Source organism: Salmonirosea aquatica, assembly GCF_009296315.1.
Taxonomy (GTDB): Bacteria; Bacteroidota; Bacteroidia; order Cytophagales; family Spirosomataceae; genus Salmonirosea; species Salmonirosea aquatica.
Genome location: NZ_WHLY01000002.1, coordinates 4,403,872 through 4,865,244, shown reverse-complemented (window position 1 = coordinate 4,865,244; position 461,373 = coordinate 4,403,872). Strand labels below are relative to the sequence as shown.

General features: G+C 50.7%; 409 protein-coding genes and 14 pseudogenes (2 of these 423 cut by a window edge). 241 read left to right on the top strand and 182 right to left on the bottom strand.

What is annotated here, in order from left to right; genetic code table 11:
* A protein-coding gene (locus tag GBK04_RS21195; RefSeq protein ID WP_152763143.1) for an autotransporter outer membrane beta-barrel domain-containing protein crosses the window boundary here: on the bottom strand, positions 1–401 show its beginning. It extends 1,033 nt beyond the left edge of the window; only the first 401 of its 1,434 coding nucleotides appear in the window; its start codon is at positions 399–401; its stop codon lies beyond the left edge, outside the window.
* A 213-nt stretch (positions 402–614) separates the two neighbouring features.
* On the opposite strand from GBK04_RS21195, the gene GBK04_RS21190 reads away from it, so the two are divergent.
* Positions 615–3,590: a serine hydrolase domain-containing protein gene (locus GBK04_RS21190; protein ID WP_152763141.1), complete on the top strand. Its 2,976-nt coding sequence runs from the start codon at positions 615–617 to the stop codon at positions 3,588–3,590.
* Positions 3,591–3,962: 372 nt separating this feature from the next.
* Positions 3,963–4,436 (top strand): IS200/IS605 family transposase, encoded by a 474-nt coding sequence (gene tnpA, locus GBK04_RS21185; protein WP_152763139.1) that lies wholly within the window; start codon positions 3,963–3,965, stop codon positions 4,434–4,436.
* A gap of 155 nt (positions 4,437–4,591) precedes the next feature.
* Here tnpA and GBK04_RS21180 read toward each other — a convergent pair whose 3' ends face one another.
* The 3 genes and pseudogenes from GBK04_RS21180 to GBK04_RS21170 all read right to left on the bottom strand — a co-directional run bounded on the left by GBK04_RS21180 (position 4,592) and on the right by GBK04_RS21170 (position 10,330).
* Positions 4,592–6,025 (bottom strand): TolC family protein, encoded by a 1,434-nt coding sequence (locus GBK04_RS21180; RefSeq protein ID WP_152763137.1) that lies wholly within the window; start codon positions 6,023–6,025, stop codon positions 4,592–4,594.
* 10 nt (positions 6,026–6,035) lie between these two features.
* Positions 6,036–9,217 (bottom strand): annotated as a pseudogene (locus GBK04_RS21175) (efflux RND transporter permease subunit).
* Between the two features lie 27 nt (positions 9,218–9,244).
* Positions 9,245–10,330 carry an efflux RND transporter periplasmic adaptor subunit gene (locus GBK04_RS21170; protein ID WP_152763135.1) on the bottom strand — a complete coding sequence of 362 codons (1,086 nt, stop codon included), beginning with the start codon at positions 10,328–10,330 and terminating at the stop codon, positions 9,245–9,247.
* A 466-nt stretch (positions 10,331–10,796) separates the two neighbouring features.
* On the opposite strand from GBK04_RS21170, the gene GBK04_RS21165 reads away from it, so the two are divergent.
* From GBK04_RS21165 to GBK04_RS21140, 6 genes and pseudogenes are all read left to right on the top strand, one after another.
* Complete coding sequence (locus GBK04_RS21165; protein WP_152763133.1) at positions 10,797–12,128, top strand: amidohydrolase; 1,332 nt, start codon at positions 10,797–10,799, stop codon at positions 12,126–12,128.
* 211 nt (positions 12,129–12,339) lie between these two features.
* Positions 12,340–13,890, top strand: a complete 1,551-nt coding sequence (gene treF, locus GBK04_RS21160) for an alpha,alpha-trehalase TreF (RefSeq protein WP_152763131.1) — start codon at positions 12,340–12,342, stop codon at positions 13,888–13,890.
* Positions 13,891–13,893: 3 nt separating this feature from the next.
* Entirely contained in the window at positions 13,894–14,181 is a 288-nt protein-coding gene (locus GBK04_RS21155) for a YciI family protein (protein ID WP_152763129.1), read from the top strand.
* Between the two features lie 28 nt (positions 14,182–14,209).
* On the top strand, positions 14,210–14,878 hold the full coding sequence (locus tag GBK04_RS21150) for an HAD family hydrolase (protein ID WP_152763127.1): 669 nt from the start codon (positions 14,210–14,212) through the stop codon (positions 14,876–14,878).
* A 6-nt stretch (positions 14,879–14,884) separates the two neighbouring features.
* Positions 14,885–15,672, top strand: a pseudogene (locus GBK04_RS21145) (PhzF family phenazine biosynthesis protein).
* A gap of 166 nt (positions 15,673–15,838) precedes the next feature.
* Positions 15,839–17,248 (top strand): OmpA family protein, encoded by a 1,410-nt coding sequence (locus GBK04_RS21140; protein ID WP_152763126.1) that lies wholly within the window; start codon positions 15,839–15,841, stop codon positions 17,246–17,248.
* Between the two features lie 77 nt (positions 17,249–17,325).
* Here the strand turns inward: GBK04_RS21140 and GBK04_RS21135 are convergent, their stop codons facing one another.
* Positions 17,326–17,796, bottom strand: coding sequence for a hypothetical protein (locus GBK04_RS21135; RefSeq protein WP_152763125.1), 471 nt, complete (start codon positions 17,794–17,796; stop codon positions 17,326–17,328).
* Positions 17,797–18,038: 242 nt separating this feature from the next.
* Complete coding sequence (gene pth, locus GBK04_RS21130; protein WP_152763124.1) at positions 18,039–18,599, bottom strand: aminoacyl-tRNA hydrolase; 561 nt, start codon at positions 18,597–18,599, stop codon at positions 18,039–18,041.
* 165 nt (positions 18,600–18,764) lie between these two features.
* Between pth and pyrR the strand changes: the two genes are divergently transcribed.
* Both pyrR and GBK04_RS21120 read left to right on the top strand, forming a co-directional pair.
* Positions 18,765–19,304 carry a bifunctional pyr operon transcriptional regulator/uracil phosphoribosyltransferase PyrR gene (pyrR, locus tag GBK04_RS21125; RefSeq protein ID WP_152763123.1) on the top strand — a complete coding sequence of 180 codons (540 nt, stop codon included), beginning with the start codon at positions 18,765–18,767 and terminating at the stop codon, positions 19,302–19,304.
* Between the two features lie 96 nt (positions 19,305–19,400).
* Positions 19,401–19,628, top strand: a complete 228-nt coding sequence (locus GBK04_RS21120; RefSeq protein ID WP_152763122.1) for a DUF2905 domain-containing protein — start codon at positions 19,401–19,403, stop codon at positions 19,626–19,628.
* Here the strand turns inward: GBK04_RS21120 and GBK04_RS21115 are convergent.
* Complete coding sequence (locus GBK04_RS21115; protein WP_373331187.1) at positions 19,597–21,114, bottom strand: hypothetical protein; 1,518 nt, start codon at positions 21,112–21,114, stop codon at positions 19,597–19,599. The two genes, GBK04_RS21120 and GBK04_RS21115, sit on opposite strands and share 32 nt — an antisense overlap.
* 245 nt (positions 21,115–21,359) lie before the next feature.
* On the opposite strand from GBK04_RS21115, the gene argS reads away from it, so the two are divergent.
* From argS to GBK04_RS21100, 3 genes are all read left to right on the top strand, one after another.
* Complete coding sequence (argS, locus tag GBK04_RS21110) at positions 21,360–23,138, top strand: arginine--tRNA ligase (RefSeq protein ID WP_152766284.1); 1,779 nt, start codon at positions 21,360–21,362, stop codon at positions 23,136–23,138.
* Between the two features lie 61 nt (positions 23,139–23,199).
* On the top strand, positions 23,200–23,784 hold the full coding sequence (locus GBK04_RS21105) for a glutathione peroxidase (protein ID WP_152763120.1): 585 nt from the start codon (positions 23,200–23,202) through the stop codon (positions 23,782–23,784).
* A 10-nt stretch (positions 23,785–23,794) separates the two neighbouring features.
* On the top strand, positions 23,795–24,688 hold the full coding sequence (locus tag GBK04_RS21100) for a 1,4-dihydroxy-2-naphthoate polyprenyltransferase (protein ID WP_152763118.1): 894 nt from the start codon (positions 23,795–23,797) through the stop codon (positions 24,686–24,688).
* An 88-nt stretch (positions 24,689–24,776) separates the two neighbouring features.
* Here GBK04_RS21100 and GBK04_RS21095 read toward each other — a convergent pair whose 3' ends face one another.
* The 5 genes from GBK04_RS21095 to GBK04_RS21075 form a co-directional block, all read right to left on the bottom strand.
* Positions 24,777–25,181, bottom strand: a complete 405-nt coding sequence (locus GBK04_RS21095; RefSeq protein ID WP_152763116.1) for an Hsp20/alpha crystallin family protein — start codon at positions 25,179–25,181, stop codon at positions 24,777–24,779.
* Between the two features lie 542 nt (positions 25,182–25,723).
* Entirely contained in the window at positions 25,724–27,010 is a 1,287-nt protein-coding gene (locus tag GBK04_RS21090) for a DUF418 domain-containing protein (RefSeq protein WP_152763114.1), read from the bottom strand.
* Between the two features lie 38 nt (positions 27,011–27,048).
* Positions 27,049–27,264 (bottom strand): hypothetical protein, encoded by a 216-nt coding sequence (locus GBK04_RS30900; RefSeq protein ID WP_373331186.1) that lies wholly within the window; start codon positions 27,262–27,264, stop codon positions 27,049–27,051.
* A 275-nt stretch (positions 27,265–27,539) separates the two neighbouring features.
* Complete coding sequence (locus GBK04_RS21080; RefSeq protein ID WP_152763112.1) at positions 27,540–28,010, bottom strand: hypothetical protein; 471 nt, start codon at positions 28,008–28,010, stop codon at positions 27,540–27,542.
* Between the two features lie 187 nt (positions 28,011–28,197).
* The gene (locus GBK04_RS21075; RefSeq protein WP_152763110.1) at positions 28,198–28,506 is read right to left on the bottom strand and encodes an HPF/RaiA family ribosome-associated protein; all 309 of its coding nucleotides are present in this window, start codon (positions 28,504–28,506) and stop codon (positions 28,198–28,200) included.
* A 270-nt stretch (positions 28,507–28,776) separates the two neighbouring features.
* On the opposite strand from GBK04_RS21075, the gene GBK04_RS21070 reads away from it, so the two are divergent.
* Complete coding sequence (locus tag GBK04_RS21070) at positions 28,777–29,943, top strand: baeRF7 domain-containing protein (protein ID WP_152763108.1); 1,167 nt, start codon at positions 28,777–28,779, stop codon at positions 29,941–29,943.
* Positions 29,944–30,033: 90 nt separating this feature from the next.
* Here GBK04_RS21070 and GBK04_RS21065 read toward each other — a convergent pair whose 3' ends face one another.
* The 7 genes and pseudogenes from GBK04_RS21065 to GBK04_RS21035 all read right to left on the bottom strand — a co-directional run bounded on the left by GBK04_RS21065 (position 30,034) and on the right by GBK04_RS21035 (position 37,169).
* Complete coding sequence (locus GBK04_RS21065; RefSeq protein ID WP_152766282.1) at positions 30,034–30,957, bottom strand: sugar phosphate isomerase/epimerase family protein; 924 nt, start codon at positions 30,955–30,957, stop codon at positions 30,034–30,036.
* Positions 30,958–31,029: 72 nt separating this feature from the next.
* A complete protein-coding gene (locus tag GBK04_RS21060) occupies positions 31,030–31,758 on the bottom strand; it encodes a DUF3891 family protein (RefSeq protein WP_152763106.1) in 729 nt (242 codons plus the stop codon).
* A 28-nt stretch (positions 31,759–31,786) separates the two neighbouring features.
* Positions 31,787–32,047, bottom strand: a complete 261-nt coding sequence (locus GBK04_RS21055) for a hypothetical protein (RefSeq protein ID WP_152763104.1) — start codon at positions 32,045–32,047, stop codon at positions 31,787–31,789.
* Between the two features lie 70 nt (positions 32,048–32,117).
* Positions 32,118–32,819 (bottom strand): SGNH/GDSL hydrolase family protein, encoded by a 702-nt coding sequence (locus GBK04_RS21050; protein ID WP_152763102.1) that lies wholly within the window; start codon positions 32,817–32,819, stop codon positions 32,118–32,120.
* Between the two features lie 14 nt (positions 32,820–32,833).
* Positions 32,834–33,985 (bottom strand): glycoside hydrolase family 5 protein, encoded by a 1,152-nt coding sequence (locus GBK04_RS21045; protein WP_152763100.1) that lies wholly within the window; start codon positions 33,983–33,985, stop codon positions 32,834–32,836.
* A 187-nt stretch (positions 33,986–34,172) separates the two neighbouring features.
* Complete coding sequence (locus tag GBK04_RS21040) at positions 34,173–34,790, bottom strand: YceI family protein (protein WP_152763098.1); 618 nt, start codon at positions 34,788–34,790, stop codon at positions 34,173–34,175.
* Between the two features lie 106 nt (positions 34,791–34,896).
* Positions 34,897–37,169: pseudogene (locus GBK04_RS21035) on the bottom strand (S9 family peptidase).
* Positions 37,170–37,385: 216 nt separating this feature from the next.
* On the opposite strand from GBK04_RS21035, the gene GBK04_RS21030 reads away from it, so the two are divergent.
* Together GBK04_RS21030 and GBK04_RS21025 are read left to right on the top strand one after the other, a co-directional pair.
* Complete coding sequence (locus GBK04_RS21030; RefSeq protein WP_152763096.1) at positions 37,386–38,687, top strand: DEAD/DEAH box helicase; 1,302 nt, start codon at positions 37,386–37,388, stop codon at positions 38,685–38,687.
* Positions 38,688–38,718: 31 nt separating this feature from the next.
* Positions 38,719–39,243 carry a DinB family protein gene (locus GBK04_RS21025; RefSeq protein WP_152763094.1) on the top strand — a complete coding sequence of 175 codons (525 nt, stop codon included), beginning with the start codon at positions 38,719–38,721 and terminating at the stop codon, positions 39,241–39,243.
* Positions 39,244–39,313: 70 nt separating this feature from the next.
* Here the strand turns inward: GBK04_RS21025 and GBK04_RS21020 are convergent, their stop codons facing one another.
* From GBK04_RS21020 to GBK04_RS21005, 4 genes and pseudogenes are all read right to left on the bottom strand, one after another.
* Complete coding sequence (locus GBK04_RS21020) at positions 39,314–39,808, bottom strand: YciE/YciF ferroxidase family protein (RefSeq protein WP_373331185.1); 495 nt, start codon at positions 39,806–39,808, stop codon at positions 39,314–39,316.
* Between the two features lie 282 nt (positions 39,809–40,090).
* Positions 40,091–40,381 carry an Rdx family protein gene (locus GBK04_RS21015; RefSeq protein WP_152763092.1) on the bottom strand — a complete coding sequence of 97 codons (291 nt, stop codon included), beginning with the start codon at positions 40,379–40,381 and terminating at the stop codon, positions 40,091–40,093.
* Between the two features lie 9 nt (positions 40,382–40,390).
* Positions 40,391–41,508 (bottom strand): annotated as a pseudogene (gene mnmA, locus GBK04_RS21010) (tRNA 2-thiouridine(34) synthase MnmA).
* A gap of 129 nt (positions 41,509–41,637) precedes the next feature.
* Positions 41,638–44,079: an alpha-L-rhamnosidase-related protein gene (locus tag GBK04_RS21005; RefSeq protein WP_152763090.1), complete on the bottom strand. Its 2,442-nt coding sequence runs from the start codon at positions 44,077–44,079 to the stop codon at positions 41,638–41,640.
* A 207-nt stretch (positions 44,080–44,286) separates the two neighbouring features.
* Between GBK04_RS21005 and GBK04_RS21000 the strand changes: the two genes are divergently transcribed.
* Positions 44,287–45,795, top strand: coding sequence for a TolC family protein (locus GBK04_RS21000; RefSeq protein WP_152763089.1), 1,509 nt, complete (start codon positions 44,287–44,289; stop codon positions 45,793–45,795).
* Between the two features lie 119 nt (positions 45,796–45,914).
* On the top strand, positions 45,915–47,330 hold the full coding sequence (locus GBK04_RS20995; RefSeq protein WP_152763087.1) for an efflux RND transporter periplasmic adaptor subunit: 1,416 nt from the start codon (positions 45,915–45,917) through the stop codon (positions 47,328–47,330).
* A gap of 128 nt (positions 47,331–47,458) precedes the next feature.
* On the opposite strand, the gene GBK04_RS20990 is transcribed toward GBK04_RS20995, so the two are convergent.
* Positions 47,459–47,797 (bottom strand): DUF2853 family protein, encoded by a 339-nt coding sequence (locus tag GBK04_RS20990; protein ID WP_152763085.1) that lies wholly within the window; start codon positions 47,795–47,797, stop codon positions 47,459–47,461.
* 138 nt (positions 47,798–47,935) lie between these two features.
* On the opposite strand from GBK04_RS20990, the gene GBK04_RS20985 reads away from it, so the two are divergent.
* A complete protein-coding gene (locus GBK04_RS20985) occupies positions 47,936–48,943 on the top strand; it encodes an NAD(P)H-dependent glycerol-3-phosphate dehydrogenase (protein WP_152763083.1) in 1,008 nt (335 codons plus the stop codon).
* 15 nt (positions 48,944–48,958) lie between these two features.
* Here GBK04_RS20985 and GBK04_RS20980 read toward each other — a convergent pair whose 3' ends face one another.
* Positions 48,959–50,737, bottom strand: coding sequence for an arylsulfatase (locus GBK04_RS20980; RefSeq protein WP_152763081.1), 1,779 nt, complete (start codon positions 50,735–50,737; stop codon positions 48,959–48,961).
* A 220-nt stretch (positions 50,738–50,957) separates the two neighbouring features.
* On the opposite strand from GBK04_RS20980, the gene GBK04_RS20975 reads away from it, so the two are divergent.
* From GBK04_RS20975 to GBK04_RS20955, 5 genes are all read left to right on the top strand, one after another.
* Positions 50,958–51,335 carry a hypothetical protein gene (locus GBK04_RS20975; RefSeq protein ID WP_152763079.1) on the top strand — a complete coding sequence of 126 codons (378 nt, stop codon included), beginning with the start codon at positions 50,958–50,960 and terminating at the stop codon, positions 51,333–51,335.
* A complete protein-coding gene (locus GBK04_RS20970) occupies positions 51,332–51,712 on the top strand; it encodes a hypothetical protein (protein ID WP_152763077.1) in 381 nt (126 codons plus the stop codon). The genes GBK04_RS20975 and GBK04_RS20970 overlap by 4 nt, the downstream gene beginning before the upstream one ends.
* A gap of 60 nt (positions 51,713–51,772) precedes the next feature.
* Positions 51,773–53,167 (top strand): leucyl aminopeptidase family protein, encoded by a 1,395-nt coding sequence (locus GBK04_RS20965; protein ID WP_152763075.1) that lies wholly within the window; start codon positions 51,773–51,775, stop codon positions 53,165–53,167.
* Positions 53,168–53,266: 99 nt separating this feature from the next.
* Positions 53,267–54,481: an ATP-grasp domain-containing protein gene (locus GBK04_RS20960; protein ID WP_152763073.1), complete on the top strand. Its 1,215-nt coding sequence runs from the start codon at positions 53,267–53,269 to the stop codon at positions 54,479–54,481.
* Positions 54,482–54,558: 77 nt separating this feature from the next.
* On the top strand, positions 54,559–55,044 hold the full coding sequence (locus GBK04_RS20955; protein WP_373331184.1) for a nucleoside deaminase: 486 nt from the start codon (positions 54,559–54,561) through the stop codon (positions 55,042–55,044).
* 16 nt (positions 55,045–55,060) lie between these two features.
* Here GBK04_RS20955 and GBK04_RS20950 read toward each other — a convergent pair whose 3' ends face one another.
* The 3 genes and pseudogenes from GBK04_RS20950 to GBK04_RS20945 all read right to left on the bottom strand — a co-directional run.
* Positions 55,061–55,534, bottom strand: a complete 474-nt coding sequence (locus GBK04_RS20950; RefSeq protein ID WP_152763071.1) for a hypothetical protein — start codon at positions 55,532–55,534, stop codon at positions 55,061–55,063.
* A gap of 90 nt (positions 55,535–55,624) precedes the next feature.
* Entirely contained in the window at positions 55,625–55,804 is a 180-nt protein-coding gene (locus tag GBK04_RS30895) for a hypothetical protein (RefSeq protein WP_373331473.1), read from the bottom strand.
* 252 nt (positions 55,805–56,056) lie between these two features.
* Positions 56,057–57,000, bottom strand: a pseudogene (locus tag GBK04_RS20945) (lyase family protein); the annotation flags it as partial.
* Between the two features lie 265 nt (positions 57,001–57,265).
* On the opposite strand from GBK04_RS20945, the gene GBK04_RS20940 reads away from it, so the two are divergent.
* Both GBK04_RS20940 and GBK04_RS20935 read left to right on the top strand, forming a co-directional pair.
* On the top strand, positions 57,266–57,793 hold the full coding sequence (locus GBK04_RS20940) for a PAS domain-containing protein (protein ID WP_152763069.1): 528 nt from the start codon (positions 57,266–57,268) through the stop codon (positions 57,791–57,793).
* 91 nt (positions 57,794–57,884) lie between these two features.
* A complete protein-coding gene (locus GBK04_RS20935) occupies positions 57,885–58,991 on the top strand; it encodes a BamA/TamA family outer membrane protein (protein WP_152763067.1) in 1,107 nt (368 codons plus the stop codon).
* 45 nt (positions 58,992–59,036) lie between these two features.
* Here GBK04_RS20935 and GBK04_RS20930 read toward each other — a convergent pair whose 3' ends face one another.
* Complete coding sequence (locus GBK04_RS20930; RefSeq protein ID WP_152763065.1) at positions 59,037–59,807, bottom strand: diacylglycerol/lipid kinase family protein; 771 nt, start codon at positions 59,805–59,807, stop codon at positions 59,037–59,039.
* A 341-nt stretch (positions 59,808–60,148) separates the two neighbouring features.
* On the opposite strand from GBK04_RS20930, the gene surE reads away from it, so the two are divergent.
* Both surE and GBK04_RS30890 read left to right on the top strand, forming a co-directional pair.
* Complete coding sequence (gene surE / locus GBK04_RS20925; protein ID WP_152763063.1) at positions 60,149–60,886, top strand: 5'/3'-nucleotidase SurE; 738 nt, start codon at positions 60,149–60,151, stop codon at positions 60,884–60,886.
* A 183-nt stretch (positions 60,887–61,069) separates the two neighbouring features.
* Positions 61,070–62,923, top strand: a complete 1,854-nt coding sequence (locus GBK04_RS30890) for an OmpA family protein (protein WP_373331183.1) — start codon at positions 61,070–61,072, stop codon at positions 62,921–62,923.
* A gap of 111 nt (positions 62,924–63,034) precedes the next feature.
* Here the strand turns inward: GBK04_RS30890 and GBK04_RS20915 are convergent, their stop codons facing one another.
* The 5 genes from GBK04_RS20915 to fbp form a co-directional block, all read right to left on the bottom strand.
* Positions 63,035–63,610, bottom strand: a complete 576-nt coding sequence (locus GBK04_RS20915) for a pseudouridine synthase (RefSeq protein WP_373331472.1) — start codon at positions 63,608–63,610, stop codon at positions 63,035–63,037.
* A 101-nt stretch (positions 63,611–63,711) separates the two neighbouring features.
* A complete protein-coding gene (locus GBK04_RS20910) occupies positions 63,712–64,476 on the bottom strand; it encodes an exodeoxyribonuclease III (protein WP_152763059.1) in 765 nt (254 codons plus the stop codon).
* 213 nt (positions 64,477–64,689) lie between these two features.
* Positions 64,690–65,907: an MFS transporter gene (locus tag GBK04_RS20905; RefSeq protein ID WP_152763057.1), complete on the bottom strand. Its 1,218-nt coding sequence runs from the start codon at positions 65,905–65,907 to the stop codon at positions 64,690–64,692.
* Positions 65,908–66,035: 128 nt separating this feature from the next.
* Positions 66,036–67,241 carry a DUF2264 domain-containing protein gene (locus GBK04_RS20900; protein ID WP_152763055.1) on the bottom strand — a complete coding sequence of 402 codons (1,206 nt, stop codon included), beginning with the start codon at positions 67,239–67,241 and terminating at the stop codon, positions 66,036–66,038.
* Positions 67,242–67,290: 49 nt separating this feature from the next.
* The gene (gene fbp / locus GBK04_RS20895; protein WP_373331182.1) at positions 67,291–68,292 is read right to left on the bottom strand and encodes a class 1 fructose-bisphosphatase; all 1,002 of its coding nucleotides are present in this window, start codon (positions 68,290–68,292) and stop codon (positions 67,291–67,293) included.
* Between the two features lie 154 nt (positions 68,293–68,446).
* Here fbp and GBK04_RS20890 point away from each other — a divergent pair, with 154 nt between their 5' ends.
* Together GBK04_RS20890 and GBK04_RS20885 are read left to right on the top strand one after the other, a co-directional pair.
* On the top strand, positions 68,447–69,256 hold the full coding sequence (locus tag GBK04_RS20890) for a DUF4198 domain-containing protein (RefSeq protein ID WP_152763053.1): 810 nt from the start codon (positions 68,447–68,449) through the stop codon (positions 69,254–69,256).
* A gap of 165 nt (positions 69,257–69,421) precedes the next feature.
* On the top strand, positions 69,422–72,457 hold the full coding sequence (locus tag GBK04_RS20885) for an NHL domain-containing protein (protein ID WP_373331181.1): 3,036 nt from the start codon (positions 69,422–69,424) through the stop codon (positions 72,455–72,457).
* Positions 72,458–72,493: 36 nt separating this feature from the next.
* Here the strand turns inward: GBK04_RS20885 and GBK04_RS20880 are convergent, their stop codons facing one another.
* The 4 genes from GBK04_RS20880 to GBK04_RS20865 all read right to left on the bottom strand — a co-directional run bounded on the left by GBK04_RS20880 (position 72,494) and on the right by GBK04_RS20865 (position 75,334).
* A complete protein-coding gene (locus GBK04_RS20880) occupies positions 72,494–73,129 on the bottom strand; it encodes a DUF6134 family protein (protein WP_152763051.1) in 636 nt (211 codons plus the stop codon).
* A 221-nt stretch (positions 73,130–73,350) separates the two neighbouring features.
* Complete coding sequence (locus GBK04_RS20875; RefSeq protein WP_152763049.1) at positions 73,351–73,665, bottom strand: HPF/RaiA family ribosome-associated protein; 315 nt, start codon at positions 73,663–73,665, stop codon at positions 73,351–73,353.
* Between the two features lie 121 nt (positions 73,666–73,786).
* The gene (locus GBK04_RS20870) at positions 73,787–74,512 is read right to left on the bottom strand and encodes a 3-keto-disaccharide hydrolase (protein WP_152763047.1); all 726 of its coding nucleotides are present in this window, start codon (positions 74,510–74,512) and stop codon (positions 73,787–73,789) included.
* A 93-nt stretch (positions 74,513–74,605) separates the two neighbouring features.
* Positions 74,606–75,334, bottom strand: coding sequence for a DUF72 domain-containing protein (locus GBK04_RS20865; RefSeq protein WP_152763045.1), 729 nt, complete (start codon positions 75,332–75,334; stop codon positions 74,606–74,608).
* Positions 75,335–75,483: 149 nt separating this feature from the next.
* On the opposite strand from GBK04_RS20865, the gene GBK04_RS20860 reads away from it, so the two are divergent.
* Together GBK04_RS20860 and fabF are read left to right on the top strand one after the other, a co-directional pair.
* Positions 75,484–76,077, top strand: a complete 594-nt coding sequence (locus GBK04_RS20860; protein WP_152763043.1) for a TetR/AcrR family transcriptional regulator — start codon at positions 75,484–75,486, stop codon at positions 76,075–76,077.
* A 90-nt stretch (positions 76,078–76,167) separates the two neighbouring features.
* Positions 76,168–77,415, top strand: coding sequence for a beta-ketoacyl-ACP synthase II (gene fabF / locus GBK04_RS20855; RefSeq protein WP_152763041.1), 1,248 nt, complete (start codon positions 76,168–76,170; stop codon positions 77,413–77,415).
* Between the two features lie 72 nt (positions 77,416–77,487).
* Here fabF and GBK04_RS20850 read toward each other — a convergent pair.
* The 5 genes and pseudogenes from GBK04_RS20850 to GBK04_RS20830 all read right to left on the bottom strand — a co-directional run bounded on the left by GBK04_RS20850 (position 77,488) and on the right by GBK04_RS20830 (position 83,473).
* A pseudogene (locus tag GBK04_RS20850) lies at positions 77,488–78,938 on the bottom strand (DHA2 family efflux MFS transporter permease subunit).
* A gap of 202 nt (positions 78,939–79,140) precedes the next feature.
* Positions 79,141–80,268: an HlyD family secretion protein gene (locus GBK04_RS20845; protein ID WP_152763039.1), complete on the bottom strand. Its 1,128-nt coding sequence runs from the start codon at positions 80,266–80,268 to the stop codon at positions 79,141–79,143.
* Between the two features lie 58 nt (positions 80,269–80,326).
* Positions 80,327–81,667, bottom strand: a complete 1,341-nt coding sequence (locus tag GBK04_RS20840; RefSeq protein WP_152763037.1) for a TolC family protein — start codon at positions 81,665–81,667, stop codon at positions 80,327–80,329.
* Complete coding sequence (locus GBK04_RS20835; RefSeq protein WP_152763035.1) at positions 81,654–82,301, bottom strand: TetR/AcrR family transcriptional regulator; 648 nt, start codon at positions 82,299–82,301, stop codon at positions 81,654–81,656. Before GBK04_RS20835 ends, GBK04_RS20840 begins: the two co-directional genes overlap by 14 nt.
* A gap of 329 nt (positions 82,302–82,630) precedes the next feature.
* A complete protein-coding gene (locus GBK04_RS20830; RefSeq protein WP_152763033.1) occupies positions 82,631–83,473 on the bottom strand; it encodes a 3-keto-disaccharide hydrolase in 843 nt (280 codons plus the stop codon).
* 272 nt (positions 83,474–83,745) lie between these two features.
* On the opposite strand from GBK04_RS20830, the gene GBK04_RS20825 reads away from it, so the two are divergent.
* The gene (locus GBK04_RS20825; protein ID WP_152763031.1) at positions 83,746–85,503 is read left to right on the top strand and encodes a DNA polymerase III subunit gamma/tau; all 1,758 of its coding nucleotides are present in this window, start codon (positions 83,746–83,748) and stop codon (positions 85,501–85,503) included.
* Between the two features lie 28 nt (positions 85,504–85,531).
* Here GBK04_RS20825 and coaE read toward each other — a convergent pair whose 3' ends face one another.
* The 6 genes from coaE to nusB form a co-directional block, all read right to left on the bottom strand.
* Positions 85,532–86,152 (bottom strand): dephospho-CoA kinase, encoded by a 621-nt coding sequence (gene coaE / locus GBK04_RS20820; protein ID WP_152763029.1) that lies wholly within the window; start codon positions 86,150–86,152, stop codon positions 85,532–85,534.
* A 6-nt stretch (positions 86,153–86,158) separates the two neighbouring features.
* Entirely contained in the window at positions 86,159–86,857 is a 699-nt protein-coding gene (locus GBK04_RS20815) for a YbbR-like domain-containing protein (protein ID WP_373331180.1), read from the bottom strand.
* Between the two features lie 130 nt (positions 86,858–86,987).
* On the bottom strand, positions 86,988–87,287 hold the full coding sequence (gene yajC, locus GBK04_RS20810; protein WP_152763027.1) for a preprotein translocase subunit YajC: 300 nt from the start codon (positions 87,285–87,287) through the stop codon (positions 86,988–86,990).
* Positions 87,288–87,404: 117 nt separating this feature from the next.
* Positions 87,405–87,851, bottom strand: coding sequence for a DUF1573 domain-containing protein (locus tag GBK04_RS20805; protein WP_373331179.1), 447 nt, complete (start codon positions 87,849–87,851; stop codon positions 87,405–87,407).
* Between the two features lie 30 nt (positions 87,852–87,881).
* Entirely contained in the window at positions 87,882–88,184 is a 303-nt protein-coding gene (locus GBK04_RS20800) for a YtxH domain-containing protein (RefSeq protein ID WP_152763025.1), read from the bottom strand.
* Between the two features lie 39 nt (positions 88,185–88,223).
* Positions 88,224–89,399 carry a transcription antitermination factor NusB gene (gene nusB, locus GBK04_RS20795; RefSeq protein ID WP_152763023.1) on the bottom strand — a complete coding sequence of 392 codons (1,176 nt, stop codon included), beginning with the start codon at positions 89,397–89,399 and terminating at the stop codon, positions 88,224–88,226.
* Between the two features lie 228 nt (positions 89,400–89,627).
* On the opposite strand from nusB, the gene GBK04_RS20790 reads away from it, so the two are divergent.
* Complete coding sequence (locus tag GBK04_RS20790; protein ID WP_373331178.1) at positions 89,628–91,412, top strand: ABC transporter ATP-binding protein; 1,785 nt, start codon at positions 89,628–89,630, stop codon at positions 91,410–91,412.
* Positions 91,413–91,488: 76 nt separating this feature from the next.
* Here GBK04_RS20790 and GBK04_RS20785 read toward each other — a convergent pair whose 3' ends face one another.
* The 3 genes from GBK04_RS20785 to GBK04_RS20775 form a co-directional block, all read right to left on the bottom strand.
* On the bottom strand, positions 91,489–92,598 hold the full coding sequence (locus tag GBK04_RS20785; protein WP_373331177.1) for a mandelate racemase/muconate lactonizing enzyme family protein: 1,110 nt from the start codon (positions 92,596–92,598) through the stop codon (positions 91,489–91,491).
* Between the two features lie 94 nt (positions 92,599–92,692).
* Positions 92,693–93,469, bottom strand: coding sequence for a subclass B1 metallo-beta-lactamase (gene bla, locus GBK04_RS20780; RefSeq protein ID WP_152763017.1), 777 nt, complete (start codon positions 93,467–93,469; stop codon positions 92,693–92,695).
* Positions 93,470–93,636: 167 nt separating this feature from the next.
* Positions 93,637–94,278: a porin family protein gene (locus GBK04_RS20775; protein ID WP_152763015.1), complete on the bottom strand. Its 642-nt coding sequence runs from the start codon at positions 94,276–94,278 to the stop codon at positions 93,637–93,639.
* A gap of 171 nt (positions 94,279–94,449) precedes the next feature.
* Between GBK04_RS20775 and GBK04_RS20770 the strand changes: the two genes are divergently transcribed.
* Positions 94,450–94,650, top strand: a complete 201-nt coding sequence (locus GBK04_RS20770; RefSeq protein ID WP_152763013.1) for a DUF433 domain-containing protein — start codon at positions 94,450–94,452, stop codon at positions 94,648–94,650.
* Between the two features lie 22 nt (positions 94,651–94,672).
* Here the strand turns inward: GBK04_RS20770 and GBK04_RS20765 are convergent, their stop codons facing one another.
* On the bottom strand, positions 94,673–95,791 hold the full coding sequence (locus tag GBK04_RS20765) for an amidohydrolase family protein (protein WP_152763011.1): 1,119 nt from the start codon (positions 95,789–95,791) through the stop codon (positions 94,673–94,675).
* 251 nt (positions 95,792–96,042) lie between these two features.
* Here GBK04_RS20765 and GBK04_RS20760 point away from each other — a divergent pair, with 251 nt between their 5' ends.
* Complete coding sequence (locus tag GBK04_RS20760; RefSeq protein WP_152763009.1) at positions 96,043–96,369, top strand: phosphoribosylpyrophosphate synthetase; 327 nt, start codon at positions 96,043–96,045, stop codon at positions 96,367–96,369.
* A gap of 22 nt (positions 96,370–96,391) precedes the next feature.
* On the opposite strand, the gene ispF is transcribed toward GBK04_RS20760, so the two are convergent.
* Positions 96,392–96,877 carry a 2-C-methyl-D-erythritol 2,4-cyclodiphosphate synthase gene (ispF, locus tag GBK04_RS20755; RefSeq protein WP_152763007.1) on the bottom strand — a complete coding sequence of 162 codons (486 nt, stop codon included), beginning with the start codon at positions 96,875–96,877 and terminating at the stop codon, positions 96,392–96,394.
* Positions 96,878–96,986: 109 nt separating this feature from the next.
* On the bottom strand, positions 96,987–98,249 hold the full coding sequence (locus GBK04_RS20750) for a M16 family metallopeptidase (protein ID WP_152763005.1): 1,263 nt from the start codon (positions 98,247–98,249) through the stop codon (positions 96,987–96,989).
* A gap of 114 nt (positions 98,250–98,363) precedes the next feature.
* On the opposite strand from GBK04_RS20750, the gene GBK04_RS20745 reads away from it, so the two are divergent.
* A complete protein-coding gene (locus GBK04_RS20745; protein WP_152763004.1) occupies positions 98,364–99,485 on the top strand; it encodes an ABC transporter substrate-binding protein in 1,122 nt (373 codons plus the stop codon).
* 15 nt (positions 99,486–99,500) lie between these two features.
* On the opposite strand, the gene GBK04_RS30885 is transcribed toward GBK04_RS20745, so the two are convergent.
* Complete coding sequence (locus GBK04_RS30885; RefSeq protein ID WP_373331176.1) at positions 99,501–100,781, bottom strand: outer membrane beta-barrel family protein; 1,281 nt, start codon at positions 100,779–100,781, stop codon at positions 99,501–99,503.
* Positions 100,782–100,795: 14 nt separating this feature from the next.
* Positions 100,796–101,950, bottom strand: coding sequence for a carboxypeptidase-like regulatory domain-containing protein (locus GBK04_RS30880; protein ID WP_373331175.1), 1,155 nt, complete (start codon positions 101,948–101,950; stop codon positions 100,796–100,798).
* A gap of 222 nt (positions 101,951–102,172) precedes the next feature.
* On the opposite strand from GBK04_RS30880, the gene GBK04_RS20735 reads away from it, so the two are divergent.
* From GBK04_RS20735 to GBK04_RS20670, 14 genes are all read left to right on the top strand, one after another.
* Entirely contained in the window at positions 102,173–102,853 is a 681-nt protein-coding gene (locus tag GBK04_RS20735) for a response regulator transcription factor (RefSeq protein WP_152763002.1), read from the top strand.
* A gap of 2 nt (positions 102,854–102,855) precedes the next feature.
* Entirely contained in the window at positions 102,856–104,130 is a 1,275-nt protein-coding gene (locus GBK04_RS20730; RefSeq protein WP_152763000.1) for a sensor histidine kinase, read from the top strand.
* Between the two features lie 88 nt (positions 104,131–104,218).
* A complete protein-coding gene (locus tag GBK04_RS20725; RefSeq protein WP_152762998.1) occupies positions 104,219–104,638 on the top strand; it encodes a PepSY-like domain-containing protein in 420 nt (139 codons plus the stop codon).
* A gap of 400 nt (positions 104,639–105,038) precedes the next feature.
* Positions 105,039–106,553, top strand: a complete 1,515-nt coding sequence (locus tag GBK04_RS20720; protein ID WP_152762996.1) for a sulfatase family protein — start codon at positions 105,039–105,041, stop codon at positions 106,551–106,553.
* A 59-nt stretch (positions 106,554–106,612) separates the two neighbouring features.
* Entirely contained in the window at positions 106,613–108,037 is a 1,425-nt protein-coding gene (locus GBK04_RS20715; RefSeq protein ID WP_373331174.1) for a sulfatase family protein, read from the top strand.
* Positions 108,038–108,075: 38 nt separating this feature from the next.
* Positions 108,076–108,762: a molybdopterin-dependent oxidoreductase gene (locus GBK04_RS20710; protein ID WP_152762994.1), complete on the top strand. Its 687-nt coding sequence runs from the start codon at positions 108,076–108,078 to the stop codon at positions 108,760–108,762.
* Between the two features lie 86 nt (positions 108,763–108,848).
* Positions 108,849–109,817 (top strand): DUF2157 domain-containing protein, encoded by a 969-nt coding sequence (locus GBK04_RS20705; RefSeq protein ID WP_152762992.1) that lies wholly within the window; start codon positions 108,849–108,851, stop codon positions 109,815–109,817.
* A gap of 33 nt (positions 109,818–109,850) precedes the next feature.
* Complete coding sequence (locus tag GBK04_RS20700) at positions 109,851–111,002, top strand: hypothetical protein (protein WP_152762990.1); 1,152 nt, start codon at positions 109,851–109,853, stop codon at positions 111,000–111,002.
* Positions 111,003–111,132: 130 nt separating this feature from the next.
* Positions 111,133–112,806: an amidase gene (locus GBK04_RS20695; RefSeq protein ID WP_152762988.1), complete on the top strand. Its 1,674-nt coding sequence runs from the start codon at positions 111,133–111,135 to the stop codon at positions 112,804–112,806.
* A 56-nt stretch (positions 112,807–112,862) separates the two neighbouring features.
* Positions 112,863–114,212, top strand: coding sequence for a D-arabinono-1,4-lactone oxidase (locus tag GBK04_RS20690; RefSeq protein ID WP_152762986.1), 1,350 nt, complete (start codon positions 112,863–112,865; stop codon positions 114,210–114,212).
* Positions 114,213–114,269: 57 nt separating this feature from the next.
* Positions 114,270–115,154: a VOC family protein gene (locus GBK04_RS20685; protein WP_152762984.1), complete on the top strand. Its 885-nt coding sequence runs from the start codon at positions 114,270–114,272 to the stop codon at positions 115,152–115,154.
* A 37-nt stretch (positions 115,155–115,191) separates the two neighbouring features.
* The gene (locus tag GBK04_RS20680) at positions 115,192–116,502 is read left to right on the top strand and encodes an NCS2 family permease (protein ID WP_152762982.1); all 1,311 of its coding nucleotides are present in this window, start codon (positions 115,192–115,194) and stop codon (positions 116,500–116,502) included.
* Between the two features lie 6 nt (positions 116,503–116,508).
* Positions 116,509–117,339, top strand: coding sequence for a 5'-methylthioadenosine/adenosylhomocysteine nucleosidase (locus tag GBK04_RS20675; protein ID WP_152762980.1), 831 nt, complete (start codon positions 116,509–116,511; stop codon positions 117,337–117,339).
* A 224-nt stretch (positions 117,340–117,563) separates the two neighbouring features.
* The gene (locus GBK04_RS20670; RefSeq protein ID WP_152762978.1) at positions 117,564–118,853 is read left to right on the top strand and encodes an MFS transporter; all 1,290 of its coding nucleotides are present in this window, start codon (positions 117,564–117,566) and stop codon (positions 118,851–118,853) included.
* A 131-nt stretch (positions 118,854–118,984) separates the two neighbouring features.
* Here GBK04_RS20670 and GBK04_RS20665 read toward each other — a convergent pair whose 3' ends face one another.
* Entirely contained in the window at positions 118,985–119,578 is a 594-nt protein-coding gene (locus GBK04_RS20665) for a hypothetical protein (protein WP_152762976.1), read from the bottom strand.
* Between the two features lie 262 nt (positions 119,579–119,840).
* On the opposite strand from GBK04_RS20665, the gene sucD reads away from it, so the two are divergent.
* The 8 genes from sucD to porN all read left to right on the top strand — a co-directional run bounded on the left by sucD (position 119,841) and on the right by porN (position 128,934).
* Complete coding sequence (gene sucD, locus GBK04_RS20660) at positions 119,841–120,719, top strand: succinate--CoA ligase subunit alpha (protein WP_152762974.1); 879 nt, start codon at positions 119,841–119,843, stop codon at positions 120,717–120,719.
* Positions 120,720–120,808: 89 nt separating this feature from the next.
* Positions 120,809–121,966 carry a DUF4271 domain-containing protein gene (locus tag GBK04_RS20655; protein WP_373331173.1) on the top strand — a complete coding sequence of 386 codons (1,158 nt, stop codon included), beginning with the start codon at positions 120,809–120,811 and terminating at the stop codon, positions 121,964–121,966.
* Between the two features lie 44 nt (positions 121,967–122,010).
* Entirely contained in the window at positions 122,011–122,796 is a 786-nt protein-coding gene (locus tag GBK04_RS20650) for a uroporphyrinogen-III synthase (protein ID WP_152762970.1), read from the top strand.
* Between the two features lie 129 nt (positions 122,797–122,925).
* Positions 122,926–123,882 carry a PorP/SprF family type IX secretion system membrane protein gene (locus GBK04_RS20645; protein ID WP_152762968.1) on the top strand — a complete coding sequence of 319 codons (957 nt, stop codon included), beginning with the start codon at positions 122,926–122,928 and terminating at the stop codon, positions 123,880–123,882.
* A gap of 261 nt (positions 123,883–124,143) precedes the next feature.
* Positions 124,144–125,217, top strand: a complete 1,074-nt coding sequence (porK, locus tag GBK04_RS20640) for a T9SS ring complex lipoprotein PorK/GldK (RefSeq protein ID WP_152762966.1) — start codon at positions 124,144–124,146, stop codon at positions 125,215–125,217.
* A 118-nt stretch (positions 125,218–125,335) separates the two neighbouring features.
* Positions 125,336–126,154, top strand: a complete 819-nt coding sequence (gene porL, locus GBK04_RS20635) for a type IX secretion system motor protein PorL/GldL (protein WP_152762964.1) — start codon at positions 125,336–125,338, stop codon at positions 126,152–126,154.
* Between the two features lie 54 nt (positions 126,155–126,208).
* Positions 126,209–127,807, top strand: coding sequence for a type IX secretion system motor protein PorM/GldM (porM, locus tag GBK04_RS20630; protein WP_152762962.1), 1,599 nt, complete (start codon positions 126,209–126,211; stop codon positions 127,805–127,807).
* Positions 127,808–127,875: 68 nt separating this feature from the next.
* Positions 127,876–128,934, top strand: coding sequence for a type IX secretion system ring subunit PorN/GldN (porN, locus tag GBK04_RS20625; RefSeq protein WP_152762960.1), 1,059 nt, complete (start codon positions 127,876–127,878; stop codon positions 128,932–128,934).
* Between the two features lie 95 nt (positions 128,935–129,029).
* Here the strand turns inward: porN and uvrC are convergent, their stop codons facing one another.
* From uvrC to porW, 5 genes and pseudogenes are all read right to left on the bottom strand, one after another.
* Positions 129,030–130,838, bottom strand: a complete 1,809-nt coding sequence (gene uvrC, locus GBK04_RS20620; RefSeq protein ID WP_152762958.1) for an excinuclease ABC subunit UvrC — start codon at positions 130,836–130,838, stop codon at positions 129,030–129,032.
* A gap of 54 nt (positions 130,839–130,892) precedes the next feature.
* Positions 130,893–131,501, bottom strand: a complete 609-nt coding sequence (locus GBK04_RS30875) for a glycerate kinase (RefSeq protein WP_373331172.1) — start codon at positions 131,499–131,501, stop codon at positions 130,893–130,895.
* Positions 131,502–131,577: 76 nt separating this feature from the next.
* Positions 131,578–132,024 (bottom strand): glycerate kinase, encoded by a 447-nt coding sequence (locus tag GBK04_RS30870; RefSeq protein ID WP_373331171.1) that lies wholly within the window; start codon positions 132,022–132,024, stop codon positions 131,578–131,580.
* Between the two features lie 74 nt (positions 132,025–132,098).
* Positions 132,099–134,394, bottom strand: a pseudogene (locus tag GBK04_RS20610) (penicillin-binding protein 1A).
* Positions 134,395–134,545: 151 nt separating this feature from the next.
* Positions 134,546–136,750: a type IX secretion system periplasmic lipoprotein PorW/SprE gene (gene porW, locus GBK04_RS20605; protein WP_373331170.1), complete on the bottom strand. Its 2,205-nt coding sequence runs from the start codon at positions 136,748–136,750 to the stop codon at positions 134,546–134,548.
* 170 nt (positions 136,751–136,920) lie between these two features.
* Between porW and GBK04_RS20600 the strand changes: the two genes are divergently transcribed.
* From GBK04_RS20600 to GBK04_RS20570, 7 genes are all read left to right on the top strand, one after another.
* Positions 136,921–137,154 (top strand): AtpZ/AtpI family protein, encoded by a 234-nt coding sequence (locus GBK04_RS20600; protein WP_152762957.1) that lies wholly within the window; start codon positions 136,921–136,923, stop codon positions 137,152–137,154.
* 70 nt (positions 137,155–137,224) lie between these two features.
* Positions 137,225–137,587: a hypothetical protein gene (locus tag GBK04_RS20595; protein WP_152762955.1), complete on the top strand. Its 363-nt coding sequence runs from the start codon at positions 137,225–137,227 to the stop codon at positions 137,585–137,587.
* A 21-nt stretch (positions 137,588–137,608) separates the two neighbouring features.
* Positions 137,609–138,700 (top strand): F0F1 ATP synthase subunit A, encoded by a 1,092-nt coding sequence (gene atpB / locus GBK04_RS20590; RefSeq protein WP_152762953.1) that lies wholly within the window; start codon positions 137,609–137,611, stop codon positions 138,698–138,700.
* A gap of 49 nt (positions 138,701–138,749) precedes the next feature.
* A complete protein-coding gene (atpE, locus tag GBK04_RS20585; RefSeq protein ID WP_152762951.1) occupies positions 138,750–139,013 on the top strand; it encodes an ATP synthase F0 subunit C in 264 nt (87 codons plus the stop codon).
* A 172-nt stretch (positions 139,014–139,185) separates the two neighbouring features.
* Positions 139,186–139,680 (top strand): F0F1 ATP synthase subunit B, encoded by a 495-nt coding sequence (gene atpF / locus GBK04_RS20580; protein WP_373331169.1) that lies wholly within the window; start codon positions 139,186–139,188, stop codon positions 139,678–139,680.
* Between the two features lie 91 nt (positions 139,681–139,771).
* A complete protein-coding gene (atpH, locus tag GBK04_RS20575; protein WP_152762949.1) occupies positions 139,772–140,308 on the top strand; it encodes an ATP synthase F1 subunit delta in 537 nt (178 codons plus the stop codon).
* Between the two features lie 94 nt (positions 140,309–140,402).
* Positions 140,403–141,461: a CHC2 zinc finger domain-containing protein gene (locus GBK04_RS20570; RefSeq protein ID WP_152762947.1), complete on the top strand. Its 1,059-nt coding sequence runs from the start codon at positions 140,403–140,405 to the stop codon at positions 141,459–141,461.
* Positions 141,462–141,545: 84 nt separating this feature from the next.
* Here GBK04_RS20570 and GBK04_RS20565 read toward each other — a convergent pair whose 3' ends face one another.
* Entirely contained in the window at positions 141,546–142,478 is a 933-nt protein-coding gene (locus GBK04_RS20565) for a serine hydrolase (protein ID WP_152762945.1), read from the bottom strand.
* Between the two features lie 164 nt (positions 142,479–142,642).
* Here GBK04_RS20565 and GBK04_RS20560 point away from each other — a divergent pair, with 164 nt between their 5' ends.
* Positions 142,643–143,779, top strand: coding sequence for a cellulase family glycosylhydrolase (locus GBK04_RS20560; protein WP_152762943.1), 1,137 nt, complete (start codon positions 142,643–142,645; stop codon positions 143,777–143,779).
* A gap of 118 nt (positions 143,780–143,897) precedes the next feature.
* On the opposite strand, the gene GBK04_RS20555 is transcribed toward GBK04_RS20560, so the two are convergent.
* The gene (locus tag GBK04_RS20555; RefSeq protein WP_152762941.1) at positions 143,898–144,371 is read right to left on the bottom strand and encodes a GNAT family N-acetyltransferase; all 474 of its coding nucleotides are present in this window, start codon (positions 144,369–144,371) and stop codon (positions 143,898–143,900) included.
* A gap of 6 nt (positions 144,372–144,377) precedes the next feature.
* Positions 144,378–145,361: an acyl-ACP desaturase gene (locus GBK04_RS20550; protein WP_152762939.1), complete on the bottom strand. Its 984-nt coding sequence runs from the start codon at positions 145,359–145,361 to the stop codon at positions 144,378–144,380.
* Between the two features lie 117 nt (positions 145,362–145,478).
* Here GBK04_RS20550 and GBK04_RS20545 point away from each other — a divergent pair, with 117 nt between their 5' ends.
* On the top strand, positions 145,479–146,219 hold the full coding sequence (locus GBK04_RS20545) for a lysophospholipid acyltransferase family protein (protein WP_373331168.1): 741 nt from the start codon (positions 145,479–145,481) through the stop codon (positions 146,217–146,219).
* A gap of 222 nt (positions 146,220–146,441) precedes the next feature.
* The gene (locus GBK04_RS20540; protein ID WP_152762935.1) at positions 146,442–146,864 is read left to right on the top strand and encodes a hypothetical protein; all 423 of its coding nucleotides are present in this window, start codon (positions 146,442–146,444) and stop codon (positions 146,862–146,864) included.
* A gap of 146 nt (positions 146,865–147,010) precedes the next feature.
* On the opposite strand, the gene GBK04_RS20535 is transcribed toward GBK04_RS20540, so the two are convergent.
* The 7 genes from GBK04_RS20535 to GBK04_RS20505 all read right to left on the bottom strand — a co-directional run bounded on the left by GBK04_RS20535 (position 147,011) and on the right by GBK04_RS20505 (position 154,827).
* Positions 147,011–147,442, bottom strand: a complete 432-nt coding sequence (locus GBK04_RS20535) for a GNAT family N-acetyltransferase (protein WP_152762933.1) — start codon at positions 147,440–147,442, stop codon at positions 147,011–147,013.
* Position 147,443: 1 nt separating this feature from the next.
* Positions 147,444–148,106 carry an oxidoreductase gene (locus tag GBK04_RS20530; RefSeq protein ID WP_152762931.1) on the bottom strand — a complete coding sequence of 221 codons (663 nt, stop codon included), beginning with the start codon at positions 148,104–148,106 and terminating at the stop codon, positions 147,444–147,446.
* A 181-nt stretch (positions 148,107–148,287) separates the two neighbouring features.
* The gene (locus tag GBK04_RS20525) at positions 148,288–148,974 is read right to left on the bottom strand and encodes a hypothetical protein (RefSeq protein ID WP_152762929.1); all 687 of its coding nucleotides are present in this window, start codon (positions 148,972–148,974) and stop codon (positions 148,288–148,290) included.
* A 41-nt stretch (positions 148,975–149,015) separates the two neighbouring features.
* The gene (locus tag GBK04_RS20520; protein WP_152762927.1) at positions 149,016–150,560 is read right to left on the bottom strand and encodes an IPT/TIG domain-containing protein; all 1,545 of its coding nucleotides are present in this window, start codon (positions 150,558–150,560) and stop codon (positions 149,016–149,018) included.
* A gap of 53 nt (positions 150,561–150,613) precedes the next feature.
* The gene (locus GBK04_RS20515) at positions 150,614–152,470 is read right to left on the bottom strand and encodes an immunoglobulin domain-containing protein (protein ID WP_152762925.1); all 1,857 of its coding nucleotides are present in this window, start codon (positions 152,468–152,470) and stop codon (positions 150,614–150,616) included.
* A gap of 96 nt (positions 152,471–152,566) precedes the next feature.
* Complete coding sequence (locus GBK04_RS20510; protein WP_152762923.1) at positions 152,567–154,411, bottom strand: immunoglobulin domain-containing protein; 1,845 nt, start codon at positions 154,409–154,411, stop codon at positions 152,567–152,569.
* A gap of 20 nt (positions 154,412–154,431) precedes the next feature.
* The gene (locus GBK04_RS20505; RefSeq protein ID WP_152762921.1) at positions 154,432–154,827 is read right to left on the bottom strand and encodes a LytTR family transcriptional regulator DNA-binding domain-containing protein; all 396 of its coding nucleotides are present in this window, start codon (positions 154,825–154,827) and stop codon (positions 154,432–154,434) included.
* A gap of 200 nt (positions 154,828–155,027) precedes the next feature.
* On the opposite strand from GBK04_RS20505, the gene GBK04_RS20500 reads away from it, so the two are divergent.
* From GBK04_RS20500 to GBK04_RS20490, 3 genes are all read left to right on the top strand, one after another.
* Positions 155,028–156,749: a sensor histidine kinase gene (locus tag GBK04_RS20500; protein WP_152762919.1), complete on the top strand. Its 1,722-nt coding sequence runs from the start codon at positions 155,028–155,030 to the stop codon at positions 156,747–156,749.
* Entirely contained in the window at positions 156,746–157,483 is a 738-nt protein-coding gene (locus GBK04_RS20495) for a response regulator (protein ID WP_152762917.1), read from the top strand. The genes GBK04_RS20500 and GBK04_RS20495 overlap by 4 nt, the downstream gene beginning before the upstream one ends.
* Positions 157,484–157,681: 198 nt before the next feature.
* A complete protein-coding gene (locus GBK04_RS20490) occupies positions 157,682–159,424 on the top strand; it encodes an APC family permease (RefSeq protein WP_152762915.1) in 1,743 nt (580 codons plus the stop codon).
* A gap of 12 nt (positions 159,425–159,436) precedes the next feature.
* Here the strand turns inward: GBK04_RS20490 and GBK04_RS20485 are convergent, their stop codons facing one another.
* The 5 genes from GBK04_RS20485 to GBK04_RS20465 form a co-directional block, all read right to left on the bottom strand.
* Complete coding sequence (locus tag GBK04_RS20485; protein WP_152762913.1) at positions 159,437–161,656, bottom strand: xanthine dehydrogenase family protein molybdopterin-binding subunit; 2,220 nt, start codon at positions 161,654–161,656, stop codon at positions 159,437–159,439.
* 78 nt (positions 161,657–161,734) lie between these two features.
* Positions 161,735–162,202 carry a (2Fe-2S)-binding protein gene (locus tag GBK04_RS20480; RefSeq protein WP_152762911.1) on the bottom strand — a complete coding sequence of 156 codons (468 nt, stop codon included), beginning with the start codon at positions 162,200–162,202 and terminating at the stop codon, positions 161,735–161,737.
* Positions 162,203–162,413: 211 nt separating this feature from the next.
* Positions 162,414–163,085 carry an outer membrane beta-barrel protein gene (locus GBK04_RS20475; protein WP_152762909.1) on the bottom strand — a complete coding sequence of 224 codons (672 nt, stop codon included), beginning with the start codon at positions 163,083–163,085 and terminating at the stop codon, positions 162,414–162,416.
* Positions 163,086–163,154: 69 nt separating this feature from the next.
* Complete coding sequence (locus tag GBK04_RS20470; RefSeq protein ID WP_152762907.1) at positions 163,155–163,559, bottom strand: Dabb family protein; 405 nt, start codon at positions 163,557–163,559, stop codon at positions 163,155–163,157.
* 57 nt (positions 163,560–163,616) lie between these two features.
* Positions 163,617–164,381 (bottom strand): trypsin-like serine peptidase, encoded by a 765-nt coding sequence (locus GBK04_RS20465; RefSeq protein ID WP_152762905.1) that lies wholly within the window; start codon positions 164,379–164,381, stop codon positions 163,617–163,619.
* An 85-nt stretch (positions 164,382–164,466) separates the two neighbouring features.
* On the opposite strand from GBK04_RS20465, the gene GBK04_RS20460 reads away from it, so the two are divergent.
* A complete protein-coding gene (locus GBK04_RS20460) occupies positions 164,467–164,832 on the top strand; it encodes a hypothetical protein (protein ID WP_152762903.1) in 366 nt (121 codons plus the stop codon).
* A gap of 149 nt (positions 164,833–164,981) precedes the next feature.
* Here the strand turns inward: GBK04_RS20460 and GBK04_RS20455 are convergent, their stop codons facing one another.
* Positions 164,982–165,893, bottom strand: a complete 912-nt coding sequence (locus GBK04_RS20455) for a class I SAM-dependent methyltransferase (RefSeq protein WP_152762901.1) — start codon at positions 165,891–165,893, stop codon at positions 164,982–164,984.
* A 108-nt stretch (positions 165,894–166,001) separates the two neighbouring features.
* Entirely contained in the window at positions 166,002–167,369 is a 1,368-nt protein-coding gene (locus GBK04_RS20450) for a TolC family protein (RefSeq protein WP_152762899.1), read from the bottom strand.
* A gap of 98 nt (positions 167,370–167,467) precedes the next feature.
* On the opposite strand from GBK04_RS20450, the gene GBK04_RS20445 reads away from it, so the two are divergent.
* Both GBK04_RS20445 and GBK04_RS20440 read left to right on the top strand, forming a co-directional pair.
* A complete protein-coding gene (locus tag GBK04_RS20445; protein WP_152762897.1) occupies positions 167,468–169,120 on the top strand; it encodes an amidohydrolase in 1,653 nt (550 codons plus the stop codon).
* Positions 169,121–169,132: 12 nt separating this feature from the next.
* Entirely contained in the window at positions 169,133–169,954 is an 822-nt protein-coding gene (locus tag GBK04_RS20440) for an ion transporter (RefSeq protein WP_152762895.1), read from the top strand.
* 18 nt (positions 169,955–169,972) lie between these two features.
* On the opposite strand, the gene GBK04_RS20435 is transcribed toward GBK04_RS20440, so the two are convergent.
* A complete protein-coding gene (locus tag GBK04_RS20435; protein ID WP_152762893.1) occupies positions 169,973–170,884 on the bottom strand; it encodes a YitT family protein in 912 nt (303 codons plus the stop codon).
* A 273-nt stretch (positions 170,885–171,157) separates the two neighbouring features.
* On the opposite strand from GBK04_RS20435, the gene GBK04_RS20430 reads away from it, so the two are divergent.
* The 11 genes and pseudogenes from GBK04_RS20430 to GBK04_RS20380 all read left to right on the top strand — a co-directional run bounded on the left by GBK04_RS20430 (position 171,158) and on the right by GBK04_RS20380 (position 181,658).
* A complete protein-coding gene (locus tag GBK04_RS20430) occupies positions 171,158–172,531 on the top strand; it encodes a Gfo/Idh/MocA family oxidoreductase (protein ID WP_152762891.1) in 1,374 nt (457 codons plus the stop codon).
* Between the two features lie 158 nt (positions 172,532–172,689).
* Positions 172,690–175,245 (top strand): DUF7133 domain-containing protein, encoded by a 2,556-nt coding sequence (locus tag GBK04_RS20425; protein ID WP_152762889.1) that lies wholly within the window; start codon positions 172,690–172,692, stop codon positions 175,243–175,245.
* Positions 175,246–175,273: 28 nt separating this feature from the next.
* Complete coding sequence (locus GBK04_RS20420; protein ID WP_152762887.1) at positions 175,274–176,338, top strand: sugar phosphate isomerase/epimerase family protein; 1,065 nt, start codon at positions 175,274–175,276, stop codon at positions 176,336–176,338.
* A gap of 148 nt (positions 176,339–176,486) precedes the next feature.
* Positions 176,487–177,269, top strand: a complete 783-nt coding sequence (locus tag GBK04_RS20415) for an SDR family NAD(P)-dependent oxidoreductase (protein ID WP_152762885.1) — start codon at positions 176,487–176,489, stop codon at positions 177,267–177,269.
* Between the two features lie 93 nt (positions 177,270–177,362).
* Entirely contained in the window at positions 177,363–177,596 is a 234-nt protein-coding gene (locus GBK04_RS20410; RefSeq protein ID WP_152762883.1) for a type II toxin-antitoxin system HicB family antitoxin, read from the top strand.
* Positions 177,583–177,804, top strand: a complete 222-nt coding sequence (locus GBK04_RS20405) for a type II toxin-antitoxin system HicA family toxin (RefSeq protein ID WP_152762881.1) — start codon at positions 177,583–177,585, stop codon at positions 177,802–177,804. The genes GBK04_RS20410 and GBK04_RS20405 overlap by 14 nt, the downstream gene beginning before the upstream one ends.
* 23 nt (positions 177,805–177,827) lie before the next feature.
* Positions 177,828–177,926: pseudogene (locus GBK04_RS20400) on the top strand (2-deoxy-D-gluconate 3-dehydrogenase); the annotation flags it as partial.
* A gap of 93 nt (positions 177,927–178,019) precedes the next feature.
* Positions 178,020–178,418: a hypothetical protein gene (locus tag GBK04_RS20395; RefSeq protein WP_152762879.1), complete on the top strand. Its 399-nt coding sequence runs from the start codon at positions 178,020–178,022 to the stop codon at positions 178,416–178,418.
* Positions 178,419–178,861: 443 nt separating this feature from the next.
* On the top strand, positions 178,862–179,437 hold the full coding sequence (locus GBK04_RS20390; RefSeq protein WP_373331167.1) for a Crp/Fnr family transcriptional regulator: 576 nt from the start codon (positions 178,862–178,864) through the stop codon (positions 179,435–179,437).
* 114 nt (positions 179,438–179,551) lie between these two features.
* A complete protein-coding gene (locus GBK04_RS20385; RefSeq protein WP_152762877.1) occupies positions 179,552–181,027 on the top strand; it encodes a serine hydrolase domain-containing protein in 1,476 nt (491 codons plus the stop codon).
* A 196-nt stretch (positions 181,028–181,223) separates the two neighbouring features.
* Positions 181,224–181,658 (top strand): hypothetical protein, encoded by a 435-nt coding sequence (locus GBK04_RS20380; protein ID WP_152762875.1) that lies wholly within the window; start codon positions 181,224–181,226, stop codon positions 181,656–181,658.
* Between the two features lie 132 nt (positions 181,659–181,790).
* Here the strand turns inward: GBK04_RS20380 and GBK04_RS20375 are convergent, their stop codons facing one another.
* The 4 genes from GBK04_RS20375 to GBK04_RS20360 are packed head-to-tail and all read right to left on the bottom strand — an operon-like array spanning position 181,791 to position 184,927.
* Positions 181,791–182,639, bottom strand: coding sequence for a DUF4097 family beta strand repeat-containing protein (locus GBK04_RS20375; RefSeq protein ID WP_152762873.1), 849 nt, complete (start codon positions 182,637–182,639; stop codon positions 181,791–181,793).
* A gap of 41 nt (positions 182,640–182,680) precedes the next feature.
* Positions 182,681–183,550, bottom strand: a complete 870-nt coding sequence (locus GBK04_RS20370; protein WP_152762871.1) for a DUF4097 family beta strand repeat-containing protein — start codon at positions 183,548–183,550, stop codon at positions 182,681–182,683.
* A 20-nt stretch (positions 183,551–183,570) separates the two neighbouring features.
* On the bottom strand, positions 183,571–184,392 hold the full coding sequence (locus tag GBK04_RS20365) for a HEAT repeat domain-containing protein (RefSeq protein ID WP_152762869.1): 822 nt from the start codon (positions 184,390–184,392) through the stop codon (positions 183,571–183,573).
* A 10-nt stretch (positions 184,393–184,402) separates the two neighbouring features.
* A complete protein-coding gene (locus tag GBK04_RS20360) occupies positions 184,403–184,927 on the bottom strand; it encodes an RNA polymerase sigma factor (protein ID WP_152766257.1) in 525 nt (174 codons plus the stop codon).
* Positions 184,928–185,355: 428 nt separating this feature from the next.
* Here GBK04_RS20360 and GBK04_RS20355 point away from each other — a divergent pair, with 428 nt between their 5' ends.
* The 3 genes from GBK04_RS20355 (at position 185,356) to GBK04_RS20345 (ending at position 186,836) form a co-directional block, all read left to right on the top strand.
* Positions 185,356–185,841 (top strand): EF-hand domain-containing protein, encoded by a 486-nt coding sequence (locus GBK04_RS20355; RefSeq protein WP_152762867.1) that lies wholly within the window; start codon positions 185,356–185,358, stop codon positions 185,839–185,841.
* Positions 185,842–185,982: 141 nt separating this feature from the next.
* Positions 185,983–186,351, top strand: coding sequence for a YccF domain-containing protein (locus tag GBK04_RS20350; RefSeq protein ID WP_152762865.1), 369 nt, complete (start codon positions 185,983–185,985; stop codon positions 186,349–186,351).
* Positions 186,352–186,389: 38 nt separating this feature from the next.
* Positions 186,390–186,836, top strand: a complete 447-nt coding sequence (locus tag GBK04_RS20345) for a hypothetical protein (protein WP_152762863.1) — start codon at positions 186,390–186,392, stop codon at positions 186,834–186,836.
* A gap of 15 nt (positions 186,837–186,851) precedes the next feature.
* Here the strand turns inward: GBK04_RS20345 and GBK04_RS20340 are convergent, their stop codons facing one another.
* Together GBK04_RS20340 and GBK04_RS30865 are read right to left on the bottom strand one after the other, a co-directional pair.
* Positions 186,852–187,376, bottom strand: a complete 525-nt coding sequence (locus GBK04_RS20340; RefSeq protein ID WP_152762861.1) for a hypothetical protein — start codon at positions 187,374–187,376, stop codon at positions 186,852–186,854.
* 118 nt (positions 187,377–187,494) lie between these two features.
* Complete coding sequence (locus tag GBK04_RS30865) at positions 187,495–187,623, bottom strand: hypothetical protein (RefSeq protein ID WP_373331166.1); 129 nt, start codon at positions 187,621–187,623, stop codon at positions 187,495–187,497.
* 134 nt (positions 187,624–187,757) lie between these two features.
* On the opposite strand from GBK04_RS30865, the gene GBK04_RS20335 reads away from it, so the two are divergent.
* A complete protein-coding gene (locus GBK04_RS20335) occupies positions 187,758–188,603 on the top strand; it encodes a hypothetical protein (RefSeq protein ID WP_152762859.1) in 846 nt (281 codons plus the stop codon).
* A gap of 178 nt (positions 188,604–188,781) precedes the next feature.
* A complete protein-coding gene (locus GBK04_RS20330) occupies positions 188,782–189,678 on the top strand; it encodes an MBL fold metallo-hydrolase (RefSeq protein ID WP_152762857.1) in 897 nt (298 codons plus the stop codon).
* A 67-nt stretch (positions 189,679–189,745) separates the two neighbouring features.
* On the opposite strand, the gene sov is transcribed toward GBK04_RS20330, so the two are convergent.
* The 6 genes from sov to GBK04_RS20300 all read right to left on the bottom strand — a co-directional run bounded on the left by sov (position 189,746) and on the right by GBK04_RS20300 (position 201,922).
* Positions 189,746–196,927, bottom strand: coding sequence for a T9SS outer membrane translocon Sov/SprA (gene sov, locus GBK04_RS20325; RefSeq protein WP_152762855.1), 7,182 nt, complete (start codon positions 196,925–196,927; stop codon positions 189,746–189,748).
* A gap of 116 nt (positions 196,928–197,043) precedes the next feature.
* Complete coding sequence (gene ruvA / locus GBK04_RS20320) at positions 197,044–197,634, bottom strand: Holliday junction branch migration protein RuvA (RefSeq protein ID WP_152762853.1); 591 nt, start codon at positions 197,632–197,634, stop codon at positions 197,044–197,046.
* A gap of 85 nt (positions 197,635–197,719) precedes the next feature.
* Positions 197,720–199,498, bottom strand: coding sequence for a LysM peptidoglycan-binding domain-containing protein (locus tag GBK04_RS20315; RefSeq protein ID WP_152762851.1), 1,779 nt, complete (start codon positions 199,496–199,498; stop codon positions 197,720–197,722).
* A gap of 74 nt (positions 199,499–199,572) precedes the next feature.
* Positions 199,573–201,054 (bottom strand): Asp-tRNA(Asn)/Glu-tRNA(Gln) amidotransferase subunit GatA, encoded by a 1,482-nt coding sequence (gatA, locus tag GBK04_RS20310; protein WP_152762849.1) that lies wholly within the window; start codon positions 201,052–201,054, stop codon positions 199,573–199,575.
* A 166-nt stretch (positions 201,055–201,220) separates the two neighbouring features.
* Positions 201,221–201,424, bottom strand: a complete 204-nt coding sequence (locus GBK04_RS20305; RefSeq protein WP_152762847.1) for a Sec-independent protein translocase subunit TatA/TatB — start codon at positions 201,422–201,424, stop codon at positions 201,221–201,223.
* 66 nt (positions 201,425–201,490) lie between these two features.
* Positions 201,491–201,922 carry a YkvA family protein gene (locus tag GBK04_RS20300; protein WP_152762845.1) on the bottom strand — a complete coding sequence of 144 codons (432 nt, stop codon included), beginning with the start codon at positions 201,920–201,922 and terminating at the stop codon, positions 201,491–201,493.
* 269 nt (positions 201,923–202,191) lie between these two features.
* Between GBK04_RS20300 and GBK04_RS20295 the strand changes: the two genes are divergently transcribed.
* The 3 genes from GBK04_RS20295 to GBK04_RS20285 all read left to right on the top strand — a co-directional run bounded on the left by GBK04_RS20295 (position 202,192) and on the right by GBK04_RS20285 (position 207,218).
* On the top strand, positions 202,192–203,157 hold the full coding sequence (locus GBK04_RS20295; RefSeq protein ID WP_152762843.1) for a hypothetical protein: 966 nt from the start codon (positions 202,192–202,194) through the stop codon (positions 203,155–203,157).
* Between the two features lie 121 nt (positions 203,158–203,278).
* Positions 203,279–204,205 carry a malate dehydrogenase gene (gene mdh / locus GBK04_RS20290; RefSeq protein WP_152762841.1) on the top strand — a complete coding sequence of 309 codons (927 nt, stop codon included), beginning with the start codon at positions 203,279–203,281 and terminating at the stop codon, positions 204,203–204,205.
* Positions 204,206–204,383: 178 nt separating this feature from the next.
* Complete coding sequence (locus tag GBK04_RS20285) at positions 204,384–207,218, top strand: PAS domain-containing sensor histidine kinase (protein ID WP_152762839.1); 2,835 nt, start codon at positions 204,384–204,386, stop codon at positions 207,216–207,218.
* Positions 207,219–207,290: 72 nt separating this feature from the next.
* On the opposite strand, the gene GBK04_RS20280 is transcribed toward GBK04_RS20285, so the two are convergent.
* Positions 207,291–208,679, bottom strand: coding sequence for a hypothetical protein (locus GBK04_RS20280; RefSeq protein WP_152762837.1), 1,389 nt, complete (start codon positions 208,677–208,679; stop codon positions 207,291–207,293).
* A gap of 102 nt (positions 208,680–208,781) precedes the next feature.
* Positions 208,782–211,247, bottom strand: a complete 2,466-nt coding sequence (locus tag GBK04_RS20275) for a zinc-dependent metalloprotease (RefSeq protein WP_152762835.1) — start codon at positions 211,245–211,247, stop codon at positions 208,782–208,784.
* Positions 211,248–211,549: 302 nt separating this feature from the next.
* Here GBK04_RS20275 and GBK04_RS20270 point away from each other — a divergent pair, with 302 nt between their 5' ends.
* The 8 genes from GBK04_RS20270 (at position 211,550) to GBK04_RS20240 (ending at position 218,981) form a co-directional block, all read left to right on the top strand.
* Positions 211,550–211,747 (top strand): hypothetical protein, encoded by a 198-nt coding sequence (locus tag GBK04_RS20270; RefSeq protein WP_152762833.1) that lies wholly within the window; start codon positions 211,550–211,552, stop codon positions 211,745–211,747.
* A gap of 31 nt (positions 211,748–211,778) precedes the next feature.
* On the top strand, positions 211,779–212,309 hold the full coding sequence (gene xrtK / locus GBK04_RS20265; RefSeq protein WP_152762831.1) for an exosortase K: 531 nt from the start codon (positions 211,779–211,781) through the stop codon (positions 212,307–212,309).
* Positions 212,293–215,109 carry an MSEP-CTERM sorting domain-containing protein gene (locus tag GBK04_RS20260; protein ID WP_152762829.1) on the top strand — a complete coding sequence of 939 codons (2,817 nt, stop codon included), beginning with the start codon at positions 212,293–212,295 and terminating at the stop codon, positions 215,107–215,109. The genes xrtK and GBK04_RS20260 overlap by 17 nt, the downstream gene beginning before the upstream one ends.
* Positions 215,110–215,128: 19 nt before the next feature.
* Positions 215,129–215,707 carry an O-methyltransferase gene (locus GBK04_RS20255; RefSeq protein ID WP_152762826.1) on the top strand — a complete coding sequence of 193 codons (579 nt, stop codon included), beginning with the start codon at positions 215,129–215,131 and terminating at the stop codon, positions 215,705–215,707.
* Positions 215,708–215,751: 44 nt separating this feature from the next.
* Positions 215,752–216,654 carry a DUF5996 family protein gene (locus tag GBK04_RS20250; RefSeq protein WP_152762824.1) on the top strand — a complete coding sequence of 301 codons (903 nt, stop codon included), beginning with the start codon at positions 215,752–215,754 and terminating at the stop codon, positions 216,652–216,654.
* A 99-nt stretch (positions 216,655–216,753) separates the two neighbouring features.
* On the top strand, positions 216,754–218,082 hold the full coding sequence (locus GBK04_RS20245) for a cryptochrome/photolyase family protein (protein WP_152762822.1): 1,329 nt from the start codon (positions 216,754–216,756) through the stop codon (positions 218,080–218,082).
* A gap of 84 nt (positions 218,083–218,166) precedes the next feature.
* The gene (locus tag GBK04_RS30860; protein ID WP_373331165.1) at positions 218,167–218,334 is read left to right on the top strand and encodes a hypothetical protein; all 168 of its coding nucleotides are present in this window, start codon (positions 218,167–218,169) and stop codon (positions 218,332–218,334) included.
* 20 nt (positions 218,335–218,354) lie between these two features.
* Entirely contained in the window at positions 218,355–218,981 is a 627-nt protein-coding gene (locus GBK04_RS20240) for an MOSC domain-containing protein (protein ID WP_152762820.1), read from the top strand.
* Positions 218,982–219,028: 47 nt separating this feature from the next.
* On the opposite strand, the gene GBK04_RS20235 is transcribed toward GBK04_RS20240, so the two are convergent.
* On the bottom strand, positions 219,029–220,276 hold the full coding sequence (locus GBK04_RS20235) for a carboxypeptidase-like regulatory domain-containing protein (protein ID WP_152762818.1): 1,248 nt from the start codon (positions 220,274–220,276) through the stop codon (positions 219,029–219,031).
* Positions 220,277–220,375: 99 nt separating this feature from the next.
* Here GBK04_RS20235 and GBK04_RS30855 point away from each other — a divergent pair.
* The 3 genes and pseudogenes from GBK04_RS30855 to GBK04_RS20225 form a co-directional block, all read left to right on the top strand.
* Positions 220,376–220,483 (top strand): annotated as a pseudogene (locus tag GBK04_RS30855) (DUF6984 family protein); the annotation flags it as partial.
* 181 nt (positions 220,484–220,664) lie between these two features.
* A complete protein-coding gene (locus GBK04_RS20230) occupies positions 220,665–221,273 on the top strand; it encodes a hypothetical protein (RefSeq protein WP_152762817.1) in 609 nt (202 codons plus the stop codon).
* A 15-nt stretch (positions 221,274–221,288) separates the two neighbouring features.
* Positions 221,289–221,861 carry a T9SS type B sorting domain-containing protein gene (locus GBK04_RS20225; protein WP_152762815.1) on the top strand — a complete coding sequence of 191 codons (573 nt, stop codon included), beginning with the start codon at positions 221,289–221,291 and terminating at the stop codon, positions 221,859–221,861.
* Between the two features lie 136 nt (positions 221,862–221,997).
* Here GBK04_RS20225 and GBK04_RS20220 read toward each other — a convergent pair whose 3' ends face one another.
* Positions 221,998–222,675: a peptidoglycan DD-metalloendopeptidase family protein gene (locus GBK04_RS20220; RefSeq protein WP_152762813.1), complete on the bottom strand. Its 678-nt coding sequence runs from the start codon at positions 222,673–222,675 to the stop codon at positions 221,998–222,000.
* A gap of 221 nt (positions 222,676–222,896) precedes the next feature.
* Between GBK04_RS20220 and GBK04_RS20215 the strand changes: the two genes are divergently transcribed.
* Positions 222,897–224,348, top strand: a complete 1,452-nt coding sequence (locus tag GBK04_RS20215; RefSeq protein WP_152762811.1) for a peptide MFS transporter — start codon at positions 222,897–222,899, stop codon at positions 224,346–224,348.
* A 48-nt stretch (positions 224,349–224,396) separates the two neighbouring features.
* A complete protein-coding gene (locus tag GBK04_RS20210; RefSeq protein WP_152762809.1) occupies positions 224,397–224,810 on the top strand; it encodes a MaoC family dehydratase in 414 nt (137 codons plus the stop codon).
* A gap of 121 nt (positions 224,811–224,931) precedes the next feature.
* On the opposite strand, the gene GBK04_RS20205 is transcribed toward GBK04_RS20210, so the two are convergent.
* The gene (locus GBK04_RS20205; protein WP_152762807.1) at positions 224,932–225,114 is read right to left on the bottom strand and encodes a BF3379 family histone-like protein; all 183 of its coding nucleotides are present in this window, start codon (positions 225,112–225,114) and stop codon (positions 224,932–224,934) included.
* A 262-nt stretch (positions 225,115–225,376) separates the two neighbouring features.
* The gene (locus GBK04_RS20200; RefSeq protein WP_373331164.1) at positions 225,377–226,645 is read right to left on the bottom strand and encodes an aminotransferase class I/II-fold pyridoxal phosphate-dependent enzyme; all 1,269 of its coding nucleotides are present in this window, start codon (positions 226,643–226,645) and stop codon (positions 225,377–225,379) included.
* Between the two features lie 316 nt (positions 226,646–226,961).
* Here GBK04_RS20200 and accC point away from each other — a divergent pair, with 316 nt between their 5' ends.
* From accC to GBK04_RS20175, 5 genes are all read left to right on the top strand, one after another.
* A complete protein-coding gene (accC, locus tag GBK04_RS20195; protein WP_152762805.1) occupies positions 226,962–228,452 on the top strand; it encodes an acetyl-CoA carboxylase biotin carboxylase subunit in 1,491 nt (496 codons plus the stop codon).
* Positions 228,453–228,605: 153 nt separating this feature from the next.
* Positions 228,606–229,655 carry a tRNA preQ1(34) S-adenosylmethionine ribosyltransferase-isomerase QueA gene (gene queA / locus GBK04_RS20190; RefSeq protein ID WP_152762803.1) on the top strand — a complete coding sequence of 350 codons (1,050 nt, stop codon included), beginning with the start codon at positions 228,606–228,608 and terminating at the stop codon, positions 229,653–229,655.
* A 159-nt stretch (positions 229,656–229,814) separates the two neighbouring features.
* Entirely contained in the window at positions 229,815–230,501 is a 687-nt protein-coding gene (locus GBK04_RS20185) for a 2-C-methyl-D-erythritol 4-phosphate cytidylyltransferase (protein ID WP_152762801.1), read from the top strand.
* Between the two features lie 116 nt (positions 230,502–230,617).
* Entirely contained in the window at positions 230,618–231,601 is a 984-nt protein-coding gene (gene meaB / locus GBK04_RS20180) for a methylmalonyl Co-A mutase-associated GTPase MeaB (protein WP_152762798.1), read from the top strand.
* 156 nt (positions 231,602–231,757) lie between these two features.
* A complete protein-coding gene (locus GBK04_RS20175) occupies positions 231,758–232,258 on the top strand; it encodes a lipocalin-like domain-containing protein (protein ID WP_152762796.1) in 501 nt (166 codons plus the stop codon).
* A gap of 79 nt (positions 232,259–232,337) precedes the next feature.
* Here GBK04_RS20175 and nhaA read toward each other — a convergent pair whose 3' ends face one another.
* Positions 232,338–233,534 carry a Na+/H+ antiporter NhaA gene (nhaA, locus tag GBK04_RS20170; protein WP_152762794.1) on the bottom strand — a complete coding sequence of 399 codons (1,197 nt, stop codon included), beginning with the start codon at positions 233,532–233,534 and terminating at the stop codon, positions 232,338–232,340.
* A 12-nt stretch (positions 233,535–233,546) separates the two neighbouring features.
* Positions 233,547–233,977, bottom strand: a pseudogene (locus tag GBK04_RS20165) (YybH family protein).
* Between the two features lie 265 nt (positions 233,978–234,242).
* Between GBK04_RS20165 and GBK04_RS20160 the strand changes: the two are divergent.
* The gene (locus tag GBK04_RS20160; RefSeq protein WP_373331163.1) at positions 234,243–235,097 is read left to right on the top strand and encodes a diacylglycerol/lipid kinase family protein; all 855 of its coding nucleotides are present in this window, start codon (positions 234,243–234,245) and stop codon (positions 235,095–235,097) included.
* A 113-nt stretch (positions 235,098–235,210) separates the two neighbouring features.
* Positions 235,211–235,546 carry a translation initiation factor gene (locus tag GBK04_RS20155; protein ID WP_152762792.1) on the top strand — a complete coding sequence of 112 codons (336 nt, stop codon included), beginning with the start codon at positions 235,211–235,213 and terminating at the stop codon, positions 235,544–235,546.
* Between the two features lie 14 nt (positions 235,547–235,560).
* Here GBK04_RS20155 and GBK04_RS20150 read toward each other — a convergent pair whose 3' ends face one another.
* Positions 235,561–236,043 (bottom strand): hypothetical protein, encoded by a 483-nt coding sequence (locus tag GBK04_RS20150; RefSeq protein ID WP_152762790.1) that lies wholly within the window; start codon positions 236,041–236,043, stop codon positions 235,561–235,563.
* Between the two features lie 120 nt (positions 236,044–236,163).
* Positions 236,164–237,408 carry an ABC transporter permease gene (locus GBK04_RS20145; protein WP_152762788.1) on the bottom strand — a complete coding sequence of 415 codons (1,245 nt, stop codon included), beginning with the start codon at positions 237,406–237,408 and terminating at the stop codon, positions 236,164–236,166.
* 289 nt (positions 237,409–237,697) lie between these two features.
* Between GBK04_RS20145 and GBK04_RS20140 the strand changes: the two genes are divergently transcribed.
* A complete protein-coding gene (locus GBK04_RS20140; RefSeq protein WP_152762786.1) occupies positions 237,698–238,768 on the top strand; it encodes a TerC/Alx family metal homeostasis membrane protein in 1,071 nt (356 codons plus the stop codon).
* 39 nt (positions 238,769–238,807) lie between these two features.
* Here GBK04_RS20140 and GBK04_RS20135 read toward each other — a convergent pair whose 3' ends face one another.
* Positions 238,808–239,971 (bottom strand): threonine aldolase family protein, encoded by a 1,164-nt coding sequence (locus tag GBK04_RS20135; RefSeq protein ID WP_152766254.1) that lies wholly within the window; start codon positions 239,969–239,971, stop codon positions 238,808–238,810.
* A gap of 307 nt (positions 239,972–240,278) precedes the next feature.
* On the opposite strand from GBK04_RS20135, the gene ggt reads away from it, so the two are divergent.
* Entirely contained in the window at positions 240,279–242,042 is a 1,764-nt protein-coding gene (ggt, locus tag GBK04_RS20130; RefSeq protein WP_152762784.1) for a gamma-glutamyltransferase, read from the top strand.
* A gap of 50 nt (positions 242,043–242,092) precedes the next feature.
* Here the strand turns inward: ggt and GBK04_RS20125 are convergent, their stop codons facing one another.
* Positions 242,093–242,776 carry a metallophosphoesterase gene (locus tag GBK04_RS20125; protein WP_152762782.1) on the bottom strand — a complete coding sequence of 228 codons (684 nt, stop codon included), beginning with the start codon at positions 242,774–242,776 and terminating at the stop codon, positions 242,093–242,095.
* A gap of 124 nt (positions 242,777–242,900) precedes the next feature.
* Between GBK04_RS20125 and nudK the strand changes: the two genes are divergently transcribed.
* Positions 242,901–243,479, top strand: coding sequence for a GDP-mannose pyrophosphatase NudK (nudK, locus tag GBK04_RS20120; protein WP_152762780.1), 579 nt, complete (start codon positions 242,901–242,903; stop codon positions 243,477–243,479).
* Positions 243,480–243,522: 43 nt separating this feature from the next.
* Here the strand turns inward: nudK and GBK04_RS20115 are convergent, their stop codons facing one another.
* From GBK04_RS20115 to GBK04_RS20095, 5 genes are all read right to left on the bottom strand, one after another.
* Complete coding sequence (locus tag GBK04_RS20115) at positions 243,523–243,828, bottom strand: YtxH domain-containing protein (RefSeq protein ID WP_152762778.1); 306 nt, start codon at positions 243,826–243,828, stop codon at positions 243,523–243,525.
* 91 nt (positions 243,829–243,919) lie between these two features.
* Positions 243,920–244,654 (bottom strand): SIMPL domain-containing protein, encoded by a 735-nt coding sequence (locus tag GBK04_RS20110; protein ID WP_152762776.1) that lies wholly within the window; start codon positions 244,652–244,654, stop codon positions 243,920–243,922.
* Between the two features lie 113 nt (positions 244,655–244,767).
* Positions 244,768–245,406: a 3-keto-disaccharide hydrolase gene (locus tag GBK04_RS20105; protein ID WP_373331162.1), complete on the bottom strand. Its 639-nt coding sequence runs from the start codon at positions 245,404–245,406 to the stop codon at positions 244,768–244,770.
* Between the two features lie 332 nt (positions 245,407–245,738).
* Positions 245,739–247,133: a hypothetical protein gene (locus GBK04_RS20100; protein ID WP_152762772.1), complete on the bottom strand. Its 1,395-nt coding sequence runs from the start codon at positions 247,131–247,133 to the stop codon at positions 245,739–245,741.
* A gap of 237 nt (positions 247,134–247,370) precedes the next feature.
* On the bottom strand, positions 247,371–247,988 hold the full coding sequence (locus GBK04_RS20095) for a hypothetical protein (RefSeq protein ID WP_152762770.1): 618 nt from the start codon (positions 247,986–247,988) through the stop codon (positions 247,371–247,373).
* 190 nt (positions 247,989–248,178) lie between these two features.
* Between GBK04_RS20095 and GBK04_RS20090 the strand changes: the two genes are divergently transcribed.
* The 3 genes from GBK04_RS20090 to GBK04_RS20080 are packed head-to-tail and all read left to right on the top strand — an operon-like array spanning position 248,179 to position 251,341.
* The gene (locus tag GBK04_RS20090; RefSeq protein ID WP_152762768.1) at positions 248,179–248,793 is read left to right on the top strand and encodes an RNA polymerase sigma factor; all 615 of its coding nucleotides are present in this window, start codon (positions 248,179–248,181) and stop codon (positions 248,791–248,793) included.
* Entirely contained in the window at positions 248,783–250,399 is a 1,617-nt protein-coding gene (locus GBK04_RS20085) for a hypothetical protein (protein WP_152762766.1), read from the top strand. Before GBK04_RS20090 ends, GBK04_RS20085 begins: the two co-directional genes overlap by 11 nt.
* 60 nt (positions 250,400–250,459) lie before the next feature.
* A complete protein-coding gene (locus GBK04_RS20080; RefSeq protein WP_152762764.1) occupies positions 250,460–251,341 on the top strand; it encodes a Ppx/GppA phosphatase family protein in 882 nt (293 codons plus the stop codon).
* Between the two features lie 25 nt (positions 251,342–251,366).
* On the opposite strand, the gene GBK04_RS20075 is transcribed toward GBK04_RS20080, so the two are convergent.
* The 4 genes from GBK04_RS20075 to GBK04_RS20065 form a co-directional block, all read right to left on the bottom strand.
* Positions 251,367–251,744, bottom strand: coding sequence for an SxtJ family membrane protein (locus GBK04_RS20075; protein WP_152762762.1), 378 nt, complete (start codon positions 251,742–251,744; stop codon positions 251,367–251,369).
* Positions 251,745–251,872: 128 nt separating this feature from the next.
* Entirely contained in the window at positions 251,873–252,022 is a 150-nt protein-coding gene (locus tag GBK04_RS30850; protein ID WP_373331161.1) for a DUF5989 family protein, read from the bottom strand.
* 154 nt (positions 252,023–252,176) lie between these two features.
* Positions 252,177–253,316, bottom strand: a complete 1,140-nt coding sequence (locus GBK04_RS20070) for an SGNH/GDSL hydrolase family protein (RefSeq protein ID WP_152762760.1) — start codon at positions 253,314–253,316, stop codon at positions 252,177–252,179.
* A 101-nt stretch (positions 253,317–253,417) separates the two neighbouring features.
* Positions 253,418–255,280 (bottom strand): carbamoyltransferase family protein, encoded by a 1,863-nt coding sequence (locus GBK04_RS20065; RefSeq protein WP_373331160.1) that lies wholly within the window; start codon positions 255,278–255,280, stop codon positions 253,418–253,420.
* A gap of 316 nt (positions 255,281–255,596) precedes the next feature.
* Here GBK04_RS20065 and GBK04_RS20060 point away from each other — a divergent pair, with 316 nt between their 5' ends.
* From GBK04_RS20060 to GBK04_RS20050, 3 genes are all read left to right on the top strand, one after another.
* Positions 255,597–256,595 carry a GNAT family N-acetyltransferase gene (locus tag GBK04_RS20060; RefSeq protein WP_152762758.1) on the top strand — a complete coding sequence of 333 codons (999 nt, stop codon included), beginning with the start codon at positions 255,597–255,599 and terminating at the stop codon, positions 256,593–256,595.
* 106 nt (positions 256,596–256,701) lie between these two features.
* Complete coding sequence (locus tag GBK04_RS20055; protein ID WP_152762756.1) at positions 256,702–257,979, top strand: LamG-like jellyroll fold domain-containing protein; 1,278 nt, start codon at positions 256,702–256,704, stop codon at positions 257,977–257,979.
* A gap of 49 nt (positions 257,980–258,028) precedes the next feature.
* Positions 258,029–258,910 carry an FkbM family methyltransferase gene (locus GBK04_RS20050; protein WP_152762754.1) on the top strand — a complete coding sequence of 294 codons (882 nt, stop codon included), beginning with the start codon at positions 258,029–258,031 and terminating at the stop codon, positions 258,908–258,910.
* On the opposite strand, the gene GBK04_RS20045 is transcribed toward GBK04_RS20050, so the two are convergent.
* The 4 genes from GBK04_RS20045 to GBK04_RS20030 all read right to left on the bottom strand — a co-directional run bounded on the left by GBK04_RS20045 (position 258,907) and on the right by GBK04_RS20030 (position 264,340).
* Positions 258,907–260,412, bottom strand: a complete 1,506-nt coding sequence (locus tag GBK04_RS20045; protein ID WP_373331159.1) for a polysaccharide biosynthesis C-terminal domain-containing protein — start codon at positions 260,410–260,412, stop codon at positions 258,907–258,909. The genes GBK04_RS20050 and GBK04_RS20045 overlap by 4 nt on opposite strands.
* A 154-nt stretch (positions 260,413–260,566) precedes the next feature.
* Positions 260,567–261,664, bottom strand: a complete 1,098-nt coding sequence (gene wecB, locus GBK04_RS20040; protein WP_152762752.1) for a non-hydrolyzing UDP-N-acetylglucosamine 2-epimerase — start codon at positions 261,662–261,664, stop codon at positions 260,567–260,569.
* A 126-nt stretch (positions 261,665–261,790) separates the two neighbouring features.
* On the bottom strand, positions 261,791–262,999 hold the full coding sequence (locus GBK04_RS20035) for a glycosyltransferase family 4 protein (RefSeq protein WP_152762750.1): 1,209 nt from the start codon (positions 262,997–262,999) through the stop codon (positions 261,791–261,793).
* Between the two features lie 75 nt (positions 263,000–263,074).
* On the bottom strand, positions 263,075–264,340 hold the full coding sequence (locus GBK04_RS20030; protein ID WP_152762748.1) for a nucleotide sugar dehydrogenase: 1,266 nt from the start codon (positions 264,338–264,340) through the stop codon (positions 263,075–263,077).
* A 178-nt stretch (positions 264,341–264,518) separates the two neighbouring features.
* Here GBK04_RS20030 and GBK04_RS20025 point away from each other — a divergent pair, with 178 nt between their 5' ends.
* On the top strand, positions 264,519–265,331 hold the full coding sequence (locus GBK04_RS20025) for an FkbM family methyltransferase (protein WP_152762746.1): 813 nt from the start codon (positions 264,519–264,521) through the stop codon (positions 265,329–265,331).
* Between the two features lie 4 nt (positions 265,332–265,335).
* Here GBK04_RS20025 and GBK04_RS20020 read toward each other — a convergent pair whose 3' ends face one another.
* Positions 265,336–266,247: a class I SAM-dependent methyltransferase gene (locus GBK04_RS20020; RefSeq protein WP_152762744.1), complete on the bottom strand. Its 912-nt coding sequence runs from the start codon at positions 266,245–266,247 to the stop codon at positions 265,336–265,338.
* A 275-nt stretch (positions 266,248–266,522) separates the two neighbouring features.
* On the opposite strand from GBK04_RS20020, the gene GBK04_RS20015 reads away from it, so the two are divergent.
* Both GBK04_RS20015 and GBK04_RS20010 read left to right on the top strand, forming a co-directional pair.
* Positions 266,523–267,767 carry a glycosyltransferase family 4 protein gene (locus GBK04_RS20015; protein WP_152762742.1) on the top strand — a complete coding sequence of 415 codons (1,245 nt, stop codon included), beginning with the start codon at positions 266,523–266,525 and terminating at the stop codon, positions 267,765–267,767.
* A 2-nt stretch (positions 267,768–267,769) separates the two neighbouring features.
* Positions 267,770–268,552 (top strand): glycosyltransferase family 2 protein, encoded by a 783-nt coding sequence (locus tag GBK04_RS20010; protein WP_152762740.1) that lies wholly within the window; start codon positions 267,770–267,772, stop codon positions 268,550–268,552.
* Between the two features lie 40 nt (positions 268,553–268,592).
* Here GBK04_RS20010 and GBK04_RS20005 read toward each other — a convergent pair whose 3' ends face one another.
* Complete coding sequence (locus tag GBK04_RS20005; protein WP_152762738.1) at positions 268,593–269,126, bottom strand: thioredoxin fold domain-containing protein; 534 nt, start codon at positions 269,124–269,126, stop codon at positions 268,593–268,595.
* A 419-nt stretch (positions 269,127–269,545) separates the two neighbouring features.
* Between GBK04_RS20005 and GBK04_RS20000 the strand changes: the two genes are divergently transcribed.
* From GBK04_RS20000 to GBK04_RS30840, 8 genes are all read left to right on the top strand, one after another.
* Complete coding sequence (locus GBK04_RS20000; RefSeq protein WP_152762736.1) at positions 269,546–272,593, top strand: SusC/RagA family TonB-linked outer membrane protein; 3,048 nt, start codon at positions 269,546–269,548, stop codon at positions 272,591–272,593.
* 112 nt (positions 272,594–272,705) lie between these two features.
* Positions 272,706–274,073 carry a RagB/SusD family nutrient uptake outer membrane protein gene (locus GBK04_RS19995; protein ID WP_152762734.1) on the top strand — a complete coding sequence of 456 codons (1,368 nt, stop codon included), beginning with the start codon at positions 272,706–272,708 and terminating at the stop codon, positions 274,071–274,073.
* Between the two features lie 301 nt (positions 274,074–274,374).
* Positions 274,375–277,407: a SusC/RagA family TonB-linked outer membrane protein gene (locus tag GBK04_RS19990; protein ID WP_152762732.1), complete on the top strand. Its 3,033-nt coding sequence runs from the start codon at positions 274,375–274,377 to the stop codon at positions 277,405–277,407.
* Between the two features lie 33 nt (positions 277,408–277,440).
* Positions 277,441–278,877, top strand: a complete 1,437-nt coding sequence (locus GBK04_RS19985) for a RagB/SusD family nutrient uptake outer membrane protein (protein ID WP_152762730.1) — start codon at positions 277,441–277,443, stop codon at positions 278,875–278,877.
* Between the two features lie 69 nt (positions 278,878–278,946).
* The gene (locus tag GBK04_RS19980) at positions 278,947–279,777 is read left to right on the top strand and encodes a Calx-beta domain-containing protein (RefSeq protein WP_373331158.1); all 831 of its coding nucleotides are present in this window, start codon (positions 278,947–278,949) and stop codon (positions 279,775–279,777) included.
* 43 nt (positions 279,778–279,820) lie between these two features.
* Positions 279,821–280,327, top strand: coding sequence for a hypothetical protein (locus GBK04_RS19975; RefSeq protein ID WP_152762728.1), 507 nt, complete (start codon positions 279,821–279,823; stop codon positions 280,325–280,327).
* Between the two features lie 49 nt (positions 280,328–280,376).
* Positions 280,377–281,240 (top strand): M43 family zinc metalloprotease, encoded by an 864-nt coding sequence (locus GBK04_RS30845; RefSeq protein ID WP_373331157.1) that lies wholly within the window; start codon positions 280,377–280,379, stop codon positions 281,238–281,240.
* A 26-nt stretch (positions 281,241–281,266) separates the two neighbouring features.
* Positions 281,267–282,748: a PKD domain-containing protein gene (locus GBK04_RS30840; protein WP_373331156.1), complete on the top strand. Its 1,482-nt coding sequence runs from the start codon at positions 281,267–281,269 to the stop codon at positions 282,746–282,748.
* A 66-nt stretch (positions 282,749–282,814) separates the two neighbouring features.
* On the opposite strand, the gene GBK04_RS19965 is transcribed toward GBK04_RS30840, so the two are convergent.
* From GBK04_RS19965 to nirB, 4 genes and pseudogenes are all read right to left on the bottom strand, one after another.
* Positions 282,815–283,498 carry a response regulator gene (locus tag GBK04_RS19965; protein WP_152762726.1) on the bottom strand — a complete coding sequence of 228 codons (684 nt, stop codon included), beginning with the start codon at positions 283,496–283,498 and terminating at the stop codon, positions 282,815–282,817.
* Between the two features lie 19 nt (positions 283,499–283,517).
* Positions 283,518–284,945, bottom strand: a complete 1,428-nt coding sequence (locus GBK04_RS19960) for an ATP-binding protein (RefSeq protein ID WP_152762724.1) — start codon at positions 284,943–284,945, stop codon at positions 283,518–283,520.
* 5 nt (positions 284,946–284,950) lie between these two features.
* Entirely contained in the window at positions 284,951–285,304 is a 354-nt protein-coding gene (gene nirD / locus GBK04_RS19955) for a nitrite reductase small subunit NirD (protein ID WP_152762722.1), read from the bottom strand.
* 92 nt (positions 285,305–285,396) lie between these two features.
* Positions 285,397–287,915: pseudogene (gene nirB, locus GBK04_RS19950) on the bottom strand (nitrite reductase large subunit NirB).
* A gap of 281 nt (positions 287,916–288,196) precedes the next feature.
* On the opposite strand from nirB, the gene cobA reads away from it, so the two are divergent.
* From cobA to GBK04_RS19920, 6 genes are all read left to right on the top strand, one after another.
* Positions 288,197–288,997, top strand: coding sequence for a uroporphyrinogen-III C-methyltransferase (gene cobA, locus GBK04_RS19945; protein ID WP_152762720.1), 801 nt, complete (start codon positions 288,197–288,199; stop codon positions 288,995–288,997).
* A 237-nt stretch (positions 288,998–289,234) separates the two neighbouring features.
* Entirely contained in the window at positions 289,235–290,593 is a 1,359-nt protein-coding gene (locus tag GBK04_RS19940) for an alginate export family protein (protein WP_152762718.1), read from the top strand.
* Between the two features lie 112 nt (positions 290,594–290,705).
* Positions 290,706–291,989 (top strand): NarK family nitrate/nitrite MFS transporter, encoded by a 1,284-nt coding sequence (locus GBK04_RS19935; RefSeq protein ID WP_152762716.1) that lies wholly within the window; start codon positions 290,706–290,708, stop codon positions 291,987–291,989.
* A 68-nt stretch (positions 291,990–292,057) separates the two neighbouring features.
* Entirely contained in the window at positions 292,058–295,594 is a 3,537-nt protein-coding gene (locus GBK04_RS19930; RefSeq protein ID WP_152762715.1) for a molybdopterin-dependent oxidoreductase, read from the top strand.
* A 42-nt stretch (positions 295,595–295,636) separates the two neighbouring features.
* Complete coding sequence (locus tag GBK04_RS19925; protein WP_152762713.1) at positions 295,637–297,094, top strand: rubredoxin; 1,458 nt, start codon at positions 295,637–295,639, stop codon at positions 297,092–297,094.
* A 24-nt stretch (positions 297,095–297,118) separates the two neighbouring features.
* The gene (locus GBK04_RS19920) at positions 297,119–297,592 is read left to right on the top strand and encodes a nitrate reductase associated protein (protein WP_152762711.1); all 474 of its coding nucleotides are present in this window, start codon (positions 297,119–297,121) and stop codon (positions 297,590–297,592) included.
* A 12-nt stretch (positions 297,593–297,604) separates the two neighbouring features.
* Here the strand turns inward: GBK04_RS19920 and mobA are convergent, their stop codons facing one another.
* Positions 297,605–298,192, bottom strand: coding sequence for a molybdenum cofactor guanylyltransferase (gene mobA / locus GBK04_RS19915; RefSeq protein ID WP_152762709.1), 588 nt, complete (start codon positions 298,190–298,192; stop codon positions 297,605–297,607).
* 65 nt (positions 298,193–298,257) lie between these two features.
* The gene (locus tag GBK04_RS19910) at positions 298,258–298,857 is read right to left on the bottom strand and encodes a precorrin-2 dehydrogenase/sirohydrochlorin ferrochelatase family protein (RefSeq protein ID WP_152762707.1); all 600 of its coding nucleotides are present in this window, start codon (positions 298,855–298,857) and stop codon (positions 298,258–298,260) included.
* 195 nt (positions 298,858–299,052) lie between these two features.
* On the opposite strand from GBK04_RS19910, the gene GBK04_RS19905 reads away from it, so the two are divergent.
* Positions 299,053–299,364, top strand: a complete 312-nt coding sequence (locus tag GBK04_RS19905; protein ID WP_152762705.1) for a hypothetical protein — start codon at positions 299,053–299,055, stop codon at positions 299,362–299,364.
* Between the two features lie 3 nt (positions 299,365–299,367).
* The gene (locus GBK04_RS19900) at positions 299,368–300,429 is read left to right on the top strand and encodes a radical SAM protein (protein WP_152762703.1); all 1,062 of its coding nucleotides are present in this window, start codon (positions 299,368–299,370) and stop codon (positions 300,427–300,429) included.
* 89 nt (positions 300,430–300,518) lie between these two features.
* Here the strand turns inward: GBK04_RS19900 and GBK04_RS19895 are convergent, their stop codons facing one another.
* A complete protein-coding gene (locus GBK04_RS19895; protein ID WP_152762701.1) occupies positions 300,519–301,709 on the bottom strand; it encodes a phosphoglycerate kinase in 1,191 nt (396 codons plus the stop codon).
* A 300-nt stretch (positions 301,710–302,009) separates the two neighbouring features.
* On the opposite strand from GBK04_RS19895, the gene GBK04_RS30835 reads away from it, so the two are divergent.
* From GBK04_RS30835 to GBK04_RS19875, 5 genes are all read left to right on the top strand, one after another.
* The gene (locus tag GBK04_RS30835; RefSeq protein ID WP_373331155.1) at positions 302,010–302,483 is read left to right on the top strand and encodes a hypothetical protein; all 474 of its coding nucleotides are present in this window, start codon (positions 302,010–302,012) and stop codon (positions 302,481–302,483) included.
* A complete protein-coding gene (locus GBK04_RS19890) occupies positions 302,468–303,706 on the top strand; it encodes a VRR-NUC domain-containing protein (RefSeq protein WP_373331154.1) in 1,239 nt (412 codons plus the stop codon). Before GBK04_RS30835 ends, GBK04_RS19890 begins: the two co-directional genes overlap by 16 nt.
* A gap of 80 nt (positions 303,707–303,786) precedes the next feature.
* Positions 303,787–304,137 (top strand): c-type cytochrome, encoded by a 351-nt coding sequence (locus tag GBK04_RS19885; RefSeq protein ID WP_152762699.1) that lies wholly within the window; start codon positions 303,787–303,789, stop codon positions 304,135–304,137.
* Positions 304,138–304,251: 114 nt separating this feature from the next.
* On the top strand, positions 304,252–304,653 hold the full coding sequence (locus tag GBK04_RS19880; RefSeq protein WP_152762697.1) for a hypothetical protein: 402 nt from the start codon (positions 304,252–304,254) through the stop codon (positions 304,651–304,653).
* Between the two features lie 7 nt (positions 304,654–304,660).
* A complete protein-coding gene (locus GBK04_RS19875; protein ID WP_152762695.1) occupies positions 304,661–306,433 on the top strand; it encodes a tetratricopeptide repeat protein in 1,773 nt (590 codons plus the stop codon).
* Positions 306,434–306,582: 149 nt separating this feature from the next.
* Here the strand turns inward: GBK04_RS19875 and GBK04_RS19870 are convergent, their stop codons facing one another.
* From GBK04_RS19870 to GBK04_RS19860, 3 genes are all read right to left on the bottom strand, one after another.
* On the bottom strand, positions 306,583–306,951 hold the full coding sequence (locus GBK04_RS19870) for a helix-turn-helix domain-containing protein (RefSeq protein WP_152762693.1): 369 nt from the start codon (positions 306,949–306,951) through the stop codon (positions 306,583–306,585).
* On the bottom strand, positions 306,948–307,241 hold the full coding sequence (locus GBK04_RS19865; protein WP_152762691.1) for a type II toxin-antitoxin system HigB family toxin: 294 nt from the start codon (positions 307,239–307,241) through the stop codon (positions 306,948–306,950). The genes GBK04_RS19870 and GBK04_RS19865 overlap by 4 nt, the downstream gene beginning before the upstream one ends.
* Positions 307,242–307,438: 197 nt before the next feature.
* Positions 307,439–308,731, bottom strand: a complete 1,293-nt coding sequence (locus GBK04_RS19860; protein ID WP_152762689.1) for a M16 family metallopeptidase — start codon at positions 308,729–308,731, stop codon at positions 307,439–307,441.
* Between the two features lie 82 nt (positions 308,732–308,813).
* Here GBK04_RS19860 and GBK04_RS19855 point away from each other — a divergent pair, with 82 nt between their 5' ends.
* Complete coding sequence (locus GBK04_RS19855) at positions 308,814–309,812, top strand: glycosyltransferase family 9 protein (RefSeq protein ID WP_152762687.1); 999 nt, start codon at positions 308,814–308,816, stop codon at positions 309,810–309,812.
* Between the two features lie 126 nt (positions 309,813–309,938).
* Here GBK04_RS19855 and GBK04_RS19850 read toward each other — a convergent pair whose 3' ends face one another.
* Together GBK04_RS19850 and GBK04_RS19845 are read right to left on the bottom strand one after the other, a co-directional pair.
* A complete protein-coding gene (locus tag GBK04_RS19850; RefSeq protein ID WP_152762685.1) occupies positions 309,939–311,345 on the bottom strand; it encodes a tetratricopeptide repeat protein in 1,407 nt (468 codons plus the stop codon).
* An 84-nt stretch (positions 311,346–311,429) separates the two neighbouring features.
* Positions 311,430–312,428 carry an NAD-dependent epimerase/dehydratase family protein gene (locus tag GBK04_RS19845; RefSeq protein ID WP_152762683.1) on the bottom strand — a complete coding sequence of 333 codons (999 nt, stop codon included), beginning with the start codon at positions 312,426–312,428 and terminating at the stop codon, positions 311,430–311,432.
* A gap of 163 nt (positions 312,429–312,591) precedes the next feature.
* On the opposite strand from GBK04_RS19845, the gene dctA reads away from it, so the two are divergent.
* Both dctA and GBK04_RS19835 read left to right on the top strand, forming a co-directional pair.
* Positions 312,592–313,875 carry a C4-dicarboxylate transporter DctA gene (dctA, locus tag GBK04_RS19840; protein ID WP_152762681.1) on the top strand — a complete coding sequence of 428 codons (1,284 nt, stop codon included), beginning with the start codon at positions 312,592–312,594 and terminating at the stop codon, positions 313,873–313,875.
* 15 nt (positions 313,876–313,890) lie between these two features.
* Complete coding sequence (locus GBK04_RS19835) at positions 313,891–314,307, top strand: hypothetical protein (RefSeq protein WP_152762679.1); 417 nt, start codon at positions 313,891–313,893, stop codon at positions 314,305–314,307.
* Between the two features lie 55 nt (positions 314,308–314,362).
* Here GBK04_RS19835 and GBK04_RS19830 read toward each other — a convergent pair whose 3' ends face one another.
* The 3 genes from GBK04_RS19830 to GBK04_RS19820 form a co-directional block, all read right to left on the bottom strand.
* A complete protein-coding gene (locus GBK04_RS19830) occupies positions 314,363–315,061 on the bottom strand; it encodes a hypothetical protein (RefSeq protein WP_152762677.1) in 699 nt (232 codons plus the stop codon).
* Positions 315,062–315,403: 342 nt separating this feature from the next.
* Entirely contained in the window at positions 315,404–315,823 is a 420-nt protein-coding gene (locus tag GBK04_RS19825) for a hypothetical protein (RefSeq protein ID WP_152762675.1), read from the bottom strand.
* A 78-nt stretch (positions 315,824–315,901) separates the two neighbouring features.
* A complete protein-coding gene (locus GBK04_RS19820; protein ID WP_152762673.1) occupies positions 315,902–316,477 on the bottom strand; it encodes a Uma2 family endonuclease in 576 nt (191 codons plus the stop codon).
* A gap of 166 nt (positions 316,478–316,643) precedes the next feature.
* On the opposite strand from GBK04_RS19820, the gene GBK04_RS19815 reads away from it, so the two are divergent.
* Together GBK04_RS19815 and GBK04_RS19810 are read left to right on the top strand one after the other, a co-directional pair.
* Positions 316,644–317,798 carry a glycoside hydrolase family 43 protein gene (locus tag GBK04_RS19815; RefSeq protein WP_152762671.1) on the top strand — a complete coding sequence of 385 codons (1,155 nt, stop codon included), beginning with the start codon at positions 316,644–316,646 and terminating at the stop codon, positions 317,796–317,798.
* An 86-nt stretch (positions 317,799–317,884) separates the two neighbouring features.
* On the top strand, positions 317,885–318,616 hold the full coding sequence (locus GBK04_RS19810; RefSeq protein ID WP_373331153.1) for an Imm49 family immunity protein: 732 nt from the start codon (positions 317,885–317,887) through the stop codon (positions 318,614–318,616).
* A 19-nt stretch (positions 318,617–318,635) separates the two neighbouring features.
* Here the strand turns inward: GBK04_RS19810 and GBK04_RS19805 are convergent, their stop codons facing one another.
* The 4 genes from GBK04_RS19805 to GBK04_RS19790 all read right to left on the bottom strand — a co-directional run bounded on the left by GBK04_RS19805 (position 318,636) and on the right by GBK04_RS19790 (position 320,262).
* Positions 318,636–319,022: a helix-turn-helix domain-containing protein gene (locus GBK04_RS19805; RefSeq protein WP_152762667.1), complete on the bottom strand. Its 387-nt coding sequence runs from the start codon at positions 319,020–319,022 to the stop codon at positions 318,636–318,638.
* 13 nt (positions 319,023–319,035) lie between these two features.
* Complete coding sequence (locus GBK04_RS19800; protein ID WP_152762665.1) at positions 319,036–319,329, bottom strand: type II toxin-antitoxin system HigB family toxin; 294 nt, start codon at positions 319,327–319,329, stop codon at positions 319,036–319,038.
* Positions 319,330–319,516: 187 nt separating this feature from the next.
* The gene (locus GBK04_RS19795) at positions 319,517–319,717 is read right to left on the bottom strand and encodes a helix-turn-helix transcriptional regulator (protein ID WP_152762663.1); all 201 of its coding nucleotides are present in this window, start codon (positions 319,715–319,717) and stop codon (positions 319,517–319,519) included.
* Positions 319,714–320,262 carry a hypothetical protein gene (locus GBK04_RS19790; protein ID WP_152762661.1) on the bottom strand — a complete coding sequence of 183 codons (549 nt, stop codon included), beginning with the start codon at positions 320,260–320,262 and terminating at the stop codon, positions 319,714–319,716. Before GBK04_RS19790 ends, GBK04_RS19795 begins: the two co-directional genes overlap by 4 nt.
* A gap of 204 nt (positions 320,263–320,466) precedes the next feature.
* Here GBK04_RS19790 and metG point away from each other — a divergent pair, with 204 nt between their 5' ends.
* The 8 genes from metG (at position 320,467) to GBK04_RS19750 (ending at position 328,737) form a co-directional block, all read left to right on the top strand.
* Positions 320,467–322,524: a methionine--tRNA ligase gene (metG, locus tag GBK04_RS19785; RefSeq protein WP_152762659.1), complete on the top strand. Its 2,058-nt coding sequence runs from the start codon at positions 320,467–320,469 to the stop codon at positions 322,522–322,524.
* Between the two features lie 100 nt (positions 322,525–322,624).
* Positions 322,625–323,251, top strand: a complete 627-nt coding sequence (locus GBK04_RS19780; protein ID WP_152762657.1) for a hypothetical protein — start codon at positions 322,625–322,627, stop codon at positions 323,249–323,251.
* A 220-nt stretch (positions 323,252–323,471) separates the two neighbouring features.
* The gene (locus GBK04_RS19775) at positions 323,472–323,924 is read left to right on the top strand and encodes a PspC domain-containing protein (RefSeq protein ID WP_152762655.1); all 453 of its coding nucleotides are present in this window, start codon (positions 323,472–323,474) and stop codon (positions 323,922–323,924) included.
* Complete coding sequence (locus tag GBK04_RS19770) at positions 323,864–324,169, top strand: hypothetical protein (protein ID WP_373331152.1); 306 nt, start codon at positions 323,864–323,866, stop codon at positions 324,167–324,169. The genes GBK04_RS19775 and GBK04_RS19770 overlap by 61 nt, the downstream gene beginning before the upstream one ends.
* A 110-nt stretch (positions 324,170–324,279) precedes the next feature.
* Positions 324,280–324,465: a LiaI-LiaF-like domain-containing protein gene (locus GBK04_RS19765; RefSeq protein WP_152762651.1), complete on the top strand. Its 186-nt coding sequence runs from the start codon at positions 324,280–324,282 to the stop codon at positions 324,463–324,465.
* Positions 324,466–324,477: 12 nt separating this feature from the next.
* Complete coding sequence (locus tag GBK04_RS19760) at positions 324,478–325,530, top strand: toast rack family protein (RefSeq protein WP_152762649.1); 1,053 nt, start codon at positions 324,478–324,480, stop codon at positions 325,528–325,530.
* A 193-nt stretch (positions 325,531–325,723) separates the two neighbouring features.
* Entirely contained in the window at positions 325,724–326,383 is a 660-nt protein-coding gene (locus GBK04_RS19755) for a hypothetical protein (RefSeq protein WP_152762647.1), read from the top strand.
* A 410-nt stretch (positions 326,384–326,793) separates the two neighbouring features.
* A complete protein-coding gene (locus GBK04_RS19750; RefSeq protein ID WP_152762645.1) occupies positions 326,794–328,737 on the top strand; it encodes a tetratricopeptide repeat-containing sensor histidine kinase in 1,944 nt (647 codons plus the stop codon).
* Here GBK04_RS19750 and GBK04_RS19745 read toward each other — a convergent pair.
* Entirely contained in the window at positions 328,734–329,384 is a 651-nt protein-coding gene (locus GBK04_RS19745; RefSeq protein ID WP_152762643.1) for a response regulator, read from the bottom strand. The genes GBK04_RS19750 and GBK04_RS19745 overlap by 4 nt on opposite strands.
* A gap of 154 nt (positions 329,385–329,538) precedes the next feature.
* Here GBK04_RS19745 and GBK04_RS19740 point away from each other — a divergent pair.
* Positions 329,539–330,302: pseudogene (locus GBK04_RS19740) on the top strand (M15 family metallopeptidase).
* 3 nt (positions 330,303–330,305) lie between these two features.
* Here GBK04_RS19740 and GBK04_RS19735 read toward each other — a convergent pair.
* The gene (locus tag GBK04_RS19735; protein WP_152762641.1) at positions 330,306–331,046 is read right to left on the bottom strand and encodes a head GIN domain-containing protein; all 741 of its coding nucleotides are present in this window, start codon (positions 331,044–331,046) and stop codon (positions 330,306–330,308) included.
* 261 nt (positions 331,047–331,307) lie between these two features.
* Between GBK04_RS19735 and GBK04_RS19730 the strand changes: the two genes are divergently transcribed.
* From GBK04_RS19730 to GBK04_RS19720, 3 genes are read left to right on the top strand one after another with little or no spacing between them, the layout of a single operon-like run.
* Positions 331,308–331,883, top strand: coding sequence for an RNA polymerase sigma-70 factor (locus tag GBK04_RS19730; protein ID WP_373331151.1), 576 nt, complete (start codon positions 331,308–331,310; stop codon positions 331,881–331,883).
* A 17-nt stretch (positions 331,884–331,900) separates the two neighbouring features.
* On the top strand, positions 331,901–332,932 hold the full coding sequence (locus GBK04_RS19725) for a FecR family protein (RefSeq protein ID WP_152762639.1): 1,032 nt from the start codon (positions 331,901–331,903) through the stop codon (positions 332,930–332,932).
* A gap of 34 nt (positions 332,933–332,966) precedes the next feature.
* Positions 332,967–334,784, top strand: coding sequence for an STN and carboxypeptidase regulatory-like domain-containing protein (locus tag GBK04_RS19720; RefSeq protein WP_152762637.1), 1,818 nt, complete (start codon positions 332,967–332,969; stop codon positions 334,782–334,784).
* A gap of 6 nt (positions 334,785–334,790) precedes the next feature.
* Here GBK04_RS19720 and GBK04_RS19715 read toward each other — a convergent pair whose 3' ends face one another.
* Positions 334,791–336,572, bottom strand: coding sequence for a CotH kinase family protein (locus GBK04_RS19715; protein ID WP_152762635.1), 1,782 nt, complete (start codon positions 336,570–336,572; stop codon positions 334,791–334,793).
* A 139-nt stretch (positions 336,573–336,711) separates the two neighbouring features.
* Between GBK04_RS19715 and GBK04_RS19710 the strand changes: the two genes are divergently transcribed.
* Positions 336,712–337,896: a sialidase family protein gene (locus GBK04_RS19710; RefSeq protein ID WP_373331150.1), complete on the top strand. Its 1,185-nt coding sequence runs from the start codon at positions 336,712–336,714 to the stop codon at positions 337,894–337,896.
* 125 nt (positions 337,897–338,021) lie between these two features.
* Here GBK04_RS19710 and nadE read toward each other — a convergent pair whose 3' ends face one another.
* The 3 genes from nadE to GBK04_RS19695 all read right to left on the bottom strand — a co-directional run bounded on the left by nadE (position 338,022) and on the right by GBK04_RS19695 (position 340,929).
* On the bottom strand, positions 338,022–340,052 hold the full coding sequence (gene nadE / locus GBK04_RS19705; RefSeq protein ID WP_152762633.1) for an NAD(+) synthase: 2,031 nt from the start codon (positions 340,050–340,052) through the stop codon (positions 338,022–338,024).
* Between the two features lie 84 nt (positions 340,053–340,136).
* On the bottom strand, positions 340,137–340,553 hold the full coding sequence (locus tag GBK04_RS19700) for an EVE domain-containing protein (RefSeq protein ID WP_152762631.1): 417 nt from the start codon (positions 340,551–340,553) through the stop codon (positions 340,137–340,139).
* 13 nt (positions 340,554–340,566) lie between these two features.
* Positions 340,567–340,929: a hypothetical protein gene (locus GBK04_RS19695; protein ID WP_152762629.1), complete on the bottom strand. Its 363-nt coding sequence runs from the start codon at positions 340,927–340,929 to the stop codon at positions 340,567–340,569.
* Between the two features lie 441 nt (positions 340,930–341,370).
* Between GBK04_RS19695 and GBK04_RS19690 the strand changes: the two genes are divergently transcribed.
* Positions 341,371–342,705 carry a carbohydrate porin gene (locus tag GBK04_RS19690; protein ID WP_152762627.1) on the top strand — a complete coding sequence of 445 codons (1,335 nt, stop codon included), beginning with the start codon at positions 341,371–341,373 and terminating at the stop codon, positions 342,703–342,705.
* 59 nt (positions 342,706–342,764) lie between these two features.
* On the opposite strand, the gene GBK04_RS19685 is transcribed toward GBK04_RS19690, so the two are convergent.
* The 7 genes from GBK04_RS19685 to GBK04_RS19655 form a co-directional block, all read right to left on the bottom strand.
* Positions 342,765–343,160 carry a DoxX family protein gene (locus tag GBK04_RS19685; protein WP_152762625.1) on the bottom strand — a complete coding sequence of 132 codons (396 nt, stop codon included), beginning with the start codon at positions 343,158–343,160 and terminating at the stop codon, positions 342,765–342,767.
* Positions 343,161–343,174: 14 nt separating this feature from the next.
* Complete coding sequence (locus GBK04_RS19680; protein ID WP_152762622.1) at positions 343,175–343,591, bottom strand: hypothetical protein; 417 nt, start codon at positions 343,589–343,591, stop codon at positions 343,175–343,177.
* 63 nt (positions 343,592–343,654) lie between these two features.
* On the bottom strand, positions 343,655–344,194 hold the full coding sequence (locus GBK04_RS19675; RefSeq protein ID WP_152762620.1) for a dihydrofolate reductase family protein: 540 nt from the start codon (positions 344,192–344,194) through the stop codon (positions 343,655–343,657).
* Between the two features lie 125 nt (positions 344,195–344,319).
* Positions 344,320–344,712: a type II toxin-antitoxin system VapC family toxin gene (locus tag GBK04_RS19670; protein ID WP_152762618.1), complete on the bottom strand. Its 393-nt coding sequence runs from the start codon at positions 344,710–344,712 to the stop codon at positions 344,320–344,322.
* The gene (locus tag GBK04_RS19665) at positions 344,697–344,924 is read right to left on the bottom strand and encodes a hypothetical protein (protein WP_152762616.1); all 228 of its coding nucleotides are present in this window, start codon (positions 344,922–344,924) and stop codon (positions 344,697–344,699) included. The genes GBK04_RS19670 and GBK04_RS19665 overlap by 16 nt, the downstream gene beginning before the upstream one ends.
* Before the next feature lie 158 nt (positions 344,925–345,082).
* A complete protein-coding gene (locus GBK04_RS19660; RefSeq protein ID WP_152762615.1) occupies positions 345,083–345,805 on the bottom strand; it encodes a 6-phosphogluconolactonase in 723 nt (240 codons plus the stop codon).
* A gap of 115 nt (positions 345,806–345,920) precedes the next feature.
* Entirely contained in the window at positions 345,921–347,129 is a 1,209-nt protein-coding gene (locus tag GBK04_RS19655) for an exo-beta-N-acetylmuramidase NamZ family protein (RefSeq protein WP_152762613.1), read from the bottom strand.
* Between the two features lie 61 nt (positions 347,130–347,190).
* Between GBK04_RS19655 and GBK04_RS19650 the strand changes: the two genes are divergently transcribed.
* The 4 genes from GBK04_RS19650 to GBK04_RS19635 all read left to right on the top strand — a co-directional run bounded on the left by GBK04_RS19650 (position 347,191) and on the right by GBK04_RS19635 (position 351,881).
* Complete coding sequence (locus GBK04_RS19650; RefSeq protein WP_152762611.1) at positions 347,191–348,411, top strand: ABC transporter permease; 1,221 nt, start codon at positions 347,191–347,193, stop codon at positions 348,409–348,411.
* A gap of 134 nt (positions 348,412–348,545) precedes the next feature.
* Complete coding sequence (gene eat / locus GBK04_RS19645; RefSeq protein WP_152762609.1) at positions 348,546–349,850, top strand: ethanolamine permease; 1,305 nt, start codon at positions 348,546–348,548, stop codon at positions 349,848–349,850.
* Between the two features lie 26 nt (positions 349,851–349,876).
* Positions 349,877–351,001 (top strand): flavin-containing monooxygenase, encoded by a 1,125-nt coding sequence (locus GBK04_RS19640; RefSeq protein ID WP_152762607.1) that lies wholly within the window; start codon positions 349,877–349,879, stop codon positions 350,999–351,001.
* Between the two features lie 112 nt (positions 351,002–351,113).
* Complete coding sequence (locus GBK04_RS19635) at positions 351,114–351,881, top strand: S1/P1 nuclease (protein ID WP_152762605.1); 768 nt, start codon at positions 351,114–351,116, stop codon at positions 351,879–351,881.
* 88 nt (positions 351,882–351,969) lie between these two features.
* Here GBK04_RS19635 and GBK04_RS19630 read toward each other — a convergent pair whose 3' ends face one another.
* Entirely contained in the window at positions 351,970–354,033 is a 2,064-nt protein-coding gene (locus tag GBK04_RS19630; protein ID WP_152762603.1) for a BatA domain-containing protein, read from the bottom strand.
* 325 nt (positions 354,034–354,358) lie between these two features.
* Here GBK04_RS19630 and GBK04_RS19625 point away from each other — a divergent pair, with 325 nt between their 5' ends.
* Complete coding sequence (locus GBK04_RS19625; RefSeq protein ID WP_152762601.1) at positions 354,359–354,916, top strand: YcxB family protein; 558 nt, start codon at positions 354,359–354,361, stop codon at positions 354,914–354,916.
* A 30-nt stretch (positions 354,917–354,946) separates the two neighbouring features.
* On the opposite strand, the gene GBK04_RS19620 is transcribed toward GBK04_RS19625, so the two are convergent.
* Positions 354,947–355,468: a CinA family protein gene (locus tag GBK04_RS19620; protein ID WP_152762599.1), complete on the bottom strand. Its 522-nt coding sequence runs from the start codon at positions 355,466–355,468 to the stop codon at positions 354,947–354,949.
* A gap of 79 nt (positions 355,469–355,547) precedes the next feature.
* Between GBK04_RS19620 and GBK04_RS19615 the strand changes: the two are divergent.
* The 9 genes and pseudogenes from GBK04_RS19615 to GBK04_RS19570 all read left to right on the top strand — a co-directional run bounded on the left by GBK04_RS19615 (position 355,548) and on the right by GBK04_RS19570 (position 364,710).
* Positions 355,548–357,814: pseudogene (locus GBK04_RS19615) on the top strand (S9 family peptidase).
* A gap of 80 nt (positions 357,815–357,894) precedes the next feature.
* Positions 357,895–358,329, top strand: coding sequence for a hypothetical protein (locus GBK04_RS19610; RefSeq protein ID WP_152762597.1), 435 nt, complete (start codon positions 357,895–357,897; stop codon positions 358,327–358,329).
* Between the two features lie 252 nt (positions 358,330–358,581).
* Positions 358,582–359,070 (top strand): hypothetical protein, encoded by a 489-nt coding sequence (locus tag GBK04_RS19605; protein ID WP_152762595.1) that lies wholly within the window; start codon positions 358,582–358,584, stop codon positions 359,068–359,070.
* 14 nt (positions 359,071–359,084) lie between these two features.
* Positions 359,085–360,671 carry a M64 family metallopeptidase gene (locus GBK04_RS19600; protein ID WP_152762593.1) on the top strand — a complete coding sequence of 529 codons (1,587 nt, stop codon included), beginning with the start codon at positions 359,085–359,087 and terminating at the stop codon, positions 360,669–360,671.
* A gap of 118 nt (positions 360,672–360,789) precedes the next feature.
* Entirely contained in the window at positions 360,790–361,500 is a 711-nt protein-coding gene (locus GBK04_RS19595) for a DUF4386 domain-containing protein (protein WP_152762591.1), read from the top strand.
* 305 nt (positions 361,501–361,805) lie between these two features.
* On the top strand, positions 361,806–362,033 hold the full coding sequence (locus GBK04_RS19590) for a DUF2281 domain-containing protein (RefSeq protein ID WP_152762589.1): 228 nt from the start codon (positions 361,806–361,808) through the stop codon (positions 362,031–362,033).
* 130 nt (positions 362,034–362,163) lie between these two features.
* Entirely contained in the window at positions 362,164–363,747 is a 1,584-nt protein-coding gene (locus GBK04_RS19580) for a Na+/H+ antiporter (protein ID WP_152762587.1), read from the top strand.
* Between the two features lie 158 nt (positions 363,748–363,905).
* Positions 363,906–364,313 (top strand): nuclear transport factor 2 family protein, encoded by a 408-nt coding sequence (locus GBK04_RS19575; protein WP_152762585.1) that lies wholly within the window; start codon positions 363,906–363,908, stop codon positions 364,311–364,313.
* Positions 364,314–364,338: 25 nt separating this feature from the next.
* Positions 364,339–364,710, top strand: coding sequence for a VOC family protein (locus tag GBK04_RS19570; protein WP_152762583.1), 372 nt, complete (start codon positions 364,339–364,341; stop codon positions 364,708–364,710).
* 273 nt (positions 364,711–364,983) lie between these two features.
* On the opposite strand, the gene GBK04_RS19565 is transcribed toward GBK04_RS19570, so the two are convergent.
* Positions 364,984–366,030 carry an LLM class flavin-dependent oxidoreductase gene (locus GBK04_RS19565; protein ID WP_152762581.1) on the bottom strand — a complete coding sequence of 349 codons (1,047 nt, stop codon included), beginning with the start codon at positions 366,028–366,030 and terminating at the stop codon, positions 364,984–364,986.
* Positions 366,031–366,167: 137 nt separating this feature from the next.
* Here GBK04_RS19565 and GBK04_RS19560 point away from each other — a divergent pair.
* The 3 genes and pseudogenes from GBK04_RS19560 to GBK04_RS19550 all read left to right on the top strand — a co-directional run bounded on the left by GBK04_RS19560 (position 366,168) and on the right by GBK04_RS19550 (position 369,173).
* Positions 366,168–367,081 (top strand): annotated as a pseudogene (locus GBK04_RS19560) (pirin family protein).
* Positions 367,082–367,189: 108 nt separating this feature from the next.
* Positions 367,190–367,693, top strand: a complete 504-nt coding sequence (locus GBK04_RS19555) for a hypothetical protein (protein ID WP_152762579.1) — start codon at positions 367,190–367,192, stop codon at positions 367,691–367,693.
* Between the two features lie 4 nt (positions 367,694–367,697).
* Positions 367,698–369,173: a M28 family metallopeptidase gene (locus tag GBK04_RS19550; protein WP_152762577.1), complete on the top strand. Its 1,476-nt coding sequence runs from the start codon at positions 367,698–367,700 to the stop codon at positions 369,171–369,173.
* Between the two features lie 107 nt (positions 369,174–369,280).
* Here GBK04_RS19550 and GBK04_RS19545 read toward each other — a convergent pair whose 3' ends face one another.
* The 4 genes from GBK04_RS19545 to GBK04_RS19530 all read right to left on the bottom strand — a co-directional run bounded on the left by GBK04_RS19545 (position 369,281) and on the right by GBK04_RS19530 (position 371,992).
* Complete coding sequence (locus GBK04_RS19545; protein WP_373331149.1) at positions 369,281–369,481, bottom strand: DUF4834 domain-containing protein; 201 nt, start codon at positions 369,479–369,481, stop codon at positions 369,281–369,283.
* Positions 369,482–369,643: 162 nt separating this feature from the next.
* Positions 369,644–370,219 (bottom strand): phosphoribosylglycinamide formyltransferase, encoded by a 576-nt coding sequence (gene purN / locus GBK04_RS19540; RefSeq protein ID WP_152762573.1) that lies wholly within the window; start codon positions 370,217–370,219, stop codon positions 369,644–369,646.
* Positions 370,220–370,313: 94 nt separating this feature from the next.
* The gene (locus GBK04_RS19535) at positions 370,314–371,009 is read right to left on the bottom strand and encodes a TapB family protein (RefSeq protein WP_152762571.1); all 696 of its coding nucleotides are present in this window, start codon (positions 371,007–371,009) and stop codon (positions 370,314–370,316) included.
* A 107-nt stretch (positions 371,010–371,116) separates the two neighbouring features.
* On the bottom strand, positions 371,117–371,992 hold the full coding sequence (locus tag GBK04_RS19530) for a geranylgeranylglycerol-phosphate geranylgeranyltransferase (protein ID WP_373331148.1): 876 nt from the start codon (positions 371,990–371,992) through the stop codon (positions 371,117–371,119).
* A 197-nt stretch (positions 371,993–372,189) separates the two neighbouring features.
* On the opposite strand from GBK04_RS19530, the gene bshA reads away from it, so the two are divergent.
* Positions 372,190–373,326, top strand: a complete 1,137-nt coding sequence (gene bshA, locus GBK04_RS19525) for an N-acetyl-alpha-D-glucosaminyl L-malate synthase BshA (protein WP_152762569.1) — start codon at positions 372,190–372,192, stop codon at positions 373,324–373,326.
* A 78-nt stretch (positions 373,327–373,404) separates the two neighbouring features.
* Positions 373,405–374,736, top strand: coding sequence for an NAD(P)/FAD-dependent oxidoreductase (locus tag GBK04_RS19520; protein ID WP_152762567.1), 1,332 nt, complete (start codon positions 373,405–373,407; stop codon positions 374,734–374,736).
* Between the two features lie 35 nt (positions 374,737–374,771).
* On the opposite strand, the gene GBK04_RS19515 is transcribed toward GBK04_RS19520, so the two are convergent.
* Positions 374,772–375,563: a class I SAM-dependent methyltransferase gene (locus GBK04_RS19515; RefSeq protein WP_152762565.1), complete on the bottom strand. Its 792-nt coding sequence runs from the start codon at positions 375,561–375,563 to the stop codon at positions 374,772–374,774.
* A gap of 117 nt (positions 375,564–375,680) precedes the next feature.
* On the opposite strand from GBK04_RS19515, the gene GBK04_RS19510 reads away from it, so the two are divergent.
* Positions 375,681–376,595 (top strand): hypothetical protein, encoded by a 915-nt coding sequence (locus tag GBK04_RS19510; RefSeq protein WP_152762563.1) that lies wholly within the window; start codon positions 375,681–375,683, stop codon positions 376,593–376,595.
* A gap of 54 nt (positions 376,596–376,649) precedes the next feature.
* Here GBK04_RS19510 and hemA read toward each other — a convergent pair whose 3' ends face one another.
* Complete coding sequence (gene hemA / locus GBK04_RS19505; protein ID WP_152762561.1) at positions 376,650–377,912, bottom strand: glutamyl-tRNA reductase; 1,263 nt, start codon at positions 377,910–377,912, stop codon at positions 376,650–376,652.
* A gap of 286 nt (positions 377,913–378,198) precedes the next feature.
* On the opposite strand from hemA, the gene GBK04_RS19500 reads away from it, so the two are divergent.
* The gene (locus GBK04_RS19500) at positions 378,199–379,485 is read left to right on the top strand and encodes a sensor histidine kinase (RefSeq protein ID WP_152762559.1); all 1,287 of its coding nucleotides are present in this window, start codon (positions 378,199–378,201) and stop codon (positions 379,483–379,485) included.
* Positions 379,486–379,495: 10 nt separating this feature from the next.
* On the opposite strand, the gene GBK04_RS19495 is transcribed toward GBK04_RS19500, so the two are convergent.
* Complete coding sequence (locus GBK04_RS19495) at positions 379,496–380,026, bottom strand: hypothetical protein (RefSeq protein WP_152762557.1); 531 nt, start codon at positions 380,024–380,026, stop codon at positions 379,496–379,498.
* Positions 380,027–380,063: 37 nt separating this feature from the next.
* Here GBK04_RS19495 and GBK04_RS19490 point away from each other — a divergent pair, with 37 nt between their 5' ends.
* Positions 380,064–381,119: an acyl transferase gene (locus tag GBK04_RS19490; protein WP_152762555.1), complete on the top strand. Its 1,056-nt coding sequence runs from the start codon at positions 380,064–380,066 to the stop codon at positions 381,117–381,119.
* A gap of 144 nt (positions 381,120–381,263) precedes the next feature.
* On the opposite strand, the gene GBK04_RS19485 is transcribed toward GBK04_RS19490, so the two are convergent.
* Positions 381,264–382,424 carry a sigma-54-dependent transcriptional regulator gene (locus GBK04_RS19485; protein WP_152762553.1) on the bottom strand — a complete coding sequence of 387 codons (1,161 nt, stop codon included), beginning with the start codon at positions 382,422–382,424 and terminating at the stop codon, positions 381,264–381,266.
* 371 nt (positions 382,425–382,795) lie between these two features.
* On the opposite strand from GBK04_RS19485, the gene GBK04_RS19480 reads away from it, so the two are divergent.
* Genes GBK04_RS19480 through GBK04_RS19465 form a run of 4 tightly spaced genes read left to right on the top strand, consistent with a single transcriptional unit; the run spans position 382,796 to position 386,557 of the window.
* The gene (locus GBK04_RS19480; protein WP_152762551.1) at positions 382,796–383,557 is read left to right on the top strand and encodes a WD40/YVTN/BNR-like repeat-containing protein; all 762 of its coding nucleotides are present in this window, start codon (positions 382,796–382,798) and stop codon (positions 383,555–383,557) included.
* Positions 383,443–384,195, top strand: a complete 753-nt coding sequence (locus GBK04_RS19475) for a WD40/YVTN/BNR-like repeat-containing protein (RefSeq protein WP_152762549.1) — start codon at positions 383,443–383,445, stop codon at positions 384,193–384,195. The genes GBK04_RS19480 and GBK04_RS19475 overlap by 115 nt, the downstream gene beginning before the upstream one ends.
* Complete coding sequence (locus GBK04_RS19470) at positions 384,165–385,016, top strand: hypothetical protein (protein ID WP_152762547.1); 852 nt, start codon at positions 384,165–384,167, stop codon at positions 385,014–385,016. Before GBK04_RS19475 ends, GBK04_RS19470 begins: the two co-directional genes overlap by 31 nt.
* Entirely contained in the window at positions 384,917–386,557 is a 1,641-nt protein-coding gene (locus tag GBK04_RS19465) for a GEVED domain-containing protein (RefSeq protein WP_373331147.1), read from the top strand. Before GBK04_RS19470 ends, GBK04_RS19465 begins: the two co-directional genes overlap by 100 nt.
* 91 nt (positions 386,558–386,648) lie before the next feature.
* On the opposite strand, the gene GBK04_RS19460 is transcribed toward GBK04_RS19465, so the two are convergent.
* A complete protein-coding gene (locus GBK04_RS19460) occupies positions 386,649–387,347 on the bottom strand; it encodes a DsbA family oxidoreductase (protein ID WP_152762542.1) in 699 nt (232 codons plus the stop codon).
* A gap of 241 nt (positions 387,348–387,588) precedes the next feature.
* Here GBK04_RS19460 and GBK04_RS19455 point away from each other — a divergent pair, with 241 nt between their 5' ends.
* From GBK04_RS19455 to GBK04_RS19410, 10 genes are all read left to right on the top strand, one after another.
* A complete protein-coding gene (locus GBK04_RS19455) occupies positions 387,589–388,188 on the top strand; it encodes a gluconate 2-dehydrogenase subunit 3 family protein (RefSeq protein ID WP_373331146.1) in 600 nt (199 codons plus the stop codon).
* Between the two features lie 172 nt (positions 388,189–388,360).
* Positions 388,361–390,079: an FAD-dependent oxidoreductase gene (locus GBK04_RS19450; protein WP_152762540.1), complete on the top strand. Its 1,719-nt coding sequence runs from the start codon at positions 388,361–388,363 to the stop codon at positions 390,077–390,079.
* A 96-nt stretch (positions 390,080–390,175) separates the two neighbouring features.
* Positions 390,176–391,825, top strand: coding sequence for a CotH kinase family protein (locus GBK04_RS19445; RefSeq protein ID WP_152762538.1), 1,650 nt, complete (start codon positions 390,176–390,178; stop codon positions 391,823–391,825).
* Positions 391,826–392,006: 181 nt separating this feature from the next.
* Complete coding sequence (locus GBK04_RS19440; RefSeq protein WP_152762536.1) at positions 392,007–393,002, top strand: hypothetical protein; 996 nt, start codon at positions 392,007–392,009, stop codon at positions 393,000–393,002.
* 261 nt (positions 393,003–393,263) lie between these two features.
* Positions 393,264–393,611 carry a nuclear transport factor 2 family protein gene (locus GBK04_RS19435; RefSeq protein WP_152762534.1) on the top strand — a complete coding sequence of 116 codons (348 nt, stop codon included), beginning with the start codon at positions 393,264–393,266 and terminating at the stop codon, positions 393,609–393,611.
* A gap of 152 nt (positions 393,612–393,763) precedes the next feature.
* On the top strand, positions 393,764–394,843 hold the full coding sequence (locus GBK04_RS19430; protein WP_152762532.1) for a serine hydrolase domain-containing protein: 1,080 nt from the start codon (positions 393,764–393,766) through the stop codon (positions 394,841–394,843).
* Between the two features lie 115 nt (positions 394,844–394,958).
* The gene (locus GBK04_RS19425; RefSeq protein WP_152762530.1) at positions 394,959–395,417 is read left to right on the top strand and encodes a DUF4488 domain-containing protein; all 459 of its coding nucleotides are present in this window, start codon (positions 394,959–394,961) and stop codon (positions 395,415–395,417) included.
* A gap of 48 nt (positions 395,418–395,465) precedes the next feature.
* The gene (locus tag GBK04_RS19420) at positions 395,466–395,894 is read left to right on the top strand and encodes a VOC family protein (RefSeq protein WP_152762528.1); all 429 of its coding nucleotides are present in this window, start codon (positions 395,466–395,468) and stop codon (positions 395,892–395,894) included.
* 162 nt (positions 395,895–396,056) lie between these two features.
* On the top strand, positions 396,057–397,247 hold the full coding sequence (locus GBK04_RS19415; protein WP_152762526.1) for an acyltransferase family protein: 1,191 nt from the start codon (positions 396,057–396,059) through the stop codon (positions 397,245–397,247).
* Positions 397,248–397,713: 466 nt separating this feature from the next.
* On the top strand, positions 397,714–398,580 hold the full coding sequence (locus GBK04_RS19410; RefSeq protein ID WP_373331145.1) for an alpha/beta hydrolase fold domain-containing protein: 867 nt from the start codon (positions 397,714–397,716) through the stop codon (positions 398,578–398,580).
* A gap of 15 nt (positions 398,581–398,595) precedes the next feature.
* Here GBK04_RS19410 and GBK04_RS19405 read toward each other — a convergent pair whose 3' ends face one another.
* From GBK04_RS19405 to rimP, 6 genes are all read right to left on the bottom strand, one after another.
* Positions 398,596–398,853 carry a hypothetical protein gene (locus GBK04_RS19405; RefSeq protein WP_152762522.1) on the bottom strand — a complete coding sequence of 86 codons (258 nt, stop codon included), beginning with the start codon at positions 398,851–398,853 and terminating at the stop codon, positions 398,596–398,598.
* 49 nt (positions 398,854–398,902) lie between these two features.
* Positions 398,903–399,235 (bottom strand): hypothetical protein, encoded by a 333-nt coding sequence (locus GBK04_RS19400; RefSeq protein WP_152762520.1) that lies wholly within the window; start codon positions 399,233–399,235, stop codon positions 398,903–398,905.
* 182 nt (positions 399,236–399,417) lie between these two features.
* Positions 399,418–401,907: a translation initiation factor IF-2 gene (infB, locus tag GBK04_RS19395; protein ID WP_444544420.1), complete on the bottom strand. Its 2,490-nt coding sequence runs from the start codon at positions 401,905–401,907 to the stop codon at positions 399,418–399,420.
* On the bottom strand, positions 401,904–402,386 hold the full coding sequence (locus GBK04_RS31565) for a hypothetical protein (RefSeq protein ID WP_444544419.1): 483 nt from the start codon (positions 402,384–402,386) through the stop codon (positions 401,904–401,906). Before GBK04_RS31565 ends, infB begins: the two co-directional genes overlap by 4 nt.
* A 112-nt stretch (positions 402,387–402,498) precedes the next feature.
* On the bottom strand, positions 402,499–403,740 hold the full coding sequence (gene nusA, locus GBK04_RS19390; RefSeq protein ID WP_152762517.1) for a transcription termination factor NusA: 1,242 nt from the start codon (positions 403,738–403,740) through the stop codon (positions 402,499–402,501).
* An 81-nt stretch (positions 403,741–403,821) separates the two neighbouring features.
* On the bottom strand, positions 403,822–404,295 hold the full coding sequence (rimP, locus tag GBK04_RS19385) for a ribosome maturation factor RimP (protein WP_152762515.1): 474 nt from the start codon (positions 404,293–404,295) through the stop codon (positions 403,822–403,824).
* A 161-nt stretch (positions 404,296–404,456) separates the two neighbouring features.
* Between rimP and GBK04_RS19380 the strand changes: the two genes are divergently transcribed.
* Positions 404,457–405,566, top strand: a complete 1,110-nt coding sequence (locus tag GBK04_RS19380; RefSeq protein ID WP_152762513.1) for an endonuclease/exonuclease/phosphatase family protein — start codon at positions 404,457–404,459, stop codon at positions 405,564–405,566.
* A 207-nt stretch (positions 405,567–405,773) separates the two neighbouring features.
* Here the strand turns inward: GBK04_RS19380 and GBK04_RS30830 are convergent, their stop codons facing one another.
* On the bottom strand, positions 405,774–405,905 hold the full coding sequence (locus tag GBK04_RS30830) for a hypothetical protein (RefSeq protein WP_373331144.1): 132 nt from the start codon (positions 405,903–405,905) through the stop codon (positions 405,774–405,776).
* 23 nt (positions 405,906–405,928) lie between these two features.
* Here GBK04_RS30830 and GBK04_RS30825 point away from each other — a divergent pair, with 23 nt between their 5' ends.
* Together GBK04_RS30825 and GBK04_RS19375 are read left to right on the top strand one after the other, a co-directional pair.
* Positions 405,929–406,486 (top strand): HAD hydrolase-like protein, encoded by a 558-nt coding sequence (locus tag GBK04_RS30825; protein WP_373331143.1) that lies wholly within the window; start codon positions 405,929–405,931, stop codon positions 406,484–406,486.
* Complete coding sequence (locus GBK04_RS19375) at positions 406,487–407,635, top strand: TIGR03364 family FAD-dependent oxidoreductase (RefSeq protein ID WP_373331142.1); 1,149 nt, start codon at positions 406,487–406,489, stop codon at positions 407,633–407,635.
* Here GBK04_RS19375 and GBK04_RS19370 read toward each other — a convergent pair.
* Positions 407,632–408,339: a response regulator transcription factor gene (locus GBK04_RS19370; RefSeq protein WP_373331141.1), complete on the bottom strand. Its 708-nt coding sequence runs from the start codon at positions 408,337–408,339 to the stop codon at positions 407,632–407,634. The genes GBK04_RS19375 and GBK04_RS19370 overlap by 4 nt on opposite strands.
* 20 nt (positions 408,340–408,359) lie before the next feature.
* Positions 408,360–409,010 (bottom strand): sensor histidine kinase, encoded by a 651-nt coding sequence (locus GBK04_RS19365; RefSeq protein WP_152762511.1) that lies wholly within the window; start codon positions 409,008–409,010, stop codon positions 408,360–408,362.
* A 373-nt stretch (positions 409,011–409,383) separates the two neighbouring features.
* On the opposite strand from GBK04_RS19365, the gene GBK04_RS19360 reads away from it, so the two are divergent.
* Both GBK04_RS19360 and GBK04_RS19355 read left to right on the top strand, forming a co-directional pair.
* Positions 409,384–409,725 (top strand): LytTR family transcriptional regulator DNA-binding domain-containing protein, encoded by a 342-nt coding sequence (locus tag GBK04_RS19360; RefSeq protein WP_152762509.1) that lies wholly within the window; start codon positions 409,384–409,386, stop codon positions 409,723–409,725.
* Positions 409,726–409,840: 115 nt separating this feature from the next.
* Positions 409,841–410,272 (top strand): hypothetical protein, encoded by a 432-nt coding sequence (locus GBK04_RS19355; RefSeq protein WP_152762507.1) that lies wholly within the window; start codon positions 409,841–409,843, stop codon positions 410,270–410,272.
* A gap of 22 nt (positions 410,273–410,294) precedes the next feature.
* On the opposite strand, the gene GBK04_RS19350 is transcribed toward GBK04_RS19355, so the two are convergent.
* The 5 genes from GBK04_RS19350 to GBK04_RS19330 form a co-directional block, all read right to left on the bottom strand.
* The gene (locus GBK04_RS19350) at positions 410,295–411,569 is read right to left on the bottom strand and encodes a DUF5690 family protein (protein ID WP_152762505.1); all 1,275 of its coding nucleotides are present in this window, start codon (positions 411,567–411,569) and stop codon (positions 410,295–410,297) included.
* 95 nt (positions 411,570–411,664) lie between these two features.
* Complete coding sequence (locus tag GBK04_RS19345) at positions 411,665–412,714, bottom strand: DUF4249 domain-containing protein (RefSeq protein WP_152762503.1); 1,050 nt, start codon at positions 412,712–412,714, stop codon at positions 411,665–411,667.
* Complete coding sequence (locus GBK04_RS19340; RefSeq protein WP_152762501.1) at positions 412,711–415,116, bottom strand: TonB-dependent receptor; 2,406 nt, start codon at positions 415,114–415,116, stop codon at positions 412,711–412,713. Before GBK04_RS19340 ends, GBK04_RS19345 begins: the two co-directional genes overlap by 4 nt.
* Before the next feature lie 171 nt (positions 415,117–415,287).
* Entirely contained in the window at positions 415,288–416,649 is a 1,362-nt protein-coding gene (locus GBK04_RS19335; RefSeq protein ID WP_152762499.1) for a hypothetical protein, read from the bottom strand.
* Positions 416,650–416,713: 64 nt separating this feature from the next.
* Entirely contained in the window at positions 416,714–418,600 is a 1,887-nt protein-coding gene (locus tag GBK04_RS19330) for a CocE/NonD family hydrolase (protein WP_152762497.1), read from the bottom strand.
* 120 nt (positions 418,601–418,720) lie between these two features.
* Here GBK04_RS19330 and GBK04_RS19325 point away from each other — a divergent pair, with 120 nt between their 5' ends.
* The 3 genes from GBK04_RS19325 (at position 418,721) to GBK04_RS19320 (ending at position 421,733) form a co-directional block, all read left to right on the top strand.
* The gene (locus GBK04_RS19325; RefSeq protein ID WP_373331140.1) at positions 418,721–420,349 is read left to right on the top strand and encodes a M1 family metallopeptidase; all 1,629 of its coding nucleotides are present in this window, start codon (positions 418,721–418,723) and stop codon (positions 420,347–420,349) included.
* Positions 420,346–420,567 (top strand): hypothetical protein, encoded by a 222-nt coding sequence (locus tag GBK04_RS30820; RefSeq protein ID WP_373331139.1) that lies wholly within the window; start codon positions 420,346–420,348, stop codon positions 420,565–420,567. The genes GBK04_RS19325 and GBK04_RS30820 overlap by 4 nt, the downstream gene beginning before the upstream one ends.
* Before the next feature lie 86 nt (positions 420,568–420,653).
* Positions 420,654–421,733, top strand: a complete 1,080-nt coding sequence (locus tag GBK04_RS19320; protein WP_152762495.1) for a phosphotransferase enzyme family protein — start codon at positions 420,654–420,656, stop codon at positions 421,731–421,733.
* 17 nt (positions 421,734–421,750) lie between these two features.
* Here GBK04_RS19320 and GBK04_RS19315 read toward each other — a convergent pair whose 3' ends face one another.
* Complete coding sequence (locus tag GBK04_RS19315) at positions 421,751–423,424, bottom strand: DUF5686 family C-terminal domain-containing protein (RefSeq protein WP_505952489.1); 1,674 nt, start codon at positions 423,422–423,424, stop codon at positions 421,751–421,753.
* A complete protein-coding gene (locus GBK04_RS31610; RefSeq protein WP_505952488.1) occupies positions 423,379–424,320 on the bottom strand; it encodes a carboxypeptidase-like regulatory domain-containing protein in 942 nt (313 codons plus the stop codon). The genes GBK04_RS19315 and GBK04_RS31610 overlap by 46 nt, the downstream gene beginning before the upstream one ends.
* Positions 424,321–424,456: 136 nt before the next feature.
* On the opposite strand from GBK04_RS31610, the gene GBK04_RS19310 reads away from it, so the two are divergent.
* Positions 424,457–425,305, top strand: a complete 849-nt coding sequence (locus tag GBK04_RS19310) for an SDR family oxidoreductase (RefSeq protein ID WP_152762493.1) — start codon at positions 424,457–424,459, stop codon at positions 425,303–425,305.
* Here GBK04_RS19310 and GBK04_RS19305 read toward each other — a convergent pair.
* Entirely contained in the window at positions 425,284–426,408 is a 1,125-nt protein-coding gene (locus tag GBK04_RS19305) for a trans-sulfuration enzyme family protein (RefSeq protein ID WP_152762491.1), read from the bottom strand. The two genes, GBK04_RS19310 and GBK04_RS19305, sit on opposite strands and share 22 nt — an antisense overlap.
* Before the next feature lie 197 nt (positions 426,409–426,605).
* Here GBK04_RS19305 and GBK04_RS19300 point away from each other — a divergent pair, with 197 nt between their 5' ends.
* From GBK04_RS19300 to GBK04_RS19265, 8 genes are all read left to right on the top strand, one after another.
* Positions 426,606–427,862, top strand: a complete 1,257-nt coding sequence (locus tag GBK04_RS19300; RefSeq protein ID WP_373331138.1) for a hypothetical protein — start codon at positions 426,606–426,608, stop codon at positions 427,860–427,862.
* Between the two features lie 92 nt (positions 427,863–427,954).
* Entirely contained in the window at positions 427,955–428,761 is an 807-nt protein-coding gene (locus tag GBK04_RS19295; protein WP_152762487.1) for a crotonase/enoyl-CoA hydratase family protein, read from the top strand.
* A 103-nt stretch (positions 428,762–428,864) separates the two neighbouring features.
* The gene (locus GBK04_RS19290) at positions 428,865–430,148 is read left to right on the top strand and encodes a GWxTD domain-containing protein (RefSeq protein ID WP_152762485.1); all 1,284 of its coding nucleotides are present in this window, start codon (positions 428,865–428,867) and stop codon (positions 430,146–430,148) included.
* Positions 430,124–430,894 carry a 23S rRNA (guanosine(2251)-2'-O)-methyltransferase RlmB gene (gene rlmB / locus GBK04_RS19285; protein ID WP_152762483.1) on the top strand — a complete coding sequence of 257 codons (771 nt, stop codon included), beginning with the start codon at positions 430,124–430,126 and terminating at the stop codon, positions 430,892–430,894. The genes GBK04_RS19290 and rlmB overlap by 25 nt, the downstream gene beginning before the upstream one ends.
* Positions 430,895–431,274: 380 nt before the next feature.
* Positions 431,275–431,640: a hypothetical protein gene (locus tag GBK04_RS19280; protein WP_152762481.1), complete on the top strand. Its 366-nt coding sequence runs from the start codon at positions 431,275–431,277 to the stop codon at positions 431,638–431,640.
* 14 nt (positions 431,641–431,654) lie between these two features.
* Positions 431,655–432,350, top strand: a complete 696-nt coding sequence (locus GBK04_RS19275) for a hypothetical protein (protein WP_152762478.1) — start codon at positions 431,655–431,657, stop codon at positions 432,348–432,350.
* Positions 432,331–433,203 (top strand): sensor histidine kinase, encoded by an 873-nt coding sequence (locus GBK04_RS19270; RefSeq protein ID WP_152762476.1) that lies wholly within the window; start codon positions 432,331–432,333, stop codon positions 433,201–433,203. Before GBK04_RS19275 ends, GBK04_RS19270 begins: the two co-directional genes overlap by 20 nt.
* Positions 433,204–433,327: 124 nt before the next feature.
* Positions 433,328–433,978 carry a response regulator transcription factor gene (locus tag GBK04_RS19265; RefSeq protein ID WP_152762474.1) on the top strand — a complete coding sequence of 217 codons (651 nt, stop codon included), beginning with the start codon at positions 433,328–433,330 and terminating at the stop codon, positions 433,976–433,978.
* A gap of 197 nt (positions 433,979–434,175) precedes the next feature.
* Here GBK04_RS19265 and GBK04_RS19260 read toward each other — a convergent pair whose 3' ends face one another.
* On the bottom strand, positions 434,176–435,093 hold the full coding sequence (locus GBK04_RS19260; protein ID WP_373331137.1) for a PE-PGRS family protein: 918 nt from the start codon (positions 435,091–435,093) through the stop codon (positions 434,176–434,178).
* Between the two features lie 91 nt (positions 435,094–435,184).
* Between GBK04_RS19260 and aspS the strand changes: the two genes are divergently transcribed.
* The 22 genes from aspS to GBK04_RS19155 form a co-directional block, all read left to right on the top strand.
* A complete protein-coding gene (gene aspS / locus GBK04_RS19255; RefSeq protein ID WP_152762470.1) occupies positions 435,185–436,960 on the top strand; it encodes an aspartate--tRNA ligase in 1,776 nt (591 codons plus the stop codon).
* 135 nt (positions 436,961–437,095) lie between these two features.
* On the top strand, positions 437,096–438,373 hold the full coding sequence (locus GBK04_RS19250) for a polysaccharide biosynthesis/export family protein (protein ID WP_373331136.1): 1,278 nt from the start codon (positions 437,096–437,098) through the stop codon (positions 438,371–438,373).
* Positions 438,271–439,680 carry an SLBB domain-containing protein gene (locus GBK04_RS19245; protein ID WP_373331471.1) on the top strand — a complete coding sequence of 470 codons (1,410 nt, stop codon included), beginning with the start codon at positions 438,271–438,273 and terminating at the stop codon, positions 439,678–439,680. The genes GBK04_RS19250 and GBK04_RS19245 overlap by 103 nt, the downstream gene beginning before the upstream one ends.
* A gap of 7 nt (positions 439,681–439,687) precedes the next feature.
* Positions 439,688–440,683 (top strand): Wzz/FepE/Etk N-terminal domain-containing protein, encoded by a 996-nt coding sequence (locus GBK04_RS19240; RefSeq protein WP_152762464.1) that lies wholly within the window; start codon positions 439,688–439,690, stop codon positions 440,681–440,683.
* 158 nt (positions 440,684–440,841) lie between these two features.
* On the top strand, positions 440,842–442,230 hold the full coding sequence (locus GBK04_RS19235) for a TMF family protein (protein ID WP_152762462.1): 1,389 nt from the start codon (positions 440,842–440,844) through the stop codon (positions 442,228–442,230).
* A 191-nt stretch (positions 442,231–442,421) separates the two neighbouring features.
* Positions 442,422–443,444: a UDP-N-acetylglucosamine 4,6-dehydratase (inverting) gene (pseB, locus tag GBK04_RS19230; protein WP_152762460.1), complete on the top strand. Its 1,023-nt coding sequence runs from the start codon at positions 442,422–442,424 to the stop codon at positions 443,442–443,444.
* 1 nt (position 443,445) lies between these two features.
* Positions 443,446–444,669 carry a UDP-4-amino-4,6-dideoxy-N-acetyl-beta-L-altrosamine transaminase gene (gene pseC, locus GBK04_RS19225; protein ID WP_152762458.1) on the top strand — a complete coding sequence of 408 codons (1,224 nt, stop codon included), beginning with the start codon at positions 443,446–443,448 and terminating at the stop codon, positions 444,667–444,669.
* Between the two features lie 42 nt (positions 444,670–444,711).
* Positions 444,712–445,590: an aldo/keto reductase gene (locus GBK04_RS19220; RefSeq protein WP_152762456.1), complete on the top strand. Its 879-nt coding sequence runs from the start codon at positions 444,712–444,714 to the stop codon at positions 445,588–445,590.
* The gene (locus GBK04_RS30815) at positions 445,569–446,333 is read left to right on the top strand and encodes a cytidylyltransferase domain-containing protein (RefSeq protein WP_373331135.1); all 765 of its coding nucleotides are present in this window, start codon (positions 445,569–445,571) and stop codon (positions 446,331–446,333) included. The genes GBK04_RS19220 and GBK04_RS30815 overlap by 22 nt, the downstream gene beginning before the upstream one ends.
* Positions 446,330–447,637 carry an aminotransferase class III-fold pyridoxal phosphate-dependent enzyme gene (locus tag GBK04_RS30810; RefSeq protein ID WP_373331134.1) on the top strand — a complete coding sequence of 436 codons (1,308 nt, stop codon included), beginning with the start codon at positions 446,330–446,332 and terminating at the stop codon, positions 447,635–447,637. Before GBK04_RS30815 ends, GBK04_RS30810 begins: the two co-directional genes overlap by 4 nt.
* A 46-nt stretch (positions 447,638–447,683) precedes the next feature.
* Positions 447,684–448,349 (top strand): class I SAM-dependent methyltransferase, encoded by a 666-nt coding sequence (locus GBK04_RS19210; protein WP_152762454.1) that lies wholly within the window; start codon positions 447,684–447,686, stop codon positions 448,347–448,349.
* 42 nt (positions 448,350–448,391) lie between these two features.
* Positions 448,392–449,822, top strand: a complete 1,431-nt coding sequence (gene pseG, locus GBK04_RS19205; protein ID WP_152762452.1) for a UDP-2,4-diacetamido-2,4,6-trideoxy-beta-L-altropyranose hydrolase — start codon at positions 448,392–448,394, stop codon at positions 449,820–449,822.
* Between the two features lie 4 nt (positions 449,823–449,826).
* Positions 449,827–450,864 (top strand): pseudaminic acid synthase, encoded by a 1,038-nt coding sequence (gene pseI, locus GBK04_RS19200; RefSeq protein WP_152762450.1) that lies wholly within the window; start codon positions 449,827–449,829, stop codon positions 450,862–450,864.
* A 53-nt stretch (positions 450,865–450,917) separates the two neighbouring features.
* Positions 450,918–451,439, top strand: coding sequence for an acyltransferase (locus GBK04_RS19195; RefSeq protein ID WP_152762448.1), 522 nt, complete (start codon positions 450,918–450,920; stop codon positions 451,437–451,439).
* Positions 451,432–452,646 (top strand): hypothetical protein, encoded by a 1,215-nt coding sequence (locus tag GBK04_RS19190; protein ID WP_152762446.1) that lies wholly within the window; start codon positions 451,432–451,434, stop codon positions 452,644–452,646. The genes GBK04_RS19195 and GBK04_RS19190 overlap by 8 nt, the downstream gene beginning before the upstream one ends.
* Positions 452,647–452,729: 83 nt before the next feature.
* Positions 452,730–453,998, top strand: coding sequence for a hypothetical protein (locus GBK04_RS19185; protein WP_373331133.1), 1,269 nt, complete (start codon positions 452,730–452,732; stop codon positions 453,996–453,998).
* The gene (locus GBK04_RS19180) at positions 453,943–455,223 is read left to right on the top strand and encodes a hypothetical protein (protein WP_152762442.1); all 1,281 of its coding nucleotides are present in this window, start codon (positions 453,943–453,945) and stop codon (positions 455,221–455,223) included. The genes GBK04_RS19185 and GBK04_RS19180 overlap by 56 nt, the downstream gene beginning before the upstream one ends.
* Positions 455,224–455,257: 34 nt before the next feature.
* A complete protein-coding gene (locus GBK04_RS19175) occupies positions 455,258–456,130 on the top strand; it encodes a phytanoyl-CoA dioxygenase family protein (protein WP_152762440.1) in 873 nt (290 codons plus the stop codon).
* A 44-nt stretch (positions 456,131–456,174) separates the two neighbouring features.
* A complete protein-coding gene (locus GBK04_RS19170; protein WP_152762438.1) occupies positions 456,175–457,326 on the top strand; it encodes a glycosyltransferase family protein in 1,152 nt (383 codons plus the stop codon).
* 88 nt (positions 457,327–457,414) lie between these two features.
* Entirely contained in the window at positions 457,415–458,944 is a 1,530-nt protein-coding gene (locus GBK04_RS19165) for a capsule assembly Wzi family protein (protein ID WP_152762436.1), read from the top strand.
* A gap of 112 nt (positions 458,945–459,056) precedes the next feature.
* Positions 459,057–460,070, top strand: a complete 1,014-nt coding sequence (locus GBK04_RS19160) for a sugar transferase (RefSeq protein WP_152762434.1) — start codon at positions 459,057–459,059, stop codon at positions 460,068–460,070.
* 37 nt (positions 460,071–460,107) lie between these two features.
* Positions 460,108–461,373 carry the 5' portion of a capsule assembly Wzi family protein gene (locus GBK04_RS19155; RefSeq protein ID WP_152762432.1) on the top strand. 153 nt of this gene lie beyond the right edge of the window, so the window shows 1,266 of its 1,419 coding nt (coding positions 1–1,266); it begins with the start codon at positions 460,108–460,110; its stop codon lies off the right edge, out of view.

The window sequence follows — 461,373 nt, the reverse complement described above, 5'->3', positions numbered from 1 at the left end:
TCAACTCCCGTAAACACGTTGGTATGACCGGTCGCGTTGAATTTCCCTGCTTCATATCCCGTGAACACGTTGGCATAGCCGGTCGTATTGGAGTAGCCGGCGTAGGTACCTGTGAAGACGTTGTGAGAGCCGATCGAGTTGTTGTTTCCGGAGTAGCTGCCCGTAAAGACATTTTCAGCGCCAGTCGTATTGCTTTGTCCAGCCTGGTAGCCCGAAAATACGTTGTAAGAACCCCGGAACGTGGCTGAGTAGATGTTATCGGGGCCAATCAGCACGTTTTTTGATCCGTTTCCGGCAATGGGTTCCGAAGAGGTGACGACCGTGTTTTGGGCTAGCAAAGCGGAAGAAAACAGTAACAATAGGGAGCAGGGCAGCCCCAACAAGTAGCGTGTAGAAAACATAGTAGGTGTTTAGATATAGCGTTTGATTTTCAGTGTTAGCCCAAGTAGATTTTTAACAATTATACGTAATATCTTTTGTAAATGCAGGTACCTAGTGTAGAACCGATAACAAATAGAACCCTGCTCAAAATAGAGTTACCACGCCAGCCCTGTCGTTGCAATCCTCCCGCTTATTTCCAAACTTTGGCAAAACAATTATCGGCTTTCAACGACATGAGAAAAACCCTACTGCTGCTGTCCTTTTCAATTCTTGTTATTAAAACCACCCACGCCCAAACCCAACCCGAATTCCTGCGCCTAAATGCCGTGCAGCAGGCCTGGGTCGATTCGGTGTTCAAGAGCCTGACGCCTGACGAGCGCATTGCGCAGCTCATCATGGTGGCCGCTACGTCTGATACCAAACGATCGTTGATCGACACGGTCCGCAGCAATCCGGCTTATGTGACGAAGCTGATTCAGGAAAACAAAGTCGGGGGTGTAGTATTTTTTCAGGGCGGGCCGATGCCGCAGGCGCGGCTGACCAATTATTACCAATCCATCTCGAAGGTACCCCTGCTGGTGGCGATGGACGCGGAGTGGGGCCTCGCCATGCGCATCGACAGTACCGTAAGGTACCCCTACCAGATGACACTAGGCGCGATCCAGGGGCACGACGATTTGATTTTCGATATGGGTGCCCAGTTGGCGCGGCAGATGAAACGATTGGGTGTACACGTCAACTTCGCACCCGTGGCTGATGTCAATAATAATCCCAACAACCCGGTCATTAACTTCCGTTCGTTCGGGGAAAATAAGTACCGCGTAGCGGAGAAAGCATTAGCCTACATGAAAGGAATGCAGTACAACGGTCTGCTCACGAGCGCCAAGCACTTCCCCGGCCACGGGGACACGGGTACCGACTCGCACTACGACCTACCCCTGATTCCCAAAACACTCACCCAGCTGGATTCGCTGGAGTTGTACCCTTTCAAAGAACTGATCGATCACGGATTGGCGGGTACCATGATTGCCCACCTGAGCATTCCGGCACTGGACAGTACGCCTAACCTACCCTCTACCCTATCGAAACCCATCGTGACCAAACTGTTGCAGGATGAGCTGGGCTTCAAGGGGCTTATCTACTCCGACGCCATGAACATGAAGGGCGTAACCAAGTACTTCTCCGAGGGCAAGGCCGACGCCATGGGTCTAGAAGCGGGCATGGATTTGCTGGAATTTACCGAGGATGTACCCAAGGCTATCGCCGAAATTAAGAAATCCATTGCCGAGGGTACCCTTACGCAGGCCGATATCAACGCCCGCTGTTATAAGGTACTACAAGCCAAAGCCTGGGCTGGGTTGAATCATTTCGAATCCGTCGAACTGGAAAATCTGTACGAAGACCTGAATCCTGCCGCCGCCGACCTGACCAACCGCCTGCTGACCGAAAAAGCCCTGACGGTGTTGAAAAACGACGGCAACCTATTCCCCCTCCGTCGCCTGGATAGCCCGAAAATCGCGGCTATTTCGCTGGGGGCTGACTCCATTACGACTTTCCAGAAGACGCTGAATCTGTATACGACCGTCGATTCGTACAGCCTTCCCCGCAGCCCCAGTGCCTCACAACTGGCCGCGTTGGACGCCAAGATCCAAGAGTACGATTTATTACTCGTGGGGGTACATCAGTACAGTATTTCGCCCCGCCTGAACTTTGGCATGACACCCGAAATGACGGCTGTGCTGGAAAAACTTCTTGCCACGGGAAAAGCCGCCGTGACGCTCTTTGGTAATCCTTACGTCCTGAACAAAATCGCACAGCCCGAGCGGGCCAAGGCTATTGTGATGGCTTACCAACTCACGCCCTATACGGAGGATTTATCGGCGCAGTTGATTTTCGGGGCCATTCCCGCCGAGGGACGACTCCCCGTGACGGTCAACGCGCAGTTTCCCTACGGCGCGGGTCAAAGTACCCCGAGCCTGAAACGTCTGAAATATACCATTCCCGAGGAAGTAGGCCTGGATTCCAAGTGGATTACCTACAAGATTGACTCCATCGCCAATTACGCGATCGCCCAGAAAGCCACGCCCGGTTGCGTGGTACAGTTGGCCAAAGACGGCAAAGTGTTTTTCCGGAAAGCCTACGGCAAACATACCTACGAAGGGGCGGAACAAGTAAAAATCAACGACCTGTATGACTTCGCTTCCGTTACCAAAGTAACGGCCTCCACGCTGGCGTTGCTGAGCTTGTACGATCAGGGTAAGTTCGATCTCGACGCCACGATGAAAGACTACCTACCTTTCCTCAAAAAGTCGAACAAAGCCGACCTTCCCTGGCGCAAGGTACTCACCCACAGCGCCCGCTTGAAATCGTGGATACAGTTCTGGCGTGAAGCGCAGAATCCCGATGGTACCTGGAAGAAAAATACATTCAGCACCACAAAATCGGACAAGTACCCTACCTCCGTCGTGGGCGACAGCCTTTTTATCCATAAAAACTACAAGGACGTGATTTACAAATCCATCCGGGATTCGCCGCTGAATCCCGAGGAAGGTTATGTATACAGCGATCTGTCTTTTATCCTCTATCCCGAAGTAGTCAAGAACCTGACGGGTACGAATTTCGAGGATTACCTGAAAGATAATTACTACAAGCCCATCGGTGCCAATTCGCTCACTTTCAATCCCAAAAGATTTTACAAATTGGATGAGATCGTTCCCACCGAGCGGGATACCTTTTTTCGCCAAACGCTACTGCATGGACAGGTACATGACGAAGGTGCGGCCATGTTGGGCGGCCTCAGTGGCCACGCCGGCCTGTTCGGCAACGCCAACGACCTGATGAAGATCATGCAGATGTACCTTCAAAATGGGTACTACGGTGGCAAGCAATACATCAGTCGCGACGCTATGTTCGAGTTTACCCGCTACCAGTTTCCCGAGTTGGGTAGCCGCCGGGGCATCGCTTTCGATAAGCCCAGTTTCCAGTATACCGGCAACGCCCCGCACTACGCCAGCCCGGCCAGTTTCGGCCACACGGGCTACACGGGCATCATGGTCTGGATGGACCCGGTGTACAACCTGGATTTTGTATTCCTCTCCAATCGGGTGTACCCCACGCGGGAGAACACGAAGCTGTATACGCTGAATATCCGCACATCGATTATGGATGCGGTGTATGAGGGGCTGGGGCGAGGAAAAACGGGGATGTAGATATATAGTATGTAAACCCAACGGCATGTGCCCCGGAGGGGCCAACCGTTAATAGCACCATAGGCACAGTCCAACAATACACGCCGGAGGCGTCGCCCGTTAATAGCAAAAATACGAAACCCAACGCCATGCGCCCCGGAGGGGCTGACCGCGTGGGGAGTGCATCTGCACAGGAACTGTTCTTATATTGACAGTCGACCCCTCACGGGGTGAAAATCCGCACAGAAAACGTTTTTCTATTAACGGTTGGCCCCTCCGGGGCGCATATCTACCGGCATTTCGAAATGGTTAGTGTACGGATTGAGAACTTTGTATTTCATTGAAAATTCAGACTAAAACTTCTGCTTTATATATTTAAATTCCTTCAAATCCATGCCCAAACCTGATACCTTTTCTCAAATGTACATTCACGTCGTGTTTGCAGTAAAAGGCAGGGCAAATGTCATTCGGGAAACGCACCGCGAGCAGGTACAACGCTATATAACGGGCATCGTTCAAAACCGTAAGGCAAAGGTGTTGGCCATCTATTGCAGACCGGATCATATTCATATTTTAATCAGCATAAACCCGACAACTTTGGCGGCTGATCTGGTGCGGGATATCAAAACCAATTCCACAATTTTCATCAAAGAGCAGGGCATCGCCCGCAATTTCGCCTGGCAGGAAGGGTATGGAATATTTACTGTGAGTCATTCACAAAAGGATACGGTATATCACTACATTATCAATCAGGCCGAACATCATCGACAGCGTAGCTTCCGGGATGAGTACCTGGCCTTGCTCCAAAAGAACGAAATCGAATTTGACGAAAAATATACCTTCGAGTGGTACGAACACGCGGAATGAATTCCGCTTATCCCGAGTAGCTAATTTTTTTCAGGTCAGCCATTCCGCGTCGAGGGTACCCTAGGGCAGTTTTCCATACTTCTATGCAAGCAAAAACCTCCGCCGGATCGGGAATAGATCCCGATTCGGCGGAGGTACGGGAAGAGGTGTGCTATTTAATTCCAGCCACCACCCAACGCCCGGTACACATTGACCGTGGCGTTCATTTGCTGCAATTTGGTTTCGATTAGGTCGAAGCGTGACTCCAGGGCATCGCGTTGCGTGAGCAGTACCTCCATGTAGTCGGCACGGGCCGAACTGAACAGGTTGTTGGAAATCGTGATCGACTGCGTAAGCGCCTGTACTTCCTGAGATTTCAAATCGTACGTGTTTTGCAGATTGCCAATGTTCGAAAGCTGATTGATCACTTCGATGTAAGCATTCAGTACGGTACGCTCATAGCTGTAAATGGCCTGAATCTGCCGGGCATTGGCACTGTAATACTGGGCTTTTATGGCATTCTTGTTGACCAACGGTCCGGCCAAATCGCCTATCAAAGCCGCCAGCAGTGATTCGGGTAGCCTGGCCAGATATACGGGATTAAACGCCCGGATACCCAGGTCGGCGGACAGTCCCAATGAAGGATAAAAATTGGCCCGGGCTACTTCTACGTCGATTTTAGCGGCAGTAAGTTCCAGTTCGGCCTGCCGGATATCAGGACGGTTCGACAGCAGCTGGATGGGTAGGCCCGCCCTCACTACCTCAGGTACCAGCGTCTCGAAATTGTCGCTGCTGCGGGCTACGTGTTGCGGATAGCGGCCCAGTAAGAAGTTGATTTTGTTTTCAGTCTCCGTAATCCGCTGTTGAATGCCATACTGTAAGCTTTGTGTATTGAGTACCTGCGCCTGGAATCGCTGTACGGCCAGTTCAGTCACCTTCGCGGCTTCTTTCTGCATCCGCACGATTTTCAGCGCGTTATTCTGTATCCCGATATTATTTTGCAAAATGGCCAATTGCGTGTCGAGCGACAGCAATTCGTAATAAGAAGAGGCGATTTCGGCGACGATGTTGGTCGTCGTAAAATTCCGGCCTTCACGGGAAGACAGGTACCTTAGAGCAGCCGCTTTTTTGGCATTACGCAACTTGTGCCAGATATCCACTTCCCAGCGGGCGTATAGGTCTACCACAAAATCGGGCAGCGGATCAGGTGTTTCCAGGCCCGGCTTGATATCCGTGGTAGCTTCGGTAGAGCCGGGATGGGTGTAGCGGGCGGCTTTTTCCACACTCGCCCCGCCGCGCAGGCCTACGAATGGCCTGTATTCCCCGGCTCTTTCCAGTACTTCATTTTGAGAAATGGCAATTTCCTGCAGGGTGATATTCAATTCCTGGTTACCCGTTAACGCGGTATCGATTAGGGCCGTCAGGTAGGGATCGGTGAAATAGGTCCGCCAGCTAAGTTGTCCCGAGTTGGTGGAGTCCAGCGAGCCGTTATAGCTCGCCGGCACTTCCTTATTGACTTCTTTGGTCAGCAAAGCGGGCGTTTTACAGGCCGACACGAATAGTGCGACGGCCGCTACGACCGTGCATTTATATATGAGTTGTTTCGTCATGATTGGTACTTTATTCTGTTATAGAGAAGGCGTCCACCTGATGGACCATGGATTCGCTCAACGGTTCGTCTTCTTCCCCTTTGATCATATTCCGGCCATCGGCCAAATGCGCGAATATGTAGTATAAGCCCGGAATGATAATTACGCCAAAGACGGTACCGAACAACATACCACCCAGGGCGGAAGCGCCAATGGTTCGGTTGCCAATGGCACCAGCTCCCGTAGCAATGATCAAGGGAATCAAACCCGCCACGAAGGCGAACGAGGTCATGAGGATAGGTCGGAAACGTACCCTGGCTCCTTCGATGGCAGCCTCCATAATCGTGGCTCCCTGGTGGCGCTTCTGCACCGCAAACTCCACGATCAGTACGGCATTTTTACCCAATAGACCAACCAACATGATAAGCCCAATCTGGGCGTAGATATTGTTTTCGAGTCCCATGGCTTTTAACAGCATAAAGGAACCAAATACCCCGACCGGAAGTGAGAAAATTACGGCCAAAGGAATGATGAAACTTTCGTACTGAGCCGCCAACACAAAGTACACGAATGCCAACACAATCAGGAACACATAAAGCGACTCATTACCCCGGATCGATTCGTCATAGGAAAGGCCCTCAAAAGCGATGTCGTACCCTTTGGGCAGGGTCGAGGCGGCCACTTCCCGGATGGCTTGAATGGCATCAGCCGTGGTGAAGCCCTTCGCCGGAAGCCCCTGAATGGCGGCCGAATTGTACAGGTTGAAGCGGGTGATCTCATTGGGTCCCTGGCCTTTCTTGAGTTTCATGAACGACGAGTAAGGTACCATTTCTCCCGCATCGTTTTTGACGAAAAGCTTCAATACATCGGAGGGAAGCCTTCTGAAGGCAGGATCGGACTGTACATACACTTTGAAGAACTGATTGAACTTAATGAACCCCTGTTCGTAGGTACTACCAATCATGATGTTGAGGTTCTCCATTGCTTTTCCGATCGACACGCCTTTCTGCATGGCCAGATTATTGTCGATCTCCAGCTCGTATTGCGGGTAATTTGCGGCGAAAAAGGTAAACAAGCCCGTGAGTTCTTTGCGCTTGCTCAAATTTTCCATGAACTCCTTATTGATTTTATCGAATTCCTGGTAGTCCGTATCCGTGTTCTTATCCAGCAGACGCATGGAAAAACCGCCCGATGTACCAAAGCCCGGAATAGCTGGTGGTTCGAAAAATTCGACAACGGCGCCAAGGTTTCTCGATTTTTCCTCTAGCTCTTCCATGATTTCCTTGACATTCTCCTTGCGCTCCGACCAGGGTTTCAGGTTGATCAAACAGGTACCCGCGTTGGATCCCCGCCCTTCCGTCATAATCTCGTAACCGGCCAAAGAAGATACGCCTTCGACACCATCGATTTCCTCACAAATTTTCTGAAGCCGTTGCGAAACCTCGTTGGTTCTTTCCAGGGTAGAACCGGGGGGGTCTGGATAATGGCGTAGATGGTACCCTGGTCTTCGTTCGGAATAAAACCCGCAGGCAGGATGGTATTCTCATAGAATATACCCGCGCAGAATGCTGCTAAAATACCGAACGTAACCACGCGTCGGTTGACTATTCGTCTTAACAAGCCGACGTATTTGCCGGTAAGCTTTTCAAATCCCCGGTTGAAGCTATCGAGCGATTTGGACAGCAGGTTTTTCTTTACTGGCTTTCCATGATTGTTTTTCAATAGCATGGCGCACAGTACGGGCGTAAGGGTGAGAGCCACCACGGCCGAAATAACAATGGAACTGGCCATGGTAATGGAAAACTGTCGGTAGAAAACCCCCACCGGACCCGACATAAACACCAGGGGAACAAATACCGCCGTCATAACCAGGGTGATGGCGATGATCGCCCCACCGAGTTCGCGAAGTACCTCCATGGTAGCCCTGTACGGAGAGAGGTTTTTTTCCTCCATCTTGGCATGCACCCCCTCCACTACCACAATGGCATTATCTACCACGATACCGATTGAAAGTACCAGTGCGAATAACGTAATCAGGTTGATGGAAAGGCCAAAAAACTGCATGACAAAAAACGCACCCACCAGCGATACAGGAACCGCGAGGATCGGAATCACGGTAGATCGCCAGTCACCGAGGAATATGAATACTACCAGGGCCACCAGTATGAAGGCGTCACGCAATGTATCAAGTACCTGCTCAATGGACGTATCCAGAAATTGAGATACATCGTAGCTGATTTTATAGTCCACTCCCGGAGGAAAGGATTTTTTCATGACCTCCAGCTTGGCCTTGACATCCGCAATTACATCATTGGCATTGGTACCATAGTTCTGCTTCAATACAATAGCCGCCGAAGGATGACCGTCGAGGTTGGAATAAATATCGAAGAATTCACTTCCAAGTTCTACGGTAGCTATATCTTTCAAGTGAATGCTTTCACCTTCTGCGTTGGCCCGGATAATGATATTCTCATATTCTTCCGGCTTATTATACCTACCCTTGTAGGTAAGTACATATTCCAGCGATTGGGCCGATATACCCGAACTCTGACCGATCCGGCCCGGACGCCCTACTACACTCTGCTCGGCCAAAGCCTCATTAACATCCTCGACCGAGATGTTATAGGCCCTCATCCGGTCGGGATTGAGCCAAACCCGCATGGCGTACCGGCGGCTACCCAATATCTGGCTCCTGGCTACGCCCCGGGTCCGGTTTATTTCCGGAATCATATTGACGGTGGCATAGTTGAACAGGAATTTTTCATCGATGCTTTTATCCTTTGAATAGAGGTTGACGTACATCAACATACTGGGCTGGATGGGCGTGATGATTACCCCTTCGCGCTGAACCAGTTCGGGCAGAAGCGGCATGACCTGGTCTACCCGGGTCTTGACCCGGATCACCGCGTCGTTGGGGTCGGTGCCGGGTTCAAAAATAATCCGGAGGGTAGCCTCACCCGCACTGGTGGCATCCGTGGCGATGTACCGCATGTCCTGCACCCCGTTGATAGCCTGTTCTAGGGTAATCAGCGTGGATTTGACCAGTACGTCGGCGCTGGAGCCGGGGTAGGCGATAAATATATTGACCGTAGTGGGTGCAATGTCAGGGAACTGGGAGATGGGTAAGCTTCTGATAGCCAAGCCACCCACGAAAATGATTACGACCGATATGACAATAGCAAATACAGGCCGGCGTAGGAAGGAACTAAACATAATATCTTGCTTTTTGGGAGAGTTGAATTATTCCGCGTACAATTCCAACTGAGACAGCATCTTGGTAGGTTGCACAAATTTTGGGTGTATCTTTTCGTTTTCGTGTACCAGCCGCAAGCCTTCGAGCAAGATCTTATCGTCTTTGTTGAGTCCTGACTGAACCACAAAAATGTGCGGCAACTCCGCGGAGATGGTTATTTCACGCGACTTGATCGTATTGTCCTTATCCACCACGTATACGTATTTCTTCTCCAGTACTTCAAAGGTGGCTTTCTGTGGAATGAGCAGCGCGTTTGTATAAGGTACCGTCACCAGCACGTTACCCGTTTCGCCGTGCCGCAGCAGTCCGTTCGGGTTGGGGAAGGTAGCCCGGAAAGCGATGTTACCCGTTTCGTTGTTAAAATCGGCTTCGATGGTTTCTACTTTACCCGTGTAAGGAAACTTCTGATTGTTGGCCATCAGCAGATTCACCTGCTTCATATTGTCCTGACTGGCGCTGGACTTATAGTCCAGGTACTCCGCCTCGGGCACGTTAAAATAGACCCACATCTTGCTGTTATCTGACATGGTGGTCAGCAATTCCCCTTCGTCGACCAGGCTCCCTAGCCGTACCTGGAAGTGATCCATGATACCACTGAAAGGTGCCCGGATTTCGGTGAATCCCAGGTGCACATTGGCCAGCGACAGTTCCGCCTTGGCCTTTTCCAGTTTGGCCTTAGCCATCGCCAGTTCATTTTTCGACACGATGTTGCTGTCGGCGAGTGACTTCGTGTTATTATATTCAATTTCGGCAAAATTCGCCTCCGCTTTAGCTTTCTGCTGTTCGGCCTGGTACAGCATGGGCATGATCTGGAACATAAGTTGCCCCTGCTTGATGTGCTGTCCTTCATCCACGTAAATTTTCTGCAGGTAGCCTTTTTCAAGAGCCCTCAGCTCAATGTGGCTGATGGCATGGATCTGGCAAACGTACTCTTTGGTGATTAGGGTGTCTTTGACGACTGGGCTGGTAATCAGAAACTCTGTTTCTTCTTCCTTCTTTTCTTCGCCTTTCGAGTCACAGCCTGTTTGGAAAAACAAGGCGCACAGGCTTACGAATAAGAGTGTTCTTTTCATGTTTGAATGACGGTTGTCGTATATAAAATTTTAGAAGAGTTGATTTTGTACCCCTGAACTCCCTACGTGGAATAGGATTTAAAGAATACGGCGCAAGTATCACTGCGCGCCTTAACCACAAGTTAAAAGCAGATTAAAATAGGGTTAAAATTCATTGACCTATATTTTAATAGTACAAAATAAGAGCTACACTATTGCCAAATATTGTTGAATATATACAAAAAATTATATAATATATTATATATAAAAATCCTAAATTAATATGATAAAAGCGACTTCCATCTATCAGAAAATGCAGGATTGCATTGGATTTATCATTTACTACCAGGATGAGCAGATTGTACCTTACATTTCATGGCCATGCCTGAACCCGGCACCTCTTCCGGTGGGAAAAGTACCGGCTCTTCCAAAAGATTCTAGCGAAAATGCACTACCTTGAAACCGATTAACCCTACTTTATCCAGAAATGAAAATCAACCCATGGCTGTTCTTTTGTTCGCTTTTGCTGCTCCCTTATCACCTCCGGGCCCAAACGGCGCAGGCGGTCAAACAGATCGAAGAGCTTACTACCACCAACTACCCGCAATGGGATGCCCTGTATAAATACCTGCACCAGAATCCTGAGTTGTCCTTACAGGAAGAGAAAAGCGCGGCCCGCATGGCTTCAGAATTGAAAAAGCTGGGATTTGAGGTCAAGGAAAAAATCGGGGGCCATGGTGTAGCGGGGATTTACAAAAATGGTACCGGCCCTACCGTACTCATTCGGGCTGATATGGACGCGCTGCCGTTGGAAGAAAAAACCGGCCTACCCTACGCCAGTAAGGCTCGGGGGATCAATGCAGCCGGCAATGAAGTGAACGTGATGCACGCCTGCGGCCACGATATTCACATGACGGTATTTGTGGGTACCGCCCAGGCCCTGATCAAAACTAAAGATGCCTGGAAAGGTACCCTCGTCATGATTGCCCAGCCCGCCGAGGAAAACGGACTGGGTGCCGATCGGATGCTGAAGGACGGGCTATTCGACTTTGCCCCGGTCCCTGACTACGCGATCGCCCTGCACGACAATTCCTACCTACCCGCCGGAACAATTGGCTTCCGTGAAGGGCCACTCATGGCCAGTGTCGACATGATGGACATTCAGGTGTTCGGACAAGGGGGCCACGGCGCGGCTCCCCACACCACTATCGATCCCGTAGTGCTGAGTGCTGAAATGATCTTGGCCTTCCAGACCATCGTAAGTCGTACCCTCAATCCTATCGACCCGGCGGTAGTGACGGTAGGTTCCATCCATGGCGGCACGGTACACAACATTATTCCTGACGATGTAAAACTGCAACTGACGCTCCGCTCCTACTCACCGGAGGTACGTCAGAAAACCATTGAATCGATCCGGCGCATTAGTGAAAATTATGCTCAGGCAGCCGGGTTGCCAGCCGACAAGATGCCCGTCATCAGTATACGTGAGCCCATGACGCCCGCCACGGTCAACGACCCGGCGCTAACCCGCCGGATCATGGGGCTGTTCAGAAGTACCTTTGGCGAAAAGAACGTCACCGAGGTCGATCCGTATATGGTAGGCGAGGATTTTAGCCGCTTCGCCCTGGAAAACAGCCGGGTACCCATTTGTATGTTCTGGCTGGGTACCCTAGCACCCGAAACGATTCAGAAAGCCAAGGAGAAAGGAGAACAGCTACCTTCGCTTCATTCGTCCCTGTTTGCCCCCGTTCCCGAACCTACCATCAAAACCGGCGTAAAAGCCATGAGCGTGGCGGCCCTGAATTTGTTCGGGAAATAGCCGTTTTATACCGAATTCTCCGGGCAGAAACGTTAAAATTCAAACATTCGCCCCGGGGATTTGATTTAATAAGAGTCAGTCGACCGGCCAACCGGCACTAGTTCCTGACTTTTAGTAATCCATTTTTTCCTCATAAGCCCGAATTATCCCAAACCACTGATCCGAAAACAAGGTTTTCGGCCCGGATCTTTCACCAAACCCACAGTACCTCTTGATCGCAACGCCCCCTGCCCTCTTTGGCAAGTCGCATACCTCACCGGATGAACTATACGGACCTCTATTTACGGAGGTACAGTCCAGGCGGATTTTCAAAGACTCCAAATCGTTTGCCGACGCCGTCCCGCGGATCGATCCGGCCGGCATTATGGAAGCCTACATGCATCAGAAAGAGCATAGCGACTTTAACCTGAAAGCTTTTGTAACGGGGTACTTTGAAATGCCTCACATCGTAACGACCGAAACGGACACCCGGGAAGACATACCACCCATCATCGAGCGTATCGACTGGCTGTGGTCACGGCTGTCGCGGCCCGTTAAGGCCCAGCATCAGGGCGGATCTCTTCTGATGCTACCCGAGCCGTATGTGGTACCCGGAGGGCGCTTCCGGGAAATCTACTACTGGGATAGCTACTTTACAATGCTCGGACTCCGGGAATCGGGGCGCGTGGATCTGATCGAAAGCATGCTTCAGAATTTCGTGTACCTGATCGATCATTTCGGACACATCCCTACCGGAAACCGAACCTACTATCTGAGCAGGTCGCAACCTCCGTTCTTTTCGTTGATGGTGGGATTATATGCCGAGATAAAAGGAAGAGAAGCAGCGGTCCGGTACCTGCCCCAGCTCCAAAGGGAGTACGATTACTGGATGGAAGGGAGCGATCGGCTGGATGAATCGACCATCGCCCATCGCCGGGTAGTCCGGCTGCCCGACGGTACCCTGCTCAACCGCTACTGGGACGACCGGGCCCTACCCCGGCCCGAGGCCTATTGCGAAGATGTGGAGCTAGCGAAAGAAGCGCAGCAGAATCACGGTCACGAACCCGAATCGGTGTACCGCTGTCTTCGGGCAGCAGCCGAGTCCGGTTGGGATTTCAGCAGCCGCTGGATGGTCGATGGAAAAACCTTTGCCACGATCCATACCACCAATATTCTGCCCGTGGACCTGAATTGCCTGATACAGCATCTGGAAAGTACCCTGGCCGAAACCTACCGCCTCAATGCACAACCCGAGCTCGGCCACTATTACGAAGCCAAAGCCCGTGAGCGCTGCCAGGCCATCAATGCCTGGTTCTGGAACAGCAGGCAGCAGTTTTACATGGATTACGATTTTCGCCAACAAAAAACTACCGGCATATTCAGCCTGGCCGGGATTTTCCCGCTGTATTTCAAATTGGCCAATCTTCGGCAGGCCCGCTTCGTGGATGCCTACGTGCGGCTGAACTTCCTGCGCTCGGGAGGCGTGGTCACAACACTCAACGACTCCGGCCAGCAGTGGGACGCACCCAATGGCTGGGCGCCTCTGCAATGGATTACGTACCAGGGATTGCGTAATTATCAGTTCAATTGCTCGGCAAGCAGGCTACGCGCCAACTGGCTGCACCTGGTTGAAAAACAGTACTCTACTACGGGTAAAATGCTGGAAAAGTATAATATTCTCAATACCAATCTTCTAGCCCGCGATGGGGAATACGATTTGCAGGAAGGTTTTGGCTGGACGAATGGCGTATATTTGATTATGAAAAACCAAAAAGCGTGCTAAGCTATGCTCTACGTAATACATGCTTACGACTATACCGATGAACAGGCCCACGACCGCCGCCTGACCGCCCGCCCGCTCCACTTTGATCGGGCCAGGACGCTCAAAGCCAACGGGCACTTTGTGCTGGGTGGTGCTTTGCTCAGCCCCGATGGTGAAATGATCGGTTCTCTGATGGTTCTGGACTTCGACGATGAAACCCAGCTACGTACCTGGCTCGAAACCGACCCCTACGTTACGGGCCGGGTGTGGGAGAAAATCGACGTAAAACCCTTCCGGCAAGCCGATGTCTGAAAAAAATCTTTGCTAAGCTGACCTACCGATGTTTCAGGCTGTCATATTTGATATGGATGGGCTTTTGGGCGACTCTGAACCGATCTGGCAGGAAGTGGCCATCGACATATTCAAGACCGTCGATGTACCACTTACCGTCGAAATCTGCCAGGAAGCCACGGGCCTAGGCACCGCCGAATTTGTGAAGTACATCCATACCAGGTACCCCTGGCGCCATAAATCCTGTGACCAGATAGGCGAGGAAATTCTGGCGCTGGCCCACGAGCGCATCGGAGCTGCCGCGCACGAAATGCCCGGCGCCACCGAACTGATTCGTTTTTTTCATAGCCTGAACATCCCCTTGGCGGTAGCCTCGGCCTCTCCCATGAATATCATTGAAAGCGTTTTGGAAAGGTTGAACCTGCGCTCCTACTTTACATTATGGCACTCCGCCCTGCTGGAAGCCCGGAACAAACCCTACCCCGATGTGTACTGGGGGGCGGCCCGCCTACTCGGGGTAGATCCCGCCGCCTGCCTGGCTTTCGAAGATTCGGGTAATGGGTTAAAGTCGGCCGTTGCCGCAGGTATGCTGACTGTAACTGTACCAGCGGCTTATGAATATAACGATCCGAAGTTTGACATAGCCACATTAAAAATTCCTTCCCTGCTTCATTTTGACCAGAATATTTTTGATACCTTGTTGAAAAAACTCGCTTGAGCATTTATGAAACTCTCCCTTTATCAGCTTGACGCTTTTACGGATACCCTCTTTGCCGGAAATCCGGCAGCGGTGGTACCCCTTGACTCTTGGATTTCCGACGATCTGATGCAGAAGATTGCCTGTGAGAACAATCTGGCCGAAACCGCTTTCTATGTTCCGACCGAGGAGGGCTACCACATCCGCTGGTTCACCCCCACCGTAGAGGTGGACTTGTGTGGCCATGCTACCCTGGCTTCCGCCTATGTCTTATTTTTTATCAAGAATCACTCTCATTCCGAGATTTCCTTCGAGTCAAAAAGCGGCATATTGAAGGTTACGCGCCAGGACGACTGGCTCACGCTCGATTTTCCCGTCGATACCTACCAGGTAGCCGTAGCGCCACCCGCCCTGTCTGAAAGCATGCGGTCCCTGGAATCGTTCGAGGTTTATAAGGGAAAATCAGATTACATGGTCGTGCTACCCGATGAAACGCAAGTCCGTGAGTTGAAACCTGACCTGTTCATATTGTCTACCATACCCACCCGTGGGGTCATCGTAACCGCCAAGGGTGATGAAGTCGATTTCGTTTCTCGTTTTTTCGGTCCCCAGTCGGGCATCGACGAAGATCCGGTCACGGGGTCGGCCCATACCACCCTCATTCCCTACTGGGCCGAGCGCCTGAACAAGACCCGCATGACCGCTCGCCAGCTTTCGGCGCGAGGGGGTACCTCCGGTGCGAATTGGCAGGCGACCGTACGCTTATCAGTGGCCAGGTTAGGCTATACCTGACAGGCGAAATTTCGATAGAATGACGTCAGCTTGCCTTGTATATTAAACAGAGCCACGGACTGATCAGTCCGTGGCTCTGCTCATAAATGGGTACCCCCTATACGGGCAGCGATCCCTGGAACGTTCTTTTCCAAATTAAATCAGGGAGCCCACATGCGTCGGCTTTGCCAATTTTTCTACTTTTGACTTATGGATCGTGTGCCGTTTTGCTTGGTGTTTTGTCTTTTCCTGCTGGTATTTTCTTCCGTGGAGAGCCGTGGGCAGAAAGTATTCGTCTATGATTTCAGCGACGGACTGGCCAGTTCCAGCGACAGCGCCCCCGCCCTAAAGCCGCTCGGCCAGGAAGGCCAGTACATCGAGGAAGTACTCCCCGAGCTGGGAAAGACGAAACGGACCGTGTACCAATTCGAAGCCAATTCCGGTTTACAATTTGACAACAACCAAGCCTATGGATTCCTGAACGGTTCCTTTACGATTGAAATATACTTCCGTCTGAAAGAACTGGAAAGCTGGAAGCGCGTGCTGGATTTCAAGAACCGCAAGTCCGACAATGGCTGCTATATCTACGAAGGGAGGCTTAATTTCTTTAATTTCGCTACCGGCGAGAAAGCGCCCGTCAAGCCTAATGAGTATGTTCATTACGTTTTCTCGCGTGAGGCCGAAACGCACCTGATCAAAATGTACGTCGATGGCGAGTCGAAGGTGGAGTTTCAGGATCCCGGCGACGAAGCGGTCCTGGATAACGACCAGGTACTGAATTTCTTTCAGGACGACCTGATTGCCAAGAATGAGGCCAGTCCTGGGGCCGTAGCCCTGATTCGGATGTACGATCGGGTCATGACGCCCGTTTTTGTGCGTGAAAGCTTCCGGCAACTGGCCCGGACGATCGACGCCCCCTCTACCCCAGTTCCTAAGGCCGAACCTGCACCCAAGCCCGAATCGGCTAATCTCGAACAGATTGTGGTAGTAGCTAAAGCTCCGCCTCAGACGGTAGAAGTCACGGGTAAAGTATTCAACGGACGTACCCTGGACATTCCGGTGCATGTGGACGTGCTGGTCAACCGCATCAACAGTGACTCCGTCATAGCGCGCATGAAGGCCGTGGAGGGTACCTACCGCTTCCAATTGCCGCCTGCTCATACCTACCGCATCACCGCCCTTAGCCCCGGCTTCGAACCCAAAAGCATCGTTGTGACGCCCGGTGCCAACCAGGGTGAAGAAAAAACGCTCATAAACATGAGCGAAGAAAGCTACGATAAGCCTATTGCTACCCTACCTTTTTCCCAGAGTGATTCTAGCCTGACCGATGCCGCCCGCACCGCGCTGGACACGCTGACGGGTTTTCTGGAAAGCCGTCCCGACCTGCGTATCAAGCTTTATGGGCATACCGATAATGTGGGGGATTTTGATAAGAATCTGGCCTTATCCCGGCAGCGGGCCGCTATTGCCCGGGCTTACCTTGTTCAAAAAGGGGTAGCAATCAGCCGGATCGAGGAGCGGGGGTACGGTCCGTCGCGCCCACTGGCGAGCAACAGCTCCGAAAGCACCCGGCAGCTCAATCGCAGGGTTGAGGTCTGGGCGGAACCTATAAAAAGATAAAGCCTTCTCAGTTGAGAAGGCTTTATACTGACTATTCCTAAACCCTTAACCTTTTTTTACTCTAATTATCTTATCGCTTAGAGGCTGGCGGTAGCCGGAACTACATAAGCGGGTGTCTCAATAAAAACGGGTGTCAGACTGTCGATATCAAAGTTCCAGATGAACTGGATTTGCTGGACGGTCTTTTGAAGATCGCGCGACCATTGATTGGCCTGCTCGTCTTTCTGACGGTTCAACTTCGTGTTGAGCGACTTGACGGCTTCGTTAAAAGCCTTCTGGTCGGCTTTGGTCGTATTCAGTAGCTTTGACGGTGACAGGCTGTATAAAGTCACAATTTTATCGACAATCAGCCAGTCGGCTTTTCCACTGAACTTTGGCAGGTTTTCCTTGACATACGTAGAAAATTCAACTTCAGATCCCCGGGCCAGTACTTGCGCTTTGGCGCTAGAATCATTCGGTACACTCTCAGAAAAACTTACGGAGGGATTTGCGCCAAGTATTACTCCCAATACAGCTGCAAATATAAAACTTTTTTTGGTACTCTTCATGGTTTTGTTCTATTTTTATTTTCAGTTAGAGAACGCACAAAGGTCCATGTATAGTTTCATTCTACCAAATCAATTCTTGACCAATACCCAAATTTTATTTGGTATAAAATTTCAATTTGTGCACCAAAAGGCATATTAAGGGTTAATAAAATAAATAATACAAAATTTTATTTTGATTACTATTCCTACTTGTATCCTTTTATAGGGAAACCATTAATTGAAAAATTCTTCAAAAAATACAATCATTGGTTGAAAATATTCATGGTTTGCTGTATTCCCAAAGTGCAAAAAGAGAGCAGCATATCATCGGCCCGGTCCAGAAAGGTGGGCAATTCGTCCATTTCCCGGTCAGAAAAGGGCTTTAGTACGTATTCCACCTGTCGGCCGCGCGGAAAATCATTACCGATCCCGAAGCGGAGCCGGGCGTAATTGGGAGTACCCAATACTTCCTCAATATTGCGCAGGCCGTTATGTCCACCGTGCGAACCTTTGGGCTTCAGGCGCAGGGTACCGAAGTCCAACTGTAGTTCATCCACCACGACCAGCAGGTTTTCCACCGGGATTTTTAACGTATCCAGGTAGTAGCGTACGGCTTTTCCACTCAGGTTCATGTAGGTGGTAGGTTTGATGAAGTGGATCTGACGTCCTTTGTGCTTCCACTCGGCAGTGTAGGCCAACCGCTCGAACGAAAAACGGAAATCGTGTTGGGCCGCCAGGCGGTCCAGGGCCATGAAGCCCACGTTGTGGCGGGTGAAGGCGTATTCGGGGCCAATGTTGCCCAGCCCGGCGATGAGGTATTTCATAAATTGTTTCGGAAAGTCGTGGCTAAGGTTATAATTTTAGGCACAAACTTATTTAGATAAGAGATAGGAATCATGAATTATGAGGGATGAATGATAGGATATGCCGAATCCAACCTCGGTAAACTGTCCCAGTCAACTCTCCACTATCAACTCTCCACTAAAAAAATGTCCCAAAAACGCCTTATCCTCAGCAGTCCGTTGCTGGAAATCATGACCAGCCGCCTGTGCCAGCAGTTGATCGAAAATCACCAGGATTTTTCCCAGTCAGCAGTACTGGGTCTTCAGCCGCGCGGAATTCACCTCGCTGAACGCGTTGTGGCCGAACTCCGTGTCCGCACGGACATCAGCATCCCCCTGGGGCATTTGGACGCTACCTTTTACCGCGATGACTTCCGGCGGCGCGACTCGCCCCTCAAGCCCAACAAGACCCAGGTACCTTTTCTGGTGGAGAATAAAAACGTAATCCTGATCGATGATGTGATAGCTACGGGCCGTATGGTACGGGCCGCCCTCAATGCCATGACCGCCTTCGGACGCCCCAACCGGGTGGAATTGCTGGTGCTGATCGACCGCCGCTACAACCGTGACCTACCCATCGAACCCGATTATGTAGGCATGAAGGTGAATACGCTCGACAGCCAGCGCGTGCAGGTCGAGTGGAAAGAACAGGGATTTGAGGCCGATCGGATTTGGCTGGTCGATTGAGGTTTTTGGGATAAAAGGGCAAAGGCACAATGTAAGATACTCAAGGGTACCTACCCTGCCAATTGTTTAACGGAATTACTATCCATACAGACACCCATGAATCCTACCACGGGAAGGTACCTTATCCTGATTGGTCTCGCCGTAGTGCTGCTTGGCATAATCGTCTATTTTCTGCACGATAAGCTGCACTGGATTGGCCGCCTGCCGGGTGATGTTCGGATCGAGCGGGAGAATTTCCGCTTCTACTTTCCCATTACCACGCTCATTCTGTTCAGCATTCTGCTGAATGTGATCATCGTTTTGATCCGGAAGCTTTTCGGGTAGATGCCTGGGGTTTCGGCTTACCGATATCTTCGGTGTTGTAGGTGAATTTATTGACGTAAAAAACCTCCCGCTGCGGGGCCCCAACCGGCGCATTTTTACTGGTGCTGACCCGCTGAATACCATAGGCCAGAAAATACTTGTCGTACCAGGCCGTCAGGGTAGCATTCTCATTGTACATCACTTTCTCGCTCTCCGACTTGGCTTCGATCTCATATTTTTCATTTTCCACCACCACTTTTTCCCTACGGATTACCTCGGTATGGATATTTCCGTCCTGCGGGTAGGCCAGCAGGAAATAATCGTCAATGGGCGTTAGTTGCACCATTTCCTGCAACTCGAAGCTGGTCAGGTCTTTGATGGTAATGCAGTTATCCCACAGAAAATTGCCATCGCGGTCGAATCCACAGACGATGGCGTGGGTGTAGCGGAAGCCATCCATCGAGCGCATATACTGGCGGCTCAGGCCATTGAACATGGCCGGGCTGTTGGTTTTGTAATTGGGGTAGTACACTTCGGCTACCAGCACGATTTCGTCCTCCATCTGAATCAGGTTATGCACCAGCAGCCGGTACCTGAACTTGTTCTCTTTGCCCATCGATTTCCTTTTGCCAATGCGGTCGAGTACCCGCTGTCGGCGCTTGGGTTTCATGAAGTTGAAGAAATTCTGCAACTCCGAAAACTCAATGAAATTGGGTTCCTCGGGTACGTTATCCTCAATGTGCGTCACGTAGAGTCCTTGGGAAAAAGGGGTACAACCTACGGAATAATTCCCGATCAGATAGGAATCTTCGGGATTCAGGGGGACGATCTGCCCGGAAATCAGGCTATTGTCTGGGTCTTTGAGGGTGGTTGTTTTGAGGAGTTTACCTTCGTAGTTATAGGTTTTGATGGCAAATACGCATTCCCGCTTCTTTACGGCGTAGGTAATGACATTAATCAAGCCATCCACCTCGTTTACATCTACATTGTTAATCTCCATATTTCGCTCAAACAGCCCCGGCAGTACTCTTGTAGTATGATCGAAGAAGGAATGGACGATCACCACCGGGCGGCTTCGGTAGTAGCCCGCCACCAGTGCCTTGCTGCCGATGACCTTGAACTGATTGACATTGACATTAGCCAGCAGGGTACCTCGGTGGGTATCGATGTGGCCCTGTTCGAGGTCAAGCTGTAAAAACAGGAAATGGTCGGTGTCGGGCTCCGCAAAAAGCCAGTAGGCGTAGTTGGCGTTCTGGTACGACATGACCGGAATGTAGCGGAAATCCATGCTGTATTCTTCCGTCCATACCACTTTCAACTCCGTGTCGTATTTTGTAAAAATCCATTTTTCGTTCCGGTTGCCTAGGTACTCGCTCCGGCGGATCACCATCAGCGCGCCCCGATCGCCCAGCGAAAACATATCGAACTGCTCATTGGTGAGATCGTGAGTCGGTATTTCGATGCGCGTGGTCTGCTCAAGCTGAGCCCAGGCGCTAAGCGGAAGCATGCTCAGAAGCAGGTAGGCAGCTAAAAGAAATCCAGATTGAATTGTGTAAAAGTGCGCTCGCATCAGGGTGCTTTATACAAAAAAACGACGGCTTGCTCTTCCTATTATAGGTACCGAAAGATAGTACATTTCTTCCGACTGTAAAACGCTAAACTACGAATAAGGTTGTTGTAGACTACGGCGGGGTCGGAATTTTGCCCTAATTTTGCACCTGTTCAAAAAACGACCCGCCTACCCGTATGTCATTGATCATCGAAGCCGCGCTTAAAAAGGATATAGAAACTGCCATTCAGGATTGTTATCAGACCACTGTCGACGATTTTGTGCTGCAACCCACCAAAAAAGATTTCGAGGGTACCTACACCTTCGTGACTTTCTCGCTGACGAAAGCCCTGCGGCGGGCGCCCGCCGAAATCGGGCAGACCATCGGTACCTACCTGGCCCAACACTCGCCGGTGGTGAGCGGTTTCAACGTAGTGCAGGGCTTTTTGAATTTGAGCATCAAAGCCGAAGCCTGGCTGGGGGTACTGCGGGACATCCACAACGACGCGGATTACGGAAATCTTCCGGCTAATGGACAGTCGGTGATGGTAGAGTTTTCTTCGCCCAATACCAACAAACCCCTGCACCTGGGGCACCTGCGCAACAACTGCCTGGGCGATTCGGTGTCGCGCATCCTGACGGCCAACGGCTACGAGGTTGTCAAAACCTGCCTGGTGAACGACCGGGGCATCCACATTTGCAAATCCATGCTCGCCTACCAGAAACTCGGCCACGGCGAAACGCCCGAATCGTCGGGATTAAAGGGTGACCATCTGGTTGGCAAATATTACGTGGAATTTGGAAAGGAATACAAAAAGCAAATTGAACAGCTTAGGGCTGAAGGTCTTTCTGAGGAAGAAGCTGAAAAGCAAGCTCCCTGGATTCAGGAAGCACAAGCTTTGCTAATCAAATGGGAAGATAATGATCCCGAAACAGTGGCCTTGTGGCGTAAGATGAATGGCTGGGTGTATATTGGCACCCAGAAAACCTATGATAGGATGGGTATTGCCTTCGACAAAACCTACTACGAATCGGATACCTACCTGCTGGGCAAAGACATCATTGAGGAAGGTTTGGAAAAGGGTGTTTTCTATAAAAAAGACGACAATTCGGTCTGGATCGACCTGACCGACGAAGGCCTGGACCAAAAACTGGTGCTGCGCGGTAATGGTACCTCGGTGTACATCACGCAAGACCTGGGTACCACCGAATTGAAGTACCAGGATTTTCACAACGATCGCTACCTTTGGGTGGTTGGCAACGAGCAGGACTACCATTTCAACGTGCTTTTTGCGATCCTGAAACGGCTGGGCCGCCCCTACGCAGAAGAGTGCTTTCACCTCAGCTACGGCATGGTGGATCTACCTACGGGCAAAATGAAGACGCGCGAGGGTACCGTGGTAGATGCCGACGACCTGCTGGATGAGATGGTGCAGACCGCCGAGAACCGTACCCGTGAGTTGGGTAAGATCGAGGATTTTGCCAGTGAAGAGGCGCAGAACCTCTACCATTTGCTGGCCTTGGGAGCTTTGAAGTACTTCCTGCTTAAAGTGGATCCTAAAAAACGAATGCTTTTCAATCCCGAAGAATCTATTGATTTTCAGGGCCATACTGGTCCTTTTGTGCAGTACACCTACGCCCGGGTACGTTCCATTCTGCGCAAAGCCGCTGAGAACGGAATCCAGGCGCAGGTGCCTTTGACAAACTACGCGCTGCACTCCGCGGAGCAGGACGTTATTTTCCACCTCTCGCAGTACCCGATGCGGGTGCAGGCAGCGGGACAGGACTTTTCACCCGCGCTCATTTCGCTGTACGCCTTCGAGCTGGCCAAAATTTACAACCAGTTTTACGCCGAACTCTCCATTTTTTCCGATCCCGACCCACAGGCCGTACAAATGCGCGTAGCGCTGTCAGACGCCGTAGCCCGAACAATCCGCCACGCGATGGGTTTACTAGGTATCGAGGTGCCGGAGCGTATGTAGGTACCTTAGAAGCTCGCCCTCCATTTTCTTTTTCTTTCACCTACCCCTAACCACGCATTGTATGAGCTTCATCAAAATAACAGTACTCATGTTCGCCAGCCTGCTATCAGGATTTTTCGTCAATAAAAAAGAAACCGCCATGCGCCCCAACGAAGAGATTGCCGCCCAGAAGAGTTTGTATGATTTTAAAATGAAAGCCCTGATCGGCGATGAAACGATTGATTTGAGCCAATACAAAGGCAAGAAAGTCGTGTTGCTCAATGTAGCTTCCAAGTGTGGCTTCACGCCGCAGTATGCTGACTGGCAGAAGTTTCATGAGCAATATGGTGATAAAATCGTGGTACTGGGATTCCCTGCCAACAACTTCGGCGGACAGGAACCCGGCACGGAGGAAGAAATTGCCACGTTCTGCCAGAAAAACTACGGCGTTACGTTCCAGATGTTCGACAAAATCGACGTAGTAGGTAAATCGCAGCATCCGCTCTACCAATGGCTGTCTACTAAGGAACTCAACGGTTGGAATGACAAAGCACCTACCTGGAATTTCTGCAAATACGTAGTCAATGAGAAAGGCGAGCTCACGCATTTCTTCGCCTCGGCCGTAAAACCCACCGACGCTGAATTCAAGCAGGCCGTAGGACTTTGATTCGTTGAAAATGAACCCCTGGATCGAAGCGGCCCGCCCGCGCACTTTACCTTTGGCGCTTTCCTGCATTCTGATGGGCTGTTTTCTGGCCTATGCCGACGGAGCCTTCGACGGTTGGATTGCGGTATTGAGTGTACTGACGACCATTTTTCTACAGGTACTATCCAACTTCGCCAACGACTACGGCGATGCGGTCAGCGGCAAGGACAGTGATTTGCGCGAGGGCCCACGCCGGGCGGTTCACGCCGGTCAGATTACGGCCTCGGCCATGAGAAACGCCATTATTTGGTTTTCAGTGCTCTCGCTGGTGTCGGGAATTGGATTGCTTTATGTGGCGTTGCATAATGCCCCGGCCCGCGTTTTCTGGATATTTCTGGGCATTGGACTGGCCTGTATTGCAGCGGCGATCACCTATACGGCGGGCAAGCGACCCTATGGCTATGTGGGCCTTGGCGATGTATCGGTACTCATTTTCTTCGGTTGGGTCGGGGTACTGGGTACCTACTACCTGCATACGCTCATCTGGAACTGGGATTTGCTGCTGCCCGCCACCAGTTGCGGCCTTTTTGCGGTAGCCGTACTGAATATCAACAACATTCGTGATATCGAGTCGGACCGGGCTACGGGTAAAAACTCTATTCCCGTACGACTGGGTCGTGATAGGGCCGTGATTTATCACTGGCTTATTCTGCTGGCGGGCATGAGCTGCGTACTTCTCTATACGGCTACGCACTTTACACACTACACTCAACTTTTCTTTTTATTGAGCTTCCCTCTTTTCGTACGCAATGGTTTAGCCATCAGTCGGTTGCGAAAAGCATCGGAATTGGATCCTTACCTGAAACAAATGGCTCTGTCCACATTACTCTTTGTGGTGTTGTTTGGAGTAGGCCTGGTAGTGTAGCAAACCTCTTCCTATTGTCCATAGAAAATCCCCCGGCTCAAAGAACCGGGGGATTAAGCAATAGAATAAGCAATTTTTAAGATCTATATTACCAGCGCTCGATCTGTACCTTGCGGTGAAAATCCTGCTGGGACTGATCGACAGGCAATTCCAATTTCAGGTAGCGCTTGTCGTCGTCGTAGTGAGCCGAGATATTTTCCACATCCACATCGGCGGGAATCTGCATTTTGCTAATAAAGCGGATCGAGCGCATTTCGCTGGTTTCGCCTTCCATCTTACCAAAAATAGGCAACAAATGGTAGATCATCAATTTGTCTTTTAAAATTTCTACCTGCAAATCTTCCGGTTCGATGCCGGGAGCCTTTACCAGTACTTCGTAACCATTTTCCTTATTCTCAATGTTCATGATGGGCTGACTCATGCCACCGTTGGCGGTGTTCATGAAGTCGATGCTCATCAACATTTCCTGGGGTATGTTCAGTTTAGTTTTCATGACTGTGTTGTTAAGCGTACAGTCAATAGACATAAAAACCGCGTTCCAGTTTAATGAGCGATTGTAAGGTACCTGTCCGTGGATCGTACTTTTATAACGCTTCCCCCTCTGTAACAACCTATTAATTAGTCTTGTATACATTTCCTAGACAGATACATGCAAATAAACTACACAATCCAAAGAACTGACATAATTGCCGATCCAATTTTCATAAGCGCCATTTTGTCAATTAACAAAAAGAGTCTGTAGCTGAACCTCCTTGGAAATTTTGCGTCAGCCAGGATCTTTCGAACCTTTCGTAATGGCTGATCCGCACCGCCGTATTGAATACTGTACATCTGCGCCCGATCACGGTACCTGGCATCGGAATCAGGCGTAGAATAAGCTTCCGCTTTGGATCTATATTTTAGTTTTCTGCGGACTGGGAGAACCAGCTCCTGAGCAACCAGGAAGGGGAAAGCAAAGAGAGTACTCATAGAATAGAAATAGTCTATTGGCTAGCGTGGGTACCATTGGCAGAAAACGCATAAAAGCAGAGTCTGCTACTTGCGCATGGGCTGCCGTTGCCAGTAGGTCAGGCTACGCCAGAGCCACTCAAACGGGCCAAACCGAAAGAATCGCAACCAGATTACGCTGAAAAGAATACACACCGCCCATACGGCTCCGACAAAAAGGTAGGTTTCGTAGATCTGCAGCCTGGCAAACATCCCAAAGCCAAAGCCGTAGAAAAACAGCCCGCACAGGATGCTTTGCAAGAGGTAGTTGGAAAGCGCCATCCGGCCCGTTTTAGCCAGGAGCCCGACGAGCCAATTGAACCAGCCCGAACGGTACATCAGCAGCAGCCCGATATGACCAACCGTTTCGGCAATGCGCAGCCATTCGTGTAAAGTGTAGGCAGGCACTGGGTAGGTTTCATAGTTATGGGCGACTTCCGCTGCCGTAAACGCAAACGTACTTACCCACCAAAGCTTGCCAACCACCCCAATCGCGTAGCCCAATACCGTCATCCAGAGGTAGGTGTTTGTGGGGCGATCGTTGGTGAAGATACCCAGTTTGAATAAGGCCATGCCCAGGAACATCATTAGGATTTCGTCCCAAAATACCGGATCGTAGAGTTTCCAGCTTTGGAATGTCTCACCCGCTTTCCATTTTACTTTGAACACCTCCTTATAGCTTCCCAGCATCGGTTTGATCTGACTGTTGATGACCGCCGTATCCTTCTTCATCCAGGAAAGACTTTCTTCGTATTTTGTGATGGCCTCCCTTTGTTTTACAGTAAGTTTTTTATGCTTCTGGGTAGAATCGGCCATCGCTGCTTTGTATTCATTGTAAGCAGGCCGTTTTTCGGTTATTGATGGATAGGCAATCATCCACATGATACCCAATGATAGAGCTAGGCCCATGGCGATCAGGTGGGCTGGTTTAAGGGCCCGAAACGGGACCAGAAAGAAGCCGGCAATGGCGTAGCCGTACAAAATATCGCCGTCCCAAAGCAGGATATACGCATCGAATAGCCCGAATAGAAACAACCATAACAGCCGACGGAAATAAACATCAGCAGAACGGAGGTCATCCGATTTCGACAGGATGAGTAAACAGCTGGCGCCAAACAGCATGGAGAACAGACCGCGCATGGTACCTTCAAACCAAACCATCGCTGCAGCCCATGACCAGTAATTAATCCCTGTGAAATCAGTAACATGCATAATAAAGGTTTCGGGATAGGCAAAGCTCGGGATGTTCATAACCAGAATACCTAACACGGCCACGCCGCGGAGCAGGTCGATGGATTGATAGCGCTGGCTGGTGTTGGGAGTTAGGGTATTCATCAGTTGATAGTTTCACAAGACGATTGTAATGGCATCCCTTATTTCTTCGGAAACTTCGCATCGGCCTTGATCTTGCGAATCTGCCGTAAATGCCGATCGACGTGACCATATTGAATGATGTACATCTGCGCCAGGTTACGATGCCAACCATCCTTGCCCAGCCGAATGAACGCCCGAAAATCGCCTTCATTGGCTTCAATTCCTTTGATGATTTTATCGCATTTCAAATGTTTTCGAGCGTTACGAGTTGTCATATATTCAGGTGTTCCTCCAGTACCTGGCCAATGTTCCAGCAGTCGGGCGTTTTGCGGAAATTCCATTGGACTACGCTCAACCCGACCGTTTCATCATTGATTTATTTTTTACGTTCGCCGGTGGTGATTCAGCGGATAGCCTGTGTGAAAATGGAATGAATGGGCCCCAAGCAGCATGAAAATAATTAATCAGGCAGTCTTTCATGAATAGCACTAGTTGATAAATCGAAAAGAGAGTCTGTCAGATGTCCAAAGGCTTCTTGTATGAATAAAGCTTACCTCCGGGCCCGTACGTGTTTCTGCCTGAATTTATCCCCGCCCCATTCGCCAGGGTGTTCTTTTCCACCGGAATCGTACACTTTTTTGAACCCGGCAAACAGCAGTGTATCGCCGCGCAATTCCCAGGACTGCTCGTCCGCCCAACCTACCCAGGTGGTGTCGGCTTCATAGGTGAAGGTTTCCTTGTAGGTATTTCCATCAAGTGTGTAGGTACCCGCGCCCGCACCGTGAAAACTACCGTCGGGCTCGTACATGAAGAAGCTAAAAAAACCATCATGGAACATCTTGAATTGCTGCCGCCGAATGGGCTCTACCTTTTTACCATCTACGACATTTTCCACCAGTTCCCAGCTACCCTCAATGGGATCGGTGGGTTCGAGGCTAGCCGATTGGATTTGTGAATCGGTTTTGGGCTGACAAGCTGAGAGAACAGCCAGGATAAGTAAAAAAGTGGAAAGGATTTTCATAAAAGTCAGATTAATAAAGTTTTGGCTTCATCTTCGATAAATGTAGGATGAACCGCCGGGAATTAAATTTGGATTTTAGCCAGCGGTCAGATAAATCCTTTATTCCACAAAAAAAGCCGGGGAAAGCGCGCTTTCCCCGGCTTAACCGGAAATCTTTAAAATCAGGGATACCTCTGAAAGAGGTACCTTAGTGCCTACTAAGGATCTGACTTTTCAAATTACCACTTACGTCCGACAAAGCCTGAATCCATGTAGTTGACGAAGCTTCGGCAAACAAGCTTTGACCGGGTACCCCCACGCGGATGCGGGCCATTTTATTATCTGGCTCGGAGCGGTTAGACTCTTTCAGGTACACATCGGCTCCTACTATATTTCCATAGATGCGCATCAGTTTTTTCAATTCGGCCCGAATGGTGCTCATGATATCGCTAGTTGGATCGAAATCCTCGGTCTGGATATCTAATTTAATGTTCTGAAATCGTTCGGTCTTTTTCATAGCTGTTTTTCGTTGTGTGGCTCGACCTAGGCTTTTGATTCTTGACTGTCAACAGGTTACTAGTATATTTTTCCTCAGGAGGGGTGCTAATTCCTCATTTTTCCTTTGAATGCGCCCCTCGCTTTTCTTATCTAATCGTCCCTTATTCAGTTCAGTAAGCGTGCAAAAGCCATTTCAGCCTGGTGTGGAACAATCTTGTCAATAGCTGTAGTACAAATTGCTTGCCCACGGGGCAGCATTTATTCTTTATGTACCTAATCCCAAACTACTATGGAAATTTTCAAGATAGATCAACTCAACGAACTGCTGAACGTCAAGGGCCTGCATCACGTAACGATTTACTCCCCTACCAGCCGCGAGTCGACGGCCAATTACCAGGCCGATAAAATCAATTTCAAAAATCAGCTGCAAAAGGCTGTAGGCCAGCTCAGCGCCCAATATGGCATGACCGACGGAGAAGCCAAAATCTACCTCAAGCCCGGCTACGATTTGCTGGAGGACATGGATTTCTGGCAACATGGCTCCGACGGACTCGCGTTCTTCCACAGCTCGGCCGGAACCCACATCAAAACCTTACCGCTAGAAATGAATGAGCCCCGTACTTTTGTGGGCAACAACTTCATGCTGCGTCCGCTGATCCCGCTTTTGAATGCGGATGGGCGTTTTTATATTCTTAACCTCAATCTGAACCATGTGCAGCTCTATGAAGCTACCCCAAGCACGATTTCCGAAGTAGTGCTGAACGACGGGGTACCCACCCAGATAGAAGACTATACCAAGTTCCTCGAACATCAGGAACATACAGGTGCCCGCAGTGTACAGGGCGGCGGTGGTGCCGTGCATTACGGACAGGGCGGCGGTAACGATTCGGAAAAAGAGGAGATCCAGCAGTACTTCTATGAGCTTAGCAAGGCCGTGGACGATATCATTCAGTGCGATCCCCTGCCTACGGTATTGGCGGGTGTAGAGTACCTGATCCCGATGTACCGCCAGGCCAGCGACTACCACAAGTATGAAGAAAAAAGCATCCACGGCAGCTTCTCCGAAGCGGATAGTATGCTACTGCACGAGAAGGCGCTGGACATCATGGAACCGAAATTCAACGCCGACCGTGATCAGGCTTTTGAAAAATTCGCCCAGATGCGGTCTGGCGACTGGGCTTCTACGGATGCCAACAAGGTAATCAAGGCCGCCCTGACGGGACAGGTAGAAACCCTTTTTGTGGAGGAAGAGGCCGCTGTGTGGGGCGTTTTCAACGAGCAGATGTACGAGTTGGAGATTTATCCCTCTTCTACGCCCGAGACTAAAGACCTGCTCACCGAAGCAGCTATCAAAACGATCACCCAGGGAGGTACCGTGTACCAATGTGCCGCCGAAGATATGCCCGAAGGTGCAAAGAACATCGCGGCCGTATTCAGGAACCCGGTGACTGTGTAATGACGGTATAATATTGAACAATGCAGAATGAGTGTTGAACGATGAATACGATTTATAAAAATCCTTCATCATTCAACACTCATCATTTTTTTACACTCCGGCCGTGGCCGCTTTCATCTTGGCCAAGCCAGTTTTAGCCACTACCAGTGCATCCTGAGCATAGTAGGCTGGGTTGAATACTTCCAGCGACAATATCACCGGCTTTTCAGGATTCTTGAGAATCGTAAACAATTCTTTCAAGGGTCCTATGCCATCACCGGGATACACCCGATCGGAATCTTTGATTTCATTTTGGGCGGGTGATGCGGGGTAATCGTTGACGTGGAAAACCTCAATGTAGGGTTTACCTACCCACGCGGCTTGTTGCAAGCCCGATCCACCGCGGTAGAGGTGATACACATCCATCAGTACCCGCGCCGAAGGGTGTCTGCTCTCGATCGCCACGTACATCAGTTCACCCAAGCGGCTGATATTTTTCGAAAATCCCCACAGCTCCAGATGCGGTACTACGGTCGTCTTGTCGCCTAGTTCCAGAATGGTACGGTAACGCTCGGCGGCTTTTTGCAAATCGAGGCCTGGCTCGTTGGTAGCACCCATCGGGGGGGCGGCAATCCGTTTGCAGCCTACCTCGGCCAGCATGTCCATTTCCTGTTTGAGTTGCTCGATGGCCTTGGTACGGGTACCATTATCGTCCACAATCCAGGGTGCAAATCCAATCGCATCTTCTATGGCAACCCCGGAGTCTTTCAAATGCTTGCGGGCATCGGCAAGGGTACCGCCATTTTTAAGGTACTCCTGCAACGTGTTGATCCAGATTTCCACATGTTGAAAACCAGCTTTGGAGGCTACCTCGATTTCCTTCATAAAGCCCAGCTTGTGCCCCCGGATGGTACTCATATTCAGGGCATATTTGAAAGATTCCTGCTTGGCGGGGGTACCTTCAGGCTGAGCAGAAACGAGTTGTGGGGCAGCGGTGAGGGCCGTTAGTCCGGCAAGAGCCTGGCGACGATTCATCATTCGAATTGATTTTGACGGTGATAGGTTGGCAAGTAAAGCACAAAAGGTCTGAAATCTAATTCCTTCCTTTCATCCCTTAAAAAAATCCCACTTCCGAACCCCCACGGGAGCCTTACGTAGACCGTCATCCAGTTCGTCGGCATCTTTGAATTGCAGTTGGTGCAGTTCGCGGTATTCCACTTCTACGGTAAAGAAATCGGGTTCGAAAGGCCAGGGTTCAACGCGGAGCCGTTCTTTTTCATCCTGCCAAATCTGGTACATGGTACCCTCGGGGCCAAGACTGATGTCCATCCGGCGTTGCTCGGGCTGGATTCTATCCATGCACAGCAACAGCGACAGTGCATCACACCATTCTACAAACCGATAAGCTTTTTTAGCCTGGGTCTGGCTGATTTTCAATTCCTTCAGGAGTTTCTTTTGAAATTCATGCTGCTCTTTGATAAATTCTTCAATATCCTGATCTTCATACTTTTCATCTTCGTACAGAAACGTCATATGCAGGGAAGTCAGCAGCGCATTCCAGCGACTTTTGGCTGTGCTGATCTCCATCACGCTGCGGTACTGCTGCGCGCTACGACCTAACAATTGAAAATGTTTGGGTGCTCCGGCTTCGGTGAGGTTTTCGGGAGATCGGGATTCGGGCCGGCCGTCGTCATGTTCGGCGATAGCCAGCAGAGTCTGCATGAAATGGGGAGGTCGCTCAGTGGTTTTCCAATAAAAAGCTATTTCGGCCGCCAACAGACCGTGCGCCCGCTGATAAATAACTTCCCAACCCACAGGTATCGATTTTACAATCACGTGTATTTAGATATGAAATGCTCTATTTTTACTCTATTCCCAAATGGCGTCGTACTTCGGTTTCGGACAGCACGGCAATTCCCTGCATGAGGGCGGGCAGGAGCGCCTGTTTCGTGGTGAGTTCCATGCGCTTCTGTAGGGCTTCCATTTCGGCGTACTCCACCTCATGAATCCGGGCAGCCAGTTTGCCGATCATGTTACGCGCTACGATCTGCTCGGCTTCCAGCTTGGCAATTTTGATGGAAAGTATTTCCAAATATTGTAAAACGGGCTGTAAATCGCTGGTCATCCTTCTACATGTTAAATCCTGCGCCTCCTTTCAATTTCATTAAGCAATCTTTATCGCCAGCCCGGCCCACCTACCGAAAATAGGCCATCAAGGCGTCGGCAATCAGGGCGTGCCCTTTTTCATTGGGGTGGTTGACCTGCGACATAAAATCGACCACATTTTCACCATGCTGGATCTGTTGCCTGAACAAACTGTAACTGTCGACCAGGCCAATTCCATGAGTTGCGGCCATTTGCTCGATTTGTAACGCGTGCTGCTCCAATTCATTGCCCGATTCCAGTAGATCTACCCGCTGGTCGGGGGATGGGGTCAGCAGAATAACTTTGATATTACGCTTAAGGGCTTCGTTAATCATGGATTCCCAGGCTTTCCGGGCATCGGCGAGCCCGATGCGACGATCATTCAGAGCGTAGTCGATGAACAGGACATCGGGCCGATGCGGAAGTACCTCGGACACGAAACGCTTTTCGCCGCTTTGCGAATGCTCGCCGCCAATGGACGTATTGATCACATTCACGACGGCGTAGGGATACCTTGCTTTAATCTGCTTCAAGAGTTGGTAGGGATAGGCTTCCAGCGTATTCACGACGGGCGTTTTGAAGTACCCTGCCGGCACTGAATGTCCATGAAACACCAGGTTGATCGTCCGGTTGTCTGGCCACTGTTTGGTTAGTTCGGTTTTTATTTCATCCAGGTAATGGGCCGGATCGGCCACTGGGCCAGGAAACAGGGATACCCACAGAAATAGGACAAAACTATATCCACTCATCATAGTACCGATCAGGTTTAGTACTTCCTCAATAAATCCAGCAGTTTACGATCCAGCTTGTGTCCGTGCCAGTCTTCATAAACCACATCCTCCCGCCCCGAATCCAGCAGGCCAAAACTACCCCTGAACTCCCATAGAGCATAGCCGATCCCATTGGTTTTCAATACATCCAGCACATCTTCAAACCAGGCCAAAAATACCGCATGGGGCGTTTTATTAAAGCAGCCACATTCGCCGCAATGTACCCCTACCCCCTGTTTGGTCAGCGCGATCCAGGGTTCGTACTGCGCTTCTAGCATGGCGCGGCTGAGGTACTTGTCGCCCACTTGCCCCGGCCATTTCGGTTTGGGTAGGTTGTCGGTTTCCTTAAATACCCAGGGTGCCTTGTAGTGCGAAATAATGCCCGGATTGTAGCCCCGGCAGCTTTGGGCGATGTTCAGGTCCGTGATTTCGGGAATGACGCTACTCCCTACGTTATTGCCATCCGCGATTATAAAATGTTCCGGATTATGAGCGCGAATGGCCTGCGAGGCTTCCAGTGCCATTTTCCGGTAGAGTTCGCCCGGGATCGGTCCACGTTTGGAATGCTGGTCGTTCATATCCTCGCGGGTGCAGGGTTCGTTCAGCAGGTCAAAACTTATCTTTTTGGAGGAAGTCTGGGCAAAGCGTTTGGCCCAGAAAGCCCAGTGGTACACAAAATCGTCCATTGCCTGCGCGTCCTGCCACAAATTATAGGGCTCTTCAAAACCCGCATTGACGCAGAAGCCCGGAGCCCGGTGCAAGTTCAGACTCACATGCAGTCCATACTTTTGGGCCAGGTACACCAACTGCTCGATGCGGTCGGTGGCTTGGGTATCAATGTTGCGTACCTCCGCAACGGTAATCGGTTTGCTGCGGTCGAATTGTACGTAAGAGGGATAGGCCATGGGTAGCCTGATAAAATCAAAGCCCCAGTCGGCCATCCATTGGAGATGTTCTTCGGTGGTGGCGGGGCGGCCTTTGGCCGGGTCCGGAGAGAAAAAATCCAGCAGATTGAATCCTTTCCAGCGCGGCATCGGATTTTTGAGGGGCCGGGCCGAAGCTGATGTCAGCAGGCCAGGCGCAGAAAGCAGACCGGCCGTGAGGGCGGTCGACTGAATTAAAAAATCGCGGCGATTCGGGTTATGCATGGGTTGTGGTCAGGTCAAACAGGAAGCTATCAGAAGACGCTCCGCCGGCCCAATCTACTATCTATCCCTGCTCAAACCTACCTGTCTTCCGAAAAAACTCTTCGTGTAAAGCCCAAACGCAGAAAAGGTACCCCGGAAAATTTCCCAGGGTACCTTTATCTATCTTTCTCAGAAAATATGCTTCTGCTTACTTATTAGCAACCAACGTCACGTTCATTTCGATGTCGTTCGATATAACCATTTCCTGCATCGGGTGCTTAAAAGCCACATCATATTTCGTGCGGTCGAATTTAATATCGCCTTTCATGTGTACCTGACCATTCTCTTCGGTGATCACTACATTTTCCACTTTCTCAGGATTAGTCTTCCCGCGGACAGTCAGGTTACCCATTACCGTACTACCCTCCGAACCTGTGATTTCGAAAGTAGCGGTCGGGTACTGCTCGGTATGGAAAAAATCTTCCGAAGAAAGGTGTCCTACCAGTTTTTCCGGGGTTTTATCCTCTTTGTAGTTTTCGTCGGTAGGATGAATTTTGGTTAAATCAATCACAAACTTGCCCCCCGTAATCTTCCCGTCGGCCACGGTCACATTGCCCGATTCCAGCTTCACATCACCCGAGTGGTCATACATGCCCACCATGCTTCCTTTCCACATCACCTCGCTAGCCGTGGTATCTACGGTCAGGGTACCATCGGGCAAGCCCGCCGTTTCTTCCGTAGTTTCGGACGAAGATTCCTTGGAATCACAGGCAATAAAAGAGACTGACGCGGCCAGTAGAGCCATGGAAAGAATAGTTGACTTCATAATTTGTAGTGGTTTTTGGTTATAATAAATGTATATACATCATTTCTAACCCCACCCGGTATACAATAGTTCTTGAAAAAGGAAAAATCAATTTCGTTTCCGCTACTCAGCGTAGCTTTTCTTCAAACAATTTCAAGATTCGCTTGTACTCATCCGTCCAGGAGCTTGGCTCCACAAAACCATGATCCTCAACGGGGTACGCCGCCAGTTCCCAGTTATCCTTACCAAGTTCGATCAGCCGCTGCGACAGTCGCGCCACATCCTGAAAATGGACGTTCACATCCACCATCCCATGACAGATCAACAGGTTGTTTTTCAGGCCCGCCACGTGGTAGATCGGCGAACTCTTGCGGTACGCCAGACTATCCAAATGCGGTTCGTTGAGGATATTAGCCGTATAAGGGTGGTTGTAAGCCGCCCAGTCGGTAACGGGGCGCAGAGCCGCGCCGGCTTTGAATACATCGGGTGTAGTAAAGAGGGCCATCAGCGTAATAAAACCGCCGTACGACCCACCGTAGATGCCTATTTTTTTAGGATCGATGCCGTATTTTTTCACCAGCCAATTGGCCCCATCCACATTGTCGGTCAGGTCTTTACCACCCATAAATCGATAGATGCCCGTCCTCCAGTCGCGCCCGTAGCCCGCGCTGGCTCGGTAGTCCATGTCCAATACGGTGTAACCCTTGTCGGTCAACAGGTTATGAAACATGTATTCCCGGAAATATTGACTCCACCAGGCGTGGGCGTTCTGAAGGTACCCTGCCCCGTGGACAAAAATCACCGCCCGCCCATTCGATTTTTTGGGTTCATAAACTCGGGCGTATACATCAACACCGTCGCTGGCCTTGAAAGTGATGAGCTTGGCCTCGCGCCAGGGTAGGCTTTGAAGGCCTCGGTAGTCGACTGCGTAATCTGTTCGGGTTTGGCAGCGGGGGCATTTTCCATCAGGAACAACTCCCAGGGCGTGTTGCTGTTGGAGTAGCGCGCCGCCAGTTTGGTTTCATCGGGCGAGAGTTCCACTTCGTAGGCCCCTTTTTTGCTCGGGGTGAGGCGGGTGAGGGTGCCCCCTGTGGCCGCCATTTTATAAAAATGCTTTTCGCCGGGATGTACCTCGTTGGTAGTCAGATAAAAGGTCTGTTTGTCTTTGGAGAGCGCGACGCTCTGGATTTCAAACTTGCCTTTTGTCAACTGCTTCTTCTCGCCCGTTTTTACATTCAGCGTATAGAGGTGCGCGTAACCGTCGGCTTCGCTTTGGAAGTAAATCGTGGAATTATCCACCCAGCCCAGTTCCCCGGCACTTTGCGGGTACCCCCCTACCCCGGGCCCGCCGATCCAGGCTTCGTCGCGCTGACGGTCCAGCGGTTTCAGGGAAAGGGAATCGGGATCGAAAGCCATAATCCAGCGATCCTTATTATCCAGCGAGCGCACCACTACTACGGCATTCTGTCCATCGTCCGACCACGACGGGCCGTGCACGATCACAGGGCGAATTTTGTCTTTTTTCCAGGCCGTATCTTGCTTAGGGTACTCTTTCAGGTAATCAGGCTTGTCGCCGATGCCGGGTAGTTTTTTGGTACTCACTTGCCGCATGGTATCCTGCTTGATGTCATACACCCAAAATTCAAATTCCGTCGCCGGCGCCCCTACCTTGGTGCGGGCGGGAAGGTCTTCGGTAAAGCCCGACTGCGTGACAAAACTGGGCACAATCGTGTTTTTGGAGGTTTTGTCAGTTTTACTGAGGCGGTAGGTCACGAAGCGGCCATCAGGGCTTAGTTGTTGCGAGGAAACTCTTTTTTCGCCTAAATAAATTTCCTTAGGGCGGTACGGCTTGTCAGCTTTTATTATTTTTTCAGCGGTGTCTTTTTTCGCTTTCCGTTCCTGCAAAATCTGAAAAAGGGCCAACTGATCGCCTTCCAGCCACTTTTCTTCGTCCGATTTCTTGGTTTCGGCTTTCTTGGTTCCCGATTTGAAATTGGTATGCTGCGTCAGCAAGCCCGTGGCCAGCGCAATACTGAACAGGTTGTCGTCTCTTTCAAAAACGATTCGCTGTTCGTCACCGCTGAACTTGGGGGTACCTTCGACTTCCACGGTATTGGTCAATTGTCGAATCTGGAAAGTCTTGCAATCCAGCAAATACACATCGCCATTCCGGACGTAGGTTTTCAGGGTACGCAGGCGGTTGTACACACCTTGGCCAGTGGGCAGTTTGCGGCGTTCGGCCGGGGGTACCTTACTGATTTTCTTTTCGGCTAGGGAGTACTGATACAACGAATCGTCCGGATTAGCGTCAGGATTCCAGTCAAAGTAGATGGTTTTGGAATCTTCTCCCCAATACACATTACTGGGCGAAGTACCGATCCAGACCTTGGGGTCCTGCATGATTTTCTCAACCGTGAGCTGAGCCCGGGCTTCGAGAAAGAGGAGAGAAACGAAGGCGAGAAGTAGTATTTTTTTCACGTAGTTTGGGTTAAGTTTTTTTTGGTTTTGCAAGATAAGTAGCGGAATTTGGTATGACAACGATTGTTAAATATTACGGTCAGGATGCGGGGACGCAAAAAAACGGCCTACCTTTGATTTTCTCCCAAATCAGACTGCATGCACCAGAATATCCTCCAAAATCTGCAAATAACTGCCCTCAACGCCATGCAGGAAGCCGTACTGCCTGCGGCCCGGCAAAGCGACATAATCGTCCTCTCCCCCACCGGTTCGGGCAAAACCCTGGCCTTTTTGCTAGCAATACTAGAAAGGCTGGATGCCGGGAAATCGGGCGTGCAGGCGATGGTTCTGGTACCTTCCCGCGAACTGGCTTTACAAATCGAGGGAGTTTTCAAAGCCATGGGGACGGGCTATAAGGTGAGTTGCTGCTACGGCGGCCACGCCGTGAAAACCGAAGAAAACGCCCTCCGCGAAGCACCTACCCTGCTCATCGGCACGCCGGGACGCATCGCCTACCACGTCCGCAGCCAGACGTTTGATCCGGCCACAGTACATACCCTGGTTCTGGACGAATTTGATAAATCGCTGGAAATGGGTTTTCAAACCGATATGGCCTTTAACATCAACAAACTATCCAGCTTAAACCGCCGGATTTTCACCTCTGCCACACCGCTCGATGCGCTGCCTGATTTTGCGGGAGCCAGGAATCCCGTGGAAATCAATTTTCTGGAACATCGTGACTCTGTGCCTCAGCTCACGATGAAAGTTGTGCGCACGACATCGGTTGAAAAACTCGAAACGCTGTTTTCGCTGCTGTGTTTTATCGGCGCAGAACGCACGCTTATTTTTTGCAATCACCGCGATGCAGTCGAGCGCATCAGCGACTTGCTGCGGGGTTACGGCCTGGTACACGCCATGTTTCACGGCGGCATGGAACAGCCGGATCGCGAACGTGCCCTGATGAAATTCCGCAACGGCAGCAGCCGGATTCTGGTGGTGACCGACCTAGCTTCGCGTGGACTCGATGTTCCCGAAATAGCCTCCATCGTGCACTACCAGGTACCCTTGACGGAGGAGGCGTTCATACATCGCAATGGCCGCACCGCCCGCATGCACGCCATGGGGACGGTTTATTTAGTACTGGCCGAAGACGAAACGCCCCCCTACCTTTCCGAGCTGCCTGACGATCTAACGCTGCCTGAACACGACCAGCTACCCCCCGAAACGGAATGGGAAACGCTCTATCTGTCGGCCGGTAAGAAGGATAAAGTCAATAAAGTGGATGTGGTGGGGTTACTTCTGAAAAAGGGGAACTTAGAAAAAGAGGAATTGGGTTTGATTGAGATAAAAGACGAGGCCTCTTTTGCCGCCGTGAAGCGTAATAAAATCGATACCGTACTTGCGCATCTCAAACAAGAAAAATTGAAGGGAAAGCGCGTAAAAATAGACGTGGCTAACTAAATTTCGCCCAACATAAACCTACCCAACCGCTATGAAAAAATCCGATATCGATCCGATGCCCGCTTTCTTCGACCGCTATATCAATAAAGTGGAGGATGTCGATTTGCTGGAAGCCCTGGAAATGCACTCACCCGAAGCTCTTTTTTCTGACACGGATTCACTCCATGCCCTGGGTGATTTGGTCTACGCGCCGGGTAAGTGGACAGTGAAAGATATTATCCAACACTGCATTGACACGGAGCGCATCATGAGTTACCGCGCCATGCGCTTTGCCCGGAATGACCAGACTCCTCTGCCGGGCTTTGAGGAAAACCACTACGCCCAAAATACGCTGGCCTCAGAAAGAACGCTGGAAGATTTGCTGGATGAATTCGAGATTGTGCGGGCCGCGACGCTAGCGCAATTCCAGAACTTTAACGAACCGATGCTGCAGCGTTCCGGGAAGGCTTCAGAATCTTTTATCTCCGTTGGGGCGCTGGGATTTGTAATCGCCGGACACGCGCTGCACCACATGCATGTGATTCGGGAAAGGTACTTTCCATTGCTGGATTCCTAATAGAATCACCCTTAAAGCAACAAAGCCATCGCAGAAATGCGATGGCTTTGTTGCTTTCAAAAAAAGTCAATTATTCAGCTTCGACGTTGATTTTTTCGATAGCCAGGTCATTGAGTTTTTCGTCGGCATCTTTTTCTTCTTCCAGCGTTTTAGCCAGCAGATCAGCTACCTCCCGGTGTCCAAGCTGCACGGCATACCGGTGGGCGGTACCGTAGCCCGAAATTTCGTAGTGCTCTACCCGCTGCGCTTCGGCAATCAGGCCGGCATCCATTACAGCCTCTTCGGCATCTTCCTCCATAAATTCGGAGGCTTCTTCTATGATTCCTTTGATAGCCTTGCAAGTTTCACCGGTAGGCTTAATACCAAGTTTGTCGCAGGCTTGCTCGAGGCGTTTCTTTTGTTCCTCAGTTTCTTTCAGGTGCGTATTAAAGGCATCCTTCAATTTGGGGTCGGTAGCCTTGTTTACCATTTTTGGTAAGGCTTTGATGATTTGTGTTTCGGCGCTGTACAGATCTTTCAGTTGATGTTCCAGCAGGTCATCCAGATTTTTCAGTTTATCAGACATAATCGTTTCCTAGTTTAGTTTGAAGATTTCAGATCAATATCCACGTGACATTGATACTTTACTCAGTTAAAAAAACTAAACCATCCAGAACCCGGCCTATTTTCAAAACAATCTAAACAAAAAAACTAACTGCAATAGCCTACTGATTATAAGCACATTATCCATTTGCTCAGAGTAAATAGAGGAGGTACCTTAACGTATACTCCCTCGTGGTGAAGTATCCACACCACGAGGGAGTAATGACCCATCTATAAAAAATATTGTATAAAGTAAGAACTGACTTTATTCTTTCCGGTCGCTGTGACCCAGCGATTTTTCCGAAGCCACGCGGTCGCGGACCAGCTGTTTGAGTTCTTTGGGTTCGGGAAACCGGCCTTCGCGTTTACGGTCCCAAAGTACCTCATCGGCCAGAGTTACCGTGAAACGCCCGGCCACCTCAGAAGGATGCAGCGTGACACCGTACAGCTCGTCGGCGAAGGTAGTCAGCAGCTCCTGCGCCAGCCACGATGCCCGCAGCAGCCACCCGCACTTAGGGCAGTATTCGATGATGACAGTAGCATGGGTTGGGATCATGAGAGATTTTTATTGTTTGAAGCTCTTCATAATCCAGCCGCCACCTACCACGTCGTCGCCTTCGTAGAACACCGCCGCCTGACCGGGCGCGATGCCGTTGACGCCATCGTGGAAGTCCACGCGGATACGATCAGCATCTTCCTGCACGATCGTGGCGGGGGTACCTTCGTGCTTATAGCGCACTTTGGTCACCGTTTCGAGCGGTTGGTCGAGCGCGGCGTACTTTTGCATATTGAGTTTGCTGACGTACATGCCATCGCGGTACAGATCGGGCAGGTCGCCCAGCACTACCTCGTTGGAATCTTTCCGAATTTCAGTCACGAAAACGGGACGCCCCAGCGCGATTCCCAATCCTTTGCGCTGCCCGACGGTGTAAAAGGGGTACCCTTCGTGCTGGCCCAGCACTTTTCCTTCCTGCGTCACAAAATTGCCGCCCGCCACTTCGGCTTCCAGGCCGGGCATCCGGCGCTTGAGGAAGCCCCGGTAGTCGTTGTCGGGCACGAAGCAGATTTCATAGCTCTCGGATTTGTTAACCAAATCGATGAAACCCCGTTCTTTGGCCATTTCCCTAATTTCGCTTTTGTGAAGGTACCCGAGTGGTAGTTTGGTACGGGCCAGACTTTCCTGCGACACGCCCCACAGCACGTAGCTTTGGTCTTTCCAGGCGTCGATGCCTTTGGAAATGACATAGCGGCTATCGGGGTACCTTCGTTGATCTCGCGGATATTGGCATAATGTCCCGTGGCGATGGATTGGCAATCGAGCCGATCGGCGCGGCGCAGCAGCGCATCCCATTTGATGTGGGTATTGCACAGCACGCACGGATTGGGCGTGCGGCCTTCGAGGTACTCGCCCGTAAAATGGTCGATCACGTAATCACCGAATTCGGCCCGGATGTCGAGGATGTAATGCGGAAAGCCCAATTCTACGGCAATGGCGCGGGCGTCGTTGATGGAGTCGAGCGAGCAGCAGCCCGTTTCTTTTTTGGTACCGCCGCTGCCGGCGTAGTCCCAGGTTTTCATGGTCATGCCGATGACCTCGTAGCCTTCTTCGTGTAACATCACTGCCGCCAGCGAGCTATCGATGCCGCCACTCATAGCGACCAGTATTCTTCCGTGTTTGCTCATGTTCGTAATCTGCGAAGGGTCAAAGCCTTCCGATTTAGGTTAAATTTTATCGGAACTCAACATTCCATTTTGCAAAGTTAGTTCCTTTTGAGGCTGGAAAGGAAGGTGAGGTACCTTTATTCCGCTTTTTCAATTCGCTACACGCACCGTGGCCCGGCCACCGGTCACCTCCACTTCTTCAAAATTGCCGACCCTTTTTGGTTGCACGGCTTTGCCATTTACCTGCCAGTTTTTAAAGGTACCTCTGGGGAAAGCCACGGTCAACGTCCAGTCCAATTCGGTTTGATCCAGGATAATTTCCTGATAAGCGTCGGTTCGAGAAAACTCCACGCTGAGTCGATTTTTGCCGATATGTACATTTTCCAGACTGGCTTCATTCCAGGAAGTGGGCATTTGGAGTTGAATCCGGACGGACTTACGGGCAGCAAAGGGCTGGATACCGAAAAACTGCGTCACGATGGGTACCGCAAAGCTGTACAGATTCCAGGCCTGGGTCATCATGCCGTAGTCGGGCGACACCTCGTAAATAGAGCCGGGCAACGCGTAGCCGAACGAACGGGTGATCCGTTGGAGGTAGTCCAGCGCGGCATCGGGCCGACCGTAGTTATTCTCGGCTACCGCCTGTACGCCCGTGGGCAGCGTCATGACGGCCCCCGTGTAGGTGAACACTTTGCGCTCTTTGCCGAATGAACCCGCATCCTGTCCGGCGGTTTCATCCCGATCGATACCCGTCACGAACATGCCGTACGGATTCACGAATTGGCTGCCGGTTTTCAAAGCAGTGAGGGCTTTGGCGGTGTCTGCGATGCCCATTTCCATGGGCGTGTTGACGACCCAGTTGTGATGCAGCACGAATCCCTGCTTCCGGTCGGGCGGGAGTTTTTGAATTTTCGTTCGGGTTGTTTTCAATTCTGCTACAGCCCAGGGCTTTTTCAGGGTATCGGCACGTACGATCGCATCGTCGAGCAGGCGCAGGGCTTGCCGGGGGGTACCTATGAAATCGGCAAAGGAATTGTACTCGGGTACCCAGAAATCGGAATTGATCTTGGCCTTGATTTGAGTGGCCAGGTTTTGGTATTTCGCCGCAATATCGTCTTCCCCCATCTCGGCAGCCATCTCGGCGGCATCGGCGAAGGCTTTCTGCGTGTAAGCCGCCACATCCACCATTTCGCTGTTCATACCGTGGATTTCCATCATGCCAAAGCCATCGGGTAGTAGGTTGCCGTCTTTATCATTCTTTTCGAGCAGCCAGGCGAGGCCTTTTTTGACCACCGGGTAATAAGAAGAAAGGAACCCTTTGTTGCCCGACCAGCGGTACAGGATCCAGATGAGCGAAGCAAATTGTGGGGTTTCGTTTACGTTTCCAGGATTGAAGACCGCTCCATTTGTAGAAACTTCGTGCACAATCCGTCCGTTGCCATTCTCTTTTTCGGAGAGCCGGTGCAGCAACTCCACCGTACTGAAAGCAAGGTCGGTGCGCCCGGTGGCCATGGCCCCCTGCAAAGTGTACGCATTATCCACCCCGAACCACCAGGGGTAGTCGGGCAGGCCCGCTGACAGGCCGCGCCCCAGGCCGGGTACGTCGCGCACCAGCCAATCTGTATCGTACTTCACCCAGCGGAAGGCGGTTTCCAGCTTCTTATCGGGGATCGTCAATTTTGATTTTTGGGACAAGGTCAGGTACCTTGCTTTTTTGCTCAATAAGTTTTTCAGCGCGTTTTGCTGCGCCGAAAGGTAGGTTGCCTTCGCCTCATCCGCCGAAACAGATGAGCCGGCAATAGTAATTGGCAGACTTACACTTCCACCCGCCGGAACTTCCAGTGAGTAGACCAAAGCCGCCCGGCAGCCTTTGCCTTTGGGCCGGTAGTTACAGGTAGGGGTACCTTGCCCATGCGCAGTGGGTTTGGCGGGTGAGCCCATCCGGACAAACCACGGATTGAGGCTGTCTTTGGCTACCCAGCTTTGGTTTTCCTCGTCCCAGGTAGCGAAGTCGCCGCTGTCGTTCATGTCGGTACGTTCCCCCAGCCAGGTCGGCCGGAGGTCGGTGTAGGCCATCCATTCGAAGTCTATTTTCTTATCCTGTGAGTCGTCGTTGATGAAAGTATATTCTACCAAAACCGCTTCCTGGCCATCGGGTACGTATTGGAATCGTTCGATGCGTAAGCCTATTTCCGTGGAACGAAAAATGTGTTTGTTGGCAAAAGGATAATTGACAAAGGTTTCGGCCTGATCCAGACAATACGATTTTCCATTCAGGGTAATAGCCGCCGTAAATCCATCCAGCAATTTGATGGGATGATCCCAGATTCCGCCCATTTCGCCCGCCACATGCCAGCCCAGATCGGGAAATTTTCCATCCTGGGTACCGATCATATACAGCCGGTCGCCTGCCGTTACGTAGGGGGTACCCAGGTACTCCGGCTTTCCGATCAAACTATCCACATCCGCCACGAACCGGCTAATGGGTACTTGTGACAGGTCTTCTTCGGGTGTTGAGCAACTTAAAAATCCAGTGACCATGGATGCCACCAAAACCCAGGCAAAGGAAAATTCCGATCGTATTAATTTCATGAGGGAAGAATGTTTTTTTTGAAAATATGCTATATTCTTTTGCAATATATAGGATTAGGCAGCGTCCTGGCCTGTCTCTTGCTGTTTCCGGTTACTCAACTAATCAGCCGAAATGTCCGTTCTGGCAATCCTGACAACCGCCCGTCCCAAAAAAATGGGTCTTTTATCCGGCATCTTGTAATATTGAACCTTAAACTATGGAAAACCATGCTGTATTCGTTACGTAAATCCTTATTCCTACTGCTCTGTACCCTGGCGGGAATTCTTCCCCTAAGCCACGCGCAGGTAACTACCCAAAGCACTACGACCGGCCCCACCAACCGGCAGGCGCTTACGCTTGAAGAATGCGTACAGATCGCTTTGCAGAACAATCCGCAGATCAAGCAGGCTGGCTTGCAGGTGAGCGCCAATGAGAACAATCTGATTCAGTCCAAGTGGCAGCGCTGGCCGAACCTGGGGTTCAATGCTTCCCAGGGTTTTAGTTTTGGCCGGAACATCGACCCCTTCACCAACCAGTTTGTGCAGCAGAACATCAGCTTTAACAACTACAGTCTCAATTCGAATGTGACGCTCTTCAATGGCTTTCAGCTTCAGAACACCATCAAGCAGAACAGCCTCACCCTACAGGCCAGCGAAAAGGACCTGGCCGCTACCCGCAACGACATCATCCTGAATGTGGCCTTGGCCTACCTGCAGGTCATTTCCAATCAGGAGCTGATCGAAGCAGCCCGGCAGCAGGGAGCAGCCACCCAGCTGCAGTTGGATCGCACGCAACGCCTGGTGGACGCCGGCTCTGTGGCCGAGAGCCAGCTGTTCGACCTGCGCGCCCAACTGGCCAACGACGAGCTGACGCTGGTGAACGCACAGAACACCGTCGAGTCGGCCAAGCTGAGCCTTAAGCAATTAATGAACCTGCCCGGAAGCGAAACCATCGAGGTGGTTACCCTCACAGCACCTGATCCGACTCTGCAAGCCTACGGAACTTCGGTGAACGAGGTATTCGAAACCGCCCTGAGTAACTTACCACAGATGCAGGCTGCCGAACTACGCGTGCAATCGGCAGCGAAAGCCGTGGAGATAGCCAAAGCGCAGGGATTGCCCAGTCTGACCTTCAGTGCAGGCATGAGCACGGCCTTTTCCAGTGCCGCCCCCAAACAGCGTTTCGTGGCCGACGGCACGGGTTTCACCACCAAGCAGGTGGTTTCCCAGACCCGGTTCGTGCAGGCGGGAGAATTCACATTTCCGGTCACGGATGTGGTGACGGTCCCCAATGGAGCCGACCAGACCTTTAACTACCTGGATCAGCTGAACTTCAACCGTAACTCTTCCCTGAACCTGAGCCTCAGGGTACCTATATTCAGCAATTTCCAAACCAAGTACCGGGTGGCCAATGCCCGCATCCAGCAGCAGAATCTGGAAGCCCAATCCAATATCGTGACGCAGCAGATCCGCCAGAATGTGGAGCAAGCCTACATCGACATGAGTAACTCGGGCAAGCGGTATAGCGCCACAGCCAACCAGGTACGGGCCCTTGAAGAGGCCTTCCGGGTAGCCGAAAGCCGTTTCGGAGCGGGAGCCATCAATTCGGCCGAGTACAATATCGCCAAGGCCAACCTGGACCAGGCCCGCTTCAATCTCATTCAGACGAAATACGACTACATCTTCCGTACCAAGATTCTTGACTTTTACATGAATAAACCGATTTCGGTGGAGTAGTCATCAGTTTTGAAGGCGTGATGGAGTGAATAAATACTTTTTTTAATGTACTCTGTCTCGTCATTCTCACACGCTTAATCCCTCATTCTATCAATCACTCAATCTCTCAACAATAAATTATGGCGCGTAAATCTTCAAATCGAATATGGTGGATACTGGGTGGCATAGTCGTGCTGCTCGTGGCGGGGCTTTTCGTAGCCAAAGCAGCGGGCTGGATCGGGCAGGTCAAGCCTACGGAGGTTGAATTCGCTTCCGTAAAAAGCACGGATATTATCGAGACTGTCAGTGCATCGGGGCGGGTGCAGCCCGAAGTAGAAGTAGTACTGAGCCCCGACGTATCCGGCGAAATAACGGCCCTCTACGTGGAAGAGGGGGATTCGGTAAAACAGGGGCAGCTGCTGCTGAAAATCCGGCCCGACAACTATGAGTCATTATTTGCTCGGGCACAGGCTACGGTCAATTCCAGCAAGGCCAACACCGAACAATCCCGGGCGGCCCTGGCGCAGGCCGAGTCGCGGCTACTGCGCGCCAAAGCCGATTATGACCGTAACAAGAAGCTGTTCGACGACAAGGTGATTTCAGCCGCCGATTTCGAGCAGGTCAGAGCCAACTATCAGGTGGCCCAGCAGGACATTGAGGCCGCCAAGGCCAATATATCGGCAGCTCAGTACAACGTAAAAAGTGCCGAGGCAAGCTTACGTGACGCGGCGGAAAACCTAAGGAAAACGACCATCTTCGCACCCGTCAACGGGGTTATTTCCCTGTTGAACGTCGAAGTGGGCGAACGCGTGGTAGGTACCAGTCAGATGGCCGGTACCGAACTGATGCGCATCGCCAACCTGAGCAACATGGAAGTGCGCGTGAATGTGAACGAAAACGACATCGTACGGGTGACCTTGGGCGACACAGCCGATATCGATGTGGATGCTTATAGCAGCACGGGACGGGTATTCAAGGGCGTGGTGACGGAGATCGCCAACACAGCCAGTGGACTGACCGCAGCGACCGGAGCCACGGTGTCGGCCGATGCAGTGACCGAATTTGAAGTAAAAGTCAAAATTCTTAATGAGTCTTTTCAGGATCTCATGGCAAGCCGGGGCAAGCGCTCCTACCCCTTCAAACCGGGTATGACGGCCTCAGTAGACATTATTACCGACCGTCGGCCGAATGTATTGTCGGTGCCTATCGCTGCCGTAACCACCCGTGATAACAAACCGGAAGCACAGCCCCAGGAGCCAAACGCTTCGAACGACCCGAATGCTCCGACTGATAAGGACAAATCCATCAAGGACAAGGAACCGGTGAAGGAAGTGGTTTTTGTCGATAGCGCCGGGGTAGCCAAAATCCGGGAGGTAAAAACCGGAATCAGTGACTTTGAAAACATTCAGGTTACGTCGGGTCTAAAAGCGGGTGAGCAGATTGTAGCAGGCCCCTTCATCGTTGTATCCAAGAGACTCAAAGATGGCGACAAGATTATTAAAAAAGCACCTGAGGCGAAAAAAGATGGCCCTGATTCAAAAGAAAATAACAATTGATGCGTTTTATAAGCGTATTAATTCGATTTAGTTTAGGTTAAGAAATGGAAATCCTTGCGGTCTTACCGCAAGGATTTTTTATTCAGGGTTCATATTTTTTAGCCCAATTCAGATCTACGGGAAAGGGCTCAGGCATATTGGGATTCCTTACCAAGTTTTTTCACGAGCAGGTAATAGAACAGAGCACGGTATTTGTTGCGGTTGGAACTACCGAATGTTCCACACACGTCCTTGATGGCGTCATCCAGTGATTGCCCATCGGAAAGGCCCAATTTCTTAATCAAAAAATTGGCTTTCACGCGATCCAGCTCGGCCTGATCGCCGCAAGACACCTTGGCCGAATCGGCGTTGTAAATCGAGGGGCCCAATCCTTTGGTTACCTTAGACAGAAGTTCAGAATCAACCGAAACACCAATCTTTTGGGCCTCGCCCTCATAGGTGGACATCAAATCATCAAACTTGCTCATACACGTGTTTTGTTAAGGGTGAAAAAATTGGAAGGAATATGCGTACCTAATGAACTCTTTTTTTAATACATTTCAAAGTTTAGACGGCGCTTTCTCAGAAAAGCCACTCAATAAATTATCCAAAGGAAAAATCGGTGCATGAATCAACCACAGCAGCAGAAGGTAGCCGTCATTGGCGGAGGAAGCTGGGCGACCGCCCTGGTCAAGATTTTGAGCGAACATTCTCAGGTTCAGGTACGTTGGTGGCTGCGGAGTCAGGCCGATATCGACCATATCAAAACCTTTCATCATAATCCCCGCTACCTGAGCGATGTATACCTTTCGCCCCGGCGCGTGAAGCCCTGCGGAAAGATCAGGGATGCCGTACGGGGGGCCGACTACGTGGTACTGGCGCTGCCGGCGGCTTTCATTCAGGAACCTCTGCAAAAACTAACTTCCGCTGACCTCCGGGGCAAGCGCATTGTCTCGGCCATCAAAGGTATGATTCCCGACCAGAACAAGCTCGTGACCGATTGGATGGAAGACACCTACGGGGTACCTCTCGACGATATGTGTGTGATCGCCGGTCCCTGCCACGCCGAGGAGGTAGCCCTGGAGAAACAATCGTACCTTACCATTGCTTCCACCAACCCTGGCTGTGCGGCGGACTTTGCCCACCTGATGACCTGCCGGTATGTGACGGCCCACCCGCTCGCCGACCTGTACGGCGTGGAATATGCCGCTGTGATGAAAAACATCGTGGCGCTGGCCTGTGGCATTACACACGGGCTAGGGTACGGCGATAATTTTCAGGCGGTGATGGTATCCAATGCCATGCTCGAGATCCGTCGGTTTGTGACTGCGGTCGATCCGCGCGAGCGGGAAATGAGCGCCTCGGCCTACCTTGGTGACCTGCTGGTGACGGCCTATTCGCAATTCAGCCGCAACCGCCTTTTTGGCAATATGATTGGTCGGGGGTATAGCGTGAAAGCCGCCCAACTCGAAATGAAAATGATAGCCGAAGGCTACTACGCGGCCAAAAGTATCCACGTCCTGAATCAACAATACGGTGTAGATATGCCGATCACCGAGGCGGCCTTCCGGATTCTGTACGAAGGAGAAGCTCCTGCGCTGGCTATGAACGAGTTGAAGGGGTACCTCAAATAGTGTTATTGCATGTACCTACTTCACCCGTTCCAGCATCAACAGACGGAAGTCCATTACCTGCGCCCCGACGATGTCCAGGGCTTTCAGCGTTAGTCGGCCCCGGCCTTTTTCGAGATGGATCGTCCCGATATTCATAGGCTTAAAATCTTTCACGTACGACTCCATCCGTTCTACCCGGTCATGCTCCATGCCCCGTAGCGGCGGGTCGTGGGCTTCGGTAATTTTGGCGGTAATCTGGTTTCTACCCATCGTCAGTTCAAAGGTCGATCCCACATTTTCGGGCGCACAGGTATAGTAAATCACCGCATCGAAATCCCCGTCGGCCAGCACCTCCACGTCCCACACAATCGCATCGTCGGGCCTGGTCCAATTCGTCATGAACGTGCAGTTAGGGTACTTGTTGGAGCGCCGGATGCCGCCCTCGGGCCGGGCATCGCGCGCAGGCATCTGGGTGTATTTGAACTCGCGGTCTCCTACGGGAAAGGTACGTTGATCTTCACCCGCAATGCCCGGCAGTACCTCAGCATTCCATTGATTGACCGCGGTTTTAAGTCGTGCCACCTCCTCCGCTTTTTTAGCAGAAATGTCCGTGGTTTGCCCCGGATCGGCCACCATATCATACAGTTTCCCTTTACTGTCGAGACGATATTGCTGGCTACGCACACTGGTCTGACCGTTCCAATAGCTATACAGCAGGCGGTTTTTATCAAAGGTACCCTTTCCAGTAAGCAGCGGTTTCAGACTCACACCATCCAGCGGTTTGGGAGGCTGAAAGGCGATTCCTGTTAAATCCACCAGGGTAGGCAGCAAGTCGATGACGCCCGCAATTTCATTGACTTTCGTACCCGGTCTGATCACTTTCGGGTACTGCATCAATAGTGGCGAACGGGCGCCGCCCTCGTCGGTCGAACCTTTCTTGCCCTTCATGCCGCCGTTCCAGCGGAAGGCATTGGGGCCGTTGTCGCTGAAATAGAGGACGATTGTATTGTCTTCCAGGTTCAACGCTTTTAATTTTTCCATAATCCGCCCCACGTTCCAATCAATATTCTCGCACATCGCCAGAGCCGCACGGGTAAAATTCAGGTCTTCCTCAATTCCTTGGGCGGCGGTCATTTTTAGCGGCTTGTCTTTGAATTCATTCCACCAGCGGTCGGGTACCTGCATGGGCGAATGGGGCGTGTTGTAAGGTACATACACCAAAAAGGGCTGGTCTTTGTGCTCTTGCATAAATGCCATTGCCCGCTCAGTGAGGTCGTCGGCCAGGAAGCCGTTTCCCTGCGTGATGGCCCCATTATGTTCCAGCATCGGACTGAAATAGTCGCCCCAGTGGCCGGAGCAAAAGCCGTAGTATTCTTCGAAACCCCGCCCGTTGGGATGATAGGGGTACTGCATCCCGCTATGCCATTTGCCAAAGGCCGCCGTGGCGTAGCCCGCTTTTTTGAATGCATCGGCCAGGGTAGTTTCGTCCAGATTGAACCGCTCTCCGCCCTCAGAGGTACTCCGGACACCCATGCGCGGATGGTAGCGGCCCGTGAGCAATTCGGCGCGGGTCGGCGAGCAGACGGGCTGTACGTAGAAACGGTCGAACAAAGCTCCATTCTTCGCAATCTTATCAATATTGGGTGTGTGGAGATTCGTATTACCACTCACGCTCAGGTCGCCCCATCCCTGATCGTCGCTCAGCAGAATGACAATGTTGGGACGGGCCTCCGCACGAGGTTTCTCGTCAGATAGCCGCTTTTGATTGGAAGCGAGGAGAGGTACCAGAAGAAAAAGTAAAAGTACTTTTCGCATGATTTTTTCAGACTAATGAGATCGTCATTTCACCGAATGATCTCTTTCTATTTAAAAAAGCAAAAATGACTGGTTTTACTCTACCCGGAATCCGAAGGGTACTTATGAGGGTTTATAGGCCGGAAACGGGTTTTACAACCACTGCTTCCAACCCATTGGCCTGCTAGCGGGTCTGAAAGAGGGAAAAGTTATGAATCTTGTATTCTTTTAAATAAATACCATGAAAAATTTCAGCGCCGGTTTGCTGTTATTCCTCTTTTTCCTGACCTCGCACCTAGCCTGCACTACCAAAAGTGTGGATGTGGAGGTTTCGGAGCGATGCCCCGACGCCGGGGAATTTGTCAAGAAAGTTGAATCGGTCACCGGTTTGGTCCAATTTGACTCTACCCGGCAGCAGTACGCTATCCGGAGAGCGATTCCCGGCACCTACGACAGCGTCGATGTAGGGTACCTTTGCAACCTTCCTGAGGAATTCCAGCAGCCGGGTCTAAAAGTCGAATTCAGCGGAAGCTATTACGAAAATGATGAGGTACCCGCCTCGTTTGCCGGATTGGAAAACTATTATTTGACTGTGACCAAAATAGCCAGGATACCATGATGAACGTAATTAAACTCCTGAGCAAGGGGGTACTTTTGCTATTACTGATAGGAAGCTGTAAAAATAATCCTGGCCCTAATTGCTTGCCGTACGAAGGTAAAATAATAGATTCTTCGCCCTGCGGCGGTACCATCGTCGATGTTACCAATCGGAATATCAACTCCCAATATTACCTACCCAGCCAAAAGCAGGTCATCCCGAATACCCTTGGGGTACGTCTTCCCGACAGCATCGCCATCGACTCATCCAGGACAATCTATTTTGATTTCAGAGAGCTTGCCCACGACGAGATATACCCATGCCCGGCCCTGTTTTCTGCTCCATCCCGGCAGGTAGCCGTCACGCGCATTTCTTACGATCGCTGTCCCGATCAGTGAGCAGTTTCTCGGCAGGTCTGCGTAACTTTGGCTTTACCCATACGCAATCGACCTACCTCAATGAAAATTTCTTTAATCACTTCCCCGCAAACGACCGACCTGACCATCAGCCTCTATATTCAGGATCAGGCCTCCTCCTTACCCACTGTTTTCAAAGCCGAAGAAGGCGAAATCTGGTGGCCCTCAGAACAAGAGCTCTGGCTGGGTTTGGGAAAAAAGCCTACCCCTATCACCGTTCTGAAAGCCCTGCGGATGCTCTTCCACAAGCGCAAGGGCCGCTGGCCCGACGCCATCACCCTGGACGCCCGCGACCTACCTGCCGGGTGGATCGAAACGGCTATCAACGGCATCATGCTGGGCGGATATAAGTTGAATTTGTACAAAACGGAAGAAAAACCGTACAGCAAGTTTTTCGGGAAAGAAGGTACCCTCACGGTGTGGGTCAATGCCAAAAGCAGCGAAGCCGAAAAAGCAATTGTCAAAGGAAAAGCAACCGCCGCCGTGCAGATGCGCGTAATGGATTTGATGAATGCACCTGCCAATAAAAAACCACCCCGCATTCTGGCCGAATGGGCGCTGGAATCGGGACGTCAGCATAATTACAAGGTAACGGTGCTGGAAAAGGATGCTCTGGCGGCTTTGGGTGTACACGCACTGCTCTCGGTCAGTAAGGGGAGTGAAGAGCCTCCCGTAATGATCGTGACCGAATACAGTCCCAAAAACTACGAGAAAACCGTGGTGCTGGTAGGCAAAGGCGTGACCTTCGATACGGGTGGGATTTCGATCAAGAATTCGGCCAATATGCATCTGATGAAAAGCGACATGGGCGGAGCTGCCGCCGTGCTGGGCGCGGTGGAATTAGCTGCCCGGCTCGAGCTACCCGTGCGCGTTGTTGGCGTAATCCCCTCCACCGAAAACTGCGTGGATGGTGCCAGCACCAAGCCCGGCGACGTGATAGATTCCTATTCGGGCAAAACCATCGAGGTGATCGATACCGACGCCGAGGGCCGCCTAATTCTGGCCGATGGCCTCAGTTACGCTCTCCGCAATTACAAACCCGACGTACTGCTGGATCTGGCCACCCTCACCGGTAGTGTGGTGCAAACGCTCGGCTACGCGGCGGGCGGGCTGTTCACCGCCAACGATACTTTGGCCACCCAACTCACCGAAGCCGGGGACCGTACCGGCGAGCGTCTATGGCGTCTACCTCTGTGGGACGAATACAAGGATGAAATCAAGTCGGATGTGGCCGATGTACGCAACTACCATGGCAAGCCGATTGCCGGAGCCATTGTGGCGGCCAAGTTCCTGGAGGTATTTACCCAGGAACATCCCGCCTGGGCACATCTCGACATCGCGGGTACTGCCTTCGGCGATCTGGAATTTACCCCCAACCGCGCCGGGACGGCCTTTGGGGTACGTCTTCTGGTCGATTATCTCGAAAATTTGTCCTAAGTCAAACTTTTCCAATCGGGCTTCTTGTCTTGACAAATACCGTTTTTTTGCTAGATTTGGAAAAAGACACTTCCGTCCTACTAACCCGACTGAACTCCTATGGCTCGTCCACTTACTTTTCTTTGCGTATCCACTTTCTTCAAGGGCAATGATTTTATGCGCGCCTGCAAGGAACAGGGCAACATGGTGTATCTGCTGACCGCCAAAAAACTCGAAGACAAACCCTGGGTGCGCGACTCGATCGATGAATTTTTCTACGTGCAAGAGAACACCCAGGGTACCTACGACATGCAGCATGTCATCGCCGGACTGGCCCACGTAATGCGCGATCGTCCCATCGATCGCATCGTGGCCCTGGACGACTTCGACGTGGAGAAAGCCGCGCTGCTGCGGGAACATTTCCGTATTCCGGGCATGGGACAAACCACCGCCCGCTACTTCCGTGACAAGCTCGCCATGCGTACCAAAGCCGCGGAGGCGGGGATCAGGGTACCCGGCTTCATTGGACTGTTCAACGACAAAGCCATCAACGATTTTATTCAATCGCATCCTGGTCCGTGGATGATCAAGCCGCGCTCCGAAGCATCGGCTACTGGCATCAAAAAACTCCACAATGACCACGATCTCTGGGAAGCCATCCACAGCCTGGGCGACCGCCGCCACGAGCACCTGGTGGAGCAATTTAAACCCGGGCATGTGTACCATGTGGATTCTTTGACCCTGAACGGCCGGGTGGTTTTTTCGTGGAATAGCCAGTACATTGCTCCACCGTTCGACGTGGCCCATGGTGGTGGCATTTTCCGCTCGGCCACGGTACCCTTCGACTCGGCCGAATGGCACGCTCTGGAAACGATGGCGGTGGATGTGCTCAAGGCATTCGGCATGAAGCACAGCGCGTCTCACACCGAAGTGATCCGCTGCCACGACGACGGACAGTATTATTTCCTCGAAACCTCATCACGCGTAGGCGGCGCACACCTCTCCAACATGGTGGAAGCATCGTCGGGCATCAATCTCTGGAAGGAGTGGGCGCGGCTGGAAACCGCCGTGGCGCGGGGCGAGGACTTCAAGCTACCCCGCGTCCAGCGCGACTATTCGGGAATCATTATTTCGCTGGCCCGGCAGCAGTGGCCTGATCTGTCGCCCTTTAACGATCCCGAGGTCGTATGGCGCATGGAGGAAGAGTACCATGTGGGCTGTGTGGTGCGTTCAAAAAGCCGGGAGCGCGTGCTGGAACTATTGGAATCCTACGCCACCCTCATTCGCAACGATTACCACGCCTCAGCTCCCGCACCGGACAAACCCACGCATTGACGTAGGTAGCCGGATTGGCGACATTTTACTTTCAATCCTTACTGGACTAATCCCGTATCTTGTAGTTTTGAAAATTTGTGCCTGAAACGACGATGAACACGCTCAATCCTTTTCTGCAGCGGGCTATTGACCTTTCTATCGAAGCAAGTACCAGCGGCCAGGGTTTTCCGTTTGGAGCGGTGGTGGTTCGCGATGATAAAATAGTAGGCGAGGGCTACAATCAGGTGATTGCCCGGGTAGATCCTTCGGCGCACGCCGAAATCGTGGCGATCCGCGCGGCCTGCACCCGGCTGGGTACCTACGAGCTGGCTGACTGCGTACTATACACCTCCTGTGAGCCTTGTCCCATGTGCCTGGGCGCGATTTATTGGGCTAAAATTCCGAAAGTCTATTACGCCAACACCCGGCACGACGCTGCGGCCCTTGGTTTTGAGGATGCGTTGATTTACGACGAAATTTCTCTGCCTATCAAACAGCGGCAAGTCGAGATGGTGCAGTTGAATCGAGAAGCAGCCATGCAGGCTTTTGAACTTTGGGAGCAGAAAAAGCAGCCAGAAGAATAGCGCTCACTTTTTCTTTTCAATCCTTTTTCTTGAATTTGAGCATGATCTTCGTCACCCGCGGATAGTCGAAGGCGGTGGTTTCGGTAGACATCTCGAAGGAATCCTCGCGCACATTCCGGGGCGCAATCGTCCATCCGGAGCGCTTATCTTGGGTAGTGTCGGCGGCAGTGACGACAATGGTTTTGGTGGCTGGGTCAATCTGCCAGTGCAACACAGTGGCCTTTTCTTCGCCGGGGTACCTGCCCACGAAGGCACCATCTTCCCGAAACTGCACACTTTCCATGTAGCGGTTAAAAGCAATCCCACCAAAATTATCCACCGCTTTACCGTCTTTGTAGCTCAGAGCATTGTTGACGTACACTTCTTCAATCGCCCAATCGGGTGTCGCCAGAAGATAAACCTTGGCCGTTTCCGGCGAATCGGCCGCCGGGTTACAGGCGATGGGAATTACCATCAGAATGAGAAAGGCACCCAGGGTTCTTAGATTCATTGAATGGTTAGATTAGAATGGTTAGATTAAAAAAAGAGGCGACTGAACGTCCGTCAGCCACCTCTAAATTTACTACACTATTTCCTGACTTTACAAATCAATCTTCCCGACCATCTCCTCTGGCTTCACCCACTCGTCGAATTCTTCGGGCGTAAGGTACCCCAGGTTCACGGCGGTTTCTTTCAGGGTACTGCCGTTTTTGTGGGCAGTCTGGGCGATTTCGGCGGCTTTGTAGTAGCCGATTTTGGTATTCAGCGCCGTCACCAGCATCAGCGAGTTATTGACGTGCTTTTGGATATTCTCGCGGATAGGCTCGATGCCTACGGCGCAGTTGTCGTTGAAGGACACACAGACATCACCAATCAGTCGGGCCGAGTGCAGGAAATTGTAGGCCATCATGGGCTTGAACACATTCAGTTCAAAATGACCGTTGGCACCGCCGACGCTGATCGCCACGTCGTTGCCGAGTATCTGCGCGGCTACCATCGTCATGGCCTCGCATTGTGTGGGGTTTACCTTGCCGGGCATGATGGAACTACCGGGCTCGTTATCGGGGATACTTATTTCGCCGATACCCGCCCGTGGGCCGGACGACAGCATTCGGATGTCGTTGCCGATTTTCATCAGACTCACGGCTACCGTTTTCAACGCGCCGTGCGCTTCCACGATAGCATCGTGCGCGGCCAGGGCTTCAAATTTATTTTCGGCGGTCACGAAGGGCAGGCCTGTGAGGGTCGCAATGTGCGCAGCTACATTTTCGGAGTACCCTTCGGGCGTGTTGATGCCCGTACCGACGGCGGTCCCCCCAATGCCAGTTCCGATAGATGAGCCAGCGTGTTGTCGATGGCGCGTAGGCCATGCGTGAGTTGCGAGGAGTAGCCCGAAAACTCCTGCCCGAGCGTGAGCGGCGTGGCATCCATGAAGTGGGTACGGCCAATCTTGACCACATTTTTAAACTCCTCTGCCTTCGCTTTCAGCGTATCGCGGAGTTTGGTAATACCGGGAATCGTCACCTCCGCCAGAATCTTGTAGGCCGCGATGTGCATGGCCGTGGGAAAGGTATCATTGGACGACTGCGACTTGTTTACGTCATCGTTGGGGTGCAGAAATTTTTGTTTATCTGATAGTTCGCCACCCTGCAGTACATGGCCGCGGTAGGCGATCACTTCGTTGGTATTCATGTTCGACTGCGTGCCGGAGCCCGTCTGCCACACCACGAGCGGAAACTGATCGTCCAGGGTACCTTCCAGAATTTCGTCGCAGACTTTCCCGATCAAATCCGCCTTTTCCTGCGTCAGTACTCCGGCATCCGCGTTAGTCAGCGCGGCGGCCTTTTTGAGGTAAGCGAAGGATTTGATGATTTCCTTCGGCATTTTGTTGATGTCTTGCGCGATGGGAAAATTCTGGATCGAGCGTTGGGTTTGGGCGCCCCAATAGACGTCGGCAGGTACCTGCACTTCGCCCATGGTGTCTTTTTCTATACGGAAGTTCATTTTTGAGTGATTGAGTGAATGATTGAATATAAGGCCTTACAAGCTTATAGCGGGGAGCGCAAAATTAGGGCAGTCCGGGGAGTTTTAGTAGGTTTTGCCGGATAAATGTTCAACCCGGCGCGGAAAAACAGACCACGTTCCTTTAACAAAAAGCTTGTACACACAGTTGCTCCAGCAAGTCCCGATAGTTGAAGTACCTTTTGGGGCAAACCCATTCTCACCCTCTGTTCAATTTCACATGCTAGATCTTCCCCCTACCATTCATTGCAATAGTTTTCTGGACCTCAACCTCTCCACTCCTTTGCTGATCGGGCTCGAATTTTCCCGAAAGCCGACCATTTCTCCTTCAGTAGACTGGAGGTACCTGACCGACTTAAAAATAGCCAGTCAGTGGGATTTTGACTTACGCCCCGCCCTACCCTACCTGAAAGGCACAATGAGCGCCATCGTAGTGACTGATCCAGCCCAGAAAATTACCTGGGTCAGCAAGGGATTTACGCGCATGACTGGCTACGAACCGCATGAAACGTACGGAAAACGACCTGGTTTTTTGCAGGGAGAAAAAACGCTACCCCAGACGCGGCAGCAAATCCGGCAGCACCTGGCCGCTGGGCAGCCTTTCGCGGGAACAATTGTCAATTACCGCAAATCAGGAGAGGCTTATGCGTGCGCCATTCAGCTTTTTCCAGTCTATAATCAAGCTCGTGATCTGGTCAACTACATTGCGCTGGAAGAAGAAGAACCGATGGATTTGCTTTCAATTTAAACCCTTTCACGGAGAGAGCGCGTGGTTCAGGAAAATGGGCAAGGCAACCGTTCTGGCCAATCCCTCGTACATTTGATAAAACACTCTGCCCATGCAATCTCTTCGGCTGGTTTGCTTTGTCTTGCTTTCCCACACCTTACTAGCTGTCCCATTTCTCCGCGATACCACGGAGAAAGCTTCTGCCGGCAAACTTTTCCGCGACACCAAATTCATTGTCTTGCCGGTGGTTTTCAAGCTACCCGAAACGGGCTGGGGCGGTGGGGTGGTAGGTACCACCACCTTTTCCTTTGCCCGTGATTCCTCCTTCGCCAAACCTTCGCAAGTATCCTTTGGGGCTACCTACACCCAGAAAAAGCAGATCCTTTTCTTTGTACCTTTTACCGTTTTCTACGACAACAACCGCTTCTACTTCAATGGCGACAATGGCTGGTTCAAGTATAATTTCAACTATTACGGTATCGGCGAAGAACGGGTACCCCAGGAAATCTTTGATGTGACTTTCCCCCGCATCCGGCTCGTTGGCGCCCGGTTGATCGCCCCGAAAACGTATGCCGGGCTCCGGTACCAGTACGAAAGCTACCGCGTGACCGGAACCCAGGAAGGCGGCGAACTGGCCACGGGGCGCATCGCGGGTAGCGATTTCAGTCGTACGTCGAGCCTCGGGCCGTCGTTTCTGCGCGATAGCCGTGACCAGGTGTTTTATCCACGCAGGGGTATGTTTGGGGAGCTATATATCCTGCCCACTGCCAAAATCTTCGGTGCCGACCGCAACTTCACACGCATCTACCTCGACGTTGCCAACTATTTTTCCCTAACTAAAAAACTCGTATTAGCCACCAACTACACCGCCAGTGCTATTTTCAGCAAGGAGGTACCCTTCAGTCAGTTATCATTTCTGGGTGGTCCTAAGAAAATGCGCGGTATTTACGAGGGCTTTTTCCGCGACAAGAATGCCCTGCTGGGCCAGGCCGAATTGCGCTGGGAGGTATGGAGATTCCTGGGCCTCACCGGCTTCGGCTCGCTGGGCTTTCTGGGAAATGAGGGCGATATTATGCGTTTCAACAGGCCCAAATACACCTACGGCGCGGGGTTGAGAATTACGGCGCAAAAGAAAAACCATCTCAACATCCGGGTCGACTACGGCTTTTCGCCCTACGCGGACGGAAACTTGTACCTTACGATTGGGGAAGCCTTTTAGATGGTGTTGGCTGCATGCACGACGCTTCAATGCTGACAGCGTTGGCTAGGGTACCATGAATTCCAACACCCCCGCCCGGATTTCTATTTCCACCGGGGTAGACTTCCTGACTTTGATCAATTGGTCGTCGGCGTGGGCCAGCTTACCCTCCCATTGGATACTCACCTTCTGGGCTTTATAGGTCTGGTAAGAGAACGGCACGGAGTGCCCGTGAATTCGGTCGAGCAGGTACTGCGAAAAATCGGCACGTTGGTTTTCGGTAATCACGGCTACATTGAGGTACCCATCACCCGGATCGGCGTTGGGTGCCAGATGCAGGTTGGGGCCCAGGGAGCAGGTGTTCATTACTTCTACCAACAGGAATTTGTCGGAGTAATCTTCTCCGTCTATTTGCAAATTACAGTTTTTGGCTTCGTAGCTCTGTACCAGTCCGTGCAGTACTCTCAGCGCCCGTTTGATCTTTTCATCGGGTGTTTCGCCTTCCTGCTCCTCCGCGGATTTCATTTCTTGCATCAAATACGGAAACAACCCATATCCGTAGCCTTCCAGGAAAAAAGCGGGGTCCGTCAGTCCTTTCACAATCCCGATGTCGAAATTCTTTTTTTCGGCCGTTTGCCAGCTGTCGATCAGGGCATCAGTATCATTCTTAAGGCCGAGTGTGGTAGCTACATTATTGGCCGTACCCAGGGGTAGTAGAGCAATCGGGAATTGTTTTTCCAGTAGTGTGCGATTCAGCAGTTTTCCCGTCACCTTACGAACCGTACCATCCCCCCTGCCAGAGCGATAAAATCCACGTCCGGATCGATCGAATCCCAGCCCTTTTCCTTTGTAGAAGAATATCTACACGTATAACCATGAGCCTTTAAAGCTTTCAGAAGCTTTTTTTGGAGTGCTCTTCGTCTCCGGCGCCCGGATTATGCACGAGTTGGACAGTAGGCATGGTTCGCTCTAGATATAATGGATAATGAATGCTTGTCAGGTTGCGAAGAATCTAAAAACATCCTGCGACCGGTACTATTGCCCAAGTGGCTGGTATCTCAGCGCGTTGCGCAAAACGATCTTTTCAAAAAAGTGTACCTCCCAGCAAACCTGGCTGGTATGTACTTTTTACAAAATTGTCCGACATCCATAATCCAACGTATTAAATTCGACCAACCATGAGAATTCTGATAGCTAACGACGATGGTATATACAGTCCTGGTATTGCAGCGCTGGCCAAAGTAGCCGCCCGTTTCGGCGAAGTGCGGGTGGTGGCTCCCGATGTGGAGCAATCGTCCATGGGCCATGCCATCACGGCATCACGGCCTTTGTCTTATAAAAAATCGCCGATTGTTTTCGAAGGAATCGAGGCGTACCGGGTCAATGGTACCCCTGCCGACTGTGTGGCCCTGGGTACGCACCTGTGGAGCAAAACGGATGTAGTGCTTTCGGGCATCAACATGGGGCCCAATCTGGGTAATTCCATGTGGCACTCAGGTACCCTGGCGGCGGCCAAGCAAGGGGTACTTCTAGGGATCAAGGGCATAGCGTTCAGTACCTTCGCCGACAAAACCGATCCCGATTTCGATCACCTTGAGCCTTTTGTAGAAGAAGCTCTGGGCCTACTCATCCACGAGGCTGATTTCGGACTCTACAATGTCAACCTACCCCGCGAGCCGCAAGGCATGAAGTGGACACGGCAGTCGGTACGGCTGTACGACGGTAAAATAGAGCCGGGCATGGACCCTATGGGCCGCAAGCACTACTGGTTCACGGTGACGCCGCTGGAAGCCGCCGAGGAAGGTACCGACCGCTGGGCGGTAGAAAACAACTACGTGTCGATCACCCCCCTGCGACTGGATTTGACCAATGAAGCGGAATTGGCGAAGCATAGGGTGAAAGCACCGACGAACTGACGGCACCGATACATTATACTTTTTTACCCTTAAAAGCGTAAGAACCGTCAGTTCGTGTCAGAAAAAGAGACTCTCATACTACTTACCTTTGTTCTTGTAGCCTTAAAAGAGAAAAATCTCAATACAAACGGATGATTCTCGTTAAGTAAGCAGCACAGGATATGGAATGAGCAATCTCTCAGAATGAAAAAATGGTTTTTACTTTTATCGGTATTGCTTGCCTTGCACCAATCCAAGGCCCAAAAGGGGAATGATGGTCCAGGTACAACCTCTGCTTTGGGAGAAAATATTCTGGTAGTCAAAGTAATCGACGCGGAAATCAATCAGGCCGTACCGGGACTGAAGATTGTGTTGCAGGACGAAACCACCGGACAAAGTACCCCCCTGCCCTACGACTCCAAAACATTGAGCGCCCGCACCACGCTCGATCCCACGCACCGCTACACCGTGGCCGTGGACGCCCCGGGCTACACGCCCTACCGTAAATATATCGATAAAGTATTGAAAGAGAATGAAGTAGGTGTCCACCTGCCGCGTAAGGTGCAGTCGCTTGTGGCTTTGGCAGCCACTGACAAGCTGACGCAGAAACCCATTGCGGCTACTTTTAAAATCATGCTCCCCGCCACCCGGCAGACTTTCGTAGTGGAGGGCAAAGTCGAACTGGACACGCTTTTTGTTTTTGGAATGCCCGGCACCTACCAGATCGAAGCCACTTCGCCCGGCTACCGCCCCGTCAAAAAAGAATTTGTGATTGGTGAGAAAGAACTTAAAGCCCACACTTTTAAGCCCTCGCTGGAACCCGCCGTGACGGAGTACACGTTCCTGATCGTTGACAAAGAACAGCGCTCGGTGGTACCCCAGGCGGTGTTGAAGGTATTGGATGAAAACAAAAATCCAGTCAATGTCTCCCGTACCTCGGGCAAATTCGCGGTCCTGTTGCCCGACGCGGGTAACTTCACCTATGAGGCCATCGCGGTAGAGTATCAACCCGTCCGTGGCGCGCTGGATCGTCCGGCCTCGCGACTGATCGAAGTAGAGATGACCCGCCGGCGAACTACCCCACAAACCCAGACGATTGCGTTCGTGGCGCAGGATGCCTTTACCCGAAAACCGATTGCCGCCCGCTTCCGGCTCAACAGTCCCGAAACCAATACCTCAGCCACGGTCACCACGGCGGCCAATCCCGAATTTGGCACCGAGCTGGAACTGAAAAAAGCCTACCGGCTGGAAGTGAGTTCGGAGGGCTACGCAGACTACTCCGCACCCATTACGCTCGATGCACCGGAATCCGAACCCATCAAACCCCGCGTTGTCTTCCTGGAACCGGCGGCTTATGCAGTGACATTTACGATCCTCGATGCCGTAACCATGAAGCCCCTTGACCCGGCTTCGTTCAAAATTGGGGAAGCCGGGAAAAACCTGAACCTGCAAAGTCAGGGCAATGCCCGCAACGTAAATCTGGCTCCCGGTAAACGGTATGATGTGCGGATAGGCCAACCCGGCTACGAACTATTCGAGCGTACCCTAACCTTCGACAAGCCTGCCGGCCCGAACGATTTGGTGAAATCAATCCTGCTTTCGCCAACAAAAACCGTCGCAAAACCTGCGCCCAATGTAGCTTCGTCTCTTGCTGTCCAATCCGCACCTGTAACCGAAAAAGCGGACGAATCTGTGTTTGAGAATTTAAAAAGAGGGGAAGCCGTGCGGCTGGACAATGTGTATTTTGACCAAAGTAGCTATATCCTGCGGGCGGAATCATACCCGCAACTGGACAAACTGGTCAAAACGTTGAAAATGAATTCAAAACTGAAAATAGAAATCGCGGGCCATACCGACAACGTCGGCGATGCGCGGTTGAACCAGTACCTATCCGAAAACCGCGCCCGGGTTATTTCCAGCTACCTTTCCAATAAAGGCATCGCCAAGGAACGCCTCGTGCCCAAAGGCTACGGCCAGACCAAACCCGTAGCCGCCAACGATACCGAAGAAAACAAAGCCCAGAACCGGAGGGTGGAGTTTGTGGTGTTGGAGAATTAATGGAAAATTGAAAGTGGAAAGTGGAAAAATTATTTTTTGAGAATCAGAGCACAAATCTCTCTTATCAATCATCCTTACCACTTCTCCATTTACCTTTATCCGTTGACCTTTTCACCCTTGACCTTTCACCTCCCTCACCTCTCCCGGCTGCATACTTCCCAATTCCCAATCATCAATAGACCAGCGTACCAGCCGAAGCGTAGGGTACCCTACGGCGGCGGTCATACGACGTACCTGCCGGTTTTTGCCTTCGTGTAAGGATAAAGAAAGCCAGGAAGTAAGGATATTCTTACGAAAACGAATGGGCGGATTGCGCTCAGGTAAGTGGGGTTCCTCCATTCTAACAGCGCGGGCGGGTAAGGTCTGATGTTTTTTTCCATTGATGGATATATTGACGCCCGCCGCCAGTTGGGCGCAGGCCTGGTCGGTAATCTCCCCTTCCACCTGCACGTAGTAGGTGCGAAAATGGCGTTGTTTGGGGTCCAGCAAACGCGTTTTGAAAAAATTATCGTTCGTCAGCAGCAGCAACCCCTCGCTATCCGCATCCAGCCGCCCGACAGGATACACGTCTTTCGGAAAGTCGAAATCCAGATCAGCCAGGGTAGGGTGATCACCCTCGCGGCTAAACTGCGACAACATCCCGAAGGGCTTGTAGATGGCGTAATATTTTTTTGTTGATGTGTTGATTTGTGTAATTGTTGAATTGTATTTTTTAGCGCCGTTCAACCGATGAAACAAAAAAACCGTTCACCTTTGACCCTTAGCCTTTAACCCAAAGCCTCTCCTCCTCATTCAATTTCCAGCCACACTCCACAATGATCCGAATGGATACCCGTGGTCAGGTGGCGGCAGCGCACTAATCTAGCCTGCAAAGAGTCGGAAACGGAGTGATAGTCGATGCGCCAACCCTTGTTGTTGGTCCGAGCTCCGGCCCGGTAGCTCCACCAGCTGTACTCAGTGAGTTCAGGGTTGAGGTGGCGGAAGGCGTCCGTAAAGCCATCGGCAAACCACTGCGACATCCAGGCGCGCTCTTCGGGTAGGAACCCGGTCGTATATTTGTTGCGTACAGGATCGTGGATGTCGTTTTCAGTATGGGCAATGTTGTAGTCGCCGCAGATGATGAGGTGAGGGCGCTCCTGCCGGAGTTCTCGCACGTACCCTTGAAAATCCTGCAAAAACTGCATTTTCACCCCCTGCCGCATTTCTCCACTGGTACCCGACGGAAAGTAGCAGTTCAATAATGTAAGTTCACCAAAATCGGCCCGTAGTACCCTACCCTCACAATCATAGATGGACAAGCCGCAGCCATCCACCACACGATCCGGGGCAATTTTAGACAAAATGGCTACGCCGCTGTACCCTTTTTTCTCGGCGGCGTGCCATCCGATCACTTGGTACCCTAATGCCTCAAAACCCAATAAATCCACCTGCTCCTGCTGGGCTTTGACTTCCTGAAAACACAGAATATCGAACTCATGGTCAGCCAGCCAGTCGACCAGTCCGTTTTTGATAGCCGCCCTGATTCCGTTGACGTTGTAAGAAAGTAGTTGCATTTTTATTTTTTATTGAGGAGCAAAGAGAGAGAGTACAGAAGTACCAAAGTGGCAAGTACAGAAGTGAAAAAGTACAGAAGTGGCAAAGCCGGGCGCCCGGTGGCGCACAAAGTAACAAAGTGATAGGTTTTTAGACTAGTAAGAATGGGAATATTTCCCCACGCTCAATTTTCCACTTTTCACTCTCAATTTTCAACTCTCCACTTTCAATTTTCAACTAATAGCCACTTCCCCTTTCGCTACGGCGGCTTCGGCTTTTTGATCGTTGAAGAATAGCAGGAACAGCACCAGCACCACGGCGGCGATGATGGCAGGTACCATCCAGATCGACGTCCAGTTTTTGACGCCATCCACCGTGTACATGTCCGTCACGATACCCGAAAGCTTGGAGCCAATGCCCATCCCAATGCCGTAGGTAGCCAGGGTGATAAGTCCCTGCGCCTGTGATTTGATGCGGGGACCGGCCTTCATATCGGTATAGATTTGGCCCGTTACAAAAAAGAAATCGAAGCAAACGCCGTGCAGCAGAATGGCCGCGTAGAGCATCCATTCGCCCGCGCCGCCATCGCCGTAGCCAAAGAAAATAAACCGGATGATCCAGGCGATAAGTCCGGCGGCCAGCATCCACTTTACCCCCAGGCGCGTGAAAGCCAACGGAATCATGAGCATGAAGAAGAATTCGGAGGCCTGCCCGAGCGACATTTTGTTTTCGACATTGGTCATACCCGAATCTGTCAGCGATGGATTGGCCATAGCGTAGTAAAACGAGAGCGGAATGCAAATGGCAATCGAGGCAATGAAGAAAATCAGAAACGAGCGGTTTTTGAAAAGCACAAACGAATCGGCTCCCAAAATTTGTGCAAAAGTCGCCTTGCCGGTAGCGGTGGGCGGCGTGTCGGGCAGCGTGAAGGCAAACAGGCCCAGCACTACGGCGGCCCCCATCGCCAGTTGAAAAATCATCACATTGTCGCCCGCATTCAGGAAGCCCACGATGTTGGTCACGACGATCCAGGACACGGTACCCATGACGCGGATGGCCGGAAAATCCTTTTCAGGATTAGTCATCTGCCGCATCGATATAGAACTGGTGAGGGAAATACAGGGCGCAAACGACAGGCAGTAGCCCAGCATGACCCAAAAGAACGAATCGGCATCCTGAATTTGGGTGATATAGAAAAGAATGGCCGCACCAATCAGATTAAGTATCCCCAGCACTTTTTGAGCGGCAAAGTAGCGGTCGGCGATCATACCCACAAAAAATGGGGCGATGAGCATGGCGAGCGAAAAAGCCGTGTAGGCATTGCCCACCTGGTCGCCGGTGGCGTCGAGTTGGGTAAAGAGGTACTTGCTCATCTGGCCATACCAGGCGCCCCACACAAAAAATTGCAGGAACATCATGGCCATCAACTGATAGCGAACGGTACTTTTCATAGGTCAAATCGTTAGGTAGGGTTTGCTGTACTTGGGAGACGAATTTTCAAAAGTAAAGCAAATGAATCAAAATTCTAATGGATATTCTCAACTTCCCGAAAGTTCAAAAACTTTCGGGAAGTTCATCGTCAGATTGCGTGATCGGTCGGAATATCCACCCCGCTCCATACTTTTTTGGCGGTCCAGTCGGCGGCGGGGTCGGCCCAGAACGGATTCTTAGCCGGTAGCCCCAGCGGCAGCAGTACCGTGGCGCACAGGTACAGGCTACCCGTAGAAATGTAGGTTTCGCCGATGGCCGGCTGATGGCCGTGCAGACCGATCTGCAGCCAGCCTTTGGCGTCGAAGGTACCTTCGCTTTCGGTAGTGCGCTGCATCACCGTCGTCAGGGCCGAACGTACCTGGGCGGGCGTGACGTGCTCGGGCAACTTTTCGACGAGCGCCATGTTGGCCAGGTGCTGAAATGCCCCCGCCCGGTAGGCAATCGAGCGCCCGATAATCGGGAAGGTACCTTCGGGTGAGATGAGCCGCTCCTGAATAGCCGCATAACGAATGGCCCGCTTCATTACGTCTTCTGCCATTTTTTTATAAACTAATTCCTTTGACAAAATCGCTTCCATGATGTCATACAGGAAAGGCTGAATCACGTAGCTATTGTAGTAGTCCCAGTGGAAGTTAGGTCCGTCGCCGTACATGCCGTCGCCCAGGTACCACTGCTCGTGCTGGCGAATGGCGTAGTCGAGCCGCATCTTGTCGTAGTCGTAGCCGTATTTAGCAAAAAACGCTTCGATCATCGCACTGAACAGCAGCCAGTTATTGAATCCTGGACGTATAACCCGGCTGCTCAAAAACGCCTTGACCACGTTGGCTTTGACGGGTGCCGACAATCCTTCCCATACCTTCGGCGCGCGGATCAGTCCCTGAGCCAGAAATGCCGCATCCACCACGGGCTGACCGCCTTTATTAAAGTTCATGAAATCTTTCGCGTTGGGATTGGTGGCGTTGTCGAAGGCCTTCAGCGTGAGGGCGAAGTACTTATTGCGCATCTGCTCTTCCGATTTATCCGAAAACTCGGTCAGATTGAGCCAAGGGCCAATGCCCGACAGCAGCCGCCCGAAGGCTTCCAGATGGGTATATTCGGGCCGATCCTTGGTTTTGCCTTCCACCGGCATATTCGCTTTCAGGCTATCGTTCGCCAGATTGGTCAGTACCGGATTGGCTGTTTTGTCCAGATAGTTCAGCCAGATCTGGCGATCCGTGGGAGCAGGAGGCGTAAAGCTGCTGAATGCGCCTACACTTGAAATACCGAGGGTTTTGAGAAAGAGTCTTCTGATCATAATTTAAAAAGCTATTAGCTATTAGCCGTCGGCTATTGGCTTGAAAAAACTAAACAAGGTACCCCATCAACTCCTCCACCATCGCGGGCGCACCGATGTACAGCGGCGTCCGCTGATGCAGGCTCGTGGGTTTGATATTCAGGATGGCCTCGGTATCGTTGACGGCCAGGCAACCCGTAATGCCCGCAATAAACGCCAGCGGATAGCATTCGTACAGCAGCCGGAGCTTGCCATTGGGATTTTTAGCCGTCGGTGGGTAAAGATAAATGCCGCCTTTCAGCAGATTCCGGTGAAAATCGGCCACCAGCGAACCAATGTACCGGGCCGAATACTGCCGCTCCCGACACGCCGCCAGGTACCTTTGTACAGGTTCGGCGTAGGCGTTCAGGTTGCCGTCGTTGTACGAATAAATTGCGCCGTTTTGGGGGGTTTTGATATTGGGGTGCGACAGAATAAATTCCCCCACGGAGGTATCGTACGTAAAGCCATTCACACTGTGGCCCGTCGTGTACACCAGCATCGTGGACGAGCCAAACAGGATGTACCCCGCTGCCACCTGCTCGTGGCCGCCCTGCATGAAATCGTCGAGGGTAGGTTCACTGCCCACGGGCGTCACCCGCCGGTAAATGGAAAAGATGGTACCGATGGACACGTTGACGTCGATGTTGGACGAGCCATCCAGCGGGTCGATCGCGACCACGTACTTGCCTTTGTTGTTTCCGGTAAAAATAATCCCTTCCTCTTCCTCCGAAATCAGCGCGCACACTTCGCCGCCGTTGGTAAGCGCCCGCCGGAAACGAATGTCGGCGATCACGTCCAGTTTTTGCTGCGCTTCGCCCTGCACATTCTGCAGTCCCATGTCGCCCGTCAGGTCGATGAGGCCGGCGCGGTTGACCTCCCGGTGGACGATTTTACCCGCGAGGGCAATATCGCGCAGTAGTTGCGACAGCTCGCCGGTGGCAAACGCGAAGGCGTTCTGGCGGTGCAGAATGTAGCGGTCGAGCGTGGTGCCCAGGGGCATGACCAGCGGATGGGAAGGCGCAGTACTCATGGCAATATCAGTCGATGTGATGGTGTCCGGGGTAAAGTTTCAAGTAATTCAGCTCAATTCGAGCCCTAGGTACTGTCATAGACGACATTTTTCCGGCTAGCGTCCACACGGCGGCTAAATATTCCTATATTTCTGCTGAAAACCAACTCATTTTATGAAACTACGACTGCTCGCTTTTCTTCTTTTGGCCACCGTTGCCTCCGCGCTGGCGCATGAATTCTGGATTTTTCCCGAAAATTTCTTTCCCAAGGTAGGCGAAAAGCTGGCCTGGAAAATTCAGGTAGGTGAAAACTACGAGGGCGAGCGCTGGGGCGGCGGCAGTCGGCGCGTGGAGCGGCTGCGGCTGATCACGTCCACCGGCGAAAATAACCTCACCGCCCAAATCCAGCAAACCGACTCGCTTGTAGGTGCCCCTACCCTGGCCATCGAGCGCGAGGGTACCCAAATGCTGGTGCTCGAAACGAACAATTCGTTCATCGAACTGGAAGCTGATAAGTTTGAGGAATATCTCAAAGAAGATGGGCTGAACCTGGCTTTGGATTTCCGACAGAAGAATGCCGAGCAGCAGAAAAAAGGCCGGGAATTTTACCGCCGTTGCGCCAAAACCCTTGTGCAGGTAGGTACCTCTACCAATGACCTACCCACGAAGCCCACGGGCGTAGACCTGGACATTATTCCGCTGCAAAATCCTTACGCCCTGCAACCCAACTCACCCCTGACCTGCCGGATTCTGTACCAGCAAAAGCCGCTTGCCAACGCGATGGTACGCTGCTGGCGGCGCGCCAACGGCAAAACTGAAGTAGAGTTCCGGCAAACCAACGCCCAGGGCGAAGCTACCTTCGACCTCACCAAAAAAGGCAAAGCCGCCTACATGCTCAGCAGTGTCCACATGGTACGGCTGACGGGCAATGAAAAAGCCGATTGGCAGAGTTTGTGGGGAAGCGTGACGTTTGGGATGAAGTGAGGTACGCTTATTATTAGAGGAATTCTTTGCCTGAAATTATCAAAAAGTTTCTGTTGAACGGCAGGTCAAATCCTCTTTATTAAATGCTATAAATTACTGTGTGCTTATAATTTATCGTTGTATTCATTATCTTTATTTCCATATTTTCACACTAATTATTAAATTATGAACCTTCATCTACTTTTGTCCCAAAATAAAGGGTTTTGTTATCTGTTGGCCTCCCTTATTGGCCTTTCGCTTTCCGCTTCAGCCCAAACGATTAGCACCGTGGCAGGTAATGGAATGCAAGGCTTCAGCGGCGATGGAGGGGCTGCCACCAGTGCCAAACTAAACAGCCCTACAGGTATAGCTTTCGACGGAGCCGGGAATCTTTACATATCAGATCAATCTAACCACCGTATCCGCAAAGTGAGTACCAATGGGATCATCACTACAGTAGCAGGTAGCGGCATTTCCGGATCCGGCGGCGACGGTGGCCCCGCAACCGGTGCCAGACTGAATTCTCCGTTTGGAATCGACGTAGATGTCTTGGGTAATATCTATATTGTAGATCAACTAAACCACCGCGTCCGTAAGGTGAATACTAGCGGCATCATCAGTACAGTGGCCGGCAACGGCACTGCCGGCTCTGGTGGCGACGGCGGGGCTGCCACCTCTGCTAATCTGAATTTCCCAACCGATGTTGTAGTGAATGCCGCGGGTGAATTATATATTGCAGATCCAACGAATGCCCGCATTCGTAAAGTGAGTTCAAGCGGGATTATTACCACGGTATTGGGAGACGGAAGCACCGCTTATTCTGGTGCCGGCTTGGATGTGGACGACTCAGGTAACCTCTACTTGGCAAACTATTCTCACAGAGTTATAAAAGCAGACATTGTTGGAAACATAGTCACGATAGCTGGCCTTGGAAACCCTGGCTTCAGCGGTGATGGCGGAGCCGCTACCAGTGCGCGCCTCAATACACCAACTGATGTACTTTTTGATGCAGAAGGAGCTTTTTACATTGCCGATAGGGACAACAATCGTATTCGCAAGGTCAACCCCAACGGAATTATCAGCACCGTAGCTGGCAACGGTGTTGCCGGATTCAGCGGCGATGGTGGACTGGCGACGAATGCTAAGTTAAACAGCCCCACCAGCTTTGCTCTGGATGGGGTGGGTAACCTCTATATAGTGGATAAACTCAACAATCGAATTCGAAAACTTAGCCCTCCCACTATTACCCTTAACTCACCAATCTGCCGTCAGACCGATTCTTTTGAAGTATTTTACACTTCGACTATTACCAATCCCGATCATTACATCGTCACTGGAACAGGAATCAGTCCGAACCAAACGGGTACCCCACCGGGTTCAGTGGGTAGTATAAAAGTTAGTTTCGACCCCGCCACCTTTACAGGTAGCTTCACGCTGGTACTAACCAATAGCATCACGGGGTTTTCTACAATTCCGGCAAACGGAACTGTTTCTGTCAATGTTAGCCCTACAGCCTTTTTCGTCACCGGCGGTGGCTCCTTCTGCGCAGGAGACTCCACCGGAGCCGTTGGACTAGATGGTTCTCAGAGTGGCATAAATTATCAACTACTTTCGGGCGGGACAGCAGTAGGCAATCCGGTAGCAGGGACAGGCAGTGCTATCTCTTTTGGTACGGTCACTGAGGCAAATACTTATTCAGTGGTTGGAACAAATGCCACCAACGGCTGCCAAACCACAATGACGAGTTCGGCTAAGATCGAAGAAGCACCCGTGGCTACACTCACCAAAAGTGGTGATCTGAGTACCACCGTATCATCCGTCACGCTAACAGCTACTCCCGCCAATGGCCAAAACTACCAGTACCTGTTCACAGGACCCAGTGTAGTTTCTCAAGATCCTTCTTCGAATATTGCCAGCGTCAATATGTCCGGTTTCTATACCGTGAAAATTTCCCGTACAGCTGGCTGCTTTTCTACTGCCACCGTTTTTGTAGAAAAATCGAAGATTATCAACACGGTTGCAGGTACGGGTAATCCCGGTTTCAGTGGTGATGGTGGACCCGCCACTAGTGCCTCTCTAGGCTCCCCCTACGGAGTAACGGCAGATGGTACGGGAAACATTTATGTAGCTGATCAGTATAACCATCGCATCCGCAAGATAAGCAGCAGTGGTGCCATCAGCACGATAGCAGGAAATGGTACTGCCGGATTCAGCGGAGACGGAGGGGCTGCCACTAATGCAAGTCTGTCGGCTCCGGCCAGGGTAGCACTCGATGGCTCTGGGAATCTGTACATTGCTGATCAGAACAACAATCGTATCCGTAAGGTTAGCACCAACGGCATTATCAGCACAATAGCAGGCAACGGCACTGCTGGTTTCGCTGGTGATGGTGGAGCGGCTATCAATGCTAGCCTAGCTGCTCCCACAGGTGTGGCAGTGGACGAATCTGGATATATATATATAGCTGACCGAGACAATAACCGCATAAGAAAAGTAGGTAATGATGGAATTATAAGCACATTTGCGGGCAACGGGGTCGCGGGAGTGGGAGGTGATGGAGGAACGGCTACTATCGCAGGCCTCTATGCACCAACCGACGTCGCCGTCGACGGCTCAGGAAATGTATTTATAGCTGACCGTGACAACAGCCGCATCCGTAAGGTTACTACTAACGGTATCATTAACACGGTGGCAGGTAATGGAGGCACTGGATTCAGCGGTGATGGAGGATCAGCCACTAGCGCCACTTTAACATCCCCCTCCGCTGTAACGCTAGATATTTCCGGAAATCTATTTATTGCGGACGGGGGCAACTTCCGCATACGCCGAGTGGATGCCAGCGGAATTATCAGCACAGTGGCAGGCAATGGCATCTACGGTTTCAGCGGTGATGGAGGCGACGCCACTAGTGCCAAACTTACATTCCCGTCCGGCATTGCGACAGATGGCATGGGGAATCTTTATATCGCCGATACTGATAATCATCGGATTCGCAAGCTGGGGTCAGCAACTTCATTTGTCATCAGCATCAAAACCGGAGACTGGAACGACCCAAACACTTGGAACGTAGGCCGTGCGCCTCTGGCGGATGATCAGGTTATTCTGGATTCAGGCCACACCGTAACAATAAACGGATCGGAAACAGCACGTAGCATTGAGTACCGAACCAATGCCCAACTGGTGTTCAGCGGTTCCGGCAGCACGTTGGCACTCGGGCAGTAACTTTAAAGATTGACAGGTTAGCAAGAAGCAAACAAATTACCTCCTCACACTCCCCGGCTGAATCCTGAAAATCAGGTTAAACCCCACAATCTCAGACTGCACTTCACGGCATTGTCCGTCGGCGTAGGTGTAGCGCGTCTTTTTTCCATCCGGCATCACAATCTCGTAGGCACTGGTACCTACCTTCTGGACCGGGCACATCTTGCCAAAGCGGTCGGAGTAAATCTGTTTGAGATTTACGGGCTCACGGTAGTAGAGGCTGGTCACGGTGTGGTTGATGGGATGAGGTACCTGCGCCGTTTCCTTTGAGGCAGATTTGGCATCGGCGAACGTGACGTGGTAGATATCCGAAGTCTGCACCGTATTGGTCTTTTCTTTCAGCTTGCCATTCACTTCCTGACTCGAAAGGGCGGTTTTCAGCACGCCTTTTTCAAAGCGGTTTTCGCCCACATACACCACGTCGTACAGAAAAGTATCGATGGCCCCGCGCACGCGCAGGTTTTCGCTGCCGTCACTCCCCCGGGAGGGTGTGATCGTAAGCTCGCCCACGGCGCGTCCGGCCAGCAGAATGTCGTAGATGATGGCCTGGCTCCGGGCAGGTACCTGCAGTAGCACCAGCAGTAAAACCAGAAGGAGGATGATTCGTTTTTTCACGCGTTCATAGAGGAGCATACGATTTTTGAAGGTACCTGCCAAGCAAAAGGTACTCCGGCTCAGATTAAAGGATGTGTTGCATTGGCGTAGACGTTTCAAACGAAGCCAGACAAAACCTAGTATGAATGGGCCCAATTGGATACAACCTACCGGCTACTTTTCCCCTACGCCACCTCCAAAAAAATCCCCCGCCAGAGGTCTCCGGCGGGGGATTTTTTTATTCTTCGGCACTTGGCCGATCAATGATTCCTGACTTTTCCTACGGCGGAGTCGAGCGCGGCTTTCATTTTGACGATCGCTCCGTTGATCGCCTGCATCAGCGTATCGTTCAGTTCGGTGACCACGATGGGCTGCATGCCTTCCATGCGGGCTTCCATCAGGCAACGCTTGTCCCGTTGCCCTTCCTTACTGCCGTTTTCGTCCGAAAGATGTACCTCCACGCGGGTCAGTTGTCCGGCAAAGCGGTGCAATTTTTCCGCGATCTTATCATTCAATTCCGTTTGGAATGCTTCATGTACCGTAATGTTGTGATCGGTATTGATCTGTATAATCATGATGTACTGGATTATAAATGAATTAATTGTATTTGGTTTTAACCCTGCCTTTTTAACGGATATACCGAAGACCTTGGTGTTTGCGGAGAAAGTAAAAGAATGATGCCCGAGGTTTGAATCATCAATCCACTAGCGGTGCCGTCTGCTCGGCCGAGGTGATGCCCGGCGGGAGTTCCAGAATGCGGATGTTGCGAAAGTGGATTTCGGCCCCTTCGGCTTCCAGGCAGATGTACCCCTTCTTGCGTTCCGAGCCACGCAGCCCGTTGACAAACTTCCCGTTGACGGAGAGCTTCACGGTACCATCCACGCAAACCACCACGTACTTGTTCCACTCGCCCTTGCCCCGGCAGCGTTTTTCGAGCGATTTGCTGCGGGTACCCCGTGGGTTGTCAGGAATGGCGGTCATGCCCATCGTCGGGAACAGTTCACCGTGTACGTAGGCGTCGGTTTCATTATGCTGAATGGCCCATTCCAATTCCAGCATCTGCACTTCGATGGCCTTGGTGAGCGGATTGTCGCCAAATTGGGTACCCTCGCTCCACACAAACACACCGGAGTTGCCGCCCGCCTCCATGTGTTTCCACTCGATTTCCAGGATGAAGTTTTCGTACTGACGGTCGGTGCGCATCACGCCGATGGGTTTGCCGGTACTCACCAGGGTACCTTTCTTCACCTGCCAGGTATCCTCGGCCGTGTTGACATTCACCCAACCTTTGAGGTCTTTGCCGTTGAACAAATTCCTGAATACCAACGGCTCAAACTCAGACTGCGCCCAACCCGGGTATCCTAGCAGCAACAGGAAAGCCAGTTGGAAGGTACCTTTAAGCAGAAATCTTTCAGGAATCATAGCAAGTCAGTTTTGTACTTTCAAAAGCAAATTCCCGCCGGGCCTACTTACCCACAGCACAACAACCGGGGTGCCCTCTGTGCAAAGGTACCCCTACCTACCCAGAAAATGCCGCAGGGTAAAAGCATTGCGGACGGCATTGCCACCGCCGTCGTTGTTGAAATACACGAATACCTCTTTTCCGGCCCGCTCCCATTCCCGAATCCGGTCGGCCCACCAGCGCAGGTCGTCGTCGGCGTAGGAGCCGCCGTAGAGCCAGCCGGCATCGGGCCCGTGCAGGCGCACGTACACATGCAGAGCCGTGGCCCGCAGAATGCAGGGCAGTCCCGCTCCGCTCATGACGCAGTAGGCCGCCTGATGGCGTTCGAGGAGTTGGAAAATGGCTTCATGATGCCAGCTGGGATGACGAAACTCCACCGCTACCCGAATCCAGTCGGGTACTTGGCTCAGAAAATAGTCGAGCCGGGCGTAATCATAGGCAAAGTTGGGCGAGAGCTGCACCAGCAGAATCGCGCGCTTTTCGCCCAGGATATGCCAGCATTTCTTTATTCTTTCAATCCACACCTCGGGCGCATAAAGCCGCTTGCCGTGGGTGAGGCCGCGGGGCGCTTTGACCGTGAACTGAAAGCCTTCGGGCAATCGCCGCCGCCAGCTGGCGAAGGTACGTTCGTGGGGCCAGCGGTAGAAACTACTGTTGAGTTCAACGGTCTGGAACTGATCCACGTAGTAATAAAACCGATCGTGGACGGGCGTGGGATCGGGATAAAGTACCCCCTGCCAATGATCGTAGCTCCAGCCCGAGGTACCTATGTGTGCTGCCATGGTGTTGTGAGTTTAGGTTCCGCTTTGTTTACCCTAAAATCATATACCATCTGTTTCCAAACCGCCCTTTGTTTCCCTTTAAAATGAAAAGTAGAATATGTTGCAAAAATATACCGAATGGTATATTTTTGCATTTCATTTGAAGACCCATGCGAAAATCAGAAAAAACCAGGCAGTATATTCTGGAAAAAACCGCGCCGCTATTCAATAAAAAGGGTTATGCGGGTACCTCTTTGTCCGACATCACCGATACGACCGGCCTAACCAAAGGGAGTATCTACGGCAATTTTTCTAACAAAGACGAGGTAGCTCTGGCCGTGTACGAGTACAGCACCGGGCTACTCACCGGGATACTGAATAGGGCAATCAATGAGAAAAATACGGCTCCCGACAAGCTGATCGCGATGACGGAGTTTTATCGCGACCATTGGCCCGGTATATTTGGCAACGGCGGTTGTCCGATGCTGAACGCCGCCATCGAGGCGGATGACGGCCCGCCGTTCTTGCAAACCTGCGTGCAGGCCAGCTTTGCAAACTGGGAAAAAAAGATCGTGAACATCCTGGAAACAGGGGAAAAGAAGGGGGAAATCAGGCAGGGAATTGTGGCCGCGGATTATGCCAGTACGATCATCACCCAAATCGAGGGGGGGATCATGCTGGCAAAAATAACCGGAAACACCCGGCACTTAATCCTGGCCCTCGACCGTCTTGTCAAGATGATAGACCACGAATTGAAGCCTTGATTTTAGCCCACAGTAAGCAGGTACCCCGATCCTGAATCGGCAGGGGTACTTGGGGATTTTTTCATTTTTTTTTAACATACAACCAATCCAATGAAACGAGTAGTCATCACCGGCCTGGGGGCCATAACTCCCCTGGGAAATACCGTCGCCGAACTCTGGGACAATATCAGGGCCGGCCGGAGCGGCGCCGGCCCTATTACAAAATTTGACGCCAGCAAATTCAAGACCCGCTTTGCCTGCGAAGTGAAGGGCTTTGACCCGGAAAGCTATATTGACAAAAAAGAGCTGAAAAAATACGATCCCTTCACGCAGTACGCCCTGGCCGCCAGCGAGCAGGCGGTAGCGGATGCCGGGCTTGATTTTGCCAGTATGGACGAAAGCGAGCGCTACGACATCGGCGTGATCTGGGGTACGGGCAACGGCGGGATCAGTACTTTCGAACAGCAGCTGAAGGAGTTTGATACGGGCGACGGTACCCCGCGGTTCAATCCCTATTTCATCCCAAAAATGATCGTGGATATTGCGGCCGGGGTCATCTCTATGCGCTATCAGCTGCACGGGCCCAACTACTGTACCGTATCGGCCTGTGCCTCGTCCAATACGGCCATCATCAGTGCGTTCGATACCATCCGGATGGGCAAGGCGACCATGATGATCGCGGGCGGCTCCGAGGCGGCCATTACGCCCGCTTCGGTGGGAGGATTCGGGGCGGCACAAGCGCTTTCCAAGCAGAACGACAGCCCTCAGACTGCCTCCAAACCCTTTGACCGCGATCGCGATGGCTTCGTGATGGGCGAGGGCGCCGGGGCGCTCGTGCTCGAAGAACTGGACCATGCCCTGGCGCGCGGGGCTACCATCTACGCCGAAATGGCAGGGGGTGGCATGGCCGGTGATGCCTACCACCTCACCGGTACCCATCCCGAAGGACTAGGGGCGGTTCTGGGCATTCAGCGCGCCTTGCGCGATGCGGGCATTACGGCGGAAGCCATCGATTATGTCAATGCCCACGCCACGTCTACGGGCATAGGTGACCTGAGTGAACTGGTAGGTATTAAACGGGTGTTCGGTGACAGACCCGTACCCATCAGCGCCACCAAATCCATGACCGGCCACCTGCTGGGGGCGGCCGGCGCGGTGGAGAGCATCATCAGCATTCTGTCGGTAAAGCATGACCTCATTCCGGCTACCATTAATGTCACAACGCTCGACGAGCGAATCCCCGAGGGAATGAATCTGATTCTGGGAAAAGCCGTATCCCAAAAAGTTAACTATGCGCTGAACAACACCTTTGGGTTTGGCGGTCATACGGCGAGCTCCATTTTCAAAAAGTACCTTTGAAACAAAGATTTTTCTGAACAAAAAAAGTCCCGCCTAAGCCAGGCGGGACTTTGCAATAATAGCTGTAAGAAACTAGTGGACAGCCGAAGTATCCACCTTCGTGGTACCGCTTTTGGTCATGAGCACGAAAGGCACGCAGAGCAAAAACATAACGCCCAGGTACAGGAACACGTCCATATAGGAAAGTACCATGGCCTGTTTGGTGACCGTAAAATCCAAGAGTTTGTAGCCGCTTTGCAGGGCCAAATCCGGACTCATGCCCTTAGCCAGGAAGTTGTGTTGCAAGCCTTCGACCCGTTGTTGTACCACAGGATTATTAATGTCCAGTTTGCTAACCAGGTCATTGCGGTGAAACATATTCTGCCGGGCAATGAAGGTAGTAATCACGGCCACGCCGAACGAACCGCCCAACTGGCGCATCATACCCGTGAACGCCGCGCCTTCGCCAATGTCCCGACCTTTCAGCGTAGAAAGCGCCAGGGTGGTGATGGGCACAAACAGCAGCCCCAAACCAATTCCCCGCACGATAAGCATATTGAAGAAAGCGTCGCTACCCGTGTCGGGCGTCAGGATTTTGTAGCCCCACACACTGTACACAAAGAAGAAAACCATCCCGGCGGCCACCAGGTACTGTTGCTTCACGCCCCGCTGAATGAGTTGCCCTACCACGGGCATCATCATGGCTGTCACGATCGCCGCCGGTACCATGAGCATGCCCGATTGGGTGGCGGTCCAGCCCAGGGTAGCCTGGGTGTAAAGCGGAATGATGAAGGTAGAGCCATACAAGCCAAAACCCAGGATGAACGACAGGATGGTACCCACCCGCAGATTTCCGTTGCGCAGTACCCTTAGGTTTACAATTGGGTTGGCGTAAGTAAGTTCGCGCCAGATGAAGAAAAAGAAGCCCAGCACGGCCGTAATGGTCAGTAGAATGATGATATGATCGTTGAACCAATCCTCTTCCTGCCCTCTTTCAAGCACGTACTGCAGCGAGCCCACGAAGACAGCCAGCAGGAGGATGCCCAGGTAGTCGATCTCATTGGCGGCTTTCTTGGCCGAAAACTTGGGACTACGGACAAACTCGATCGTGAGCAAGGTAGCAATGACGCCCAGCGGAATGTTGATGTAAAAAATATAAGGCCAGCTGTAATTATCCACGATGTAGCCCCCAAAGGTGGTCCCAGGGTAGGACCTACGATGACCCCAAGCCCGTAGAGCGCCTGTGCAATGCCGCGTTTTTCGGGAGGATAGCTTTCGGTGATCAGCGTTTGGGCGGTCACTAGCAAAGCTCCGCCGCCAAAGCCCTGGATCAGGCGGTAAAATACCAGTTCCCAGATATTGGTCGCTTGTCCGCAAAAGAACGAGGCGACCGTGAAGATGATAATCGATGCGGCGAAGTAATTCCGGCGGCCGAACTGCTGCGAGAGCCAGCTCGTCATGGGTACCACGATGACGTTACCGATGGCGTAGGCCGTAATCACCCAGCTCACTTCCGAGAGGGTACCTCCCAGGTTGCCGCGCATGTCGTTGAGCGCTACGTTCACGATGGTCGTATCCACAATTTCCAGCAGGGCACACAGAATGGCCGTGATGGTGATGATGACCCGGCGGAACCCGTACTCAACCAATGATTCTTGTAATTCCATACGAATAGGGTATTCTATCGGTGTGATAGCGAAAAAGTACCCTCGGCCGGGAATAAGGTACCCGGCCGAGGGCGGTGCATTAGTTTATTTCAACGTCCACAAAGACGTTCATACCGGGGCGAAGCTGCGCCAGATATTCGTCGTTGGCCTGGGCAAATTCGATGCGGACCGGTACGCGCTGTACCACCTTCACGAAGTTGCCGCTGGCATTGTCGGGGGGTAGCAGGGCGAAGCGGGCCCCCGTAGCGGGTGCAAAGGAGGCTACCTTGGCCTCAAAGACGTGGTCGGGATAGGCATCCACGTGTACCTTCACGGGCTGACCTACCTTAATGTCATTGAGTTGGGTTTCTTTAAAATTGGCCACAACCCAGGGATCGGTGGATGCAATGATGCTAAACAGACTCTGGCCAGCCTGCAAAAATTGGCCCGGCTGGGCATTCACTTTGGACACCCGCCCGTCAGTAGGAGCCGTGATGACCGTATAGGACAGATTCAGTTTCGCGTTTTCGATTTCAGCTTCCCGCGCTTTGATGTTGGCATTGGCCACGGCTTTTTGCTGCGAGGTAGCATTGGTCTGTGAACTGGCGGCCTGGGCCTGACGTTGCGCGGCATTTTTCTGAGCCACGAGGGTAGCTAAAGCCCGTTCGGCTTTTTGCTTGGCAGCCTGCGCCTGCTCAAATTCCTGCTGAGTGATCGAGTGGTCCTTGATCAGGTTTTCGTAGCGGGCGAAGTCCTGATTGGCACGCCATACGTTGACCTTGGCTTCTTCGATCTGGGCTTCGACCACCGACACATTGGCCTGGTAGGTGGTACCTGCCGCTTGCGAAGCGGTGGTGGTGGCATTGGCCACAGTCAGATTGCTCTCTGAGCCATAAAGTGCGGCCTGAGCCTGTTCCAGCTTGATGAGTTGATCGCGGTTGTCCAGCATGATGAGCGTATCACCTTTGTGGACCATCTGATTGTCTTTCACCCGAATTTCCGTGACGTAGCCTGAGGTACGGGGAATTACCGGGCTAATGTTGGCATCGACCTGCGCATCATCGGTTTCTTCATGATGCAGGCCGTGGTTGTATTTGGTGAAGCCCCAGCTACCTCCCACCAGAACCAGCAGTCCCAGGATGATTAAAAAGCGCTTATTGGTTTTTTTGGGTGCTGGCGGCGTGGCTACCTTTTTAGGTGCTTCTGCTGTGGTTTGGTTCGTTTCCATAAATTTTATGACGATTGAATTGAAAAGACTATTTTGAATAAATATGCTAGGCAGGTGTTTACTGAATCAGCCCACTGACCTGTTCCAGTTTTTTATAAGCGACCAATGCGTCGGCTTTGGCAGCTTCGTAATTAATACGGGACTGCACCTGCGCCACATCGGCATCGAGCAGTTCGGTCGTCGTCACCAGGCTGTTGTCGTATTTGTTTTTAGTGATGCGGTAATTCTCATCGGCCTGTTCTACGGCTTTGGCGTACACGTCGATCTTACGGACGCTCAGCACATAATTGTAGTAAGCCGTGTTGACCTCCACATGTACCTGATCCAGCAGCATGGACTCGGCGGTCTGCAACTGCGACACTTGCGTACGGGCCTGCTCGATTTTGGTTTTGGATTTCCAGAGCGAAGCCACGTCGTACTTCACGCCCAGGCCGGCGTTCATGGCGTTGGGTATGGTAGCCAGGCCGGGAATACTCAGCGCCACGTAGCCGCCCGTCAGAGCCAGGCTGGGGTACTTGTCAGCTTTGGCGATTTTAATATTATCGTTGGCTGCTTTCTGGCGAATCCCATTCGCGGTCAGATCTTTCCGATACTGGATGGCCTTTTGTTCCCAGTCGGCCACGGTACCAGCTTCGGCCAGCACGGCAAAACTTGCCGCATCGGGAATGATGTCCGTGTTTTCAGGTAGCCCCAGCATCAGATCCATATTGACTGTCGTGACTTTCAGGTCATTTTCGGCGTCCAGTAGCGCCAGTTCAGCATTGGACTCCTGCAACTTGGCTTTCATCAGATCATTGCGGGCCAGCAGACCGTTTTGTTCTCGGTTAGTAAACTGGGCCACCCGCTCCTGTTCGCGTTTCAGGCTTTCCTGTACCAATTCTACGGCTTTACGGGCTTTGTACAAGTTACCGTAGGCAGCCACTGTATTCTGGATCACCGCTTCGCGGTCGTGCTCCACATCCAACTTGGCAGCCTGCTCGAGGTACTTGGAAGCTTCCAGGCTGTACTTGAATTTGAAGCCGGCAAACAAGGGCAACGCGGCACTCGCCATGCCGTACATGGCCTGGTTGACGTGTATATCACGGGTACCCGGTTCAGCAGGTGGCGTTTCTCCGTTAGAAGGGGCTTGCTGTCCCAGTTTGAGGGATACATTCGGTGAGTTCAGTCGCAGATAAGAACCCGATACGCTGAATGAGGGTAGCTGGCTATCCTTGATCTGGCGGGTATTGAGCACAGCCAGGTCCACATTGGACTGGCTTAGCTTAAGGCTCTTACTGTTTTTCAGGCTCATTTGCACAGCCTCACCTACCGTGAGCGATACTGGGGCCTGAGCGTGCAGCTGGACAACCGAAAGTAGCACGAGCAGTACGGCTATCCCATTTCGTTTATTGATTGACATGAGCGATTTCATTCGATACAGATGATTTAAAGATTGATTTTAAGTGGGTACTCAGGGCACTCCGCAGGTAGAGTTGGTATTGCGAATCTTCAACACCTTCCTTGCCCTGAATTATTTTGAGATAGTCCTGGGTAGCCATGGCATGATTGATAGTTCCGTACAGGGTAGTCACCATCAGCGTCAGATCCACATCATGCCGGAAGGCGCCCTTTTCCTGCCCTTCCGTAATCAGTTTCTTCATCAGCTCCATATTCCTGATCTTAAGCTCCATGATCTGCCCGGAAATAATAGGAGTACGTTCCGTCGAAAGCTGTTCACGCATCATGATTTTGTGAAAGCACTGGTTCGACATCAACCGGTCGATGACCATGTCGATCCAGATATTTACCTTTTGCAGTGGAGTCAGTTCTTCGTTCTGAAGAATCATTTCTATCTGGGTACGGGTCTGAACCATCCGCACACTGAACAGCGCTTCAATCAGTTTTTCCTTAGAGCCGAAATAGTATGAGATCATGGCCACATTGATATCGGCTTCCTGGGCAATGTCCCGCACCGAGGTACCCGCAAAGCCTTTGCTGGCAAACAGCCGCTCGGCTACCTCTATGATTTGTAATTGTTTGGTGTTGTATTCCATAATTGTTTTTTCAAAAGTGGACTTCTATGCGCTGTTTCCCAGCTTTTTCCCTTTTGACGATACAAAAATAATAGTCTGGTTTAAAATAATCAAACGATTGTTTAATTATTTTAAACAAATGATTATATAGTTAAAACAATTGTTGAATTAGTACAATTCTAAGGCTTTGGTAGAGGATTGGAGGGCAACGCCTGAGCTAAGCGGATAATACGTACTCTTCCTACTTCCGAAAATTCATCGGGAACAGGAAGAGCTTATAGTGAAGAAAAAGAAAAGCGGGATTTTGGACAGGTACCCCTTATAGGGTAACTTAGGTAAGAAAAAAGTGGCTATTCCAGCAGACCGGCAGGTAACTGCCCGATTGAGCGTACCTGAATGTTGCGGTAGTAGACTTCCGCCCCTTCGGATTGAATTTGAATTTTACCCTGGGTAAGGGGCTCCATTTTGCCGTTCACCAGATGCCGGGTATTGAGCAGCACCATGTTGACAGTACCATTGATTACGTGGACGCAGGTATCACCCACGCAGTAAAGGTCCACCACATTCCACTGTCCGGTGGGTTTTTCGGCGTCGGGGTACTTCAGGCACGAGCGCCCGTTGGGAGTCTTATCCTGAAAAAGTAGAAGCGGACTGCCCGGACTGTACACATACTTTCCCTTCTCATTTTTACGGGCCGGAATGTCCGTGGCTACGTTCATCACGCCCCAGTAGTCACCCGTATCGCCTTCCTGAATCTGAAACTCAAATGATTCCATCCATAACATGGGGGTACCATGGGCACCCCCACTATAGTACAGCAGGCCGCTGTCGCGGGGTTGGCCCAGTTTGGGCGGCCATTGCAGTTCACCCCATTTGAATTCCAGCCGCAAATGGTAATTTTCAAAATCGGCCAGGGTATTGATGCCCCCGAAGGTTTCGCCCGAAATGCGCAGAGCCGGCTCACCATCCACTTTCACCACCGAGAACACCCGATTGGGATCTTTGTTCAGTCCAATGGGAACCCTTTTGGCCGATTTATCCTGGGTATAAGGCGCATCCAGGTAGGTTTCCCAGCCTTTCAAATTCTTACCATTGAAAAGGGACGTCCACTCTCCACGGCTTTTCGAAGGTTGGGCCGAAAGCGTAAGGCTTGAAAGCTGGATAATGCTGAACCAGAGAAGTAGCGATTTCATAAATAAGGGTAAGGAATGAAGGCAGCAGACCCGGAAAAAATGGGATCATATCATGGAAAAGGGTGCTTGAATCCTGAAAATACTCACTCAAAAGAAAGTATGCCGCTCAGATGCCCATTCTTTAACTCCTGAGAAGCATGTTTCTGAACCATGCTATGCCATTAAAAGCCAAAACCTCAGCCTCAGACGCATCATGCCAGTTTACTCTAAATTGAGAGGCCGGAGCATGAACATTAGTTTGAAAATCCCCCCTCCGGCCGTAACTTGCAGGCATGGATCATTTCGTTGTATCAGCCCGCAAGTACCGTCCCATCACCTTCGATTCAGTGGTAGGGCAGTCGCACATTACCACCACGCTTAAGAATGCCATTCGCACCAACCACCTGGCGCAGGCGTTCCTGTTTTGCGGGCCCCGTGGCGTAGGCAAGACGACCTGCGCGCGTATTCTGGCCAAGACTATCAACTGCCAGAATCTCAGCGATGACATCGAACCCTGCGGTGAATGTGATTCCTGCGTCAGCTTTCAGAATAACGCTTCGTTTAATATCCATGAACTCGATGCGGCTTCCAACAATTCAGTCGACGATATCCGGAATCTGATCGACCAGGTAAGGTACCCCCCGCAAACGGGCAAGTACAAGATTTACATCATTGATGAGGTACACATGCTCTCGCCGGCGGCATTCAATGCCTTTCTGAAAACACTCGAAGAGCCGCCGAGCTACGCTATTTTTATTTTGGCGACCACGGAGAAGCACAAGATCCTGCCGACCATTCTGTCGCGCTGTCAGATCTTCGATTTCAACCGGATACGTACCACCGACATTGCCGATCATCTGGCGCACATCGCTCAGAAAGAAAACATCGTCGCCGACCGTGAGGCACTGGAACTGATCGGACAAAAGGCCGATGGCGGACTGCGCGACGCCCTTTCCATGTTCGACCTGAACGTGACGTTCTCCCCCACCAACGAACTGACATACGCCGATGTGCTGGAAAACCTGCATATCCTGGATTACGACTACTACTTCAGGATCACGGATGCGCTGTTGAAAGGTAGCATTGCGGAATCACTGCTGCTGTTCGATGAAATCATCCGCAAAGGCTTTGACGGACATCTGTTCGTGGTAGGTTTGCTCGAACACTTCCGAAATCTGATGGTGTGTAAAGATCCTATCACCGTATCGTTGCTGGAAGTGACGGAAGCCGCCCGCACCAAGTACCTGGATCAGTCCCATCGGGCTACTCTGAGTTTTCTGCTCTCGGCGCTGAGTGTGGGAAGTCAGTGCGATATCCACTACAAAACTTCGAAAAACCAGCGGCTGCATGTGGAGCTATGTCTGATGAAGCTCGCCAAACTACCCGACTTGCTGGCGCTGCAGACACTTCCCACGACCAACGGACAGGCGGCCGAAGCCGAAAAAAAAAAAGTTGAGTCACCCGTTGCCCTGACGACCGAATCGGATGCGCCGGCATATGGGGCCAAGGTACCTACCCCCGCTACGCCCTCGGCTCCTCCAGCTCCCGCCGCCCCCAGCCGTCTGCGTAGTACGGCGCACATTGCCCCGGCTGCCGTAGGCGCTGCCACTTTGCCCGGAACGGACACTAAATCAGCGGCTTTGCCCAAGCCCTCGGCAACCGAGCCGGTCATCTTACCGGACAAGCTCCCACTCACCCTGGATAACGCGGTACATTTTTGGCAGGAGTTTGCGGAAAAGCGGCGTATCGAGCGTAACTCTTCCACCGAAGAAGTGACCCTCAACAGGGATTTTGCGCTCGAAAACCAGACTATTAAAATTGCTTTAGACAACGATTTGCAGAGAGATACCCTGACTGCCCTTCGAAACGACTTGATCTGGTATTTGCGGGAAAGACTGGATGCCCCTACCCTCTCACTGGACTTCCGGGTAGCTCCGCAGGAGGTGAAGCGGATGCCCTATACGGCACAGGAAAAATTCGCTTACCTGGCTGAGAAAAACCCCCATTTACAGGTACTTAAGGAAGCTTTGGGACTGGATACGGAGTTTTAAATTCAGTGGACAGTGAATTCCCTGTTGGCTATTCCTGATGCTCTGCTTTTCCTGAAAAGTAATGGTGTAGGTTTAGTACCTGCGGAATCAGGGCATATTCCAGGCCATTCTCAATCACAAAATCAGCCAGTTGCAGGCGGGCTTCATCCGTGATCTGCCGGGCTATAATCGCCCTAATTTCCGTTTCGGAGCGATGTGGGTCGCGCAGTTTCGTACGCTCAATGCGCAGCTCCACCGGCGCATCGACCACCACTACATAGTCCAGCGTATTCTTATCGCCTGCTTTGTTCATCAAGGCCGCTTCACGAACCACATAGGGTTGTTGGGCGTGAAGACGAAGCCATTGGTCGCTATCGGCAAAAACCCGCGGATGAATGATTTGATTGAGCTGTTGCAATAGTACAGGCTCAGTGAATACCCGCGATGCCACGTATGTCCGATTGTAGGTACCTTCGCTGGTGTAAGAATCCGGACCGAGCAGCGCAATTACTTCCTGCCGGATGATGGGGTTATGCTCAGCCAGCCAATTGGCCCGTTGATCGGCAGCATAAATGGGAATGCCCAGGCATGCAAAAATCCGGCACACTACGCTTTTACCTGAGCCAATGCCGCCTGTGACACCTACCTGCAAGGGAAGAGCGCGCGCCATACCTAACTACTGGATCGTCGGGATAGGCCTCAGCAGCCGGGCTACCTCGAAACTTATGAACACTGACGAATGGCTGACCTCCACGGAGCGAAGGTTCGGAAGGCCCAGGGGTACGATTTCATCATAATTATTCTGAATTTTCCGGGTAGGTACCCGCACCAGGATCGTATCGGGATATTGCTCAAGCAGCGAAGCAGGGCCTTCTACCGAAATCAGGGATGGAGACAGATTGATGAGGCTGGAAATGACGAATCCGGGCCGCAGATCGATGTGCACACTATCCACCCGAATGGGAATAATCCGGGTGACCTTCCGTTCGAATCCCAGTTCGAAGGTATCCGACACCACATAGTTGACCTTCACATCAGGAAAATGCTCGGCGATCTGAGCTGTCAACGAAGTGGAATTGATCGCGTTAGCCCGCAGGGGATTAGAAATGGAGTACTCCACGGGACGCTCGGCAAAGGTCAGCCACGACTTACGAAGCAAATTCCAGCCATCGCCCGACACATTGACCGAAACAGTACGGGGCAACGGCTGCACGGGTACGTACAGGCCTTCGTTGTAATTGAAGTGAATAGGATAATCCAGCCGCAGGGAATAGTTATCCTTATTCAGAGCCGTCATCAGCCAGAAAAAGGAGGCCGCCAGCAAGCAGCCTATATACGCCTTGATTTTACTTTTTCGGGAAGAATTCGTGCTCATCTTTTTTCATTTTGACCGGGTCCGGTACGCCGGAGCGGCCGGTACGATGAGTGAATGGCGGCATGAGTGAATAAGTGACTTTCTTTTTTATCATTCACAACTCACCGCGCGGCGGACCGCTCATTCAAAATTACTTTATCGTCCGGCTGACGGCCGATTTGTCAAAAGTGATTTTCACGCCTTTATCCAGGTCAAGCGTTACGGTGGTTTCGTCCACCAGGTACACTTTTCCGTGCATACCGCCAATGGTAACTACCTCGTCGCCCTTTTTTATACCCGCAAGCAGTTCTTTCTGCTCTCGGGCTTTTTTCTGCTGAGGACGAATCATGAAAAAATAGAAAACCCCGATGATGCCAACCCACATGACAACCTGGTATATCATGGCTTGTGAACCGCCGGGTTGGGCTTGGGCGAGAATAGTTTGTAACATTTTTTGAATTGAACGTTTAGAGTTTAAAAAGTGGGTTAGCGAGAAGGGGGTACCTTGTAAATCAGGCAGATCGAGAAAGAAACAGGATTCGGCCCGTTTCCTTCAAAAAGCGGGCTTCTAGTCGCTCAGCGTATCCGGCGCGGCCGCCACAATGCCTTGCAGGCGCAGTTCCGAGTAAGCAGGCTCGGTGTTGGCATAGACCGTGATGGTTTTGACCTGTGGACCGGGTTTTCCTTTACTGTTGAACCGAACCATAATGGCCGCCTCCTCGTTCGGGGCAATGGGCTCGCGGGGCCACTCGGGAATTGTACATCCGCAGGAGGCCGTCACATTGTTGATAATCAAAGGGAATTGTCCGCCGTTCTTAAATTTGAAAGCATGCTCTACAATTTCCCCCTCCTTGATTTCGCCGAACTGGTAGGTAGTACTGTCCTGCATGGCCAACACCGGAATTTTCTCCTGTAGGCCGGCTGTACTGTTCTTATCCTTTTTCTCACCGCAGGCACCCAACAGGGTACCCAGGGTCACCATCAGCAGAAGTATTCGTGCAGTTTGTTTGTTCATGGTCGACAATCAGCGGTCAGGGTTGGTCAGTTAGTTGCTTTGACTCTTGATTTGTGCCATCAGCCGATCCACATCTTCCAGCAGTTTCTCGGCTTTCTCGCGGGCATCATTCACTACTTTTTCGCCTTCGGCCTTGGCCATGCTTTCGGGGAAGTCTTTGCCTTCCATCAGGTCTACAATCAGTTTTTCCAATTGCTCCCGGTATTTCGAAAGCCGGAATGTCAGGCGGTCGCGCGTGATTTCGCCTTTTTGGGGAGCGTACAGCACGCCCAGGAAAACACCCGAAGCGCATCCGGTCAAAAAGGCTAACAGAGTACTCGTGGTTTTGCTCATGACTTTATAAATTCTATGGCTTGGTTGTGGTACGTAACATTATTTGTTATCAATCAGTCCCCGGCCACTTTTCCGAATCACCCCCTCTTTGGTCAGTTTTTCGGTCAGTCGATCCAGGTTCCCATTCACAAATTTACCACTTTTAAGGGTACTATACCGCTTTGCAATTTCAATAAATTCATTTATCGTCACTTTTACAGGTATCGAAGGAAAATGGATGAGCTCGGTCAGAGCGGCCTTGATGATGATCATATCGAGCAGGGCGATGCGCTCGGGATCCCAGTTTTTGAGCTGATCGCTCAGGTACCCTTCGTACTGTGCGTCGTTTTCAATCGCCTTTTTGAACAGTTCTTCCACAAAAAAACGATCCTCGTCCCAATCGTCGGTCAATTCAGAAAGTTGGATTTTTCCGGTATCGGCCGACTTGATGGTTTTGATGGCCATGGTACGGATAATCTCGAAATGCTCCTCCCAGTACATATCCTGCTGCTCAAAGTGCTCAACCGGGATTTCGTGCTTGAGAACGATATTTCGCAATACGTGTTGCGCTATTTTCTGATCTTCTACGGCGGTGTGCTCATTTTGGCGGCAGTATTCGATGTATTCCAAGTCGGTCCTCAGGGCTTCCCGGTACGTTTTGCGCACGACGGCCATATCATTCGACCAGGAAATGCCCCGGCGAATGATCTCTATTTCAAAGGGCTCATGGGCTTTCAGCATCTGGATTACCCCGTTGCCATCCAGTCCCGATGCGGTAGGAAACACCACCTCGTCCTCATCAGGTACCGCCCGCACCACGCGTTCGCGGTCCAGCTGGGCCTGATGCGCCAATTCGAGCAACAGCGACAACACCCTCAAAAATTCATCGTAAATCCCTTCGGTTTCCTTCAAAATCCGGTTTACAATGGCAGTACGATCTTTTTGGTTTTGCTTTCTGTAGGTATCATAGGCCTGGCGCGCGGTCTGAAGCGCCTCTGCGGGCACATCGTCGTCGGGGTTGACGTCACCCTTCCTGATCAAATCGTCGAGGCTCAGCAAAGCCAGCCGCTTCAGGCCTTCCAGCCGTTCATGGTTCTGAGGAAGCATGGAATTGAGGTCGGGCAGGTAGGTGTCGGCTATTTCGTCATTGGCCAGCAGCCGGTTGGCCTCGGCGGCAATTTTACTGGCGTATAGGGCCTGAACGGCTTTGGAGCGTAATAATCTTCGGTTCAGCATTTTTCTAGTTCAAAGTTCAGTGTACGAAGTTCTGAGTTTAGTATAACGACGGAGTTTCAACAACCCAGAACTAAGAACTTTGTACTTTTAATTTTTCCGCAAAATTAGATTTTTTTGTTAACATTCGGAAGCAAACCCCGGAATGAGTCGGGATTTGCTGCAACGTTTTGCCTTACCTTCGTGTTAGGTGTCAAGCACGGTCCAAGTTTTTACAATATAGCCCTACACGTGAAAGCACTCGCGTACCTCAACCACTATTTAGTCAAGTATAAGTGGTACCTGATCCTGGGTACCCTCTTTACGATCATCTCCAACCTTTTCGGTATTATTCCGGCGCAGCTGGTTCGGTACGCGCTGGACCTGGTGGGTGAAACGCTCGATATATACTACCTGTTCGACGGATCGACCATTCAGTCCGAGATGTATGATGTCTTTACCAGCACCATTCTGCTGTACGGACTGATGATTCTGGCGATGGCCCTGCTGAAAGGCTTTTTCCTGTTTCTGGTGCGGCAAACCATCATCGTGATGTCCCGGCATATCGAATATGACCTGAAAAACGACATCTACGAGCACTACCAGACTTTGCCGATGAGTTTTTACCGGCAACACAACACGGGCGACCTGATGGCCCGCATTTCGGAAGATGTGAGCAAAGTACGTATGTACGTCGGTCCGGCGCTCATGTACGGCATCAACCTGATCGTGCTGTTTATTCTGGTCATTTCGTACATGGTTTCGGTCAACGCCAAGCTGACGTTCTATGTACTCCTGCCTTTGCCGCTCCTTTCGGTCAGTATCTATGTGGTCAACAGCATGATCATCCGCCGGTCCGAAGAAATTCAGCGGCAGTTGTCCAATATGTCCACCTACGTGCAGGAAGCATTTTCGGGCATACGAGTGATTAAAGCCTTCGTGCAGGAAAAGTATTCTTTCCTGAATTTCCAGAAAGAAACGGAAGACTTTAAGAACAAATCCCTGAATCTCACCAAAGTAGATGCCCTGTTTTTCCCAATCATCATGCTGCTGGTGGGGCTGAGCAACGTGTTGGTGATCTACGTCGGTGGACAGGAAATCATTAATGGCAATCTCACACCCGGCAATATCACGGAGTTTATCCTGTATGTCAACATGCTTACCTGGCCCGTAATGGCGCTGGGCTGGACGACGAGCCAAATTCAGCGGGCTGCCGCTTCGCAGGCGCGGATCAATGAGTACCTGGAACAGAAAACGACGATCAGTTCGGAGAAAAAACTGAAACCCGCCATCGAAGGAGCCTTGCGGTTCGAGAATGTGGGTTTCCTGTACCCTGATTCCGGAATCAGGGCGTTGCAGAAATTCACCCTCGATGTGAAACCCGGCGAGAGCATTGCGGTACTGGGTACCACAGGCTCGGGCAAAAGCACCCTGGCCAACCTGATCTGCCGGCTCTACGATCCCACCGAAGGTACCATATATCTGGACGGGGTACCCCTGAAAGAATATGATGTAAGGTACCTGCGCAAACAAATGGGGTACGTGCCGCAGGATGTGTTCCTATTCTCGGACACAATTGCCAACAACGTACAGTTTGGTACGGATGGGCTCCCCCACGCCAAGATCGAACAAGCCGTGAAGGATGCCGATTTGCTGGCCAACATCCAGGAATTCCCCCACGGTTTCGATACACGTCTGGGCGAGCGGGGCGTCACGCTATCGGGCGGACAGAAACAACGCCTGTCCATTGCCCGCGCCATCGCCCGCGACCCGAAAATCCTGATTCTGGACGACTGTCTTTCCGCCGTGGATACCAATACCGAAAATATTATCCTCAACAATCTGAAACGGATCATGCAGGATCGTACCTCGGTGATTATCTCCCACCGCGTTTCTTCCGCCAAATTAGCCGATCGCATCGTCATGCTGGACGATGGCTATATTGTGGAAGAAGGTACCCACGATGAGTTGATCGAGAAAGACGGAGCTTACAAAGAACTGTACGAAAAGCAGTTGGTCGTGGAAGAAGAGATCTGAGAAGATGCTGGATGTCCGATTTTGGAGACCTAAAATTGTGGGAATTTTCGGCTAGGCGCAGAAGCGCTTTTTGTTCCTACTCCACTACGATCTTCTCCATTTCCTTCAAGAAGTCTTCCTCGAAATCAGCGCCGTGGCCGGGGGTGTCGGGTAGGTCGAGGTGATAGTGATCGCGGTAGGTAGCCCCACCTGCCACGGGATCGATCGCGTGCTCGAACGGGGAATCCAGATCATAGAAAACAATGTTGGGGCGGGCCGAAGCCAGATGCGCGTTGGCCGTAATGCCCAATCTACTTTCCGACATACAGCCGATCATACAGGGAATGCCCGCCGCCTCGGCGATGGCATTGATTTTGAGCGCAGTATGGATGCCTCCACTTTTAGAAAGCTTGATATTGAAGTAGTCCACGGCCTGCTGACGAACCAATTGCAGGGCGTCAATGTGCGTAAATAATGATTCGTCGGCACAAATGGGAATGGGTGAATGGGCTCGTACCCGCGCCAGATTCTCAAAATCCCAATGCTTCACAGGTTGCTCACAGTACTGAACATCGTACTTTTCAATGGCTTTGAGTACCCGCACCGCCGACACATAGTCCCAGCCCTGATTGGCATCCACCCGCAACGGCAACCCGTCGCCAATGGCCTCGCGAATGGCTTTTATTCGGCGTATATCCTCGTCAGGTACCTTACCCAGTTTCACTTTAATGGCATCCGCTCCTCGGTTTTTAATAGCCAGCGCGTCCTCGGCCATTGCTTCGGGGGTACCTATATAGATTGTTTCGTCGGTGGTGATCGTCTTTTTATTTCCCCCCAGAAACTGGTACAGCGGCATTCCGGCGTGCTTGGCAGCAGCATCGTACAGCGCCATATCGAAGGTGCTTTTGCACGTAAAGTTGCGGGTCAGGTACTGATCCAGCATGCGCAGATTCCCCTCGATATCCCAGACGTACTTTCCCATGAGCAATCGCGCAAAGTCGCGGGCCGTAGCCAGGCAGGAATCCTGCGTCTCGCCCACGATCATCCAGAAGGGCGCGCCTTCGCCCAAGCCATAGGTATCTTCTTCGGTGATGATTTTCACCAGAATATTTCGCGCTTCGGTGATAGTACCGATGGCGATGGTGACGGGAGCTTTAAGGGGAATGTTGAGGCGGTATATTTCAACGCGGGTAATTTTTCCTTGCACAGTTTTCGGGTTGCTAAAACGCAGACAGCCAATCCCATTACAGCTGAAACGCTGTCTGCGTTGAAATAGAAAAGATGATTTCGTGGGAAATGAATTATTCGAACAGCTTTACCGTAAAATCCAGCAATTCGGTACCCCCTACCTTGCCATGTCCCGGAATGACAATTTTAGCCTGGGGGTACCTGGCTTTGACGTTTCGGACCGTGGCGGGCCAGGCGGCGACGTTGGCGTCTTCCAGATTCCCTTTTCCGGCCCCTACCTCTTTGATGAGGCAGCCGCCAAACATCGCCTCGTCTTCGGGAAAATAGCCGATGACGTTGTCGCGGGTATGGCCCTCGCCCATAAATTGCGCGTACACTTTCTTGTTACCTACCTTCAACGTCAGCGAATTGTCAAAACCCTTTTGGGGCTGGGGGGTACCTTTATCTTTCAGAAAAGCAATGGTCCGGTTTTCAGCGTAGGAAGGAATGTTCTTTTGATGAAACGCTTCCAAACCACCCACGCAATCCGCGTGAAAATGGGTGGCCACGACGCCATTGATTTTTGCGTGAAGTTTTTCCGTAAGGTACCCGATCAATTCCTCTGAGGTTTCGTTGGTAGCGGGCGTATCGAACACGATGGCCTCGTTGCCATTGATCACGATCATCCCGTTACACGCCACCCTTCCAAAAGTCTCGGTATTGAGGTAGGAAATGTGCTGATACACGTGGTCGGAAAGTTTGTTGATGATCAGGTTCTCGGATTCGTACTCGGGGGCATTGGTTATTTGTGTTGCCGAGATAAAGGTACCTGTGGGCTGGCTGGCGTAGGTTTTGTTTGCTAATAAACTTTGGCTGACAAAGGCTACGAGAAGTATGGTATATTTTATCATTCCGTTTTTTAGAAATAGGGTTTTGATTAGGGTTGTTGTCCTTTTTGGGGTATCCATCGTTGCAAACTCAGAAGTAATTCATCATAGTTCCTTGCAGACGTGAGATAAGCCAAACACAGAGGTCGGCCATGTCAACGGACGATTGTAACACAAATAAGATAGCTTTTTTATTTAGTGAAAAAATACCCCGCAGTTATACTCAAAGTATTATTGTAGTTCTTGGTATCCTTGGCAAGCGGCTTGATTCCTTTGTTAAAGTTGATTCCGAGCAAAAATCTGCCAGTTTCCACCCCTGCTGCTATACTTAGTCCGTAATCAAAACGATCAAATGGAAAGCTCTCACGATTCCAATTGTCAAGGGGGTCAATTTCCTGTTTATCATAGCCTTTTATCTTGGTATTACTAATCAAACCAACTCCCAAGTAAGGCCCCATTCCGACATATAGTTTTGCGCCTTTTCTCAATGGTTGTCTGTAAAGGGCAAGAACAGGAAATTCAAGATAGTTTAGGCTTTGTTTTGTACGGATTGTTCTGACATACAAGCCAGACAGGTCACGTTCGTCATACTTATATATAACACCCTTGGAACTGAGCAGCAGAGCGGGCTGAATAGAAAAGCGAGCATAAAGTCTCATATCAGCCATGATTCCAAATTGATAGCCAATTTTAGGAGCATATCCATTTAGGGGTAAAGCAATGGATGAAACATTCATTCCAGCTTTTGTACCAAATCGAACCTGGGCCTCCGCTTCACCGACTACGAATAACAACCATAGTATAAGAAAACCTGATCGAAATAATTTCTTCATAGAAAAATCAAATTTATGCGTTTTTTATCGGCGTATTTCTATATTCACCTACATTGTCAGAGGTATGTCACAGCCGAACGCTACTTGGCGGATAAGTATAAATATACAACGCCCAATCTCGCTTTCCAAGGGGCATTTTTGTATTTTTGAAAAAGTCAACTATATCCAGCCATGCAATACGTACCAGTGAGCATAGACCCTGAGATAATGAGCGGTACACCCGTCTTCGCAGGAACTAGGGTACCCATCAAAAACCTCTTCGATTATTTGGAAGGCGGTGACGACCTGGCGGAATTCCTGGATGATTTTCCTTCGGTTTCCAAAGAGCAGGCACTTATACTTCTAGAAATGGCAAAACAATCGCTTCTGTAAAACGCGGTCTGCGTTGGAAGAATCACTCCGGAAACGCACTCTTATCCAATCCCGGAATAATCTTTAGCGCATTCTTGTAATACAACTTCTTCAACACCTCGTCCGAAAGTCCCAATCCGTACATGCGCCAGAAAGCGTGGTACTTTTTGTGATAGGGGAAGTACTCGTCCTCGGTTTCCAGCACGCGGAAGTAGGTCACGTACTCGGAAGGTACCCAGCTGTCTTTGCCAAACAGTACACGATCCTGGTACTTGTTAAAAAACTGTTTCGCCGCGCGCGGCTGACGGCCCAGCTCGGCGATGACCGCACCGATTTCTACGTAGGTATTCGGATAGGCAATCATCAGGCTGTCCAGCTTGCGGAGGTTGTTGGCGTACCAGCCCATGTGGGCGTTGATGAAGGTCGTTTTGGGATGCTTGCGGAAAATGTCGTGCTGCTCGCCGATCAATTGCTCGAACGAAACCTTGTCTTTGGCGCGGTTGCGGCCCGGATGCGTTTTCAGTTCCAGCCAGCGTTCGTTATAACGATCCAGCGGGTCCCAGAACGAAGGTACGTCGGCGGTATGGATCAGTACGGGAATACCCAGGGTGCCGCACTTGGCCCAAACCGGATCGAGGCGCACGTCGTTCACGGCTACGCGCTCGCCTTTTTCGTCCACAATACCGCTGAATCCTAAGCTTTTATAAATCTTCAAACCTTTGGCTCCCATTTTCACGTCGGCTTCCAGTTGCGCCACGGCTTTGGAAGTCCAGTCGGGTTCGCCAAAACCTTTGAATTGCAGGTTGGTAAAGACAGCGATGCGTTTGGGTTCGTTCTTCATCACATTCGCCAGTGACCCTTTCAGTTGTGCCGTTCCTTCGTCCCATTCCTGGTACCAGCCGCGTCCGCTCAGGTTCACCATAATCTGCATATTCATGGTATCCATGACGGCTACCAGCTCGTGCAGATTTTGCTGCGGCATCTGGTACTGGTGATTATGCACGTCGATGAAGGGGAATTTGGCCCGGGTCGGTATGTGTTCCTCTACTTTCAGGGTAGAAATCGGGTCGTATTCTTCAAAACCCAGCGGGGCTTCGACGGTCTGGCTACGGGCGACGGTGGCAATACAAAGCAGGCAAAAGCCGAAGGAAAGATTTTTCATATGCGTAAAAGCTCTGCGGAAAATTTTCCGGGTTTATTGACAAAAGGAGTTAGAACAAATGTAAGCGTTTTGTGGCATTTTATTCGGTGAAGTCGCGGCAAAACCTTTTAACCGAATCCACCGGCTTCTGCCCGGCTGGCCTCTGCTTGGAAGAATTCAGGACGGACATTTCCAGTCTTCCAAAAGGTTCAATCTACTTTTGAAAAGATTGGTTAGTTTTGTACATCCTACCTTAAACTCCCGCATCTGCTATGGAACCCATGACCACCGTTTCTGAAGTTCTGAACAAACTCAAGGCCGAAGGCTACACCGTCGATTTTAACCTACAGGAAAACTGTCTGGTATGCCAGGGTAATTCGGTAGAGATCAGTCCCGACGAATTTGTGGTAGACCGGCACTTCCGGTTCGAGGGTATGACCGACCCCGGCGATGAAGCCGTAGTGTATGCCATTTCATCAGCAAAGCACGACATCAAAGGTACCCTGGTAAACGGATACGGCATTTATAGCGATCCGCTGGGCGACGCTATGATCAAGGCCCTTTCCACCCATCCCGAAAACGATGGTATACACCACTAGGCCAGCATCAATCAGCTAGTTATCAGGACTTTTTATTGTAAATCAACGCTACACAATGGGCCGCGATGCCTTCCTGTCGGCCTACAAAGCCGATGTGTTCGGAGGTAGTGGCCTTGATGGAGATCGCTTCTTCATCGACCGCCATCACCGCGGCCAGGCATTCTTTCATGGCCGGAATGTGCGGATTCAGCTTAGGCACCTGTAGCACGATCGTTACGTCTACGTTACCTACCTCATAGCCCTTTTCCCGGATCATTTCCAGCACTTTACTCAACAGAACCTTACTGTCCACGCCCTTCCACTGCGGATCTTTGTCCGAAAAATGGTAGCCGATGTTGCGCAGATTGGCGGCTCCCAACAGGGCGTCGCAAAGCACATGGCATACAATGTCGGCATCGGAGTGGCCCTTGGCACCGTGACTGTGCGGAATCAGGATACCGCCCAACCAAAACGGCCGGCCCGCTTCCAGTTGATGCACATCATAGCCCTGCCCGATTCGGAAATTCATTTTTTTTAGTGAGTATTTGATAGTTGCGGGTTGCTCCTGCGATGAGTGAACCGCTCCATGTGAAAGTCTGGAATTTCCAAATTCTTCCGTTTTGAATAAATAAACGCTTTCAATTGTCCACCGTCAACTGTCCATTGTCCACTGCTCTATAATAGAGCGTCGAGCAGTTCTCGGGACGAAGTACCTGCCGCGCCACGCGCTGAATGTCTTCCTTATGGATATTCCTGAGTTTTTCCTCGTCCTCGTTGACCCATTCGGCGCTGCCGGCGTTGGCGGCGTAGGCCAGGTTCATGGCGCGGTTGAGAAGCTCGACCTGCGAAAAAGCCAGGGTAGCTTCGGCCTGGTTTTTCACCTTTTCCAGTTCCTCGTCGGTGGTGCCGTTCGCGACAAAGTCTGCCACCAGCTTTTCCACGGCCTCATCGGCGGCTTCCAGCGTAACACCGGGGTTGAGATTTCCCCGGATTATCAACAGGCCCGGATCGAGCGAAGACGTGATACTGGCGCTCACGCTGTTGAAAAGCGGGATGTTTTTTAGCAACGCCTGGTACAGGCGCGCCGACTTGCCGCGTCCGAGTATGTCGCTGACCAGATCGGCCTCGTAAAAATCAGTATCGAATCGTCCGGGCATGTGGTAGGCTTTGACCAGGCAGTTCAGGGGTACCTGCGCCGAGGTTTCCAGCTTCCGGCCCTGCATCTGAACGGGCTCGCTCGGGATATTGCGAAAGTACTGCTCGCCGGCGGATATGGGACCAAACCATTTTTCGGCCAACTGCCTTACTTGCTCGAGCTTAACTGCCCCGGCTACCACCAGCACGGCGTTGTTGGGGCGATAGTACTTAAAGAAAAAATCTTTCACATCGTCCAGCGTGGCGCGTTCGATGTGCTCAATGTCTTTGCCGATGGTAGCCCAGCGGTAAGGGTGGGTCGTATAGGCCATCGGGCGCAGTTTCAGCCAGATATCGCCATAAGGCTGATTAAGGTACCTCTGCTTGAATTCCTCGATCACCACTTTCCGCTGTACTTCCAGCACCTGCGGGTCGAACGACAGGCTCAGCATCCGGTCGGATTCGAGCCAGAAGGCGGTTTCGACATTGTCGGCCGGGAGCGTGAGGTAGTAATTGGTAATGTCGGCCGAAGTGAAGGCGTTGTTTTCGCCCCCTACCATCTGCACGGGTTCGTCGTAGCTGGGAATATGCTGCGAGCCGCCAAACATCAGATGCTCAAAGAGATGGGCAAAACCCGTGCGCTGCTCGTCCTCGTCGCGCGAGCCGACATTGTACAGAATATTGACGGCGGCCATTGGCGTGGAAAAATCTTCGTGGACGAAAACCTTCAAGCCGTTGTCCAGCGTAAACTGATCGTACTGAATCATGAAATGAGATAAATGTACCTGCGGCCAAACCGGGGCCGATAAATTAACGTTATGAGCAAAGCTACAAGGACAATCCCACACAAACAAACACGTACACCTGCTCAATCCTTTTTCATGCGCTTCCTCGTTCTGCTTGTTTTTCTATCGACCGTTTTTCAATTCATTCCTTTACCTGCCAAGGCCCAGATTCTGAATGACCGCCCTACCCTGGCGCTTATCCAGAAGGGCATCAACCATATTTATAATAATGAATTCGAGGAAGCCAACGCCGTAGGCCGACAAATTCAGGGCAGGTACCCCGAGCATCCGGTCACCTACTTCCTGAAAGCCTTTCAAATGCACTGGCAGTACCTACCCATCAAAGACAATAAGGCCAAAGTAGGCGAGTACATCCGTGCCCTGAACCAGTGCCTGGCGGCGGTGGATAAACAGTACGGCAAAAACAGCAAGGAACCCGAGGCAGTGTTTTTTACGATGGCCTCACGGGGGTACCTGGCTCTGATGTACAACTATCAAAACGAACTTCTGAAAGCGGCCGGAGAAGCCCAGAAAGCCTACGGTAGCCTGACCGAGGGGCTAAAGCTGGTCGATAAGAACCCGGAGTTTTATTTTGTGGCGGGTATGTACAACTACTACGTGGAGAGCTACCCCGAGGATCATCCGATCGTGAAGCCGCTGATGATTTTCTTCAAAGACGGCAATAAAACCCTGGGCCTGAAACAACTGGATATGGCAACTAAAACGGCGGTCATTACCAAAGTCGAGGCAGCGTATTTTCTGGCCCATATCTACCTTGAGCACGAAGCACGGCCCGACCTGGCCGATAATTATACGGCTCGCCTGAGTGCCTGGTTTCCCAACAACCTGGTGTTCAAAATGAGCCATCTGGAAGCCCTGATTCTGGCGGGCCGTTACGATGAAGCCGACAAAGGCCTCCCCGAACTCAAGAAGCATACCACGGGTTTTTATCCCATCGCCGGGTACTGTTTCGAGGGAATGATTGCCGAAAAACGGGACAAAAACGACGCGGAAGCTCAGAAAGCATACCTGGCCGCGCTCAAAATTCCGTATGATATGCAGTATACCCGTGAGTACCACGCCATGTCCTACGCCGGACTGGCCCGCATCGCCGACCGCGGCGGCAACAAGGCCAAAGCCCGGGAATACTACAAGAAAAGCCTGGAAATAACGGAGTACCTTGCCCTGAAACGGGAGGCGAAAGCCTACCTGAAATGATTTCTGGAAAGAGCGTCAATTGCTAAAATCGACATCGGGCCGTTCCAGCTTGCGCTGGCTGCGGCGGAAAGTAGCGTCGGGCTTACCCAAAGGTACCTGGAGCGTAAATTTGTAATACCGCACATCGCGCCGGCTCATCGAGGTCTGGAACACGGCCGGTTGTTCATAAATGGAGTAGAATCGTCTCGAATTGAAAATATCGTTCACAGTAAAGACGAGGCTACCTCTGTTATTCCACAAACCCTTCCGCAACGCAAAATCCGCCGCATTGACCGCCCGTCGGTAGCCTTGCAGCGATACGCCCCGGCTATCGCGGGTACCACTGAGTTGAGCGGTGATGTCGGCGGGCAGCCTGTAGCTCAGATTGAGCTTGGCATTGTACACCCACCGCTGCGTTCTGGCCGAGTCGGACTGAATGGCGAAACTACGCGTATTGGCACTGGCCAGTATTGTAAAATTTTTGCCCAAATCCAGTTTGAGTGACTGATCCAACCCGTACTGAATATCGGCTTTAACGTTCAGAAACGTCGTCACCAAAATGGACGGGTCGTCGGCTGAGGGCTGGGTAAAGGGTTTGATGGTGTGGTCTTCGTAAATATAGTACAGGCTGGAAAACCACTGCAATTGATCTTTCGTGAGCGTATAGGTCAGTTCAGCGGTATTCACAAATTCCGGGCGCACCGCCGGGTTGCCGATGGTGATGTTCTGGCGGTCGTTGGCCTGGATGCCCACAAACACATGGCGGAAATTGGGCCGCCCTACCTTCCGGCTCAGGCTCAGCGCCAGTTCCGAAGTTTTGCTCAACTCCTTAGTCGCCGAGAAAGACGGGAAGAACGACTGAAAAATATTCTGTCCGGTTTTGGACGGATAATTATACCCAAAGGTGCTGCCATCAAAGCGCGACAACCCATGCAAGCTCGACTGCTCGAGCCGAAGTCCCGCCTGGATGTTAATGCCGCTGCGCAATTGACTGGTGTACAACGCGTAGGCGGCGTTCACCATCTCCCGAATATCGGCATTCTGCGAGTAGTCCTGCAGAAGCGTATAATCCCCGCCTTCGCCCAGCACCTTGAACAAATACTGTTGGTCGCGGGCGTAGGTGAAGCTACGAATCCCGAACTCCCACTTGGCCGAGTCGCCGACGGGCCGCGTATAGTCGAGTTGGGCCAGGTACTGGCTACCGATGATGCGCCCGTCGATGCGGTCGAGCTCGGGGTAGGTGGGTTGGCTTTTTCCGGCGGCATCCAGCGAAGTGGTGAGCCAGTCGGCGGCGTTGGATACGCGATTGCGCGTCACGGATGACGAGAAATTCAATTCTTCCTTTTTGCGGGCAAAACTATGTTTCCAATCCAGGGTACCCCCAGGTTGGTAAAATTATTCTGCGGGTCGATGTGCCGGCTGCCGCTGCCCGTGCGGTTTCCGGCGGCATCGCGGTAGGTATACTGCTGATCCGAAACCGAATTGTAAGCCCCGGCGGCTACCGTTCCGCCTACCGTCAGCAGGTTATGGGCATTGACGTTGTAGTCTATAGCCAAACGACCGTTCTGGAAGTGGTTGTTCAAGTCGATGGCGGTATTCTGATCAAAATAGCCGGTAGGTACCCCGGAGTCGGCGCTGCGATTGGTTCGGTGAACGTAACCCGTAAGCGGATTTTGGGTAGCATTCAGGCTGTATAGTGCCGTCACATTCCAGCGGCCCTGCCGCCAGTCAAGGTTAGCGGTGGCATCGTAGCGTCGATTTTGACCCAGGCTCACACTGGCGATGCCATTGTAACCCGGCTGCCGGTTTTTCTTCAGTACCAGATTCACAATGCCGCCCGAGGTGGAGGCGTCATAGCGCGCCGATGGATTACTGATGACCTCGACGGATTCAATCTGATTGGCCGGAATCTGGGCAAGGGTCAGTTGCGTCGGCTTTCCATTGATATAGAGTGTGGTCGCCATGTTGCGCAGGCTGGGATTACCATTCTCATCAAGCGTAATCGCCGGGACATTCCGTAGCAGCGATTCGGCCGTGCCGCCAATGCTGGTCAGGTTTTTGGCCACATTGAACACGCGCTTCTCGGTACTCATAGCCAAAGGATCTTTCTCGCCCTTCACTTTTACTTCGTTAAGGAGCGTGGCGTCAGTCCGCAACGTAAGCGTTCCCAAATCCACAGTAGACTGGCGGGCAGACAGAACAGTGGTTTGCTGAATCGGCAGGTACCCTACGAACGAAGCCCGTACCAGCAGCGACACAAGGGGCAGGTGGCTGATCGTAAAATTCCCGGCTTCGTCGCTCTGGGTGCCCCCGGCCAGGCTACTGTCGGCCCCCGTTTTGGTCCAGACAGTCACAGCCGCGAAGGGTAGTGGTTGCTGGGTACCGGCGTCTATAATGCGCCCACTCACCTGACCTTGTTCAATAATCTGGGCCTGGCCAGCCAAAAAGCTGAGCAGAAAAAAAGAAGTAAAAAGTAATAGGCGCATAGTTTGATTAAAACCCCATGACTCGGGCCATGAATTGAATAGCAAATCAACTCCTCAATATTGGAGAGAAGTTGGAGTAGAAGGTTAATTTCTCATTAAAAAGCCGTAATCAGGCCATCGGATTTTGTTTCCAGGTATTTCGGGTAACACAGATTGTCTCCAGTTTCCTTTCCCTATTTTATTGCCAGAAAGTCGCCGGCAAACCTCAGAAATAATATTCCTATGAAACTCCTCCTCGTAGAAGATGAAAAACACCTCGCAGATTCCATCCTTAGCTATCTGCGGACGGAGGGGTACCTCTGCGAATGGGCGGCCGACTTTGGCACAGCTTCCGAGAAAATCGCCCTTTATGCCTACGACTGCGCCCTGATCGACATAACGCTGCCTGGCGGCAACGGCCTGGATCTGGTACGGCAGTTCAAGGCGCAGGACTCGGCAGCGGGTATAATTGTTATTTCGGCGCGAAATTCGCTCGATGACAAGATTATGGGGCTGGACATCGGGGCCGACGACTACCTGACCAAGCCTTTCCATCTCTCAGAACTCAACGCCCGTATCAAGTCACTCATCCGCAGGCGTACCTTTCAGGGGAAACAGGACATCGTTTTCCGGGAGATTACCGTAAAGCGGGATTCGCTGGATGTCTTCGTCAATATGGAGAGTGTTGTTTTAACCAAAAAAGAACTGGATCTGCTATTGTATTTCATTGCCAACCAGAACCGGGTACTTACCAAAGAATCCATCGCCGAGCATCTGTGGGGCGAACAGGCCGACTCGCTTGACTCCCTGGACTTTATCTACACCCACATCAAAAATCTGCGTAAAAAGCTGGTTGAAAAAGAGTGTCCTGATTATATCCATTCGGTATACGGTATGGGCTATAAATTCACCCAACCTACCTGATTATGAAGCTCCTGAATCGCACGGCGGTTGCCTATTTCGGTGTTTCCCTGCTGCTATTGGTGGTTGCTACGCCCATTTTTTATTATGTCCTGCACGAGCTTTTTGTGGAAGAGGCCGACGAAACACTGGTAAGCCGCAAGGAGTTTGTCGTAGCCCGGCTGGGCGAGATAAAAAATGCTAAAGAAATCACGGATTGGACGCGCTTTGAGGACGACATAGTCGTCACACCGCTCCCCGCAGGTACCTTGCCTCGACACGACTCGCTCTACGATGGCATAGAACACGGGAACGAACACTTCCGCGAACTGGCCACGCAGGTAACGATCTACGGCAAGCCCCATCAATTGAAGATACGCAATTCGATGCTGGAAAAAGGCGATCTCATCCAAACCATCGTCATTTCCCAGATCCTGTTGCTGGGCGCGCTCTTGCTCTGCCTGCTGCTCATCAACCGCTGGATCGCCGGAAAAATCTGGCAGCCCTTTCATGAAACATTAGCCAAACTGAAAGACTACTCCCTGAGCCGACGGATTCAGCCCGAACTCGGACGCACGGATATTGTCGAATTCAAAGAACTCAATGAAGTGGTGGACCGGATGACGCGTAAAATTCATGACGATTTCACTAATCTGAAGCAGTTTACAGAGAATGCCTCGCACGAAATTCAGACGCCTTTGGCCATTATTAAAAGTAAGCTGGAGGTCATGATTCAGGATGAAGATTTATCTAGCCAACAAATGCAGGGTATCCAAACCATATACGAAGCTACCGGTAGGCTTTCCCGACTCAATCAGGCACTTCTGTTATTGACCAAAATAGAAAACGACCAATTTGTCTCGACGGAGCGCATCAACCTCCGATTGCTTCTGAAGGAATCCTTATCGCTCTTCGAAGATTTTATTCAGGCCAAGAATCTACAGGTAGCCACTCGACTCAATGACTGCGGGCTCGACTTAAATCCGACATTAGCCAGGGTACTGCTTACCAACCTGATCGGTAACGCCATCAAGTACAACTTAGAGGGAGGTACCCTCGACATTGTCCTGACCGGGAGGTACCTCACTATTTCAAATCCGGGCGCCAGCCCCCTACACCCACCCGAAATCTATTTCGAACGCTTCAACAAAGGCAGTTCCCATTCCGATTCGTTGGGGTTGGGGTTAGCGATTGTGAAAGAAATTTGCGCGTTCAGTAATTGGACGGTACGCTACGATTTTGAAAACGGGATGCACGTGGTAGAAGTCGGATTTGGGATGCCCAAAAATCAACATCCATAAAAAGCCGACTTGCCGGTCGATAACAGGTTTCCTTCAGATTAGGACGGTACCATTGTGTTGTAGTTTTTAACTTTAAACAAAAGCAAACATGAAACGAATGATTATCGTGACCCTATTGGCCGCTTCCGTAACGCTTGGTGCTAATGCCCAGAAAATAACGGCTGCCAAGGTACCTGACATTGTCAGGACAGCCTTCATCAATACCTACCCTAAAGCGAAAGAAGTGGCGTGGGAGAAAGAGAAATCCGGTGATTATGAAGCAAACTTCGAGCAGGACCAAGAGGAGATGTCCGTCGTATACAACAAACTAGGCGTAGCCCTGGAAGTAGAGACCGAAATCGCGGTTTCTGGTCTGCCTGTGGCCGTCCAGAATGCTCTCAAAGGCAAGAAAATCAAAGAGGCCGCCAGGATTACCAAAGGCGGCAAGACCTACTACGAAGCAGAACTCGGTGGCAAAGATTTCCTGTTTGATGCCAGCGGCAAGGCCGTGGCCGCTACGAAGGACTGACCTGCCAACGTTTCCTGAGACTAAAGACACCCGGCCAGCGCCGGGTGTCTTTTTTGTTTTTGAAAAGTCTCTTACCTACCTACTTCAACCTTCCTAAAAGCACACTCCATTTTCTGTTATTCCACTATTTGCAAAAAGAATTGTCACTGCTTTCAAAACATAGCTTTCCCGGGCGAGTCTTACGGCGGGCCTGAAACTGTACACTTTATAAGAGGATATTAGGGAGGCAAACGACTTTTATAACGCAAAGCCCAAAATCGCCAAAGCATAAGCAGCAAACGATATCTGGGTAGGTACCCTCCCCCGAAAGGTTTAATTCATTAAAATTGCAGGACGCCTGTATAGACCGGGTGCAGGGTAAATGGCTCAAATTCCCAATGGCTACCTTAAATTAGCTGACATGAAATACCTGCTGCTTCTTTTTCTTGCATTACCCGGACTGGGCTTTTCGCAAAAGAGCCAGAAACCCAACATCCTCTTCATCCTGTCCGACGACCACACCGCGCAGGCCTGGGGCATCTACGGCGGTATCTTGCAGGACTACGTCAAGAACGACAACATCCGCTGGCTGGCCGACCACGGCGTGGTGCTGGAGAACGCCTTCTGCACCAACTCCATCTGCGTGCCCAGCCGGGCGGCCATCCTCACCGGCCAGTACAGCCACCGCAACGGCGTCTACGACCTGGACGATGCCCTAGAGCCCGACAGTGCCAATTTTGCCAAACTGCTCCAAGAGGCTGGCTACCAGACGGCCATCATCGGCAAGTGGCACCTCAAGAAGGAACCCACCGGCTTCGACTACTACCTGGTGCTGCCCGGCCAGGGACGGTACTGGAACCCCATCCTGAAAACCCGCGACAACTGGCAGGATGGCAATGCCGGGGGAACGGAATACCAGGGATTCTCCGCCGACGTGATCGCCGACCAGTCGATCGCCTGGCTGAAAAACCGCAACAAGGACCGGCCCTTCTATTTGTCGATGCACTTCAAGGCCACCCACGAGCCCTACGACTACCCCGCCCGCCACCAGGAATTCCTGGCCGACGTGGAGCTGCCCTACCCCGGGAATTTTGCGGACTGGGGGCCGGCCCCCAGCGGCCGCACCCACGACGGCTGGCCGCTGGAAATCCTGGGCAAACGCTACGAAGCCCAGACCGGGAAGGGGTACCCGGGCAACTCCTTCTCCTTGCAAGGTCTGGATTCGCTGGCCGCGCGTAAAAAGACTTACCAGAAGTTCGTCAAGGATTTCCTGCGGTCGGGGGCGGCCATCGACGACAACATCGGCCGGCTGATCGCCCATCTGCGGGAGAGCGGCGAGCTGGACAACACCGTCATCATCTACACCGCCGACCAGGGGTACTTCCTGGGCGAGCACGGCTTCTTCGACAAACGCTTCATCTACGAGCAGTCGCTGCGCATGCCCTTTGTGATCTCCTACCCCCGGGAATTGAAAGCCGGTAAAAGAATCGACGACCTGATCCTGAATATCGATTTTCCCGCCCTGTTTCTGGACTTTGCCGGGGTGAAGCAGCCGGCCTCGATGCAGGGGCGGAGCTTCCGCGAAAACCTGCAAGGCAAGACCCCCAGGGACTGGCGTAAGGACCTGTACTACCGCTACTGGGCCAACGAGCCCAACCGGCCGGCCCATTTCGGCATCCGCACCGACCGCTACAAGCTGGCGTTCTTCTACGGCCAGAGCCGCACCAAGACCGAGCGCGACAAGATGAAGTACCCCCCCGGCTGGGAATTTTACGATCTGAGGAAAGACCCGCACGAGGACCACAACGCCATCCGCGACCCGCAGTACCAGGCCCTGATCGACAGCATGAAGAAGAGATTGCAAACCCTCAAGCAGGAAAGCGGCGATGTGGAAACCAACCCTACCATCCGCCAGCTGATTGAGCAGAACCAGTAATCCCCAAAGCCCTGCCCCACTCGAATCCAACTTATGTTTTCTTTAAACCTCTCCGAACCGTGAAGCATAAAATAACCCTCTTTCTAACCCTTTTCCTGTGCCTGGGCACCTTCCTGGCTTTCCGATTCTCCCCGGCCGACCGGCCGCCCAACGTCGTGCTGGTGTACATCGACGACCTGGGCTTCGGCGACCTGGGGCGCACCGGGGCGGTGGGCTACACCACGCCCAATTTTGACGACATGGCCAGCAAGGGCATGTTCCTCTCGCAGTACTACACGCCGCAGGCCGTCTGCACCGCTTCGCGGGCGGGCCTGCTGACGGGCTGCTACCCCAACCGCCTCGGTTTTGCCGGGGCGACGGACCATTCGGCCAAAACCGGCATCAACGCCGAGGAGGAGACCATCGCCGAGCTGCTGAAAGCCAAAGGGTACGCCACGGCCGCCTTCGGCAAGTGGCACCTGGGCTTCCAGAAGCAGTTCCTGCCCCCCCACCACGGCTTCGACGAGTACTTCGGCATCCCCTATTCCAACGACATGTGGCCCAACCACCCCGTCAACAAGAACTACTACCCGCCGCTGCCGCTGATCGAGGGCGACGAGGTGGTCGCCACCAATCCCGACCAGAGCCAGTTCACCACCTGGTTCACCGAGCGGACGATAAACTTTATTAAAAAGAATAAGGACAAGCCCTTCTTCGCCTACCTGGCCCACCCCATGCCGCACGTACCCCTGTTCGTGTCGGACAAGTTCAAGGGCAAATCGCAGCAGGGGCTGTACGGGGACGTGATCATGGAACTCGACTGGAGCATCGGGCAGATCCGCAAGACGCTCAGAGAGCTGAAACTCGACGGAAACACGCTGCTGATCGTCACCTCCGACAACGGCCCCTGGCTGTCCTACGGTAACCACGCGGGCAGCGCGGGCGGCTTCCGCGAGGGCAAGGGCACCACCTTCGAGGGCGGGCACCGGGTGCCCTGCATCGTGGAATGGACGGGCGTGGTGCCGGCGGGCGTGGTGTCCAACAACCTGGCGGCGGGCATGGATATGCTGCCGACCATTGTGGAGGCGACGGGGGCCAGCCTACCGAAGAAAAAAATCGACGGCGTGAGCCTGCTGGCCAATTTGAAGGGGAACCTGTCGGTCAAGCCGCGCGAAACGTTCCTGTTCTATTACCGCCGCAACAATCTGGAAGCGGTGCGTCACGGCGATTGGAAGCTGGTGTTTCCGCACCCAGGACGCACTAATGAGGGCTTCAAACCTGGGAAAGACGGCCAGCCGGGTGGGGGAAATGAGAACTTCAACCACCAGGGTGGGCTCTACGACCTGAGGCGCGATCCTGGCGAGCGCTACAACGTGCAGTTTGATTTTCCCGAGGTGACGGCCGAACTGATGAAGATCGCCGACGAAGCCCGCAAGGACCTGGGCGATGATTTGACCGGCAGCCCCGGCCAGAACCGCCGGCCCATCGGACGGGTGACTGAGTAGAGATGGGTACCTTTTGGGGAATTTTTAGTTTTCTTCTCATGGATAAACTCGATAAAATTGTTGAAGCCCGTATGAAACTGCGAGCGCGGTTTGAGAAGAAAATGCGGGATACGCCTTCCGTCTCGGACGGTCAGCCGCAGGGTACCGGCCCTACCAACCGCCACGGCATGCCCAAACTGCCCATCGGCCAGTTTGAAACCGAAAAATGGCCGGTGCTGGATCTGGGCTACAAACCCAATATTTCGCTGGATCGCTGGCGGCTGTACGTGGACGGGGAAGTGGAAAATCCGGTGGTACTGAAATGGGAGGATTTCATGGACTTGCCCCAAACCGAAGATGTCAGCGATTTTCACTGCGTCACGACCTGGTCGCGGATGGACGTACCCTGGGTAGGTGTCCGGATGATGGATCTGGCGGCATTGGTACAACCTAAAGATACCGCCACGCATGTGATGTTTTACGGCTACGATACCTACGCCACCAACATATCCCTGGAAGAAGCCCTCAAACCGGATGTGCTGCTGGTACATACCGCCGACCACGTACCCTTACCCCTCGACCATGGCGGTCCGGTGCGGGTCATCACGCCGCAGCTTTACGCCTGGAAAGGCGCCAAATGGATCAAGCGCATTCACTTTATGGCGGGGGATAAGCCCGGTTTCTGGGAAGCACGCGGCTACTCCAACACGGCTTACCCCTGGCGCAACGATCGCTACAGCGAGTAGCTTTTGAAATATTGAGTAAACGGGTAAGGGAATGAGAGAATATTAGCCTAAGATTGTATGAAAATATTCCTACCCTCCTTTACCTTATGAAAGTAAATCTCCTCCTCGACGAACTGGAGCAAAAGGAATTGCTTACACCCGCCCAGCGCGTGGTCATCGGGCAATACGAAAAACAGAAACCCGTATCGCTTTTTATCTACCTACGTACCCTCCTCTATCTTTCCATTTCGGCTTTCATCGGAGGCATCGGTGTGCTGATTTACGAAAATATCGACACGGTCGGCCATACCATCCTTATCTCGATCCTGGCGCTGGTCACGGTAGGTTGTTTCGTATTTGTCTTTAGGAAAGGTACCCCCTACCGCCCCGAAAAAGTAGTGCAGACGACGCATTATTTCGATACTGTATTACTGCTGGGCTGCCTGCTGTTTCTGACGCTGGAAGGCTACGCACAGTATCAGTACGAACTGTTCGGCACCCGCTACGGGCTGGCCGTCATTATTCCCGCGATTTTCTTTTTCTACCTGGCCTACCGTTACGACCATCAGGGGGTACTTTCGCTGGCCATCACGGCCCTGGCCTCGTGGGTAGGGCTTACGGCTACCCCCAGTGAATTATTGGTAAAAAACGATTTCTCGGATCCGGCTGTGATTCGTGCCTCTGTTATTTTCGGAGCGATCATACTGACAACCGCGAGGTTTCTGAAACAACGGGGAATCAAACCCCATTTCACGTACACCTATGTTTTGCTGGCCGGTACCCTCTATCTGGCGGCCTGCACAGGTGGAATGTTTACGCAGGATAGGCTACAGTTGCTGTTCGGCGTACTGCTAGGTATTGGTTGCTGGGATTTTTTCAAAAACGCCCAGGACGAAAACTCGTTGCTGCTTCTCTTAATCAGTGTGATTTTCGGATACACCGGAATCACCTATCTGCTCTTTAACAACCTGCTTAATGAGTTCATGGAGTTTCTGGCCTCTTTTTACCTGCTGGCCAGTGCGGCGGGAGTCGTCTGGTTTTTTGTCAGCTACAAGAAAATATTGAAGCGTTCCTGAAAGGTACCCTAGTCTCCCTCCCTCAATTTCACTATGAAAGCTTACAACGAAATCCTGCTTTACAACCAATGGGTCCAGCGAATGGCGAAGGACTGGATGAAGAAAAACCTTATTACCCAAGAAAACCAGACCGCCATCAACCACGCCTACGCCGACCTACCCTACCAGCCCAACTGGTTTATCTGGATCGGGCTGTTCATTTTCACTCTTATTGGCATAGGGGCTTCCACAGTATTTTTCCTTCCATTAATCGATACAGCTTTCGCCGAAACGCTATTGGGCCCCCTTTACGGGGTAGCGATGTATTTTTTCATGAATTATCTGATCAAAGAGCGAAAACTTCATTTCTCTGCTATCGATAACGCCTTTCTCTACGCAATTCTGCTATCTTTTATTCCTCTGATCATCAAACTGGCCGATACCGTGGGGGATATTCCCTGGCTGGTCGCATTGGCCTACCTACCCCTCCTGCTGTTTATTACCTACCGCTACGGCGAGCCGCTCATTACGCTGGGTACCTCCCTGAATGGCCTGTACATCGTAGCCATCCTGGCTATGGAAACGCCCTGGGGAAAACTGCTGCTGCCTTTTATCGTCATGTTATTTGCCGGAACGGTGTGGTACTTCGTGCGTAGTTTTATGCTGGATGATCGCAGTTTTTACTGGCGAATCGCCTTGAACTGGCTGCATGTGGCCGCCCTGACAGTCGTTTATGCCGCCGGAAATTACTATGTGGTCCGGGAAGGCAACGCCGCCCTCAACAGTCTGCCTGACCCTTCTCCCGAAGTAGCGCTTTCGGGCCTCTTCTGGCTTTTGACTTTTCTGATTCCCGGCCTGTACCTTTATGCAGCCATTCGTTGGAAAAGCCTGCAATTTCTGATTCTGGGTAGTCTTTTTCTGATAGTTTCGCTGGCAACCTTCTACCATTACTACCCCTTTATGCCCGGTGAATGGGCCACGGCCTTGCTGGGTCTGGCGGGTATTGGTGCGGCGATTTTCGGGATGCGCTACCTGAAAAATGCCCGCAACGGGTTTATTTACGAACCGGAAGAAACCTCAGAATGGGCAACCCTGGCCGGTACGATTATCGCCGCCGAAGTAGGAAGCAGCGCTTCAGACACCCCGCAAGGCCCGCACTTTGGCGGCGGGGACTTTGGCGGCGGCGGAAGTGGAGAAGGGTACTAGCGTAACATAGACAGGGTTCAAAACGCGGTCTATGGTAAAAGTTAAGAATGTTGCTTGATTTCATTCTGCCTCGGTGACAACGGGCTTTTTTTGTATGTTTGTTCAGGCACTCATTCCTACCGATCACTTCATGCAAAACTTTACTCGAAAAGTACTAGTTGTTCTAGCCATTCTCACCAGCTTCGGCCTCGGCTCTTTCCTGACCCTCAAAGCTCCTGAGGCCATTACTACCGAAATGGTGCACCAAGCCTCCCAGATTTTCGGCCTCACCTTCACCGAAGCCGAGCGCGATTCCATGCTCAGTAATCTGGAAAGGGCGCGGAAAGGGTACGAAGATATACGGGCCATCCCCCTGACCAATGATGTAACACCGGCGCTGTACTTCAATCCGTTACCCACGGGATTTGTATTGGATTCTATCAAGAAACCCTTTAAATACAGTACCCTGCTGAAAGCCTCTTTGCCCAAAAACAAAGACGACCTGGCTTTCTATACGATTTCTGAACTAGCCTCCCTGCTGCGCTCGCGTCAGATTACTTCGGTGGAGCTGACGGAATTTTTCCTGGCCCGCCTTAAAAAGTACGATCCCCAGCTGCATTGCGTCATCACCCTCACCGACGACCTCGCCCTGGCGCAGGCCCGCAAAGCCGATGAGGAAATCAAAGCTGGGAAGTACCGTGGTTTGTTACACGGCATTCCCTATGGTGCCAAGGATTTATTAGCTAAAAAAGGCTACAAAACCACCTGGGGTGCCGGGCCGTACAAAGACCAGACGTTGGACATGGACGCCACCGTCATCAGAAAGCTGGAAGATGCGGGTGCCGTGCTGTGCGCTAAGCTGACGATGGGTGCACTAGCGATGGGCGATGTATGGTTTGGCGAGAAAACTCGCAATCCGTGGTCTACCCAGGACGGTTCGAGCGGTTCGTCGGCGGGCTCGGCTTCGTCGGTCTCAGCCGGACTTTTGCCCTTTGCCATTGGTACCGAAACGTTGGGGAGCATCGTGTCGCCTTCGACGGTATGCGGTACCACGGGGCTACGACCTACCTACGGGCGCGTAAGCCGCCACGGCGCGATGGCCCTGAGCTGGAGCATGGACAAGATTGGACCGATCTGTCGCACGGTAGAGGACTGCGCCCTGGTTTTCAATGCCATCTACGGGCCCGACGGTTTTGACAAAACGATCATCGACGCGCCTTTCAACTACGCGCCCCCGGCCAAATCGCTGAAAGGAATGCGGATGGGGTACCTTAAGAAAGCTTTTGAATCAAATTATAACAACAAAACCAACGATTCGCTGACGCTGGAAGTACTTAAAAAACTTGGGGTGGAACTGGTACCCATGGAGCTGCCCGACTACCCGCTGAGCGCCATGACGGCTATTATTTCGGTAGAAGGCGCGGCGGCTTTCGACGACATGACTCGCTCCGACCGCGACGAGCTGCTGGTACGTCAAACCAAAAATGCCTGGCCCAACTCCTTCCGCTCGGCCCGTTTTATGCCGGCGGTCGAGTACTTACAGGCGAACCGGCTACGCACCAAACTCATTGAAGATACGTATGAGGTTTTGAAAAAAGCGGACGTGGACGTATATATTTCACCGTCCTACGGCGGGGGAAACTTGTCAACCACCAATTTGACGGGCCATCCGTGTGTGGTGCTTCCCAATGGCTTTACGAGCAAAGGTACCCCCACCAGCATTACGTTCATGGGCCAACTGTTTCAGGAAGCCAGGGTACTGGCGGTGGCCAAAGCCTACCAAGATGCCACGGATTTCCACCGCAAACACCCCGCTTTGCAGTAGGAAGCGTTTATTTTACCCCTTTTGTGGGCATAAAAACCTAAACCTTCCTACCTCCGATGAAAAAGCGAACCTTCCTCAAACTTTCCTCCGCCCTCATGACCGCTCCCTTGTTCTCTCCTTTACTAAGCTGTGAAACCGAAAGCAAGGCGGAAACTCTGAAAAACTGGGCGGGTAACCTCACATACAGTACCGGACAGCTGGATCAGGCTAAATCGGTGGCTGAGGCACAGGAATTAGTAAAAAAATATGATAAAGTGAAGCAATTAGGTACCCGGCATTGCTTCAACAAAATTGCCGACTCGGACGACCGCTTCGTGTCGCTGGTGGGAGCACCAGAGGATATTGTCATCGCAGCCGATGGCAAATCCGTGACGGTCAATGCGGGAATCAAGTACGGCGAATTGAGCCCCTACCTGCACGAAAAAGGCTTTGCCTTGCACAACCTGGCCTCGCTGCCTCATATTTCGGTGGCGGGCGCCATCGCCACCGCCACCCACGGTTCGGGCGAGAAAAACGGCAACCTGGCCTCAGCGGTGTCGGGTCTGAAAATGCTCACAGCCAATGGAGATTTGGTGACCCTTTCGCGGGAGAAGGACGGCGAAAATTTCAATGCCGCCGTAGTGCATCTGGGTGCTTTGGGTGTGCTAACAGAGGTGACGCTCGATCTGCAACCTACCTTTCTGATGACGCAGTATGTGTATCAGAATATGCCGATTGCCCAGCTGAAAGATCATTTCGACGAAATTCAGGCGAGTGGGTACAGCGTGAGTCTGTTCACCAATTGGCAGAGCCAGGATATTGCCGAAGTGTGGGTGAAGCAGCGCGCCGACGCGCCGCAAATGGACCAGAAAGAATGGCTGGGCGCTACCCTGGCCACCCAAAATCTGCACCCCATCCCCGAACTTTCCGCTGAAAATTGCACCGCCCAAATGGGGGTACCCGGTCCGTGGTACGAGCGGATGCCGCACTTCAAGATGGGATTTACGCCCAGCAGCGGCGACGAACTACAGGCGGAGTACTTTTTGCCGCGCCAGCACGCCGTAGACGCCATCATGGCCATCGCCCGCCTCGGCAACCAGGTAGGGCCCTACCTGCTCACCTCGGAAGTACGAGCGATTGCGGCGGACAATCTGTGGATGAGCCCTTGTTACAAGCAAGATTGCATCACGATCCACTTTACCTGGAAACCCGACTGGCCCGGGGTCAGTAAGTTGCTGCCGATTGTAGAAAAAGAATTGGCTCCCTACAACGCCCGCCCGCACTGGGGCAAGTTGTTCGCGATGGCTCCGGCTGATCTCCAAAAGCATTATCCCCGATTACCGGAGTTCCGGGAAGTGGCGAAGCACTATGATCCCAAGGGAAAGTTCCGGAATGCGTTTTTGGAGAAAAATGTGTTTGGTAGTTAATCGAAAAAATTCTTCAGGCAATACAGCCCTTATTTTTGGGAGCACGAATCTTAAACCGTGAATGGGTATTTCGGCGGTATGAAAATGTTGGCATGCACTTTCTTGCTATGGCTACGCTTAACAAACGTTTTCGCTCAGGTACCTTACTCCAGCCTAAGGTCAACGGCCGTCTCCATTGATCATGTTCCGGTAGTAGTTCGGGATTTAGAATCTATCAAAAACCTACTTTCCGAAACGCTGCATTTTAAAGTAAAAGCAGGAAAGCCCCACGCAGGCATCGAGAATTGTTTTGTAAAATTTCAGGATGGCACCTACCTCGAATTCATTACGCCGCTTGATAGTACACCCGATATTGGAAAGTACTACACCAGATTCTTAAAGCAAAGGCAGGGCGGCACGTCCCTGGCGATTTCGGTCCAGTCAGCAGAAACGGTCAAAAAAGAACTGCGGGCAAAAAACATTGCATTTACCAGCGATAGTAATCAAGTTTGGAAAACCGTCGAGCCCAGCCAGTCTGATCTTTTTTATATCGAATATGCGGATAAAAGCTGGAAAGACACCCAGCAAAACACGAGTCACCCGAACGGTGCATTGTCCCTGCGATCGGTTTGGATTATTTCAGCGAATGTAGGGGAAGATACCGGGAAGTACTCAGAATTCGGTTTTACCAATACGGGAAAAGAAGTACTTTTAGATGTTCCAGCCCACCGACTTGCCGTTGGAAGCAGCACATTATTTTTAATCGATCAAAAAAACGGAAAACGACTTACCTCAGGGTTCAGCGCCAGAGAATTGACTGGAATCTGCGGCTTCACGCTAAAAGTCAATTCCCTGGGTACCTTGAAAAACAGGCTGCCAAAATCTGATATCGTTAGGGTTGATACCAAGCGTATCCTCTATTTCCTGAATGAGTACAATCTGTTTCTTGAATTTATTGAATGAATAGAGTTAATGGATTCTTACCAAGTACCCTTTGCTGATGCTGGAACGCTACTTTGAACTGCGCCGGAATGGTACCTCGGTGCGCGTGGAACTCATCGCCGGGTTATCCACTTTTCTGGCTACGATGTACATCATTGTGGTCAATCCGGCCATCCTGAGTCAGGCAGGCATGCCATTCAGCGGGGTACTTACGGCTACGGTGCTGCTGTCATTTTTTTGCAGCCTGATGATGGGCGTTTACGCCAAAAATCCGCTGGTCGTAGCACCGGGCATGGGATTGAATGCTTTCTTCACCTTCACGGCGGTGAAGGGTTTGGGAATAACTTGGGAAACGGCTTTGGGCGCCGTATTCTGGTCGGGCGTAATATTCCTTTTACTTTCTTTACTAAACATCCGGTCGTTGCTGCTGCAAGCCATTCCCAGTGCCTTGCGTCATGCCATTGCGGCCGGAATCGGTCTGTTCATTGCCCTGATCGGCTTCATTAATGCCGGGTTTATCGTGGACAATCCGGCCACGCTCATCAGCCTGGGCAACACGACGAGCCCGTCGGTATTGCTTTTTATTTTCGGCTTGGCCCTGACTGCCATCCTCACTACCCGAAAGGTACCCGGAGGAATTATCATCAGCATTTTGGCTGTTTCCATTATCTACTTATTGGGGGGTACCTTGTTCGGTACTGCCGCTCCGCTTCCCGAAAACTGGGTATCCGCCCCGGATTTCAGTCTGCTCTTTCGTTTAGATCTGATGGGTTCTTTGAAATTCTCGCTCTGGCCCGTCATCTTTGCCTTCATTTTCACCGACCTTTTCGATAGCTTGTCTACTTTCGTAGGAGTAGCCGAGGCCGCCGACTTGAAGGATAAGCAGGGAAACCCGCGAAATGTCAAGCAGTCGCTGCTGACCGATGCCGTAGCCACCACCCTGGCCGGGCTGTTGGGTAGCAGTCCGGGGACAACCTATATTGAATCGGCCGTGGGCATCGAACAGGGCGGACGCACGGGATTGACGGCCGTTTTTGCGGGCTTGCTCTTCCTGCCTTTTATGTTTCTGTCGCCCGTTTTATCCCTTGTACCGGCCGTGGCCACGGCTCCAGCTTTGGTCATGGTGGGGGTATACATGGCGCGGCCCGTGGTGCAGATCAACTGGCAGGATATGGAAGAGGCCATTCCGGCTTTCCTCGCGATGATACTGATTCCCTTCAGCTACTCCATCACGCAGGGGATCATTTGGGGATTTCTGAGTTGGACACTTTTAAAAATCGCGCAGGGAAAATTCAGAGAGCTTTCGCCCGTCCTGCTGATTATTGACGTTCTTGCTATCCTGTCGTTGATTACCGGCGTTCATCCCTAGCTACCTATGCAAAAATCAGTACGCTTCTCTCTTTTTATCCTGGCTTTTTTTTTCATCCTTGTTGCGCCTACCCGGGCGCAACTATACAAAAAGAAGAACGTAACTGCCCTGCTGGGTGCTTTCAGTGACGAGGTCAAATTGTTGGAAGAATCTGTCAGCCACAAGCGTGTCCGCACCGTGCACGGCATTCCGTTCACGACGGGAAAACTCAATGGCCGCAAGGTAGTCATTGCCCTCACGGGCATCGGAAAAGTGAATGCCGCCATGACGACCACGCTGATGCTCCAAAAATTCCGTCCTTCGGAGGTACTTTTCACGGGCATTGCGGGAGGACTCAATCCCGAACTACTGCCCGGCGACATCGTCATTGGCCGCGAAACAACCTACCACGATTTTGGCTACATCACTTTTCAGAAACAAGCTACCCGTGCCACCCGCAACCCCATCACGGGCGAGTACAACCCGGTTTATTTCAAGGCGGATTCTATACTATTGGCCAAAACGCTGGAGGCCGCCGGAAAAGTGACGCTCAAGACTGCCAGTGAGACCCGCCGTGCCCCCAAGGTAGTAGTCGGCAGAATCGTGACGGGCGATGTATTTGTCTCCTCGGAAGAGAAAGTCAATCAACTCCTCACGGATTTTGAGGCCGATGCCACCGAAATGGAAGGCGCCGCCGTGGCACAAATCTGCCATCAGCAACAGGTACCCTGCATCGTGATCCGAAGCCTGAGCGATAAAGCCAATGGAACCGCCCGGGAAGATATGCTCAATTTTCTGAGCGTAGCCGCCCGCAATTCAGCCGCCCTGGTACTGGAAATTCTTAAAGAAATTAAATAGAACCTGGTATTGACGCAGGTTAGTAGATTATTATCCTAAAAGCCTAGTTAACAGACGCCTATTCATTAATTCACCTTTGATCTGCTGGTTTCTTTTAAAAACAAATCCAAAGTTTTGAAGGGTCTACAGGCTAGTTTTACGTCCTTTTTGGCAAGATGCTACGGGAGAATTGGGTATTCAAGCCCTTTTATACCGAACCCTACTATTTAACTACCTACTCACTAATGGCCCAAATTGTAGAAACCAAAAGTAAAACCTACCGCTGGACGGTCGTAATACTCCTCTTCTTTGCTACCACCATCAACTACCTCGACCGCCAGGTCATCGGTCTTCTGAAGCCTGCTTTGGCCGGTGATTTCAACTGGAGCGAATCCGATTACGCCAATATAGTCATGGCTTTCACGGCCTCCTATGCACTGGGCTACGTAATATTCGGGCGCATCATTGATAAAATAGGTACCAAGCTGGGGCTTGGACTATCGCTGGTGGTGTGGAGCGTTGCGGCTATGGGACACGCTCTGGCCAAGAGTACCCTGGGCTTTGCTTTTTGGCGGGCTACCCTGGGCTTGGGCGAGGCGGGCAACTTTCCGGCTTCGATCAAAGCAGTAGCCGAGTGGTTTCCCAAGCGGGAACGGGCCTTCGCTACGGGGCTATTCAACTCAGGTACCAACATCGGGGCCGTAGTGGCTCCCATCATGGTACCCTGGATTCTGGGCGCTTATGGCTGGCAGGAAGCCTTTATCATTACGGGAGCGATTGGCTTTATCTGGCTTGTTTTCTGGTGGTTCATTTACGAAATCCCCAGCCGCAAGAAGGGCATTTCCAAAGCTGAACTCGAACTCATCAACAGCGATGCCGACGACGATTCAGAAGAGCAACCTATCCCCTGGACAACTCTCTTCCGGGTACGGCAGACCTGGGCCTATGTGTTCGGCAAATTTCTTACCGATCCCATCTGGTGGTTTTTTCTATTCTGGCTCCCCTCGTACTTTGCCCAGATTTTCGATCTGGATTTGAAAAAACCCAGTCTACCTCTGGTAGTAGTATACACCGCAAGTACCGTGGGAAGCATTGGCGGTGGATATCTGTCAGGCTGGCTGATCAAAAGAGGTTGGCCTGTATTTAAGGCACGGAAATCGGCGATGCTACTATATGCCTTTATGGTAATCCCTATCGTGTTTGCCACCTCGGCCACGAATATATGGACAGCCGTAGCCTTTATCAGTCTGGCCTGTGCGGCGCACCAGGCATGGAGCGCCAATATTTTCACCACGGCTTCGGATATGTTCCCACGCCGGGCAGTAAGTTCCATTGTAGGTATCGGCGGCATGGCGGGCTCGCTGGGTGGTGTTTTATTCCCGTATATCGTGGGGCAGATTTTAGATACTTTTTCCGCTCGCGGCGACATTACCAGCGGCTACAACATCATCTTTATCATGTGTGGCTCGGCCTACCTGATCGCCTGGGTGGTGATGCACTTCTTTGTCCCCAGAATGGAGCGGGTAAAGGTGTAGAGAGATTGTTGAATTGTTGAATTGTTGAATTGTTGAATTGTTGAATTGTTGAAGGCAAATTCAGCCAACTGCGGTACCTACTCTACAATCCAGAATAACTTTGTGCCTTTGTTCCTCTGTTCTTTTGCCCCTTACTTAAAGAGAATTCTGTACTCGGCTTCGACGGCTTTGCCCAAGCAAAACGTCGAAGCCGCCACTAGGATGTGGTACGGACCAAAGGCTACCGCGGGATTCAGTTCCAACCTCAGCTTACTCGACAACGCCAAGATCGTCATGGCAAAAACCACCCACAAAGCACTTTTCTGCTTTTGCAACAAGCCCCAGCACGCAATGAGCAGGGCAATGACGATGCACAGCGGCTGCACGACCTGAATCAGGGGACTCAATCGGTATGCGGCCAACCCCAGGAACAATCCTGTGCCGGTGCCGATGGTTGCCCAAAAGGTAAAGCGGGTAGCCACGGAATGACTGATCAATAGCCAGGTACCTACCATCATGCACAGGGGTCCCAACGTGGCATCGAGTCGGCGTAATGACTCCACCACGGGCGACAGCCCTTCCCAACCCACGTACCACAGTACTGCCATCAGGGAAGTGACAGACAGAGTGATAAAAAAAACTCCCCATAGCAGGCGACTATATATGGGTTGTTTCTGGAAATAGACAAGGAAGACGGCAAAGGCCGTGATACTGAGAATCAGTTCAGACAGACTGTTCAGGACCATGCGGATTCGTAGGGCTGTGGGTTTGAAATAGCAGAAGGGCAATTTACAAATTCTTACCACAATTTGCTACCTAGGGCATTTCATCCTACTTTTACCGAAAAAGTAGGATGGTACTTTTCGAACCTGTCCTGAAAAAAGTAACACCTCCTGTATATCCAACCGTTTCCTGACCTGAATCGATTTCTTTATACAGTATTTATAGTTATAAAAGTCCAGTCTCCAGAATCCAAATCGCGCGGGCGTACCCGTTCCAGCACTATCTATGAGCGTTTTAGTAAATAAGAATTCAAAAATCATTGTACAGGGATTCACCGGTTCCGAAGGGTCTTTTCACGCCCAGCAGATGATTGAGTATGGTACTTCCGTGGTAGGTGGAGTTACACCTGGCAAAGGCGGCATGAGCCACCTGGATCGTCCTGTTTTCAACACCGTCGATCTGGCCGTGCGGGCCACTGGTGCTGACGTGTCCATTATATTTGTTCCCCCGGCTTTTGCCAGTGACGCCATCATGGAAGCAGCCGACGCAGGCATTGGTGTGATCGTGTGTATTACCGAGGGTATCCCGACCAAAGACATGATGATGGCCAAAGAGTATCTGAAAGGAAAAAACTGCCGCCTGATCGGCCCCAACTGCCCCGGAGTGATTACGGCCGAAGAGTGCAAAGTGGGTATTATGCCCGGTTTTATTTTCAAGAAAGGTACCGTGGGTATTGTGTCCAAATCCGGGACGCTCACGTATGAAGCCGTAGATCAGCTCACCCGCTCGGGGTTGGGCCAAACTACCGCAATCGGGATTGGGGGCGATCCTATCATTGGTACTACTACCAAGGAAGCCGTAGAACTCCTGATGAACGATCCCGAAACCGAAGCCATCGTGATGATTGGCGAAATCGGGGGAAGCATGGAAGCCGAAGCAGCCCGCTATGTGCAGCAAGTCGGTAACATCAAACCTGTCGTAGGCTTCATAGCCGGTCAAACCGCTCCCAAAGGCCGCCGGATGGGCCACGCCGGTGCCATCATTGGCGGTGCCGACGATACGGCCGAGGCCAAAATGCGTATTATGCGTGAATGTGGCATCCACGTGGCCGAATCACCCGCGGTGATTGGCGAAACGATGCTGATTGCCCTGGGAAAGAAATAAATAGAAACGATTATAGCAGAACGAAAAGGGCTGGGGGAACCCCGCCCTTTTTTGGTAGTATGAAACGGTACCATCGCTCGATCACCCTAATGTTTTTAGTCCTTTTGGGCTTCTTTGCTCCGTCGGCCCGGGCGGCCAATGAGGTGGGGCCCGAAGGTAGCCATTACCTGGTGTACGACTTCACAAACGATTGGCTGGTGTACAGCAGTCAGTATAATAATTATATCCCCTATTCCAGTGCTCTGAACGAAACCGATCTGTCGGTCAGCTTGCTGGTTGATCTTTTGAAGAACCGCCGTTACGACCTGCTCATTTCGACTTCAAAAGAAAACTATCTGTTCGTGGAAGGGGCTTTGCAAAAAAAACTCACTCCCGATGAGTGGCTTGTTTTGAGTGTCGACAGCCTGCGTAAACTTTATAAAAAAGACGAAATTCTGCTCACGCTGTACGGTTCGGCCGGGAAAGAAGACAAAACCGTTCTGATCGGTCATGCCAAAAGAACCACGGCCACCCCTGGTACTACCGCGAAGTCCAGCCCCCTTTCTTTCATCAACATCAAGCCCCTGCGTACTTCTCCGTTCGGTGATTTTTCTGTACTGCTGATTCTGTTGCTTTTGGTACTTACTCTTTTTACCTATGCCGGGTCACCCTCGCTCTTCCGCCGGTTCATCACTCCGGCCGATTTTTTCGATCGGAGTGAGCGAAATGACCTGTATCGTTTCAACCGCCCCTACGGGCGCTTCATGTTCATGATCGCTCTGATTGTGAGTATGGCTATAGGGTACCTGATCCTTTTTCTGGCCCATTATGGATTCGATTTATTTGCTACCAGCGGTTTTTTATCTGATGGGACTACCTTAACTGATTTCCTTACAGACTCAGCCAAACTCACGTTTCTATTCTTAGGACTGCTGTTCCTGAAATTCATCATGATGGAAATAGTCAGCGGCGTACTGAATCTCGATCGGATCGTCAACAGCCATTACATCCGGGCTTTGCAACTCTCCTATATCTTTTATGGAGTCTGCATCATCGTTTTTTTCGGGATATCACTCCAGAATCCACTCTGGTTTCGGCAGCTTGGCCCCTACCTATTATACATAGCTATTTTCTACTACCTGGCGCGTTTCGGGCTTCTTTACATATTTACCAACTCCTCCGGTCAGTTTATAAATCTGTATTTATTTTCGTACCTTTGCGTCATTGAAATCATACCCCTCATCGTTGGCGTTAAGTTTGCCAACTAGTTCTTAAGGATGCTTTTCATGCCATAACCCAATAGAAAGATTACATGAGTGAGACCATCAAATTTGATCAGGATCGGCTCAATAAGGTAACAAGTATCCTGGTTAGCCAGTCACGACCTGCCGATGAAAATTCCCCGTATTTCGAGCTGGCTCGGAAATACAACATCAAAGTTGACTTCCGGCCCTTTATTAAAGTAGATGGCGTGTCGTTCAAGGAGTTTCGGAAGCAAAAAGTAAACATTCTGGACCACACTGCCATCATCTTTACGAGTCGTAATGCCATTGACCACTTTTTCCGCATCTGCCAGGAAGGTCGGATCGAGGTACCTGCTGACATGAAGTACTTTTGTATTTCCGAACAGACCGCCAATTACCTGCAGAAGTACATCATCATCCGCAAACGGAAAATCTTTAACGGTACCAAGACGGCCGTGGAGCTGATCGAGCTGATCCGCAAGCACAAGAACGAGAAATTTCTCTATCCTTGCTCGGATGTTCGTAAGAACGATATCCCCGAATTTGCCGATACCGAAGATCTTCATTTTACCGAAGCCACGATGTATCAGACCGTTTCGGCCGATCTGTCGGATCTGGAAGATGTATACTATGACATCATCGCCTTCTTCAGTCCGTCGGGCATCAAGTCGCTTTACGATAATTTCCCCGACTTCAAGCAGAACAAAACCCGTATTGCCGCCTTTGGGTCCACTACCGCCAAGGCCGTCGAAGAGGCCGGTCTGTTCCTGGACATTTTGGCTCCCCTGCCCAACGCCCCGTCTATGAACGGTGCTCTGGAGCTGTACATACGAAAAGCTAACCATATTCAATGACAAACCGAAGGCCGATTTTTTTTCGGCCTTCGTCGTTTTTCTCAATTTTTTTCTTGAATATGCGTTATCCTGTAAACTTTTCGGAATAAGGTTTGTACTCTCTATTGAATACGACTATTACCAGCCTGTATGTTACGAAGCATTTATACCACTATTTTACTGACGGCGGGCGGCTTACTGTTCTCTACCCTTGCTTTTGGCCAACAGCCTACCCAATTCAGCCAGTTTCAGCTCAATCAGCTTTATTTTAACCCGGCCGCTGCCGGAGCGGATGGTGCCACACGCTTTCAACTCATGCATCGGACGCAATACTCCGGCTACCAGGGTACCTTTGATGAGGGCGGGGCACCTACCACTCAGTTTTTTTCGGCCAGTGTGCCCATTAAGAATCTGGGCTTGGGCTTTACGGCCTACAACGACAAGATCGGAGCGCTCACCAACCAGAGTTTTCAATTGGCTGCGGCGTATCGATTGGCCCTCAGCAATGGTACCCTGGCCTTGGGAGGTAGCGTAGGACTTTATCGTATGGCGCTTAATTATAACCTATTGCGCCCCAACGAGCCAGGTGACCCGCTGATTGGGACGGGCGTTGTGGGCGAAATGCACCCCGATGTGAATCTTGGTGTTCGTTACGAAACTACGGGCTACTACGTGGGTGTTTCAGTGAATCACCTGCTCAAATCGAAATACACTCTGGGCTCTGACAACGCCACGAACCCCCTTATCCCTACGTATTACGTCAATGGTGGGGTCAATCTGGAGGTAGGGTACCTTTTCGAAGTACAGCCTTTTGTGATGGGCAAGTCCGACCTATCTGCATTTTCAGTCGAAGGAGGCGCAATGGTGACCTACAACCAGCGTTATTGGGCCGGAGCTTCCTACCGGGCACAGGATGCAATTATTCTGATGGGCGGAATCAATCTTTTGCAGAACCAATCGTTGCGGCTTTCAGGAGCTTACGATATCGTGACCGGCGCGACCAGCCTGAAGACTCCATCTTCGTTCGAGGTGTTGCTTTCCTACCGATTACCCGCCCCGAAATTGGGCAAGAAAACCATTGTGCGGACTCCACGATTCCGTTTTTAAAGAAATGTCATCTTTTAAGCGTCGATTCTTAGGTATTTGACGTAGTTGTAGTTGGTGTGTTTGGAAACCAAACCGTACTTTTGGGGAATTTATTTGAAATAAATCCGCATTCATACCAAATAGATCATGATTTCGTTAGGTACGGAATGAGAGAATATAAATTTGAATTATCGGCCCTAATCGGTTTTTTTGCATATACTAGACCACAATCACTTATCGTTTTTAAACGGATATCAATCAAATAACATAGCGTAAACCACCATGAATGTTAACATGTTCTATCGAAATGGCTCCAAAGGTTTGCTTTTTGTGGCCGCAATCATGCTCCTGCAGAGTTGTGGTTTCATCAAGGAAAAATTTGGTAAGGGAGGAAAAGAGGAAACTGGAGTAGCCAATGGAGAAGTGGTGGCCACTGCCCGCAAGGGGTACCGCCAAACCACACCCGCCGGTATGGTGATGATTCCTTCGGGATCATTCGTCATGGGTCAGGCGGATGAGGATCTGGCGGCTACGATGGTGAACATGAACAAGCGCGTGACCATCAGCTCGTTCTACATGGATGATACCGAAATTACCAACAACGAGTATCGCCAGTTTGTAACGGCGCTTCTGCTGGACTCAATCTCGGTATTGGGTGAGGAAGAAATCATGACCAAGTACTACCCCGACACTACGGTATGGAAGAAAGACTTCGCCTACTCGAACGGTGATCCCATGGTGGAGTACTATTATATGCACCCTTCGTTCGATACCTATCCTGTGGTGGGTGTAAGCTGGACGGCGGCTAAGTATTTTGCCGAGTGGCGTTCTAACCTGTACAATGATTACCGCCTGAAAGAGGGGATGTTTCACTCGCCTAATTTCCGGCTACCTTCCGAAGCTGAGTGGGAATGGGCCGCCCGTGGCGGACGTCAGGGAGCTAAATATCCCTGGGGAAACCCTTATACGATGAATGGGAAAGGCTGCTTTCTGGCTAACTTCAAGCCTCAGCGCGGTAATTATGATGCGGATGGGTACCCTTACACGGCTCCTTCCAATGCGTATAACCCCAACGAATATGGTCTGTACAATATGTCAGGTAATGTGTCGGAATGGACCCTGGATGCCTACGCCGACAATGCCAACACCATTCTGTGGGATATGAACCCTGAAAATGATGACCCCACTGAACCCCGCAAGGTAATTAAAGGTGGTTCCTGGAAAGATGTGGCCTATTACTTGCAGACAGGTACCCGTTCCTACGAACTTGAATCGCAGCGTCGTGCCTTTATTGGTTTCCGGTGCGTGATGGACAACTTCGACGGACGCCGGGGAGCCACCGGAAAACGCCGCTAACCACAAGCATTACTTAGGAAGCAGCGGCATCATCGCTGCTTCTTTTTTACCCGAGTACCTCACAAAACAACATTTCTTTTACACTTTCCTTCAATTAATTTTAACAATCTGAATTTTTATGGCTAAGAATAACGGCTCTAACGCTTTCTTCGATAAAGTCCTGCCTACCTTTTACAGTGCTGGCGCCGCCGTGGTAATATTGGGCGCTCTAGGCAAGATTCAACACTTTGACTGGGGTGGACCGATGCTCACGATTGGACTGGGTACCGAGGCAGTAATATTTCTACTTTATGCATTTCAAACTTTCGTGCAGCCCGTAGAGAGGCAACCCGCTTGGGAAAGAGTATACCCCGAATTGGCTGATGACTATGATGGCCCCCTCGGTTCGCTGCGCACGACTGGCCCGCAAGCTAATGGTCTGACCGCCAATATGGACACCATGCTAGCCAATGCCAAAATTACGCCGGATATTTTCGACAATTTGGGCAAAGGTTTCCGTAATCTTTCGGAAAGCGTCAGCAAAATTGGTGATCTGACTGATGCTACCGTAGCCACGAATGACTACGCCAAAAATGTAAAAAATGCCTCCAATGCCATCAATGATATGAATAAGTCGTATGGAGTGGCCATCACAGCCATGTCTTCAATGGCCGATGCTACCAAGGATGCCCAGTCGTACCGGGAGCAATTCCAGCAGATTACCAAAAACATGGGTGCCCTCAATGCCGTATATGAAATGGAGCTACAGGACACTACTAAGCACCTGAAAGCGATGAACGCATTCTATGGTAACCTAACTACGGCCATGGCCAATATGTCGGAAGCTACGAAAGAATCGCAGGTTTTTAAAGCCGAAATGTCAAAATTGACCAACAATATTTCTTCACTCAATAGTGTATATGGCAGCATGTTGACCGCAATGCGGGGCAATGCCTAAACTTACCCAACTCTAACTAATTAATCTTCACAAGATAATAGATCACTAAATTCTATGGCAGGTGGAAAAGAAACACCCCGTCAGAAGATGATTGGGATGATGTACCTCGTATTGACCGCTATGCTTGCCCTGCAAGTAAGTTCGGCGATCATCGAAAAATTCATCCTTTTGAATAATTCACTTGAATTATCTTCCGGGGCAGCCAATAAAATAAATCAAGAAACTGTATTGAAAATTAAGGCCGCAGTGGACAAATCGGGTAACCGAGCTGCTGACGTGGCCGTGATGAAGCAAGCCGACGAAGTTCGTGCTCTCACCTCGAGTATGGTGAGCGAATTGAGCGCTCTTAAGCAGGAAATCATTACGAAGGCCGGTGCGGGCCTGAAAGAAGACGGCAGCATCAAAAACCCGCAGGAAGAACAAAAAGTGGCGGAATTGATGATTGGCAGTGGATCGCAGAAAAATGGCAAAGCGTATGCCTTGAAGCAAACGCTCAACGATTTTACGCAGAAGCTCAATCAATACAGCCCTGAGAAATTTCAACCCTTGGCTTTGGATGCCAAAGACGACCCTATTTCAAAGAATCGGGCTGATCAACGCAACAAAGACTTTGCGGAATTGAATTTTGATCAAACGCCCGTAGCGGCCGCCTTGGCCGTTCTGAGCCAAAAGCAAACGGATATCCGCCGTATGGAGGGCGAAGTGCTCAACTATCTTGCTAGCAAGGTAGGAGCCGCCGATATCAAGTTTGACCGTATTCTGGCCATGATTAGCTCGGAGTCTAAAGTCGTAGTAGCAGGTACCAAATATAAGGGTGAAATGTTTATCGCTGCCTCGGCTTCAGGTATTACACCCCGCATGAGCCTAAATGGTGCTCCGGTACGAGTAGAAAATGGCAAGGGGATTATCGAGTTTACCGCTCAGGGAGGTGGTTATGGCGCTGATGGACTAGTACGCCGTGTTTTACAGGGTGTCATTTCTTTCCCTACTCCGTCTGGACGTGATACCACAGTCCGTCTGGAGCAGGAGTACTTTGTTGCTAAGCCAGATTACCAAATTGAAACAGGTACCATGCCTCCCTTATACCTAGGCTGTGCCAACAAACTAAGTATTGTGAGTCCAGCTTTGGGTGCTTTGTGGGCTCCTGATTTTAGAGCAGATGGAGCTGAAGTCATTAAGAGTGGACAGAAGGGTAAAATTACGGTTGTTCCCAATCGGAAGCAGGTGCAACTCACAGTTTTGAATCAAGGTAATGTCCTAGGTACAAGCCCTTTTAATGTGTCACTTGTTCCTAAGCCTTCGCTTGAATTGCGGGTGAATGGAGGTGCTTATGATGGACGCAGAGGAGCCGCAGCTTCCAGCGTTCGCTCAATTCAAGTAGTGGCAATTCCCGACGAAAGTTTCAAAAACTTTTCGCCTGAAGATGCTCAATTTCGGGTTTCCCAGATTCAGGTTTCATTGGCCCGTGGTTCCCGTAGGATAGGCAATCCGGTAACACTTAATGGTGGTGGTTCTGTTTCTGCTCTTGCTGCCAATGCTGAACCTGGCGACCGTTATGTAATTGAAGTTTTAGGTGTTCAACGACGTAACTTCAAAGGTGAAACTAGCAATGTTGAAATGGGTAGTCAACCTATGACGGTCAATTTGAATTGATATCAGTCTATTATACTGATTTATGGTATAATCCGTTATAAAGAAAAAATCAGCAAAAAAGAATCGCTATGAGGATACATGGAAAAGTGGTGGCGCTGTCCATCGCATCGCTGGCACTGGGCGCAACGGCGGTGAAAGCGCAGGAGCGGGACGAAACCAAGATGAATCAGCTTTCGGCGCGTCCGATCGACGATCAGGATGTAATGATGAAGCGTACGCTCTGGCGGCGGATGGATTTGAAGGAAAAGCAGAATCTGCCGATGTTCTCAAAAAACAACGAGATTACGCGCTATATTATCGAAGCCACCAAAGCAGGCCTAATCACTGCTTATGTCAACGATTCGTGCACTACTGAATTGACCCCAGAGCAAATGCACAAAAAACTGTTGATGCCTAATCAGGTAGCCGGGCTATCCGCCGAAGAAATTGCGGCGGGCTTTGGTCAGCCTACCGACAACGGAGGCTGGGGCGATACACCGAAAAAGGAAGAGCCCAAAAAAGAAGAAACTGTTGACGACGGGTGGGGTACCCCGGTAAAAAAGGATACCAAGAAAACCGCCGCAGTGGAGGACGATGGCTGGGGAACTCCCGTAAAGAAGCCGGCTAAGAAAGGCACTAAAACGGCAGCAGCACCCACCGAAGTAGCTCAGGACACCGTAGCTGCTCCGGATCCTTTTGATCAGCAGTTGGCTACGATTACGCCCGAAGAAGAATTCTTTCCTCAGGACATCAGTCTGATGGAAGTAAAAGAAGACTGGACGTTCGATAAGAAACGCTCGCGGTTGTACATGGACATTCAGACCATTACGCTTTTGCTTCCTGCTGAAGTCAATACGGCTACGGGACTGGAAATACCCATTGCTTCCTATAAGTACAAGGATTTGGAGCGCCTGTTCCGCAGCGATCCTAAGAAATACATTTGGTACAATACGCAGAATACAGCCCAGCATAAGAACCTTGCCGATGCTTTTGATTTGCGTTTGCCCTACGGGCGGATTACTAAATATTCCAACCCGATGGATAAATCCTTCATTGACATCTATAAAGGTGAAAAAGCAGGGTTGATCAAATCGGTTCAATACGAGCAGGAGCTTCTGGAGCTTGAAAGCAGCATGTGGGAATATTAAGTTAGTAAGTTTTCAATTCATTGATTTCCATTGTCATAAACAAAAAAGGGAACGCCGAAGCGTTCCCTTTTTTGTTTCAGTAGGTTGTTAACCATCTATTGAAGCATTGTATCAAAATAAGCCTTTACTTTTCTGGCCTTATCGGGTCCAACTACTTCGGCCAGTTGTTCGGGGGTACTTTCCCGGATGGCTTTGATTCCTCTAAAATGCTTCAGAAGTACTGAGGCCGTTTTTTTACCAATTCCCTCCACATTCTCCAACTCACTTACCAGGCTGTTGCGGCTACGCTTGTCGCGGTGGTAGGTAATGGCAAAACGGTGGGCCTCATCACGAATCTGCTGGATTAGTTTCAGCGATTCGGATTTTTTGTCAATATAGAGAGGCAAGGAGTCTTCGGGAAAGTAGATCTCCTCCAGCCGCTTGGCAATGCCGATAATGGGTACCTTGCCATAGATATTCAATTCTTTCAACGCATCACAAGCCGCACTCAACTGGCCTTTGCCCCCATCAATGACAATCAGATCGGGTAAGGGAGCTTCTTCATTCAAAAGCCGGGCATAACGACGGCCCACTACCTCGTTCATGGAAGCAAAATCATTGGCCCCCACAACGGTCTTAATCGTAAAATGTCGGTAGTCCTTCTTGGAAGGCTTTCCATCCTTAAAACAGACCATCGCCGCCACCGGATTGGTACCCTGGATATTGGAGTTATCAAAACACTCGATGTGGCGGGGGAGGGATTTCAATTGCAGATCGGCTTTGAGCTTGATCAGGACCCGGTCTTTTTTCGAAGTAGTTGCCGAAGCCTCCACCGCCCGGCGCTCGGCTTTCTCGCGGCGGAAGAACATCACATTTTTCATAGACATATCCAGCAGCTTTTTCTTATCCCCAATCTGCGGCACCACGATGTCGAGTTTCATTTCCAGGTCGGGCGTAAGATTCGATATCAATTCTTTGGCCTCTGCTCCATAAGTTTCACGCATTTCCACAATCATCATGGCCAGCAAATCCTCATCTTTCTCGTCAAGTTGTTTCTTAATATCGAAGGTCTGCGTGGCCACTACGTAGCCATTTTTCACCTTCATAAAATTGAGGTAAGCCGCTTCTTCGTCCGAAACGATAGTCAACACATCCACATCGCCAATTTTGGGATTGACCACCGTAGCTTTGCTCTGGAAATTGGAAAGCAACTGAATCTTCATTTTCCAGTCGTGCGCTTGCTCAAAGGCCATCTTTTCGGCAGCTTCCAGCATTTGGTCCTTGAAATACTGCTGAGGTACCCCCAGATTGCCTTTCAGGATATAGTGAATCTGCTCGATTTCGGCATCATACTCAGCGGCGGGTTGCCGGCCTTCACACGGGCCCTTGCAGTTGCCCAAGTGAAATTCCAGACAGACTTTGAATTTACCGGCTTCGATGTTTTCCTGTGACAAATTCAAGTGGCACGAACGGATTGTGTATAATTCCTTGAACATATCAAGCAGCGCGTACATGCCCCGGGCATTGGCAAATGGCCCGTAGTAGGTACCTAGCCTTTTATCGACCCGCCTGACCGTAATTACACGGGGGAAGGGCTCATGGGTGATGCAGATAAAGGGATAGGTTTTGTCATCCCGCAGCAGAATGTTGAATTTGGGCTGAAACCGTTTGATCAGTTGGTTTTCCAACAATAGCGCATCCCATTCCGTAGGTACGATTGTAAACTCGATGCGTCGGATCTGGCTCACCAGGCGCTTGGTCTTGCGATCGTGTTGATTGGATTTAACAAAATAACTCCCCACGCGATTACGCAGGTCCTTGGCCTTACCCACATAAATCACCTCATCCTTTTCGTCAAAGTAGCGATAAACACCCGGCTCGTGAGGTACCCTGGAAAGTTCGGTCTTGTAATCGAATGTAGGCATTGACCCGTCGTTGGTTAGGAGACAAAAACCAACCCGTGCTGGATTTGTCTGATACTATTTGCTAGCAAAAAACAACCGTACCAGATGAAAAGTTGCCTGCCGGACGAGCGAAAAAGCTTCGTGCTGAGCCGCTTCGAGCGAGAGGGGGCGATCGATGGCCGAAACGGCGTAGGTAATGCCCGTGTTCAGGATTTCTTCGGGTGAAACGGTCAGGGTACCACACACCACCGCCAGGGGTACCTTATGACGCAGGCATACATCGGCCAGCCCCAGTATCAGTTTGCCCTGTAGTGTTTGTTGATCCATTTTCCCTTCGCCCGTAATAACCAGATCGGCCTGTCGAATATGGGATTCCATCTGAGTCTGCTGCAGCACGATGGCGGCTCCGGGCTCGAGGGTACCCTTCAAAAACCATAAAGCTCCGGCTCCTACCCCGCCCGCTGCACCCGCCCCAGGCACTGAACTGAAATCATAGCCGAAAGTGTGGGTAGCCACACGGGCTAAGTTGCGCAGGCCCTGGTCCAGCGTTCTGACCTGTTCCGGGGAAGCACCTTTCTGTGGGGCATAGATGTAGGCCGCTCCCTGCTCACCGTATAAGGAGTTAGTAACATCACAGGCTACCGTGATTTTTGCCTTGGATAGCCGGGGATTGACTCTTTCCAAATCGATTGAATGGATTTCACGCAATTTTCCGCCCCTAGGGGGTACCTCTTCCCCCATTCGTCTAGAAACCGGTACCCTAGGGCGGCGGCCATACCCACTCCCCATCCGTGGTAGCACTTCCCCCAATACCCAGAATGATGTGATCTACTCCCCGTGCAAGGGCGTCGTTGATGAGCTCTCCCGTTCCGAAAGAAGTGGTTTCATCAGGATTACGTTCGTCCTCCGATAGCAAAGCCAGTCCTGAGGCTGCCGCCATTTCAATGAAAGCTGTTTTGTGATCGGGTGTAAGGCCATAACTCGCCTGAATGGGTCGTCCCAAGGGGTCCTGCACCATCAGGGAGATAAATTCACCGCCTGCGTGCCGGGTGAGTGCTTTGGCCGTACCTTCACCTCCATCGGCCAGAGGCACCATAGTTATTTGTGCTTCGGGAAAAGCCAGTAGAACACCGGCAGCCATTGCTTCGCACACCTCATCCGATTCGAGAGAGCCGCGGAATTTGTCGGGAGCAATAACAATGTTCAATGGGAAATTGATCGAGAGAATGAGTGGTCGAGAGAATTACAATATTCACAATTCGCTTAATCACTCATTCAGGATTAAAAAAGTACCCCTTCATCATCGGATAAGGAAGGTGGAATGTAGGTATCAGTGCTATCAGTATATACGCCACCGCAATTCAGTGTGAAGTTGGCGGGTTTTTCAAACTTACCTTTCCGGTACTGCAGCAAGGTAGGGTCGGCATACACCTTTTGCATGTATAAGCCCCAGGCGGGCATCGCGATGCGCCCCCCTGCCCATAGGCCATCGTGCGAAAGTGGGTACTGCGATCTTCGCCCCCTACCCATACACCCGATACCAGGTTGTGGGTCATACCCATGAACCAGCCGTCGGAATAATTTGAGGTAGTACCCGTTTTGGCGGCTATCTCGTTGCCTTCGGTTACGCCAAAGCTTCGGAGACGTCCGGCCGTACCGCCCGGATCTTCCACCGCCCCGCGCATCAGGTAGATCATGTTATAGGCCATGTTCTCGCTCAGTTCCTGATTGGCTTTGGGGAAAAACTCCTGCAAGAGATTCCCGTAACGATCCTCGATGCGGAGCACAGTCATGGGTTCAGTTCGGTGGCCGCTGTTCACAAAAGCGCAGTAGGCACCTACCATTTCGTACACCGACACATCGCTAATACCCAGACAGAGGGAAGGTTGGGGGTCGAGTTTACTGGTAATCCCCAGTTTATGGGCATACTCAACTACGGTGGGTGGCTTTACCTGTTTCATCAAATAAGCACTCACCGAGTTGACGGACTTTCCAATGGCCTGCCGCAGGGAAAGCGACTGGTAAGAATAGCGTCCACTTGCATTTTTGGCTGTCCAGCCACCAGGTACCCCGTCTTCCTTTGTGAAGGTTACGGGTCGGTCCACGACATGGTCACACGGCGTCAGATAGTTCCGATCCAGGGCCGATACGTACACGAAAGGCTTAAAGGTAGAGCCGGGCTGACGGGCTCCCTGCTTGACATGGTCGTACTTGAAGTATTTGAAATTGACCCCTCCTACCCAGGCTTTCACGTGGCCGTTGCGCGGATCCATGGACATCATACCCGTGTGCAGAAAGTGCTTGTAGTATTTGATGGAATCGATGGGACTCATGGTCATTTCCTTCTCGCCGTCCCAACTGAATACCTTCATTTTGTAAGGCTTGCGCATCACCTTCCAGGCTTCTTCCTCACCTACCTCTTTCACAAGATTCTTAAAACGAGGGGATACCCGAACGGCCCGATCAACAAACCCTTTGATCTCTTTACCATTCTGGTCAATCCAGGGATTGCGGTCTTTCCAATGGTCAAAAAACAGCTTTTGCTGGGTCTTCATGTGTTCGGTCACAGCCTCCTCCGCATAGGTCTGCATCCGGGAGTCGATCGTGGTATAGATGCGCAAACCGCTGGTATACAGATCGAGATTTTCACCATTATCGTCATTATACTGCTCCACCCACCGTTTAAGGTACCCCTTCATCGCTTCCCGAAAATAGGGTGCCGGTCCGGTGTTGTGGCTTTCTATTGTAAAATTCATACTCAGCGGCATGGCACGGTATGCCTGGTACTTTTCCGGCGTCAGAAACTCATATTTCATCATCTGATCCAATACCGTATTCCGGCGATTGAGGGCATTGGTAGGTAGGCGTAGGGGATTATACAAGGTAGGGTTCTGTAACATTCCCACCAGCAAAGCCGCCTCATGAACATCCAGGTTCCAGGTATCCTTGTTGAAGTAGGTACGCGCCGCTACCTTGATACCATACGTATTATTACCGAACGACACAGTATTGAGGTACATCATCAGGATTTCCCGCTTCGTGTATTGACGTTCAAGAATCACCGAAAGTACCCATTCCTTGGTCTTGGCAATAATGGTACGCACCACGGGGATTTGGCCGAGTATACCCCGATAGCGTTCGGACCGCGTCTGAAAAAGATTTTTGGCTACCTGCTGAGTGAGGGTACTTCCCCCCCCGAACCAGAGTTGCCCGTGATGACGCCCTTTCCTACCCGAAACAAGGAGCGCAGGTCAATGCCGGAATGCTTGACGAAGCGGGCGTCTTCGGTGGCAATGAGTGCTTCGATCAATCGGGGGGATACCTGATCGAACTCGACAAGGGCCCGGTTTTCGATGATATACTTACCGAGGGACTTACCGTCTTCCGAAATCAACTCGGATGCCAACTCCCACTTGGGGTTTTCGAGCGTTTTCAGGTCAGGCATGGGCCCGAAGAGCCAGAAAAGATTAAAACTTACCGCTACAATATATAAGATGAAAAATCCCAGACCGAGACCCGCAAACCGCCACAAGCGGACAATGGTACGTCGGTATTTTCCAGACTGTAATTCAAGCATAGATTTAAAGAGTGATTGTGTGAGGGGGTGATTGAGTAATTGTTAAAATAATAAGCCCAAACCGAAGAAATTTTCTCATCCACTGCTCATACGGCCCAGCCAACTCTTCCGACACAATTGATGGACACAAAGATACTGATTTTGTAAAAAGTCAACGCCGGGTGGAAGCGCGTCCGGTCACTTCGAGCATTTCCTGTACCCTGGGCAACAAAGAGCTATCGGGATAAAGACGAATGAATTCGTTAATAGCCTGTAGGTAGGCATCACGCCCCCGTACTTTACCCACCAGGAAGATCCGAAGCAGCGCGAATTTATCAACCAGAGGGTTCTCCCGGTACTGGGCCAGGGCATTCTCTACCTGTGCCAGAGCCTCCGAATAATTGCCTGCGGTGTATAATTTATAAATACTGTCATAGGTTTTGGCGGCAAAGCCCCCGCCTAAGGTACCCCCTTTATCATCCTGAGCCAGTTGAGCCTGGTTCAGCAGGCGTGCGTAGGATGAATTCGGGAATTCAGCCAACAACTTTTCTTTCCACAGGGGACGATTTTTGTTGTTTTCATCCAGGGAAAGGTATATAAGGTAGTAGATTTCTTCACGGTAGGCGGTCTTGGGGAAATCCTTGAGCAGGCGCGTAAACGTCGTGACGGCCTTTTCAGGCTCTTTTAAATCAAAACGATAAATTTTCCCTAAACGATACAAAGCATCTTCTTCCCGCTTTTCCGAAGTGGAAAAGGCTGCTTCGCTGATAGGAACATTTTTCAACAATCCGTTCCGCCGGGTTACCCAGGCCTCCGAGCCTTTGGCAAGTGTGGTTTCGGCTTTCAGACCTAGGTCGTTTTCCGGCGGTACTACGGCGGCGTTCAAATTCGGATTCTGCGCACTGGCTGTAAAGGAAGCGTTTTCTTTGTTGGCTCGTCGCCAGTTGTCTTCCAGGGGACGATTCCCCCACAAGCGACGGAACTCCACCCGGCCCTGGTTTACCATTACGGGGTCATAGAGCTCCCAACGCCGTTCACTGCCCGAAATAAAGGGTGTTCCGATGTCGCTGGCTGAGGGACGGTTCGAGGCTGCTAAAGCCTCCTGGGCCTTGAGAAGCAATTGGCGTTTTTCCTCCTCCTGCTCCTCTATGATGGCATCCAGCTTACGCTCCAGGGCGGCCGGGTTCATCTGGGCCAGGGCTTGCAGGCTGTCTTCGGTGCGGACAATGGAAATTTGGGTCACAAACTCATCCAGTGCTTTTTTCCGGTCCGAGACAATTCGGTACTGCTCGGCTTGCTGGGGTAGCGTCACCAATGCACTGTCGTAGTAGGCCTGGGCGGTTTCGTAGTCTTCCAGGCGATCGTAGTTGATCCGGGCCAGTTCCAGGTAGGTGTAGGGTATCTGCTCGGGATTGGCACGCGCCACCTGCACGGATTTCTGTAGGAAACCCACTGCCTCAGGATAGCGCCCCCGGCGCTCGGCCAGCAAACCCATGGTGTAGTAAATCCGGTCGCGGAGATCATTGTTTTTACGGTCGCGGAGCATTTTATCAAAACCCACATCCGTCAGATCCACTTTGGGGTCCAGAAGGACGCGGTTTTGCAGGGAATTCATACCCGCATAAAACGACAGATCGTAGGTAGGGCGGTTTCTGGCTACGTCGCGGTAATGGTCGGCGGCCAGGGCATACTGCCCGATCCGGTCGTAGAGTTGCCCGGCCACATAATGCAGACGAGCCTTTTCGGGACTCCTTTTCAATAGTGGGAAGGCCTGCTCGAGGATCGCTACCGCCGTCAGGTATTCGCCCTGCTGCTGATGCACGGCGGCTTTGGCCAGGTAAAAATCACGGGTAGCTTCTTTAGTGAGGGGCTGCTGGCGCAGGTACTCTGCCACATCAAGAGCATTATCGTAGTCCCCTTTTTGTGTATAAGCCCGCATGAGCCAGATCAGCGCCGTGTTTTTATCGTCTTCATCCCGCCCGTTTGCAAAGACATACCGAAGCGCTTCCACGCCATCGTCGTACTGGCCCAAGTATAGGCGGTCTTTGCCAATGAGGGTATAACTATCATCCAACCACTTGCTATTCTGGTGCTTTTCCGCTACGATCGAAGCCTTTTTGATGGCATTTTCCAATTGTGGCCGGACACTGATTCCCAACGTAGAATCCAGCGGCATCAGGATGGGAAGAATCTGGTTGTAATTGTCCTGGTACGCCTTATGCATAGCGCGTTCCGCGAGTTCTGTTTCGAAGCGGGCAATGTAGTATGCATTGTATTTTGCAGTCAGGTTATGAAAGGCCACGCTACCAGGACTGCTGCTATACTGCGAACACCCACTCAACATACCCAACAGGAGGGTCAAGAGGCTACCAAGCAAAAAATATGGGTTGAGTCGGGCTAACACGAACGAGGGCTTTCTTTGTAAGGATGCAGATCGGTTCTGGTGGTAAAACGCCGGAATTCACAAATCCGTATCGAATATAGGGCCATTTCACCAATTAGGCGTAATATTAGGTAGTAATTTCAAGACCACAGCCCCAAAAACCCATGAACGATCCCAAGCCGGAAAACGGGAAAGAAAACAAGCGCAGCACCAATACGTACATGAAATACTCATCGTTGGCATTCCAGATGCTGGGAACGATTGTTGTATTTACTTATGGCGGTTATAAACTGGACGAGTGGCAGCACAACAAGGTACCCGTCTGGACGCTGGTGCTTTCGCTGGTTTCCATCGCCGGATCGCTCTACCTATTTATCAAGTCGGTCACGAAAGAATAGGTACCCCACTGCGCTTTGCCGGAAATTCCGTACTTTTGCCCCCAAAAAACACGTGCATCGGCCATAATTCATGCTTCGGAGTCTGCTCCTTACCCTCCTGCTGGGAATTGTATTTTTTCTAGCCCCTACCCTGGGCTTCGCGGCCTGGGTTCATCCGACAGCGGGCTATATGATCCTTTTTTTTCTGGGTATTTCATTCCTGATCCACCGCCTCATGGAGTACGGTTTCAGGAACAAACGCGACAAATTCGTCGAATTCTACCTTTCTACGGTTGTCATTCGACTTCTTTTGTGCATCGTATTTGTGGGGGTATTCCTGTACCGGGGCATCGAAAATGCACCGGTATTCATAGCCAACTTTTTTGCACTCTATTTATTTTACACAATTTTTGAAATCTATCATTTGTATCGTAACTTGCGCCGCGATTCGTGATACCTCGTACTCAACTCATTTATGTCAACGCCCATTCGCCGCTTTTTATCCTTCGCATTCGTTGCCAGCCTGCTGATTTCCAATCCTTTCCGAACCCTGGCGCAGCACGAAGAAGCCCATAGCCAAGCCGTTCAGAATCTTAACGAAGCCGAGCATGATCTCGAACATCGGTTAGAGGAGAACGAAGAAGAGTTCAATATCGGCGAAATGATCATGCACCACATTGCCGATTCCCATGAATGGGAATTTGCCCACGGCGTAGTGCTACCCTTGCCCGTTATTCTCTATTCTGCTGACCGCGGCGTGGAGGTTTTCATGTCATCCAAATTCCATAATAACAACCACGAATATCAGGGCTACCACCTGGTACACGGCGACCGAGAAGAAATTATTCCTGCTGACGAGTCGCGTACGGTTTATGATTTTTCCATTACCAAGAATGTAGCCTCCATGCTGTTGAGTGCGATCATTCTGGTTCTTATTTTCGGCAGCGTGGCCAAAGCCTACCTCAATCGTAAAGGCAAAGCTCCCCGGGGTTTCCAGGCAGCTATGGAGGTACTGGTGCTTTTCATCCGCGACGAAGTGGTGAAGCCCAATATCGGACCCAACTACGGCAAGTACCTACCCTACATGCTCACGCTGTTTTTCTTTATTCTGGTCAATAACCTGCTGGGCCTGCTGCCCGGCGCGGCCAACGTAACGGGCAACATTGCCATTACGATGACGCTGGCGATCATCACCTTTTTGATCGTCCATTTTAACTCCAACAAGCACTACTGGGCGCACCTTGTAAAGCCGACGGGGGTACCCCTGGCGTTATTACCCATTATGATTCCGGTCGAGATAGTGGGGGTATTCATGAAGCCTTTCTCGCTGATGATCCGGCTTTTCGCCAACATGACGGCCGGCCACATCATTCTGCTGAGCTTGTTCGGGCTGATCTTTATTTTCAAGAGTATTTTCGTAGCGCCCGTCGTGTCGGCCTTCGCGCTGTTCATGAACTTCATCGAAATCATGGTGGCGTTCATTCAGGCGTTCATTTTCACGCTGCTGTCGGCGATGTACATCGGCAGCGCCATTGAAGACAATCACGAAGCCGACCACGGCATGTGATTCCCTTTGCAATCTTTTGTTTCAATTATATATCTAAAACAAGTTCTCTATGTTACTTCAAATTTTGCTTCAAGCTGCTGAACAAAGCGGTGCGGGTCTAGCAGTATTGGGTGCCGGTATCGGTGCTGGTTTGGCGGCCATCGGTGCCGGTCTGGGTATCGGTCGTATCGGTGGCAGCGCCATGGAAGGTATTGCCCGTCAGCCTGAAGCAGCCGGTCGTATCCAAACGGCTATGCTGATCATCGCGGCTCTTATCGAGGCGGTTGCTCTTTTTGCAGCGGTTATCTGTCTGCTGATTTCTTTCAAGCTGTAATTTATTGCAGCCCGAACCAGCGCTTTGCGGCACATAGCGCTTTGCGGCACATTAGGTACCTCAAAGGGGTTCAAAAATCTTCTGCGGGAGCATTAGGCTCTCGCAGATTTTACCCAAAAGATTGAAACAATCCCAGGATATTATTCATAACTCATATTTCATCCTTTAACTCATGTCACTGTTAACTCCCGCCATTGGCCTCATATTCTGGATGCTGGTGGTATTTTTGCTGCTGGTATTCATTCTGCGCAAATTTGCCTGGAAACCCATCATCGACGGCCTAAACGACCGCGAACGCGAAATTCAGAGCGCCCTCGACCTGGCTGAAGAAACCCGGGCTGAAATGGCCAAAATGAAGTCGGACAACGAGAAATTGATCGCCGAGGCCAACGCTGCCCGCGACAAAATCATCCGTGACGCCAAGGAGGCGTCGGAGCGGATGATTCTGGAAGCCAAAGATAAAGCCATTGCCGAAGGCCAACGCATGATCGAAAGCGCCCGTGAAACCATTCATAACGAGCAGCATGCCGCGATCGCCAAAATGAAGGAAGAAGTAGCCACGCTGTCCCTGAAAATTGCCGAAAAGGTACTGCACCGGGAGTTGAGCGATCGTTCGTCGCAGGAAAAACTGATCGCCGACCTGGCTTCCTCTGCCCGTTTGAATTAATCAAGTTTATGTTTCGAGTTGAATCTGCCTGGTTTTCATTTGCTAAGCGGAGCCACTCTCAGCAGTTAACTCTCAACTTTCAACTAACAAAATGTCAGTAGGAACCGTAGCTTCCCGATATGCCAAGTCACTCATCGAGTTGGCCGAGCAAAAAAAAGTGGTGGAAGAGGTCTATCAGGATATGCTTTTGTTCAACAGCATTGCTTCGGCCAATCGTGGATTGATGCTGGCGCTGAAAAGTCCGGTAGTGCGCCACGAGAAGAAACTGGCTATCTTGAAAGCCATATTTAAGGATAAAGTCAACCCGGTTTCGTATTCGATTTTCGAGATCATTACGCGCAAGAACCGGGAGTCTATTCTGGACTCTATCGCGGCGGAGTTCATCACGCAGTACAATACGTATAAAGGAATTCAAAAAGCCGTAGTGACGACGAGCGTCCCATTAAATCCGACCTTGCGGGCAAAATTCAACGCAATCGTGGCCGACGCCACGGGCCGTACCGTAGAACTGGAAGAAAAAGTGGACGAGAAACTGATCGGTGGGTATGTCCTGCGGGTAGGTGATCGTCAGATCGACGCCTCTCTGAAAAGTCGTCTGAACGAATTGAAGCTGGAACTGCTGGATTAAGATTTTACTTTTTATCTGTATATTTTGGGAAGACTTCGCTGCTTTGCGGCGAAGTCTTTTTATTTTAGGTGGGAGGTACCTACAGCCCTAGAAAATGAATATCAATATTCTCGAAGAAACGCGTAAAGTGGACATTGTGCAGGTAGTACAGGATTTGGGGTTAAAAATCCAGGAACACCGAAAAATCCTTTGCCCTTTCCACGAAGAGAAAACTCCGTCGCTTTACCTTTATCCTAACTCCAACACCTACCACTGTTTTGGCTGCGGTCGTCACGGCGACGTCATTCATTTTTACGCGGGCTTTACCAAACTGGAATACAAGCAAGCCATGCATGAGCTGGCGTTTCATTACGTGCCGGGGTACCTTCGTAAGGGAGCCGCTCCACCTGCCCACACTACCTCACCTCGTCCCGAAATCCCTGCCGACCAGCTGCCCGATACGAAAGAATACGAGTACCAACCTCTGCACACCGAAATTTTCGAAGCCTTTAAAGAATACTGCGAGTCGCTGGATGATACTGAAATCTCCGTGCAGGGAATGAGGTACCTTCAGGAGCGGGGTTTCGCGGACTATACTTTACGTACCTTTGGTATTTTTATGGTCAAGGATTACCACGCCGCCAACTATTTCCTGCGCTCGCGCTATGCGACTGCCGACCTGCGGGCCTGCGGCCTATATAACGAAAAGGATAACCTGGTTTTCTACAAACATTCCATCATTATCCCGTATTACCAAAAAGAGCGGATCATATTCCTTCAGGGTCGGATCATCGGTTCACCCGTCAACCGCACACCGCGCTATCAATTTCTAAGTGGGGTACCTATCCCACTGTTCAACAGCGATTTGCTCCCTAAGGTACGTACCGGAAAAGTGGTGTACCTTACCGAAGGCGCCTTTGATTGTATGACGCTGGTGCAACAGGGACTGCCCGCCGTGAGCCTGGGCAGCGTGACGCTATTCAAAAAAGAATGGGCCAAATTGTTCCGCCGATTTGAACTATGCTTTTGGTTCGATAATGATGCCGCCGGACAAAATGCCGCCAAAGCCTACCGTACGATTTTCGAAGAAGCGGGCCTCAGTACCCACGCACGCAGCGTGAAGGAAGGGTTTAAGGATGTGAATGAGTACTTTACCAAGCGTGACAACGATTAACTGTGGTACGGTCGGACCCGCGCACGGTCCTCTTGCCCATTGACTGAATCACAATTCTCAGCCGACCCTATGCCCACATTTCATTCAGTATTGCCACTTTGCGGATTCGGGTAGCGGTTGCCAGTCGTCGTGGGGTTCGTAGTGATTCCAGATCAGACGGGACACTTTGCGTAAAAGCATGTACCCTTCATTATCGGGTTGCCAGCGTTCGTCAGTTTGGTTTTTAGTGGTGATACAAAAAACGTACTCCCCGTGCGGGGCATGCACCAGAACCACTTCCGACTTTGCTTGGTCTACGGCTCCATTTTTGGCGATTACCTGAATCGTGGGCGGAATCTGTGATAGCGCATAGCCATCCCAGAACTGTCTTCCCAACAAGCGGTACATCCGTTCACTGGCGGCAGGACTCACCGCCTTTCCTGCCCGAATCATGACCACCAGTTCTGCCATTTCGCGGGGGGTAGTCTGTCCCCAGCCGTAGGTTTTCTGCGCTTCCTGTCGTCCGGGAGTACGCGAGTTGACGCGGGTTTTCTGGAAACCTTGCTTTTCCATCCACTGGTTTATGGAGGTACCCCCACCTGCTAAGGCCTGCATCCACAGACTACCCGTATTGTCCGAGAGGGTTTCCATCAGCATCAGTACATAGCTCAGCGGAATTTGGGCGCTGTCGCGCAGCGATCCAACCACGCCATCGTCGTAGTGCAGCGAATCGCGGTAGGTCAATACCTGGTCATACCGGAGTTCCCCTTTCTCGAGCTTATCAAATACTCCGCACAGAATGGGTACCTTGATCATACTGGCCGTTGGAAACAGCGTATCGGCGTTGATCTCGACGGTACGATTGGTGCGCAGGTTCCGGATATATACTCCAACCTCTCCATTAAAACCTTTGACGGCTTCCGCTACCTGTCGGGTCAGCGCTTTATCGGAATGGGTAGGCTGGTTCAGCAACGGTTGGGCCAGGAGAGAACTTGTCCATAAGAGGCTGTTTATCAAAACCAAATGAAAGAATTTCATAAGACCGGAGGAGCGTTGTTAAAAGATTAATTTGCTGAAGGTGAGGTTAAAAACAGATTTTTCCGCTTTTACTTAAAAGAAGCGATCATTCGTATGAAATCATACTTCGAGATGAACGCTTTTCCAATCAACCTATTTTTACCCAAATTTTCAAAATCAATTGTATGAAAAGAGTCCTGATTCTTTTTCTTATCGGTCTAAATACACTGGCTTTTGCCCAAAAGCCGCCGCTTCAGCGCTGGACTAAGGCTCAGGCCGACGCCTGGTACGCTAAGCAGCCGTGGTTATTCGGTTCCAATTACAACCCGGCCAGCGCGATCAATCAACTGGAAATGTTCCAGGCTGAGACTTTCAACCCCCAAGAGATCGACAAAGAACTTGGCTGGGCGGAGGAACTGGGAGCCAACACCGCCCGCGTGTACCTGCATGATCTGCTGTGGCAGGACTCTACGGGCTTCAAGAAGCGCCTGGACCAATTTCTGGGCATCTGCGCCAAGCACAAAATAAAACCTATTCTTGTCCTCTTCGACTCCTGCTGGGATCCATTTCCTAAGCTAGGCAAGCAGCACGAACCCACCCCGGGCGTCCATAATTCGGGCTGGCTGCAAAGTCCTGGAGCGCTGGCCCTCACTGATGTATCGGAGTATCCCCGCCTGAAAGCCTACGTGCAGGGCGTGGTGGGGGCGTTTGCCAAAGACCCGCGCATTCTGCTGTGGGATGTCTGGAACGAACCCGATAACACCAATGACAGCAGCTACGGCCGCAATAATCTGAAGCAGGAGCCCGAGCGGAAACGCGAAATCATTACCCATCTGCTACCCGACGTATTCCAGTGGGCCCGGGCGGTGAAGCCTACGCAACCGCTCTCGTCGGGTACCTGGATTTTCAATAAGGACCGGGATGTGAGTAAACCGGAGAATTGGAGTGCCATGGAAAAAGTACAGTACGAAAACTCCGACGTGCTTACATTCCACCACTATGCCGATGTGGAATCATTTGAACAGGTGATCAAGCAGTTAAAGACCCAGGAGCGTCCGATGATTTGCACCGAGTTTATGGCCAGAGGCAATGGCAGCAAGTTTCAAACGCACCTGCCGGTGGCAAAGAAATACAAGGTCGGGATGGTGAACTGGGGATTTGTGGCCGGAAAAACCCAAACCTACCTACCCTGGGATAGCTGGCAAAACCCTTATGTGGATGGTCGCGAACCAAAGATCTGGTTTCACGAAATTCTTAAGCCCGATGGTACCCCCATCGACCCCGCCGAAACGTCCGCGATTAAAAAGGCAACGGGAAAATAGACGTTTGAGGTAATAGTGGAGGTTGTCAGGGGTTAAGGGTAAAAAGGTCAAGAATTTTATTACGAAGTCTTTTTAGAAAAATTGACTTCTTTAACCTTTTCACCGTTAACCCCTGACCCTATATCTCCCGCTCGAAATAAAGTACCCCTTCGTGGGGATTATGATTGTAGGGGGCGGTTTCCCGGAAACCGTAGGATTCGTATAGCTTCACCGCCCACGGCATCTTATACCCAATCGTATCGAGTTTCATGGTCGTGTAACCCAGGCTTCGGGCACAGGAGATGGATTTTTCCATTACGGCCTTCCCTATGCCCAACCCCCGGTAGGCTGGATGTAGGAACATGCGCTTCAATTCGCAGGTCGTGTCGTTCTCGATCCGACGCAGCGCCGCGCAGCCCACAAATTCCGTTTCGGATTGAACCAGAAAAAGCCGCCCGGTAGGCGGCCCGTACATGACTGGTAGGATCGTGAGTTCATGATCTACGTTCTGGAAGCCGAGATCGAAATCCAGTGAAGCAATATATTCGTTAAAAAGTCCGACGGCAGCCTTGTATTCTTCCGCGGTTGCCGCTTCGATGATTTCCCACTTCATGGCTGCCTACCGGATCCAACTGAATTCGTACTCCAGCTCAGGTACCTTCGTGCGCTCCGCGATCCGACGGAGCCGGGCGGGTAGGGCCACCAGATAATCCCTCGCCTTCTCAGCCTTTTCGTTCAGGTCACGGATGTGCTCGATTTTCCAATCGGCCAGCAGAGAGTCCAGGATATCGATGTAGTCGTTGGTGGTATATACGCCCAGCCGCTGAGCGGCGTCAGAAAAATGTGAGAAGGTCTGGCCCATTTTGACGCCTGTCTCGCGCAGAAAGTGGGCCGGCATTACGATCTTCTTTTTCATCATATCCTCAAAGGCCAGCATCATTTCCGAAGGATCTACCTCGAAAATCCGGGTCACGAATTCTTTGTAGGCCTTGGCATGACGCATTTCGTCGGAGGCGATCACGCCACAGATTTTGGAAAGATGCGGATTGCCAAACTGTTTGGACAGGGTAGCCGTGCGGCGGTGCGACACATTGGTAGCCAGTTCCTGGAACGAGGTATAGACGAAATTCCGGTAGGGGTCGCGGCCCGTGCCGATGTCGAAGCCATCGGCGATCAGGTACTGGGTCGAAACTTCCATGGCCCGCATATTCACGCGGCCCGAGAGGTAGAGGTACTTATTGAGCAGGTCGCCGTGACGGTTTTCTTCGGCCGTCCACATACGTACCCATTGCGCCCAGCCATGGGGTTCATGCACCTGATCGATTCCCACCACATCCATCAGCCAGGATTCGTAGGTAGGCAGAGCCTCTTCGGTGATGGTATCACCAATCAAGACCGCTACGTAGTCGTAGGGTAGTTCGCGGCAGCTCTCCTGCAGGAGCTTGACGTCACGGACGAACGATTCCTGTCCGGAGTCAGGCAGGAAGTCCGAGGGCTGCCAGTTACTATCAATCGGTTTGAGGTATTCACCGAGCAGGGAGTCCAGTTTCTGGCCGACGAACTGCATGACTTCAATGCGCGGGGCGCTAAGTTCGGTTTGCATGATGATTCAATTGGTGGTACTTGCCACAAAGGTCGGGATAAAGAATTAAGATACGTAATAATTGCTGAATTTCGCAATCTACTGCCATTTGCCGTAATTTTGCCGAAAAAAGTATCTGTGAAAAAAATTATCGACTATATCCTGAGCGGCGTCTACCTGCTGTATTTCGGACTGGTATTGCTCATTTTCCACGCAATTCAGGTAATAGCCTACAACGTGTTCGGCAAAGAGGCGCACAAGAAAACAGTGGTGTGGTTCAATTTTTTTTTGGTATACGGCTGGTACCTTACCGGCAGCCACGTACACTTCGAAAACCGTGCCGCGTTGCCTTCTGACCGCCCGTTAATTTTTGTAGCCAACCACCAGAGCATGTTCGACATACCTGGGTTGATCTGGTTTCTGCGCAGGCACTATCCTCTGTTCGTTTCGAAGATTGAACTGGCCCACGGCATTCCCGCCATATCGTATAACCTACGGGTAGGAGGTGCCGCCCTTATCAACCGCAAAGACGGCAAACAGGCCGTGGTGGAAATTGCCAAATTGGGTAAGCGCATCCACGAAGCCAAAGGTTCGGCCGCCATTTTCCCGGAAGGTACCCGCTCTTCCTCGGGTACCATGAAGCCTTTTGCCGCCGGAGGGTTGATGGCGCTGCTCAAAAAAGCCCCGGATGCCCTGATTGTCCCCGTGGCTATTCAGGGAACGGGCGCCTTCAATCCCAAAGGACTCTTTCCCCTCACTTCGTTCACGAGAATGTCCTGGACGGTGCTACCCGGTATCGAGCCCGCTGGCCAAACGCCCGACGCATTAGCCCAGACGACGCGGACGGCAATACTCCATGAGTTGACAGTTGACAGTTGACAGTTGACAGTTGACAGTTGACAGTTAGGGGAAATAAGGCTCAACTGATTCCCTACCCTCTGATCTGAAAAAACTTTGCGCGCCACGGGGTACCCTGCTTTGCCTCTTAAGTACCTCTTTGCTACCACCGGACCCTTGTTAACATTCATTAACAAATGCGGTTTTAAACTACATCCCCACCCGGTTCTCTAACCCTCGTAACCCAAAAAAATATAGAGAGCCATGAAAAAATCACTGATTGCCGCCGCCTTCGTTTTTCTTCTTTCCGCCGGTTCATTTGCCCAGGGATATGGCAAATACGATACGGGTCGCCGGGATTATCCCAACTCAAACCGAAATGAGGCCCGCCTTCCGGCCAACGATCGTCAGGAAGCCCAGATGCTCAATGATCTGCAGCGTGAAGCCCGCACCCGGATTGCCGATGGAATTGCCAGGGGTACCCTGACTTCCCGTGAAGCCATCCGACTGCTGAATGAGTATGATCGCATCGATGCCAAAGAGCGGCGTTACCTAGCCAACCGAGATCTGACCCGCCGCGAAACCCGTGAACTCAGCAACGATCTGCAGAATCTGATCAAAGGGATTCGGTACGAGAGTATTGATTCGCAACGCGAACGGGATCGCCTCGCCCAACGGAGATATTAAAGACCATAGTTAGTTGAAGGTTTAGGGTAGTTGGAAAGGGTACTTCATTTTGAGGTATCCTTTTTTGTGTAGGTACCATCCTCGGCACTTACCATCCAGGGTACCCTGCTGCTATATCCCCACCTTTCCGATCGAAATCAGGTACCTCATTTCCTAACCAGCTTCACATGCGATTTGATAAAGCCTTCCCGTTCATAAAACCGATGGGTATCCCTCCGGATTTGATTGGAGGTCACTTCAAGCTGGTCGGCTCCCCGCTGATGGGAAAACGTTTTGACCGCCTCAACCAAGCGCTGTCCGATGCCTTGGGAGCGAAGTTCGGGCTTTACGTACATTTCCTGGATTTCCCCCACGGGCGCGGCATGATGCAGCAATAGCTGTACATGGCAACTGGCCATGCCCACAGACTGTCGATCCAGCTCAGCGATGAAGTAACTCACGTTTTGGTTTTCCAGATTTTTCAGGAAAATCTTTACAAAATGTTCTTTGTCAAGCATTTCGTTTTCCAGATCGCACAGCATGGTATACAGGACTTCGACATCGGCCGGGCAGGCGGGGCGAATCAGGATTTCTTCCATGTCAGTAAGCTTGTAATTCGTCCGACTCATGCACAAAAACACCCGATTGCTCCTGGCTGGCAAAGGCAAGCATGGCTTTGGCTACCTTCGCCGAATCAATGGCCCGGTACTTCTTAAGCGAACCTACCATGACGGGATTAAATAACCGCATCACGGTTTCCCCTATTTTTTCGCCGGTCCTTTGTTCCCCGCGATTCCCCAGCAACAGGGAAGGCCGGAAAATATGCAGGCTGGCGAAACCCACCGCCCTCAGAGATTGCTCCACTTCTCCCTTCACACGATTATAAAAAAATATCGACTTTGGATTAGCTCCCATCGAACTCACGATCAGGTACTGCGCAGCACCGTTCTGTCGCGCGAAACGGGCCGTCTGTAGCGGATATTCATAATCGACGGCGTAGAAAGCTTCTTTTGATCCGGCCTGCTTCATGGTGGTACCCAGGCAACAGTACACGTCATCACTTACTACTTGCGAAGCATCCGGCTGGGCAAAGTTGTACAGTACCTCCACGAGTTTGGGGTTGGGTATGCGCAGCGACTTGCGCACCAACACCCGTACCTCCTGATAGCGGTCAGAGTTTAGGAGCTCACCGACTAGCTGTTTTCCTATAAGTCCGGTCGCGCCAATGACGAGTGCAGTTTTGGAAGGGGTACCTGAGGCCATACACACGATCTTTTTACCAATATTACAAGAATTTTGGTTTAGGCGTGGGAATCATACCATGATTTAGTAAGGATAGACATAACAGCGCGGCTGAACCTACCTGGCCCAGCCGTGCGGGTTAATCGTGTGGATAGGTGTGGATATTATTAAGACTGAAATTGATTTAAAGCTTATTGTTAGCTCACTGATTATTTCCCACTAATGAACCTGTGTAAATATCCTTGCTTTTCTCAGGTACAGCCAGTCTGTACTTGCTGACTTTCTCGGCTATGCGGTCGTTGTCAAACCACACGCGCCCCGAGTTAACGGGTATTAGTTCTGCATTCGGACCATCGCTTTCACTCTTTTCGACGATGTAAAAAGTATGCTGAAAATCAGCAATTCCATTGGGCGTGATTTCACCCGAAAATACATCTAGACTAGTGTAATTAACCCCGCTGACCGTTCCTTGGACTTCTGCAAAAACGGTGAACTTGTTGCCATTTCCCGACACGAAGGAACCTAATCCGCCGCCCGCGTCCACGTCCCCGTCACGCTTGTAGTTCACCTGAACTTTCTTTTTGTCGTCACTCTGTCCGGTAAACCGATACAGATAGCCCGTGATGATTTTGCCTTTTTCATAAGAGTCTTCCGGAGCGTAAGGGCTGAGGAGCTCGTAGGGGGACGCTAGGTACACCCCCTCTATGGTGGGCGGTTTTTGCCCCTCGTTGATAGTCATTCCCCGAGCACGCAAGTCATCGACGACGTTTTGAGGAACAATCTTCTGGATTTCAGGAGCAAAACCTACATCGAGATTTTTTTTCTTACATCCGCTCATCAATAAGACGGAAAACGCAAAGACAGCGAAAGTAATCAGGTTCTTTTTCATTGGAGAATTAGGTTTTTTAGAAGTAGGTGAAAAGTTGTCAATCAATTACAATCGCCCGAATAGTTGTATACATAAACACGGAGAGAGGGTTTTACGTCCGGTATGAAAACAGTATAGGTCCGTCCGGTCAATCGTTCCCCTTTATAGGTGTAGATAATGCGGTCCGTTCTAGTGGTGAGTACTCCCTTCGTATCGTACTGGTTGGAGGACTCCTCCGTCACATTGTTCGCCGATTTTCCCCCAGACAGGAGAAAAAAGAAGTTTCCCTCGCGAACCTGTTCGGGAAGCCAACCCTTTAAAGGGAAAAAGGCCATGCCGACATTAGGTTTGCTGTCGTATTTGGACTCGAACCATGCGGTTCGTTTCCCGTTCGTGAAGATTTCGGTTTTTGTCAAATTTCCCAATGCATCGTAAGCGTAGGTTTGTACCGTTCCTTTTCCATCATCCCTTCGAGTGAGCAGGCCGTCGCTCACCGTATACACGCCAGCGGGCTTCCCGCCCGAGGTGGAAACGATTGACTTTAAGACGCCCTGTTCGTAAGTCCACTCTACTCGGTTTTCAGCCGATGTTTCTACCTTTTTGGCTAATTTTCCCTGGCCATCGTAGTCGTAGGTTCTGGTAACTTTGTTAAAATAGCTGCTCGTGCGCTCTAATCTGCTCAGCCTCCCCCCGGCGTAAGCGTAGGACTCGTTAGTGAAGGAATCCCCCACTTTTGAATAGTACCCTTCGAGCTGCCCCTCCGCGTCGTAGGTGAATTTGCTGGTGTAGCTCGACGGATTGTTCAACACCGTGATCCGGCCTTTGCTATCGTATTCTAGGGTTTGATAATCCCTCCCCCCCTCTGTCACGGACGTTAGCAAACAGGGCTTTTTAGTCTGTATCTGGGTGACTGGACCGTAAGTAGTTCCCTGGCTAGTGATGGCGTAGGCGCGCACATAGTAGGCCGTGCCGGGTTCGAGCGTCTTCAACTCGCTGCTGAACGTATACGGGAAAACCGTATTGACGGGCAGAAGCCCCAGTTCTGATTTGCCTTCGGTGACTGAATCGAAGCCTTCCAGGGTCGGCTGCGCCCGGTTGAGACTCCAGATATGACCATGCTGAATGATGCTGTTGCTCCCCTCCTTTTCAATGGTGGAAGCCGCCTTTGCCGACGAAATGGTCACGTCCGAAGCAACATTGGCCGTGCCACCCACTCCGCCTGTACCCGTAAAAGCGGCAGGAACATGCTGCACTGTGAAGTCGGTGGCAGTCGTAGCTAACTTTCCTCCCACTTCTACTGTGATTTTGCCCGTAGCAATGTCCTTAGGCACACGCGTTACCAGTCGCTTGGCGGTAGCCGAATCCAGCGGAGCCTCCGTGTTCCCGAACCTCACTTTATTATTGGAAAGGATAGTCGAAAACCCCGTACCCACGATAACCACCCTCATGCCCGCGCTACCGGAAGTGGGGCTAAACGAAGTGATGGTTGGGGCAGGATTGCTTGTCCCGGAACCTGCGGGTGAAGGCTCCTTGTTTTTCTTGCAATTAATCAGTGATAACACCAGTAAGACTAGTAAGCTAACCGAATGGAGAGATATTTTTTTCATAAATAGGGTGTAAAACCTCGCTTAGTTCATTCTAATAATGATTTTCGGCCTTATCAATAACTCAGCCGCAGCTCCGAGTTAGCACTGTTTTGCAGCGTCCCCTCCTGCCGCAGTTCGCGGGCGTGGGCGGTGTAGCTGGTAGGGAGCGTCACGCTGTGGCCGGGCATAACCACCACCTGGTCGAGGGCTTCGGGGATGCAGTTGCAGTTCCAGGTGGCGGGTTGATCCCAAGCACCTGACTGCACCGAGCGGATGATGACACGGGCCTGCCCGGCCCCGGTCGTGAGGCTGGCGCACTGATCGAGGACGCACTCGGCATAGTAGGTGGCCGTGGCGTTGGCCGTGAAGCTGAATGTCGGCCCAGTGCCGACGATGACGCCCTGCTGATGATTGGTGTCGTACCAGTTGACGGTGCCATTGCAGCCCGTGGCCGTCAGAGTGGCGGTGGCTCCCAGCTCGACGTACTGCGTGGCCACGGCGGGGGCGGCGGGCGGCGTTTCGCAGAAGTTGAATTTGCCCGCGTAAACGTTGTCACCTCCGAAAGAGGTATTAAAACCGATGACCGCCCCGCCTCCCGAAAGCGACAGAGGCAGTACACCATTCCAGATATATCCACCAATAGCCGAGCCAATTTCGCGACCGTTGAAGCCCCAAAGCCGACGTCCGTCCCGGCTGAGCCGATGCACTAAAAGACGATTTTGATTTGAACCAGTCATGGATATACTGATTGTTCCCCCGTCGGGCTGCTCTAAGACATTAGGAAGACGATTTCCCGTATTGGAGCTGAGTAATTGGCCGTCGGTTCCGAAAAGCCGGTTTCCGAATGGATCAAGTTTCTGGACGAATAATTCGTATTGGCTATTTCCCTGGGAATACAGATTATTCCAGGTGATGAAGGTTTCGCCAAAGGCGTTCCGGCTTATTTTGGGAGCAGATTGGGTACCCGGCCCGACGTAAACAGCGGCCCCCTGCGTAGTCCAGGCGGCGGTTCCGTCAGCATTGAGCTTCTGGGCGAATATGTCGGTGCCGGTCTGGCTGTTGACCTTCTCCTGCGACCACGCCACGATGTCCCCTTTCAGCTCGAACGAAGTGGCCCCGTAGCCCGATGCCTGAATGGCCAGGTTGGCAGCCCATACCTTGCTGCCGTTGCTCGGATTGATGCGCTGGGCGAAAATCCCGGGGGTATTAGAAGCACCTAACATTGCCCATGCAACTTGTATGTGCTGAGTACCTTCAAGTTCTGATAAGAGGATAGCCCGGCTAAACATATCGATACCCGAAGCCAATCGCGTTCCGTTGCCAGTAAACAGCGTCGTTCCGTTGTCAGGATTGATGGCTTGCACAAAATAATTGCCATAGGCGTCCGGGTCGTACCGCCGGTTGTAGGCAAAAACCACCCGGCTTCCATTCAGGGCCGGAACGGCGTCGGGATATATGTTATTAGTCCCGTTGCAATCGGCTACTTCAACTCCATTGGTGGCATACTGTGGGTTGCCGTTGAGGTCGAAAGCTTGGCAGAAAATTTTAGTATAAGTCGTAGTTCCTACTTTGGCACGGTAATCTTGCCACACCACCATAATGCGGGGCTGATTGGTGGAGGTTTTGCACAGCACTACTTTGGGAAGTTGCTGAACATTGGGAGCCGTACAAGCAGGAATTCCATTAGTTGCCCATAGCATATTGCCGTTCCCATCGAAGCGCTGTACGTAGATGTCGCTCGAATCGGCAGATCCCGTTCCTTTTCTTCTGTCCCGCCAGGCCATTACGTAGCCGCCCGTGCCATCGGATGTGATGGCGGATTCTTGCTGTTCGTTTACGGCTGTACTCACCGGCGTGAAGCCACCATTCACAAACTGGGCAAATGCGCCAAACGAAGCCAGCAGCAGGACGAGGGTAAGAATTCTTTTCATAAAATGAGGTAGGGTTATCACTTCAGACTGAAAATAGACTTTTAATATTAGCCCCGGAGAGGCGGCACTTCTAATGATGAATGATAAGACTTATACTTACTCATTCAACCGTAGCACCGAGTTCGCACTATTCTGCAACGTCCCCTCCTGCCGAAGTTCGCGGGCGTGGGCGGTGTAGTTATCGGGCAGCGTGACGTTGTGGCCGGGCATGACGACGACCTTATCTAAGGCTTCCGGAACACAGGCGCAGTTCCAGGTACTGGCCTGGTTCCACGCGCCGGACTGCACCGAGCGGATGATGACGCGGGCTTGTCCGGCCCCGGTGGTGAGACTGGCGCACTGATCCAGCACGCATTCGGCGTAGTAGGTAGCCGTAGCGTTGGCTGTGAAACTGAAGGTAGGGCCCGTACCGACGATGACACCTTGCTGGTGGTCAGTGTCGTACCAGTTGACGACGCCGCTGCAACCCGTAGCCGTGAGGGTGGCGGTGGCGTTGAGTTCGACGTACTGCGTGGCCACGTTGGGAGCAGTGGGCGGGGTTTCGCAGTAATTCAGTTTGGCGGAGTAGATATTGTAAGCACCACTTAACCCAATGACTGCCCCTCCATTGAGCAGCGGGAAAGCCTTTAGGTAGCCTCCAGTAAATATATTGCTGGGAAGGGGGCCAAGAATATGTCCATTGTAGCCCCAAAGTAGTCTCCCGTCACGACTCAATCTTTGAACATAGAGTTTCGTAAATTCGGCCACAGACGTGATGACAGCTCCGCCATCAGGCTGCTCCACAATTTCGGGATAGCCACTTCCAGTACCTTGCGAAGTCACGATCATACCATCAGCTTGGAAAAGCCTATTTCCAAGACTATCAAGTTTCTGAGATTTCAATTCTGGCAAGCCATCTTCCCAAGTGATGAGTGATTCTTTAAAAGCATTCAGGCTTATCTTTGGTAATGTTTGATGCCCTGGCCCTACAAACACCGTTTTGCCATTTGCAGCCCAAGCCAAAGTACCATTGGCATTGATTTTCTGAGCAAACAGGTCATTATTTGATATTCCGTTGTTTTGATAATTGCGGTTGTCCGACCAGCACACAATGTCATTCTTAACATCGAAACTACTCGCATCGTAGCTGTTGGTAACTACAAGAGCAGTCGGCCATACTTTTGCACCGTTACTAGGATTGATGCGTTGCGCGTACAGATGGTTGCCATAACCGTTGCCTAGGCTATTATAAAATCCCCAGACGATTTGTATGTTTTGGCTATCAATTAATGCTGAGGGTAGGTAAGAAGGAGAGCCGCTGGTAATTCCCGAGCCAAGCAGCGTTCCGTTTCCGGTGAAAAGTTGGGTTCCGTTATCTGGATTGGCCGCCTGAACGTAATAATTAGAATTATTATCGGGGCTATTTCGACGATTGTATACAAATAAAACCCGGCTTCCATCCAGCGCAGAGATTGCCTTTGGGCTAATGAAGCTCACCCCATTGCAGTCGGCAATTTCCACGCCATTAGCGGCGTATTGCGGGTTGCCGTTAAGGTCGTAAGCTTGGCAGAAAATTTTAGTATAACTTGTATTTCCCACTTTGGCCCTGTAATCCTGCCAAATCACCAAAATACGAGGCTGGGTCGTGGACGTCTTGCAAAGCACCACCTGTGGGTTATCCTGAGTTTCGACTGCGGTACAGACAGCCAAGCCATTGTTTGCCCACAGCATATTTCCGTTGGCATCGAACCGTTGAATGTAAATATCGCCATTGTTGTAATTTTGGGGGTCATCACGAAGGTCACGCCAAACCATGACGTATCCGCCCGTCCCATCCGAGGTCATATGGGATTGATCTTGTGTTCTTGGCGCTGTACTCACAGGTGTAAAGCCGCCATTCACAAACTGAGCAAATGCGCCAAACGAAGCCAGCAACAGGACAAGGGTAAAGATTCTTTTCATAGGTGTAAGTAATGAGAGGTTCACGCGCAACGCTTTTTCTTTAAATAAAACTTCTCTGAAAACAGTCGGAGAGACACCCGCACTTCCCGCCGCCGCCGCCGGGCCACTTCCACGGTGATGCCGTTGATAAGGGTGATACGCAGGCCGTCATAGCTTTTGATATGGTGCATATTGAGCAAATTACTCCGGTTGGCACGGAGAAATTTGCCGTGGGCCAGCCGTGCCTCCAATATCGATAACGTGAGTGAGACGATGACACGGCGACCGTTGGTCAGGTGAACGTGGGAGTAGTTACGGTCGCCCTGACAATAGAGTATATCAGCAGGACGCGCGTACTCATACGCACCAATGGGCACACTGGTGGTTGGGGTAGAGAGCGAGAGTACAAGAAGAGGAGGGGTAAAGTTTTTTTCCATAAGGGCTGTGTGGTTGGTGTAGTAGTACGGCAATGCAGTTTTTCAAATACTAAATACCTTAACTTTGGCCCGACCGTCAACCCCCTTCTCACGAGCATAGCCTTTTGGCTAATGAGCACCGGGAATTTTCTAACGAAGCGTATTGACCGTAAGCCGACTATTCAGTTATATTTGTAGACCACCCACTTACCGCCCGGTTCATGCTCAGTCGGTCTGTTTTCCTGCTCCTGTTCGGGCTAGCGCTGCCAGGCGTAGCGCAGTCTGTTTTTCCACTGATTGCTGAAAAGAGGCAGTACGCTGAGGAAGTGGAAAAGGAAGCCCGCGCCAAAGGCGACACCCTGCTGCTGGCCGAAGCATACTATCTCTACGGTAAAATGTACGCCTTCGCCGGCGACCACGCAGCTTCCAAGACTTCCTTCCTCAAATCGCTGCGTCTGCTCGAACCCCGTGGCGATTCTTACGAGTTGGGTCGGCTATACATAAGACTTTCCGAAAATTCCCAACAAATAGCGCACTCCCAGGACGAAATCCTTTACGCCTACCGGGCCAAGACAATCTTCGAACGGATTCATTCCTTAAAAGGACAGGTACTGGCCAACGCCACACTGGCTAGGGTATATGAGCGCTTACATCCCAATCGTTTCAAGAATGGTCTGCCTGACAGTGCCTTAATTTATCTCAGAAAAGCCGAATCATTTACCCGTCAGCTCAGAGATTCGTTGGGCTTAGCTGTCACTTATATGCAGATTGGGGAGTTATTTCTGTTCCGCAACGACCCGCGGGCTGTGCCTTACTTAGAAGAGTCATTGCGATGGCTCAACTTGAAGCCTAATCTTAGAGATCAGCTCAACACTACTCTCCTGTTGGGCCGCGCCCACCTTAACGCGGGCCGGAACGAGAAAGCGCTGGCCAAAATAAAGGAAGCTGCAAAACTTTATAAGGACAACCACCTCAACGACCACGTGCTAGCCGCTACACTGGACCGGGCCATGATCGCCTACTACGAAAAAACCAACCAATGGCGGCTTGCCTACGAGCGGTTTGGGGATTTGTACGAGAAGGAAACTGTACAGTTCGCTTCCGAACGCGACGGAGTCCTGGCCCGGCTTCAGATCGAGTACGATACCGAGAAAAAAGAAAATAAATTAAAGGAGCAGGCCATGGAATTAAGCCTTACAACTCAAAGTCTGCGTTTTCAACGAATCATAGCCATCAGCAGCTTGCTCCTATTTCTGATTACCGGTGTATCGAGTATTCTGTTTTTTCGACTTTTCCGTAAAAATCAAAGGATTAGTCAGCAGAACCAGTACTTGGTACAGGAGCAGAAGCATCGGGCTCAAAACAACCTTCAGGTTCTTTCGAGCCTGTTCAATATGCAGGCCCGGCTCGTAACTGACCCCGGCTCTAAGCGTACTATGGAAGAGAATCGGCTACGCGTTCAATCCATGGCTCTGATCCAGCGCAAGCTCGATGAAGATACTCAGTCAGATGCTATCGACCTACCCCTATTCATACCTGAACTCACAACGGGTATTCTTAACGCCTTCGGTTTTTCTCAGATTGAAGTCCGGTTTACAATTGACCCGATAGTATTGGGCACCGACCAGGCCGTACCAATAGGATTGATCCTGAACGAACTGATTACTAATGCCTGCAAATACGCTTTTCCTGATAATCCTGATCCAGTTCTGACCATAGTATGCCGACGTATTAGCGAAAAAATTGGCTTGAAGATAATGGATAATGGCCCCGGTCTGCCCGACTATTATCCTATTGATACGCCTATTCGTAAGTCCAAGAAGGATTCATTCGGTATGCAGCTAATCCGGATACTGGTGGAACAGGTCCGGGGCAGCTATTCGTTTGATTCATCCAAAGGCACCTTATTCAACATGCATTTTATCAGCCAGTCAGTGTCATGAACGTTCTCAAAATACTCATCATCGAAAACGAACTATTAGTGGCTCTCGATATCAGAGTAACTCTGGAAAGTGCTGGGCACTCGGTTACGGGTATTGCAAGAGATGCCAAAGAAGCTCAACGGCTGGTACGGGATGATCCGCCCGATCTGGCTATTGTTGATATTACACTAGACAAAAGGGACAAATCAGGTATTGAAATCATGCAGATTTTGCTTACACAACATTGGATGCCTTTCATTTATCTGACCTCTCATGACGATGACATTACCATGGAGAAAGCAAGTGCCACACAACCCTCGGCTTACTTGTTAAAGCCTTATCGGCCTGAAGAACTTTTGATTCAGATCAAATTGGCTCATTCTAATTTTACAAGGCTGACTTCGCCAAGTCAATATTCCCCTTCTGATTCACTTTTTCTACCCTTTGATAATGGTCATGAGCAGGTTTCGGCGAAAAATATCCTGTTTTTGGAAGCTAAAGGGTCCTGTGTCAACGTACATATGCTGGGCTACAAGAAACCCCGCATGATTGGAATGACACTGGGCAATTTGGCGCAGCATTTCCCTACTCTCAACTTTTTTCGACTTTCCCGTTCTTTGTTCATTAACTTGGATCATCTCAAAAGGATCGAACGTACCACTATCCAGTTAGGAGAAGAACGGCTCGCCGTCGATATTTCAGAAGCTAACAGGAAGGAATTATTAAAGAGAATCCGGGTGGTGCGGACCAAATGAATAGCTTATATCTAGGTTTCGAAGCAACTACCCTTTTTATCCTATAAACCTTAAATCGAAGGCAAAATATCTGGTAGCACAACGCCTTATTTTCAGGGAAAGAGAAGTATTTTGGTGCTTCGTTTGGGTTATTATGTACATTAGCAGCCATAATCGATCGTCCATACACCTTGAATTGACTCTACGCGATTTTCTTTTATGGAATCTACCCATCACAAGAAACTGAATGAGATAGCCGCTACGGCTATCTGTGGCAACGACATTACCTCCTCCTGTCTATACGTTTCATCGCTGGCCATTTTGTACGCCGGGCAGTATGCCTGGATCGCGCTACTGATCGTCGCGTTGGTGCTGTTTTTGTTCCGCAAAATCTACGGAGAAGTAGTCGGCGCTCTACCACTCAACGGGGGTGCATACAATGTACTGCTCAACACCACCACCAAGAGCAATGCCTCCGTGGCGGCCTGCCTCACCATTTTGTCCTATATGGCCACGGCCGTAATATCGGCCAGCGAAGCCATGCATTATCTGCACGATATCATCCCGTCGGTCAATATCATTCTCTTCACTGCGATTCTTATCACCGTATTTCTCCTGCTGGTTATGTCGGGCATTAGTGAGTCGTCGGTGGTCGCTATCATCATTTTTGTCCTGCACATCACAGCCATGCTTACTTTAATTATAAGCGGCATCTGGTACATTTCGCAGAACGGACTACAGGTGGCATCCTTTAATTTTAAGGCCCCACTCAATGGCGGTTTTGCCACTGCCTTATTTCTAGGATTCAGTACGGCCATGCTGGGGATCAGTGGTTTCGAGAGTTCGGCCAACTTCGTGGAAGAGCAAAAGCAGGGGGTATTTCCCAAAACACTGCGCAACATGTGGATCGCCGTGTCGGTAATCAACCCCCTCATGGCACTCACCGCCGTCATGGTACTTCCGCTTGCCGACGTTTCCAATCACCAGGAAGCTTTGCTATCCCATTTGGGACAAAACACGGGCGGCGACTGGTTGGCTACGTTCATCTCAGTGGATGCTGTGCTGGTACTGAGTGGAGCATTGCTCACCTCCTACGTGGGAGTAAACGGATTGATCAAGCGGATGGCACTCGATCGCATTCTGCCGCAATTTCTGTTGAAAGAGAACAAAAAAGGTAGTTCGCCACGGATCTTGATTCTCTTCTACCTGCTTTGCCTGTCGGTGCTGTTCATTACCAACGGCGAGCTGGGCCCGCTGGCGGGCGTATATACCATTTCCTTTCTGCTGGTGATGGTATATTTTGGCTTTGGGAATTTCTTACTGAAAAGCAAGCGTAGCCGCCTACCCCGCCCTGAGCGTGCCACGATCTTTTCGGTGGCTATTGCCATCCTGGCCGTGGTGATCGCTTTGTACGGCAACATCATCATGCACCCCGACTACTTGATTGTCTTTTTACAGTATTTCGTTCCTTCCATTCTGGTTATCATTCTGTTGCTCAACCGCAACGAGATTTTAAAACTCCTTCTGGTACTGGTCAACAGTTTTTTCACCACCCTGAAACACATAGCTGCCGCCAGTCGGTTGCAGCTTTCGCGGCATATCCGGAAACTGACCGAACAGGAGTTTGTATACTTCACTAAGGGAGACGACATTTCCATCTTGAACAAAGTGATGATGTATGTGCAGGAAAATGAAATCACGAAAAAACTAAAGATCGTCACCGTTTTGAAAGAAGGAGACGAGGTAGCCAGTGAATTTTTTCAGGATTTGGATGTACTGGACCGGGCCTATCCCGATATCAAGATTGAGTACATTCAGCTGCGGGGTACCTTCGGCCCCCAAATCATTGAGAAACTGAGTAAAGAATGGGAGATTCCCATCAATTTTATGTTCATCAGCTCCCCCAGCGACCGCTTCACGCACCGCGTATCCGACTTGGGGGGCGTTCGGCTGATTATTTAACTTTATTCAGCATTAACCCATTACTTCCTTCGCATCGACCGGCAAACGCCGGATTCGTTTGCCGCAGGCGCGATAAATGGCATTACCGATCGCGGCTGCGGTAGGTACCTGGGCCGCCTCGCCCGCTCCCAGCGGGTCAAGTTCGGGATGGCTGATGACCGCCACCTCCACAGTAGGTACGTCGCTGTATCGCAGAATAGGGTACGAAGTCCAGTCGCGGGTGCTGATGTGTTGTTTATCAAAACCTACCTCCTCTTTCAAAGTCCAGCTGGCGGCTTGGATCAGGCAGCCTTCGGTTTGATTGATGATCCCATCCAAATTGATGACTTCTCCCGCATCGAGCGCCGCCCACATACGCAGTACCTTCACCGCGCCCGAATTCTTATCGACCGTTACCTTGGCGGCCACGGCGCAATAACTGGCCACATTCTTGTAGCGCGCGAAAGCTACGCCGATGCCTTCATTCTTACCTACCTTCTCTTTCTGAATCATCTGCTGCAATTTCTGTATCACAGAGATGGCACGCTCATCGGTGGAATGCGCCAGCCGGAAGGCAATGGGGTCTTTCTGGGCTTTTTCCGCCAATTCGTCCATAAAGGACTCCAGCGCGAAAATATTGGCATAGGCTCCCAGGCTCCGCAGGGAAGACACCCGCAGCGGTCCTTCGAATGCGTGGGTGTCAATCCGCTGATTGGGAATATCGTAGTAAGGCTCGGAGTTACGGAAGCCGCCCCCAAAATAGCCCATGGCTGGCTGGGTAAAAGGCTTGGGCAAATGCCAGGCGGCCAACAGATTGCCCGGATTGCCGCCGGGACGGCTACTGTGCGAATCGGACCAAACGTTGTAACGCCAGTGTGAAATTTTGCCCTTGGCATCCAGCCGGGCCTCGACCTCCATGCACATCGCGCTGCCGTAAGGTTCCCAGGCGTGTTCATCCTCCCGCATCCATTGCAGCCGCACGGGGGTACCTGGCAAGGCCATGGCCACCAATGCAGCATCCGTGGCGGCATCGTCGGCCCCGTTATGGCCGTAACAGCCCGAGCCGGGTACCCCTGTCACGTGTACTTTTTCGGGAGCCATATCCAGCATTTTAGCCAGCGCGTCCCGAAAGGGGTAGATACCCTGACTGTGCGACCACACGTGCAAGGTACCCTCTTGGTACAAAGCTACGCCGCACGAGGGTCCGATGGAGCCGTGCATCTGGTAGGGTTTGAAGTAGCTGGTTTTCACTACCTGTCCCCCGGTTTGATCAAAACCATCCAGGGTACCCTGTTCCTTTACTTTCTGGCTGCGAACGGGCAATTTCTTAATATGCGCTTCCAGATCTTCCCCTTCCGGAAGTGCCGCCGGGCTATCGGTCCAGCGGGCATACTGTCGGGCGACCTCACGCGCCCGAATTGCCTGGTATTCATCGGCTGCTACTACCGCCAGGAAGGTACCATTGACAACGGTTTTCATCAGCCCCGGTACCTTTTCGGCAAACCCTTTTTCGTCAAAAGATTGTAGCCGAGCCTGGTACGACGGCGGCCGTATCACCCGGGCATGCACCATGCCCGGCAGCCGGATGTCCTGCACGTACATCGCCTCCGCGCGCACCATTTTGGCGATGTCGGTGCGGGGTATGGCCTTGCCCACGTAGCGGTAGGTAGCGGGCGATTTGAGTTTTACGGGCAGTTTGACTTCGCCTTCCAGTTGAGCACCGTTGAGCAGTTGCGCAAAAGTGAGGGTCTGCTTTTGTCCTTTCAGGCCGATTTTCCCGTTGGCCATGGTCAATTGTTCGGGTGTGGTTTTCAAACGTTGCGCGGCCAGGTCAAGCAGTTGTTGGCGGGCGTAGGCCGCCGCGTACCGCACCGACATCGCGCTGTTTTCCATCGATCCGCTCCCGGCCGTGTAGCCTTCGTTGGGGGTACGCTCCGTTTCGGCCAGGTGTACCTCCGCCTGATCCAGATCCAGATCCAGTTCTTCAGCGGCTACCTGCGCGATGGCCGTGCGGATCCCCTGGCCCAGTTCCATTTTGCCCGTCAGCACGCGCAACCGTCCGTCGGCCAGCACTTCCAGCCAGGCATCGACGCGCGGCTGACGGCGAAGACTTCCCGGCAAGGTTTCTTCCAGCATTGGGTCTCCGGCTTCTGCCCAAATAGGTTTGGTCAGGGAAAAACCGATGGTCAGGCAGCCGAGGCTGCTGATGAATTTGCGGCGTGAGAACTGGGGGTTATAGGCTGTTTCTTTCATGGCAGGTACGTATCTTACTTAAAGTAGATCACATTGTTTCTTGATTCCCTTTTGCAGAATTTAAAATCCAGCCTCCTTTCACGATTCGTCGGCGGCGCGCCGGACGGCCTTCATGATGCGCGTATGGGTACCACATCGGCACAGGTTCCGATCCATGCCGGCCCGAATGGCCTCGTCGTCGGGTTTTTTATTGGTTTCCAGCAAGGCTACCGCGGCGATTACCATACCGTTGAGGCAGTACCCGCACTGCGCGGCCTGTTCCTGTACGAAGGCGCGTTGTACCGGATGCAGGTCGCCATTGGGACGAGCGATGCCTTCCAGTGTCGTAATAGTTCGTCCCACCATTTCCTCAACCGGAATCCGGCAACTTGGCATGGCTTGCCCGTCCATAAGTACCATACACGAACCACAAACCTCAATGCCGCAGCCGTATTTCGGACCATTGTATTCCAGTTGATTGCGCAGTACATACAAGAGCGGCGTCGCCGGATCTACCCGTACCGTTCGGGACTGGCCATTGACTTTTAGCGTTATGTCTTTTTGCATAATGATGGTACCTACAGGTTTTCAGTATTGACAAAAGGCAAGGGTACCCTGAATCTTGGTGCGTATTCCGGTATTTCTTTGAAAAGATGTATTTGATTGGTAATTAGCCTATTGAAAATCTACCTTCGTTTTAAAGGTCGGATCATTGAAGAGCTTGTCTGCAGGGAGAAGGTACCTTGGTAGGTGTTTGGGTTGAAGAACAGAGAAAGTTTTAAAAATTGACTCCGGCAACCAATTGGATGGTTCGGGTCTTTAAATCAGTGAACGGATCTCGATCATTATAGCTCCGCTTCAACGAAAATGTTCCGGTTCCTTCGTTCATTCGGATCGAAATCGGGACTTTTATGGTACCAAATTGCAGCTCCGCACCCACGCCAGCTAACACAATCAGATTATTGTGCTTCGAACCAGGCAAAAGCTCCTCATCGACCACGCCCATTGAATAGCATGGGGTAGCAAAAGGACAGACTATCGCATTTTTTTTGTTGATGGTTTTTAGCCTGACTACATACCCTGCTCCGAATTCAGCAAAAGGTCGAATTTTCGATTGGCTAAGAATACTATATCGCAGGATAATAGGCAGGTTGAGCGATTGGAAATGAAATCCATTAGAAGAGTATGAATGAGGCACTTTACCGGTAAAACTTTCCCAATGGGGCTGGAAATGAAGGCTTATATTGTCTGCATTTTTGGAAAAAGAATAGCCTAAATCCAACCCCGCTAACCCTCCATTCGCATGGGTCAGATTTGCTCCTGTTTGATAGGAACCTACAATATTTAGCCCGCCCATTAAGCCAAATGAAAACGGCTGATTATTCTGTGCGTAAGACTCGGCACACAATAACAAAGCACATGCTAGTAGGAAAGTAGTACCGGTTTTCATGAGAATTTGGGTAGGTGGTCAGTCAATAAAGATATGCATAAAATTGCTGGTTTTATACAAGCGCTTCCCCTACCCTTTCTTCCCCAGCGCGTTGTACACCACGCGCTTTTCCCACAAGTGCGCGTAGTCTTCCAGAAATTTCAGATGAATCGGGTCGGTCTGGTAGATTTCCTCTTCGATAAGATTCTTGAAAAAACACAGCCATGAGAGCGAGTACCCCTTTTCGATGGCATCGCCGCTGGTGCGGGCGGGGCGCCCGATGTGAGAAAGCTGTATGGTGGAAATTTGGGCAAGCTTTCCGAGTCCTTCGAGAAGTTGAGATTCGTGCTGCGCGTTTTGCGGATCTTTCAAATAGAAAAAGACGTGATGGACCAAAAGGTCTTTTTTGCGTGCTGGTTCGGGCAGCAGCGGAGAGGTACCTACGGCGGCAAGACCCGCTTTTTGGAGGAAAGTTCGGCGGTTCGTTAGGGCCATAATGCTGTTTGGGGTTTACGTATATCAGGTTGGGTTGGCGGCTCGATCCGGGAGAATTTAGAGTGCCAGCCGAAAATCGTGCGCTGCCCGGGTACGTGTGGCTTCATGCTCCGCAATCCAGCCATTGATGGTGTCGTACACCCGTTTGTTGATCAGCACCGCGCTGCCGTAAGGCCGGTTTTCGGGCCGGGCTCCGCAGGAGGCCGCATTGCCCGACACGTGGATGCCCACCACGCGGGGGGTACCTTGCTCGACGCTCCAGATCGGCGATCCGCTGTTGCGCTTGGTGGTGGTGAAAGGATGCAGCAGACAGTGTTTGGTAACTTCTACGATTTTCCCGCTTTCTTCCCAGAGTTCAAAATCGGGGCGGTCGATGGGGTACCCCGCTATCCGGATTTCCTGTCCCGCAGAAGGCAGTTGGGCCGCATAGTTGCCGTTTTGCCAATCAAAGTGATGGGTAGTCCAGTCAGGCAGGTCTTCATTTTTTAATATGATTATTCCAAAGTCATCCTTCACATAACAATACGGATTATGGTACTCCGGTACCTTGCGAATTACAAAATCCGGAGATTCCACGGCCAGCTTCTGCTCCGACTTGATCTGTGAGTTCTGGTGGGGGTAGATTTCCAACCGGTGGATGCGGGAGTCTTGTTCGCCCAGCGAATGCCCGGCCGTCACAATGACATGGGGAGCAATGAAGAATCCCGTGGAACGGTTCACAAACGAAACGGGGGTACCATCATGAGTCACACGGTACATTTCGATCAAACAAACGAAAGAATAGGGAGGTAATTCGGAATCAGCGACGCGGTTACGAGTCATGGTGCAAAGTAAGGGAATTGACGAAATACCGAAACGCAGCATTCAGCGTTATGGTTCAAGATAAATTTTCCCCAAATACCGTACCATGAAAAAATCCTTTTTGCTTAGCCTGACCATTATTGGCTTATTTTTAAGCAGTTGCGCCACCACCACAGGCCCTGCCCGCGACACGGAAAACGAAGTCAAAGTCGAATTCAACGAACGGCAGCTCGAAAAACACCTGACCCAGTATGCCGACCAGTTGGATTTGAGCCGCCGCCAACAGCGCCGGATTGCTAAGATTGAAAAAAAATACGATAAAAAAGGGGAGAAACTGGGTACCCTGCAAATCGGTCAGAAAAGAAACCTGCAAAAAGAAGAGGCCGAAGCCTTGTTAAATATTCTGGACGACCGGCAAATCGAAAAACTCAACGAGCTAGCGGGACGCAAGGGGCTTTTTAAACGAATCTAGGATATTGTGTAATGAAGGAGTTGATGAATGCCTTGGTACTGATTATTAAGTAGTTTGTTTAACAATCAGTCTGTTTTTCGTAGAAACACTTATACAACGCTTATTACATTAAGCAAAATAGTGGTGTCGACAGATCAGATTTGGAAGCATTAATTAGTAGGCCGACTTCTAAATTCACCTAGCTCATAGAGATAATCGTTCACTTGTCCTGTACTCGTTAGCCAACTCTGTTGAGCTATATAAGCGGTGCAAGGCCCATAACTGAAAAGTCTAATTGGTCTATCCCATGATATCACCTGCAACTTATTTAACACTTCTTGCAGGATCTGACCTACAAAGGGGGTGTATAAAAAGAAAACGGTACCATCCGAATAATTGGCTATTCGAGCATCTTCACAAATGAAGACGACATTTGATAGGTTCAGATCACTTGCACAGATCGTGGCATAGCTACAGTAAGCAGGCTCGATCTCTATACCTTTGGCAGTAGTGCCAGTTAGTAGATTCACTAATACACAAACGTGCCCTAAGCCTGAGCCTAGATCATAAAAAACGTCTTGGTTGGTTAAATTAGCTTTTGCTACCAACTCGAGAATAATTTGAGTCGGCGTTTTCTGATAAAAGACCATCTCCGGTTCTCTTTTTAAAGTTGCCGTCGGGAGAATCTCAAGGAAAAAAAAGCTATTAGTGAACACATCCAGGTTACTATAACCCACAACTGAGTTAGTTGGCTGGCTACTTATTAAGCCGCTCCCAGCGTAGGTTTTAATTAAATCTAGGAGTGCCACACCTTGACAACGGCCACTCCGAATAGCTGCCCGCAGCCGCGCAAACAAGGCCACATTAATGGCCTCTAGCTGACTTTTTATCGTTTGGGCACACTGCTTTAAAGGGAATAATTCTACTGGTGGACTGTCCAGTTGAAGTAGGGCTTCTATCCGATCAATGATGAATTCCAGGTCGTCTAAGGCTTCTATTCGCTTTTCAAAATTTGTTTCATTCCACAGCGCAGTATTTCCCTGGAGAGCCTCAATATCAGTTTGTAGATCACTAATCATCATTCACTTTATTAAAGAGGCAAATAGCATTTTAAGATGCCAGAGAGCTACTCGTGAAAAATGAATTTTCTATCTATATCCCATTCACATAAAAAGAGTTATACAAACCACCTACAGCCTTGCCCCTACTTCTTCCAGCAGATTGCTGCTCAGGCGCAGGAGTTCAATTTCGGCGAGTTTGGCGTTGTACTCGGCTTCGATAAGGCGGGTTTCGGCGGCCACGGTATTGCGCTGTACTTCGCGGAATTCGTAGGAAGTGGAGTTACCTACCCGGTAGCGCTCGAACGCAATTTCAACATTCTGGCGGGCGAGTTTGAAATTGGCTTCTTCCAGGGCTACCAGTTGCAGGCTATTGCGGTAGTTCAAGTAGGTGCGATCGAAGGTGGAAAGCAACTGATTGCGAATATCCGACTCCTGATCTTCGGTAATCAGGGCATTGATCCGGGCGTCCTGAATGCGGCGGCGCTGGTTGAAACCGTCGAAAATATTGACCGAAACCCGCACCCCATAACTCCATACGTCGTTTCGGGCCTGTCTGACCCCAAATCCCGCCTGATTATTGGTGGTATTGTAGTTGAAGCCTCCCAAAAGATCCACTTGCGGGTACTGCTGCGCGTTGAGGGCTTTGATGGTCAAATCGGCCAGACGGCGCTGCTGGGCGGCATACACCAGATTTGGGTTCTGCGCCAGCATACTCTGCCGCAATTCTTCTGCCGGAACATCGCGGCGCGTAATGATGGTATCAGGAATGACAAAATCATCGGTAAGATTGCGGGAAAGCAAGGTATTCAAATCTATTTTGGAATTCCGGAGCACCTGTTCCTGGGCTATGAAGGCGGCGGTATCGCCATTGTAGTCGACCTGCGCGTTGATGAAATCCACCTTAGAGCCTGTACCTACCTGATAGAAAGCCTGCGCCAGTTCCAGACGGTCTTTCGAAATATCCAGGGCGTTGCGCAGAGCCCGCACCCGCTGGTACTGCCGGATGATTTCGTAGTAAGCCGCACTCACATCAGCCACGGTATTCTCAATCGTAATCTTGGCATTGGTACGCCCCGCCTCCACGAGCTGGTTGAGGCGGTCGCGGGCAATAAACATACCCAGGCCGTCAAAAATCGTCCAGTTGAGTGTTACACCCGAATTGGAGTTGTTATTATTGACACCGGCCTGGTTCAGGGGTGCCTGCAAAGCATTGAAAAATTCCTGCCGCAAGTGGCTGCTCGAATAGTTTTTCTGTACCGCCGCGGCCACAACGGGCAGGAAGCCAGCATTGCCGCGTGTATTGTCATTGATGGCAATATCGACCTGTTTTTCCGCAATCCGAATCGAATAATTCTTTTCCAGCGCAATGGCGATGGCCCGCTGCAGGGTAAGGGTATCCTGGGCATGTGAGGCCGTGTATGTCAAACCCAAAAGCAGCAGCATCGTCACGAGAGTTCCTAACTTTCTGCGGAATTGAATAAACGTTTTCGATTGCATGAATTTGGTTTTGTGGGTAATCTGGGATTATTTTAACAATTGCTTCAGAAGACAATCTACTTGTTCTGACAATTCACCCTCAAAGCTACAACCAACTTATGTCTAAGCCCAAACTTTCGCTGGTTCTTTATCTATTTCTGACCCTAATATTTTGGGAGTGCCGACAAAGTAGCCGCGTGGACCTGATCGTACACAATGGCGTGGTATACAGCGTGGATTCGGTCCTTACGATCCATGAGGCCTTCGCCGTAAAGGATGGGGCGTTTGTGGCTGTGGGCAGCAACGATGAAATCCTCGGGCAGTTCGAGTCCGATTCGGTCATCGATGCCGGTGGAAAAGCCATTTATCCTGGCTTTTATGACCCGCACAGCCACTTCATGGGCCTGGGCGGTAAGCTGGACGCCGCCGACCTTGTGGGTACTACCTCGTACGAGGAAATTGTGGAAAAGCTTAAAGCGTTCCGCGCTGCCCATCCCGACCGAACCTGGCTGACGGGCCGCGGCTGGGATCAGAACGATTGGGCCGATACCCGTTTTCCCGATAAAGCGCTTCTGGACGTAGCCTTTCCCGATGTACCCGTGTACCTGACCCGCATCGACGGCCACGCCGCTCTGGTCAACTCCAAGGCCCTGGCACTGGCGGAGGTTACCGGAACCCGCAAAGTAGACGGCGGCCTGGTGGAGTTAAAAAACGGACAGCCAACCGGCATTCTGGTCGATAATGCCCAGGGACTGGTTGGGCGCGTGATTCCAGAACGCACCCGGGAAGAAAAAATCGGAATGTTGCAAGCGGCCGAAAAAAGTTGCCTAATGTATGGGCTTACGACCGTTTCTGATGCCGGGCTGAGCCGCGCGGATATCGAATTGATCGACGAAATGCACAAAAACGGTTCGCTCAAAATCCGGGACTACGCCATGATCAGCGTCAGCCCGGAAAACCTGGACTATTACCTGCCCAAAGGCCCCTACCAGACCGACCGCCTCACGGTACGCGCTTTCAAGATTTACGCGGATGGGGCACTGGGGTCGCGCGGGGCCTGTCTGCTGGCACCCTACGCGGACGCGGGTACCTCAGGCTTTTTGCTGACCAGTCCGGCAGATTTGGAAAAATATACGGCCCGCATCGCCAGCAGTGAAGAGTTTCAGGCCAACACGCACTGCATTGGCGACTCGGCCAACCGCCTGATGCTCGATTTGTACGGCAAGTACCTCAAAGGACCCAACGACCGCCGCTGGCGCATCGAGCACGCACAGGTCGTTTCCAAAGCCGACGTACCCAAGTTTGGCCGCTATTCCATCATTCCCTCCGTACAACCTACCCACGCCACGTCGGACATGTACTGGGCCGACGAACGGCTGGGACCGGAACGCATCAAGACCGCTTATGCTTTCAAGGATTTGCTACAACAAAACGGCTACATTGCCCTGGGTAGTGACTTTCCCGTCGAATTTGTGAATCCACTCTACGGTTTTCACGCCGCCGTGGCGCGCGTCAATGACAAGGGGTACCCTGAAGGCGGATTCCAGATGGAAAACGCCCTTAGCCGTGAGGAAGCCCTGCGGGGTATGACGATCTGGGCCGCCCGTGCCAATTTTGAAGATAAGACCCGGGGGAGTATTGAAAAAGGTAAGTTCGCCGACTTTGTGATGCTGGAAAAGGACATTATGAAAATCCCCCTGCCTGAAATTAGGAAAGTAAATGTGCTGAGGACAGTGGTGGGAGGAGAAAGCCTGTACACCAAGATGCCCTAACCGCTCTCTGATATGTCAACGACCCGAAAGAAAGTCCACCACATCCTGACCATCAGCACCAAGGGAAAACGAGGTTTCCCATTGATGGTCAATCTCTTTATCATCGGGCTTATTGCACTCAACTCGCTGGCCATTATCCTGCACTCGGTGCCAGAAATCCGGGCTCATCCCATGCTGGCGCAATTATTTATTGATTTCGAGGTTTTTTCGGTCATAGCCTTCACCATCGAATACTGCCTGCGTGTGTGGGCGAGTGTCGAAAGTCCCGAATACAGCGATCCGTTTTGGGGCAGGATCAAGTACATGTTCTCGGCCTGGGCCCTGATCGACCTGCTGGCTGTCCTACCGTTTTATCTGACCCTCTTCACCCCCGACTTCGCTCTGATCCGGATGCTGCGCATTCTGCGGGTCGTACGTTTATTCCGGCATACCAAGTACTCGCGGGCCCTGAAAATGATCCAGACCGCCGTGCGCTACACCAAGGAAGAACTTATCATCAGCTATGCATTTCTGTTGTTAGCCATGCTGATTGCTTCCAGCATTATCTACTACATCGAGCATCCGGCCCAGCCTGAGGCTTTTTCCAGCATTCCGGCGGCTATGTGGTGGGGAGTAGTCACCATGACTACCCTGGGCTATGGCGACGTGTACCCGATTACTGCTCTGGGAAAATTCTTCGGGAGCTTCATCGCCATTCTGGGGGTGGCACTGTTCAGCTTGCCTACGGGTATCCTGGCATCGGGTTTCATTGAGCAAATCAATGAGACCAAACGGAATGAAAAAACGGCCAAAGTCGCCAAGTGTCCCCACTGTGGAAAGGATCTGCACACTTAGATTAAAGAGGTACCTTTCTCAGTGCAGGGGGCGTTTTTTAATCATGCCGCCCTTGGTATCCATGATCGAATGCTGGAACACAAAGGCATCGGCGTCTACTTTGTTCACTTCGTGGAGTAGTTTGGTCACTTCCAGCCGGGTGACCACACAGAAAAGTACCTTACGGTTTTCATTGACTACCCCGCCTTTCCCGTATCCCCCTTCCGACTTGTACACCGTGACTCCCCGACCCAGGCGATCGATGATTGTTCCCCGTATCATCTCTCCTCTTTCCGAAATGATGGTGACGCCGATGTATTCTTCAATTCCGTTAATAATAAAATCCACGGTTTTGGAGGCGGCAAAGTAGGTTAACATGGAGTACATGGCGGTTTCTACGTTGATCAGGAAGATAGCACCGGTAAACAGGATGACGTTAAAAATGGCAATAAAATCCCCGACCGACAGACTCGCGCGGCGGCTTACATAAATGGCCAGTACTTCGGTACCGTCGATAACCGCCCCACCACGAATGGAAAATCCGATGCCGGCGCCGAGAAAAAAGCCGCCGAATACCGAGATCAGCAGTTTGTCGTCCGTCACGACGGGTAGCTCGATGAAATGCACCAGCACGGCCAAAGCCAGAATAGCACCGGCGCTTTTCATCGCAAACTGCCGCGAGATCTGACGCGATCCGATAATTAAAAAGGGTAGGTTGATCAATACGATCAAAACCGAGAGGTCGACCTGGGTGATGATTTCGGTCAGCAGCGAAAGGCCCATTGCCCCGCCATCCAGAAAGTCATTGGGCAGCAGGAATCCCTTCAGTCCTATACTGGCCGCTACTACCCCGAGGGTTATGAGAATGAAATCTTTAGAAAATCGCCTGTATGCGAGCGTACGCTGCCGTCGCTTTTCTTCCAGAATCAGGGTAGGGGTTCTTGCCAGCATGGGTGAGAGTCGTGTCAGTTATCAGTGGTACTTGCGCCAAGATAGCAAATCCGGAAAAATCTTCCGTACCTTATTCAATAAGTCAAATTTTCCCCCGGTATTTCCCTCAAAAAATCGCCCTGGCCAAGGGCTGGCTACCTCGGCGAAACAGCTAACTGGTAAAATTCGGCCGACGGTTGAAAGTATGTACAGGGGCAAAAAGGCTTTTATTTAAATATAGATAATGCTGCCGTTTAACAATTCATCTCAATTAAAAAAACACCAACCTTTCCAATGGATAATTTCAACATCAATCGCCGCCGTTTCCTGCAGGGGGCATCGGCTACCCTAGCCCTCACTGCTTTGGGTGCGCAGGGCATGGACATTGTCAACCCCCTCAAAGCCTACCGGGTAGGTCTGATCGGCACGGGCTGGTATGGCAAGAGCGACCTGTTCCGCCTGATTCAGGTTGCGGATGTGGATGTGGTGGCCCTCTGCGATCCCGATAAAAACCAGCTGACGGCCGCCGGAAAACTCGTAAGCCAGCGGCAGAAATCGGGTAAGACGCCCAAGCTCTACGGCGATTATCAGAAAATGCTGGCCGAAAATCAGATGGACATTGTGCTTATTGGCTCGCCCGACCACTGGCATTCGCTGCAGATGATCGACGCCGTCAAGGCCGGGGCCAATGTATATGTCCAAAAGCCGATCAGTGTGGATGTCATGGAGGGCGAAGCCATGGTAGCCGCCGCCCGCAAGTACGGCAAGGTAGTGCAGGTAGGTACCCAGCGCAAAAGTACCCCCCACCTGATCGAAGCCAAGAAAAAGATCGTGGATGCCGGGTTGCTTGGGAAGATCTCACACGTAGAAATGTGCTGCTACCACCACATGCGGGCCAACGGCAACCCGCCCGTGGAAGCAGTGCCCGCCTTCTTCGACTACGAAACCTGGACCGGTCCTGCGCCCATGCGCCCTTACGACGGCCTGCCCCACATCCGCTGGTGGCGTACCTTCATGGAATACGGCAACGGGATTACGGGCGATATGTGTATCCACATGTTCGACACTGTGCGCTGGATGCTGGGTCTGGGCTGGCCTTCCAAGATTTCCTCGACGGGCGGTATTTTTGTCCAGAAAGAAGGCAAATCCAATATTTCTGATACCCAATCGGCTATTTTTGAATACCCCGAACTGAAATGCGTGTGGCAACACCGCACTTGGGGTACCCCTAACAATCCCGAATACCCCTGGTCGTTTACCCTCTACGGTGAAAAAGGCACCCTATGGGCCAGCACGATGCAGTGCGATTTTATACCTGAAGGCAAGGATGGGAAAAAGATCCATCTGGACGTAGTGTACGAGAAGGAAAAGTACCCCGAAGACCTCACCGAAGAACGCATCGAGTTGAATGCCGCTCCCGCTACCCGTCTGCACATGCTGGATTTCCTGGCGGCCATCGAGAACAAAGGCCGTCCGGTAGCTGACATTGAAGAAGGACACATTTCTACGGCCAGTTGTATTATGGCTAATATATCCATGGCAACCGGAAAGCCTATTGTGTACGACCCCAAAACGCGCAGCATCGTGGGGGGCGACCGCGAACTCAACGGCCTGCTGGCCCGCCCCTACCGAAAAGGGTACACCCATCCCGATCCGCGGAAGGTGTAGGCATGGTATTGGATGTTGGACGTTCGACAATTGACTCAGGATTCATTCCGGCGAACTTTTAGAAGCTGGGCCAAAAGTCGAACGTCCCTACATAACCTTTGCCACGTAATAAGCGTTAATTCATTTTGGGCTAATTAAAACGGAATCAATGAATTATCATGCTTAGAATTCTACTTCTGATTAGTCTGTACGGGGCGGGGATTTTCTATTCCGGCCCGGTCGGCCTTTACCATGCTACCTCCGAAGATCCATCGCCACCCAAAACGCCCGCCGAAGAACTGGCTACGTTCCAGCTCGAGCCCGGCTTTAAGATCCAGCTGGTAGCGGCCGAACCCCTGGTGCAGGACCCGGTCGTGATCCTGTTCGATCCCGACGGCCGGTTGTGGGTGGTGGAAATGCGCGGTTTTATGCCCACGATCGACGGTACTGGAGAGAATGAGCGCGTGGGCCGCATATCGGTGCTGGAAGATACCGACGCCGACGGGCAAATGGACAAGAGTACCATCTACCTGGATAGTCTGGTGATGCCCCGGGCACTGGCGCTGGTGCCGGGTGGTGCCCTGGTGGCCGAAAACGAAGCCCTTTGGCTCACGCAGGACACCAACGGCGACCTGAAAGCCGATACCAAAACATTGGTTGACCCCGACTACGCCGGAAGTCCGTTGCCCGAACACTCGGGTAATGGGCTCTGGCGAAGCATGGACAACTGGTATTACAATGCCAAGTCGCGCTTCAGGTACCGCCTGACCAATGGGAAATGGCAGCGCGACAGCACCGAATTCCGGGGCCAGTGGGGCATGAGCCACGACGACGAAGGCAATCTTTACTACAACTACAATTGGTCGCAGCTCCACGCCGACCTGGTACCTCCCAACTACCTCTCGCGCAACCCGCACCACACCCCAACCACGGGTATCGACCACGGCCTGACGATCGACCGCCGGGTGTACCCCATCCGGCCTAACCCCGCCGTCAACCGGGGGTACATACCGGGTACCCTCGATCAGGAGGGGCGTTTGCTGGAATTTACGGCCGCCTGCTCGCCACTGGTGTATCGGGAGAGTTTATTTCCAGCCGAGTACCTGGGCAATGCGTTCGTCTGCGAGCCTTCGGGCAATCTGGTCAAGCGGAATATCGTCCGTAAGAATGGCCTCATGCTCACCGCCTTCGATCCGCATCCCGGCACCGAGTTCCTAGCTTCTACCGACGAACGGTTCCGGCCCGTCCACTCCGCCACGGGCCCCGACGGAGCGCTTTACATCGCCGACATGTACCGAGGGCTGATCCAGCACGGGGCCTACGTGACCCCCTACCTGCGCGAACAAACCCTGAAACGGAATCTGGTGCTGCCCGTGCACTATGGCCGCATCTGGCGCGTGGTACCTGAAGACTGGAAACCATCAATGACGCCCCAAAAACTGTCCAAGGTACCCTCGACAGAATTAGTCACCTACCTTTCCAACGCGGGCGGCTGGTACCGCGACGTAGCCCAACGGCTGCTCGTGGAGCGTAACGACAAGCAAGTGGTTCCTGCCCTGAAAGATCTTGTCCAAAACGGCAAGGTACCCCTTGGCCGTTTTCATGCATTGTGGACTTTGGAAGGCATGAAGCAAATGGATGCCGATTTGTTGTTCAAAGCATTACACGATGAAAATTCGCTTGTGAAGACTACGGCCCTGCGTCTGCTGGAACCATTGGCCAAAAAAGATACGAACATCAAAACGCGTCTGGAAACAGAATTGGCCAAAGTGGATGTCACGGCGGATAAGGCCTTCACGTTGCAGCTGGCTCTCTCCGCTAATGTCCTCAGCCCCAAAACCTCCCAAACAATACTAGCTACCATTGCCGATAAGGAAGGCAATTCACCCCTTGTGCGCGATGCGGTATTGAGTAGCCTGAAAGATCAGGAATATGCTTTTCTTAAAACGCTATTGCAAAGCTCCCATTGGCAGGGGCACAATCAGGATAAGGAAATTTTCCTGGAAATGCTCACAACGGCAGTCATCAGAAAAGGAAGCCCGGCCGAATTGGCAGCGATTCTGGCCGATTTGAATACCCGGAAAGGTACCCTCCGCTGGCAGGACAAGACCATCCTTACCGCGCTGTCTATTCAAGCCAATAATCCCAAACTGAAACCCATCAAACTGGCGAAGGCTCCGGAGATTCTGACCAAGCCTAGCCTAGGACCAGAAGCAGCCCGACTGACTTCCCTGAATGCTTTGTTCGAGTGGCCCGGCCATAAAGCGGTTGCTGCGGTAGTTCAAAAAACCAATCCGCTCAGTGAGGACGACCGCAAGGTATTTGCCCTCGGGCGTCAACACTACCTCACGACCTGCGCCGGTTGCCACGGCACCGACGGCGCGGGCATGAATCGCTTCGCTCCTCCGCTCATTGGTTCCGAGTGGGTGCTGGGCGATGAAAAAAGGCTGTCGCTGATCGTGCTGCACGGCATGGAAGGGCCGGTGGATGTGGCTGGTAAGGTGTACGATGCGCCGGAAATCCTGCCCGTGATGCCTGCCCACTCCACCATGGACGACGGTGTGCTCACTGCCATCCTTACCTACATCCGCAACGAATGGGGCAACAACGCTGGCGCTATCAACCGCCGCACCGTAGGTACCACCCGCCACACCTCACAGGGACGTGTGGTACCCTGGACCGCCGGAGAACTGAACCAGCACATGGAGACCAGCAAGGTACCCGATGGGAAGTAATTTTTTAATGGAAAATTGATAGTAGAAAATGGAAAATGCCCCCCTCACCCGCCGTGATTTTATCCAGCGTTCTGCACTGGGTGCAGCGGCTTTATCTTTCGGGAAAATGCCGGATATTTTTAAAACCCAGCCCATGGGTATCGTAGTGCATTCGTACGCCAGCCGCTGGAACGCCAAACAGCCCAGTACCAAGTACCCCGGCTTCACCAATGCTGCTGAACTGATGGAACATTGCCACAGCATCGGAGCCGGTGGCGTGCAGACCACTATACGCGACTGGACGCCCGAAATAGCCCGGAAGCTTCGCGACCAGAAAGAAAAATGGGGTATGTACCTTGAGGGCTCCATCGGCTTGCCACGCAATGCCGACGAGGTACCCCGTTTCGAGCAGGAAGTAAAAACGGGCATAGAAGCGGGTGTGACTATTTTTCGCACCGTGTGCATGAACGGCCGCCGCTATGAGAATTTCCATAGCCCGGAAGCCATTCAGGAATTTAAGAAAAACTCCGTGGCCTCCTTGCATTTAGCCGAACCGATCGTACGGAAACAGGGTGTAAAATTGGCCGTAGAAAACCACAAAGACTGGCGAGCCGACGAACTGGCCGCACTCATCAAGGCCCTCGGCAGCGACCACGTGGGCGTAACCCTGGACTTTGGCAACAGCATCGCCCTGCTCGAAGACCCGATGGAGGTGGTGAACACGCTCGCGCCCTACGTGCTGAGTACGCACGTGAAGGATATGGGTGTCCGTGAGTATGAGGACGGTTTTCTGCTTTCGGAGGTACCCTTGGGCGAAGGGATTCTGGACTTACCCAAAATCGTGGCGATTTGCAAAAAGTATAATCCTAACGTCAATTTCAGTCTGGAGATGATTACTCGTGATCCGCTGCAGATTCCCATTTTGACCAAAGAATACTGGCCCGCCATGGAGGTAGTTCCCGCCGAGGACGTCGCCGAAACGCTGCGGATGGTGCGCCAGAAGAAGTTCAAAACCGACCTACCTACCGTCGCCCAGCTAAGTGCCGATGCCCGGCTGGCCGTCGAAGAACAGAACATTCTGGAATCGCTGGCTTATAGCAAGAAGCTGCTGTAGGCTTTAAGCAACAAACTAGTCGTGACTGGAATTCATCCAGGTTTGCTCCTGTATTTCCTTACGTTACCCTTTTTCGATAACAAGTCTTAATTCTTACTATAATTCAAAAAGCCCAAAGCCTATTGCTAACGGCCTAAAGCCTAAAACAATGTCCCAAAATCTTCCCGGAATCAAACTTTTCGATCTTACTGGAAAATCCGCCATCATCACCGGTGGCTCCAAAGGCCTCGGCCTGGCCATGGCCGCCGGACTGGCTTCCGCCGGAGCCAACATCATGCTCGTGAACCGCAACGCGGCCCAGGGCCAGGAAGCTGCCCAACAACTCGCTGACGAGTATGGTGTCCAAACCCTTTCTTTTGCCGCTGACGTGACCGACCCCGCCCAAACCGAAGCGATGGCCAAAACCGCCTTCGATACCTTTGGCCGCATCGATGTCCTCATCAACAGCGCGGGCATCAACATCCGCGGGGCCATCGACGAGGTATCGCCCGAGGATTTTCAGCAGGTGATGAGCATCAATGTCAATGGTACCTGGAACTGCTGCCGCGCCGTGACGCCCTACATGAAGAAAGCCCAAAGTGGTAAAATCATCAACCTGGCCAGTACCCTAGGCATTGTGGGCCTGGCCAACCGCACCCCCTACACGGCCAGCAAAGGCGCCGTGGTGAATATGACCCGTGCTCTGGCCGTCGAACTCGCCCCTTTCGCCATCAATGTGAATGCCGTTTGTCCCGGTCCTTTCCTTACCGAAATGAATGTACCCATCGCAGGCACCCCCGAAGCCAAAAACTTCATCGTCGGCGCTACCGCCCTCGAGCGCTGGGGTGAACTGGCCGAAATCCAGGGCATCGCGCTGCTGCTGGCCAGCGACGCCGCTACCTACATGGTGGGGTCGATTATCACCGTGGACGGCGGCTGGACCGCGCGATAGCTAGGTTGTAATCGACCTTAAAAAGTAGATCAGATTTTTGGGTAAATTGGGCTATATTTGATCAAGAAGTCTGGATTAACACAATCCCCAGTTATGAAAACGATTAGAAACTTTACGGTCATCATTGAAAAAGAAGATGATGGGTACGTAGCGCTCTGCCCAGAATTGGACATAGCCAGTCAGGGAGATACCGTTGAGGAATCCAAAATGAACTTGCAGGAAGCAATTGAATTGTTCTTCGAACATGCTTCAAATGAAGAAGTCGATAATCGCCTGAAGTCTGATATTTTTATCACTAATATGCAAATATCGGTTGGGCAAGCTTAAAGTTCTTTCCGGAAAAGAGGTATGCAGTATTCTGTCAGTTAATGGCTTCGATGAGGTCCGACGAAAAGGAAGCCATATCATCATGCAAAAAAAATCCGGCACCTCGACCTTAACGGTACCTGTACCAAATCACGCAGAAATAAGAATCGGAACATTACAGTCAATCATCCGGCAGAGTGGTATTTCAAAAGAGCAGTTCGAAAACTGATCGCCTGCTGAAATGTAGACATGTTGGCCGAAATCCAGGGCATCACGCTGCTGGCCAGCGACGCCGCTACCTACTTGGTGGGGTCGATTATTACGGTGGATGGTGGCTGGACAGCACACTGATTTGATTGTTCGATTTTGTAATAGTACATATAGCAATCAATTTTATAACTACTAGAAATACAAGAGTTTAAAACATCATTACCAAGAAAGTATATGATAATAACACCCGAACTTAAAGATGAATTTCTTAAATATCTCGTAAATACATATGAATTGGGTGAATGGAATTCTATCTCCCAGTATAATGCATTGGAAGATTATGCAGATGGTATTGTAGGTGCTTTAATGAAGCAATTTTCCGAATTAGGTCTGATTGAATGTAAAATGAGCACATTTGATTTTAATTTCACAATAAATATTAATGCCCACGATTTTATCAGAAGAGGAGAATTAACTGGTGAAGAGATTCTGTTTCAGGATAAAATTGAAAAACTTTACTACGATTTAGAAAAACTGCAAGAGAAGAACCCAAAAGGAATAAGTTTAGAAATAATGGCTAACATCGGAGGAATCATTCAAACCATTGCTTCTCTATACCAACTAAAAGGTTAAAGAGTATAAGTTTTTGTAATTTATGGCTGCCATTTCTTGTCAGTCATTTTATTCTTTCGAGTGACGACTAATAATCTTCCGAGCGTTATACTATCCTAAACTCTTACGTTGAATTTCGCAAACCACATGGTGACGCCAATTTTTTCTTCAATCCTCAACACAATTTTACTGGCACATGATAGCTCAATTTACACACGCTCATTCTCATATACCTGATCGTACATTTGCTCTAGCACACCAAGCTGGGCCATTTCATTGTTATAATCCCAATCCAGGACAATTAATTTAGAAGTTTGCCCTTGTCGTCAAGTACGCTCGTATTCTTAAGAATGATAAGTGCCTGACCTACATGTGTGGTACCTTGAGCAAGCGCCTCGCCTGATTGACCCAATTGATGAAGAAGTACCAAAAAAGAGCAAGGCCTCTTTGAACCAAAAACTACTGTGATAGCGCTGAGAACTTACCTTAATTCGTTTGCGCCTGTGCATGAGGAGGCCTGGAATGAACTGAGTCGCTTATTTCAGAAGGTGGTTTTGAAAAGGGGAGAATTTCTAATTCAGGAGGGTCAGATCGCCACCCAGTTTGTTTTCGTGGAATCAGGCGTTATCCGGGCCTTTTTCCGAGATGAGCGAGGTACAGAATACAATAAGCACTTCTTTACTTCTCCTTCTATCGCTGGTGCCTATACCTCTCTTATCACGGGTAAGCCCAACCAGATTATTCAACAGGCCCTGCTCGACTGCCACCTGCTGGCTGCGGATTATCGATCATTTGTCAGACTGTATGACCGTTACCAGGAATTGGAAAGGATTGGTAGGTTGTTTGCCGAACGTTATTTTGTCGAAAAAGAGCAAAAAGAATTAGAAATGGCCCGGTACGGCGCAGAAAAGCGGTATGCCCTTTTTCAGGAACGTTACCCACTCCTGGAACAGGATATTCCTCAATATCACATTGCCTCCTACCTGGGAATCACTCCCACGCAATTGAGCCGCATTCGTAAGAAATTGGCGCAGGGATAAATTTCTTTACCTATGTAAATGGATTGAAGAAACGATATGTGAATTTTTGCAATTTGATTGACCTACCGAAAGGACCGATCAAAAAGAGCCTTACTCTCCTTGCAGAAACCCACTATGACTCTTTTTTTAAAGTCTGCTCTTTTCATCTCGTTTCTTATCTTCGCCTGTATCCTCGGCTTTCAGGAGTCTTGCGCCCAATCCGATTCCCTGGCTGTCAAGATAGACCATTATATTCAGGACCGGCTGAATACCAGTAGCTTACCGGGTTTAGCCATTGCCGTTGTTCGAAAGGATAGCATCGTGCTGGTGAAAGGATATGGTACCACCGATGGAAAACGGATTACCGCGGACACTCCATTCGCCATTGCATCGCTGAGCAAAGCATTTACCGCCTTGGCCATCCTGCAACTTGTCGAAAAGGGAGCTGTCGATTTGGATGCTCCGGTGAACCGGTACCTGCCTTCTTTTGTCATCGACGACCCGCGGGGTACCTCAATCACGATCCGCCAACTCCTGCATCAAACGAGTGGCCTGGCCGATACCGGTTTTCCAGAACTAGCCTTTGCCGAGCAGCCACACACGTTGGATCAAGCGGTGGAGCGTCTGAAGACCGCCCGACTGGTGAGTGCTCCCGGCGAACAGTTTCATTATCATAACCCAAACTATCAGGTACTGGCCAAAGTGGTGGAAGCAGTAAGCCAGGAAGAATTTTCCGACTATCTGCGAAAACACTGGTTCGTTCCACTGGGCATGAGCCACACCCAGAATGTCGCGCTGACCCACTTATTTTATGCAGCTCCGGATGGACTTCCCAGGGGAAACATTTTCGCTTTTGGCAAGGCAATTCCCATACAAGAGCCCCAATGGTTCGTCAATGGAGCAGCCGGTATGATCTCTACGGCCAATGACATGGCGCATTGGCTGCAACTACAGCTCAATGAGGGGGTAATTAATAACCGCCCGCTGATTTCCCGGCAATCCGTAGCCCTGTCACATAGCCTCCCGTCCAACCCCGCTTCCACGTACGCCATGGGCTGGTACGCGAATGACAATAAAGATCTGTATCATAGTGGTATCCTATGGACTTACAGTGCGGAACAAATCCTGCTCACCGAGAGTGGATATGGAATTGTCCTTCTCTTCAATGGTGGCCTCAATCCTTTTGTCGACTATTATTCATTCATACATGATATAGCTGAGCTCACGGCCCATGAGGTACCTCCCGTTTCCCGTTGGCCGGACTGGGTTTTCCAGGCTTGCCTCCTCGGAATTCTGGTAGTTGGATTGGGGCTGTCCATCAGGCGGATTATCCGTAAAAGAAGCGGCAAGCACAAATTCCGGCATTACCCGGCCTGGCGCTCGTGGTTTGGGGTGATAGGGCGCCTGTGGCCCCTTTTTCTGCTCCTTCTTATTCCATTCATTATTACGGCTCTAAGTAAAAGGGTTCTGAATTGGGAACGTATTTTTCTGATGATGCCTGATGTTATTCTGCTTTTGGGGGCATTAGCCCTATCAAATAGTATACTCAGCATTATTCAAACCATCGATTTCATTAAAATAAGGCAGGTAAAAAAGGAATCACAAAACTGAGATATTCGCCATTCTACTTGATACTCAGTCTACTCGTCCAGAATAATCGCAAGGCTGATGCTGCCGGTAAGTTTCCCACTTATCACGAATTTTAACCATTTATAAAATATAGGGCTATGCAAGCTACTATGCTTTGCATAATAGTTTGAAAGATTATTACTTTTATCTAGTATTCAACCTAAAGCGTAACATAGCCATGAAAAATCAAATTTACAGTATCCTGCTACTGGCCGCCAGTTCTACACTTAGCTTTGGCCAGTGCAATCAGGATGTCACAATCACTGCTTCAAAGACCGAGTACCTGGATGGGTCGGGAGTCATTCAGCGAACGGTGGATGAACAGAGTACGATCCAAATCAAAGGTTCTCAAATCATAATCACACCGGGCAGTGCAGACCATCAAATGACTGGAACTATCGAATCGACTACCTGCGATTGGAGTACGCCCTACAAAGAAGGGAAGACGGTCAGCAAGGCGGTGTTCGAGGACCCATCAAGAGAACAGCGGCACGTTACCCTGACTACAGAAGGCAAAGGCGGCAAAGTAACTTTCCTGATGGAAATAGATGAAATGCCTGACAAGAAAATACGGGTCAGTGTGGTTGACTTTCAGGAAACGAAAAAAGAATAATCCAGTTCAATTAGGTTTTCAACCATGAAAAACGGCGCTGCGCAACCTGTCTCGGTGTTGCGCAGCGCCGTTTTTCATGGAGAATTTTTTGAATGCAGCAAAAATCTTTGAATTCCCTCTTAGGGTACCTTATCAGCGGCTCCCGGCCTTCCGGACATAGATATTCCCCTGCATACTTTTCATCATGATTTCCGGACCGCCCCCATTGATTTTACCGTACACCCAATTTTCAATAGTGACGCGGTACATGCCCGACTGACTGGATCGGGTGGCCTGTGGCTGGCTTTTATCAATATCCATATCAAAATCGCTGAAGATATCACCCCGGTCCGATTTCATTTTAAAGCTGGCCTTAGCCGCAGTCGGAAACGTAACGTCGATGCGGCCGTTGAGGGTCGAGAAAGCCATGGGGGCCGTGGCGTTCAACTCCCGGAAGTTGACCTTGATGTCTCCGTTGATTGTGTTGGCTACCGCCGAACCACTCACATTGATCAGATCAATGGGGCCGTTTATATTCTTCACTTCCAGCTCGCCGTTCACGTTCTCCACTTTGATGGCACCCTCGTTGACAGTACTTACTTTCAACGAAAACTTCTGGGGTACCCGGATCGTCAGATTGACCGGGTGCATGATACTATTGGACGTTATCTTAACAGTATTGTTTCGCTCCTCGGCCGCTAACTCGAAGCTAGTGTTGGGCGTAATACGCCGCATACCTGAAGACTGTGCCTCGCCGGACGGCTTATCTTTCATTTTGCCTTCGCTGCCAGCCTTGGCACCCGACATCGCCTCGATCTGAACTTCTTTGCCGCTGTACCCTACTACGGTGATCGAGCCGTTAACCAGTCCTACTTCCAGCGTACCGGGTTTGTTGGGGTCGCTCAGGGGTACCGTCAATTCTTCCTTGGCGGCAGTCTGAGCGAAAAGAGGCAGCGTTCCCGACAGGAACACGAGCAAAAATGTGATTACTATATTTTTCATGATTGGTTGGCTTAATTGGAATTGATAGAAAATAGAATTACTCAGGATATTTTTTTGATATACACACTACCATTGAAGGTTTCAAAGCGCAGGTTTTTGCCACCCTTGCCAATCCGGACGGAGGTAGTTTGGTTGAGTTTGTAGACGGTTTTATCACCCCGTTGCTCCTGGTTTTTGACCACGCGGGCGGGCAGTACCTCGACCTGAGAAAAATCGGTATAGAATTCGCCCTGGAAAGTCTTGAATTGTAGGTCGGCCGAGAGGTTGGCCGGGTAGCTTATCTTGATATCACCGTTGAGGGTGTAGTAGGTCGATGCCTCGGCGGGCGCGGTGGTATAGGTAGCTTCCAAATTGCCATTGATGGTATGCGCGTCCGTTACCCCCGAAACATGGGTTAGCCCGATGGCCCCATTGATATTCCGTACTTTCAGGGTACCGGCCACGTCACTGACTTTCACATCACCGTGGTTGATGGTCGAAACATTCAGATTCATCTGACGGGGTACCTTCACGGTAAAGTCCAGCGTAAAATCGTAATCGAGCTTCCTGTTGTGTTCCCAATTACGGCGATCCCGATTGGGTCGCGTATCGAAGGGTTCGGCAATGTAGGCAAAGATGGTGTCACCTACTTGCTCGAAGGCCAGCTTGAGTTCTTGTTTTCCCACTTCCAGCTCCTGCTGGTTCTTCGCGGTCAGTTGTTTATCTACTTCCAGCGTGACCTTACTGGCCGGGGTACCTTCTACATGGATAAAACCATTGAGGTTGTAGATCACCAATGTACTGGCTCCGGCGCTGCCCGTCAGGGCAAATTCCCGCGTAACTTTTTCTTTGAATTCCTGTTTTTGTGCGTTCGATGGGGCACAAGCGAGCATCATTCCCCCGAGTAGGGAGACCATTCCTAGTTGTTTCATGATAAAGTCTTGGGTTAAAATCAGGATAAGTCTTTGATCGTCTGTTCTATTTTACTCTTGACCAGGTCGTTGAGGTCGTCCCGGCGGAGCAGTTGGCGCAGGGGTTTGATGGATTTCTTCTCCTGTAGCTGCACCATCACATCGGCCAGAGCCACCTGTACCAGGGGCGACTCCTGCCTCGTGAGCGAGTGAACCAGACCTTCGCGGACGCGGGCATCGTCGGCTAGCGTGGCCAGGGCCTCCAGCGTTACCAGGCGCACGTTTACATTCGGGTCGTTGTCGAGAGTCGTGAGCAGGGCGTCGATCACACGCCCGTCCACATCGGAAATCTCTTTGGTGTAGCTCACCGCCCGCAGCCGCTCCGTGGCTGAAGGATTTTCAAGCAGGGAAAGCATCATCATCTCGCGCATTTCCTCTACCTGCGTCGAAAGGGTGTCGATCTGTTGCTGGTAAGCTACTGTAGGCATGCGTTGGTACTTTATCCAGTAGCCTGCCACCATGCCTACTCCTATCAGCAACACGCTATACGCAAGGCGCATTGCTTGTCGGGGCTGCCAGCCCATCCATAGCTTCGGTAGCCATTCGGCCCAATTGCTGCGCTGTTGTATCTCTTCTTCTTTTTTGAAAGTATCCAGCATCGCATAAAACTGCGTGCGCATCTCAGGCCGGGGCTCGGGAATGGGCAGGGTACCCATCCGGTGCCAAAGCTGCCGCATGGCGTTCAGTTCGAGCTGACAATCCGGGCACCGGGCGACGTGATCGTCCAGTAGGACCTTTTCGGCAAGCGGAAGCTCGTCATTCAGCCATTCGGGCAATTGTTCCTTTACAATATCACAATCCATACGCTGTCTTTTATTGGGCAATCTTCAAATACGTCTTTTTCAACTCATTCATGGCCCGATGTACCCGTACCTTCACAGCACCTTCGGAAATGTTCAGAATGTGGGCAATCTCAAGGTACTTCAACTCCTGAAATCGACTAAGTACCAGCACTTCCCGGTGTTCCGGGCTTAGCCGGGTCAGAGCATCCTGTAAAGCCGCCTGTTCCTGCTCCTTTTCCAGCGGCTCGTCAGCCGCCATGCCTCCCTCTACCCTTTCAGCATAATCGACCACATCCTGGTGGTAGGCTGTCCGTTTATTTTCCTTTGCCGTATCGACCAGGACGTTACGCGCCAGGTGGTACATCCAGGAGCGAAACGAGCCGTCGCCGGTAAAGGTATGGCGGTACTTCAGCATGCGATAGAAGACCGTCTGCACAATGTCTTCACTCACATCGGGCCGGCCGCTCATGTGGTACAGGTAGCCGAACAGTTCACGATGGTACCGCTCGAAGAGCAGCCCCATTTTGTCCATCTGGCCCGCTTTGACCTGAAGCATCAAAGCATTGTCCGCTAGTGAATCCAATCGTACTGGGGGGTTGGAATTTGACGTGAAAACCGGAGCTTCTGGGAAAGGTTACTGAAAAATTCAGATTTTTTTACACATACCTCTGACACTACCCCACCAAACGGTAGGTAGCACGAAAACAACACAGCAAAGACGCTGACAGTAGGGTGTTTACTTACCGCCACAGGTGGGCAAAAAGTACCAAAATCCCTGAATATGAATTTATTTACCCCCATAAATCACACTAGGTATTCCATCCAAAGTCATAATAGTTACCGTTGGCTTCCCTGAGCACGCAAAAGATAGTATATACAAAAGAGCTTTTTGATTGAAAAACAGGCCGAGCGGTTTTCCGGCACATTTTTTTGATAAAACAAAGAAAAAACTAACATCCACTTAAAACCTTAAAAATGAAGTACATGAAAAAGCCAAATAAGAGTATACCCAGTATTGTGGAGTACGGAATCTGCCTTTTTCTGATCCTAAGCCTGGCCGCCTGCTCCGATAAGAAAGAATCGGCCACCGAAGAAAACGACATGGCGACCACTGAAACCATGGATGACAGTACCTCCAACGAGAGCTACTTTACCCAATGGGATAAGAACCAGGACAACTTTCTGGACGAGAATGAGTACGCCGGGGGGTACTTTACAGACTGGGACACCAACCAGGATAACCGCCTGGACCAGGATGAATGGAATCGCGGCATTCAGAAAAGTGGGCTGACCGGGCAAGGCTGGGCCGACTGGGACATCGATGCGGATGGTTTCGTAAATGATAACGAATACCGGCAGGGTAATACCAAAGCGGGCTGGTACAGCGCCTGGGATACGAACAAGGATAATCGATTGAGCCAGGAAGAATACGACCAGGGTATGGCCAATAGACGCAATAACAATCAATAATCCCCACATACCGTACCTGTGCTGGCATCCCGTGTAGTGCATTATTACAGCCTACTGTTTTTTTCAGTACCTTGACAGTCGCTCGGGAAGCCTCGGGCGGCTGTTATTCTGTTGGTACCCTTCATAAACCTCATCTAGCGCATGAATCTTCTGGGAAATATTATCTGGCTCATTTTTGGTGGGTTGATTGTCTTCATCGAGTACATGGTGGCGGGCTTCGTGCTCTGTGTTACCATCATCGGTATCCCTTTTGGGGTTCAGTGTTTCAAAATCGGCATACTGAGCCTTGCACCCTTCGGCCAGGAAGTGCGGGAGGTACCCGGCAATACCGGCTGCCTGTCGACCATTTTCAATATCATCTGGATCGTTGTTGGGGGCATCTGGATCGCACTGACGCACTTGGTATTTGGGGTGCTGCTGGCCATTACCATCATTGGCCTGCCCTTTGCCCGTCAGCATTTCAAGCTGATGAGCCTTTCTTTTACCCCCTTTGGCAAAGAAATTGTGTAGCACACGCGGAGTCTTGGCCACCTTTCAACCATTGATGTATGAGCAAGCTACTGATCAGCTGCATGCTGGGTTTGACAATCACCCTTAGCCATGCCCAAACCAAAACCCGGGCTTTCTTTATGGTGGGTGATTATTCTCAACCCGAATGGGAAAAGCTTGCTTTTGAAGTTGACGGCACGAAATGCAGCATAATGTATGCGTACAGGAAGCACGAAACAGGGTACCCACTCAAAATTCTGGGAGTAGGGAAAGTGGGCAATGCCAAAGCACTGCGTGTGAGTATTCCGGGATTCAATAAAACCTACCTGATCTACAAGGATGTACCAAAGAAAGGCCTGGTAATGGTCAGTGAGGATCAATCCTACCGGAAGTTTTTTGCTCTTGGCTACGAGGGGCCAGTCAATGGGGTTGGTACCTTCTGTGCGAGTTGTGCCAACGAGCCCGCAGAGGCTTTTGCATTGGTAGATAGCTTTTTGGAAAGGTAACAGGCCAACTAGTATTCACCAACTACCTGACTCAGCTACTTTTTGTGCTGAAAGTACATAGTGGGTGGTCGAAACTACTTCGATGTCCGCGAGGTCATTTTCAGAAAGCTTGGCGTAGATATCCTTTGGGACGTATACTTTGCTGTGAGTTTTATTGAAATCCCAATCCAGCCTGAAAGTCGGGCTACCCCCACTGCCGTCATCACCTCCGGAAATGTATTTTTTGACGATCCGCGCCCGGCCCACGTGCTTGGTCCCCCTTTCCAGTGCTTTGTTGATTCTCGACTTGAATACAAGATAGAATACAACCAGGCCAATAACGGCCACTATGGCAATGGCGATTCCACCCTCGGTGCGCAAGGTGGTGAAGAGGAAACGATAGGCCAGAATAAACGCCAAGCCCAGGGCAGCTACCATCATGCCTCTTTTTGATTTGCTCTTGCTGTCTTCTAGTTGGGATCGTTCGCTATCGGTGAGGGGTACGATGGCTGAGGGCCGATTCTGTGAGTAGCCCGAAGTAGAGTGGGTAGAAAGGTTCATGTGTAAAGGTTGTTCTGTACAAAGCTGGTTTACAAATGAGTATGTGACAAAATAAGGCTATTGACCTCAATATCAAAATAAAAACCAGTCGAATGAGTAAACGGCCAATCCTACCGAGTTAGTCGGAAGCATCGGCATCGCGCATTTTTCCAATTACCAAGGGTACCCTCCCACCGCCAACTACTTCCTTCCGGATGTAGTTGTCAAGATTGCCTTCCCGGTATTTTGTGTCTCCTGGCCCATCCACTTTGGCGCGTCAACGTTCGGTAATTCTCCGCACTGAGGGTACCCTGTGGGTGTACCCCCTCACGCAACCTTGCCCGTAGATTGTCCGTACTGAATGAAAATTCAACCTATGTTCAACGTAACCTCTACATTGTTATGAAAGATTTCTGCGTAAATCGCCCCCGGGGAATTGCGGCCTTCCTGCTCTTGACGATCTGTATTTCCTGCACCGACAACACCGGTGTCACACCACCCGCTCCGACCAATGACGTGGGTATCAAAGAAACCACCTTGGGCAAGGTACTTACCGATGCCAGCGGAAAGACTTTGTATTTCTTCGCTAAGGATGTGGCAGGTACCTCCGCCTGTTCGGGCGGTTGCCTGGACACCTGGCCCGTTTTTTCAAAGACCATTTCAAGGCTGGACCCAAGTCTGAACAGTGCTGATTTCGGGTCTATCACCCGGGCCGACGGTACTACCCAAACCACCTTCAAAGGCTGGCCGCTGTACTATTATAAAAACGATGCCGCCGCCGGAGAGGTGAAAGGCGAAAACGTGGGGACGGTGTGGTTCGTGGCCAAGCCCACCTACTCCATCATGCTGGCCAGTGCCCAGCTAGTAGGCAACGATGGCAAATCCTACACGGGCGATTACAAAGAAGGCACGGGAGTCACGCAGTTTTTTGTGGATGAGACAGGCCGGACCCTGTATGGTTTTGCCAACGACAAAAAGAATACGAATAAATATACCAAAGCAGATTTCAGTAATGACGCTACCTGGCCGATCTACACCGCTGAACTGAAAGACCTACCGTCGACCATCGACAAATCCCTTTTCAGCGTCATCGATGTATTCGGTAAAAAACAACTCACCTACAAAGGATGGCCTTTGTACTATTTCGGTTCCGATAATGGTGTGCGAGGTGCCACTAAAGGTGTGAGCGTGCCCAAACCCGGTATTTGGCCCATTGTCAATCTGGACTCACCGAATGCCCCCGAATAAGGCACAAGTCAGGGTAGAGTGCCTCAAAAGCGGGCCTTCCGCATAGAAGGCCCGCTTTTGAGGTTTCTGTTGTCAAATGAAGAAGGTAGGAGTTTTATAGGATTCTCATTCAATCTCCAAAACATTTTATCCCCAATTCAGTATATTGCAACAACCCCAACCCCATTTCATCAATCTCATGCAGCGACGTCACTTTCTCCAAGCCTCCGCCCTCACGGGTGTTTCCCTGTTGACCGCCAAAAACCTCCTGGCGCAATTACTAGCCGAAGATCCCTACCAAATGAAAGACCTGCGCGGCGGCGTGGGCGTCTTTACCGAAAAAGGGGGTACCATCGCGTACCTGATCACGAAGGAAGGGATCGTCGTAGTGGATTCCCAGTTTCCTGAGCAGTCGGAGCACCTGATCGGAGCTTTGAAAAAAACGAGTGACCAGCCTATCCCCTACCTTATCAACACCCACCACCACGGCGACCATTCGGGTGGTAACATTGCGTTCAAAGGCCTGGCGGGACACGTGGTGGCCCATGCCAACTCGGCCACGAACCAGCGCAATGTAGCCGAAAAACAGAACAGCGTGGAAAAGAATCTTTTCCCGGACGTCACCTTTACGGATAGCTGGAAACAGAAGATAGGTACCGAAAGCATCAAGATGCATTACTTTGGCGCGGGCCATACCAACGGCGACAGTATCGTGCACTTCGAGAATGCCAACATCGCTCACATGGGCGACCTGCTGTTCAACGGGCGCTACCCGTTCATCGATGCATCGGCCGGCGCGAGCGTGAAGAGCTGGGTCAAGGTACTGGACAAAACGCAGAAGACTTTCGACAAGAATACGCTGTTTGTGTTTGGTCACGCCTTCGATCCCGAAAAAATCACGGGTGGTCAGGAAGAAATCAAGCTATTCAAAGACTACCTTGAAAAACTGCTGGCCTACGTAGGCAAAGAAATAAAGGCGGGAAAATCAAAGGAAGAAATCATGAAAACCACGAGCATTCCAGGTACCACCTACATGCAGGGTGCGGGCATTGAGCGGAGCCTGGCACCCGCATACGATGAGTTGGTGGCGGGGTAGGTTTGGGAGTTTTTATAGGGTTAGCCCCATTAGGTTTTTTAGAAACTTAGTGGGGCTTTTTTCGGGCCTATTCTGCCAGGTTGAATTTCACCTGCACGCCGCCCGCCGTGGTAGAGCGATAGAACGAATTGGACACCAGCGGATCGTTGAAGGTACGGTCGAAATAGAATTGCAGGCTGAGGCGGTTGCTCACGACGTAGTTGACCGTGGGCCGCAGCTGGAAGTTGATATTCCCCGCAATAGGAATGTTCTGTCCGTCGAATTTGCGCTGTATCGCACGCGTATCGCGGAACGTAAGTCCTATCTGCACCGTCAGATCATTCTTCAATTTCTTTTTGACTCCATTAATCTTGAACGGAATCGGAACGTTATTTTTGGTAAAACCAATGTTGATGGTTAAATCCTGATTGAAATATTCGGCTACCTGTGAATTCGAGAGGTTTAAAGCGATAGTTCGTTCGCGGTTGTAATCAATTCGACCGGTCACACGGCTTTGAGTACGAAAGTTGACCCCAATGAGTGGCGAGAATTTCTCGGCCATCGTTATAGTACTCATCACGAAAACGGGTACATACTGACCCAGATAATTGGTTCGCGACGAGAGGGGGTACCCAGACACCGCCAGATTCACAAATAAAGCCGAGTAATCCAAAGACGATGTAAAATTACCTACACTATAATCAGAAGTATAGTGGTGTGAAAGTGTAAAAGAACTGAATATTTTTTTGAAAGGCTTCAATTTACTCAATCCATTATATTCAATTTGCCAGTTGGGCATCGGGAAGCCTAGGAAGGGCGAAATGCGCACCGTTTCGGGATCTTTGCCCGTGTACGCCGCGAAGAAGGCCGGAATCAGTACATCCTGCGAGTTTTCATTGTACTCGCCACCACTCCCATTCTCGCGGTTGAGTCGCTGCCGGATTACATCACGGTATGCCCGGAACCGATCGAACACTGGCGACTCATTGTCGCGCTGTGCTTTGGCAAACGCTGTGCGAAACGACAGGAACGACATGCTAAATTGCCCGTTCCGCACCGGACTTTGGCTCACGTACCCCCCACCAATGTCGTCGGGACGGTAGAATTCCTGGTAGGCATCCTGCCGCGTGAGTCGTCCATCAATCTGCATCCGGAAATCCTGAAAGGGTTCCAGCCTTGTACTGTAAGTAAATTTTTTCTGTACCGTCTGCTGGAAAGGCTGATTCTGCACCGTACTCGGCGTAACCCACCCGTTATTAGCAGCCGCGATGTGAATGTACCGATTCTGACTGCCCAGTACAAAGGGTAGACCGGGCGTGTTGATGTCCGACAACCCAAAATACCGGGGCGTAGGCAGGTACCCCGGTAGGGCGGTCGTTTCCAAAATATTGTAGCTGACATTGATCCCCCGCACGGTCATCAGCACCCGAGCCACGTCTTTCATTATCCGGCTTGGCGGCGGCGGCAAATCCTCGATATCCCCCGGACTGCGGGCAAAGTTTTTCTTTTCCTGCGAGGGTGAGTTGGCGAAGCGCAGGTACCTGATTTTGTTATACAAGGCCACAAAATCCACCCGTCCGGTTACGCCCCGTTCGCGGCTATTGCGGATAATGTTGCCAAAAGGTACCCCCAGCGAATCCACGATGCCCAGGGCGTTGGCCTGAAAATTATAGCCGATGGTGTGGTTATAATCGGCCGTCATCCAGTCGGTGAGGGGTAGCTTGTCCAGCGGAAGGCGGTAGGTGAGCCGGATGCGCTGGTCGAAGTTCTTGATCCGACCCAGTTTCTTGAAATTCTCCCACAGCGAATCCGACTTGACTTCCGTATTGATGTCCCCGCGCGGTTCGTCCACGATGGCATTGGCCACGGTATTGTAGCTCAGCACCACATTGCGCGTCAGGTTCCAGGTAAGGTCGTAGTAACGGTTGAACCAGAAATACTTCTCGTAGAAAGGCTCCATGCCCGTTGTGGTCAGGTCGGAATTGCGGAGTTGGGTCTTGGTAAAGCTGCGATCCACATCCGTGCGTAACGCCACGCTGGTGGGCAGCAGAGTCAGGTTGAAATCCTTGATAAAATTCAGGTACCGGCTGTCCGTCTGCCACTTACGGAAGGGCTCGAACGCCTTCGGCTGGGCCGTAAAGGTGTAGGCGATGCCGGCCTTGTACATCCGCTGGGCGTATTCCTGTGTCAGAATATTGGTACGTTTCAGGTCGCTGAATGCGTAGGTAAACGCCAGGTTCTCGAAGTCGTAAAAATGACTTTTCGCGCCTTCCCTGGTTTTTACCTTCCGCACATTGGAGAGGTTGATCCCACGCCGCACGGTGTTGTCTTCTACCAAACGGCGGTACCTTTCGCGCTCCTCGGCGTTTTCCAGATTGTCCAGCGAAGTACTCAAAGGCGTGTCGGGATCGAGCGGATTGAAGTGCGGACTGATGCGGCGATTGTCGTAGTTGACGTACAGCGGAATACTGAACCCCCACTCCTGGGGCAACAATTTATCCACCTGAATATTGGATGAGATGCCAAATTCTGTGGTTGTAGCGCGGGAACGCTCGCCGATACGCTGCTGTACGCCCCCAAAACCGAATGTTTCGATCCGCCCCGAGGCGGTCACAGTGGCGAAGTCGGCCAGTTTGGCGTTGAGCTGACCGATGGCCGCTTCTCCGGCGGTCTGGTCAAAGCCTTCCACGTGCATTTCGTCCACCCACATGCAGAAGCTTTTGGTTTGCTCGTCGGCCGATTTGGGATTACGTACCCCGATCATCAAGACGCGTACCGCGCTGAGGTCAGGATTTCCGACTACCGTTATCTTGTACTGACGGCCCGAAACCTGATCGATAATCGTGGTCACGTAGGGTAAACTGATGGCTTTGTTCTCGGCCCGGTTGCGCTGAGCCTTGGCTTGGATCAATTCGTCGAGCGAAATATTGAGTTCGTTTTCCATCGGCCACACTTCTTCGGGCAGGCTGACGTTCTCGGGGGTAGCTTTCAGGTCAGCGATTTCGATTTCGTAGTAATGCTGCGTCAAATCCGTCCCCAGCCGCAGGAAACCCGCCACTTTGGTGCTTTCGTTGTCGTCGTTGTGCATGTGGATGTACATCCGCAGCCGCTTCCGAAATTGCAGGTCGAGGTTGACATTCTTGAACACCGCCCGTGAATCCCCGTCGCGCAGTTCGGACACGCACAGGCTCATAGACTGCTCGTTCAACTGGAAATTACCGGCGGGTTGGGTAAAATCCTGATCGCGTTTCCAGCCCGGCGGCACGGCGTATACGTATTTGTTGGTAGAATTGTTGGCCTGACTGTTTTCCTCAATACTCACCGTACCCACCGTAAACTTGGCGTCGTAGGGCTCGGGCACCTCCTGCAGGCCCGGCGCATCCAGATCCGACAGGTACTTGCGATACTGCTGCCCAACCATCTGGAGCTGAGCAAAGCGCAGTACCACAGGTTGCTGGAAATCCGTTAGGTACATCCTGATAAAACGGATGGATTTGAAGCCGTTGATCTGCCCTACTTTCCGGTTAAATTCCTTGACCGGCATCCGGAAAAGGTACCAATTGGCACCGTTGGCCACGGTCTTGTCCACAATGTAACCCTGCCCGATTGCGAGCCGATTGGGTTGTAGGTCAATCTCGTATTCGTAGTAAGCTTCGTTGTCGTTTATGGTATTGTCCACGTTCAAATCTTCCGAGTCGGGAATATTCGTAGCGGCTGGGGTAACGGCGGTACTGCTGTTGTTGGTACTTTCGGGCGAGTTGCCTTCCATGCCCAGGTACTCCTTATAGCGTTCCACAATTTTCTTATTCTCCGCATCCAATTCTGCGCCCAGGTAGTACTGAAAGTCGTCGCCAGAAGGATCAGCCAGAATCCGGTCCCGGGCTTCGGGCGAAAGTGCGGCGGGCAGGCGATCCAGGAAGCGTTCCTTGAAATAGCGCCGCTCATCGATATTGTTCAGCCCGTCCAGGCCAATGTCCTGCTTTTCGCGGGCACCCGGCTCGTTGCTAAAAGCATTGATCAGGTACTGCTGCTTGGTCACGCGGCCCCAAGCGGTGCTATCCACATTAATTCCGGGCTGCGGATCGTTGACGGGTAGGCCATTTTCAAAATTAAAACGGCCATCCTTAATCACATCCTCTGAGATATCCCCCAGGTTGAACACCAGTTTGCCACCCGTAGTATTGTTTTCGTTCAACCTCCCATCAAGTACCCTCCCGTTGGGTCCGTCAATGAAAGGGTCCATGAGCCAGAACTCAATGTTCTCAATGTTGGCATTGTCAAAATCAATGTCCGAAGTAACGGCCCGGCTGATGGCCCCAAAATTCCGGCGCGGATCTTTCAGCAGCCCGTTATTGTCCAGGTCAGGGTTGTAGTTGTACATCCCGCGCTCCTGGGGGAAATAGGCGATGTCCAGAATATTCTGGGGAAGGTTGAGCGGTGGTACCGAACGGCCGGGAAACAAATCGCGCGGATTGAACAGGCGCTCGTAGTAGTTGTTCAGGTCCTCATCCGTAATAGTGGGCGGCCGCAAGCCCGCACCAAAACCCGTAAAAGCAAAAATATTGTCCACCGTATAGGCCGAAATCTTGGCTCGCCGGTAACCAAATTCGAGCGGATTGTCGGGGGTACCCTGGGGGTACTGCTGCGGCGTGCTACCCAGACGCCAGCGGGTGGGTTGACGGGTCAGGTCATAAATCGTGCGGGCCGCCTCGAAGTCGTCCACCAGCGAACGGTTGTTTACGCGCGGGGCTACTCCCGGAAACAGCTTAGCCACCTCGCCTTTGAACTGAATGCTGGAAGGTTCCTTGGTTTGGAGCAAGGGTAGCTTATCCAGAAACTTGGTCAGGAAGGGGGCATCCTTCCGGATATTGGCATCAAATCCCAGAATGGTATTGTTGGTGGGCTCATTGCCAATCGCCACGCGGGTCAGGAACCCAGCGGGGGTTTCGCGGTGGCGCATGGCGGTCATGCCGATGCTGATGTCGTTGTTCACAATATAATCCAGCCGCGTTCCGAAGAGTGACCGGATCTGGTTACTGAACATATCGGGACGCTCGAACTCAATGACAATTTCGCGGCCCGAGTTTAACACACTCGGATTCACCAGCCGTACCCGGCCAATCTGCGCTTCCACAATGAAATCGGTACCGGGCGACAGCGACACGCCTCCGGAGGTGACCGTCACCGACTCCTCCGACACGCCATAGGGTAGCTGCACGTCCGTACCGCCCGCCGACTGATAGGCTCCTTTCAAATAATACTTGTTGCGCTCGTTGATCTGCTGCGCGTCGATTTGGGTGGTACGGTACAGTTCATTGAAGACATACTTGTTGCGCAAAATATCCTCATCAGGATCGAAGTACTTCGCCAGATTCGATCCGAAGGGCTCCAGCACGGGAAAGAAAATGCGGCCCGTGCGGGAATCGATCGTGACGCCTTCGACAAAGTCAAAATTACCATCCGGCTGCAGGTCGTTCACCGGATTCAGGCGATCCAGCCCCACCACGCGCAGCAAGGGCTTGTTCTGCAAATTCCGGCCTTCCTGCAGGTTAGGATTATCGATTCCTGTCAGGTCATCCTTATAAATGATCCGAAGCTGAAATCCTTCCCGGTCGATCTGATTGGTTCCCAGAGAATATACGTTCTTCATCATCAGGTTCCACATCGGTAACTGCGTATTGTTCCGGATCGTGGAGGATTTCAGCAATTTCAACGCAATCACCTCATCATCACGGCGATTCTGGTAATCTTCCGTCAGTTCACCGACCTTATAAGACCGGCCGTTCAAGGTGTACTCATAAGCCACGGCCAGCACTTCATCGTTGCGCAGGGGTACCGTCAGCGACAGGTACCCTAGCTGGGGATTGAATTTGTACTCGCGCTCATTCATCAATCGCTTGGCACCGCGTAGTACCTCAAAGTCCACGCTTTTTTCCAAACCCAGATTACTGGTCAATTCGAACGTAGTACGATCGATTTGCCGGAAAGCTTCGTTTTCGCGCAATGTTTTATAAAGTCCGTTGGTTTCATTGTCAGCCGGAAGACGAGCGTTGATCGGCTGCAGGACAGGGTTGGCAGCCTTGTAGGGATTTGGCTCGCCGAGGTCGGCAAAAGCAGCCAGATTGCGCAACGACTCAGTGGTAGTGGTACGGTTGGTCACGTATACCTCCAAACGCGTGATCGTCACTCCCGATGTAATGACGGGCAAGGTTTTGAGCGAACTCTCGTAGATGTTTCTGAAATACTGTGATAGAAAAAAATGGCGGTTTTCGTCGTAGTTATCAACCCGGATCTCGAAATCTTTCGTTTGGGCACCACCCCGAAGCACAATCCGCTCCTTGCGGGAGCGTTGCTGTGAACCTACGAAAGTAGCATTAAGACGGCCGAACTGAAATTCGGCCTTGGCTCCGAACAAATTCTGGACACCCGGAATCAGCTGGCTGTTCAGGGGCCAACTGATGTTTCCAGCTTCGATTTTGCGCACCAGGCTTTCTTCGGGTGCTTTGTAGTTCAGCTTGAGGGCATTCTCAAAGTTGAAACTAGCCTTCGTGTCGAAGTTAGTCAGGAAGCCCAGCTTATCGCCTATTTTGGCGTTGAAATTGATGTTGATTTGCTCGTTGAAGATAAAGTTGGTGTTGCGCCGCTGCCGTACTGGTACCGCCGGATTATCAATAAACTGGTGCAAAACCCCAAAATCGAGCGCCACAAAGCCATTGGGCTTGAAATCCATAAAATTCTGTCCCAACAGTTTGTCCAGAGCGGGGGGCAAATCCAGCTTGGGCAACAACCCGCGCCCCCCCATGGCACTCTTGCCATCCAAACGCGCCGAATATTCACGCATGAGGGTTTCCAGGGCCCGCTTGCGCTGCATTTCGTTGTAAGTAGCCAGATCCATACTCTCTGTAGGACGGAAATCAAGGGTACCCTTGGGTGTAAGGACATCCTCGGCCACAATCACCCGGCCCGTACTGTCCAGGCGCATGGTGGTGGAAATATTGGCCGGATCTTTTAAGTAAAAGGAAGAGCGGGGCCGGGGCTCGGAAAAGCGGTTCCGGTAGTAGTCCTGCCAGCGCACGATGGGCTTTTTACCCGACTTTTTCAGATTATCACCCGTTGTATCGGCAACCGTCGTATCCAGCTGATAGGCCACAAACGGATCTCTTCCCGCCGAAACGGGAAGCTTAAGATCAACCGATGCACTGGCCAGCAGGTAGGCCCCGGCAGTGATGGTAACAGTCCGAACGAGTAGTTGGTAAATGGTTCCTGACAAAGCCTATTGCACTTGGTTAAAGAGGGTATGGTTCGTGGACTTGGGCAATCGTACTATCCACAAAACGGCCAAGACCTTACCAATATTCTACGGGTAAGGCAAAATTAAATCGATTCCTAACGAAGCGCCAATTTGATTAATTCTTCTACGGTAAGCTGATCGCCTTCACGCTTCAGAATGGTATCCAGGCTTTTTTCGGCCGAGGGTTTGGGAATACCCAGCGTGACCAGAGCGGCCAGTGCCTCGCTCCGTACCTGACCACCTGATATCCCCGCCAGAAAGGGAGCGGGTGACGTGAGTGAGTCTTTGCGCATTTTGTCCTTGAGTTCCAGAATAACGCGCTGGGCGGTTTTGGAGCCAATGCCCTTAATGGATTGTACCACCCGTAAATCTTCGTTCATAATGGCGTGGCGAATCTCGGACGACGACAGAGACGACAACATGACCAGGGCCGTGGCCGGACCCACCCCCGACACGCCCACCAGATCCAGAAAGAGTTTCTTTTCGTCGGGCTCCGCAAACCCGAACAGGATGTGAGCGTCGTCGCGGATGTTTAGAAACGTAAACACTTTACTCTTATCGCCCAGCTCCGGCAGGGCCGAGTAGGTCTGTAGGGATATGCGTACTTCGTAGCCCACCCCCTGCACGTCAATAATGGCATAAGCCGGGTCCTTGTAGGCGAGTTTTCCTTCCAGGTACGCAATCATTTCTTTTAGGCTTTTTTTGCAAGATAGTCACAAAAACACCACCCGCAAGGCCTTGCGGGTGGTGAATGGATGAGTTTGGTATTGATTATCCGGTGATCAAAAGTTTCATACCGGCGCGAATACTGTTGCTCTTCATGTTATTGGCATGCTTGATTTTATCAATAGTCAGACCGTATCGCTGCGAGATTGTCCACAGCGTATCGCCCCGCTGCACCGTATGGTACCGCGGCTTGATCTGTGGCGAGGTTTTCTTAGCCGAAGCCGCAACGGCTTGGCTATCCTTGGATAAGCCCGCCTTCGAAGGATTCGAAACCAGCAGTTTCTGTCCGGGCTGCAGGGTACCTCTGCCCAGTTCATTCCATTCTTTCAGTTCGTTGACCGTAACCCGGTAGCGATGGCCAATGGCCGTTAGGTTATCACCCCTCCGCACCACGTAGGTTATCGCTTTGGGAGCTACCGGGGCTTTGGCTGCTTTGGTGGTTTTCAGCTCAGGCTCTTCGTTCGCTGCTTCTTCGGCCTGTGCTACCATTTCTTCCGTAGAATCGGCGGTAGAGTCTACGGTTTCGGGTGCCGTATTCTTGGCCAGGATCACCTTCGCTTCGGTTTCCGGCTTGGCTACGGGCCGGGGTGCAACCCGTACCTTACGAATAATGGTCAGGCGTTGCCCGCGCAGCAGTTTGGTGCTCCGCATGCGGTTCCAGCGCTTCACCTCACTCATGCTTACCCCGTACCGGTTGGCCACGGACGAAAGAGTCTCGCCCCTGCGTACGGTATGGCTCAGGCGTTTGGAAACGTACTGGGCTTCTCCGTTATCATCCAGCGATGCCAACATGACATCCGAGCTCGTGCGCCTCGAGGCGGAATCCAGGATTGCCAGGCGGTTAGGCTTTATAACGGCAAATTTCTCGGAAGGTACCTTCAGGATAAAATTACGGGTGTAGTCCGGAAGTACCGTGTTGATAATCTGCGGATTCAACTTTTGGATCTCCTCCATGGTCACACCACTCAGGGAAGCGAATGTCGCCAGATTCAGATAACCGTTGACCTGAATAGTGTCCGCTACGGTGGGAAACTGGGTGTTCTGGGGTACGATGCCATGATCTTCACCGTAGTGCATCATGTAAAGAATGGCCACAAATTGGGGTACATAGCCACGCGTCTGCTTGGGCAGGGCATCGTACACCGACCAGAAAGTGTTTCCCCCGCTACGGCGCATGGCGCGCTTCACGTTGCCGGGACCGGCGTTATATGATGCAAGGGCCATTTCCCAATCCCCAAAAATAGTATACAACTGCCGAAGGTAGCGGCAGGCCGCTTCGGTGGATTTCTCAGGATCGAAACGCTCATCGATGTAAGAATCCTGCTTAAGTCCGAACTCCCGACCCGTAGCCCGCATGAATTGCCAGAGGCCGCCCGCACCCGCATAGGAAATGATCCGGGGATTAAGTCCCGACTCGATCATAGAAAGGTACTTGAGTTCGTCTGGCATGTTATACTTGGCCAGCGCTTTCTCGTAGATCGGAAAGTAAAGGTTTTTCTCCTCCATCATCCGGCGCGTAAAGTCCGGCTTGGTATAAATGAAGTACTCGACAAACTGATGGGAAACCTTGTGGTACACCAAGGGGATTTTCTTCTGCAGGCGGGCGAATCGTTCTTCAATCAGGTCGCCCGGAACCAAGTTGCCGGGGGTTACGATTTCGGGGAGTAAGTCCGTAGCCAGTCCGATGGTATCTGTTTCAAAATCCACCTCCTGCGTCTGCTGCTCCTGTTCTTCCTGCAAAGCGGCGGGGGCGGCCCAGGTGTTGGTGTTTAACATTCCGAGGGCAACTAGGGCCAGGCTGGCAACTCGCTTTACAATCTTCATCAGTGTCAGTAAAGTTTTGGTTAGACTTCTGTTTTGGGATTATATGCTTAGGTAAAGCACGTACTTATAATTAACTACTTCTCTTCCACCGGGAGATGCTTCTCAAACAGGCGATTCTCCTTCTCAGGGTTGCTAATGATTGTGGAAAGATGAGCCGAAAAAGCCAACAGATTTTCTTCGCTGAAGGCCCGACTCATGATCTGCAGGCCAATGGGCAATCCGTCCTCATCCAGGCCATTAGGAATTGAAATGGCGGGAACCCCCGCCACATTGGCCTGTACCGTAAATATGTCCGCTAAGTACATTTGCAAAGAATCTTCCATTTTCTCACCCAACCGGAAGGAGGTAGTGGGTGTCACAGAGGAAATCAGGAAATCATACTGGCTCAGCAGGCGCTCGGTTTCCTGGCGTATCAGTTTTCTAACGCGCTGCGCGCGGGTATAGTATGCATCATAGTAATTTGCACTTAATACAAAAGTACCAAGCAGAATGCGGCGCCGTACCTCGGCCCCAAAGCCTTCGGTGCGGGATTGTTTGTACAGGCTTTCCAGATCCACAACCTGTTCGCTGCGGTAGCCGTACCGCACGCCATCGAAGCGCGACAGGTTGGAGCTTGCCTCGGCGGTAGTCAGAATATAGTAGGTAGGCAGGCAGTATTTGAGTAGGGTCATGTCCACGGGCTCAACGCTGTGCCCCTGCTCCCGCAGCTCATCCAGTACCGCCTGAGTCCGCTGCCGGATCGCTGGAGCCACCGCTTCACTTTCCACCGACTCGCGCAGGTACCCTATGCGGGCTTGGCCTTCCCAGGCAAGCTTCTGGGAATAGCGGGGTACCTCACGCCCCGAAACCGTACTGTCGAATTCGTCGGGACCAGCCATCACTTCGAGCAAAAGCGCGGCATCTTCCACGCTTTTTGTAATCGGGCCAATGCAGTCAAAGGAGGAAGCGTAAGCAAGCAACCCCCAGCGCGATATCCGCCCGTAGGAGGGTTTCAGGCCCACGACCCCACAAAAGGCGGCGGGTTGCCGCACCGAGCCGCCCGTGTCGCTGCCCAGGGAGGCATGACACATGCCCGCCTGCACCGCAACGGCCGATCCACCCGACGAGCCGCCCGGCACCCGCTCCGGATCGGCGGTATTGCGCACCGGGCCAAAGTAGGAGCTCTCGTTGGAAGAACCCATTGCAAACTCGTCGCAGTTCTGACGGCCTATGATGATGGCGTCTTCGTCCAGGAGGCGCTGTACCGCGGTAGCCGTAAAAGGCGACCGGTACCCATTCAGGATCTTGCTGCCTGCCTGCACTCCGTGTCCGGACAGGCACAGCACATCCTTGATGCCCAGTACAAGGCCAGCCAGTCGGCCCGCTTCGTGGCGCGCCAGCCGGGCGTCTACTTCCAGAGCCCGCTGCCGGGCTTCTTCGGCGTAGACTTCCACAAAAGCGTTGAGGTGTTGATAGGTTTCGATGCGGGCAAGGTACTGCCCGACCAATTTCACACAGGTAGTGTTTCCTGCCCGCAGATCGTGCTGGAGGTCAGCAAGCGTCAGGTACTCTTTCAAGGGAAGCAATTTTTGGGGCAATAGCGGGCTTTTGATGCTCGGCAAACAGGAGGGCTATTGACCGGTAATTTTACAATGAAAAAAAATCAGAGCCGCTCTGGAATAGGCTTTTGATGGTCTAACCCAAATCGGCTCCTCAAGAAAAAGGGTCCTTGTACTGATTCGCTTATTTCATCGAATCTTCCATGCCCTTCTCAATATTCTCTTTCACATCTTTGGTCGCATTTTTGAACTCATTGATGCCCTGGCCCAGGCCACGCATCAGCTCAGGAATTTTCTTGGCGCCAAAGAAAAGTAATACAAACAGGGCCACTAGAAAAATTTCCTGTCCTCCCAGTCCCATAATTGCCAAAATTGATCCGAATTCCATATCGATTGATTGTTTTATTATGAATACAAATTTAATTAATACTTTTTGCTAAACCAAACTCCTGCCCTAGCCGATGTTGATGGTTTTGGTCTTCTTTTCCCACTGGCTGAAATCGCTCAGGTCGTCGCTTAGGGTTTTGAATAGCCACAGGATCAAGGCCAGATCATCGGTCATGCCGACAATAGGCAGAAAATCGGGAATGAAGTCGAGAGGCGATACAAAATAAATAAGTACCCCCACGACGGATACCAAGCTTTTCCAGGGTAGCTTGCGGTATTCGCCGGACGCATACGCCCGGATCAACCGCACCAGAAGCTGAACCTGCAGCTGCGCTTCGGCCATGCCCTCTTTGACTCCACCCTGCTGTACCTTGGTCAGCACCTGCTTGGCCAGATTATAGAGCTTCGAACTATTAGACGCGTACCGCCCGGCCCTACCCGTAGCCTTTTTAAAAAAAACAGAGCGCAAAATCTGCGAAATGAGGGAACTGTCTGCCATTGTAATATTTAAAGTTGTGGTTATCGGCTATATAACCCTAATGCCCGGCGAAAAATTGCACTTTCTTTTCACAATGTCAATTTCTATTTTCCCGAACATTCCCGTCTCCCACACACCCTATACCTACGTCCGCTAAGTAAGTACAGATGTTTCGGGCGGAGAATAGCGGGGCGAAATCGGGCTACATATCCAGAAAAAGTATAGGGTTTCAGGTGCGGGCGGCCCTGCTGTCGTCCTGAAGGGTAGCAAACAGTATTTCCGATCGGCCCATGAAAAAAAGACTTCTGATTCTGCTGGCCTTGCCCTTCCTGGGCGCAGGCTGCAAGCACAACACGCTTCTGAAAACGACTTCGGCCGAACGGGAGCTGATTTTCCAGTCAGGATTCGAGGGAAGTACCCGAGTCGTACCCCGCAACGCGGATGACGATATTGTAGGCGCCGACCCGTCACTTAACGACCACAACGACTGGGTGACTGACCTGGACAACCATCCGGCCATCGGCAATTTCAACATCCAGTACCAGGGCGGCGATACGACCCAGCGCCGCGCCCGGATTATTCCCGAACCCGGCAATCCTGGCAACAAAGTCCTCCATTTCTGGCTCGACGGTCCGAACGTGGGCAATTCAAAAGGACGCATTCAGGGAAATCTGTATGGCAACAAGGGCATGAAGGGTTTCACGCAATCCGTGCGTATGTTTCTGCCCGATGATTTCAATACGGTGCGTACCTACCCCAAGGCCATCCATTGGCTCACCATCGCGGAGTTCTGGAATAATGTCACATGGAGCCAGCAGGTACCTTATGGGTTCAGGATCACGCTGGGCATCGGCAAGCCGACGGAGCAGGAGAGCGACCTTCACTTCATTCTGGATGCCCAGGATTGTGAACTATTCAAGGACGACAGCCAGAAGTACACCACGATCTGGGCCGAAACCAACGAGTCGGTGAAGGTACCCATCGGCCAGTGGTTCACGATGCAGTATTACTACAAAGAGGGCGACAACGCTACGGGACGGTTCTATATGACCATCACCCCCGAGGGAGGGCGAGAACAGGTGGTTTTTGACGTACACAAAATCACACACAATACCCAGGACCCCGCCCCCGACGGCGTCACCGACTTCAACCCCATTAAGCTGTATACCTCCAAGGACCTGATCGGTTTCATGAAGAGCAAAGGCAAGACTTTGCAGATCTATTGGGACGACCTGAAACTGTGGCAGGACAAGTGACCAAGGTACCCTACCCGCGTACTTATTCACTAAAAATAGCCCGTGAAGTAGGGTTTAAACAAATATGTGTCCTACTTTTGGGCGGAAAATTCTTACTAAACGCTTTTTACCAAAATACATTATGAAAATCACCGTCGTAGGCGCCGGAGCCGTAGGAGCTACCACCGCCGACAACATCATTCGTCGCGAACTGGCCGAAGAACTGGTGCTGCTGGATATCAAAGAAGGAGTCGCTGAGGGCAAGTCGCTGGACATGTACCAAACCGCCGCGCTGCTGAATTTCAACACCAAGCCCGTTGGCTCCACCAACGATTACGAAAAAACCAAGGGTTCTGATGTAGTAGTCATTACTTCGGGCCTGCCGCGCAAGCCCGGCATGACCCGCGAGGAACTGATCGGCATCAACGCCGGCATCGTAAAGTCCGTCACCGACAACATTCTGAAATATTCGCCCAAGGCCATCATCGTGGTCGTGTCCAATCCCATGGACACCATGACCTACCTGGCGCTGCGCGAGTCGGGCATTCCCAAGAAACGCATCATCGGCATGGGCGGTGCGTTGGACAGCGCCCGCTTCAAAACCTACCTGGCTCTGGAAATGAATGTGTCGCCCAACGACATCCACGGCATGGTGATCGGCGGCCACGGCGACACCACCATGATTCCATTGACGCGCCTGGCTACCTACAACGGTATTCCGGTAAGCCGGTTTATAGCGGCCGACAAGCTGGACAAAGTAGCCGCCGACACGATGGTAGGGGGCGCAACGCTCACCAAACTGATTGGTACTTCGGCCTGGTATGCACCGGGTGCCGCTACGGCCATGATCGTGGAAAGCATCGTGCGTAACCAGAAGCGCATCGTACCTTGCAGCGTTATGTTGAACGGCGAGTACGGCCAGAAGGACATTTGCATGGGGGTACCCGTGGTGATCGGCAAAGGGGGTTGGGAGAAAATCATCAATCTGCGCCTGAGCGACGCCGAGAAGGCCTCCTTTGCCAAGTCGGCAGAAGCCGTGCGGAATATGAACGCAGCCCTGGACGCGTAGAGCGTTTATTTTTCATTTTGAACGGGTTTTGAAACGATGGCTTTCAAAACCCGTTTTTTGTCGGTTAGCTCTGTCACATTCCCGGTACTCCTCTCCCAACAATAGTACTTTGTTGCTATATTTACCAAAACTTTATCAGCAAAATCGATACAAAACCATTGGTCCTGCCCTCCTGAGAATGTCTACTAAAAATACTGAGAATAACCTGTTCTTTTTGCACGGCGGTGGAGAGATGGGCCAACTTACCCGCATGCTGGACTGGAGCAGGACTCCCGTCGGGGATATGCAGGGCTGGCCCCAAAGCCTAAAGACCACCCTCAGCATCCTGCTCAACTCCCGGTTTCCGATGTTTCTGTGGTGGGGACCCGAGTTGGTTTGTTTTTATAACGACGCCTACCGCCCCAGCCTTGGACAAGACGGCAAGCATCCCTCCATCCTGGGCATGCCGGCCCAGCAGGCCTGGCCGGAAATATGGGAAACCATAAAACCACTGATCGACCAGGTACTGGCCGGGGGTGAGGCCACGTGGAGTGAGAATCAGTTGATTCCAATTTTTCGGAATGGCAAACTAGAAGATGTGTACTGGACTTTCAGTTACAGTCCAGTGCAGGGCGAGTCAGGTAAAGTGGAGGGCGTGCTGGTCACATGCAGCGAAACCACCGATGCGGTGAATCACCTGAGCCAGTTAGAGGAAAGTAAGGACCAATTGAGTTTTGCCATTGAAGCTACCGAATTAGGTACCTTCGATTACGAACCGTCCACCGACCGGTTTAAGGCCAATGCCCGCCTGAAGGAATGGTTCGGTTTACCACCCCATGCTACCATTGAGCTTGGCGACGCACTGAACGCTGTCGCCGATCACGATCGGCAAAGAGTCACCGAAGCCATTCAGAGAGCCCTGGATTACTCCTCCGGCGGAAGTTATGATATCGAATATACGATTGTTCATCCAGAATCAAGAAAGGAGATTATTGTAAAAGCCCGGGGAAGAGCCTGGTTTGATGACACCAAAACGGCCTACCGCTTCAACGGTACCTTACAAGATGTGACCGAGCAGGCTTTGGCCCACAAAAGAATAGAGGAAAGTGAAAAGCGCTTCCGTACCCTGGCTGAGCAAGCGCCCCTGGGAATCACCATTTTCCGGGGAGCGGATTTTGTGGTGGAGATGGCCAATGAAAGGTACCTGCAGATTGTGGACCGAACGGAAAGTAGCTTTATCGGAAGACCCTTATTTGACTCGCTACCCGAGGTGCAGGAGGCCGTGGAGCCCTTTCTGACCCAGGTGCTGACTACCGGGGTACCCTATATGGGCACTGAGTTTCCGGTTTTCCTCAACCGCTACGACAAAAAAGAACTCACTTACTTCAACTTTGTCTACCACCCGCTGAAAGAAGACGACGGTACGATAACACGGGTGATCGTTATCGCCACCGAAGTGACCTCAATGGTGAATGCCCGGCATACGCTGGAAGAAAGCGAAAGGCAGTTCAGAAACCTGGTCATGCAGTCGCCGATGGCTATCACTATTTTTAGGGGTAGGGACTTCGTCATCGAACTGGCCAACTCCCGGATGATGAACGACTTATGGCGACTCAATGAAGACGAGGTATTGGGCAGGAAACTCCTGGATGTGTTCCCTGAGTTAAGGGGCCAGAAGTATCCCGAACTGCTGAACGAAGTGTTCGACTCCGGAAAAATACATACCGAAACCGAATCACTGGCCTATGTACAGGGAGGCGATAAGCTCCGAAAATTCTACCTCGACTTCGAGTATGCGCCCCTGTATGACGTGGACAACAAGGTATCCGGAATCATTGCGACCGTAAACGATGTAACAGAGCGCGTCGAGGCCCGGAGAAAACTGGAAGAAAGCGAAGCCAGCTTCCGGCTCCTGGCCGACTCCATGCCGCAGTTTGTCTGGTCAAGTGACCCGAAGGGAAACCTCAACTACTTCAACCAGTCGGTGTATCAGTTTTCGGGACTACAACCCGACCTGATCCGACAGAGAGGATGGATGCAGATCGTACACCCCGACGACAAAGAAGCCAATCTGCGCGCCTGGTTGTATTCTATCAAAACAGGGGAGGAATTTTGCATCGAACACCGTTTGCGGCGCAGCGATGGAAACTACCGCTGGCTGTTGAGCCGGGCCATACCGTTGAAAGATTCCGAAGGTACCATTCAGATGTGGGTGGGGACGAGCACCGACATCCACGACCAGAAAGCATTCACCAGTGAACTGGAAAAACTGGTACAGGAGAGGACGGAGGAACTCAAGCAGAAGAACACCGACCTGGAAAAAATAAATAAAGAGCTACAATCCTTCACCTACATATCCAGCCACGACCTGCAGGAACCGCTCCGGAAAATCCAGACCTTCGCCAGTCGCATCCTGGAAAAAGAGTACCCCAATCTATCCGAAACCGGAAAGGAGTACTTCAAACGAATGAGTGTGTCCGCCAGCCGGATGCAATTGCTCATCAACGACCTGCTGGCCTACTCACGTACGACTACCTCGGAGCGTAAATTTCAGGAAACCCCGCTCACGGAAATTCTGGAGGCGGTAAAAATGGACATGAAGGAAGAGATTCAACAAAAAAATGCCCTCATCGAGGCAGAATCCCTGGGTAGCCTTAAAATGATTCCTTTCCAGTTCCATCAGCTTTTCTATAACCTGATCAGCAATTCGCTCAAATTCTCCCGGCCCGGCGTCCGCCCCCACCTGACCATAACCAGCGGTTTGGCCAAAGGCCCCTGCACAAAAAACGAACTGGCTGCCGACACCTCTTACCACCATATCCGCTTCACTGACAATGGGATAGGCTTTGATCAGAAATACGGCGAACGGATATTTCAATTATTTCAGCGTCTCAATGGAAAAAACGAATACAGCGGCACTGGAATCGGACTAGCCATTGTCAAGAAAATCGTGGAAAACCACCACGGAAGCATTGTAGCGACGGGACAAATAAATGCGGGGGCTACCTTCGACATTTTCATTCCCCAGGCTTGAAATTGCCAGCAGTAAATCGTGCAGGATTCCGCCTATGGTACCTTCTCTTTTCTGCAAAATAGTACTGGGCTCCTAGATCGAAATCTGATACTGTAAAATCAGCGCCCCACGCCGACCGCTGGTCGTGAGCATGTTGGCCGTGCTAGAAGCTTTGTAGATCGGGCGGTTTTCATAGTTCAGGCTTAGCTTGGCCGTGTGGCTTTTAATCAGCCAGTTCAGGCCCAGATTGTACAGATTCATATCCCTTCCCAAGCGGTCGTACGCCGAATGTTGCAGCGAAGCGTAAGGCTGCAGGGTACCCTGGTCGCCCAGCAGCCCGTCGGCCAGCTTATAACCTACCTGTGCGTACACCACCGACCCCGTACCAAACATCGGGTAGGCATTGCCCTGCGTGCCGCCTACCCCCGGCAGAGGTTGCGTGGTACCCGTGGCGGGGTTCATCAGGCCGTTGTAGCGAAGGTACCCCTGCCCATAATCGGTTTGAAAATAGCCCAGGTAGGACGATACCGCCGTACCTTTTTCCTTGTTTACCGGCATGTCGAGGTAGGCCGCTACCGACCACAGATTCATAGCATTATACGTAGTATCAGTACCATTGTCCGCTCTACGCCAGGTGGCATTTTGCTGGGAAATGAAACCAGCTTCCAGGTTCAGTACCCTGCGTTTGCCCAGGTAGGTACCCGTCATGTAGCCAGGGGTCGTATTATCTTCTGCATCGAAAATGTTGTAAATGAATAAGCCCTGGAATTGTTTCTTGTGCTTTTTTTGGGCAAAAACCGAATTCACATTCAAAGCGGGCGGAGCGCTGCCGTTTGTTTCGATGGGAAAAGGATCGGAAATATCGACGCGGTAGTTGAACTTCCCCAGCTGCCCCCGGCTGTAGAAGCTCAGTTTGCGGCCAAACTCATCGGTCTGATCCACCGTAGCCTGAGCGAACACGGGTACGTCCATCGTCATGATGGTACCAATGCTGGGCTGCGAAAAGCGCGACAGACCGCCCACGATCGTCAAGCCCGCTCCGAAACGCACGAAGCTGGTACCCTGCCGATGCACCTCGTACTCACCGACGGCATCGTGGAAGAAAGCCGCGATTTTGCGGTTGCTGGGGGTACCGTTCGTATTGTAGCCGGGGAAAGCATTGTTCTTATTGAAATTATTCATCCCAAACTGGGTGTACAGAAACACGCGATCGGTGATCTGCCCGAATAGCTGAATGCGCGTCCGGCGCAGGCCGATGTCGAAAGTCTGAGCGGCGAGATCGCCCAGGGAGGTAGTGCCAGGATTGCTTTCGTTGTATCGCAACCAGCTTTGATTCAGAAAGGTAGCTTTGAAGTAATGGGTACCTGATTCGTTGAAATTGTAACGGATGTCGTTCCGCGTGTTGGGATCTTCTTTTTTCTTTTCCTGAGCTAATGCCGGAACGACAGTAAAAGCCAGGAATAGGCCGGCGTATTTTTTCATGGGGAGTTGTTGAGTTGTTTTAACCGCAAAGAAAAGACAAAAATTACGCAGAGAAACTACTCTCTGCGTAATTCCCGGCGCTCACTGCGGTTAAAAACAAACTCATTTCCACCCACAGATCGGCTCCAGCCAGTCCTGACCAGGGTCGATGGGCGAGCCGTCGGGCGCGGCGTTGGGTTTGGTAGAAGTGAGTCCTTCTTTATCCCCATTCTCAAAAAGTTCGATTTTTTTGGCCGCCGCAAAATAGTGCGCCCGCTGCTGCTCGTCGCCGTAGGCTTGCTTGGGTTCCATCCACTTTTTCAGTTCATTCAATTTAAAAAGCGCTACCGAACGGGCGGCGGATGAAGCATCCTCCGAGGCCGCCAGATTCATCAACTCCTGCACCACCATTATTTCGGTCTGCCGCCGGATGGCCGCCTGGTAGCTTTCTTTCGTCACAGTTTTGGCTTTCCAGGTATCATCGACCAGCGCATCCACCACTTCGCCCAGACCGGGCAGCGACGCATCGAGGGCTTTCTGCGCTTCCAGTCGACTGGCCCGCTCGGGATGCAGTATGAAGCCCAGCGTGAGCGTCGTAGCCGCTTCGGCGGGAGCCAGGGGGTCGAAGGTCAGTCCCGTCCGGCCCGAGAATAGTTCGCGCGGATTGCCGTCGAAGCCGTAGGGGCGCGGGGGCAGCATTTTCAAGATGGAACGGGGCAACGCCAGTACCTCGGGCTGCAAAGCGGCCAACACCGATTTCAGGGCGCGACGCTGCTCCGCGCCCGCCACGGGAGCCACGGCTACCTGTCCGTCACCGCGTACGGCATATGTGTAGTCCACCCCGCCAACCACCTTGGTGGCGGCCTCCACCTGGTAGCGATGAAACAGGTACATGGGCACCAGTACCTCCTGCAAGGTAGCCAGCGGCATTCCGACCGGAATCTTTTTCTCCGAGAAATTATTCAAAGCGATTTTTCGCACCTTCATCACCCGGTCCAGTTCGTCGACGGCGTTGCTGCCCGCGTCCCAGAGGTGGGTTTTGGAGTGCGAGCTACCCGCCGGGCGCGCGTCCTGATCGGTCAGGAAACCCTGCCCGGTTTTGAGGTAATCGGTAATGATTTTGTTCAAGGCTTCCTTCTCATTCGTGCCTTTCGGAAACTCGCGGTAAGCGTAGTCGATGGCGATTTTGTCCCAATCGCCGATGCCCACGGCGTAGGCATGGGACAGGTCGAGGGTACTGTCGTTCTTGATATCCACCTGCGGATGCGGGTAGTCCATCACCGAAGCGCGGCCGATGGAGCTGGCGATGTAGTTGTGCGGCAGCCCGAGCGTGTGACCTACCTCGTGCGCGGCCAGTTGCCGGAGTCGAGCCAGCGAAAGCGCCATCATCTCGTCCGAAACGGCCTTTCCTTCTTCGTACTTCGCCACCAGTCCCTGCGCGATCAGAAAATCCTGCCGCACCCGGAGTGAGCCGAGTGTCACTTTCCCTTTCAGGATTTCGCCCGTGCGCGGGTCCATGATACTACCCCCGTACGACCAGCCGCGCGTGGAGCGGTGCACCCACTGAATCAGGTTATAGCGGATGTCCATCGGATCGGCATCGGGCGGGAGTAGCTTCACTTGAAATGCATTGATGTAGCCCGCCGCCTCGAACGCCTGATTCCACCAGGCCGTACCTTCCATCAGCGCCGAGCGGATGGGCTCGGGCGCGCCGGGGTCCATGTAGTACACGATCGGCTCCACGGCCTCGCTGCGGGCGGCGTTGGGATTTTTCTTTTGCAGTCGGTGCCGCGCAATGTAGCTTTTGATGAGCGGATCGCCCACGGGCGAGGCGTAGTCGAAAAACTCGATGCCGTTGACGCCCGCGCGCGGATCGAAGGCGCGCGTTTGGTACCCATTGTCCGGTAGCTCCACAAACGAGTGATGCTGGTGCATGGTGACGGCATTGGCCGAGGGTACCACCGACCGCAGGTACCCCCCGGGGTTGTCGCCCGTGAGGGTGATGATGGTTTCGAATTCGGTATTTTTAGGGAAATTCTTGCTGCGTTCCAGGTACAAGGCCGACCGCGAAGCGTCCATTTTGAAGGTACCCTGCTTCGTGCGGCTGATGGACTGCACCGCACCCACGGCATCCTGCATCAGAAAGGGCGTCAGCTCCACCAGCACGTGCCCGCCCGACTCAGCGGCTACCTCGAACCCCCACAACACCGACTGCGCAAACGATTCCTCCACGGCCTTCCGCTCCAGCGGATCATCGGACAGAGCGCGGTAGGCGTAGTTGGGCTCCACCATCAGAACTTTGGGACCGCTGCGCTGAAACTTCACGATGTGCTCGCTGCTCAACCGGCCCCGGTCCAGACCGATGTCGTTGGAACCTACTCCTTGCGCCAGCGTGGGGTAGTACAGCAGCTCGGTATCCAGTTGACTGATTTCCAGCCAGATTTTTCCTTTTTTGGCATCGTAATAGAAAGGCAGGTACCCTTCCTGTTTGTCCATGCCCTCGGTGAAGGCTTTGATCGTGGGAGTTTGGGCGAGGGTACTGAGGCTCGTCAACAGTACGGCCAGCCAGGCGTAGAGGTATTTCTGCATATAGAATAAGATAGGATGGGTTAAGGGGTTGAATATAATCCAAAATGCCGAAACTCGCCAACGTGAGGTATGGGAGCGATAGCAGTTTGTAGGTTTTGTGGTAGAAAATGTTGGGATTGTGTAAAGGAAAAATCCACAGGAACGGCGAATCAAAGTTCAATTGCTTCATTTATAAAATTGAAACATTGAAAATATAAATCACCCTAGTGGCAGAAATTATTCTATTCAACAACTTTGAATCACAAAGTACTTTGAATACATTTGGCTCCGAAATGATTCGTAAACCTTAACGTTCATCGATCATGAAAAACAAAGCAGGTATACTCAGCGGTTTTGTCCTGGGGACGGGCGGTTTTCTTTTGTTGTTCAAATTACTCATCCTCGATCGTACAGATCCTTCCGATGAGCTCGCGCCGGGAATTGTCGTTTTTATGGCAGTGCTGAGTGGATTCCTGTTTGCTTACCTGGGTTCCCGGATTCAGAACGCGCGGGCCAAGTAACGGAGCGACAAAACCTGTAAAAGCCACACCCATGCCCCGCAACCTACCCTATCAGCTCGCTGCCTTGGCAATTTTTGTCCTGCTAAAACTGGCCTATACCCAGGCCGATACCAGCGACCTGGCTTTTTTGCTGGGTCCCACGGATACTCTCGTCGGGCTGGCGGCGAATTCCCCGTCCGTGTATGATTCGGCGAGCGGTTACCTTCATCCGGATTTGAATATTACTATCGACAAATCGTGTTCGGGATTCAACTTCTGGATGTTGAGCTTTCTGATGCTGAGTTTTTTATCGCTAAGGTACCTTAGCCAATCGAGCCACAAACTAGCCGCCCTACCTCTTGCCCTGCTGTGCGCCTACGGGCTGACGATTTTTGCCAATACCTCCCGCATCACAATTGCGGTGCTGCTGCAAAATCAGTTTCCCCACGTTCCGCCGCCCTACCAAGCCTGGTTTCATCAGGCGCAGGGTACCTTCGTGTACCTTTCCTGTCTGATCGGCCTATACCTGACCCTCGATTATCTACTATCCCAACTCACCTGTTCCGATGCGCAGCCTGCTTAACCCGCGATGGATTTTTCTGCTGAATACCCTACCGATAGTTCTGCTGTTTTTGCTGCTCCTCGGCGATTTCAACATCATCAAAAGCCAGCTTTCGGCCGAGAATATCGACCATTGGCGGGCATTTGGCCTGGTACTGGCCCTGCTGACGGCCCTTGGTGCCGGATATGCCTTCTGGCTGCTTGACCGGAAGGAACAGGTGTCGATGTATTACGGCCTGTTCGCTTTACTAAGCCACCTTGCTTTCCTGGCGGTTTACATCGATCGTAGCGAAAAAGTACTCCCCGTCACCTTACCCCGCTGGTTGCTGTCGGGTGACGTGTTCCTGTACATCGGTACTTTTCTGATGCCTACCCTCACGTACTCGTTTTTTGTGCTGACGACCCGCTCCGCGCCCCGAGTCGAGCGGCGCAGTGCGGCCAAAAGCCTGGCCTACGCCATCGGAATCCCTCTGATGTGGTACCTTTTCTACCAGGTTGTCGCGCCGCTTTGGAAACCTACCTCTACCTACGAAAATACTATCATTACGGTACTGATCGCCCTTAGTACGTTTGCATTCCTGTTTTTTCTGGTGCGGGCGGTCTACATCATGGTCAGTAAGCGAAGCGGAATCTGGCATCAATACCAGTTAATCTGCAAAATCGTCATCGCGATCCTGTTTCCGCTGTGGGGACTGGTGGTCAACAATGGCCATTTTTTTAGTTTTGTGGGAGGGCGGGGCGATTCCGGCGTGTTTGGCAACTTCAACAGCTACTGGTTCTACGGGCTGGCCGTGTTGAATGGTATTTTGATCTGTCTGCCCAGCCTTGAGAACAAAGCCTACCGACTGGCGCTCTTCCTGGGACGTAGCCTGACTTTTGCCTACACCCTCTATTTTTTCGTCGTTTTCCTGCCTTTCCTGCCGTTGTCGGTGCTGGTGATCATCGTCATTGGGCTGGGTTTTCTGATGCTCACGCCGCTGGTACTTTTTGTAATTCACGTCGATGCCCTGGCCAGGGACTTTGCTTTCCTGAAAAGATATTTTTCCGGAAAAATCCTTACCCTCGGCTCGGTATTGGCTTTTCTGATCATTCCGGCCGTAATCACCGCCGATTACTGGCACCACAAGCAGGTACTGTACGAAGCCCTCGACTACCTGTACACGCCGGATTATGCCAAAAATTACGCCCTGGACGCCAGGTCCCTGGAACGTACCCTACATCATGTCAAAAGTCACAAATATCCTTCGCGCATTTTCCTGAGCAGTGAAAAGCAGCCCTACCTTTCGGCCTGGTTCAATGCGGTGGTTTTGAACAACCTCACCCTTTCCGACGCCAAAATCAGCACCATCGAGCGGGTTTTTCTGGGCGCGCCTCCACGCCCGGTCTTGCCCGAATCCATTCAGAACGACAGCATCGGTATTACGCAGATTTCTACCCGAAGTACCTTCGACAGCACTCAGAACGCCTGGCGCAGTTGGGTGGATTTCCGGCTTACTAACCGCGCTACCAACCCATGGTTGGCCGAGTACGCCACCACCTTTACCCTACCCGCGGGCTGCTGGATTAGCGATTATTACCTCTACGTGGGTGCCAGAAAGGAAATGGGAATCCTGGCGGAGAAGAAAGCGGCTCTGTGGGTATTCTCCCAAATCCGCAACGAAAACCGCGACCCCGGCCTGCTGTACTACCTGACCGGGAACAAAGTCGCCTTCCGGGTGTTCCCCTTCGCCGCGCGGGAGGTTCGGCGCACGGGCATTGAGTTCATTCACAAAGAGCCCGTTACGCTCAACATCGGCGGACAGGCCATTGCTCTGGGCCGGGGTACCCCGGCCGCAAGTCAGACTTCGGACCACAAAGCGGACGATCCGGTCGGGTATGTTTCGGCTCGGGAAAAACAGGCTCTGGAACGGGTGCAACGGAAGCCTTACTATCATTTTCTGGTGGATGTTTCGGAGCGGGAAGAGCAGTATCAAAAAGAATTGATGAAACGAATCGACACGTTGCTCGCCCGGAATCTGATCGACCGGCAAAACGCCCACATCAGTTTTGTCAATGCCTACGTCACAACGATGCCCATGGGTGATGATTGGAAACAAAAGTTCAGCGCCCAAACCTTCGAAGGTGGCTTTTACCTGGATCGCGCCGTCAAAACGGCCCTGGTCGAGGCGTACACGAACCAGCGCAACACCTACCCCGTGCTGGTGGTCTGCACCGATTATCTTCTCAATGCCGTGCTGGAAAAAGACCTGCCCGACTTCGCTTTTCTTGCGCCCGAAGGCGACCTCTTCTACGAATTGCAGGCGGACGGGTCGCTACTCCCCCACCCTTTTAGCACCAATTCGGCGGAAGGTACCCTCGACCTACAGCTGGAACGTACCGTTCTGAAATATCCTGTCAGTGCCGATTCGGTGGTATATTTGCGGGATTCGGATGAGCCGGAAATTTTCCTGAAAAGCAAGCGCATCAGGGGACCCGAAGCCGAAATTAAAGCCAAAAGCTGGCGCTCGGCGCTGCTGATGCAGGGGCAGTGGCTTTCGCAGGTGTTGCATCCCGAAACTTCCCAACGGGAGTGGCCGGGCTTGGTAAAGAATAGTTTTCTGGCCCACATCATGACGCCCGTGACCTCCTACCTGGTGGTGGAAAATGAAGCCCAGAAGGCCATTCTGAAAAAGAAACAAGCCCAAGCGCTGGCCAACAACAAATCGCTGGACCTGGGCGAAGAGGCCCAGCGCATGACCGAGCCGGGTTTGTACGTGCTGGCGCTCCTGCTGGCCATTTTCATCTGGTACCGGGAGCGGAGAAAAAAAGCCTATATTCCCTAAAAAAACACAAACCTACCTGATGACCGACGTAATAAACCAGCCTTTCCCTCCTACCTACCTGGCCATCGACCAGGCTACCCAGTCCCACGGCTTCACGATGCCTTCCGACCCGCTCACCTGCTCGCTGCTCCGGACGCTGGCGGCTTCCAAGCCCGCGGGCCGATTGCTGGAACTGGGTACCGGCACAGGACTTTCCACAGCCTGGATTCTGGACGGCATGGATGCTGACTCGACGCTGGTATCGGTGGATTATGACGGGCAGGTACTCGCCATTGCCCATACCTACCTGGGCGACGACCAACGTTTGAGTCTGGTGGAAGCGGACGGCGAAGCCTGGGTCACCGGCAACGCTGGAGCGAGGTTCGACTATATTTTTGCCGACACCTGGCATGGCAAGTACCTGCTACTTAATGAGGTGCTGGCCATGCTGAACCCCGGCGGCCTGTACATCGTGGACGATATGCTACCGCAGCCCAATTGGCCCGAGGGACACGCCGAAAAAGCCATTCGGTTTGTGGAAGATTTGGAAAAAAGACCAGATTTGCTGCTCACTAAGCAACACTGGGCCACGGGCATCATCGTGGCGGTGAAGCGGTGAGGCAATCAGAAATTCATGTACCTTTTGAATAAAGACACAATTCAATGAGAAATTCCTGGCCTGAACTTGTATTTGACCAAGCCAAAGATACCTACGAAACCCTGCATCTGTGGACGCAGATCGTGGGAAAAATCAAACTGAGCCGGATGCCCTGGATCAACCATTCGTGGCACGTCACCCTGATCGTAACCCCCACCGGCCTGACGACCGGTAACCTACCCGCCGAGAAAAAGCATTTCCAGATCAATTTCGATTTCCGGGAACACCAATTGCAGATCCTGACCAGCCTAGGCGAAGAAAAGTCCTTTCCCCTGGCTCATCATTCCGTGGCGGCATTTTACGAAAAAATAATGGCTGCCCTGCGCGAGCTGGGCATCGAGATTGACATCCATAAGGTACCCAACGAACTGGAAGTGGTCATTCCGTTCGACCAGGACGAGCAACACGTCACTTATGAACCACAGCATGCGGCGGATTTGCATACGGTTTTGCTCTCTGTCAATGAAGTGTTGACGCGGTTCCGGGCGGAGTTTGTGGGCAAATGCAGTCCGGTTCACTTTTTCTGGGGTAGCTTCGATCTGGCCGTTACCCGTTTCTCGGGCCGCAAGGCGCCCCAGCACCCCGGCGGGGTACCCCATCTGCCCGATCGCGTGGCGCAGGAAGCCTATTCGCACGAGGTGAGCAGTTGCGGTTTTTGGCCAGGCAGTGTCGGGGTACCCTTTGCCGCTTTTTACAGCTACATGTACCCCGAACCCGAAGGCTACAAGGCCGCCGTTGTCAAACCCGAAGCCGCCTACTACCACCAAACGATGGGCGAATTCATCCTACCCTACGATGTCGTGCGACAGGCGGACGATCCCGCGGCGATGCTGCTCGACTTCCTGCAAAGCACCTACCGGGCCGGGGCTGACCTGGCGGACTGGGATCGGGAGAATCTGGAACAATAGCCAAAGGTCAAAGGCTATTCTGGCGGATAATTCTGCTCCGAAAAGGCAAACAATCGCTACCAGGTCGGGTTTACCAAAGACAACCAATGAGCCGTATTCATGCCCAAGAAGAAGATAGCCATTTTCTGGCACCGCCGCGACATGCGCCTCCACGACAACGCCGGCCTGTACTACGCCCTTAAATCGGAGTATCCGGTACTTCCCCTTTTTATTTTTGACAAAACCATCCTCGACGAGCTGGAAGACAAACGCGACCGCCGCGTGGAATTCATCATGCGCGCCGTGGAGGACATGCAGGAAAAACTGGCGAAAGAAGATTCGTCGCTACTGGTCAGGTACGGGGTACCTTTGAAAGCTTGGAAGGAAATTGTGAACGAATACGACGTAGCCGAAGTGTATACCAACCACGATTATGAACCCTACGCCAAAAAACGCGATGGCGAAGTAGCCGATTTTTTGAAGAAAAAAGATATTCCCTTTCACACGTTCAAAGATCAGGTAATCTTTGAAAAAGAGGAGATCCTGACGGGCAAAGGTACCCCCTACACGGTGTTCACGCCCTACAGCAAATCATGGCTGGAAAAGCTACACGGCTCGAAAGAGAAAAACTTTTATGTAAAGCCCTACCCCACCGAAAAGTATTTCGACAAGCTGCACAAAACCAAAAAGCTCCCGATCCCAAGCCTGGAAGAGATGGGTTTTGAACGAATGCCGGATGAAGAATTCCCCTCCAAAAAAGTTCGTGACGAAAAGCTGGCAAAATACGCCGAACTGCGCGACTACCCCGCTGCGCCGGGTACCTCGCGCCTGAGCATCCACCTGCGCTTCGGTACCATTAGCATCCGCGAACTGGCCCGGCAGGCGATGGGAACCAGCAAGACCTTCCTGGGTGAGCTGATCTGGCGCGACTTTTACCAGCAGATTCTCTGGAATTTCCCGCACGTGGGCGAAGGCAAAGCGTTCCGGCCCGAGTACGACCGCATCAAATGGCGCAACAACGAGGAAGAATTCGAGAAGTGGTGCCAGGGCCAGACAGGGTACCCCATCGTGGACGCCGGGATGCGGCAACTGAACGAAACGGGATACATGCACAACCGCCTGCGGATGATTACGGCCAGTTTTCTGGTCAAAGACCTTTTGATCGACTGGCGCTGGGGGGAGGCGTATTTTGATAAAAAATTGCAGGACTACGACATGGCTGCCAACAACGGCGGCTGGCAGTGGGCAGCGGGCTCAGGTACCGACGCCGCGCCCTATTTCCGGATTTTCAACCCCACGACGCAGGCCAAGAAATTCGATCCACAGCTCAAATTCATCAAGGAGTGGATTCCTGAGCTCAACGAACTGGACTATCCGGACCCCATTGTAGACCATAAAGAAGCCCGCGAACACTGTTTGAAAGCATACAAAGAAGCGCTGGACAGTTGAACTGTCGGTCTGGCTTTGCGTGTTAGTATGGAGAATCCTAACCGAGCCCCTTCTTCCTCTATCAATCCTGAAAATCAAAAACCCATGAACCCAACCAACGAACCAACGCAACCGGAGGAGTATCAGCCTTTTGTGGACGAAACCTGCGGCGATAATCTTTGGGATGAGGTGCTGGCTCAGCCTGATCCCAATCCCGTGGCTCGCCCCGTTCAACCTGCTAAGCAGCAATCCACTGATATCAAGTCTGAATAATATTCTAATCCGGTCTGCCCATGCGTATCATCTCGGTCAACGTAGGACTGCCCCGTACCGTTGAATGGAGCGGTCGGCAGGTCACCACCGCTATTTTCAAACAGCCCGTGGCGACACCTCTGGCCCTGGATCAACTCAACTTCACGGGCGACCGGCAGGCCGACCTAACCGTACACGGCGGCCCGGATAAAGCGATTTACGCCTACGACACGGCACATTACGATTATTGGCGACAGCATCTGGATCGTGCCGACTGGGCACCCGGTCTGTTCGGGGAGAATCTGACCACCGAAGGGCTATTAGATTCTGAGGTTCGCGTGGGCGATTTATTTCAAATAGGTACCGCTCAACTCCGGGCGGTGCAGCCCCGGTTTCCGTGTTACAAATTGAACGTCCGCTTCGATGATCCCCAAATGGTACGACGCTTTACTCAGGCGGGCCGCTCAGGAATCTACTTCCGGGTAGTAGAGCCGGGCGTTATTCAGGCAGGCGATCCGATAGAATTGGTCGAGCCGGCCGATACGACGATCACGATCCAGACCCTTTTTCAACTCATCCGGGCCCGCCAGGCCGACGCTGACCTCCTGGCCGAAGTACTGGCGCTGCCGCATTTACCCGCCAGACTCAGAAAGCAGCTGACTCGGTAAAAGCGCCGGGATTGTGTATTTGTGAATATAGACCAGAGTTTATAATCCTACTTTTTTAACGTTTCCAGTATCTTCCGCATGTCCGCCGAGGGGATGATGTGGTTGAAATTAGACCAGTACACTTCGTCGTACTTGGGAATCCTTTGTGAAGGAAAAAGGGATGTGTCGAGTAGTTGATCGGTAGGCGGTACGGCGTTGCCGTTGCTTTTGAGAATGTCGTTCGCTACGAAGTGCAGCGTGATGGTACCCGTAATGGTTTCACTTTTTTCGATAAAATCGGTCTGGATCAGCAGTTGCGAATCCTGCAGGTACCACTTGTCGCCGTAGGGTAGGTAGTTGGTGAAGCTGCTCAGACGTTTGGGTTCGCGGCGACTCTTGCCGAGTACTTTGCCCATCACGCTTTTCATCGAACTTTTGAATACCTCCTCCATACCCTCAGGCGTAAAATCATAGGCAATACGCACGATGGCCGAATCGGCTTTGTTGATGCAAATGATGCCGTTGCGCGCGCCCTTTACCTGCGGGCCCACGGGCCGGAAATGGATTTGATATACGTCTTTGTTATTGTAAAAGGCGATGGTATCATCCAGCTGAAAACGGTAATCGGCCAGATTGCTCCCCGACAAATAATCGGGCAGGCCCGTTTCCAGACTGCGGGTCACGATGGCGGCTCCGTTGGGAAACTCGTATTCATCCAGGGCTTTGTGGCGACTGGTACTTTCAAACCTACGTCCCCGTAGCAAACGGAACTTCTCAGGTACCTCAATCTTGGGGCGCGGGTCTTTTTCCACTTTCAGCACGCCTTCCCGGATATCCACGTAATCGCCGTTCTGTTGCAGGGTTTCCTGGTAGAAGCCCGTCATCATGATGGGCGTTTCGGTGTAGTTTTTAGCGACCTTACCCAAAGCTGCCACCACCCAGCCGCGCGCATCGAAACCTTTGATATAGGCACTATCCACGATGACGGGCTGCGCGCGTTCCAGTTCCAGCACCACGTTCTTATCCCCCGACACGAAGCCAGTTCCTTTCTGAGCCCGGTTTTTGTAGCCCAGGCGCGCCACGGTCACGTCTTCTTCGGCAGCGATTTTGGGAAAGCGGTAGTAAAATTCGCCCTGTGCGTTGGCAATGGTACCCGTACCTTTACTCATTACGCCAATGTGCGCATACGGTACAGGCTGACGGGTGGTCTTGTCAATGATTTTCCCGCTGATAATGATGTACCCCTGCGCTTTGGCGATTTGAATGGAGGTGAGTAAAAACAGGACAAGGATAGCAGTTCGGTAGAATCTCAGCATCAAGTGGTTTTTATTAAAAATTCGGTATGGCAAAGGTACAGCGTACCTAAGTTCAGAATTTGCTTGTTTTGAAATTTAGGTAACCAACCTCAATTATTTGGGGTTGGAAAGCAAGTGAGATTCACTTTCTGTGACCTGGATGGAGTTGAAGTAATAGTCTCACTATTGTTAGATGATAAAAGAAGTTTATTTGAACTTGATATTTGAAAAACAGATTTTGGTAAATTGATAAACATTCCAGACCTCTGATCCGTAACTTGGGCTACCCTGCTAATACCGATTTCTAATTAAAATGAGTGAAAAACAAGAGTAACATTGAATATATATGAAGCTAACTCTAATAGTGCTAGCCTTAGGCGCATTGTTAACCTCCTGCGCGTCAAAAACTATGATTAACAAATCGTTTAGGGCCTCCGAGGCAGGAGAAGTAAGTTATTTCGAGCCGCTGGCGTATATCAGTCTGATTCAGCAGGGCAATCGGCCATTTCACAACGATTCGCTGTCATCCGTTTCGAGGGAGTTGCTAGACTCGATCATTCAAAATAGCCACCCTTTTGCGGCCACTCGGAAAATCGAGAATAATGATCCCGAACTACGGCAGCAACTGGAAATTGATATCAACAACACCTTCATGCGGGTATTGAAAGGCAAAAGAGTCGAAGGCATTGAGCTACCACCCGTTCTGCGCACCGCGCTGGAAAATAGTCAACAGCGCTACGCCTTGGCAACAATTAGTACGGGCTTTGGCCGCCGGAAAGGGAATTATGGAGGACAAATTGCCAAGGGGTTGGGTGTCGGGCTGCTGACTTTGGGCATGTACACACCCGTACCCGTTAAGACAAGTTCTACCTTGTTTGCCCTAATTTTTGATACCCGGCAAAACGAAATAGTGTATTTCAGCAGAACCCTACCTGTAGAAAAATCACCAACCGACAGTCAGGTATTGCAATCACAGTACCGAAAACTTTTTGATAACAGTAAATACCGCAACCATTAAACCAACTCAAAAATTATGAGAAGTTACCTCTCCCTAATCGCACTGGCCCTTACCCTGCAAAGCTGCTCAGACCATGACATAGAAGACCCCAAAGTAACCCTGCCCAAGGAATATGAAGCCTGTTGCGGGGTACAGCCCGTGGATTTCAAGATGGGTAGTGAATCCATTTACGTACCCAATGCCTTCACGCCTAACGGCGACGGCATCAACGACCTGTTTTATCCGCACGTCAGTGAGGGCGTTGTGGACGCAGAGGGCTTCACCATCACGAGCGCCGAGGGGGATACGCTTCTGTTCCATCGGCTAGTCTTCATCTGGGATCGATTGGACGAGTTTGCCTGGAATGGCAAACGCCCCGATGGTTCTGTGTACCGAGGACGGTTCAAGTACAACATGATTATTGCGGGTAGGGAGAAAAATCAATCGAGGCTATTATCCGGCGAGGCCTGTAGCATCTTATGTGAGCCAGGAACGAAGGAGTTGATAGCCAAGAATACCTGCTTCTATCCCAGCCAAGCCGGTAAAAACGACAAACTTGGCCAACTGGATGTCAATCTAGCCAGCAACGAGAAGGGTTGCGCCAAGTAGGCTAAAGGTACCGGACATTCGGCATTTAACTTTGGGTCTTTCCTAATCGTAAGCTGTGTTCCCATGTGATGTATGCATACGTTAAATACGCTGTAGGGGACGAGAATCTTTCAAATTCGCAACCAAAAAAGGTACTCTAATCCAACTCCCCAATCCGCAAAATCAAATTAGGATCAGGACAATTAGCCAGGTAGGTACCCCGATCGGCCAGGGAAGCTACGCCGGGATAGTCGCCCCGATAGTCGCCCAGGTCGGTGATAAGCTGGAAATGCAGGTGCGGAGGCCAATGGCCGTTTTCAGGGTAATTGCCGATGGCCGCAATGTGTTGACCCGCCTGTATTTCGTTTCCTTCGGCTATTTCTTGCAGGGAATCCAGCGTCAGGTGACCGTATAGGGTATGAAAAGCCATACCATCCAGTTCGTGCCGTAGAATGATAGTCGGCCCGTAATCTCCAAAGTTGTCATTGAAGGCCACGCTATGGACCACGCCCGGCAGCGGCGCGTATACGGGCGTCAGCGCATCGGCCCAAATATCCACACCCAGGTGAATGCAACGGCCTTCCTCGGCGTAGTCGCCGAAGTGCGCCGAGCGGCGGTAAATGACGCGGTGTTCGTCGTAGCCACCTACCCCTACGTACCGGCTGTCTTCCAGCAAAGTACCAAAGACATAGGCGGAAAATGCGTCGGTATCGGTCAGATCTAGGGTAGGCAGATCAACGTTGGCCGCCGTAAAATCGAGTTTTCGAAACGGCTTTTCCGTGAGAATTACGTGACTGAACAAAGCGTAGGCATTCAGGGCGTTGCGTAGCGACATGCGGTGTATGATAGGAAAATCAAAAAGCGCAAAGTACGGCAAAACACGGAATGAACGTTTGTTTCGTTTTAAAAAACCGCCGATTACCCAACGAACGCCATGCGACAGTGGGTAAATTGGTAATTTTCGCAGAATTACTATCTTGCGGAGATTAACATCGTGTAGAATTAACCCAAGAAGTCACTTTCAATCGCACCGGCGACCCGGTCTTCCCTAACTAAATGGCTACAACAACTCCTCCCCAAAAGCACCCGCGTGGCTTGTATGTCCTGTTTTTTACCGAAATGTGGGAACGCTTCAGTTTCTATGGCATGCGGGCCATCCTGCTGCTGTATCTGATCAAATCGGCTTCGGAAGGGGCGTTGGGGCTTCCGGAACAAACGGGCGGTGCCATTTACGGGCTTTACACTTCCTCAGTGTACCTCCTGACTCTACCGGGTGGCTGGATCGCCGATAATATGCTGGGGCAGAAAAAAGCCATCTGGTGGGGCGGTATCGTCATTATGCTGGGCCACCTTATCCTAGCCATTCCGGGCAGTAGTACCATTTTCTTTCTGGGACTTTGTACGGTTGCCCTGGGCACGGGACTTCTGAAAGCCAATATCAGTTCCATTGTCGGCAACCTGTATCCCGAAGGCGGAGCCCGGCGCGACGCCGGTTTTTCTATCTTTTATATTGGCATCAACCTGGGCTCTTTTCTGGGCATGACCGTGGTAGGGTACCTGGGCGAAAAAGTCGGCTGGCATTATGGCTTCGGCGCGGCAGCCGTGGCGATGTTCTTGGGCGTAGTGGTGTTCCGGCTCAACAGCGGAGCGCTTGAAGGCCTGGGCGAACCGCCTGAAGTAAAGAGCAAACCCACTTTTCTGTACGTAGTAGCGGGGGCGCTGGCCTTTCTGACTACGCTCGTGCTGACCGGAGTTCTGGATGCCGTTTCGCTGGCCAATGTGATGAAGTACGTTATCATTACCATCACGATCTGCTACTTTTTGTACATCGGCATGTTCGACAAATCACTGAGCGTGGTCGAGCGCAAGCGGGTAGGTGTCCTGTTTGTTTTCTTCATGGGGGCAGCCCTTTTCTGGTCGGGCTTCGAGCAGGCGGGCTCCTCGCTTACCATTTTCGCCGACCGCCACACCGACCGTTTCATTGCGGGTTGGGAAATGCCCGCCTCATGGTTCCAAAATGCCAACGCCTTCTTTATTCTGGTTTTTTCCGCTCCCATTGGCGCTTTATGGATCTACCTGAACAGAAAACATATGAATCCCTACGTACCCGTTAAATTCGGCCTGGGACTCATCCAAATGGGCTTTGGCTTCTTCATCATGTACTGGGCCGCTCAGTACGCCGTAGAAGGCATGAAGGTAGGCCTGGGCTGGCTGGTATTCACCTACCTGTTCCATACGCTGGGCGAACTGTTCCTGAGTCCCGTCGGACTGAGTACCTACACCAAACTGGCTCCCAAAAAGTATTACAGCCAGATGATGGGCCTGTGGTTCGTGGCGGCTTCACTGGGCAATCTGATTGCGGGCCTGTTCGCCGGCAACTTCAACGAAGGCAATGTGGCCGAAATGCCCAGCCTGTTCCTGCAGGTGTGCCTGTTTGGAGTCGGTTTCGGTATCCTGATGATCCTCCTTTACAAGCCGATCAAAAACTGGATGGGAGGTATCGAATAAGCGTTAAATTTCATCTTAACTGATTTCCCAAAGCCTTTGTAATATCTTATGAATATTGAATCCCAGCCCGGCAGTAGCTTTACGCACGCGTTCCGATTCAGTCAGGCCGATGTTGAAGCCTTTGCCCGTGTTACCGGCGATACGAACCCTTTGCACCTGGATGCCGATTTTGCGGCTACTACCGCGTTCAAGCGCCCCATCATTCACGGTATGTTAGGGGCAAGTGTGTTCACCAAAGTCCTGGGAACCGAATTTCCGGGCTATGGCTCAGTCTATCTGGGCCAAACCCTGAATTTCATGCGGCCCATGTTTGTGGATACCGACTACGAAGCGGTTTTTACCATCGAGAGTATTAATCCTGACAAACATACGGCCGAGATACGCACCGAAATCCTGGATAACCAAACCCGTAAGGTAACCACCCGCGGAATGGCTACGCTGATGAACCAGGAGAAGTTTTGAGTAAAGATAAATCCAATCAATCCTACAGCGGTTTCAGGAGCTGCTACATAGCCAGGCACCCACATAAAAAAGCGGCCCGATTCTTACCTGAATCGGGCCGCTTTTATGAAGACATGAACGCCTAAGCGCCTTCGGAATTCTTCATGTTTTGCACTTCGCTACGAATTTCCTGCGCCATGGTTTTCAGCTCCTGCATTCCTTTGCGAACGCGGGTACCCGCAGCCTGATTTTTCTTATCGTAGAATTTGTCGAAGTCTCCTTCGAGCGACATTACTAATTTCTTTACTTCTTCAAATCGTCCCATAATTAAAAGGTTTTTTTTAGTTGAAAAATGCGCTAAATGGGCTTTTAGAGCCCGTTTTGATCGAAATTTAACAATTAATACCTTTCTACCAACTTAATTAATCAAAAAAAACACTTCAAAAAGTACAAGGAGTTGGACAAAATCTCATAATCATCTGAAATTCAGACCAATAACCAAATTCATATTTTGAGCAAACGGTTAAAAAAACAGGGTTTATTTCTACAAAAAATGGCCCTGTTAAGCATTTAGGGCCATTTTTTGACTAGGCAATCTCGCGTACTTCTTCAACCTGGTACACCCGGTTCTTTAGTTTCTCGGCCAGGGTTGTAAAAGCATCCAGGGTGTACTCGACATCCGCCAGCGTATGCGCGGCAGTAGGAATAATGCGCAGCATGATTTGGCCTTTAGGTACCACCGGGTACACCACAATGGAACAGAAAACACCCATATTTTCGCGCAGGTCACGCACCATACGGGTCACTTCGGGGATACCTCCTTCGCTGTGCAAAAAGACAGGTGTCACCTGCGATTCCGTTTCACCAATATTGAAGCCCCTAGCCCGAAGGCCACTCTGCATGGCATTCACGATTTTCCACAAATTCTCGCGCAGCTCAGGCATGGCCTTCAGCATTTTCAGGCGGTGACGGCAACCTTCTACGTAGGGCATGGGCAGCGCCTTGGCGTACGTCTGCGAACGCATGTTATACTTGAGGTACATGATGATATCAGGATCGTTGGACGCCACAAAGCCCCCAATGGCAGCCATGGATTTGGCGAAGGTTGAGAAGTACAGGTCAATGGCGTCCTGCACGCCCAGTTGTTCACCTACCCCCGCACCCGTCGGACCCATGGTACCAAACCCGTGGGCATCATCCACAAACAGCCGGAATTTGTACTGTTTTTTCAATTCGGCGATCGCTTTCAAATCACCTACCTTGCCTGACATGCCAAAAACTCCTTCGGTAATGACCAGTACTCCGCCTCCCTTGGCATCGGCCATCTTGGTAGCCCGCTTGAGATTTTTTTCGAGGCTGTCCATGTCGTTGTGATTGAACTTGTAGTACTGCCCCATTTTGGCCTTGTGCAGGCGCACTCCGTCGATAATACAAGCGTGTGACTCAGCATCGTACACGATTACATCGCGGTGGTCGCACACACTTTCGATTATAGACACCACACCCTGGTAGCCGTAGTTCAAGAGGAAGGCATCGGTTTTGCCCACGAATTCGGCCAGCTCTTTTTCGAACGTTTCGTGTAGTACCGAGTTGCCCGACATCATGCGGGCGCCCATCGGGTAGGCCAGGCCCCACTTGGCCGTAGCCTCGGTGTCGGCCTGGCGGACTTCGGGATGGTTGGCCAGGCCCAGGTAGTTGTTCAGGCTCCAGTTGAGTACCTCGCGACCCATGAACTGCATCCGGGGGCCGAGCTCACCTTCCAGCATCGGAAATGAAAAATAGTGGTGGCTGTTCAGCATCTTGGCGGGCGTACCGATGGGTCCCCAGTTGTCACGCAGTTTCTCAAAAATATCCACTTCGTACTAGTTTATATGGGTTATTGAATGATTTTAATAGCAATTAAGTGCAAAATTAGAAAAAATATTGACATAGTATCAGTTTCCTTAGTGTCAGAACATTAGGATACCCCTGGTCGCGTCTTTCATCCCAAAGGCTTCTGAATTTGTGGCAAAATCATAAAAGTGTGTTCCCAGCCAATTCTCTATGGAATCCTATTTAAATGTAAGAAAAAAAATCAATGTTGCGCGGCCTGTACGCAATTTGCTACATTTGGCTGATCGCATCAGGCTAGAAACCACCTGCACTTATCCCTTCATTGAAAATTAAAACCGGATGCCCGAGATAAAAAAAATACTGGTTGCCAACCGGGGCGAAATTGCACTGCGGGTCATGCGTACCGCGCGCGAAATGAACATCGCCACCGTAGCCGTATACAGCGAAGCCGACCGCCTGGCCCTGCACGTACGCTACGCCGACGAGGCCGTATGCATTGGCCCGCCACCCTCGTCAGAATCGTATTTACGGGGCGACAAAATCATCGAAGCGGCCCAGCGGCTGGGTGCTGATGCCATCCATCCCGGCTACGGTTTTTTGTCTGAAAATGCCGCTTTTGCCCGTCAGGTACGGGAAGCCGGGCTTATTTTCATCGGCCCTTCGCCCGAATCCATCGAAGTGATGGGCAGTAAGCTGGCGGCCAAGCAGGCTGCCGCGCAGTATGACATTCCGATGGTACCCGGCACCGCGGGAGCCATCACTGACCGCACCGAAGCCAAACAGATTTCGGAGCAAATCGGCTATCCCATCCTGATCAAAGCCAGCGCGGGCGGGGGCGGCAAAGGGATGCGGATAGTGGGAAAGCCGGAGGAATTCGATGAGCAGATGGATCGGGCGGTGAGCGAAGCGGTGTCGTCGTTTGGCGACGGATCTGTATTCATTGAAAAGTACATCACCTCGCCCAAGCACATCGAAATTCAGGTACTGGGCGACCAGCACGGCAACATCATCCATCTGTTCGAGCGCGAATGCTCTGTCCAGCGCCGCCATCAGAAAGTGGTCGAGGAGGCGCCATCGGCGGTACTTACCCCCGAAATCCGGGAAGCGATGGGGCGCAGCGCGGTAGAGGTAGCGCGAGCCTGCAACTATTTTGGGGCCGGCACCGTGGAGTTTATCGTGGATGAGGCGCTTAATTTTTATTTTCTGGAGATGAACACCCGCCTGCAGGTAGAACATCCGGTGACTGAGCTGATTACGGGCGTGGACCTGGTGAAGCAGATGATTTACATTGCCGAAGGGAAAGAGCTACCCATCAGGCAAAAGGATCTGACTATCCATGGCCATGCCGTGGAGGTGCGGGTCTACGCTGAAGATCCCGCCACCAACTTTTTGCCCGACGTAGGTACCCTGCAAACCTATGTCCGCCCACAGGGGAATGGGGTGCGCGTGGACGATGGCTTCGAGCAGGGTATGACCATTCCGATCCATTACGATCCGATGATTGCCAAACTGATCACCTACGGACAAGACCGGGCGGAGGCAATCCAGAAAATGATCCGGGCTATCGATGAGTATCGAATTTCGGGCGTGCAGACGACCCTACCCTTTTGTCGCTTTGTCATGGAACATGAAGCGTTTCGTTCGGGGAAATTCGATACCCACTTTGTGAGCAAATACTTTACATCTGAAAATCTAAAGTCCGAACCTGAACCCTTCGTACAGGAATTGGCCGCTCTGCTAACTGCCCGTTTTATGGCAAAGGTACCTGCCTCCCGGCCACCGGTAGCCGCCGCAGGTACCACCAGTAAATGGAAATCTCGGGGGGGGTGAGAAAATGCTACGAAATTCTTCCCAAAATTTACGTATTTTTGCGGTCTTATTTTTGTGTGGGTGCCACCTTGGGCGGCACCAGGTACCTGTCTCCGCCTACCTCGGCACCTTGACGCACCCTGTTTGAACATTATATATTGCTGATAAAAAGCTATGAAGCTATCCGAATTTAAGTTTGACCTTCCCCAAAGTTTAATTGCCCTCCATCCTGCCGACCGGGGCGAATCGCGCCTGATGGTCGTACATCGTGATACCGGAAAATTTGAACACAAGACCTTCGGCGACATCGTGGACTATTTCGATGATGGCGATGTGATGGTAATTAATAACACCAAAGTTTTTCCAGCCCGCCTGTTTGGCCAGAAAGAAAAAACCGGTGCCAAAATCGAGGTTTTTCTCCTGCGGGAATTGAATCGCGACATGCGCCTTTGGGACGTACTGGTAGACCCCGCCCGTAAGATTCGGGTAGGAAACAAACTATATTTCGGAGACAGCGACCTGGTGGCCGAAGTCATCGACAATACCACCTCGCGGGGCCGTACGATCCGCTTCCTCTACGATGGCTCGCACGACGACTTCATGAAACTCGTGGATCAATTGGGCGAAACTCCGCTACCACCTGAGATCATCTCACGCCGCAAGGTGGAGAATGCCGATCGCGAAAGGTTCCAGACGATCTACGCCGAGCATGTCGGTGCCGTGGCTGCGCCTACTGCAGGTACCCACTTCACCAAGGCCATTATGAAACGCCTGGAAATCAAGGGTGTAGGCTTTGCTCCTATTACACTCCACGTGGGCCTGGGTACCTTCCGCTCAGTAGATGTGGAAGACTTGACCAAGCACAAAACCGACTCGGAGAACTTCCAGATCACCCAGCCCAGTGTAGATATTGTCAATGCGGCGTTGGACGCCGACAAGCGCGTGTGTGCCGTAGGTACCACCTCATTGAAAGCCATTGAATCGTCGGTTTCAGCCAGCGGACATCTGAAAAGTGTGGAAGGTTGGACGGATCGGTTTATTTTCCCCCCCTACGAGTTCAAGCTCGCCAATTCCATGATCACCAACTTCCATCTGCCGGAATCTATCCTCCTGATGTCAGCCCGTGCATTCGGAGGCAATGAATTGATCAAAGAAGCCTACAAATTAGCCATTAAGGAGAAATATAAGTTTTTCACGTACGGCGACGCGATGCTGATTCTATGAGTTGACAGCTGGCTGACAGGGGATGCTTTGGCAAATTTATTTTGGCACAGGCTCCCACACTAGCTTTATAAAATTCTCAAAATCAGTCATTTATTAAAAATAAATAAACTAAATTATATTGGGTACATCAACGCTCCGCGGTCAACTGTTCATTATCCACTGAATCAATTTGCCATCATCGTCGCGGGCGGCAGCGGGAGCCGCATGAACAGCGATCTGCCCAAGCAGTTTCTGCCCATAGGCGGCCGTCCGGTCCTGATGCATACGCTGGCGGCTTTTCGGGCTTACTCCGAGCAACTGTCGATCATCCTCGTTTTGCCCGAAAATCAGGTTGAATCCTGGAAAACCCTGTGCACTCATTACGATTTTGTGCTCGATTATCAACTGGTGGTCGGGGGAGAAACGCGGTTTCACTCCGTGCGGAATGGCCTCGCCCGTATTCATGCTCCGGAAGGTTTTGTGGCCGTACACGATGGGGTACGGCCTTTTATATCCACAGAAATAGTAGCGGCAAGTTTCAGGAAAGCTTCTGATGCCGGAACTGCCGTAACCTGTGTACCGCTCAAAGACTCGGCCCGGCAGCTACTGCCCGACGGCGGTAATCAATCCGTAGACCGCACCGCCTACCGCCTGGTGCAAACCCCTCAGACCTTTCGCCTCGACTGGATGCGGCAGGCCTTCCAAGCAGAGCCGATGCCTCATTTCACTGACTGCGCTAGTGTGTTGGAACAGGCAGGGTACCCTATCCATCTTATCGAAGGGTCTTACGAAAATATCAAAATCACCACCCCCGAAGATTTGGTTTGGGCGGAGGCTTTTTTGCAGAAAAGGAAGGCGGAATTTTAGATTCTAAGTTTCAGCCCCCCAAACCAGATACTGCTTTTTTCAGAAAGCTATTTTGATAAAAAACCCCATATTTTTGTCAGAAAGACGAAGCTAGTCCGGTATCCAAAACTCTTTCGATGCGCCCCCGCCTTACCGTTGACTTGTATATAGAAGGAATTCTGGCCCGGAACCGGTCTATCCTGAGTCAGGCCATTACCCTGATCGAAAGTCGATTGCCCACTGACCGCGCCTTGGCCCAGCGGGTGTTGGAAGGCGTCCTTCCGTATACGGGCCATTCGTTCCGGATCGGAATCACGGGGGTACCTGGGGTAGGTAAAAGCACCTTCATCGAAGCATTTGGCCAGCATATCACCTCACTGGGTAAAACGGTGGCCGTGCTGACCGTAGATCCCAGCAGCCAACGTTCGGGCGGAAGTATTCTGGGCGATAAAACTCGCATGGAAACCCTTTCTCATAACCCACTGGCGTACATTCGCCCTTCGGCGGCGGGCGGTTCGCTCGGGGGGGTGGCGTACCGTACCCGCGAAGCGATGCTGCTGTGCGAAGCAGCGGGCTTCGAGGTACTTCTCATCGAAACCGTGGGGGTAGGTCAGTCCGAAACGTTGGTACATGAAATGACGGATTTTTTTCTGCTGCTGATGCTGGCGGGTGCGGGTGATGAATTGCAGGGTATCAAGAAGGGCATCATGGAAATGGCCGATGCGATTGCAATCACCAAAGCCGACGGACCCAATCGCTCCGTGGCGGAGCGGGCAGTCAACGAATACCAGAATGCTTTGCATCTGTTTCCGGTGGCTGAATCGGGCTGGACTACTCGGGTGGTAACGTGTTCAGCTTTGGAAAAGGAGGGGATTGAAAATGTTTGGGAAACGATGCAGCGGTACGAAAGCTTCACCCGACAAAATGGTTTTTTTACCAAAAACCGACAGAACCAAAATCTGGATTGGTTGAAAAGTCATATCCGTCAGGCCTTGGAAGAGCGATTTCTGAATCATCCCGAAATCAGGGCACAGTGGCTGGCCGCCGAGCGGTCCGTACAAGCAGGCGAAGAACTCCCGTTGTCCGCGGCCGAGCGGTTGTTAAACCTATTTTTTACATAGCCTCAGTGCCGATCGATCGGTTAACCTTTTACTTAAAATATTGGCCCGACTACTTATTGTGTTTCGCCATTCAATAATCCATTAGTACCTTTCGCATCCTATTTGAATAATATTGTAAATTAGTTCAACTGTCCATTAAATCTATTTGTATTAGTTATGAAAAATTCCCTATTATCAACACGTGGTTCGGTACATACCACATTGCTTATGGCCCTTCTGGTCATGGCAGCCCTGGTTGGCTGCAAAAAGGATTCAGACCCCTCGCCCAGCGGTAGCGACGGGGTAGAAGGCAACTGGCAAATTACGGGCATCAAAGTATCTCCGGCCCAAAACGGTATCACCGACTTTGTTCCGCTTATTAACGCATTAGCCGGAAATGACTGTTTTACGCGACTCACGCTAATCTTCAAAGGGGATGGAACGATTGATGGCAAAGCTCCGGCTGGTTGTGAAAGCGCAGAAGAAACTGCCTCAGATCAGGTAGGAATCGAAGAGACCACCACCTGGAAGGTGGAAGGGAACAAACTCATTTTAACCACGGGTACTGACCGTACAGAGTATGATCTCAGCGTCAACAAAAGCACCATGAGCCTATCACAACAGGAGGTTGACGCGGGTGTAACCTACACCTATACACTCGAGCTCAAAAGAGTGTAGGAAAAAACCAGATTGAGGTATTCCAAAAGAAAAGACCGTATCCAAGCAGGATACGGTCTTTTCTTTTGGACTTTGTCTTCTACCCTTCCGCCAGTGTTTTCTCGACTTTTACCAACCAAATCAGTCCCACCACACCCGAAAGCAGGGTACCTACCATGATGGCCAACTTGGCTGTATCCTGCAAAACAACATCGGCAAAGGATAGGCTGGTGATGAAAATGGACATCGTGAAGCCGATCCCGGCCGTGAAGCCCAACCCAATGATGTGCCGCCACCGCAATCCGGTGGGCAGTTCGGCCAAGCCCAGTTTGACCACCAGAAAGGAAAGCAGGACAATGCCCAACGGCTTTCCCAGAAACAGGCCCGAAATGATACCCAAACTGAGCGGTGCCGTCAATAGCCCAGCTACCCCACCAGCAGCCAAGACAATACCCGTGTTAGCCAGCGCGAAAATAGGCATAATAAGATAGTTAACGGGTTTGTAGAGGGCATGTTCGAGGTCGTCCACCTCATCCAGCGGAATCGTCATAGCGAGCAGTACCCCGGCGATGGTGGCGTGTACCCCCGATTTGAGCACAAAGAACCAAAGCAGAAGGCCCGGCAGAAGGTAAAAAATGAACCGGCGAACCTTGAAATGATTGAGCGCAAAAAGGATGGCCAGGGTACCCCCTGCGTACAACAACATGGTGGTATCAATCTCATGGGTATAGAAAATTGCAATGATCAATACCGCGATCAGGTCGTCGATGACAGCGATGGCTGTTAACAGTACTTTCAGTGCGAAAGGTACCCTATTGCCCAGTAGTGAGAGCATGCCCAGCGAAAAGGCAATATCCGTTGCCGTGGGAATGGCCCAGCCATCCACCGCGGAGGTACCCGCGTTGAAGGCCAGGTACAGGGTAGCGGGCACAATGGCTCCGCCCAGGGCCGCCACACCCGGCAGCAGGGCTTGTCTGAGTTTGGAAAGCTCGCCTTCCAGTAATTCGCGCTTGATTTCCAGCCCTACAAAAAAGAAAAAGATGACCATCAGGCCATCGTTGATCCAGTGCCCAATGGTTTTTTCAAGGGGAGGTACCCCTACCTTTATTTCCCAAAAAGAAAGAAACGATTCCCCTCCCGCCGAGTTGGCCCAGATCATGGCAACCACCGTGGCAATCAGTAATAAAATACCCGACAGGCGGCCACTTTCGGCCAGATCCAGAATGGGGTTTATGATTGGGTCCGTTACGGGCCGAACCGCTTTTCTGAATTGTACTATCTTTCTTTTTCTTTTCATCGATGCAGCGTGTCAACTCGTGTGGTCACAGACAATCACCCATTTCCCTTTGATTTTCCGCCATAGCAGGGTGTAGTGCCCCCCACATCGCCGGCTTCGGGACGGGTGAGGTGCCACTTACCCACCACGAAGGCCACACCTTTGCCCGGAAATGACAGGTGCAGGATATCGAATTTGAGGGTACCCATGGTGGCGCGGTCAGGATATCGCTTCAGGTACCCCTGGTAGGTGTTTTCATAGCCATAGGTCACGCCGTTTTTACCCACAAACATGAGCGAGTCCGATTCCCAATAGCCCTGCATGAAGGTGTCGATATTTCCGGCGTTCCAATCGTTGGTCTGGCGGTCGAGGGTACCTAGGATAAGCTTCCGATCGCTGTCCGACTGCGCCATCAGGCCCGTGGTAAGCAGAAGCATCACGAGGGTTAACGTAGTGTTTTTCATAAATTATACGGATTTTTGTGTTTTGAGGGGCGTAGTTTAATGCTAGCCACAGGATAAAAGGTGACCCAAAGGTACACTAGGAACGAACCTACTACCTAACCACCTAAAAACCTAACACCCGATTATGTTCAAGAACCTTTTCAAAAAAGTAGACCGCCAGCAGTATCCGTTTGTGGATGGACTCTACTATCTGTTCATTATCGTCTTCATCATTCTGTTATTCGTGTTCTTTTCCTAAGCGGTGGTAGACAAAAGGTATCTATTCGTGGTCAATCCTCACTCGGGCACAAAACTCCGTCGCGAAGCCGATTCAATGGCAGTATGGCTTGAACAGCAGGCCAGGAAAGCAGGCCTCACGGCCAAAGCCATCATTACGCGGGCTCGGGGGCACGCTACTGATTTGGCCGCCGAGGCCGCTGCCACGCAAAAATGGGATACCGTAGTAGCAGTAGGAGGCGATGGTACCGTCAACGAAGTGGCCCGCGGATTGCTGTTCGCGCCGACTTCGCTGGGCATCCTGCCGCTGGGTTCGGGCAACGGGCTGGCTCGCCATTTGGGCATTCCGCTCACGCTATCGGCTGCCCTGCACCATCTGTTCGAGTGCCCGAGCGTGGTAATCGACAGCGCTACTCTGAACGGGCAGCCTTTTTTCTGCGTAGCCGGGCTGGGGTTCGATGCTTATGTAGGTCAGCTTTTCGGACAGCAGCCCCGGCGTGGCCTCGACACTTACGTGCGGGTATCGATGCAGGCGTACCTGGATTATCTCCCTCAGCGAATTCGGGTGGCAGGCCGCGACACGGAGATTTTTTCCCTCAGCTTTGCCAACGCCGGGCAATTTGGCAATAATGCTTGGGTGGCTCCCCACGCCGACCTCACCGACGGGCGGCTGGAGGTATGCACGGTGACGCCGTTTCCCAAGTGGTACGGTACGGCCCTCACGTTTCAGTTGTTTACCAAAGGTCTGAAACCCTCTACTTACATTTCGTACCAATCGTTACGCGAAATTACCGTAGAAACCGAACAGCCTACCCTGGTGCATTATGATGGAGAACCCTGGCAACTGGACACCGGGCGGATTGAAGTAAAGATCGTCCCCAAGAGTCTGCGGGTGAAGGCTTGAAGGAGTGATGAGTGATGAGTGATGAATGATGAATGATGAATGATGAAAAATATTGTGTCTGATGGGGTTTACCAATTTTTTCTTCAAAATATAACTTTCAACTGAATAAGACTATGTCAAAGAAAGCACGTTCCGGGATTGTATATTCTACCGACCCTACCTATGAATACCAGTCCAATGAAGATGACGAAGCCGAGACTCTGCCTGTTGGGCAGCAGGATTTACGCGTATGGCTCGACCGGAAGGGAGGCGGCAAAGTTGTGACTGTGGTGAAAGGCTTCGTAGGTACCCTAGCCGATATGGAGGCCCTGGCCAAGCAACTTAAAAATGTGTGCGGAAGCGGCGGTACCGCAAAAGACTACGAGATTCTGCTCCAGGGCGATCATCGCGACAAAGTGGTAACCTGGCTGCAGGCCAAAGGGTACAAGGCCAAGAAGGCAGGAGGGTAAGGGGGTACCTCCTCTTATAATACCGCCGTGCTGTCCACAGGTTCCGGCACAGGCAGAGGGGCCGGCTGGGGTTGGGGTAGTTGCTGCTGCTGTTGATACATCGGGGTGTTCTGCTGGGGTACCATTGGATTAGGTAGCACTTCTACGTGCGTCACCAGGTTTTTGGTATCACCTACCCACGGCAGCACGAAGAATTTCTCTTCGTAAGTCAGCGATACCCGGCTGCCCGTTTTGATGGCTTCTTCAATTTTGGCAATAGGTTCCTTATCGCTGCCATCTACCGAAAATTCCCACTGCGTGGCGTTGAGGGTACCCCCACCTTCATAAAGTCCGCCCACATTCAGAACACCCTCGTAGGTTTTAAAGACGTACCCTTTTTTGCTGAGTTTCACCACAAAACCACCCCGTTTCCCTTCGCTATAGTACCCAAAAGTAAGGTAGTAGAACACACCGAATATTAGGAGGAGGAATATACCCAAAATAACCCATTTTCGCATTGTGGTGACGGTTGAAGGTGGAAGAAACGGTATGCCGGAAAGGAAGTCGATAGCGAGTGTCCACGGACTGATCGCTATCGAAAGCCAAACTTCGCCATTTAGCCGGATTTTTCCAAGTGCCTACTTGGCACGGATAGCCTCCACAGGATCGAGCCGGGCAGCCAGCATGGCGGGCACAATGCCCGATAACACCCCGATCACGCTCGAAACGCCTAGCCCAAGGGCTATATTCTGGGGCAACAACACGACATCCAGGCTACCCAGCGGCAGGAAAGAGAGTAAGAATACAAAAAATATCCCTACTCCGCCCCCAACCAGGCTCAGCATAACTGCCTCAAACAGAAACTGGAACAGGATAAAGTAATTTTTGGCCCCCAGGGATTTCTGGATACCGATCAGATTAGTGCGTTCTTTCACCGATACGAACATGATGTTGGCAATTCCGAAGCCCCCCACCAGAATCGAAAAGCTACCAATGACCCAACCCGCCAGTGTCAGCACACCGAATAGCCCCGATATGGCTTGGGCGGCGGCTTCGGGGCGGTTGATCGAGAAATTATTCTCATCACGGGGCTTCAGGCCGCGCATGGTACGCATTAGCCCGGTTACCTCGGCTTCTACCTCATACAATCCCTCGTCGGACTCGTAGCCTTTCACCACAATGTCGGGGTCGGGGCGTCCCGACTGGAAGAGTTTGGCGAACGCATTGTAGGGAATCAGACACTTGGTATCGGGAGCTCCGCCGAAATCGACCAGACTCTCGCCTTTTTTCACCTGTACGCCGGCCACTACAAAGCGGTTTCCGGATAGCTTAAATTCCTTGCCGATAGGATTTCCACCCGGGAAGAGTGTTTCGGCAATATCGGCCCCAATGATCGCAACTTGTCGTCCGGCATCGGTTTCAATGGGCGAAAAATAGCGCCCTTCGGCGATGGGTACGTCCGAGATTTGGTTGTATTCGTACGAAACTCCCTGGATCAGAGCATTCATGCTATTAGAGCCATTCTTCACCACCGTATTGCCTTTGAAATCCATAACGGCTACAGCAGTGGCGTTTTCCAGATTGTCGTAGAGGTACTTATACTCCCGGTAATTGGGATTGGGCCACTGAAAGTACCTCCACCAGGGGTACTCCCCGCTGCCAAATCCCCACGGCCATTTTTGTACATAAAGTACCTTATCGCCGATAAAGCTCATGCTTTCCTTGATGTTACGTTCCAGGGAGTCCACAATCGTGAACACCGCCACAATGGCGAAGATACCCACCGTCACCCCCAGCAGCGACAAGATGGTGCGGGTGATGTTGGAGCGCAGCGCCTGCCAGGCAAAGCGAAAACTTTCAAGGATTTGTCGGATTAGTTTCATGGAAAAGACGCTAACTTAAAAAGGCCGTGTACGAGATAACCGAAATAGCTGGCAAAAGTTAAAAACCTGCCGCAAAGCTGCAAACCAAAAAGGATAAGTGGCAAGATAAGGGGGTGTAGGTGCCGGTGGGCCGGATGGTTTTTCAGAACGATGTAAAGTCAAACCAGAGCATTCATAAGGGTACCTTCCTGCGCTCGGCAGCTTATTTGCCGCTCAGCCAACTATTCTGGCGGCTATTGTGTTTTTCGTTCTAAATTTGCAGCTATCTTAACTCAACTATAGACCATTCATGTCAAGCGAAGTCATATTTTTTGCGGGATTTACCGTTTTTGTCATACTCGTCATGATGCTGGATCTGGGGGCATTCAGCCGTCAGAAAAGCCATATTGTCAGTTTTAAGGAAGCAGCCTCGTGGAGCGCCGTATGGGTAGCCCTGGCGTTAGGCTTTTATGTTTTTCTACGCTACTATGGCCACTGGGTACATGATATCAGCGATCCTTCCCACCTCGCCAGCGTCAAAAGCACCTACTACCCGAATCTGGTACTGCCGACGGACTTCGCCGCCGCCCTGAACGTTTTTCAGAGCAATATGGCGCTGGAATACATCACGGGGTACCTGGTGGAGTACTCGCTGTCGGTGGATAACATCTTTGTATTCATCCTCATTTTCAACTCCTTCGGAGTCCGGGAGGTTTACTACAAGAAAGTACTGGTGTGGGGTATCCTGGGGTCCATTGTGCTGCGTTTTGTTTTTATCTTCGTGGGCTCGGCCCTGATCCAGCAGTTCAGCTGGGTACTGTACATTTTCGGGGCTTTTCTGGTATACACGGGAATCAACATCCTCATTTCCAAGGACAAGGAAGAAGGCATCGACGTACAGAAGCACCCTGCCGTACGCCTTACCTCCCGGTACTTCAATGTATTTGAACGCTACGTGGTGGACAATTTCTTCATTCGCCGCAAGCAGGACAAAAAGCTCTACGTCACCCCGCTTTTCGTCGTGATGATCGTCATCGCCTTCACGGATGTCATTTTTGCGGTCGATTCCATTCCGGCCATTTTCTCTATTACCAAGGATCCTTACATCGTCTTCTTTTCCAATGTGTTCGCCATCATGGGGCTACGGTCGATGTTCTTTTTCCTGGTCAATATCATCGATATGTTTAGCTACCTCAAGTACGGTCTGGGCGTGTTGCTGACCTTTATTGGCCTCAAAATGCTTTTCGAACACCAGTTACACGAGTGGGGCTTCAACAATATGTATTCCTTGCTGGTCATCGTAGGCATTCTGGCCATCAGTATCGTTGCCTCGTTAATTTTCCCACCGAAGGAAAAGGTAGTCGTCGAAGTTAAAAAGTAAACGCGCTGTGCAAAACAACGTAACGACAAATGCTAAGAGTCAAGAATTCAGGCTTTTTACAAAAATAGCTTCAAGTTCGTCGGCCGAGCGCCGCAGAATGGATTCGTTCACACTTAGCAGTAAAGTCGTGGCGCTGTCCGCTCTGGCAATTACTCCATTTGTTTTCAATGTTTCAGCCAGTGTTTTGGCAGGTACCCCCTTTATCGTCAACCTGAACAGATTGGTACCCTCGGGAATTCGTTGTATCTCAAACTGGGGGTGCGTGGCTAATCGTTTGATCAGAGTTTCCGATTGCGTTACGGCTTTGGCAAACCGCTCCGGAAAACCCTCGGCGAAATGACCGGCCACCAGCGCAAAGGGCCAGGACTGGGGTAGCCCCGAGCCGAACATCCGGCGGGTATGGTACATGGGCGCAATAAGGCTTTTGGGGCCAGCCAGAATTGCGCCCGAAGCCGCATTGAAATACTTGTACAGCGATACATACACGGTATCAAACAAGGAAGAGTAGTCGGTCACTTTGACTCCGGTATAGGGCGTAGCCAGAAACAGTCGGGCGCCGTCGAGATGCATGCCGATATCATTGGCTTTGGCAAAGGCGGCAATCTTTTTCATTTCTGCAAAATCAAACACCTCCCCCATTTTTCGCCGAACGGGTGATTCGATGGAAATGGCCCCTACCCGGGCGGCCACCCGGCCACCGGCGGTACGCTTGACCACCTCCTCTACTTCGTCCAGCGTAAACGTAGCGCGGTTGGCCCCCAGCGGAATCAGATTCAGATTACTCAATAACTGACAGGCGTCACCCGTATCGTTGTAGATGTGGCTTTCGTGCTGGATGATAACCCGATGGCTGCTTTTTTCATGGCACAAAGCCCGCAGGGCCAGTTGGTTGGCCAGGGTACCTGTAGGCATGAAAATGGCGGCCTCTTTGCCCAACAGGGTCGCAAATTTTGTTTCCAAAGCTTCCACGCACCCACCTAGCGAATAGTTGTCGGCCTCAGCGGCATTGTCGGTCGTCAGCCGGGTAAGGAGTTGGCTGTACTCGTTTGGGGAAAGATAAAGTCCATCGCCCGAAAAACTTACAGGGTCGTTGCTGTTTTCGATGGGATTTGGCACCTTTCCGAAGCCAGGAGTACCCATGGCGGAAAGTAGGCTGGCGGCCGTAGCCTTTTTCAAAAAATCCCGTCGCTCCTGGCTTTTCATGAAAATGGGGTTAAAATTGAATACGGGATAAATTTACGATACAATCTGATCGGGTACAGTACCTTAGGGTACCTTTTTACCCGAGCGGGGCGTACCTCCGGAGAAGAAATTGTCTTATCCCTACCCAAAGGGTACCCGCCCATGGCAAAATTCAGAACTCGGGCATCATAGCTTTTGTAGCTTCCGTCTCATGCTACATTCGGTTATTGAACAAAAGCAAGATATAAATAGCTGATTTTTAGACTTCATGCTACTTTTCAGTATTACTTTTTATATTGACCAGGGTTATAACTGTTGCTACGCTTCTATGAAAAAATACTACATCTTCGCCAGCCTGTTGCTGGGAATATCCTCTTTGTCCCATGCCCAGCAGCCTGTCAGGGAATCCAAAGGTTTTTACCAGTTTCTGACCGACGATCCTAACCAGAAACCTTTTTACAGCGATCGCCAGGGTGTCATGGCCCAACAGGGAATGGTCGCTTCGGCACATCCCGAGTCGTCGCGCGTAGGGACTGCTATTCTTAAAAAGGGTGGCAATGCGGTGGATGCGGCGGTGGCGGTGCAGTTTGCACTGGCGGTGGTACATCCGTCGGCGGGCAACATCGGTGGCGGCGGATTTATGGTATTCCGGGCGGCCGATGGAAAAAGCTATACGCTGGATTTTCGGGAAAAAGCCCCGCTGAAAGGCAGCAAGGATATGTACCTCGATGCGCAGGGCAATGTGATTCCCCGGTTGAGTACGCTGGGACATCTGGCCAGCGGGGTACCTGGATCGGTTGCGGGCATGGCGGCGGCCCACGCGCGCTTCGGTAAACTACCCTGGGCCGATCTGCTGCAGCCTGCCATCGACCTGGCCCAAAAGGGCGTGATCCAGACCGACCGTGAAGCACGCGGCCTGAACGCCATCAAAGAATCCACGCAACAGGTCAATCCGGGCACTACGTACTTTCTCCGCTCCGATGGGCGCGCCTGGCAGGAAGGCGACACTCTGGTACAAAAAGACTTGGCTAAGGTACTCCGGGCCATCCAGAAAAAAGGCCGGGAAGGTTTTTATGCAGGGCGCGTAGCCCGGCAGCTCGCCAAAGAGATGAAAAAAAATAAGGGCATTATTTCAAAAAAAGATCTCAAAGAATACCAGGCCAAGTGGCGCGAGCCGATTATTGGCGATTATAAAAACTACAAGATCATCACCATGCCGCCTACATCGAGCGGCGGCGTGGCCCTCATGCAGTTGCTGCGGCTGACGGAACCCTACCCGCTTACACGTTGGGGCTGGAACACCGATTCTACCGCCCAGGTGATGATCGAGGCGGAACGCCGCGTGTATGCCGACCGCGCCAAGTTCCTCGGCGACCCCGATTTTGTGGACGTACCTGTGGACAAACTCATTAGCTACGACTATCTGAAAGAACGCTGGCAGGATTTCAGTTTCGACCAGGCTACCGATAGTAAAGCCGTGAGCGGGGGGAATCTGCCGGGTTACGAAAGCCTCGAGACGACGCACTTTTCCATTGTGGATAAAGACCGCAACGCCGTGGCCATCACCACTACGCTCAATGGGGGCTATGGGAGCAAGGTGATCGTAAAGGGCGGCGGTTTTTTCATGAACAACGAAATGGATGATTTCAGTGTGAAAGCGGGGGTACCCAACATGTTCGGACTAATAGGCAATAAAGCCAATGAGATTGCCCCTTCCAAGCGCATGTTATCTTCAATGACCCCGACCATCGTGGAAAAAGACGGCCAGCTATACATGGTGGTAGGTACCCCCGGCGGCTCGACGATTATTACGGCAGTATATCAGACCATCCTGAACGTGCTGGAACACGGCATGACGATGCAGCAGTCGGTGAATGCCCTGAAATTCCACCACCAGTGGCTACCCGACAAAACGGTTTTTGAGACGGGTGCTTTTACGGAAAACACGATCAACAAACTTCAAAACCGGGGCTACATTTTGGAACAGCAGCGCAACACCATGGGACGTATGGACTGCATTCTTGTGCTTCCCAATGGTACCCTGGAAGGGGCATCGGATCCCCGTGGGGACGATACGAGCGTAGGCTATTGAATTGATTTCGGAAAATAGCGTTCGCCACCGTGCATGAGCGCATAAAGGATTTATTCCAGTCTTTTTTCAAAAAATCGCACGCGTGTGTCACCTACATCGATATAGGTGATGGATGCATTTTCGTCGCCATATTTCTCAAAATCCGAGACGCGGCTATGTCCCACCACCTGATGAAAATTAGCGAGGTAGTTGTGTTTTGTCTCCGATTGGTCGGCCCAGATTGGCCCGCCGTAGGGGTGCCAGCCTCCACGCGACCGACCTACTTCAAACAGAATGTCACGGTATTCGCTTTCATGAATTGTATTGAGTGTTTCGGCCAAGCTATTTCCTTCGAATTTTTTCAGGGTATCAAGGTGGCGATCATACCAGCCTTGCGAAACACCCGCATGGGTGAGCAGGTACCTTCCCCGCTGCCAGGCGATTGCGAATAGGTCTATATGATCCAGAAACAGCTTACCCAGCGTTTCCTGTAAATCTGCCCGGTGGCCGGAACAGGAGTAGAGAGGGTAGTGTAGATACTGGGTGTCGTGGTTGCCGAGCAGCAGTGTAATCGTTTCGGGGCTGCTTTTTTTGAAGGCTATGATTTCCTCAAAATTCCGAAGTACCTCGTAATCGGGAATGGGTCGATGTGGATCCAGGTAATCGCCGATGAAGATGATATGGTCTGCTTCGCAATCTTTTATTTTTTTCCAGGTGCCACGACCGTGTACGTCACCGATGGCTATAATCTGCATAATTCAATGGCTTTTTGTCGCGTTTCCTGCTCTGTGGGCTAAAATAAACGGTTTTCCTGACTAATTATAGTGAAATTTGAGGTTTACAATTCACCCAACGCCCAAACCTTTCAATTTTTGAAGCATGAATCCTCCCGTACAAATCGTCGATGAAACAATCCTATCTGATAACTGGTACGTCCTTCGCAAATTCACTTTTGACTACCCCAAAAAAGACGGAACCTGGGAGCGGCAGTCGCGCGAGGCTTATGACCGGGGCAATGGGGCTACGATCCTACTGTATAATAAAGAAAAACAGACTGTGATTCTGACTCGTCAGTTTCGCCTGCCCACCTATATCAATGGAAATCCAACGGGTATGATGATCGAAGCCTGCGCGGGATTGCTGGATCGTGACAACCCGGAAGATTGTATACGCCGCGAAACGGAAGAAGAAACCGGCTACCTGCTTCGGGATGTGAAGAAGGTGTTTGAGGCCTATATGTCGCCAGGATCGGTGACAGAAATTCTGTACTTCTTCGTTGCTGAGTACAGCAAGGAGATGCAAGTCAGTGAAGGCGGCGGACATGCGGAAGAGCAGGAAAACATCGAAGTACTGGAGCTGGATTTTGAGCGGGCGCTGACGATGCTTAAAACGGGAGAAATCAAGGATGCCAAGACGATCATGCTCTTGCAGTACGCACAGATCCACAGGCTTCTGTAAAAAAAATGCTGGCAGAGATTGAACCTCTGCCAGCATGGATTTACTACGGATTCGGCTCTACGGTCGGTCCGGTCTTCTTGCCCGTAAATTTATCCATCAAGTCGCGCAGCATCTGTTCGGCATCAGGAAAATTGCCTTTCAGGGCATCGGCACCCTTTGTTTTGAGTTGCTCAAAGTATTCAGGGGCTTTGTCGACGGCACCTTCGGCTTCGTCACGCAGGTTGCTGGCCTTAGTCTTAAGATCTTCCAGCATTTTTTCTCCTTCTTCCGTTTGCAGGTACTTGTATAGGCTGGCACCGGCGGCGGCTCCCAGTACGAATGTGGCTAAGTGTTTGGCGTTCACGCTCATGGTTTCTAAGGGGTTTGGTTTGTGTAAATCCAAATGTACAAAAACTATTCCCGCTTCAGGGTACCATCCGTCACGTCATCCGACCGCCGAACTACTTAATTTCAAACACCGCCTGCATACGGTAGCTGAGTTTTATTTTCTGATAATCCAGATCGCTGTCCGGTACGGCATCGGCCGATTCCATCGCCATCATCCGCATATTGGATTTATACATGGGCTGCGGGTACGACGCTCCTTCTTCCAGTTCCCGGATTTCCAGGACGGGCCCTGCCTTTTCACCGATGGCATTCAGCAGAAAGGCCGCCTTTTCTTTGGCATTTTTCAGGGCTTCCACTTTTACCTGATTCTTAAACTCCTCCTTGCGCGAATGGTCCGCCCGGCTCATATTGGCGTACTGAATGCCCCGGCTATCTACCTTAGACAAGACGCCATCGAGTTTGTCGGCACGCTCCACTTTGAGCTGGTACTGTTTACTTTCCAGGAAAGTAGCGGGCTTTTTATTTTTATCCCACTGCTGTTGGTACCCTCCTACTCCGCTTACGGAAAGATTTTCCTTCGGCAGCCCGGCCTCGGCCACGGCCTGCACAAGTTGCTTTTCCAGGGTACTGATGAGTACCTTATCTTTTTGATTCTTTTCATCCTTGAAATACTCCCGTAATGAAACCGTGAAATACAGTTCGTCAGGCATGACCTCCATTTCGGAGAAGCCGGTCACTTCAATACGTCGGGTTTCTTTCGAGGGCATAGGGGTAGTTTGGGCCGAAGCAGGGAGAAGAGCACTCAAGCCGGCTAATAGGGCAGTGGCAAAAACAATACGTTGGTTCATGGCTAGCATATAAAAAATGGGTTTGTGATGCAATTTGGACAAGCAATGAGGGAATTTGTTTAAAAATTCCTGCCACCAAATTTCACAAACCCATTTCGGCTGACCGGTTTTGGCTATTCAGGCAGCACTTTCACCATTACGTTTTTATAATAAATCACGCTTTTGGGATCATGCCCCTGCAAAGCTACCGTCCCGTGGCTGAGCCGTTTCTGCGCGTCTTTTGGCTCAGCGGGCTCCGTATAGTCGTTGATTACCTTACCGTTTACCTTCACCGTTACGTGTTTGCCCTGTACCTCGATTTCCTCGGTGTACCATTCGCCATCCTTGGCATACACCTCCTTCACATCCTGAAACGAATACACGCTACCAGTTTTGCGCCAGTCGGTATGCGACTGGTTTACTTGAATCTCATACCCTTTGGCAGGCCAGCCGTCAGGCTGGTAGGCGGTGTGGATGAACATCCCCGAGTTAGCGCCGGGCATGGTCTTGATGTCAGCCTTGAACGCAAAATTCTTGAAGTCATGGTTACCCACGGGCCCTTCATAGAAAAGGTGCGCCCGGTCGCCCGCTACCTTGATCGTACCATCCTCAATGGTAAACGTACCCGGGCTATCAGTGGTGACTTTCCAGCCATCGAAGTTTTTACCATTGAAAATGGGTACCCAGCCTTTTTCTTTTTTCTGGGAGATTGCGGCGTCTTTGGCACAGCCGACAAAGAGGAAACTCAATGCGAGGATTCCGATGTATTTCATGAACATGATAGGTTGTATGAGTGATAAAACTGATTAAATGCAGCGTATGGGAAAAGGATACGCAGAGCGTTACTTACTTATCAGTATGAAAAGAGTAGTTGCTAAGGGCAAAAATAACGAATTACAGGACATCCACTACCACGGCAAAATTCTTTGCTCCGATAAACTTGACTGTGACATACTATTCCGGGTGATTGTGGTTTTCACCTCAAAATTCTGGTTAGTTATGTGTCCAGATACTAACAATTTCTGATGCAGAAATTAGGTCGGTTGAAATACAGCGGCAGCAACCACAGTCTGTTCGTGAAAGATAAGTACCGATCTTTTCCTTCCTAATCCTGCATCATAGTCAATTGTCCATTAGGCCCGAACTGAATAGTACCGGAAAGGTGCACTCCTTTGGCCGTTTGTGGCGAATTTATTTCAACAGTATGGGATTCTTTAATAAAGACTTCCGTCTCAGCTGCGGGAGAGGTACCATAACGCCAGGTGGCTATCTGCCCCCATGCTCCGGAATGCTGGCTTATCGGCGGCAATCCCTCTTGCTGCGTTCTGGGCAGTAAGCCTTGCGCTTCGCTCAGAAAAGCACTGCCAACCAGTGCATCGGCCCATTTCTGGGCGGCCAATATCTGTCCCAGCGGGTTGAAATGGAGGTTGTCGGTACGGCCAATATTGCTAATCTCATTCAGATTGGGTCCTTCATATATTTGGGAGTCCTCCGCAATAAGCTGCATTTGCGCGTCAAGAATATGATTGAGTGGGCCGTCTCGCCAGGCCGATTTCGCCATCATCCAAGGCAGGGTACCCTGCGACTCCTGCCGTGTTTTAGCAACCACTTGCTCAGAATAAAACTTAAATTCACTCGTCGAGCTTCCTGCATCGTTAACGCCATGTCCCGAAAGAATGCCTCGCATCCCAGTTACGGGAGCATACCGGATCAGCGTATTCCGAATATTCACGTAGGGCATGCGGATACCATATTTAATAAATCCGTGATCGAATGGAATATCATAGGCCGACTTGTAGGTCTGCTCCATGTTCGACCCGCCAAAGGCGGCACCATAAAAAAGGATGGGTACATTGAGCCGCCGGGCCAGCGAATCGCCCAACTGGCCCCAAAACCAGGCAATGGAATGAAAGGGCGCAATAGTGTCTTGCAAGTGACTGAAATTGAAGGGTAGGTAGGTGGTATCGGCAGTCTGATCGTAGTCCTTCCACATTTGCACGTTCGGGAATGTAACGCTACTCACCCGGTCGTCCAGGCTCCCCACCGAAGGGCTAGCCCCGCCCTGAGCATTGGAATGCCCCGCGATCAGGAAGACCTCCCCAATGCCCACGCGCTCCATCGTAACCGTCGGTTCTTCGGGAACGCCATTGCGTATTCCCCGTACTTCCAGATCGTACCAGCCACCTGCTCCTGATAAACTTCCTGAATAATATCCTGAGATGGGCTTCTCTTCGATGACCTGCCAGTTGGTCGTTATTCCCTGACCTGCTATTCTGGCTACCAGTCGCGCCTCCATACGGTCCAGGGTAGCGGAACACTTCCCTTTTACAAAGACAGCTGCGTTTCCGGCATTATCCTCCTGTAGAACAATCCGCTTGTAAGGGAAATCAATAGTAATCTGAGCAAAAAGGTAGTCCGGGCCGCAGATGAGGAGTAGGCAAAACAGGAAAACAATTCCTTTCCCTTTCCGGAAGGATTCAGGCTGATTCTTACGCAACATATCAACTTCACAAAGCCGAGGTGAAACAAATTTTGCGAAGTAACATAAAACTTTTAATTAAATGACTTGTGATAGGTAACTTATTTATAAATACCAATTGCTTTTATTTATAAACCTGCTCTTTCAGTAATCATATTGCTCTTTGGTTGCTCAATGACGCTTAATAAAATAGGGAAACCCAAAACTGGGTCTCCCTATCCACGCAATCCGCCATTTACTCCTTACTCATTTTACTCTTTACTTGCGACCGGGGCCAAATTTTTTGCCATGATGCATGGGCTTATCCAGGGCTTTATTGAAAGTTCCATCTGCATTGAAAAGCAGTACCACGGGTTTGCTGTCTGACACCAGCATGACGAAGTATTCACCCGCCTCATTGGTTCCGGCATGCTTGATTTCGGCTCCGGCGTAGGTAGCTGCCACATAGTCCGTGATTGATGCAGGCAAATCGACCACCGCTACCTCGGTCAGTTTAGCGTGCTGCTTGTAGTGCTTCAATTCCTCCTTGAAATTACCCGCACTGTCAAACAGAAGGCCTTTGGGGGTACCATCCGCCAGAGTCAATCCTATCACGACATTACCCGACTCGTCTGTGGCTGCAAATTTCAGCGTGGCCCCGTCGTAATTGGCACTGATGTGAGCGGTAACCGCCGCCGGAATAGCGGCCTCGGCCAATTCCATCAACCTACCCTTGCACTTCATTTTAGTCGTCGAATCGGCCTCTACCGAATAGCGGGCCGCCGATAGCGTCATAGCCTCAAATGCGGTGTCGTTTACCGGGGCAAGGCTGTCCTTTTGGCAACCCAGGATAAGCAGCCCCAGTACGGAGGCCATCATAAAAACAGTTAACTTCATAGTTTGGAAATTATAAGGTGATCTGAAGAAATATTGTGTTTTGATACCGGTTTCAGTGGACAGTACGTAAGTGGTCGAGTGAATGTGGCAATCCACCGATAAATATTATTATCATTAATATTTATCGGTGGATTGCCACGGACAGCGCCTTTGCGGCGTACTATTTTAAAAGCGCAACCCTTTACTCACCTTGCTATTCAGGAAAAATACCTCCTTCTCAGAGAACGACTTCGAGAGCGTGCTCCAAGCGTGCATCCACGGTGATAATCAGGCACAGCGGGTACTCTTTAAGCAGTACTTTGGCTATGCCAAAAGTATTAGCCTGCGCTATGCCTCTACCCGCGAAGACGCCGAGGAAGTATTGAACGAAGGATTTCTGAAAGTTTTTCAGAACTTGGGGAAATACGATCTCCAGCAACCCTTCAAACCCTGGATGCGAACCATTCTGATCAATACCGCCATTAGTTATTACCGTAAGCACGGGAAGCACCAGCGGGACACCGTCACACTGGAAGACGCCCCCTACACCCGGTTTGACGATCAGGTTTTGGAAAAAATCACAGCGGATGAAATTCTGGAACTAGTACAGCAATTGCGGCCCGTGTACCGCAACGTATTTATGATGTATGCCATCGATGGGTACAGTCACCGGGAGATTGCCGAATTGCTTGCGGTCAACGAGGCGACGGTACGTTCTCACTACGTGCGGGCCCGGACACGCCTGCAGCACTTGATTAAACAATATTATCCCGATCTGTTTCCTACGGACTGGGGGGTACAGTCTTATAAGCAAAATGAAAACTAACCGATTTGACGAAATTTTACGCCGAAAACTCGAAAGTATACAACCCGACTTTCAGGATCAGGACTGGGACGCCTGGCAAGCCTTCCGGCAGCATGCCACACCTACCTTCTGGCAAACCTACGGCCATTGGCTGGGTTATGCAGTGGCTACCGTCACTACGGCCGTCATGGTGGTGTTGTACGTCAACCAATCCAATCAGAATCAGGATTTGCTGAAAGAAATGCAGGCGCTCAAACAACAGCTTACCACCACGGACAAAAGCAGCCAAGTCCGTAGCGACTCAGCTGCTTCGGGTGGTGTTTCCCGCGGAGAAGTACCCCTTTCTTCGCCCCTACCCGATACGGTGTACGTAGTGGAGTGCAGAACCGTATACATTGAGCGTCCGCCCGGTATCGAATCCACCGAAAACGTAGAAGACGCCCGCCCCGTTGCGGACCCGGAACTTAGGAAAACACCAGACGTTTCGGAAAAGACTGGCATCGCAAAGAACCAGCGGAAGCAGGCAGACAACCCAACACCGGGTGCACCATTGCCTGCAACCGAAGAGGCGATTGTCCATACCAACCCCCGCGTTTCGGAACAGGACTACAAAACCGACCCCAAGCCAGGGGCTGCCCTTCCTACTCCGAACGGGATACGCCAGTCGGAAGACCTGACAAAACCAATCGGCAAAGTACCTTCTAAGGGTACCCTACCCGTAGGTACTGGTTTGGATTCTGAAGCTAAGCCTTCGCTAACAGCCGTGAAGAACTACGATTCAGAGCGCCTTGACCTAGGAGAAATCGTAGCCTTGCCCACTCCTGTGTATACCAAACCGGCCACGAACGTCTACCGTCGTCTGCAAGGCCGGATGCCACAGCCCGCCAGAACCGCAGCTCCCGAGCAACGCCTGGCTCAAGTGGAAAAACCAGCGCAGACCAATCAAAAAACCGAGGTACCTATTTCCATTCAAAAGGTAGAGAAAGTAGCTAAGGACGAACGGCTTCTGCCCGATTTTGGCCTGGGACTCCCCTACCGGGTGGGCGCAGGCCAGCTGTGGGAGGGACGGACGAAAGCCTTGGGGGTTTGGAATGAGGTCTTGCTTGGCAAACACTGGTCCGTGCAAGGGGGGCTGACCTTCCAGAAACTGGAAGACCAGAAATTCTATAATGATCGGATATTTCGGGAAAAAACCCACGAAGACTTCCGTAAGGAACACGCCAAACCTTTCCCTCAAAGTTTCGAGATCTTTAATATCACAATCGAAACTACTCTGTTTCAGATTCCCCTCAATCTGAACTATCGGGGCGAACTGGGCCATAATTTCGCCTATTTTGCCGGGGTAGGTACCACTCTGAACCTGCGGGCCAGGCAGGAATTATCGTTCGATTTCAGACTTCCTACCAATGATTTCGGTGAGCAAAGCGCCGAGCGCACCGTACCTTTCCCGCTTATCAACAATGTGAACCTACAGGCCGGCGTTGAAAAGCGCTGGAGTCCCATTGTACTTCAGGCAAGTCTGCTCCTCGACAACCGATTCAAGCCCCTACCCGGCCTCGATGACCGCACCGGCTTGGGGCTACAGATGAAGCTGTTATATGAGTTGGGAACGGCAAAAAAGAAATAGGAAAAAGGGGCAATTCCGGGACTGAATGGCTATTTTTGGCGGTCATTAACTGGATATACCTTGAAATTAGCCGCAATAGATATTGGTTCCAATGGTGCCCGGATGCAGATTTCGTCCGTACTGCACGACGATGGCCTGACCCGCTTCAAAAAAGTCGAGTATGTTCGGTTTCCTTTGCGTTTGGGGCATGATGTCTTCACAGAAGGGCGTATTTCCTTATTCAGTGAAGACCGCATGATGAAGCTCATGCTGGCCTACCAACTCCTGATGGAGCTGCACGAGGTGGACGATCACATGGCGCTGGCTACCTCGGCCATGCGCGAAGCGGCTAATGGCCAGGAGGTACGCGACCGGATCGAGGCCCGCACGGGTATCCACATCCAGATCATCGACGGACAGAAAGAAGCAGAATTAGTCAACAACGTTGTAGTTCAGTCCCTGGGCGCGGGCCAGTACATCCATGTGGATGTAGGTGGCGGCAGCACCGAACTGAATGTGTATCTCGACCGTATAAAACTGAAAGCCAAATCCTTTAAGCTGGGATCAGTACGGCTGCTGGAAGGTAAGGAATCAAAAAACGCCTGGACTCAGGTGCGTGACTGGATTGGCGAGAACGTGAACCATACGTTACCGATTCAGGCCGTAGGTACGGGCGGTAACATCAACAAGCTCTTCGACTTATCCTCCAAGCTCACCCAAAGTGCTGCGAGCGTGACCGAAATCGAGCGTATGAGGAATTATATTGCCAGTTTTACGCTGGAAGAGCGTATTCACAAACTGCAACTGAATCCCGACCGTGCCGATGTAATTGTCCCGGCCGGTGATATTTATCTTTCCGCCATGAAATGGGCCGGGGCCGAAATCGTCCATGTGCCCGATGTCGGCCTGAAAGACGGTATCCTGAAACTACTGCACGACCGCCTTATGCGCAAGAAAAAGTGATGCCCTGACCCAAGGTACCCCAACCCTACCAAACCTGATCGAGATCCTTGGCCGTGTAGCGGTGATTGCGCTCAGTGAAGGCTGAATCCTTATTTTCGCTTCTCAATCCGAGTGGATTCTTCCGTCCCATCCGGGACAAAACGGCAATTGGGAATAGAAACACAAAGAAGATGATGGATAGCAAGATGCGCCCGTTGATGGCACCCAGTACTTCGGCTATCTTGAACCATCCCTTCACAATTAAGTCGCCCACCACGGGAATAGCAATGCACAGAATGCCGATGGCCGCCGCCGCGTAGAGTATCCAGGGGTACCTTGCCTTGAAAATAAAATAAATGACAACCAGTCCGGTTACGATGACTAGCTGGGCTTTGGCCTTTTCGGCCTCTGTGAGTTTTTCCATTGTTATGTTTTGACGGGGTCCCCCGTGCGATGAGAGATTGAATGAATTACGGGGTCGCCGGTGCGGTGAATGTTGCTTGTCACCCTCTACACTTTTATGCTCTCAATCTCTCCTTCATTCATTCAAAATTAAAACAAAGTATAAATAAACGGAGCTACCGCCGAACCGCCACCGATTACAATCAGTACACCAATGAGCAGCAGGACAATAATCACCGGAGCAAGCCACCATTTTTTGCGCTCCCGCATAAAGGAAAATAAGTCTCTGAGAAAATCCATATCGTATTATTAGTTTTTTGGTTGATTTTTAAAGCCCCTAAGTATGAATCGGTTTTTCCCGGAATTTTACTTATTGGGTTTATAATTTTTTATCAAGTCCTACGACCAGGCTTCGTTTCGGCTTTATACGACCGGCCCATTTAAGCCCTTATTTCTATCTTTTTTCCTGCTTTCCCCTTTCTTCCATCACTCCAAAAACCCGCTCGGCCATCAGGGCATTTACGGCGGCTCCGGCATGGCCATCGTTCTTACCTACCACCCGGTCTTTATCGGCAATTTGGGCGATGCCGTCCGTAAGGGTTACTACTGTCACACCATGGGCTTTCAGATACTCTTCCACAGGTTTCGTATACTGCGCGCTTTTATCTAATTGGAACAGGAACGGCACAAAAACCGCATACATACTAGCACCCGTGCTGTCGCGGTAGGCCAGCATTTGGGATAGATCCCGGAAATGGGCGTTCAGGACGGTGGAATCGGTGTACGCTTTTTGCACAAAGTTTTCGAAGGTACTGAACGATGCGTGTGGCAATTGCCAGTACACAAAATTAGGCAAATAAAACCTTTTGACTACCGTAGCCAATGGTCCCTGTAGGTCGTTATAAGGTTCGGCGCCGGTGAGCGTAAGGCCGTTTTCGCGAGCGGCCTTTTCGATATCATTTGGAAAATACTGTAGTACGATCACATCGGGCTTGACCGGGAATTCAATCAGGCGTCTGGCTTCGTCACGCGTGTCAGAACCCGACACACCCAAATTATAGACTACGTACCGGTCCTTGCCCAGCTTACTTTCCAACTGATCCGAAAAACGATCGTCCAGATGCTCCAGACCATGCCCGGCAGCAAACGAATCGCCAATGACCAGTACGTTTGTTTTATTCGTTCCTTTTTCGATTTCCTTGTCGCGGTAGCCCTGCGCATTGACGGGCTTCCAGTACTTTTCCCACCAGATTTGCGATGCTTTGGAAAGTACTCCCTCGTGGCTCTGAGGAATATACATGAAGAAGATTTCCAGAAACACCAGTACGACCACCAAGGGTACCATCAGCGTCACAACATTGGCAACCAACCCTTTGGCCTTACTCTTAACTACGCCGTAATAAAAAATGCGCAGAATTTCGATGAGAAATAACAGCCAGAAAACCGTTTTGGTGAGGCGGATGTAAAAGCTGTCGCTCTGTGGAAAACCAGGATAATCAAAGGTGATGTGAAACTTATCGGGATAGAAAAGAAACACGAAAATCAAGGCCAAAAAGGCTAGGCGGATAATACTGGTTACGATTTTTGAAGCCATAGGTCATCAATTGTGAATGCATGAATGAGGGTTTGAAAGTCGACGGTTGAATCTCAAAATCCTAACATCCACAATCCCATCATCCACTCATTCAAAATTGTCTAGTCAAGTACGAATTCCTCCTGCCAATTGTCTTTCTCTTGCCATTCGGGTTGTTTACGCTTGTCAAACAGGTAGTTACCCACAACAAGGTAATCCATCTCAGTACGCATGAAGCAACGATAGGAATCATTGGGGGTAGACACGATGGGTTCGCCACGCACGTTGAAGCTCGTATTGACAATGACGGCATAGCCCGTCAGTTCCTTAAAAGCATTGATCAGTTCCCAGTAGCGCGGGTTGGTTTCCTTATGCACCGTTTGGATCCGCGCCGAGTAGTCAATGTGGGTAATCGAAGGTAGGTCCGACCGCTCGTAATACAGCTTGTTGCGCAGATCCATGGAATCATAACCCGCTGGCAGCGGATTTCTGCGCTCTTCGGCTACGGGATGTACCAGCAGCATATAGGGTGAAATGCCGTCGTAATCGAAATATTCGGCGCAGTTTTCGGCCAGAACCGAGGGAGCAAAGGGCCGGAACGATTCGCGGTATTTTATTTTCAGATTCAGTTTCTTCTGCATTTCGGAGTTGCGCGGATCACCCAGAATGCTACGACCACCCAGCGCACGCGGACCAAACTCCATGCGGCCCTGCACCCAGCCCACCACATTGCCTTCAGAAAGTAGTTGTGCTACCTCCTTACTCAGTTCTTTAAAATCTTCAAAGCGGGTGTAGGTGGCTCCGTATTTTTTGGCGGTCAGTTCCACATCCAGATCCGAGAAAGTCGGACCGAGATATGATCCGCGCATATTGTCATTTTTCCAGGTAATGTTCCGTTCCTGGCCGAAGAAGATGTGGTAGGCAGCCTGCGCCGCCCCCAGCGCCCCACCCGCATCACCCGCAGCGGGTTGAATAAACACATCCTTGAAAATTCCTGCTTTCTGAATTTTACCGTTCGATACACAATTGAGCGCTACGCCGCCCGCCATGCACAGGTATTCGGCACCGGTAAGGCGTTTGGCTTCGCGGCCCATACGGATTACCGCTTCTTCGGTCACACGCTGTATGGCCAGCCCCAGGTTGCAGTGCTCGGCTTCGAGGGTATCTTCAGGGTTACGCTTTTTGAAGCCGAAAAGGCGCTCCCACTCCGGCTCATTGACCATTTTCAGGCCTGTTGCGTAGTCGAAATACTTCTGATTCAACCAAACGGAACCATCTTCCTTCAACTCGATGAGTTCTTTAAGAATGATATCCATGTAGCGGTCTACGTCGGGCGAAGAGGGATTTCCATAAGGAGCAAGCCCCATTAATTTATATTCGCCAGAATTGACCCGAAAACCCAGAAAATAGGTAAAAGCAGAGTATAGAAGTCCGAGTGAATGGGGAAAACGAAGTTCTTTAAGGATGGTAATATCCTTGCCTTCGCCCAGACAAATGGACGCAGTAGCCCACTCACCTACCCCATCAATGGTCAGTATCGCAGCTTTTTCGTAGGGAGAAGGATAAAAGGCCGAAGCTGCGTGGGAGAGATGGTGTTCGGGGAAAAGAATCTTGACGGGTTTTTTCTTATCGTAGCCCAGTTTTACAAGTTCTTCGTTGATCAGGCGTTTGAGGAACATTTTTTCCTTGATCCACACGGGCATGGCCGTGATGAAGGAGCGGATGCCCTTAGGCGCAAAGGCGTAATAGGTTTCCAGCAAACGTTCGAATTTGAGCAGTGGTTTGTCGTAAAAGACGATGGCATCGAGCTGGTTGAGCGTCACGCCCCCGTACTCAAGGCAAAACTGAACTGCATTGGAAGGGAAGCCGGGATCGTGCTTTTTGCGGGTAAAGCGCTCTTCCTGCGCCGCTGCCACGATTTCTCCGTTATCAATCAGTGCCGCCGCCGAATCGTGGTAGAAGGCCGAAATTCCTAATATTTTCACCTACTTATTTAGTTTTTAACGAACAAACGTCGTGGTATTCGCCGACAAAACTAGGAATAAGAACGTTAACTTCAAATGCAGGGCCAAAACCGTAAACTAACTAAAGTCCAAAAACAACCATAGGTTCTTGTGGGGGCTTTGCTCCGGGTCTGGGTACCTGCCCAACTTCCCCAGTTCATAAACTGCCCACACCTGGATAACACGTGGCCATAAGATTGGACGTCCGTAGCTTTCAACCAAGTTATTTTTTCGAAGATTGCCTTTCTTTTTTTGAGTCCCTGATATCCGACTCCGTTCATATTTTAGCGTACTTTGGATGATGAGACAGCCACACGACCCTGTGAAAAGCCCCTTGGAAAAAGGGGTACCTGAAACCTACGAAATCAAAAAGGATACGGCCGGTTTCGCCGGATTGGAAACGGCTTTTGAGGCCTATCTTTTTCAGCGGGTGGAACACTTGGCTACCCAACGACCGGAAAACCTCATTTCGTGGGGACTCTGGAATACCGATAGCAGACGACTTGTTGCTGTTTTTCACCTTGATCACGACGGCAGTACCGCATGGTCGCTTGCTCAAGCCCCCTTGGGCGGACTGCAAGCCACATCAGATCTTCCGGCCGATTCCTTGGTTACTCTTGTGAAGGAAGTTGAACACTGGTGCATCGCACATCGGATTCAGCAACTGGTAGTCAAAAGCGCTCCCGTAGCTTACGATGAAAATCAGGCAATCCTTTTACGTTTAGTTTACCAACGCTGTTGCTTTACCGTCAGGCAAAGGCATGTGAACCACCACATTATGGTCACTTCGACCCCATTTATCGACGGAATCCATCCCTCCGAACGCCGCCGCCTGCGCAAATGCCTCCGGGCGGGCTTCACGGTGGAGCAGTGGCACAATCCCGATCCCGACCAGGTGTACACTTTTTTGTCGGAAAGCCGCCAACGGCAAGGGTACCCCCTTTCCTTGGATATTGCCCAGCTTCGTCGGCTCCTGATCCGGCTACCCGAACAGGCACTGGTGTTTGTCGTGAAAGATGGCATTCAGATCATCAGCCTGACCGTAAGCATTTGGGTCAATTCGAGAATCCTGTACAATTTCTGCCCGGCCGATAACCTCGACTACCGTACATATAGTCCCATGGTTTTGCTTAATAGCTTTCTCTATAAATACGCCCAAAGTTCGGGCATCGAACTGATTGATCTGGGGGTGTCACTGGACCACCTGGGACACGAGAAAGCTTCACTGATGCGGTTCAAGGAAAACCTAGGAGCAGAAAAATCGGAGAAGGTGACGTATGAGAAGATTTTCATCTGACTTTTGCGGTTACTCATACTAATGCAAAAACCTACCGAAACAATAATTTCAGGAGCGCTGATAATACATTAGTTTTGTTGAAACAATCTCTCTTAGCCCGATCGTTTTGAAATCCGTATTTTATTCATTGCTATTCCTTTTCTTCTGTCCAGACCCGACCAACGCGCAAGTTGATCTGAACAAAGGCCTGATCGGCTGCTACCCCTTTGCGGGCAATGCCAATGATCTCAGCCCCAGCCAGAATCATGGCAAAGTGACGGGTGCGGTACTGACCGAAGACCGTTTTGGTGCAAAGAATAGTGCGTATTATTTTGATGGCGTGGATGATTTTATCGAGATAAATTCTAAAATTTTATTACTAAACACATTCAGCTATTCCCTGTGGGTGTCGCCGGAGAGTTTGCCGGCGATAGGGATCGCTTTCTTTCTCATTTCAGTAGGGAGCGATTATGGTGACCAGCATATTTTATTGGGAAATCAATACACCAATGGGTACCATAATGCCTTTTCGCATGGATCTTATCAAGGAGTTGCCCAAAATGTAAGATGTACCAACGACCAAGTGCCACAAACACAAAGGTGGTATCATCTGGTTCTAACTAAGGATGACGACAATTACTATATGTACCTGGACGGAAAATTGATTTGCTCTAATCCCGTGATTGGAAAGAAGGCCTTTTATGGTACCACTACGCCCAAGGCAATCATAGGGGCTAGAAATAACTATGGGCAAGCGTCAAATGCAAAAATTGATGACGTTCACCTGTATGACCGGGCCTTAAGCGAGTCGGAGGTGCTGGAACTTTTCAAAGGCAATACCCCCACCAACCCGGTTGAGTTAACAATCAGCAATTCCAACCCATGTGCGGGCGAAACCATAGTTGCTTCCGCGAATATTGGAACCAATGCCATTCTAAAATGGCGAGTTGATTCCGCTTTTATCCAATCAGAATCAGCTCGTTCCGTAACTGTGTCATTACCAGACCAAACAACGGATTATGAGATTTCCATCAAAGCAGATATAATCCCTGACAGTACTGTATGTTTTCCAGAAAAGCCTCAGTCCATAAGTAAGACTATTCTCATCAAGTATTGCCCTCCCCCACCCACTACCGAGCCCACTAAACTGCTTATACCCTCGGCTTTCACTCCTAATGATGATGGGCATAATGATGAATTAAAAATTTATAATTGGGAAGCTATTAACGGCTTTGAAATTTACATTTATGATCGGTGGGGAGAAGTAATATTTTACTCAAAAGGCTATGAAAAACCCTGGAATGGTAGATACAAAGAGAAAGCTGTTCCTTCAGGTATATACCTGATCAAGGTGTTTTCCAATAAAAAACAAATAAATTCCGCTACCGTCACCATTATTAATTAACCGGTAATCAGCTCAAAATAAAAACACCTACCTACTGCTACCTTTAACAATGAAATTAAAAACAATACAAACTATCTTAAAGCATCCTCTAAATATCAATAACAAGCTATCAGCCCTTACTACTTTCTTCCGAAGAGGAATAGCCACGAGAATCCATTCTTATCCAATGGTTTATCCGTTCATTGAAAATACCTTTTTAGTTATCGAAAAAGGAATGTCAAGCGCAGAATTACAAGTATATACGGGCCTGTACGATACGAACGAAATGCTCTTTATTATGCATTTTTTGCGCCAGGAGGATATGTTCGTTGACGTAGGGGCCAACATCGGGGCTTATACCGTTTTGGCATCGGGTGTGGCAGGTTCAAAATCAATCGCTTTTGAACCAATCCCGTCGACTTTTGCTAATTTGGCAAGGAATACCAACTACAATAATCTTCAGGAAAAAACAAGGTTGATAAACTGCGGAGTTGGCGATAAAGAGGGAAATATTACTTTCACAAATTCACTGGATGCAATAAATCATGTGATCCAGGAAGAAAACTACACAGGCAGTACCATCAGTGTTCCTGTGGATTCACTTGACAATATGTTGTCAGGGATTCCTGTCCAAGTTATAAAAATCGATGTGGAGGGCTATGAAGCTAACGTAATTAATGGGGCTACTCGATTATTAAAAAACCCCGAATTGAAAGTCATTATTATGGAAACCAACGGATTAACCAATCAATATGAATTTGGCCAGAATTACCTGCATGACAAAATCCTAAAGCTTGGCTTTACCCCTTACGCTTATGATCCATATCAAAGAAAACTCACACGCATAACCAATACAAATCCTGAAAACACAATTTACATCCGGGATATTGACTATGTGACACTAAGGGTAAACGAAGGCCGCAAAATTCGTGTTAGAAATAATTTGATTTAATATTTTTTTGTTACCCTTGCCCAAACTCCCTCCACCAGCCCGTTAATTTCTTCCGAAACGCGCGCCCAGACGATAAAAGCCGCGAAAATTGCTAGTAAACCGGCCGATCGCAGTACCAGCACCAGCATGGCCGAAACGATGGTTTTCGGGTAGTCGGGCACTAAAAAAGTTAGCGCATACAAAAATAGCAGCATCAGCGCAACCTGTACCGTTTTGCCCGTGAAGGGAAGTACCCTGAACTTGATGTACACAAACGACATACGGGAGATTGAGTAGACCAGGGTAGTGAGGGCCGTGGCGATCGCAGCACCGGTAAACCCATAGAGCGGGATCAACCACAAATTCAGGGAAAAACCCAGGATGGCCGAGCAGATAATGAACAGCGTGGCGAACCGGAAGTACTTCGAGTACAGGATAATTTCGGTGTTGAGCCCGGTGGCAATGTCGAAAACTTTGACTAAAGCGATAAAAAGTACCACGAACTTACCTTCGCCGTAGGTTTCGCCTTTGGGAATGAGGAAGAAAATCTCGTCGATACTGGCCCAGATCAACAAAAAGAAAAGTCCTCCCGCAATCAACTGGTTCAGAGCCGACTTGCGGTTCATGAGCTGAACGTGAGCCAGATCGTTTTTCAGCAGTGCACCCGAAATCAGCGGAATGGAAATCTGGGCAATGGCCTTGCGGGGAATCTCGATGACGCCCGCGATGTAGGTGGCGATGATGAATATGCCGGTACTGACCAGCCCGCGCTCACCCGCCAGCATAGAGCGGTCAATGAATAGCATCAGGTTGACCCCAATTCCCCCCAACAGGGTAAAGCCACCGTAACCCAGCATCTGCAGGAGCAACGGGTTGGTGAGGATACGGCGATCAGGTAACCGCCAGTACCACTTGCCCAAGTGCCGGATATACACAAACAGGAATACAATGGCCAGTCCGTAGGAGGCTACCATCAGGTATAGCAACAGGTCGAAACTAATCCACCCAATGCCGAAAACGAGGATTAGTACCACATTGGCCAGCCGGAGGTACACTTCCCGGATGAAGTTTGGGATGGCGATCCGGGAATTATTGCGGCAATAGGCATCCAGCACCGAAATATAAATCCAGAATGCCGTGAGGGGTATAACCAATAAATAATACTGCAGAATCAGGGGCGATTGCTCGACGTAATAGGCCCGGATGGCATCGGCGCAGGCTAGGTAAATGACTGCAAACAACAGCGCTCCCACAAAAGGTAACAGCAGCAGAAAGGGCAGGATGCCGTGGTGCTTCTCTTCATCATCACGGAAAAGACCGAAAAACTTGTCGGCAATGAAGGGGGTACCCAGGTGCGCGAAGGCCGAAAACATCAGGCTGTTCTCGAACAGAAGCCGCGAAAGCGCCAGCTGTTCCACCGACAGGAATTTGGTGGACACGTACATCTGGTTGATGATGCCGATGCCCACCCCAATGTACGACCCCAAACCAGCCTTAAGACTCTGACGGACTACGATTCCCAAATTTATTCAGTTGACAGTTGACAGTTGACGGTTGACAGTGGGGACACTGCGTAGTACGTCAATGATGTCAAGGTGATTTTAGGGTAAAAACTTATATATTTTGTGAACGTTCGATGTTTGACATTCAAGCGCCGGGTACCGAAAGTCAAACGTCTTATTGATCGTACTTTTCCTGCAACGTGGCTGCTATGCGTTCGGCGGCGTGGCCGTCCCAAAGGGGCGGGATGGTACCCTGTTTGGCCTGACCGGCCAAGATGCTTTGCACCAGATCGTTGACCGAGGCAGGGTCGAGGTCACTGAGCAAATAGTTGGTACCTAGCTCCACCGTCACGGGCCGCTCGGTGCTGGCCCGGAAAGTGATGCAGGGTACCTGCAGGTAGGTAGTTTCTTCCTGGATTCCACCCGAATCGGTAATGATCAATTCCGCGTGCGTCATCAGATTGAGAAATTCAAGGTACCCCTGCGGTTCCAGTATCGTGATATTCGGCAGCGATTGCAGTTCGTCCAGTAGCCCGAAGCGTTCCATGTTATTGAGTGTGCGCGGATGCACCGGGAACACTACCGGCCGGAGCGCAGCGGTGTTTTTGACGATTTCGAGAATCGACCGCAGACCGGCCTCCACATCCACATTGCTGGGCCGGTGCATGGTCATGAGCACGTATTGTTTTGAGGTAAGTCCCAAGGTAGCTGGTAGGTCGAGTTGTTCGGCTTTCCGGCGGTAATAGGCCAGGGAATCGATCATGACGTTGCCCACAAAATGCACTTTCTCCGTAGGTACTCCCTCTTTTTCAAGATTGTCCAGGCCGGCCTGCTCAGTCACGAACAGGTCATTGGAAATACTGTCGGTCAGGATGCGGTTGATTTCCTCGGGCATCCGGCGGTCGCCACTGCGTAAGCCAGCTTCCACGTGCACCAGCGGCACGTGCTCCTTCACAGCTACCAGGGCACAGGCGATGGTGGAATTGACATCACCCACCACCAGCACCACATCCGGTTTTTCAGCGGCCAGAATCGGCTCAAATTCCAGCATGATTTTCGCGGTCTGCTGGGTGTGGGTACCTCCGCCGATCCCCAGAAAATAATCGGGTTGGGGTAGCTCCAGCTGGTTGAAAAACACGTCGGACATTTTTGCGTCGTAGTGCTGTCCGGTATGAACGATTTTGGATTCGATGCACGCTTGGACGAAGGCGCGGTGCAGCGGTGCCACCTTCATGAAGTTGGGGCGGGCGCCCACAATGCTCAATATTTTCAAGGAAGTAATTTCTTTTTTTGGCAAAAGTAGTGAATGCCGGGGAAAGGTAGGGTACCTGGTTAGGATTGTGCTGTGTTCAATTGGAACAGTAGGGTAATCGACGGGCTGGAAGCCCGTACCACAAGTTCATTGGCGCATCACATAGTCGAACGCGGCCTGGTACTCGCGGATTACGCTATGGATGTTGATTTCTTCTTCGATAATTTTCAGTGAATTAGCCCCAAAGCGCGCCACTTTTTCAGGATCGGCCAGTAATTTCCTCAGGGCTTCGTTCAGGGTACCCTGATCCCCGTTTTCGAAGTAATAGCCGTTGTAGCCTTCGCGTACCAGCCGGCGCTCGGTGCCGTCGGCCTCGGTGCAGACGACCGGTTTGGCGAAGCACATGGCGTCATTGATCGAAAGTCCACCCATGCCGCCCAGCACGTATGCTGTCGAAGCCAGCAAGTACCTACCCAGCGTCAGCGGGTCGTACACTCCGCCCACAAAATTGACCTGCGTGGATACGCCCAGTGACGTAGCCAATTCTTTCAGGTTTTCCTCTTCCGGCCCAAAGCCGATCACTACCAATTCGAGACCGAGAAATTCGGATTGCAGGTCTTTCACCGCCTGAATCAGCATATCCACTCGCTTCCATTTGACGAGTCGCCCCACGTGAATCAACCGATGCAGATTGTGAGGTAGGAGCGGCGGCAAAGTCAGCGCTTCGCGGTAGCTCGCCAGCAACGTATCGGTATCGGGCGAGTTGGCCGCGATGAAAATTTTCTCCTGAGGTACCCCATAGCTACCCGTAATAAGCCGGGCTTCGTCGAAATAGTTGATGTGGGCGTCGGCTAGGGGTAGGTACAATCTTTTCAGGAAAGTAGCTATGCCGAAGGGCAGGTACCCTCGCCAGGTGCGGGCAGTGGGACCGCCCTCGGTCTGGTTTTTGCCCGAAAAATAGTATTCGCGGCTCTTGCCCCAGTAGGGTACATTGAAAGGAATATCGCGGCAAATCAGCCGGGTTTTCAGTTTTTTAAATTGGAAATAAAAAAACGGGTTGAGCACGAAATGCAGGAAATAGGGCCAGGCCGACATGACCACAATATCGGGCTTCATTTCCTGTAAGGTAGGGATGAGATTCTCTAAAAACGGCTTTCCGTACCAGGCCGTGTATTCGGGGAGTTCCACCAGACCAAATTGCGCTCCGCGCGTATCCTCCTTCACGCCCGATCCGATGGTCTTACTTTTCTGCTGCGGCTTGATCAGCACCACCTCGTGGCCGGTTTCGGAAACCATTTTATTGAGTACCAGCGTGAAGTAGTGAGGCAAGCCCACCATGATGAAGCAAATGCGCATTTTTTTAGCTGATAGCTAATGGCTGATAGCCATTGGCTTTTTATTGTTTTTCATTGGAGTAAGAAGTGCATTCATTTACAGCCGGGCGTCCACGGATTCTTTGGGCAGGGTAGCTTTCAAATCAAAAATTACGGAGTTGGCTTCGGTAAAATCGGCGAAATCGAGCGCTTTGAATTCATTATGGGCTACGGCCAGCACCACCGCTTCGTAGGTACCCGCAATGGCACCCGTCAATTGAATCCCGTATTCTTCGGCCACCTCGCCCGCCGAAGCCCAGGGATCATATACATCCACCCGCATGCCAAAATCAGTAAGTTCATTGTACACGTCCACCACTCGGGTGTTACGAATGTCGGGACAATTTTCCTTAAAGGTAATCCCTAGGATCAACACCCGGCTTCCTTCGATCCGGTGGCCTTTTTTAATCAACAACTTCACCAGTTTGTTCGCCACAAAAATGCCCATGTGGTCGTTGACGCGCCGTCCCGACAGAATCACCTGCGGGTAGTACCCCAGCGATTCGGCCTTGTAGGCCAGGTAGTAAGGATCGACCCCGATGCAGTGCCCACCCACCAGGCCGGGCTTGTATTTCAGAAAATTCCACTTGGTACCGGCTGCTTCGAGAACTTCCGTAGTGTCGATGCCCATGCGATCGAAGATAAGCGCCAGTTCGTTGACGAAGGAAATATTTACGTCGCGCTGGGCGTTTTCGATGGCTTTCGAGGCCTCCGCCACCCGGATACTGGGAGCCAGATGGGTACCTGCTTCGATAATGGAATCATAAAGCTGATCCACAAACTCCGCGACTTCGGGCGTTGAGCCTGACGTGACTTTTTTGATTTTGGTCAGCGTATTTACTTTGTCACCGGGATTGATGCGCTCGGGCGAGTAGCCGCAGAAAAAATCCACGTTATAAGTCAAACCACTGGCTTTTTCAAGTACCGGTACGCAGTCCTCCTCGGTGCAACCGGGGTACACCGTCGATTCATAAATCACGATATTGCCCCGCTTCAACACTGCCCCTACCGTCCGGCTGGCGGCCAGCAGAGGTACTAGGTCCGGCTTTTTGTAGCTGTCGATGGGGGTAGGTACAGTCACAATGAACACGTTGCAGGTTTTTAAATCCTCCGGATCATAGGAATACCGCAGCGATTGGGCGGCTTCTAGGCGACTGGTTTCTAGTTCCTGCGTCCGGTCCAGGTGGTTACGGAGTTCACTGATTCGGGACTCATTGATATCAAAACCCAACACCGGGTATAATTGACTAAACTCGACCGCCAGCGGCAGGCCGACGTACCCCAGGCCGATCACGGCAATATTCAAAGCGTTTTTTTCGGGCATCAGATACAGATTGAAACCAAGGCGCAAAGCTATTCATTTTAGCCGTTTCCTGAAAATCACCGTCAGGCCGAGCGCTATACTCCCGAGTTTTACAAGGTACCCACCAAAAAGCAGCGCAATGCCCGTATCTTTGGCGCTCACCAGCAGAGACCCCGTTTATCATTCGTATCTTCCTACTATGTTCTGGCTACGACAACTTTTAAAGGAACCCTACAACGCCCTACGCACCCCCCGCGACCGCGATTTCATTCGCCTGCTGTGGCATTATGGCGACCGCCCGCGCCACGTGCTCACCGAGGTAAAGTTCGGTAGATACCGGCTGCGGGTACCGGATACGATGTCGTTCCTGTTCCAGCATCAGGAGATTTTTGCCGATGAATACTACCTTTTTTCCACCACCCAAAAACAGCCGGTGATTCTGGACTGTGGCTCCAATGTGGGCATGAGCGTTCTGTACTTTAAGGAAAGGTACCCTCAGGCGCGCATTACGGCTTTTGAAGCCGAGGCCAACATTGCGGCTTTGCTCAAAGAAAACCTTCGGACCAATGGCATCGACGATGTACAGGTCATTGATAAAGCCGTGTGGATCAATGGCGATGGCGTCGAGTTCGGGAGTGAAGCCGCCGATTCTTCGTCCATGTATTCCCATTCCGAAAAGAAAAAGGTACCCTCGGTGCGGCTGCGCGACTACCTGCTGGCCGAAGAGCGCATTGATTTCCTGAAGATCGACATCGAAGGCGCCGAAACCGAGGTACTCGCTGACTGCCACGACGCGCTAAGTCACGTGCAGAATCTGTTCGTGGAGTTCCACTCCTATCCCGGTCATCCGCAAGCGCTGGCCAGCGTGGTCCGGGTATTTGAAGAAAACGGCTTTCGCTACTACCTGGACACCAACCAGCACCGCAAGCGGCCCTTTGTCAACCACCGCTACCGCAACAATGACGTGATGGATCTGCAGCTCAATATTTTCGGCTGGCGCGAAACAAAATAGGCACCTACCTACCTGCGTAAGGATTGGGCGGAAATACGTGAAAGGCAAAGCCCTCTTTTTTCATCGCGACCTGTACGTTTTCAGAAGGCATTTTCTTAAAAATCACCGCGCAAAGTACCTGTGAAGGCATCAGCGAGGCTTTGACCAGAAAATCATGCAGGGCTAGTTTGCGTTTGATTTTGCGGAAAGCGGGCGAAGAATCGTCGGCTTTTTCACTGCCAGTGGCGGTGTTGTAATAATTGTTATTAATCCCCTTGAAAGCTACGGCGGGCAGGCCGATGCCGTTGGCCAGTTTGTCCATTTCGCGTTCCGACAACTTGAATACGTAGTTACCTACCTCTTCGAACGAATAGCGGTTTTTCCAATATTTCTGCAGCGTGGTCGTATTGCGCCGGTCCAGCAGATTACGCATGGCCAGCAGCAGGGGCATTTTGGCGATGGGATCGTGGGGTTCCACCAGAATCACCGCTTCGCGGGCCACACGGATCATCTCATAGACGGCCAGGTAGGGCCGGGGAAAATGGTGGTAGGCTTCCTTGCAAAAAACATAATCGAAACTATCGTCGGCAAAACTCAGTTTCTCGGCATTTTCGACCGAGTATTTATCCAGAATGCCATGCGATTTCGAGAGGGGCAGAAAGGTATCGGCAATATCCGTGGCCGTCACGTCCAAGCCTTTCTCGTAAAAGTAGTTGGCATCAAAACCGTAGCCATCGCCCACAGTGAGCCAGGTTTTGCTTTCCTGGGTAAAAGGCTGAGCCAGATTGAGTAGCCGCTGGTGAATCCAGTGATTGATCGTGTGCTCCTCCCGGTCGCGCATCCACCGTTCAATGGCCCCCTGCCGGGCTTCTTGCGTGGCGTATTTTACTTCAAACCAGCCCGAGTGGGCTTCATGGCTTTTTTTTTCGGTGGACATGCTTTTGGGACTTAGGGTAGGCACTTTTCGGCAAATAGCTTTACTAATAGGGCAAGTTTCGCTACCAAATTTGATTTGTTAAGATTCGGGCAAATATACAGCAGCATTCGGTGATATTGGATGATCCGCGTTTTGGATCATCCCGTGTAAAACGTTTTTTTCTGCCTGAGCGTGGCTGCTCATTTCCAAAAATTGAATCGGGCTTTAGATAGGTAGAAAAAGAACAAAATGCACCGAATCCGGACCAAAGAATTTTGAACTAAGTATCTTGCGGCATGATTCTCCACCTCAGCACATTTCAGTGGGAAGGCGGGGCCGCCGTGGCCGCTTCGCGCCTCAATCAGGCCCTGCGCAACCACCATGTCGACTCGCATCTGCTGGTACACCGCGCGCAAAAACCCGGCCCCGGCGTGACCGCCTGGGCCACTTCCGACTGGGAGCAAAAAGTGTTCTGGGCCCGGTTTGCGGCCGAGCGGCTCGCCTTTTTGCCTTATGAAAAAGACAAAAGTGTGCGCTTTGCTTTTTCACCGGCAGCCGTTGGGGTACCCCTTGAAAAGCACCCGATGGTGCAGCAGGCCGACGTCATCAACCTGCACTGGATCAATTTCGGTTTTCTGTCGCTGGCGGGTCTGGAACGGCTGTTCGCGCTGGGCAAACCCATCGTCTGGACAATGCACGACATGTGGGCCTTCACGGGCGGCTGCCATTACAGCCGGGGATGCGAGCATTTCCGCTCGCACTGTGGCCATTGTCCCTACCTGGCCCGGCCCGGTACCTACGATCTTTCATTTGAGATATTTGAACAAAAAAAGAGTCTCTTTGAGCGTACCTCCGTCACCTTTGTTTCGCCTAGCCAATGGCTGGCCGGGCTTACCCAACAAGCCGCGCTGACCTCTCGTTTTGCCTGCCACCGCATACCCAACCCCATCGATACCACGCAGTTTGCGCCTTTGCCCAAAACCGACCTGCGCCAGAAAATGGGCCTACCAACCGACAAACGGCTTATTCTTTTTACCGGAGCCAATACCCAGGACTACCGGAAAGGGTACCCGTATTTCAAGGAAGCAGTGAACCAGTTGAAGGTACCCCAGGCGAGCACGGAAATATTGGTTTTTGGCAAGTCGACCCCCGGGGCCTACCTTGACCTTAACCTGCCCATTCACGATTTAGGCAAGCTTTCGGATCTGTCGCAGATCGCCGGGGCCTACGCTGCCGCCGATGTGATGGTGGTACCTTCTCTGGAAGACAACCTGCCCAATACTATCCTGGAAGCCATGGCTTGTGGTACCCCCGTGGTGGGCTTCGAAATCGGCGGCATCCCCGACATGATCGACCACCGCACCAATGGTTTCGTAGCCAAATACCGTTCGGCGGAGTCGCTGGCGCAGGGCATTGCGTGGGTACTCGATAACGACCGGGAGGGAGCGGTTTCGAACCAAGCGCGTCAGAAAGTGCTCAGTACCTATACCGAACAGGTAGTGGCCCGCCAATACAACGAGTTATACCAGTCCCTGCTTTGACCATGCCTCAGCTTACGATCATCACGATTACCTATAATGCCGAAAAATATCTGGGAAGAACGCTCCAAAGCGTTGCCACCGCGGCCCGGCTGGTACCCGGTGTAGCCGATAGCATCGAGTATATTTTAGTAGACGGGGCCTCCACAGATGCCACCCTCCAAATCGCCGAACGATACAGTCTTATCCTTAGCCGCATCATGTCGGAACCCGACCACGGGCTGTACGACGCTATGAACAAAGGCCTGAGCCTGGCTACCGGTGAGTACGTGTGGTTTCTGAATGCGGGCGATGAAATACACGACGGCCAGGTACTATCGCGACTTTTCCACGCTTTCGAAAGCCAGGCCGATGTGTATTACAGCGACGCACTATTTGTTGGAAAAAACGGCGAGTCCGTCGGCCTGCGTAGTGAGGTTACGCCCCATAGCCTCCCGAAAAAAATACATTGGCGTGATTTTGCCCTGGGAATGAAAATATCCCATCAGGCATTCATCGTGCGGCGGGAAATCGCCCCGCCCTACGACATTACCAACCTGAGCGCCGACATTGACTGGGAAATCGAATGCCTCAAAAGGTCAAAAAAAACGGAGTACCTACCCTTTATACTGTGCCGGTACCTGGTGGGAGGCCTCTCCACCCAGCAGCATCGACGTTCCCTTTTGGATCGATTCAAGGTACTCCGCAAGCATTTCGGCTTGCTGCCTACACTGTGGAACCACGCCCGCATCGGGTGGCGGGGGGTGCGATTTGTCGCAACGAAGAAAAAATCACGAGTGAATACGTGATAGAATGTTTGATCTATTCACTCATTCACTATTTAAAGAATTAACGATTCATCAGGCATCCCACGGCTTCGGTCTGTTTTTTCAAAATAGGGTACCTTCCCTTGATCGCCACCAGGGCATCCTGTAAATAGTGTTCGGTGGGTTCCGGGCGGTTTTTGCCCAGGGCATAGTACCAATTGTCGATGGCTCCCCGGTATAGTACCTCCCCGCGGGCGTCTGTCACCACCACTTCGGGCGTAACCGTAGCCCCCCAGCGCTTGGCCAGCGCGTAATCGTGGTCGATTTCTCCCGCAAAAGGCAGGTCGTAAGCCTGGTGGAAGCGTTTGATTTCGCGCTTTTTTATGACCGGCGAATCATATATTCCCCGGAAAACTACCTCCTCGGAAGCATATTGCGCGTGCAGTGTCCGCAAGGTACGGGTGTAGGACTGACAAATGGGGCATTCGGGATCGAGGAAAACCCAGACAGTGTACTGATTTTCGAGTACCGGGCCGGCTGCCTTCGGATCAGAATAGTACAAGTCGGCAGGACCGCCGGAAAAAACACTCAGAAAAAAAATAAGCAGGAATTTCAAAATACAAAAATCTAAATAGACTAAGAATTACAAAAATTACAGAATACTATTGGGCGAACCTCCAATTAAATAAAACTTTTGTTGGAATTCGAGTGTTTTACCTCTTATTTCACGATCCTATTCTTTATTAGATACCAATTTTTGAATTAATCTACTATTTAATTGAACGCCGTAATTAAATCTGAATAATAATTACCGACTTCCACATAGCCGGTAAGGCTTTTCAAATAATAGGTCTTGTTTCTAACCCTGTTTTTCAGAAAATTGGTTTCTTTTAAATTGAGGATTGCGTTTGGGGGTCAAGCTGACTAAGGCGTTGTGCTTCAAGGACTGCCCATAAATTACAAAAGTAAGTTGAATATAACGATCTAATTTTTAATTGTTTATTACAAATCAGTATCTAAATTCAGTAACCATTTATGAAAAAAACAACTTTACTCTTTCTCTTCTGCTCCCTGCTTTCCCTATCGGCAGTGGTGGCGCAGGAAATTACCGTCACGGGCAAGGTGACAGCCGCTGAAGATAACTCGGTGCTGCCCGGCGTAAGTGTGCAGGTGCAGGGTACCCAGCGCGGCACTCAGAGCGACGCGTCAGGCAATTACTCGATCAGTACCTCTCCAAACGCGGTGTTGATATTCAGCTTCGTAGGCCTGGTTCCGCAGGAAATATCCGTGGGCAACCGCAGTCAGATCGACGTGCAGCTCTCGGCAGACACCCGTTCGTTGAGCGAGGTAGTGGTAACGGGCTATGGTACCCAATCCAAGCGTAACCTTACGGGTAACATTGCCAAGGTGAGCGGCGCTGAAATCGCCAACACGCCTGTGACCACTTTCGAGCAGGCCCTGCAAGGCCGCGCTGCCGGCGTACAGATCACTTCACTCAATGGCAAACTCGGCCAGGGTATACAAATGCGCATCCGGGGCTCATCGTCGGTGACGGCCAGCAACGAACCGCTGTACGTATTGGACGGTATTCCATTGACCACGAAGGACCAGGGTACCAGCTCTGCTCCCCAGAATCCCCTTGCGGACATCAACTTCAATGACATCGAGTCCATCGACATTCTGAAAGATGCTTCGGCAGCGGCTATCTATGGGGCCCGGGCATCCAATGGTGTGGTGCTGATTACGACGAAAAAAGGAAAATCCGGTAAAACGAAATTCAGCGTGGGCTACCAGATGGGAAGCAGCAAACCTACCCACCTGCGCGACTGGCTCAATACTGCACAGTACGTAGAATTGTTCTCGGAAGCCGTTCAGAACGAAATCGATGCGGGCAACCTACCTGCTTCCTACCTGACGGGAAGCACCTACAGCCGCTTCGACCGTTATGCAGCGGGCGATCGGGCGGGCTGGCAAACCGGCAAATTCGATACGGATTGGCAGGCCGAAGCTTTTCAGAAAGCGCCCATGGGTCAGTTTGACATCAGTGCCAGCGGCGGCGACGCCAAAACGCGGTTCTTTGTGTCGGCACAGTACCTCGACCAGAAAGGAATTTTGATCAAAAACTCCTTCAAACGCCTCAGCGGCCGCGTCAACCTCGACCACAAGGCGACCGACAGGCTGACGTTGGGCGTCAATGTGAATCTGGCGCGTACGGTCAACGGTCGTCTGTCGAACGATAACGCTTTTTCGACGCCCCTTCAAATCATCGCCCTACCGCCCATCACCCCGGTGATCGATCCTCGTACCAACGAACTGAGCGGCAACTACACCCTTTACTACAACCCACTGCTCAACCGGGATTTTTCTTCCAATGTGTCTACTTCCTACCGTATCATCGGCAATATTTTTGCGGAGTATAAATTCACCAATTGGCTCAAATTCCGCAGTGAGCTGGGAACCGACATTTACAATCTGAACGAGGATCAGTACTTCGGCAAGGAAACCTCACGCAATACGGGCGCTCCCAACGGACAAGGATTCAGTTCATGGGCGCAAATCACGAACTATACCACCAACAATTTTTTTACGCTGGGAGAGACTTTCGCCGACAAGCATGACGTGGACTTGATTGTGGGGATGACCTTTCAGAAGTCGGAGGCTTCCTACAATTCGGTGACGGGACAGGAATTCCCCTCCAATGCCTATCGGAAAGTCATCTCGGCAGCCAACATTACGGCGGGTAGCTCTTCGGGCAGTAATTTTAGCTTTTTGTCCTACTTTGGCCGCGCCAACTACCGCTTTCTTAACAAGTACCTCCTGTCGTTGAGTGGCCGGGTAGACGGTTCTTCGCGTTTCGGGGCTAATAATCGCTACGGCTTTTTTCCGGCAGCTTCGGTGGGCTGGGTCATTTCCGATGAGACGTTCTTGCAGGATATTCCGTCGCTCAGTCTGCTTAAGCTACGCGCAAGTTACGGCCTGACAGGCAACGCCGAGATTGGCAACTTTGATTCATACGGACTGTACCGCGGCGACGCCGGGTATGCAGGGGTACCCGGACAGAGGCCCGAGCAAATCGAGAATCCCGACCTGCGCTGGGAACAAACCACTCAGGCCGATATAGGACTTGAGTTCGGGTTCTTCGCAGGCCGCTTGTCGGGCGAGGTGGATTATTACGTCAAAAACACCCATGACCTGCTGCTGAACATCAACGTACCGGGTACCTCCGGCTTCCGTTCGCAGCTGCGCAACATCGGTGATCTTGAAAACAAAGGCTGGGAGTTTGTCCTGCGTTCGGACAACACCACGGGCGCTTTCAAGTGGAGTACCTCGCTCAACCTGGCGGCCAATCGCAACAAAATCCTGAACCTGGACGGCCAGGTGATCGAAGGCGGCTACATCAACCGCGCAGTCGAAGGCCAGCCCATCGGTTCATTCTATTCCATCGAGTACGCCGGGGTGGATCCCGCCAACGGTGACGCGCTGTACTATGTCAATTCGGAGCGTCCTGATGGTTCGCTGGACCGCAACACCACCAATAATCCCAACGAGGCCCAGCGCGTCGTGATCGGAAACCCAAATCCCAAGCTGGTGGGCGGGATTAGCAACAACTTCTCCTACAAGGGCCTCGAATTCAACATATTGTTCCAGGGACAAGCCGGTAACGACATTTATAATGGTGGTGGCAAGTTCCAATCCGCTAATGGCGACTTCTTCGATAACCAAACCGTGGATCAGCTGGACCGCTGGCAGAAACCCGGCGACATCACCAACGTACCCCAGGCCCGGCTTTTCGGAGCTAATGGAACGGCGGAATCATCGCGTTATTTGCAGAAAGGCGATTACCTGCGCCTAAAGAACGCCACGCTGTCATATACTCTACCGGTTTCGCTGACCAGCCGTGCCAAACTGGATCGGGTACGGCTGTACGTCACGGGACAGAACCTGCTGACTTTCACCAAGTACACGGGCTGGGACCCGGAAGTCAATGCTGACTACCTGGCGGGTAACATTGGTTTGGGTAATGATTTTTACTCCGCCCCCCAGGCCAAAACGATCATCGTAGGTCTCAACCTGGGCTTTTAAATCAAGGGAAATTGACGGTTGACAGTGGATTGTTTTTCTGCATCCTAAGAAGATACTTTCCACTACTCCATCGCATAATTCATATCTACTATCTCATAGCTAAAAACGACTTATGAATCCTCTATTTAAAAATATACTTCCCTACGCATTTTCGGGCGGTCTGTTGCTGCTGAGTGGCTGTGCGGGGCAACTCGATGTAAAACCTGTCAATACCATCGATGCGGGTGCCGCGGTGGCTACCTCCGGTGATGTGGAAGCCTTGCTGGTGGGAGCCTATGATGCCCTGGGTGACGCCGACGTATACGGCGGCAATCTGCTGCGCGACGCCGACCTGCTGGGCGACGACGGCGAGATATTCTTCGATGGTACCTTCGTGGCTCCCGACGAAATCTTCCGTAAGAGCCTGCTGGTCAATAACAGCCAGGCCGAAGTAACCTGGCTGGACTCCTACCGCGCCATCAACATCGTCAACAATGTACTGGCTAATCTCGACGTAGTGACCGACGCTAACCGCGACCGCGTGGAGGGTGAAGCCAAATTCATTCGGGGTACCCTGTACTTTGAATTGGTGCGTATGTACGCCAAAGCCTGGACCGATGGTACCCCCTCGGCCAACCCAGGCGTACCACTGGTGCTGGCCCCTACGACCGAAATCACCGAGGAGGCCAAGGTAAGCCGCAACACAGTGGCCGAAGTGTACGCGCAGGTGGTCACTGACCTGACCGACGCCGAAACCAAACTACCCGCCACCAACGGTTTTTTTGCCACCAAAGGGGCCGCGGCGGCCATGCTGTCGCGGGTGTACCTGATGCAGCAAAAATACCCTGAGGCGGCTAACGCGGCCACCCGCGTCATTGAGTCGGGCCGGTATGCTTTGGTAAGCACCGATGAGGTGTTCGACTTGCGGGTCAATCAGAACGGTACCAATACCGCCGAGGATATTTTTGCCATTCAGGTTACCTCCCAGGATGGCGTCAATTCTGCCAATACGTTTTATGGAGCGGCGGAATACGGCGGTCGGGGCGATATCCTGATCGAAGACGCCCATTTGGCCCTGTACGAGGAGGGAGACAACCGCGCCGAGCTATTCTATCAGGCCGAAAATGGTGGTATCTACACCGCCAAATGGATCAACCAGTACGGCAATGTCAAGATTTTGCGCCTGGCCGAAATGTACCTGACCCGGGCGGAGGCTAATTTTCGTAACAATTCCAGCATTGGGGCCGCTCCAGCGACCGACCTGAATCTGATCCGGACGCGGGCGGGGTTGGCTCCTATTCCAGTGGCTTCGCTGACGCTGCCCGCCATTTTGAAGGAACGCCACCTGGAACTGGCTTTTGAAGGGCACCTGATTCATGACATCAAGCGCACCAAGGGCAGCGTCGGTGCGCTGGCATTCGATTCGCCCAAGCTGGTGTACCCGGTGCCGCGCCGCGAGATCGACGCCAACGGCAACCTTACTCAGAATGCCGGCTATTGACCGGGACTAGTGTGAAAACAAACGAATTTACTATGACCCCAGTCTAACCGGCTACAAAAAGCACCACGTCAGCCGCGTGGTGCTTTTTTATATCGACCATTATTGCCAAAACGTCGATTATGTAGTCGATTATTTCAATAAATCCCCGCTTCCACCGTTAATTTAGCCGATCCCCTTCTTAACCCTGAAAAATTCTTTTGTCCGCAACATAAAAGGGTCTATTTTGCGTATCTATGAATTTACCGAAGACCTGCTTATCAAAACCATATAACTATCGCCTACTCTTTCTACTTTTCGTCAAATGAATAATTTCGGTCGTTTTTTTATACTGTGCCTTTTCCTGGCGGGAATCGTCAATAGCGCAATGGCACAGCGGACCATTACGGGTAAGGTCACATCGGTAGGCGAAGGTTCGGCGCTACCGGGAGTCAATGTGGTGGTCAAAGGCAGCACCATTGGTACCAGTACCGACGCCGAGGGGCAGTACAGTCTCGGGGTACCTTCGGGAACGGTCACACTTACTTTTTCCTTCATCGGTCTTGAACCCCAAGACATCACCGTAAGCGCCGGCCGTTCAGTCGTGAACGTGGAAATGGCTGAAAGTGCCACTGAACTGAACCAGGTGGTGGTAACCGGCTACAACCAGACCCAGCGGAAGGACGTGATTGGTTCCATTACATCCCTAAAAAGCGAAAAATTCAAGGATATTCCCGTCGTGGGAGTCGATCAGGCGCTACAGGGACAGGCCGCCGGGGTGCAGGTGTCGCAGTCGTCGGGTACCCCCGGTGGTGGTATTTCCATCCGGATCCGGGGTAATACATCCATTTCGGCTTCCAACCGGCCTCTTTTCATTGTCGACGGGGTACCCGTCTATACGGGTGCGGTTTCGGGCCGTGACTTTGGGGGCCAGTCAGACAATGCATTGGCTATTATTAACCCCAACGACATCGAGTCCATCGATGTGTTAAAAGATGCCTCGGCCAAGGCCATTTACGGTTCGCGCGGTGCCAACGGCGTAGTGATTATCACCACCAAGCGAGGGCGTAACAACAAAACCACCATTACGGCCGACGTACAGCGGGGCATCACCGAAATTATTAAGCGTCCCAGCTTGCTCAATGCCACCCAACTCCTGGAATTGCAGCGGGAGGCCGTTACCAACGCCGGGCAAGATCCCGACAAGCAGGGGCTTATTCCTGGCGTAACCGATGGTGTGAATACCAACTGGATTGATGCCATCCTGCGCCAGGGGGTTTTGCAACAGTATCAGATCTCGGCGGCGGGCGGCAACGACCGGACGCGTTTTTACATGAGCGGCAACGTACGTGACGAAGAAGGCGTGCAGCTCAACAACCGCTTCACCCGGTACAGCGGAGCCCTAAACCTGGACCATAAAGCCACCAGCAAACTCAATCTGGGAGCTAATATTAATCTCTCCCTCAGCAAGAACGACCGCGTCAAGGGTGATAACTTCCTGGATGGTGTCTACTCAGGTGCCATCAAGAGCCTACCTTTCTACGCGCCCTTTAATGAACAAGGCCAACTATATGGCCCCAATAGCGTGGGCTATGCAGGATTTCCCAACTTCAACCCCGTCGCGCAGGCCGTCTTGCCCCGATTCACGACCTACGGCCTGAAAATCCTTACGGGCGTGAACGCGGATTATGAAATCATGAAAAACCTGCGCTTTCGGACCAAGTTCAGTATGGACTACAACAACGCCGAGGAAGATCAGTATGAATCGTCGGGTACGGCCATTGGGGGCTATCTGCAAAGTGTAGGTGGCAAGGGCTATGGCGTGTACATCACCAATACGGTATTTACCCTGATCAATTCCAACGTACTGACCTACTACCTCTCGCTGAACGACAGACACCATTTCAACGCGCTGGTGGGGAACGAAATCATCCATACCCAGGCACGTTCTTCCAGTGTATCGGGCCGACTCTTTCCCAGCGACGACTTTACGTACATCAACTCGGCCGGCACGGTCGATGCAGGGGGATCATTTTATGATCAGAACGGGCTTTTGTCCTTTTTTGGCGAAATTAAGTACGACTTTGACGACAGGTTCCTGCTGGGCATTACCTCGCGTTACGACGGTTCTTCACGCTTTGGCCAGAACCGCCGTTTCGGGCTTTTCCCTTCGGTGTCGGCGGGCTGGCGGATTTCGCAGGAGAAATTCATGGAAACGGTACCCTTTATCAGTGATCTTAAATTGCGGGGTAGCTTTGGCTTTACGGGCAACGAGCGCATCGGTAACTACCAATTCCTGGGTACCTGGGCCAGCGCCACCTACAACGGAGCTACGGGCGTGGGGCCAGCCAACCTGAGCAATCCCAACCTACAGTGGGAGCGCACGCGTGAGGCCAACATCGGTATCGATGCCGCTTTCTGGGACGGACGTTTCACGGTGACGGCCGATGCCTACAGCAATTTGACGGACAACCTGCTTTTTGCCGAGCCCATCCCCCTGACGACCGGCTTTGGCAGTATCCAGGGCAACATCGGTAAAATCTCAAATAAAGGGCTGGAACTGACTCTTTCTTCGGTCAATGTGGATGGTGCCGTACGCTGGAACACGGATCTGAACCTGACCCGCAATATCAACAATGTGCAGTCCCTGGCCAACCAGGACACACTTTTCCGGGGTTATACGGGCAACGGCGTGGGCGGTACCAATGCCGTACTGCAGGGCTCCCCTCTGGGTACTTTTTGGGGTTTGAAATTCCTGGGTGTCGATCCCGCTACGGGTGATGCCATTTACGAGGACGTCAATGGCGATGGCCGCATCTCACCGGAAGACGGGCAGGTGATCGGCAATGCCCAACCCAAGCTGTTCGGCGGGTTGACCAACAAAGTCTCTTTCAAAGGTTTTGATTTGAGTGTGTTCTTCCAGTTCATGTATGGTAACAAAATCCTGAATTTTACCAATACGGCTCTGGTTAACACGGGAGCCGATCTTCAGACTAACCAAAGCACCATTGCCCTGCGGCGCTGGAAGCAGGAAGGCGATATCACCGATGTACCCCGCTACGTGTCCGGGGATACCTATAATAACTACCTCAGCAGCCGCTTCCTGGAAGACGGCTCCTACCTGCGGCTGAAAAATCTGTCGTTCGGCTACAACCTGCCCGTCCGCTGGGCAGCCAAGGCCAAACTGAGCAGCGTCCGGGTGTTCGCGTCGGGCACCAATCTCTGGACTCTTACCGCTTACTCCGGGCCAGACCCTGAAGTAAGCACGCTGGATGGCTCAACCACCGCCCAGGGTATCGACTTTTTCACCCTCCCCCAGGTAAAAACCATGATCCTGGGAGTCACCGTAAAGTTTTAACCTACTAGAAGTACCGACTGGAACGCAAATCTTATGAAACGCAAAGCCTTTATTTCTTACCACACTCCTACCCTCAGGACTTCCTTCCGCCCTTCCTATGGGTACCTGTTGGGAGGGTTCCTGGCCCTGGTGCTCTCGCTTAGTGCCTGCCGGGATATTCTGGAGCCCCCACCGGTAGACCTGCTGGTAGATGAGCTGGTGCTCAACGATGCCTCGGATGTAGAGCCGGTTCGCCTCGGCCTCTACAATGCCTTCCGGGGTATGGGATCGCCCATGATCATTGCCGGATCTTTCACCGCCGACTTCATTCAACACAATGGTACCTTTACCGTATATAATGAGTTGGGCAACAAGCAGATTACTGCTACCAACCCTGCTGCCGAAGCATTGTGGGGGGGTATCTATAACACCATCTATATCGCCAATTTTATCGAGGAACGCATCAATGATGTTCCCGGTGTGACCGAAGCCGCTCGTAAGCAAATCCTGGCCGAAGCACGTTTTTTGCGCGGTTATGCCAATTTCATCGGCACGTATACCTTTGGCGATATACCCAAGGTAACCACGACGGATATCGCTACCAACCGTAACATCCCGAAAGACAGCCGGGCCGATATCCTGCAATCGGTGCTGGCCGATTACACGGCCGCCCTGCCCGACCTCCCCATTACCAATGGCAACAAAACCATAGCCAAAACCTATGCTACCCAGAATGCCGTCAGGGCGGCCCTGGCCCGGTACTATCTCTACCAGCAAGAATGGGCGAATGCCGAAAAAACAGCCACTGAAATTATCAACACCAAGCTACAGACCCTACCCGCCAGTTACGCGGATGTCATTTTTCAAGAGTACGACGATGAGACGATTCTGGAAGTAGCCTACGCCAATAATTCCAGCGATGACCCGGGTACCTCTACGTTCGGTCTGAATAACATTCTGGTGGGACGCCGGGAAGTAATTCCCGCCAACTCCTACATCCTGACCATGCGGGAAACCAATGCGGGCGAACGTAGCCAAACCATCGCCTTCGATCCCCTGAATCAGGGAGGTAACGACAACGGCTGGTCGGTAGTGAAATACGGTACCCCCGACGAAGCCAACAACAACATTACGATTTTCCGCTTGGCCGAGCAGTACCTCATCCGGGCCGAAGCCCGCGCCCGGCAGGGACGGATCGTGGGCGTCAACGGTGCCCAAGCGGATATCAATGTGCTGCGTACCCGCGCCAAAGCGCCCGCCGCCAGCATTACCAATCAGGAAAACGCCCTGCTGACGATTGAGAAAGAGCGGGTATACGAGCTTTCCTTTGAAGGACACCGCTGGTATGACCTTAAACGCACTGGCCGTATTCAAGCGGTTATGTCAGCTTTTTCACCCAACTGGAACGCGAAGTTTGAGCTTTGGCCCATTCCGCAAAGTGAGCTTCAGCGCAATAAAGCCCTGGCCGGGGGACAAAATCCGGGCTATTGAGTAAAGGCTATTGGCTGGTGGCTGATAGTGGATGGCTTTTTAAGAAATAATTTTGCTGAAATTTGCCTCATGAAACTAATGCATAAATTTCTCTCGCTCGGCTTCGTACTGGCCCTGGTGGCGCTGGCTTCCTGCGAGGAACAGAAAATTCTGTTCGAAGGTCCTGAATTCGTCCGTTTTACCGATACTACCCTGACTTACAAGGAGAGCATCGGACAACCCATTACCGTTTCAGTTCATGTGGTGGGTAAACCCCTGAACCAGGCGCTTACCGTCAACTATACCGTAGGAGGCACGGCCCGTGAAGGCCGCGATTATTCCATCGAAGGTACCAAAGGGGTGGTAGTTATTCCGGCGGGCAAGCTGTTCGGTAACATCACGGTGAACCTGATTAACAATGCGAACAATATTCTGGAATCGCAGAGCATTGTTTTCACCCTGACCGATGTCACACCCAGTACGGATTTACAGCTGGGTTTTGGTAAAAACAACGTGATTGGCAAAACCCTGACCCTGACCATTCAGGACGACTGCCTGCTGAGTGGCTTTTATACAGGTAGCCGCCAAACCAGTAACGGGGTGGAGCAAGTGAAGGACATTGAGATCAGTAGCCTGGACCCGAACTGCAAGACCTACAATGTGGCCAACTGGAACGTGGGTGGACTCTTTAATTTCAATGCTACTAAAGCCAGGATTAGTTTTGTGGACAACGGTGATAACACGCTGACTATTCCTGCTCAGGTAAGCGATGATCTGGCGGCACCCTACGACACGCTGCGGGGCAACGGCTTGTGGAATCCACAGACGAAAGCCATCACACTCAATATTAAAGTAAAGGTACCTTACAGTGAAACGAAGGATACAGTGATTACGGTGCCACTCACCTACACACCCCGGTAATAAATCCCCTGGCATGTATAGCTCATTAACCTCTTTCCGACCCATGATACGATTTCGCTTGTACACGATAGCCGCTGGCTTATCCCTTTTCCTACTCGGCGGTTGCTCCGAAGTGACGGAACCTACCCCATTGACCTATTCCCAGTTACTTACTGGAAAAGAGAAGAAGACGTGGTCGCTGGTTTCCTTTGAAGTGATTGATGAGGGAGAAGGGTCCGGCACGATTCCGGCCAACAATCTTTTCAATGGGGCGTGCGAAGCCGACGATCAGTTTGTTTTTTATGCCAATGCCGAGCGTAAATACGAATTCATCAACGGCCCCACCAAGTGTTCATCCAGCGAACCGGACGTCTTGCTCACCGATAGCTGGAACTTTACCAATGCCAATGCTACCCTGGAATTTGCCTTTCCAGTATTGAGCACAGGTAAGCTCCCTTTTATTGTCAAGTCGCTCAGCGAAACCAGCATGACTATTGAAATTTATCTGGACGATATTCAGGGAATCGACGCCAGCTATCGGTTCACGCTGTCTTCTTCCTCCACAAAATAAAGGTTCCAAGTTTTATCCTGTTAGCCTTTACCTGAATCCTACTTTTTGCATGAAGCGTTATTACCTCTTTGTACTTCTAAGTATCTGTTGCCTGTTTGGTTTTGAGTCGATAGCGCAACCGGCGCCCTGCGCTACGATGCAGATGGATAGCCTGCTAAGAGCCAAGTACCCCGGCCTGGGTTCATTGCAACAGTTTGAGAATGTCTTGCAAAACAAGATACGCGAACGGGAAGAATTGCAGAAAAGCAGCCGCACCACGCTCGAAACCCTCACGATTCCGATCATTGTACATATTGTTCACAATGGCGAAGGCGTAGGACAGGGTACCAACATCAGTGCAGCCCAGGTACAGTCCCAAATTGAAACCCTGAATGAGGATTTCCGTCGCAAGCCCGGTACCCCAGGCTTCAATACCGACTCACGGGGAGCCGACATCGAAATTGATTTCTGCCTGGCCAGACTCAACCAACAGGGTCAAACCATGGCCGAACCGGGCATCGACCGCGTCAACGGCGCGAAGGCCAATTGGACAAAAAACGATATCGAGAACACCCTGAAGCCCGGCACCATCTGGGATCCGGACAAGTATTTTAATATATGGGTAGTCAATTTTTCCACGTCAGAAGGTGGTTTACTGGGCTATGCCCAGTTTCCGAGCCTTTCAACGCTGGCAGGTATCCCTGACAATAGCCCCCGCAATACCGACGGGGTGGTGGTTACCTACCGCGGGTTCGGCAATGCCCTGAAAGGTAATTTCTCCGTCTTACAGGCTCCTTATAACCAAGGCCGTACCCTCACCCACGAAGTGGGCCACTGGTTGGGGCTGCGGCATATATGGGGCGATGCCAACTGCGGCAACGACTTCGTGGATGATACCCCCCGCAGGCCAGCGAAAGCGGCGGCTGCCAGGTAGGCCGCACCAGTTGCGGGTCCGTGAACATGGTGGAAAACTACATGGATTATGGCAACGATGCGTGTTTCAATATTTTTACGAAGGGTCAGAAAGCCCGGATGCGCACGGTCATGGACATCAGCCCGCGGCGTAATACGCTGGCCCAGTCCAATCTCTGCGGTACTCAGATAGCCGGGCCACCCCGCGCCAATTTCCGGGCCGAAACGCAGCAGATATTATTGGGTGGACAAGTGAAATTCTTCGATCTTTCGACCAATTTCCCCAACCGGTGGTTCTGGACCTTTGAAGGCGGTAGCCCTGCCAACTCTACAGAACAGAATCCGGTAGTCACGTACAATACCCCCGGCAAGTTCCAGGTTACGCTGGTGGCGGCCAACAGTCTGGGGATATCGGACACACTCAAAAGAACTGCCTATATTGAAGTGCTAAATGTGGGCCTGTGTGCCGAAAGAACCAATTTCAACGGTACCCGCACATTAATTCGCGATACGACTAAAATTGGCTATGTATCAGGACAAAACGGGCGTAAAGTGATGGCCATTTCCGAATATTTTGATAATCCCCTGGGGTACACCAACCTGGGTGGGGCTAGCTTACGCTTTGGTAAGGCTTTTGCCAAAGGAGGAGCCACCACCGAAGCCGTTGTACTCGTCACTGTGTGGAACGCGCGTGGCTTTCAGGGCGGTCCGGGGGCCATTCTGGAAGAAAGACCCATACCGCTTCGCCGCATCCTGAGCGATATTGCCAACAACCGGGCAACCGACGTCACCTTCGAGCGGCAGATTCCACTTTCGGGTCTACCCTACCATATAGGTTTACAGTTGACCTATGACGGCGATTCGGTAGCGCTCTTCACTACTAAAAACGGCGAATCGGTGAAAGGTACCTCCTGGGAGCAGAATGAAGCCGGGGAGTGGGATTTGTTCCTGCGTCGTACGGGCCTTAACATCGCTCACGATATCACGGCCAAGCCGGGCATGAAGCCGTCGGTGCTGGTATCGGCTTCGGCGCAATTCATCAATCCCGGTGAGGCTGTCACTTTACAAGCCAAAGGGGCTAGCATCTACACCTGGTCGCCAACCACAAACCTGAACACCACGCTGGGTCCCCAGGTAATCGCCCGGCCCAGTGAGACGATCACTTACACCGTCAGGGGTACGGGGGCAGATGTGTGCGGCGACAGCACCGCTTCGGCTGCCATTTATGTCCGCGACATTCAGGTGCTGGGCAATGAGCCGACCCAGGAAGCCTTGCTGGCACGTACCGTACAGCTCTCTCCCAATCCGACTAGTGGACTAGTTGAGCTTCGCATGGACAATGCCCTTCGCGGAGCCGTGAATGTAACGGTGTACGGAAGCAATGGCGTGGCAGTACAACAGCAGCAATTCCGTAAGGATGCGGAGGAAGTGAGCTTGCCTGTAAACATCCAGCGTTTTGCCCCAGGTTTGTATGTGGTCGAGGTAGGTATCGGAGACTTTAGAGTCAGAAAGAAGGTCTTGAAATATTAAAGGTACCCTAAAATATAGGCAGCCAGAGTCCCGCAAGGACGCTGGCTGTTTTCGTGTCAGGCCTGTTTATAACTGCTCTTTCAAGGCCATACTAACCAGTTCGGCCGTATTTTTGACCCGAGCCTTACGAATGATACTCGCCCGCTGATTGGCCACCGTATGGGGACTCACATCGAACCGTTGAGCGATTTCCTTGCTGCTCATGCCTTCGGTCAGGCATTGCAAAATCTGGTGCTCACGGCTGGTAATCTTGTTCCAGATCGAAGCCGAAGAGTTGCTGGCCGCGAAGTGTTCAGAAGTACGGGGCGCGTTTTTCTGAACCACCAGATTCCGGATAATAACCGAGGAGGCATTAGGCGGATAGTACAGCTCGCCCATATGCACGGTACGAATGGCTTTGAGGATTTCTTCCTGATCGGTGTCCTTCAGCAGGTACCCTGCCGCGCCGTTTTGTACCGCATTCAGGATGTAGTCGGGATTGTTGTGCATACTGAATACCAGGATACGCACCGACGGAAAATTACGTGTCACTTCCTTGGTTACCTCGATACCCGACATGCGTGGCATCGTGATATCGAGCAGCATCACATCCGGCCGGATATCGGGTAGCATGTCCAGGGCATCGTCTCCATCCGAAGCTTCACCCACAATCTGGATATCGGGTTCGTCTTCCAGTAAATTCAACAGTCCCTTCCGAACCACCGAATGGTCGTCCACAATCAGAATACGTATCGGAGTAGTGTTTGACATAGTATTGAAATAGAATGAGTTACCCAAAAATCTTAACCTCTATTGTGCTTCCTTTGTTTTTCTTAGAATCAATTTTAAACGTCCCGTTTAATAATCGTACCCTCGTTTTCATGTTCCCTATGCCATTGTGGATGATCGAACCGCTACTTTCCGAGTACTTCTTATTTTCACAAAAACCCCGGCCATTGTCCCGTACAATTAGCCTGATTTCATGGGGGCTACGTTCGAAAATCACCTCAACTCTTTTGGCATGAGCATGCTTTACGGCATTGTTCAAAGCTTCCTGCGCCACGCGATAAAGCCCGATTTCCTGAGCGGGAGTCAGGCGTCCGGTATCTTTTTTGCCCGTATAGCGTATGTCTATGCCCGACGAACGGGCCGTTTGGTCCGACAGCAACTGCAGAGCCGCTTCCAGCCCGAAATCGCCCAGTACCGAAGGCATCAGATTGAATGCTACCTCACGGGTGTTCTGAATGGTTTCTTGTAACAGATTCCGTAGGTCCTCGACCCGCTGCTTCTGTTTGTCCTCCGCAAAGGGGATTTTCCTCAATTTCTCCACGTGCAGTTTCAAGCCGGTGAGCATCTGCCCGATGCCGTCGTGCAACTCCCGTGCAAAGCGGCGACGCTCCTCCTCCTGTCCCTCCAGCAGGGCCGCCGAACGCACGGTTTCCTCTGCCAGCTGCAACTGGTACTTTTCTTCCGTCGTGCGAACGAGTTTCTGTTGGGTTTCCAGCAACTCCGTATTCGTACGGGCCAATTTTTCATTGGTGCTTCTCAATTCCTCCTCCGACTGTGTCAAGCGGTGGATTACCCGCTTGGTATAATTTACAACGGGCCGGAATACCAGAATACCTTCCAGAAAAAGCACCGTCAGCGTGGCCAGCGTCAGCACCCACTCGATGTGTTCCAGGTATTGCACCCGTTCCAGACTTTCGGCATCGAACCGGAACACGATGGCATCCATTTGGTTGAGGAACCGGTGTTCTTTGTCAAGTACCACCAGCAAAGCCGCGGCCTTTTGGGTAGCCGTGGATTGGTTGGAATCGATGATTTTTAAGTTTTCGTGCATTGCTTCAAACACGGCCTGAACCTGGCTGAACATCATGTTCAGTTGCGGGCTTTTTCGTACGATGTATTCTTTCTCCATGCGCAGCATTCCCGTCCGAAGCTGCTCGTGGCTTTCGTGCCACAGATCCAGTAAATTCCCGAAGTCGCTCTGGTCGGCGTGAGGAATATCCTGGATGCGCAGCACGGCCAACTTGGTCAGTCGCTGACTGAGCATGCGCTGACGCCCGGCTACATTAACCACCCGCCCGTCATCGTTCAAATCACGCATCGTTCTTTTCACAAACCATAACCCGCTGACTGTCAGAATGGCCACCAAAGCAAGTGCCAATATATAGTACTGCGTAAGCCGGTGAGCTACCTGACGGTCGAGTGGGTTCATATTTGTTATAGGGCTACATAGACCAGGCCGTCTTCAACCCGTACCTCGTAAGTGGCTATTTCATACCCTTTGTCACTCAGGCATTTTCCGCTTTGCAGCGAAAAGGTTTTCTTATGAAAAGGGCAGGCTACCTTCGGCTCTCCGCCCTGGCTGCCGATCATACCCCGTGAAAGCGCCATTTGCTGACGGTGCGGGCATTGGTTGTCGGTGGCGTACCACTCGCCCCGGCGAGTGAAATTAAAGACAGCCACCTGCCGCCCTTCGATCAGGGCACAGGCTCCGCCATCTTCGGGTACATCTTCGGCCCGGCAGGCAAGGTGCCAGGTTATGGTTTCGTTCTTTTCTAATGTGAGCAGCATAAGTCTTTAAATTTTGATTGAGTGACCGGGTCGCCGGTGCGATGAGAGAACTTCTTCATCGCATCATTCTATCATTCGAAATTCACTAATGATTACGCCCATTCCTTGGCCCGTTTCTGGCCACGCATTGCTTCAAACGCAACGGTAGGATCTTTCTCGTTGGGGGCGTTGACGAAATGGGTGAACTGCCTGCGGAGTTCGGGAGTCTCCACGGCTTTTTTCCATTCGCACTCGTACACCGCGATGAGGGCTTCCATACCGCGTTCCAGTTCGTCAGCAATGCCCAGAACATCGTCCACCACCACGGCCTTGAGGTAGGTAATCCCACCTTCCATTTTATTAAGCCAGGGCGCGGTACGGGTCAGCGGATCGGCGGTCTTGATATAAAACATCAGAAAGCGGTCGATCAGCTTTATGCAGGTTTCGTCATCCACATCCGTCGCCAGGAGCTGAGCGTGCTGGGGTTTGGTACCCCCATTACCACATACATACAGGTTCCAGCCCTTTTCGGTGGCGATAATCCCGAAGTCCTTGCTTTGGGCTTCGGCGCATTCGCGGGTACAGCCCGATACCGCCGATTTGAGCTTGTGCGGAGATCTGATGCCCTTGTAGCGGTTTTCGACCCTGATGGCAAAACTCACCGCATCCTGCACACCATAGCGGCACCAGGTGGTACCTACGCAGCTTTTGACTGTTCGCAGGGCTTTACCGTACGCGTGGCCGCTTTCGAAGCCCGCTGCAATGAGTTCCTCCCAGATAGCGGGCAGATCGCCCAAGTGTGCTCCGAACATATCGATCCGCTGTCCACCCGTGATCTTGGTATACAGGCCGTATTTTTGCGCTACGGCACCAATTACAATCAATTTCTCGGGTGTAATCTCTCCCCCCGGAATCCGGGGTACGACGGAGTAGGTACCCCCTTTCTGAATATTAGCCAGGAAGCGGTCGTTAGAATCCTGCACCGGAGCACGGCCTTTCTCCAGCACGTTCTCGTTCCAGAGACTGGCCAGAATGGATGCGACCACCGGCTTGCACGCTTCGCAGCCATCACCCCTGCCAAACTGATCCAGTACGGTGTTATAGGTGCGTAAATCGTTCATTTTTACTAAATCGAGCAACTCCTGCCGGGAAAAATCGAAGTGCTCGCAGATTACGTTGCGCACATACAATCCCTGTGCCTTCATTACTTCCTGAATCAGATCCTTCACCAGGGGGTACATCCCCCACAGCCCGTGCAGGCTTTGGTGGATTTTTTCAGTCCGTCGATTGTGGTCTGGCCGTTGGCTTCCACCTGATGGCAGATCATGGCTTTGGTCACCGCTTCACAGGAGCAGATCAGCGCCTCGTCGGGTAGACTCATGATACCCATTCCGGCTTGCTCTCCTCCCCGTGACCCAAGAATCAGGTCTTCGGCATCGGGCGGTAGGATAGTTTTATTCTTGCAGGTCTGAAGCAGCATATTATATTGTTCCGCATCCCCGATCAGAATTCCCCCCAGCAGATACTTGCCGTCCTCCGAAATATTGATGCGCTTATATACGCCTTTGGCCTTGTTTTCATACCGGATCGTGCGGCAAGCGGCCTCCTCAACAAAAGGATCGCCAAAACTCGCCACGTCCACGCCGATCAGTTTGAGTTTGGTGGACATATCGTAAGGCTTGAACTCTTTCTCATTACCTACCAGCTGTGTAGCCACCACATCGGCCATTTCGTAGCCGGGTGCTACCAATCCATATATCATATGGTGCGCCAAAGCACATTCACCGATGGCAAAGATGGCCGGGTCTGAGGTCTGCAACTGATTGTTGACCATGATTCCACCACGGGGATGTGTTTCCAGATTGGCGTGTTTAGCTAGTTCGTCCCGCGGACGAATGCCTGCCGAAATCACCAGCATTTCAACATCCAGCTTCTCGCCATCCTCGAACTGTAATCCATCGATATAATCCTGGCCCGTAATCTCGCGCGTACTTTTAGACAGGTGAATGTGCAGACCCAGGCTTTCGAGCTGACTCTGCAACAGATCCGAACCGGCTTCGTCGATTTGCCGCGGCATCAGGCGGGGCGAAAACTCTACCACGTGCGCTTCGGCAATACCCAGGTCCAGCAGAGCTTTGGCCGCTTCCAGTCCCAGCAGGCCCCCACCCAATACGGCACCGCGCCTCACCCTCCTGGCGTAAGACTCCATCATCTCCAGATCCTCAATGGTCCGGTATACGAATACTCCCTCCTTCTCTACACCCATGATAGGGGGCACAAAGGCCCCCGACCCAGTTGCCAGCACCAAATAGTCATAATTAGCTACGATCCCATGATGCGAGCGAACGGTCTTGGATTCGCGATCAATGGCCACAACCGGGTCAGATAAATAGAGAGAAATAGCATTTTCTCCATACCATGACTCAGGAGCGAGTAGTAAATCGTCCGCAGTTTTTCCATCAAAAAAGGAGCTTAAATGGACGCGATCATAGGCGGCACGCGGTTCTTCTCCAAAAACAGTGATGGAAAAATCAGACGGGCTTTCCATTTTGGCTAAAAGCTTTTCACAAAACTTATAGCTAACCATACCGTTGCCCACCACAACGACATGTTTCGTTTTGTTTGTGTTCATAGTTAACATTAACTAGTTAATTTGTAAAACCCTGTATTTTTATTGTACTATTTTAATAAATCCCCATTTAATTGCTTTCATAGTACAGATCAAAATTAATAGGTGATTATTTCAAATCCTAACTTTTTATTTCATAATAGATTCTATTATCAACTTAATTTTTGGAAAAATTCTTGTTTATTGAAATAATAGCCTTAATTTTGATACCATAGTTCGATTGATTACTATTAACTATATGTAGTACAATTCCAATATTCATTCCTTATATACCAAGCAAAAGTATGACACCGAAGCTGACACTCGTGGGGGCGGGGCCGGGCGACGAAGAACTGATCACTCTGAAGGGAATCAGGGCGCTCGAGAAAGCCGATGTAGTTTTGTACGATGACTTGGCCAACGCCAAACTATTGGAATACTGCCCGTCACCTACCTTAAAAATATACGTAGGGAAGCGCGCTGGACGTACCTCTTTTCAACAGGGTGAAATCAACAGTTTGATCCTACGCCTGGCCCGTAAGCGCGGACATGTGGTTCGGCTGAAAGGGGGCGATCCCTTTGTGTTTGGCCGCGGCCACGAAGAAGCCGAGTTTGTCCGTCGGCACGGCATCCCCTGCGAAGTAGTGCCGGGTGTATCGAGTTGTGTGGCCGTACCGGCTTCGCAGGGAATTCCGGTCACGCGCCGGGGTATTAGCGAGAGCTTTTGGGTAATTACCGGAACCACCCGCGCGGGCGAACTCTCGAGCGACCTACATCTGGCGGCACAGTCCAATGCCACGGTGGTGGTACTGATGGGCCTGAAAAAAATAAGTGAAATATGCAGCTTGTATACAATCCTGGGGCGGGGGCACCTACCTATGGCAGTGATACAGAACGGAACACGCACCACCGAAGGATGCGTGGTGGGTCAAACCTGGGAAATGCCCAAGCTAATGGATGACAATCAGCGCCGAAATCTGGAGGTGGGGGCCTCCGATTCGGCAGCTGGACTGAACGGTCCGGCGGTCATCGTGATTGGCGAAGTGGTGGCTTTGCATCCGGCCTACGTGCTGGAATATTTGCAGAGCCTTCCGATGGTTGCCTAACAAAAAAGACCGATCCGGTGTGGGGCACCATATGGATCGGTCTACAGGGTCTCGTCTATGTTAAACACAAACAATTCAAAGAAAATGAAAAAAATCCGATAAGTCAAATTACTTCCGTTTGCTTCGGACTGCCGCGAGTCTCTGAAAGCCTGGTTTGCTTTTACATAAATCTTCTAAATGAAGATTTTACAAGATTTTCACGCGCTTTGCTTTTCATTCTTTTTGATAGAAAATTGTATGAGAAAATTTATAAAACCTAACTATTTCCTGGGATTACTCCTGGGACTTTTACCCACGCAACTGCTGGCGCAATTTACATTGTCGGGACAGGTGCGCACCCGAACCGAACTTAGGGACGGCCTCGGCAGCCCATTGTCCGAAACCCAGGATGTGGCATTATTCACCTCGCAACGGACGCGCCTCAATGTAGGCTACACAGGGTACCGTACTAAATTTTTTGTGGCTGTGCAGGACGTCAGGGTATGGGGGCAGGATGCCTCGACCAATAACCGAACCACGAATGCCAGCCTGAATGGCCTGATGCTGCACGAAGCCTGGGCCGAAATCGGCCTGCTCGACACGGCACTTACCAAAACCGGGCGCGACCTTTCGCTGAAAATAGGCCGACAGGAACTGCTCTACGACGACAGCCGCCTGCTCGGAAACCTCGATTGGTTGCAGCAGGCCCGCCGACACGACGCCGCTGTTTTGAAGTATGGCAACAAGGGTTTTACGGCGCATTTCGGTGCTGCGTATAACCAGAACCGTGAGTCGACCAGCGGTCAGATCTACAACGGGGCACCCACGGGGTATCCCGCCGGGACCAATGGCATCGGGACCATGTACAAATCGCTGCAGTACCTGTATTTGGGCAAGAAGTTGAAACAGGGTACCGCTTCTTTCCTGGTGGTGAAGGATGACTTTAACCGTTATTCACTGGATAGCAATGGTACCCAGATATGGAAAAAAGGTACCTGGAGCCGCGTGACACTGGGGCCTTACATTTCTACCAAAATCGGTAAAGATCTGAGTTTGACGGCAAGCGCTTACTTGCAAACGGGCAAGGCTCGCGATGGACAAAGTCTAAACGCTTCCACGGTGTCGGTGAGTACGGCCTACCGACTCAATCAAACCTTTTCCATCGGGCCGGGCGTTGATTATTTGTCGGGCAATGCCCCCGGCGACACCCGCTCACACCGCTTCGATCCACTGTATGGTACCCCGCACAAATTCTGGGGACAAATGGATTACTTCTACGTAGCCAATGGCTTCGGCATGGGCGGTCTGGTGAACTACTATCTCAAATCATCTTTTACTCTTACTAAAAAGATATCCGGCACGACGGATTACCATCTTTTCCAGAGCCCCAACGAAATACGGATAGGCGACAAGCCCGTGAACAGCAAGTCCTTCGGTAGTGAGTTCGACCTCATATTAAACTACAAAATGCTACCTACTGTAGGCATGCAACTGGGTTACGCGCATTACTTCACTACCCCTACCCTGGCTGCCGTCAAGGGGGTACCTTCGGCCCGAGAAGGCGCTAATTGGGCTTATTTGATGATTAACATTACCCCGCAGTTCCTGTCTAAATAGCCGATATCTTTTTTGAAGGTAAAAGCCTTTACACGGCATCCACAGGCTGAAGCCTGCAGCAATTGATTAATATCACTTATTCTCTCATCCTATCATTCAAAATTGTTAAAAAATGAAACCGCTCGAAAAACTGAATATGTTTAGCTTCAAAGGCGTGCAGATGCGTACCTTCCACCTTTCCTGGATCGCCTTCTTCATGTGCTTCTTTGGCTGGTTCGGCTTAGCTCCGTTGATGAAGGTCATCAAAGACGACCTGGGCCTCAGCAAGGAGCAAATCGGCAATATTATCATTGCTTCCGTAGCGGCGACGGTTGTAGCCCGGGTGCTGATCGGACGGCTGTGCGATACCTTCGGACCACGAAAAACGTATACGGTTCTGTTGGCTGTATGTGCCATTCCGGTGATGGCGGTGGGCTTGTCGTACAACTACGAAACCTTCCTGTTATTCCGGCTGGCGATTGGCGTCATTGGCGCGTCGTTCGTCATCACGCAGTACCACACCTCGGTGATGTTCGACAAGAAGATCGTTGGCACGGCCAACGCCGTAACCGGCGGCTGGGGCAACCTGGGGGGCGGTGTGACCAACATGGTGATGCCCCTGATTTTTGCGGCGTTCATCGGCCTGGGGTACCTGCCCAGCACGGCCTGGCGGTTGGCGATGATCGTACCGGGGATACTTCTGCTCATCATCGCGGCGCTCTACTGGTTCTATACCCAGGATACTCCCGCCGGTAATTTCGACGATCTACCCGACCGTGTGGTCAATAAGAAAGAAAGCTCCTTGGGTGAAGCCGCCAAGGATTACCGTACCTGGATTCTGTTCCTCGCCTATGGTGCCTGCTTCGGCATAGAAGTGACTTTCGACAATGTGGCAGCCCTGTACTTTGCCGAAAAATACGGCGCTAGCCTGACCATGGCCGGCATCCTGGCGGGTTCGTTTGGTTTCATGAATCTCTTTGCCCGGGCTATGGGTGGCATCGTTGCCGACAAGGTAGGTAACCGTTTCGGGATGGCCGGCAAAGGTTTCCTGCTGGCCGGGCTGCTCGTACTGGAAGGGCTGGGAATCGTCTATTTTGGCCTGACGGACAATATCACGCTGGCGATAATCGCCATGATCACCTTCGCCATGTTCCTGAAAATGGCCAATGGTACCACTTACGCCATGGTACCCTTCATCAACCGCAAAGCGCTGGGATCGGTGAGTGGAATCGTGGGAGCGGGGGGCAACGTAGGGGCCGTGCTGGCCGGATTCCTGTTCAAATCGCCCTCCATCACGTATTCCGACGCTTTTATATACATCGGCATCGCCGTGGCAGTAATAGGAGGCGTAGTAGCTTTTACTCGTTTCTCGCTGCGCGAGGTACCCGTGAGCGAAAGCGAGTTGGTTGCCGCTTGATAGATTAACGCTGACAGTGTTTCAGAACGCTGTCAGCTTTGACAACAAATCGAATAAACAAATCCAATATGGCTCATTCCAAACAAACCCATAAAACTACCTGCTGCTACTGCGGTGTGGGCTGCGGCATAGTGGTGCAGAAAGAAAGCGACGGGCGTCTGACGGTGGAGGGCGACAAGAGCCATCCCTCGAACCAGGGAATGTTGTGTTCTAAGGGCATGAACCTGCACTACACTGTCATGGACCAAAGCGATCGCCTGCTGTATCCACAGATGCGCATGAATCGCTCCATGCCCTTGCAGCGGGTAAGTTGGGATGAAGCTTTGGAGCGTACGGCAGCAGTTTTCCGGACATTTATCCAAAAATATGGTCCGGATTCGGTGGCATTTTATGTTTCGGGCCAATGCCTGACGGAAGAGTATTATCTGGTCAATAAATTAATAAAGGGTTTCATTGGGTCCAACAACATCGATACCAACTCGCGGCTGTGCATGAGCTCGGCGGTAGTGGGCTACAAACTGGCTTTGGGCGAAGATTCGGTACCCGTCTGCTACGACGACATCGAGGAGGCGGACGTATTTTACGTACAGGGAGCCAATCCCGCCTGGTGCCACCCCATCATCTGGCGCAGGATCGAAGCCCATAAGGCGGCCAACCCGCACGTAAAAATAATCACCGCCGACCCGCGCCTGACCGATACCGGACGGGCGTCGGACCTGCACCTACCCGTTCGTCCCGGCACGGACATTACCCTCAACCATGCCCTTGGCCGGGTTCTGATTGAAAGGGGGTACCTTGACGAAGAATTCATCATCGGCCACACGGACGGTTTCACTGCCTACCGCGAGCAGGTGATGGCGCGTTCTCTCGCCGAGGCTGCTGAAATCTGCGGCGTCGATTCTGCCGACATCCGGCAGGCCGCCGAATGGATAGGCCGATCCCGGGGCTTCCTGTCACTCTGGACTATGGGCATGAATCAATCGGTGATCGGTGTCAATAAAAATCTTTCCCTCATTAATCTGCACCTGATTACGGGTCGCATAGGTACCCCTGGCAACGGTCCCTTCTCGCTTACCGGACAGCCCAACGCCATGGGAGGCCGGGAAGTGGGCGGTCTGGCTAATATTCTGCCGGCCCACCGTGACGTGACCAACGCTACGCACCGGGCCGAGATGGAAAAGTTCTGGAATAGTCCGGTGAAAATTGCCAGCCAACCGGGCCTGACCGCCACGGAAATGTTCAAAGCGATGGACGACGACAAGCTGAAAGCGATCTGGATCATCAACACCAATCCGCTGGTCAGCATGCCCGATGTCAACGGCGTGGAGCGGGCTTTGAAGAAAGGTAGGTTTGTGGTAGTACAGGACGTGTCGAGCCGTGCCGACACGGTGGCGATGGCCGATGTGGTACTCCCCGCCGCCGCCTGGCTGGAAAAAGAAGGTACCATGACCAACGCCGAGCGCAGGATTACCTACCTACCCAAGGTACTCGACGCCCCCGGCGAAGCTTTGCCCGATGTGGAAATCATTTGGCGCTTTGCCCGGAAAATGGGTTTCACCCAGGAATTCAACTACCAGAAAGCTTCCGAAGTATACGCCGAGTATGTCAAGACGACGACTGGTACCCATATCGACATCACCGGGCTAAGTCACGAAATTCTGAAAAAGCAGCGCAGCGTCCAGTGGCCTTACAGAATGGATTCGCAAGAAGGGAAATCTCCGGTAAAGGTACCCAGGCTATTTGCCGACCGCACGTTTTACACGCCCAATCAGCGTGCCCAGATTCACGCGGTTCCCGATGGAAACGCTTCCGAGCTAACCAACGAAGATTTTCCGCTGGTCTTGACGACGGGCCGCATTCGCGATCAATGGCACACCATGACCAAAACGGGCCGCGTGTCCAAGTTGAATCAGCACGTACCAGAGCACTTTTTACAAATCCATCCGGACGATGCGGCCGCGCGGGGAATAAAGCCGGGGCAACTGGTGACGGTGCGCGGTCGACGCGGCGAGGTACGGGTAAAGGCCGAACTTACTACGGACACCCGCCGGGGGGTGTGCTTTCTACCCATGCACTGGGGCAAAATCCTCAATAGCAGCCTGGGTCGGACCAATAACCTTACGAATAGCCTGGTAGATCCCCGCTCCAAGGAGCCGGACTACAAATTCACCGCGGTGCAGGTGGTACCTTATCAAAAACCTCTGGAAAAAATGATCGTCATCGGGGCAGGATCGGCGGGTTTGGGATTTGTCAATGCGCATCGTGCCCTGAATCAGACCGACGAAATCCAGGTTTTTTCGCAGGAAATTTACCCATTTTACAACCGGGTACTTCTCCCCGACTACATCAGCGGTGCGCAGAGTTGGGAGCAATTGGTAAAAATGCGGGAAGATCAGTTCGCCGATGCGGGCATTACCGTTCACAAAGGCATAGGAATCGCTTCCATCGATCGACTAAATAAAACCGTTACCGATACCAACGGGCTGGTGCATGCATACGACAAACTGATCCTGGCGACGGGCAGCCGGGCCTTCATGCCCAGAGGGGTACCTTCACTGCCCGGCATATTCAACATGCGCTCGCGGCTGGATGCCGATGCCCTGCTCCCATTTCTGGAATACCCCGATCCGCACGCGGTGATCGTGGGTGGCGGGCTGCTGGGCCTGGAACTGGCCGCTTCCCTGCGCGAACTCAACGTGCGGGTGTCGATCGTACAGCGGGGCGGACGCTTCATGGAGCGTCAGCTCGATCCACTGGCGGGCGACTTGCTGTACCAGGAAATCTGCGACCGCGGCGTCGAAGTTTATTTCAACGATGAGGTACAGACCTACCAGGGCGACAGTACCTTGAAATCGGTACGGCTGCGATCGGGCCGGAAGTTGGATTGCCAGGTGGTGGTACTGGCCATAGGTACCACGCCCAACATCGAGCTGGCCCGCGAAACAGGACTGGATTGCAACCGGGGCGTAGTAGTCAACGACTACCTGCAGACTTCCGATCCCGACATCTTTGCCGCGGGCGAAATAGCCCAATGGCGCGGGCAGATGTGGGGCATTACCCTGGCCGCCGAGCAGCAGGCGGAGACCATTGCGAACTACCTCAACGGCCACGTCACCGCGCCTTATCAGGGTAGTCTATCCATGAATATCCTGAAAATGGAGGGGTTGCATGTGTGCAGCATCGGCCTGGCCGAAGCCCCCGACGGCAATCCGGCTTACGAGGAAATTATTTTCATCGACAAAGCCAAACGCTATTATAAAAAGTGCCTGGTGCACGGCGACAAACTGGTAGGAGCCATCCTGATTGGCGACAAGAATGAGTTCAACGAGTTCCGGGATTTGATTTCGAAAGGTACCGAGCTATCCGAAAAAAGGCTGGAATTGTTACGTTCCAATAGCAAAAGCGAGCCTCTGGCAGGCAAGTTGGTTTGTTCGTGCAATACCGTCGGACGGGGAAACCTTGAAAAAGCCATTCAAGACGGCTGCACCGATTTCGCCCAGCTTTGCCAGCAGACCGGCGCCGGAACCGGCTGCGGCTCCTGTCGGCCGGAAGTAAGATCCATTTTGGAAACAACCCTCAGTCTTCAGCTTTCGGCCGTTGACTGAGACGTTGCATCGTATCAGAAAACCTCGCAACTCAGTACTTCAATGCAAGATATTCAAACTATAAAGATCAACCTTCCCGGCGGCATGGTTTCGCCCGGACGGCTGCGCGAAATCCTGACGGTTGCCTACGACGCCAAAGTACAGCAGGTACGTTTCGGTAGTCGGCAACAATTGATTTTCCGGATTACTGGCGAGAAAGTACGCTTTCTGGAAAGGGATTTCAAAAAACAGAAAATCAGGTACGAAATCAACGGCGAAAATTATCCCAATATCGTCAGCTCCTACTGCGCCGAAGAGGTTTTCCGGACTGGCCATTGGCTCCACGAAAGCGAGTACCATACCGTGCTGGACGGATTTGATTACAGTCCGAAACTAAAAATCAATCTATCTGATTCGCACCAGAGTTTTACGCCCTTTTTTACCGGCAACCTCAACTTTATTGCCTCGCCGGAGCCGCATTTCTGGTACCTCTATATCCGTCCCAAGCAATCGAATTCCTTGTTCCGCTGGCGCGATCTGATTTATACCAACGATATCGCCGCTCTCGCGCATACGCTCGAACCCTTTTTGCTGGAAGCTATCGATGAGGAAATTACCGAAAGGTACCTCTACGAAAAAGTCAGTCAATCCAGCTCATTGATCACGCAGCCCGCCACGCAGGAGGTACCCCTACCCGACTTCGGGCTCCCTTATTACGAAGGATTCAACCGCTATGGGCAGCGCTCCTGGCTGGGCATATATCGCCGGAACGAGGAGTTTTCCATTCCTTTTCTGCTGGACATCTGTTCATTGTGCCTGGAAACCCGGGTTGGCGAAATCTGTACTACGCCCTGGAAATCTTTGATTATCAAAGGTATTGAGGAAAACGATCGTCCGCGCTGGAGCCAGATCATGAGCCGGCACAACATCAATGTCCGCCACGCCGCCAACGAACTGGCCTGGCAGACCGAAGATCACGACGACGAAGGCATTGAATTTAAAAAGTACATCCTGCAGTACTTCGAAAAGCACGATACCCGGACCTTCGGACTCTGTTTCGGCGTGCAGACGCGTGATAAGTCGGAGGTATTTGGTTCGATTCTGATCCGGAAACGGTACACCCTGAGAGTGGGAGATCTGCGGTTGTTGCCCGTGTACGATCTGTTCCATACCGATAATTTCAATCCCAACAGCCGGACCTACTTTCTATTTGAAACCGGTTTGATGAAAAATCACCTACCCAATCAGGTAGATCGTCTGTGCCGGAAGTTCAATGCTTCACGCTATGGTCAACAAACATCCCGGATCGAAATCGCCGAGAGTTCGGCCCCGGCCCTAATCCATGAACGGTACCAATGCCCGCATTGCCTGACCGTATACGACGAAACCTTTGGCGACGAGCGGGCCGGCATTGCACCGGGGGTACCCTTCTCCGCCCTACCCGATAGCTACCTCTGCGCAACCTGCGAAGCGCCCAAAACGGAGTTCGCGGTAGTTGAAATAGAAAATCTTGTGGTTTGATTATTGTAAATTCGCCCTATCACCATGTTCGACATCCGAGTGAAGCCCGTATATTTTGATTTTGAAAGCGATTTTGTGGATACCTTCCGGTGCATTCCTATGGTCGTGCGCTACAAGCTGGATACCTGCGATAAGAAACTTCAACTAGCCGAGTGGAGCCGCCTGAAAGCCAACGAAAAGCAACTCCTGGCCGAATTGCCGTGCGAATCGCCCGCCGAAATCGTAACCTACCGAAGGTACCTCGAGGAGCGGGTGTGGGAAAGAAGCCAAAAGCAAATCAAGGATCTGGGCGGCGTGGACGCTACTTGGGACGACCTGACGCAGGTACCCTCGGAAGTTCAACAAAAAGCATCGGAGTGGCAGTGCGCTGCCCCTACCCTGGCGCAATGGATCGGGTTGGATTTATTGCAGCGCTTCGCGCTCGTCAAGCTGAGTCGCTCGGGGCACGAAGGGGAGAATTTTCCGAAAGCGTTACGGGAGTTCGGGCTGATCGAATGATTTTAGAAGTCCTTATAAATCGGCCGGACTGTTCAGATTCCGGAAAGCGAATTCATCCTCAACTACCTCGGATGCCGTTTTTGCAGACGCCAGCACTTGGACAAGTCCATGCCGGGTGAGGTACCCATCGTACATTTTCTGAGAAACAGCAGCGAGCAAACGCGCGGAAAAAATGCCGGGAAAGGGTTGTAAACAATCCTGCACCATAAAAACCCACGCCTCTGCTTCAGGTACCTTGGCGCGTAAAACCATGAGCTTACGGAGTAGCCCGACCGTCAGATTCGGCATGTCGCAGGGCAGGACGAGTACGTCAGCCTGGGGGTACCTTAGATGAAAGCTTAATAAACCCTTCAAAGGTCCGCCCACGGGCAAATCCAGATCGGACAGCAGTTCAAAATCGGGTAAAATCTCAGCGGTATACACCTTGCGCTGAACTTCGCGAATCAGTATGCTTACCGGCAAATCGACCTCTTGCAGCAAGGTACCTGCCCGGTTGACCCAAAGGGTCGATTCAACCGGAATAAGACCTTTGTCCCGCCCCATTCGGCGGCTTTCGCCCCCGCTGAGCACCAGGCCATGGAGTATGTCTGGATTAGTCAAGTACTGAAGTATCGTCCCGCAGGAGCGTTAGTTACGAAAATTTCCATTCTTTCTACAAAGGTACCCTACTCCTGCCCGTTGCTTTCTTTCCTGGCTACCAGTACCTCCGTAATCCGGTTCAGCTCCTGCACCTTGTACTCAAAATCCCCGCGCAGCAGGTCACGCACGCCTTTGAGTTGCTCCATGGCGGTTTCCAGATTATCGGGCAGGGCTTCGGTAAGTACCTCGCGCAGGCGTTTGGCCAGGGTAGGTGACATGCCGTTGGTCGAAATGGCTACCTTCAGATTTCCCTTCTTCACGATGGAAGACAGATAAAAATCGCACTCGTCGGGTGTATCGGCCACATTGCAAAGCAGGTTTCGGGCGCGCGCCAGGCGCTTGATCCGTTTGTTTTCTTCCCTGTCGTTGGTGGCCACAATCACCAGATCCTTGTAGTCGAGATCGAAGTCTTCAAAGGCGCGCGGTAATAGTACCACATGCGGATTCTGCGCGGCAATTTGCTGGATTTCGTCCCGAATTTCGGGAGCTACCAGGGTAATCTTGGCCTCGGGCGAATTGCCCAAAACCGCCTCGATTTTTTCCAGGCCGACGTACCCGCCACCCACGATGAGCAGGTGGAGGTCGTCGTTATTGAGTTTCAGAAATATGGGAAATAGATGGTTCATTCCAGGGAGTTTACGCTTCGAAAGGGTTTAGAAAACAATTCATTGCTCAATCATTTACTCTAACAATCAAAGCGTTATATATTATTAAAAAAATAAATGGGCAAAATTCAGGATAGGTGTTTCCTATAACTGGATAAAATCCGACTAAGCGGATTGAAAGCAAGTTTATTCTCAATCCTTAACAACAAAAAAACGATGAAAGATTCAGAAGATTTTGAAAAGGCCCTCATGACGCGACTGACCAGCCGCCAAAATGACAAGGAGTTTCTTCGCAAAACCTCGTCCGCGATCGTATCGCTCAAAAAACAGGGATTCGTCATCGACAAAATCCTTACCAAGGGCCAACCGGTACTGGACCGGGTTTTTGTAATGGGCAAACCCCATCCGGATTTCTTTGCCAATCTCCGGGACTTTTCCGTTTTGGGTGGTCTTCGTAGCTTCGAGATTTTCCCCTATGGTGTAATCGCCATTGACGGTTTCAATTTCAAAGCCACCTTCGGGCACTGACCCATGGAAACGGCCCAGCCCAGCTGCGGGACGGTCGGGCGCGAGGGTACCCCTCCGCCCGACCGCTATCGCACCATTCAGATTCACCCGACGTTGCGATGCAATCTGTCATGTCTGCACTGTTATTCCTCGTCGGCACCCCACCACCGCGACGCGCTATCGCTCGATGGGCTCAAAAATTTTCTGGTGAACGCCTACGAAGAAGGGTTCAATGCCATCGCCGTTTCGGGCGGCGAACCTTTTCTGTACCGCGACCTGGAAGCCCTGCTAGCTTTTACACGCGAGGTAGGGTACCGCAACACGCTGGCCTCGAATGGGATGCTCCTGGGTTCTGAACGCGCGCAACGCATACTCGAATACGTGGACCTGATCGCGCTGAGCGTGGACGGGCCGCCCGACTTGCACGACTACATCCGGGGCCAGAAGGGGGCTTTCGATAAAATGCTCCACGGGGCGGAACTGCTCCGTACGATGCAGAAACCTTTTGGTTTTATCCATACCGTCACGCCTCAAAGCTGGGAGTCGTTGCTGTGGTTAGGTACCTTTGCCGAAGCGCAGGGCGCAAAGCTCTTGCAATTGCACCCGCTCGAAATGCACGGCCGGGCCAACGAAACGCTGGCGGAAAGTGCTCTGGACAATACACTCTATCACCAGATTTTTATCCTGGCCAATTACCTGCGCAGCAAATACGCCGACCGGATGTTCGTGCAACTGGATCTGCTGCACCGCGAGTACCTGCGCGAATTTCCGCAAGCCGTCAGTGCCTTTGCACGCGGATGTTCAAAAAACGGGCGCGTGTCTGATTTGTTCGATACGCTTGTGGTGGACGAAACCGGGCGCATTTCGCCCGTGGCCTATGGCTTTGCGCCGGAACTTTCGATGGGGTACCTCACGAATTTCAACGCCCATACGTTTTCGGCTTTTTTGCAAAATAAGGTACCCATCATTGAGTCGATATTCGGCACTGCGCTCCACAAAATATGCACGGACGAAGAGCGGGATGTGATCAATTGGAATGAATTGGTCATCGCTGAAAGCAAAGCCAGCCATCGCCTGTGTGCCTGATAGAACCTACCCCTACCCGCAAAAAGAGCGGTAATCCCTGTCAGAATTACCGCTCTTTTTTAAAACCAATCCACGGGGTACCTTTCCGCTTACGCTTCCAGCGCCGCCACGCCCGGCAGCGGTTTGCCTTCCATGTATTCCAGCAAAGCACCGCCGCCCGTAGATACGTAGCTTACCCGGTCGCCGTAGCCGGCGTTGTTGATTGCCGAGGCCGAATCACCACCACCAATGAGGGAAAAAGCGTCGTTATCTTCGGTCGCCTTCACCACTACCTTAGCAATGGCGTTGGTACCTTTGGCAAAATTGGGGAATTCAAAAACGCCCATCGGACCGTTCCACAGGATGGTTTTCGATTTGGCAATGATATCAGAAAACAATTCGATCGTTTCGGGGCCAATGTCAAGACCCTGCCAGTCGTCGGGTACCTGCCCCGCCTTCACGGTCTGGCGCTGGGCATCATTGCTAAAATCGTCGGCAATGACGGTATCGACCGGTAACACCAGATTCACACCTTTCTCTTTGGCTTTCTCGATTAGTTCGAGCGTCAGGTTCTGCTTATCGGCTTCCAGGAGCGACTTGCCGATATGGCCGCCTTTGGCTTTGGAAAAAGTGTAGGACATGCCGCCACCGATGATCAGGTTGTCCACTTTGTCGAGCAGTCTCTCGATGATGAGAATCTTATCCGAGATTTTGGCACCACCCATGATGGCCGTAAAAGGACGTTCGGGGTGTTCGAGCAGACGTTGGGCATTGTCCAGCTCAGCTTGCATGACATAGCCACATACCTTATCTTTAAAAAACTTGCCGATCACGGCCGTAGAAGCATGCGCCCGGTGGGCTGTGCCGAAGGCATCCATGACCCACACGTCGCCCAGTTTGGATAATTTTTCAGCAAATGCTTCATCCCCTTTTTCCTCTTCCTTATAAAACCGCAGATTTTCCAGCAATAGAATCTCGCCCGGTTTCAGATCCGCCGCCATCCGCGTAGCTTGCTCACCGATGGCATCATCCGCGAATTTCACGGGGCGGCCAAAGATCAATGACAACGGATTCACCAGGTGCTTCAACGAATATTTTTCGGTAGGCCCATCTTTCGGGCGACCCAAATGCGACATCAGGATACAAGCCCCACCGCTATTCAGTATTTTGTCGATCGTCGGGACAGTCGCCTTGATGCGGGTATCGTCCGTAATCTCGAATTTATCGTTGAGGGGTACGTTGAAATCGACGCGCACCAGTGCTTTTTTACCAGAAAAATCGTAGCTGTCAAGTGTTTTCATAAGGTTTACGGGATTGTTTTTGGTTGAAACAAATGTAAATCAATTCTTTCCAAAATACTAGAATGCCACTATGAATCAGGGGCTTATACTAGGTATTGTACAACTTTAAAGTTTTATTTTTCTATTTGTATGATTATATTCCATCACAAAGATTCAAGTGTCAAAGGCGCATAAAAGCAAAGGCACAGCGTAGCAACAGGTAAAGTGAAAAGATTGCTCAACGGCGAAACAAGCCCATGGCTTTTAAGCGTTAATTCTGAGACCCACCCATTCCACTCACTCATAATTCATCACGCATCATTGCAGACCCCTGACCTACCCCCTAAGTACTATCTGGATAATTTCAGGTACGTGCTGGATTTTGTAAAAAAACTGTACGCTACCCTGCTCAACGACTCCGAACGCAGCTTTCTGGATTCGTTCGACGCGCTTTCCGAGGATGCCCAGTGTCTGTTCGTGCGATTCAGCAACCGCCGGGGCGCGTTCTTTAAGGTGAATTCCCTGGCCTACGCCGAGCTTGGCGACATCCCGGCCGCCCTGACCGAACTGATCGAGGCGGGGTTTGTAGAAAGCCTGAGCGCCGACCACGCGGGCCGCGCCGACGAGGTAGTAGACCTGTTCACCAAACCCGAACTGCTGTTATTGACCCAGGCTCTGGCTCCGATAGTCCCCCCGCCAAAAGCATCCGCAAGCCCGATCTGGTACGTTGGCTGCTGCACGAATACGAATTTACGGATCTGCTCGAAGGCCTGGAGGCCGTGGAGCCCGTGGTGAAGGTATGCCACGAGGTGGAGGTGATGATGATGAAGTTCCTCTTCTTCGGCAACCGCCACGACGACATGACGGAGTTCGTAATCCGCGACCTGGGGCACGTGAAGTTCCAGTCGTTTCAGGAAGAAAACTTCTCGGTGCGTTTCGAAACGCGCAAGGACGTGGAAGACCGGCTGATGATTTCGCTCACCAGCGAAACCTTCCACGAGCAGAAAGAAGAACTTCCGCCCGAAGAAATTTACGACTGGTTCATGAACTGGCAGGGCGGACTCGTCGGAGAACTCAGCGATGTGGCCCTACCTTCGTTCCGGCGGCTGGTGTTGCGGGTAGGTGCGTGGTTGGAACGCAAAAAATTACCTGAACAGGCGCTGACCGTCTATCAGCTCACCGAACATGCTCCCTCGCGCGAGCGCCGCGCCCGGCTGCTCCAGCGCATCGGGGCCGTGGACGAAGCCCTGGCCCTCTGCGACGACATGATCGCCAGTCCGCAGAATGCCGACGAGCGGTTTTTCGGATTGGACTATCGGGAGAAAATCCTCAATAAGAAAAAGCGTATCGTACGCCGTACGACCCAAGCCCTGAAAGAAGCCGATGCAGTACCCGTGCCCATTTCGTTTCGCTACCGCGTGGAACTGGGCGTGATGGAGTACTTCCGCGAGCAGGAGTACCAGGCGCTGTTCAGCGAAAATGAGCCGTGGCGGGCGCTGTTTGGGCTGGTGTTCTGGGATATTATCTACGACACCAACGTGCGGGCCATCCACCACCCTTTGCAAAGGGTACCTTCCGATTTTTTTCTGCCCGATTTTTATATCCGGCGCGAGTACTCCCTGCTGGCCCGCCTGCGTGAGCTGAGTAGCCGCGAGGCCTTTTCTGAACGGGTAAAAACGACTTACGAAGAAAAATTAGGTACTGCCAATGTGCTCGTGGCCTGGTACGACGGACTGCTGGAAATTGTGCTGCTGCTGGTACACTACCTGGAACCCACCCAGCTCCACACGATTCTGACCGAAATGGCTAAGAACCTGCGCGAAAACACGCGCGGCTTCCCCGATCTGCTGGTTTGGAAAGACGAAGAATACGATTTTGTGGAGGTCAAATCTCCCACCGACCATTTGTCGGCGCAGCAGCTGCACTGGCAACACTTTTTTGAAAAAATCGGCGTTAATAGTCGGGTACTGCGGGTAGACTGGACGCCGGATGCGGAGGTAGAAAAAACTTCCGACTAAAATTTTGCGAATTGCCCTACTTGCGTACTTTTGTTGCGAAGACTATTCAGTTCCTTACTTATTTACAATAAATCCAAAAGATGAAAAAGAAAATCGGAATGTTGTGGGCGACTGCCTTGGCCCTGGTAGCAGGCATGGGTACGGCCAATGCCCAGGTGAAGGTACCCGAGAACATCACCGCCCTGATGAACAAGTACACCTGTAGCGCCTGCCACCGCGTGGACGCCCGCCTGGTGGGTCCAGCCTATACCGATGTGGCCAAGAAAAAATATACGAATGATAAGATTGTAGAGTTGATCTATAAGCCCGTACCGGAGCATTGGCCCGGCTACCCTCCCATGGCTCCCATGACGCAGGTACCTAAGGAAGATGCCCTTACGCTGGCCAAGTATATCAATTCGCTGGCTCCAAAAGACGCCGCGAAGAAGTAAGCCTTTTTCGCTCTGATACTCAGCGGGTGGTTCCTTGGAACTACCCGCTTTTTTTGTGTACTTTATGAGCGAAGCGTACACTTTCTCCAAACCCAACTATTTACCCTCCCTCACATGGAACCGATTACCACCACCGCCATGATTAGCGCCGTAGTAACCTACCTAGCCAAGAAGCTGAAAGACAACGAATCCGTGCAGGATTTTTTTAGTGACTTTACGGAAGCTACTGTCAATTGGATAAAGCCAATCTTTATTACCGAGGACAAAAAGCCAAAGGAAATAATTGAGGATTTGAAAGCCGACCCTGCCGACGAATTAAATACAGGGGCTGTTGAAAATGCTCTGGCCAAAGCTCTCAAAAGAAACCCCGAAGCCGAAGCCGACCTTAAAGCCATGTACGATTCCCTACAAGCGAAGGCCAGCCGGGGAGAAAGCATCCGCATTATGCATAGCAAGAATGTAAACACCGGTAATGTGAACACAGGAGGTGGGGATTTTCGGCAAGGGGATAATTGAGAAGGTCATGACTCCAATTACTGACTCCAAAAACGTAAATACTGGTAATGTCAATACCGCTGGTGGGGCTTTCATCCAGGCTGACAACACGATCATCAATAACCTCAAAGAAGCTGCGCAGTATAAAACTCTGGAAGCTGAAATTCAGAAACTCAATGAGCGTTTTGAAAAAACAAAGGAGAGGATAGAAAAATACCCTGATGAAGTTGACTTCAAAGTGGAATTACTGGAAATCGACCAGGAACGAAGCCAGAAAGAAAAAGACTTGGAAACCTTAAAACAGGAGGTGCTCAAACTTGCCGAAGAGTTTAGCCGAATTCCCATCAATACAGAGCGACTGAGATTAGCGAAGCAGCATTTTGATAAAGGTGAGTTCAAGGAAGCCAGCGCAGTGCTCGATAGCGAGATAATGAGTACAGAGCTAGATACTTTGCTGATACAAAAAGAAAATATTCAACAAAAAGCCACTGAAAACAAAAGCAAGCTATCTGACAAGGCCAACGAATATCTGATTCTTGCCCGGCTTACGGCTATTAATTTTGATCTATTTGATCGTTTTGAAAAAACCAGGGAATACTATGAGCAATCCTTACGGGCTGAACGGACAACTGAAAATCTTTTTCAATATGCTAATTTTTTATTAGATTCTAATGAATATAGGAGAGCCCAAGAACTATTTGAGGAAACACTAATTGTCCTGAGGAAACTTGTAAAAACTAAACCTCAAATGTATTTGTCCAATATGGCAACTGTTCTCAATAAGCTGGGGAATTTATTTTTACAAAATAATGAATTTGATAATGCTCAGCAAATGTATGAAGAATCACTGGCTATCCGAAGTAAGCTGACCGAAATCAATCCACAAGCTTACCGTTCCCATCAAGCAACAACTTTGAGTAATTTGGGAAATCTGCATTCACAAAAAAACGAATTTGAAAAAGCTCAACAACTATACGAAAAAGCACTGGCTATCCGAAGAAAGTTGGTCGAGATCAATCCACAAACCTACCTGCCGGATGTTGCCATCACGTTGAGCAGTCTCGGAATTTTGCACCAAGCTAAAAACGAATTTGAAAGGGCCCAGAAATTATTAGAAGAAGCACTGGATATACAAAGAAAATTGGGCGGAACCAACCCACAAACCTACCTGCCGGATGTTGCCATCACGTTGAGCAATCTCGGAATCTTGCACCAAGCTAAAAACGAATTTGAAAGGGCCCAGAAATTATTAGAAGAAGCACTGGATATTATACAAATATTAGCCGGGGCAAGTCCACATACTTATTTGCCAGATGTGGCAATCACGCTGAGCAACTTGGGGAGTTTGCATATAGATATGGAGCAAATTGATATTGCCCAAAAATTCTGTGAAGAGGCTTTACAAATTTATCAACTGTTAACTAAGAAAAATCACCAGGCCTATTTGCCTCATGTAGCCCTAAATTTAAATAATTTAGCCAACTGTAAAATAGTTAGCAATAATTTCAGCGAAGGTGAGAGATTATATGTAGAAGCCTTGCAGATCAGAAGAAAATTAGCCAAAATCAACCCACAGACCTATCTACCCTACGTGGCCACCACGGCTGTTAATCTGAGCGCCTTTTTTTTACAAAGTATCCCAGACAAAGAAAAATCTTTGGCTTACGCAAAAGAGGCATTAACCTCGGCCATGCCCTTCATTGCCCAGTTGGGCCTAGCTCAGCGAATTGTAAACACGATTCGCAAAATTGTGCAAGCTTGGGGCGAAGATTTTGAAGAATTTATGAAAAGCTTAGATTAGATATCTGGCCTCACTCCTCCGGCAAAAAAGTCAAATAGCTAAATTCCCGCTCGTCGAAGAGCTACTATAATCCATTGTCTCTGTTTCTCCACAAACTTCATCGCCAACTACCAGCAAAAGGTAGGGATTGCTTTTACACAACGCCTGAGCTAACCAGCCTGAATAGGCTCGGCAATGAGTGCTTCCAAGGAAAGGTTAAGTCCCCGGTGGAGATTGCGGATCATCTGTAGGGAAAGTGAACGTTTCCGGTTAAGCACCTTGGAAACATTGCCCTTATTTCCCATATAAGGCACCAAATCTTCCTGAGAAAGGCCCAGTTCCTCCATGCGGATTTTCAGGTATTCGATCGGGTCGGGTTCCTCGATTGGGAAATGCTCCTCTTCGTATTTATTGACAAGCATAGACCATATTTCGAGCTCGTCTGCCTGGGGTGTATGGGGCTCGGCTTCCCACAGTGCCCGGATCCGTCGTAGTGCAGCCTGATAATCAGCTTCGGTATGAATCAGCTCGATGTTCATAAATCTTTTATTTTTATTTTATCATAGTCGGCATGGGTACCTAGCCAAAGCACAAATACTTTTTTCGTCCTGAATCCGATTAAAGCAACCAGCCGATAATCATTGGCTTTGATGTTGAAAACAGCTTTTCCATCGACCACCATCTCGGCGCTCGGAAAATCTTTTCTCATATCATTGACATTACTCCACTTGGCCTGTTTGACCGTTTTGAACCAAGCCGTTAGATATGGTTTGGCAGCCGCATTCTTATCGTAAAATTCGCGTAGAGTTCTAAAACTGATTACATGCATGAAAAACAGATTTGCCAGCCAAATATAGCACCTGGTTGTCATAAAGACAACTAAGTGCCATAAAACATCCGTCATACCCGCTAACGCGTTCGCGACCCGAGTCACATGAAAGGTTGCCCTCTGCTAACCCGGATTTTCAAATCTGGGTTAGCAGAGGGCATCAATAATTCTGAATCAGCAGTTCCAGTAACGCCCCCTCACTCCTCCGGCAAAAAAGTCAAATAGCTAAACTCCTTTTCATCAAAGAGTTCCTGCGCCATTTCCTGCAACTGTGTGGGGGTTACATGCTGGATTTCGGAGAAAATTTCGGGTAGGGTATCCACGCGTTCGGTGTCGAGCAGGCTTTTGGCCATCATCAGCATAAAACTCAGGTTGCTTTCCTCCGACATCGCCAGTTGGCCCATAAGCTGAACTTTGGTATGGTGCAGTTGGGTGGTGGTAAGAGGCTGCTCGCGGAGTCGCTTTAATTCTTTGTGGATCAGCGTGATGCTGCGGTTCAACTGCCGGGGTTCGGTGCCGAAGTAGATGCCCAGGTACCCCGTGTCGAGGTAGGCGGTGTATCCGGCCTCGATGGAATAGACAAAGCCGTATCGCTCGCGCAGGGCCATGTTGAAGCGGGAGTTCATACCCGGACCACCCAACAGGTTCACGAGCATGAAAAACGGCAGCCGCCGCGCGTCGGTGAGGGGGTAGGCGGGGCGGCCCATCGCGCACTGCGCCTGCGTGAGCGAGCGCTGCACTTGCTGCTGCACAGCTTGGTAGTATAGCGGCGGGGTACGTACCCGCGTGGTTTTCTTGAAAGGTATATCGCTGAGGTACCTTTCGGCCAGCCGGACGATTTTGGCAAACGGCAACCGGCTCACCGACGACACGATAATATGTTCCGTATCCAGATTTTCCAGGATAAAGGTCCGCAGTTCGTCGCTCGAAAAGCCTTTGACGGTTTCCTGGGTACCTAGAATGTTGTAACCCAGCGAGTGGCCGGGAAACAGCAGTGCGTCGAAATCGTCCTGAATGGCGTCTTCGGGCGAGTCGTAGTACATCGACATTTCTTCCAGAATCACGTTCCGCTCGCGCTCGATCTGTTTTTCAGGAAATACGGAGTGAAATGTAATATCGGCCAGCAGTTCCAGCGCTTTGTCGAAATGCTCGTTGAGCACCGACGCGTGGAAACAAATTTTTTCCTTGGTCGTATAGGCATTCAGTTCGCCTCCTACGATTTCGAGGCGGTTGATGATGTGGTGCGAGCGGCGTTTTTCGGTACCCTTGAACGCCATGTGCTCCCAAAAATGCGCCAGCCCCTGCTGCTCGGGCGATTCGTCGCGGCTGCCGATGTCGAGCATGATGCCGCAATGGGCGATTTGGGTGTGAGCTACCTGCTTGTGAGCGATACGGATGCCGTTGGGTAGGGTATGCAGTTTGTATTCTTCGTCGACTTTGGTGAGGGTCGGGGCGGTGGTCAATCGTTGGCGGGTGCTGATATTCTTCATTTTATAGTAACACAAAAACCGTCCCGATAATTTTCGGTGGTTTGGGCAAAATTACGGATTTTTGCCGGATACCCGTTTTCCTATGACGCCCCGCCGTATACTCGTGATCCAAACCGCTTTCCTGGGCGACGCCATCCTTGCCACTTCCGTGCTGGAAAGTCTTCACCAGTCTTTCCCGACAGCGTCGTTGGATTTTCTGGTAAGGAAGGGCCACGAGAGCCTGTTCGATGGCCATCCCTACCTGCATGACGTACTGGTGTGGGATAAGAAAAAGGATCGTTACAAAAACCTCCGCAAGCTGCTGCAACACATCCGGGCCCAGCAGTACGACCAGGTCATTACGCTACAGCGTTTCGCTTCCACGGGCTTCCTGACGGCATTTTCGGGTGCCAAAGTGCGAATTGGTTTTGATAAAAATCCGTTTGCTTTCGCTTTCACCCATACCAAACCCCACTATCTGAGCCAGGGTACCCATGAGATTGACCGGAACTTTTCGCTGATTGATAACTTAGTGCGGGGTACCTTGCAGAAACCCCGCCTATATCCTGTCCTGGACGATTACTTAGCCGTAAAACCTTACCAATCAGAAAGGTACCTTTGCATCGCCCCGGCCTCGGTGTGGTTTACGAAGCAGTATCCGGCAGAGCGCTGGGCGGAATTGGTGGATGGGGTACCTTTATCGTACACGATACTCATCCTGGGAAGCCCGGCGGATGTGGCTTTGGGGGAAAAGTTGATGGCGTTGTCCAAAAGGAAAGAAAAAATCACCAATCTCTGCGGCAAACTCTCTTTCCTGGAATCGGCGGCTTTGATGGAACACGCTACCATGAACTATGTGAACGACTCCGCACCCATGCACATCGCCTCGGCGATGGATGCGCCGGTTTGCGCCGTGTATTGCTCTACGGTACCTGCCTTTGGTTTTGGACCGCTATCCGATGAATCCCATATTGTAGAAATAGAAGAGCCCCTGTACTGCCGCCCCTGCGGGCTGCACGGGTACAAAGCCTGCCCGGAAGGGCATTTCCGCTGCGCGTGGGAAATCAGGACGGAAAGGTTGCTGGGAGTGATTGAGAAGTAGCTTTTAGTTCCTGGTTTGGAGTACCCATTTCCGGATGAGAGGTACTTTATACGAAGTACTTTAAAGAGTTGCTTTTAAATCGGAACGTACTAAACAACGCTGAACTCCAAACCAGAAACTAAAAACTTAACTTTTCTGCCGGTACTGTTCGATGATGCGGTAAAGGGCTTTTTGTTTTTCCAGTTCGGGGAAGAAATCGAAGAGTTGCACGTGGGCGTCGTAGTCCAGCGTTAGGGCGATTTCCAAATTGAGCAGCGCTTCGCGGTACTCCCCGGCGTGGATCAGGTACACGCACAGACGGTAATACAAATCGGCCTCTTCCGGCATCTCGTCCACGGCGGCCTGCAGCAGGTCGCAGGCGCGGGCGAAATTGCCCTGATCGAAAAGTACCAGTGACCATTTCAGCCACACTTCGGGCATTCCGGGCTCGATTTCGGCCGATTTCTCGAACGCCTCAAACGACGATACTACATTGCCCAGCCGGTACTCCGACTCGGCCAGCGCCAGCCAGTAATCAGGATTGAGCTCGGTGATTTGAATGGCTTTGCGTAGAAAACCAACGGCTTCGTGCCAGCGGCCCAACTCGCTCATGCATACCCCCAGGCCATACCAGCCGTCGTCCCACTCGCTATCCAGCTTTACGGCCTCGCGGTAATAGCTGATGGCCGTTTCGTACTGTTCCAGTTTCTCGTAGCAATTCCCCAGACAGCAGCAGGTTTCGGGCTGTTTGCCCTCGAGCTCGATGGCTTTATGGTAGTTGAATTTCGCGCTCTCGTAATCCTCGACATTCATGTACGAATTGCCCAGGTTAAAATAGGCCGAAGCGAAATCTTCCTTCACCAACGTGGCGTAGTCGTAGGCCTGAATGGCCTCCCCGAACCGCTCGAGCTTGCTGTAGGCAATGCCCAGATTGTACCAGGCGTGATGCGAATACGGATCTCGATCGACCAGTGAGTTATAGAATTCGAGATGATTTTCGAGTTGGCCAACCAGGTCGAGGCAGTGAGCCAGTTCGTAAAGGGCGTGTTCGTTGTTGAGATTGCCAGCAATGGATTTCTTGTAACTCTCGATGGCCTGTTCGTACTTACCCCAATTCTGGTAGGTTTGCCCGATCTGATAGTATATATCGTCGCGTTCCTCGGCGGTTTCCAGCATTCCTTCCAGAATACTGAGCGAGAGTTCGTACTCTCCCATCAGGTTATAGATGGCCCCCTGCATGAACAGAATCTCGCTGTCACCGGGGTGAAACAGACCGGCTTTCTCCAGCAAATCCAGGGCGGGCTCGAACTGGGTGCGGTTGGCCAGCAGCTGAGCCTTACTCAGCATCAGCTCCAGGGCGTAGGGGTAGTTTTCCAGGCCCAGGTCACAGGCTTTAATAGCCTTCTCAAAATCGCCCTGATCCAGGTAATGTTCTGCTACCTGTTCGTAGGCATCCAAATCAAAAAACTCCTTCTCGTCCGTCTTTAACATGCGTTCGAAACGGCGGAGGGTTTCCTTCATATAATTTTTCCGTTCGTCAAAATCCTGTTCCATCTTACGGGCGGGGGTTAATGTCGCCGGCACAAAAGTACCAAACTTTACTATTGAAGAAAGTTAGTAATAATTCTTATCCCTACCTCAATTCGTCGGGAAAAAACTTTCACACACCCGCTGTACTGTAGCACAAAGCGGTTGAAAATCAAAGGCTATTGCCTGCTTTATTTTGGTATTCTCAAACTCAAAACGATGCGTCGCCGACCGCGCCGTATCCTTCGTAATCAGTGGACGGCTCCCCGTCAGCCACGAGCGCACCGCCTCGATCCGCCAGATGACACCCGCCAGCGCGGTGCCTACCTTCAGGTGTGGAGGACGCTTGTCGAAGCCTTTGGCAATGGCCGCAAACAAGGCCTGGTAGGAGGCCGAGCCCGCGCTCAGAATGAAACGTTCGCCCTGAATATCGGAAATTACGAGCTGGTAAATGGCCTCGGCGATGTCTCTGACATCAACGTAATTGACGGTTCCTTCCGTATAAAAAGGCTTTCCGTCGTACACGTATTTGAAGAGTTGGGTACTGCTTTTCTGCCAGTCGCCTTCACCCAGAATCAGGGACGGATTGACGATGACCGCCGGCAATCCTTCGGAAATACCGCGCCACACTTCCAGCTCGGCCAGGTACTTGGTTTTGGCGTAAGCCGAGTTGTTGGGCGAGTCTTCCCAGCGCTGGGTTTCATCAATACGTACGGGCTTATTTGGTTCGATCGTGCGGGGATGGGGCCTTCCCAAAGCGGCCACGCTACTGACATGACAGAGCTTGCGGATTCCTCTTTTCAAGCAGACGTTGACGACATTGGCGGTACCTTCCACATTGACCTTGACCATGGCGGCTTCGTCGCGTGGAATGAACGACACTACCGCCGCTGCATGAATGACATATTCCACATTTTCCAAGGCCTTTTCCAGGGAAAGTATATCCAGAATATCGCCCTCGATCCACGCGATGCGCTCTTCCACATCCTGCAAAAGCGAGCGGTCGGAATCGGGTCGGTGCAGCACGGATACACTGTGACCGTCGGCCAGAAACCGACGTGCCGTGGCACTGCCAACCAGGCCCGTAGCTCCGGTAATAAGAATTCGCATGATAGATGAACGATAGGCCAGCGGGCAAAGTTCGGCAATATCGCCGCAGCAATCCGCAATCCCTTTTTGAAATCAAGGGGTTTATCTCGTTCTTTGAGGTAAGCCACCAGTCATTTTTTGCATAAGGTACCCCTCTCCTACTAAAATTCTGAAAATCCAGTTCATGAAAAAACTTTTCACCAACCTCACCTTCTGGGTACTGACCGCCATCACCGTCGGTGCTTTGCTGGGCCACTTCCAGCCCGAAACCGCCCAGAAGATGCAGCCCCTGGGCAAGGGATTCATCGATTTGGTCAAACTGTTCATCAATCCCATTATTTTCCTCACCATCTCGCTGGGTATCAGCGGCATGGGTGATCTGAAAAAGGTAGGCAAGGTAGGTGGAAAAGCTCTGCTCTACTTTGAGGTCGTCACGACCTTTGCGCTGGTGATTGGTGTAGCAATGGCCTACCTCATCCGGCCTGGTGATGGCGTGGTGACCGCCGGAATGACGGGCACGGGAGATGTGTCAAAATTTCAGCAGGAAGCCGATAAGGGGTTCAGCTGGTGGGAGTTTTTAAAAAACAACCTGACGATTCAGGTACTGATTTTCTCGATTCTCTTCGGCATATTTCTCAGCAAATTCAACGGCAAGCAGCGGATCGTGGATGGGCTGACCTACCTTTCTAAATATGTTTTCAAAGCACTGCATTTCGTGATGCTGTTCGCACCCATCGGCGCGTTTGGCGGCATGGCCTTTACCATCGGAAAGTACGGCATCAAAACCTTGCTACCGCTCGGCAAACTGATGCTGACGGTGTACCTGACGATGGCCCTTTTCATTTTTGTGGTACTGTACCTCGTTCTACGCTATTACAAAGTCAGTATTTTCAAGTACCTCAACTACATCCGCGAAGAACTGCTGATTGTACTGGGTACCTCCTCGTCCGAAGCAGGACTACCTTCCCTCATGGAAAAACTCGAACGTATGGGTTGTTCCAAACCTATTGTCGGGCTGGTGGTCCCGGCGGGGTACTCGTTCAATCTCGATGGTACCACGATCTACCTCTCGATGGCCACCATTTTCCTGGCGCAGGTCTACGGCGTGGAACTGACGCTGGCCCAGATGTTCACGATCATCGGCATCCTGATGGTTACGTCTAAGGGCGCGGCGGGCGTCACGGGTAGCGGCTTCGTGGTGCTGGCCTCTACCCTTTCGGCCATTAAGGTTATTCCCATCGAAGGCCTGGCGCTGCTGCTGGGCGTGGATCGCTTTATGTCCGAAGCACGAGCAATTACCAACTTCATCGGCAATGGCGTGGCTACCATCTGGATCGCCAACAACGAAAACGATTTCGACCGGGCGAAGATGAATTACGCCTTCGGGCATTTGGAAGAGACGGAAGATATTGTGGAGGATAATCTGCGGTTTCTGACAGAGGAGGAAAATAAGAAAACTAACGGTTAAAGCTAACTTATTGCCGTGGAGACAACTATTCAACTGAAAAGCGCAACGGTCATTCTGGAAGAGAAAGGGCTGGCCATTGTGGATAGCGCCAAAAAACAGAAGCGAGCGGCGCTGTTTGCATCGGGTGCCTGGCTGCTCTACGCCCTTGTTTCTTTATGGGGTTATACGAAAACAAATTATGAGTTTACTTTGTGGACGGGGAGCATCGTAGGCATTTTCTGGTTGGTAACTCTTGGCAAATGGCTATTGCGCTCCGATAAAGAATACATTCAACTAGATGAGATTCGAGCCGTTACGTTTGGGTCTACCCTTTTGGGAGAAGATTTCCTAAGCATTCGCTTGAAAAATGGTTTGCGCAGGGACATAAACGATGCTAATTATTTCCCTAATGAGCTCAGATGTTATTTTGAGGATAAGAATTTGGTCAAATGAAGTTATTCTTAATCCTACAATAAAACAAAAAGGTTAAGTATAAAGCTTCTTATTGTCAATAGATCACTTTATCATATACGCTTACCCGCGAACCACCAGAACCATACGAATCCAACCAAACCGCTCTCAAAGTAAAAATAAAGGATTCAGGTTTGATATCATCTTTATTGTCCATAACAATTTTTATCCGCTCTGATTTTCCGGCGGTTCTGATTTCCTCTACGTTGCCGTACACCGGGTAGCTGGCAGGATCCAGATACCCTTCAAAATCTGCTGGATCAACTTTGCTTATATGGCTTAAAACGCTCCGTAACATCTCGGGAAGTTGGTTCACATTTATTTTCGTATAATCACCAGACCAATCCCAACTACCTCCCGGGTAATTTTTCATGTTATAGATATGAAACGTACCCGTATCTGTGTAAGGTACTTGGCCAAAAACGCCCCCTCCCTCTTTTTGTAAAATAGTATTCTTCCCAAATTGAAAAGCCACGTTGGTAATATAGCCCCCAGACCAGAGAACCCCCAGCAGTGAACTGGTCTTGGCTCCGTCAGCAGAAATATATTCCAGTTTTTCCTTACTTTCAATTTTGGTTATTTGTTCTACAACCCAATATCTTCCCTTAGCACTTAGCAGTGAATCAACCAGCCTGTAATCAACTTTTTCTTCGGGTTCAGGCAGTGATCCTTCATTCCGGCAAGAAAAAGTACTGATTATCAATGCAGTGATAAATAAATTGAACAGAACCTTCATAATAAATGCCTTTAGGTTGGATTTTTAAGGATTGATAAACAAATCTATACAATAGAATTCACATAGCCGTTCATAATAATACTGAATGCTAGCATCCTCTCATAACTTTAATAAATCTTCTTCCCATTTTTTTACCAAGTTAATCAACAGCGAGCTAATTTCACACCGTAGGGTACCTTCCCATCGTTAGCAGAAAGTTAATATCAATTCTGTGTATATGCACGCAGCCTGCTTTTCAATCAAACTGTTCCCTTCTCGCGTTGGTGACGTCAGCAGGCGACCCTTTCTGCTGTGCGCTGACTCGATTACAAATTGGGATTATCTGGATGTTTTATAACAAAATCAAAGTCGGCGAAACTTAAAACTCTTACTAATTTTTTTGTAGGGCCTTATCTCTAGGGTATCTCTGTTGATCAGGTATCCAGCAATAGTCCCTGTTGTAAAATCGTCTTTCTTGTCGCTCAAAAACAATAAAGGGCCAATAATATCCGTGTAGGATTCGCCATAATACCGGACGTCGAGAAAGACACTGTCTTTCAGATTGTTTGCAGAAAATTGACTGGATGAAAAGAAAGTGATGGTTTGCTGGGGAATTGAGTTTACGGGCTGATAAACTTGTCTGGTGCCGTCCCAACTACTCGTTTGAAAAAGAATCCAGGTACCCTTCAAACCCATCTCCTCAGGTTGTAAAATATCTTTCTTATTACAGGAAAGTGCTAGGCAAATAACACCAAAATAGATTGTCAGGCGGATGATTTTCATAGTTGTTAAATTCTGTTTTACAAGATCCGGTCTTTTGCTAAATGGTTGTAAATTAACAAATCGTTAATAAAACCACAATCACAACTCTATCTCCACCACCAGTCCCGGCAGTACGTCTTCGCCAGACAATTTCAATGATTTTCCCCGCATGATTTCGGTCGTTCCGTCGGCGCGGTAGATGTGGGCGGCTTGTCCCTGCCGGTCGATGAGCCAGCCCAGGCGGCAGCCGTTCACGCGGTACTCCTCCATTTTCGCTTTCAAGTCTTTCAGTCGGTCGGTCTCGGAGCGGATTTCTACGGCGAAGTCGGGGTAGGTGTGGGTGAAAACCTTACGATCATCTTCGGGGATGCTTTCCCAGCGTTCTTTGGCAATCCAGGATACATCCGGCGAGCGCACCGCCCCGTTGGGCAACGTATAGCCCGCCGACGATTCAAAGACATATCCTAACTTACTCTGTCGGTTCCATAGCCAAATCTGGCCGCCAAATTCAGCATTAAAATTCCCGGTACTCATTCCCGTAGGTGACATAATGATGATATTTCCGTACTGGTCGCGCTCCATGCGCAACTCCGAGTTGGCCTGGCAGAGGTCGAAGAACATTTCTTCGGTCATGCCGTCCACCGTTTTGAGCAAAAATCCGTTTTCTAGTACCATTGTAAGTAAGTTTTTTCCAAGTTAAGCAACAGCGGGCTAGTTTCACAACGTAGGGTACCTCTCCTTCGTTTCTTGCTTATCTTTATGGTATTCTCAATTACCTTAACTTTGACCAATCGAAGATTCTCCTATTATTTTAACTCAATCCAACCAATGCCTTTCTACCATGAAATTAACACAATTCCTGCTTTTCTGCTTCGCTTTGCTGTCTTTGACTCCCGTCCTGGCGCAAAAATCTGAGAATCAGGCCAGGGGTACTTTTACAAATCCCCTGCCCGTAGAGTTCGGTGATCCGTACATCTTACACACCCAGGGTACCTACTACATGTACGGCACGGGCAGCGGGGCCAACAAGGGCTTCGTGACCTATTCGTCCAAAGACATGGTGAATTGGAAGCAGGAAGGACAGGTATACTTTCACGACAACAAAAATGGCTGGAGCGATCCGAAAACCGCCTTCGGCGGTGCCTACTGGGCGCCCGAAGTGTACGAAGTGAAGGGCAAGTACTATCTGTTTTACAGTGCGCAGTGGAAGGTGAATCCTACGAAAGAAGTAGAAAACTTTCGGATTGGGGTAGCCGTGGCTGACAAGCCCACCGGCCCTTTCGTCGACCTAACCGACAAGCCGCTTTTTGACCCAGGGTACCCCATCATCGACGCCAATGTATTTTTCGATACCGACGGCAAGGCCTACCTCTACTATTCGCGCTGCTGCTACAAACACCCGGTCGAAAGCGAAGTGGCCGATCTGGCGCGGGAAAAAGGGTGGTTCAAGGAAATTGAGGAAAGCTGGGTGTACGGCGTCGAACTCAAACCCGATTTTTCCGGCGTGATCGGCGAGCCCGTGCTGTTGCTGAGGCCCCCCGTTTCGCTCAGCGACAAGCAGGCCGAATGGGAAAGCCGGTCGGTGACGGCGCGCGAGGTGAACCGCCGCTGGACGGAAGGCTCGGTGACGTTCAAAAAAGACGGCACCTACTACATGATGTACTCGGCCAACCATTTCGGGGGGCAGTACTACGCCGTGGGCTACGCGACGGCCCAATCGCCGCTGGGGCCCTTTAAGAAAGCGGCCAACAACCCGATCTTACAGAAAAACACCGACCGGGGCGGCTCGGTGACGGGTACGGGCCACAACAGCATAGCCTACTCGCCGGATGGTAAGGAGATGTTCTGCGTCTACCACGCCCGCACCGCCCAAACCGGCAACAAGCGGGTCGTGTGCATTGACCGGATGGAGGTGAAAGATGGTACCATCAAGATTCTTGGACCTACCACCACGCCGCAGAAAGTACCTTCGGGGGTAGTTTCTGGGGGAAAATAAACCCTTCTTTTATGACAAAGAAAGAGAGCTTAGCCATTCTTGATGAACAATACTCATATATCGTAAACTTTAGACTGCCTAGACTCATGGGGATTTTCCGGGAGAAGCCCCATGAGTTCGACCGTCTCACTCTTCCCATACTTTGGGCAGATCATGAAAAGATTGCGCTATATCGCCTACTATTCGAAAAGAACATACCGGCTGCCAAACAGGAATTCTATAACTGCGGCACGCTGACAACCTATGGTGTCCTGCGCTTCGGATATTGGCCCAAAGATAAAAAAGCGGAATATATTGAACCGGATGTAAAGGTAGACTACATGGGTTTTGTCAGCCACTTCTCCTACCTACTGCTGAGCGACTGCGAAGCTTTAATCCAACAGTACAGCACCCTCCGTCACCAGTGGTGGGACGAGAAAACAAAGGACGGGCTCTTGGTTTACGCTCGTGCGATCCAATGCATTCTGCTCGACGACTGGGAGAGTCTGGAAAAGCATCTTATTCAATTTGACAAGCAAGCCAAGAGATATAAGAGCGCCCAGCACAGTAAGGAGTTTTTCATAGGTATGCTGGAAAAAGACATAGGTAAAGTAAAGCGTTCCATCGAGACTATGTGCGAAAAAAGGTACAGCCGCCATAATCCGTTTTTGGCCAATTTAATCGCCCTGCCTGCCGCAGGCTATGCCAAGCTAGCCTGGCTGAAAGGCATGCAGGTGCAGATCGATAGCCCGCTGGTACCCATGGAGCTGATGCCCATCGCCCCGCTGGAAGAGTACGTCAACCCCTACGAGCGCTTCTGGCGGCTGGGGGAGGATTGAAGGAAATTATATTACCTACCTAGGCATACTCCAAAATAAAGTCTGCATCGATTCCCAGCTTGGTGCGTAACTGTTTGGCCAATGCCATCGTCACGCCACGTTTACCCCGCAGAATTTCGGACAGCCGCGTTTCGGCTATTTCCAGCAATTGGGCCATCTCGCGCTGGTTCATTTTCAGTTCGTACATTTTGAAACTTATCATTTCAGGAATACCCTGAGGTACCCGGACTGGCATTAGCGGAATGCTATCCTCGTAGTTTTCCGCTATTTGAGACAGATGCGCCAGCTCGCTCGCTTCGTCGGGAGTAAGGCTGGAAAAGCCCCCCTGCGAAGTAGCTTTTTGTAAGTGGCTTTCAATCCTAGCCATCAAGTGACGGTACTCCGTTTCGTTCGTTGGCGTTTTCATAGGAATTAGAAGTCTAAATGGTCGCACAATCAATTTTATCGTATTCGGCGTGGGTACCTACGAACCGAATGAATACAGTACGCTTATCAAAGAAAATCATCGCCACCAGCCGATAGCGATTTCCCCGAATGTTAAAGACAAAACGGTCATTACCGACATAATCCACCGAGTTGAAAGTTTGTTTGACCGAAGTCAGATTATTCCAGTCGGCGGCTTTCACCTGAAGGTACCATTCGTTAAAAGCTGCCCCGGCATCAGGGTACCTCTGGCAAAATTCGTTGAGTATTGTTTTGCTGATGACGACCATTCATCTTTATGGTTACTAACGTAAAAATACCGCCAAGGATTTACATATAAAAATATTTTTTTACAAGATATGTAAGTATCGACATATAGAGAATCCCGTGAATGTTTTTGATAATCAAAAAAAAGAAGGCCCGAATCATAATCCACTGGATCACAAATCGGGCCCGATGTCTGGTGTAATTTTTCTTTTAATCCTCTTCCTCCAACTCAAAAACCTCATCGGTCGTTTTTGAAAACACGCGGGCGATCTTCATGCCCAGCGCCAGCGAAGGCGAGTACTTTTCGGCCTCGATGGCGTTGATCGTCTGCCGTGATACCTGCACGCGGTCGGCCAGTTCGGCCTGCGTGATGTTGAGAATGGCGCGTTCGATTCTGATCCGATTTTTCATAAGGCCAAAAGAGTACCTTCATTTCGCCTTACTTCCCGTGCTTCCTTGAACAGCAGCCAATGAAAACGCAGCACGAAAATGAGCAGCGGCGTGAACATATTGTAGATCATGATAGTCAGGAAGGGTAGCCCGTGCACAAACATAATGCAAAGTACCAACACCAGCGTGTTGCCATAAATCGCCCATTGCAAGGCACCCAGGCGCATTTGGGCGGTGCGTTCGTCTTCATTCTTGACCCGGGCAAAACCCGTCAAAATCAGTCCGGCAATAATAGCCAGCGAAATAATTTCATCGATTAGGTTGAGCGTAAGCGTACCGGTTGGGTTTTCATCCAGCGTGGAAGATCCGCTGATATGAGATCCTCCGTTCGAGACGGTACCCGACAGCGAGTATACGTCCTCAAAGGGCCAGGGAATTGTGACTTCGGCCTGAATCGGAAAATCCTCATCCGAAATCAGACACCACATTCCCAGCGGGATAAAGAGTACCAGCAGTACCCATCCCATGGGCTTCAAGCGGTTGGGTAAAAGGTTTTTTGTTTTCATGGCTAATAGATTTTAAGTAAAAATGACTGAGACAAATGTAAAGTAAATTTTACATTTATGTCAAGTATTTTTTACAAAATAGCAAAAATAGTTTACCTATTAACTCACAAAATATAATTCTGGCCACGCACGGCCGCTTTTTACTAATTTTGCGGAACTAGTGTTTGTTATCTACCCGCTATCGATTTTACTTTTTTGCTGAATATGTCTCTGACCAATCCCCAACGCTATACCGTCACCGCCGCCCTTATTTACGCCAATGGCCCCATCCACATCGGGCATTTGGCGGGTTGCTATGTCCCGGCGGATATTTATGTACGCTACCTGCGCTCCAAAGGCGCGGAAGTTGCCTTCATCAGCGGTACCGACGAGCACGGGGTACCCATCACGATCCGGGCTAAAAAGGAAGGTGTGACTCCGCAGGAAGTGGTCGACAAGTACTATACGCAGATTGCTGATTCTTTTGCCGATTTGGGTATTTCGTTCGATGTGTATTCCCGCACCAGCAAGCCTGTACACCACGAAACCTCGCAGGAAATTTTCAAGGATCTGTACGAAAAAGGCGTCTTCATAGAAGAAACCACTGAGCAGTACTTCGACGAAACCGCGCAGCAATTCCTGGCCGACCGATACATTGTAGGTACCTGTCCGGTCTGCGCCAATCCCAACGCCTACGGCGATCAGTGCGAGCGCTGCGGCTCCACGCTGAGTCCGACGGAATTGATCGACCCGCGATCTACGCTTTCGGGCGCGCAACCCGTTTTGAAGGCTACCACCAACTGGTTTCTGCCACTGGATACCATGCAGCCGCAGATTCAGGAATACATTGACAGCCATCCCGAGTGGAAAACCAACGTATTGGGCCAGTGCCAGTCGTGGCTGAAAGAGGGCCTGAAACCCCGCGCCATGACCCGCGATCTGGACTGGGGCATCAAGGTACCCTTGCCCGACACCGACGGCAAGGTACTGTATGTGTGGTTCGAGGCGCCGATTGGGTATATTTCGGCTACGAAAGATTGGCTCACGCAGAAAAATGGGACCGATGCGGGTTGGGAAAAATGGTGGAAAGAAGACGACACCAAACTGGTGCATTTCATCGGGAAAGACAACATCGTGTTTCACTGCCTGATTTTCCCCGCGACGCTCATGGCCGAAGGTACCTATGTACTGCCCGACCAGGTACCCGCCAACGAATTCATGAACCTGGAAGGCGACAAGATTTCGACCTCACGAAACTGGGCCGTGTGGCTGCACGAGTACCTGGCTGAATTTCCGGGCAAGCAGGATGTGCTGCGCTATGTACTTACCGCCAACGCGCCCGAAACTAAGGACAGCGAGTTTACCTGGAAAGATTTCCAGACCCGCAATAACAGTGAATTGGTGGGCGTATTCGGCAACTTCGTGAACCGCGCTATGATCCTGACGCAGAAATTTTGCGAAGGCAAGGTACCTTCGGTGAGTGAGTTGCAGGAAATCGACCAAAGTACCCTCGAAGAACTCGCCGCTTTTCCTGCCCGCATCGCCGACGCGCTGGAAAACTACCGTTTCCGCGAAGGCCTTACGCTGGTGATGGATCTGGCGCGCCTGGGCAACAAGTACCTGGCCGAAACACAACCCTGGCACGCCATCAAGACCGACAGTCGCCGGGTAGATACGATCATGAACATTGCGCTGCAAATTACGGCTTCGCTGGCGATCGTGGCCGAGCCGTTTCTGCCGTTTACCGCCGCCAAAATCAACACCCAGCTAGGAGCAGAGAAGACGACCTGGCACGTCGCCGGACGCGCTGACCTACTGCCCGCCGGACACGTCCTGGGCGAATCGAGCCTGTTGTTTGAGAAAATAGAAGATGATGTCATTCAGAAACAAATCGAAAAACTCCACGAAGCCAAGCGCATGAACGAACTGGAAAGCAAGCAGGTACCCGAGGTACGGGCCGAGATACAATTTGATGATTTTGCCAAAATGGATATCCGCGTTGCTACCGTACTGGAAGCTGAAGCGGTACCCAAAAGCAAGAAACTCCTGAAAATTAAACTCGACATCGGTACCGAACAGCGCACCGTGCTGAGCGGCATCGCCGAGCATTTCAAGCCCGAGGAAGTTACCGGACGGCAGGTACTGTACCTGGCCAACCTGGCCCCGCGCAAGATGATGGGCATGGAGTCGCAGGGCATGATCCTGATGGCCGAAGACCGTGATGGCAGCCTGGCGTTCATTCAGCCCGGCAAGGCTATCTGGAACGGGGGTACCGTCAGTTGAATCTGGCATTTTCCAGTCCATATCCGGCATGAGGCCTACCCACGCGTGCGGCCCCGATCCAGTATCCAAAATCCAGTATCCACCAATTCCCTGTCAGCTTATGCTTGCCACGATCGTTAAAATCAGCAACGTCACCAACCTATCGGATGCCCGCTACTGCGCGGGCATGGGCGTAGATATGCTCGGTTTCTCCGTGGACGAGCATTCTTCCAGCTACGTACATCCCAAAAAATACGCCGAAATCCGGGCGTGGGTAGCCGGGGTACGGCTGGTGGCCGAGTCGTCAGAAACGGACCCCAGGAAACTACTGGCATTACTGGCTGAGTACGAATTCGATGCCTTGCAGGTAGAGGACCCCGACTTGCTGGTGTACTTGAAAAGCGAACTGGACAAACCTCTGCTCCTGCGGGTGGATGTGGACCATTACGAAGCTGATGAACTGGATGCGCTGATGGGACGCTCTGCGGCGGAGGTAACCTATTTTCTGCTGGAAAGCGCTGAAGAACCCGAACTCACCGATGAATGGGGCTCCTACCTCCAGACGCTGGGAAAAGAATATCCAATTCTACTGGGATTTGGACTGGATCAGCAGGTACTCGTACCTGAATTTGTCGAGGAGCTCGGCATCAGCGGAATCGCCCTGCGGGGTAGCGCGGAACTACGACCAGGCTATAAGGACTTCGGCGCCTTGATGGACGTACTGGAGGCCTTGGAAGTGGACGAATAGTCGCTGGCTTGCTGGTTTACCTCACAAATCGGCAGCAAACTCACCTGAAAAAATCACCATTCAACCCGATCCACAACCGATTGTAAGTTTTCGGGTTGCAGTATCTTGCATTACCTACTACCTTTGATTGCAAATAAAGACGAAAGTTGTTTTATTTGGATAAAAATCCTAGTCCGGTTTTTACCTATTCCTAAAATATTCAACCTCAAAACCTAACACCATGGAAAAGAAACTAACCCGCATACCGAGCGAAGCCGTCCTGGGCGGGGTGGCAGCGGGTATGGCCCACTACTTCAACATCGACCGCACCATCATCCGCGTCCTGTGGGTGGTAGCGCTGTTGCTCCCTATTCCGCCCACTTTTTTCTGGACAGCCGTTATCTACATCGTTCTATGGGCGGCGCTGCCCGAAGGTACCCCCGGCTTCAACACGCCTACTAACCCTTACGATCACCCCCCGGCACCGAGCCGTCCGATCCCCGGTTTGCCAGTTCGTCTTCGGGCTATTCCACGTCCGGCCCCGCGGGTACAGGCATTTTTTCCGGGAGCTCCGATCCCGATCGTTCTATTAAAATCATTGGAGTCATTCTGCTGGGTGTCGGGGCTATTCTGTTGCTGGATGAACTCCCCTACTGGTACCGGGTGCGAGAGTATGTATGGCCGGTTGCCCTGATCATTGCCGGAGCATTCCTGCTATTGCGGCAGCGTGATAAAGAGCAATACAACAATGGGCACACCCCTCCCCCGCCCCCCGCTGATCCGTTTCAACCGGTAGACCCGTTTCCACCCGTCGATCCCGATCCGGTACCTTACCGCCCGTTCGATGCCCCATCTTCCAACCCCACTATCGATCCGGACAAACCCGCCGATCCCGATGGCGAAACTGACACCAGCGGCGATTACCCGCAAGTGAAATAAAAGAATCCAGGGTACCTGAGTCCATGTTTTTGTTCTGACAAAGCCGGGAATGAAAAACGGCCTCCTTCCACCCTCCTAAACGTTACACTCTTAAACCAGAAAATACAGCCATGAACTTTCGTAACATTTTTTGGGGCATCATGCTCATTGTAGTGGGAGCCCTGTTTCTGATCGAAGAATTGTCCGATTTTGATTTTGGACGCTATTTCCTGCCCGTCATCCTGATCGTGTCCGGCGGTTTGTTACTGCTCAAACACCAGTTGGGTACCGGACACAATACAAACTCAAATTATTAAAAAACCTACATCATGAAAAGATCAAACGGTATTTTCTGGGGCGGCCTTCTGGTGGTGCTGGGCGTGTTCTGGATGCTGCGCAACCTGGGCTTCCTGCACGTCGACTGGCACGAAGTTTCCCGCTTTTGGCCGGCGTTATTGATCCTGGCAGGCATAGGCCTACTGGCTTCCCGAGGCGAACGGGGCAGCGTTGGCCGCGGCATTTCGGGCATTCTGATTGTCCTGGCGGTACTGGCGGGCATTACGCACCGCACCGAGCGCAGCCTGGACCGGCATCGCGACAACTGGAATTTCCGGTGGGACGATGACGACGACGATCGCCATGACGACGATGAATGGGATTTTGGCGATCGCAAAAGAGAACGCGACCGGGGTTATGACGACGACGATGAAAGCTCGCGGGACGAAGACTCGGATTCGGAGAAAATAGACGTGCAAAATGGCCATTATGAGTACGATATGGAAAATAACCTGCGGGAAGCCACCCTAAATTTTGAGGGCGGGGCGGGCGATTTCAAACTGAAAGGCGACACCGACAAGCTCTTTGAGGCTGACACGCGCTCTTCGGTAGGAGAATTCACTGCCAATATCCGGAATAACCGCAACGCCAATACGGCCGTCATCGACTTCAAAATGGAGAATAACCATGTGGAGTTGAAAAATGGAAAAATGGAAAACGATGTGGAGATCAACCTGAACGAGAATCCAATCTGGAATATTGATATGGGAGTAGGTGCCGGTAAAGCCAATTTCGACCTGAGCGCCTATAAAGTCAAGTCGTTGAAGGTAAGTACCGGCGTGGCCGATCTGGAATTGCGCCTGGGCGACAAGGTACCCCAAGCTGACGTAGAGATTGAGTCGGGCGTAGCTTCGGTGACGCTGGAGATACCCGAATCGGTAGGGTACGAAGTACGCATCGACGGAGCGCTGAATGTCAAGGATATGGATGATCTGGTGAAAGTCAATGACAATCTGTATCGTTCCGCCGACTTTGACTCGGCCACCCGCAGGGTAGCCATTCGGTACGACGCCGGCCTTTCGAAAGTCAAGATCCGCCGCTACTAAGCGAACCATCGGAACAACAAATTTCCTTCTAATACCCGAAACCCGCTCTTACCTACACAGAGCGGGTTTCTGCTTTTTACTAGTCCTCGGGTACCGCTTACTAAGTGACGCTACGGGTAGCTTGGTGAGTAGGGCAGGACCCTCTATCTTTGTTCATACCCGGAATACAGATTCCATAAAAAACACCAGTACCATGAAAAAAGCATACATACTACTCCTGGCCGTATTGTGGGTTAGCAGCACCTACGCCCAGAAATCAGAAAATTTCATGTCCGCCTCGATCGACGGAACCGAGTGGAAGGCAGAAGCCAAACGCCTCAAAATCCCTATCAAAGGTTTCCGGTATCTGGCCCTGGCGGGTTTTAAAGTCAACCCCGACGAACAGTTGTGGGTCCGGTTGTATTATTTTGAGGATGAGCTGAAACCCGGCACCTACCCCATTGAAAGTCTGGAAGCGATGAATAAGAAAGGGTTTCAACCCAAATCGGGTGGCAAATTCTGGGCGCTGGTCGACTATACCGAAGAAACCAAGAAAATGGGCCACGGATTTCACGACGGCGAGTCGATGGAAGGTACCGTCACCATTACGTCCGTCACTCCTACCTCGGTGGAGGGTACCTTCGAGGCCACTTTGCAGGGTGTTTACTATCAGAAACGGGCACTGGCTACGGCAACGGGCACCGGTTTGCGGGCCAATCTCGAGAGGAAGCTCCTGACGGGAGCGGGGGCAGGAATGGTAGTCAACGGAGATCCCCACGACCACGATAATTCCAAGAAATTGAAGGAAACCGATACGATCAAAATCACCGACGGGAAATTCAAAGTTGACTGGACGAAAGAAGACAAGCCCTAAGCGGCCGGCAATCAATAAAAAAGTCCGCCTCAATGGTTTGAGGCGGACTTTCATTTGTGTGTGTGTATAATGTGAGAGTGACTTTTAAGTACCCGATTATAGGGGGTAGTTATATGGGATGGACCTAGGTCCGAATTTCGACGAGCCTTTTTCCTGTTAGTGCAATCTCAAACCTAAGGGAGTGTGTATTGAAAACGCATTGTAGTCCTACAAACCTTTTCCAGAAGCTGGATTTGGGTCTGGCTTCAGATTATTAGTCTGATTCCGTACCCGAATTGATTTGCTGCTTTTCAACCGATATTAATTGTGGTGCAAACTTCGGTTATACGTCGCGAAGTGGCAATACCGTATTTACGGTATATTTCTTGTATATTGCCCTACTTTTACAGCTAATGTAAACAATTTGGTGCATGGTCGTACTAAGAAGCATACTGATTGCGATAGGATTGATGGTGGTCTCCGGAAGGGTCGCGGCCCAATCTTCCGAAAGCAAGACCAATCCTCCGAACTTCACCTACTGGGAAAACCAGCCTCAGTCAATCCTCCGCGATACCACATTAATCCGTCTTTACGCCCAAAACGCCAATCTTTCCATTAATCCCGATAGTGCCCTGCTCTGGTTACAAAAAGGTTTCGCGATTGCTCTGCGGCTGAGATCAAACAACTGGCTGGCCTTCACCCATAACCGCATGGGCTTGGTATATCTTCGGAAAGGCGTAAGCTTCCAGGCCATCGAGTACCTCTTCAAAGGATTGCAATATGCCGAACTCGCCAAAAAAATTTCCGAAGAGGCCTTCAGCTGGGATTTTATCGGCGATTGCTACGCTGATCTCAAAGATTATGAAAAATCCATTTCAGCTGAAAACCATGCTATCGACTTATATCGAAAGAGCATGAACCAGATGGGAATGGCTTCATCGCTGAATGATCTGGGAGCCGCCTTGAGCGCCAACCAGCAACTTCCTGCCTCCATCGCCGCCCTCGAACGAAGTTTGAAACTGAGCCGAAGCCTGCAAAATGTCGGCTTACAAGTCAACTCCTACCATACTCTTGCCGCCACATTGCTGAAAAAAGGAGACTTTAATCAAGCTGAAAAGTATGCTCAGTTGGCGATAGACACTGAAACACAAAGCAAGGGAAGGGCTAACGCCGAACTTCTGGCACTAATGGGCCTGATCGACGCCCACCGCGACCGCCCTGACAAATCCCTGAACTATGCGGCCCGGGCTGAGTTCTACCTTTCCTATGAATGGCCATTGATCCGGGAACGAACCGCATACACCCTCTTCGAAATCTACAAAGCCCTGCAAAAATTCGACACCGCTCTGCAGTGGTACGAAAAATACGTAGAACTCCGCGACAACAACAACCTGGTGGCTCAGGAAAAACGCATCGAGGTACTTCGGTACGAATATGACGCTCAGCAACGCGATACCCGTATGCAGCTCATGGCCAACGATATTGCCCGTGAAAGCTACCTGCGCTGGATCCTGATTGCCGGTATCGTCATCTTTTTGGGTTTAGCGGCGGCTCTCCTTCGCAGTAACCTTCTATTACAAAAACAGAGAGAAGAACTCGACATAACCAACGAACAGCTGGTACATGTAGGGCAACTGCTCAAACAAACTAACGCCAACCTGGAAGACCGCGTGGCGGCGCGAACCAATGAGCTGCGGGAGGCGAACCGCTCGCTCACGCGTAAAAACCACGAAATTCAGGAAGCCCTGTTCCGGGGTCAGAACCTGGAAAGAAAGCGGGTGGCCTCCGAACTGCACAATAATTTGGGCAGCCTGTTGTCGGGGGTGAAATGGCGCCTGGAATCTGTTGATACGGAGAAATTTTCGGTTTCAGAACAGGATCTCCACGAAGGGGTACTCAAACTGATCAACGATGCCTATGATCAGGTACGGCATATCTCCCACAATCTGCTGCCTTCTATTCTTGAAAAAGAAGGCCTGATTCCCGCTCTGCAAAAGCTGGTTGCCGATGTGAACCGGCCGGGCAAACTGGCATTCGACTTCATCGTTTCCAAGGATGTACGTATCGAAGATAAAAAGGTAGCATTCGAACTGTATAGCTGTGTGCTGGAGCTGATAACCAATATCCTGAAACATGCCGAAGCCAGGCAGGTCGTGTTGGAAATCGCCCAGACCCAGGGATTTCACATTCTGATGATTACTGATGACGGTGTAGGCGTAAGCCGCGAACAGGCGGGTCAATCCGGCCAGGGCATCCTGAATATCCGGCAACGGGTTAAGTCTCTAAACGGGAATTTTTCGATTCGTGCGCTCAAAAAAAGCCAGGGTACGGCCGTTACGCTGCGGATTCCCCGCCAGCCTCTGCTGGTTTCCTAAATCAATTTATAGTTGACCGCAAAGCGGGTCAGAGCCACCACGGAATGAATGTTCAATTTTTTGAAAATATTCCGGCGATGCGTTTCTACAGTCTTGGGCGAAATGAAAAGCTGGTCGGCAATTTCCTGATTGGGTACATCATTCACAATCAAACGGATTATTTCAATTTCCCGCTTGCTGAGCGACTGGATCGTTTCGGAAGTTTCGCGGCTATAGCTGGTACTTGGATCAGGAAGCAGGGCCAGTTGCTGGCTTACTTCCCGTGCGAAATACTTGCTACCACTCGCTACGGTATGTATGGCCTCTTCCAGCTCTTTTTTCGATGCTCGTTTCAACACATAGCCCCATACGCCCGCTTGCATCGCCATACGGATGGATTCAGGTTTCTCTTCCATCGTAAGCAGGATCAGTTTTACCGCAGGGTACCGTTCCAGGATACGTAACGCCAGTTCGACTCCGTTCAAACCAGGCATATGCATATCCGACAGCACGATGTCCACGGCTTGGTGATCCAACTGGTCCAAGGCAGCCTGACCATCGGCCGCAGTAGCCACTACCTGTATTCCCGCCAGCGATGAAATCATCATGGCCAGGCTTTCGAGTACCACAGCGTGATCGTCCGCCAGCATAACCCTGATTCTCTCCATGTGCCTTTTAATCCTAGATATTGATTTGATGATGGCCTACTCTTCTCCCAAATCCAATAGATTTGGATTTTGAAAGTTAATCTTTAATCAACTTAAAACTACATAATGCATCCGCTATTTTTTACAGCCGGTGTATTGCTCTTTCCTTTAAAACATGAAAAAAGCATATTGGCTGGTACTAGTCATTTGGTTGGGAATCACTTCATGCCAGAGCTCCCCTCAAGAAAAACCGGACCAACTCACCACGGGTGATTCTGGAAAATCCACCGTACCTACCACGCAAAAAAAACCTGCACCAATCCCGGCCCTCGAGCAGCAGATGATCAGACAAGGGCTGGTGAATATTCAGAGCATTGATCCCAGCATTCGGGTGGAATTGAAGTATTCGACTACCGATAATTTTGTAAAGAAAGACGTGTATGGCGACTTAACCCGGGCCTACCTCCAACCCGATATCGCCCGGAAGCTAGCCAAAGCCAGTGCTTTTTTGCAGAAAACAAAGCCCGGCTATTCGCTCCTGGTGTACGATGCCGCCCGGCCCAACTCGGTACAATACATTCTGTGGGATGCGCTGGATGCGCTCAAAATCCCGGAACGGCAGAAGTCCCAATACGTAGCTGACCCAGAAATCGGCTCGATCCATAACTTCGGTTGCGCCGTGGACCTGACCGTGGCCGACGAAAAGGGGTACCCCTGGATATGGGTACCCCCTACGATTTTTTTGGCCCGCTGGCTTACCCACGCTCCGAACAACAAATGCTCCAACTAGGAAAACTCAGCCCGAAGCAAATCGCCAATCGGAATATCCTGCGGAAAGCCATGACACAGGCCGGGTTTACCGTCAACACCACCGAATGGTGGCATTTCGACGGGCTATCACGCAAGACCGCCCGCGCCAAATACGGCATCATTAAGTAAGCCTCACTCTCGGGTTACGCTGCTTCCGCCCGAAAGGCGCTGTTCGATGGTGGGATCGCCCCGGTAGCGCAGGCTACTGGCCCCGCTGGCTTCCACTTTCAGCAGATTGGCTACCCGCAAGCGAGCCCGGCTGGCCCCCGAAAGGTCCAGGTCGGCCTGCGCTACCGGATAATCGAAAGCAAATACCTGGGAAGCACCCGACAAATCTCCGACAAGTACCCCACCGCTTCCGCGCAAATCCAGCTCGGAAGCACCCGAAAGATCCATAATCAGGCGATCGGCCGAACCGGTAAACACCGATTTTGAGGCACCCGAAAGCCGATAGTCCAGGACAGGTACCTTTTCAAATCCTTCGACGGTCGAGTTGGAGGCTCCCGAGAAATCCACGCTGCGCAGGCTGGGCACCACGATGTCGATATCCATGCGCTCGCGGCGGGTGCGCCAGGTGTTGCGGTATCGTATCTCGAGTACCCCCGAACGGCTTACGCTGGTTTCGAGGTCGTCCAGGTCGTTGAGCTCACCGGTAGCTTTCACGCTGAAGTCAGCACCCTGCTCAACGTGGATGGTGAACGCACTGCCCAAGGCCAGCTGGTCGAAATTGGCCAGGTCTAGCGTACGGCTCGACACACCCCGGGGCGGAATGTCATTGTCACGGGTGTTGATATAAATGCAGGACTGAAGTCCCGCCAGCAACATGGCCATTGAGAATAGGGAAAAACGGCGAAGCGAAAAATACTGTTTCATGGCTACTAGATTTTTTATATAAAATAGGGCGTAAATGGCAAACCGGACACTTATCCGACTCTTTCGTCTGTGACATCTCTGGTCAGTCTTTCCCCTACGAAAAACTTCAATAAATTTATCCCGCTGCCTCATAGGGGTCGGTACCGGGCGTGGTTGTCCTGTTCAAAAAGGCGTTTACCCTTGATTGCAACCATTCTTACTAATCGGCAGGCCGAACCGGCAGTGGATTGTTTATTTTTGCCAGAAAAAAAAGCAGACGCCTTGGTTCAGCTATCCGACCATGATCTCGTAAGTGCCATTCGGCAGGGACAGGAGTCCGCCTTCGAGCAGCTATTCCGTAGCTACTACGAACGCCTGTGCCGCTACGCCGACACGCTGCTGAAGGATAGCGACGAGGCTGAGGAAATGGTTCAAACGGTTTTTTTGACAATTTGGGAAAAACGGGCCGATCTGGAAATAACGCTTTCGCTGAAAGCCTATCTGTACCGGGCCGTGCACAACCACTGCCTGAACCGGATCAAGCATTACGGAGTACGGGAAAACCACCGGGAGCATTCGCTCTATTTTCAGGCCGATGGATACGATTCGGTCACGGAGAGCATCCAGGCCATCGAACTGGAAGAACGGATTGAGCGGGCGGTGAGCAAATTACCCGAACAATGCCAGGTAGTATTCCGGATGAGCCGCTTCGAGGAATTAAAGTATCAGGAAATCGCCGATCAGCTGGGCCTTTCGGTAAAAACCATCGAAAACCAGATTGGCAAAGCCCTTAGAATCATGCGGCAGGAGCTCGCCGACTACCTGCCCTTCTTATATCTCATCATTCATATCTCATAGCTCATATCTACCCTACCTTGAACCGTTCTGCTTCATCTCTACCCGACGAACTGCTGGCCCGCTACCTGGCCAGCACGGCCACGCGCCCGGAAATCGAGCGGGTGCAAACGTGGCTGGAGGAGTCGCCCGACCACGTGCGGGAGCTCAAAGCTTACCGGCAGCTTTGGGAAAAAAGTCGGACGGCGGACCGAACCGGGCCAGCATTTGACACTGATTCGGCCTGGCACCTGATGCAGGCGAAAATGCAGGCGCAGGGTACCACACCTACCCTGCAAAACAGCCCTCCTCAACCTTTGCCATCGGTCCGGCCTCTGCCTGTCCGTCGCTGGTACCTGCCTGCTTTGTGGGCGGCGGCGGCCGTTGCGCTTCTGCTCATTCCGTGGCTACGCGGTTATTTTACACAGTCTGATTCTCCGCAACAGATAACGGTTTCTACCCAAAAAAATACGTATGAAAAAACACTACCCGACGGCACGAAAGTCTTTTTGAACTACCATTCGACCCTCACCTACCCCGAAGGACTGCCCGGTGCTACCCGGCGGGTAAGCTTGCGGGGAGAGGCCTTTTTCGAGGTAGCTCCCGACGCCGCTCATCCCTTTCTGATCGACGCCAACGGAACGGAAATCCGGGTTGTAGGTACCTCATTCAATGTAAAAACATACGACGAAACCGTGCGGGTGGAAGTACGGAGTGGGAAAGTAGAAGTACGAAAAGCCATTAAGGCCGTCGAGCTATTGCCCGGTGAAGGCGTAGAGGTAGAAGCCGACACGGTATTCAGGAAGCTTTCGGCAGATCTCAACGCAATAGCCTACCGCACCCAGGTATTTGATTTCACAGCTACCCACCTCGATGAGGTCGTCCAGTCGCTCAGCCAGGGTTTTCATGCCGACGTCAGACTTTCGAAAACCCAACTGGCCCGCTGCCGCCTTACGGGCCGGTACGAACGCGAATCGCTCGACGCTACACTCGCGGTGATTGCCGAAACGCTGGATCTGACGGTCAGCCAACGCGATGGTACCTACTGGCTGGATGGTTCGGGCTGTCAGTAAGGTAGGTACGGACCGCATAAATCATTGCTGTATTGTGAAGCCAAACCCTATCCGTTTTTATTCCCTGCTTTTCCTGCTGAGCCTTTCGCTTTCCGGCCTCCTGCGCGCGCAATCCGCTTCTATCCTGGAAACCCGCATCACGCTTCGCGTCGTAAATGAGCGATTGGATGAGGTACTGCGGCAGATTTCGGCCAAAGGCGGTTTCAGCTTTTCGTACAGCCCCGATGTAATCGATATCAACAATCGGGTGTCGCTCGACGTAACCAACCGGAGTGTGCGTGAAATCCTGAACAGTCTGTTTGACGGAACCGTCAGCTTTAAGGAGCGTCGTAGGTACGTCATTTTGCAGAAAGCGGTGGTTTCGGTCGAAAAAAAGACGGAAAGTTTTTATCTCAATGGGTATATCGTCGATCAGGTCACGGGGATCAAACTTCCCGATGCCAGTATCTACGAACCCGTCACGCTGGTTTCTACGGTAAGTAATCAGTATGGGTACTATAAAATACGCCTGCCCACGCAGCCTGAAACTCTGCACCTGGAAGTCCGCAAGGAAGCATATGCGGGCCGTTCGGTAGAGGTGGCCGCCCGCCGCAATGACTTCCTTACCATTGCCCTGGCTCCCGATACGGTGCGTCCTCTGGCCACGCCTACCCCGAGGATCGTGGCCCGCCCTGATTCTAGTGCCAGGGTACCCCCCCGGATCGAAATTCCGGTAATCGTGTATAGCGAGCCGCCGAGTCCCGATACCCTCATTCCTATTCATAAAAAAGAGAAAGAGAAGGTACCCCTCAAGGAATCGCTGCTGACGATCCGCGACGGGCTGGTGTATGCGCTCTCCACGGCCAAACAGGCTATTCATACCGAGAATATCGAGGACACGCTCTACCGTCCTTTCCAGGCCTCCCTCATGCCGTTTATCGGTACCAACCAGCAGTTGAGCGGCAACGTGATCAATGATGTTTCGGTCAATCTGCTGGCAGGGTACTCGCTGGGTGTCAATCTGCTCGAGCTGGGGCTGGGCTTCAACGTAGTGCGCTGGGATGTGAAAGGGCTGCAAGCCGCGGGCCTCGCCAATCTGGTGGGCAGGCAGGTGAATGGCGTTCAGGTGGCGGGCGTGGCCAATATGGTCATTGGCAGCGTCGAGGGCATACAGGCATCCGGCATTGTCAATCTTACTGCCGAAGATTTTCGGGGCCTGCAAATGGGGGGTATCAATGTCACAGGCCGTGACCTCTACGGCTGGCAGTTGGCTAGCGGCCTCAATGTGGCCCGCACCGTGCACCGCGGCCATCAGGTTGGTTTCGTCAACTACGCCGATTCATCAGCTACTACGCCCTTTGGCTATTTCAGTTTCGTGCGACTCAACGGCTACCGGAGACTGGCGTTTACGACCGACGAACTGAATTATGGCAATGTCACATTCAAGACGGGGGTGCGGAAGTTTTACAATATCTTCAAGTTGGGTACCAGTGGTTTTGTTCCCCACAAGCCCATCGGCAGCATCGGGTATGGCGTCGGTACTGCCTGGTACCTGGGAAATCCGGCCTGGAATTGGCTATTGAATGCCGACTACGTAGCCAGTCGGGTGGCCGTGGAGCGGAGGTTTCTGAAACAGCCCCGCGTCAGTCACATGCGGCTTACCATTTCTCTGGAGAAAAAAATCAGCCCAAGGCTGGCGCTCTCAGTCGGCCCGACGTTCAATCTGCTTTTATCACCCTACGACGGACTTGTACAGGAAAACCGTGGCAGCTTGGGTACCCGGCTTACCAGCAGCAGATCCGATACCGGGCGCAATACCTACGCCTGGATTGGCTTCCAGGCGGGGTTACGGCTCTGCAATCGGGTGAATTGACGCTGACTAATTTCCAAGAATAAGACTTGCATTCAGGCCCTGCGTGATTTGGGCGTTTGTTTCCAGCCTAATTTTCAACGCTTTGGCTGTCGTCTCGTCGGGAATAACGATCACATGGTCGGCGGCAATCACCACCTCATCCAGCGAAGTGGGAATAGTGCCGCAAGACCAGGTACCGGAGGCATGCCATTCGCCATGCTGCTGGCTGATCACCTCGCGGCTAAGGGCGGGAGTCGTTCGTGTTTCGGTGTAGCAGTTCTCCGCCAGCGTCACCTCCACCGAATAGGTACCGGGCAGGGTAGCCGAGATGCTACTCTCCGTAGCGCCGGGCAGGGGTGTGTTATTTAGATTCCACTGATAGGTAAGTTGTTGACCTGTGTACGTGGCCAGAGGTACCGCTTGCTCGCAGGTAATGGGCACGACCGTAGCCGGGCGATGGATAAAATTGCCAAGTAGGGGTACATTACGATCCATCCATCTCAGACGCTTATCGAGCCAATCTTCCAGAAAATCCATTTCCTCGTCAAAAGCCCCGCGCTCTCCCACTACATTCCAACGCTCATAATCACGCGGCTGCGCCTCGGAAACAAGGTCGCGGTTCTGCTGGATCATCGTCCTAATATTGCCAAGATCCAGCACTCCGTTCCGGAGTGTAGCCCAGCGTACCTTAAGTTGCTCAACGTACGCGGGATCGTCCAGCAGCCGTTTCCACCAGAACGGCTGCTTCCGGTCTACCCGGCACAGTCGCTGGCTCTGATACTGCCAGCCCGTCGTGTCATTGGCGGCACAGAAATTATACGGTGTGTTTCCCATGGAGGCATTGTAATCCCACATGGGGCCCATGACTAACTTGCCACCCTTACTATCGCGATTTTTGTACATATAGGTACTGTAGCTATAGGCATCCGTCGATCGGACCACTTCTGATAGCAAAAAATAATCGATAAAACTGCCGACGTCAGCATAGGCCCGGTACCCCTGCGCCGGGTCTGTAAAAGCCGGTCCCCACAGGGCTGTCTCAAACTGATGAAGGTATTCTTTTATATAAACCAGGTGGGCGGGATGTATGTCCTCGTCAGCAGGTTCGTGAAGTTCAAAATCAGTTCTGAAATCTCCGCATTCGTTGGGATATTGAGAATCCCAGTAGGGACCGGGAGTACCGGCATGATGGTCTATCTTGACGATGTACCCTCCCGTCAGGGCATTGCCGGTACTGTCCTTGTATTCGAGTTCAGAAATATCCACCCGGTTCTTATCCTGTTTGATTTTTTCCATGAGTACATAAATCCCCTTGTAATCTTCGTACTCAAGAGCGTCGTTCGAGGAAACGAATAGCTCCACAAAAACTGTCCGGGGAGAGTAGTGACCGGCATTTCTGGCCAGAGCGTGGGTAAGTACATCACGCATAAAAGTTTCGTCATCGTAAGTATTGAACAGAATCCAATCGTTCTCGGCGGGCATTCCCAGCAATGATACATTCAGGTTGGAACTATCGGCTTTCCTGGTTTCAAGACCGTAAGGCTTCTTCGGCGAATTCTGTGAAGTATTCCCTCGAAACTCGATGCCGATTTTTCCATTATAGTGGTTCAAAGAGTCGGTCAGATAATTCCTGTTTCCGGGGCCGTTATAGATAATCCCCATATCAGCCATGATCTTGGGTTCGTCTGCGATTGCCTGACCATTGGTTTTTATAATGACAATGGGTAAGTTTGAGGACGAGGGAATGGATTGAGCAGTACTTCCGGCAGCAATACATACTGCGAGGAACAAGAACAGTGTGGCTTTCATGAAGTGGATAAATGGTGTGAGGAAAGATATTCATATTGCAGTAAAACATAAAAAAGATATTATCAAACGGTCGCCGTAATTTCACAAAATTTCTTATTTCAGAATGTACCCTCTCGTTCCTAGCTCAATGCCCCTTTTGATGTTCTCTTTCTATCGTCTGCTCCTGGTACTTTCACTGGGTTCGTGCACTCAGATTCTGTTTGCCCAAACCCCCAACCTCGCCTTAGTACCCGGCGTGGTGGTGGCCTACAGCCCGGCTGCTTCGGAGCAGTACATCGGCTCGCCCAGCCTGGCCATACTGCCCAACGGCGACTTTGTGGCTTCACATGATTTTTTTGGTCCTAAATCCACCGAGCACACCAGCGCCATTTCGCGGATTTACCGATCCTCAGACAAAGGCAAATCCTGGCGGCAGGTCAGTGAGATCGACGGGCAGTTTTGGTCTAAGCTGTTGGTACACCAGGGTACCCTGTACCTTTTCGGCACCAATCGCCACCACGGCAATACGATTATTCGAAAATCCACCGATGGCGGAGGTACCTGGACGAATCCTACCGATGCCGAACATGGTTTGCTCAAAGCCGGGGAGTACCACTGCGCACCCGTACCTTTTTTGGTGCACGACGGCCGGCTGTGGCGGGCGATGGAAGACGCCGCCGGGCCGCCCAAAGTATGGGGCAAGCGATACAGCGCCTTTATGATGAGTATCCCGCTGGACGCCGATCCGATGATCGCTTCCAACTGGACATCCTCAAACATTATGCGGTATGATTCAACTTACCTTGACGGACATTTTGGGGGTTGGCTGGAAGGCAACGCCGTACTGGGGCCGGAGGGTACCCTGTGGGATGTGCTGCGCGTGGACGATCGGAGTACCCTGGATGAAAAAGCGGCGTTTGTTAAAATAAGTGCTGATGGCAAAACGGCTACCTTTGATCGTAACGCCGATTTCAGGAGTTTTCCGGGCGGCAGCAAGAAATTCACCATCCGCTTTGATCCCAAGACCAAACAATACTGGACGCTTAGCAACTACATTCCCGACGATGTAAAGGGGGCCAATCAGGGAAAAAATCCGGCCAGCCTGCGCAACACGCTGGCTTTGTTCAGCTCACCGGATTTGAAAACCTGGAATTTTCACAAAATCTTGCTGGAACACCCGGATATCACCAAACATGGATTTCAGTATATAGACTGGCTGTTTGCTGGTAAAGACATTTTATTCCTATCAAGAACGGCCTACGACGATGGAATCGGCGGGGCATTCAGAGCCCATGACGCCAACTTTCTGACGTTTCACAAAATCAAGAATTTTCGGAAACAGTAGATTCAATAGCGAATGGCTGTTAGCTTATGGCTTTAGGATAGCTTTTGCATACTTCCCGCTTTTTCATTCCCTGGAATTTCTTAAGAAAGCCATTGGCTACAAGATGACGGCTAACAGCTCTACTACTAAAACCCGATCCGTCGCCCCCGACTGGCGGCTTTCTCTTCTGCCGCGTAGGCACGCAACTCCGCCAATTCCCGCTCGAATCCGCCCGACAGGATCGGGAAGCGGCACCAGGTACGGGGATCGAGGTTAAGGTCGTCGAGGTGGAAAGAGGGCGCATACCGCTCGCGTTTCCACTGATTACGGCTCCATAGTTTAAAAAACCGCTCGGTCCAGGCCAGCATTTGGGTAGGCGTATAGCGGTCTTTAAAAACAACCAGCGCAATGCGGTAACACGCTACGGGCGGCTTTTTGTCGCGGATGGCACTCTCTTCCAGCGCGTCCAGGAATTCGTAGGGCATCAGGTCGTCCTCATCGGTTTGCTTGCGGTCGGCGGGACGAAGTTCGGCGGTGGGTTGCAGGCTGTTTACTTTCTTCAAACCCTCGACTTTGATGTGCTTGCCCTGTACATGGCACCCTACCTTTTCGAGCCACAGCAGCCATTGCCGCAAGTAATGCTTATCGATGCCGGCAATGGGGCTGATACTCCCCGCCGTGTCGCCGTCCATGGTAGCGTAGCCCACGGCCACTTCGGAGCGGTTGGACGTGGACAGCAGCAGATGATTGGTCAGGTTGGTGAGCAGCCACACACCTGGGGCACGTACCCGTGCCTGAATGTTTTGCAGGGCGATGTCGTCCTGCGCCCAGGTCAGTTCGCGGCCAATTTGCTCTTCAATCAAGCCCGTGTAGGTTTCGACCAGACCGTTGATATTGATAATATAAAAAGTAGCCCCGATGGACTCGGCCAGCGAACGGGCCGATTCGAGCGTGTCGTCCGAGCTGTTTTCGGTACCCTGGTAGATCGTGTGGATGAGTTCTTTCGCAATATCATCCACGGTCTCGGGCTGTTGAATTTTGGCGATATGGCTGAGTTTCTGTTTGAAGCGGTCCAGCCCGATGCTTTCCTCCGCCAGCCGTACCATCAGTCCGCACAACGCCACGCAAGCCGACGAATCGGCGCCGCCCGATAGCGACACGGTGAAGCCCTGCGAGCGGCTCTTGCGCAGATAGTCGAACAACGCCAGGCAAACCGACCGGGCGAATTCTTCTTCTTTCAATGCCCCGCCGCCTTCAAAAGCTTCCAGATCGGCGACCTGCAGGGGCACGGGTTCGATGTCCGGGAAGTCAAAGGTACCGGGTACCTTCCACGATTTATCTTTGGGCAAATCGGCAATATTCTGTACCTGACTGAGCCGCGTATATTCTGTATCGACTACGGCCGTAGTAATCAGGAAATCTTCGTAGCTGAACCGGTTGCTCGATTTCAAAAATTCACCGTTGGAGGCAATCATGGCGTCACCATCGTAGATGGCCCGCCCGGCTTCGTTGCCTAGCATGTTGGTGTAGATGTAGCTGCATCCGAACGAGCGCGAGGCGTCGATCACAAACCGTTCGCGGGTTACGAACTTGAAGAAGGCAAAATGACTCGCACTGGGATTGAGCATAATATCCACGCCACGCTCGTAGTGCCGCCGCCCCGGACGGTGTGCCACCCAGGCATCCTCACAAATTTCAAAAGCAATGCGCACGCCCGATACATCGAAAATCACATCGCCGATCGGGTAGGTCATGTGGTCGAGGGTGGTACTTTCCACGATGCCCGGGGGCCACTTATGAAACCAGCGGGTTTCGTAATGAATGCCATTGTTGGCCAGGTTCTGCTTGCAGTAAAAACCCAGAATGCGCTTGTTGGCCACCAGGCAGGCCACATCGTAGAGACGGTTGTTATGCCGCAACGGAAGTCCGAGTCCCACGATCATGTCCTCGGTATGCTCCACGATTTCCAGCAGGCATTTTTTAGCTTGCTCTTCCAGATCGTAGGCAAAAAAGTAATCCTCGCAGCCGTAGCCCGTAATGCACAATTCGGGCAGACACAGCAGACTCACTTTTTGTCGGCGCGCCTCCTCAATGGCATCGATGATGTTTTTGGTATTGGATTCCCAGGCCATGGGAGTTTGGTTCAGTACTCCGGCCGCAACTTTGATCAGGGGCATAAATCAGGCTTAAATTCGTGTTTTTGACTCGTCTCTGCTATAACAGCAAAAAGGCTACGATTGGTTGAGGCGGAACCCGTAACGCTAGTTGGTCATGGCATCTATGATCACCTCAAAATCTTCTTTCGGGATTTCCCTAAAACCACCCATCAGATAAAAGCCCCACTGTTTTTTATTCTTGATAAAACTGAGTTTTTCGAGCAAGGGCCGTATTTCGGCCTCTTGCCCCGGCTGGTACTCCACATCACGCCGATACGGCTTGAAATCTGAATTAGGATCGGGTTGGTAAGGTTCATCGTCGGTTACCTGGCCGAAAGCCGTGAACTTCTGACAGGGTGTTGTCTCATCAATCTTTTCTTTGGCCGAGTAGTACACGACCCAGTCTCCCTTGGCGGGCTTGCTGATATAATCCCTGCGCCCGTGCCCGGCCTGCGCAAATCCATTTTTTACCCCGCCCAAAACATGATCCCGCGAGGCTGCGATCAAAAAGTATCTGGTCATTTTAGTTCATTCGTTACTCTTTCCGTTTACCCGTAAAGGTACCCTTGGCCATCGTACCTAGCTCTACTTTCCCGCTCAATGTCTCGTTCTCAATTTTTCCGTCATACTTTACCGGATTATCCTGCACTGAAAACTCGATGTGAAAATCGGTACCCTCGACGGTACCTTTCAGTTCGGTTTCGCCAAGCTGGCCGGTGTAGGTCCCGGTGAGTTTGCCCTCGGCATCCTGTTTCAGCACGAAGGTAGGGGTACCACTGCCCGCGTCGGTTTCCACGGCCAGCAGCCAGGTACCCGTTAGGTCAATTTTACTTTGACTAAAAGTTACCGTTGTGGCCATCGTCAACACGAGGAGTAGAAGGAAAGTGCGCTTTTTCATATAAATGTAGTGGTTGAATTTGTTTCAGAGTACAATATCCAAAAATTCCCGGCGACTCCCCATTTGGATGTTAAAAATCGTAGGGAAGGCTAAAACAGACTGCCCTATTTATCAATGTAGGATAGCAGCAGAAACAAGGTGAGTCGGTAGGAAGCAATAGCCCCGTTGTTCATTACAGCATGGATAGTCCAATACCTCTATACGTTATTTTTAACCAAATTTTAACCAAAGTCAAGTTTTTCATAATCAACACTTTACTTTAAAATTTTCAACTCTTCAATCGAACAGCCCAGCTTCTAAACAACGGGCATTGTACAAGACTTTTTTCCCGGATTACTTTGTACCCGGATCTGGAAGTAAAGTGATCGCACCGTTGTTTTTGCGCCCAGCCCATTCGCTCGTTTTCATTGCTATTTCAGGAAACTCATTCGGTCGATTACTATGAAAATCTTAAAAACATCCGCCTTATTTTTGCTGGTACAGGCTTTTTCTCCGCTGGTACTCCTGGCCCAAAACCAAACTGGCCCGACAAAAGGAAACGACCGCTTTTCGGTTCATGCCCAGACCACCGTAATCAATCAGTTCAAGCCTTCCTTTACGGCTCCCTACTCGGGCCCAAACAGTCTTTCAACCCAAAAAGAAAGCCAAACCTCCATTACCTCGACGCTTTTTCTCGGTGCCCGCCTGTGGCGGGGGGCCAGTGTCTGGCTCGATCCCGAAATTGCGGGAGGCTCGGGCTTGAGCCAGGTGCTGGGCCTGGCGGACGCTACCAATGGAGAAACCTTCCGCATTGGCACCCTTGCCCCGAAGCTCTACGTGGCGCGGCTTTTCTTCCGGCAAGTCATTGCCCTGTCTCGCACGAATACCTACGGGGAAAGCAATTTCAACCAACTGGGCGGCTCGCTACCCGAGAGGTACCTGGCCTTTACGGTTGGCAAGATCAGCGCGGCGGATTATTTTGACGTCAATTCGTATAGCCACGACCCCCGGACCCAGTTTATGAGTTGGGCCCTGATGAGCAACGGCGGCTGGGACTACCCAGCCAATACCCGCGGCTATACCCCCAGCGTGGTGGCGGAGTATGTCTCCCCCCGCCATGAACTCCGGTACAGCTTTTCGCTCGTACCGCTTGTAGCCAATGGGAGTACGATGAACTGGGATATCAATAAGGCCGGCTCACACACCCTCGAATATACCCACCACCACGACCTAGCGGGCCACCCGGGATCGGTACGGGCCCTGGGCTTTTTTACTACCACCAACATGGGCAACTACCGTGAGAGCCTCATACTAAGCACCGATAAGCCCGTGATCGAAAACACCCGCCGGTATGGCCGGACTAAGTACGGGGGAGGCATTAATCTAGAGCAGGAACTGACCCAGCAGCTCGGCGGATTTGTCAGAGCTAGTTGGAACGATGGTCATAACGAAACCTGGGTGTTTACCGAAATCGACCACTCGGCGAGCGCCGGACTGGTGATGAAAGGTACCCAATGGAAACGTGAAAACGACAACCTGGGCCTGGCCTTCGTGGCTTCGGGTATTTCCAGGCCGCACCGGGCCTACCTGGCGGCCGGTGGACAAGGCTTCATGCTGGGCGATGGTCAGCTCAATTATGCTTCGGAGCATCTGACCGAAGTCTACTACCGGGCTGAACTAGCACCCGACCATCTTTTTCTGAGTGGTGCTTATCAGCTTATTACCAATCCTGGCTACAACCACGATCGCCACGGTCCTGTAAACGTGCTTTCGGTGCGTGTACACGCCCGGATATAAAGGGTACCTAAAGGGCGAATCTTCAATTCGTTCCTGTTCGCTATTCATGAGGCAATTGGCTAGTACCTATTTTCGGTTTCCGGTACCTTCGAAAACATTACGGTCAACAGGGCGACGATCAGCAGAAAATTAAACTCCATGCCGTTGCGTCCGCCGCCTACCACAAACCAACCTTCCTGGAAATGGATCATTACGATACCGGCGATGAGAATCAGCAGGGTAGGTACCGACGATAATTTCACGTACTTCCCGAGTACCAGGCACACCGCATTGGCTACGTGTGAAAGCTTGATCGCCCAGGCCAACGCTACCCCGAACGGCGCAAAACCGACTTGATTAAGGTACCCCTCGCCAAACGCACGGACGCTGCCATTGAACATGCCCGGCACGCTATGCATAACCAAAATGACCGCCACAGCCAGCCGAAGTGGAAGTAAATGGTTGAATAGTTTCATGGGGTTTTGCTCATTTAATTTTTAAGTTTCCCGTAGCTGTTGGCGTACGTTTTGCCTTCCTCAGGGTAGGTGAACTTCAAGGCCGACCAGGTAGCGTTTATGCTCAGACATTTGCTTTCTACAAGACCATAGTCATAGCCGATTTTGATGACGATGGGCAAGGTAAGGTCTGTACCGAGTTGCCGGGCCTTGGGCCACGATACCCACAGCATGCCGGTCTTTTTCAAATGATTTTTCAGCACTGGAAATTTCTCATGGAAGTCTGCCTGATTTTTTACAAACAAATGCATGTAGTCAAACTCACCTTTCAAGCTTTCTTTGACTTCCAGTTCGGGCAAATCCATAGCTTGGATGGCATCGGCTGGAGCATTTACGAAGGTGGTCCGTATTCCCGGTTTTATTCCCATTTTTGTGGATGTGGGAGTTGGCATGGCTAGGTGTTGGATTTTCTACTTAGGTATGGGGAACTTAAACCAATGATTAGGTTGGCTACCTTAATAAATAATTTTATACGTAATGATCTGTAAACCTCCATCGTACAATTGCGTATCCAGCAGTTCGGTTTTAAAATTCCGATTTGAGTTGCCAAAAATCCTGACGCCCCGACCTAGTATCAGAGGACTGAGTTTGATTTTCAGGATGTCGATTTTCTTATTATCCAAAAGCCAACCTGCCAACTGCCCGCCGCCGCACAAATAAATCGCCGTAGCCGACTGCCCCCTAATTTTCTCGATTTCTTCCAGTTGAACCGGCACCACATGCACTTTCGGGTCTGGATTTTCAAATACCAGGCTATCGGAAAAAATATAATGCTCCATACTGCCGTACACGGGCGAGGGCTGCCCCGGTTCCATTCCGTATTGATAGCCAAATTCATACGTGTTCCGGCCCATGATTACGGTATCGAAAGCCGACAGATCGCTCAGGTACTGCGCCACTCCATTCCCCTCACTCACATAGCCGCTGACATCATCATCCGGGCCGGATATAAAGCCATCGATCGAACTGGCGACGTAGTATACTATCTGTTTCATGTTTTCTTTTTGTGTTTGTAGCAGTACCCTAGAGGTAACTTTTTATCAACAATTTGGAATAAATAACCTTTTAAATGGGGAAGATCGAAGTCTATCTCAAACCAAGGGTTAAATTAGAAACCGCCCTACAATTCAACCAGTCTTAATTCATTTACACGTTCAAAATGTTTCTTATTCAGCGTAGCGAAAGACATGCTATGGGACACTGCTGTGGCAGCAATGAAGAGATCGGCAATATCAATTTGTTTTCTTTTACGCTTAAGAACTGCATTGATAATAACCGCAGTATCAACGCAGTTCTCATCAAAGGGGATTACTGTAATGGCTAACAGCACGTCGTTCCAAAATGCTAACTGACTTTGGGTAGCTCCTGTGTAAATTTCGTATTTGGTAACAGTTGAAATAGCAAACTTATACCCTTGGCGCACCAACGCAACCCAAGTCGAATTTGCTTTATCCGATTTGCGGTAATAATCAATAAGGATAGAAGTATCCAACAATATCACTTGTTCCGCCATTGATTGATCGCTTTTCTATTGTTCTCAATGACAGCCATTTGCTTTTCTGTTGCGACGGGTCCCTTCAAGAGTAAATCCTCTAAATCCATTTCTGGCAAGGACTTTTCAGCTTGATTCTCAATCTTTGACAAAAGCTGTTTTAATTGGTTCGGCGGTAAAGATTTCACAGCTTGAACTAATTGATCGAATTCTATATTCACTTGTACTTGCATCGTTTTCAGTATTCTGGATGTACAACAAATTCATTTTTAAAAACTTTTAAAGCGGAGTAGGTCTGAGGGGGCTTAGACCAAGGATGAGAGGCTTCATTTGATATGCATTGGGTTCAGGCAATTGCGAATGCAGTGAGTTCGCAATTGGAAAACCTCCCCTACTTCAACCTCCGGGCCGCCGCCTTATCCAGCATCACAACAGCACCCTCTACTTGCTGCACCAGACTCACCGGAAAATCTTCCGATACCTCACCTTCCAGTGCCCGCTTCATCACATCGGCTTTGAGTTGGCCGCTGGCTATCACAATCAGTTGTTTGGCCTCGCGGGCGTGGCGCAGGCCCAGGGTGATGCCTTCGGTGAGGGGCGTATCTTTGGTGAAGTACTTCTGCCCTACCTCGGCGGTGATCGGGTCCAGCGTGCTTAGGTGAGCGTAGCTATCAAATGAGGTACCCGGCTCGTTGAGGGCCAGGTGGCCATTCATACCTACCCCCAGTACCATCAGATCCAGGCCGCCGAGTTCGGCTACTTTTTGATTGACTCGTTCACATTGCCCTGGCAAATCGTCGCTTTTGGCATCGAAGTAGACGATCTGATCGACCCGGAAACCGATGGGATGCAGGAAATCGCGGTCGATCCAATAGCGGCAACTGCCTTCGTCATCGGGGCCCATGCCTACCCACTCATCCAGCCCGACGAAGGTACATTTTGAAAAATCCACTTCACCGGCCTTACTCTTTTCGGCCAGGATCTTGAACATGCCCAGCGGGGTACTGCCCGAAGGCAGGCATAGCACGGCGTCGGGTTTATCGGCCAGTAGTTTTACCACGTATTCAGCAGCGGCTTCAGACAGCGTTTCGTAGTCTTTATAAATTTTGATCATGGGTTGGTAGCTTGTGGCACATAGCTATTGGCTAATGGCCATTTAAGTGAGTTTATTCTATTCTCTGGATTGCAAGAAGCAAAAAGTGATCAGCGGAACGCCGCCCGGCCAACAGCTATTCATACAACATATACTTCTGGCGTATTTCCTTGTAGGCTTCCAGCGCCGGGGTGAAGGCGGCGCGGATTTCGGCTTCTGAGTTTCCGGCGATCATCATCTTGCGGATCATATCGGTACCCGCGAGTTTGTCGAAGAAATCGGCGCTGGTGAAAAACTTCGTTTTGTCGGGGGTTTTATTGTAGAAATCAAGTACGTATTTGAGCGTAAAGCCTTCCTGCCGGGTGTTCACTTCGCGCAAATCCAGGCCATAACAAACCTTGCCTTCGTTGGGCGGATTCTGCGCGCCGGGCTGATCGGTGGGCGTGAACTGGTAGGTACCATACACTTGATTCGGCGCGCCGATGACCTGAAACTGCGTGTCGGTACCCCGTCCTACGCTCACGATGGTGGGTTCAAACAAGCAGATGGACGGATACAGCCGGATGGATTGCAGATTCGGCAGGTTGGGTGAAGGCCGCACGGGAAGCTCATACACCTGGCGGTGATTATAGCCCGTACAAGGCACCACCGTGAGGTCGCAGTGCTTTTTGCCTTCCAGCCAACCCTCGCCGTTGATCATCAGCGCCAGTTCGGCGGAGGTTAGACCGTGGACAACGGGTACCGGATTCATCCCCACGAACGACTTGAACTTCGGGTCCAGCACCGGTCCATCTACGTAATTACCGTTGGGATTGGGCCTATCCAGTACGATGCATTCCTTGCCATTTTCGGCGCAGGCTTCCATCACATAGTGCATGGTGCTGGGGTAGGTATAGTAGCGCACGCCTACATCCTGAATATCGAAAATCATGACGTCGATTTCCCGCAGTTGCTCAGGCGAAGGTTTTTTGTTCTTGCCATACAGCGACACAATCGGCAGACCCGTCTTGGCATCCTTACCATCCTTGATCGCAGCTCCGGCATCGGCCACGCCCCGGAAGCCATGCTCGGGCGCAAAAATGGTCTGGACTTTCACGCCCAGCGCCTGCAGGCTGTCGGCCAGATGGGTACCATTAGAAAACAAAGTCGTATGATTCACGACCAGCCCCACGCGCTTACCCGCGAGCAGCGGCAGGTACTCAGCGGTGCGGTCGATGCCTAATGCCAGTTCATTGGTTGGGCCGGGTGCAGTATTCGGAAGTGTCGTTTTTGCGGTACCAGCGGGCGGGGTTGTTCCGCAGGAACTCAGCACCAACAACATCAGAACCGAAAGAAGGTGGGTCATGGGAATGGTTTTTCGTTATTTTTGCCAAATTACTATATAAACTCAAAATCTCCCACCCGCCTTGCGCTTCACCTCCTTCCTTGCCAACCGCATCCGCCACAATGCCGTAGGTACCTTCTCGGCCACGGTCACGCGCATCGGCATTGCCAGCATTGCCGTCAGCACCGTCGTGGGGATTCTGGCCTTTGCGGTACTCTTTGGTTTTAAGAAAGTGATTCAGGACAAGGTTTTTCTCTTCGGCGCACATCTGCGGGTGAGTTCGCTGACGCTCAACAACAGCTACGAAGAAGGCCCGATGCCATTAAGGACGTCGCTATCAGAAGACTTGTCCACGATGCCCGAAGTGAAGCACTGGCAGGCCGTAGCGCACAAGTCGGGCATCCTGAAAACGCCCGATGAATTGAAGGGCGTAGTACTGAAAGGGGTAGGTAAAGACTACGACTGGGCGCTTTTTGAGAAAAGTCTGGTCGAAGGTAGGTTGATCCAGTTTCCCGATAGCGGCTATTCGCAGGAAATCATCCTGAGCCACAACATCGCCCGGCAACTCCGTCTGAAAGCGGGCGACGACGTACTGATGTACTTTGTGCAGGATCCGCCCCGCGCCCGCAAACTAACGGTGGCAGGCGTGTATAAAACCGACATGGAAGAGTTCGACAATTCGCTGATTGTGGGCGATCTGGCCCTGGTCCAGCGGCTGAATGATTGGGGCAAGGATACCGTGGGTACCTACGAAATCTATCTGAGCGACTTTACCCAACTCGATGCGGTAGCGGCGAAAATTTTCAACCTCATGGCGCCCGATATGTTCCTGCAGAAAGTGACCGAAACCTTCCGGCCCGTGTTCGACTGGCTGCTTTTGCTGGACCGCAACACAGCGGTTTTTATCACGCTGATTCTATTCGTGGCCTGCTTCAACATGATTTCCATTCTGCTGGTGATGATCATGGAACGTACGCCGCTGGTGGGTTTGCTCAAAACACTAGGCAGTCCCGACGGACAAATCCGTTCTGTTTTCATTCGAGTCGGTATTGTCATCGTGGTGCGGGGCCTGCTGATCGGTAACGCTGCCGGGCTGCTGCTGGCATGGCTGCAATGGCAGTTTCACCTTATCCCGCTCGACCCGGTCAACTACTACATGGACACCGTACCCATTGTGTTCGACTGGGGTGCCGTGGTGTTGGTGAATCTGATCACCTTACTGGTAGTGGGGCTGGTCCTGCTGATTCCGACCTACGTCATTACCCGCATTCAGCCGATCAAGGCGCTGCTCTTCAAAAAGTAAAAAGAAGGGGCAGAGGCACAAAGGCACACAGTAAAAATTAACTCTACTTTAATTCGCTTACAGTTGATCAAATACCTTTTTTAGAAAACCTACTTTGTGCCTTTACTACTTTGTACCACTGGGCCTTGAAACCTATGTCTCCGGAAACCCAACAGCTAAAAAAATCCCTCACCCCTACCCTGCTCTGGGGCCTGGGCGTCGGTTACGTCATTTCGGGCATGTACTTCGGCTGGAACCTCGGCCTGCAACAGGGGGGTACCCTGGGCATGGCGCTGGCGACGATGCTGGTTATTGCGATGTACATAGGCTTTACGCTCAGCTACGCCGAGCTGGCCTGCGCCATTCCCAAGGCAGGCGGAGCCTTCGACTACGCGAGCCGGGCAATAGGGCCACGCGGCGGCTTTCTGGCGGGCATGGCGCAGAACATCGAGTTTCTGTTCGCCCCACCGGCCATTGCGGCGGGCATCGGGGCCTATGTTTCGCTATTCGTTCCGGCGCTGCCTCCGCTAGCCATTGCGGTAGGGGTATATATTCTGTTTACGATTCTTAATATTCTGGGTACCAGCGTGGCGGCCAAATTTGAACTGTTCGTGACGGTGGTTGCCGTGGTAGGTTTGATTTTGTTTTCCGGCATTACGTTGCCGGACTTTTCAACCGAAGCGTTTACTGCCAACCCGTTACCGCATGGTTGGGGTGGCGTCTTTGCGGCCATTCCGTTTGCCATCTGGTTTTTTCTGGGAATCGAAGGCCTGGCCAATGTAGCCGAAGAAAGCCTGAATCCGCAGCTCGACCTCACGCGCGGTTTCCTGTACGCCATGGCCACGCTGGTACTGCTCTGCGCCTTTACGTTCGTAGCGGCCGTGGGTGTCTCGGGCTGGGAAGGGGTAGTCTTCGATGAAGCCGGTCTGGCCTCTGATTCGCCCTTGCCGCTGGCTTTGCAGAAAATCGGTACGGAAAAGCATCCGCTCTACAGCCTGATCATTGGTTTCGGCATCTTTGGCCTGGTCGCGTCATTTCATGGACTGCTGCTGGCGGCGGGGCGATCTACCTACGAGTTTTGCCGGCTGGGCAACGGTCCGGCTATGCTGGGAAAAATTCATCCCAGGTACCAGACACCCGCCAGCGCCCTGCTCATCAACATGCTGATCGGCCTGGCGGCTTTGCTCACGCAGTCTACGGCAGAAATCATCATCCTGTCGGCCTTCGGGGCGTTGACGATGTATTCCTTTTCTCTGGTTTCTTTTATTATTTTACGAAAAAAAGAACCTGACCTTCCCCGCCCCTTCCATACCCCCGGCTACCCCGGGGTACCCTGGCTCACGCTGGGAATCGCGCTGGTTTCGCTGGTCGCTCTGACGATTTACAATCCTGTTTCAGCGTTGCTGTTTGCGGGAGTTATGGGAGGTAGTTATGGATTAAAGGCTCTTTTTGTAAAATAAAGGTGGTTTAGATTTCTCTTCTGCCGATGAAACATACCGTCAAAAACCTTATCATTGGCGCGGGGCCGTCGGGACTGGCCGTAGCAGGTCGACTCGCTGAGATGAAACAGCCTTTCCTCATCCTGGAAAAAGGACAACATGTAGGCGAAGCCTGGTACCATCATTACGAGCGCCTCCACCTGCATACCGACCGTACCTACTCGGGCCTGCCCCACCGGCCGATTCCCACAACCGCCCCCGTTTTTGTCCCGCGCCTGGATGTGATTAAGTACTGGGAAGAGTACGCCGACCACTACGACCTCAAACCCTTATTTGGGCAGGAAGTACGGCGGGTGCAGCGGGAAGGTACCTCCTGGATTACTTCGACCGCTACGGATACGTTTATTTCCGAAAATGTGATCGTCTGCACGGGCTACAACCGTGTTCCCCATGTACCCCACTGGCCGGGGCAGGAATTGTACAAGGGTACCCTGCTGCATAGCAGTACCTATAAAAATGCGGCGCCTTTCCGAAACAAGAACGTACTGGTGGTAGGCATGGGCAACAGCGGGGCCGAAATCGCCCTTGAGCTTAGTGAAACGGCCGGGGGTACCTTCATTTCGCTGCGCAGTCCGGTCAATATCGTGCGGCGCGATCTGGGCGGTAAACCCTCGCAGCTTTCCGCCATCGTCATGAATGCCGTCCTGCCCGACTGGGCCTACGATCTGCTTTCGCGCTTCGTGCAAAAACGAACCATGGGCGATCTGTCGGCCTACGGCATCCACACACCCGATTACGCTCCCTCGGCCGGAATCCGGCGGGGTCGTATTCCGGTGTTGGACATTGGCACGGTGGATCGCATCAAAGCCGGGGCCATCCAGGTAAAGCGCGACATCGAGCACTTCACGCCCCGCGGGGTACAGTTTGTGGACGGTACCCGGCTGGAAGTGGATGCGGTCATACTGGCTACCGGTTACCGAGCCCGGCTGGGCGAATTCATTCCCGAAGTTGCACCTACCCTGAACGAGCGGGGCTGTCCGGATAAGCTATGGTACCCGCAATGGCCGGGGCTATATTTTCTGGGATTCAGCGTACCCCTAACCGGCATTTTGCGGGGGATCAAACTGGAATCTAAGAAGATTGTGGATCACATTGTGGCCAAAAGGTCATGAAAAATAATCTTCCAGTAAAGTCTTCGGCAGGTTTGCATCGTACTTTTGTCCCCGATCTCTTTTCATTACATTTTCATTAAACCTATTTGAAAGGTACCTTCTCCGTTGTCTCATGAAAAAAACAATCGTTATCTGCCTTTCTGTATTAATCCTCAACCTCCCCGCCATGGCCTGGGGCGTAACGGGCCACCGCGTAGTAGGGCTGGTAGCCCAGAATCATTTAAAAAATAGTGCTAAACGTAAAATCGCTTCTATTTTACAATGCAACTCGCTGGCCGAGGTAGCCAACTTCATGGACGATGTAAAATCGGATACGGCCTACAACCATACCCACGACTGGCACTGGGTTACGATCCTGCCGGGACAGACCTACGAACAAAGCCAAAAGAATCCCAAGGGCGACATTATCATGAAGATCGAGGAGATCACCGCTACCCTGAAAACCCATACCCTTTCGCCCGCCCAGGAAGCCGAGCAACTGAAATTTCTGGTACATCTGGTAGGTGATTTGCACCAACCCCTGCACGTGGGCGACCGCGACGATCAGGGTGGCAATCAGGTGCGGCTGACGTGGTTCGGCCAGAACTCCAACCTCCACCGCGTGTGGGACAGCGATATGATCGAGGGCAAACAACTCAGCTACTCTGACCTGGCGGGCTTTCTGGACGAGCCGTCAAAGGCGCAAATCAAGCAATGGCAGGCCATGAGTACCCTGGAATGGGCGGCCGTATCGCAGGGACTTTTGCCCCAGGTTTATACTTTCCCCGAAGACAAAAAGCTAGGGTACCGCTATTCATACGAAAATTTCGACACCGTGCAGACAGTCCTCATGCAGGCCGGAATTCATTTGGCAGGGATTCTGAATGAGATATATGGCTAGAAAAGGCACTTAGGGGGAAAGGCAAAAAGGCACAGAGGGAATTTTGTGCGATGCTAGGTTCCCAAATGCTACCAGTCATTGGCTGTATTTATTTCAAAAACTGAATTAGCAGAATCTCCACCAGCAGAAACACTAACGCGGCGATGAGAAAGTACCGCCACAGGCTGATACCCAGATTCTGGTTCTCGAATTCGCGGGCGAAGGCCGCATCGTTGATTTTGTCGAATATCTCCACATTTTTCTGGCCCGAAAAAGCCGCGCGCAGTTCGTCGGGAGAATAATAATCCAGTTTGGATTCGGCGTTGTCGTGGTTCAGGGCCAGCAACTGTTCGGTTTTATCCTCGTTCACCAGTTCGTAGTACCCCGCGTCCACCGACTGATCGGCGCTGAGTTGATTGCTTTTAGGTAGTTCCAGGATCAGCTCATTGCCATTCAGCCGCTGCACCGGAATCAGTTCGGTCTTGTCGCGGCGGAGCTTGTACACCGCATTGGGATTAGGATCGCTCACGGTCACGGCCAGATTATCCTCATCGAACGAGTAGGCCGTCCGCTGCGCCCGGACGCTCAGAGCGGCCAGCTTGTACATCACCGGTACGAACAAGGCATGCTGCGCCACGTTGCCATAAGCTGCCGCCAACGGCGCCGCAAAGAGGTACAGTTTTCCCCGACCTACCGTCGATTGGCTTAGGTAGGGCTGCCCGCTGCGCAGGGCCAATAACACGCTACCGCTGCCGCCCCACTGCCAGGTAGGTGAAGCCGACGGCATATTCACATTATTTTCCTGGCGGATGGACTCCTCGAACACGTCGCTAAAAAAAGGACTATTCCGGTCAGGCACGTTCAGGGGTAGGGGTTGCGGGGTACCTTCCTTGGCTTGCAAGCCACTCACGCGCAGGCTGGTCAAAAAGGGTCCGTACGCCGCTGCATCCGGACTGGTGGGCGGAATGACCGCCAGGCTACCTCCTTTTTTCACAAAATCCTCGAGGGCCGCCCGCAGCGAGCCAGAAGGCTGTTCCACGCCTTCCAGTACCACCAGATCGGCCGTACGGAGCTGGCCTACGTCCACGTTCTGAACGCTGTAGCTTTTGGTCAGAAACAGGCTGTCGTTGTCGAAGACGTTCTCGATGTACTGTCCTCCACTCAATTGTCCATACAGATGCACGACGTTGATGACGGGCGAAGCATTGAGCACGAAATAGTACTCGTTATCGAACGTGACCGGAAAATCGTCGAACGTAATGCGGCCTTTCTTGTAGCCCCGTCCTTTGATGCTGAAATTGAACTGCGCATTGGCTGAGCCGTTGGCGGGTACGTCCACCGAGGCCGTGGACACCTGCGTTTCGTCCAGATACAGTTTCACCACGGTATTTTCGGCTACTTCCGCTCCCGAATTACTCACTTTTACGAACAGAATATTATTCTGTAGTTCACGGATGAAGGGCGTATTCAGCCAGACCGAATCCACAAAAATATTTTTCTCAGGAGCTGCCTGTACGGGTACGATAAACAGCCGGTTGGTCGAATCCACATTGATTTTTGACAAATCGCCGACCGTACTTTTCTGAAAATCCGAAAACCAGAACAACTGGTTTTTACCCGCGGTGGCGTGGCGGGCCATGATGTTTTGCTGGCGGCGGTACACTTCCGAAAGGGTACGGGGTGTATGCGACAGCCCCACCGTAGTCAGACGGTCCCGAATTTTGTCGGCTGTGGCCAGGGTCTGCTCCGAGGCCGAAAAATCGTTGGTGAGCAGTTGCAGGGAGGTTGCATTGCGGAATACGGCCAGCAGATCACCCAATCGCCCGGTGGCAATGTCGAGGTAGCGCTTGTTGTTTTCCTCGTTCTGCATGCTGTACGAATTGTCCAGGTATAGGCTTGTAATCCCCTGTCGGCTGATGCCCAGTTCATTTTTGCCAGGCAGAAAAGGCTGCGCAAAGGCCAGTACCAAGCAGGTCACGGCCAGTACCCGCGCCGCCAGAATAAGCCAGTGCTTGATCTTGCGAAACGAACTCGTTTGCGTTTCAACGGCTTTGAGGAAAGCCACATTGGTGAAGTAGACACGCTTGGTACGGCGGAAATTGAAGAAGTGAATGGCAATGGGAACCGACACGGCCAAAAGGCCCCACAGGAACGACGGAAATAGAAAATTCAAGTGCGTTGCAATTTTGTATGAGTGGTTGAGTAAGTAAACGAATGTAAAGCGACTTTTTATTCACTCATTGTATCATTCACTCATTCACAATGGATTTTGGAACACAAATTACACCAAATTCCCTTAACCCGTTTTATTTCATTCCGGTTTCTGCGAAGTCGGGGGCTTTTTCCTAACTTTGTGGCCGGATTTTGATTTTGAATGCGTGACCGTCCGAACGAGTGAATGCAGGGATCGACAAGCCTGTAGCATAATTTCAGCTGGTATTTTATTCAATTAAAGTCCCCCTAAAAACCCACCTGCTAACAACCTAATACCTAAGAATATGGCTAAAATGCCTTCCAATAAGTACCAGTCAACTCCCCAGGTTTCGGCCAATCCGGCGGCGATTCGAACTAAGCGTTACGCACTCGATACCAAGAAATACATCGGTCTGGCGATGCGGCATTTCGTAAAATCTCAGCTCAAATGGGCGTTGATTCCCGTGGCCTTACTTTTGATCAACGCCATCATCAGCCTCACGGGCGTGTACCCCAATATCTGGATTTATGTAACGATTCTGGTAGGCGTCGTGCTGTACCTGTTGTTCTGGGTGATCCAGTTTACGGGAATTACCCAGCTGGAACAGTATAAGCCGATGTTTGAAAAGTACATATACGAGATTGACCAGCGCCAGATTCTGATGAAAATCAACGCCAAGGAAGGCGGCGTGATGAAGTGGGACATGATCAAGGAAGGCTACAAGGACAAAGACGCCTATGTGCTGGTGCTCTCCCGCGGCCAGTTTATCTACCTACCCTACGCGATTTTCAATTCTGAGCACGATCTCAAACTTTTCGACCGGATTTTGAAGCAGAAAAACCTGATCACGGAAGCGAAGTAAAGGTATTACCTAGTACAAAAGTACAGGAGTTTAGCCCGGCGACAACGCCGGGCTTTTTTTGGCTTCACTCCCCTGGCTTTTTAGCTTTTCCAATAAAAACTTCGCCGTTTCGTCAATGGTCTGGGTGATAATTTCATCCGGTTCGCCCTCAAACTGGAATCTTTTTCGGAAGGCCTCCTGATCGATGTAGCCGTGCACAAACATGGTACCTACGGGCTTTTCCGGGGTTTCGCTTCCTCCCGGTGCAGCCAGTCCGGTAGCGGCCACCACGATATGTGCCGGAATGAGCCGTTTCAATCGGTCGGCCAGGCATTGGGTCACTTCCGCCGACTCGGCGGTATATTGGTCGATGAGCTCCTGGGGTACCTGCAACAGGTTTTTCTTCACATTTTCATTATAGCAGACAATGCTGCCCTGCACGGCATCGCCACACTTGGGTACGCTGGTGAATTCATCGATGAACCGCCCGGTGGTGGCGCTTTCGGCGAAGGAGATCGTCAGATGATGCTCCTTCATGTAGTGAGAAAGGTCAATAACGGCTTGGGATGGCATGGCAGATACATCTTTTAGTACTTTGAGCTCTTTCTAAAAAAGTTTGCCAAAGGTACCTTGACGCTGACAGCGTATCAGAATGCTGCCCGCGTTTAGCAAAAAAGCCGTATTTTGCCCTTTGTTCACGATACTTAATTCTATGAAAAAACTAATCCTGCTACTGCTCTTGACCCAATTCGCCCACGCCCAGCAACGCGCCATCACGCTCGAAGAAATTTATGGCATGAAGTCCAACACCTTCACCGTTAAAACCATTACGGGCGTCAACTGGATGAAGCAGGGCGGCTACTATACCTCCCTCCTACCCGGAAAAGTAGTCAAATACAGCATCGCCACGGGCGAGGCCGTCGAAACGCTCTTCGATCAGGAGCAGGTTTCGGTGGCGGGCACCTCGGACAAAATCAAAATCGAGGGGTACCAACTCAGCACCGACGAGCGCAAGCTATTGCTCACGACCGAAGAAGAACCCATCTACCGCCGCTCTACCAAAGCCGAATACTATGTTTTCGACCTAGGTACCAAGGCGCTGGTGAAGCTATCCCAAAACGGGAAGCAACAGTACGCCACGTTTTCGCCCGACGGCAGCAAGGTAGCTTTCGTGCGGGAGAATAATCTGTTCGTCACCGATCTGGCGACCAAAACCGAAACCGCCATCACGACCGATGGGAAGTTTAACGAAATCATCAACGGCGGGGCCGACTGGGTCTACGAAGAAGAGTTTTCACTGTCGAAAGCCTTCGCCTGGTCGCCCGACGGGCAGCGCATCGCTTTCTACCGTTTTGACGAAAGTGCAGTACCCGAGTACAACATGCAGGTGTGGGGGCCGCTGTACCCCAAAGATTATAAATTCAAGTACCCCAAGGCGGGCGAAGCGAACGCGACCATTCAGATTAGGGTGTATGAGCTAGGTACCCAAAAGACGACCAAAATGGACGTAGGTACCGAAACGGATCAGTACATTCCCCGCATCCAATGGACCCACAACCCTACCCTGCTGTCGATCCGGCGGATGAACCGGCTGCAAAACCACCTGGACCTGTTGCACGCCGACGCGACCACCGGACAAACGACCCTGATTCTGACCGAGGACAGCGACACCTACGTGGACCTGCTCTTTACCGACGACCTGACCTACCTGGCCAACGGCACGCAGTTCATTCACGCCAGCGAGCGCAGCGGCTTCAAGCACCTGTACCTGTATAACCTGGATGGTACCCTCGACCGCCAGCTGACATCGGGCGGTTGGGAAGTGGCCGAGTTTCTGGGCATCGACGAACCCAAAAACACGATTTACTACACCTCCACCGACGTGTCGCCGCTGGAACGCCACCTCTACCGGCAGGACATTTCGGCTCCCAAGCGCCGGACCCGCCGCTACCAGGCCCCCGTCCCGGTGCGCATGACCGACAAGCGGGGTACCAACCGTATTTTGCTGAGTCCTGATTTTCAGTACTATCTCGAATATAACAGTTCGGTAAAAAATGTACCGACGGTGGCGCTGCGCAAGGCCCCTTCGGCCGAGGTGGTGCGGACGCTGGAAACCAACGAAACCCTCATCAATACGCTGGCGCAGTACCGTACCGTGAAGCCGGAGTTTTTCCAGTTCACCACGTCCGAAAATGTGGTGCTCAATGGCTGGATGATCAAACCCGCTACCCTCGACCCGGCCAAAAAATACCCCGTGCTGATGTTCGTATACGGCGGACCGGGCTCGCAGACGGTGGTGGACAGTTGGGAAAGCCGCGACTACCTCTGGCACCAAACATTGGCCGATCAGGGGTACCTTGTGGTGTCCATCGACAACCGGGGTACCGGCGCGCGGGGTAAGGAATTCCGTACGGCGACCTACGCGCAACTCGGCAAGCTGGAAACGCAGGATCAGATCGAGGGCGCGAAGTACCTGGGTACCCTACCCTACGTGGACAAGGACCGCATCGGGATTTGGGGTGGAGCTACGGCGGCTACATGGCCTCGCTCTGCATGACGGTGGGCGCCGACTACTTCAAGACGGGCATCGCCGTGGCCCCCGTCACGACCTGGCGCTTCTACGACAGCATCTATACCGAAAGGTACCTTAAGCGCCCGCAGGACAATCCCTCGGGCTACGACGACAACTCGCCCCTCACCCACGCCGCGCAACTGAAAGGCAAGTTCCTGCTCATCCACGGCACCGGCGACGACAACGTACATTTTCAGAATTCGGTAGAGTTTGTAGATGCGCTCGTAGAAGCCAATCGCGACTTTGAAACCTTCTACTACCCCAACCGCGCGCACTCGCTACGGGGTGGCAATACGCGCCTGCATCTGTACCGGATGATGACGCGTTTTTTGGTGGAGAATTTGTAGATTTGTGATTCTCAGGACATTGTTGTGATGAAAGTACTTTATTGTAAGCTATTGCTGTTATCGATATATATTTTCTCTGGATGTCAAAGTCAAAGGGGGATAAGATGCCCGATGATTTTACTTTTAAAATAGCCTGGACCACAGCAAGCTATGATTCTGAAACGGGGATATATTCTGAAAGGTACACTTATGGCGATTCGGTAATTACTGCTTATTTGAATAAGAAAGAGTTAGAGTCGATATATCGTTTTTTAGAAAAAATAAAGTTTTCCACTTTTCCGACAGAATTTGAGTGCGCATGGTATAGTTCTTCAACGTTCCCATTCTTTGACACTACAATAGAAGTAACAGCTAATTCGAAGCATATGAAATCAAAGAATACTACTTTTTGTGACACAAAGGAGAGGAATAATGATGCTAAAAACTTTGATAGACTCTCCGATGAGATAAACAAAATATTAAAGAAGAGAGACAGAATCAAAAACTTGCCAAACTCGGATATTATCTTTATGTAATAAATTATTCGTCAAGACTGGGGAGTTTTTGTTGAGGGAAAAGTATTGAAATCTTTGTTTGTGGATAATTACATCATAAGAATCGGATTGCGTTTTAAACGCGAGGTGAGTCAACACCCGATAACTAGTTGGGTTTAGCAACATAAAAGACAAACTTTTTAGTACCGCATTCGTATAAACCATTAACAATTACATCTGAAGCAAAGTGCCTATTTTACATATCTGATTTATAGCAATTATTGTTTATTAATTATGAAAATTTGGATAACCTCTATTTTAGTTTTTTTATTTATAGGATGCAGTAAAAAAAATAAAAAATCTTCCTTTCAGCCTACAAAAATTGAAACTGTTACTGATTTGGATAAGGTTGCAGTAGTTTTAGTAAGAATTCAAAAAAAAGGAAATAATTATTCAGCTTTTATTCCAAATTATAAAATAATTAATTCATCAAAAATTATAAGTAATACATCAGCTAAAAATTGGCGTGAAAATGATTTCATTTGCTTTATCTTAAATCAAAATAAAACTATAATGGATACTCTTATAATCACTAAACCTATGCAACAGAGTTATGAATTTAGTAATGATAAAAAAATTATTGAATCAAAAATAGTCGAATCAAGTGAAAATGAATTGCTACTTCGTTTTAATTACAATTCTAACATGGAATCGATACAAGTTTTGAGAGTTCAAAATGATAATTCACTAAAAATAATAAGTACAATTCCTCTTTTTAAATAGAAATAATTATTGATATGAAAGCCGTTTTTGATGTAAAGATCCTATCCATTTTCTTTTCTTTACAACTTGTTGCAAAGATATCTATAGCTCAAATTTTCCCAATTGATAGTATTGTTTTAAATGGTGACCCCGACAAATTTATAAACTTTGTTATTTTGGGAGATGGTTATCAAGGGCATGAATTACAAAAGTATTCTGAAGATGCAAAAAACGCATCTAACTATCTATTAAACATTTCCCCTTTTAAGGAATATAAAAATTATTTTAATTCTTTTGCCATAAAAGTCCCCTCCGCTGAAAGTGGAACTGATCACCCCATAACGGCCCCGGATTGCCCTAGCCCATTAAGCCATCCACTTGCACAGGTAGATACTTATTTTAACTGCTCCTTTGATCAGGCTAATATTCACAGGTTCTTAGCGTCAAATAATTATTCTGCGATTAATAATGTACTTTTTAATAATTTCCCTCTATATGATCAAATTTTATTGTTAGTAAATTCACCTTATTATGGAGGATCTGGGGGAGGATATTCTGTAGCATCTACTGATCCTTCATCTCTTGAAGTTGTGGCTCATGAAATCGGCCATTCTTTTGCTCAATTGGCCGATGAATATTGGCCTGGCTATGGATACGAGGCTCCAAATGCAACTCAAGAAACCAATCCAGACTTCATAAAATGGAAAAATTGGATTGGAAGTTCTGGAGTTGGATTTTATCAATATTGTTGTGGTGGAGTTGCCAAATCCTGGTATAAACCTCACAATTTCTGTAAAATGCAGTATTTAGGCTACGATTACTGTGCAGTATGCAAACAGGCTATTACACTAAGTATACTCCAAAAATTTGGCACACCTATTGCTTCGTATCTGCCAAGTAGTTCAAGCGTTTCACTATCGGTAGATCCAGTTAAGTTCAAGTTGAATCTGTATAAACCAGCCCAAAATACATTGAGAACCAAATGGATTTTGAATGGTGTCAATATCGCAACCAACAAAGATTCTATTCTTATTGATCCTCATCAATTAATGCCTGGTGATAATTCTTTGACTGTTCAAGTGCTCGACACTACGTCTCTCATTAGGGCCCCCTGGCACGAAGCAACTAACACACATTCAGTCAACTGGACGATAAACCTTTGTGAGATTCCGAATGCTGCAGGTACCATAGTAGGTTCTTCAACAATCTGCCAAGGGCAAACCTCAATAAATTATACTATTCCGACCATTCCGAATTCAACTTCTTACATTTGGACCCTACCTATCGGCGCATCGGGCATGAGTTCTACTAATACCATTTTGGTAGATTTTGGCAATTTGGCAGTTTCAGGAGACATAACAGTAAGAGGAAAAAACGCTTGTGGGGAAGGATCGGCTGCTGTCTTTCAAGTTGCTGTGTATAATTCAATGCAGACGATCAAATCAGGTAATTGGAGCGATCCTTCGGTTTGGTCTTGCGGCAGAGTTCCAAGTAGCGAAGATGACATCATCATTTCTGAAGGGAATGTGTTAGATCTTAGCGCTAATGGCTATGCTAGATCTGTTGAAATAAGAGGCGTGGTAAATTATATTGCTGAATCGAAAATTATACTTGGGCAGTAAATATAAATTGGCAGAATGTCGGGTGTAAACAAAGCATGGGGGCCGGTGTTTCCTAATCTGTGGTCTGTGTACCCACAGACTAAGGTGAATATTTAATCTAATAATAGTAAAAAGAATAATGACTTCTAGAAACAGAACCGCCCGACTTGCAGGTTTACTTTATCTAACCCTTTTGATATTCGGTATTTTAAGTATTGTGTATATTCCTTCGCAATTAATAGTTTGGGAGGATGGAACAAAGACTGTTAAAAATATTAAAGAATTTGAAATTTTATTTCGGGTTGGCATTGCCAGTGGAATCATTGCATTCCTGGCGTTCATGTTTTTATCATTGCTACTGTACAAGCTACTCCACAAAGTAAATGAAACACAAGCTCGCTTGATGGTCTTATTTGTCCTGATCAGCATTCCTATTTCCTTTGTAAATATGCTTCACAGATTCTCTGTTTTAAGCTTAGTGAGCAAACCGGCCTATTTACAAGGATATGATTCGATTGTCTTACATGACCAGGTAATGCTGCAATTAGAATATTTTAATAACGGTGTTCAGATTTCCTACATATTTACCGGTCTTTGGTTATTTCCCTTTGGTTATTTGGTATATAAATCTGAGTTTCTTCCAAAAGTTATAGGCATATTGCTGATAATTTCCGGCACATCCTATCTGGTTGACTTTTTTGGAAAGCTGCTCTTTCTGAACTATCAGAATACCATTATTCCGATTATTGTTGGAATACCTGGTTCTATTGGGGAATTTGCTGTGTGTTTGTGGCTTTTAATCATGGGAACAAACAAATTGAAAATCGGAAAAACAGCTAACAGTATCTAGATGCAGGCAACTAGGAAAGAGAATTTTGAATGCATTTATTTAATACATATTGCTGCCGAAAGACAACTACACAGAATAAACACCTGCTAATTCGTCTCTAACCTGATCTGTAATGGGCTTAGAACGTTACAATTGCTTAATGAAAATTATACTGTAAAACAAACTCTGCCAGCCCCGATTTGTAATCAGGCGTTGCATCTCCCCGCGTTTGTAACGCGAACTTATATAGTAATAACGTAATGGTCATTTGAAACTGAAAATCAGCAAAATAGGTTGTCAGGTAGCTTAAAACATAAGAAGGAAACATGAAAACCCTAACCTTACAAATACCGGATACACTTGACTTGGAGAAAGAAAGCCAACTCAAAAAGCAAATGGCTGATTACCTTGCTTTTTTGCTAAAAAGCGAAATCGCCTACGAGCAGGCTAAACCGGAAAGAGTACCCAGATTTGGTTGTGCCAAAGGAAAATTCCGCATGGCAGAAGATTTCGACGCCCCCATTGATCATTTTAATGACTACATGCCCGAATGAAGCTATTATTGGATACCCATACCTTTATCTGGCTTTTCGAAGGAAACAATAAATTGAGTGAGTCTAATTCCGTGGTCTGTCAGATCGAGTAAAAGCCCCAACACTTTACAGCTAAAAAGCATACATTCAGATGCACCAAACACTCCCGTTTTTATTGGCCGTTGTAGTCCTCATCGTACTGATCGAGATCTTGGCCAAAAAAATAAAGGTAGCCTACCCGATCCTGTTAGTGTTGGCAGGGTTACTGATCAGTACCATTCCCATGGTACCCAAAATCAAGCTCGATCCCGACTGGATCTTTTTCATTTTTCTGCCCCCGCTTCTTTTTGATGCAGCGTGGTCTATTTCCACGAAAGGCCTGATTCGATGGTGGCGGATCATCGGTAGTTTTTCCTTTTTGGTAGTCTTCTTTACCGCAACTTCCGTGGCCCTGTTTGCCAATCATTTCATACCCGGCTTCTCCCTGGCCATGGGTTTTTTGTTGGGCGCTATCGTATCGCCGCCGGATGCCGTAAGCGCCGGGGCGATATTGAAATTTGTAAAAATTCCCAAAACCACGGCGACGATCCTGGAAGGCGAAAGCTTATTCAACGATGCCTCTTCACTGATTATCTTTCGTTTCGCCCTGATTGCCGTCGGTACCGGGCAGTTCGTATGGGGACAGGCGGTAGCCACGTTTGGCTGGATGGTGCTGGCCGGGGTGGGTACGGGCCTGCTACTGGCCTGGATACTGGTAGAAGCATTAAAAAGATTACCCACCGATGCGCCTTCCGACATTGCGCTGACGCTTGTCGCGCCTTATCTTTTTTATTGGGTGGCCGAACAGCTCCACTGCTCCGGCGTGATGGCGGTGGTTACGGGAGGATTGTTCATGAGTACCCGGCGCTTGATATTCCTGAACAGCGAAAGCCGGGTAAGAGGTCTTAGTTTTTGGGAAAGTTTTGTGTTTATTCTCAATGGACTAGTGTTTTTCATCATTGGCCTGGACATCACCGAAGTGGTCGAAGGCTTACAAATAGCGGGCATTCCCATCAGTACCGGGGTCTTGTACGGTACGATGGTTACTGCCTTCATCATCTTCATACGAATCATTTCGTCGTATATCGCCCAATTTTTCACCTACCTGTTCAGACGCAATATACTGGCAGCCGATTTTAGTTTTCGGCGTACCTGGAGAGTACCCCTGGTACTGGGTTGGACGGGCATGCGCGGGGTGGTGACCCTGGCGGCAGCCTGTTCCATTCCCACGGCTTTAGGCGATGGTACCGGGTTTCCGCAGCGTGAGCTAATCCTGTTCATCAGCTTCGTGGTCATTATTCTTACCTTATTCGTTCAGGGGCTCACCCTACCTTATATCCTGAAGCAATTTGACCTCAATAGTATGATACCTCCTCAAAGAACAGACGAAGAAAAAAGGAGTGAAATACGGAGAGGAATCGTGCAACATTCGATCAATCACATGCTGGAAAAACACCAGGATCATATTTCGGAGAGTACCTTTCTGGCTTCTACGCTCACCCATTGGCAACAAAAGCTGGATGCCACGGAAGAACAATTGATGAATGCAAAGACCAGGAAAATCTACATTGACGTGTTAGACGCACAAAGACAGTTTTTGATCACAAAAAACCAGGACCCCGACATGGATGAAGACCTTATCCGTAACCAAACCTACCTGATCGACCTGGAAGAGGAACGTATCAAAGCGCTGTAATTTTTTGCACTAGTCTCAGGGGAGGATCGAGCCTAAAAACGAGAGTAATCTGATAGTTCATAAAAACTTAAACTGAGAAAAACGAAGAGTACGAAGAGTACATAGAAGAATTAACTATCATAGTGAACCCATACCAACAAAATAGAAAGTCATAAAAAATGAGTGCTTCAAAAAATAAAAAATTAATGCAGGGCATCTTTACTGAATTGTCGAAGGGAAACGACCGCCTTTTCATTGACTCAATGGCCGAGGATATGAAATGGGTATGGATGGGCTCGGGGCAGTGGTCCAGGACGTTTGACGGTAAAGATGAAGTACTTGGTGAGCTTTGGAGCGCCGTACAAAAGACCCTAAAACCTCCCTATACAGTAGTTGCCAATAACTTTATTGCGGATGGAGACTACGTAGCAGTAGAAGCGGTTGGACAGAATTCAACGCCGGATGGAAAAATCTACCATAATAAATACTGCTGGGTTTGCCAGATTGTAGATGGCAAGATTCGTGAATTAAAAGAATATATGGATACCGACCTGGTAACAAGAACCTTCGCGGAAAATCCGCACTAATCCTGCGTGTCTAAAAATAAGCGCTATGAACTTTATAAGACTGGTACCCAACGTTTTTTATCATGACATCCGGGAGGCTCTGAAACTATTCGTGGATTGTCTGGAATTTCGAATCGAACACGACGAGATTGATTCTAAAAATCCGTTTTGTGTTGTTTCGAAAAATGGTTTGCATATCAATCTTTTTCAAAACGCCGACCTGGCCAGCGAACACAACCCTGAATTCCGATTAGTGACTGAGGACATCCAGTCCGTCTACCAAAAAATCTCCACGTCTCATCCAGAATTTTTACATCCCAATCTTAGTCAAGTTACATTGCGCCCCTGGGGTGCCAAAGAATTTGCCATTAGGGATGTACAGCTCGGAATTGTAATTCAGGAATGGCCAAAAAAGTAATCTTTAACCCGCCGAAGCTGATTCGTGATCGGGCGTAGCACTTCTCACGTTCCTGGTGTGAATACCTTGCTAGCGCGGATTGCGTGGCAGAAGGTACCCTCATACTCCCTTACTCGCTTCGTAAGCTATTCACCGAATGCCGAAATGCCCCGTCAGCGCATTGGAAAAATAAAAAATGTCTGATTGTGAACACAAAATGTTCACAATCAGACACGCGTTGCACCTGCCAAAAGGTACCTTGGCGGAAAAACGCCAGGTAGACTATTTTCTTCCTTACCCCATAACCTTTTCGCCGACGGCCTTCCGCACCGCGGGAGCCACTACGGTACCCAGCAGTTCGATGGCCCGCATCACCTTCGCGTGCGGAAGGGTACCTACGCTGATGTGCAGCAGGAAACGGGTGTTACCGAATAATTCGTATTCCCACAGAATCTTATCGATGACCTGTTGCGGACTGCCTACCAGCAGGGAGCCATCGGGCTCGCGCATCATTTCATAATGTTCCCGGTCCATGCCCGACCAGCCCCGTTCGCGGCCGATTTTGCTCATCACATAGGCATAAGGGCCATAAAATTCATCGGCTGCTTTCTGCGAATCATCGGCCAGGTACCCGTGCGAGTTGATGGCCAGTTGCAGTTTGGCCGCGTCGTGTCCGGCTTTTTTCCAGGTATCCTTGAAGAGCCGGGTGAAAGGCACAAAGCGTTCAGGACTCCCGCCAATGATCGCCAGGGCCATGGGCAATCCGTGGCTTGCGGCCCGCACCACCGACTCGGGGGTACCCCCCACGGCTACCCAAATCGGCAACTCGGGTTGATGTGGCCGGGGGTACACGCCCCGGTTATCGATGGCCGGCCGGTGCCGACCTTTCCAACTGATCTTTTCGCTTTTGTTGAGCTGAATCAGCAGTTCCAGTTTCTCAGAAAACAGGGTGTTGTAATCCTTCATGTCGTTGCCAAACAGCGGAAACGATTCAATGAACGAGCCGCGCCCGGCCATGATCTCTGCCCGACCGCCCGACAGCAAATCGACCTGCGCGAAATCCTGAAACACCCGGACGGGATCATCGGAACTAAGCACTGTCACGGCGCTCGATAGCCGGATGTTTTTGGTTTTGACGGCCGCCGCGGCCAGTACCACCGCCGGAGACGAAACCACGAAGTCGGGGCGGTGATGTTCGCCTACTGCGAACACATCCAGACCGAGCTGATCCGAAAGTTCGATCTCTTCCATCAGGTTCATCATCCGCTGGTGCGGGCTCAGGAGTTTTCCCGTGGCTGGGTCAGGAGTATTTTCTACGAAAGTGGTGATTCCGATTTCCATAATTAATGTCGTTACATCTATTTTCGTATAACACCGGATGATGTCCAAAACGTTTCACCCGCCGGTGTTTTCGTACATTCTGCTTGCTGGTTCCCCCAAAATAGCGGACTTTTAGGTAGCAATCAACCCAAATCCCTATGCTGGATATCGTCATCGAAGCCCGCAAAGCCTCCATTGGTCCCGGTATGGATGTGCGCCGCATCCTGCCCTTTCGCCTCCGCCGGATGGTGGGGCCGTTTATTTTCATGGATCACGCCGGGCCGGTTAATTTGCCGCCCTCAGGGGGTACCTCCATGGATGTGCTACCGCATCCCCACATCGGCCTGTCTACGGTCAGCTATTTGTTCGGCGGTCAGGTCACGCACCGCGATAGCACAGGCGTGCAGCAGATCATTCGGCCCGGTGAAGTTAACTGGATGACCGCCGGAAGCGGCATTGCCCATTCGGAGCGCTTCGAAGACCCCGCCACCCTGTCCGGAGGTACCCTCGAAATGATTCAGACCTGGGTGGCCCTGCCCGAACAGGACGAAGAAGCGGCACCTACCTTCGACAACTACCAACCCGATAAACTACCTATCTATACGGATACCGGTGTGTGGATGCGCCTGATCGCCGGTGAGGCATTCGGTTTGAAAAATGAAGTCAAAACGCACTCACCGCTTTTCTACCTGCACGTGGTACTGTCCACCGGTGGGCGGTTCGGGCTACCTACAGGCGCAACTGAACGAGGATTTTATATAGCCAGGGGAAGTGTAGAGGTACAGGGGGTACCTATGGGGCGGGGCAGATGCTGGTATTCACCCAGGGGGTAGATCCCGTGATCATCGCCAAAGCACCCACCACCCTCATGCTGCTGGGCGGCGAGCCTCTGGGTGAGCGCTATATCTGGTGGAATTTTGTTTCTTCCCGCAAAGACCGCATCGAACAGGCCAAAGCCGATTGGAAAGAAGGCCGGATTCAGCTGCCTCCCACGGACAATCGTGAGTTTGTCCCCCTGCCCGAAGATCGCTCCCGACCGGCGGGTAGTCCGCCTCCGCAGGCACTGTCATAAGATTTTAGATCATACTGCTAGCTCATCAGTCAAGGGTACCCTCGAAAAATCGGATTTATGGTAAAAAGTACTTACTTGCTGCTCTCTTTCACTACACCAACTTCTGCTATGAAACAAAAAGCTGCAATCGCCATGCTGGTATGCCTGGGCGGTTTCCTTTCCTCCTGCTCCATCTCGTCGCGCACCATGAAAACCTCACCTGATTATTTACTCCTCAACCGCACCGACTTTGAACTCTCGGACCAGGTACAGGCTCAGGCTACCACCACGCGGGTACTGGGCATCGACTGGAACCGGCTGTTTCGTTGGGAATCGGCTTCCATCGGTACGGATCTAAGCCAGACCACTTCCCAGCCAACGGGCGGTATCTCGGCGGCAGGCAATGATAACGGCATCAATATTGTCTATAACGTAATCGCGAACCTACCGGTGATCGGCTCGGTGATCAAAGGCAATACGGCCTCCTACGCCCTCAGCAACCTCATGCGCGATACGCCCGGCTACGATGTGATTCTGTACCCGCAGTACTACCGCACGATCAAAGGATTTCCGCCCTTTTATTCAAAAACGGAAGTGAACGTAACGGCCCGGTTGGGTAAGTTAAAAAACTAAAAAAATGAAGAAATTACTACACCTAGGTAGTGCACTTTTGTTCCTCGCGAATACGGTTTTTGCCCAGAAAACAATCCCTCCGGCGCTGAATTCGATCCGGACGGAAGACCTTAAAAAGGATTTGTACGCACTGGCCGACGCCCATTTCAGAGGCCGTTCGGCGGGTACCCTCGACGAGTTGAAGGCGGCCATGTGGCTGGGTGAGCAATACCGGAGCATTGGCCTGAAACCTGCGGGCGATGATGGTACCTACTTCCAGTACTTCACACTCTGGCGAAATCACCTGGACGACAGATCGAGTATTGCAATCAACGGTAAAGCACTGACTTTGTGGGACGAAGTAGCTGTTTCACAAATGGCCAACAGCATGCTGGATGCACCGATTGTATACCTGGGAAATGCCACAGAGGTAAACCTTGATGCGGTAGATGTGGCGGGGAAAGTGGTGGCCATGGAGGCCAATCCGGAAGGGATTAACTCCAATATTTCGCTTCCTACGTGGCGGTATGGGCGCTCCATTTTTGCCAAATACGGCCTGCCTCTGGTAAGGAAAGGAGCAGCCGCCATCATTTTCGTAGCAGATGAAACCGCCGAGAAAGCATGGGCCGATGCCGTCGAGAACTATAAGCTGGGTAGCTACGATATTGATGGAGGGCCCAATGAGCATGTGACTACGACGGTGCCGGTAATGTGGCTACATGCCGAAGCAAAAGAGAAACTACGCCAAAACAATGCTACCCTCCAGGCCAATCTGCTTATTAAAAAGTACCCCTACCCTTCGGTGAATATCCTGGGGGTAGTCGAAGGCACGGATTCCAGACTAAAATCAGAGTACCTGTTGTACAGCGGGCATACCGATGCGCACGGGGTCAGGAACGAAATCAAAAACGACTCCATCTACTACGGAGCCGATGACAATGGCAGTGTGGACGTAGCCCTACTGGCCAACGCCCGGGCATTTGTGAAGAATCCCGGCAAACGCTCGGTGATCTTCGCCATTCACGGAGCCGAGGAAAGAGGGCTACTGGGGTCAAGGTACTTCACTGCACATCCTACGGTACCCCTTGCCCAAGTGGTGGCGGTGCTCAATGGCGATATGATTGGCCGCAATACGCCGGATAGCGCGGCGGTACTGGGCGTAATTCCTCCCCACCGCACCTCTCTCGAGCTGGTCAACATGGCCCTGGAAGCCAATCGGGAGGGACCAAACTTCAAGCTGGATACCGAGTGGGACAAGGCTACTCACAAAGAAGGCTGGTATTTTCGCAGCGACCACCTACCCTACGCCCGGCTGGGCATTCCGTCGCTGATGTACACCACGCTACTACACCCCGACTACCATACTCCTCAGGATAACGCCGAGAATATCGACTACCCCAAATTGAAAAAAATGACCGACTGGATGTACCGTACGGGTTGGAAAGTAGCCAACACCGACCAACGCCCGGCCTCCGAAAAAGACTTCAAGCTGGAACGGTGATAGCTGCAAACCGTTAATGCTTGCCGTGGAATCAGTATATAATAAAAATCCCGTCGAACAGGAAAAGGTACTTGCCCGACGGGATTTTTAACAAATTTATCAAGACTTTATTTCACCTCCTCGTAATCTACGTATTCACCGCCTTTGAAACGAGAATCAGGTTTGTTGGGGTCCACATCCACCCGAATGCTACCCTCGCGCTGGGGAGAGCGGCTTGCGTTCTGGTACTTCCGCTGCTCCTTCATCAGTTGCCGGCCCACCAGCAGGTGGAACAGAAAACGACGGAAGGGTGCAACAAAAGCAATCATAAGAACTAGAATGAGAAATATATTGAATACAATTTTCATGGGTCAAAGGAAGTCTGGTAGGCGATACATTTTAAATACTTCTACGAATATAACGAAAAATATTCTTTTGAGTTTCACCATTCGGGGAAGAAAGGTTCCCGGTAAGTACGGGCGGTTCGAGGGCTACACACCTTGCGATCCCAGCAGTTGACCCACCACGCGTGGGTAATGGGCATGTTCAAGTGCCTGTACTTTCCGCGCCACGTCGTCAGGCGTGTCAGCCGATGAAATGGCACAGCTGGCCTGAAAAATAATCTCGCCCTCGTCGTACACTTCGTTAACGTAGTGGATCGTAATGCCTGATTCCACTTCGCCTGCCGCTACTACAGCCTCGTGCACAAAGTGCCCGTACATACCTTTGCCCCCGTAGCGGGGCAGCAGAGCGGGATGGATATTGATGATACGGCGGGGAAAAGCCTGGATCAGTACATTGGGAATGAGCATCATAAAACCCGCCAGTACCACAAGATCTATCTTCTGATTGAGCAGCATTTCAACGATTCGGTCGGATTCGTAGAACGTTTTCCGGTCAAAAACCAGTACCGGAATATGCAGCCGCCGGGCGCGTTGAATGACGCCCGCCTCGGGATTGTTGGTCAGTATTAGAGAAATTTGCACTTCGGTGTCGTCAGCCAGGTACCGGGCAATGGCCTCAGCGTTGGACCCCGATCCCGAGGCAAAAATAGCGATGCGTTTCATTTAACAGAATTCCCTCTTTGGTCGATTCGAATAAAAAACAGCTCCGGCAAAGATAGTTTGCCGGAGCTGTCTATATCATCAATTATGCCTGGAATCAAAAGATTTTACTCAATTCGGTTATACTGATCAATTTTCCTTTTCGATAAGTTTCGGTTTTTATATCCCAGAGTACCTTATCCGACCGGTAAGATACCGTATTGAAATCAAACGCTATTTTTACTACCGTCCTGGATGTCACATTCATGTCCGACGTCACCTTGTAGGTATCAAACGTCCCGGCGGGCACGTTCACCGTTTCTTTACCCTCTACCTTGCGGTTGGTAATAGCCATGTCGGTGGTCATGGCCATCGGGCCACTGCTACCTTCTCCGTGCAGGGAAGCGTCGGGCAGGGTTTGGCCCACAGACAGTTTGGCGGGAAATATGATGTCTTTGGAAGTAAATTTCATATCGAAAGCCTCGTACTGCTTGTTCTGATCCTGCATCATCATGGAGCTGGCATCCACGCGCAGTTCGTTGCCGTTACAGCGCATCTGCATCGAGTTCGCCATCTGGGATTTTCCTTTGGCATCAAACGATTCAAAGTCCATATCGACGACGACATCCGAGCCGTCTTTACTCACTTTCTTGATTTTGTACACGAGGCGGCCCATCTGTTTTCCATTGCCATTGGATGTTACCATTTCAAAGCCGCTTCCTTCCTTAAGCACAATGCCCATACATTCCTGGGCGTACAGGGTAACCGGTGAGAATAGCGCCACCCAAAGCAGCAGATTGATCAATTTCTTCATTTTTTCACGTATTTAATTGTGCACGAAACAAAAACTCCGCCTAATATACCTACCGGGCAGCTAGGTGACAACCGCAATCCAGTAAACGGTACACTCAGCCTAGCCAGTCACGCCCAAAGCATGGTGGTCAGCCCCAACAACATGATCGCTTTGCAAAGGCTGCTCAACTGGGCGAATTCCCGGCGGGTGTCGGAGAACACCAGCCGATAGACCAACCAGGCAATAGGAATCAGCAATAGGGTAAAGAGCCAACCCAGGGCAAGGTTGTCGAGAGAATGCGCCATGAGATAGAGGGTACAGATAAAACCAGCCACCAAAAAATACACGAATAGCTTGGTGCGCCGGACTCCCCATACAATCGGCAAGGTGCGACAGCCGTGGGTTTCATCGCCGCGTACATCCTCCATGTCCTTAATGATCTCGCGGACCAGCGTAATAAAAAATGAGAAAAGGGCATAAATCAGCACCAGGTGCCGGTTATTGGGATAGACGATCGTGATCACTACCAGGCTCAGGGCGGTCAGCAGCGAAACGACCAGATTGCCAATGAAGGGTGCCCGCTTGAAACGCTCGGAGTAAAACCAGAGCAGCGTGACGCAAAAGACATTCATTAAAAAAACCCATTTGCTCACCAGTAAACCCAGAAAAACGCCCGTCACATTAAGGAACTGGTGGGCTCCCATCGCCACCCGCCGCTTGAGGTACCGACCGATGATGACCCGCTCGGGCTTATTGACAATGTCGATCTTGACATCGAAATAATCGTTGATAATGTAGCCTGCGGCCGCAATGCATACTGTAGAAACACTTAGTACCAGCATCCGAGGATCGGCCAGGAGCTGGCGCCATTCAGCCCTTGGCCCCACGAGCAAAATACGGGTCAGGTACTGCGTGAGCACCACGATGAGCAAATTACGCACCCGAATCAGCCGAAGAAAACCTTCGGTATAGTTGCGGAGCGTGAAGTTGCGCTGAGTAGCCACGGGATCAGAGGGAATTAGAAGTCAAATTTAGATCCTGAGCCGATTCAAAAATCGCACCGGCCGGGTTAACAAAATCTTTATACGGGGGTTTGGAATAAAAACGCTGCCTTTTGGTGTTACTAATCCAAAACCAAACTAACTAGTTCGACATACGGGATAAAATTTGACTTTCCGGGCGTGTCCTTTAACTCCTAATTATGAAAATCGGTATTGTTTGTTACCCGACCTTCGGGGGCAGTGGCGTAATAGCCACCGAACTGGGCAAGGCGCTGGCCAAAGTGGGACATCAGGTGCACTTTATCACGTACTCGCAACCGCAGCGGCTTGATTTCTTCAATGAAAACCTCTATTACCACGAAGTCAATATTCCGGCTTACCCGTTGTTTCAGTACCCTCCCTATGAGTCGGCGCTGTCGAGCGAAATGGTGCATGTGGCCAAATACATGAAACTGGACTTGCTACACGTGCATTACGCCATTCCCCATGCGTCGTCGGCCTACCTGGCCAAGCAGATTCTGGCCGCGCAGGGCATCCATATTCCGGTAATCACCACGCTGCATGGTACGGACATAACGCTGGTCGGCAAGGACTCTTCCTACGAGCCCGTCGTAACCTTCAGCATCAATCAGTCCGACGGCATCACGGCTGTTTCAGAATTCCTGAAGGCGGATACCTACCGGCATTTTGCCGTTACCAAAGATATTGAGGTTATTCCCAACTTCATAGACCTGGAACGCTTCAAACGGCAGAAGAAGGATCATTTCAAGTTGGCGATCTGTCCGAACGACGAAAAACTGATCGTCCATACGTCCAATTTCCGCAAAGTGAAGCGTATCGACGATGTCGTTATGATTTTCCATAAATTGCGTCAACAGGTACCTAGTAAACTACTGCTCGTAGGCGATGGTCCCGACCGGGCCCGCATCGAAAAAATGTGTATGGAACTGGGGATGTTTTCTGACGTGCGGTTCCTGGGCAAGCTCGACGCCATCGAGGAGGTACTTTCCGTGGCAGACTTGTTCCTGATGCCTTCCGAAAGCGAAAGTTTTGGCCTGGCGGCTTTGGAAGCCCTTGCTTGTGAGGTACCTCTCATTACGACCAACGTAGGCGGCTTACCCGAACTGAACGTGCAAGGTGTGACGGGCTTCTTAAGCGATCTGGGTGATGTGGACGATATGGTGAAAAATGCCGTCATCATACTGAAAGACGAAAACTTACCTACCTTCAAGGAGAATGCCTTAGCACGGGCTAAAGAATTCGATATCACCCGTGTACTGCCGCTATACGAAAAATATTACGAAGGCATTTTAGAAGCTAGTCGGGCAACTGTTTGATTAGGTACGCTGGCATGAACCTTTTGGGTGTACGGATTGTGTTCCTAATGGAACCTCATCCTTAAATTCAGAGAAACCATGCTACCCAATATTCCCCAGACCGATAAAAAACGGATTGTCATCGTTGGAGCCGGATTTGCAGGCTTGGAAATCGCACAGCGGCTTTCCAAGCATTCCGACGTACAGATTGTGCTGCTCGACAGGAACAATTACCATCAATTCCAGCCCCTGTTCTATCAAGTGGCCACGGCGGGGCTAGAGCCCAGTTCTATCTCTTTCCCTTTGCGGAAAATATTTCAGTCGTGCAAAAACGTCCATATTCGTATTACACAAGTGCACCGTATCAATCCCGACCAGAAGTCCATAGAAACCGGTCTGGGTACGATCACCTTCGATGAGTTGGTTATCGCCACGGGGGCTGACACGAATTATTATGGCATGAAGGAGATTGCCGCCCGCTCTATTCCGATGAAATCGGTGTCGGAAGCACTGGCGCTACGCAATCGGATGCTGCAGAATTTTGAAGAGGCGGTATCGGCCGAAACCCAGGCTGAGCGGGACGCGCTACTGAATGTGGTAGTGGTAGGTGGCGGCCCCACGGGGGTAGAATTGGCAGGTACCCTGGCCGAAATGAAAAAATTTATCCTGCCCAAGGATTACCCCGACCTGGACTTCGATTCCATGCAAATTTACCTGCTGGAAGGTAGCCCTGACGTACTTGGCGTGATGTCGGACGAAGCCTCAGCCAAAGCCCGAAAGTACTTGGATGAACTGGGAGTAATCGTAATGACTGGGCAAGTCGTTACCAGCTTCGACGGTCAGGAGGTATTGACCAAACAGGGGCTGAAACTATATACCACCAACCTCGTGTGGGCTGCTGGCGTGAAAGCATGTCCGCTGGGTGGCTTCGCTCCTGAAACGCTCGGCCGCGGTGGTCGCTTAAAAGTTAATGCTTTTAGTCAGGTAGCCGGCTTCGATACGGTATATGCCCTGGGCGATGTGGCAACCATGACCGGTGATGACAAGTACCCTGAAGGACATCCCCAACTGGCTCAGGTAGCGATTCAACAGGCCAAGCACCTGACCAAAAATCTGAAGCGGAAATTGGATGGCAAGCCCTTCGAACCTTTCCAGTACCGTGACCTGGGTACCATGGCTACCGTGGGGCGTAATCTGGCGGTGGTGGATCTGCCCTTTTGGAAGTTCCAGGGCTTTTTTGCCTGGCTTGTGTGGATGTTCGTTCACCTAGTTTCCATTGTCGGAGTCAAGAATCGCCTGCTTGTGTTCATCAATTGGATCTGGAACTATATCACCTACGACCAATCCCTGCGTCTCATTATCCGTCCCAAGCCCCTACCTTCGGAAATTAACGAGACTGAAAACAATAAAGAATTAGAGGAAATCCGGTAGAGAAACTGATGCTGTAGACTGGCCCGAAGGCCAGTCTACACTTGTAAAATGGCAATACTAGTGCCCCCAATATGCCGGATGCCGTGACAGCGGGAATCGCCCTGATACAATTCATTCAGAGCATCACGTACTCCCTCCCAATTGGTGTAGTCATGCCACAAAATGATGCCTCCGGGCGCAAGAATGTCGAATGCCCTTCGGGTGTCGTTTAACACGTATTCGTACGCATGAGAACCATCGATGAAGACCATATCCATGGATTTGTGATAGGGCGAAAAATCAAAGGTGGCCGAATCACCATAAACCTGCGTAATCTGTGAGCGTACAGGGTGGTCCAGGAAACGCTCACCCGAGCGTTGTTTCTTTACGTACCGTGCTTCTCCCACGGCAATTTTCATCTTGGTGTTTGCTAACTCCTCACTGGGAAGATCCAACGTAACGATTTCAGCCTTCCTGGCATTCAGGGCCATATTCAACGTGGTCCGCCCTTCGAAGGTACCAATTTCAAAAATTTTCTTCGGCTTGAAATGATTCACCAGGTTGCTGATTACTTTCAGCTCAAATTCGGTCGTATATCCGAATCCACATTCATTTACCCCTTCATAAATAGCCGAGTCATTGTCCAGAAGTTCCAGAATATCGGTTTTAGGAATAATGTAAAGGTCTTGGGGGGTAAAATCCTCATCGGGTATCATCGGAGCGTATACCTGGTAGAGTGAGAGCAACCTTTGGCGGGCATCTTCCTGGGCGAGCCCCAGTGTCATTGTGAATCCGATCCGGCGAAGTGCCCCTAAGTATAGAGTGATTGTGTCTTTGAGCCGTTTCATAAAACTACCTGAGGGAGATTTGTGTAGCTATGATTTCGAGATTTTATTTCATAATAACAAAAATAATGCCCTGTTTTAAAAGTCAAAATCGCGAACTCCTGATTTCAAGGCTTCCCCATGTTCTATTTCCTTCTATCCGTAGTATTTACGGTAGCCTTGTACCTGATCATGCGGGCCTACCCCCGCTACCAGGTACAGTCCTTTCATGCCATAGTGTTTAATTATTACTCCTGCGTTGCGACGGGTCTGATCCTGTCTCCGGATTTAGGTCGGTATGCCCGGGTTGAATGGACTTCCAACGCTACGCTCCTCACACTGGCATTGGGGACGATGTTCGTTGTAGCCTTTGTACTTATTGGCCAAACTACTCAAAAAGTGAGCGTCACAGCCGCTTCGCTGGCGGCCAACATGTCGCTGGTCATTCCTGTTCTCTTTGGCTTGTTTGTTTTCAAAAATGCCAATAAGCTATTCACCATCTGGAACTACCTGGGCCTAGTACTGGCCCTCGTGGCCTTGGCCCTGGGAGCCATTCAGAAAAAACCGGAGACTCGACCTGGACTTATTGAAGTTCCACTCAGCGGGCTGGTTCTACTGCTACCCCTCCTGACATTCCTGGCGAGCGGCACTAACAATACCCTGATCAATTATTTGAGTATGAGTTACTATCGACCTGAGGAAGTCACGATTTTTATGGTCATTTCCTGTATTGGCGCAGTGATAGTGGGTACCTTGCTGCTTTTAGGAAGGGTACTTTTCAAACACGAACGCGTTTCGAGCCGCAGTCTGGTGGGCGGACTCATTCTGGGGGTACCTAATTTTCTGTCTTTTTATTTTTTGCTCAAAGCCCTGGGAGCATTTGGCAATAGTGCAGCGTTTGTCTTCCCGATTTACAACATTCTGACCATGATGGCCTCCGCTGCAGCGGCCTGGCTGCTGTTCCGTGAAAAACTCAATCCACTGAATCGACTGGGGTTAGCACTGGCGGTGGTTGCCATACTGCTAATTTCCTATCAGGAATTAGGGCTGAACTAAATTCTGGGAGTCCGGCTACTAAGCGAAACAAATAGAAAAGTCTGGGATGACGATTTAAGAACCTACCTCCGTTTTCTTTTCCAAATTGAAAAGATCGTTGAGTACGTCGATGAGAGTTTCGGCTTCACCACGCTTGCAGGCGGCTTTAAGTTGTAGTACAGGAAGTTTGATGATCTTCTGCATCATGCTGGACGTGATGCGATCCATCTTAATGGCTTCTTCTTCGGAAAGAGATTTGGTAAAGCGCGCCATTTCCTCTTGCCGAATTTGTTCGAGGGCATTTTTGAGTTTGTTGATCGTAGGTGAAACGATCATTTCCTTCGACCAGTCGTTGAATTCGGCGATGGATTCCTCGATGATGGTACGTACCGCGGGAACGGCATCGAGCCGACGGGCCAGTGCGGCGTTGGCGCGGGCACGGATCGTGTCGATATTGTACAGCATCATACCAGCTACCTGCTCTACCTCCGGCTCCACGCTACGGGGCACCGAAAGATCGATGAAGTATTTGTAGGTAAGTCCACCCAGGGATTTCACCATCGTTCTGGTGAAAAAAGGCTGATCGAGTTTAAGCGAAGAAATAATCACGTCGGCGCGTCGAAGTTCCGCCTCCATATCCTCAAAGTCGGCTACGCGGTATCCCCGGTTTTGGGCCAGTCGCTCGGCTTTGGCGCGGGTACGGTTGATCAGCGTAATGTCTACGCTTTCCTTCTGAGTCAGATTTTTGCACACATCGGTTCCGATTTCGCCCAGACCCACAACCAGTATTTTCGGATTCAGAGTGAGAGTTTCTACCAGTTCCACCGCTGCATAGGATATCGAAGCCGCCCCATCACGGAAGCAGGTTTCCTGCGCCACGCGTTTGTTGGCAAAAAATATGGTATGCATCAGGCGGTGCAGGAAGGGCCCCGCCATATTCATATCGGCCGCCCACTGATAGGCCTGCTTGATCTGATTAGGAATCTGCATGTCGCCCACTACTTGCGAGTGCAAGCCCGTGGCCACTTCGAACAGGTGCCGGACAGCATCATCGCCACCAGTATAATTCTCAAAGTAGGGGGTGTAGTACTCTGTGTCCGTCAGACCTTTGTGAACGAGCAACAGCATAATCAAATCAGCATTCAGGTTCTTGGAGGAAGTGTAGTAAATCTCGGTTCGGTTGCAGGTGGATACCACCAGTACGTCGGACACTTCGAAGAACTCCTTCAGGCGCAGCATCAGAGCTTTGGCCTCTTCTTCGTTTAGTGCAATTTGCTCCCTGATTTCCAAAGGAGCGGTTCGGTATGAGATACTTACGGACTTGAACTGATTGTACATTAGGCTATTCTGAATTCTAAGGGCAAATTTACGCTACAATCTTTACAATACGAAACGGCGTGCAAACCGGATAAGTTTATTTAGAAGCTATATAAATTGTTCTAAAATATTTCTGCTAAATTCACACCGAAAGGTAGAAGAAACTATGACCCAAGTCATTTGCTAAACTGATGAAGCAACGAAAATTTGGTTTAAAAACAGCATTTCATGCTTTTAAACGTTATACTGAGTAAAGCATTCTACCCTCCTTTTGTACTCAAAAGCCAGCTTCTGGCTTTACCAATTTATGAATGGACCCCAAGTCAAACCCGAGCGCACTGGATTTCGTATGCAGCCTGTGGCTCTGCTTAATAGCCTGAAGCTGCGTCGTTCGTTATTGGATTCGTATGGGCAAAAGAACATCTACAAATTTGTAATCGGCTTCAATCTGTTTCTGATCAGTATCGGTTCGCTTTTTTATACCAACAACCTCGTGGGAAAACTGGAAGAACGGGAACTGCGACAGGTGAAGCTATTTGCCGAATCCCTGCGGTACGCCATTAACAGCGACTACGACGAGGACCTGAATGGAATCATGGAAATGATCCGGGAGGCCAACACGTTTTACGAGATTCCGGCTATTTATGTCGATGAAAACAATATGCCCGCTGCCCATAACAATCTGGCCTTCCCGACCAACGCCAGCCCTGAAACCCAGGAACGGCTGATCGAGGAAAATCTGGCCAAAATGAAGGCACAGCATAGTCCTATTCCCGTGGAGTTGGGCGAGGGGCGAATCGGAAACGTTTACTACAGTAACTCCTTCTTGCTCACGCAGCTGCGTTACTACCCCTATATTCAGCTGTCAGGTATCTTCATCATCGGTTTCCTGGCTTACCTGGCGTTTAGTTCAGCCCGGAAGGCCGAGCAGAATCAGGTGTGGGTAGGACTGGCGAAGGAAACCGCCCATCAGTTGGGTACCCCGCTTTCGTCGCTCATGGCCTGGACCGAGTACTTCCGTTCCGATCCCGACATGGATCCTTCCATCGCGGAAGAAATTGAGAAGGATGTCCAAAGGCTCGAAATGATTACGACGCGCTTTTCCAATATCGGCTCCGTGCCGACGCTGAAAGAAGAAAAAGTAGCCGAAGTGGTAGCCGGTTTCATCAAGTACCTACAGCGGCGTGTCTCGTCCAAAGTGAAGTTCTTCATCGATGATCAGCTCAACGAAGGTCAAACGGTGCTACTCAACCGTAACCTTTTCGAATGGGTGGTGGAAAATATTTGCAAGAATGCCGTGGATGCAATGGGCGGGGTAGGTGAAATCAAGATTTCGCTCGTACCCATGATAGCTCAGAATGAAGTAATCATCGACATCCAGGATAACGGCAAGGGTATGAGCAAGGCCAATGTTGCCAAGATATTCCGTCCGGGATTCAGTACCAAAAAGCGGGGCTGGGGACTGGGCCTGACTTTGGCCAAACGAATCATCGAAAACTACCACGACGGCAGACTCTTCGTGAAAAGTTCTGAACTGGGAAAAGGCACTACCTTCAGGATTGTGATGCAGATAGCCGGCAAGGCAGGCGTATAAGTCGGATGCGTTATTGATCGATAGGTACCGAAATCGTATCGGTTTCGACAACATTGCTGGCCCGCAGGGCACGATCACGAATCCGTACTTTGAACTTCACTACGCTAAGTTTGGAAAACCGCGAATAAAAATACGTCTGGGAAAGATCTAGCTTCCCTTTGATGGGGCCTGGTTTTCCGTCCCGTTTCAATGTTGGGAAAAAGAGCTTACTGGTAACCGAAGAAGGTAGCTCCTGGAAACTCCCATTGGCATCTTTTTTCAAGATAGTCAATTCGTAATTCCCCCATTCCTTATAGATGGTATTGAGCGCATTGGTGTCACGCTCCTCGGGCGATACCCCCAGATCACCATCACCATCTTCAAAATCGATTGTGATAACCACCGAGTCCTTTTTGGCGGTTGGCCCCGAAAAAGGATCTGGAACCGTAAACTTGTCGATGTTATTGAACTGAATGCTGGGTGTGTCGTCAAAATTGGGTGTGTCGATGCAGCTTGAAAGCCCCAGAATCAGGAACAGCCCGGCGAAAAACGGGTAACGCATAGTATATTTGAAATTTTTATTCACGAAAGTAACAGGATTGGAATCAGCAAGCAATAGCCGTTTATCGGAATACCGGCACATTCTCCGCCGCCAGATACGTGAGGTCACCCCCGCCACATTTGAAGAGGTGGCCCTGCGGGTGTTCCGGTATCAGGCCGACCATAATCCCGTGTACCATGCCTATCTGGCCCATCTTAATCATCAAAATGACCGCCCCGAACGGCTGGCAGAGGTCCCTCATCTCCCCATTCAATTCTTCAAGCACCACACTATCCGAACCGGCCAGCCGCCCGTTCCGGCGGTCAATTTTGAAAGTAGTGGTACTACCAGCTCCACGTACAGCGTCCACCCGCTCTATGATGCATTCCTCTACCAGTCCCTCAGTCAGCGCATTTTCGAGCAGGAATACGGGCCGCTGAATCACTTTCACATATTAGCCCTGCTACCTTCCTACCTTGAACGAAACAATTCGTCTTTGGTGTATATGGTCCGGCATTTTATTGACCAGACCGGCTCACCTTTTTCGGGATTTTACCTGCACGATACCACCGCCCTAACTACCCAACTCCGTTCACTGGCTACAAACTCCGAGGACAAACGGCAGGTACTGGTGCTGGGTGTCACCTTCGCCCTGTTGGATTGGGCGGAAAGTGCTATTGATTTTTCGTTTCTACAACAATTGCCAAACCTGATTGTGATGGAAACCGGGGGCATGAAGGGCCGCCGCCGTGAAATGCTGCGCGAAGAGGTACACGATGTACTGATGGAAAAACTGAATTTGCCCCGGATTCATTCGGAATATGGCATGACCGAACTTCTTTCTCAGAGTTATTCGTCAGGGGCAGGACTTTTCCGACCCGGAGCCACGATGCGTGTACTGCTCCGAGACCCCAATGACCCGTTCGAGGTACATGCATATGGCGGATTTGAAGGTACCGGCGGTATCAATGTCGTGGATCTGGGTAACCTGGATTCGTGCAGCTTCATCGAAACCCAGGATTTGGGTCGGTTTGGGCCTGAAAAAGATTCGTTTTACGTCATGGGTAGGTTTGATAATTCCGACGTCCGGGGCTGCAATCTGATGGCTTTGTGATTTTTGTGTTTTGTGTTTTGTGTTTTGTGTTTTGTGTTTTGTGTTTTGTGTAAAGAAAGCTCGAATTGGATCATATTCTACTGATTGTCAGCCGTTTATCCTCAAATGAGGTGAAAAACAATTCAACAAAAAACAAAAAAACAACTACACTTGCCCGGCGTAAGTCTTCACATCGTCGAGGTTGATTTTATCGCCGCACAAGATGACTAGTCGCTCCACTACGTTGCGGAGTTCGCGGACATTGCCCGTCCAGGACAATGATTTAAGGTACTCCATAGCTTCGGGCAAAATCTCCTTCACCGAGCTATTGTACTCATCGGCGATATCGCACAGAAATTTGTTGGCCAGTAGCGGTATATCCTCGCGGCGCTCCGTCAGGGGTGGCACATGAATCACTATCACGCTCAAACGGTGGAAAAGGTCTTCGCGAAAATTACCTTCCTGAATTTCCTTTCGCAGGTCCTTATTAGTAGCGGCAATTACCCTCACATTCACTTTCACCTCTTTTTCGCCACCCACGCGCGTAATCTTGTTTTCCTGCAAAGCCCGCAGTACTTTGGCCTGAGCCGACAGGCTCATATCCCCGATCTCGTCCAGAAAAATGGTACCCGTGTTGGCCTGTTCAAACTTGCCAATGCGTTGCTTGATAGCTGAGGTAAAGGCGCCTTTTTCGTGCCCGAATAACTCACTTTCGATGAGCTCGCCCGGAATGGCAGCGCAGTTGACTTCCACCAGTGGCATGTGAGCCCGGGAGCTTTTACCGTGAATTTGCTTGGCTACCAGTTCCTTGCCCGAACCGTTAGGCCCCGTCACCAGTACCCTGGCCTCGGTAGGTGCCACCCGATCTACGGATTCCTTCACGCGCCGGATAGCATCCGAGTCGCCTACCATTTCGTAGATCTTGTAAATCCGTCTTTTAAGCTCACTTGTTTCCGAAACCAGCTTGTATTTCTCAATCGCATTCCTTACGCTGATCAACAGACGGTTGAGATCGGGGGGCTTGCTCACGAAATCAAAGGCCCCACGCTTGGTAGCTTCCACCGCGTTTTCGATATTACCGTAAGCGGTAATCATAATAAACTGGGTGCTCCGGCCGGCTTCGCCGGCTTTGAGTAGCAGATCAAGCCCTCCAAGCTTAGGCATCGCCAGATCGCAGAGAGCCACATAGTAATTGTCATTTTTTATTTTTCTAAGTCCCTCTTCACCATCCCGGGCTTCATCCACTTCGTAGCCTTCGTATTCAAGAATATCCCGCAGTGCCTCGCGAATATTATCTTCATCATCTATGATGATAATTTTGACCATAAGTTTTGGGGCTTTAAAATAGATGTAGTCGCTATCGTTTTTTCAAAATTAGAAAAGATTGAACATTATACCCCTTCCAACCTGATTTTCTTTATGTATCCCCCATCCAGCGAAAGTAAATGAAATTTCAGGCAGAATTCGGGAATTCGTATTGAGAAGCTCATTCTTAGCACAAATAAAGGTTTCATACATTCCCTGTCTTGTAACTTACAAAGCCAATTATTGAAAAGAATTGACAGTATTATTAATAAATTACAGGATCAATTGCTTATGATTGGTTCGCCTTATAATAAATTTTATGTCACCTTTACAGGCGATTACTTTATATTTAAAGTTCACGGTCCCCTGGGTTCATTCGACGCAATTCAACTATGAATAAAACACTACGCCACTATTTTATCGGAAGCCTGCTGAGCTGGGGGCTTGCCTCCACTACCCTCGCCCAGAGTCTTCCAATTCCTGTTCCGGGTCCGTCAAAAAACACTCAACAGAAGGCGCAGGCCGACGAACGACGGAAAGCCTTTCAGACCTACCTTGAGAGCGATCCTGACTATCAGCTTTTGAAGGCCGTCCCTGCCGATAGGAACGAAGACCAGCCCGAGCTACGCGAAAAACACGAAATAGTGATTACAATGGACCCTGACACCAAGCGGGTACCCTACGAGCAACTCGAAAACTCACGCCAGGAAATACAGGGTACCCTTAGCCAACCACAGTTCAACCTGTCGGCCACCGTCTGGACTGAGCGGGGGCCCAACAACATCGGAGGCCGCACACGGGCCATTCTGTTTGATCCCAATGATGCTACTAAAAAGAAGGTATGGGCGGGAGGCGTAGCTGGGGGACTTTGGTTCAACAATGACATAACGGATGCCAATTCAAGCTGGCAAAATGTGGATGATTTTTGGGAGAATCTGGCTATCAGCAGCTTGGCCTACGATCCTACCAATCCGCAGATCATGTACGCAGGGACGGGTGAAGGGTACGGAAATGTAGATGCTGTTCGAGGAGGCGGAATATGGAAAACCACGGACGGAGGTGGTACCTGGAACAGGCTCAACAGTACCATACCTACTGTGGGGGGAGTTATACGACTCTCGGGGGTGCCTTCCAGAATGTGCAGGATATTGTAGTGAATGCTAGTGGGACGGTATTTGCAGGCACCCAGTATGGCATGGTAAAATCGACCGACGGGGGAGTCAACTGGTCGTTTGTGCATCAGCCGGGCACGGGATATTTTAATTTTGTGTCCGACCTGGAAATCGGGGTGGATGGCGTCCTATATGCCGGCTATGGGCACTTATTCGTCGGAAATGGAAGCGGAAAACTTTATAAATCAGTAGATAACGGCTCAACCTGGACAAATATCACCCCAAGCGGAGCCAATGGTTCGAGGGTAGAAATCGCACTTGCTCCCTCTACTTCGGGTTCGAGCCAGGTGGTGTATATTGCGATTCGCTACGACCCGCCCACTTCCGTTTCTTCCGCCAAAGACATCCAACTGTTCAGAAAATCGACCAATGCAGGTAGTACCTGGGCTTCTGTAACCATACCTACTTACACAGGAGGGGATCACTTCACGGGCGGACAGGGCTGGTACGATCTGATACTGGCCGTGCATCCCACCAATTCCAACTTCCTATACGCGGGGGTACCAGCATCACCCGCTCGTTCAATGGCGGTTCTACTTGGGCGGATGTACTCAACTACGGGTATACGCATCCGGACCAACACGCCATCGTGTTCCGTCCGGGCACACCCGATGGTGTGATATTGGGCAATGATGGAGGGATTTACTATTCTTCTTCTGCCGGCAATACCGCCACAACCACTAATTCGCTCAATTACGGTAGCCGCAATAAGAATTATAATATTACCCAGTATTACTCCATCGCTCAGAAAAACGTAGCGGGTAATAACTACCTGCTGGCGGGCGCCCAGGACAATGGTACCCACCACCTATCGGCCGCTCCGCCCGCCCTGGGTGCCGGTTCTAGTTCAACTGGAGGAGATGGCATGCTGTGCTTTATTGATCAAGACGATCCGAACGTGCAGATTTCGTCGTATCAGTACAACAGTCACAACCTGCTGAATGGCAATGGTACCTTCATTACTGAGATCGTCCCTTACGGCACGGGTGGGCAATTTGTTAACCCGGTGGATTATGACAGCCAAAACAACATTCTGTACTCATTCCAGAACAACACGCTGTTTTCAGTGGTACGCAACGTAGGTACCACCAACAACCTCTACGACCTAGGCCTGGCCTTGCCGGGTACTTCTTTCATAAAAGTAGCCAAATCGCCCAATACCATTTTTGTGGGTACCAGCAGCGGAGGCGTGTACCGGGTTACCAATACCAACCAGGCCAACGCCACCCCTACCCAGATCAACAGTGGTTCGTCCATGGTAGGCAATGTGTCGAGTATCACGGTAGGATCTAATGATAATCAGCTGCTGGTGACGATCTCTAATTATAATGTCAATTCGGTGTGGTACACCGAGGACGGGGGGCTACCTGGCTTAACAAAGACAATGCCACACTACCCAACATGCCTATCCGCTACGGCCTGTTCAATCAGTTGGATATGAGCCAGGTGATGCTGGCTACCGAAATGGGTGTATGGGCGACCAACAACTTCCTGGCGACTAACCCTACCTGGGCCGCTATCAACAACAGCCTGGCACACGTGCGCTGCGACTGGCTGCACTACCGCGCTGCCGATGGACAGGTAGCCGTAGGTACCCACGGCCGGGGGATGTTCAGCACCGATGCGTTCTCGACGGCCAATGCCCCCATCAGCCTCACAATCACCAGTACATTACCGGCCAGCATCTGTAAGGGACTTTCGTTTCCAATTGAAATTTTCGCTACCGGAGCCTTCTCGCAGGGGAATGAGTTTCAGTTAGAGCTCTCCAATTCCAGCGGTAGCTTTACCAGTGGAACGGTACTTATCGGTACCTCGGCCACCACCACCGTGACGGCCCTCATCCCGGATACCGAAGATCTGCCAGTCGGATCGAACTACTACATCCGGGCCAAATCCACCGCGCCTGAGGCGTTCAGTGTGGAAGCCGGTCCGTTCACCATTTCAGAAGGAGGACTGTTGTTCGCGGCGACCATGCCCGTGGTTTCTGATCCAACTCCGGACGGCTTTACTGTAGCAGCCTCACTGAATGCCCCGGGGAAGGCGTACTTCGTGGTACTGGGCGACAATGCCCCCGTGCCTACCAACGAGCAGATTAAAAACGGCAAAGCTCCCGATGACAAAACCGCCCTGAAATGGGGGGTGCTGGATATTCCAGCCGCCAATACCACCGCTTCGCTTCTGGTATCGGGCCTCATGCCGGGTATAAACTATGATGTCTATTTTTTCAAAGAAGCGACTGGTCCGATAACCTCTTGTGCGGGCGAATTGCCCGTGAAACGCGATATCCTGACCAGCGGATCGCCGTTGGCCTACTGTGTGCCTACCTACAGTCAAGGATGCTCGCTGGGCGTGGTAGTGGCCGATTTCCAGCTCACCAATACCAATCTGACGTACTTCAATACGGGCTGCTCGCCGGGAAGCTTTGGCTACTTTGGCAACACCTCTACACCCCTGGCGCAGGGGCAATCCTACCCTTTCGTCTTCAAGACCTATATTGATTCTACAGGTACCTACTATCCCCAGCATATCGCGATCTGGATCGACCTGAATCGAAATGGCACCTTCGAGGTATCCGAGCGGTTGTATCGAAGTACGGGAACCTCCGTTTCCAATACCTGGTCAGGCACCCTTGCTATTCCCGCCAATGCTACCCCTGGCATGACCCGCCTGCGCATCCGCACGCAGTATGCCGAACACGGCACCGTTGATGATCCCTGTGAAACCTATGCCTATGGTGAAGCGGAGGACCACCTGATTACCCTTGAAGACAACAGCGTGATTGTGTCGGCCCAAACCGGTGACTGGGATATGGGTACCACCTGGGTAGGAGGCCAGGCTCCCACCGGAAATCAGAAGGTTATTATCCAGCCAGGACACATAGTGCGCATCAATGGCCTCAGCGTAAGTGCCAAAGAGGTCAGTCTGGTAAACGGAACCCTGGATGTGGTCAACAACGGTCTTTTACTGCTCAATGGGCAATAATTAGTAACGCTAAATTTTAAAATAGGGCAAAAAAAGGACCGGTCACGCAAGCGCAACCGGTCCTTTTTTTGTAAAACTCACACTGAATATCTCAGCAACCCTCCGGTCCGCATACCTCGCCCTGCACGGCTTGCAGCATTTCATCACGTACCGTCCCCAGCGCTTGCACAAACACCTCGGCGGGTTGGGCGCCCGAGATGCCATATTTGTTGTTAAGGATAAAGAAAGGTACCCCACTTACACCCAGGCTCTGGTAATGGGTGATCTCCTGCCTGACGGCAGAGCCAATAGCATCGTCGGCGAGAATACTGACGATTTTCTCAAGATCCCAGCCGTAAGGCGAGAATAGCTCCGTCAAAACAGCCTCGTCTCTCAAATCTTTCCCATCCGTGAAATACGCTTTGAACAGCATTTCTTCGGCTTCAGGCTGGAAACCTTCCTGACCCGCCACGTGTAGCAGCTTGTGCAGCGGCAAAGTGTTGATCGCCGTCGAAATCGCATCCATCCGGAAGTCGATCCCTGCCTGCTTTCCTACCTGCGTCAGATGCTCCGACATTTGCTGAATTCGGCCCGGATCGCCAAATTTTTTGATGAAGTACTTTTTCCGGTCGAGCCCTTCGTCCGGAATCGTGGGATCAAGCTGGAAAGGATGCCAGTTGATCTCTACATCGGCCGGATTGCCCAGCTCATTCAATGCCGATTCCAGCCTTTTTTTGCCCACGTAACACCAGGGACACACTACATCGGAAACAATATCGATCGTTATTTTTTCTTTTATCAGGTCGTTCATAGAGTAAATTTTGATATAAACCGTTTTATTATTAACGGACTTAGGCACCTATTAATTCATCGCATCGGCTTCTCCGCTTTCCTTACACAACTCTTCTGATTCCAATAATCCGCAAGCTCCCATAGGGGAGTTAATTGGCGACGCTTCGTTCTTTTTTTCAAAAAACAGGCTATATTAGTAGCTATTGTATTTATCGAATGTATTTTTACATTCTTCATTGTTAACCCTTACCAGTATCATTATGATGAATAGACGTGATGCTCTTGGCCGTGTGGCGTTGTTGATGGGAAGTGCCGTTACGGCTCCCACAATAATCGCTTTTCTGGACGGCTGCAAGACTAAAGATGCCGCTACCGGAGCCAGCTTTGGCTTCGATACGGATCAGCTCAACCTGGTGTCAGAAGTGGCGGAAGTCATTATTCCTAAAACCGATACCCCCGGTGCCAAAGATGCCAACGTGGGCGAGTTTGTGCAGAAAATGCTCAAAGACTGCTACTACGAAAAAGACCAGAAAAGCTTCATGGACGGCCTGGCCAAACTGGAAGATAAAGACTTCATGAAAGCCTCGGCCGAAGAACGGACCACTCTGCTGACAGCCGCCGAAAAAGAATCCATGGATGAACTGGCCCGCATCGGCGAGGAGCGCAAAAAAGCTCAGGAGGCCGGTCAGTCCTTCGAAGAACCGGGGGTACCTTTCTTCCGGCTTATGAAGGAACTGACTTTGTTGGGGTACTTCACCTCCGAGCAGGGTGCCCAGCAAGCGCTGGTGTACGTGCCCGTGCCGGGTCGTTACGATGGCTGCATAGACTTGGAACCTGGCCAGAAAGCCTGGGCCATGTAGGTGTAGAAATCTTGAGCTATTATAAATTTTAAGCTATTAGCTGATGGCTCGTAGCTAATAGCCTCCTATTCTTACCTTATAATCAATGTGATAGCATCATATTGAGTTTTCGATTTCAATTATTCAAAAGCCATAGGCTATCAGCCAATGGCTATAAGCTAAAAAACAACCGATGAACCTAAACATAAAAGCCAAGCAGCAAGCTACATACGATGCGATCGTCGTTGGATCGGGCATTAGTGGCGGATGGGCCGCTAAAGAGTTGACCGAAAAAGGCCTGAAGGTACTCATGCTCGAAAGGGGGCGTGACATCAAGCACGTGACCGACTACAAAACGGCTACCCTGGCTCCCTGGGAATTTGAACACCGCGGACGCCCAACCACCATGGCCCGGGAAGAATACTGGGCGGGGTTCCGGACGGGGTACACTGCCAATGAAGAACACCGGTATCTTTTCGAGAACGATAAGGAAAATCCTTACAAGGAAACCCGGCGTTTCGACTGGATACGTGGCTACCATGTGGGCGGACGCTCGCTGCTGTGGGGACGCCAGAGCTACCGCTGGAACGCGACTGATTTTGAGGCCAATGCCAAGGAAGGGCTGGGTACTGACTGGCCCATTCGTTACAACGATATAGCGCCCTGGTACGATTACGTAGAAAAGTTTGCGGGTATCAGCGGTTCGCGCGATGGGCTGGATGTGCTACCCGACGGACAGTTTCTGCCGCCTATGCAGATGAACTGCGTGGAAACTAAGATCAAGAGTGATGTAGAGTCGAAATTCGCTGGCCGCAAGATCATCATTGGCCGGGTAGCCCACCTCACGCAGCCACAGGCTTTCCACACCGAGCTGGGCCGGGCCGCCTGTCAGTTCCGGAACATGTGTATGCGCGGCTGTCCTTATGGAGCCTATTTCAGCACCCAGTCGGCTACCCTGCCCGCCGCTACCAAAACGGGTAATCTGACTTTACTTCCCGATTCAATCGTGTCGGAAGTTATTTTTGACGATAAAGCCGGAAAAGCAACGGGCGTTCGGGTGATCAATCAGAACAATCCCGGCGACGTGAAGGAATACTTTGCGAAAGTAATTTTCCTGAATGCTTCGGCCATTCCGTCCACGACCATACTGATGAAATCCAAGTCGGACCGCCATCCCAATGGCCTCGGCAACGAAAGCGACCAGCTGGGCCGTAACATCATGGACCACCACCTGGCGGTAGGAGCCTCGGGTACCGTGGAAGGTTTCCAGGATAAGTACTACTTTGGCCGTCGTGCCAATGGCATCTATGTACCCCGCTACCGCAACTGGGGCAATGACAAGCGCGACTACGTGCGGGGCTTTGGGTACCAGGGCGGTGGCAGCCGGCAAAGCTGGAGCCGGGGCGGTAGCATGGCCGGCTTCGGAGCCGATTTTAAAGCGCAAATCTCCCAACCCGGCGAATGGAACATGGGTATGGGCGGTTTCGGCGAGATGATCCCGAACCCGGACAACCGCTTTACGCTCTCGACCGAAACGGATAAATGGGGAATGCCCATTGTGGTATTTGATGCAGCCTACGGCGATAACGAGAAGAAAATGCGTATCGACATGATGAACGACGCCGCCGAAATGCTCGAAGCCGCCGGCGTCAAGAACGTCAATCCGTACAACGACGAGTCCAAAGCACCCGGCATCGGTATTCACGAAATGGGTACCGCCCGCATGGGTACTGACCCTAAGAACTCGGTGCTCAACAAGCACAATCAGGTGTGGGGCGCCGAAAATGTCTACGTGACCGACGGTGCCTGCATGACTTCGGCCTCCTGCGTCAACCCTTCGCTCACCTACATGGCCCTGACGGCCCGCGCCGCCGACCATGCCGTGAGTGAGTTGAAAAAACAAAATGTGTAGAGGGCACTGTAAATCTTCAACCCCTAGTAGGTAAACTTTAAAATGCCTCCGCCTTGTTCATGAGGCGGAGGCATTTCACTTTATAAAGACTTTCCTATGGTACCTTTCTCTCGTAAAATCGTCCTGCTGGCCATACTCTTTGCCACCTTTTCAAACGGATTCGGGCAAACGTTGGAGTCGTCCAACCTACCGATCCTGATCATCGATACCAAGGGCCAGGAAATTCCGAACGAACCCAAAATCATCGCGACGATCAAGATAATCGACAATGGAGCGGGCAAACGGAACACGGTCACGGACCAACCTACCTACGCCGGAAAGATCGGGATCGAGCAGCGCGGATCTACTTCGCGGATGTTTTTTCCCAAGAAACCTTACGGCTTCGAACTGCGCGATACATCCGGGATCGAAGGAATAAGCGCTTCGGTACTGGGTTTGCCCTCGGAAGAAGACTGGGTGCTGAACGCCACTTTCAACGATAAAACACTGCTGCGGGATGTACTGACGTATGATCTGTACCGTAGTTACAGTCCCTACTATGCGCCCCAGCACAAGTTCTGCGAAGTGATCATCAATGGTACCTACGAGGGAATCTACATTCTTTTTGAAAAAATAAAGCGGGATAAAAACCGGGTGAATATTTCCAAACTGGAACCCAAAGACAACTTGGGGGATGCCCTGACGGGCGGGTACATCCTGAAAATAGACAAGACCGAAGGGAACGTTTCGCGCCAGTGGACTTCTCCCTACCTACCGCCGAACAGTCCCCAATTCACGACTCCCATTCAGGTCGAGTACCCGAAGTTTGAGGATATGACCGAGCCGCAGTTCGAGTACATCAAGAAGTACGTGACTGATTTTGAGAACACTCTCAAAAGCCCTGCCTACGCCGATTCCGCACAGGGTTACGCCCGCTACATCGATGTAAACTCGTGGGTAGATTACCTCATCCTCAGCGAAGTGTGTCGCAATGTGGACGCCTACCGCCTCAGTACTTTTTTTTATAAGGACAAAGACAGCAAGGGCGGCAAGCTCACGATGGGGCCGATCTGGGACTATAACCTGGCCTACGGCAATGCCGACTACTGCAACGGAGAAAAGACCGAGGGTTGGGCTTTCGATTTCAACCGGGTGTGCCCGAATGATGGTTTCCAGATGCCTTTCTGGTGGGACCGCCTGCTGGAAGACCGCAACTTTGCCCGCAAGGTACGACTGCGCTACCAGGCGCTGCGGCCTACAGTCCTTAAAACCGAGACGATCCACCGCTACATCGACTCCACGGCTACTGTGTTGCAGGAGGCCCGCGTCCGCAATTTCACGCGCTGGACGGTGATCGGGCAGAAACTTTGGCCGAACTTCTACGTCGGCTCCACCTACGAAGACGAGGTAGGGTACCTCAAAGCGTGGATCACGCGCCGCTTGGCCTGGATGGACCAGGAACTGATGACCTTCGGGGCCGACATCACCGCCACCGAACCCACCGTGCTGCCTTTTCAGTTCAGCGTATTTCCCAATCCTGCCTCCACCGAAGTACAGGTTTCATTCCGACTGGACCACGCTGCTGTTGTAAAGGTACAGGTGTACGATTTGTGGGGCCGGGTACTTCGGGAAGGTACCCCAGGATACCTCGCGCCGGGCGATCACCTCGTTACTCAATCCCTACCTACCTCCAGTGCTGAGGTTCAGTTTTTGGGCTTAGAAGTAGATGGAAAACGAATGGTGGTTAGGAAGATTTTGCGGGAGTGAGGGAGCATCGTTCTATAAAGAATAATAAAGAAACGGCTTAACAATACAAAAAATACGACTTGCAAAGTACCATTGCAAGTCGTATAAATCCAAAACAATACAAAAAGCACGACAAAACTTTTGCATATTTACGAGTTGTACGTCATGCTGAGAAATTTCCATTTACTCAAAATAAAATGTTATGGAGAGGTTTATTATTTTAATGCTAATGGTAATTCCAATAATAGGTTTTTCACAAAAAATATCAGAACAATCAAGCGAGCGAATCTATTTACCTTCTGACTTAATAGAAGGAAGATTTTTCCTAAAAATTCCTACGATCAAGGGAGATACGATTTTAGGGTTTTGTGACACAGGTGGCGGATATACCGCAATTTACAACTCAACAGTAAAAAAGCTTGGTTTAGAGTTAAAAGTCAACGTATTAAACATAGACGGCGACACTACTAAATATATTTTTGCAAAAGAGATATATGATAACCGTAACATTCCCTATCCACAGATTCCAAATTATTTTAAAACTCACATAGACATTCCTTTCATTGAAGCTCCTGACGATGATAAAGAGAGCATATTTTTTGCAAAATTTGTTAACTATCAAATTTTTTTAGGACAATTTTTCTTCATAAATAATGCCTGGACGTTTAATTACATAACAGGAGAAATGTCAGTAAACACTCCGCTTTCAAAAGATAAAGTGGACGAAAATATTCAGGTTCTCGGTTTTAAAAAAGATAGGAAGGGGAACAAACGATTCGGGCATCCAAGCATGATATTGATAATCGATGGAAAAGTAATTGATTTTCTATTTGATACAGGGTCTACATTTTTATTAAGCGATAGTGGAAAGGCAAAATTAGGCATTGAGGAGAACGCAACCGCAGGCTCCTTTATAGCAAAAAGTCTTTTCAACGAGTGGCATCTTCAACATCCTGATTGGAGAATAATTGAAAAAGGAGAAGTTACAGGTGCAGATTTAATTGAAGTTCCCGAAGTAAAAGTTGGAAACCTGACAGCGGGACCAGTTTGGTTTGCTAAGAGACCTGATGAAGCATGGTCCAAAGGAATGATAGGGAGTATGGACAAAGTAGTTAAAGGTGCTATCGGAGGTTCTTTTTTAAAATATTTTAAAGTTATAATTGACTATAACAGTGAGTTAATAAAATTTGAAAAATAGCACACCCATAAAAAGCACGAATGTACAACATGGGTATTGCTACAAGTGTGGCAATATGTTATAATCATCGGCTGTAGTTCGCTATCAGTGGATGGAATTCTGATGGGCTTTTAGTAGTTATCTTGTACTTTTAATTCTTTAGTGGGCAGCGGTTATGGGCTGGACATTCATTGAATTCTACACCTGCAGCAATACCTGTTCATTCATAATAACGCACCTAAAGACAAAAAATCCAGAATCCATTAAAACAAAACCCAAACTATGGATGCTCAAAAATTTGCCGAAGCTTGGATCAGAAGCTGGAATACCCGAGATCTGGACGATATTCTCACGCATTATACCGACGACGTAGAGATAACTACCCCGATGATCAAAATCGCATTAGGCGTGGATCACGGTACTTTGAAAGGAAAAGAAAACGTAGCCGATTACTGGCGGCGCGCCCTGCAAAAGCTACCTGATCTGCATTTTGAATTGCTCGATGTGACGGTGGGCGTCAATTCGGTGGCTTTATATTACAAATCGGTGCTGAATAAAAAATCCATTGAAGTCATGTTCTTCGACGAACAGGGAAAAGTCAACAAAATAATCGCGCACTACACCGAATAAATAAGTACCCTTACCTCTTTCAAATCGATAACCCTGAAGCGCATAGCTGCCTAGCTTCTTCTGTTTACTGGCCTATTACCAATCCCTAAACCTTTACCTGCAATTTATGATAAATCGAAAACAATAAGACTATAGCAAATTCAATTGAAAGTATGAAGCTAAAATTCCTTATTTTCTTTCTTTTGTTCATATCGCTCTCCGCACATGCACAAATGAAAGCGATTCCTGACCTCCCTGCTATTACCCCAGAGAAGGCCGGCTTCAATAGAGATTCAATTAATGCCCTTGACGATACAATTTCAAAATTCAACCCAAGAGATTATATAGGGTTGATCGTCATTAAAGACAATAAAATTGTACTGGAGAACTATTACAATACATTTTGGCGAAACCATATACACGATATCAGATCTGCTGGAAAGAGCATTACCGCTTTGCTATTGGGAGTGGCTATCAAAGAACGATTAGTGCAAAGTTTAGACCAAGATGTCTACTCTTTCTTTCCCAAAGAGAAGTACCCTTTTATGCACGAAGATTATAAAAAAGTCAAGCTTATTCATTTATTAAATATGGTTTCGGGATTAGATGCTGATTCAGACAACTCTGAAACTCCTGGAAATGCCGGAAAATGGATCGCAAATGATGAATGGGTAAATTACTTGTTAAGCATTCCGTTGGCCAACAAGCCAGGAAAAAAGTGGGTCTATGCAGATATCAACGCGGTACTGATTGGGGCCATCATCGAAGAAAAATCTGGCATGAGTTTGAGAGATTTTGCCAAGCAGAAAGTTTTTGATCCCTTGGAAATAAAAGAGTTTTACTGGTATACTAATAAAGCAAATCAGACGGGTGCGGCCGGCAATCTTTACATTTCTACACTGGACTTTGCAAAGCTAGGCTTATTGGTTGCTAATAAAGGAAAATGGGGCAATAAGCAAATAGCCGATTATGATTATATGAATCGTTTATTGAACGAACAGTCGCCTGCTATAGGAAATTATAATCCTTTGGCTGACGGATATGGGATGCTCTGGTACAGATCTAAGAGAAAGTTCGGCACAAGAGAAATAAGCTACCTATGGGCTTCTGGAAATGGCGGAAATCATTTAGTGGTAGTTCCCCAAGAAAATATGGTCATCGCCATGACCTCTGGTGCATACGGCAACTGGTACCCCCATACAAGGGCATACTTTATCCTCGGTAAGATATTTCAGGCGTTCGAAAAAAAATGATTAGAAAAAAAGCAGGTACCTGACGACTATTTTCCAGTTTAATAGGTCAGACTCTTCTGTATATTTACCCAGGACCGAGTTCACTCGTTAAAGACAAGCAAATAAGCATACACCCATGAAGCGTACCATTACCTACCTTTTTCTCCTGATCCCCTTTCTATTCCTTTCGTGCAAATCAGAGCAATCCAAACCCTTACCCATCGAAGGTACCTGGGAGCTGATTTCGGCTACCACGATCGAAGGCGACACCACTTTCTCAACCTTTGATTCTACGCGCAATATGATCAAGATTTTGAACGGAACGCACTTTGCTTTTCTGAATCATGCCCTGAACGCGAAAGATTCCACGGCGGCTCCCTTTTCGGCCGGAGGGGGTACCTTTACGCTAGTGGATAGTACCTACACCGAACATCTGGATTATTTCGTGGACCCAGCCTGGGAAAACCATACTTTCGAGTTTGTGGTCAAAATTGAAAACGATACGCTGGTTCAAAAAGGGATCGAGAAACTGGAAGAGCTCGGCATTGATCGGGTTATTGTTGAAAAGTATCGGCGGATCAAGGCAAATCCGTAATATTGCAACCTCCTAAGGTACCTTCCAAACTTTACTATTATCATTACCATGAGCAAGTTAACGCCATTCCATGTTGCCGTACCCGTGCATGATCTGGAAGCAGCCCGAAAATTTTACCGCGAAGTGCTGGGATGCGGAGAAGGACGGAGCGATACCCACTGGACGGATTTCGATCTGTTTGGTCATCAGTACGTGATCCACTACAAACCTCGGCCCGCCGAACAGGAAGCGCACCATGTCAATCCCGTAGATGGGCATGACGTACCGGTACCGCATTTTGGGGTCGTGCTGGAATGGGACGCCTGGCACGCGCTGGAAGCCCGACTCAGGAGCCACAACATTCAGTTTATCATCGAGCCCTACATCCGGTTCAAAGGGCAGCCGGGCGAACAGGCCACCATGTTTTTCCTTGATCCGTCGGGCAATGCGTTGGAATTCAAATCGTTTCAGGATATCAATCAACTCTTTGCGGTATAGCTACTGACCGGGTACCACGCCCGTTGAGTGTTCTTTTCAGGTACCATCGCCCTGCTGAACCAACCAGCAGGGCGATATACTTATACGAAAAGATGGTAGAAAAGCCTGCATCCCGGCTTATTCTGGATATCACCCTACTTGTAAACTTTCTGATCTTCTTGCATGGCGGTAGTCAATAATCCCATTGCCCAGCGGGTATCGTCCGTCGATGCCTACCGGGGCTTTGTCATGGTACTCATGATGGCCGAAGTGCTGGAGTTCAGCCACGTAGCCGAAGCCCTGCCCGAAAGTCCTTTTTGGGCATTTCTACACTTTCAGCAGAGCCATGTACCCTGGGTGGGCTGTTCGTTGCACGATCTGATTCAGCCTTCGTTTACATTTCTGGTGGGGGTAGCCCTCCCCTATTCCATAGCTAGCCGCAAAACACGCGCTCAAAGTCATACCTCACTCTGGATGCACACACTGCGCCGGGCGCTAATTCTGATTTTGCTCGGAATCTTCCTGCGGTCGATGTACCGTGACCAAACCAACTTTACTTTTGAAGACACGCTGACGCAAATCGGCCTGGGGTACCCCTTACTGTTTGCGCTGGGTTTCCGTTCCGAACGAGTCAGCTGGATCGCCTTGGGCCTTATTCTGGTTGGCTATTGGGCTTTGTTCGCTTTTTATCCCCTACCGGGTCCTGATTTCGACTGGTCGCAGACGGGTGTCGCGGCCGACTGGGAGCACCTCCGTACGGGTTTTGCTGCCCATTGGAACAAAAACACCAACGCCGCCTGGGCCTTTGACCGCTGGTTTTTGAATCTGTTTCCCCGCGGGAAGCCGTTCCTATTCAACGGGGGTGGGTACGCTACTCTCAGTTTCATACCTACCCTGGGTACCATGATTCTGGGATTACAGGCCGGCCGCTGGCTGAAAAACAGTCAATCCAATACCGGACTGGTACGCCGTTTTCTGATCGTGGCTGCCGGGTTATTCGGAGCATCCCTGTTTTTGCATTTCACGGGTATCTGTCCGATTGTCAAGCGGATCTGGACTCCGTCCTGGACGCTGTTTAGCGGGGGATGGTGCTTTGTGTTATTGGCGGCGTTTTATTATGTGGTGGATATGCAACAATTCAGAAAACCCTTTTTCCCGCTCATCGTGGTGGGTATGAACTCCATTGCAGCTTACGTATTGGCTCATACGGTAGTGGGTTTTATCGATGGATCTTTCCGTACCAATATCAGCCAACATTATGACTTGCTCTTTGGGGAACCGTATAAAACCCTGGTCAGTGGGCTGGTCATTCTCTTGGTGCAATGGCTTGTACTCTACTGGATGTACCGAAAAAAACTATTTATCCGGATCTGACCCAGCGAACTGCTATCCGCAGGTACCCTAAGGCTATGAACAAAAGTTCGGGTAATGCTTAAACCTTTGAGCCCGTTGTTGCGTATTTAGGCTAGTGCTGGATAGATTCCCTGCTGCCAGAGCATACCATTCATACAAGAAAAGGCAGGTAATTATTCAGATCAGATTCTCAAATCTCGAGTCATTGTAAATAGAGCCAACCTTATCCAATTTTCGGAAAATCGATCGGTAATTTGCGAAACTTGTGGAACTTAAATAGGCTTTAAGACCCCCTCTGGCACTTTTATTGCTTAGTATAACACCAAGTGTCGATCTATTCAAGGTAGAATTAAAAAAGGAAATCGGTAAGAAGTATTTCAATATTTTTATCTATCATTGTCCAATCAAGTAACTTGCGTAATGCTGCAACGTCATTCAAATACGATTCAGGTTGGGGAGTGTTTACCGGGAAAATGATATGCGGAAAATGTGTACTCAGAAAAATAGATATTACAATCTGATTGGCTGGCTGCTGGTTTTTTCGCTGCTATCAGGATGCCAGGTTTGGGATCAGGTCAAGCCCGAAAGCAATTACATCAACGATACGGTAGTAGATTATGATTTCTACAAGGACGTAGTGTATGGCAATAATGACAAGGTAAAACTCGATTTATATCAGCCTATATCCCTGAATGGGCATGCGGCAGAGGTCGTTATTCTGCTACACGGGGGCGGCTGGACCAGTGGCGACAAATCTTTTTTGAAACCTACCGTTGACAGGTTACTCAAAGAGGGGAAAAACCTGGCTATCGTCAACATGAATTACCGCGTAGACAGCCGGGCGGGCGACCTGCTGTCGCTGCAATTGGCTGATCTTCAGAACGCGGTACACTTCCTAAGTGACAACGCTGAGAAATACAACCTCCGTAAAGACAATTACCGTATAGTTGGTTTTAGCGCGGGCGGGCACATAGCCCTCACGTACGCCTATCGTACCACCGAAACGAACATTGGTACCGTTGTTGCCATTTCGGCCCCTACCGAACTCTCGGTAAAAGAAATGCTGGACAAAAGCCTGTGGCCCAATGTAGAAATCCTGCTTGGCAAGAAGTACGGCGATTCCATCGATGTTTTCAAAAAGGCCAGTCCTTTCCATCTGGTTTCATTTGGTTCTCCAAAAACCCTGCTTGTTTATGGGCAGGGGGATGTACTGGTATCCAGCCAACAGGGAGAATTGCTGGCTCAAAAACTTCGGCTGATGCACGTACCTTGTAAATTCGAGGTTATTCCGGGCGAAACGCATGAGCTTTCAGCCGAGAAAGCGTCCCAATACATTCTGGACTCCTACCAATAGACATTGGTTCCTGCCTCAGTCCCTATCCGAATCCGACCCGTCCTCGGGATCGATATCTTCAATGGCCGACAAATCATCTTCCAGCGCCACCTCATCGGTGAGCGGATCGGCAACTTCATCAAAGGCATGATCCAATTGTGTACTGTGGTTCTTCGTACCCGTTGGAAAGGTACTCTCGCCGGGACGGGCATCGACTAGTCCCAGATTAGAATGGGTTTGCACGACCCTTTCTTCATCAATTTCCTGGCTGGGTTTATTCTCTTGATCTTTCATAATTTGTTAGGTTTATCATTAATACTATGCGCATATTAAGGTAGGGTACCTACAGCTTTTCTTGCCGGGAGTGCTGCTCCGACTTTTCGTAGCTTTCCTGAATATTTTTTGCTTCCTTCAGCGGATCATCCAAACGGCGATCCATATCCTCATCGGCCAGATGCAGCGAGGCGCTCCATTTCCCCTGAGCGGGATCGGTGCTATACCCTTCGTCGGGTTCGGCTTCTTCCAAAGGTACCCCCTCTTCGTGCTCTTCCCCGCTAGTCGCCGAAGGCACGTAGCGATCAGGATCGTAGCTTTCCGTGTCTTTTTCTTTTCCCTGATTGGTCACATGAGCCAGCGTATTATCCTGTTCATTCTCTACTTTCTTATCCGTTTCCATTGTATTGGGGTTAAAGTATATTAGGTACCTTTCTTCTCTTAAAAAACTGTGCCTTTCCCTGCGAAACTTCCTATCCATTTTGTGGTAACTGCCACAAATCGCTGAAAGAAAATAAAAGGAGGACATAAAAAAAGCAGCCCCCCGCGGAGGTCTGCTTTTTTTATAATCTGACATCGTAAGGCTTATAGCGTCCGTTTTACTTCACGTAGCTCGAAGCTCTCGATGATATCGCCGACGTCGATGTCGTTAAAATTTTTGATATTCAAGCCACATTCGTATCCCGAACGTACCTCGTTCACATCATCCTTGAAGCGTTTGAGTGAATCGATCTCGCCCGTATGGATTACAATACCATCCCGGATAATCCGGATTTTGTTATTGCGTTTCACAAAACCATCCGTTACATAACAACCGGCAATGGTACCTATGCGGCTGATCTTGAACACTTCACGTATTTCGATATTGCCCGTTACCACTTCTTCTACCGTCGGGGCCAACATACCCGTCATGGCATCCTTGATTTCTTCAATGGCGTTGTAGATTACGGAGTAATGACGGATTTCGATTTGCTCCTGTTCGGCCATTTTCTTGGCATTGGACGAAGGCCGTACCTGGAAGCCCACAATGATCGCATCCGAAGCAATAGCCAGGTTCACATCCGATTCGGATATTTGCCCAACGGCCTTGTGGATGATATTGACCTGAATTTCGGAAGTGGAAAGTTGAAGCAAAGAATCCGAAAGCGCTTCTACCGAACCATCTACGTCCCCTTTCACAATCAGGTTGAGTTCCTTGAACGAACCAATCGCCTTGCGCCGTCCAATCTCTTCCAGCGTAATGTGCTTACGTGAACGGATGGTTTGCTCACGCAGAATTTGCTCACGCTTGTTGGCCAGCTCACGCGCATCGCGTTCCAGCTCCATCACGTTGAACTTATCCCCGGCCTGTGGGGCACCATTGAGTCCCAGCACCTGCACCGGCATGGAAGGGCCGGCGTTTTTCAGGCGTTTGCCCAGGTAATCAGTCATGGCCTTCACGCGGCCATGGTGCGCTCCAGCGAGGATAATATCACCAACTTTGAGCGTCCCGGCTTCTACCAGAATGGTAGTCACATAGCCCCGGCCTTTGTCCAAAGAGGCTTCCACCACGGTTCCCGAAGCTCGCCGGTCAGGATTAGCTTTCAGTTCGAGTAATTCGGCTTCGAGAAGTACCTTTTCGAGCAGGTCGTCGATACCCAGTCCCGATTTGGAAGAAATTTCCTGAGATTGGTACTTACCACCCCAGTCCTCCACCAGATAATTCATATTGGCGAGCTCTTCCCGGATTTTTTCAGTGTTCGCTCCTGCTTTGTCTACCTTACTAAATGCAAATACAATAGGTACGCCGGCAACCTGGGCATGGTTGATGGCCTCGCGGGTCTGTGGCATGATACTATCATCCGCCGCAATCACCACGATGACCACGTCAGTTACCTTGGCACCCCGGGCCCGCATGGCCGTAAAGGCTTCGTGACCGGGCGTATCCAGGAAGGTAACCTGTTTGCCGGTTTTGGTCTTAACGCTGTAAGCCCCGATGTGTTGGGTGATACCGCCCGCCTCACCGCTAGCCACATTGGCCGAGCGGATATAGTCCAGTAGCGATGTTTTACCATGATCGACGTGACCCATAATGGTAACAATAGGAGCCCTTTCGATCAGGTCCTCTGGAGCGTCCACTTCCTCCACTACCTCATTCTGAATTTCTTCTTCGGCCGAGATGAACTCCACCTCGTAGCCGAACTCATCCGCAATGAAGGTGATGGCCTCGGCATCGATCCGCTGGTTGATGGATACGAACATACCCATGTTCAGACAAACCGAAATTACCTCCTGCACCGTGACATCCATCAGGGAGGCCAGTTCGTTGGCCGAGATGAACTCAGTCACGCGCAGTACCTTGGTTTCATTCTGATCGAATCCACTATCATCCTGATCGCCTCGGTCGCGGCGGCGTTTACTTCCACCTCTTGCTGTCCGGCTAGGGGTACCTCCGCCCATGCGGGCCATCGTAGCCTTGATGTTGTCTGCAACCTCTTTGTCCGATACCTCCTCACGCCGGACACCACGGCGTCCACGGGTTTTGGCAGCTCCGGCGGCGGTACTCTTGGTAGCAGTGGTAGCTTCCTTGGCCTTAGGGGCCGTGGTACCAGCAGCGGCCGTGGCGGCGGCTGGCTTTTCTTCTCCGGATACATCCCGGATGCGCTTACGTTTACGCCGCCTCTTCTTATCTCCTGAGGCATCACTGGAAGCCACGGGATCTTTTTTCCGGGAGCGCTCAGAAGGCAGTTCTATTTTTCCTACTACCTTCAGGCCTCGCAACTGCTGGCCCTTGGCTTCAATAATATTGGGATTCTCTTCCTGAGCTTCTGCTGTTGGCGCAACGGATGGAACCGCTGGAGCCGGTGCCTGCTCTTTAATCTCGGGTTCTTCGCGCACTGCTTCCCGAGGTTCGTCTGCTTTTTTGGCTGCAGGTTGGGGCTCCACAACCGGCTCAACCGCCTGGGGTTGGGGGGGTGTTTTCTGAATGGGCTCAGCCGGAGTCACCGGCTCTGCTACCGGCGCAGGCGCTACCTCTTCTACTTCCTTAGGTACCACAACCTCTTGTTTGGCGGGCTCTGGCGCGGGAGGAGTCACCTGGGGGTTGCCCGAGGCTCATTCGCTTCCGTTTTGGGAGGAGCAACAGGAGGTGGTACGACTGGTTTTCTGGCGTTGAGATCGATCTTGCCGACCACTTTGATACCAGGCAGGCGTGACTCCGATAACGGTGAAGGTGCTTCCGCAGGCTTCACGGCCGGAACTTCTTCCTCTTTTTCAGCGGGCTTGACCGTTGGTGAAGTACGGAAATACAAAATTTCGTCATTACCGCTCGAACGCTGATCACCCTTCGGCTGGATTTCCGGTGCGGCGGCGGGCTTGGGCGGATTGCCCGAAGTCCGCAGTTTTTCCGAATTGAAATCTTTTGCTAAAAAGTCAATTTGGGCGGCATTAATCTTAGTATTCGGATTGGTTTCTACCTTATACCCATTGGCAGACAGATGATCCACGATCGTAGAGATACCTACGTTCAGGATCCTTGCCACTTGGCTCAGGCGCATCATTTTATCTTCTGCCATAGGAAGCAATTAACAAAAAAATTGGTCTTGTGTGTTGTGATGCCACCGGGGTGTTATCCACGGATGGCTTGTATTAAATTTATTTCCAAATGCACCTCTACCTGGTAGGGTACTATTCAAATTCCTTGCGCAATACATCCAGCACGTCCTCAATCGAATTTTCTTCGAGATCGGTTCGGCGCAGCAGTTCTTCTTTACTCAAAGCCAGTACACTCTTGGCCGTATCGAGTCCGATCTTACGGAATTCCTCGATCATCCAAGCTTCAATTTCATCGTCGAATTCCGACAAGTCCACATCTTCCTCGGCCAACTCTTCCACATCCCGGAATACGTCGATTTCCATGCCAACCAACCGGCCCGCCAGTTTGATATTCTGGCCGCCCTTCCCGATCGCCAGCGATACCTGATCCGGTTTTAGATAAACCGACACGCGCTTCGCGTCCCGGTCAATCTGCACCGAACTGATTTTAGCCGGACTCAGCGAACGGCTGATGAGCAGTTCGAGATTCTCGGTGTAGTTAATCACGTCAATATTCTCATTGCCCAGCTCACGCACGATCGAATGGATCCGGGAGCCTTTCATACCCACGCAAGCCCCTACAGGGTCAATCCGGTCGTCGTAGGATTCAACAGCTACCTTGGCGCGGTCGCCCGGCTCGCGGACGATACGACGGACAGAAATCAGACCGTCGTAGATTTCGGGAATTTCGATTTCAAAAAGCCTTTCCAGAAACACCGAAGAAGTCCGCGACAGCGTAATCCGGGGCGTCCCGTTGTTCATTTCCACCTTATGAATCACGGCCTTCACACTGTCTCCCTTGCGAAAGCGGTCCTTGGAAATCTGCTCGGTGCGGGGCAGGGAAAGCTCGTTGCCTTCGTTGTCGAGTACAATCAGTTCGTTGCGCAGGGTTTGGTATACCTCGCCCGTGATGAGTTCGCCGACCTGATCTTTGTACTTGTCATACAGCATCTCCTTTTCCAGATCCTTGATCTTCTGGATAAGCGTCTGCCGGGCGGTTTGTACCAGGCGGCGGCCAAAATCGACCAGCTTCACTTCCTCGGCCACCTCTTCACCTACCTCGAAATCGGATTGGATCTTACGGGCTTCGGAGAGGGGAATTTTGTCATAATCCCAAATATCCTCCGAGTCGTCGTCGACGATTTCGCGGGTACGCCACATTTCGAGATCCCCGTTTTCGGGGTTAATGATAACGTCAAAGTTATCATCGGTACCGTATTTCTTACGGATCATGGTACGGAACACTTCTTCCAATACGCTGATCATCGTGGGACGATCGATGCTTTTCGAACTGGCAAAGTCGGCAAATGAATCTATTAATACTGAGCTATCCATGGTCTTATTAGGATACTGACTTATTTCTGAATTACAAATTTACATATTTCACAAAAGCCTCCTAATGAGGCTTACCGTTACTCACTTAAACGACACCTGCACCACCGCCTTCACAATGGATTCGAGTTCGATCTCGGGACGCAGTGCGGATTCTTCAGCCGGGGTTTTCGGCTTTTTACGAGGAGCAGGCAGTTGCAGTACAATACTGCCCTCCTTCACTTCCACCAAGGTTCCCGTCAGGGTTTGCCCTGTGGCCAAAGTTACCTTCAGATTCCTGCCCACGTTTTTCTGGTATTGCCGCGGCAGACGCAAGGGTTGATCCAATCCGGGTGACGACACTTCCAGCGTATAGGCTTCCCCAAAGGCTTCCAGAGCTTCGTCCAGGTTGCGGCTGATGTCGGCACATTCCTGAATCGTAATTCCTTCGTCGCTATCCAACAGGATCATGAGTTTCTGGCTGGCCCGGGACGCTTTGATCTGAATGTCTACGATGAAATATTTTCCCTCCTCAAGGAAGGGAGCCAACAGGGATTCGATCTGCTCTTTGGACGCCATGCTACAACAAAAAAGGGGATTCCATATCCCCTCGCTCATAACTATTGAACCGAAATTATGCCGCAAAGATAATACTATTTTACAATTTCCACAAACACAACTTGTTCCCGGTTTTATTCGTTCCGATGTCATAATTTTGGAGTTTCATCCGCCTCTCATTTATGCGTCTGCTTACAGGCTTCCTCTGGTTTTTGTACAAAATCCTCGTTTTATACACCCTGATCGTTTATGCGCTTACCTACTGGACCTTCAGTTCGCACTGGATTGCGGGCTTCATGATGATGTCCCTGCCCGTAGTAGTCGTTTTACATTTGGTATTTATGGTACTGTGGCTGGCGGTAGCGCCCCGACGGGCTATCGTCACGTTGCTTGTCTTACTGGCCGGACTCCCCTTTTTGGCCCGTACCTTCCAGCTGGATCTTTCACCCGGCCCTTCGCTGGCCGCGGCTCCGAGCCGTGGACAGAGTCCTGTCATTTCGGTGCTGAATTACAATGTTTTCAACTTCGGACTGAACCAGTACAGGCACGAAGAAAACCACACTACGTTGAAACAGTTTAAAAACTGGCTGGTTCAACAGAATGCCGATGTACTGTGCCTTCAGGAGTATTTCAGCCATGGAGATATGGAAGATTTCCACATCACGGAAATGCTGATTAAAACCGGCTACCGTCACCATGCTTTCCTGCTGCAAGGGTCACACGGCTCTCCCAGCGAATTCGGGCTGGCGGTGTTCTCAAGGTACCCCATTCTGGCTACCCGCGACACGCTTTTCAGTGGACAGAATGGCCTGCTACAGGCTGATATAGTCTGGAACAAGGATACCCTCCGAATCATCAATACTCACCTGTACTCGATGACTCTACAACTATCCCAGGTGGTTTCAGAGCAGGATTATGATAAGAAAAAACACGAAGCTAAGTATGCCTTCCGCCAAATGCGCCGTGGCTTCGAAACCCGGGCCCAGGAATTAAACCCGCTGGAAAAGTGGATCGCCGCCTCGCCCTACCCCATTATTGTGTGTGGCGATTTTAATGAAACCCCTTACAGCTACGTGTACGGACACTTGCGTCGACGCCTTGCCAATGCCTTTGAAGAGCGGGGGCGGGGCTTTGGATTCAGCTACAACCACCTGCCTAATTTTATTAGAATAGACAACCAGTTTTACGACCAGAATCGACTTGAATTGACCGAGTTTAAAACCCTTAGGGAAGTACCCTACTCGGATCATTACCCACTCATCGGTTTTTATACGCGCAAAGAACAGCTTTAACTTTACGTTAATTTCACGCAGTGACTCTGCATTTCCTGACAAACCCTCTTACATTTGGGCCAGCAGGCTTTGGAATGAGATAAGTGGCAGAGTGCCCTACCAGGCATCAAAACGGTTATTTTCATTCATTTTTACCTGCCTTTATCTTCAGATCACTTTTAAAAATCCAGTAACTGAAAGGCTTTTATACAAAAAATCATGATTCAGCTAGTTACTCTCGACATGGCGGGTACCACCGTCACTGATCACCACGAAGTGGAGGCGTGCTTTGCCGAAGCCGCCCGCCAAACCGGCCTTACCGTCGGCGATGAGCGCATCCTGGCCATGCAGGGTTTGCACAAATATTTTGTATTCCAGACTTTATGGGAAGAAATTCTCGGCAGTCGTACCCCCCCGAATGGCAGACGCGCGTGGACCAATCCTACGAGACCTTTACCCAAGTATTGGAAAACCACTACCTCACCCACGACATTACTCCCACTGAGGGTTGCCTGGAACTGTTTGGTTTCTTACACAAAAACAATATTCAGATTGCCCTCACGACCGGCTTCTACAGGAAGGTATGCGATATTATCCTGAAAAAACTCGGCTGGCTGGAAGGACTGAACGAGCAGCGCATAGGTACCCCTTCGACAATCATTCAGGCTTCTATTACGAGCGATGAGGTAGAAAAAGGTCGTCCCGCCCCCTTTATGATTCAGAAAGCCATGCGCTTGCTGGGCGTCGATGATGCGCAAGCGGTCATCAACGTGGGCGATACCCCGTCGGATATTCAGTCAGGCTTCGCGGCAGGCTGCCGGATGAGTCTGGCCGTAACCAACGGCACCCATTCTGCCGACCAGCTGGCACCGCATCATCCTACGCGGCTGATCGGGTCTTTGCGGGAGGTAATTTCGATCATCGAAGAAGAAAACATCTAAATGAAACCCTTCGATCTTATTGTGGTCGGCGCAGGTATCCTGGGTACCTCTCACGCGCTGATGGCCGCTCGTTTGGGAAAAACGGTGGCCTTGCTGGAAAAAGACAACCGGCCGGTAAGTGCTACCGTTCGCAATTTCGGGCAGGTGGTACCTTCGGGACTTGCGGGCTGCTGGCATACTTATGGGCGGCGCAGCGTGGAACTTTATAAGGAAATCCAACGGGAGTTCGACCTGACCGTGCGGGCACAGGGGTCGGTGTACCTGGCTTCTGATGCCGAAGAATGGCAGATCGCTCAGGAGTCAGCAGCTCTTTTTAAAGACAAGGATTTTCCCAACGAACTACTTTCGGCCAAACAAACCCTGGAACGCTTCCCGTACCTGCATGATCGCTACGTGCAGGGTAGTATTTTCTTTCCCGATGACCTCAGCGTTGAACCCGACAAAATGGTGCATCGCCTGATCGAGTACGGGGTCCGGAAATACGGCATCAGGTACCAGCCCGACACGGCCGTACTGGCTTGCGAGCCCAATGGTGATTTAGTCGAGGTACGTACCGCGCAGGGCGAAAGGCTGCAAGCCGGGCGGGTGGTCATTTGCAGTGGCAGTGAGTTTCGGCTCCTTTTTCCTGAAATTTATGCCACAAGTGGTTTGATTGTCAGCAAACTGCAAATGCTCCAGACCCGGCCTCTTCTCCAGGTAAACATGGCGGCCAACGTGCTGACAGGATTGACCTTACGGCGCTACGAAGCTTTTGAAGCCTGCCCTTCTTTTGCCCAACTGACAGTACCTGAACACTACATCGAACTGAAAAAATGGGGCATTCATATCCTTTTCAAACAGGCAACCGATGGTTCTATCATCGTCGGCGATTCACATGAATATGCCCCGGCTACTGCCACCGACGAACTTGGCTTTGATCTACAAGATCATATCAATGAATTGATGCTGGCCGAAGCCGAACGGATTGTAAAGTTCCCGGTGCGTACCATTGCCCGCTCCTGGGCAGGATACTACGCCCAGCATCCCGACGAAGTTTTTGAATATGAAGTAGCGCCCCGGCTGCAGATCATCACCGGAGTAGGTGGCAAAGGCATGACGTCGAGCCTGGGTTTTGCGGAGGAGAATGTCGGAAAATGGTTCGACAACTAGCTTTCCACCAATCCGTTGCGCATGGCGTACATCACCAACCCCACGCGGCTTTTCACGTTCAGTTTGTCAAAAAGCGCCTCGCGATAGCCGTCGATGGTACGGGGGCTTAGGCTCATCTCTTCGGCTATTTGCTTGTAAGTAAGATCATGGCAAGCCAGTTTAATAAATTCAAACTCGCGCGTATTGATCAAGTGGGTAGGATGCTGCGGGGTACCATCCGGTGAATGCATGGTGTTCGACAGCGCACTTACTACAAGATCGGTATAGTAGAACCCCTGCGTCATCACCCGCTCAATGGCTTGGTACAGTTCTTCTTTCTCAGCATCTTTCAGCACATAACCTTTCGCGCCATTATTAAGCATGCGGATAATCGCGGTTTCCTGATCGTTCATCGATAGCGCTACCACCTTTATTTTGGGATGGTTCTTTTTCAGCCATAGGGCGGTTTCGTAGCCGTTCATAACCGGCATATTAATATCCAGAAGTACCAGGTCAGGAGGAGAAGCCAAAGTGGGCAGTTGGTCGATAAAGTCCCGGCCATTGTCCGCTTCAAGGACCACTTCGAAATTGGGATTTTTCTGGAGCATTTCCACAAGGGCCTGCCTGAGCATACGATGGTCGTCTACAAAGGCAATGGTGATGGGTTGCATGACAGTGAGTGTGTAAGTGGGTAGAGTAGTGATGAAAGGAGAAATGTACAACATTTTTTTAGCAAATGGTGTGGTCACATCTCAAGCAATGCGATCGTTCCCTGTCCAGGGGTACTTTGCAAGCAAAACCACGCCCCGATCAATGCTGAACGGGTGTACATATTCGTCAGGCCCGCACCCCGTTCGTAGGCTCCGGCGCGCTGCATTTCATCCAGGTCAAATCCTATTCCATCATCCGCGATTCGGAGTTTGAAATGGGTAGGTTCAAATCCTAGCTCCACTTGAATGTTTTTGGGGATGGCGTGTTTGACGGCGTTGTTCAGCACCTCCTGAGCGATCCGGAAAACCACAACCTGCTGCTGGGAGGTCAGCAGGCGCTCTTCTCCCTGCACCACCAACGCAGTAGCGCAGCCACTGGCCTGCTCGATGTAGTCGAGTTCAAACCGCAGCGCTTCCGACAGTTTGGATCGCAGTACGTAGTTAGCGTCCAGTGTTTTGGCCAGGCTCCGTAAGTCACTCAACGCCTTGGTGACTAAGGTTTTGGTATTCCCTAGCTTCTGTAAAGCGGCTTCCTCTTCCCGAATATCGACACTGTTCAGGTTGATCTTCACCAAGGAAAGGATCTGCCCGATGTTATCGTGCAGTTCCTGCGAAATATGCTTGAGCGTTTGTTCCTGTACTTCAATTTGGGCTTGCAGGAGTTGCTGCTGATACGATTGCTCCATTTCAATGATTGGCCGTTGGTGTGTTTGCAGTGATTTTTCTAAGATAAATAAGGGTAGTTAGCAGCAGGATGACAGCTGATAACAGCGATTGGACCAATATGGAAATGATGATAATGATCAAGTCCCGACTGGCGTAGTGCATTGAAACCCCTAACACACCAAAGCATGGGGTACCTGTAGAATTTTGCGTAAATGTAGCATCCCCACTTTTACTCCTATACGGGAAAAACACCCTTTTTTTATGGGAAAAACACCCGGTCAAATACAGTAATATTACCCGGACAACTCCGGCGGCAGTTTCGGACTTTTGGGAAGGCATTTATCCACACCATTTTACACTCTCAACATTCCCTCACCCTTAACTCCCCTGACCATGGAGACACAACTCCCCGATTCGTTCATTCACGTCGGCGGCTACCGCCGTGTGGCCCCGCAGCAGATCGTCCGCCTGGTGGCCGATCGTAACTACACGCTGATCTACGAAGTCAGCGGGCGCAAATTCATGGTATCCACCACGATGAAAGTTCTTGAAGGGCGACTTCGCTCCTATGGTTTTGTACGGCTTACGCGCGGAGTGGTGATCAACCAGAAGTTTGTCGCCAAAGTCTGGAAAGATGGCACCGTTCAACTCACGGATGGTACGCAGGTTTGCCCTTCGCGAAGAAGGCAAGGGATATTGAAAACTGTACCATTCTTTCCAGAAAGTATTTATTGAAATAATTCTCCCCGAAATAATCGCTTGCATTTCTTGTTATACAGAATTCGTTTTCAGCTCGTCCAGATGGGGCGTACAGTTTCGCTTATGTTCAACTTTTAGCACAAGGTACCCTATGAAAAATTTAATTCTAATTGTTGCACTTCTTTCCGTGCTGGGAAGTGGAGCAGCCAATGCCCAAAGCCGTATGATGGCTAAATCGGGCGAAACTGTGTGGATTTTTATCAATCCGGTCAAGGCAGACAAACGTGAGCAATTCGAAAAATTCCTCCATGAGATATTTTGGCCCGGTGCAAAAAAATTGAGTGCTGCGGATCAAAAGGTTTTCCGGCAAACGCGCATCCTGCATCCTACGAAACCCGAAAATGATGGCTCTTATGCTTACATTTTCGTCATGGATCCCGTAATAGATGGCGCCGATTACGATATTCCCAGTCTGCTGAAAAAGATGTACGGCGAAGCTAAAGGCATGGAGTACAACGAACTGTTTGAAAGTTCGCTCAACGGGCCACAAATTGGCTACATCGAGAAGCAATCCAAAGACTGAACGAACTCACTATCCACACTCTTCAGACCGGGCTGACGACTCTCGGGGTCGTCAGCCCTTTTTTGTATTTCCGCCGGAAAGAAGCGTAGGAGAAAATCGTCAGCAGAATATACAACCCGCTCAATCCGTAGCAACCATACACGAAAAATTGCTGAAAACTCAGGTCCGATTGCCCGAAATTTTTGTACAAAAGTACCCCCACGCTCCCCAGGTACCCGTACCAGTCAGCGAGCGTGACGATGAAACCGACGGTACTCACGTAGCGAAACGTAGCTACGAGTCGCTCGAAATACAGGCCGTTGCAGGGTACGTAGGCCATGTACATCCCCAGGCCCGTCAGCATGAACCATGCACTCGCCGATACGCTGCCGAGCTGGTATAGCCAGGTACTTAGTCCTACCAATATGGCTCCGGCAATCATGAGAATATTGATGAGTGTAAACGCCCGGAAGTGGTCTTCGACCCAGCGCAGGCCGGCCATCATACCCAGAATCAGGAGAGCGATAAGCGTTTCGGTTTGGGCAAAAATCGTCGGATTGCCGCTGACGGTACCTTTCAGGATTTCGGGGGCGAAATTATCCCGAAAATCGCGGAAGGCCGAGAGCAGGACGTAGGAAATAATCAGCAGCGTGAGGCCCGTCGGAAAGGTCCCTAAGAAATTCCTGCGGTCGGTGCGGTTCATCGGGAGCCGCTCGGTGCGCAGAATTTTGTCCTCCTCGGAGGGCATGGGCAGGCGGCTCAAACCCCACACTGACAAGAGCAGAGGTACCACGAAAATCAAACCTGTGACAAATGGCGCCCAAAGCTCCGAAATGCCACCCTGCTGCATCAGCAACAAAGCCACCGTCTTGACCAGCCCCGAAGCAAAAATAAACGAGGCCGTCAGCGCAGCGACCAGGATTTCGGTTTGTTTGCGCCCCTCCAGCATAGCCAGTACGGTGCCGTACACCATGCCTAGCGGTAGACCGTTCAGGAACAAAAAGATGATGTTGTAGGGCGCAGGTACCAGACCGAAGCCCAGCAGCGCCAGCTCAGCGAAACCAATCAGCCCCAGTACGTACCAGGGCCGCTGGTGGGGCTTCATTTCTGACACTATTTTGACGCCAATGCCCTTAGAAACCGCATAGCCCAGTACTTGAGCTGTGATCAGCCAGATTTTGTAGTCGATGCCGCCGAATGCTATGCCCTCAAACTGCACCGCCGTGATACCCTTGCGGAAGCCGTACATGCTGGTGTAGGTGCAAAAGGCGGCGATGGCACCGAGGGCGGTGGTGTAGAGTTCGGGGTTCTTTTTCAAGCGGGAGGCGGGTTTTAGATCATGCAAATACGGGCAGAATCAGGGTATATCCAAGACTAAGCGCGTTAAGAAATTGCGAAGCTATCTTTTCTGCCCTACTCCACCCATCCTTCCGGCTGCCTTCCGGTGCGCGACAGGCTCTCGTTGCAAGGTTCACAGGTATTCCAGTAGGGGTACTCCGTTGGGGCGAAGGGTTGCAGCGGCGCACGGAACCGATTGATATAAACAATCTTTTCCGTCCGGGCCGAAACTTGAAAGTACCCCAATATGGGTCGTCCGCCCGACGGACCGCCGCTCGTAACCTCCTCGTGTAGATTTCCGACGAGCGTAGCCGGAGGAATGTCAAACACGCTACCCACATTGCCCGTCAGGTTGCGCACGCTCAGCCAATACTGATACGCCCCCCGGCTAAGGGACTGTTGTCTGATTTTGAGATAGTAAGGAGAAATATCGTCATTGGGAGCAGTACCGATGGGCTGTCCGGTCAACTGCCGCCCATTGACAAGCCGATCGGAGGCAATCAGGATGTCGCCCGCGCTACGGGTGATATTCCAGCAAGGAGTACAGCAGCGCTTCCAGTAGGTGGCCGCCTCTTGGCGGAAAAGAGAACAGAAGTTGGGCTTCTCATAATGAGTCCAATCCCATTGGTAATAATTCTCCTCTTCGTCCGGATCGCTCACGTCCAGGTAGACCAGGAATTCTCCATTGTAGGCGGCCCCTGGTCTGGTGATTTTGCGGAAAGACGAATACACCGTGTCGATGGGCGGCACGGGCCGCAGGAGTTCGGGATCAGAATGGTAGGTTTGGCCATCGTAAACGATCGTAAGCGTATAGGTACGTCCGATTTCGCCCCGGAACCCGGCGGGCGAGTCGAAATTACCTTTACCATCATCCGTGAAGTCGGTGCGGGTGCCTTGGTCGTCGGTCACCCAGACTTTTGCCCCCTGCACCCGCTCGTCGTACACGCTTTCGGTGCTGTTGTAGCCCGCCGACAGGGTCAGGGCGAAGCGGTACGGGCCGGGGGCGTCGGTCAGGATACCCTCGAATACCAGGCACTTCTCGCCGCCCACGAGTTTCGGGTCATAAGGATCGACACAGGAAGTGAGCAGCAGGATCAGTAAAATTCCGAGATAGGTACCTCTCATTTGAATCTAAAATTATAGCTGATCGAAGGAATAATCGCACCCAGCACCGATAGTTTGTACGCTTTTACCGGGTTGTAGTATTGAGGATAAACCGGGAGCGTATTCACATACACCGAGTAGGCGTTACGCCGACCCAGCACGTTGTAAAGCGACAGGCTGAAATCACTCTCGAAACGTCGGCCAGGTACCCTTTTACCATTCACAACCAGTCCAAGATCGCCACGGATGTAGGCAGGCAGGCGCCCCAAGTTACGATCGGTATAGTAGGGTACGGTGCGGGTACCTATGTATATTTTGGCGGCAGGGTAGGTAATCGGTCGGCCGGAGGTGTACACGCCGTTCATCGACAGACTGACGCGGGCGCTGAGTTTGTAGTTGAGCACGGCATTCAGGACGTGCGGACGGTCGTAGCCCGCTGGGTAGTAGGTACCCTCGTTGATGCGCTCGCCGGGTGTGGTACCGGCGAGCCGGAAGCGCGTTTGCGAGTAGGTATAGCTTAGCCAGCCTGTCAGCAGACCGCTGTTGCGGCGCAGCAGCATTTCCAGGCCTTGCGCAAAACCGTTGCCTTGTAGTACCGCCGTTTCGGGATAACGGTTGAGCAGCAGCGGTACGTTGCCCCGGAAGTCGGTGACGTGTGTAAGTTTTTTATAAAAGATTTCCGCTGAGAATTCGACGCCCGATTTGGGCAAAAGCTGAAAGTACCCCAGCGACACCTGATCGGCTACCTGCGGCTGCACGTATTCGTCGGCCAGTTTCCAGCGGTCGGCGGGTAGGGCGGCAGCGGTGTTGGAGAGTAGCTGCAGGTACTGCACCATCCGGCTCGCGCCCAGTTTGAGCGACACGTCCTTGCGCAGCGACCAGCGTACCGAAAATCTTGGCTCGAGATTCCCGAACGTACTACCCAAACTACCCGCTTGCGTCACCACTGAATCGGTGAGGCTTTCGGGGGTGGGGGCCGCTCCGGTTGTGTAACGGTATATTACGTCCGGCCCCAGCCGCCCGAACCACGAGCCGCGCAGCCCCGCCTGCACCGACCACCGCTCGCTGAGGGTAAGGTCAGTGTTGGCATAAAGGGCGGCTTCCAGCGCCTGCTCGTTGGGGAGCCGCACGGGATTTACCTGTGAGTAGGTACCTACCGCGTCGAGCCGCCCGGCGGTGACTTCGTAGCGGATGGCGTTCAGACCGAGGTCGGTTTGCCAGCGGTCATTCGGGGCGTAGGTAAAGTTGGTTTTCAGTTGAGCGTAGTCCACGCCGGAAGTAAGTCGATACGCTTTGGCTGAGTCAGGTACGCTCACTTCGGCGACATAGCGACTCCAGACCGCGCTACTCTGCACCTGCCAGCGAGCCGACAGGTAGTGCGACCAGCTCAGCGTGGCCGCATTGGTGCGCCAGGCGAAAGTCGTAGCCGAGCCGCTCAACTCGACTTGATTCAAAGAGTCGCCGGGCAGCGTGAAGCTATCCGTTGAGCGGAAGGCTGTGAGCGATACTTTATTGCGGGCATTGGGCCGAAAATCCAGCCGGGCATTCAGGTCATGGAAACTACCCTTCACGCCTGCCACGGCTTTGATGGGAAATAATTTGAGCATTTGATTGACCGTCGAGAGTCGCCCGGCGGCATAGAAAGCCAGCTTTTCTTTTACAAGCGGCGCTTCGACCATCAGCCGACTACTCAGCAGCCCGATGCCCGCCGATACGCCTAGTTTGGAAGCGTTGGCTTCGCGCAATCGCACATGTAGCACTGAGGCGGCGCGGCCCCCGTAGTGGGCGGGCGCACTGCCCCGGTAGAAATCCATGTCCTGCACCACGTCGGGATTGAAAACCGACAGGAATCCCAGCAAATGCTGCGCGTTGAAAAGGGGTACTTCGTCCAGTAGGATCAGGTTTTGGTCGGCAGCCCCGCCCCGCACGTTGAAGCCCGTGGAAGCTTCACCCACGCTGCTCACGCCCGGAAGCATCTGCACTGAGCGCATTACGTCCAGTTCGCCAAGCAAGGTAGGTAAGTTGCGCAACGTTCTGATGGATAGCTTTGTGAGACCCACGGCAGTACTTAGTACCTGCTGCCCAGGCTGCTGGCCCGTGACGATAGCTTCGCGCAGCAGGGTGACGCGCTCAGCCAGTTGAACACTCATCGTGTCGTTCGCACGAACTGTGAGGCTGCGCTGCTGGACCTGGTAGCCTGCGAACGAGAACTGAATCGTTTGCAGACCCTTCGGTACCCGCACGGCGTAGTACCCCAGCGAATCGGTGGTGGACCCGTAGCCCACATCAAGTACTTGCACAGACGCCCCGGCCAGAGGACGGGCAGCGGTATCGCGGACGTAACCCGTGAGTTGGAAGGTGTTTTGGGCTAAGGACGTCAGTTGGAGGAATAGGATGAAAAATAGCACGTAACGTGTTTTCATTTACCAGTACTTTTTTAGTAGATAAACTCCATCCTGAATTTGAAAATTACGCATTGGTAGTTGGCCAATCAAATGATGTCAAGTAGGTTGTCGGCTATTCCACGGTTTTTTGCCTAGGGTACCCTGGGATGCTCCAACATCCCCGGAAACATCCTTTCGTTTGGGAAACCTTCACTTATCGGGCACGTACCAAAAAGGAATAGCAATCAATTCATCCGGTTTCAAGCGTCCCTCTGTTTTCAGACCTACCTTGAGCAGATTTTTCCCAACGCGCAGGTTATCGGGGATTAGGACAGTCTGCCAGCCCCGTTGCTGGTGTATGCCCCGTTGGGTGAACAGCACGTCGGGCTTGCTATACAAAGAGTCGTTGATGACGACATGCAGCATGTTACGCATGACCTCAGTGCTCCAGTCGGCGTACCGTTGTCGTCGCTCCTGCCTCGACAGGCTGTCGTCCATGACTGGTTCTTTCGCCACGACCTTCAGTAAGGTATCCAGGGTTTTGGGGTAGGCGATAAACAACCGGATATACGGTTCCTGGATCACATCGGCCTGAATGCTGGCCTGCGCGAGGTAGTCGTTTTCATCCCGTAAATTGTCGTACGCCAGCGGGTTGACATAATGCTCATCGATTCGGGCCGTGTATAGGTGTCGGGAGGCCAACCCCTGAATTCTACGATCGGTTCTTGAAAGATCCGCAGTAAATTCCACAAAAAACGACCCCATAAATACCACCATCACAACTGCCATGGTTCGGAGAATATATTTGGTGGGTATATTGCTGTAAAAAGTATTGGAAATAGCCGATATAGGTTTATAGATTCCCATCATCGACGCCTGGCTGAACCGCATGAGGCCATACTGGAGTTTGGTACCAATCGGATGTTGCCTTACGCGCTTGTTACTCAGGATGATCGTGGCCGTCAAGTAGAGGACGAGTAGGACATTAAATGCGATTTTTAAGATTTGCCACACCTCGGCGGGAAGCGCTGGACGCAATATCAAATAAACCGACAGTACTATCACGTACCCGACGGCGATAAGGAATAGCATCATTACCATCAGAAAAGCCGTGGCGAACACGATGTTACACCGGCGGTCGAGTCGAACGATGTATCGATCGAGCGGCCCCAAATCTTTTTTTATTTGCTCCTGGGCGTACGTTGAGATAAAGGGGATCTTGTCGTAGCGAATCCCGGAAGGATAAACGGCCAGCAATCCCACTAAGCCTACCCAATACGCCCGCATGACAAAATTGACCAGAAAGGCCAGGAAAAGCACATAGCAGGCCGACTTGGTCATGCTAAAAGCTAACATGGGTAATAAGCCGGGTAAGCCCTCGGTCTGGGTGATGAGGTTGTAGCGCAGGTAGTCAAACCCCTGATCGAGCAGATCGGGAAGTTGCAGAACCGCGAAGATTGCCACGCCGGAGATGGCCAGTTCCATCTCCCAGCTTTGGGCGGTCAATTCGCGGAGTTTATCCTTGTCAGCGGACGAAATCGAACCGGGTGAGGGCTCTTCGGATGGGGTCATTGGGTACAGTTTCGGTCTAAATCCTGTTTCGATACAGGGCGAACACATAGGTTCGCCCTTACGATTATTCCAAAACCTCCACTTCCAACCCACTCGCCGCGTTTGATTGCGTGTAAATCCGCTGGGTGGCTTTGATGAAATCTTCGGGATTGGCTTTGTAGATGTTTTCGACGTACTTCTGCGGGTTGCGGTCGAAAAGCGGGAAGACGGTACTTTGTACCTGTACCATAATTTTGTGGCCCTTTTTGAAGGTATGCAGCACGTCCTGCAAGCGGAAATTTAGCGGCGTGAGCGTATTGGCTTTCAAGAGTTCGGGCTTGGAGAAGCTGTTGCGAAAACGGGCGCGCATCACCTCGCTGCGTACCATCTGCTGGTAGCCCGCCAGTACTACTTCCTTGTCTACCATATAGCTGTGGTTTTTCTCGTCGTCGGGATACACGTCGATCAACTTGACAAAAAAATCGGCGTCGGTACCCGTGGTGCTGAAATTGAGCTTGGCCATAATTTCGCCACCCAGCGTGATATCTTCCGTCAGTACGTCGGTCTCGAACACCAGCACGTCGGGACGGGTGGAGGCAAAGCGCTGGTCTTCTGACATATAGTTGAAGGGCGTAAAACCCGTCATCTGGTTAAAATCCTCGGTGTAAGGTACCGGCTTCAGCGGGTCACTGACGTACTCAGTGTAGGCACTCCCGGCGGTTGGTTTGTCGAAACTCAGCTTGCCGTCTTTGTGAAAATACAGCGTTTGCTTCTTAGCTTGGGGAGCGGGCCATTGATCAAATTTCCGCCACTCGTTGCGACCCGTGTTGAAGAGGTAGGCTTCGGGCAGACCCGTTTTGCCGTCGCCCGCGCCTTTCAGGAAGTGGGAAAAGAATTCAGTTTCGATATTCTTCTGATAAAAAGTGGCGATGCTGTCGCCAAAATAGATGTCATTGTGCAGCGTATGCCCGGTTTCTCGGCCCCAGCGTCCGTGTCCGAACGGCCCCATCACCAGCGTATTGTAGGCGTTGGGGTTGTTCTTTTCGATGGTCTTGTAGGTATTCAGCGGCCCGTACAAATCCTCGGCATCGAACCAGCCGCCCACTGTCATGTAGGCCGACGTAACGCCTTTCAAGTGTGGCAGGATATCGCGCTTCTGCCAGAACTCGTCCTTATTGGGATGGTCCATCGTTTCCTGCCAGAAAAAATTGTCCTGGTAGTACTTGTTGAAATTCTTCAACGGCCCCATGTTCAGGTTAAAAGTATAGCCATCGGGCTTGGCACTGATGAATTCATCGTTGAACCAGGAATCCGTCATCGGCTTGGGGTGCTGAATGCCAAAGACCGGGTAGGTCAGGTAGTACCCTTGGGTGAAGGCGCCGTTGTGGTGAAAATCATCAAAGAAAAAGTCGGCAATGGGGGCCTGCGGCGAAGAAGCTTTCAGAGCCGGATGCTTGCTGAGCGAACTGGCCGTAGTGTAAAAGCCGGGATAGGAGGTACCGTACTGACCCACCCGGCCGTTATTGTTCGGAACATTCTTGAGCAAAAACTCGATGGTGTCGTACATATCCGACGCCTCGTCCACATCGTTCTTACCCTTTTTATTATCAATATGGGGCGTCATATTTGTCCAGGTACCCTCGCTCATATAGCGGCCGCGCACGTCTTGATAGACGTAAATGTACCCGTCCCGCATGAGATAGGGGTTGGGGCCGAGGCGGGTAGGAAACTCGTCAGCTCCATAAGGGGCGATGCTGTAACAAGTGCGCTGCATCAGGAAGGGGTACTTCTTGCTGGCTGAAATGTCTTTTGGCGTGTACAGGATCGTGTGCAGCTTCACGCCGTCGCGCATCGGAATATCGTAAATCGTCTTGTTGTAATGCTCTTGGATGAAAGGCTGATCGGAACTAGGTTGGGCGATGGACGTAACGGCCATCAGGGCGCCCAGAAGGACAAGTAAAATGCGCGACATAGGTTAAGGATTGGGTTGGTTTTAAGGAAAATCTACCTGTAAATATCAGAAATTAGATGGTAAAACAACTACTTTGTCTATTTTTGACGTTTGGCAAAAAAACCTCTTTACCTACTATTCATGAAGAATTTCCTTTTTAGTCTGCTCGGTTTGGTGGCCGCTACCCAGAGTTTCGCCCAATCGGATCGCTGGCAGCAACACGTCAAGTACGAAATGAATGTGGATTTCGATACCAAAACGCACCGCTACACGGGTACCCAGAAACTACAATACACCAATAACTCGCCCGATACGCTCAATAAGGTTTTTTATCACCTCTACCTCAATGCCTTCCAGCCCGGTAGCCAAATGGACGTGCGCTCGCGTACCATCGCCGATCCTGACTCCCGTGTGATGGACCGGATCTATAAGCTTTCGCCCGACGAAATTGGCTACGAGAAAGTCAAATCCCTGAAACATAAAGGCAAAGCGGTTTCCTACCAGGTAGCGGGTACCATCCTGGAAGTGACACTCAACGAACCGATTCTGCCCAAGACCACCACGACCTTCGACATGGAATTTGAGGCGCAGGTACCTATTCAAATCCGCCGCACGGGCCGCTTCAATAAGGAAGGCATCGACTATTCGATGGCTCAGTGGTACCCCAAAATGAGCGAGTACGACTATGAAGGCTGGCACGCCGTACCGTACATTGCCCGCGAGTTCTATGGCGTTTGGGGTGATTTTGACGTAAAAATCACGATGGACGCCGCCTACACCATCGCCGCGACGGGGTACCTACAGAACCCAGACGAGATCGGCCACGGCTATTCCAAAAAGAATGTCACGCATAAAGCAGGCGACCGCCTCACCTGGCACTTTGTGGCCCCACAGGTACCTGACTTTGTATGGGCCGCCGATCCCGACTACGTGCACGATGTGGTGAAAGTGGATGATAACCTCGACATGCATTTCTTTTACCAGAACGACACAACCAACTATTGGAAAGAAATGGAGCCCTACGCGGTGCGCTGTTTCAAAATCATGAACGAGCGCTTCGGCAGGTACCCTTACAAGCAATATTCGGTGATTCAGGGCGGCGACGGTGGCATGGAGTACCCTATGGCGACGCTGATTCTGGGAAGAGGTAGCCTGCGCGCGCTGGTGAGTGTCACCGTCCACGAATCCATTCACAGCTGGTTCCAGAACGTGCTGGGTACCAACGAGTCGAAGTATCCCTGGATGGACGAAGGCTTCACAACCTACGCCTCGAGTGAGGTGAGCGCTCAGCTTTTCCCCTCGCGCAACGACACCCATTACGGCTCATTCGTATCCTACCAGCGGCTGGTAGAGTCGGGCCTGGAAGAACCCATGACTACGCAGTCGGACCACTACAATACCAACCGTGCTTACAGCACCGCCGCTTACTCCAAAGGCAGTGTTTTTCTGCACCAGTTGAGCTACATCATCGGTCAGTCCACCTTCGACCGGGGCATGAAACGGTACTTCAACGAGTGGAAATTCAAGCATCCTAATCCCAACGACCTGAAGCGCATCATGGAAAAAGAGTCCGGCCTGGAGTTGGACTGGTACTGGGAAGATTGGGTAGGTACCACGCGCACCATCGACTACGGCATCCGTGAAGTGCTGCCCAACGGCAACAAAACCAACGTGGTGTTGGATCGGCTGGGCAAAATGCCCATGCCCCTCGACGTGGTGGTGAGCTATACCGATGGTACCCAGGAAAATTTCTACATCCCCTGGAAATGATGCGCGGCGAAAAGAAAGAAAACATCTACGCCAAAACCACCCTCCTACCCGACTGGCCCTGGGTGTATCCGGAGTACAGCTTCACGATCAACCGCCCGGTCACCAGCATTCAGCGCATTCTGATCGACCCTACCCACCGCATGGCCGACATCAAGCCCGACAACAACGTGTACCCTACCCTCACGGAGGTACCCCGGGTGAAAGTAACGAGTGAATAAGTTTTTTAAGGTAGCAAGTACCTTAGTGAAAGGGGTAGGTTCTTCGGAGGCTACCCTTTTTTGGGACTTAATATTTTTCTAAAATAATGATAGAACAAACCATTGATTTCGAGCGCATTTTGGCTGCCTATGATGTATTTCCATTGCCCGAGCCCCGGCGTTTTGGTTCGGGTCACATCAATGATACTTTCCTGGTAGAGGCAGAGGATGGGGCGCGTTTTGTTTTGCAAAAAATCAATGCGGCGGTTTTTCGGGTCGGGGCCATTGCCAATAACCTGCGGCTGGCAGCACGGCATTTGGCCAAACAACATCCCGATTATCTTTTTGTCGCGCCGATTCCTACCCTGGCGGGAGACGAACTCATGGAGCTGGCGGGTGAATCCTGGCGGTTGACGCCGTTTGTTAAAAACTCTTACTCTATTAATGAAGCTACCACACCGCAGCAGGCCTACGAAGCCGCCCGTCAGTTTGGCTTATTGGCCCGAAATCTTGACGGGCTGGATATGTCGCGCTTCGAGGCTACCATTCCCGACTTTCATAACCTGAGTTTCCGCTACCGGCAGTTTCAGGAAGCGTTGGCGGCAACAACCGATGCGCGCCGAAGTACGGCCCAGGACGTAATCGAATATTTCTTAAAGAAAAACGAGATTGTGGACACCTACGAAAGTCTGCTGCAAAACTCGGATTTCCCTGATCGGCTGATGCACCACGATACCAAGATTAACAACGTGCTGCTCGATGCCGACACACAGCAGGGCCTGGCCGTCTGCGACCTGGATACGCTAATGCCCGGCAAGGTCATCTCCGATCTGGGCGACATGATCCGGACTTTCGTGAGTCCAGTTTCAGAAGAAAGTAGTGATTTTGAGAAGGTTGTGGTCCGGGAGGATTTCTACCGGGCCTTGATCGAAGGGTACCTTGCCGAAATGAAAACCGTGCTGACCGAAACAGAAAAATCGGCGATTTTTTATTCGGGTTTGTTTCTGGTTTATATGCAGGGTATCCGTTTTCTGGCCGATTATCTCAACGACGACGTGTATTATCCCATCCAGTACCCCGAGCACAACCTCGACCGCGCCAGTAATCAGATGGTACTTTTACAGGATTTGTACAGAAAGGAAGAGGCATTGCGGGGCATCATTCAGAATGCGCTTTCTGATCAATAAGGCTGTCAGCGTTTTGGTCATCGCAGTCGCAGTGTGGTACCTATTCTTAGTCCCAGTCTCTGGTATTGATTCCCGATAAATTGCCCCACTACCTCCACCCGGAAAAGCCGGATTATACCATCCACGCCATAGACCAGTTCGGTATAATTCTTCACGGAAGGGGTACTCAGGTAGTGTACCTGTAGCATTTCGTTTAGTCCCGCCAGCCGCACGAAAGGCAGGCGCGTGAGCAGGAAGCGTTGCGAATTCCAGAGTACGTGGCCCTGTAGGTACCGCCCGGCGGTGCTGTATCGGTAGTAGGGCAACATCCTGAAGCTGGTGAGTATATCGCCATTCTGGAAAAAGAATTCGTTGCCCATGAAATGCCGGAAGTCGGGAAAATAGAGCTTTTTCTGGCTTATAAATCCACCACCGGTAACCGAAGCGCGCAGATTGCCGCGGGGTCCTGTATCCAGATTCTGCCGGATGCTGCCTTCCAGCTGCGTGTAGTCAGGGGAGGTACCTTCGATCGGAATCGCGCGTTTGAAACCAATCAGAAAGGTAGGCCCCTTGTTGTACCAATAACGTTTTTGGCCGTTGCGGATCGCGTACTTTTGCCAGGGCCTCAAATTCATGTTTACATTCCAGAGCAAGGCGCGGTGGTTGGGAAAACCCGTATCGGCCAGCTCGGCATTTTCAGGTTGGTTGGAAGTGTAGCTACGGTTTTTCCAGTCTATGTACTTTTGCGTTTTTTCAAGGTTGGAAAGTTCAGAGCGATCCGAAAATTCCAGGCCGGACGAGAGGGTCAGGATATCACCCAGGTAGCGGTAGGTGTACTCGGCGCGAAGAAATTGTTTCTGGTAGATTTTCAGAAAATTCTGCTCAAAAAGCAGCGTAGTCAGACTATTCAGGCCGGGCGAAATCGGGTTGTTTTCGTTGAACTGGTATACATACTGCCCGCCTTCGACGGTAGCATTCCACTTTCGGTTGCCCAGGGTACCCTGCAAGGTACCCAGCAGCTTTTCGCGACCGAAGGCGTAGCGGGCCAGAGGTTTGATACTGGCTTCGTAATTCCGGCCCCAGCGTTTTTTCCATTCCAGCACCACGTCGAAGACGTACCCTTCCACGGTATTGTAAGCCAGCGAACTGGCCGGGCTCTCAAAGGTCAGGTAGTTGCGGTTTTTGAATTTATAAGTATGGCCCGTCAGCAGATGCAGGGGATTGAACGTCGTGGAGTCATTGCGGGCGCTATCTTTATCCATCTTAGCTTGCTTCACGATCCGCACGCTATCCTGAATGCGGTAGCTTTTCACTTCCAGTTCCGTCAGCGGCACGGGGCGCAGGGTTTGCCAGTAGGTCGTATCGCGCTTGTTGGCCAGCGAATCCACACTGATCGAATCCTGTCGCACGGCCCGCACGTCCTTCCCTTCGGCTTTTCGCTCTTTCTTTTCCTCCTTTTCGTATTCCTTAATGAGCTTTCGAAAATTCTTGGTGGAAAACTCCTTCTGCTGCTCGATCATTTTTTCCAGGTCGGCTTTTCGGGAAACCGACGGGGTGCTTTCCTCCTTTTTGTGGTCCAGAATCGTGATGTCTTCTTTCAGATTGGGGTCGATGTTGAGCTTCTGATAATTCATCGACACCACATACTTGAACTCGCCCGCAAAGCCTAGGTACCCCCTTCGATCCTGAACTGCTGATTGATCGGCAGCCACACGTTCTGCACCGGGCTGAACAGCTGCTTCACCCGAATTTTCAAGCCCTCGTAGATCGTTTCCAGATCAAAACTGTGGATAGCCCAGCGGTCTTCGATGATGTACAGACTTCCGCGAAAGGTACCTTCCCCGTAGGCTTTTGGAATCACTTTGATCTTGTTCACAATCTCGCCCCGATCTTCAAAGAACCCTTCGTACTCAAACCTGTAATAGGCGAATGCCTTCGGCGACAACGGCGTGGTGGCCCCGCCCACCTCGGGACTGTAAAAACTCGCCAGCACGTATTGATTAGGCGTAGGGGTACTATTATCCAAGCTGTTACGGGTCGAAAGAATCTTCTGATTGTAGGTGTTGGGACGCCGATAGGTGATCTCGGTAATGGATTCGTTCAGGAACGCCTTGCCTTCCTGGACGCCTTCTTTTTTTAACCGTCTTTCCAACAAAAACGGAATTTTGGTCGGTAGTGCCGTGCTGCGGGTGTAGGCACGAGCGGTGTAACTGCGGATCTGTAGCTGGTGAAAACGCGCTTTGGCAATGGCGCGCCGCATGACGCTGTACGCCGGATCTTCCTTGCCCCTACCTACCTGCGCCGCGTCGAGGTTGAGCGGTTGCTCTTCAAGAACCACATTCAGTTCCAGAAAATCTTCACCAATTGTAACGGTTTTGGTCAGCGTCTTAAAAGAAAGGTACTGGAACACCAATTCGTACTTACCCGCCGGGAGCGTAAGTTCGTAACGTCCCTCGGCGTTGGCCAGGGTACCTGTGCTGGTACCCTGCACCACAATGCCCGCGTAGGGTAGCGCCTCTCCCTGCGACGTGGCGATCAGGCCACGCACGCCGCCCGCTCGGGCGAAGTTTGAGAAAACAATCAGCAGGAAAAGTACTCGGAGGTGCATAGATATAGCCAGATTTCCTGATTAAACGAACAATGCGTCCGAATCGTGAGTTAGGTCACAGAGTTTCATAAGGTTCGGCATAGAGTTTTTTCAGTAAAAGATTAAACCTCGAAAGTCGAATCTCAAACACCTACCCATGTCCACCAAAAAAATAGCCCTCATCACCGGTCCTACTTCGGGAATTGGCAAAGTTACTGCCCTCGAACTGGCCAAGCGCGGATTCAACCTGATTCTTTTGGCCCGGAACCCCAAAAAAGCGGACAAACTGCAACTCGAAATTGGCGTTAAAGCCGAAACAGCCTTCATAGAGTGTGATCTTTCCAGTCTGGCGTCGGTGCAGCGGGCCGTCGAACAGATCCGCTCCGATTACAGCCACATTGATGTGCTGATCAACAACGCGGGCCTGATGATGGACCATGAGGAAATTACACTGGATGGGATAGAAATGACTTTTGCCGTAAACCACGTGGGGCATTTCCTGCTCACAACGGGCCTGATCGATTTGCTGAAAGCGGGCACGGACGCCCGCATCGTCCACGTGTCGTCGGGGGCGCATCAATTCGCGAAGTTCCGTATCGACCAGCTCGTGAAGCCGGATAAATTCAAACCTTGGACAACCTATGGCAACTCAAAGTTGGCTAATATTCTGTTTTCCAATGAATTGTCAGCGCGTTTGCAACCCTTGGGAATTACGTCCAACGCCTTGCATCCTGGTTTTGTAGCGACGAGTTTCGGCTCCGGTTTTTCCAGTTTTGGTAGCGTTGTCATGTGGCTGGTCAGGCCCTTTGCCAAGTCGCCGCAGGAGGGAGCGCAAACGAGTATCTACCTCGCCAGCTCACCCGAAGTCTTTGGTGTAACGGGCAAATATTTCGAAAACATGCAGCCTATAAAACCCGCCAAAGAAACGCACAGCAAGTTTCTGGCCACCGAACTTTGGAAACTCAGTGAGGATTTGGTCAAAGATTACATTCCCGCCAAAGCCTGATCCAGATCGGCCATCAAATCATCGGCATGCTCCAGCCCGACCGACACGCGCAATAGATTTTGCGGCGTGAGAGTGTCCGGCCCTTCCGTCGACGCCCGATGCTCGATCAGACTTTCCACCCCGCCCAGGCTGGTAGCGACGGTGAAGAGATTCAGTTTTTTGACAAAAGCCAGCGCTTCCTCTTTTCCTCCCCGTACCTGCACCGAAAGCATCCCGCCGCTCAGTATCATTTGTCGTTGGGCCACTTTATGTCCGGGGTGAGAAGTCAAGCCCGGATAATGCACCCGCTCGATGGCAGCATGATTTTCCAAAAACTCCGCCAGGCGCTGTGCATTGGCCGACTGTTGCCGTATCCGCACAGCCAGGGTCTTGATGCCGCGCGCCACCAGCCAGCAGTCGAACGGCGAAGGTACTGCTCCGCCCAACGTTTGGATTTGCCGGGCGCGTTCTGACATTTCGCTTTTTTGCTTAAATACCAACGCGCCCCCCAGCACATCGCTATGGCCGCCGAGGTACTTCGTGGTCGAGTGCATCACCACATCACAACCCAAATCCAGCGGGCGTTGCAACACAGGTGTTGCCCAAGTATTGTCGCACACGCTAAGGAGCCCATGTTCCCGCGCAAGCTTTGAAACGGCGGTCAGATCACTCACTTTGAGCAAAGGATTCGAAGGCGTTTCCAGCCAGATCAGTTGGGTTTCGGGGCGGATGGCTTCTTTTATGGCAGCCAGGTCGGTGGTATCTACCTTGGTGAAGGTGAGCCCCCACAGCAGAAACAATTCCTGCAACAGGGCGGGCGTTCCATAGTAGGCATCGTCAGGAATCAGCACGTGATCACCCGCTTTCAGGCATTGCAGCAGGGTCATCGTGGCGGCTTGTCCGGATGCAAAAGCCATCGCCTCGCTTCCGCCTTCCAACGCAGCCAGAGCCTGTTCGAGCTGATGGCGGTTGGGGTTTCCGGCGCGGGTATAAAGGTACCCCTGGGGTAGTTCGTAGTTTTCGTCCCGCTCATAGGTCGTCGAGAGATACAGGGGCGGCACGACGGCAGCGGCGTTTTTATCTTTGAAATCGGAATGGTGGAGAGCCAGGGTTTCGGGATGCATGAGATGATTTATAAATTAATATAGTTTTGCTGTAAATCAGGAATTTGTATTTCTGAATTCTGCTTTACCAGTCAGGCGGGGTACTTGCGGTATAAAAAAATTGAACTGCGAAGTGTCAGACCCGGTTTTTTCAAAGTACCGAAAATTTGCCCGATTTTTGTTTCGATTAAAGTTAAAAACAAACTTTCCTCCTCGTTATGTATGCCACATTGTATAAAGCCAACACTTTGAGAACACTTGGCCTGCTTCTGATTTTTATTGCAACCTTAAGTACCTCTTCCCACGCCCAGGGGATTCATTTTCAGGAAAAAGGTATAGATGAACTCATCGCTGAGGCCAAGCGCCAGAACAAACTGGCGTTCGTAGAAATATACCTCAAAGGCTGCCCACACTGCGAGGCGCTGGCTCCGGTACTGGACGAGAAAAAAGTGGGCGATTTCTATGATTCCACCTTTGTCAGTGCCAAGTACGAGGCCAACTCACCGCTTTCCAAAGCCTTGCAGGAGAAGAAAAAAATCCTGTACTCCGAATTTCCGCTGTTTTTGTTCTTCGACGGCAGTGGTCAACTCATTCATCAGGGTACCCCCATCGACAAGCCGACCCGCCCCGAATTCATTCAGGAGGTACTTCGCCACGGCCACGACGCGCTTTCGCCCGCTACCCGCACCAGCAGCTATCCGGCCCGCTACGCGCAGGGCGACCGGAATCTGGACTTCCTGATCAACTACGCCCGTTATGCCAAAACTACCCGCGACACGGCGCAACTGGCGGTCCTTACCCAGGAATTCGGAAAATTGTTTGCACTACCGGCCGATCTGGAAAGTCAGGTAGGGTTTTTCATCATCAGCCGCTTCATCGACGACATGCAGAATCCGATGGCTCAGTACTTTTTCAGCCATTTGGATACGTATCGTAGTAAATATGGCCCCCAGCCCGTTCAGCAGGCGGGCGAGAGTGTCCTATACCAGAGCTTGTATGGCCGGCAAACCAACACTTTACCCTCGACCGACATCATAGCCATTCGCAAGGCCATGGAATCTCTAGGTACCCCCGCCCCCATAGCGGCCCAACGGACGATCCTGAAAGAACTGGAGGCCTATTTCCGCGAGAATAATACAGCTGCCGCCACCGCTCGTTTCGACGAATACCGGGCATCCAATGCGCCCAAGATTATCGATTACGCCTACCTGATGCGGTTTTTCAACGAAAAAGCGCCGGACAATTCTTACGCCGCCAGTCTGGTTACGTGGATCAACGATGCCCTGAAGCCTTTCAAACCCGTGGCTCTGAATCGGGCCGAAGTGGCCGAATTGTACCGTGAGCAATCGGAAGCGTACTGGCGGTTAGGCAAGAAGGCCGAAGGAAAACAAGCCGCTGAGAAGGCGGTAGCCATTGCGAAAATCGTAAAAGAAAAACCGGAAACCTACGCCAAACAACTGGCCAAGTTTCAGTAGGTACCTTTAGTAGAAGATCGTGTAATACCAAGCGGGTACCTTGAACAAAGAACTTTATTTTTCCCACCTTTGCGGCAGCAAAACCCTCAACTATGGAACTCACCACCCTGCTCCTCTCCGTCGAAAATCACGTAGCGCATGTGAAATTCAACCGACCGCAGCGCGCCAACGCCCTCAACCAAACGGCCTGGAAGGAAATCCAAAACGTTTTTGAAGCGCTGGATGAGGACGAACAGGTACGCGTGATCGTGCTGAGTGGCGAGGGGAAGCATTTCTGTTCCGGCATCGATCTGGAGCTACTGATGAGCGTGACGGGCCTCACAGAAAATTGCGAAGGGCGTAAGCGGGAAAAACTCCGCAAACAGATTCTGGCTTTGCAGGTCCCCATCAATGCCATCGAGCAATGCAGCAAACCCGTGATCGCCGCCATCCACGGGGGTTGCATAGGCGCGGGGGTCGATCTTGTGGCGGCTTGTGACCTGCGCTACTGTACGGAAGATGCGTTTTTTAGCATCCGTGAAATAGATATGGGTATGGTGGCCGATTTGGGTACCTTGCAGCGTCTGCCCCACATCATTCCGCAAGGTACCCTGCGCGAAATTGCCTTTACGGGACGTTCAGTATTTGGCCCCGAGGCCCAACGGATTGGTTTGGTGAATGAAGCTTTTGAAACTAAGGAAAAAATGCAGGAAGGCGTTGCTAACGTGGCCCATCAAATCGCCGCTAAATCGCCCCTATCCATCCGGGGTACCAAGCACATTCTCAATTATTCCCGCGACCATTCTGTAGCCGATGGCCTTGACTATATGGCTACCTGGAATGCTGCCATGCTGCTGTCCAACGACCTGACGGAGGCCTTTCAGGCATCGATTCAGAAACGGGAAGCAAATTTTTTGTAATCAGTATCAGAACTCTCCGCTCGGAACAAAGAACTTTTTTTGCTCTTTTTTGGGTAAATCGACCACTTCCTTCGTTATTTGACCGTAACCAGGAAAAACCAGTATGAAGATCAAGTTTTCTCTCGCCTACCTTTCGGTACTTGCTTTGTGTGTAGGTGCCTGTACCTCATCAAAGCAGACGGCGGTGCGTTCGGTGGAATCGCAACGCGCTGCCGGTCAGGCTGCCCCAACGTCTATCAACGAGCCCACGCTGGTAGGCGTCACCAGCAAATTTATCAATATCGACTCCACCCAGGTGCGCGTGTTCGTGTACGTGGATGCGGTGGCGAATCAAACGCCTATCAGTGTAGAGGATTTTATACGCCTGTATAACCTCAACTACGTCATGTACTCCGATTACGGAACCCGCGACCGGCTCGCCTACGGCAATGTACCTTTGACCCCCCAAAACCTCACCCGGCTGGGCGATCAGGTCGTAGCTCAGTTTGATGTCAAAAAACCCGGCAAGGACTATGGCGTTCTGCTCATGGAAATCAGCCAGACGGGTACCCTGAAAAAAGTGTTGAATGACCTCGCCATCCGGTTTCGTGAGCAGCGCGACAGCGACCGGTTCGCGGTGTACGAGTCCGGGAAGCAGGTACCCCTGCGCCGCCATTTCGTCACTCAGAATGAGCCCGTGCAGATTCGCTCCATCAGCGACAGATCGGAACCGCTTCAGGTATTCTATTATCGCCATGGGTTCGATGCGGCGGCTTCTCCCATGAACACCGTACCGCGGACCGTCTCCAAGTCGCTGCAAGTAGATAGTACGTTCACGATTCAGAGTAACGAATCGGTCGCTTTTGCGCAGGAAGGGTTGTACTACATTCAGTCGGATACTACCCAAGCCGAAGGGTTGGGCTTGCTGGTGACCAACGACCGGTACCCTAAAATGACCCGGCCGGAGCAATTGAAAGAACCGCTCTTATACATGAGTACCAACCAGGAAATCACCGAAATGCAGAATGCTCGCGACAGCAAGAAAGCCCTGGACAAATACTGGCTGTCGCTGATGGGAGGAAATCCCGAACTGGCCCGGCAGGTGATCCGCAATTATTATAGCCGGGTGGAAGAAGCCAACCGCCTGTTCACCAGCTATAAAGAAGGCTGGAAAACGGACAAGGGAATGATATTTATTATTCTGGGCCCACCTGATAAGGTACAGCGCAGCAAGGACAAGGAAGTGTGGGTGTATGACCAGAAGGCCAACGCCACGAACGTCAATTTTACTTTTAACAAACGATCTAACCAATTCGTGGACGATCATTATGAGTTGGTGCGCTACGTAGAGTACCAGCCCATTTGGTATCCCGTAGTAGAAGCATGGAGAAACGGCGCTATCCGGTAAGAAAAACCCCCTCAATCCCGAAATCCGACATGGTTTTCGGGATTCAATCTGTTTTGGAAACCCTTCGTTCGGGGAAAGAAATCGAACGGCTCCTGATCCAGAAAGATCAAAGCTTTCCCGAAATTCAGCAGCTGGCCACCGAGTTGCAGGCGCCCGTCAGTAAGGTACCGGTGGAAAAACTCAACCGCCTGACCCGTAAAAACCATCAGGGTGTGGTTTGTTTCATCTCGCCTGTGCGGTATGTTTCGGCCCATAATGTGCTGACGCAGGTATACGAAGAGGGTAAAACGCCCCTGTTCCTGATGCTCGACCGCATCACCGACGTCCGCAATTTCGGAGCCATTGCCCGCACCGCCGAATGCGCGGGTGTGCAGGCTTTGCTGGTACCTTTCAAGGGAGGCAGCCAGATCAACGCCGACGCGATGAAAACCTCATCGGGTGCGCTCAACTACCTACCCGTCAGCCGCGAAGGTAGTATTCTGGATACCCTTCATTATCTGCGCGACAGCGGTTTGCAAGTGGTGGCCTGCACGGAAAAGAGCGAGGGTAGCTTGTATGAGGTCGACTTCACCATTCCTACGGTGGTCATCCTGGGCTCGGAAGAAGACGGCATTTCGGAGCAACTACTCCGGCTCTCCGACCACAAAGTGCGCATTCCGTTACTGGGCCAGGTTGAGTCGCTGAACGTATCAGCGGCCACGGCCGTGGTATTGTATGAAGCCGTCCGGCAGCGCAGCCAATCCTAGGATGTTTCTTTATGAAGCGAGTAAAAAAACCGGAGGCATAGCGCTTCCGGTTTTTGAGTTTAACCTAACCTATTTGTATATGGAGCGAATTGCCGCTTTCATGGCCACTACAAAGGTACCCTGGCTTCGTTTCAGGTTTTAGAGCGAATCTACCCGTTTTAGAAAATGGGTAGATTCGCAGCCTCTGTTCATTCAACTACCTGAATATACGTAGGTATTTTTACTTGATTTATCCAACGGTCTTTTATTTAAAAGACTCTCCTACAAACGAATACCCTGGAAAATATCTGAGCATTTAGTCAACGGTTTGGCAGGATGCACGATTGCCTGTAACTTGAAATCACTATTTTATATCTGTTTTGTTAAAATCAACCCATCGTATGAACACTACTAAATTGACCGGTGAAGAAGGCAAGTTTATTTCATCAGCCCAGGCGGCTGAGTTTACGGGCCGTTTTCATGAAAAGAAAAAGAAGGAAGGACAGAAGCCCGGCACCTACGTCGAAGCCCAGTTTTATGGTAACAAGCAGCTCCAGAAACTCATGAAAAAAGACGGCTGCGTAGGATTACGGTTTTACTTTGGGGTCTCCGAGGATAGGGAATTGGCCGATCACGTGGTGGTGGTAGCGGTGGACGCCGACGGGAAGGATCTGACCCGTACCCGTGTGGGTCTGAAAGACATGCCAGCCGGTGACGACGACGCTTTGGCTGGGGGGCCCTGTTGCCCGCACAACTGCAATCCCTAATCCCGGCTGAGCCTATGGCTTATTTTACCTATTTCGAGCGGTACCCGCTGGCCAGTTTTGCCGTTTTTTTTATTTTACTGCCTCTGTCTCTGGCATTTTACCGCTTTGCGTGGTTGGATCGAGCGTTCCGGCTCTTGACTATATTCCTATGCCTGGATCTGGTATTAGGCTTAGGAATGATTCATTTGGCGGCCCATCGGTCCAACAACCTGCTCTTGCTGAATCTTTTTGTACCCTGCCGCTATCTTTTATTCAGCGGTATGTTTTATTACAAGTTCCGTTCACCCGGGTTCAGGAAAATGGTCCTGTATACCCTGATCGGTTTTGTACCTTTTACCATTCTGGATGTGTACGCCAGTAATACCCTACTGAGCGATCTGCACAACCACCGGGTAGGGAGGTACTCGCAAGTGGTGGAAAGCGTCCTGATTATTCTGTGGGCGCTGCTGTATTTCTACGAAATGACCAAAACCCTGACCGTAAAAAATATCATCAGTTACCCTTTTTTCTGGGTCTGTGCCGGATTGCTCCTTTTTTATTCCGGCAATATCTTTTACTTTCCCTTTTGGTACTATATGTATGTATGGGAAGACGATTTGAAGCTGGGCTTTGTCGAAGAGGTACCCAACGTCGTCGAGATCATCTCCCTGCTTTTGTTTTCAATTGGTATCTGGCAAACCCGAGCCCATCATGACAGCCCTGAATCCTGAGCAATTGCGCTGGTCGATTCTGATTGCCTCGCTGGCCATGCTGCTCATGGCCGGGTTTGTGATCACCTTCATCATCTATTACCAAAAGAAGCGGCTTGAGCAGGAAAAAAATCTGCGCGATGTGGAAAAGAACTATCAACGGATGTTGCTCGAAACCGCCCTGAATTCAGAAGAGGCCGAGCGGAGGCGCATTGCCCAGGACCTGCATGACGACATCGGTACCATGCTTTCGCTCACCAAGCTCAGCCTCAATCAGCTCCATAAAAACATGAACAAGGAAGATCCGCGCTCTGAGTTTACCCTGCATAAAGCCCAATCGCTGGTGGAAGAAACCATCATCCACGTGCGGCGTATCACCCGCGACCTGGTACCTACGACATTGGAGCAGTTTGGATTGGTAGCCGCCATCGAAGAGTTCATCCACCGCTTGAGCGACAATGTTTCACTTACTGTCCATTTTCAGTGCGACACCGAGCATATTCCCCGGCTCTCGCCCCGAGTAGAACTGGCCCTTTACCGAATCATGCAGGAACTTGTCAACAATGCCATCAAACACGCCAATTGCGACGAAATCGAGATCGACCTGCACTTGGACAAAGGGAAATTGGAACTTCAGGTAACGGACAATGGCAAAGGGTTCGACGTCAAGGGCTTAGAACCCAGCCAACAGGAGGGTCTGGGATTACGCAACATCGAGAGCCGCCTGAGCGTGATCAACGGGGCGGTGAACTATCAGAAGCCTGGCATCCGGGGGCTGCGGGCCCGGGTGCAGATTCCCGTAGAAGCCGAGCGCCCCATCAAGCCCGAACCATTGCACCCGTTCAGAAAGTCGCCTGCTGACCGGAGTGTATGAATTCCTTGTTGAATTGTTGGAAAGTTAGATCTAATTTGAAACCCAATACTGATCGTCAACTGATTAAGAAAAAAATCTATTTTTACGCAATTGCCCCTCACCCAATAAACAGTTACACAACACAATGCTCAAACTTGCCATTGCCGACGATCATGAACTATTCCGAAAGGGCTTTATTTCCATGCTCAGCGGAATATCCGATTTTGAGTTTGTTCTTGAAGCTGCAAATGGCCAGGAACTGCTGGATAAGATTGCCACCCGCTCGGTTGACATTGTGCTGATGGATTTGCAAATGCCCGTCATGGACGGCATGCAAGCCACCGAAATCCTGCTTGAAAAGCACCCTGAAGTAAAAGTAATCGTGGTATCCATGTACGATGAAGACCGCTTCGTCATTCACATGCTTGAGAAAGGCGTGCAGGGGTACCTGCTCAAAGATACCTCGCCCGACGAGGTAGAAAAAGCGATTCGCCGAGTGGCCGAAGAAGGATTTTATTACAGCGACTTCGTTTCGCGGGCGATGCATCGCAAAATGGTTAACCGGTCGCCCAATAAGCAGCCGTTTTTTACCACCACGACCCAGGTAGGCCTTTCCAATCGGGAGCAGGAGGTACTCAGGCTGCTGTGTGACGGGCTTTCTACCGCCGAAATCAGCGACAAATTATTTATAAGTACCCGTACCGTAGAAGGACACCGCCTGCGGATTCTGGAAAAAACGGGCACCAAAAATACCGCCGCCGCCGTAGCCTTCGCCTATAAGAATCACTTGATTTAATTGTGTACGGCGGGGCGCCCCGAGGCGGCAGCCCGCGCTGTTGTGTAATTGTGTAATTGTGTTATTGTGTAATTGTGTAATTGTTGAAAGGAAATTTGAACATCAGGGTACCTACTCTTCAATCTCAAAACACGTTGTCCCTATGTGCCTCTGCCCCTTCTATACTCCTGTACTTAGCCACTCCTGTTCTAAAAAACTCACTTCCGCCCGTAGTAATTCAACGTAACACTCGTGGCGGTACGGCGTTCGCTCAGCGTAAAGTACCCCTTCATCTCCCGATCGAAACAGACCGCTTCGCCCTGAGGTTCCAGCTCGTAAGGTAGGGTCTTCGAGGCCTGCCGCAGGAGCGCTTGACCAATGGTTTCACCCGATTTGCGTCGCCAGTAGTAGACATTTGTATAGGTACGTATCAGAATCTCCTGCCCATCTGCCGAAATATCTCCACCCGTAGCTAGTAGCACCGCCGGAATTTGCCCCACCAGTTCTGCCGTAACGACTCCGTCGGTAGACTGTGGGTACGGCAGGCGATAGATCCGGGTCCTCTCGAGTTCTTTGGAAATAACAAAGAGATCCTTGGTTACCGAATCAAATAACAGCGTTTCGGCATCGGGGGTACCTTCGGGATAGCGGTATGTGACCCTTGCGATTTGATCGGCGGAAAAACTGCCTTCGAGGCTCGTCAGTTCGGGCATTCGGTATATCGAGTGAGAAGTCACGCCCGGATTGGCATCATTGTTACCAATATCGCCAATATACAGATAGCTTACCCCTTCCTGTGGCCCGCCACCCACGGCAATGTCCTCCCAATCGTAATTGACAATGCCAGGCAGCACATAACTGCTGATCGAGGTACCTTCATGATTAAGCAGGAAAAGCCGATTATCACTGCCCGCGTCTTCGTGCGTCCAAAGGTAGCCGGGCAGGGTTCGGCTGTCGGCCAGGCCCGAGGCTTCGTCCACCTGGCCGGGAGCAATGGGCACGCGCAGGGGTACACTCTCAAATACATCGGATCTGGTAGTATCAGGATCGACGACCACCGGATCCTTGTCCAGGCAGGCGGTTGTGATAAACAGCAGAAACAAAAGGGAAAAAGGGAACGCGTGGGCAGACTTCATTAAATCTTCATCAAGGTACATTTGGTAAAAATACGTACTTTTGCCCCTCAACTCATAAGCAACCCGGTACAAATTGAATTAATTTTCTTTTATGTTACGAACTCACACCTGTGGCGAACTCCGTTTAGATCATGTCAGTCAAGAAGTTACCCTCTGTGGATGGGTGCAGCGCACGCGCGACAAAGGCGGCATGCTTTGGATTGATCTAAGAGACCGCTACGGAATTACCCAGCTTTTGTTCGAGGAAGGCAAGGCCAGTGCCGAACTGCTGGAAACGGCCCGTACGCTGGGCCGCGAGTTTGTGATCGGGGCCAAAGGGGAGGTGATCGAGCGGTATTCCAAGAATGACAAGCTACCTACTGGGGCCATCGAGGTGCGGGTACATGAATTAGTAGTACTGAATCCGGCCAAGCTTCCGCCTTTCCTGATCGAAGACGAAACCGACGGTGGCGAGGACCTACGCATGAAGTACCGTTACCTGGATCTGCGCCGTACGCCTATTCGTCAGAATCTGATGCTACGCCATCAGGTAGCCCGCCACACCCGTGGCTATCTGGACAAGCTGGACTTCATCGAGGTAGAAACTCCCGTTCTGATCAAATCCACGCCCGAAGGCGCCCGCGATTTTGTAGTACCCAGCCGCATGAATCCCGGTGAATTCTACGCCCTACCCCAATCTCCCCAAACCTTCAAGCAACTGCTGATGGTATCAGGCTTTGACCGCTATTATCAGATTGTAAAGTGTTTCCGGGACGAGGACCTTCGGGCCGACCGCCAGCCCGAGTTTACTCAGATCGACTGCGAAATGGCTTTCGTAACCCAGGAAGACGTATTGAATACTTTTGAGGGGCTCATCCGGCATTTGTTCAAAAATGTCAAGAACATCGACCTACCTGAGGTACCCCGCATGACTTACGCTCAAGCCATGCAGCGCTACGGATCGGACAAACCCGACATCCGGTTCGGGCTGGAATTTGTGGAATTGAAAGGATTAGATACTGACCTGACCTCCGGCCAGGATTTTCCTGTTTTCGATGCGGCCGAACTGGTGGTGGGCATTTGCGCCCCAGGCTGTTCTTCGTACACCCGCAAACAAATGGACGAACTCACCGAATGGATGAAACGTCCGCAGATCGGGGCCAAAGGGTTGATTTACGTGCGCTATAATGAAGACGGAACCCTGAAATCTTCGGTAGACAAATTTTACGATGAAGGTACCTTGCGCCAGTGGGCCGAAGCTTTTGACGCCAAGCCTGGCGACTTACTTCTGCTGGTTTCGGGTGGAGCCGATACCGCCCGCAAGCAACTCAACGAACTACGTCTGGAAATGGGTACCCGCCTCGGCCTACGCCAAACCGACGACTATCGCGTGCTATGGGTCGTAGATTTCCCGCTGCTGGAGTACGGAGAAGACGAAGCTACCGGTCAGCAACGCTGGTATGCCATGCACCATCCTTTTACCAGTCCCAAGCCCGAAGATATTCCGCTGCTCGGTACGGAGCCGGGGAAGGTACGGGCCAATGCATACGATATGGTTATCAATGGCGTGGAAGTCGGCGGTGGCTCGGTACGGATTTTCCAGAAAGAACTTCAGCAGAAAATGTTCGAAATTTTAGGATTCACTCCCCAAGAAGCCCAGGCGCAGTTTGGCTTTCTGCTTAATGCTTTCGAATTTGGCGCTCCTCCGCATGCTGGAATCGCCTTCGGCTTCGACCGCCTGTGCTCGCTGTTTGGCGGGGCCGACTCAATCCGTGATTTTATCGCTTTTCCAAAAAATAACTCGGGCCGGGATGTCATGATCGACTCTCCTTCTTCAATTTCCCACCAGCAACTGAAAGAACTCACCATACAGGTGGCTGCCCATTGATCCGCTCGCAACTGTCACCCATTTTTTTAAAGACTTCGAATGAAATTCTCTCTAATGTTCGTTAGTAGAAAATTGGACAGGCAGCCGGATGGGCCAATCCCCAATCTGTTCCCGAAAAACAGCAAATCCTCACCCATGCGTCATATCTTCACTTGTATAGCTATTTTCCTTACGCTGGCACTAGCAGGTACCTCCGCACAGGCACAGGTACCTAATCCTTCCCAGATGTCCAATGCCCAATTATTGCGGTACTACCAGCAAGCCAAGGCCAGCGGCATGACTGACATGGAGATCGAGCAGGCTGCTATGGCGCGAGGGTTCACCGTAGACGACATCGCCAAACTGCGTCAGCGACTGGAAGGTGCCCAAACTCAAACCGGCAACCGGGTCGGGGGCCGCGATACGCTGGGCGTCACCCGTGACCGCATCCAGTCCCGTCCTACCCAGAGTTCGAATCAAAATCAGGGACAAAGCCGGTACCGGAACGACAACCTGGATCCAAATGACCCTATGTATCAGGATCAGTACGGAGACCTAAACCAGGATCGCTACGATAATAATAACCTGAACCGACGCCGGGAAAACAATCAACCACAACTTTCGGAAACCCAGAAGCGCATTTTTGGCGCACCTATTTTCCAGAACGCCTATCTGGATTTTGCGCCCAATCTCCGCCTGGCTACTCCTAAAAATTATATTTTAGGCCCTGATGACGAACTTATCGTGGATATTTATGGTAACTCCGTGGATAATTTTCGTTTGAAGGTAAGTCCCGAAGGTACCGTTAAAATGTTGAACCTTGCTCCGGTTTACGTAAGCGGGCTTTCCATTGAGGCTGCTTCAGAGCGGATCGTAAGCCGTCTGCGACAGGCATTCTCTTCGCTGAACCGTCCTGGCAGCGGTACCTACGCCAATATTACTTTGGGTAACATACGTACCATCAACGTACTGGTAACCGGTGACGTAGCGCGTCCCGGCTCCTACTCCGTTTCCTCCCTGGCTACAGCTTTCAACGCGCTTTATGCTTCGGGCGGACCTACTGAAAACGGTTCGTTCCGGAAGATCGAAGTAATCCGAAATAACAATGTAGTTGCCAAAATTGACCTCTACGAGTTTATTGTAGATGCCAATATGAAAAATGATATCGGCCTTCAGGATCAGGATATCATTATGGTATATCCCTATCAGGCCCGGGTAGAACTAGTCGGGGAGGTGAAGCGTGAGGGTATATTTGAAGCCAGCACCAGCGACACCTTTGCCGATCTGATCCGATATGCCGGGGGTACACCAGCAAGGCCTATACCGCCACCATCCGCTACGAACGAAATACGGGTAAAGAACTTAAAATTGGCCTTATTAGCGCCGATCAGGTTAAGGATTTCATACCCAAAGATGGTGACCTGTACGAAATAGGGGAAATTCTGAATCGCTACGAGAACAGCGTTTCCATTGAAGGATCGGTCTATCGGCCAGGTTTCTACGCCATTGAGGAAGGAAGCAAGACGGTTAAAGAACTTATCAAAAAGGCAGAAGGCCTGAAGGAAGACGCCTTCATAAACCGAGCCATCATTAATCGTAACAATGAGTTTCTTGAAGCTGAGGTTCTGTCTTTTGATCTGGGAAAACTTGTGCGCGGCGAGATAGAGGACATACCCTTACGTCGCGGAGATAAACTGGTAATAAAGTCGGTGACCGAACTTAAAGCAAAGGAAACCGTATCTATCCAGGGAGCTGTCAATCAGAGTAACATCTTTCCCTACGCACAGGGCATGACCGTTTCTGACCTGATTTATCTGGCTGGCGGATACTCCGAAGGCGCTACCCCCTACCGCATTGAAGTGGCCCGGCGCGTCAAGAATGACAGCATGCTAACCTCTGCTTCGCAGACTACCCAAATCCTGACCTTCGATGTGGATCGTGATCTGCAAATCCGGCCCGAAACCAGGAGATTTGAACTTATGCCCTTCGATATTGTCTTTGTGCGAAAAGCCCCGAGCTACGAAGAGCAGAAAACCATTGTACTCGACGGCGAAGTGATGTACCCCGGCCGGTACGCCATCCTGAACAATGCCGAACGTATTTCCGACATCATCCAACGTGCCGGGGGCTTGAAACCCAGTGCCTACCTAGCCGGAGCGCGACTCACGCGACAAATTTCCAGTATCCAACAGCAGGATAGCGAGTTACTCGAAGACTTGGGTACCAATCCCTTGGTGGGCCGAGTCAAATCAGCAACGGCAACGGTCACAGTAAAGCAGGATTCCGTAAAAGCAGTTATCCCCCCTACCCGCCAGCTGGTTGGGCTCGATATGGTATCGATTTTGAACAATCCAGCTCAGCCCGCCAACATCCTTGTGCAGGACGGCGATTCCATTCTGATTCCCCGCCAGGTCGAAACGGTACGCATCATCGGCGAAGTGCTCAACCCCTCCTTGGTCAATTATGATCCGGCCTTCAGCTTCAACGAATATATTTCACAGGCTGGGGGTTACACCGATAACGCGCGTAAGAACAAGGTGTTTGTCTCTTATGCCAACGGGCGCGTGAATCGCAGCAAACGGATTCTCTTTTTTAATGATCGTCCATCGATCAAGCCCGGTACCACCATCAACGTACCTCCACGCTTGGCTAAAGCCGGCCGAGAAACGAGTCCGTCCGAACGGATTGCTATAATATCTCTAATTTCCACACTCATCTTTACTGCCATTCGTCTATTCTGATTACGTTATGAACGAATCTGCTCCTAATCCCGAGAGCGGGATTGTCGAAATAAGCCTCAGCGATATTTCTGCCTTTTTCAAGCGCAATTGGCTTATCCTTCTCTTGGCTGGATTGCTGTTTGGCGGCATTGGCTATGGGATTTCATATTTAGTCCCTGAGGAATTTGAAGCCACCGCCAAAATTCTCCCCGAATACGGGGCGGGTGGCGGCGCGGGAGGATTGAGCGACCTGGCCAGTTTGGCGGGCATCTCCCTGGGTAAAACCATGTCGGATGCATTGCGGCCCGATCTTTACCCGAGCATTCTCAGTAGCAAACCGTTCCTTTTGAAAGTACTATCCACCCCATTTCCTTTGCAGAACGGAAAAAAGGTACTGTTGGTTACCTACCTCGATGAAGAAGCCAAACCCTTTACCCCGCAACAGTTGGCACAGGGTGACACGCTGATTACAATGTCTAAGGAACAGGAGCGAGCCATGAAAGATCTTGCCGATCGCATTTCAGCCGTCGCGGACAAAATGAACGGTATCCTGTCGCTTCGGGTCGAAATGCCCGACCCCAAGTTAGCCGCCGCCTGCGCCACGTTTAGCTTGTCCTACCTCACCGAATTTGTGACCGAGTACCGGGGGGGTAAGAAATTTGAGAAAGTAGCTTTTCTGCGTCAGCAGATGGCCGAGGCGAAAAACAAATACCAGCGGTCGGAAATGGCCCTCAACGCCTACCGCGACCGCAACCGTAATACCTATAGCAATGTGGCCCGGGTGGGTGAACAACGCTTACAAACTGAATTCATGCAGGCGCAAACACTTTACGGTCAGCTGACCCAACAACTTGAGGCGGCCCGCCTTCAGGCCATGGAAGATGCCCCTGTAATAAAAGTCTTGGAACCACCCATGGTTTCCAATTGGCGCAGTAGTCCCAAACGCCGTAACTATGCTTTGGGCTTTGCCATTCTCGGCGGATTGGCTGCCATCATCTTTTTGCTGGTGCGTCAGAAAAAATAATGCGTTAGATTTTAATCTATTTACCTCAAGCAGTCATATTCTCTGTAGTAGCTTCATAGGGTACCGTTTGATAATATTCATTTTTGTATTTTGAAACCATTGCTTATCTTAGAGAAGTTTTTTGCCAGCATCCGTTCATATCATACCACCGATCTTCTATGAAAACGAAATTTACCTTAACGCTGGGCCTACTTTCATGTGCCCTCACCGGCATGGCCCAAAACCAGATCACTACTCCTACCGGACAACCGCTGGTCATTGGCAACCAGGGCGTAAAACTTTCCAATCTCAACAGTGGCTCGGCTACGCAACCCACTAATGGCAAGGTATTGAGCGTGGATGCCAATGGTTTGATTTTTTTAGCTCCCGATGCGGGTGGAACACCCAGCCAATTTACTAATAATGGCGCCAATATCTACTTTAATACAGGTAATGTAGGCCTGGGAACAGACACCCCCCTGCAACGGTTGGATGTCAATGGCAGTATAAATATTCCCACGGGAAATACCTTGCGGGTTAATAACATGACCTTTTTAAGTGCTAATGGTACTGATAACGCTTTTCTGGGATTTCGTGCAGGTGAAGCAAACACCACAGGAACCAGCAACCTTTTTATTGGCAGTTCCTCTGGTCTTAGTAACAGTTCGGGAAACCATAATACATTCCTAGGAGAGGCTTCAGGTTATCTTACTTCTTCTGGGAGTGATAACACTTTTCTTGGACGTGGGTCTGGTTACGACAATACCGTAGGTGACTATAATGTCTATGTAGGGCGCGCCACAGGCCTTGGAGTTACAAATGGCTATGCTAATACATTCATCGGAGATTTTTCTTCAAGTAATGTCTCCAATGTAAGCTACTCTACTGCCATTGGTGAAGGGGCAAGAGTCAATTGTAATAATTGTTTGGTATTGGGACGGGCCGGGGTTAAAACTGGCATAAACGTTTCATCTCCAACTGCTTTATTACATGTAAATGCAGCGTCAAGTGCTACAGCAGGCATACGCTTCGAGAATCTGCCTACATCTACGGGCACAACCTATCCCTTGGTTGTGGATGGCAGTGGAAACTTGATGCGAAGTTCGAGCGCAAGCGCTCGGGAAGCCTCTGAAAGTCTCGATCGCCACTGGACGCTAACTGCCGACGATCACCTCATCAACAATAATGCAGGCGGCATCATGATTGGTACGGGTTTGAGTAGTACACCAGCGGGCTATAAATTGTATGTGTCGGATGGCATCCTGGCTGAGCGTGTAAAAGTAGCTGTGAAAAGCACCGCTGACTGGCGCGACAATGTATTGCAGGATGACTACCAACTTCGTTCGGTCGAGGATGTAGCATCCTTTATCAAGGAAAATAAGCACTTGCCTGGGGTGCCTTCTGCTCAGGAAATGGTTGAAAATGGCAATGATCTGCAAAAAACGGATGCTGTACTGTTAGAAAAAGTAGAAGAAATGATGCTGTACATCATTGAGCTGAAAAAGGAAAACACTACTCTCAAAACCCAAATTCAACGAATTGAGCAAAAACTGAACGAGCAAAAATAGAAACAGAAAGTCAGGTGTTTAAAGCCCGGCAAGTTTCGGAAAATGCGAAATAAGTGCGAGGCAGGTGATTACCATTCGGTAATCACCTGCCTCGCACTTTTCATTAACTACTTTGGGCTGTGGGAATACTTGGAAAATAGCCCGATATTTGCGCCCCTAAAATACGCTTATCAAAGCATTTTACTAATTGAATGGATAACCTAGATTTAACAGAAAAGAGTATTCTGATCACAGGAGGAACGGGATCGCTGGGAAAAGCCCTGACCCAAACAATTTTTCAGCGGTGGCCGGGCGTTAAGCGGCTGGTAATTTATTCCCGGGACGAGCAGAAGCAGTTTCAGATGGCGCAAGAGTACCCTGAGGATCTATACCCACCGATTCGCTTCTTTATCGGCGATGTCCGGGATTATGAGCGGCTTAAGCGTGCCTTTCAGGACATCGATTTTGTGATCCACACTGCCGCTATGAAACACGTCCACATTGCGGAGTATAATCCTGATGAATGTGTTAAAACCAATGTAGGCGGAGCCGAGAACGTCATTAAAGCCGCGCTGGAAATGGGAGTCCGTAACGTAGTAGCTCTTTCTACTGATAAAGCATGCGCCCCCATTAACCTGTATGGTGCTACCAAACTTACTTCAGATAAATTATTCGTCGCGGCGAACAACATTCGGGGTAAACGACAAATCCGCTTTTCAGTCGTACGTTACGGCAACGTGATGGGTTCCAATGGATCTGTCATTCCTTTTTTTATCAAAAAGAAAAAGGAAGGGGTACTTCCCATCACGGTTAAAAGCATGACCCGCTTTAATATTTCTCTACAGGCCGGGGTAGATATGGTACTTTACGCGCTTGCCAACGCCTGGGGGGGTGAGATTTTCGTGCCTAAGATTCCCTCGTATCGAATCATGGACGTGGCCCAGGCCATCGGCCCTGACTGTGAGCATCGCGTGATTGGCATCCGCCCCGGTGAGAAAATTCACGAAGAAATGATTACCTCCTCCGATTCGTTCTTCACCTACGATTTGGGCCAGTATTATGCCATTATCCCGCAGTCTCCGGTTTGGAAAGCCGAAGTCTTTATTCAGGAGACGGGAGCGGTACCCGTAGCGGAAGGTTTTGCCTACAATTCAGGGAACAACACAGAATGGGAAACCGTAGAAAGCCTGCGCGAGATGATCAAGAAACATGTAGATCCTGATTTTGAAGTTTAATATGCATTCCATTCCCTACGGGCGACAGCATATCACCGAACAGGACATAGCCGCCGTAGTCGAAGCACTCCATGCCGACTACCTAACGCAAGGTCCCAGAATTGCCGAGTTTGAGGCTAAGTTTGCCACCTACGTAGGCACGCAGTATGCCATAGCTGTTTCCAATGGCACGGCCGCCCTCCATCTCTGCACGTTGGCACTGGAGGTAGCTCCGGGCCATAAGGTTATTACTACGCCCATTACTTTCGCGGCCAGTGCCAACTGCGTCCGGTACTGCGGAGGTGAGGTGGTTTTCGCCGATATTGATCCTGACACCTATTTATTGGACATCGACTCCGTCCGGCAATTGCTACAGACCTCCCCCAAGGGTACGTATCAAGGTATCATTCCCGTTGATTTTGCGGGCCGGGCCGTCGATCTGGAAACTTTCCGACAACTAGCCGATGAATATGGACTTTGGCTTATCGAAGATGCGTGTCACGCTCCCGGCGGCTACTTTGAAGATGGCCAGGGAGTTAGACAATACTGTGGAAACGGGCGCTTTGCCGACTTGGCTATCTTTTCATTCCATCCGGTCAAACATATTGCCTGTGGTGAAGGGGGCATGATCACGACCAACGATGAGCAACTTTACCACAAACTGCTCAGATTACGCACTCACGGAATTAGCCGTGAGGTCGGTAGCTTTCAAAATTCACCTGCATTCGCGGCGGCTGCACCACATGCTGAAATATACCCCGGCTGGTATATGGAGATGCAAAACCTGGGCTTCAATTATCGCCTGACGGATTTCCAGGCCGCTTTGGGTACCTCTCAGTTAACGCGCGCGGATGAGGGGCTAGTCAAAAGACGCCGTATCGCGACAAAGTACGCAGAAGCTTTTTCGGGCAAACCGTTCATCAAGGGGCAGTCGGGCATAGTGGAGGGTCATGCATATCATTTGTACGTTATAGAAGTAGAAAACCGGATTGGCCTGTATGATTTCCTGCGTGAACACGGAATTTTTGCCCAGGTTCATTATATTCCCTGTCATTTAATGCCCTATTACCGTCAATTTGGTTGGAAAGAAGGCGATTTTCCCTATGCCGAGCTCTACTACCAGAAGTGTTTGAGCTTACCGATGTACCCTACCCTCTCCGAGCAAGAGCAAGAATTTGTAATTCAGATAATCCTAGACTACTACGATCGTATCAATTCCAGAAACATACATATTCCGATTTTATAACAAATAGCCAATACTTGTAAAAAAATATAAGTCAGAGAAGCCATGGGAGTGGAGAAGCTTATACTCGGAACCGTTCAAATGGGCTTGGAGTATGGAATAAATAACAAAAGTGGGCAGATCCGGCGAGAGGACGCGTTTGAAATACTTCACGTCGCCCATGCTTCAGGCATCGATACACTGGATACCGCCGAAGTATATGGTAATGCTCATCAGTTGATTGGCGTATTTCATCGCCAAAATCCGAATGTTGTTTTCAAGATAAACACCAAGCTACCTGCCAACAGTACGAGCAGCCAATACGAAGAAAGAATTAGCCGGTACCTGGATGAGTTGGGGGTGCATCAGATCGAAACTCTGATGTTTCATTCGTACGCTGGTTTTGAGACCCATGCCGCTTTGCTACCCGTTCTTGAAAAATCAAAAAGTAAAGGGCTCTTCAAGTACCTGGGAGTTTCTCTATACGAAAATAGCGAACTGGCGGAAATCATCCGTGAAAGTTCGGTGGATGTCATCCAACTTCCTTTTAATGTACTGGATAATCTCAACCAGAAAGCAGGCCTGTTGGAAGTAGCACGCAGTACCCATAAAATCATCCATACGCGTACAGCTTTCTTGCAAGGGTTATTTTTTGCTGGCCGAACCGAAGGCGTAGCGCAGGAATTAAGCGCTGAACTCGAAACAATCGAATTCTTGGCCAGCCAATATGGAATCTCTGTCGAATCGTTGGCACTGGGGTACTGCCTGTACCAACCTACAATCGACAGAGTACTTCTGGGAGTTGATTCTGTCAAACAATTGGAAAGGAATATCCAAGCCTCCAGATATTCGCTGCCAGAAGCAGCCGTCCATCAAATAAATACCATCAAAGTAAAAAAAACCAATCTTTTGAATCCAGCTAAATGGCCGAAAAAACACTCCTGATCACCCAGGCTCGCATGGCCAGCACCCGCTTGCCCGGCAAAATTCTGATGGAAATTCAGGGACAGCCCCTTTTGAAAATCCACTTGGATCGTTTAAAGCACTGCCAAAACGTCTCTAAGCTTATCGTCGCCACTACGGATACTCCCGAAGACGACCGAACGGCAGCACTAGTAGAATCCTGGGGGGGCGCCATATACCGAGGTTCGGAACACGACGTACTCGGTCGGTTCTACCAGGCCGCTCTCCCCCATCGTCCCGACTGGATCGTCCGGGTTACAGCCGACTGCCCCCTGATTGATCCGGCTTTAGTTGATGAAATTATCAACTTTACCCAAACAAATCAGGTGGATTATGGATCGAATGTCTTACTGGAACGATTTCCGGACGGCCAGGATATAGAAGTATTTACCTTCGATGCCCTTGAAAAATCCTACTTGACCGCCACTAAAAAATCAGAGCGGGAACACGTAACCCTCTATATACGGAATAACATTTCCCCTATCGCTGAAAATTACTTTCGGGCCGTTAACTTTACTTCAGAAAATGATTATTCCAAAATCAGGATGACCGTGGACGAAGCAGCAGATTTTGCGCTAGTAAAGCATTTGATTGAAGAATTGGGTACCGACAAAAGCTGGCTGGAGTATACCGAATACCTGATGAATAGCGAATTAAGTCAAATCAACGCAGGCATTATCCGAAATGAAGGTTTGTTAAAATCCTTAAAGGAAGATCAACCGTGAGAACAGGACAAGAATTGTACAAAAAGGCGAAAACCCTGATACCCGGCGGCACGATGCTGCTCTCCAAGCGGCCCGAAATGTTCCTCCCGGACAATTGGCCCGCCTATTATTCCCGCTCCAAAGGATGCACGGTCTGGGATCTGGACGGTAATGAGTACCTGGATCTTTCTATTATGGGTATTGGAACCAACGTGCTGGGATATGCGCACGACGAGGTAGACGCAGCCGTTATGGACACCGTCCGCAAAGGCAATATGACTACGCTCAACTGCCCTGAGGAGGTGTACCTGGCCGAACGGTTGGTTGAGATCAATCCCTGGGCCGACATGGTACGGTTTGCCCGTAGCGGTGGCGAAGCTAATGCTATCGCCATCCGAATCGCCCGGGCCGCATCCGGCAAGGATAAGGTAGCTATCTGTGGTTACCACGGCTGGCATGACTGGTACCTGTCAGCTAATCTTAGCACAAACGAGAGCCTTTCCGGCCATTTGCTACCGGGATTGAACCCCGAAGGGGTACCTAAAAATCTGGTGAACACCGTGTTTCCTTTCAATTACAATAATTTTGAAGAATTGGAAACTCTAGTTCGGGAACAAGACATTGGCGTGATCAAGATGGAAGTTTCCCGAAATAAAGGACCGGAAAATAATTTCCTGCAAAAAGTGCGAGAACTGGCTACCCGGAAAAATATTGTATTGATTTTTGACGAATGTACCTCCGGCTTCCGGCAGACCTTCGGCGGCTTACATACCCTCTATGGCGTGGAACCTGACATGGCGATGTACGGCAAAACCCTTGGTAATGGCTACGCCATCACTGCGGTGGTAGGCAAACGGGCGATTATGGAAATGGCCCAGAAAACGTTCATCAGCAGCACATTCTGGACCGAGCGAATCGGCCCAACCGCTGCCTTGAAAACACTGGAAGTCATGGAGCGGGAAAAATCATGGGAGTACATCACCGCAACAGGCCGAAAGATAGCTGCCGAATGGCAGGCGATGGCTATCCGGCATGGGCTGACGTTGACAACGGCGGGCCTACCCGCACTCATCTCGTTTAGTTTTTCCTCAGACAACGCCTTGAAGTATAAAACGCTGATTACCCAGGAAATGCTCAAAAAGAGTTACCTTGCCAGTAACAGCGTGTACGTGAGCATGGCCCATACGGAACCCATATTAAAGCAATACTTTGAAGAGCTCGAACCCGTTTTTCAGGTCATAGCTGAGTGCGAAAAGGGGAAGCAAGACATTGGTAATTTGCTAGAAGGTCCTGTTTGTCATGCGGGCTTCAAGAGATTGAATTGATAGCTGAAATGAGTTTGTGAGATTTGCTACCTGTTCTGAGTGCTTTATGAAATTGCAGAAAGATATATTTTTAAATACAGAGGGGGATCAGTGGTATTTGAGAAATAAGGAGCATTACAGTCTTTCCAAGCAGGAGGAAAGTCTTTTGATCAAATCCTTAAAAACCATTGAAGCAGCTCCGGCTCAGGTGCTGGAGATCGGATGTTCCAATGGAACAAGGCTTAATGACTTGCAGCATTCCTTTGGTTCTGAATGCCACGGAGTAGATCCTTCCTCGGTGGCTATTGAGGAGGGGAATACCCACTTTCCTGCCCTCAGGCTACAAGTAGGTACCGCCGATTCACTGCCTTTTCAAGACAACCAATTTGATCTTGTTATCTTCGGCTTTTGCCTCTATCTCTGCGATAGAAGGGACCTGTTCAAAATAGCCGCCGAAGCGGACCGTTGTCTCATGGACGGCGGCCTCTTGGCCATTACTGACTTTCAGCCCCCTTTTGCGTACAGAAATGGCTATTCCCACCGAGAGGGCATGTTCAGTTATAAAATGAATTACGCAAAAATGTTTAGTTGGAATCCCGCCTACAACGAGATTTATACCGTTGTTACGAGCCATGCCGGTTTTTCTAAAAGGGACGTACCGGATGAGAAAGTTGCGGTAACCCTTTTGAGCAAAAACGAAAGTTTTGCCTATCCCACTGAACCTTACAAATAAGGGCTGAAGCATTGTTCTATCTGAGATAAAATTTAACCGACTATGGTCTATTTTAGAGCGGATGGTAATTCCAATATTGGATTAGGGCATATCACTCGCTCCTTGGCCTTAGCCGACATACTGGCAGAATATTTTTCCTGCGTTTTTTTGGTTCAAGATCCGGCTCCCGAGCTAGCTGCCCAAATCCAGGAGAGCCACTTTCTGGTCAGGCTGCCTCAAACAGACGCATATTTAGCAGAAGCCCAGCAACTAGCCAACCGTTATTTGTCCCAAGGAAAACTGGTAGTGCTTGATGGCTATGAGTTTCGCACCGAATACCAGGAAATCATTAAATCCACGGGCGCAGGATTGGTGTGCATTGATGATCTGCATGCCTGGCATTTCCTGGCCGATGCTGTGATAAACCATGCGGGTGACACTCATAGTGAAGAATACTCTGCTGAGCCTAATACCCGGCTTTATTTGGGCCCAAAGTATGCCATCCTTAGGCAACCATTCCTTCGCGCAGCACGACAGGCTAGATTTCTCCCCGAACCCAGGCATATATTCATTTGCTTTGGGGGAGCCGATTCTTTTAATCTAACCACCCAGGCCACACGAGCTGCACAGCTTTTTACCTGGGTGGAAACCATTCACATTGTCACGGGCTCTGCCTATGCGCATGGTAATCAACTCGCTTCATTAGCCAATTTAGATAATAGGCTACGTCTACATCATAATCTGAACGCGCAGGAAATGGCAGATCTCATGGAATCCTGCGAAATTGCGATCGGTCCAGCCAGCGGAATAGCGTACGAAATTTGCTCAGTAGGGATGTGGCTCATTACCGGATATTACGTGGATAATCAAAAACACCTGTATAGATACCTAACAAAAAATAGTCTTGGTCTTGCTGCCGGCAATTTCCCGACAGGTAGAATAGAAGAACTACTATCAATAATTAAAGAATCGGTTACCAAACCCATTTTTCGCCAAAAGGAACACTTTGATGGAAAATCGGCAGCTCGCCTGTTGGGCATATTTATCAGTCTCGCGATGAGGATGGATTTGGCTGGCAAAGAGGATATGCCTCTGTACTACACCTGGGCCAATGACCCGGAAACCCGACGGAATTCGATTCAGTCTGACATTATCAGTTGGGAGGATCACCAGAAATGGTTCAAGACGCGCATCGATAACCCTGCCTTTGTGTTCTATATTTTCCGAATGGGTTCAACTGCGGTTGGGCAGGTACGATTTAAGATTACTTATGCTGATGCCACAATAAGCTACTCGCTTGACCATCGTTTTCGGGGAATGGGTCTTGGATATGAAATCCTTTCACAATCCATCCGTGCCTTGTCATGGCTACATCCACAGAAAAAAATAATCGGGGTGGTAAAAAATGATAATTTTGCATCACTAACCGTTTTCCAGAAACTGGGTTTCACCATGCGGAAGGCTGGTTCGGTTACGTATTTTGAAAAATCATAATATAATGAGTTTACAGATCAATATCAACGGCAGGCTACTCGGAAAGGATACCAAACCCTTTGTGATCGCCGAGATGTCGGGTAATCACAATCAATCGCTGGATCGGGCGCTGGAAATTGTGCAAGCCGCGGCCCGAAGTGGCGCACATGCCCTTAAATTGCAAACATACACGGCTGATACCATGACCGTGCAGGGAGCGCTGACGATTTCCGACCCTAACTCGTTGTGGTATGGCCGGGAACTCTACGATTTGTACAAAGAGGCCTATACTCCCTGGGAATGGCATAAACCGATTTTCGAACTAGCCACGAAACTAGGGCTTGTTTGCTTTTCCAGTCCATTCGACGAAACGGCCGTCGACTTTCTGGAAGAACTAAACGTTCCTTTCTACAAAATCGCGTCTTTCGAGAACACGCATCATCCATTATTGAAAAAAGTAGCCCGCACAGGCAAGCCCGTCATCATGTCTACGGGCGTGTCGTCCATAGCCGACATCGTAGAATCCGTTCAAGTCCTACGTGAAAATGGCTGCAAGGAACTCGTGCTGTTAAAATGTACGAGTTCCTACCCTTCCACACCCGAAAATACCAATTTGTACACCATTCCTGTTTTACAGGAAATTTTTCCAGATTGCCTCATTGGCTTGTCCGACCACACCATGGGAGTGGGTGCCGCCGTAGCCGCTGTAGCACTGGGCGCACGGGTAGTAGAAAAACACTTTACACTCAGCCGCGCTGAAGGTGGGGTGGACAGTGCGTTTTCGCTGGAACCTTCGGAACTCAAAATGCTAGTGGAAGAAACGGAACGCGCATTTCTTTCCTTAGGAGGAGTACAGTTAAATGTGCAGGAGGCTGAGAAGAAAAGTCTTCTATTTAAACGTTCGATTTATGTAGTAGAAAATATCGAAGAAGGCGAGGTATTTACCGAGAAGAATATCCGGGTAATTAGGCCTGGAGATGGAATGCATCCTAAGTATTATGAAGGCCTTGTAGGGACTCACACAAAAGAAGCGTACAAAAAAGGAACTCCACTTAAACTATAAATGCAAGGTATTCCTACTATCAGAAATTTATGTGATAATTTAACCCTTTGTAGATGACTAAGCCGCTGTATAGCAGAATTGCTAGTTTTCCTTTAGTAGTAATTTTCACTAAAGGAGTAATGGGCATACTATTTCTTTTGGATAGATTGTATAGTCACTTTAAGTTTAGAGCACTTGTGAAAAATGCAAGTCATACTGCTATATGCCATTGGACTACGGATATCAAATACGGTGAAAACCTAACAGTGGGTAACCGTAGTGGAATAAATATGTACTGTAGTATTGGTGCTCACAGTCCGATAACTATTGGTGACGATGTTAGAATTTCTAGGGGAGCTATCCTAGAAACTGCTGGGCTGGATTTTAGTATCTCTGCACCATATAAACATATTTCTAAACCAATCATTATTGAGGATGGTGTATGGATAGCGTCAAATGTGATAATTTTGGGCGGAGTTACGATAGGTAAAGGTTCAATTATTGGTGCGGGAACAGTTGTTTCAAAAACTGTCCCACCAATGTCAATTATTGTAGGATCACCCAATAGAATTTTGGCAAAAAAAACAAATGATTAACAAAATTCAGGAAACTCTATTTTCAAAAAAAGATATTTTAATAACATTATTCACACGTTATTCCCTCTATAGTATTGCTATTATTGAAAGTTTTCTATTGCCAAGACTCATAGATACTGATAGTTTTAGTAAATTTGAATATTACAAGAACTTTATTTTTATATTCCCTAATTTTTTACTTGGTTCTTACAGTGGTTATATCTATTTAAAATATGTAAAGAATGTAGATTATTATAAACAATTATTTCAAATAGGATCAATTATTAGTCTTTTACTAGCTTGTCTTGGTACTATTGTCTTTCAAAATTTTTATTTATTTATCCCATTTCTAGTATTTAATATTTACACATTGGCGGAGCAAAAGCTCAAAATTGAACGTAAATTTATTCCTATTTTTGTCTTTAAGCCGATCTTGTCTATTCTCTCTGTTTCAATTGCTGTATTTGCTTACCTCTACTACCCAAATTCCTATAATTACAATTGGAGTCTTCTAGGGGTATTTGGAATTGGATTCCTTTTATGGGTAAGCATATTGAGATTTAAAAGTGCCTTGTTTCCCTTACAGTTTAGTTTGTCTAAAATAATGATGCTAAGGTACATTTTAATGGTGAGAGTTATAGTAACAGGAGTATTAGCATCCTTTCTTTATAGTCTTTTGATTTTTTTTGAACGATTCTATATTAAAGAATACTATGCTGATTATCTACCCACCTACTCAATGGCATTCAATTTAACTCAAATTATTGCCGTCCTAATATCTGCCATTAGTTATGTTTCGAGTGTAGAGTTAGGAGAGAAAATAGCTACAATAAATAAAGATAAACTGATAAATAATTTTAAAAATGCTTTTTATCTATTTGTATTATTTTTTATAATATTTATGGTATTTGTTTATTCTATAAATCCTTATTATAAACAATTTGAATATTTAAATACAATAACTTTTATATTATCATACTCAAAGGGTTTTTTTTTCTTAGTAGGCACTATAAGTCACTTAGCAGTATATAATAATTTTAATACAAAAATGTTTTTATTCTTATTAAGAATATCTATTATAAATGTTATTTTAATTTATATTTTAATCTTTTTTAATTCTACTGTATTTGTATTACTTATACTTGATAGTATCTTTATTATAATATATTCTTTGTATATATTAAATATAGTTTTCAATAAAGTTCATTATACAAATTTTGTTAAATAATTAGCAATAATAAATAACTAATATATTATAATTTTAATTATTAGTTGAATTAGTTAAATACAATGAATTCAATTGAATATCTTTTGAAAAAAGATAATACAAAAAAAAAGGTTCTCCAGTATGTGCGAGAACCTGTACTGACAGGCCAGCTTTTCAGAGAATATGGTGATATAATAGCAAAAAAATATCTTAAAATAGAAAAATATGATAGAATTTCAGAGATTGATAAAAATGTTACTTATTACATAGATGTAAAAAAATATACTTTTTACGACTTAACAAGTGCAGATTTTGATATTTTCGAAGAAATAATCGACTTAGATGATGTAATACGTAATGAGCGAATATTTCGGTACGACCTGTCGTATTATGATGCTCTGCAATTAGTATATGGTTGCACAAAATTTTTTTTAGAGTTTTTCAAAAAAAATAATTATGATATTCTGTTAACTCATATAGTGGATGAATATGTAGTAGATATTCTAGTTCGTGTAGCCAGATACTATAATGTTGAAATAATTAGTTATTGTGCTAACTCATTTGATAAAAACTATATAAGCATTACCGAAAGAGGAGAATATGTTAAAGTTCGACAGCCAGATGAAGATGAAATAGATCTTTTTTACTCATCTCTTAACGAAAAATCTTCGAAGCCGTATGTATTATCAAAAAAAACAGTATATAAAAATATTATTAGGAAATACTTTTTATATAAAACCAAATATTTGATTCATTACCAACTATTATACAAAATAATTGGTAGGAAGAGTTATCGGTATATGATGACTATGTCTGACACCTACCCTCGAAATTTAAAAGATATTTTTCTTGCTTCAAAATACATGTATAGATCAATTGATTTAATTCCTGAGAAGTTGGAAACATCAAAAACTGTATATATACCCCTCCACTATCACCCAGAAGCAACTACTGATTATTGGATTTCTGATCCCAAATACCTAACTTATTATCCATCTCTGATAAAAACGATTAAATTCTATTCTGAGCGGGGATTCCAAGTGATCGTAAAGGAGCATACTGCTTCCTATATGCAGCGAGATATCAGTCTTTACAAGGCCATTGCCTCTATACCCCACGTTTATCTAATTAATCCATTTATTACCACTTACGAAGTTTTTGAATATGTTGACTTCGTAGTGGTTTGGACAGGAACTACAGGAGTGGAAGCAATTATGCAAAACAAAAAAGTAATTTTAGCTGCGGGAGAAACTTATTATAGCTTCGGCAAATTAGCACATGTAGGTGAAGAAAACTTATCTTCATCCCTCTCTGATTTTGAAAAAAAATCACTTGCAGAATCAATTCTCTCTTCTTTTTTACCAATTAAGTGATAATTTTTTATATAATAGTTTCGCTATGCTCAAAATAATTGGCAAATATTCATCATTTGTAATGTTGATTAATTCTCTAAATAGTAATGCAATAGCATATTATAGTGGAATTAATGATTTACCGATTTATATTTTTACAATTACTTTGACTTTTCTTATCCTCACTTCTTTAAAATTAGGCATTCGTTTTCCTTTAAATAATAAGCTTTATATTATAATTTTTATAATAATATTTCTTTCACTAATTTTGACACCACTTTGGACAAGTTATAAAAATATAATCATTTGTATTGGTCCACTCGCTTCCTTTTTCACTTTATTGTATTTAGATCGCAAAGACCTTAAATCAATTACTTGGATATTTTTAACTTTGAATTTACCAATTGCAATATATGAATATTTTTCCTTTAGCTATTTGTACGATTTTACTGGAAATATATATGGAAACGAAGTTAAAATTGTAGCATATGAAGATTTGATGAGATCCAAAGGGCTATTTGCATCTTGTTTAGGCCTTGGATACTTTGCAATGTTTTCAAGTTTTATTTTTAATAATGATATAAAAATAATTTCAGTATCATTAATTTTATGTTTGTTAGGTGGCTCTCGCCAACCGTTAGTAATGGTATCTTTTGTATTGTTGGTATATCTAATGACGCATTTTACAAGTAAAAATTTAATATTGACAACTTTAATTGGTTTCATAATTATTGCTTTGTCTATTATGTTTTTACAACAACAATCAATTGAAAGAATTTTGATGACAGCTGATTTTAAAAATGATTCAAGTAATGAATTTAGGATAATTTTTTGGTTATTCGGGATAAACACTTATCTTTTTGAATATAGTTTTCTTCAACAGGCACTAGGCAATATGGGTTATTTTCAAGAAAAAATAGGTTACAATGCTGAAAGTGCTTGGCTAACTCTATTATTAGATACTGGTTTTATCATAACTTTTTTTTACGTAATATTATTTGCATATTTGGCAATAAAGCTATTTATTATTAAACAATACAAAAAAATTGCCTTATTAGGTTTGATATTTATCTCAATGGGTACTGTACCTTTGATCTTTAATTTAAATCAAAACATGTATTTCTGGATTTTCATATTATTTATAATTGATAATAATAATCTACAAAATATCGTCAATAGCAATTTTGAGATTTGCCCTAAAAATTCAGTTAGCAAAACTGACAATGTTAGTTTAATGCTTTCGTAAATAAATGATAATATAAATGATAATATAAATGATAATGAAATTAAATTCAAAAATCTTATTATTTTATTTACAAAGACTTATTAAATCATACAGTACCCGTGAGGTCCTGAGTAAAGCAGAAGCTAGGTTTATAGGAAAAGTAGATATCAAAGGAAAATCAATACTTTTTAACGGAGATGAAAAGGAATATACCAATAAATTCTTAGAGGATGGATATGTTGAATTTTTTCCAAGTATTGATAAAAAAATTATTGATCAAATAATAAATGAAACAACCCATCTTTCACTATTTGATCCCTATGAAAAAAGTTACGGAGAATTTACACTTATTGATCTTAAGCCTAACACCCATGTAGCTAATTTTCATCGCCTTGATTTGGTGAAGAATAAAAAGATTCTTGAAATTGCCAATGATCCAGGTATTTTAAGAATAGTTCAGGAATTTCTTGGTGCAACGCCTACTATCAGTAATGTAAACATGTGGTGGTCTATTGCAGGCAAGAGTAAGGCTGAACATGCCCAACTATTTCACCGGGACGTAGATGATTTGAAATTTTGTAAGCTTTTCGTATACCTTACCGATGTTGGTCCCAACGATGGGCCTCATACTTATGTAAAAGGCTCCTCCTCTACAAACAAACTCACTAAAATTAGACGCTACCAAGACCAAGAGGTGGTCGATGCCTTCGGTAGCGAGAATGTGATCGATTTCTGTAGACCCAAGGGCAGTTTCTTTTTAGTAGATACCTACGGTTTCCATAAAGGTACCTTGCCCGTTGACAATAATAGGCTCCTCCTTCAAATCCAGTACTCGCTAAATCCCATTGGTATAGAGAACTATACGCCCGTGGATATGTTAAAGGAAAATAACTATAACAAATATATAAATAGGCTGATAATCAATTAAATAGCCGGCTTTGGTTTTTGACATTTCTTCCAGAGCAGTTTTATATGCAAGTAGTCTTAATTTCAAAATACTTTGTCCCTGATCGATCTGTCGATGCTGTTTCTGTCAGTCATTTGATTTCGGCCCTCATCGCGCGTGATCCACATATTGAGATTCATATTGTCACCACCAATCACAATTATAAAAACGAGCCAGAAAAAGTAAAGGCAGCCACTTCTCTGGAAACACTGTTCAAAGTTCATAGAGTCAACTCTTTGTATGGAGGCAATAACAAGTATCTTTTGTTAATAGGGGCAGTAACTGATGGACTTAGGCTTGTGTTGAAGGCAAGAAGACTTCAAATTCCCAATGTTATATCGCTCACAAATCCACCTCTCATCACTTTTTGGTGCGCCATGTTACTTCGGCGCAGGAATTGGCTTTACTGGACCTTTGATCTCTACCCGGACGCGTTAAAAGCCAGCCACATTTTGTCGGGGAAAAGCCTTTTTTACAGATTGATTGAATCGTTTGTGTATAACGCTCCCCCTTCGACACTTATTAGCCTAGGTAAGAAACAGTACGCTTACCTGACTGATAAATATGAAAAGGAGGTGCCTTGGATTTGCCTGCCTTGTGGTATTCTACCGGAGAATTCCCAAACAAATAAAGAACCTCCTGACTGGTTTGTTCAAGGCAAGTACTATGTAGGTTACCTGGGCAACATTGGAAAAGCACATTCAAAGGACTTCATTATCGAATTTGTAAAAAATTTTCCTGCCCTTGAAGGCTATACTCTAGTTCTGGCGGTTTATGGGGAGCATCGCCTTGAAATCGAAAATTTTGTCAAAAAATCTAATTTTGATAATGTAGTTCTGGTTGGAAAAGTAGAGAGACAACACTTGCATTTGATCGATATTCACCTGGTTTCACTTTTAGAGGAATGGACTCACATTTCGGTTCCTTCCAAAGCGGTCAGCGCTGTATGTGTCGGCTCCGCCCTCATTTTTTATGGCAGTCGGCATTCAGATACCTGGGATATGTTTAAAGAATGCAGCTTTTTTGTCGATCGAACCACGGATTTAGCCTCGCTTTTGTCTAGCATATTACCCCGGGAGGTGGAAGAAAAAAAAAGTAAAGCTAGAAAGATTGCAATGCATTTGATTCATCAGCAAGAATCTGCTTACGACCAGATACTAGCAAGTTTGAAAATGTGACAATTTTCAAAAAAGGACTTATAATAGGTGTGGTAAAATAAAAATATACTAGATTCAGCACTTGTTATTGATTCAATAGAAAAACCTGATGAAAAGAAACTCCTGCCTTTTTTCAAAAAAGCACAGAGCGGCTAACAAGGGACAGGTGTTTTATCTGCTTTCATTTTTTTTTGTCGCTCTACCCTTATTTCAATCATCTGCACAAACTATCCCGGAATTTGAAACCTCCTCTGAGATAGGCGGCTTCGTATCAAGCAGCGACCGCGTCCCTTTCTGGCTACGGGCCAATCAGGGGGGCCGTGTGCCGTTGGCTGCTTCCGCTGGTACGATCCGGTTGGGATTCCATTACCAATCACCGCGCACTTTTGCCGACACCTCCCACAAAAAAGCGCGTTTAAACTGGGAATTTGGCGCGGAAGGGGTAGCCAACGTAGGAACCAAAAGCAAACTCCTACTGCCCGAATTTTACGCTAAACTTCGGTGGAAGCGGTGGGAACTGATGGCCGGACGGGAGCAGCAGATCCTGGGAATTGTGGATACGACCCTTTCGTCAGGGTCGTACTCCTGGTCGGGCAACGCGCTGCCCATACCGATGGTCAAGCTCAGCCTGGCCGAGTACGTACCACTGGGTTTCCTGGGCAATTTCGTTTCGATCAAGGGTTCCTATGTTCATGGCTGGTTCAATGAGCCTTACATCAAACATGCCTACATTCACCAGAAGACGCTCTACGGGCGCTTTGGTAAACCCGAAGGCAAAGTACATGTACAATTGGGCATGGTGCATCATGTACAATGGGGTGGCGAGGCGGAATATCTTAAAGATGGACAACTATCAGTTGATGGAAAACTGACTACGAATCTGAAAGATTACATTCTGGGGGTTGTACTGGCACAAATCCCTAGTGACAAAACCAATGATCGCTTTACGAATTTCGATGGCGTCAACCGTATCGGTAATCATGTGGGCCATTACGATTTTGCGGTCGATTGGAATATAAAAAATCTGAATTTCCTTGCTTACCGACAGCACCCCTTTGAGGATGCGTCGGGTCTACAATTTCAGAATCTACCCGATGGTTTGTATGGATTAAGTTTGCGACGGAATGTGGCTTCGACGTCGTTTTTTATTTGGAAAGGAATTGCGCTTGAATACCTTTATACGCGAAACCAGACCATCGTGAAGCCGGGGAGTCGTTTCCAGGGAGGGGATGACTACTTCAACCATGCTCAGTATATCGAAGGCTGGTCGTACCAGGAAAAAAGCCTGGGTACCCCTTTCTTTCCAACTCGGCTCGAAGTAAAAGAGAGCTTTCCCACCAACAAATATTTTTTTCCGTCCAACAAAATCGTACTGTACCATGTTGGCATAGAAGGTTTGCTGGCCCAAACAATTCGAGTGCAGGCTAAATTTTCCCAAAGCTACCATTACGGCTCCGTTAGTCTTTCTTTACCCCTCCCACACGTTGCTCAGTTTTCATCCCTCCTGGCCTTCGATGCGCCTTTGCTTCTTTGGGGTAACACACGGTTGAAAGTACAACTAGCTTATGACACCGGTGGTGTATTGGCCGAATCACTGGGTGGGTATGTAGGGATAAAAAGTAATTTACAGAAGAAGTAGATGGCCTGTCTACTTCCATTCTAATGAACCGGTCACTTAATTTTTTTTGCGCTATGAACGATATTCCCTAGATTTACAGAACTTAGCTGTATATATCCTGTTACTTGTCGGTATGAATAAGACTTTTTCCTACCACGTCGCGTCTACCAAATCCTACGCTCACCGTTTGAAAAGCAAAACCGCTACTTCAGACGAGGTGCTAATCATAACTAGTTATGATTACTTTCTGGAAAAAAAAGGATTGGCGCTGCTGATTAATCGATATAAAGAGATCGTGCTGGTACCCCGGAGCGTGGATGATGATTATCTTCTTAATAAGACCATCCGACCCTTACTAGAGCAATATTCCAAAATTCACCTCGTCACTAATCCCCAGTACGACTCACGCTACCATGTGATTTACGAATTGGTAGTACGGAATAATAAGTCAATCCGAATTACTACAGTGTATGACTTCTGTGAAAAAATTCTTAAGAAAGTCTACGTTCCCGATGGCTTGGATGAGGAAAACCCTTTTTTACCCTCCCAGTTGTATTTTAATCAAAAGGTGAGGTTTACCAAAGAGTGCATCGATACCGTTATTTCCTTTCTGCTGCTGTTTTTTAGCTTACCCCTTTGGGCGATTAGTGCCCTCCGGATCCGTCAGGAATCACCTGGGCCGGTTTTTTACCAGCAAGAGAGATTGGGACTACATAAGTCCGTATTTGCATGCATAAAATTCAGATCTATGGTACCCGATGCCGAAGCCAATGGAGCTATGTTTTCCAAAAAGAAAGACAACCGGGTGTTTAAGTACGGTGCGCTGATGCGTCTGACCCGTATCGACGAATTACCTCAATTGCTGAATATATTTCGGGGCGAAATATCCTTAATTGGTCCACGTCCCGAGCGTCCCGTTTTTACCGAAACCTTCGAGGAAGAAATTCCTTACTACAATTTGCGCCATGGAGTTAAACCTGGCATCACGGGCTACGCTCAGGTTATGTATCCCTACGGAGCAGGTGTGTACGACGCCCGGCACAAGCTCATGTATGATCTCTACTATATAAAAAACTGGAGCCTGCGGCTGGAAATGAAAATAATCATTCATACCGCAATTGTCGTGTTTACCCGCAAAGGCCGTTGATCGCCTGGATCGGATTCTCTTAACTCCCTTTGTTTGAATGCGAAATTATCTTGCGGGCTTTTTTATTCTCCTTTCCATATCCTTTACCCAGGCACAAGATTCCACTTTTTCCTATCATGCGGCAGTGCAGGGTGCTGTTACCACCAGTCAAACACCCTTTTGGCTCCACGCCAATCAGTTTAGCAAGGTACCCGTTCAGGGACCCTATGTAGCCGGACAGCTTGGATTTTATCGAAACTATTCCCGCGCAAAATCTCCAAAGAAAATATTCGATTGGTCGGCGGGCGCTGAGTTAGGGGCCTACATAGGTCCAGTACCTGATTTGTTTCTGACCGATGCCTTTGTGGCGGGCAAGCTGGGTGCGTTTGAACTGAGTATTGGCCAAAGGAAAGAGACCTTTGGTTTAATGGACACCACGCTTACCTCGGGGTCACTATCGTTTTCAGGCAACAGTCGGCCCTATCCCCGCATTCAGCTTGCTTTTCCCCAATTTATTTCACTAGGTTTCATAAAGCATTTCGTGGCTTTCAAAGGATCTTATTCGGACGGATTTCTGGGTACAGCCCGGGTACAATATGGTAATGTGAATGAGATTCCCCACGTATACATGCACCATAAAGCTTTGTACATTCGGCTGGGCAAACCAGCGCACCGGCTACATTTATATGGTGGATTCAACCATCAGGCCATGTGGGGCGGCGAGGATAAAATATTTACGGGTGGACTAAAACCTCTTTTGGCCTATAAATATGTGGTGATTGGAAAGAGTTGGGCCGCCAGCCGGGTGGGAAATCACTTCGGTACTATTGACATGGGTGCCGAGTGGACAGGCAAAAAATGGTCGTACTTTGGCTACCGACAGAATATTTATGAAGATGGCTCGTTAGCAGGTCTAACTAATATTGCCGATGGCCTGAACGGATTTCGCATGAAGCGCAATGGTGCAGTTAGCCGATCTGACCTCCAAATTAAAATTCTTACCATCGAGATTCTGAATACCAAAAGTCAGGGAGGCAGTGTATTTGACTATGACAACCATATTTTTGGCCGGGACAATTACTACAATCACTATGTTTATACTCAGGGGTGGTCCTACCGAGGTCGTATTATGGGGACTCCCTTAGTTCCCACTCAAGACATCCAAAAATTGGATCTTTTAAAAGATACAACGGCTCTCACGATGAATAATCGGCTGTTGGCCTTTCATGCGGGCGTGCTAGGGCAGGTTCAGAATATTAACATTCAGGCAAAAGGTACATTTAGTCGTAACTTAGGCACGTACAACTACCCACTCGAGCCAGCT

Bases quoted from the DNA above. Each gene is read 5' to 3' on its own strand.
- GBK04_RS21190 (WP_152763141.1), top strand. From the start codon at position 615: ATGAGAAAAACCCTACTGCTGCTGTCCTTTTCAATTCTTGTTATTAAA.
- tnpA (WP_152763139.1), top strand. From the start codon at position 3,963: ATGCCCAAACCTGATACCTTTTCTCAAATGTACATTCACGTCGTGTTT.
- GBK04_RS21180 (WP_152763137.1), bottom strand. From the start codon at position 6,025: ATGACGAAACAACTCATATATAAATGCACGGTCGTAGCGGCCGTCGCA.
- GBK04_RS21170 (WP_152763135.1), bottom strand. From the start codon at position 10,330: ATGAAAAGAACACTCTTATTCGTAAGCCTGTGCGCCTTGTTTTTCCAA.
- GBK04_RS21165 (WP_152763133.1), top strand. From the start codon at position 10,797: ATGAAAATCAACCCATGGCTGTTCTTTTGTTCGCTTTTGCTGCTCCCT.
- GBK04_RS21155 (WP_152763129.1), top strand. From the start codon at position 13,894: ATGCTCTACGTAATACATGCTTACGACTATACCGATGAACAGGCCCAC.
- GBK04_RS21150 (WP_152763127.1), top strand. From the start codon at position 14,210: ATGTTTCAGGCTGTCATATTTGATATGGATGGGCTTTTGGGCGACTCT.
- GBK04_RS21140 (WP_152763126.1), top strand. From the start codon at position 15,839: ATGGATCGTGTGCCGTTTTGCTTGGTGTTTTGTCTTTTCCTGCTGGTA.
- GBK04_RS21135 (WP_152763125.1), bottom strand. From the start codon at position 17,796: ATGAAGAGTACCAAAAAAAGTTTTATATTTGCAGCTGTATTGGGAGTA.
- pth (WP_152763124.1), bottom strand. From the start codon at position 18,599: ATGAAATACCTCATCGCCGGGCTGGGCAACATTGGCCCCGAATACGCC.
- pyrR (WP_152763123.1), top strand. From the start codon at position 18,765: ATGTCCCAAAAACGCCTTATCCTCAGCAGTCCGTTGCTGGAAATCATG.
- GBK04_RS21120 (WP_152763122.1), top strand. From the start codon at position 19,401: ATGAATCCTACCACGGGAAGGTACCTTATCCTGATTGGTCTCGCCGTA.
- GBK04_RS21115 (WP_373331187.1), bottom strand. From the start codon at position 21,114: ATGCTTCCGCTTAGCGCCTGGGCTCAGCTTGAGCAGACCACGCGCATC.
- GBK04_RS21105 (WP_152763120.1), top strand. From the start codon at position 23,200: ATGAGCTTCATCAAAATAACAGTACTCATGTTCGCCAGCCTGCTATCA.
- GBK04_RS21100 (WP_152763118.1), top strand. From the start codon at position 23,795: ATGAACCCCTGGATCGAAGCGGCCCGCCCGCGCACTTTACCTTTGGCG.
- GBK04_RS21095 (WP_152763116.1), bottom strand. From the start codon at position 25,181: ATGAAAACTAAACTGAACATACCCCAGGAAATGTTGATGAGCATCGAC.
- GBK04_RS21090 (WP_152763114.1), bottom strand. From the start codon at position 27,010: ATGAATACCCTAACTCCCAACACCAGCCAGCGCTATCAATCCATCGAC.
- GBK04_RS30900 (WP_373331186.1), bottom strand. From the start codon at position 27,264: ATGACAACTCGTAACGCTCGAAAACATTTGAAATGCGATAAAATCATC.
- GBK04_RS21080 (WP_152763112.1), bottom strand. From the start codon at position 28,010: ATGAAAATCCTTTCCACTTTTTTACTTATCCTGGCTGTTCTCTCAGCT.
- GBK04_RS21075 (WP_152763110.1), bottom strand. From the start codon at position 28,506: ATGAAAAAGACCGAACGATTTCAGAACATTAAATTAGATATCCAGACC.
- GBK04_RS21070 (WP_152763108.1), top strand. From the start codon at position 28,777: ATGGAAATTTTCAAGATAGATCAACTCAACGAACTGCTGAACGTCAAG.
- GBK04_RS21065 (WP_152766282.1), bottom strand. From the start codon at position 30,957: ATGAATCGTCGCCAGGCTCTTGCCGGACTAACGGCCCTCACCGCTGCC.
- GBK04_RS21055 (WP_152763104.1), bottom strand. From the start codon at position 32,047: ATGACCAGCGATTTACAGCCCGTTTTACAATATTTGGAAATACTTTCC.
- GBK04_RS21050 (WP_152763102.1), bottom strand. From the start codon at position 32,819: ATGATGAGTGGATATAGTTTTGTCCTATTTCTGTGGGTATCCCTGTTT.
- GBK04_RS21045 (WP_152763100.1), bottom strand. From the start codon at position 33,985: ATGCATAACCCGAATCGCCGCGATTTTTTAATTCAGTCGACCGCCCTC.
- GBK04_RS21040 (WP_152763098.1), bottom strand. From the start codon at position 34,790: ATGAAGTCAACTATTCTTTCCATGGCTCTACTGGCCGCGTCAGTCTCT.
- GBK04_RS21030 (WP_152763096.1), top strand. From the start codon at position 37,386: ATGCACCAGAATATCCTCCAAAATCTGCAAATAACTGCCCTCAACGCC.
- GBK04_RS21025 (WP_152763094.1), top strand. From the start codon at position 38,719: ATGAAAAAATCCGATATCGATCCGATGCCCGCTTTCTTCGACCGCTAT.
- GBK04_RS21020 (WP_373331185.1), bottom strand. From the start codon at position 39,808: ATGTCTGATAAACTGAAAAATCTGGATGACCTGCTGGAACATCAACTG.
- GBK04_RS21015 (WP_152763092.1), bottom strand. From the start codon at position 40,381: ATGATCCCAACCCATGCTACTGTCATCATCGAATACTGCCCTAAGTGC.
- GBK04_RS21005 (WP_152763090.1), bottom strand. From the start codon at position 44,079: ATGAAATTAATACGATCGGAATTTTCCTTTGCCTGGGTTTTGGTGGCA.
- GBK04_RS21000 (WP_152763089.1), top strand. From the start codon at position 44,287: ATGCTGTATTCGTTACGTAAATCCTTATTCCTACTGCTCTGTACCCTG.
- GBK04_RS20995 (WP_152763087.1), top strand. From the start codon at position 45,915: ATGGCGCGTAAATCTTCAAATCGAATATGGTGGATACTGGGTGGCATA.
- GBK04_RS20990 (WP_152763085.1), bottom strand. From the start codon at position 47,797: ATGAGCAAGTTTGATGATTTGATGTCCACCTATGAGGGCGAGGCCCAA.
- GBK04_RS20985 (WP_152763083.1), top strand. From the start codon at position 47,936: ATGAATCAACCACAGCAGCAGAAGGTAGCCGTCATTGGCGGAGGAAGC.
- GBK04_RS20980 (WP_152763081.1), bottom strand. From the start codon at position 50,737: ATGCGAAAAGTACTTTTACTTTTTCTTCTGGTACCTCTCCTCGCTTCC.
- GBK04_RS20975 (WP_152763079.1), top strand. From the start codon at position 50,958: ATGAAAAATTTCAGCGCCGGTTTGCTGTTATTCCTCTTTTTCCTGACC.
- GBK04_RS20970 (WP_152763077.1), top strand. From the start codon at position 51,332: ATGATGAACGTAATTAAACTCCTGAGCAAGGGGGTACTTTTGCTATTA.
- GBK04_RS20965 (WP_152763075.1), top strand. From the start codon at position 51,773: ATGAAAATTTCTTTAATCACTTCCCCGCAAACGACCGACCTGACCATC.
- GBK04_RS20960 (WP_152763073.1), top strand. From the start codon at position 53,267: ATGGCTCGTCCACTTACTTTTCTTTGCGTATCCACTTTCTTCAAGGGC.
- GBK04_RS20950 (WP_152763071.1), bottom strand. From the start codon at position 55,534: ATGAATCTAAGAACCCTGGGTGCCTTTCTCATTCTGATGGTAATTCCC.
- GBK04_RS30895 (WP_373331473.1), bottom strand. From the start codon at position 55,804: ATGCTGGTGACGGCGCTGAATACCAAAATCGGCTACTACAAAGCCGCC.
- GBK04_RS20940 (WP_152763069.1), top strand. From the start codon at position 57,266: ATGCTAGATCTTCCCCCTACCATTCATTGCAATAGTTTTCTGGACCTC.
- GBK04_RS20935 (WP_152763067.1), top strand. From the start codon at position 57,885: ATGCAATCTCTTCGGCTGGTTTGCTTTGTCTTGCTTTCCCACACCTTA.
- surE (WP_152763063.1), top strand. From the start codon at position 60,149: ATGAGAATTCTGATAGCTAACGACGATGGTATATACAGTCCTGGTATT.
- GBK04_RS30890 (WP_373331183.1), top strand. From the start codon at position 61,070: ATGAAAAAATGGTTTTTACTTTTATCGGTATTGCTTGCCTTGCACCAA.
- GBK04_RS20910 (WP_152763059.1), bottom strand. From the start codon at position 64,476: ATGCAACTACTTTCTTACAACGTCAACGGAATCAGGGCGGCTATCAAA.
- GBK04_RS20905 (WP_152763057.1), bottom strand. From the start codon at position 65,907: ATGAAAAGTACCGTTCGCTATCAGTTGATGGCCATGATGTTCCTGCAA.
- GBK04_RS20900 (WP_152763055.1), bottom strand. From the start codon at position 67,241: ATGATCAGAAGACTCTTTCTCAAAACCCTCGGTATTTCAAGTGTAGGC.
- fbp (WP_373331182.1), bottom strand. From the start codon at position 68,292: ATGAGTACTGCGCCTTCCCATCCGCTGGTCATGCCCCTGGGCACCACG.
- GBK04_RS20890 (WP_152763053.1), top strand. From the start codon at position 68,447: ATGAAACTACGACTGCTCGCTTTTCTTCTTTTGGCCACCGTTGCCTCC.
- GBK04_RS20885 (WP_373331181.1), top strand. From the start codon at position 69,422: ATGAACCTTCATCTACTTTTGTCCCAAAATAAAGGGTTTTGTTATCTG.
- GBK04_RS20880 (WP_152763051.1), bottom strand. From the start codon at position 73,129: ATGCTCCTCTATGAACGCGTGAAAAAACGAATCATCCTCCTTCTGGTT.
- GBK04_RS20875 (WP_152763049.1), bottom strand. From the start codon at position 73,665: ATGATTATACAGATCAATACCGATCACAACATTACGGTACATGAAGCA.
- GBK04_RS20870 (WP_152763047.1), bottom strand. From the start codon at position 74,512: ATGATTCCTGAAAGATTTCTGCTTAAAGGTACCTTCCAACTGGCTTTC.
- GBK04_RS20865 (WP_152763045.1), bottom strand. From the start codon at position 75,334: ATGGCAGCACACATAGGTACCTCGGGCTGGAGCTACGATCATTGGCAG.
- GBK04_RS20860 (WP_152763043.1), top strand. From the start codon at position 75,484: ATGCGAAAATCAGAAAAAACCAGGCAGTATATTCTGGAAAAAACCGCG.
- fabF (WP_152763041.1), top strand. From the start codon at position 76,168: ATGAAACGAGTAGTCATCACCGGCCTGGGGGCCATAACTCCCCTGGGA.
- GBK04_RS20845 (WP_152763039.1), bottom strand. From the start codon at position 80,268: ATGGAAACGAACCAAACCACAGCAGAAGCACCTAAAAAGGTAGCCACG.
- GBK04_RS20840 (WP_152763037.1), bottom strand. From the start codon at position 81,667: ATGTCAATCAATAAACGAAATGGGATAGCCGTACTGCTCGTGCTACTT.
- GBK04_RS20835 (WP_152763035.1), bottom strand. From the start codon at position 82,301: ATGGAATACAACACCAAACAATTACAAATCATAGAGGTAGCCGAGCGG.
- GBK04_RS20830 (WP_152763033.1), bottom strand. From the start codon at position 83,473: ATGAAATCGCTACTTCTCTGGTTCAGCATTATCCAGCTTTCAAGCCTT.
- GBK04_RS20825 (WP_152763031.1), top strand. From the start codon at position 83,746: ATGGATCATTTCGTTGTATCAGCCCGCAAGTACCGTCCCATCACCTTC.
- coaE (WP_152763029.1), bottom strand. From the start codon at position 86,152: ATGGCGCGCGCTCTTCCCTTGCAGGTAGGTGTCACAGGCGGCATTGGC.
- GBK04_RS20815 (WP_373331180.1), bottom strand. From the start codon at position 86,857: ATGAGCACGAATTCTTCCCGAAAAAGTAAAATCAAGGCGTATATAGGC.
- yajC (WP_152763027.1), bottom strand. From the start codon at position 87,287: ATGTTACAAACTATTCTCGCCCAAGCCCAACCCGGCGGTTCACAAGCC.
- GBK04_RS20805 (WP_373331179.1), bottom strand. From the start codon at position 87,851: ATGAACAAACAAACTGCACGAATACTTCTGCTGATGGTGACCCTGGGT.
- GBK04_RS20800 (WP_152763025.1), bottom strand. From the start codon at position 88,184: ATGAGCAAAACCACGAGTACTCTGTTAGCCTTTTTGACCGGATGCGCT.
- nusB (WP_152763023.1), bottom strand. From the start codon at position 89,399: ATGCTGAACCGAAGATTATTACGCTCCAAAGCCGTTCAGGCCCTATAC.
- bla (WP_152763017.1), bottom strand. From the start codon at position 93,469: ATGATAAAATATACCATACTTCTCGTAGCCTTTGTCAGCCAAAGTTTA.
- GBK04_RS20775 (WP_152763015.1), bottom strand. From the start codon at position 94,278: ATGAAGAAATTATTTCGATCAGGTTTTCTTATACTATGGTTGTTATTC.
- GBK04_RS20770 (WP_152763013.1), top strand. From the start codon at position 94,450: ATGCAATACGTACCAGTGAGCATAGACCCTGAGATAATGAGCGGTACA.
- GBK04_RS20765 (WP_152763011.1), bottom strand. From the start codon at position 95,791: ATGAAAAATCTTTCCTTCGGCTTTTGCCTGCTTTGTATTGCCACCGTC.
- GBK04_RS20760 (WP_152763009.1), top strand. From the start codon at position 96,043: ATGGAACCCATGACCACCGTTTCTGAAGTTCTGAACAAACTCAAGGCC.
- ispF (WP_152763007.1), bottom strand. From the start codon at position 96,877: ATGAATTTCCGAATCGGGCAGGGCTATGATGTGCATCAACTGGAAGCG.
- GBK04_RS20750 (WP_152763005.1), bottom strand. From the start codon at position 98,249: ATGATTCAGTACGATCAGTTTACGCTGGACAACGGCTTGAAGGTTTTC.
- GBK04_RS20745 (WP_152763004.1), top strand. From the start codon at position 98,364: ATGCGCTTCCTCGTTCTGCTTGTTTTTCTATCGACCGTTTTTCAATTC.
- GBK04_RS30880 (WP_373331175.1), bottom strand. From the start codon at position 101,950: ATGCGCCTATTACTTTTTACTTCTTTTTTTCTGCTCAGCTTTTTGGCT.
- GBK04_RS20735 (WP_152763002.1), top strand. From the start codon at position 102,173: ATGAAACTCCTCCTCGTAGAAGATGAAAAACACCTCGCAGATTCCATC.
- GBK04_RS20730 (WP_152763000.1), top strand. From the start codon at position 102,856: ATGAAGCTCCTGAATCGCACGGCGGTTGCCTATTTCGGTGTTTCCCTG.
- GBK04_RS20725 (WP_152762998.1), top strand. From the start codon at position 104,219: ATGAAACGAATGATTATCGTGACCCTATTGGCCGCTTCCGTAACGCTT.
- GBK04_RS20720 (WP_152762996.1), top strand. From the start codon at position 105,039: ATGAAATACCTGCTGCTTCTTTTTCTTGCATTACCCGGACTGGGCTTT.
- GBK04_RS20710 (WP_152762994.1), top strand. From the start codon at position 108,076: ATGGATAAACTCGATAAAATTGTTGAAGCCCGTATGAAACTGCGAGCG.
- GBK04_RS20705 (WP_152762992.1), top strand. From the start codon at position 108,849: ATGAAAGTAAATCTCCTCCTCGACGAACTGGAGCAAAAGGAATTGCTT.
- GBK04_RS20700 (WP_152762990.1), top strand. From the start codon at position 109,851: ATGAAAGCTTACAACGAAATCCTGCTTTACAACCAATGGGTCCAGCGA.
- GBK04_RS20695 (WP_152762988.1), top strand. From the start codon at position 111,133: ATGCAAAACTTTACTCGAAAAGTACTAGTTGTTCTAGCCATTCTCACC.
- GBK04_RS20690 (WP_152762986.1), top strand. From the start codon at position 112,863: ATGAAAAAGCGAACCTTCCTCAAACTTTCCTCCGCCCTCATGACCGCT.
- GBK04_RS20680 (WP_152762982.1), top strand. From the start codon at position 115,192: ATGCTGGAACGCTACTTTGAACTGCGCCGGAATGGTACCTCGGTGCGC.
- GBK04_RS20675 (WP_152762980.1), top strand. From the start codon at position 116,509: ATGCAAAAATCAGTACGCTTCTCTCTTTTTATCCTGGCTTTTTTTTTC.
- GBK04_RS20670 (WP_152762978.1), top strand. From the start codon at position 117,564: ATGGCCCAAATTGTAGAAACCAAAAGTAAAACCTACCGCTGGACGGTC.
- GBK04_RS20665 (WP_152762976.1), bottom strand. From the start codon at position 119,578: ATGGTCCTGAACAGTCTGTCTGAACTGATTCTCAGTATCACGGCCTTT.
- sucD (WP_152762974.1), top strand. From the start codon at position 119,841: ATGAGCGTTTTAGTAAATAAGAATTCAAAAATCATTGTACAGGGATTC.
- GBK04_RS20655 (WP_373331173.1), top strand. From the start codon at position 120,809: ATGTTTTTAGTCCTTTTGGGCTTCTTTGCTCCGTCGGCCCGGGCGGCC.
- GBK04_RS20650 (WP_152762970.1), top strand. From the start codon at position 122,011: ATGAGTGAGACCATCAAATTTGATCAGGATCGGCTCAATAAGGTAACA.
- GBK04_RS20645 (WP_152762968.1), top strand. From the start codon at position 122,926: ATGTTACGAAGCATTTATACCACTATTTTACTGACGGCGGGCGGCTTA.
- porK (WP_152762966.1), top strand. From the start codon at position 124,144: ATGAATGTTAACATGTTCTATCGAAATGGCTCCAAAGGTTTGCTTTTT.
- porL (WP_152762964.1), top strand. From the start codon at position 125,336: ATGGCTAAGAATAACGGCTCTAACGCTTTCTTCGATAAAGTCCTGCCT.
- porM (WP_152762962.1), top strand. From the start codon at position 126,209: ATGGCAGGTGGAAAAGAAACACCCCGTCAGAAGATGATTGGGATGATG.
- porN (WP_152762960.1), top strand. From the start codon at position 127,876: ATGAGGATACATGGAAAAGTGGTGGCGCTGTCCATCGCATCGCTGGCA.
- uvrC (WP_152762958.1), bottom strand. From the start codon at position 130,838: ATGCCTACATTCGATTACAAGACCGAACTTTCCAGGGTACCTCACGAG.
- GBK04_RS20600 (WP_152762957.1), top strand. From the start codon at position 136,921: ATGAACGATCCCAAGCCGGAAAACGGGAAAGAAAACAAGCGCAGCACC.
- GBK04_RS20595 (WP_152762955.1), top strand. From the start codon at position 137,225: ATGCTTCGGAGTCTGCTCCTTACCCTCCTGCTGGGAATTGTATTTTTT.
- atpB (WP_152762953.1), top strand. From the start codon at position 137,609: ATGTCAACGCCCATTCGCCGCTTTTTATCCTTCGCATTCGTTGCCAGC.
- atpE (WP_152762951.1), top strand. From the start codon at position 138,750: ATGTTACTTCAAATTTTGCTTCAAGCTGCTGAACAAAGCGGTGCGGGT.
- atpF (WP_373331169.1), top strand. From the start codon at position 139,186: ATGTCACTGTTAACTCCCGCCATTGGCCTCATATTCTGGATGCTGGTG.
- atpH (WP_152762949.1), top strand. From the start codon at position 139,772: ATGTCAGTAGGAACCGTAGCTTCCCGATATGCCAAGTCACTCATCGAG.
- GBK04_RS20570 (WP_152762947.1), top strand. From the start codon at position 140,403: ATGAATATCAATATTCTCGAAGAAACGCGTAAAGTGGACATTGTGCAG.
- GBK04_RS20565 (WP_152762945.1), bottom strand. From the start codon at position 142,478: ATGAAATTCTTTCATTTGGTTTTGATAAACAGCCTCTTATGGACAAGT.
- GBK04_RS20560 (WP_152762943.1), top strand. From the start codon at position 142,643: ATGAAAAGAGTCCTGATTCTTTTTCTTATCGGTCTAAATACACTGGCT.
- GBK04_RS20555 (WP_152762941.1), bottom strand. From the start codon at position 144,371: ATGAAGTGGGAAATCATCGAAGCGGCAACCGCGGAAGAATACAAGGCT.
- GBK04_RS20550 (WP_152762939.1), bottom strand. From the start codon at position 145,361: ATGCAAACCGAACTTAGCGCCCCGCGCATTGAAGTCATGCAGTTCGTC.
- GBK04_RS20540 (WP_152762935.1), top strand. From the start codon at position 146,442: ATGAAAAAATCACTGATTGCCGCCGCCTTCGTTTTTCTTCTTTCCGCC.
- GBK04_RS20535 (WP_152762933.1), bottom strand. From the start codon at position 147,442: ATGGAAGAAATCCTGATTCGCCCCGCCTGCCCGGCCGATGTCGAAGTC.
- GBK04_RS20530 (WP_152762931.1), bottom strand. From the start codon at position 148,106: ATGGCCTCAGGTACCCCTTCCAAAACTGCACTCGTCATTGGCGCGACC.
- GBK04_RS20525 (WP_152762929.1), bottom strand. From the start codon at position 148,974: ATGAAAAAGAACCTGATTACTTTCGCTGTCTTTGCGTTTTCCGTCTTA.
- GBK04_RS20520 (WP_152762927.1), bottom strand. From the start codon at position 150,560: ATGAAAAAAATATCTCTCCATTCGGTTAGCTTACTAGTCTTACTGGTG.
- GBK04_RS20515 (WP_152762925.1), bottom strand. From the start codon at position 152,470: ATGAAAAGAATTCTTACCCTCGTCCTGCTGCTGGCTTCGTTTGGCGCA.
- GBK04_RS20510 (WP_152762923.1), bottom strand. From the start codon at position 154,411: ATGAAAAGAATCTTTACCCTTGTCCTGTTGCTGGCTTCGTTTGGCGCA.
- GBK04_RS20505 (WP_152762921.1), bottom strand. From the start codon at position 154,827: ATGGAAAAAAACTTTACCCCTCCTCTTCTTGTACTCTCGCTCTCTACC.
- GBK04_RS20500 (WP_152762919.1), top strand. From the start codon at position 155,028: ATGCTCAGTCGGTCTGTTTTCCTGCTCCTGTTCGGGCTAGCGCTGCCA.
- GBK04_RS20495 (WP_152762917.1), top strand. From the start codon at position 156,746: ATGAACGTTCTCAAAATACTCATCATCGAAAACGAACTATTAGTGGCT.
- GBK04_RS20490 (WP_152762915.1), top strand. From the start codon at position 157,682: ATGGAATCTACCCATCACAAGAAACTGAATGAGATAGCCGCTACGGCT.
- GBK04_RS20485 (WP_152762913.1), bottom strand. From the start codon at position 161,656: ATGAAAGAAACAGCCTATAACCCCCAGTTCTCACGCCGCAAATTCATC.
- GBK04_RS20480 (WP_152762911.1), bottom strand. From the start codon at position 162,202: ATGCAAAAAGACATAACGCTAAAAGTCAATGGCCAGTCCCGAACGGTA.
- GBK04_RS20475 (WP_152762909.1), bottom strand. From the start codon at position 163,085: ATGAAAACCGGTACTACTTTCCTACTAGCATGTGCTTTGTTATTGTGT.
- GBK04_RS20470 (WP_152762907.1), bottom strand. From the start codon at position 163,559: ATGGCCCTAACGAACCGCCGAACTTTCCTCCAAAAAGCGGGTCTTGCC.
- GBK04_RS20465 (WP_152762905.1), bottom strand. From the start codon at position 164,381: ATGACTCGTAACCGCGTCGCTGATTCCGAATTACCTCCCTATTCTTTC.
- GBK04_RS20460 (WP_152762903.1), top strand. From the start codon at position 164,467: ATGAAAAAATCCTTTTTGCTTAGCCTGACCATTATTGGCTTATTTTTA.
- GBK04_RS20455 (WP_152762901.1), bottom strand. From the start codon at position 165,893: ATGATGATTAGTGATCTACAAACTGATATTGAGGCTCTCCAGGGAAAT.
- GBK04_RS20450 (WP_152762899.1), bottom strand. From the start codon at position 167,369: ATGCAATCGAAAACGTTTATTCAATTCCGCAGAAAGTTAGGAACTCTC.
- GBK04_RS20445 (WP_152762897.1), top strand. From the start codon at position 167,468: ATGTCTAAGCCCAAACTTTCGCTGGTTCTTTATCTATTTCTGACCCTA.
- GBK04_RS20440 (WP_152762895.1), top strand. From the start codon at position 169,133: ATGTCAACGACCCGAAAGAAAGTCCACCACATCCTGACCATCAGCACC.
- GBK04_RS20435 (WP_152762893.1), bottom strand. From the start codon at position 170,884: ATGCTGGCAAGAACCCCTACCCTGATTCTGGAAGAAAAGCGACGGCAG.
- GBK04_RS20430 (WP_152762891.1), top strand. From the start codon at position 171,158: ATGGATAATTTCAACATCAATCGCCGCCGTTTCCTGCAGGGGGCATCG.
- GBK04_RS20425 (WP_152762889.1), top strand. From the start codon at position 172,690: ATGCTTAGAATTCTACTTCTGATTAGTCTGTACGGGGCGGGGATTTTC.
- GBK04_RS20420 (WP_152762887.1), top strand. From the start codon at position 175,274: ATGGAAAATGCCCCCCTCACCCGCCGTGATTTTATCCAGCGTTCTGCA.
- GBK04_RS20415 (WP_152762885.1), top strand. From the start codon at position 176,487: ATGTCCCAAAATCTTCCCGGAATCAAACTTTTCGATCTTACTGGAAAA.
- GBK04_RS20410 (WP_152762883.1), top strand. From the start codon at position 177,363: ATGAAAACGATTAGAAACTTTACGGTCATCATTGAAAAAGAAGATGAT.
- GBK04_RS20395 (WP_152762879.1), top strand. From the start codon at position 178,020: ATGATAATAACACCCGAACTTAAAGATGAATTTCTTAAATATCTCGTA.
- GBK04_RS20385 (WP_152762877.1), top strand. From the start codon at position 179,552: ATGACTCTTTTTTTAAAGTCTGCTCTTTTCATCTCGTTTCTTATCTTC.
- GBK04_RS20380 (WP_152762875.1), top strand. From the start codon at position 181,224: ATGAAAAATCAAATTTACAGTATCCTGCTACTGGCCGCCAGTTCTACA.
- GBK04_RS20375 (WP_152762873.1), bottom strand. From the start codon at position 182,639: ATGAAAAATATAGTAATCACATTTTTGCTCGTGTTCCTGTCGGGAACG.
- GBK04_RS20370 (WP_152762871.1), bottom strand. From the start codon at position 183,550: ATGAAACAACTAGGAATGGTCTCCCTACTCGGGGGAATGATGCTCGCT.
- GBK04_RS20365 (WP_152762869.1), bottom strand. From the start codon at position 184,392: ATGGATTGTGATATTGTAAAGGAACAATTGCCCGAATGGCTGAATGAC.
- GBK04_RS20360 (WP_152766257.1), bottom strand. From the start codon at position 184,927: ATGCTTCAGGTCAAAGCGGGCCAGATGGACAAAATGGGGCTGCTCTTC.
- GBK04_RS20355 (WP_152762867.1), top strand. From the start codon at position 185,356: ATGAAAAAGCCAAATAAGAGTATACCCAGTATTGTGGAGTACGGAATC.
- GBK04_RS20350 (WP_152762865.1), top strand. From the start codon at position 185,983: ATGAATCTTCTGGGAAATATTATCTGGCTCATTTTTGGTGGGTTGATT.
- GBK04_RS20345 (WP_152762863.1), top strand. From the start codon at position 186,390: ATGAGCAAGCTACTGATCAGCTGCATGCTGGGTTTGACAATCACCCTT.
- GBK04_RS20340 (WP_152762861.1), bottom strand. From the start codon at position 187,376: ATGAACCTTTCTACCCACTCTACTTCGGGCTACTCACAGAATCGGCCC.
- GBK04_RS20335 (WP_152762859.1), top strand. From the start codon at position 187,758: ATGAAAGATTTCTGCGTAAATCGCCCCCGGGGAATTGCGGCCTTCCTG.
- GBK04_RS20330 (WP_152762857.1), top strand. From the start codon at position 188,782: ATGCAGCGACGTCACTTTCTCCAAGCCTCCGCCCTCACGGGTGTTTCC.
- ruvA (WP_152762853.1), bottom strand. From the start codon at position 197,634: ATGATTGCGTACCTGGAAGGAAAACTCGCCTACAAGGACCCGGCTTAT.
- GBK04_RS20315 (WP_152762851.1), bottom strand. From the start codon at position 199,498: ATGAAGATTGTAAAGCGAGTTGCCAGCCTGGCCCTAGTTGCCCTCGGA.
- GBK04_RS20305 (WP_152762847.1), bottom strand. From the start codon at position 201,424: ATGGAATTCGGATCAATTTTGGCAATTATGGGACTGGGAGGACAGGAA.
- GBK04_RS20300 (WP_152762845.1), bottom strand. From the start codon at position 201,922: ATGGCAGACAGTTCCCTCATTTCGCAGATTTTGCGCTCTGTTTTTTTT.
- GBK04_RS20295 (WP_152762843.1), top strand. From the start codon at position 202,192: ATGAAAAAAAGACTTCTGATTCTGCTGGCCTTGCCCTTCCTGGGCGCA.
- mdh (WP_152762841.1), top strand. From the start codon at position 203,279: ATGAAAATCACCGTCGTAGGCGCCGGAGCCGTAGGAGCTACCACCGCC.
- GBK04_RS20285 (WP_152762839.1), top strand. From the start codon at position 204,384: ATGTCTACTAAAAATACTGAGAATAACCTGTTCTTTTTGCACGGCGGT.
- GBK04_RS20280 (WP_152762837.1), bottom strand. From the start codon at position 208,679: ATGAAAAAATACGCCGGCCTATTCCTGGCTTTTACTGTCGTTCCGGCA.
- GBK04_RS20275 (WP_152762835.1), bottom strand. From the start codon at position 211,247: ATGCAGAAATACCTCTACGCCTGGCTGGCCGTACTGTTGACGAGCCTC.
- GBK04_RS20270 (WP_152762833.1), top strand. From the start codon at position 211,550: ATGAAAAACAAAGCAGGTATACTCAGCGGTTTTGTCCTGGGGACGGGC.
- xrtK (WP_152762831.1), top strand. From the start codon at position 211,779: ATGCCCCGCAACCTACCCTATCAGCTCGCTGCCTTGGCAATTTTTGTC.
- GBK04_RS20260 (WP_152762829.1), top strand. From the start codon at position 212,293: ATGCGCAGCCTGCTTAACCCGCGATGGATTTTTCTGCTGAATACCCTA.
- GBK04_RS20255 (WP_152762826.1), top strand. From the start codon at position 215,129: ATGACCGACGTAATAAACCAGCCTTTCCCTCCTACCTACCTGGCCATC.
- GBK04_RS20250 (WP_152762824.1), top strand. From the start codon at position 215,752: ATGAGAAATTCCTGGCCTGAACTTGTATTTGACCAAGCCAAAGATACC.
- GBK04_RS20245 (WP_152762822.1), top strand. From the start codon at position 216,754: ATGCCCAAGAAGAAGATAGCCATTTTCTGGCACCGCCGCGACATGCGC.
- GBK04_RS30860 (WP_373331165.1), top strand. From the start codon at position 218,167: ATGAACCCAACCAACGAACCAACGCAACCGGAGGAGTATCAGCCTTTT.
- GBK04_RS20240 (WP_152762820.1), top strand. From the start codon at position 218,355: ATGCGTATCATCTCGGTCAACGTAGGACTGCCCCGTACCGTTGAATGG.
- GBK04_RS20235 (WP_152762818.1), bottom strand. From the start codon at position 220,276: ATGCTGAGATTCTACCGAACTGCTATCCTTGTCCTGTTTTTACTCACC.
- GBK04_RS20230 (WP_152762817.1), top strand. From the start codon at position 220,665: ATGATTAACAAATCGTTTAGGGCCTCCGAGGCAGGAGAAGTAAGTTAT.
- GBK04_RS20225 (WP_152762815.1), top strand. From the start codon at position 221,289: ATGAGAAGTTACCTCTCCCTAATCGCACTGGCCCTTACCCTGCAAAGC.
- GBK04_RS20220 (WP_152762813.1), bottom strand. From the start codon at position 222,675: ATGTCGCTACGCAACGCCCTGAATGCCTACGCTTTGTTCAGTCACGTA.
- GBK04_RS20215 (WP_152762811.1), top strand. From the start codon at position 222,897: ATGGCTACAACAACTCCTCCCCAAAAGCACCCGCGTGGCTTGTATGTC.
- GBK04_RS20210 (WP_152762809.1), top strand. From the start codon at position 224,397: ATGAATATTGAATCCCAGCCCGGCAGTAGCTTTACGCACGCGTTCCGA.
- GBK04_RS20205 (WP_152762807.1), bottom strand. From the start codon at position 225,114: ATGGGACGATTTGAAGAAGTAAAGAAATTAGTAATGTCGCTCGAAGGA.
- accC (WP_152762805.1), top strand. From the start codon at position 226,962: ATGCCCGAGATAAAAAAAATACTGGTTGCCAACCGGGGCGAAATTGCA.
- queA (WP_152762803.1), top strand. From the start codon at position 228,606: ATGAAGCTATCCGAATTTAAGTTTGACCTTCCCCAAAGTTTAATTGCC.
- meaB (WP_152762798.1), top strand. From the start codon at position 230,618: ATGCGCCCCCGCCTTACCGTTGACTTGTATATAGAAGGAATTCTGGCC.
- GBK04_RS20175 (WP_152762796.1), top strand. From the start codon at position 231,758: ATGAAAAATTCCCTATTATCAACACGTGGTTCGGTACATACCACATTG.
- nhaA (WP_152762794.1), bottom strand. From the start codon at position 233,534: ATGAAAAGAAAAAGAAAGATAGTACAATTCAGAAAAGCGGTTCGGCCC.
- GBK04_RS20155 (WP_152762792.1), top strand. From the start codon at position 235,211: ATGTCAAAGAAAGCACGTTCCGGGATTGTATATTCTACCGACCCTACC.
- GBK04_RS20150 (WP_152762790.1), bottom strand. From the start codon at position 236,043: ATGCGAAAATGGGTTATTTTGGGTATATTCCTCCTCCTAATATTCGGT.
- GBK04_RS20145 (WP_152762788.1), bottom strand. From the start codon at position 237,408: ATGAAACTAATCCGACAAATCCTTGAAAGTTTTCGCTTTGCCTGGCAG.
- GBK04_RS20140 (WP_152762786.1), top strand. From the start codon at position 237,698: ATGTCAAGCGAAGTCATATTTTTTGCGGGATTTACCGTTTTTGTCATA.
- GBK04_RS20135 (WP_152766254.1), bottom strand. From the start codon at position 239,971: ATGAAAAGCCAGGAGCGACGGGATTTTTTGAAAAAGGCTACGGCCGCC.
- ggt (WP_152762784.1), top strand. From the start codon at position 240,279: ATGAAAAAATACTACATCTTCGCCAGCCTGTTGCTGGGAATATCCTCT.
- GBK04_RS20125 (WP_152762782.1), bottom strand. From the start codon at position 242,776: ATGCAGATTATAGCCATCGGTGACGTACACGGTCGTGGCACCTGGAAA.
- nudK (WP_152762780.1), top strand. From the start codon at position 242,901: ATGAATCCTCCCGTACAAATCGTCGATGAAACAATCCTATCTGATAAC.
- GBK04_RS20115 (WP_152762778.1), bottom strand. From the start codon at position 243,828: ATGAGCGTGAACGCCAAACACTTAGCCACATTCGTACTGGGAGCCGCC.
- GBK04_RS20110 (WP_152762776.1), bottom strand. From the start codon at position 244,654: ATGAACCAACGTATTGTTTTTGCCACTGCCCTATTAGCCGGCTTGAGT.
- GBK04_RS20105 (WP_373331162.1), bottom strand. From the start codon at position 245,406: ATGAAATACATCGGAATCCTCGCATTGAGTTTCCTCTTTGTCGGCTGT.
- GBK04_RS20100 (WP_152762772.1), bottom strand. From the start codon at position 247,133: ATGTTGCGTAAGAATCAGCCTGAATCCTTCCGGAAAGGGAAAGGAATT.
- GBK04_RS20095 (WP_152762770.1), bottom strand. From the start codon at position 247,988: ATGAAGTTAACTGTTTTTATGATGGCCTCCGTACTGGGGCTGCTTATC.
- GBK04_RS20085 (WP_152762766.1), top strand. From the start codon at position 248,783: ATGAAAACTAACCGATTTGACGAAATTTTACGCCGAAAACTCGAAAGT.
- GBK04_RS20075 (WP_152762762.1), bottom strand. From the start codon at position 251,744: ATGGAAAAACTCACAGAGGCCGAAAAGGCCAAAGCCCAGCTAGTCATC.
- GBK04_RS30850 (WP_373331161.1), bottom strand. From the start codon at position 252,022: ATGGATTTTCTCAGAGACTTATTTTCCTTTATGCGGGAGCGCAAAAAA.
- GBK04_RS20070 (WP_152762760.1), bottom strand. From the start codon at position 253,316: ATGGCTTCAAAAATCGTAACCAGTATTATCCGCCTAGCCTTTTTGGCC.
- GBK04_RS20060 (WP_152762758.1), top strand. From the start codon at position 255,597: ATGATGAGACAGCCACACGACCCTGTGAAAAGCCCCTTGGAAAAAGGG.
- GBK04_RS20050 (WP_152762754.1), top strand. From the start codon at position 258,029: ATGAAATTAAAAACAATACAAACTATCTTAAAGCATCCTCTAAATATC.
- GBK04_RS20035 (WP_152762750.1), bottom strand. From the start codon at position 262,999: ATGCGCATTTGCTTCATCATGGTGGGCTTGCCTCACTACTTCACGCTG.
- GBK04_RS20030 (WP_152762748.1), bottom strand. From the start codon at position 264,340: ATGCCCGAAAAAAACGCTTTGAATATTGCCGTGATCGGCCTGGGGTAC.
- GBK04_RS20025 (WP_152762746.1), top strand. From the start codon at position 264,519: ATGTTCTGGCTACGACAACTTTTAAAGGAACCCTACAACGCCCTACGC.
- GBK04_RS20020 (WP_152762744.1), bottom strand. From the start codon at position 266,247: ATGTCCACCGAAAAAAAAAGCCATGAAGCCCACTCGGGCTGGTTTGAA.
- GBK04_RS20015 (WP_152762742.1), top strand. From the start codon at position 266,523: ATGATTCTCCACCTCAGCACATTTCAGTGGGAAGGCGGGGCCGCCGTG.
- GBK04_RS20010 (WP_152762740.1), top strand. From the start codon at position 267,770: ATGCCTCAGCTTACGATCATCACGATTACCTATAATGCCGAAAAATAT.
- GBK04_RS20000 (WP_152762736.1), top strand. From the start codon at position 269,546: ATGAAAAAAACAACTTTACTCTTTCTCTTCTGCTCCCTGCTTTCCCTA.
- GBK04_RS19995 (WP_152762734.1), top strand. From the start codon at position 272,706: ATGAATCCTCTATTTAAAAATATACTTCCCTACGCATTTTCGGGCGGT.
- GBK04_RS19990 (WP_152762732.1), top strand. From the start codon at position 274,375: ATGAATAATTTCGGTCGTTTTTTTATACTGTGCCTTTTCCTGGCGGGA.
- GBK04_RS19985 (WP_152762730.1), top strand. From the start codon at position 277,441: ATGAAACGCAAAGCCTTTATTTCTTACCACACTCCTACCCTCAGGACT.
- GBK04_RS19980 (WP_373331158.1), top strand. From the start codon at position 278,947: ATGAAACTAATGCATAAATTTCTCTCGCTCGGCTTCGTACTGGCCCTG.
- GBK04_RS19975 (WP_152762728.1), top strand. From the start codon at position 279,821: ATGATACGATTTCGCTTGTACACGATAGCCGCTGGCTTATCCCTTTTC.
- GBK04_RS30845 (WP_373331157.1), top strand. From the start codon at position 280,377: ATGAAGCGTTATTACCTCTTTGTACTTCTAAGTATCTGTTGCCTGTTT.
- GBK04_RS30840 (WP_373331156.1), top strand. From the start codon at position 281,267: ATGGTGGAAAACTACATGGATTATGGCAACGATGCGTGTTTCAATATT.
- GBK04_RS19965 (WP_152762726.1), bottom strand. From the start codon at position 283,498: ATGTCAAACACTACTCCGATACGTATTCTGATTGTGGACGACCATTCG.
- GBK04_RS19960 (WP_152762724.1), bottom strand. From the start codon at position 284,945: ATGAACCCACTCGACCGTCAGGTAGCTCACCGGCTTACGCAGTACTAT.
- nirD (WP_152762722.1), bottom strand. From the start codon at position 285,304: ATGCTGCTCACATTAGAAAAGAACGAAACCATAACCTGGCACCTTGCC.
- cobA (WP_152762720.1), top strand. From the start codon at position 288,197: ATGACACCGAAGCTGACACTCGTGGGGGCGGGGCCGGGCGACGAAGAA.
- GBK04_RS19940 (WP_152762718.1), top strand. From the start codon at position 289,235: ATGAGAAAATTTATAAAACCTAACTATTTCCTGGGATTACTCCTGGGA.
- GBK04_RS19935 (WP_152762716.1), top strand. From the start codon at position 290,706: ATGAAACCGCTCGAAAAACTGAATATGTTTAGCTTCAAAGGCGTGCAG.
- GBK04_RS19930 (WP_152762715.1), top strand. From the start codon at position 292,058: ATGGCTCATTCCAAACAAACCCATAAAACTACCTGCTGCTACTGCGGT.
- GBK04_RS19925 (WP_152762713.1), top strand. From the start codon at position 295,637: ATGCAAGATATTCAAACTATAAAGATCAACCTTCCCGGCGGCATGGTT.
- GBK04_RS19920 (WP_152762711.1), top strand. From the start codon at position 297,119: ATGTTCGACATCCGAGTGAAGCCCGTATATTTTGATTTTGAAAGCGAT.
- GBK04_RS19910 (WP_152762707.1), bottom strand. From the start codon at position 298,857: ATGAACCATCTATTTCCCATATTTCTGAAACTCAATAACGACGACCTC.
- GBK04_RS19905 (WP_152762705.1), top strand. From the start codon at position 299,053: ATGAAAGATTCAGAAGATTTTGAAAAGGCCCTCATGACGCGACTGACC.
- GBK04_RS19900 (WP_152762703.1), top strand. From the start codon at position 299,368: ATGGAAACGGCCCAGCCCAGCTGCGGGACGGTCGGGCGCGAGGGTACC.
- GBK04_RS19895 (WP_152762701.1), bottom strand. From the start codon at position 301,709: ATGAAAACACTTGACAGCTACGATTTTTCTGGTAAAAAAGCACTGGTG.
- GBK04_RS19885 (WP_152762699.1), top strand. From the start codon at position 303,787: ATGAAAAAGAAAATCGGAATGTTGTGGGCGACTGCCTTGGCCCTGGTA.
- GBK04_RS19880 (WP_152762697.1), top strand. From the start codon at position 304,252: ATGGAACCGATTACCACCACCGCCATGATTAGCGCCGTAGTAACCTAC.
- GBK04_RS19875 (WP_152762695.1), top strand. From the start codon at position 304,661: ATGACTCCAATTACTGACTCCAAAAACGTAAATACTGGTAATGTCAAT.
- GBK04_RS19870 (WP_152762693.1), bottom strand. From the start codon at position 306,951: ATGAACATCGAGCTGATTCATACCGAAGCTGATTATCAGGCTGCACTA.
- GBK04_RS19865 (WP_152762691.1), bottom strand. From the start codon at position 307,241: ATGCATGTAATCAGTTTTAGAACTCTACGCGAATTTTACGATAAGAAT.
- GBK04_RS19860 (WP_152762689.1), bottom strand. From the start codon at position 308,731: ATGAAGAATATCAGCACCCGCCAACGATTGACCACCGCCCCGACCCTC.
- GBK04_RS19855 (WP_152762687.1), top strand. From the start codon at position 308,814: ATGACGCCCCGCCGTATACTCGTGATCCAAACCGCTTTCCTGGGCGAC.
- GBK04_RS19850 (WP_152762685.1), bottom strand. From the start codon at position 311,345: ATGGAACAGGATTTTGACGAACGGAAAAATTATATGAAGGAAACCCTC.
- GBK04_RS19845 (WP_152762683.1), bottom strand. From the start codon at position 312,428: ATGCGAATTCTTATTACCGGAGCTACGGGCCTGGTTGGCAGTGCCACG.
- dctA (WP_152762681.1), top strand. From the start codon at position 312,592: ATGAAAAAACTTTTCACCAACCTCACCTTCTGGGTACTGACCGCCATC.
- GBK04_RS19830 (WP_152762677.1), bottom strand. From the start codon at position 315,061: ATGAAGGTTCTGTTCAATTTATTTATCACTGCATTGATAATCAGTACT.
- GBK04_RS19825 (WP_152762675.1), bottom strand. From the start codon at position 315,823: ATGAAAATCATCCGCCTGACAATCTATTTTGGTGTTATTTGCCTAGCA.
- GBK04_RS19820 (WP_152762673.1), bottom strand. From the start codon at position 316,477: ATGGTACTAGAAAACGGATTTTTGCTCAAAACGGTGGACGGCATGACC.
- GBK04_RS19815 (WP_152762671.1), top strand. From the start codon at position 316,644: ATGAAATTAACACAATTCCTGCTTTTCTGCTTCGCTTTGCTGTCTTTG.
- GBK04_RS19810 (WP_373331153.1), top strand. From the start codon at position 317,885: ATGGGGATTTTCCGGGAGAAGCCCCATGAGTTCGACCGTCTCACTCTT.
- GBK04_RS19805 (WP_152762667.1), bottom strand. From the start codon at position 319,022: ATGAAAACGCCAACGAACGAAACGGAGTACCGTCACTTGATGGCTAGG.
- GBK04_RS19800 (WP_152762665.1), bottom strand. From the start codon at position 319,329: ATGGTCGTCATCAGCAAAACAATACTCAACGAATTTTGCCAGAGGTAC.
- GBK04_RS19795 (WP_152762663.1), bottom strand. From the start codon at position 319,717: ATGAAAAATCGGATCAGAATCGAACGCGCCATTCTCAACATCACGCAG.
- GBK04_RS19790 (WP_152762661.1), bottom strand. From the start codon at position 320,262: ATGAAAACAAAAAACCTTTTACCCAACCGCTTGAAGCCCATGGGATGG.
- metG (WP_152762659.1), top strand. From the start codon at position 320,467: ATGTCTCTGACCAATCCCCAACGCTATACCGTCACCGCCGCCCTTATT.
- GBK04_RS19780 (WP_152762657.1), top strand. From the start codon at position 322,625: ATGCTTGCCACGATCGTTAAAATCAGCAACGTCACCAACCTATCGGAT.
- GBK04_RS19775 (WP_152762655.1), top strand. From the start codon at position 323,472: ATGGAAAAGAAACTAACCCGCATACCGAGCGAAGCCGTCCTGGGCGGG.
- GBK04_RS19765 (WP_152762651.1), top strand. From the start codon at position 324,280: ATGAACTTTCGTAACATTTTTTGGGGCATCATGCTCATTGTAGTGGGA.
- GBK04_RS19760 (WP_152762649.1), top strand. From the start codon at position 324,478: ATGAAAAGATCAAACGGTATTTTCTGGGGCGGCCTTCTGGTGGTGCTG.
- GBK04_RS19755 (WP_152762647.1), top strand. From the start codon at position 325,724: ATGAAAAAAGCATACATACTACTCCTGGCCGTATTGTGGGTTAGCAGC.
- GBK04_RS19750 (WP_152762645.1), top strand. From the start codon at position 326,794: ATGGTCGTACTAAGAAGCATACTGATTGCGATAGGATTGATGGTGGTC.
- GBK04_RS19745 (WP_152762643.1), bottom strand. From the start codon at position 329,384: ATGGAGAGAATCAGGGTTATGCTGGCGGACGATCACGCTGTGGTACTC.
- GBK04_RS19735 (WP_152762641.1), bottom strand. From the start codon at position 331,046: ATGAAACAGTATTTTTCGCTTCGCCGTTTTTCCCTATTCTCAATGGCC.
- GBK04_RS19715 (WP_152762635.1), bottom strand. From the start codon at position 336,572: ATGAAAGCCACACTGTTCTTGTTCCTCGCAGTATGTATTGCTGCCGGA.
- GBK04_RS19710 (WP_373331150.1), top strand. From the start codon at position 336,712: ATGTTCTCTTTCTATCGTCTGCTCCTGGTACTTTCACTGGGTTCGTGC.
- nadE (WP_152762633.1), bottom strand. From the start codon at position 340,052: ATGCCCCTGATCAAAGTTGCGGCCGGAGTACTGAACCAAACTCCCATG.
- GBK04_RS19700 (WP_152762631.1), bottom strand. From the start codon at position 340,553: ATGACCAGATACTTTTTGATCGCAGCCTCGCGGGATCATGTTTTGGGC.
- GBK04_RS19695 (WP_152762629.1), bottom strand. From the start codon at position 340,929: ATGAAAAAGCGCACTTTCCTTCTACTCCTCGTGTTGACGATGGCCACA.
- GBK04_RS19690 (WP_152762627.1), top strand. From the start codon at position 341,371: ATGAAAATCTTAAAAACATCCGCCTTATTTTTGCTGGTACAGGCTTTT.
- GBK04_RS19685 (WP_152762625.1), bottom strand. From the start codon at position 343,160: ATGAAACTATTCAACCATTTACTTCCACTTCGGCTGGCTGTGGCGGTC.
- GBK04_RS19680 (WP_152762622.1), bottom strand. From the start codon at position 343,591: ATGCCAACTCCCACATCCACAAAAATGGGAATAAAACCGGGAATACGG.
- GBK04_RS19675 (WP_152762620.1), bottom strand. From the start codon at position 344,194: ATGAAACAGATAGTATACTACGTCGCCAGTTCGATCGATGGCTTTATA.
- GBK04_RS19670 (WP_152762618.1), bottom strand. From the start codon at position 344,712: ATGGCGGAACAAGTGATATTGTTGGATACTTCTATCCTTATTGATTAT.
- GBK04_RS19665 (WP_152762616.1), bottom strand. From the start codon at position 344,924: ATGCAAGTACAAGTGAATATAGAATTCGATCAATTAGTTCAAGCTGTG.
- GBK04_RS19660 (WP_152762615.1), bottom strand. From the start codon at position 345,805: ATGATCAAAATTTATAAAGACTACGAAACGCTGTCTGAAGCCGCTGCT.
- GBK04_RS19655 (WP_152762613.1), bottom strand. From the start codon at position 347,129: ATGACCCACCTTCTTTCGGTTCTGATGTTGTTGGTGCTGAGTTCCTGC.
- eat (WP_152762609.1), top strand. From the start codon at position 348,546: ATGTCTCCGGAAACCCAACAGCTAAAAAAATCCCTCACCCCTACCCTG.
- GBK04_RS19640 (WP_152762607.1), top strand. From the start codon at position 349,877: ATGAAACATACCGTCAAAAACCTTATCATTGGCGCGGGGCCGTCGGGA.
- GBK04_RS19635 (WP_152762605.1), top strand. From the start codon at position 351,114: ATGAAAAAAACAATCGTTATCTGCCTTTCTGTATTAATCCTCAACCTC.
- GBK04_RS19625 (WP_152762601.1), top strand. From the start codon at position 354,359: ATGGCTAAAATGCCTTCCAATAAGTACCAGTCAACTCCCCAGGTTTCG.
- GBK04_RS19620 (WP_152762599.1), bottom strand. From the start codon at position 355,468: ATGCCATCCCAAGCCGTTATTGACCTTTCTCACTACATGAAGGAGCAT.
- GBK04_RS19610 (WP_152762597.1), top strand. From the start codon at position 357,895: ATGTCAAAGTCAAAGGGGGATAAGATGCCCGATGATTTTACTTTTAAA.
- GBK04_RS19605 (WP_152762595.1), top strand. From the start codon at position 358,582: ATGAAAATTTGGATAACCTCTATTTTAGTTTTTTTATTTATAGGATGC.
- GBK04_RS19600 (WP_152762593.1), top strand. From the start codon at position 359,085: ATGAAAGCCGTTTTTGATGTAAAGATCCTATCCATTTTCTTTTCTTTA.
- GBK04_RS19595 (WP_152762591.1), top strand. From the start codon at position 360,790: ATGACTTCTAGAAACAGAACCGCCCGACTTGCAGGTTTACTTTATCTA.
- GBK04_RS19590 (WP_152762589.1), top strand. From the start codon at position 361,806: ATGAAAACCCTAACCTTACAAATACCGGATACACTTGACTTGGAGAAA.
- GBK04_RS19580 (WP_152762587.1), top strand. From the start codon at position 362,164: ATGCACCAAACACTCCCGTTTTTATTGGCCGTTGTAGTCCTCATCGTA.
- GBK04_RS19575 (WP_152762585.1), top strand. From the start codon at position 363,906: ATGAGTGCTTCAAAAAATAAAAAATTAATGCAGGGCATCTTTACTGAA.
- GBK04_RS19570 (WP_152762583.1), top strand. From the start codon at position 364,339: ATGAACTTTATAAGACTGGTACCCAACGTTTTTTATCATGACATCCGG.
- GBK04_RS19565 (WP_152762581.1), bottom strand. From the start codon at position 366,030: ATGGAAATCGGAATCACCACTTTCGTAGAAAATACTCCTGACCCAGCC.
- GBK04_RS19555 (WP_152762579.1), top strand. From the start codon at position 367,190: ATGAAACAAAAAGCTGCAATCGCCATGCTGGTATGCCTGGGCGGTTTC.
- GBK04_RS19550 (WP_152762577.1), top strand. From the start codon at position 367,698: ATGAAGAAATTACTACACCTAGGTAGTGCACTTTTGTTCCTCGCGAAT.
- GBK04_RS19545 (WP_373331149.1), bottom strand. From the start codon at position 369,481: ATGATTGCTTTTGTTGCACCCTTCCGTCGTTTTCTGTTCCACCTGCTG.
- purN (WP_152762573.1), bottom strand. From the start codon at position 370,219: ATGAAACGCATCGCTATTTTTGCCTCGGGATCGGGGTCCAACGCTGAG.
- GBK04_RS19535 (WP_152762571.1), bottom strand. From the start codon at position 371,009: ATGAAGAAATTGATCAATCTGCTGCTTTGGGTGGCGCTATTCTCACCG.
- bshA (WP_152762569.1), top strand. From the start codon at position 372,190: ATGAAAATCGGTATTGTTTGTTACCCGACCTTCGGGGGCAGTGGCGTA.
- GBK04_RS19520 (WP_152762567.1), top strand. From the start codon at position 373,405: ATGCTACCCAATATTCCCCAGACCGATAAAAAACGGATTGTCATCGTT.
- GBK04_RS19515 (WP_152762565.1), bottom strand. From the start codon at position 375,563: ATGAAACGGCTCAAAGACACAATCACTCTATACTTAGGGGCACTTCGC.
- GBK04_RS19510 (WP_152762563.1), top strand. From the start codon at position 375,681: ATGTTCTATTTCCTTCTATCCGTAGTATTTACGGTAGCCTTGTACCTG.
- hemA (WP_152762561.1), bottom strand. From the start codon at position 377,912: ATGTACAATCAGTTCAAGTCCGTAAGTATCTCATACCGAACCGCTCCT.
- GBK04_RS19500 (WP_152762559.1), top strand. From the start codon at position 378,199: ATGAATGGACCCCAAGTCAAACCCGAGCGCACTGGATTTCGTATGCAG.
- GBK04_RS19495 (WP_152762557.1), bottom strand. From the start codon at position 380,026: ATGCGTTACCCGTTTTTCGCCGGGCTGTTCCTGATTCTGGGGCTTTCA.
- GBK04_RS19485 (WP_152762553.1), bottom strand. From the start codon at position 382,424: ATGGTCAAAATTATCATCATAGATGATGAAGATAATATTCGCGAGGCA.
- GBK04_RS19480 (WP_152762551.1), top strand. From the start codon at position 382,796: ATGAATAAAACACTACGCCACTATTTTATCGGAAGCCTGCTGAGCTGG.
- GBK04_RS19475 (WP_152762549.1), top strand. From the start codon at position 383,443: ATGGAAAACCACGGACGGAGGTGGTACCTGGAACAGGCTCAACAGTAC.
- GBK04_RS19460 (WP_152762542.1), bottom strand. From the start codon at position 387,347: ATGAACGACCTGATAAAAGAAAAAATAACGATCGATATTGTTTCCGAT.
- GBK04_RS19455 (WP_373331146.1), top strand. From the start codon at position 387,589: ATGATGAATAGACGTGATGCTCTTGGCCGTGTGGCGTTGTTGATGGGA.
- GBK04_RS19450 (WP_152762540.1), top strand. From the start codon at position 388,361: ATGAACCTAAACATAAAAGCCAAGCAGCAAGCTACATACGATGCGATC.
- GBK04_RS19445 (WP_152762538.1), top strand. From the start codon at position 390,176: ATGGTACCTTTCTCTCGTAAAATCGTCCTGCTGGCCATACTCTTTGCC.
- GBK04_RS19440 (WP_152762536.1), top strand. From the start codon at position 392,007: ATGGAGAGGTTTATTATTTTAATGCTAATGGTAATTCCAATAATAGGT.
- GBK04_RS19435 (WP_152762534.1), top strand. From the start codon at position 393,264: ATGGATGCTCAAAAATTTGCCGAAGCTTGGATCAGAAGCTGGAATACC.
- GBK04_RS19430 (WP_152762532.1), top strand. From the start codon at position 393,764: ATGAAGCTAAAATTCCTTATTTTCTTTCTTTTGTTCATATCGCTCTCC.
- GBK04_RS19425 (WP_152762530.1), top strand. From the start codon at position 394,959: ATGAAGCGTACCATTACCTACCTTTTTCTCCTGATCCCCTTTCTATTC.
- GBK04_RS19420 (WP_152762528.1), top strand. From the start codon at position 395,466: ATGAGCAAGTTAACGCCATTCCATGTTGCCGTACCCGTGCATGATCTG.
- GBK04_RS19415 (WP_152762526.1), top strand. From the start codon at position 396,057: ATGGCGGTAGTCAATAATCCCATTGCCCAGCGGGTATCGTCCGTCGAT.
- GBK04_RS19410 (WP_373331145.1), top strand. From the start codon at position 397,714: ATGTGTACTCAGAAAAATAGATATTACAATCTGATTGGCTGGCTGCTG.
- GBK04_RS19405 (WP_152762522.1), bottom strand. From the start codon at position 398,853: ATGAAAGATCAAGAGAATAAACCCAGCCAGGAAATTGATGAAGAAAGG.
- GBK04_RS19400 (WP_152762520.1), bottom strand. From the start codon at position 399,235: ATGGAAACGGATAAGAAAGTAGAGAATGAACAGGATAATACGCTGGCT.
- GBK04_RS31565 (WP_444544419.1), bottom strand. From the start codon at position 402,386: ATGGCAGAAGATAAAATGATGCGCCTGAGCCAAGTGGCAAGGATCCTG.
- nusA (WP_152762517.1), bottom strand. From the start codon at position 403,740: ATGGATAGCTCAGTATTAATAGATTCATTTGCCGACTTTGCCAGTTCG.
- rimP (WP_152762515.1), bottom strand. From the start codon at position 404,295: ATGGCGTCCAAAGAGCAGATCGAATCCCTGTTGGCTCCCTTCCTTGAG.
- GBK04_RS19380 (WP_152762513.1), top strand. From the start codon at position 404,457: ATGCGTCTGCTTACAGGCTTCCTCTGGTTTTTGTACAAAATCCTCGTT.
- GBK04_RS30825 (WP_373331143.1), top strand. From the start codon at position 405,929: ATGGGAAGAAATTCTCGGCAGTCGTACCCCCCCGAATGGCAGACGCGC.
- GBK04_RS19375 (WP_373331142.1), top strand. From the start codon at position 406,487: ATGAAACCCTTCGATCTTATTGTGGTCGGCGCAGGTATCCTGGGTACC.
- GBK04_RS19370 (WP_373331141.1), bottom strand. From the start codon at position 408,339: ATGTTGTACATTTCTCCTTTCATCACTACTCTACCCACTTACACACTC.
- GBK04_RS19365 (WP_152762511.1), bottom strand. From the start codon at position 409,010: ATGGAGCAATCGTATCAGCAGCAACTCCTGCAAGCCCAAATTGAAGTA.
- GBK04_RS19360 (WP_152762509.1), top strand. From the start codon at position 409,384: ATGGAGACACAACTCCCCGATTCGTTCATTCACGTCGGCGGCTACCGC.
- GBK04_RS19355 (WP_152762507.1), top strand. From the start codon at position 409,841: ATGAAAAATTTAATTCTAATTGTTGCACTTCTTTCCGTGCTGGGAAGT.
- GBK04_RS19345 (WP_152762503.1), bottom strand. From the start codon at position 412,714: ATGAGAGGTACCTATCTCGGAATTTTACTGATCCTGCTGCTCACTTCC.
- GBK04_RS19340 (WP_152762501.1), bottom strand. From the start codon at position 415,116: ATGAAAACACGTTACGTGCTATTTTTCATCCTATTCCTCCAACTGACG.
- GBK04_RS19335 (WP_152762499.1), bottom strand. From the start codon at position 416,649: ATGACCCCATCCGAAGAGCCCTCACCCGGTTCGATTTCGTCCGCTGAC.
- GBK04_RS19330 (WP_152762497.1), bottom strand. From the start codon at position 418,600: ATGTCGCGCATTTTACTTGTCCTTCTGGGCGCCCTGATGGCCGTTACG.
- GBK04_RS19325 (WP_373331140.1), top strand. From the start codon at position 418,721: ATGAAGAATTTCCTTTTTAGTCTGCTCGGTTTGGTGGCCGCTACCCAG.
- GBK04_RS30820 (WP_373331139.1), top strand. From the start codon at position 420,346: ATGATGCGCGGCGAAAAGAAAGAAAACATCTACGCCAAAACCACCCTC.
- GBK04_RS19320 (WP_152762495.1), top strand. From the start codon at position 420,654: ATGATAGAACAAACCATTGATTTCGAGCGCATTTTGGCTGCCTATGAT.
- GBK04_RS31610 (WP_505952488.1), bottom strand. From the start codon at position 424,320: ATGCACCTCCGAGTACTTTTCCTGCTGATTGTTTTCTCAAACTTCGCC.
- GBK04_RS19310 (WP_152762493.1), top strand. From the start codon at position 424,457: ATGTCCACCAAAAAAATAGCCCTCATCACCGGTCCTACTTCGGGAATT.
- GBK04_RS19305 (WP_152762491.1), bottom strand. From the start codon at position 426,408: ATGCATCCCGAAACCCTGGCTCTCCACCATTCCGATTTCAAAGATAAA.
- GBK04_RS19300 (WP_373331138.1), top strand. From the start codon at position 426,606: ATGTATGCCACATTGTATAAAGCCAACACTTTGAGAACACTTGGCCTG.
- GBK04_RS19295 (WP_152762487.1), top strand. From the start codon at position 427,955: ATGGAACTCACCACCCTGCTCCTCTCCGTCGAAAATCACGTAGCGCAT.
- GBK04_RS19290 (WP_152762485.1), top strand. From the start codon at position 428,865: ATGAAGATCAAGTTTTCTCTCGCCTACCTTTCGGTACTTGCTTTGTGT.
- rlmB (WP_152762483.1), top strand. From the start codon at position 430,124: ATGGAGAAACGGCGCTATCCGGTAAGAAAAACCCCCTCAATCCCGAAA.
- GBK04_RS19280 (WP_152762481.1), top strand. From the start codon at position 431,275: ATGAACACTACTAAATTGACCGGTGAAGAAGGCAAGTTTATTTCATCA.
- GBK04_RS19275 (WP_152762478.1), top strand. From the start codon at position 431,655: ATGGCTTATTTTACCTATTTCGAGCGGTACCCGCTGGCCAGTTTTGCC.
- GBK04_RS19270 (WP_152762476.1), top strand. From the start codon at position 432,331: ATGACAGCCCTGAATCCTGAGCAATTGCGCTGGTCGATTCTGATTGCC.
- GBK04_RS19265 (WP_152762474.1), top strand. From the start codon at position 433,328: ATGCTCAAACTTGCCATTGCCGACGATCATGAACTATTCCGAAAGGGC.
- GBK04_RS19260 (WP_373331137.1), bottom strand. From the start codon at position 435,093: ATGAAGTCTGCCCACGCGTTCCCTTTTTCCCTTTTGTTTCTGCTGTTT.
- aspS (WP_152762470.1), top strand. From the start codon at position 435,185: ATGTTACGAACTCACACCTGTGGCGAACTCCGTTTAGATCATGTCAGT.
- GBK04_RS19250 (WP_373331136.1), top strand. From the start codon at position 437,096: ATGCGTCATATCTTCACTTGTATAGCTATTTTCCTTACGCTGGCACTA.
- GBK04_RS19240 (WP_152762464.1), top strand. From the start codon at position 439,688: ATGAACGAATCTGCTCCTAATCCCGAGAGCGGGATTGTCGAAATAAGC.
- GBK04_RS19235 (WP_152762462.1), top strand. From the start codon at position 440,842: ATGAAAACGAAATTTACCTTAACGCTGGGCCTACTTTCATGTGCCCTC.
- pseB (WP_152762460.1), top strand. From the start codon at position 442,422: ATGGATAACCTAGATTTAACAGAAAAGAGTATTCTGATCACAGGAGGA.
- pseC (WP_152762458.1), top strand. From the start codon at position 443,446: ATGCATTCCATTCCCTACGGGCGACAGCATATCACCGAACAGGACATA.
- GBK04_RS19220 (WP_152762456.1), top strand. From the start codon at position 444,712: ATGGGAGTGGAGAAGCTTATACTCGGAACCGTTCAAATGGGCTTGGAG.
- GBK04_RS30815 (WP_373331135.1), top strand. From the start codon at position 445,569: ATGGCCGAAAAAACACTCCTGATCACCCAGGCTCGCATGGCCAGCACC.
- GBK04_RS19210 (WP_152762454.1), top strand. From the start codon at position 447,684: ATGAAATTGCAGAAAGATATATTTTTAAATACAGAGGGGGATCAGTGG.
- pseG (WP_152762452.1), top strand. From the start codon at position 448,392: ATGGTCTATTTTAGAGCGGATGGTAATTCCAATATTGGATTAGGGCAT.
- pseI (WP_152762450.1), top strand. From the start codon at position 449,827: ATGAGTTTACAGATCAATATCAACGGCAGGCTACTCGGAAAGGATACC.
- GBK04_RS19195 (WP_152762448.1), top strand. From the start codon at position 450,918: ATGACTAAGCCGCTGTATAGCAGAATTGCTAGTTTTCCTTTAGTAGTA.
- GBK04_RS19190 (WP_152762446.1), top strand. From the start codon at position 451,432: ATGATTAACAAAATTCAGGAAACTCTATTTTCAAAAAAAGATATTTTA.
- GBK04_RS19175 (WP_152762440.1), top strand. From the start codon at position 455,258: ATGAAATTAAATTCAAAAATCTTATTATTTTATTTACAAAGACTTATT.
- GBK04_RS19170 (WP_152762438.1), top strand. From the start codon at position 456,175: ATGCAAGTAGTCTTAATTTCAAAATACTTTGTCCCTGATCGATCTGTC.
- GBK04_RS19165 (WP_152762436.1), top strand. From the start codon at position 457,415: ATGAAAAGAAACTCCTGCCTTTTTTCAAAAAAGCACAGAGCGGCTAAC.
- GBK04_RS19160 (WP_152762434.1), top strand. From the start codon at position 459,057: ATGAATAAGACTTTTTCCTACCACGTCGCGTCTACCAAATCCTACGCT.